This is a genomic window from Sporosarcina jiandibaonis (genome assembly GCF_013184495.1).
GTDB lineage: Bacteria > Bacillota > Bacilli > Bacillales_A > Planococcaceae > Sporosarcina > Sporosarcina jiandibaonis.
This window is the reverse complement of the sequence record NZ_JAAOIY010000001.1, coordinates 288,356-749,728: the sequence shown is the minus strand read 5'-3', so window position 1 is coordinate 749,728 and position 461,373 is coordinate 288,356. Positions and strand designations below refer to the sequence as shown.

The following is a 461,373-nucleotide window of genomic DNA, read 5'->3' as shown; positions in this document are numbered from 1 at the left end:
TTAGCGACCACGCTTGTTCTTGACACGAAGGAGCATCCGGCATCATCCGTGGAACGATGGTGTTTGGGTGCTTTTATAATTCGTTAAATACATACATGAAATAGGTGGTGTTGAAATGCTGAAAGAAGTCATTTACACCGAAGAACAACTAAACGAACGATTAGCATATTGGCAAGAGAAATTGAGGTTGCAAGACTGGATAATTGAATTAAGAATCGCTAGAAGCAGAAACATGATGCAAGATGCATCCGCAGCGGTCGATTGGACTTTAAGCAGGAAAATGGCAAGCATAAATATATTGGATCATATCGATTATCCAAATGATATCGTAGGCGTACGTGATATGGAGAATGATTTAGTGCATGAATTGCTACACCTTCACTTTGCGCCTATCAGTGACCATTACGGAAACAATAACGATATTTACAGCACGTTTGAAGAACAAGCGATTGAGAGCATAGCATACGGATTGATTGCGGCAGAACGGAAGTAAACGCGAATAAAGAAAATATATAGGCGGTGGATGTGATGTGATGTGACAAACTGGGAGGAAATACAAAGAGAATGGGAAACAACAAAAATAACGCTTGCTGCATTAGCGGAAAAACACAGTGTGCCACTCGGGACACTAAAGAGCCGTAAAAGTAGAGATACTAAAAGCGGAAATGAATGGTTAAGAGGTGCATCTAAAAAGGATGCAACCAAACAAAAGGATGCAGCTACAAAAAATGTGAAGGTTGCAACCGAAAAGAACTCAAGTGCATCGGCTCGAAAAAATAAATCATCATCTAAGGGCAAGAAAAAGAAACAGAAGAACAGGAGCGGCAACCCGAACCCGGTTCGACAGTTTACAAAACGAAACAGCGCAGCAGTCACTCATGGGCTATTTTCGAAATACCTTCCAGAAGACACGTTAGAAATCATGGAGCAAATGGAAGAACGTTCGCCCGCCGATCTAATCTACGACCAAATACAAATTCAGTATGCTGCTATCATACGAGCGCAACGAATCATGTACGTCGAAGATAGGGACGATATCACAAAGGTATTGAAGAAACAAAAGCCTGGAATGTTCGGCGATGAACGGGAATGGGAATTTCAATTCGCTTGGGATAAGCATGCAAACTTCATGAATGCGCAAAGCAGGGCGATGGGTGAATTGCGTTCACTTATTAAACATTTTTGCGAGATAAGCCACGATGACGACGAACGAAGGTTGAGACTTGAACAAATGCAACTGAACGTCGAGAAAACTCAATTAGAACTCGGCAACATGCGCGGCGATACAGAAGGCGATGCACATGAACAAGGCAGCAGTTATGAAGAAGCATTGAACGCCCAGGTCGAAGATGTATTTGCCGACGAGGTGACAGACGATGCGGAAGCGTAAAAGAAATACATCATTTAGATTTCAGCCATTTAGCAATAAACAAAAGAAATTATTGATGTGGTGGACAGACAAGAGCCCTTATAAGAATTACGATATGATAATTTGTCATGGTGCAATTCGTTCGGGTAAAACCATAGCAATGATTGATTCATTCATTACTTGGTCATTAGCGAAACATAAAGACCAGAACTTTATACTTGCCGGAAAGTCGATGGGCGCATTAAAGCGTAACGTGCTCGAGCCGATGTTTCAGATACTGACCGCCAAAGGAATCGACTACCATTATCATCGTTCCGGAGATCCGCATATCATCATTGGCACAAACACTTACTATTTGTTTGGAGCAAGCAACGAAGCAAGCCAGGACACGTTACAAGGTTTGACAGCTGCAGGCGCATATCTCGATGAGGTTGCATTATTTCCTCGTTCATTCGTTGACCAGGCAATCGGTCGTTGTTCTGCTGAAACCGGTGAGCAAAGCGCTAAAGTGTTTCTCAATTGTAACCCTAATGGTCCGTATCATTGGTTTAAAAAGGAATTCATCGACAAGGCGAAAGAAAAGAAGATACTTGTCTTGCATTTCACGCTAGATGATAACATGTCGCTATCTGAACGAGTGAAGGACCGATTCAGGCGTATGTTTTCGGGTGTATTCTTTCAGCGATACATACTCGGCTTATGGGTATTGGCAGAGGGAATTATATATGACATGTTCAACGAAGAAGCACACACGTTTAGGGAAATACCGCATCGCATTGGCCGTTACTTTATCGGCATTGACTTTGGAACCAACAACCCGACGACATTCTTGTTAATTGGTGAAGTTGGTAACGAGTACTATGTCCTGAAAGAATATTTTTATAATGGCCGTGAACAAAGCAAACAAAAAACAGTTAGTACTTATTCAAGAGATTTGAAAGAATTCATGGGCCAGACACACGCATCTATTTACGTGGATCCATCGGCAACACCTTTGATTGCGCAACTTGAAGAAGACGGAATATATCCATTGCAAGCAAACAACGACGTTCTTGATGGGATTCAAAGCGTGGCGAATTTGCTAGAAGAACAAAGATTATTCATCCATGAAGACTGTAAAGAAACAATACGCGAATTCTCATCTTATATTTGGGACAAAAAAGCCCAAGAACGCGGAGAGGATAAGCCAGTTAAAGACCATGACCACTGTTTAGATGCGTTGCGGTATGCGATTCATAGTGGCGTTGGTGGAGAATTGCCGTTCACGAACCAAAGACCAATCGGATGGTAGAAGGAGGAATGTAATAAAAATGACAATCATATACGAAAAACAAAAGTTCCCACCTGCTCCATTCGATGCGGAACATGAATACATGCAATACTTCCGACATTTATATGACGGGGATCATCAAGATATATTTTCGCGTTCAGGGCAGATGACGACGCAGGGCAATAATAACGAATATAAACGCAAGTTACACAGAACAAACGCGAACTATCGGATATCCAGACGGCTATCTAAATTGGCGACACAAGATCCAGTAAATCATTATGTCATCGTGAATTTGTCTGCTGCTATTGCAGAATTGCCAGCGGATTTAATCAATCGGTCGCTCGGTAGTATTTCCGCCGATGATGAAACCGATACGGCATACCTTGAATTTATCATGTTGGTGGCGAGGGTATCGAATACAAAGAGTGCGTTATGGTCGGCAATCACTCAACACCAAGTCGATGGTGGCGTAGCTTACCGAGTGCGCAGGAACGAATCTAAAGGTGTTTGGTTCGAATGGTTGCTTGCTGACTTATACTTTCCGCATGACGATGGTATGGGCGCTGATGTGACGTGGATTGAAACAAGAGACGAGGATAAGGAGTACTTACGAGTCGAGCGACAGCGCTTGGAGGATGGCAAATTAACAATCGAGAACCAAGTCTATATCATGAACAACGATGCTGTCGACAAGCGAATGGATCTAGTTGAATATAATTCGCTTTACAACGAAGAAATCATTGAATTTGATGAACTGGAAAACGTCAATGAACTCATGTGCGGCTATGTCCCCAACGATGAAACGCTTATCGTGCCGCGTGGACGTTCTTCACTGCGCAACGTGGACATGATTCAAGAAGAAATCAACTGGACCATCACACGCGATTCAGTAGTGTTTGAACAGCATGGTAAACCAAAGCTTGCAATCCCGCGTGCGCTTTATGATTCAGTTGCAACTAAAAACAATAATGATTATGGCAGTCGATTTGTACGCAATGCCGATCTTGAAGTTGTTAGCTATGACGAGAAGAACGGCGCGGTCCCGATGTACATTACTTGGGATGCACAGACTGCCCAATCATTTGAGCATGTCACCAGGCTGATTGATTACATGATGGCGATTAGTAAGACGGCATCAACGGCGGTCGGTCTTGGTGGTTCAAGTGGTGGACTATCCGCGAAAGCTATCCTTTATGAGTGGATTCAGTCGGTTATTAAGGCCGAAGCGATTCGAGAGAAGTTCGATCATGCGATAAAAGGCGCTATCAGAAAATGTACCATTTTGGAAAATCATGCAAGTGGGACAGATTTCGACGTAAAAGACCCTATCGTCGAATGGACGGGGATGTTGCCGAAAGCTGATGCAGAAACAGACGAAGAAGAATCCAAGAAATATACTGACGGTGTGCAGTCGCTTGAAGTTACGGTTCGCAATCTACATCCGGATTGGTCGGAGGATGCGATACAAGAAGAAGTTGAGAAGATACTTGAAGGAAAAGCGCTAGACTCCTTCAATCCAGCGTACGTGCAACCACCAAGAACGACCATCGGCGGTGAATAAGAGTGGATAAAGATGTTGAAGCGTTTATCAAGCTATTCGCAGATTCTAGTCAGTCAATCCTGGAGTTGATACGGGCCAACGATAATATTTCGACGCGAAGGCAGCAACAAATGTTGGCAAGCGTCGCCGCAATCATCGCGACTGTTCAAACTGATAGCGCGAAGAAGTTGTTGCAAATCATCGAAGGTTCATACAAGAAGGGTTCGGATGTTGCTGCCAATGAAATGCGAGTGAAAGGCAAGAAAGGTGTAAACGCTACGTTCAAATCACGTATTCATAAAGAAGCGGTTCAGAACATCGTTGATGAAGCGTTTTACTCCATCCTTGAAGCGACGGATCATATGTCAAACGACGTTAAGAAACGAATAGAAGGAATCGTTAAACAAGCAAATACAGGCTCGTTAGTTGAAGGGCTCACACGCAAAGAAGCAACGAAACGAGCGATTGCAGAAGCGACTGAACGTGGCATTACGGGAATTATCACTAAGAACGGCGCAAACGTGCCTGTTGAAGCGTATATGTCCGGTTCAATTCATTATCACCAAAGGAAGGCGCATGTTGATGGTGCGATTAATCGCGCAATCGATAACGGACAAGATTTAGTTTACGTCAACAGCGTGGGTATTACCTGTTCTTATTGTGCGCAGTATCAAGGCAGGGTATACAGCATAAGCGGCAAGGATAAGCGGTTCCCTGTACTGGATCAACGCCCACCGTATCACAGTCATTGCGTTCATAACGCTTATCCTTGGAATATCGACTACCAAGACGAAGCGGACGTGGCATTGATGCTCACGGAATCAAATCGACCATTCACAGACAATCGAACTGAAGCAAATATTCGAAAGTACAACGAAATGCAGCGGAAGAAATCCAAACAGAACGAAACTCGAAAGCAGTGGATCCGTTACAAATCACGTGTGCCAGATGCACCTGACTTAAAGACATTCGCAAGTCACAAAGCGCGGAATACTAGTTTGTATAAAGATTTGCAGAATGATTACCGAAAAGTCGGGGCTAAGATTAAGGAAGGTGAATGACGATGAGTGACCTTACATGCAATAACGAACGGTGCAATAAGAAGTTCAACATCAAACTACGTAAAAAGAAACACGGTGTAAGCGTCATCGAACACTTTTTCTTTTGTCCTCATTGTAAAACGCGTTACAGTTCGCACGTTACGGATCAAGAGATTCGTAAAAGGCAACGCGACATGCGAAAGTATCGTGAGGAATTAAATCAAGTTGCCAAAGATTGGACAGCTGGAAAATGTTTCGGTGAAGTATACGACGAAAAGATTACATTCATCGGACAAAAAGAACGAGAACTTAAAGCGCTTGTTGATAATTTGAAGGCGAAGATAGCATCCAAATGAGGGTGCTTTTTTATATGCCTTGAAAGGGGTGAACCTACTTTGTCGGAGTATGTATTAAAAACATGCGGCGATTTGCCGGGGAAGGTTCGGTGATCCAATATCTCGGTTGGCGTGTCCGTAATCACGCTATAAAAACTAAAGGAGACGATTTGAATGGCGAACGAAAAAGAGTTGCGCGAATCGAATGGCTTAGAGGCTTGTAGTGAGGTTGATTTGAATAACGCCTTACACGTGATGGCTGAAGTGGGTGCTAATTATAACCTTTACGATACAAAAAACGACGATACTCCAATTTGTAATAACAAGGGTTACGAGGAAGTGGCTGATGGAATATTCCGAAAGAAAGACACTCCAATAGGGGATTTAAAAGTGCGTCTAACCGCTGACCTTTCCGAATACATCACAGGGCTCAAAGCGGTGCAACGCGAAGCTAAGAAAGCGACACAAGCTCTGAGGGAATTAGAAGCAACGAGGAATAGAGACACTTACGTATTACATGAAGAATTATTGAAGCGTGAAGGTGTTCATGGCATCGAGGTCGCACCACATGAAAAAGTTGAAATAAGAATAGGTGAAGGTGCATGCAGAACCTATTCATTAACAGGACCAATAAGAATCATCGTAAACAAAGATTAACAACCATCGCCCGAAACATGCTCATGGCGTAAAAAGGCAGCAAGGAATCTATAGCCCAAACTGGTTGGCTTAAAACAGGAGGAACTTATGAAAATATTAATACAGATATACTCAATCATCACGTCATTATTCACGTCGAATAAGAAACGCCATGCATTGGTGGAAAAACCGAAATTACCATTACGGTTGGACATTCAGTTCTTTTCGGACCCACCTGCTGACCCGCCCGCTGATCCACCTGCGCCAGAGGATAAACCTTTCGCAGTATTCAAAGACAAGGATGCACTCAACAGCCGTCTTGATCGTGCAAAAGCCGAGGGACAAAAGGCGCTTGCTGCACAACTAGGTTATGAATCTGTCGAAGCGATGCAAGCTGCATTGAAACCGGAGGACAAACCGAAGCCGGAAGATAAGTCGGGCGATCCTGTTGACGTTGACAAGCTGATTGAAAGCAAACTGAAAGAAGAACGTGAACGCACATTTAAGCGCGTTCTAAACTCCGAGGTAAAAGTAGTCGCGAATGAACTCGGGTTCGTGGACCATGCAGATGCACTTGCTCTTGCGGATTTGACTGATGTTAAAGAAAACGAGAAGGGTGACTTGGAAGGTGTGAAAGAAGCGCTTGAAGCATTAGCAAAAGCGAAACCGCACCTTGTCAAGCAAGCAAGCGGAACTAACTTCGGTTCCAACATCAATCATAAGCCGAAAGAGAATAAGGAGCACCTGGACAACATTGCAAAACTAGCACAAAACCGCGGAAACCATGTAATTGAAAATGATCCGTGGAAACGATAAAAGGAGGAATTGGAAACTATGAATCTACAACCAAAACAAAGATTTGTTGTCGAAGGCGATTACGAAATTCTTGCATCATATTCCGCAATTCGTGAAGTGGTAAACGGCATCACGATTGATTCAGAAAAAGTTGCAACAGTGGACGGTGCGAAAGTAATTCTTAAAGGAATGCCGATGGCGAAGCTTGCAAATGGCAAATATGTGCCGTACAACGCGGGTGGCTCGGATGGTAGCGAAAACCCGACAGTCATTCTGAAACGTACGGTGGATGTTTCAGATGGCGACCATACAGTTGGCGGCTACGAAATGGCGAAGGTCATTACAGAACGCATTCCGGTGACAGTAGACGCAACACTCATTGGCAAAATGCCGTTCATCCAATTTGGATAATAAAAAGAAACTAGGGGGTTATCAAACTATGGAACTTAACAAACCGAAAATGGTAAACAAATCGCAGTGGTTGAAATTAGACATTCAACACTTTGCGAATGGCATTGAAAGATTGAACCTTGAAACAGCGCTAACAGATAGAGAGGTTATCGTATACGCGGATAATCTTGCAAAACCGCAAAACTATTTGGCCGAACTGTTTTTCCCGCCGCGTGAAACAGGCGAATTGACGATTGATGTTGTTCGAGAAGGATCACGCCTTCCGGTAATGGCGCAAATCGGAGAACTTGGAACACAAACCGAATACGGAAGCCGTGAAGGAATGACAGGCCAACAAATTTCTATTCCGAAGATCCAACGTGGTCGCGGAATGGATGAAAAGTTGGTTCGTCTGCTTTTGCAATCCGGATTACGCCAAAATGAATTCGCAGAAGTTCGCAGAACGCAATTAGATGATGTTAGTTATGCAGTTGACGCGATCCGCGCACGTAAAGAATGGATTGCAATGCAAGCAATTTCAACAGGCCGGGTTGCATATGCGGAAGCAGGTTCCCCGCCGATTTCGGTTGATTTCGGTTATACCGACGAACAAAAGCCGGTATTGACGGGGACGGATGTTTGGGCGGATGTTGTAAATTCAAGGCCGCTTGACGATATTCAAAGATGGATCCAGGAACGCGGCGACAAAGGCATTACGCTTGGCCGTGCAATGGCATCGCAACGAATCATTTCTTTACTGATGCAAAATAGAAGTGTACGTCTTGCATATCATGGGGATCCGTCGGGAAGCGCAAATCCGCCGCAATTGAACCGGACGCAACTCGACGCATTGTTTGAAGCGCAAGGATTCCCGCGCATCGTTGCGTATGATGTCCAGGCACGCGTTGAAAACAAAGAGCTAGTGAACAACCGCGCGTCGTTCTCAACAGTCCGTATGATGCCGCAAGATCGCTTCGTATTACTTCCGGATGGACCGCTAGGCGAATATCTATGGGCGCAAACGACGGAAGAAATGGTCTCCAGTATTGAAACGGCAACAAAAGCAGAAAATGGAATTTATGTTTTCCGTAAATGGGACGAGCATCCGATTCGTCTGGAAACAATCGGCGCGAATCTTGCATTCCCGGCATTTGGTTACAACGATTCAGTCGTATCTGCAACGGTCCTATAATTACAGACGGTCTATATGGCCGTCTATTTTTTTAATCAGAAAGGAAGATGCAAAATGGAAGTAAAAGCGAAAGCAAACATTAAATATAACGGTAAATGGCATAAGACGGGCGATGACTTTATAGTCAATCGCGAGGTAGGCGACGGTCTTATTGAACGCGGTTTAGCGGTTGAAACAGAGAAGTCGAAACAGGAAACTAAAGAAGCGAAAGCGGCTAAAGAAAAAGCCGAAGCGGAAAAGGCGGCAGAAGCAGAAAAGCAAGCGGCCGAAAAAGCGAAAGCTGATGCAGCTGCAAAGAAAAAAGCCGAAGAAGAAGCAGCCAAAAAAGGAAAGTAGGTGTTGAGTTATGCCTACAGTTGAAGAAGTGAGTGTCTGGATCGCGCTGAACGTCCTTGATTCGCAAGCGTGGGACGATGCAACTAAGAAGGATTTGGCGGTCGTACAGGCATCAAGAAACCTTTCAAGATGGTATCCAGAAATCGAACTAACTACCGATGTTGTGAGTTTCCAAGCTATTTGGGAGTTGCAGGGGTTGGATCCTGCGCTTAAATATCAAAAGCAAGGCGTTAAAGCGGTAACTGATAGTGGAGAACGTATTGACTATGTACATCGAGACAAGGTAGCACCAGACGTTCGGGATCTGCTCGGTCCTCCTTTCGATGAATTGGAAGAAGCGGAAGATGATGAATATGTGCCACAGTTCGGCGGTCGGTTAATATGAGTTTATTTGGTTATCCTGCTGCCATCTTGCACAGAAAGGCAATCGTTGATGATTGGGGGCGTTCCGCAGGATTCGATGAAGTCCCGTTGAGCGCAAAAGTCGTCGAGGAACAAAAGTTAATCAAAAGCTCGAAGGTTGAAAATGTTCAAGGGGAGATGGTTCATTCCTCCATCGAAGTTCACCTAGAAGGTCCCCATTTAGTCACGATGCTTGATGAATTTGTTTACGTCACCAATCTTGCACAAGTGATTAAATTTCGTCCGGTGCATTTTGAAGTGAAAAAGCACATCGGAACCGATGACGTGAAAAAGGTGATTGTCTATGGCTGATGAATTTTCATTTGAATTAATCGGCATTGAAGAAATGAAAGCAGAACTAACAGCTATCGAAAGACGATTCTACCAGAACTTAGATCGTGTTCTGAACGATTTGGCAGACAAAGTGATACTTGATGCACGCAGACTTGCCGGGCTAGATTCGGGCGACTTAGAAGCGGCACTAGATAAAGACACCGTTAAAACGGATTTAAAGAACATGTACATTGACTTTGGTGTAATGGCAAGCCCAGAGGTTGCGCCGTATGCATGGGCGCAACACGAAGGATTCCGCAGGACCAAAAAAGGAAAGGTTGTTCACTTTTCACCGGGTCCGAAAACAATTAGTAAAGGTCCTTACAAGGGCTTTATGCCAGGTAAGAAGTTCTTGCAAAATGCAATTACAATTAACGAGGATTTGGTGTTAACGAAATTGGCCGAAGCGTTACACTTCGAAGGCGGTGCGTTGCTATGACGAGTGATGAATTTGTCGAGCATTTAACATTGTTAGGATTCAACGTCTATCCAGACCCAAATCATATGCCGGAAGTGCCTGAATCAATGCTGCCTGCATTGTTTGTATTTGGCTCGGGTGGGTTCGGCAGTGATCCAGATATTCCAATTCGGTATCCATCTTATCAAATCGTGGTCAAAGGCAAGAACTACAAGACGGACTATACGCAAATGTCTAAGACTGAAGCTATCGCTAAAAACTTGATAAAAGCGTTGGACCAAAAAACAGACTACCAAATTGGCGGGAGTACCATTTATTACAGTCGTTCGCAAACGTCAGACCCGATACCCATTGGGCTAGATGAGCAAGACCGACCGATTTATTCAACAAATTTCAATTTCAAAATACAAGAAGCAGTGAAGGGAGTTTATTGATTATGGCAGAACCAAAGTTTCTTGATGTTCCAATCGGACCCGCAATCGTTGAGTACGGTGAGGGGGACGATATGACAGTTTACGATATTACAAAAGGTGGAATCGTTTTTCGTACATCGACAACAAAGCACGATGTGACTGTTGACCAATATGGCGACACGATTGTTAAATCTATTCTAAAGGGGCGCACATGCGAAGTAATTGTGCCATTTGCTCTTTACGACTTGCCAAAACTAGCGGTTGGCATCCCGAACAGTGAATTGTTCGCCGATAACACGGATCCCAAAAATCCGAAGTATCGCTTGAATGTTTACTCGCAAGCAGGGTTTGACTTAACAAAGAATGCGAAGAAACTTGTCATCAAACCAACCGACCCATCAGCTACGCCAAATGATTGGATTACAGTTCCAATCGCGGCATCATTGACAGACCCGGAATACACATATAACTCGGACAACGAGCGTATTGCAAATATGACATTCGCGGGTTATCCGGACTTAAGTCAAAAAGGGTTGTCTTATTTCATGGGTGACGAAACAGTAACAACAAATGCATAAAAGAAGAGCCTATAACTAGGCTCTTTTTATTTTGTCCAGAAAGTAGGGATTGATACATGATGAATCGCATACGTGCATGGTTTATCGCCAAAGAGTTAGGAACTAACCCGAAGAAATCGAAACTATTTAAACGACCGCTAAGAGACGGAGAGGTGTTACTTGGCGACAAGAAAGTCGAAGTTAAAAAACTAACGCCAGCACTTTGGAAAAAGGTGTTTGGGGCGGTTGATTTATTGCCGGGTGTCGCGTTGCAAGTGTTTAGCGCACCAAAAGATGATATGGGCGCTTATTTATTACAAGCGTTTGATGTTGTCCAAGAAGAACTCATTGAAATTATCTCATTGGTAAGTGACGTTGACGCAGATTATTTGCATAACAACGCAGGACTCGACGAACTGATTGAATACGTGTATTTGACGATTAGAAAGAATCGATTAGATCAGACAGCAAAAAACCTGAAAGGCCTTCTCAAACAGCCGGAGAGAACGCAGGAGACGGAACAGGAGTAAACGAGAAGGCCGCAACGATAGCGACAGAAGATTTCCTTCGTGATGCGAGTTTCGTGTTAGAAGTTAGTCAAGTCGCACTTGAAAATGATTTTTATATGGTAGATATACCGTTTTTGATAGAGAAGAAGATAAGTATGGTGCAATCGGAGCGGTTTTTGAGGTTGCAGACATTAATCGCGGCGAATAATCGCACGATGGAAGATAAAGATTACAAAGTGTTTTCAAATAATTTACTGCCGCAAGAAATGAAAGAAAAGGTCGAAAAAGAAATGAATACCTTTAATCGCGAAAAGTTTGAAATGCTGCGAAACATGCAAGGGTAGGTGATGGAATATTGTCGAAAAGTATTGGTGAATTAAAAGGTCGAATATCGATGGAAGCAGCAAGTTTTAAAGATAAAATGAATGAAGCGCGCGGTGAATTGGACAAGACGGCGATATCCAGTAAAAACCTAAAGCGTGATTTCGATGCAATTCAGAAAGGCGCGGGGATTGTTGGTGCTGCAGCCGTCGCAGTGATAGGTAGCAGTGTAAAAGTGGCGGCAGACTTTCAACAGTCCATGGCACGCGTAAGAGCCATATCCGGAGCGACTGAAGAAGAGTTTGGACGATTGGAAGCGGCGGCGCGTAAAGCAGGAGCAGAAACAATATTTGGTGCAACTGACGGAGCGGATGCTCTTTCGTATTTAGCAATGGCGGGCTTTAGCGTAAACGAACAAATATCTGCTTTGCCAGCCGTTCTTGATGCAGCCATTGCGGGAAATGTCGATTTAGCGGCATCTGCTGATATGGTTTCTAATATCATGACCGGGTTTGGATTTACCGCGGAAGATACAGGGCATGCGGTAGACGTGCTTGTATCTGCAATGACTAGTGCGAATACAGACATGCCGATGTTAGCGGAGGGGATGAAGTACGTTGCTCCGGTTGCTAAATCTCTTGGATGGACGTTTGAAGATACCACAACAGCATTGAGTAAATTATCTGATGCAGGGATACAGGGCGGTCAATCCGGTACCGTTTTGCGTGCATCATTACTATCACTTGCAAATCCTGTTGGAGCTACGGCAAAGGTTATGAAAACGTTGGGGATCGAAGCTATAGGTGCAGATGGAAAAATGAAACCGTTACCCGATTTAATGGGACACATTGCGGAGAAGATGGAAGGCATGACCGATGCACAAAAAACCCAGACAGCATCGCAATTAGTTGGGACTCAAGCGGCATCTGGATTCTTGGCGATTCTTGACGTAGGAGAAGATGAATTAAGGGACTACTCAAAGGCTTTAGAGAATTCAGCAGGGAAAGCGAAGGAAATGGCAGCCATTCAAAGTGATACACTTGTTGGATCTTTTGAAGAATTCAAGTCAGCGATGGAAGAAGTGGGAATCTCGATAGGGAACGAATTCCTTCCATTATTTCGTGATATCGTGGATGCGGGCACGGGAATTATAGAAAAGTTTGGAGAAATTGACAGTAAATCAATTGCGACAATTGCTACATTTGTAGCGGTTGCGTCCGGTGTTGCCATTTTAATCACGACAATCGGAAAACTAGCGTTAGCATTAACCGCTTTTGCATTAACGCCTGTCGGCGCGGCAATCATCGGTTTATCATTACTAGGCGGTTTAATCGCTGTAGCGGCAATGAATACTGTCGATTTCGAGGAAGTGAACCTTGATTTAGCAGAATCCATGATTGAAACGCACGACAGTTTGCAAACTAGCATAGATCAGTTTGAAGAATTAAAGAATAAGAGTCAATTAAGCACAGAAGAATTCGGAAGATTGCTAGATATTCAAGACGAGTTGCGCACGGCGGTTGACGACAGCAAGATTGAAAAGTTGACAGCGGAACAAGAAGCTTTACGCGAAAAATCGGGATTGAGCAATAAAGAATTAGAGACAATGGTCGGTTTGAACAACGACTTGATTGAAGCTGTTCCGGAATCGACAGAACTCATCACGGAACAAGGTAATCGTGTTATCGGGACTACTGATGCATTGCATGAATACAACGCAGAACTTGCAGAATCAACTGGCTGAAAAAATGAAGAAGGGCGAAGTCACGGTCTCGGATATTAATAAGAACAAAGGTAAGTTCGACCAAACCTACATGACAGATGAATTTCTTCAGCAGATGGCAGGTAATACCCCTATTAACGCTGTTCCTGCCGATAACAGTTTAACTACAAAAAAATACGCTGACAAGTCAGTTACTTTGGATAAACTCTCTTTCACAAAAAAAAGCAAAAACCTCTTTAATGGTTATATAAATGGAATGGTTGTAGTCGAGACGTCATTAGATTTAAATACAATGTATACACGGAGTTCGTATAGTATATATGACGGTCGAACAGCAGTAATTCCCATTAAACCAAATACAAATTACACTTTTAAAATCCATGAGACAGATGTAATTAAATCTAACATATTGAGAGTTGGATTTTCGCGAACCTACCCTACTTTTGAGAGTGATCCTGGAGCTGGAAGCCGTAACTATATTGCGGGAGCAATCAATAATACGGGAGGGACAATAAAAGAACAGACTATAAAATCTAAAGAAGATAGTAATTATTTAATTATTTATGTTTCGAACGATGGACAAGAGCCGTTAATGCAGGTTGAAGAAGGAACGACCGTATCTAAGCTATATGAAGCACACTCTTTGATTCCGGCAGAAATGGTAGGAGAAAGGGTTTATCCAAAGGATTACTTTAAATATGACGTCCGTACTAAGTTGGGTAATGCGGCTTTCCTGACAAGCATGAATGGTACTATTGATTACGACTTAAACGGTAAACGGATATTCTTTCCTGCTGGTAGTGCCATATTCAGTGGCCGTAAGTGGATTAGGATTACTAGTACATCAAGCGGTGGAATTTATTATAATTTTCCTGTCACGGTTGGGAGCGCTCCTGTTTATATGTTCGCAAATATAGACAGCGACAACGATGCTTTGGACTTTCGTTTTGTTGTTTATACCAACCTTACAGCAGGTGTTCCGGAAAATTATGTGTTAGTTGCAGTTTTATCGCAAAGTAATGTTTATGCGAATGGTCAGTACACAGTTAATGGGAGAGCGCCACTTCCAGGCAAATCTATCACGGAAAATATGCTTGATGATGCATTACGAGGTAAATTAGGTGGTGCGAGTGGTTCAACTAATAAGTATTTATATTACGATGAATTAAGAGGTAAATACCAAACAGCTCCATATGTAGAAAACAATACAGTTGATGTTAGAGATTTTACAGTTGAATCTTTTTATCAACTTTACGATGATTTGATGGCCGCTAACCCTGAATATATTAGCAAGAAAATCATCGGCTATTCTGGTACCGCAGAGAGAACAGATGATACAAGTTTGCCAATCTATGAATACAGTTTTTCTCCAAGAAGAGCAGACATAGATATTGATGACCCGGCGCCTATAATGCTTGTGCAAAGCGCAATACATGGTAATGAACGCATAGGAGCATATGCGACATACCTGTTTTTTAAAGATATTTGCGAGAATCACATAACGAATGAGCAACTGGAATTTCTACGGTACAACATTGATTTTAAGGTATTACCAATAGCTGGCCCATATTCTTTTGAACACAACCAAAGAAAAACGGCAGCAGGTGTAGACCCAAATAGAAATTTTGATACCGACTGGTTTTTTGTGGAGGATGATGGGAATCCAACAGGTCTATTCGCCGGTGATGCTCCTATGACGGAGGTTGAGACGAGATATATCGACCAATGGCTTGCAAGCTACAAAGGGAAAGCGTTCGCGCTTATTGATATGCACAATGTGAGTGGCTCTAAGGTTATTTCACAAGGACAAGTTTCAATGTGTTGGCTAATCAGCGGAGATGAACAAGTTAAGAAAATGGCCAGAAATGTTATGACTGCAAATTCTCGTAAATGGTACAAAGAGGTTTCTGGTTTAGAAGTTCTGCCTTCCGATACACTTTTCGGATATGTCAATTCCGCGCCAGCGGGGACTACAAGAAATCAAGCGTTTAAAAAATATGGTATCAAATCAATCACAGTGGATCCATGCTGGACTTGGTATCATGTGTTGGATGTGAATGGAAACCGAGTGAAACCAACTGCCAAAAAGGACGATAACGAAGCTTTGCTAGTGAGTATGGATAGCTTTGGCGGGATAGCTTATGGAATGATTAAACATTTTGCTGAGTAACATCGGTTAAAATTATAAAGAGGTGAAAAAACGTTGAAAGTTAATGAAAGTAACTTTAAAGACCACCAGCAAATCATAAAAGAGTATCAAAAAATAATTGAGTTCGTGGAAATCGGTAAGGATGTTAACGGTAACTCAATCCGTGGTTCAAATTTTTAATTCGCCTTTGGAACATAAAGCGTCGTAACGAAAATTAAATATTTGACAAGGAACGTCCACATGGGCGTTCTTTTTATATCCACAGAAAGGAGGATACCATGCAACCTATAGCTATGGTCACAGATTTAACGGGAAAATCAGAACCTCTATACGAGTCTAAAGGTTTTAAACTGATTGAGGAAGTGAATGGCGAATACTCGCTATCCTTCCTCATTTTAAATTCAGAAAAAAATAAGTATGCATTCCCGTTAGTTAAAGAAGAAAGTGTCATTGAATATAAAGGGATTGAATACAGAATTAAAAGTTTTAATGAACGCAACATTGGTGATCGTTCCGCTAAAGCAGTAGTAGCGCATCATAAGATGTTCGATTTGATTGATTACTATGTTTATGGAGCCATTTCCGGAACGAAAACTTTATTCCAAACGCTAACTTTTATTTTTTCGGGAACGCCATATACATTCGATATTGCGGACACTTTTGCAAGTGTGAAATATGAAAACTTTGGTGATGATAACGTATTGTCGCTACTTCAAGAGGTTCTTGTTAAACACAAAGCAGAAATTGAAATCAACGGAACGCACTTCCGCTTTAAAAAGAAAATCAGCAATAAAACGGATATACAATTTCGATACAAGCACAACGTAATAGCCATAAACAAAAACATTAATTCCAAAAATGTTTCCACATATGTAAAGGGTTACGGAAAACTTAAAGCAGAGAAAGATGTACTAAGCGGGGTTAAAATTCCATACTCAAGCCGTAGCGGCACTTGGTATACTGAACCTGGCCTTAATCAGTTAGCGACAAATACAGTTGGCGCTAACTTTAAATTTACCTTTACCGGTACTGGATTCAACTTTGATACGATACTCACTTTCCTTGGTGGTAAATGGGAGTTTACAATTGACGGAAATAAAAGCGTTAAGATTACCACATATAAAGATGTTGTTTCAGAACATAAGACAATTGAAGTTATTCGTGGATTAGAACATAAATCTCATACAGTTGTGGCAACGTTTAAAGGTAAAGATAGTAAGAATCCATATACCAAATTGAAGTCAGACCCGTTACCGATCGGCTATTTAAAAAGTGGCAACATTATTTCTCTTTACCGTGAATTAGTGGGCGATGAACAGTATATGGCCGTAGCGGAATATACAAGTCCAAACGCTAGTAAATTCCCATCAGATTCGCCAGACGGATTGAGACACGCACCGCCTATATATGATGAAGAATTTACATCAGTGACGGCATTAAGGGATATGTTGAAATCGAGCCTACAAGACGAACCGGAAGTGTCAATCACCATAGATTTTGCTGAACTTCGTAATGCCGGCTATCCTTATCAGCATCCGATTAAAGGGGACGAAGTTTTTTTAATATATGAGCCTATGGATATTGATATTGTCACGCGGATCATGCGGATTGAAACGGAAGAAGATTTTAAAGGCGATACGGTTAAATGTGCAGTTACACTTGCGAACGTCGGGAAAAGCTTTGCTAAAGTTATGGGTAGTTTTGCAAATACGGCAAAACGATTGAGCCGCATTTTAACAGATGACGATAAAATCAAGCATGACTTTTTAGGAGAAGCGGTTAAACGAGCAACCGCCGCACTTCAAAGTGCGCAAACTGAATTGGAATTTGAAAACGGAATCATCGCGAGAGATAAAACGAACCCAAACAATTTGGTGTTATTTAACTCAGCTGGTTTAGGTATATCAACTAATGGAGGACAAACTTTTGATACCGCAATGACTGCAGACGGTATAGTGGCAGATGCAATAACCACAGGGACGTTAAGGGCGATCATTATCGAGGGTGTGGAAATATACGGGAGTGAAATCTATGGTAGTAGATTTATTTCGGAAGATGCTCCTGGAATATATACTAAAATAGAAAACTCGGCAATCGAATCACGCGGAGTGTACACTCGGTTGTGGCGAGGACAATCAGAAGTAAACACTGTACGTATAAAAGTCGAACATGGACAGATCAGGGCGCGGAATGACGATAAAAATTGGTCGTTATATTTTAACGATTTCGGGATTTCCACATATAGCGATGGTGACGGAGAGACTCTAGCATCTGGTATCATCGAGTTTCACAGTAAAGAATATTCGCCAAGCGGAGCATCTACGGGGCTCACTCTCTTTTCATTGGCGGGTAGGATTGCATTAGAAACTGCTGAAGCGAGAATATATCTGAATACAGGTGGACCAAGCGTTTATGTGGGTGACATGAACGATAACACTTTTCCGATTGTGGCATCAGCATTTAACCAATCCAGTTTAAGTAGTCAAAAAAGAGACATAAAGGATTTAGATGATAATGCCTTGGATGTTATTATGGACTTAAAAATAAAAGAATATAAACGGTTAACGAATGGAAAAGCTACAATATATGACCGTTGGCAAGCAGGTTTAATTTTAGAAGAAGCGCCATTACAACTAATTGACGGAATTGGTATAGATTTATATACATTTCAATCCTATACAGTTCAAGCCTTTCAAGACTTCGTCATAGAGGTTAGGGATAGGCTAGATTTATTGGAGGGGTCTTGATGGAAAAAGAATATACGGAATTGGAAAAGGTGTTTAAATTAACAATAGAAAGGCAAGGTAAGAGAATTTCTGATTTAATCACAAATTTGGACTTAGCACATTCGCAGATTGAGGTTATGAAGGCTGAACAGTCGAAAGTGGTAGAAGGTAAAGAGAGCGCCGAATAATGAAGGACTCCCTTCTCTTTTTGTCGAATGGTGATGAGAGGGAGGGGATAAACGTGAGTGGGATAATAAAAAAGACTTTTTTTGTTAAAATTAGTGATGAAGAAAGTATACCTTATATAAAGTCAGCAATTAATTCAGCTAAGGTAGACTTTAGAAAAGTTAAAGGAAATAGTTTTGATTTACTTTTAGAATATAGTAAGGAGAATGAGCAAGAAGTAAATACTGAATTACAAGTATTAAAGAGTCATAAAATAGTTGATGTACTATTTGAAAACTGAAATCAATAATTGCGAAGAACGTCCACATCGGGCGTTCTTTTTGTTTACAAAAAAATAAATGACCTGGGGGGTCGAGGATGCAGAATGGAGACGTGAATGAAATGTCAATGTGGCAAAACCATGAGCAACGAATAACAACAATAGAAGTCAACATGGCAAACCTAAAAGGCGAATTCTTAGAGGTCAAAGAGATGATCGGTTCCGGGAACAAAAAGGCAGAAGAAAAGCTTGATGCAATCGACAAAACCTTAATGAATGAATTCTTTGCAAAGAAGCGAGTGACGCATGAAACGAAATCGAAGATCTACCTTAAAGTTGCCGGTGGTTTATTAGGTGGAGGCGGTTTGATTTATGCAGCTTACGACATTATTGTCAATAAAATTATTTTAGGAGGATAAGAAAATGAATGAAATATTAATATCAGCAACAGCAATTGCAATCGTTGTGACAGGATTGGTACAAGTTTTTAAACAGGCAACAAACATTAACAAACGATACTTGCCTTTAATGGCGATTATCATTGGTATTTTAGTGGGTGCTGCAGCTTATTTCTTGGATGCAGAATTAGGATTAAGAATGTGGGCGGGAGGAATTGCCGGGCTAATGTCCGTCGGCCTATTCGAAACGGGTAAAAATATAAAAGAGGAGGTTAATAGTAATGGCTAAAATTGCCATTGATGCAGGTCACGCCTTAACTACCGCAGGAAAACAAACGCCAGATGGTGAAAAAGAATGGTCGTTTAATAATAAAGTAGCGATTGCCGCTATCAATAAATTAAACACTTACGAGAATGTCCAGATCTTGCGCCTTGACGATCCGACAGGTAGGTTAGACATTCCGCTAGTAACTCGCACCAATAAAGCTAACGCATGGGGCGCAGACGTGCTTGTCTCCATCCACCATAACGCTCACCTAGGCGTATGGGGCAGTCACGGAGGAGTTGAAACTTATACTCAACCCGGTTCAAGTAAAGCATCAAAAGATATAGCAGCTTTTGTTCATCCCCGAATTGTGCAAGCGATGGGGCTACGCAATCGTGGACTTAAAACATCGAACCTTCATATGACGCGGGAAGCAAAGATGCCCGCAATCCTGACTGAGGGTGGTTTCATGGATAGCCTAACAGACATTCTAGTGATGAGAAATGATACAAAGCTTAAAGAACAAGGCGAAGCGATTGCCGAAGGTTTAGCAGTTTATTTCAAGTTAAAACCAAAAACATCAAAAGTAGAGCAGGTGAGCAATCCAGTGGGGGTAGTTGTTTATAGATATGGCGATGTTGGTCCTGGTGTCGGTAAGTTACAAGCGGATCTAAACAAAACGGGTGCTCAATTAGTTGTAGATAATTCATTTGGCCCCGCGGTTCGTGCTGCAGTCGGGGTATTCCAAGCGAAATACGGCTTGACGGTAGACCGCATAGCAGGTCCGTTAACGCTCGCCAAACTCGCAGAGGTAACTAAACCTAAACCGATTCCTAAACCCGCTCCAAAGCCTAAACCTGCGCCCACTCCTGCGCCCACTCCTAAACCTAAGTCAGCGGCACAAACGAAAGGCGATATTTACCGCGTTATCGTTGACGGCAAGCAAAAAGGGGCGTTTGGGGAGCCTAGTAACGTCGCTAATGCAGTTAGGCAAGGTGTGGAGCAAAAGGCAAAGGAAATTAAAATACAAAAAGTGTAGTGTGATTTATTCGCAAAGCTTATTTTTAGTGTGTTATAGTTAAGTTACAACAAATAAACGAAGAATTTAGTTGTGTTCCTAATCCAAACACTATTGTAAAAAAAGGCGACTACTCTTAATTGAGCGGTCGCCTTTTTTTGTTAATTTTCAATATAACTCACAACTTTCTCCGGTGTTTCAAAGTATTCAACGGCCAAGCACCAAATTGCGCATTTTGCCACGTGATACTCGCTTTGTGATGGTTTATCTATTTCGAATTGATAAACACCTCTATCTTCGTCATCAAATTTCATAGAGTCATCCAGTTTCATTTGGGCGATTTAAACCTTTTTCGCGTTCGGTTAAAATCATGTTACTGCCTCCTTTCCGTGTTCATGGGCAGCGTAAATGATACCCATAATATTGCTGATAGAACTTTTCTCGGATCCAGACAACCACTGAACCGTACTCAATTCTTTCTTTGTCATTTCGCGACCAATACTAACTTGAATGCCTTCTACAAGAGGTCTGTATTGATTCACCTGCCACTCTTCCATTACTACACCTTCTGGATCGTAATTACTGATCAAGTCTAATTCAATCCACTCGCTACGCCCACGTTTATTTATACCTTTATACTTTAAGTTCATCGTGATTCCTCCTTTTTATTATCGTTTTTTTCAATGAATTCCTTCAAAGATTTTTCTACAACTTCTCTTTTTTGTATTCCAAGTTCAATTGCTGTAATTCCGACCTGTTTCCACAACTCTTTATCTAAATCCATATTGACTCTTTGCTTGCTCATTCATCATCACTCCTTATTTCTTGTTTCTAATATACCATAGATAGCATAGAAGTATGCAGATAATCAGAAAATAGTTACAATTGATTCAAAAGGACTATATTAGAACAAAACAAAAAGCGACCACTCAATGAGTAATCGCCTTTTTAATCCTGTCAGCTGCATTATGTAATTGTTCTGCGGCTTTATTTTCTTCGTGTTCATCGGCATAATTCGAAATCCATCTAGTAATTAATTCATCACACTTAACTTCGTTATCTATTGCGGCTTTTAGGAAACGCGCTTTCAACTTTTTTGGTACCCACACCCTAATTTGTTCGATTTTAATTCCCCCTTTATTAAAAATATTGTACCATAATAGTAAGAAAAGAAAGTATGGTGATCAATATGATTCCACAAGATGCATTAAAACATTTCGAAAATGCTATTTATTTACCGATGCTGATTAAGATACTTGAAAAAGATTTATTCGCTATAGAAGAAACTCAACTCAAATTTACACGGCCGTACGCAAAGATGATTGACCAGGCAATTAATAATGCGAAATCCGAACTGAAGAAAACAAACATTTATTTAATGCGGAATAACATGAAATTAATAAAGTATAGCAGTGATAAAGATTTCACTGAATTTATATTTTCAGGAATCAGATTCGAGGAACGTAAGAGGTTTTCGAGTGGAGAGCTACGGGACCGTACTGAAGAAATAATGAGTGAGCATCTTGCTAAATTTGAAATATAAAAAAGGCGACCACTCAAATGAGCAATCGCCTTGGTTTCACTCTATCCCCATAGCTTTTCGCGCATCCATCCGCGCTTCTTGAAAGTCGTTTTTTAATTCGTCCTTCGGTGTTGCATTGTTCTTGTTATAAGAATTGAAACTCAAATCCATAAGCAATAGTTTCGTGTATAAATCTTCTTCGATGAGATACAGGTTTTCGTTTTCTTGAAACAAATCCCAAGCGTACCTAAAGTTTTCACTGACTTTCGTCTCTTCGTCTTCTGTCAATTCGCGTTCGTCAAGGTATGCAGCTGTGATTGTATAGTAGATTGATGTGAATTTATCGTAAAGTTCAGGATCAGCACCAATTGGATTGTGAGATTCTTCAACTCCATCAACCGCAGTAACCACTTTCTCTCGTTTATTGGTTAATAACAATAAGGAAGTTAATACAAGTATGACAATGATTAATACAATGACTAGTTTATTGTTTTTTATCAATGACATTTGATTCGCCCACTTTCAAGTTTTCTTCTGTTACGTTTTCTATTTGTTGAGGTTTCGTGCGGCTGGTAATTCTACTACTAACTTCGCCTGGTAACTTCGTAATGAATCGAGCATACCCATCTTTTGTCTTGATGTAGTTCAAGCTATGGTAGCGTTTCATATCTTTTAAATCTTCGGCGGTAAATGGATATAGTTCATCTTTTAGTTCGTCAAAGTTTTTCTTGTCGGACCCGGCGATAAGCATGTAAGACGTATTCGCGCTGCGTAATTCTTCGCGTAAATACTTGAGTTGATTAATATAGTGACAACTGACGATAGGTTTCATGCCAAACTTTGCTAGTTGGGATAGCTTTGATTTCAAGAACTGTTCAGTGTGTTCGACTTGGTAGATTTCGTCGATAACCACGTTTACTTTCTTCAAGTCTTTCTCTTCGTATAGATCAGCGCGAACTTGCAAACCTAGCCATATTTTAGACATCCAATAGGTTGTAAAAATATCCTTTTCGGCGTCCGTCGTAAACATTGCCTGGGGCATTTCAATCACGATTAGTTGGTTTTTCTGCATTTCGTCTACTAGATTTATATTGTTTTTTGTACCTTTTTTAAGCATCAACTCAACGTACGTATTTCTTTTAAGTGCATTTAGTCGGTCAATGATTCCTGCTTGCACTTTAGTTCCCGTGACTTTTCCGGCTTTATCCTTATCATCAATTTCTTTTATGCTGTCGATGTAGTCACGTAAGTTATCAAGTTGATTTTTAGGTACTTTATTTATGAAATTATGCCTTGTTTCATGATTAAGCAGGACACCAAACACGTCTTTCATGCTGCCACCGCTGATGTAAACGACCAAGCAAGCCGATTCTAGGTATCTTTCCATCTTCGGAGTCAACTTGCTGCTGTCGCCAGACCCAACGTTGATAGAATCGATTAACATGAGCGTGTTGGTCGTTTGCCGTTTAGCGTTATCGTACTGTTTAAATGCATTACTACTATATCCAACTTCATTATATCCTATGCCTTGTAAATTTTCGAAATCGTCACATCGGATGCGCAACACTTGATCGTCCGGGAAACATTCAGCTACGGATTTGCTTAACTCGCAATTTTTGATAAAGTCGAAGATGACAACACATTCTCCATTATCGATTGCATCGATGCTAAGGTGTGAAATTAGGTTACTTTTGCCCGCCCTTGATGGTCCAATGAGCAGCAACATTAATTTTTTAAACTGTTCGTCATCGCTTAGATAAGCTCTTTGAGATTGACCGCGATAGGTAACGTCACCAATGCACATCACGCCTTTTTGCAATTCCTTGGGAATTTGTATTTCCTGCGTTTCAACTCTGTCCATGAATGGATATCTTTCGAGCAATTCACGCCCGGCGATGGATATAAAGCTTTGTACTTCTTGATCGCCTACACGATTCGTTTCAGCGCCATTTATTCGGGTTGCCGTGTAATTCACAGTACCTTTGCTGTATCGTTTTTTAATTAGTCGGTTATCGCCAGTCAACACATCAAAGCTTTGTGCTATTGAACTGGCATGGTTTCGTGCTTTCACTGCATCCGGACTTTCGCTGAAGATTAAAATCTGCGTATCGAGCACATGGCCGCGTATTTTCTTTTCGGTGCTTTCGCTAATTTGTTTGCCACCATTTAGCTTTTCGATAATCGTATCCAATACATTTTCTTCGTTTTTCTTTTCATTCTTTCCGGCAAGTGCTTCCGTTATGTCGTTAAATATCGAATCAACTAAAGATATGCCCATCTTGATTAAATAAAGCAATCCGAATTTATTCCGCTCCGTTGGCATCCCGTTTTTAACCTTGTCAATCGTCGCCTTGTACGAATGCGCAAAGCTACCTTGGGCCACCGGGATAAAGTTATACAGGATTCCGGCCCGATCTTGTTCCTCCATTAAGTCAATTACGTTCAAAGATGCATTAAGGAGTGAATTGTCGCTCCGATTTGTTCGTAAACTCAATGCATCTTCTTTTTCATAGACCATTTGATATTTAAAAGCGTTTTCGCTGAATGTCGGTATTTCGACAACCTCCTCCATTGTGATTCCATTCCAAACACTGCCCAGGCGCTCTTTAATTACATCCAAAAATGAGTAGGGGACAATGAAGTAAAACTCCACCTTTTCTTTCTCCATATAAACGTAATATGATATTTTTCCTTGGAGCGTATAACTAAATCTGGTGCCGATCACGTACTCTTTCCTAAACAGCCGAATTGCTTTCATCTCCTCCCATTTCAAACAGTTCCACAAACCGCGATACAACGTGGCAATGGTACGGGCGATTAAGTGCGTGTCAGTGTTGCGTATGGAATTGTTCGGTTTTAGTCGAAGGTAAACGTATTCGGGCTTTATCACGGTAATTCGAGCGGCGCGTTTTGCCATGATTGCACACCACCTAATAACATTTTTATTAAGATATTCGACATTTGTAATAGCCAAAAATATTGAGACGCTTTTTTCATTTCAGCGACAACGCGAACTAATATGAGTATCCCGCCACCGATCAAAGCAAATGAATATGTTAAATCGAGCACAACCTCAGCCAGTGCTTTTAAAAATGCGACAATTGCATCGGCCATTTGTTGTTGCAGCTCCTCCATTTTGTTCTCGAATGCGAGTTCAACTTTTCCGGTAATGTCGTACCAGGGCAAATCCGCTGGATTGATGTTTCCGCTCAATTCATCAAGTAGCGGTTTATATTCCTTCGGGTCGATAGCCACCCCATTTTCCCAAACTTCAAAATGCAAGTGGGGACCAGTTGAATTACCAGTGTTCCCGGATTCTCCAATCAAAGTTCCTTGTTGTAAATATTGCTCTTCTTTGACCGTAACCTTGCTCATGTGTCCGTAGATATATGAGCGACCATCACCGTCAACGATTCGAACACCTTTTCCAATCGATCCGCTACCGTCATAGATCTCTATAACCACACCGTTGGTGATACTTCGCAACTTAGTCCCAACATCCATCGCTAAATCGATTCCTGTATGCTGACCTTCGCGCACTGGCTCCATCGCTCCAAATTCGCTAGTAATTCGATAGACTTTGTTGTCTACTAATCTATAAATCGTCATGACGGCATCCCCGAAAATATGCTTTCAACCTTTCCAAGCGCCCAAGGCAATCCCATTAATGCGGCAAAGCATATTAGGTATTGGAGAAATGATTTTTTGGCGCCTTCAAAGTCATCTTTCAGGGCTTTGTGAACAACATCCCATCCACCTTTCCCGACGAGGATCCATTTCGCAATTCCGATAAATTCTCCGTAATATAACTTTCTTGCTTCTTCGTCGATGACTGTGTCAGCAAAAGCAACTCCATCAAGTCCAAATGTAAACAACGCGGCAGCTAAACCAATCTTTAATGTTGGTTCCAGATAACTTTTCTTTATAGTTGAATCAGGTAAAGGAATCGGCTTATTTATCGGGTTATTCGCGTAAATTTTCGTCACATACATACTTTCCACTCCTTTTTATGCACATATTCCAATGTCCCCGCATAAGTTGAGGAAGAGACACTCAACTCCTTAGCCCATCTTGCGCCCATCGACCGGGTGCTTTTTTTATGCACATTTTTCCTCCTTAAATACCCTTAATTGTTGAATTTATGACGTTTCGTTTTTTGATTTACTATCTTTGCTGTATCGTATGTCAGTACAACGTAATACGTTCGCAGGACAAAAAAATACGCCCATAACAGGCGCACTAACCTTTCTTATTAAATTCTTCTAGCTCTTCTTCGGTAAAGTGTTCAGATGCCAATTTACGGATTGCTTTCGTGATTATGTCCGTGCGATTTAAGTTCAAGTTATAGTTAATCGATAAGCGTTTAACTAGTTTATCTATCAATAGATCGTCTTCATAAGACAGTCGAAAACTTTTAATTTTTTTAGTCATAACCATCCCACCTTAATCTTTTATATGACGCGTTAATTAATATTGTTCGTCGTCCAATAGGCGTTATCCTCTATTTGTAACAAAAAGTCATACGATGTAATATGCTGTATTACGATACTGGATGGGATATGTATGACGAGGTAATACAAAAAAGGAACAAAATCCAATCTGGTATTACAACAGTACTACGAAGGGGGAAAACGCTTGCTGATTCTTGGGATTGATGCTGGCAACCACATGGCTAAAACTGCGGGACCTTATGGAATAGACTCATACCGCACCGCAATTTGCGATTGGTTCAAGCAGGACTTTGTAGAAAAGTTTGGCGACGATGACATGGAGTTCGAAATTGATGGGCGTAAAGGTTATGCCGGATCCATTGCAGAGCATGAGGATGTTTTTGGTGGTGGCGGAATGTATGGCGACACTAAAGCGCATGAAGATACAAAGATTCGCGTATTGCTTGCGCTCTATCGTTATATTAATAAGTATTGTCCTGGCATCGACACCGTTAAAATTGTAACGGGCCAACCGATAACATCGCACAATCAAACGGAAAAGCAAAAGTTAATTGACATGCTTCAGCGCGGTCATGAATTTACTGTAAACAATAGACGGCAATACGTATATATAGAAGATGTTAGAGTTGTAGCAGAAGGAGCCGGCGCATTTTGGAGCAATCCACAAACAGGGAAAGTTCGGATAATTGACATTGGCAGCGGCACTGTCAATGTTGCTACAGTATTCAATAAAAAGATTATTAATAATAGTAGCGAAACACTAAATTTCGGAATGGAGACGGTCAACAGGGGATTAGATTCGATTGCCCGCGGGATCATACAAGAGACCACAAGATTAAGATGGGAACGTACTGATACTGTTTATGTTTGCGGCGGTGTTGCTAATGACATACTACCTTATATTAAACTACAATATTCGCAAGCTGAATCGATTCAACCATTATTAAAAAGGCATAACAGTGTTGAAATGACAAGTACCTTATTTGCAAATGCGGTCGGTTTTTATGAAATTGGAAGGTTGACGTACCGATGAGTAAAGATCGTAATATCGGCCAAGTTAGTTTCAGTAAAAAAAATAAATTTGAAGCTATGTTATGGGAGCACGCAAAAAAAGATGAACATGGGGATTTCAGTAATTACGTCAAAAGACTCATTCATGGTGACATGGAATCAAAAATAATTCCCGTGACGGTCACGTCGGATATTGTGATTAAAAAAGAGAGTGATGACGATGCAGATGCAGCCAGTGGTTTTTTCTAATAAAAAAGAAGGCGAGCAAATCTGTCCGCGGCAGAACAGATTTACCACACCTGAAATAAAATGATTGTGATGTTTTACTAAATATCACACAAATATCACATTTAATACAAAAAGTATCGGAACAAGAAGAAAGTACATCCATTAACCGAGGTATTATTATGCCGATTTATATCACATTTGAACATTGCCGAAACTTAGCGAAAACCGTAGGGCAAATTGGCACCATTATGGACAATGTCGTCTTTTTACGGCTTGAGAAAAGCGTACAAGAAAAATGGGGAATTAATCAGTGAGAAATACTTTTCATATCAAAGGGAGAGAATCAAATGAAACGCAAAAAACTCTTATTAGTACTTATTTCATTAATTTCACTTAGTATAATAACAGCCTGTGGACAGGGAGAAAAAGGCGCGAAAGAGAGCAAAGAAGTGAACATCGGCTATTTTCCAAACTTAACGCATATCGCCACCATCGTAGCTTTGGAAAATGAGTATTTCGCCGAAGCGTTCGGAGAGGATATTAAGATTAATACGAAAACAGTTAGCAACGGCGGCTTATTTATGGAAGCTATGGCGACGAAGTCAATCGACGTTGGAACAGTTGGACCGGGTCCGCTGCTAAATATTTATGTGAAAGATCCCAGGTACCATATTATATCGGGGGCAGTAAACGGAGGCGCTGTGCTCGTTGCAAGTGAACATAGCCATATAAAGAATTTAGCCGATTTGGATGGAAAGAAAGTGGCGATACCCGTAATCGGAAGCACGCAAGATGTGATGTTGCGTAAAGCGCTAAATGACGTTGGTTTAAAACCAACATCAAATGGAGGAACGGTTGAACTATTTGCTGCTGCACCAGCTGATACAGCAACGCTTTTCATTCAAAAATCAGTTGATGCCGCAGCAACACAAGAACCATGGGGCTATATTTTGGAAACACAAGCGAAAGGTGAGTTACTACTAGACTGGGAAACTTTTGCTTGGGGGAAAGAATCAACGAATACGGTTGTTGCAGCAAGTAAAAATTTTTTAGAAAATGAAACGTTTATGAAAGCATATTTGACAGCTCATATAAAAGCGGTTAAATTCATCGAACAAAATCCTGAAGAAAGCCAAGAACTTGTCATTAAACATATTCAAGATTTAACAGGAAAAGAAATCGATAAAGAGGAATTAAAAGCGGCATTTAGCCGATTAGAAGTAACAACAGCCGTGAACGAACAAGTCATACAAGAAATGGCGGATATTAGCAAAGAAACAGAATATGTCACGAGTAATGACATTGAAGGAATGATCCAACTAGAACAATTACATTCGCTTGAGAAAGAGTAAATGTATTTACGATTATTTAGGGTATCTGTTGCATAGTATCCTCAAGACATTAGAGCAAACCCATTGGCGGTTTGCTCTATTTTGGTTTGAACGTAAATGTGCAAAAACTAATACGATTGTAGTACAGGCTCGATTTTTATAAAAAAAAGTAAAAATATAAGCAGGACTCTTGAAAGTCAAAGAAGGTCAGTGTATAATAAATACATAGTCAAAGATAGTCAAAGTCAGATGCGGTAGATATACAAAATTACTAAGGAGGAAACATATATGAAATGTCAACTTTGTGGTCAAAATGGTGCAACGATGAATCTGAGACTTCGGATGAATCAGCAAAATATGCAAATGAACATGTGTCATACATGTTTCGGGCAAATACAAGGACAATTGAATGCCGGCAAGATGCCGTTCGGTCGCGAAGGAAATCAGTTCTTCCAAGCAAACGGCGGAGGACAGGCACGAACACAAACACATCAAACTGAGGCAAACCAAGGTAATGGTTTGTTAGATCAATTAGGTAAAAACATTTCAAACGACGCGAGAGAAGGGCTAATTGATCCGGTTATCGGACGCGATCAAGAAGTGAAGCGCGTTATTGAAACTTTAAATAGAAGAAATAAAAACAATCCTGTTTTAATCGGAGAACCTGGTGTCGGTAAAACAGCAATTGCCGAAGGGCTTGCAGTGAAAATTCATGAAGGCGATGTACCAGTAAAGCTGCTAAATAAAGAAGTATACTTGTTAGATGTTGCTTCACTTATTAGCAATACAGGTATTCGCGGCCAGTTTGAAGAAAGAATGAAAGAATTAATCGAAGAACTTCAAACACGGACAGATGTCATCCTATTCATCGATGAAATTCACTTGCTTGTCGGTGCGGGACAAACTGAAGGATCGCAAATGGATGCAGGTAATATTTTGAAACCGGCATTAGCACGGGGTGGCTTGCAGCTCATCGGAGCGACGACATTGAAAGAATATCGTCAAATCGAAAAAGATGCAGCACTTGAACGTCGATTCCAACCAATTATCGTCAATGAACCTTCTGCGGAAGATACGATTAAAATCTTGAACGGGATCAAAGATCGTTACGAAGACTTCCATGAAGTGCGTTATTCAGATGAAGCGGTACGAGCTTTTGTTACCTTATCCGAGCGCTATATTCAAGACCGATTTTTACCGGACAAAGCGATTGATTTGATGGATGAGGTAGGGGCACGTTTAAATCTTGAACATGTTGCAGCTGATTCTGATTCAATCGAAACACGTTTAAACGAAGTGATTCAAGAAAAAGAAGAAGCGGCAGACGTTGAAGATTATGAAAAAGCGGCAAACCTGCGCCATGAAGAGATTAAATTAAAAAAACAATTGGAAGAAGCAAAACAAAATGGGGAAGCTGGCAATGTAGAAGTTTCTGTTGCGGATATTGAATTGATTGTTGAAGAAAAAACAGGTATTCCTGTGACAAAACTACAAGCGGCGGAACAAGAAAAAATGCAAAGCCTCGCGGATAACCTTAGAAATCAAGTCATTGGTCAAGAAGAAGCGGTCGATAAAATCGCTAAGGCGATTCGTCGTAGCCGTGCTGGGCTTAAATCCAAGACTCGTCCAATCGGATCTTTCTTATTTGTTGGTCCTACTGGAGTTGGTAAGACTGAAATTACAAAAGTCTTGGCTGAAGAGCTATTCGGTTCACGCGACACGTTAATTCGTCTCGATATGAGTGAATATATGGAGAAACATGCGGTGTCTAAAATTATCGGTTCACCTCCAGGATATGTAGGTCATGAAGAAGCCGGTCAATTGACAGAACAAGTTCGCCGCAAACCGTATTCAATTTTACTTCTGGATGAAATTGAAAAAGCGCATCCGGATGTTCAAAATATGTTCCTGCAAATAATGGAAGATGGCCGTTTAACAGATTCACATGGTCGCACGGTCAGCTTTAAAGATACGGTCATCATCATGACAAGTAACGCCGGAACAGGCGAAAGAAAAGTAAGCGTCGGATTCAATCAAACAGAACATGAATCGGTTACTACGCTCGAAACATTAGGCAATTATTTCAAACCTGAGTTTCTCAACCGTTTCGATGCGATCGTATCGTTCAATGAATTGTCAGAAGAAAACTTACTAGAAATCGTCGACTTGATGCTTGTAGATTTACAAGAAACAATCGAAGAAAATGAAATCGAGATTACAATATCGGAAGAAGCAAAACAAGCATTGGTGAAACTAGGTTATGACAAGCGCTTCGGAGCTCGGCCACTACGTCGAGTAATCCAAGATAAAATCGAAGATCCATTAACAGATCTGATTTTAGAAGAAGAAAACATTGAAAGAGTACATGTCGATGTCAATGAAGAAGAGATAGTTGTTACAAAAGTATAATGAAACACAAAAAACCACTGAAAAGTAAAGTTTTCAGTGGTTTTTTCAATGCGTTTTTTTAATAGTGGCAACTGCACGATCGCTTGCATAGTTCAAATGGGAAACCTGGACAGTAACAATAATGTTGTCGATTGATTTCTGTAAAAATGGTTTGATTTTTCCTGTATAGTCCTCCAAAGACTTGCATTCATAGCTTCTAGGAAGGAGAGCTACATACTTGCAAACAGTTTTTCCCGGTGCATCATCTTCTGAAGGTATTTCTCTTATAACTTCAAGTGCAATCGTTCTTCTTTTATATTTCTTACTATTAAACTTTTTATTGGTCGATAAAAACGTAACAACACCGCTTGCATAAATCATTTATTTCACCCTATATTTTTACTTGGTAAGTACCATGTTAATTATGGATTCTACATGTTTCTATTACTTCTATCTTAACATGAATAGCGTATTAATATATACCACCCTGTTAACACCTTGTTCTAAGAGTAAGTTATATAAACGCGAAAAACACCCCGACTTTGTTATAGGTGGGGTGTTTCTTAGGAACTGTTTTCATTCCTGAACGTCATTTTTACGATTTAGATCTTCAATAATTTCAACTTGAGGGTTATTGTCGGTATCGTTTAAATTATTTCCATTACTGTTATTATTGGTTCCGTTATCGTTAATATTGCTATTGTTACCACCATTATTCCATTGATCTGCATTTTCGTGTACATCTTGCATTGGCGTTTCGTTGTTATTCGGAACGTCGCCATTATTATTACACCCAACAAGCAAAATACCGGACAAACCAATTAACGGCAGAGCTTTTCTCCACATGATAAAATTCCTCCTTTCCACAAACCTTGTACATCACGATTTCAGACGATGCTGTAGGTTGTTCAGAAACGAGGAAAATATTCATGGAATTTTATTGCGTGTTGTCGGCATCCTATTTTTCGCCCGAACACAAATCGGATTACCTTTTACCCAAGGCAATCCGATTTTATTTTGAACATTTTTTTAACCTTCCTCTTCCACAATAACCGCGCGTCCTTTAAGTTTTAATAACAATGGAATCAAGAGCCATGCTGCAGCTGCAATAATAAAGGCAAGTGAGAGCGGCTTTGTGAAAAAGATTCCGAAATCGCCGTTTGATATCGTTAATGCCCTGCGCATATTGTTTTCTATCATCGGCCCTAAAACAAGTGCCAATACTAATGGGGCGACCGGATAATCATTTTTCGATAATAGGTAGCCGACGACACCGCATCCAAGGAGCAAATATAAATCGAATGTCGTATATTGCACAGCGTATACTCCGAAAAAGGAGATAGCAACTATAATCGGCAATAAGTATTTCTTAGGCGTTTGAATAACTTTCGCGAACACCCTTACGAGTGGCATGTTCAAGACTAAAAGCATCAAGTTTCCGATAAACATACTTGCGATGAGTCCCCAAGCAACTTCGGGATGTTCGTCGAAAAGCAGGGGACCGGGCTGAATATTGTACATGATAAGCGCGCCCATCAAAATGGCAGTTGTACCGGATCCAGGGATTCCTAACGTAAGTAAAGGAATCATTGCGCCGCCTGATGCCGCGTTGTTGGCAGATTCGGGACCAGCTACTCCGGCGATATTTCCTTTTCCGAAGCTTTCAGGGTTTTTGCTGAATTTCTTCTCTGTCATGTAGGAGAAGAAAGAAGCAAGCGTTGCGCCGGCACCCGGAAGCACTCCGATGAAAAATCCGAGCAGGGAACCGCGTACAATCGGCACCGTGCTATCTTTCATATCTTGCTTCGTCGGAAGAATGCGATTGATTTTTGCGACCGCGCCGTCTTCACCATCGCGTTCCAAAACCGTTTTGAAAACTTCGCCGAGCGCAAACAATCCGACTGCAATTGTTAAAAACTCCAAACCGGAAAATAGAATCGGCTGATTGTATGTAAAGCGCGCTATTCCAGAAACGGCATCTATGCCGATTGTTCCGAGTATAAGTCCGAAAACTGTCATCATTAACGCTTTTGTCATCGACTTTCCAGCAAGTCCGCTTACTGCAGCCAATCCTAATAGCATCAAGGAAAAATATTCGGCCGGACCAAATTTGATGGCGACATTGGATAGCGGTTCTGCAAGTAGGACAAGACCGATTAGTGAAATGATTCCGGCGCAAAATGATCCTATTGCAGCAATCGCCAAGGCGGCTCCTGCGCGTCCTTGTCTTGCCATTTGATAACCGTCAAGCGTCGTGACAACCGAAGATGATTCACCCGGTGTATTTAACAAAATTGACGTCGTCGAACCGCCGTACATCGCACCGTAATAAACTCCGGCGAGTAGAATAATCGAACTGGCTGCTGCCGCACTCGTAGGCATTCCTGAAGTGATCGTTGCGGTAACTGGAATGAGAAGGGCGACCCCGCTCATCGGACCGATACCCGGCAAAACACCTACAGCTGTTCCAATCACGACACCAACTAACGCAAATAATAGATTTTGCCATTGAAAAGCGATGGAGAATCCATCAGCTAAAAATTGTAATGTGCTCATAGCGTAACTCCTTTCGCCTTAAAGTCCAGGGAATCCGGGCAATGAGCCGCCGAGAAATTCCGCAAAGAAATAATAGACACCAAATGAAAAAACTGCTGCGATAATTACAGAAGGCAGCAATCGGCCACGTTCCATCGTTTGAAATGCAATCAGTAAGAAAATGAATGTCGATATGATGTAGCCAATCTTCTCGAGAAAAAATGCATATAAAATAGCACTGACGAGGATAATGATGAATTTTTTATACTGAAGCTTCTCCGCAGATGCAGTTTCAGATTTATATCTAAACGTTTCGTAAAGCAATCGCAAGCTTAAGAGAAGCAAAATAACGCCCAGCCACATCGGGAAAATTTTCGGACCTACCGACGATCCGTACGCGCTATCCGGAATTCTTTGACTTTCAATGACAACTAAAAGACCGATCAGTAAAAAGGCGATGCTGGCATATCGATCGAACGTTTTACTCATAGTCTTTACACCTCCCTAAAAGAAAAGGCGGCCGCTAAAGCCGCCTGTACTACTGTTTATTTTTCCATGCCAAGTGCGGTTAACAATTCAACGATCACTTTGTCTTGGTCTTCCAAATAGGAAGTGAAATCTTTGGAATTGCGGTATTCGCTTTCCCAACCGTTTTTCTCCAATTCCGCTTTCCATTCATCTGTTTTGGTCATCTCTTCAAGTTTCTCGCTCCAATAATCAAAAGCAGCATCGGACATTTCTTTTGGACCGAACAAGCCGCGCCAAATCGTGAACTCCGCATCAATTCCTTCTTCTTGGAATATAGGAACTTCCGATAAATCACCGCCAAGACGTTCTGATGAACTGACTGCAAGTACTCGAACATCGCCAGATTTCACGTACTGGCCGATAGCAGATGCATCTGTTGCGATAACATCTGCATTTCCTCCGAGAAGGGCCGCAACAGCTTCTCCTCCGCCGTCATATGAAACATATTTTACGGTTTTCGGGTCAAGCCCGTATTTGAAAGCAGGGAGGACGCCGACCAGATGATCCATCGATCCTGGGGCAGAACCGCCCGCTAGCGTTACTGATTTCGCATCATTTTTGATTGCTTCCAGAACATCTTTCAACGTTTTGAATTCTGAATCCGCTTTCACGACAATCGCGCCATAATCACGCGTCAACTGTGCTAAAGGCGTAGTATCTTTGTAGCCGTAAGGACTGTTTCCTTCCGCCTTATTATTGTTAATAAGGATTGGCGGTGATTTAACAAGAAGGACGTAATCATTTTTTACTTCTTTCGTTGCATATTCCGCCATATAAACCGCGCCGCCACCGCCAGGTTTATTCTCGACAGTAATTGACTTGTCGATCAATTTCGTGTCGTTCATTGTTTTGGCAATCGCGCGTGCTGTTAAATCCCATCCGCCGCCAGCTCCTGAAGGCGCAATGATTGTCATGTTATTCTTCGGGTAGTCCGATGAAGCGCTTTCACCTTCCTCTGAACATGCCGAAAGACTAAGTGCTAGCACACTTGCTAAAGCTACTGTCGTAAGTTTCTTCCACATCTTTTACAAATCCCCCTTATAATAAAAAAATTGATGACAGCGTTTTTAACGCCTGTCATCAATCTATCAGAAGATTAACAGAATTCAAAGTTTGCGATGATAAGTTCAATAAAGAAATTAAACGTCATATTGTTCATATTGTTCACTGCTTCTTGATTAAATATCTTCTCTCGGGGCGTCCGACGGATCCGTAGAGAAGTTCTGTAAATGCACGTTTTTCGGAAACTAGATATTCGAGGTAACGCCGAGCGGTTGAGCGGCTTACGCCTATTTCCAGTCCCAGCGCTTCTGCTGTAATTCCACCTTCAATATCTTTAATATGATTGATTACCTTCTCTTTGGTAATCGGATCGATTCCTTTTGGCGAACTATCTTTTGGTTTCGATGTTTCTGAACTGGTTTGATTCCACAGAAGTTTGATTGAATCCTCTTGCATCACGCCTTCACCTAGAAGCGTTTCCCGTTTGTCTTTGTAGGAGAGTAAGCTATCCTTAAATCGATCAAACGTGAGCGGTTTTAAAATATAATCGACCACACCGCGGCGGAATGCTTGTTTTACAATGTCAATCTCCGCAGCGGCTGTGATGAAAATAATATCTGTCTCCGGGCTGTTGTCGTGGATGAACGTCATCAATTCCGTGCCGAGCACATCGGGGAGGTAGACGTCCAATAAGACGAGATCCGGCATCAAGGCCGACACCCAATCTTTTGCTTCCTCGCCTGTATGGGCGGATCCGATAACTGTGAATCCGTCAATTTTCTCGATGAAACGCCGGTGGATATCAGCAATCCTTTTATCGTCTTCAATAATTAGAATTTCAATTGGATTAATCACTCATAAAACCTCCTTTTGGAATGGAAATGATGAACAATGCGCCGCCTAAATCACCTTTTTCTAATGTGATCGATCCGCCGAGATTTTTCACGCTCTCCGCTACTTTCATCAGGCCGTATCCTCGGTTTTCATGGCTTTTAGTCGAAACTTTTTCTTCGAATAGGACGTCTTCAACTTCAGGAGCTAATCCATGTCCGGAATCTTCTATCTCAATTAATATTTCTTCACCATTATCCAAAATGAAAATACGAATCATGCGCTTTTCTTCGGGAAGCAGCTCGACAGCTTCTAAAGCGTTTGTGACTAGATTTCCGATGATTGAGACAAAGTGGTTTTTATCTAAATGCTTTGGGATCTTTTCCAAAGAACTATCCTCATCGAGCAGGAATCGGACTTTCAATTCTTTTGCGCGGTTGAAGAACCCGATAACAATTCCGCCGAGAAAAGGGTCTTGGAGCCGCTTTGTCACGAATTGGATAAGCGACTGATGCTCCTCCGTTTCCACATGGATCAAGCTCAGTGCCTCGTCCAATGAATTCAGTTGGATAAGACCGGAAATTGTATATAAAAAATTATTGTATTCGTGTGTTTGTGCTCGAAGCGCCTCCGTATATCTTTTCACTTGTGATAATTCCATCGCGAGGCGATCAATGTCCGATTGCAACCGGAAAGTTGAAACTGCCCCGACGATTTGCTCCCCGACGTTAATCGGAATACGATTGACAATCACTTTTTTACCGCGAATCTCCATCGGCCAATCGAGATGACGTTCTCCGCCTTCCAATACTTTTGGAAGCAGGGTGTTTGGGAGAACTTCCTGAATATGTTTCCCTATTAATCCGGTATGGTTGGGAAGGGAAAGGGTGTCATAAGCGGCGGCATTTATCGTCGTAATTTTACCCTTAGCGTCTACCATAATAATTCCTTCACGAACGGACTCAATCAGTGCGTTTCGTTCGGTGAATAAATTTCCGATTTCCGCAGGCTCAAGATTAAATAATTCTTTTTTTATATTGTGAGCTAATAAATTTGAGCCGATTACTCCGATGGCGATTGCTATAAGCACAATGACAGCAATATTATCGACATATTGAAAAAACATCGTGGAAATGTCTTCTTTTAAATAACCCACCGAAACGACTCCGATAATCGTTCCGTCTTCGTTCATTACCGGAGTTTTTCCGCGCAAAGCAGCCCCGAGTGTTCCCGTTGCTTCGGAAATATACGATTCACCCAAAACAAGTGCGCGTTCATTGTCATCCCCAACCATCTTTTGGCCAATTCGTTCAAGAACGGGGTGGGCATACCGAATACCTTCGCTGTCGCCAATGACGACATATTCAGCCCCGGTTTTTAGGCGTATCGCTTCTGCGATAGGCTGCAAAGCTTCCGATGGATTAGGTTGTTCAAACCCTGCACGGACATCCGGGCGATCAGCCGTCATTTTCGCGATACTTAATGCGCGGTCTCCAATCTGCTGTTCAATGCCATTTGACATCGTAAAATAAAAGGAAACCCCGATAATAATTGCGACTATGGAAACGAATAGGGCGCCATATAAGAAAATGCGAGACTTTAGGGATTTAGGTTTCATTCTGCTCAACTCACTATCAATAGGTATTAATTACAAAATAAATACGCTTTCTTACATAATACACTATTGTTAATTGAGGGAATGGTTAGATTCATATTAAAACAAAAAAAGAGTCAATTTCATGTTTTTTCGGCATGAACTCTCTAAAAAAACTACCATCTATTTCTATTGAAGAAAGTTTGTAAGTTCATATAATGATATAGCAAACGGGCATGCCTTCCTTGTTGAGTATTTGAATTTATTTTTGGTCGTAGCTGATTGAGAAATTCTTGATCGCATTCACATGGATGTCCGCCACGCCGGTAACAATCATCATGTGCTTTACAAGCTGCGTCTACATCATTAATTGGTGCACCTGGCCCGTTACAACCTGGCCCGCACCAGTTATAGCCCGGAAAAACACAAAAACGAAATCTATTGTTTCTTCTCTGTGACATTATAAAACCTCCATTTTCTTTAGAGTATTCAAATGAGATATAAAACGTATAAGCTGAAACCTATGTATTTGACAGGAAATTTGTGGTGCTACGGAGAGAAGATTGAATTTTAGGGGGGAGTTAGGAAGGTGGTTAGCTTTTTAAAAACAAAATGTGCGATGTGTAAACGTAAAACGAAAGATTTTCAAAGATATCGGATGCCGGCCGGGAAAAATGTGAAATTTTGTTGAGCCTGTTCCGAATACACCGAACTAAAGTAATTAAAGGGAAAATATGATAAGATTATTTGGCGGACAAATTAAATCGAAAATATCGACAAAAGGAGGTTTTCTTAGTGAACATTAATTACAACTTGACGGAAGAAGATTATATGCATTTCAGTTTATATCACGCTAAAAATTCGCCGGCCACCCGTAAATCACTTAGAACGCAATTATTGATATTTCCTTTCTTTTTCCTAATTGCGGCCTTTTTGTATACTTGGATAGCCGATCAAAATATACTGTGGCCGTTGGTCTGTTTTTCGGTTTTTAGTATTCTTTGGCTTGTTTTATACCCGAAATATTTTTATAGCTTTGTTAAACGCTATTCAAAAAAGATGCTTGATGAAGCAGGGGATGTTGGTTTATTAGGGGATCATCAAATGAATTTCTCTGAAAAAGGAATTGTGGACTCCACTTCTAGTGGTAAAACCTATATGGAGTGGTCGACCATTAAAAACCTCGAAGAAAACGAAAATTACTTTTATGTCTATAGTAGTCCGACAACAGCTTATATTCTTCCGAAAAGGGCAGTAACCAGTGTTGAAAAAACCAGAGATTATATACAATCGAGGATACATATGTGAATTTCTTTTATACGAAAAAACTAACTTCTCCTATTAACTAGGATAGTTAGTTTTTTGATGACTTACTTTTCAAAGATCTGGTGAATCACATCATTAGCTTTGCTGTTGTTCAGGTTTTTGTATATGCAACTTGCTGGTTTTTCTCGTAATGTTTCGGCAAACGTATTGGCCAAGTCTGTTTCACCGGATATATGGATTTCGCGCCAGCCGCGTTCTTTTTTTAGCTTTTCAACAACTTTTTCCATACCTTTATAGAATCCTTTTATTTGAGTTCTCGGTCGAGCTTCCAATGCGGGTCCAGCGGTGGTTTTCTTTCCATTTCCCCGATCGTGATTAGTAGATTCTGTTTTCCGAATTTTCCAGGTCTCCACGCCCGAGTCAAATTCATACACAAGTTCATCTTTCACTGCACCCATGGCGGTATCTAAAATGCGTACTTCCCCGTAGCTTGGTAAGATAACCCCCGACTCGGGATATGCTTTGTACATGTACTCCATCTCTTCAGTCATGGGATGGTTCTCCCAGTGGAAACTGGTCTTTACCGGGACTTGCACATAGTGGACCGACCATAATGCAGGCTCTATCGCTGCAAAAATCACAACACTTTTGCTTAAGTTATTCTTTTTACCTTCCACTTCTTCCGTAACTTTCTTCTTGAGTTCATTAAATGCTTTCAGTTCTTTTTCGTCTTCGGAAGCGGTTATATACTCGCCAATTCGTTTTAGTCCAGTCTTCAAATGAATTCTCCACCCGCCGTTTAATTGCTGCGGATCACCTGGATAAGTATTTAAATACACACTCAATACACAGCGGTCGTCCTCACAGTGAAATTCTTTCAAGGCTTCAAGCTCTTTACTTAATGACATTTTTTAGTTACCCCTCCTTAAGTTAAGATACGCTTTTAGTCTGCCCATTTTAGGAAAACAATTTTAAAACTGCGATTTTCCGAAACGGAAAATCGCATCAACTTGTAAAAAATAGAAATCAGATTAACTTTGTGGGTTTTGATTTTGTGCTTTTTTTTCATTTTTCACAGCATTATCTGCCTTTTTAAATTCTCTTTGGTACGTTACTTCTTGTGTGGAACTTAATCCATTATTTTTTTCCGTCATTCTTTCATGCGGCGCTTTTTTCTCGCTCTTCAATTAACTCACCTCTAAATTAGCTTTTCCATATCCGATGATTTTACTCATCCATTTCATTTGTAATGGTATGATGAAGTAAGAAAAGGATTCGAAAATATTTTTTGAAAAGGGGATTATTTAATGAGTTCATGTAATTTGGATCATGATTTGGAGGATGTAACAAAAAAGTTATCCGAACAAAAACCATATCTTCCGGAGGATTTATTCGTTGGGAGTAATCAGTTGTTAGAGAAAAGACCCGATCAGAATACACTCAATGAGTTATTTCATTTACTGAAAAAGTATGATTTAGCTTCAGAGGAAGAACGAGCGGAAAGAAATACGGGTATAAGAAAATTAACAAGTAAGTAATAGTAAAAGCATAAATCAAACTATATAAAAGCGGCTTCTCTTACAACTGGTTTCGTAAGAGAAGCCACTTTTTTTATGCCATGACGGTAGACAAAATTTGTATGAATTATATCTAGAGGCGAAGCCATATTAACTAGGAACGAAAACCGAAAAGAGGAGAGTGTACATTGGGAAATGAATTTAAAGGCGCTAGTAAAAATTCCGCTTCTTTGCCGCAAACGCCAAAAAACCAGAAGATTAAGCCCAGTAAAATGAAAGAAGAAATTTCAATGGAACTTGCCGAACTCGGGAACTTGAATCCCAAGCAAGAACCAATGACACCAAATCAACGACAAAAAAGAGAGTCAGAAAAAACGTATAAGTAACTGATGCTTTTTCTGTGAATGAATTGCCGAGGAAAGCTGATAAACTTTCCTACGGCGTTTTTATATTCATTTAGAAGGTTGGAAAAGAATGGGTCAATAGACTAGTTATTTTCGCACTATAGAACGAATGTTCGATTTGTGGTAGAATGTTTTTAAAGCAACTGTATTAGCAGAGTGGCGGTTGGTCACTTCCTTCCTATGGAGGTGATACCGATGTCAATTTATGAAACGATGAATTTACTTTTTAATCTTGCATCCATATTTATAGCTTTTTTTGCAGTAGTAATTACATTGGTGATTTTCTTTGCAAAAAGAAATGACCGTCCCCCCCGGTAAGGTGTGACGGTCATTTTATGACTACAACCGGACCAACCGCTTTTCTTGCGGTATCACAGTTGCTAGCCGAGTGTTGCATGCACTCGGTCTCTTAAGACTATGCAATTCTCCTTTAATTATACCCAGTGATTTTTAAATAATCAAATAACCCTACAACTGAAATTCCTCCCTCATTGCTATCTTGACTCAATTTTATGTTTTGTAATTGATTTAAAATTCTACTGTCATTGCTCATTTCAAGTGGTTATAATTAAAAAAAGTGGATTTTTTTGGTGTGAGAAGAGGAGAGTAAATCATGATAGATATTCTTGTAGAACGAATTTTATTATTTCTGCCCGATGTGAATGTAAATCAATTAAAAATTGAGCAAATGGAAACCGATGAAAATAGTTTTGAAGTTAGCGATAGACTAAAAGGAACTACATTTTTATATATCGTCATTAATGAAGACAACAACTTAGAATCTTTTTCGGTCGATACAGATTATTTTAATCAAGTGAATATCGTAGAAAAAGAGAATGTTATAGAACTCTCTCGTAACATCGTCAATGAATTTATTATAGATGACTGTGACTTGCTGCATTTATCCGCAGCAATAGATTTTGAAGGGTATTGGTTGATTGATTTTATTCGAAAAGATTCGTTTATGGGGTTAGAGTTACCGAATTCAGGTGTATCGATTCAAGTCGATAAAAATGGACTGGTTTCTGGAGCAACTTTTATTAATGAATCCTTTGAAATTGAGGAACCTGTCATGACAATAACAACTGAAGATGCGAAACAGCGTTATCTGGACGAACTCATCATAGCCCCGATGATTTGCCGTTTTGACACTGATTTTATTGGTGGGGATGACGAGTACCATTTGGTTTACGCTGTAGAGGATTTTGTCATGGATATTGGTACTAACGGCAAAGTTCATACGATTGAAATGTTCGATGTGCAAAAGGCGGAGTATATAGAGCTATCGTTGGTTGAAAAATCTCTTGATAAAGATTGTATAACTGCATGCAACCAAGTAATCCTATTTTTACAGAGTCAATACGAAAACACTTTAAATAATTTCCGTTTACTAAAAGAGGACTATCAAGACTTAGAGGATGAAAATCCTCCTTTTCGATTTACGTTTCAACGATTTGAGCGCGGTATTCGGGTGGGGAATGCTACCATCAGAATAGAAGTGGATCCACAAACACTTATAATTACCGATGTTAATACAGATTCCGAAGTATTAGTGGACCTATCTCAAATTACGAACCAATGTACAATTCCACTTGAGGAGGCTATCGAGATTTATGGTAACGCACTAGAAATGGAACTATGCTGGTCAAAAGAGGTTGAGGAAGATCAAGTACTTTATAAGTTGAACTATTTATCTTCATTCCCGGAAACGGTTGGACATATGCGGGCAATCGATGCGACAACTGGAAAACCATGGATTATCGATACATCATATATGGAAGAGTTTTGATTTTTTATATTTGCAATTTTGTTATTGATTAACATTACCTATCAAGGGTTAACTGAAGTTGAGTTATTCTCTAATTTAACAATATTGATGGCGGGATTGGTCGTTGTTTTTGGCACGAATTTATATTGAATAGGATGGATAGGTCTAGAAAAAAACGATGATTTGATTGGGGGAGCAATTGATGGATATTCGTTCTATACCTTTTTTGAAAAATAATTCATCATTTGAATTTATAGATGAAGGTTTTTCGGTTGATGAGAAATGGTGTGTGGATCAAACATATTTAGTGCGAATTTCCCCGAATGGTAATCGAGAGCGTTTAGACTTGCAGGCAAATTTAATAAACGCTGCCAATGAAAATGATTTACATATTCCTCTTGTGCATGAAGTAGGGATTCATAATGATAAACCCTATATGATTTTGGATTACATTCAGGGTGAAAATGGGCGAGTGATTCTGCCGAAACTAAGTAAGGAAGTTCAGTACCGAATTGGTCAACAAGTTGGACAAACGCTTTACAAGATGCATCAGATTCCAGCTCCGGTGAGTTATTCATCTTGGGACCATCGATGGATTTCTAAAGTTGAAAGATTGTTGCCGCGGTTTGAAGACATTGCTACCGGAAATAGACAGTATCAAATGGTCGCTCGTTTTGTTATGAATCATCTGCATTTAATAGAGGGGCGTCCAAATTGTGTTCAGCATTATGATTTTCATCCGGGGAATATATTGATTCATGAAGAACAATTTACCGGTTTGATTGATATGCAAAAAATAACATACGCGGACCCTATTAATGAGTTTTATAAAATGGAGTACTTTAATGTGCCAATTAGCAGATCGTATTCGTGTGGTGTATTGGACGGATATCATGAGAACAATGGCATTCCAGATTCTTTTTGGGAATTGCATAGATTATATGCGGCGATTCATATCATGTCTGCAGAGGTCTGGGCAAATGAAATCGCATTGGATCAGCAAGAAAGGTTCAAAATTTATACGGATTTTACCATAAATCAATTTGATGATTTTAACCTCCTCATTCCGAAGTGGTATATGAAAGAAGATTGAAGTTCAAATCCATGCGCCCGAAACCGAGCACGGGCGCAAGAAGCAATTTACGTCATTCAACCGCATTATAATACTCATCAATCGGCACAAACAATCCAACTTTGCCATGTGCTTCATCTTTTATGGTGGCAAATACCACACCAATTACTTCACCGCTCCGATTTATTACAGGGCTGCCACTATTACCACGATAAACAGGCGCTTCCATCATAACGACGGGGACGTCCCAATCGGTTAATTCGGTGTAATCAATAATTGTTCCTTCATTTGCAATTCCTTTAAAGCTTAGCGGATTTCCAATGAAATAGATTGGTTCGTGATCAGTGAATGTTGTTTGATCGGCGAGGTCTAAAAACGGCAAGTTTTCAGCATCGATATCTAATACAGCAAGGTCGACTACCGGGTATGTATTCACGACGTTGGCTGTAAAGCGACCTTCATCCGGAAACATAACGGTTATCGCGGTATTTCCTTCGATGACGTGATGATTTGTCAGTATCGTTCCATCGCTGGAGATACTGAAACCAGTACCTTTACCATCCTCTGTGACAACCACAACAACGGCTTCTTTATAGGTAGCAATATCTTCTTGTTGCGATAACTTCATCGATGTTCTTAAAAAGTCGATTGCTGGAATCGAATAGATTTCAAATACGATTGAAAATGTACTTATAAGCATCGTGATCGACATTAGCCAAAAGATCCACTTCGGAAAGGAATGCCTTGGTTTGGAATTTGTTTTTTCTAGAGAAGCTTTGTAAAGTGCCTCTCGCTGTGCTTCTAACACGAGTTCCTGTAATTCCTCGTCGCTTATTTCTCCATCAACCTCTTGATTACTTACATCGTCAATTTGACCTTCGACCACCTTTTCCTGCTGATTATTCTCTGAATCCATGCGCTCGCCCCCATTTGAAAGCACTCTAGACTTTATTCAATTATACACAAACAATAAAGACAAGGTATTTTTCGTCGTTCAAAAAACCCGGTCTCGCTATTAAAGCGGAACCGGGTTTTACAATTATTTATTTCGCAGCGAGTACATCTGCAAATGCCTTTACATAAGGAGGTAAATCTGGTGGACGCTGACTGGATACAATATGACCGTCTACAACAACTGCTTCATCAGACCAGTTTCCTCCAGCGTTCATCATATCGTGTTTAATTCCAGGCGTGCTTGTTACATTTACACCTTTCAAAATGTCAGCTGAGATGAGTACCCATCCGGCATGACAAATTTGACCGATTGGTTTTTTAGCTTCATCCATAACGCGAATGAAGTCTAGAACTTCTTCATATCTTCTTAATTTATCTGGCGCCCATCCGCCAGGCACAAGAATTGCATCATAATCTTCTGCGCGAATATCGGAAAACTTATAATCGGAAACTGCCGGAACGCCATATTTTCCAATATACGTTTTGTCTTTTTCTTGTCCAACCAAGTGAACAACCGCACCTTCTTCGCGGAGACGATAAATCGGATACCAAAGTTCTAAATCTTCAAACTCGTCATCAACAAGGGCGATGACTTTTTTATCTTTTAGCCTCATTCATATCCCTCCTTTACGAGTAACCTACAGTTTACCAGTAATCTTGGGTTAGTTGAAATGGAAGGCCTTGTAATTAGATTCCGAACATCGTTAACATAATCCATGCTGACGCGTAAAACACCATAAATTGCACGCCTGCGCCGATGCCTAAAATTCGATTTAACAAGCCTCCAACCGCGGCTACGGTAAATGTTAATACAATCCCGACGACTTGTCCTTCGTGGAAAGCCAAGAGACAGGCTAACCCGATGAACATCGCGACAATTGCTTCCTGACTAATAAATTTCATAACCAAGACCGAAGCTTTTCGTGCATAGTTCATTGTAAACGGGTAGGCAATTAATGCAGCCACGATAAGACCGATTGCGCCGTACAGGAAAAACTCCCAAGAGGTTAAATAAGTATGCAAGTTGTTGACCGGGTCTATCGTAAATACGGGCGGCGCATTAAATAACGGGGAAGCCGGGCCCAATGCAACGGGACTTAACGGAATTCCGAAAGCGATTAATGGAATGATTGTTTCCGCAATATATGTAGATTCCGTAACACCATTCATAACAGCTAAGCTAGTCGTTGATTTTTTATATGCACCTTTTGTTCGAGAACCGACAATTTCGCCCATAAGGGAAGTCATTCCAACAGGACTAAAAACAAACGTCAATGATGAAATGAATGTAGTGATCGCTGTGAAAAGTTTTTGTTCTCCTGATAATATCTTCAATGGATTCGGGAAAAAACCTTTCCACATATTTGTTTCCGGGGCCAATTGATACTTTTTTGGTTCATTTTTTTCGATTGCTCGTCTTGCGCTAGATGAAGTGGCGATTAGTATATCGGAAAACATGGGGCCGATCGCAATTCCTAAGAAGAAACTGATTGCCAAATGCTTGTCTAATATGCTGAAGCTAATCATGTCTAAGCTTTTAATGAAAAATGCAAAAGGAATGATCATTAATACGCTTACCCATCTACCTTGAGAAAAGAAAGCGATTAACACGGCAGCGATTGTAAAGATGATTCCAGCAGATGATTTAAAGAAATCAGCAAACTGTCCTAGAAATTGCCCTAATAATACAGCTGTTGGCAGTGCGATAAAAGCACCTATAATCCCGCCGGAGAGCATTTTTCTTAATGCAATATGAGGCATGCCCATTCTTCTTAAAGTGTTTGCATGGTCAATTAACGGAACTGCCGTAGTGTCACCGGGAATCCCCATTAACGCAGTAGGAACAGCGTGGGTTAAGTGTTTCGCTAATACTGCAGCCATGAAAAACGAGAAAATTGCTGCTGGCGGAGCACCTAATAAGACGACTAATAAAGTCAATGGAACCATTACCGCTGTTTCATCCGTTCCGGAAATCAATCCGATCAATGAAAAAACAATTGCGCCTATAAAGGCGAATAATATGGCGGTCATAAGCAAACTCATTTTTTATCTTCACCGCCTAGTGCTTCGAAGTGCTTTAACACACCGAGGTCTTTTAATTCTTTTTTTACAATCGGATCATTTTCGATCAATTTCAATTCTTCACGGGGATCCAATTGTAAATCCTCAAAAACATCCCTCATGCTTTCATTTGAAGTTTCTTCTTCTAGCAGTATGCGTTTAGGCTTGAAGATTATTGAACATAACGCTAGAGCTAATACTGTGCCTGCAATTCCAAGAAGCAAGGAATAAGAAGCAACCATATTTTCACTGGCAATTGCCGGAAAAATACGAAGACCGATATTATAACCACCTAAACTGATGGTGACACTTAAAATAATCGCAAGTAACAATTGGTTAGGGACGATGGTGTCGCCTAATATCTCCAGAAACTTTCTCTGTCCTTTATTTGTTGAATCATTGGCATCTTGTTGCTGACGGGACATTCACTTCACCTCTCTAAGTTGTATACCAAAGCCTGTTATAAGCAAAGCCAATTATACTATTTTCTATCTGCATGTGAAAGGCATTCAGCTTTTGTTTCCATCAATCATATACTTTTTTTAGTTGCAATGCGAACGTACATTCCGTATAATGAAGAAAAGGAGGGAACACCCGTGCGTGTGAAGCTGATTAATTCGATGAAGTATGGTGAGTCACTGGACATGATTTATATTGCAAATAACGGTGCGATTAGTAAGCGAAGGGTTAATGTTATCCAAATCGAAGAGGGAACCTTTCGAGCCTACTGCTATTTGCGAAAATCAACCAGAACTTTTAAAGTCGATAATGTGCTTGCGCTAGTTCCTGTGATCCAAACTGAAAGCATGGTGATTTAATGTACAAAAATATTCGTGACCGCGGAACGAAGAAATGGACAGCCATGATGTTGCCCGAACATGTAGAAGCGTTAAGGGAGTGGATGGCCGAAGATGACTATGACGAGAAGCCGGAATTTGATGATTGGGAGCTGCTCTTAATACAAGAAGAAATTGAACGCAGCCTCCAAAGTGGTAGTCCGGTAAACATACAAACCTGGAAGGACGGAAAGGTCATCACTTTTGAAGGGGTTATTAGTGAAATCGATTTTCGCTTAAGACAACTTTTGCTTGAAACATCATTTGAAACAACACGGATTTCGGTATCGGATGTGATCAGGGTTCAAGTTTTGGATTGAGTTTTTAAGTGGGATATAGAAAAAAGCATCGTGTCAAACGATGCTTTTTGTATTTATAAAATTAAAGGATTTAAATAAGTGTTCATTAACATGCTGCCTAAATTATAATTCGTTCTGGGTGCGTATATAAGTTGAAATAGCCGTCTCTGATAAATCCTACCGTTGTGATACCTAAATCCTCGGCGAGTTGTAATGCGAGTTCAGTAGGGGCCGATTTCGAAAGCACCACTTCGCATCCGATCTTAGCGACTTTCAATAGGATTTCAGAAGAAATTCGGCCGCTAAACACAATCACTTTATCGCCAACGGGAATGTTGTTTTTCAAACAATGCCCATAAATTTTATCCAACGCGTTATGGCGCCCGATATCCATTCTTGCTAAGACAATGCCATTTCGATCACATAATGCAGCATTATGGACACCGCCCGTATGTTGAAAAGTTTTTGCGGAATTCTCCATTTGCGCCATTAATGAAAAGCATTCATTGGCTGTCAAAGTGACGCGAGTCTCGGTCATTTTTTTGGCCGTGAGTGCATCATTTGCGAAAACAAATCCTTGCCGGCTCATTCCGCAACATGAGGTGATATAGCGTTTGCTTTGTAATTTCTCATAAAAAGGATAGAGTTTGTCTGTTTTTATGTGAACATATCCCAGCTCTTCTTGCACCCATATCTCTTTAATTTCATCATATTTACCGATTACTCTTTCGGAAGCCAAGAAGCCGATAACCATGTCTTCGATATATTCGGGTGTGCAAACGATCGTCATAAATTCTTTCTCGTTAATTTTTATCGTAACGGGGTGCTCTATAGCGACATTGTCTTCTTTTTGTTGGAACATTCCTTGTGAAAAGCGCAAAATATTTCGTTTTTGAATTTTTTTCACTGACATCCCCCTCATCGGTTTCAGGCACCTATCTATTTATCTATAATACTAGAATACATTGTTTATTCTAAAAGTATCAACTACAATTATAGTAAAGCTGATTCTTTGTATAAAGGGAGGCGCATTCATTGTCTATTAATATCGATGGGGAGAATTTTAACTTTCAAGATGGAATGACAATACTTCAAGTGATTAATGCATTTAAAATTGAACACCCGCAAATTTGTTATTTGCCGGAAGTAGATCCGATTGAAACTTGCGACACATGTATTGTCGAGGTAGATGGTAGTCTACTGCGCGCTTGTTCAACTAAAGCCGTTTCGGGAATGAACATCTCACTTTCTTCCCCAGGGGCGAAAGAAGCGCAAACAGAAGCGATGGATCGGATTCTCGAAAATCATTTACTCTATTGTACTGTATGCGACAACAATAATGGCAACTGCAAAATACACAACACGGTGGACTTGATGAAAATCGAACATCAAAAATATCCTTATGAACCAAAGTGCACAGAGGACAGTGTCGATTTTACACATCCATTTTATCGCTATGATCCGAATCAGTGCATTGCTTGCGGCCAATGTGTGGAAGCTTGCCAAAACTTGCAAGTGAACGAAACATTAACGATGGATTGGGAGAGGGATCGCCCGATTGTTTTATGGGATAACGGGGCGAAAATCAATGATTCGTCCTGTGTCGGTTGCGGCCATTGCGTTACGGTCTGTCCTTGTAACGCATTAATGGAGAAGTCGATGCTCGGTGAAGCTGGATTTATGACTGGGATGAAAGAAGAAATTATGTCGCCGTTAATTGACTTAGTGAAAGATGTTGAGCCCGGTTATAGCGGGATTATGGCGGTTTCTGAAGCAGAAGCGGCAATGCGTGAAACAAGAACTAAAAAGACGAAAACGGTTTGCACATTTTGCGGGGTCGGTTGTACGTTTGAAGTATGGACGAAAGACCGCAAGATTTTAAAAATCCAGCCCGTTTCAGATGCGCCAGTAAATGCGATTTCCACTTGCGTGAAGGGGAAGTTCGGATGGGATTTCGTTAATAGCGAGGAACGGTTGACAACCCCGTTGATTCGACAAGGCGACTCTTTTGTTGAAGCGACATGGGAAGAAGCGCTGGACCTGGTTGCTTTAAGGCTTGGCGAAATTAAAAAAGAGAATGGCAAAGATGGGGTCGGCATCATCTCATCTTCGAAGATTACGAATGAGGAAAATTATGTTGTTCAAAAACTTGCACGCCAAGTATTCGAAACGAATAATGTTGATAATTGTTCGCGCTACTGCCAATCTCCTGCGACAGATGGGCTATTCCGTACAGTAGGAATGGGAGGAGATGCTGGAACGATTAAAGATATTTCGAAAGCGGGTCTCGTCATTATTATCGGCGCCAACCCGGCAGAAGGTCATCCCGTTTTAGCTACACGAGTGAAACGCGCGAATAAATTACATGGCCAGAAATTGATTGTCGCGGATTTACGGAAACATGAAATGGCCGAGCGTTCGAATATTTTTATAAGCCCGAAACAAGGGACTGACCAAGTGTGGCTTATGGCAGTTACCAAATACTTGATTGACCAAGGATGGCATGACGAAAAGTTTATAAGTGAAAATGTTCATTCATTTGATGAGTTTAAAGCCGTACTGGAGAAGTACACACTTGATTACGCTGAAAAAATTACCGGCGTGTCGAAAACCCAGCTTATCAAGACGGCCCAAATGATTCATCAAGCGGATGGCACGTGCATTTTATGGGGAATGGGCGTGACGCAAAATACGGGCGGTTCGGATACATCCGCGGCGATTTCGAACTTGCTTCTCGCTACTGGGAATTATCGTCGTCCGGGTGCTGGGGCCTATCCGCTTCGCGGGCATAATAATGTGCAAGGCGCCTGTGATATGGGCTCTCTTCCGGGATGGCTGCCAGGTTATCAGCATGTGACGGATGAAAAAGCTCGTCGGAAGTTCGAGAAAGCATATGGCGTCAAAATAGATAATAAACCGGGACTCGATAATATTCAAATGCTTCAAGCGGTAGAGAACGATACCATGAAAGCGATGTATATTGTCGGGGAAGATATGGCGCTTGTCGATTCGAATGCGAATTATGTCCATGATATGCTATCGAAATTGGAGTTTCTCGTTGTTCAAGATATTTTCTTTTCAAGAACAGCGCAATATGCAGATGTGATATTGCCGGCGGTTCCATCGCTTGAAAAGGACGGAACATTTACGAATACGGAAAGACGTGTGCAACGATTATATAAAGCGCTTCCTGAATTGGGGCAGGGAAGAGCGGACTGGTGGATTGTCCAAGAAATTGCCAATCGACTCGGTGCGGATTGGAACTACAGTCACCCAAGTGAAATATTTGCGGAAATGGCAAGCTTATCGCCGCTCTTTAGCCAAGCGGATTATAGCGTGATGGAAGGCTGGAATAGTTTTTTATGGGGAAGTTTAGATGGTTCAAGTACTCCGCTACTCTATATAGACGGGTTTAATTTCCCAGATAAAAAAGCGCGCTTTGCATTATCGGATTGGGTGGCACCGGTCGAGTTTCCTATAGAATATGACCTCCATATTAATAACGGTCGTCTGCTTGAACATTTCCATGAAGGGAATCTAACGAATAAATCAGACGGAATCCAATCGAAGGTGCCGGAGATTTTCGTGGAAGTTTCACCGAAACTGGCAAAAGAGCGCGGAGTACAAAGTGGATCCATTGTTCGCTTAGTTTCGCCGTACGGCGCACTCCGACTACCTGCGCTTGTAACAGATCGAGTTAAAGAAAACGAACTTTTTTTACCGATGAATTCAGTGGAAAAAGAGTCGGCCATTAACTTCTTGACCGGGCCAGCAGTTGACGAACGTACAAATACACCTGCATTTAAACAGACGATGGTACGGATGGAAGTCATTCAACTAGACGGGGAATCTCCATTGCCAAAATCAAACCATCGAAATAAAAAACGAAATCCTAAGCCGGGGATTGAAGTCGAGAGAAAATGGGCGAAACCTGGATATATCCACTTAACGACAAATAATGAGGGGTGATGTTCTATGGCAGCACCGATTACTTCTATTAAGCTGAAAGAATTAACAGCGGAAGAGATTCAAAGCGAGAAACTATTAGAACTGCAATTATTGCTCACCAAACAAGAACAAGCAATTAATAAAATTCTTGAAATAACTGGCGGGTTGGATGACGCCGGCGTGCTCGATGCGGTGAAAGCAATGGTTAAAGCAAAAGACGAAATCGCTGAAATTGCTGTTGGTCAAGTATCCCGCGAACCTATTGCAAATTTGATCAACCATGTAATAAATGCATCTGGTATGTTGACAGCCATAAGTCCAGATGTAACCGAAAAACTAGCTGCAAGTGTAAAAAACGGCCTAAATGAAGCGGAATTATATGATGGAAACAACGAAACAATTGGTATATTTGATTTGATAAAGTCATTAAAAGATCCTGACGTCAACCGCGCTGTTAAATTCGGATTGCATTTCTTGAAAGGGATGGGAAAAGGATTGGATGGGGAACAATAGTACATGAAACTCCTTGATTCCTTTTCTCTAACTCCCGGATGTGGGATAATATATGAAGAATGAAAGGTTGGTTAGAAATAGAATGACATTTAAAGATTACCGATTAAGCACTGAAATTATTCGAGCGTTGGATAAACTTGGGTTTACAAAACCTACAGAAGTACAAGAAAAAGTAGTGCCTGCCGCGCTTGAAAGAAGAGATTTAGTCGTTAAATCACAGACGGGAAGCGGAAAGACAGCAGCATTTGGAATTCCTATTTGTGAAATGGTCGAATGGGAAGAAAACAAACCGCAAGCCTTAATTTTGACGCCCACGCGTGAACTTGCAGATCAAGTAAAGAATGACATTACGAATATTGGTCGTTTCAAACGGGTTCGTGCAGCCGCGGTTTACGGAAAACATCCATTTAATTATCAAAAAGAAGAGCTCAGACAAAAATGCCATGTTGTAGTCGGAACGCCCGGTCGTGTTTTTGACCATATAGAGAAAGGGACGCTTGTGCTCGATCAAGTAAAATGTTTAGTTCTCGATGAAGCCGACGAAATGTTGAATATGGGCTTTATCGATCAAGTCGAATCAATTATTAACAGAGTGCCAAAAAACAGAATGACGATGTTTTTTTCCGCGACACTTCCGGAAAATGTTGAAAAACTAAGCCAAAACTATTTAAAAAATCCAAAACATATCGAAATAATGTCGACAGTCACATTGACCGATAATATCGATCACTCCCTATTTATTGTTGAAGAACAGAAAAAGTTTGATCTATTGCGTGATGTAACAATCGTTGAGAATCCGGATAGCTGTATATTATTTTGCAGAACGAAGGACCGGGTCGATGAACTGACGACGCAACTCGAAAAACTGCATTACACATGCGATAAACTTCACGGTGGCATGATGCAAGAGGACCGGTTTGCAGTCATGGATGAATTTAAGCGAGGAGAATTTCGCTATTTAGTTGCGACCGACGTGGCGGCCCGAGGAATTGATATCGATAGCATTACGCATGTCATTAACTATGATCTTCCCCTTGAAAATGAAAGTTACGTGCACAGAGTGGGCAGAACCGGACGTGCCGGAAAAAAAGGGAAGGCGATTACGTTCGCTACGCCTAACGAGGATAAGTTCCTTGCTGAAATCGAGGACTATATCGGATTCGAAATTCCTAGAAGAAAAGCACCGTCGCGGCAATACGTTAATGAAGCGATGCATGCATTCACCAAAAAACTGGAAAGCCTGCCCGATATAAAAAGAGATAAAAGCGAGTTAGTGAACCAAGATATTATGAAGTTGTATTTCAACGGCGGAAAGAAGAAAAAGCTACGTGCTTTCGACTTTGTAGGTACAATTACAAGTATTCCAGGCATTTCCGCTGAAGACATCGGCATCATTAAAATCCAAGACACTGTGACCTATATTGATATTTTAAACGGTAAAGGGAAATTAGTTTTGGGTGAGATGAAAACCAAAACGGTTAAAGGGAAAAAATTAAAAGTTCATAAAGCGAAGAAATAGGTTAATGTCAGACCTCTAAATAATGGAGTGTCTGACATTTTTTGCTTTTTTATAGAAATCACACATCAGGTTTAAGGTGGAAAGTAGAGAAGCTTTTTTTAGAACCGAAATTATTTCGTGCCATTGTCAGTTTAAAGTTTTTTCAATTAAGACAGCAATACTTTCTTTTGTTAATTGTTGATGATATGAGTGCAGTTGTTGTTCTAACTTCATTTTCTGTTCCTCGCATTGTAATATAGTTACTATTTTCTCCTCAAATTGAGGGGATTTCTGCCAATCATCCAAGTGATAGACAAGCCCCCAGTTTTTCAAATTCTGTAAATTTACTTCCTCCTGTCCGGGTAACTCATGATAAATAAAGATTGGAATTTTTTTGTATAAACATTCGCTTACCGTCACTCCTCCAGGCTTCGTAATAATCGCGTCAACCTTATCGTATAACGCATTCATATCTTTTTTTGATGATATATATGGAACCGCATGAATGAATGGAAAATCCATTTGGTTAATCCAGTTATATAACTTATCATTCTTTCCGCAAAGCACAATATAATTTATTTTCCCCGAAGGTTGGAGTGTTTTAATAAAGTTTTTCATTAGACCAGTACCAAGATTTCCGCCTGATAGCAATACCGAATATAGACCTTCTGACTTTTTGACTTTGACAGACTCCTTGAATTGCTCATGGATTGGAATTCCGGTTACAAGAACATGGTCAGGTTTGACTCCGCGTCCAATCAAATTTATTTTGATTTCTTTATTTGGAACGAAATGATAATCGATAAAATCTATTCCCCATATTTCATTAATGAAATAATCAGTATAGACATTAATGACTGGGATCGATATTTTTCCTTGCTTTTTTAAATGATTCAATAAATATGAAGGTAATGCATGCGTGCAAATGATAAGTTGGGGATTCTTTTCTTTAATTAGCTTTTCCATCCAATATAGAAATAGCCATTCGTATAAATAAAACCGTTTTTTTTCATTTTTAAATTTTATTGCAGATTGTTTGTATAGTCGGCTATATAAGCTTGGAAAAAGTTCAATCCATTTTATGTAGATGCTGGAAGTTAAAGTCTCGATATTCCCGTAGCTATAGGATAGAATATCAATTTTCTCACACTCGAATCCGTCACTCATTTCATCAAGAGAATCCATTATTGCATTTGCAACTTGGTGATGTCCAGATGATATTTGCAAAAATGGCATAAATAATATTCGTTTCATCATGCATCCACCTGTCTTTTTTGGCATAGCATGTCCTTCGATTATTATTCCATTCATTAATAAACGTATTAATAATTTTGAGGGGAATGGTTAATCTAAAAGAGATATGACTTCAAAATTATGCGGACAAGGAGAAATGTTGAGTATGAAATATCGTCTAATCCAAGTTTGGGCCATTTTTGACACGGTTTACTTTTTCTGTACTCGATTACAGTGTTTGGAACAGATTTATGGGGATACTAATGTTTTTCGTGTTCGTTTAACACGATACAAAGGTCGTCAAGTTGTACTTTCAGACGGCACATTAATAAAGAAAAATGACCTTCTAATTAAGATTCATCTGCACAATGTCCGTATACTGCAGGAAATGCAACGAATTGATGATAATATTAAAAAGACATTATTCCTTTATAAAAAAGTGCAAGAATCTTTACCTGGACTAGCTTTTTTTCTACTTCATCATAAAAATAATGATCAAATAAAAGGGCTCATTGGTATTACAATGATCGATAAAGGGTATAAACGTTTAGGGTTTGAATCGTTTTCATTTTCCAGTCGTTCGTATACATGGTTTAAACAGATTTCTCTTTACCCGATCCACATACTTTCAATTTCTACCCCCTCTTCCAAGAGGAAAAAGGTGCGTACTCCTCAATATTTATTTATGTCAAAGGACTCCTTATGTGAAAAATATGGTGCATTTGAAAAGGATATAGCGTAAAGCTCTCCTTGAAATTCTTAAGAATAACGAACTGGTAGAATACCCATAAATTACAGCTTAAAATATCCCCTCTTCTGTACTATTATAGTATAAGGAGGGGATTTACATGTTTCTGTTATTTACAATTTTCATTGTAACTATCCTGTCCATTGTATTTTATAAAGGTTATCAAAATACCAAGCAGGTTTTAGTTAACAATGTGTTTATTAATAATTCAAATGCGAATACACAGGTAGATGAGGAACCGTTTCGTGTATTACACATTTCCGATATGCATCTTGAAAATATATCTGTTTCACCTTCACATCTTTATTCTATTCTAAAGAATCAACACATTGATTTAATCGCTTTAACAGGTGATTTTTTAGACCGTAAACGTAGTATTCCTAAACTGTTACCTTATCTAAAAGTGTTAAATAAATTAAATCCAAAACACGGAACTTATGCAGTGTTTGGAAACCATGACTATGTTTTACAACATCCGGAATTCACTAAACTAAAGCAGCTTTTAGAGGATAATGGCTGTAAAACGATGATCAATGAAAATGATGTTCTTTCGATTAATGGAGAACGAGTAAACATTATTGGAATTGATGATTTTAGTACGAATCGAAGTAATATCGATAAGTCTTTTGAAGGAATTAAGAATGGTTATAATTTGGTGCTCACCCATGATCCGAACATCGTGCTTAATATGGAAAATGTTTCATATGATTATTTACTTTCAGGCCATTTTCACGGTGGACAAATTCATTGGCCGAAACCATATCATCTTGTGAAAATGGGTAAATTGGTACGCTTAAATATGATAAAAGGATTGCATAAACACAAGGGAAAACCATTTTATATTAGTGAAGGGCTAGGACAGACGGGTGTTAATATCCGTTTTGGTAGTCGACCAGAAATTACGCTGCATCATTTGACATTAACATCTGCTTTATAAAAACAAGGTGAGTGAAAGTATTAATATACTTTTACTCATCTTTTTTTGTTAGTTTTGACAGATAAAATTCTAATACCCGTAACTTCACCCTTTGGTTGCTAATATTTTTTAGTATGGTTAAAATGATGAAACTAAATTGAGATTTAAACGTAAAATAGTAAATAATGCTTGCAGTGAAGAATATGTGAAGTATTTAGATGGCGAATCTATTATTTGTTATACTAATTGATGCCGACTTCCAATTAACAAATCTTGTTGCAATTGGCGTCACTAATTATAAAAATGCAATTCAATTTTATCAAACCGTTTTTGGAACGAAGTTTGATAAAATTTTGAGAACGAAGTATAGCTATCGTAATTTAATCCTATAAAAAGAAAAGGGGTAATTATATGAGTTTAAGACCGTGTCCGTCATGCGAAAACAACGTGTCTACACAAGCCGAATTTTGTCCGAAATGCGGCCATCCGTTTGGGAGTAATAAAGAAAAAAATAATGGAATTACATTCTGGGGTATTGTAGGGGCTGTTGTCGTAGCCATCCTCATTATTTCGGTTTTTTAAGGAAGTTTAATGAAATTCACAACGAGCAGCCTTTTTCGACTAAGTATATGGAGTGGATTTGGAGTATCTTTATTGTATCTCTTAAATAAATTTTTCATGCGCGATTTACTTAATTGGTCATTTGGTAATAACTACTTAAATGATGTACTTGCTGGAATACTTATCGTCGGGATTGTTAATGCACTTTCGATTATTGGAAATCAAAGCAGGTTATTGCTAATTAGATTACCGCGAATCCTCTTTTTCCTCTTTTTTTGCGGCATGTTTTGGGAGTATATTACTCCACTATATATTTTTTATAGCATCTCGGATCCTTACGACGTCGCGGCGTATATGTTTGGCGGGTTTTGTTATTGGATTTTGATTTGCATAACCTCAACAAATAAACCAAGTGGTTGCATTAAACACTAATTTCTTGTTATTCCAAAGAGACTAGTGTTTTTTTGTTTACCACTAACTGTTGACTTAATCCCTAGTTATCATATAGGATTAATAATGAATGTATTCTTATCAAGAGCGGTGGAGGGATTGGCCCTATGAAACCCGGCAACCGTTTGCAGATTGCAATCAGGTGCTAAACCCAACGGAATGTAATGTACCGGAAGATGAGATGAAGGTTGGATAACTTCTTCTTATCGAAGAGGTTTTTTATTATTCCAAAAGGAGCTGGATGACAGATGAAGTTTGGATTTTGGTTACCTATTTTTGGAGGATGGTTACGGAATGTGGAGAAAGAACAAATGCCTCCAACATTCGAATATGCGAAAAAAGTAATAAAAGCAGGTGAAAGACTAGGCTTTGATGCTACTTTAATAGCTGAGTTATATTTAAATGATATTAAAGGTCCAGAAAGTGATAGTTTAGAAGCTTGGTCGACAGCTGCTGCGCTTGCGGCTGTGACTGATAAAATTGAAATTATGGCTGCTGTGAGGCCGGCGTTTCATAATCCTGCGGTGACAGCGAAAATGGCGGCAAACATCGATCATATAAGCAATGGTCGTTTTACGTTAAATGTCGTTTCGGCTTGGTGGGAAGAAGAAGCAAAACAATATGGCGGGAATTTTACTGAGCATGACGAACGTTATGAACGAACTGCGGAATTCTTACATGTCATGAAAGGTCTTTGGACTGAAGAAGTCTTTAGTTATGAAGGAAAGTATTACACCATAGAAAATGCACGCATGCATCCTAAACCTGTTCAACGTCCCAACCCAGTTTTGTATGCGGGGGGCGAAAGTAAACGGGGAAAGGAGACGATTGTTGAGTCGTGCGATGCCTATGTTATGCACGGCGGGACAGTTGAAGAAGTGCAAACAAAAATTGATGATATGAAAAAGTTGCGATTGGATACCGGGAAAGAACCGTTCCGTTCGTTCGGGTTGGCCGCTTATGTTGTATGCCGTGATACGGAAGAGGAAGTTCAAGAGGAACTCGCCAGAATTACCACTATCAGAGAATCCAGTGGCTATGCAGGTTATAAAGATTTCACGGGGAACTCCGAACTCGAGCAGCAGGTAAAGTTGTACGACTACTCCGTTTCCAATCGGGGGTTAAGGCCCAACTTAATCGGAACGCCTGAACAAATTGCAGAACGAATTATAGAATTTGAACAAGTTGGCGTGGATTTATTATTATTGCAGTTTTCTCCTCAACTTGAAGAGATGGAACGTTTTTCGAGAGAGGTTATGCCTTTGGTAGAAAGAAAACGGCAATTGATCACACAATAAAAGGAGGTACTTTCAATGAGTAAAATATATATCATTCACGAAAACAGTGAATGGACAACGCATTTAACGAAACGACTTGAGGAACTTGAAGTCCCTTATGAAGAATGGCATCTTGATCAGGGCATTGTCAATTTAACGGAGGAACCTCGTGAAGGGATTTTTTACAACCGGATGAGCGCATCTTCCCACACTCGCGGGCATCGATTTGCGCCGGAACTTGCTTCTGCAACCTTGGCTTGGTTAGAACATCATAACCGAGTAGTCTTTAATGGCAGTAACGCTTTGCGGCTTGAGTTGAGCAAAGTACTTCAATACACAGCGCTAAACGCAGCTGGGATTCAGACACCAAAAACGATTGCGGCAGTTGGTAAGAAAAATATTTTCAAAGCTGCTGAGGAACTTGGAGAAGGGTCCTTTATTACAAAGCATAACCGCGCAGGTAAGGGGTTAGGCGTTCGATTATTTCATTCTTTAGAAGCATTGACTGAGTACGTCGAAGGTCAAACCTTTGAAGACCCTGTTGATGGCATTACATTGATCCAGCAATACATACAAGCGCCAAAGCCATTTATTACTCGGTGCGAATTTATCGATGGAAAATTCTTGTATGCGGTAAAAGTCGATACCTCCGAAGGATTTGAACTTTGTCCTGCGGATGCCTGTCAAATCGATGACCTCTTTTGCCCAACTGGGGAATCAAACCAGGCAGAAGTGCAGCCAAAATTTGAAATCATTGAAGGTTTTAACGACCCGATCATTAAAAAGTATGAGCAATTTCTAAAAGAGAACAATATTAAAGTCGCGGGCATCGAATTTATTCGTAATGATAAAGGGGAAATATTCACTTATGATGTGAATACGAATACAAATTATAACGCCGATGCAGAAATAGTTGCAGGGAAATTTGGAATGCTTGAGTTGGCGAAAGTGTTTAAAAAGGCATTAAATAATTAGAAGAGGGAAAACCCTAGAAACTGAAATTTTCAGCTTCTAGGGTTTTATCATTTACTGGGGGGCGATTCGTTCCTCGCTCATCATTTCAGAAACTGTGCCAAGAACATAACCTTTTTCTTTAATATCCCGAATCATACTATCCAAGCCTTCTGCCGTGGGTCTAGTCGGATGCATTAAAATCATCGTCCCGTTTTCAACCTGGGAAGTGACGCGCTTCACCATTTCTGATGTTGAAGGATTTCTCCAATCAACCGTGTCAGCCGTCCACAGAATGGTTAGCATATCGAGTTTGCGCGCTACTGTAATTGTTTCTTGTTTGAAACTGCCGCTGGGCGGGGCGAACCATTTCGGTTTAATCCCGAGCGTTTCTTTAATTACGTCATTGGTCTTTGATAACTCAATCTCCGTTTCTTTTGGAGATTTATGTTTAAGGTCAGGATGGCTGTATGCGTGGTTTCCGATTTCGTGATTTTCATTAAAGATTTTCTTTGCCAAGTCAGGGTTCTTTTTTACCCAGCTGCCGTCAAAAAAGAATGTTGCTTTTACTTTATGCTCATCCAATGTTTTTAATATTTGTGGAATGAATTCGTTCCCCCAAGCAACGTTGATAAGTAATGTCACCATAGGCTTTTCCGGATTGCCTCTATAGATTGGAGATGGAGGCAAGTCTGTTAAATGAACTTTCGGTGGAACTTCATTATAAACAAGTTTTTCGGCATCAAACTCGTTGTTTGTCCACATTGCGAGATAGCTTTCTTCCACATCAATCGTTAGTCCATTATAACCGGGAATTGCTTTCCAAATCCGATCAAGTCTCGCGTCGATGGGTTCAGTATTATTCTTATTGGCATAGGTTCGAATTTCATCGAGCAAATTTGGACTTTCGTTATGTGTCGTAACCATAGTCGGTCGTTGTAGTTCATTCACAGGGGCCGGTTTCGTAATAAATTCAAGAGAAAGTACAACAAAACCAATATATAATACGGAAAGTAGGATTGTTTTTTTCATAATATCCTCCGGTTGTTATTTCCGTATTTATTCCCCAAATTATATATTCAATACGCTTTATTGGTTAAGTAATAATTGCCAATGAAATCCAGAAAAAATGGAGGAAAAGTACAACGGTATAAAGGGTGACTGCAGAGCTAAGTAATACCTTTAGATACTTTTTTGGTTTTATTTTGGATAATAATGATAGGAGAAATAATGGGAGACTAATTTTCAGGGCGTAAAATCCAAACACACTTGTATCGTAGATGTTCTTCATAATCGGATTGGCTTCTGTAATATAATTTTGTCGTATGCCGATATCAGTGAACAATGAATCTAAAAAAGCTAATAGTATAAGCGATAGAACAATGTGATTAATGTCTATTTTAGAGTAGATATTCATCGCGATCCTCCTTTCTCGAAACTATTTACTTCGTTCCATTAAACTGTGCAAATAAATCATTGTTTATGCTTAGCATATTCATCTGGGACAAGTAAAAGAATTGACAGGTTTTCGAACTTTCTATGTAAAACGGCAGTAATCGAGCAATTGTGATAAACTTTCTTAATAGGGTCAGAGAAAGAGGAGTGAAATTATTTATGAATAAAAAGCGTAATTATAGACCGTTAATTATTACTCTTTCAATCATATTAATAGGAGCTATTGGTGTTTTATCGGGAATGCCGGGGGCTGAGGATTTTAATGCGTTTGATGTTACAATTCTACCGCTGATGAATGCAATATTTAATACCTTTACATTCTTATTTTTAGTTTGTGCACTGATTGCGATATTAAAGAAAAATGTAACTGTACACCGTCGATTTATCTACGCGGCTTTTATTACAACGTTTCTTTTCTTAATTTCTTATGTTATGTTCCATTACTTATCGCCATCAACACCTTTTGGCGGTGAAGGATTTATCGCAGGATTTTATTACTTCATATTAATTACGCATATTATCCTTGCAGCTGCAATTGTTCCACTTGCATTAACGAGTGTGGCTCGTGCATGGAATATGGAAAACGAACGTCACCGGAAAATCGCGCGTTGGACAATGCCGATTTGGCTGTATGTTAGCCTTACGGGCGTGCTCGTTTACATTTTGATTTCTCCTTATTATTAATAAGTATAAAAAAAATCATGGCAGGACGTCATTGTCCGCCATGATTTTTTTATGGATTGATGAAGCATAAAATTTATTTATCGTTACGTAGTGGGGAATGTAATTCTTTCAACGACTAATTAAGGATTTGTTGACCATAAACCAGCAGATTTAATGAAAACACGCGGATGCAGTTTTAACTGTGCGACCATCAATTCTGCAAGATCCTCCGGCTGCATGACGTTTTCTGGATTACCGTCTGTAAGATTTTCAGAAAATGCTAAATCAGTGGCAACCGTACTTGGTGTCAGTGCAGTAACGCGAATATTATACTTTCTAACTTCTTGCATAAGGGATTCCGAAAGTCCTAGTAGACCAAATTTTGATGCACTGTATGCGCTCGTAACTGCGCCGCCTCTTTCTCCAGCAGTCGATGAAATATTAATAATATCGCCTGAACTTTGTTCAATCATGTCCGGAAGCACAGCTCTTGTTACATAATAGGTGCCCATCAAGTTTACATCAATCATATTTTTGAAGTCCTCGGGGGATTGTTCAAGAAATTTAGCGAACTTTCCAATTCCCGCATTATTAATCAAAATATCAATCGATCCAAGTTCAGATTTTATGTGATCAACCGCAGCGATGACAGACTCGTTATCCGAAACGTCAGCCGTAGCCATTGTCACTTCGATATCGTATTCTTCGAGTTCTTTAACGACCTTCTCCAAGTTTGCGGAGGTTCTGCCAACGAGTCCTAGGTTGATGCCTTCTTTAGCAAACGCAATTGCTGTTGCTCGTCCGATTCCTCTTCCGGCTCCAGTAATTAAAGCTGTTTTACCTTTTAAGTTTTGCATGCTATTCTCTCCTTCTTTGTAAATGATTTATCATAATTAGTATAGCAAACCTAGTTTGCCTAACCTAAGTAATCGAACTGTAGTGCCTAGTTTATTGAAATCGTTTATACTAGGTTAGTAATAATTTTACTAAGTAAGGAGAAAAAGCATGACAGGAAAAACACACATCATTGGCGGAATTGCAGCAAGTCTTGCTTATGCGCAATTTACAAATCACGATCCGCTCATTATGCTAGGGGCGGGGATTATGGGCGCGCTACTTCCGGATATTTGCCACGGAGGAAGTAAAATCGGAAGAAAGTTATCGATTGTATCGAAAATCATCAACACTCTATTTGGTCACCGTACATTTACGCATAGTTTATTATTTCTAGTAATTATCGCGTGGTTATTAAGCTCATTTATTCCAAGCGATGCAGTAAAAGCAGGAGTTCTGGCAGGCATGGTGAGCCACTATGTATTGGATATGGCTACGAAAAAAGGGATTAAATTATTTTTCCCGTTAAGCATGACCGTTCGTTTTCCATTGACAACAAAAACCGGAAGCAAAATTGAAGGTCTTGTGTTCAGTATCTTATCGCTCCTTTCATTTTATTACGGGTATCAAGCTTTTAATTTTTACTTATAACGTTCCAAAAATGATTCGCTGCGTGTTTAACGCATGCGGATCTTTTTATTTGTTTCAGAATGAAGGTTTTTCCGATGCATACATTGAACCTAACAGTATATTGGAAACTAAAAATAAGGGGTGAAGAAGAGATGGAATATAAAGCGGAACAAGTCGAAGACATTAATTCGATAGATATATCGCAATTAGTAAAGGAAAGCGAAGCCGAGGGGTATCGTTTTTTGACTCGCTTGGTCAATGATTATAAAGATGGTAGTAATACGTTTAATAAACCGGGAGAAGCTTTGTTTTTTATTCAGAATGAGTTAGGAGAGGTTGTTGCGATAGGCGGGGTGAATCAATCGCCATTTTCTGATGATAAAGACGTTGCTCGATTGCAAAGGTTTTATGTAGCTGCTGATGCAAGGCGTCAAGGAGTAGGCTCTATACTATTAGAAGAAATCGTCCGTCATTCACGGGATACGTTCCGTAAAATGACGGTCCGAACTGAATCTTCAAAAGCAGATGCTTTTTACCGAGCAAATGGTTTTGAATTGGATGATTCTGCATCAGAGACGACACATGTGATTTCGCTATGAAAGACATCGGGGCGTTTGAAAGGAACAACTGTGAGAACGCCCCAAATTGAAATAATTGCTCATACTTCGATAAGGAAAGGAATGGCGAAGATGGTGATTCGAAAAGCTGAATTAAAGGATATAGCGGGGATCGCGAAAGTCCATGTAGATAGTTGGCGGACAACGTATAAGGGGATTGTGCCTGACACATTTTTAAATAGCCTTTCCTATGAGAGCCGTGAGCAGATTTGGAAGCGCGGAATTGAAGAAAATCATATTTACATTGCGGAAGATGAGAACGGCCAAATTGTTGGGTTTGCAACAGGCGGAAAAGAGCGAACAGGAAAATATGAAGCATATAAAGGTGAGTTATATGCCATTTATTTATTTGAAGAGCAGCAAGGAAATGGGCTTGGGAAAAAGCTTATTAAGTCTGTCGTGGACGATTTACTAGACAAGAAATTGAACTCAATGCTCATTTGGGCATTAGAAGAAAATCCTGCCTGCGGTTTTTATGAAAAACTTGGAGGAAAGAAAGTTGATACGGCAGAAATCGAGATTGATGGTCAGAAATTGGGTGAAATAGCATTCGGTTGGAATGATTTATCTGGGATATTCGTGAAGGATGGGCTAAATGAAAAGAATAGTTAAGAGCTTCTTTTTATCTATCGTTCTACTTTTAATACTCGTTGTAGGTGGCTCCTGGATTTATCATTCAATCTCAATGAAAAAAGAAATAGCTTCTACTCCACCTCTGGGTAAGATGGTGGATGTTAATAGTCACGTGATGCATGTTTATTCAGAAGGTGACGGTGAACAGACAATCGTTTTCATGGCGGGTTCTGGAACGAGTGCGCCTGTCCTCGATTTCAAGCCTCTTTGGTCAGCATTATCTTCAGAGTATACGATTGCTGTCGTGGAAAAAGCCGGATATGGTTGGAGTGAAATTGCTAATGTATCAAGAGAGATTGATGTCATTCTCGAGGAAAGTCGAAGCGCACTCCGGCTTGCAGATGTGCAGCCTCCTTATGTATTGGCGGCACATTCAATGTCCGCGCTGGAAGCGATTCGATGGGCACAAAAGTATCCCGATGAAGTAGCGGCAATAATAGGACTAGATCCGGCGGTGCCGGAAGTCTACGACGTTCTACCGATTCCTTCATCACTCTCGATGACAGCAGCCGCTAGCTTCGCACGGACTGGAATGATTCGATTGGTACCGCCGATTGTTAATAGTTCCGCTGCGATTCAATCTGGTCATTTATCGGAAGAGGATATGGCCACGTATCGATCAATACTCTATAGAAGAACACTTACTTCGAACATGATTGAAGAAGCGAATCAAGTTCAATCGAACGCAGATAAAATAAAGGGATTGGGTATTCCGGTTGAAGTCCCGATGTATTTTTTCATTTCTAACGGAAACGAAATGGGAATTTCGAATTGGCGAGAAATACTATCAGACTACGTCGGTCAGCTTGAACATGGTCAACATTTGTTATTGGATGTCGGGCATTATGTCCATGCGTGGGAACCAGAGTTGATAGGCAGGGAAATTGATGCCTTTATCAAGCGGTGAAAATTATTAGAAATAAAATTTATTGTATCGATACTTCTATAATTAAGGAGTTATTCATGAATCTCAAAAAAGAAAAAGATATCGTTGAAATCATTCAACAGGACAAATGGATGATGGAACTATTAAAAGCTGTCGGGTCGCTTAATTTGCCAGATTGGTGGATTTGTGCCGGATTTGTTCGTGCAAAAATTTGGGATGTATTGCATGGTTTTGACGAAAGAACGCCTACTCCCGATATTGATGTGATCTATTACGATTTAATAAATGTTGAAGAGAAAACAGAAAAGAAATATGAGGAAATGCTTAAGGAGTTACTTCCAACGATTCCATGGTCAGTTAAAAACCAAGCCAGGATGCATGTTGCGAATAATATCCCACCTTACAGTTCTGCTGTTGATGCAATTTCGAAGTTTCCCGAGACAGCAACGGCTTTAGGCGTGAGGGTAGATGATGAAAATAACGTACAATTAACAGCACCCCATGGGATTGAGGACTTGGTAAATATGAAGGTAAAACCAACTCCCTATTTTGGCGAATCAAAAGACAGGATGCTGATTTATGATAAAAGGATTAAGGGAAAGAACTGGCCATCTATTTGGGACAAGATTGAAGTGTTAGTGGATGAAAAGGAGAGTGTTGATAATGAATCAGGCAGCACAAATCTATTGGGATGAGTTTTGGAAGGATGAAGAGAAACCTGAGAATGTCAGCGCATGGATGTTTGGTGTATCACCAGATGAACTTGCACAACTTGTTATAGATGGAAAGAAAACTGCAACCTGTTCAGGACATGTATTTTATGAATTAGACAATGAGCCGTTGCCCAAAGTTGGAGAATACAGCATTATTTTAAATAGTAAGGAACAGCCGGTCGCGATGATCAAAATTGTTGAAGTTTCAATTGTACCGATGAATGAAGTGACTGAAGAATTCGCGGTTGCTGAGGGGGAAGGTCCGTATGAATATTGGAAATCAGCTCATGAGGAATTCTTCACAAGTGAATTACAAACAGTTGGACTAGAATTTAGTGAGGACATGCTTCTCGTTTGCGAAAGATTTACGTTAATCGATGTAAAGAGGTCGTGATGAATTGAAAGTTATTATTAATGTGGATTATAGGGTTGCATAGAATGTCGTTAACAACTAGATTAGAAAATTACATAGAAGGTATCCTCTTCGAACTCCAAAGGGAAGATCAAGATGAGATGTTAATTCAAATCGGTAACTCGGATAGCTATCTTAGAGATGAATTGATTTATCAAAGTTTCGGAAGGTTGATTTTTTCCCATCAATTAGATGCAATTGAGCTTAATAAATTCTAGAAAATTGGATGTACCTTCGTTAGTGGTAGCATACTTGATTGTGATGAGGCGATTTCAACCTAATTAAATGGCTGATAGTAAGAATTAATATGCAGTCGCTTTTATTGTTACAATGATTCATAAAAATGGTATTATAAAATACTATTATTATTTTAAGAAATGGGTTTTGATATTGATGAGTAAGTTTTTTGATTCGGTCCAACGCTTTTTTGAAGTGGATTTTTCAGGTGTGAAATCATATTTTATTTCGCTATCATTAACGATTGTTATTACATATCTACTAATCGTGGCTTTTAGGAAGATTCTGCGGCAAATATTCAAACGTACAACTCTCTTGGAGGAGAAGAAGAAAGAGACGATTGAAAGTGTCGTGAAAAATACGTCAACGTACATATTCGCCATCATTATCCTAATCGCGGCGATTAAGCCGTTTGTTGGCGGACTAAAGGAAGTCGTGTTGGCCGGAGGAATCATCGCGGCCGTTATCGGGTTTGGTGCGCAAAAATTGATTAATGATTTAATTAGCGGGATTTTCATTATTTTTGAAGGAACCATTAAACGCGGGGATTTTATTCATGTTAACGGAGAACCAGAAGGCGGGACAGTTGAAGAATTAGGGTTCAGGATTGTGAAAATACGTTTAATTAACGGAAAACTATTGACGATTTCCAATGGTGAAATTTTAAAAATGGTTAATGGTTCTGTTGAAAAAAGACGTATTTTTGAAAGTATTATTGTATCTTTCAATCAAAATCCTAGTGTCGTCAAAGCGTTATTGCAAGAAGTGTGCGATGAACTTAATGAGAAACAGACAGACAAATTGAAAGTGGATAAACTAACTGGTGAATTTGTAGAAATGTATAAAGTGTATGGGTTGCATTCCATAGATACAAGTCCTTTCGGGTACAAGTTTTCCATCGTGGCCACTGTTAATGATATTGATTATTTAGCAGCCTCTTTGGAAGCGAAAGAAATCTTAGCACAAAAACTTTACGATAATAAAATAAAAATGGCAGAGCAATTAATTAATAAGGGGTATTAATATCTTTTCCAAGCAGTCAGCATACTATTTATTGAGCACAATGATTCTCGGGAAAGGCGGGAACAAAATGTATTACCCATATGCTGGGCAAATGCCATGTCATCAAAAGCGAGTCATGACTGTTACTGGAATCGGAAGCTTATCAATTGCGCCGGATACTGTCCAAATTCAATTGGAAGTAAGAACGGAAAATATACAATTGAGTCAGGCACAACAGGAAAATGCTGATTTGATGGATCAAGTTATTGAGTCGCTTCTGGAATTGGGGATTCCAAGAGAAAATATACAAACTGTTTTTTATAATATAACCCCGCAATATGATTATGTTGAAGGTCGTCAAGTTTTTAGAGGGTACGAAGTAATAAATTCCATCAATGTAAAAATAAAAAATATTGAACAAGCGGGAACTATTATTGATACAGCTGTTCGAAATGGCGTTAATCAGGTCTCGAATATTAGATTTACAGTTGAAAACGAACAAATTCCTTACCAGGAAGCTTTAAGCCTAGCATTGAAAAATGCATTAGCAAAAGCGCAAACAATCGCAAATACAATTCAGCTAAAGCTCGATCCCCATCCGATTAAAATTGTAGAGAAGTTGAAAGAAGAACCCATTCTGTATCGAAGCTTTGCAGCGGCTGAAATTAGTGCAACCACGCCAATTGAACCGGGGCAGATAAATATCAAAGCTACAGTTGAGGTGCAATTTCAATATTGACATTTAAACGCCATTTCAGTTAGAAGTGGCGTTATTTTTCCACCTCAAATTGACGGAACCTTCACTGTTGGCGTAATATTAAATCATAGACTTTTAGTTTAATCAATTAATGAATGAATGGCCAATCATTTTTATGATCGTACTCTTTTGAGGAGGGGTTTTAATGGGGAAATATCGGTTTGAAACAGATGAGCACATTATGTTTCGGGATTCGCTTCGAAAATTTCTAGAGAAAGAGGCGCATCCGTTCTATGACAATTGGGAGAAAGAACGAATGATTCCAATCTCATTTTGGAAAAAGCTTGGGGAGATGGGATTCCTCTGTCCGCAAGTAGATGAGGAATACGGGGGGCTTGGTGTTGATTTTAGTTTTGGAGTTATTATTAATGAAGAGCTGGAACGTGTTGGAACGAGTTTAGTCGGTGTCGGCTTGCATAATGATATCGTTGTGCCTTATATAGAATCGTTTGGATCAGACGAACAGAAGAAACGTTGGTTACCAGGATGTATTACGGCTGAGGTTATTACCGGGATTGCAATGACAGAACCGGGTACAGGTTCTGATTTAGCGAACGTTCAAACGACGGCAATCCGAGATGGGGATCATTATGTTGTAAATGGTCAAAAGACCTTTATTACGAATGGCATTAACGGCAATCTTTTTCTCGTCGTCGTAAAAACGGATCCAAAAGCTGAGCCGAAACATCGTGGAATTAGCTTGCTTGTTGTGGAGGACGGGACACCTGGATTCACAAAAGGTCGTAAACTAGATAAGGTCGGACTTCATGCACAAGATACAGCTGAACTTTTCTTTGAGGATGCCCGAGTCCCTGCAGCTAATCTGCTTGGTGAAGAGGGGAAAGGATTTTTCTACCTGATGGAAAAACTTCAGCAAGAACGACTTGTTGTCGCGATTGGCGCCCAAATTGCATCAGAAGAGATGCTGGAAATGACGATTGATTATGTTAAGTCTCGTAAAGCATTTGGCAATCCGGTATCTTCATTTCAAAATACGCAATTTAAAATTGCTGAAATGGCGACAAAGGTAGAGCTAGGAAAATCGTTTCTTGAGTCATTAATTGAAGATCATATTGCTGGAATAGATGTTGTCACCAAAGTTTCGATGGCTAAATATTGGCTCACCGAAACTGCACGAGATATTTCAGTAGAATGTATGCAATTGTATGGTGGATATGGCTATATGGAAGAGTATAAGATTGCTAGACGTTACAGAGATATCCCGGTGGCTTCGATTTATGCCGGCACGAATGAAATAATGAAAGTCATAATCGCAAAAAACTTGGGATTGTAATTGGTAAAAGGAGAGAGTTATTGTGGGGGAATCAATAATGACAAGTATCTATATGATTCGACATGCTGAATCGCCTTTCATTTTTGGTGAGGAAAGAACTCGAAAACTATCAAAAGATGGGGAAATTGAGGCTGGAAAAGTAGCTAAAATTATGCTTAGTGAAAAAATCGATGCAATTGTTTCGAGCCCCTTTGCGAGATCGATACAAACAATCGAGGAAATTGCAACGACACAGAACTTAGAAATCAAGTTGTATGAGGAATTAAGGGAAAGGATGATAAAAGGCAATTATAGCTTGCCATGGGAAGAAGTTGAACCAGCGATTAAAAGATCTTTTGAGGATAAGGATTATTGTTTATCCGGCGGGGAAACCACTAGACAAGCGCAGGAGCGTGCCGTTCCCATCATTAAACAGTTACTAAAAGAATATGAAGGAAAAAGTATTGTTCTAGGTACACACGGAAATATAATGACGATAATAATGAATTATTTTGATGGGAAATACGGATATGATTTTTGGGCAAGTACGTCAAAACCTGATATCTATAAGTTGGTATTTAGTGATGGTAAATTAATAGAAGTAAAGAGAATTTGGGAGAATGAAGATGCCGCGTAAAAAACATGCATTGGTCATTGGCGGGACGGGTATGCTCGCAAATGTTTGCGTAGCCCTTGCGCAAAAAGGTTATATTGTATCAATCATAGGACGTACTAGATTGAAGTTTCAACGAATAATTTCGGACAGCCCCGTAGATTCTATTTTCCCGATAATCGTCGATTATAATTCTAGCGAACTGATTGATGAAGTGGAGAATGTAATCGAAGAAAAGGGTGCATTTGATCTTATTGTAAGTTGGACGCCGAATTACAATTCACTTGAGCGGATTTGCGAAATGAATCGTGGGATTGATAATTTTCGTTTATTCCACGTGAAGGGAAGCCGCCGCTATTTTAGAGATGAGACAATCCAAATTCCAGACAATTGTAATTATCGCGAAGTATTTTTAGGTTTTATTATGGAAAATGAGCATTCAAGATGGCTCACGCACGGGGAAATTTCAGATGGCGTAATTAACCAAATTGAAACTGATCAACCTACGGGGATTATTGGACAAATCAAGACGTACGAATTAAGACCAGAATCATGATTTATTGAAACTATTTCGTCAATTCATCGTATAGTATGTATTATCAATATTGACGAGGAGGATTTCAAAATGAATGAACTAAGTAACCGTGAACAATCTCTGGAAGAAGAAATAGTCGCTTTGAAAACTCGCATGGATCAGATGGAAAAAGAGATGCAGGAATTGGAATTCCTAACACCGAGACCGATAATTTCTTCTGCGCAATTTGGACAGATCGGGACATTCATATTAGGCGCAATTGTTTTAATCGGGATTTTTTGGCTGTGAAAAATAATTGGATGAGAAAATGTGGGAGGGGAGAAGGTAACTATCTTTCCTCCTTTTTGGTATGCTAGACTCTAAACCTAGAAATAGTTTTATGTGAAGGAGTCATTTATCAATGAAGTTAGTATCATGGAATGTTAATGGATTAAGAGCGTGTGTACGTAAAGGGTTTTTGGAGTACTTTGAAAAAGTAGATGCTGATATCTTTTCCGTCCAAGAGATAAAATTGCAAGAAGGGCAAATTGATTTGCAGTTGGACGGCTATTATCAATATTGGAATTACGCAGTAAAAAAAGGATATTCCGGTACGGCGGTTTTTACGAAAGTCGAACCGCTTTCCGTGAGATATGGGATAGGCGATTTAGATGATGAAGAGGAAGGCCGTATTTTAACCTTGGAGTTTTCGGATTTTTACTTAGTGAATGTTTATTCCCCAAATGCTCAACGTAGTTTAGCACGATTGCCATTTCGACTGGAATGGGAAGATAAGGTACGTGAGTATTTGACGATGTTAGACAAAGATAAACCGGTCATTTTTTGCGGAGATCTAAACGTCGCACATGAAGAAATTGATATTCGCAACGTGAAATCGAATATCGGTAATTCAGGATTTACCGTTGAAGAACGCGGAAAGATGACGCAATTATTGGCTGAAGGATTCACTGATACATACCGATATTTTTATCCGGCACGAGAAGGCGCGTATACTTGGTGGTCTTATATGAGCAAGGTAAGAGAACGTAATATTGGTTGGCGGATTGATTATTTTATTACTTCAAATCGTTTGCAGCCTTTATTAAAAAGTGCTGCGATTCACGCAGAGGTTCTCGGTAGCGATCATTGTCCGATTTTATTGGAAGTGGATTTATAATTTGAATTTGAAAGGGGATATCTAAGGTGATTGCGGATATTAAGAAAACTGATGATGGTTATTTAGTAAAATGGGAACGAAATTTGAATCATTCAGTGGACGCTGTTTGGGCAATGCTCACGGATAATAATAAGCTGGAAAAGTGGTTTGAGGAACTCCGTGCCGGGGATCTTCGTCAAGGCGGATTTATGAAGTTTTATGTTCCGGATGTTATGGATGAGAAACTGGAAATCATGGAGTATGAACCAAACTCTGTGTTGGAGTTTGATTGGTTCGGAGATGTTATCCGCTTTGAACTTCATCCTGAAAACGAGGGTTCCGTATTAATTTTAATTGAAAAAGTGAAGACGATAACCGAGCAAACTAAAAAAGATCTTGCGGGATGGCATGTCTGTTTAGACGTAATCATCGCTTTGCTGGACGGGGAGCCAATCCAACGAGATGACGAATGGAAATATTGGTTTGAACAATACACTGAAAAACTTGAAGTATTTGAGTGAAAAAAGAGGAGAGCATCACCCTTGTGAGGTGACGTCTCTATACATAGTATCTTAAGCGACTAATACAGAAGAGTGTCTAAACCTTGATGTTAAGGGTTACGGCGCTCTTTTTTCATTGATACAGTCGACCGTCCTGGTAGGGGGAAAGATCATCAAGTGGAATGCCACGTGGATAAGAGGGGATAAATAGAAGGTTCTAGGGAAGATTATGGTGTGAATAAATTTAAGGGAGGATAATAAAATGAAAACGACAAAAGTAACTAGTCTTTTAGAATTGTTGAAAGCCATTTCGGAAAACGTACCGCAAGTTCTGGAGATTGAAACATCCATTCTTTCCCCTCATTCCATTACTTTGCCTGAAGGCTACAATTTAACAGGAAAAAGCTATGAGTCATGTATGGTGAGCTTTAACAATAGTGATGGTTTTGGTGTGACTCGCGACAATACCATATCCAACCTAACAGTTATGACAAAACAAACGAACCGTGCAATATATACGGTGTGCGGCATTCCGAATATGGGGAATATTGTCCTTGAAGATTTGTCTATTACAGGTCAGGTTTCGATTATCTCTAGGCAAGGGACAGACAAGATCAACCTCATTACAAATAATATACACATTACTTCTTGCGATTCTAGGCATTACAGCGAGCAGCCGCAAAAGTATGGCGTGAATGTCTACCAAGGGGCGCTGACTGTGTATAATTTTAACTCTGACGAAAGCAGTAGAATTGATTGCAAATTAACAAATATCAGCATTGGCTTTAGAAATGCTCCTGTTATTGGCTCAGGAATTTTTGTTTGTGGTTATGGCGATGAAGGTGGCAAAGTTAATATGGAAACGCTAACTACAGGTGCTGTATATTCACATGGTATGTTGCCTTATGGAACTGCCGATATCATTACCGCTGCTGTTTTCATTGTTTATGGTGTTGAGGCAAAAACAGTTGAACACCATGGTGAGCTTATGACTTACGGTGTTAACGATATGGTTCTGGATACATGGGGCAAAATCGAAAAATGGGTTAGCAATTATCCAATCGTCTCTTATGGTCCAAGCGGTATAGGATTTGTTAACTTTGGCACAGTAAAAGACTTCATGTCACAAGATATTACTACATATGGGTTAGGTGCTAGGGGTTTTAACCAATATGACGGTACGGTTGAAAATATTAAATTTAAATCCATTACAACCCATGGTGATGGCTCAATAGGCATACAAGTCAGCAAACCAATCGGAAATATGACTGTAGAAGAAAATGTAACAACATATGGCTCTGTAGGTAATTCTCTAGTTAAGGGGGTATTAACGGAGCTTGCGGCAAATGCAATAAGTATTAAAACAGGTGGGAAAGTTGAAAGTTTGACTATTCATGGTGATATTGTTACTTACGGTGACAATGTTACGAATTATGCATTGGAAGGCGGCGAAGTTGCGAAGTTTAACATTGACGGCGAAATGAAAGTAAACGGGGAAAATTCACAAAGTACAAACCACGACTAATGGAGGTATGAGCTTTGTAAAGAACTGTTGACGGTGTTATTAAAAGCCGAGAAGTAAAGTGAAAACTGCCACCCTTTCAAGGGGATGTTCTCTTTTTAGTTTTGTATAACTAATCCCCTCAACGGTTAGATTAATTATGCAGTAAGGTTGAGAAAGGAAGATGGCTTTGATGAAGAAACATACTGTCCTATTTATTGTATTACTTTGTTCATTATTGATAGTGGGTGCTTGTAATAATCGAAATATAGTTACGAATACAGAGGATGAGGGAGATAAGAAATCTTTAGGGAGTAAGTACGGATTTACATTTTTAGATTTAAGTGCCGATACGAATGAAATGAAAGAAGCTCTTAAGGTTACTTATGATGAGAAAAAAGATAAGACTGAAGCAATGTATGAAAATAAAATAGATGATTTTTATTTGCACGGCAATGCCGCAATGGAGAAACTCGATGAAATATTTGAGGAGCTTGCACTTGATCCTGAAATGGATGATGAAGATATGATAAAGAAAGCGTCAGAGGCTTTTGAAATTAATGATTATAAAAGTTTGAAATTAGATGTTAAATTTAAAGGGTTCGACACTAAAAAGTTGAGGATGACAAAGTAGAAAATAGTAAAAGGGCTCTCCCCCTGTGGCTAGCCCTCTTGTAAGATTCTTATTCAGCTGTCACTTTTAATATTGCGATGGCTCCCTTATCTGCGTGTTTGAATTGGTGAGTTAAGATTGGATAATTTCCTTCTTCAGTCACAACGAATTCTACTACAGCGCCTCCGCTAGCTGGCAACATGATTGTCTGCATACCTTTTAAGACATTGGCCGGATTGCCGTCTACATAGACATCTTCCATAATTGATCCAACAACGTGGAATGAGCTAACTTCATTTGGACCCATATTATTGATGTACAATCGAATTCTTTCTCCAACTTTCGCTTCTAATGGCTCGTCTTTCAGGCTGAATGTATCGCCGTTTGTGTTTCGGTCACCTTCTTTTAAAGCTTTTGTTGATAAAACAACATGTTCTGGTTCTGCATTAAGAAAAGCATCATGGTCATTATACTTGTACCATTCATTTTGAATCATTACGAATTCACGATCAACTAGGTTGTCTGTTGGATAACCATCTGTTGGTTTTACAATAATGACGCCGTGCATGCCGTTTGCGATATGTGAAAGGATTGGGTCTGTTCCACAGTGATACATGAATACGCCTGGAAAGTTCGCTGGGTACGTAAATGTTCCATCTTCATTGGGCATAATATCTGCAAAGTTTTTAGATGGTGCTGTATGAACTGCGTGCAAATCGATACTATGCGGAATGGCCGGGTCAATATTTATTAGTTTGAAATTAATTGTATCTCCTTGGTTCACAACAACTAATGGACCGGGCGCTTCGCCGTTAAACGTCCAAGCTTTGTACATCTTTCCTTTTGCAATTTCAATATCCGTAATCTGTGCTGTCATTTCGACATTCACTTCATGTTCGCCAACACGCTCAACTTTCAATGGAACAGGTTCTTGATTTAAATCTTTGTGCGGCCCAAATACTTCAACGACTTCTTCAGCTTTTGATGTTGCAGCTACACTTGAATTTTCATTACTAGTATCGACTGAAGCATCTCCGCAACCTGCCAACAACACCGCGACTACGATTCCCGACAACCCAACTGCTAATACCTTTCTCATTTTTCTTGCCTCCTTTTTATTTTAGGACTCTTTTACTATCTTCAGTATAGGTATAAAATACACGACACCTTGTGATATAAATCACAAAGTGTGCCGATGTCACAGAGTATTCACAATGAAGGCATTTCCCCGATGTTTTTAATAAAAACAAAATAATTGTAACGGAACATTGTAAATTTACTGAAGTTTGTTACTATGTAATTAGACAGAGAGAAAAGGACTAAAAAAGAAGGGGAGTGAGTTTGAAGTGAAAATCCGAGGTCTAAATACCTAGATTTAACAATGTTGTAATTGTAATGGTTAATTCGATGCTGTAAATACGAAAGGGTGATGAGCTAATATGCAAAAAGTAATTAAACAGTCACGCGCTCTACTTTTAATACTAGCCTTTCTACTCGCTTTTGCCCCAATGTCTGCACTTGCAGGATCGGGCAAAAAGAAAACTGTTAATTATATTTCTTTAGGGGATTCACTTGCAGCAGGCATGCTTTATGATGGATCGGATAGTCCAGGATTTGCTGGCGATATAAAAAATGATTTAAAATCTAACGGCTACAAAGTAAACTTACGAAATTACGGAGTACCTGGATATAATTCACAACAAGTATTAGCGGGATTATCCGATATCAAAAAATTGCCAGATGCAGACATTATTACGATTAGTGCTGGTGCGAATGATGTATTGTCAGGGTTGGACGTTGCAAACTTGGATTTATTGATTCCTGGTAAGGTTGATGAATTGATAAAATTTGCAAACGATACTGAAGGCGCAGCGAACCTTGCAACAGAATCCGCTAAAGTTGCAATTGATGGAGCAGTAGAACCGGTAAACACGATTAAGGATGCAGTCTTGGAAGGAAAAGATGTGGTTGATGTTGTAAAGAATGCTGTTGAACAGTATATGGAAATTCTACCGTCAGAGGTACAAGAAGTTCTTGCTGCCATTTATGGAGAAATTGAAATATCGGAAGATAGAATATTAGAAGCAAGCGATGAATTAATTAATGCGAAAGCAATAATTTTCACCAATCCAGTCGAAGCTGCAACTTCATTAGAAACATCGACAAATAAACTAGTTACAGCAGAGGGAAAATTAGATTCTCTAGAAACGAATGCAGGAATATTAGAAGTGTTTATTGAGGAATCCCCTTATCCTATATTTGAGGACATAAAAGACGCTGTGCTAAATGTTAAAGAAAAAGCAAATCAGGCTGCTTCAGATGCAACCAATGCTAAGAATGCGGTTAGGAACGCAAAAGGAGCAGTAAACTTAGCAATTGATGCCCAAATCGCCGCGCAAATTGCTGTTGGAAAAGCAGAGACTGCGAAGACCAAAGCTGCGGATCTAACCAAGGCGGTAGCAGAAATGCCGATGAAAATTGGGGAAATTGGAACAAACATTGCGCAAATCATTGGAGAAATTAAAGCGGTCAATCCTAATACTGAGATATACGTAATGGGTTATTACAACGCCATGCCTTATTTGTCTCAAGAAGTACAACAGGGACTGACATTAGGTCTTCTTGACAAATTAAATAATGCGCTAAAATTGTATGCTGAAGGTTCCGGAGCAACTTTTATACCCACTTTTCATTTGTTTGAAGGACAATACGAGACGTATCTTCCGAATCCGAAAAATATTCACCCTAGTGAGGCAGGTTACAGAGCTCTTGCTTCTGGATTTATGGGAGAAATAAGTCAAACATTCCCTAAAGTAGAGTCAGAAGAACCAGGTGAAGTGAAAATTGATCTAAACGAAAAAGTTAGCGTGGGTGCAGGCGATTCAATTCTCATAAATGATACTGATGTAAGATTGTTATTACCAACCGATCTTCCAGAAGGAACAACCCTAACAGTCACTCCAACAAGTGATGATACACTAGCTAAAGCAAAAGGACTGAAAGATGTAGGAGATGTATTGAACTTTACATTTGAGTTCCCGGAGGGTTCTGAAAAGTATGATGGTAAGTTCACGCTTGTAATGGGATACGATGCAGACGAATCATTTGATGTAGACATCTATAATTTTGCCGAGGAGAAAGATGCATGGGTGGCTAAAGTAGGGAAAGTTAATAAAGAATCGAAAGAAATCAGCTTGGAGGTATCCCACTTCTCCAACTACGGCGTTTTCGCCAAAATAGATGTTGAAAAAGAGAATCCACCTGCCACTGAGAAACCGGATGACGATGATAAAACCCCGCCAGTAGTTAAAGAACAAAATAAAGCCCCTGGTAAAGGGAATAAAACTACCGAGAAGCCGAAACCAAAATCATCTACCGACGGTAAAAAATTGCCGAAAACCGCTACGAATAATTTTAGTTTGTTGTTAATTGGAACAATACTTTTAGTAACCGGAATAACTACTTTAGCAATAAGACCGAAAAAAGTTTTGTCTTAACTTGAATATCAGATAGAATTAGCATTAAGCTGCCATATTCCAAAGTCAATTGGAGTGAGGTAGCTTTTTTGAATAACAAAAAGGATTGATTTTCCATGAAATATGAAGTTGATTTATATAAACCGGTTAAAGATTATTTTACCGTAGAAGGATATGACGTTTATGGAGAGGTTAACGATTGTGATGTAGTAGCGGTTAAAGAAGAGGAACTCATCATTGTCGAATTAAAACTAAGATTAAATTTGGATCTAATTATGCAAGCGACAAAGAGGCAGCGTTTGTCCGACCGGGTATATGTCGCCATACCCAAGCCTAAATTAAGTTTTCGATCCCAAAAGTGGCGCGATATTTGTTATTTGATGAGAAGGTTAGAAGTTGGTTTAATCATTGTTTCACTAAATAAAGAGGAAGAACAAATCAAGGTCATCCATCATCCAATGCCATTTGATCGAAAGAAAAGCATGCAACTTAGCAAAAAGCGAAGAAATCGTTTATTGACAGAAATTGAAGGAAGGACTGGAGATTTTAATATAGGCGGCAGTAATAAGTTGAAAATCATGACTTCATATAAAGAAAACTGTATTCATATCGCTTGTTGTTTGTTACATCACGGTCCGTTATCTGCAAAATTATTGCGTGAAATAGGAACCGGAGAAAAAACCTATCAAATTCTCCATAGAAATTATGGTGGTTGGTTCGAAAAAATCGAAAGAGGAATTTATGCAATAAGCGAAACTGGAATTACTGAGGTGAAAGAGTACCCGGAACTCGTTGAATACTATAGCAAACTAACCCGATACGAACGGTAATCGCCGCGTCGTATCGGTTTTTTATTCCGAAAAATTGTCTAAACGACCAAAGCGGCGGTCGAAACGACTAAACTAACTCCCGAAACGACTAAAGCAAACACATAAACGACTAAACCACCCCCCCAAACGACTAAACTACCTCTACAATCGACCAAAGCGCAACGCCACCATTCCTTTACATCCTCCAACAAGGAAAAATCGATATATTATCTGAATTAACTTGCAATTGATATTACTGCATTATATACTAACGTTATAAAAGTGTTATATGAGGTAGTGCAGATGCATACGATAATCGAAGGGAGGAATCGGGTTTGGAGAGTATTCAAAGCACTTCTGAAGCTGAACGTTTGGCGCGTTTTATGGAGCGTATTGAAGCGGATGAGAAAATAGAAGCGGATGATTGGATGCCAGATGAGTACAGATTGACATTAATCAAATTGATTTCCATGCACGGGATGAGTGAAATCATGGGTGCGCTACCGGAAAAGGAATGGGTACCCAAGGCACCGTCACTTAATCGGAAATTAGGGATTATGGCAAAAGTGCAAGATGAAATGGGTCACGGTCAATTGCTTCTCCGAGTTACTGAAGATCTTCTTGCTCCATATGGTAAAAATCGCGGAGATTTGATGCAAGATTTGTTTAACGGCGATTTGAAGTTTCATAACGTCTTTCATATGGAAACGAAAACATGGGCGGATGCAGGAATTATTGGTTGGCTCGTTGACGGAGCGGCGATTATTACGCAAACGGATATGTTGAGAGCTTCTTACGGACCGTATGCAAGAGCTTTAAAGCGGATTTGTGCTGAGGAGGTATTTCATGCGCAACATGGGGAATCTATAATTCTCGCATTAGTAGAAGGAACGGCCGAGCAAAAAGAAATGCTCCAAGAAGCACTAAATCGATGGTGGGAAGCATTATTAATGTTTTTTGGACCTGCGAGTAAAGAAACGACAGGGTCTTCAAAACAAGATTTAACGATTAAATATAAAATACGCACCAAGACAAATGAAGAGTTCAGACAACTATTTTTCGATAAATACATCCCGCGAATTTTATCTCTCGGATTGACGATTCCAGATCCAACGCTTCACTTTGATGAAAAAGCTAATTTATGGACCTATCAACAACCTGACTGGAGCAAGTTTTTGAAAATTATTCGAAATAACGGACCCAGATCACAAGCCAGGCTCAATCTACGTCGCACTTCATATGAAAATAATGCATGGGTGCGCGATGCACTTCGAGCTACGGTCAGTTAACGAAAGGAGACAATCATAAATGGCTGAAGAGCAATCATTTTATCAAGAGTATGAAATCTTTAGCAAACGGACACATAGTTCGCCGTTCCAATACCAGTTTAGTTTACTCGCGCCTAATGAAGATATGGCACTTGTTTTAGCACAAGAGAATTTTATGCGACGCGAAGCAGTTGTTGATATTTGGATTGTAAACCGAAAACACATCAGGAAAATGAATGCCGAAGAAAAATTATCGCTCAGCCGTTTGGATAACAAAGATTATCGCATGACAAAAGGCTATGGTTATTTGAGAAAAAAATGGCGTAAGTATGAACAGGAAATATTAGATGAAAAAGAAATACTGTCATGGGGAGGGAAAAGGAAATGAGCAACCCTGAAAACGTCATGAGTGCGGACTATAAAGAAGCATTGACGAGTCTTTTATTTCAGCTCGCGGATGACGATTTGATGTACGCTTTCCGAGGGTCAGAATGGCTTGGTCTCGCTCCTCATATCGAAGAAGATGTCGCTTCCTCCTCAATTAGTCAAGACAGTATGGGGCATGCAGCCATGTATTATCAACTGCTTGAAGAGCTGGGCGCTGGAAATGCCGATGATTTAGCACATTCACGCCCGTCCAGTGAAAGAAGAAACAGTATTTTAACCGAGCGCGTGAATGGTGAAGGCGTTTATATGGAAACGCCTTTGTATGACTGGGCTTATGCTGTGGTAAGAAGTTATTTTTACACGCAAGCGAAAAAAGTGAAAGTTGAATCGCTTTGTAAAAGTTCATATACACCACTTGCAGAAGTAGCAATTAAAGTGAAAATGGAACTTTATTATCATCGACTTCACTGGGAAACGTGGTTTAAACAACTTATGGGTTCGACAGATGTAGCAAGAAAGAAAATGACTGACGCTATGACTCTAGTTATGACTGATTTTGGCGATATGTTTTCATTCGGCACCAAGAAACAGCTTATTGAAAGTAATCGTTTAATAGAACCTGAAGAGGTTTTACTGCAAAACTGGAAAATGAGTCTTGAACCTGTTTTCACTGGACTTCAAATGACTGTACCAGCGGTTCCGGTACCAAAGAAAAACGGTCGAAACGGTGAGCACACGAAAGATTTGGATCAAGCCCTTCGAACGCTTTCTGAAGTATATATGGTTGACCCTATAGCGGTTTGGTGAGCGGTATATGAAATGAGGCGGTTTTAATGGAAACTTCGATTAATATTTCAACCGAACGAGTCTTTGAAGTGCTCAAGCAAGTAAAAGACCCAGAAATCGATTCGGTCAGTATCGTCGACCTTGGAATGGTAGATGAAGTTTCGACGGATGGAAATAACGTGAAAGTCGTTTTACTTCCGACATTTTTAGGTTGTCCTGCGCTTGAAATTATTAAAAGGAATACGTTGAATGCGGTAAAAGAGTTATCAAAAGTGGGGGAAGTCGAAGTTGAATTTGTTTTTCATCCACCATGGACATCAGATCGGATTACGGAAAAAGGGCATGCCGATTTACGGGAGTTTGGAATTTCTCCACCCCCAAGGCATTTTGAAGAAGACGGATCGTGGCATGTCGATTGTGCCTATTGCGGTTCGACTTATGTGACGATGGAAAATATTTTTGGGCCTACAGCATGCAGAAGCATTCTTTATTGCAAGAGTTGTAAAAATGTTTTTGAGGCAATGAAACCAGTGTCTACAATAATGTGAGGAGAGATGAAATGGCTAAATTGATCGCATTGTATAAACACCCTGAAAACAAAGAAGCATTTGATGAGCATTATTTTAATGTGCACGGTCCGCTTACTGAAAAAATTCCTGGTCTTCGGGAAATGAAAGTGACAAAAATGACAGGTTCTCCAATGGGTGGAGAGGGAAAATACTACTTGATGTGCGAAATGTTTTATGACGATATGGATGCACTCCAAACGGGCTTACGTTCTCCGGAAGGAAGAGCATCAGGCAAAGACTTAATGGGATTTGCGGGTGATCTTGTCACGCTCATGATAGGTGAAGATGTTAAATGAGCGGTTTAGAGTACATTGAATCGTCTGTAGTTGATAATTTGGCAGTAATCGAACTTAATCGCCCGCGCCAATTAAATTCATTGAACCGAAAAATGGTCAGTGAAATCGTCGAGGCTATGGAAGAATATGACCGCGATAATCATGTACGCGTTATTGTATTGACTGGCAAAGGGCGTGCTTTTTCAGCTGGAGCCGATATCGATGAGATGACTAATGACAACCCCATTAGTTTGGAACTCCTTAATCAATTTGCAGATTGGGACCGATTGGCATTAATTAAGAAACCGATTATCGGCGCAGTGAATGGATTTGTTTTTGGCGGAGGTTTCGAGCTTGCGCTATGTTGCGATTTATTGATCACGGCTGGCGGAACAGAGTTTGCATTTCCGGAAGTCGGGCTTGGGGTGATGCCTGGTGCGGGAGGGACTCAAAGACTGACTAAACTAGTTGGCCGAACGAAGGCTTTGGAGTGGTTGTGGACTGGCGAGCGGATTTCCGCTGAAATGGCTCTGGCACATGGAATTATTAACAAAATCGTCGTGCCCGAATTATTAATGGAGGAAACAATGAAGTTCGCGGCGAAACTTGCAAAACAACCCCCGCTCTCCCTGAGGCTTATTAAAGACTCCGTGAATAAGGCAGTGGACTATCCGTTATATGAAGGCATGCAATATGAACGGAAAAATTTCTATTTGTTGTTCGGTTCCGAAGATCAAAAAGAGGGCATGAATGCGTTTATTGAAAAAAGGAAACCGGATTATCATGGGAAATAAGGAGGCTCTGCTACAAATGTTTGAGACAATTCGTTATAACGTAATTGATGGAGTCGCTTGGGTTTATTTAAATCGACCAGATAAGCTGAATGCATTCACCCGGCAAATGAATCGAGAAATAAAAGATGCAGTTAAAAGAGCTTCTTTTGATGATGAAGTTCGCTGCATTGTTATTACTGGAGAAGGACGTGCATTTTGTTCTGGTCAAGATTTATCGGAAGTCGACGAAAATATGGACCACGGGCAAGTTCTTAGAGAGTATTACGGGCCGATGATTAAACAAATTCGTAACTGCGAAAAGCCAATTATTGCTGCTGTCAACGGAGTGGCTGCCGGCGCCGGATTTAGTTTAGCGCTTGCTTGCGATTTTCGTTTAGTTTTTGAAAAAGCTAGTTTTATTAATGCGTTCATACATGTGGGGCTCATTCCAGATTCGGGTAATCTTTATTTCTTATCACAGTTGGTGGGCCTGGCAAAAGCTGCTGAACTGGCCATCCTAGGTGAAAAAATCCTGGCTGATGATGCAGTAGCAATGGGTTTAGCGACTCGAAAAATACCAATGGATACATGGAATGAGGACGTGGCTGAATTTGCGGCACGCCTTGCCGCTATGCCCACAAAAGCAATCGGGATTATAAAACGTTCTTTAAAGGCCACGTCATCACTGTCGTTTGACGATTATTTAGAGCAAGAAGCACAAGGGCAACGGCTCGCTGGCCTGACAAATGACCACCGAGAAGGTGTTGCCGCATTTATGGAAAAAAGAAAGCCTGTGTATTCAGGACAATAGGAGGTACTCTAAATGACAAAAACTCAAGAACAAACAATTGAACGTGAGCCGATGAATCGTGATTTTTATAAACTCTTTATTAACGGCGAACAAGTCGAGAGCGATAATGGTGAACGAACCAAAATCTATAATCCCGCGACGGGTAAAGTGATTGCAGAAGTGGCAAAAGCTTCGAAAAAAGATGCAGAAAAAGCAATTCAAGCCGCAAGAAACGCATTTGATCATGGGAAGTGGAAACTCACCCCTCCTGGTCGACGTGCACGCGTATTAAATAAAATCGCGGAAATTATGGGAAGCCGCTTTAAAGAACTTGTCGAACTTGAAATATTAAATACAGGTAAGTCGCTTGCAGCAGCGAAAGGTCAGATTGCACAGGCAATTGAGGACTTCGAATTTTATGCCGGCGCTATTGTCGGGCACGGGGGAACAGTCAATAATGTACCTGGCCAATTCCATAATTACACGGAAAAAGAACCGGTTGGCGTATGCGCGCAAATTATCCCATGGAATTATCCTCTAATGATGGCGGCTTGGAAAATTGCGCCGGCGATTGCAGCGGGTTGTTCAGTCGTGCTGAAGCCGGCATCGCTAACGCCGTTGACTGCGATTGTTCTAGGCGAAATTTGTCATGAAGCGGGTGTCCCGGAAGGTGTCGTTAACGTAATTCCCGGCTCTGGTTCTGAAATCGGCAATTATTTGGTAGAACACGAGCTTGTGAACAAAGTTGCTTTCACGGGTTCAACGCCAATCGGAAAAGATATTATGGGGAAAGCTTCCGCAACATTAAAACGTGTCACTCTTGAGCTTGGGGGGAAATCTCCGAATCTAGTGTTTGAAGATGCTGACATCGATGCAGCTGTTGACGGCTCCCTTTACGGCATCTATAACAATACGGGTCAATCTTGCGATGCTCGTTCCCGATTATATATTCATGAAGATGTTTATGATGAGTTTATCGAAAAGTTTATTGCCAAAACAGAAAAGATTCAAATTGGCGATCCGTTTGATAAAGGAACACATATGGGGGCAATCATCGATCAAACGCAGTTGGATACGATAAAAGGTTATGTTCAATTCGCAATCGATGAAGGTGCAGAAATTCTGACGGGCGGGAAAGTATTGAAACCTGAAGGCTTTGAAGACGGTTTTTGGTATGCGCCGACAGTAATCGGTAACGTCACACAAGAGATGAAGGTTGTTCAAGAAGAAATTTTCGGACCAGTAGTTGTCGTTTCCAAATTCAAAAATGAAAAAGAAGCGATCGCACTAGCCAATGACTCTGAATACGGTCTTGCTTCCTCGATTTGGTCAACGAATGGTGCGCGTGCGACACGAGTAGCCAATCAAATCCAAGCGGGAATCGTCATGATTAACTGTCCATTTTCCGCATTCCCAGGCACGCCATTCGGTGGCTACAAACAATCTGGATTCGGTCGGGAGCTTTCAAAAGAAACGCTAGACCTTTATTCTGAAACGAAGAGTATTATGTCTTATTTCGGAAGTAGACCGATAAATCCATTCGGAATTTAATAGGTTAAATCCTACGGGGATTTATCTTGTTAAATTCTGCATGAATTTAACTTGTTAAATCCTACGGGAAACTAATTTATTAAATCCTGCGGGGATTTAATTTCTTGAATCGCGGACAGGGAACTTCTATTTTTCCTGTCCGAATTCTTTCAAACTATAAGGAGGATGCTTCATGATCAACCACATTGTTGTTGTCGGTTCCGGTGTGATGGGAAAAGGTATTGCCTATGTCGGTGCACTTGCTGGGTACTCTATGACTATGGTGGATATCAATGAAGTTGCACTGAAAAACGCGAAACAGGATATTGCCATGATGTTAGATAAAGGCATATCGTATGGGAAGATAACGCCCGAAGCTGCCGAAAATGCTCAACAAAACATGCATTATGAACATGATTTGGCAAAAGCAGCAGGTTCGGCGGAACTTATTATCGAAGCTGTTCCCGAGAATGCAAAGATAAAAAAACAAGTGTTTGAAATGATTGAAAAACATGCACCAGGACATTGTTATTTCGCAACAAATACATCGACAATGAGCCCGACTGAAATCGCTTCTTTTGCTAACCGGCCAGAAAAGACAATCGCGATGCACTTTTTCAATCCTGTACATAAAATGCCATTAGTCGAGATTGTTCGAGGATTGGAAACGAGCGAAAACACTGTACAAATGATTAAAGAAGTTGCGGAGAAAATGGGGAAAGAAACGGTTGTCATCAAAGAGTTTCCAGGTTTTATCACAAGTCGAATTAGTGCCCTTGTTGGCAATGAAGCATTTTACATGCTGCAAGAAGGCCTCGGTACTCCTGAAGAAATTGACAAAGCCATTAAATTGGGACTGAATTATCCGATGGGACCGTTTGAACTTGCAGATTTAGTCGGACTGGATACTCGATTGAATAACTTGAACTATTTACATGAGAAACTCGGTGAGAAGTATCGGCCAGCGCCTCTTTTGGAGCAATATGTTCATGCAGGACGAATGGGAAGAAAAAGCGGAAAAGGCGTCTATGATTACACATAAATTAATGAAAAATCACCGTAGACTGCTATACTTACGTTGAATGGAAACTAGAAAGAGTGAACTAACTTGACGAATACACGATCGATGATTTTTACGATTTACGGGGATTATATCCGGCATTATGGAAATAAGATTTGGATTGGCAGCTTAATACGTCTGCTTAAGGAATTTGGTCATAATGAACAATCCGTACGCGTAGCTGTTTCAAGAATAATGAAGCAAGGTTGGCTTCAATCCGAGAAAATAGGAAATAAAAGCTATTATTATTTGACGCAGCGCGGCGAAGCCAGGATTGAAGAAGCAGCCATTCGAATTTTCGAATTAACCCCCAAAAAATGGGATGGAAAATGGCGCATGCTCATGTACACGATTCCTGAAGAAAAAAGATGGATTCGCGATGAACTTAGAAAAGAACTGATCTGGAGCGGTTTTGGAAGTATCGCGAACGGGTGCTGGGTTTCACCGAATAACCTTGAGAAGGAAGTACATTTGCTCATTGAAAACTATGATATTAAAGCTTATGTAGATTTTTTCGTAGCGGAATACCAAGGACCTGAAGATAACCGAACCCTCGTTGAAAAAGGTTGGCCACTTCAGGAAATCGCAGAAAAGCACCAACAATTCATTTCAACGTATAGCGAAAAGTTTAAAGAGCATCAAGCACTAATGGATAGAAATTTAATGACGGACGCCCAGTGCTTTGTTGAACGGACGAAGCTTGTACATGAATACCGTAAATTTCTCTTTTTCGATCCTGGCCTTCCAAAAGAACTTTTACCGGAAGTATGGAGCGGCAATGATGCCGCGCGATTATTTGAAAAATATTATAAATTGCTCGCACAACCTGCAAGCCGTTTTTTTGAAAAAGTTTTTCGAGAAGATAATGATATTCGGGAAAAAGATGAATTATATGACGTGGACGATCATCCGCTAATTATTGATTAATAATGAGATTAACTGGGCAATTATATCCCAGTTTTTTTATACAATAATTTAATAACTTTCATTTCCAAAAACACGGAGTTTTCTAATTATTCATTGACTAACATATTACAAATTGGTAAGATTACGTTATATTATTGTTATACGATGGTAAGAGATTTGTAGATTTCAAATGATACATGAAGGAGGATTAGAATCATATATTTTAGATAGGCGTCAAGTTACTCATCAAAATCATCTGCGCAAGGGGTGAATGGATGAAACCCGGTATGGAAGTAGGCATGGAAGAGACGTTGAAAATTATCGTAACAAAAGATATGTTTGCTGCTTTTGAAGGTGAAGTCATACACCCTGTTTATTCGACTGTTGCGATGACGTACCATATGGAATGGGTTTCTCGGAAAATTATTCTCCCTTATTTAGAAAGTCATGAAGAAGGGATGGGAGCGTCAGTGGAGGTGAAACATATTTCGCCTTCCCTATACGGCTCGGAGGTGACTTTGACAGCAACTATTACAGAGTTGCATGACAATATGGTCCTGACAGAAATAGACGCTCATAGCAATTTGGGGTTAATCGGGAAGGGAAAAGTAAAACAAGTTATCTTACCTAAAGAAACTATTAGCAACATGCTTAAAGCTGTGTCACCTTAAGAAAAAAATTTGTTAAGGAGATGCAAATTTCGAGGGGGCTTGTTAAATGAAGTTTGCAGAAGAAACATCTACGGTAAATAAGCTTAATTTATTTGATCGAATGGCTGAACATGAACAGGTATTATTCTGCAATGATCCGTCTACAGGTTTGCGGGCGATTATTGCCATCCATAATACCACACTGGGACCGGCCTTGGGGGGCTGTCGAATGCAGCCGTATGAAAGTGTTGACGAGGCTTTAGAAGATGCATTGCGGTTGTCAAAAGGCATGAGTTATAAATGTGCGGCAGCGGATGTGGATTTCGGCGGGGGGAAAGCGGTCATTATCGGGAATCCCAAAACTGATAAAAGTCCTGAACTATTCCGCGCATTTGGTCAATTCGTCGATTCACTTGGTGGCAGATTTTACACCGGCACCGATATGGGGACGACGATGGATGATTTCATACATGCATTGAAAGAGACAAATTGCATTGTTGGCGTACCGGAGGCCTATGGAGGCGGTGGCGACTCCTCAATCCCGACGGCAGAAGGAGTTTTATATGGCATAAAAGCTACGAATAAAGTGCTGTTTGGAAAAGATGATCTCGGCGGGGTATCGTACGCCGTACAAGGTTTGGGGAAAGTAGGGTTCAAAGTTGCAAAAGCACTGCTTGAAGCCGGGGCTAATCTATATGTAACGGATATTAACGAAGAAAGTATACGGGCAATTGAAAAACTTGAAAGTTCTACACCCGGCACTGTGAAAATTGTCGCGAGTGAAGATATTTACTCGCAAGAAGCGGATGTTTTTGTCCCTTGCGCATTTGGCGGAGTCATTAATGACAATACGATCAATCAATTCAAAGTAAAAGCAATCGCAGGGTCTGCAAATAACCAGCTTCTGCATGAAAGTCATGGAAAGAAACTTCAGGAAAAGGGCATTTTATATGCTCCGGATTATATTATTAATTCCGGTGGATTAATCCAAGTGGCCGATGAACTATACGGTGTAAATCATGAGCGGGTGCTGGCGAAAACAAAGCATATCTATGATGCGATTCTAGAAGTATACAAACTGGCTGAAGCTGATGGAGTATGCACAATGGAATCAGCGAATAGAATGTGTGAGAAGCGGATGGCATCCAGAAGTAAACGTAACGGTTTTTACACGCCTACAGTGAAACCCAAATGGGCAATCCGCAAATGATTGTGTTAGGAGGGATTTAGCATGGAACAAGATTATCCAATAAAAAGAATAATCGATAATGAAGGTTTTTTACTCGATTCATCTTATGAGAGTCAGATAAGCGAAAAACTGGCAAAGGAATTCTATTATCATATGGTTCGAGTACGGACATTTGATAGAAAAGCAATTAATTTACAGCGTCAAGGCCGCCTTGGAACTTATGCGCCGTTCGAGGGACAAGAAGCTTCACAGGTTGGAAGCGCTTTAGCACTCGAATCCGCTGATTGGATATTTCCGACTTACCGGGATCATGGAGCGACATTAACATTCGGTGCGGATATGGTTAGAACTTATTTATATTGGAATGGACGGGTTGAAGGGTGTGTGCCACCGGAAGGCAAAAATATTTTTCCGCCGGCGGTACCGATTGCAACTCAGATTCCGCATGCAGTTGGCGCGGCTTGGGCAGAAAAAATGAAAGGCACAACCAATAGCGCAATAACCTATTTCGGAGATGGTGCAACTTCGGAAGGAGACTTCCATGAAGGATTGAATTTTGCCAGCGTATTTAAAGTCCCCGTAGTCTTTTTTAATCAAAATAACGGTTATGCAATTTCGGTACCGCTTGATCGGCAGATGAATTCTGCAACAATTGCGCAAAAGTCTATTGCATATGGAATTCCCGGAGTTCGTATTGACGGCAATGATTGTTTTGCTGTTTATTTTGAAACGAAAAAAGCTTTTGAACATGCAAGAAGCGGCAAAGGTCCTACTTTGATCGAGGCAGTTACTTGGCGGACAGGAGCACATACGACGGCCGATGACCCGACGAAATATCGTTCTGATGATGAGGGAAAGGATTTTGTGGACCCGATTGATCGTCTGGAAATGTTCATGAAAAATTATGGCTACTGGGACGATGAATGGGCTTCGGGTATTAGAGAAAAAACAGATCTTGAAATTGAAGCAGCGGTGGAAGCGATGGAAAGCTTCCCGGCCGCAGAAGTGCGAGATCTTTTTAACAATGTTTTTGAGAACATGCCGACTCAACTCATTGAACAAAAAGACATATATCTAGCACATTTGAGGAGGGTGTAAAAATGGCGATGGAACTTAAAGAATCATCACATTCGAAACAAACGACTGAGCTAATGACAATGGTTCAAGCTATCAATAACGGTTTGAGAACGATGCTTGAAGAAGATGAACGCATCATCCTATTGGGGGAAGATATCGGTAAAAACGGCGGGGTTTTCCGCGCAACTGAGGGGCTTTATGATGTGTTCGGGGACAATCGTGTAATCGATACGCCTCTTTCTGAAGCCGGCATTATTGGCACGTCTATCGGACTTTCCGTAAATGGATTTAGACCTGTTGCTGAAATACAATTTCTTGGCTTTATATATCCTGCATATGAGCAAATCATGACCCACGTTTCTCGGATAAGAATGCGAACGATGGGTCATTTTACTGTGCCGATGGTCATTCGTGCGCCATACGGGGCCGGAATTCGAGCACCGGATATCCATTCAGATAGTACGGAAGCGCTTTTCACGCATATGCCGGGTTTAAAAGTCGTTTGTCCATCAGGGCCTTATGACGCGAAAGGATTATTGATAGCCGCAATGGAAGATCCCGACCCTGTACTCGTTTTGGAAAATATGAGAAGTTACCGAGCGCAACGAGAAGAAGTTCCAGTTGGTAAATATGCTGTCGAAATCGGTAAAGGAAAACTAGTGAGGGAAGGCACTGATATAACAATTATTGCTTGGGGAGCAATGATTGCTATAGCCGAAAAAGCAGCCGATCACATGGAGAAAAAAGGGGTCCTTTGTGAAGTTATTGACCTTCGAACGCTTTATCCGATAGACCGCGAAATTATTGCCGAGTCCGTGCAAAAAACTACGAGGGCAGTTATTGTACATGAAGCCCATTCGACAGGGGGTCTTGGAAACGATATTGTATCTATCATTAATGATACATCTTTCCTATATTTGCGGGCACCCATTGAACGAGTGACGGGTTTCGATGTTCCCGTACCTCTATTTGCATTAGAAGATCATTATACGCCTACAGTTGCAAGAGTAATTGAAGGGATTGAAAGAGTACTGGATTTTTAAGGAGGGGATGATGTGGTAGAAGTGAAATTGCATGATATCGGTGAAGGCATGACTGAAGGAGAGATTGTAAATTATCTCGTGAAAGTCGGGGATCGGGTCAGTACCGATCAACCGCTAGTCGAAGTGTTGACGGACAAAATGACCGCTGAACTTCCTTCACCTTGCGCGGGCACAGTACGAAAAATCATTGTAGAACCCGGTGAAACTGTTCAAGTAGGCACAAGTCTGATCTATATAGAATCAGATGGGGATCATGAACTTGTTAGTGAAACAAAAACTTTGAATAACTCAGTTGCAGCAACAATTGATCAAGGAATCGAAGGCATCGAACGAATCGCCAACCCTTTTAAAAGAGTTCTCGCAGCGCCTTACACACGCAAATTAGCGCGAGATAACAATATCGATATTGCGGAAGTTCCCGCAACTGATCTTTCTGGCAGAGTTACAGAGGAAGATGTACTTCGATTTATTAAAAAGAATCGGGAAGTCAACGATATAGATGAACAACGAGTACAAATTAAGGAAGAAACTCCAGATGAGATTCCGTTTAGAGGAATCCGCAAAGAAATCGCTAAAAAGATGATGAAATCGCTTTTTACCATTCCACATGTAACCCATTTCGATGAAGCAAACATGACGAATTTATTTGAAATGCGTGAGGATATGAAGAAAGCAGGAGATGCAATTTCGGTCCCCGCTTTTTTTATTAAAGCACTGACGATTTCATTGAAAGAATTTCCAATATTTAATGCTGAACTCGATGAAGAAAATAATCGGATAGTGCTAAAGAAAAACTATCACATCGGATTTGCAACAGAAACAAAAAATGGACTTCTAGTTCCTGTTATTCACGATGCTGATAAAAAATCTATTAAAGAAATTCATCATGAATTAATCGAGTTATCCGAAAAGGCTGTCACGGGAAAGCTATCTCTTGCCGAAATGCAAAATAGTACGTTTTCCATGAGCAATGTTGGCCCGCTTGGAAGTACTGGAGCCACACCAATCATAAACTACCCCGAAACCGCATTAATCTCGTTTCATAAAACGAAAAAACGACCAATCGTAAATGATCAGGATGAAATCGTTATCGGACATATCATGACGCTTTCCATGTCCTTTGACCATCGTGTCGCAGATGGTTCGACGGCTGTTTCTTTTACAAACCGTTTTATAAATCTAATTGAACATCCATATCAACTACTTTTGGAGATGATTTAAATGGTTGTCGGCGAAATCAGTCAAGAGCGAGATCTTGTTATTATTGGAGGGGGTCCCGGTGGTTATTCTGCTGCAATTCGGGCAGCGCAACTCGGACTGTCAGCAACTTTGATTGAACAATCGCAATTAGGCGGCGTTTGTTTGAATGAAGGCTGCATTCCTTCAAAAGTTTTTACGCACGCTGCAGGTAAACTAGCGGAAAAACCGCATTTACAGGATTTAGGGATTTCCGGAATCGACATGGAATTTAATATTAACCAACTTCTCGCTTATAAAACAAAAATAATTAAAAGGCTAAGGACTGGCATTGAAAAATTATGCAAAGAAAATAAAATAGAATTGATCTATGGAAAAGCGACATTTTTAGATGAAAATCGTATTGGTGTCGAAAATGGTCATCAGTTCGATATATTCACTTGTAAAAATACAATTATTGCAACAGGCAGTTCGCCGGTTATGCCATTGGAAGTGACGATCCGCTCTACTAGAATTTTACTTGCTCATGAAATTTTCAATCTTCCAGAAATCCCCGACGATCTACTCGTCATGGGAAATGATTATATCGCTCTGGAAGTCGCTTCATGTTTTGCAGCATTAGGATCCCATGTAACAATTTTCATCGAGAATCAGAGTGGGTTGCCATTTGATGAATCTATAAATAAAGAATTACTTCGGTTATTCAAGAAAAGAAAAGTCAGCTTGATTAATAAAGTCAAGTTGTTGTCAACTGCTGAAACGGAAGATGGAATAACGCTTACAGTTCAATCAGATAAAAATAGGGAAGAGACTTTCGCCGGTTCATATCTGTACGTTTCTGGCGAGAGAATGCCGAATATTGAAACTACAGGCATTGCACGTTTTGGCATACATCAGAATGATCAAGGATTCATTAAAGTCGATGAGAATATGGAATCATCAATCAAATCCATTTACGCAATCGGAGATGTAACGGAAGGCCCCAGACTTGCTGCGAAAGCGATTAAGCAAGGGAAAGCGGCAGTCGAAGTTATTTCAGGGGGAAAGCCAGAAGTCGATCTTACTTTTTTACCCACAATTGTTCACACGCTTCCGCCAATTGCATCGGTAGGCATAACAGAGCAAGATGTAAAAGAACATGGTATAGATGCACGTATATGCGAGTTCCCCATGCGAAGCAATGGATATGCGGCTATAACTGCTAATTCGGAGGGCTTTATAAAAGTTATCTCGGATACGAATACAAGTATTGTTCTTGGGATTCATATGATCGGGGAAGGGGCTGTCGAACTGTCGAGTTCTTTTGTGCAATTACTGGAAATGGCTGCAAAAGAAGAAGATATGAAATTTCCTTCTTATGCACACCCAAGCTACGGGGAAGGTTTATTTGAAGCGGTCGAGGGTTTGGTTGGACAGGCGATTCATATGGCTCCAATTGACTGATATAGCAAATGAAATATGTATCTATACGAAAAATTTCAATAAAATCATTAATGTAAGCGCTTAAACCCTTTGAAGATTCAAAATGTTGTTGACTATCTACTATATCCGGTGGTAGCATTAAGAAAATTTAATAACTTGGAATCAAGTAAATACAAAATATAAACAGACAATAATAAGGGGGAAAAGTAATGAAGAATAATTGGAAAAAATTAATGATTGCGCTTTTCAGTGTTGTGCTTGTACTATCAGCATGTGGGCAAGGTGAAAAAACGGGGGAAGGTGAGAATGCAGGGTCAGACTCAAAAAAATATAAAGTAGGCGTGACCCAAATTGTAGAGCATCCATCGTTAAATGCAGCTTTTGATGGCTTTAAAAAAGCCTTAGAAGATGCGGGACTTGATGTAGAATATGATGAGCAGAACGCACAAAATGACATGGGTAATAATACAACAATCGCTACCAATCTTGTGAATTCTGATGTGGATTTAATCTTCGCGAACTCAACGCCTAGTGCACAAGCAGTAGCGGGCGCGACTAAGGACATTCCAATTGTATTTACATCCGTTACGGATGCAGTAAGTGCTGAATTAATTGAATCTATGGAAAGTCCGGGCGGCAATGTCACAGGCACGATTGATTTGCATCCTGATGCAATTCCAAATACGATGAAATTTTTAAAAGATGAATTAGGTGCGAAAAATATCGGAATGGTGTTTAATGCTGGAGAACAAAACTCGAGAGCCCAAGTGGAATCTGTTAAAGAAATTCTGGAAGAAATGGATATGAAAGTTGTTGAAGCATCTGTATCAACTTCAGCTGAAGTAAAACAAGCTACAGAATCGTTAGTAGGTCAAGTAGATGCATTTTATATTATTACAGATAACACTGTCGTATCTGCACTTGAATCAGTGATTTCAGTTGCCGAAGATAATGAAATTCCAATGATGGTTGCTGAATTTGATTCTGTTAAGCGCGGGGGATTAGGGGCATATGGATTTGAATACTACGATATCGGTTACGAAGCTGGTGAAATGGCTGTTAAGATTTTAAAGGATGAAACTAAACCAGCAGATATACCAGCACAATACCCGCAGAATTTAAAGTTTGTTGTGAATAAAGATGCTGCAGACAAAATGGGTGTGACAATTAAAGATGAATGGAAAGCGGAATTTACTGAATAAACAGGAGATGGTTCTATATGTTTGCTGCACTATTTGGCTCTGTTGAGCAAGGAATCATCTATGCAATTATGGCACTCGGGGTGTATTTGTCATTCCGAGTGTTGGATTTTCCAGATCTAACGGTTGATGGAAGTTTTGTAACAGGAGCTGCGGTGGCTGCTACGATGATTATCTTCGGATATGATCCAATGCTGGCTACTGCGGTAGCTTTACTAATTGGATTTCTTGCGGGATGTATCACTGGCCTCTTGCATACAAAAGGAAAAATTAACCCGCTTCTTTCTGGAATATTAATGATGATCGCTTTATATTCGATAAATTTAAGAATAATGGGTACGACCTCTACCAGTTCTGTTAGCCGTTCAAATATCCCATTGTTAAATGAAGCAACATTGTTTAGTAAATTTCATGAATTTTGGAGTACGCTCGGTATTGATAATAGCATCAATAGTTTTTTCAAAATGCTTGGCGTTCAATATTTACCGGGGACATGGGGAACATTGTTCCTTATGCTCATTATTACTGTCGTTATAAAATTCATCGTTGATTGGTTCTTGCAAACAGAAGTTGGACTTGCAATAAGGGCAACTGGGGATAATAAAAGAATGATTAGAAGTCTGTCCGCTAATACAGATACACTTGTTATTATAGGTCTTGGTGTTTCCAATGCGCTTGTTGCTTTCTCAGGAGCATTAATTGCCCAATATGGAAAGTTTGCCGACGCTGCAATGGGTATTGGAATGATTATAGCCGGATTAGCCTCGGTCATAATTGGTGAGGCAATCTTTGGAACGAAAACGATTATGCGAACAACATTAGCAATCATTATAGGTGCAGTTATTTACAGACTTGTGCTGGCACTTGCGTTTCGAATTAAATTCTTCGATCCGGGAGATTTAAAAGTGATTACCGCGGTTATCGTAATCGGCGCACTAGTTATTCCGCAGTTTATTGAAAAAAGGCGAGAAAAAACTAGGAAGGCGAAACGTCATCATGATCGAGTAGCCGAATTAGCGTTGACAAAGGAGGGAACTGCCATTGCTGAAACTCCAACAAATCAATAAAATTTTTAATGAAGCTACTTTGGATGAAAAAGTTGCTTTGGATGAAATTAATCTTGAGTTGAAATCAGGAGATTTCGTAACTGTGATTGGTAGTAACGGTGCTGGTAAATCGACTATGCTAAATATGATTTCCGGAGCGCTTTCTCCCGATTTCGGCGAGATTATTATTGAGGATACAAATGTAACAAAGTTACCAGAATATAAAAGGTCTCAGATGATCGGAAGAGTATTCCAAGATCCGATGGCCGGTACCGCGCCTTTAATGACTATTGAAGAAAATCTAGCAATGGCTTATTCTAGGGACAAAAAACGTGGATTTAAAAGAGGTGTGGATAAGAAGCGCAGGGAACTGTTTAAAGAAGCACTCGAAACACTGCATTTGAATCTTGAAAATCGCCTTAACGCGAAAGTCGGAACACTATCCGGCGGTGAACGACAAGCCCTTTCGCTTTTAATGGCTACATTTACGCAACCTGCTATTTTACTTCTTGATGAGCATACGGCGGCATTAGATCCATCGCGTGCGGAGTTGATCACTAATATAACAAAGCAACTTGTTGAAAAAGATCGGTTAACTACGTTGATGGTAACACATAATATGCAGCAGGCTCTCGACTTGGGGAATAGACTTATTATGATGGACAAAGGTCAGATCATTTTGGAAGTGGAAGCCGAAGAGAAGAAGGAATTGACAATCGAAAAATTAATGGACGAATTCCAGCGTATTCGCGGGGAGAAATTAACAAGCGATAAAGCGTTATTAAGCATATAATATATATGGTAGTCCTAAGAAAACATCGCGATAGACCGCAATTGGGAAAAGCATCGAAGCGAAGAGTATTCGCATCGATGCTTTCCTTTTATTTTGGGAGAATCTAATACATTTCTTCGGGTTAAAAAACCTATTTCAAAAAATTCAATACTACTTTTCGCTTTGTTTGAAAACGCTTACGAAAATTGTTGAAATGGTATTGACTTTACTGCTTTCTAAGTTTATTATTCATATAACGACTATTAAGCGACATTTGATAATTGTCTGAAAGATTTTGAGCTGGGGGGATTATAATGGAACAAAACCAAAACCAGAAGAAACAGTTAAGTTTTTGGAGGGCACTACTTCCTTTAGTAGTTATGATTATTGTCATGATTTTCACAGTTGTAAAATTGGAGCAAGGGCCCCATATTCCGTTGATTGTAGGAACGACAACCGCAGCTTTAGTTGCTTGGAGGGCAGGGTACTCTTGGAAACAGATCGAGGAAATGATGTATAAAGGAATTCGTCTGGCACTTCCTGCAGTCGTGATTATCATATTGGTCGGACTAACGATTGGTTCTTGGATGGGTGGCGGAATCGTAGCGACAATGATTTATTACGGTTTGCAAATTATTACGCCTTCATGGTTTCTCGTTGCAATATGTCTTATATGTTCAATCGTTTCGTTAGCGATCGGTAGTTCTTGGTCTACGATGGGGACGATTGGTGTAGCTGGAATGGGAATTGGGTTGAGCATGGGTATTCCCGCGGGAATGATTGCGGGTGCAATTATCTCAGGCGCCTATTTCGGGGATAAAATGTCACCATTATCTGATACGACAAACTTGGCAGCCGGGCTGACAGGTACAGATTTGTTTGACCATATTAAACATATGTTATACACGACAGTTCCTGGACTAGCGATTGCACTCGCTGTATATGCTTTTTTAGGTAATCGGTTTGCAACTAATCACATTGAAGCTGTTGAAATTATTCAGACTGCTAAAGTATTGCAAGAAAGTTTTCTTATTACGCCATGGTTATTGCTAGTTCCATTAGCGGTCATCGTATTAGTCGCAACGAAAGTACCGGCAATCCCTGCACTTATTATCGGGATTTTACTCGGATTCCTTGCACAAATCGGTGTTCAGGGAGGTTCGATAGTTGGTGCTATTGAAGCTTTGCAAAGCGGATTTACGATTGCGACGGGTAATGAAATGGTTGATGCCCTTTTTAACGGCGGTGGATTGGATTCAATGATGTATACCGTTTCCATGACAATCGTCGCGATGACTTTTGGGGGGATATTGGAGTTCTCTGGAATGCTAAAAGTATTAATGACTCAGCTGCTAAAAGTAGTTAAATCATCGGCTTCATTAATCATATCAACAATAGGTGCCTGTTTTTTAACAAATGCTTCATGCTCGGAGCAGTACATATCAATTGTCGTGCCTTCACGGATGTTCAGTAAAGCCTATAAGGAAAAAGGACTGCATTCGAAAAATCTATCTCGAGCGCTTGAAGATGGCGGAACACTCACTTCGGTATTCATCCCTTGGAATACATGTGGGGTGTTTATCTTTGGGACGTTAGGAGTTAGTGTTGTTCAATACGGTCCGTATGCAATATTGAATTTACTCATTCCATTCATCTCAATTCTCTACGCGATTACAGGATTCACTATTGTTAAGTTAACCGAGCAGGAAAAGAACGAGCTCGAACTAGAGGAAGAAACAGAAGAACAAGAAAAAGTAAGTTTAGGGATGAATTAAGAGGGACGAAACAAATTGTTTTCAAACTAAAGGAAAGGCCACATAATGTGTTCTTTCCTTTTTTATTAATAAGTAGGAAAATTAAACTCATAGAGGGCACGCGGTCGACCTTGTTTATAAGTCATTTCCTCTCCAACGATTTTCACATAGTTAAATTGTGTAAGCTTTTGAAGTATTCGTTCCGCGGTTCTGCGCGTGACATTAAAATTAAGTGCCAGATCATTAGCCGTAAATTGTTTTGATTGACGAGTTTGATTAAAAACGAGCAATTTTGAAATGTTAGCAGGACTTAGTTTTGTTCTTTTGGCCATTTCGACTAAAGCAGGCTCGGATATTTTCATTTCGATTATTGTATTTGATTGGGGGAAAGGACCATGTAAACTTTTGTCTAAATCTAAAATGTAAAATGAATGAACATTTTTGTTGTCAACGAGATCCAATGCAAAATGGGCGTTTTCTGTTGCATCAACAATTGTTTCACCGCAACCAAACGACATTTTCCCTATGTTTTCCAGTTTTTGAAACAACGTAAGAAATTCATTGTTTTTTAATGAGGATTCAATATTCCCCATCGTAGTAAACAAAGTATATTCTCCATCGAGCTGACTCCAATATGCCTGCAGAATAGACGTCATTTTTTCAACGATTGGTTCCAGATCAGCCATATTGTTTGTTCTTTTAATAAGTCCCACTGCAATTTGGGATGATATACTTTTTTGCAAAATAGCTTCCTGTTTAACGAGTTCAATACTTCGTAATATCGAAGTTTCCGGGTCAATCATTTTAAAAGAAGGAATATTTTGTTGTTGAAGCTCCTCGTAAACAGCATGCACACTAGTAATTGCTATATCTGTTTTCTGAAGTAATTGCAACGGCTGTTTCATCTTGCTTTAAGTATAGTGATGGAATAGGGATATCTAGTAGCACTTCCTTTGAATAAAAGAATGGAAGTGAACCAGAAAATAGGATTGCGTCACATGGCTTTAATGTCCGAATCAAATTAGGAGCTTCTTGTGGTTCATTGTACTGATAAGAAGTAAGTTCGATATCTTTTCGATTGATGACGAGTTGTTCTGTGCGGCGACAAAAATCGGCAGATCCTAAGATAGCAATTTTAACTTTCAAAATGCTTCACCCCCCTCTGAATAGCGACTATTTAACGACAATGATACAATGAATTATAGAAATTGCCAATAGAAAGGATTAGGAAAAATGAAGATATCTCAAATTGAAATTTATGCAATCCATCTACCTCTTTATGAACCATTTGTCATTAGTTATGCTACATACGATTATATGCCGTCAATTATTGTTAAATTAACGACAGATTCTGGTCTTGTAGGTTACGGTGAAGGTGTTGCAGATGAACATGTAACAGGAGAAAGTTGGGAAAGTACATTTGCAATCTTAAAAAATACAATTGCCCCAAAACTTCTCGGTGAAAATCCGAAAAATATAGAACGGATCCACGAATTGATGGATTCAGTGATTTACGGAGTGCCTACTGCAAAAGCTGCAATCGATATTGCTTGTTATGACGTAGTAGGGAAAGCGCTAGGTGTTCCGGTTTATGATTTAATTGGTGGCAGATTCCATAAAGAATTTCCGCTCACGCATGTACTAAGCATTAATTCTCCAGAGAAAATGGCTGATGAAGCAGAAGAACGAGTAGCTGCCGGATATCGTTCCATGAAAATGAAAGTCGGGACGAATGTTGCTGATGATGTACTGCGCATCATTGCCGTGCGAGATCGAGTTGGTGAGGACATCGCGATTCGTGTAGATGTGAATCAAGGATGGAAAAACAGCGCAAACACACTTCAAGGCCTACGAAAACTAGAGTCCGGTGGGTTAGACTGGTTAGAGCAACCGGTTTTAGCCGATGATATCGATGGAATGGTAGAAGTGAAAGCTAAATCCTCTACTCCGATGATGATTGATGAAGGACTGCGCGGAGTCAAAGAAATGAGAGAAATTATTGCAAAGCGGGCTGCCGATAAAGTCAATATAAAACTTATGAAATGTGGAGGGATTTACCCCGCTACAAAGCTTGCCCATATGGCGGAGATGGCTGGAATCGAATGCCAAATCGGGTCGATGGTCGAATCATCAATCGGTTCAGCAGCTGGGTTTCATGTAGCCTTTTCCAAAAAGGTCTTCACAAGTGTGGAATTAACAGGTCCATTGAAATTTAGTAAAGATGTCGGAAACTTACGCTACGACGTGCCATTTATTCGGTTAAATGAAAAGCCGGGATTAGGAATCGATGTTGATGAACAAATATTGCAAGAACTAACAATGTACTCGGAGAAGGTATCAAATGATTAAACAACTTTTATTGAAAAACGGAAAACAAATTGAAGTTAGGCGTTTAACTGCAAAAAATCTGAACGAAATTCTCTTATTGCAACGTAAAGTTATAAGCGCATTGACAACCGCTTCTTTTTTGCAGCCATTGTCAGAAGAAGAGTTTTCAACTATTTTAAACGGCAAAGGACTAATGATTGGCGCTTATTTTAACGATAAGCTAATTGCGTTTAGGGCCATGTTAGAGCCTGAATTAAATGACGAACATTTAGGGAAAGACGCCGGGTTGCCTGAAAGTGCATGGCCGCAAGTATTGTACTCGGAAATAACAAATGTCGATCCAGAGTTCCGCGGAAATAATTTACAAGTGTTGCTTGGAGAAATTATTTTGGGAGAAGTAGATAAGACGCGATTTCGCTACATTTGCACAACTGTCGCCCCGTTTAATATCGCGAGTTTGAAAGATAAATTCGCACATGGATTACAAATCGTTTCGCTTAAAAAGAAATATGGAAACATGCTTAGGTATATTTTAATGAAGGATTTATCGCTAGTTTCAACGGAGCTGAATACTTTAGAAAGTCAGTATATACTAATGGCAGATACAGATAAACAGCAACAATTACTTGAAAACGGATGGATTGGAACCGATATAGAAAAAAGGAACGAAGGTTGGTTTGTTAGATATGATAAGACAGAAAACTGAATAATGTAAAGTAGTAATGACATCTTGCCTACATTCAATAGGCAAGATGTTTTTTTGATATACAAAACTAGTAAAAAGATCTCAGATGCAATTACTCTATTGTATAGGTCGGCCTATTCATATATAATAAACCATACTAACCTGACTTTTCAGATGATTAGGCATGCTCTGGGTAGTGGGAAAAGTAAACAATGGGGGGAATGGCATTGAAGAAAATTACACGCTTCTTTTCTGTAGCACTTTTATTCGCATGTGTCAGCATTATTTTGGTCGGGTGTGGAACGGCTGGTAATTCAAATTCAAGTTCGAATTCAAATTCAAATACGAATTCAAGTGCAGGAGAGGGCGGTAAGAAAAAACTGATTGTCGCAACAGATGCAACGTATGCACCGATGGAGTACATGGACAGCAAGGGTAATATCGTAGGTATTGATATTGACATTGTGAATGCAATTGCCGAGGCGGCAGGTATAGAAGTTGAATATAAAAACTATGGTTGGGAACCGTTATTTCCGGCAGTGAAAAGTGGAGAAGTTGATTTTGCGGTTTCTTCGATTACGATTACTAAAGAACGACAAAAAGAATTCGATTTTACAGATCCATATTTTGTGGCAAATCAATTGATACTTGTTCCAGAAGACTCAGATGTGACGAAATTTGAGGACTTGAAAGATAAAAGAGTATCTGCTCAGATTAATACGACAGGGCATATTGTGGTAGGGGAACTACTAGGGAAAACAAACAAAAACATTGTCGCGACAGAAACGATGCCGTTTGCGATTACAGAAATGCTCAACGGGAATGCCGATGCTTCTGTTGGTGATAACGCAGTTATTATTGATTATCAGAAAAACAATCCAAATGTAAAAGTTAAAACGGTAGAAGATCCAACTTTTGAAAAGGAATATTACGGATTAATGGTCAAAAAAGGAAACCAAGAAATAATTGATATTTTAAATGAAGGCATTAAGAAAATTAAAGAAAATGGAAAGTTGAAAGAAATCACCGGTTTTGATGTGGAATGATTTTTGAACAGTAATCTGGAAACTGGAGGTGATTTCAATCGATTTCCTTGATATAAGACTTGATGTAATCTGGAGCTACCGGGAATTATTTGTTCGCGGGATCGGCGTCACCCTGGCGCTCACATTGATTGGTTATATAGGAGGATTCCTAATAGGACTACTCGTAGCATTAGCGAAAATATCCAAAAAGAAGTGGATCCGGATTCCTGCCAAATATTACGTCGATTTTTTTCGTGGCACGCCATTACTCGTTCAAATATTAATCATTCATGTTGCAGTAATCCCAACTATATTTGGACATTCTCTAGGTCCTTTCGTTTCGGGGATTGTTGCACTCATACTAAATAGTGCGGCATATAATGCTGAAATTATCCGTGCGGGGATTCAGTCGATTGAAAAGGGGCAAATGGAAGCGGCGAGATCTCTCGGAATGCCTAGTGGTGTAGCAATGAGGACAATAATTTTACCGCAAGCATTTCGCAGGATGGTTCCGCCTCTAGGGAATGAATTAATTGCATTGCTTAAAGATTCTTCCCTGGTAATGGTTATTGCAGTGAATGATTTGTTGTATGCCGGTAAAGTTGTTGCCGGGGCTAGTTTTCGAACCTGGGAGCCATATTTAACAATTGCTTTTTTGTATTTAATCCTTACATTTATTTTTTCTAAAATAATTACGTATGTAGAAAAACGATTTAGTAATAGTTATGTGCCGTCAAGTAGAAGAAGAATTTTTTCATTTGGCCGAAGTAAGGGGGTCGATAGTGAATGATTAAAATTCAAGGTTTATATAAATCATTTGGAGATTTGGAAGTACTAAAAGGAATCGACAATGAAATTAAGCAAAAAGAAATTGTTTGTGTTATTGGTCCAAGTGGTTCCGGAAAGAGTACATTTTTACGGTGTATAAATTTATTGGAAGAAGTAACTGCTGGTGAAATCTTTATAGATGGCATCAAAGTCAATGATGAGAAAACAGATATTAATGATATTCGAACAGAAGTTGGAATGGTATTCCAGCAGTTCAATCTTTTTCCGCATATGAGGGTATTGGAAAACATTACGCTAGCTCCGAAAAAAATCAGGAAAATGAATCCAAAAGATGCGGATGAGTTGGCGCGTCAGTTGCTTGAAAAAGTTGGGTTAAGCGATAAAGCCAAAGCATATCCGGAACAATTGTCTGGCGGCCAGCAGCAACGGGTGGCCATCGCTAGAGCATTGGCGATGAAACCGAAGATTATGCTATTCGATGAACCAACCTCCGCACTCGATCCGGAAATGGTGAAGGAAGTATTGGATGTAATGAAACAACTAGCTCTTGAAGGAATGACAATGGTCGTCGTAACCCATGAAATGGGCTTCGCAAGAGAGATGGGGGATCGTGTTTTATTTTTAGACCAAGGGCTTCTTGTCGAGGAAGGTAAACCAGATCAACTATTTAATCATCCTAAACATGAACGAACGAAAGCATTTTTGAGTAAAGTGTTATAAAAATTAATGACCATCCTTTCCGGAGTGCTTATTGCTCTGGGGTAGGATGGTGTTTATTTGAGTAGTCAGACTTTAGTCTGAAGAGAATTCATCCGCTGGACTGTTCTATTATTCTTAATTTCAAACTAAGCTGAATATGGACAGAAAATTTCGGAATTTAAAGACAGGGGTGTCTAAGATGGTGCGTTTTACAAAGTGGGCATTGAAGAACAGAGCAGCGGTTATTTTGTTGATTGTTTTGACGTTGGGGTTTGGAACACTTAGTTATTTTACACTGCCTAAGGAATTATTACCAGCGGCGGATAATCCGATGGTCACAGTGATTGTCATGGGACAGGGAGCGGATGCCAAAACAGTCGAGGAGCAGGTAACAAAACCGATCGAAAAAGCAATTGGGACCGTGAAAGGGAAGAAGCATGTCTTTTCTACTTCTGCTGATGGGTATACATCAGTAGATATATCGCTCGATTCATCTGTAGATATGGATGAAGCAAAAGTTCAGGTACAAGAGGCTCTGAATGGATTGCAGCTACCAGAAGGGTATTCAGCGCCAATTGTATCGCAATTGAACATTGACATGATTCCATTATGGCAAATTGGGATTTCATTTCCGAATGGAATTGCGCGCGAAGATATGGAAAAGGTTGAGAATGAGATTGTGCCTACTTTTCAAGGAATAAATGGTGTAGCAAATGTTGTAGTCTATGGAAATCAACAAACCCAAGTCACAATAACACCTGATACTGAAAAAATGGCGACTTATCAAATTCCAATTCAAAGTTTAATGGGAATATTACAAGGGAAAAACCTAGCAGTGGCAGTAGGGGAAGAAACGATTGATGATAAGAAGACCAATATTAAAGTGATTGGCCAAATTAAAGGTGTAAAAGAGCTTGAAGAATTGCAAATTGCACCGAATATCCAGTTAAAAGACATTGCGACAGTTGCTACTACTGATTCCAACTCAACATTTTTAACGCGTGTAAATGGAGAGGAAGCAGTTGCTTTACTACTTTATAAAGACTCCAATGCGAACGCAGTTGCGATCGGTAAAAAAGTGAATGAGTCGATTTCGCAAGTAAATGAAAAGTTCACTTCTACTATTAAAGCTTCGATGCTCATGTCATTCTCTGATTTTATTGTCCAGTCTGTTGATAGTATGATGGGCGCTGTACTCATGGGGGCATTATTTGCAACAATTATTATATTTCTATTTTTACGTCATTTACGAATGACATTCATCACGGTTGTGAGTATTCCACTATCTTTAGGGTTAACATTGTTTTTACTATCGCAATCAGGGGTAACGCTAAACCTGTTGACGATTGGGGCAGTTGCCGTAGCGGTAGGACGATTGGTTGATGATAGTATTGTCGTTATTGAAAATGTTTTCAGGAAAGCACAAAATGGTGATTTTTCGAAAGATGTAATTGTAAATGCCACAAAGGAAGTCGCTGCTGCAATTACTTCCTCAACATTAACAACTGTTGCTGTCTTTTTACCAATGGGTCTAGTAAAGTCGATGCAAGACTTGTTATTACCGTTTGCATTAACGATTACGTATGCATTGTTGTCGTCACTTCTTGTAGCATTAACTGTTGTCCCGCTTATGAGTACGAGATTACTCAAAAAAGGGAAATTACCAGTCTATAAAAAACCACAATTGTATCTTCGTATATTATCGTGGTGTTTACGACATAAATGGGTCCCGCTTATCTTGTCATTTATCATTTTTGTCGGTTCAATTGGGATGTATGCAATTATGCCAAAAGGGGCAGAAGATGCCGCGGACAATGACGTAAGCATCATGCTAGAATATCCGGATGAAATACCATTTACTAAAGTACAAGATGAGGTATTAGAATTTGAAAAGTACCTAAATGAGCAATCAGTGGTAGAAGAAGTAATTCTTTTTCTAGGATCGAATCCAGAAGATGCACAGTTTAGCACTGTAAATTCACAAAATACAGGACAATTTCATCTCGTGATGAAAAAGGGTGCGGATACAGAAAAGTTCATTGAACAAATTAACAGAGAAACTAAGGAATATAGCGATGCTGAATTCGATGTTCAGGTTCTAGCTTCTTTAATTAGTTTCAATGATTCAACAATTACGTTAGATGTTGTTGGGGAAGATGCTAGCAAACTCGTTCAATCTTCGGATGAAATCATGGAAGTTGTAAAGGGTATTAAAGGTGTTGAAAAAGTATCAAGTAACCAAAATGAATTAAAGTCCGTCTACGAAATTGTCGTGAATCAAGAGAAGGCAAATGCAGAAGAAATTGCAAGGCAAGTTCAATTCTTATTAAACCCATTTCCAATTGGTTCAATAAATTTGGATGACAAAGATACTGTCGTTGTGCTAGATAGTTCAGCATCACCAACAACTGAGGCGGATTTAAAAAAGCTGACTGTTACAGTCAATGGTGAAACAGTGCTACTTTCGTCAATCGCAAAGCTAGAAAAACTAACGAAACCTACAAGTGTTTTACGAAAAGATGGAAATGAATATGTGCGGATTAGCGTGGAAGTGGATCCCGGTAATATATCGGGAATTGCCAATGAGATTACAGAGAAGACGACCAATCTTACATTGCCGAGTGATGTTAGTTTGGAAACTGGCGGGGCTGCTAGTGCCCAAGAAGAGCAATTTCTGGAGTTATTTCAGCTAATGGCAGTTTCGATTGGTCTTGTTTACTTGATTATGGTGTTAACATTTAAAACGTTGCGTGCACCACTAGTCATTCTATTCACTCTACCACTTGCGATGATTGGGGCAGTGCTTGGTTTGCTAATTTCACGAACACCGATTGATATAGGTGCCATGCTCGGTGCATTAATGTTAATCGGAATTGTTGTAACAAACGCAATTGTGCTTTTAGATCGAGTTAGACAAAACGAAGAGAAAATGCCGATTCGTGAAGCGTTGCTTGAAGCTGGTGCAACTAGATTCCGTCCAATACTAATGACTGCACTTGCTACAATTTTCGCGATGGTTCCATTATTATTCGGAAAAGAAGAGCTGGGAAGCATCCTTGTTTCTAAAGGTTTAGCAGTTGTGGTTATTGGGGGATTGGCGGTTGCAACGTTGCTTACCTTAGTTGTTATTCCTGTTGTATATGAATTATTTCACTTTCGAAAAGCGAAGCAACAACGATTAGAGAAGAATATGTAGTATAGTCATATCAAAAGATATGTGAGAAAGAGGAGAGATTTTCATGGAATTAGGATTATCGGGAAAAGTCGCAATCATCACCGGTTCGAGTAAAGGAATTGGGCTTGAAACAGCATTGCATTTAGTGAGAGAGGGCGCGAGTGTTACAATTTGCGCACGAAATATTGAAAATTTAAAGATGTCGGCAAAACATATAGAAGACGAAACGGGCGTGGAAGTTCATTATATTGAAACAGATGTAACGAAGGAAAAGGATTGCAAAAGGCTTGTAACGTCTACGGTAGAAAAATATGGCCGATTGGATATCGTCGTTAATAATGCGGGCACGTCAGCAGCAAATCCATTTGAAGAAGTAGGTACTGATTTATGGCAGGAAGATTTGGATTTAAAACTATTCGGTGCTATTCATTGTTCCCGCTATGCGATTCCTTACATGCGTGATGCAGGGGGAGGGGCTATTGTGAACGTGACGGCACAGGCAGCCAAAACACCGCCAGCTTCTTCTTTGCCGACGACAGTAAGCCGAGCTGCGGGTATGGCGCTTACAAAGGCGATGAGCAAGGACTTAGGTAAAGACAATATTCGAGTGAACACGGTTTGCATTGGTTTAATTCGCAGTGATCAAATCGAAAAAAACTGGAAACGGAATTCGCCTGAATTTACATGGGAACAATATTCAAAGGAAGCGGGTAGTAATATTCCTCTCGGTCGTATCGGGAATACCGCAGAAGCGGCACAAGTTATCACATTCCTTGTTTCAGATGCGGCGTCTTATGTAACGGGAACTGCTGTGAATATCGATGGAGGTCTGGCCGGGGCATTGTAATAAAGAATATGAAAAAGCTTATAGGCGTAAAGCGCTTATATGCTTTTTTTCTTTTCATGCAAATAAAAGAAGGGAATTACTTCATCATTGGAGAATAGTCGTAGCCATGTGCTCAAATTGACTATTGAGGTGAGGTAAAATGTTTCCGGTGTTAGAAACAGAAAGACTAGTATTAAGGGAAATTATTAACGAAGATGCCAATGCGATTTTTTATAATTTTACCAACGATGATGTCATACAGTATTATGGGACAGAAAAATTTAATGGAATTGAAGAGGCAAAAAAAATCATCGAGATATTTGCAATCAATTATGTTGAGAAACGAGGTATTCGATGGGGCATTCAAAGAAAAGATGATCAAAAAATTATAGGGACAATCGGTTTTCATGCCTGGTTTCAAAAACATAAACGTGCTGAAATCGGCTATGAAATACACCCAGATTATTGGAGAAAAGGATACACCCACGAAGCGTTACTCGAAATTATTTCATATGGATTCGAAGAAATGGAATTAACCCGAATAGGCGCAGTCGTATTTACTGAAAACGAGGCATCCAATAAGCTATTAACAAAAATAGGTTTCCAAAATGAAGGATTATTAAAGAATTATATGTATCAAAACGGTAAACCGCATGATACGTATATTTATTCTTTCCTGAGAAGGTAAAATGACTAAAGGCGGGATGGTTGATGTGAGCGTATTGAAGCGAGTTGATTTAGAAGCAAAGGGGCATAGTGTACTAGACTTGGATGCGAGTGAACTTGCGCGGATGATTGCCGATAAAAAAATTACCTCTCGTGAAGCTACGGAGACATTTATAAATCATATTCAAAAAGTAAATCCCTCTCTGAATTTTTTAGTAGAAGATAGATTTTCAACTGCATTGAAAGAAGCGGACGAAGCTGATCAGCGAATACGTGAAAATAAGACATGCGGAAAACTTTTTGGAGTGCCGATTAGTATGAAAGAATCCTTTCACGTCGATGGGATGAAGACGACTGGCGGTTTATTACACAGAAGAAATGCTATCCAAACTTCAGATGCCGAGTTGGTCAAGAAATTAAAAGGCGAAGGCGCAATCATTTTAGGGAAAACAAATACGCCCGAACTTTGTTTCTGCCAAGAAACAGATAATAAATTATATGGCCGTACGAATAATGCTCGAGATATGTCGAGGACAGCTGGTGGATCTAGTGGCGGAGAGGCAGTCATGATGTCAGTGGGCGGGGCTGCGGCTGGCATAGGGTCGGATATTGGCGGTTCAATCCGCTTTCCAAGTCATTTTAATGGCGTCATAGGATTTAAATCGGGCAATAGCCAAGTTTCATCTATTGGAAGTTATCCCCCGGAAAGCCATTCGCTTCAAAGTAGAATGCTAGGAATTGGACCGATTACGAAATCAGTGAGGGATGTAGAGTTACTCTATAATATCATTGCCAAAACAGAAGCAGCAGTTCAAGATATTAAAGAGTTCAAAATTAGTGTTCTATCCAAATCGGGCTATCCGATATCTACCGCTACTGCAAATTTGATGGATTTGGTATATAGTCGTTTAAAAGATGAGTTTAATGCAGAAAGAACAATTCCGCCTTTTTTCAAGGAATCTTCCCGCATATGGCAAGAAATCATGTCTATCGATGGTGCTGCGGGACCCGGAAAGGAAGCATTTGGCGACGAACCAGTAAGTCCGATTCGCGCTTATCTGAGTGAATTAGTCAATGGGAAAGCAAAAGTTCATCGATACATGTCGTGGGCGCTCATCGGGGCTTCTTTATTTAAACCGTCAGAAAAACGTGTTAAAGAAATCGAAGAGTTTGTTGCCCAGGGCGATGAAATCTTAGATGATTACTTGCATGGACGAATACTCATTTTCCCCGTTTACCATACCGCTGCTCCTTTTCACGGCGTTGTTTATAAGGAAATTTTTTCGATACGAAAAACATATGAAAAGTATATGCCTCATGTCGCGTACGCGAATGTATGGGGTCTTCCTTCGTTAACGATTCCAATCGGGGTTGATGAAGCAGGTATGCCGATTGCAGTACAGTTGATTAGTAAAAATGGAAATGAAGATGCGCTTTTTAAACTTGGGGAATTGATAGAACAGGAATATAAAAGTTATCACCGAGTTATTTTTATGTAATACGAGGGGGCCGGGCCGGTGTATGGTCCCCAATTTTTTATAAGAAACGGGTGATTGCGATAAGTTTCGTCATGAAAGTAACATTAACAATTTCTATTCTGGTAATTTTCATAGTTGTTTTTTTGTGGATTCTTACAGGAGCATGGATGGCAGATGGATTGAAACCGAAAGCTAGTGGATCAAATGAATATGCAATCATTTTAGGTGCAAAAGTGAATGGTGAAATTCCTTCGCTTTCATTGCAATATCGATTAGATGCTGCATTGGATTATGCACAACAACACCCTCATGTATACTTGATATTATCTGGTGGACAAGGAGCAGGCGAACATATTAGCGAAGCGGAGGCCATGACACGTTTCTTAGTTGAAAACGACATAACGGAAGAACGTTTATTATTTGAAGACATGTCAACTTCTACTTATGAAAACTTACTTTATTCTATTGAAAAGATTCCTGATTATATAGAAGAAATAACAATTATTACTAGCGATTATCACCTAGCGAGAGCAAAGCGTATTGCTCGCAGTCTTGGTTTTCAAGCTGATGTCGTTGCAGCTGAAACGCCGAAAGTGGTGGAACTAAAATTGAAAACACGTGAACGGTTGGCATTAATTAAAAATGTGATTGTTGGAAATTAAGCAATCGCTAACTGGAGGAGAATTAATTTATGAAACAGTGGTCGAGAGAGATAGAGATAAATGCACCAATCGAAGATGTTTGGATGCTGTTCAATGGATCGTTAGAAGAGTTGCAAAAAATCATGCCGCAAGTCGTTGAGAATACACCGATAAAAGAAACGGAAGAAAAGGTTGGCAGTATCTATTTGCAGAAATATAAAGAAGGAAAACGAGTAATGGAGTACGAAGTAGAAACAATGGAATATAAGAACGCTTCAAATGAAAAAATGCTGAAAGCCGGCTTCACACTTTCAAATATGTTTGAAATTACAGCAAAATACGAACTCCTTAAACGAGAGGACAATAAAACTTTTTTTAAATACACAACGACAAATCGACCTTTAAAATGGTTCATTAAACCGTTTTTATTGTTCGCAAACGATAAAGTCGTCGTCCAATTTGTTCAACGCGTGAAAGATGTGGCAGAAAAAGGATAGTAGAAATAGCAATCTACCTGTAGGTGGTCGATTCACTGAAGGAATCTGACCACCTGATTAAAGCAGTTTTAAAAATAGATTCAATTCATCTGTCTGCCATGTACTCGTACAGTTTCTCAGGATAATCGGTGAAAATAGCGTCCACTCCAATTTCTTTTAAAGCGCTTAAATACTTAAAAGTATTAATAGTAAAGACTCGAACAATTATACCTTCGCTGTATACTTCTCGCATTGACGGCCTCAAAGCTGCTCGGGCTTTAATGTGTAATGCATCGGTAGGAATTGCTCTAACATAATCTAGTGGATTATTTAATGGTTTCATAAATAAAGCAGCCGTCTCAATATGTGGGGCAAGTTCTTTTACCGTCCGAATTGCATCGAGGTTGAAAGATGAAATGACGACACGATTATCTAAATTTAAGTTTCCAATTAGGTCCAAAACCTTCTCGGTCATACCTGGATAATTGATAACATCCGATTTCAGTTCAATATTCAAATGATGTGTTGTTTCCAAATAGATTTCTAAAACCTCGTATAAAGTGGGAATTACTTCACCTTTAAATTTAAATGAAAACCATGAGCCGAAATCATAGTTTCTTAATTCTGCAAGAGTCATGTCTTGGACAAACCCCTTGCCATTTGAAGTCCTGTCAATTTTTTCGTCGTGTATGACAACCAATTCACCATCCTTTGTCATATGTACGTCTAATTCTATACCATGTATAGGAAGTTTCGCAGCATCCAGAAATGCAGCAAGCGTATTTTCCGGATGTGTCCCTGAAGATCCGCGGTGGGCGTAAATTTTCATTTATTAAACTCCTTTTTACAGATGTCTTTTGTTTACTCTATCATAGTTTATTTCAGAATAAATGAATGATGCAAGAAATGTAGATATAAAAAAGACATTAGAAAAAGCAGCACCCTCTCGATGCTGCCAGATAAAAAGCACATTATTGCATTTGACTTAAACGACTTTCAACAGCTTCGACAGCGTCGTTGATCGACATTCCTGTCATAGCAACTACAGGGAATGTAAATTCGTCATTATGTCCTTCGTTAATCGCTCTTACGACCCCGAGATCATAGCCTGTGACATTTTCATCTGTGTTGAACATTGTCACTTCATGACCTTTCTCCTCCAAGGCTGTTTTCATGTCATCAAATGGTTCTTCTACCGCAATTTTAGCCATTTAAAATTTCCTCCATTCCAAATGAAATCTATCCTATACCTTCTCCCAAATAATCATCGTATAACCATGGATATTAATTCCTAAAAAGATAATGAGCCTAAAAGGTTAAAAATTACATGGATATATATGGTATACTTCATATTGCAATATAATTCCATCAAATTTGATTACTTTAGGGGATAATTGCAAAATCATCATAGGAGGAACAAAAAATGTCGGATAGTAAAGTGGTTTTTATTACAGGAGCTGCAAGCGGGATAGGTTATGAAATCGGCACCGCTTTTGCAAAAGAAGGCGCAAAGGTTGTTTTTACAGATGTCAATGAGGAAAAGGTAAAAGAAGTGACAGAAACACTAAAAGAAATTGGGATTGATTGTTACGGCATTAAGTGCGATGTCACGAAGGAAGATGAAATCAAACAGGCGATCGAGACGACTGTTGAAAAGTACGGGAGACTAGATGTGCTTATCAACAATGCAGGTCTTCAGCATATTGACACGGTTGAAGATTTCCCGGTAGAAAAGTTTGAGCTGATGACGAAAATCATGCTAGTAGCGCCGTTCATTGCAACAAAATATGCATTCCCGATTATGAAGAAGCAGAAGTTCGGTCGTATTCTCAATATGGCATCGATAAATGGCGTAATTGGCTTTGCGGGGAAATCAGCGTATAACAGTGCAAAACACGGGGTGATCGGCTTGACTAAAGTTACCGCACTGGAAGGTGCAGAACATGGCATTACTGTAAACGCAATTTGCCCTGGCTACGTGGATACGCCACTTGTGCGTAATCAGATGGAAGACCTTGCGAAAAATCGTAATGTAACGCTTGAGAAGGTATTGGATGAGGTTCTTTATCCACTCGTGCCCCAAAAGCGTTTATTGGAAGTTTCCGAGATTTCAGATCTAGCACTCTTCCTATCTAGCGAAAAAGCAAAAGGAATGACGGGACAAGCGGTTGTCCTTGACGGCGGGTATACAGCACAATAAAAATAAATCTGTTTCAACTGTTGAATTCTATTTAAGATACATAATTTTTGGGGGTATTATTCATGTTGGGTATTTTTCTTGGTCTAGTAGTCCTCATGGTGCTGGCTTATATCGGCTGGTCCATTATTTGGGTTGCTCCGATTGCCGCAGGTGTAGTTGCGCTCACAGGTGGTTTGGATTTATTAGATGCTTACAAAGATACGTATATGGGCGGTTTTGTTGGTTTTGCAAAAGACTGGTTCCCAGTCTTTCTGTTAGGAGCAATTTTCGGGAAGCTAATGGAAGATTCAGGTATGGCAAGATCTGTCGCGGTTGCTCTTACAAAGCTGATTGGCACAAAACGAGCTATTCTTGGTGTCGTTGTTTCATCAGCAGTGCTTACATACGGCGGTGTTAGCTTGTTCGTTGTTGTGTTCGCGGTTTATCCGCTAGCTTTGTCTTTGTTCCGTGAAGCGAATATTAACCGAAAACTTATTCCAGGTACGGTTGCGCTTGGTGCCTTCACGTTTACAATGACAGCGCTTCCAGGGACGCCGCAGATTCAAAACCTCATACCGATGAAATATTTCGAGACAGATGCGATGGCAGCTCCGATTTTGGGAATTACAGCAGCCTTAGTTATGGGAGTAGGCGGGTATTTTTATCTTAGGTGGCGTGAAAAGCAATTGGCAACCGCAGGAGAAGTATATACGGAGCCTGAAGATACAAAAATTATGGATACAAGCGGCTCTACGCCACTATTCATATTGTCTATATTGCCACTATTGACAGTACTTATTACTTTAAATCTTTTCAAATGGGACATCGTAACAGCTTTAATTGCAGGAATTTTACTCATTATGTTATTAAACATTACAAAGTTTAAGGGATTTGTCAAAGCGATCAACGGCGGGGCGATTGGTTCGGTGACCGCTATTGTCAATACGAGTGCAGCTGTTGGTTTTGGAACCGTAGTTAAAATTGTTCCTGGTTTTGAAAAATTAACAGAATTGCTAATGGGCATTAAAGGAAACCCTCTAATATCTGAAGCTGTTGCCGTTAACGTGCTTGCGGGTGCGACTGGTTCAGCCTCGGGAGGCATGGGAATAGCTCTTGAAGCACTTGGTTCAAAATATTACGAGATTGCTATAGATACGGGCATGAATCCTGAAGCGTTTCACCGGGTGGCTTCACTTGCGTCGGGTGGTTTAGATACGTTACCCCATAACGGGGCGGTCCTTACACTTCTGACGATTACCGGCATGAGCCATAGAGAAAGTTATAAAGACATTTTCGTTGTCGCAGTTGTCATTCCAATCATTGCGGTAGCTGTCACGATTTTGATGGCAGCAATCGGCATTAACTAATTGAACATCAAAAACGTGAAAGTTAAATCTTTCACGTTTTTTCATGTTAAAGATGAGATTTTAAGACATATATTGTAAAGTGGAAATATAAAATCTACTCTAGAAAAGGTGTACATATGAATGACTTTATAATAATCGGTGCAGGTATATTGGGAGCGTCAACGGCTTATCATTTGGCCAAAGCTGGAGCCAATGTAACGGTAATTGACCGGGGGGACCCCGGACAGGCGACAGACGCAGCAGCAGGGATTATTTGTCCATGGTTATCCCAACGGCGCAATAAGGCGTGGTATGCACTTGCGAAAGGCGGAGCCGCGTATTTTGATACGCTTATTCCACAACTTGAAAAAGATGGTGAAACTGAAACAGGTTACCGCAAAGTCGGGGCGGTTAGTTTACATACCGATTCAGAAAAGCTGAATAAAATGGAAGAACGTGTAATAGATAGGCGGAAAGACGCTAAAGAAATCGGGGATGTCCGAAAACTAATGCCTGAAGAAACGCATGCATTATTTCCTCCGTTGTCAAATGAATTCAGAGCGGTTCAAATTAGCGGAGCGGCAAGGGTAAATGGACGCGAATTAGTTAACGCGCTGTTAAATGCAGCGAAAAAACATGGTGCTATTGTTTTAAGAGGTTCGGCAGCTCTAACACATTCAAATAAAGAGATTACCGGCGTAAGCGTTGGCAATAAAAAATATAGCGCAGACAAAGTAATTGTCGCAGCCGGTGCTTGGGCAGGCGAGTTATTATCGCCGCTCGGGATAAAACTTCAAGTGAAAGGCCAAAAAGCCCAAATTGTCCATCTTCGACTTGAGGATAAAAACACAGAAAACTGGCCTGTAGTCATGCCGCCTACCAATCAATATATACTTGCATTTGGTAATGGGCGAATCATAATTGGAGCGACTCATGAGGATGATATGGAATACAATCAGAAAGTAACAGCTGGCGGCTTGCACGAAATTTTTGATAAAGCATTAACGATAGCTCCTGGTTTAGCAGAAGGTGAATTTTTAGAGGCCCGTGTCGGCTTCAGACCATTCACGCCGAACTTTTTGCCTATCATCGGGGAAGTACCCGGCGTAGAGGGGCTGGTTCTTGCAAATGGACTTGGTGCATCAGGGTTGACGATTGGACCTTATTTGGGTTATCAACTTTCAAAGCTCGCGCTTGGTGAAACACTTGATATCGACGTAGAGTTATATGATGTTTCCACGGCTATCACATCCGACTAAGTGCCAATAGATTATAATTTCGAAATCTCGACATCAGGATGTCTCGCTAAATCAATAATATATGTTAAAATAAAAAGTATAGATAACAGTCAGAATCTAGGAGGTGTTTCTATTGGAAAAGCTCGAAAACATTATTAGAAATGTAAAGCTATTTAAAGATTTAACAGATGAGGAAATTAAACCTTTTCTCGAGGTTATGACGAAAAGAACATTTTTAGATAAAAACATTATTTTTTTACATGAAACGCCAATTACGCATGTTTATATTGTTGCTTCAGGTAAAGTGAAAGTATTTAGAAACGATCTGTCGGGAAAAGAGCAAATCATTTGCGTGAAACAGCAAGGTGACATGTTCCCGAACGTCGGTTTTTTCCGAAAGGAAAACTATCCGGCTAATGCGCAAGCGATTGAGGATACTTCACTTTTTTTAATCTCGCTTAAAGATTTTGAAAATGTTTTAATCGCAAATCCCCAACTTTCAATAAAGTTATTCCGAATTTTAGGCGATTTAATTGTTGATTCGCAACAGCGATTAGAAGAGATGGCTTTACGAAGCACGAAGGAAAGAATTCTTCTTCTATTAATTCGCCTTGGTGAAACCCATAAAGGCAATGAGAAGAATGGTTGGATTAAAATAAATACTAAATTCACGAATTCGGATCTTGCAAATATGATCGGAACGACGAGGGAATCTGTAAACCGCATGATTTCACAACTACGAAAAGAAGAAAAAGTGAAATTGGTTGATGGTCATTTTTACATTTACCCTGATAAATTAAAAGAAGAAATATATTGAATCAGAAAAATGCTGTTCGAATGAGAATTCTCATTCGAACAGCATTTTTTATTTTTCAAGGTTTGATTTGTTCATCAATTCGTCACTATTAAAAAGTCTGTCTATCAATACGAAAATAGTTGTTTAGAAAGTCCAAAAACATTGTCATGGCAAACTTTCGGGTCGAGTCATGATACATCGTTATAAACACTTTACAAACTACTTCTTGTAAGTGTGATTAATATCACATCGTTGAGAATGATTATCAATTATGCTGAAAACAAGAAGAATATAGGAGGTGCTTTCGGATGGTAACCGAAAAATCTAATGTCAAGAAAGAGGTAGAACAAGACGAGAAATACTCACTTAAAGGAACAATGTTTTCAGTGGGGGTCGTAGCCGCAGTCATTATCGCCACGTATTTAGTACTATTCGTTTTATACATGATTAGAGTATAAGGAGGAAAAACCATGAAAATGCATCGTTACGAAGAAATTTGGCTGGCATTAAGTTTCGGAATCTTAGTCATATTTATGTTAGTCGTCGGTTATCAAACATTTGCAATGGGGATGGGTCCCCCAAGTCATAAGGAAACAATTGATCCGCAAAAAGTAGATGAAACAGCACCATTCGATAATCCCGGCGTTTTCCAAACGGGGGACAATGAATACGAAGTCGTCATGACCTTGCAAACTTTCGGGTTCACACCAAGCAATATTGAGATACCTGTCGGGGCGAAGGTGACATTTACCATGACTTCAAAAGACGTAGTCCATGGATTTCAGGTTGCTGGCACGAACTTAAATGCCATGGTCATGCCTGGTCATATTCAAAAGATCACACAAACATTTAAAGAATCTGGCGAATATTTAATTCTGTGTAATGAATACTGCGGAATCGGTCACCAAATGATGAGTACGACAATTTCTGTTAAATAAAAGGAGGGATGTAAAGTGGAAACAGTCATTAACAAACCAAATTTAAAAAAGACAACTAAAAAGAAAACAATGAAAGAAAAAGCGCATCAAATTTTAGGAGTAGTTCCAGAGGATGCAAAACTATCGAAATCTTATATGGCCGTTGCGTTTATAGCATTACTAATAGGCGGATTTTTAGGGTTATTTCAAGGGTTGGAACGTGCAGGGTTGTTACAATTACCATCCTGGTTCACGTATTATCAAGTATTAACGGCACACGGCATATTATTAGTACTAGTATTAACAGCATTCTTTACGATAGGTTATTTTTATGCGGGCCTTTCCCATACTCTTGGCGGATTATTACCGCAAGTTAGAAAGATGGGCTGGATCGGTTTTTGGATGAAAATGGTTGGCTTTGTCGTCGCGGTAATTCCGGTATTAATGAACGAAGCAACAGTCTTGTACACGTTTTATCCGCCAATGGCAGCATCGCCGTTCTTTTGCATCGGATTGGCTTTAATCGTATTGGGCGTATGGGTGTGCGCGTTTGGAGCATTTATCAACATTGCCAAATGGCGTAAAAGTAATCCAGGAAAGCATATCCCGATTTTCGCTTTCTTTGCGACAGGCGTATTTGTTCTATTATTCTTTGGGAGTATCGGTGTCACGGTAGAAGTTGTTACTTTAATCTTCTGGTCGGCAGGTTTGCTCGAAACCATAAACGTTATGGTCAGTCGTACGTTATTTTGGTCTTTCGGGCATACACTCGTGAATATTTGGTACTTGACTGCAGTGTCTGCATGGTATGTAATTGTTCCGAAAATTATCGGCGGACGACGATTTAGTGATACATTAACGCGCATTGTCGTCGTATTGCTTGTCATCACAAACATTCCAGGCGGGTTTCACCATCAAATTGTCGATCCGGGAATGACACAAGCTCTCAAATTCTTGCACGTGTTTATGAGTCTATCGATTGCGTTTCCTTCATTAATGACAGCATTTGCTATGTTCTACGTATTTGAACGTACAGGACGTGCAAAAGGCGGGAAAGGTTTGCTCGGTTGGTTTAAAAAATTACCTTGGGGAGATGTCCGGTTCCTAGCGCCATTCATTGCGATGGCTGCCTTCATACCGGCCGGAGCGGGTGGTATTGCTCAGACAACAAACCAATTAAACCAAGTCGTTCATAATACAATGTGGGTTGTAGGTCATTTCCATTTAACAGTTGGTACTTCCGTTATCCTGACGTTCTTCGGAATCACCTATTGGTTAATCCCATTCCTATCTAAACGGGTGCTGACTCCCGCGATGAATAAAGTAGGGGTTATTCAAACAATAATTTGGACAGTCGGAATGCTCTTTATGTCCGGTGCCATGCATTATGTAGGTTTACTTGGTTCGCCTCGTAGAACTTCATACACAACCTACGGGGACCATGTAGTCGCACTTGGATGGGATCCGTATATGTTCTTGTTAGCAATCGGCGGAACTCTACTGATCGTCGGTGTACTTATTCAAGTGTACGCTGTGTTTCATATGATGTTCTTTGCGCCAAAAGGGGAAACAGAATTCCCGATTGCAGAACCAGAGGAAGAAGAAGAAAAAACACCAATGTGGACAGATCGTTGGGGATTATGGATTGTCCTTATGTTGCTCGTCGTTTCAATGGGCTACGTCATACCCCTAGTAGATTTAATCGTAAATGCACCGCCGGGATCGCCGCCATTTAGAACCTGGTAATGGGCTATCAGAAAAGAGAGATAGTCAAGGGGCTATCTCTCTTGCTGTTAGATAACTAAACTGTATGGGAAGTGGTGCAGATGAGAAAACATCGGAATTCAATAGGGATTGTTGTCGTGCTCGTATTCGGTTTCGCGCTGTTCTTTTTTGGGACCGATGGATTTACCGCTTATACCGCTGAAACTGCCAGAGTGAACCAATTAAAGGAAGATAAACCTAAATTTCCAATCGTGACGCTGGAAGATAGCAATCATCTTATTTATCCATTTTCCGAATTTCAAGACAAATATGTGTTGGTAACATTTATCTATACATCTTGTACAACAGTTTGCATTGAATTGGAAATGAATATGTCAGAGGTTTATGACCGGATTCCAGAGGAATTGCTTGGTGAAGAAATCGTGTTTTTAAGCATTAGTTTTGACCCGACCGTGGATGATCCAGATAGATTGGATATGTACAAAAACTATTTTGAAAGCGATGGGGAAACGTGGAGAATGGCCAGAATTGAAGACCAAGCGGAATTGGACTTTTTGTTAGATGAGTTCGGTGTTATCGTTATTCCTGATGAATATGGGAATTATGCGCATAATTCGGCATTTTATTTGGTTGATAAAGAAGGCAGTTTGATTGATGTCATGGATTATAAAGATATCGAAGGTTCTGCAACGAAAATTATTGATATTCTTAATGATGAAGTGGGGGCATAGAAAATGAAACAAGCTAAATATGGTTTGCTTTTATTTATATTCCTAGCCATCCGGGCCTGTCGCCAATCTATTGGAATCCATATGCATATGCAAATGCCCTTGCTAATAATCGCAGGATTTTAAATGGCAAAGTTCTTTCTGCTTCGTTTCCCGAATTTTTTCGAAACATGGAATCAAAACGGAATACCAGGGATTCTTCTATTTTTAGTTATACTGGTGTACTGGATGATTCCAAGAACAATGGATGAGGCCTTAACACTTACTAGCGTTGAAGTTTTTAAATTCATCAGTTTGCCATTCTTAGCAGGAGTGCCATTACGAGATAGTTGGAGAAAACTTAGCACCTTTAAAAGAAATATTCTTATAATCGTAATTACGATTATGTCTTTTGGATTGGGACTGCTCTACGTAAAATCGCCTGTGCAACTATGCAACAACTATTTATTAATCGAGCAAATCACGCTCGGTTGGGGATTCTTGACAATGGCCATTTGCTTAGTTATATATTTGCTATACATCTCGTTCACTGATCAATCTGCTTATGAATGAAATTTTCGACCTTTATTAAAGTTCTTTCCATCTTTGCACTCTATTCCCGTAGGAGTCGCCGCCCTGCAATCTAATCAACTAATTTCATTTTACAATGAGTGTTTTCAAAGTGATAATTATAAAAAAGTACGAGAAATGAATATCTTCTCGTACTTTTCCGTGTTTTCAATTTACTTATTACAGTTGTTATTTAATATTTTCTAGCAAAGTCTCTTTCATGCTCTCATAAGCACCGCTCCAAAGCTGTTTGTCTTCTTTGAATGCTTTAGCTGTGATTCCAATCATTTCTTTAAATTTCTCATCATATTCAGGAGCGTCTTTTGCTGGTAATTTATCTCTGTATTGGTCAACAAATTGCTTCGTTCTTTCGGCGATCGGACCCCATTTAGCAACTTGATTTCCATCATTATCGATGAAAATGAAAATCGGGATGGTTCGCGATTTGCCGTTTGTTAAATATTGATCCATCAGTTCTAAGTTTTCATCACGTGGAAGAATTCGAACTGGAGTATTTGTTTTTTCCGCCAGGCGAAGTAAGACAGGAATGTTTAACATGCAATGACCGCACCAAGGTTCAGCTAATACAATAACACGCAGCTCTTTTTCTTTGATCAATTGAAGAAAGCTTTCATCCTCTGGAACTGAATAGTTTGCATAAATATGGGAAAAACCCGCCTTATGTTTTTCCAAAGATTTAATATACTCATCCGGTGTAATTCCCCGTTCAAACCACTGATTTAACTCCATTTTTTATCGTCCCCTTCAATATGCTATATGTTAAATTGTACCGAGAGAACAAGTATTGGTAAACCATAATGCTTAGTAATTGTATTTAAATAAGGAATATTTGAAATATGCTTTTCCTTTTCAGCTGATGAGGGTATAATATGATATTAATACGCCTATGCGGGTGAGTCATATTCATTTGAAAAATATAGAGCTGAAGGGGATAATTCACCATGACAGTACAAATGATTGAAGTTAAATTATGTGAAACAAAAAAGAAGAAACCTGAATCGAGTCAATTGGGATTCGGAAGAGTATTTACTGATCATATGTTTGTTGCTGATTATACCGAAGGACAGGGTTGGAGCGATCATCGCATCGTTCCTTACGAGCCAATAACATTGGATCCTGCAGCGATTGTTTTTCATTATGGGCAAACGGTATTCGAGGGGTTAAAAGCATATTTATCGAAAGATGGATCCGTGAGATTGTTCCGTCCAGAACAAAATATGCGGAGAATGAATCAGTCTAGTGCACGTCTATGTATGCCGCAAATCGATGAAGATTTAGCTATCGAAGCATTGAAAGAACTACTAATTATCGATAAAGAATGGATTCCGACTGCGGAAGGTACATCTCTTTATATACGGCCTTTTATGATCGCAACAGAATCACATTTAGGCGTTTCACCATCTAAAAAGTATTCGTTCATGATTATTTTATCCCCTGTAGGATCTTATTATAAAGAAGGTATCCATCCGGTTAAAATACTTGTCGAAAATGAATATGTTCGTGCAGTAGCAGGCGGAACGGGAACGGCGAAAACAGCAGGAAACTATGCTTCAGGCCTTAGAGCACAAGAAGTTGCCGGTCAAAAAGGCTATGCGCAAGTTCTATGGTTGGACGGTGTCGAAAAAAAGTATATCGAAGAAGTCGGGAGCATGAATGTTTTCTTTAAAATAAATGGGGAAGTAATCACCCCGATGCTAAATGGAAGTATATTAGAAGGAATCACTAGGAAGTCAATTATTCAATTATTGAATCACTGGGATATTCCAGTCACTGAACGTAAAATCTCGATGGATGAAATTCGCGAAGCTACTGAAAATGGAACTTTGGAGGAAGCTTTCGGAACAGGGACTGCAGCGGTCATATCTCCAATCGGCGAATTCAATTGGCAGGACAATAAATACGTTGTAAACAACGGTGTAACCGGACAATTATCAAAAAGATTATATGAAAACTTAACGGGTATTCAAACCGGTGCGATTGAAGATCCGTTTAACTGGATTGTAGAAGTGGATTAATGACTCTCTCAAAAATTCAATCATTAAATCAAAAAGGATAGCCTCAATCAAGGCTATTCTTTTCCTTATGACACCTAAAATTCCCTTCTAGAGCTACTTTATTTCAAAAAGCTGCAGAATCATTTACAGTTATGGTAAGAACTTATGAAGGGGAGAGAGTGACAATCGAAACAATACAGCAACTCCGATTAGCGCGAATGCATACAATTGGACGATTAAAAAGAGTTGAAGAATCCAAGTGGGAAGTTCAACCAAAGGGCTTTAATAATAATATTTTATGGCATGCGGGTCATATTTTTGTTACTGTAGAGCAGTTTGTTCATCAATGTGTAAAATCGTATGAACCTGTAGAGCCAGATTGGATTCCATTATTTATCGATGGAACGAGCCCCGATGAATGGGAAGGAAGCGTCCCTACAGGTGAAGAGATATTAACAGCGTTAAGAGTTCAATTGGAAAGAGTCATCCCGTTTGTCGAAAACAGACTCGCTGAAAAAGCGGTTGAGCCGTTAATAATAGGCGATAATATAATGACAATCGATAGCATTGAAGGATACATTCAATTTTTGAGTTGGCATGAAGGAACTCATTCAGGAGCTATTAATGCCATGAATCTTTTTGAGTAGGGAGGAAAAGAATATGGAGAAATTACAGTCGATGGAGCAATTTGAGCTGCTTAAAAACGATGAAAGAACAATTTTTATGTTTACTGCTGGATGGTGTCCAGATTGCAGAGTGATTGAGCCGTTTTTACCGATTCTTGAGGTGGATTATCCTGAGTTTACGTTCATCTCAGTCGATCGCGATGAGTTTATCGACTTATGTGTCGAACTTGATATTTTCGGAATCCCCAGTTTTCTTGCTTTTAGTGAAGGAAAAGAATTGGGCCGTTTCGTTAGTAAAAATCGCAAGACACAAGAAGAAATTGAAGAATTTCTTAACAGTCTTTCGAATTAAATAGTTAGGGAAGAAATCAGAATTACCTTTAACAATATTGTCGGGGTATTTCTGATTTTTTTCGGAATAAAACCATTATACATAGGAATGATTTCAACAATATCCATCAGCATCGTCAGCCTAACGTTATTCTCTTTATTCGGTCACTTAATAACAATTTAGCATAAAAGTCTTCGTCTTGAACAACCTATTCAGGACGGAGGTGACTATATTTGAACACAAATCAAAACGATAACAAAGAAAAAACGAGGAACGAAAAAGATCGGGAAGAATACGGATATGGCTACGATCGCAGTGTTGATGATTTGAATGTTATCGGACAAAACAAAGCAGCTAAAAAAAATAATAATAATTTACACAAAAAATAATTAGATATACGAGACGCTGTTCTTTTTTGAGCAGCTTTTTTGAAATGAATACATAAATTTCATTTATATGGCTATCCTATCCTTATAATAAATTAGGGAGGAAAACTCATGAAAAAAGTTTCACTATTTTTAACGGCAATGCTCCTATCTTTATCTTTAATGGGATGTAACTTCAATCAAGATAGAAACAATGGTGCTGACAATGCTAATACGAACGTTGACCAAGGAACAAATGATAATGCGAACAATAACAATAACAATAATAATGGTGACACAAATTTAGAAGTTTCCCAAGATGCAGCTGATCGTATAATGGAAATGAACGGAGTAGAGAACGCAACCGTCATCGTCACCGATCAAAATGCCTATGCCGCTGTAGTATTAAACGGGGATAACACAGTCAGTGACACGGATAATAACGGGACCGCCGATAATAATGCCGACACAGATACAAACACGGATACTGGAACAAATAACGACGCAGATACCAACAATAACGCCAACAATAACCATAACAGTCCAGACCAAGTTCTATCTCCTGACTTGGAGAACAAAATTGCTCAACAAGTTAGGGAAGTACATGACAACATCCAAAATGTATATGTCTCATTAAATCCTGACTTCGTAGATAGAATGAATGAGTATGTAGAACAGATCAATCAAGGAGACCCCGTAGAAGGTTTTTTTGAAGAATTTACAGAAGCAATGCGAAGAGTGTTCCCGGATGCACGTTAAAACAATGAAAAAACAGGACTTAATGGTCCTGTTTTTATTTTGGCGTCAAATGCGATGCTCGTTATATTCATGCCGTTTAATTAAGGTTTTCAGTCTTTCGAGTTGGTCAGTTGAACAACCTTTTTCATATGCAATAATTGAATCAAGCAATTGCTTCGTTGTCCGTGCTCCAACTAATGCGGAGGCGACTGTTTTGTCTTGAAGTGCAAAGGCAATTGAAGCTGCGTGTAAATCGTCTACTTCATCGTTCAAATAATTTACGGCGCTTTGCAGTTCTGAGGCGTTATAAAGAGCGAAACCGTCCGATGCATTTGCTCTTCCCTGACCTTCCAATGTCAAATAACCTTTTGCTACAGTTCCTCTTGTAATAATCGAAGCATCTAAACCGCTTATTAACGGAAACCATTCTTCTGGTCTTCGATCGAGTAAACTATATTGCATCATAACCGAAATAGCAGTACTTTTTTCCAGAAAGCGTTTAATGACGCTCGGTCGTATCGATGAAATTCCATACTGGCGAATTAACCCTTCTTTTTTTAGGCTTTCAAAAGCATCGATGGTTTCGTCAATATTGTCTTCAATCGTTCCGCCATGAAGCTGGTACAAATCAATGTAATCCGTTCCGAGTCTACGTAGACTATGCTTCACTTCCTCCATGATGTGGTTTTTCGTAGGATTCCATGTCCATCCCTCGCCATCGGGATTTAATTTGTTGCCAACTTTCGTAGCAAGAATTACATTTTCACGCCGTTCTTTCAGTGCTTTTCCGACAAGCTTTTCGTTTTTGCCGCCATCATAAATATTGGCGGTATCGAAAAAATTAATACCAGCATGAATTGCAGCATCTACAATGTTTTTTGCTTCCGTTTCATTATCTGGCAATGACATTGTTCCTAACGACAGCTCAGATACGAATAATCCGCTTTTTCCTAACTCTCTCTTTTTCATGGAAACACCACCTTATTAATAATCATGGTACAATGACCTCGACATAATTTCCATATGGAAGGGTTGGTATAGTGGATAAATTTGAAGAGAAAACACTGTCGAGTAAGACAATTTATGATGGTAAAATAATTTCACTCAGGCTTGAAGAGGTTGAACTGCCAGATGGTAATCGGGCGCAACGTGAACTGATTGAACATCCCGGTGCTGTTGCTTTAATACCGATAACAAATGAAGGGAAACTTATTTTAGTTAAGCAATATCGAAAGAGTCTTAATCGAACATTGATCGAAATTCCGGCGGGGCGTATTGAAATTGGAGAAGACCCAAAAGTTACAGCAATTCGAGAGCTAGAAGAAGAAACTGGATATGGCGCTCATCAAGTGGCATATATTCAATCCTTTGCAACTTCACCGGGTTTCGCCAACGAAATAATTCATCTTTACTTGGCAGAAAATTTATACAAGATTGCCAATCCTGCCGAAGGCGACGAAGATGAATTTATTGAACTACTTGAGGTAACAGTAAATGAAGCGGAGCAATTGGTTGCTTCAGGAGAAATTTATGATGCCAAGACAGCTTTTGCTGTAATTTATGCAAAACATCAATTGAAAAAGTGAACTATTTTCTCATGGACGAGCATACGCTATATTAAATAAGCGGAGGTGCAGTCAATGATCCGTTCACTCTCATTTACTTATCTTTTCGTCATTCTTGCTGTTGGATACCTCGGTGGTGCGCTATTATTCCGAGAGATGCCTTTAGCATCTGTAGAAAAATTGCTCGTATTATTTGATGGCAGGGTTGTTGAAGATCACGGAGCGAATTTTATCAGACCGATGTTAATGAATGCTACTTTTTTTCTCGTCGCTTTTGCTTTTTCTTTAGTTAAGAAATTACGTTTTCTCGTTACTTTTATTGGTGCATTAAAATGTGTGTTATTTGGTCTGTCGACGGGTTTCTTACTTTCCACGGGGATGAAGATGTTATCGTACACAGTTTGGTGGTTTCCATTCCAACTCGCCATTTGTTTTTTACTGCTTCTATTTTGCGCAATTTTAAAACCGCCCTTTTTCATTCGGACTGTCGGGCAGAGAAGTCGCAATGATAAAGCCTTATTATTTTTACTGGGCTTGGTAATTCTCATTACCGCAATTGAATATTCGATTTTTTACTATATTCTCAAATAAGTCATTCCGTAGATTCTCCTTTCCTTTCTGTTGTCTTCTATAAACCTCTTTTGATATAATGAAGACAGTTTGAGGGGGGCGTCCTATGGAGAGCCGAATTGATCGGATAAAAAAACAATTACATGGCGCCAGTTATAAGTTGACGCCACAGCGTGAAGCTACAGTCGTGGTCCTCCTTGAGCATGAGGCGGATCATTTAAGTGCAGAAGATGTTTTTTTGCTCGTGAAAAAAAAGTCTCCTGAAATCGGACTTGCAACTGTGTATAGAACACTTGAATTGCTAACAGATTTAAAGATTGTTGATAAAATCAACTTTGGAGACGGTGTTTCGCGCTATGATTTGAGGCAAGAGGGTGCGACTCATTTTCATCATCATCTGATTTGCATAGATTGCGGTACAGTTGACGAGATTAAAGAAGACCTTCTTGGAGAAGTAGAAAAAATTGTTGAAAGCCGCTGGGAATTTTCAATAAAAGATCACTGGTTAACTTTTCACGGAATTTGTAAACGGTGTAAAGAAAGAGCAACTGAAAAATGATTTTAATATGAGGGCAGCCTTATGCTGCCCTCTTTGTCGTTATGGTAAAGGGGGATTCAAATGGAAAGTACACAATTTGCCCTTGAAGATTATTTGCATTTTTTAAAAATTGAACGTCAATTAGCTGCAAACACGATTTCATCCTATCGCAGGGATTTGATGGACTACATCGATTTCATTGATAAATCGAAAATAGGGTCTATTGATGCAGTTACTAGACAAAATATCATCGGCTACTTGCAAATGATGAAAGATGAAGGAAAGTCTGCAAGAACAGTTTCAAGACATATTTCTTCTATCCGTTCTTTCCATCAGTTTTTGTTGCGGGAAAAAGTTGCAACAAACGATCCAACGGTACACATAGAGCTGCCGAAAATCGAACAAAAATTACCTCGGGTTTTATCGTTAGAAGAGGTTGGGCGGTTAATCGATGCACCCGACCAATCGAAGCCCCAAGGCATACGAGACACCGCGCTACTTGAAATGTTATACGGAACTGGAATGCGGGTTAGTGAACTTATTAATCTCGATCTCGACAATATTCATTTAACGATGGGATTTGTCCGTGTTTTTGGGAAGGGTGGAAAAGAAAGAATTATTCCATTAGGAAATAAAGCCATTCAATCTTGCACAAGCTATATTAATGAGGCACGACCAAGATTTATTGAAAAGCTAAGCAGTCCGCAGGAGGCATTGTTTGTCAATATGCGCGGTGGAAGATTAACAAGACAAGGATGTTGGAAGTTATTAAAGGCTCATGCGTTAAGCGTCAACATTCAAAAGAAAATGACCCCCCATATTTTAAGGCATTCATTTGCTACCCATTTAATTGAAAATGGTGCTGATTTACGAGCTGTTCAAGAAATGCTTGGGCATGCTGATATTTCAACAACACAAATATACACGCATGTTAGTCGAACACGATTGAAAGAAGTTTATGTGAAATTTCATCCGCGTGCATGAAAAAACAGGAGGAATATACTGAATGAAGAAAGAAGAATTTAAACGAATCCATGTGGTTGTACTCGACTCTGTCGGAATTGGAGAAGCGCCGGACGCTAACTTATTTGGAGATGTAGGGTCAGACACACTTGGTCATATAGCAGAAGCGATGAATGGGTTACATATGCCGAATATGGCTAAGCTAGGACTGTCAAATATCCGGCAGATTGAAGGAGTGCCAGTAGCGAAAGAACCATTGGCGATGTATGGGAAAATGCAGGAAGCATCTGTTGGAAAAGATACTATGACAGGTCATTGGGAGATAATGGGGCTGAACATCAATAAACCGTTTAAAGTGTATCCCAATGGATTTCCATCGGAACTTATTGCTGAACTTGAAAAACGAGTGGGTCGAAAAGTAATTGGCAATAAGCCTGCAAGCGGTACGGGAATAATTGATGAACTTGGCAAGGAACATATGGAAACGGGCGCGATAATCGTTTATACTTCTGCGGATCCCGTTCTTCAAATTGCCGCACATGAGGATATTATTCCGATTGAGGAGCAATATAGAATTTGTGAAATTGCACGCGAACTTACACTATCGCCTGAATATTTAGTCGGTCGCGTAATTGCACGCCCGTTTATCGGAGAACCGGGCAATTTCACTCGGACGACGAACAGACATGATTATGCATTAAAGCCTTTTAATCGTACGGTGATGAATGAACTTCAAGATGCGAATTACGATGTGATTGCGATAGGCAAGATATCAGATATATTTAATGGTGAAGGAATTACGGACTCTGTGAGAACAATCAGTAATATGGACGGTGTTGATAAGCTGCTAGAAGTAATGGAAAGAGATTTTCATGGCATCAGCTTTACAAATCTGGTTGATTTCGATGCGTTATTTGGCCATCGACGTGATCCAATCGGATATGGAAACGCACTTCAAGAGTTTGACGCGAGGTTAGTGGAAATGATGAATTTACTTCGGAAAGATGACTTATTGATCATCACGGCAGATCATGGCAATGATCCCGTTTTCGAAGGCACTGACCACACTCGAGAATACGTTCCATTGCTAGTTTATTCACCCTCATTTAAAAGAGGCGGCTCAATGCCAATCAGAGAAACGTTCTCGGATATAGGCGCAACAATAGCAGATAACTTTAACGTGAAGTTGCCAGAATTCGGACAAAGTTTTCTATCATTACTTGAGGAGAAGGTGGATTAACGATGAGAATGGTTGATCTTATTAAGAAAAAACGAAATGGCGGTTCTTTATCAAAAGAAGAGATTATTTATTTTATTAACGGTTACACAACTGACGCAATTCCCGATTATCAAGCCAGCGCATTGTTGATGGCAATTTATTTTAAAGGTATGACTGCTGAAGAACGAGCCGATTTAACCATGGCCATGGTAGAATCAGGTACTCAAATCGATTTATCATCAATTAACGGCGTAAAAGTCGATAAACATTCAACGGGCGGGGTTGGAGATACGACGTCTCTGATTCTTGTCCCGCTTGTGGCCGCCTGCGGCGTTCCAGTGGCGAAAATGAGTGGCAGGGGACTTGGACATACTGGTGGCACCTTGGACAAGCTAGAATCGATTGAAGGCTTTCATATTGAGTTGTCCAGTGATGAGTTTGTCAAACAAGTAAATGATTTGAAATTGGCGATAATGGGTCAAAGTAAAAACTTGACGCCTGCAGACCAGAAAATATACTCATTAAGAGATGTAACGGCAACTGTAGATAGTATTCCGCTTATCGCAAGCTCAATTATGAGTAAAAAAATTGCAGCTGGAGCCGATGCAATTGTTCTTGATGTGAAAACAGGCTCGGGTGCATTCATGAAGTCGAAAGAAGATGCATTGGCGCTAGCTAAATCAATGGTGGAGATTGGAAATCACCTAGGGCGAAATACGATGGCAATTATATCGGATATGAGCCAGCCACTTGGAAATGCTATTGGGAATTCTCTTGAAGTCATTGAAGCGATCGATACGCTAAGAGGTAATGGGCCAAAGGACTTAACAGAGCTTTGTCTTGTTCTCGGAAGCCAGATGCTTGTCGTGGGCGAGAAAGCAAATACGTTGAAAGAAGGCCGTGAAATGCTGGAGCAGGTGATAAAGGACGGCACGGCACTTGAGTTGTTTGGAACGCTTATTGAAGCACAAGGTGGAAATCGTGCAATAATTCATGACACTACGCTTCTTCCGACAGCGAAGTATAAAATAGAAGTTCAAGCTGAAAAGTCAGGTTACATTACTTCCATGGGAGCAAATGATATCGGCGTCGCGGCGATGTTGTTAGGTGCTGGACGTGCTGATAAAGATGATGAAATTGATTTGTCAGTCGGTATAATATTGAAGAAGAAAATAGGCGATTCTGTTCAAAAAGGCGATGTACTCGCCGTCATTCATTCGAATACCGAAGAGGTTCAACAATCAATGACACTACTTCAAAATCATATAATAATTGGCGATGAGGCGGTCCTTCCGCCGAAACTTATTGGCGAAGTCATTCATGGCTGATTGATAAAGTGAAAAGCTATCTTATTTAACTGAGTTTATCGGTTAAAAGGATAGCTTTTTTTTATTCTATGTGTAAATCAATTCGAAGCGGTCAATACTTATACGGAAAGCGGATATATGTCGAAATGTAAGAAGTTTTACCGGTTATTGACTAGTTTTGCTGTGTTAAAGGATTCCCCTTCAGTGATGTAGAAAGAAGCGCATGAAGGAGGGATTTTCTATGGCGAAAATTGAAATTATTGATAACGGGATTTTAATAGCAACACTGAGAGGTGAACTAGACAATCATAAGGCAAATCAAATCCGTTCGGACATTTCAGCAGCAATCTTTACGGGACAAGTACGTGCAGTTATTTGGGATTTGGAAGGGCTAGGATTTATGGATAGCGCAGGGATTGGACTTGTTCTTGGGAGAATGCGTGATTTATCACCCAGTGGCGGGGAGACTCTCATTCTAAATCCATCTGCAACTATGAAAAAAATCTTTGGCTTTTCAGGACTTGGTGAAAATATTAGATATTGTACGATCGAAGAAGCGATCGGGGAGATTGGAGGGGTTGTACATGAACAATGAGATGACTTTATCTTTTGTTGCAATCGAAGAGAATGAGGCACTAGCGAGAATGGCGATGACATGCTTTATTACCCCGTTAGATCCGACAATTGAAGAAATTTCAGAATTCAAAACGATTGTTTCGGAAGCGGTAACTAATGCAATACTTCACGGATACGAAAATGACGGGAAAAGTCTAGTGAAAATCCACGCAAAAATTGATGACCATACAGTATCGATGACTGTGAGTGATGAAGGGGCCGGAATTGATGATTTAGCCCGCGCAATGGAACCGATGTACACAAGTAAACCGCATATGGAACGTTCTGGAATGGGTTTTACAATTATGGAAAGTTTTTCGGATAGCTTGTCCGTCGAATCGGTAATTGGCTCAGGTACAGTAGTCAAATTCGAGAAAAAGTTTTCTCCGATTACGGAAACGAGCAGAATGAGGTGACGTATGGACGCATCCGTTGAGAACAAGCATGCTTTATTGTCCCAGGAGAAGATGAGAGAACTAATAAAAGTTTCGCAGGAAGGCGATAAAGAGGCCAGGAAATTGATGGTTGAAGGAAATACGCGTCTCGTTTGGTCTATTGTTCAACGTTTTGGTTCCCGGGGCGCAGATCCGGAAGACCTGTTTCAAATCGGCTGCATCGGCCTGATGAAGTCAATTGATAAATTCGATCTTTCCTATGAAGTGAAGTTTTCCACTTATGCAGTTCCGATGATTGTCGGGGAGATTCAACGTTTTTTACGAGATGACGGCATGGTGAAAGTAAGTCGTTCAATTCGTGAACTCAGCTTCAAGATTCGTCATGCAACAGACGATTATGTGAAAAAAAGTGGAAGATATCCGACATTAGCGGAGATAGCTGAGATATTGGAAGTTAAATTAGACGATGTCATACTTGCTTCTGATGCTCTCAGGGACCCCGCATCTCTCCATGAACAATTATATGAAAATGAAGGCGACAGTTTAACGTTAATGGACCAACTTAGAGATGACCGTTCAGAAAGAGTATTTGATCACATCCCTTTGCGCGATGTCATTTCAAAATTAAATAAAAGAGACCAAACGATTATCTACATGCGATATTACTTGGACTGCACACAAAGTGATATTGCCGAACGAATAGGTATATCGCAAGTTCAAGTGTCAAGACTAGAAAAGAAAATATTAGCCCAATTAAAGTCATGGATGGGGGCTAATTTAGAAGAAAGTACGGTAAAAAAGTGAGGACGGATTAATGTAATGGAAAAACTCTTCAAATCGATGAAAGAGGGAGAAGAATGGTTTTATCAATGTTTCGGCAAGGATGAAACATTTGATGCAATGGCCCGTTCGATTCATCTTTGGGAAATGCCCGCATTACTTCTGTATATTAACGGGCTCGTTGATGGTGATAGCTTATTGATGCTGTTAACAGAAATGCAAGGTAAAGACGGATGGGACGAGGAAATTGGAGATGACGGCGAACGTTTTTTAACGTTTTTTCCGTACCATTCCGTCGCAGAGGTAAAAGATAAAGATGAATTGCTAACGTCTATCTTGAGCGGACAAGCTGCATTCATTACACCAAGCGGCTATGCGTTCGTAATCGACGTTAGGTCTTACCCTGGCAGGCAGCCTGAGGAGCCGGATACTGAAAAAGTAATTCGAGGTGCTAGGGATGGTTTTACAGAAAATATCATTCTAAATACTGCGCTTGTTCGTAGAAGGCTTCGCACCGAGGATTTGCGTTTCGAAATGCATCAGACCACCATTAATGGAAAAACCGACGTCGCGATAGCGTTTATTCAAGGTGCGGCAAGTGAAAAGCATCTTGCTTATATACGAGAGCGACTCGATAAAATAGTTCATGATGGTCTTACGATGACCGACAAATCACTTGAAGAGTTTCTGTTCAAACAGAGGTTTCATCCGATGCCGTTTGTTCGTTTTACTGAACGACCTGATATATGTGCAGCACATTTATTGGAAGGGCATATTGCCATCATGGTCGATATGTCGCCATCGGTTATACTCGTTCCGGTTTCGTTGTTCCATCATCTTCAGCATGCAGAAGAATATAGGCAAGCTCCGTTGATTGGTACTTTTGTGCGACTGACACGTTTTGTGGGCGCTGGTTTGAGCCTTGTACTATTGCCATTTTGGTATTTGCTTGCGACAAAACAGCATTATCTTCCAGATTTTTTAAGCTATATCGGCCCGAATGATATTGGAGAAATACCCCTTATCATACAGCTATTATTCGCGGATATTGGAATTGAAGTACTACGTATGGCAGCCATTCATACGCCGACGCCGATGTCTACTGCTATGGGTTTAGTTGCAGCAATTGTCATCGGCCAAGTTGCAATCGATGTTGGGCTATTTACGCCAGAAGTCGTTCTTTACGTAGCCGTTAGTGCTATTTTCACTTTTGCAATTCCATCGTATGAATTGAGCATCACAACGAAAGTTTTCAGGATATGCATACTTTTGGCGACAGCAATTTTAGGAGCGCCCGGATTTTTTATATCTATCGCTGTATTGTTTTATTATTTATGTTCACTTAGACCAATGGGCGTTCCGTATTTATGGCCGGCAGTTCCATTCTTCCCGACTGCGATGATGCGAGTCCTTATCAGGTTTCCAATGACTGCCGATGTCCCGCGTCCCTATATTACGGATGCTCCGAATAGGGATCGTACAAAATAGAACTTTGCAACTCCTCCACTGTCTATGATAAAATTTAAGATAGTAAAATTTAGAAGGAGGAAAGCCTTATGCATCTATATGGAACTCAATCAATAAATGACCGCGGTCATTTAGCGATTGGGGGAATCGATACAGTCGATCTTGCCAACACGTACGGTACGCCATTAATCGTTTATGATATACATTTGTTTCGGGAACGGGCTAGGGCCTTCAAAAAAACATTTCAAGCTGCGGGGATAAATGCGCAAGTTGCTTATGCAAGTAAGGCATTTTCATCAATCGCTATATATGAAGTTGCAAAACAAGAAGGCCTGTCACTCGATGTCGTTTCAGGTGGAGAGTTATACACTGCTGTTCAAGCGGATTTTCCAAGAGAAAAAATTCACTTTCATGGGAATAATAAAAGTTATAGCGAGATTGAATTTGCCTTCGATGAAAAAATTGGTTGTATCGTCGTTGACAACTTTTTGGAAATATCAATTGTCAAAGAAATCGCTGAATCGAGAAACCAAGAAATGGATGTCCTTATTCGTGTAACGCCTGGCATTGAGGCGCATACGCATGATTATATTACGACGGGGCAAGAAGATTCGAAGTTTGGTTTTGATCTGAAGAATGGACAAGCCGATGAAGCATTTCGTCAATTGTACAATCATCCATTTATTACTGTTCTTGGAATGCATTGCCATATCGGTTCACAGATTTTTGAAACGGACGCTTTCCGTGTTGCTGCAGAAACATTAATTGAAAAAATGATTTCTTGGCGCGATAATGAGAACTTTATTTGTCGTGTATTAAATTTGGGCGGCGGCTTCGGGATACGCTACACGGAAATAGACAATCCTTTAAGCCCCTCCGAATATGTCGAAGAAATGGCAAATGTAGTATTATCGATGACGCGTACATTCAATTATCCAATTCCTGAAATATGGATTGAGCCGGGTAGATCACTTGTTGGCGATGCTGGAACGACTTTATATACGGTTGGAAGTACAAAAGATATTCCAGAAGTCCGCAAATATGTTGCAGTTGACGGCGGGATGTCAGATAATATAAGACCTGCTTTATATGGGGCGAAATATACGGCTGTGTCCGCAAACCGAATGACTGAACCACATTCCGAAAAAGTGACAATTGCGGGGAAATGTTGTGAATCTGGCGATAAATTAATTGAAGAAGCCACCATTGCGCCGGCAATTGAAGGAGATATTATTGCAACTTTTTGTACGGGGGCGTACAGTTACTCCATGTCGAGCAATTATAATCGATTGCCGAGACCAGCGATTGTTTTTGTTGAAAATGGAGAAGAGCAACTAGTTGTAAGACGAGAAACTTATGAGGATATTGTAAGACTCGATCTGCCCTTGCAAAAAGTAAAGCGAGGAGGAAAAGTATGAGAAGAAGAAATTTGCTTCTTTTCATAGGAATCCTTGTCGCAGCTGTTATTTGGGGAGCTGTATACTGGTTTTTTGTAGTACCCGTCATTGATCCTCAATAACAAATAATCATCAAAAAAGCCCTGTCGTAATTGATGGTGTCTTTTTTTGGAAGAGAAGGGATTCACATTGATGCTTATACGTTATAAAAAAACCTATGAAAAAATCGCGATGGGCTTACTTTCATATATGCCCGGTGAACATAGTGTGAAAGCTTTGCAAGATACAATCCAAAAATACGAAAATGAAGATGATTGGCAGTTGTATCTTTGGAAAAAAGAAGAAGACCTCATAGGTCTTCTTGGAATTGAAATTGGCGATGAAACTTTTACATTACATCATCTTTCTGTAAACCCTTCTTTTAGAGGCGAGGGAATTGGTAAAGCGATTGTTGATAAAATACAAGAGCAATTTCCTGATAAGGAGTGTTTAAGTACAGATCAGACGGAAGACTTTTTAAAAAGATGTATTTCAAAAGAAGGAGGAGCTGACTAAAGTCCGCCCTTCTTTTTTTTTCTCATGTCTGGTTTTTAGAGCGAATTGGGTTCACTCACTCTTTGGTGGCCAAGGTGCTGCCAGAGCGGGATTGCACTTAATCCCGCCTCTTTTCGCAAAGTGCCTTGTGCTTGTCGGGTCCCACAGGGAAGGATGTAATTGACTCCTTCTGCAGGTAATGATCGAATTACATCCTCCCTTGGCGCTTACGCTTTTCCCGCTCTCTAAGAATATCCGAACGATCCCTGAGCATATGTTTATGGATGACTTCATCGCTTCCGTATGGGAGCAAATCCATTGATGGTTTGATTTCTTTGATTAGAGAATGGAGCTTTGGAGATGTTATTTCAATTGCAAATGTTGAAAACGGCCGTTCGTTGTCAATTTGATGAGATGCGAGCTTACTGTTTTTTACTAGATTTTCAATGTTAATTCCCTCGGAAAAGCTTGGATGCTCTTTGCTAACCTTTTCAAGTCTGCTAATTGCTTTCTTTAATGAGCGTCCGGCACCGATTGTATTTCCTCGACGCCAGTGATACATGGCAGTTGATAGTAAAATATAACCGACGAGCGGATGTTGTTTAGTTCTATCGGTAAATTCTTTCCAATACTCTTCAAGTACTTCATGACATTCAAAAAAGTCTTGATTCTCATTGAAATAAACAATAAAATTTACAAACAATGGGTTGTATAATGGTTTCAATTATTTCATTCCTTTTTTATATTATTAAGTTGATTGGCAGGTGGAGCGGTTTGGGCTATAAAGTGCGACTAGATGTTTTTGAAGGGCCCTTAGATTTATTATTACATTTAATAAATCGTTTAGAAATTGATATCTATGATATCCCCATGTCTGAGTTGACTGATCAGTACATGGAACATATCCAGGCTATGCGCGTTCTCAGGCTCGATGAACTAAGTGAATATCTAGTGTTAGCTGCGACGCTTATTGAAATTAAAAGCAAAATGCTACTCCCGATCCATGAAGGAGAGGAGTTTGGAGACGACACGGATTTCGATATGGAAGAAGATCCGCGTGATGAACTCGTTGCGCGTTTAATCGAATATCGAAAATATAAGGAAGCTGCTACTAATTTAAAAGAAGCAGCTAATAATCGATTAGATTTTTTCACGAAATCGCCAGGCGATGTTGCGCAGTTTGGTGAAATCGTTACTGTTGGATGTGAAGAAAATTTAAATGTCTTTGATTTGATCGGAGCTTTTCAGAAAATGATTGATCGAAATCGATTAAGAGCTCCACTCTCTGCTAGTATAACCAAAACAGAGCTGTCTGTCGGTGAAAAGATGGATGAAATAATGGGACGGCTGGTCGTGAATGGCGGTAGGTGTAATTTTTATATGCTTTTTGAAGATGGAGATACAGGTGAACTTGTCGTAACCTTTATGTCATTACTCGAATTGATGTTAAGAGGTGACGTCAATGTCGAGCAAAGTAATAACTTTGCAAATATAATTGTATCGTACGTGAAAGATGGTGAAGACTCCCATGGATGAAGGGAAAAAATTACAAGGGATGATTGAAAGTTTTTTATTTATAGCTGGTGATGAAGGGTTAACGATGAAGCAACTAATAACCGTTACTGAACATAGTGAATCGGCTGTAAGAGAAGCGCTTGCTAGTTTGCTAGAAAATTATGATGGACAAGACGAAAGAGGCATTACGTTAAAGCAATTCGGCGGTTCATATAGGCTTGTAACGAAGGCTGAATTTGCCGGAGATATTAAAAGATTACTAGAAAATCCATCCCCTCAGTCAATCACTAAGGCTTCTCTTGAAGTGTTGGCGATTATTGCCTATAAACAACCCGTGACACGTATTGAAATCGATGATCTTCGTGGTGTTAAATCGGAAGGTCCGATACATACACTAATATCAAGGGGGTTGATAATGGAAATGGGCCGCTCAGAAGGGACCGGGCGGGCGATTTTATATGGAACGACAAAATTATTTCTAGATCGGTTTGGATTGGAATCGATAGAAGGGTTGCCACCTCTAACAGTGGAAGAGGACGAAAATGACGGAAATACCGATTTATTCATGACACAATTTCAAGAAGCATTCGGGGTTGAAAATGATGGAGGAGGAAACACTACTTGAAACGTGCAATTGCGATGATTTTATTTGCAACAATCGTTTTATTTACAGGCGGAAAAGAAGCCAGTGCGCGTGATGCTTGGGTTGTGATTGATGCTGATACGGGGAGATTGCTCTCGGGTTCGAATGAACATGTTCGGATGCCAATCGCCAGTTTAACAAAAATATGGACAGCATTCACGGTGTTAGAAAGTGGTGCGCCACTTGGAATCACTACGATTTCACCGGAAGCTGCATCCGCCGAAGGATCGTCCCTCTATTTAAAGCAAGGAGTGAGCGCTGACGTTGAAGGGCTGTTATACGGTCTAATGCTTCGGTCAGGGAATGACGCGGCTTATGCGCTCGCTGAACATGCGGGAGGCTCACTTCAAGGGTTTGTCGACCTAATGAATGACAACGCACTTTTATATGGGCTGAATGATACCGTCTTTACAAATCCATCAGGTCTTCACAATGACCTGCACTTATCAACTGCATATGACACGGCTTTAATGATGTACCATGCAATGAAAAATGAGGCCTTCAGAAAAATCGCTTCAACTCATACCTATAATTATCAACTAAATAATGAAAGTTACAGTTGGCAAAATAAACATCGATTGGTGCTTTCAAATGAGACAGCAATTGCTGGTAAAACGGGTTTTACAAAAACGGCGGGTCGTACACTCGTCACGTACTTTGAAAAAGATGGGAAAAAGATTATTGTTGTGACCTTAAATGACGGTAATGATTGGAATACGCATCGACAATTATCTGAAGAAGTTTTTTCAAAATATGAGTTGGTAACGGTCGCAAAAAAAGGGAGATATGCAATTCTTCCAGGGATGGAAGGAGAACTTAATAAACCAATAAAATTGTTATTGAAAAAAGGTGAAAAAACTAGTGTTTCACATATACTTCGCATTCCTCGCGGGGAACACAAGACTTGTATTGGGCGATGGACGGTCTATTTCGATAATGACCCATTGCTCACTAAGGAAATACTGCTTACCAGATAGAAGATGAAAAAGTTATTTCAGTTGAATAATTACGTCGGAAATATGGCGACAGTAGGGAAGACTGACTTATTAATAGGACAGTCTTCTTTTAATTTGGTGTAAAGTATGACATAATTTTTCTCAGTACGTAGGACGGAGTGAACAATATGGAAAGATTGCAAAAAGTGATGGCCCAAGCAGGGATTGCTTCTAGAAGAAAATCAGAAGAACTAATAGTTAGCGGTAAAGTAAAGGTGAATGGTGTAGTTGTTACTGAACTAGGAACACGTGTCTCATCAACCGATCAAGTCGAGGTAGAAGGGATTCCAATCGTCAAAGAAGATAATGTTTATTATCTACTATATAAACCAAGAGGTGTCATCTCAACAGCAAATGATGAGAAAGGCAGAAAAACCGTGGTCGATTTTTTCCCGCATATTGAAGAAAGAATATACCCAGTAGGGCGACTCGATTATGATACTTCGGGTGTTATCATCTTAACGAACGATGGCGATTTTTCATATCTAATGACACATCCGAAATTTGAGATTAAGAAAAAGTATATTGCGAAAGTAAAAGGAATACCTTCAAGGGAAAATTTGCGAAAGCTTGAACGCGGGATAGAACTTGAAGATGGAATGACGGCTCCGGCAACTGTGAAGATGCAATCAATGGATAAGAAAACGCAAACTGCCATTGTTGAAATAACAATCCATGAAGGCAGGAACAGGCAAGTGCGTCGCATGTTCGATGCAATCGGTTGCCCTGTCGATAGTTTGAAACGCGAAGAATTCGCAATTTTATCGACACGGGGATTAAATGCAGGAGAAGCCAGGGAATTAACGGTGCATGAAGTAAAACAATTACGCGTACTTGCCGAAACAGGAAAAATCGGATAAGTGCAGGTAATCTGTTCACAGTTAATTCATTAATAGCAAATGAATGCAGATAATCGTTTGTTATAATGTAATAAGATTATTTGAGTTTGGGGGTTAGAAAATGTCCAAAAATAAACGACTAGCTGCGAATCGGAAAAAGCGGCTTATAATTCGGACAATTGTTCTTTTAGTCCTAGCTGTCGCAATCATATTCGCAATTGTAACACGTGATAAAGTGAAAGTATTAGCTGTTGGCGATAAAGCTCCTGATTTTGAGCTTGTCGATCTGGAAGGGAATAAACATCGACTATCTGATTATAAAGGTGAGGGAGTTTTCCTCAACTTTTGGGGTTCTTGGTGCGGACCGTGCAAAACAGAGATGCCTTATATGGAAAATCAATATAAAGAGTTTGAAGGAAAAGGTGTCCACATATTGGCAATCAATATAAAAGACACCCGATTGAAGGCCGAGACGTTTAGAGACCAATTTGGATTGACGTTTCCAATTGCCAGAGATCCAGACGAGAGTGTTCGACGCGCATACAACGTTATGCCGCTCCCTACTACAATCCTAATCAATGAAGATGGAATTATTCAAGATATAATAACGAGGGGAATGTCGGAAGATGAGATCCGCTCATTAATGGAAAGCATTCAACCCGAATAAGGAGTCTATAATATGAGCAAAATCAAATGCCAGTGCGGTCATGAAAATCCATTTGGCACGGTGCTTTGTGAGCGATGTGGAAGACCGCAAACTGAAGATGCTATAAATAGTAAAACTGTAGACATGCGTTATGAAGGTTCTGCGCGAAGATCCCAGACGTATAAGAGAACAATTATCGATAAAATATGGAACTTTTTTTCGAGCGTTAAAATTGGAATTAGTATAATTGTCGCTGTTCTTGCAACTTCAGCGATAGGTACGATATTTCCGCAAAAATTGTACGTTCCTGTCTCAGATGCTGAGTTAGGAGAATATTATGAGCGATTATATGGCATTTTTGGCGTCATATATTACAAGCTCGGTTTTCATGATATGTATAATAGCTGGTGGTTTATCACGCTAATAGGAATGCTTGGAACTTCTATTATCATTGCTAGTGTTGATAGAGTTATTCCTCTTTATAAATCGCTGAAAATGCAGCGGACGAAACGCCATCCGTCCTTTATGAAACGTCAACGAATCTATGGCAGCGGACAAGTCAATGACGCCGATGATTCTATTAACAAAGCTGCAATAAAATTAAAGGAACTGCGTTATAATGTTAAAATAGAAGACGGGGCAATATTGGCTGAAAAAAATCGTTTTTCAAGATGGGGCCCTTATGTTAATCATACTGGACTAATTATTTTCCTGAGCGCAATTTTACTTCGCGGAATTCCTGGTTTTTATGTCGATGAAACATTGTGGATTCGGGAAGGCGAAATGTTGGAAATACCCGGTGCGCCTGGATATTATATTGAAAATAATGGTTTTACAATAGAAAACTATTCAATAGAAGAAGACGATGAAGTGTTCAGCACGGCACTTGAACGAGTGGGCATGATTCCGAAAAACTATCAGACAGACGTCTCATTATACAAAAATGCTGATGATGCACTTCCGGGTCAAACTGAGAATATTGAATTGGTTAAAGATGAATCAATTATCGTTAACCATCCTTTAACGTTTGATGGGTATAGTGTTTTTCAGATGGATTTCCGTCTTGACGAATTAAAATCGATGACATTTCAATTGACTGAAAAAGCAACTGAAGAATCGCTCGGTGAATTTACGATTGATCTAATAAATCCCGATGATAAATACGAACTGGGTAATGGCGCTATTGTAGAGGTGAAAGAATATTATCCGGATTACGATGGTATCAAGGACGGAGAACCTTATTCTAAATCGCCAATTCCAAATAACCCTGCTTTTATATTCAAGATGATAACACCGGAAAAACCAGAAGGAGAAATGAGTTTTGTTGCAATTCGACAAACACTAGAAACTGAAGAAAATGATTACAAAGCGAATTTTCTGAGTGCTGAAACACGTGATATATCTGGTTTGACGATTCGTAAAGATCGAACACTGTACTTGTTATTGTTTGGTGGAATTGTTTTCATGATTGGTGTTTCGCAAGGCTCTTACTGGAATCATAGACGGATTTGGATTCAAAAAGGCGAAGAAAATGAAATACTTCTTGCCAGTCATACCAATAAGAACTGGTTCGCATTAAGAAAAGAAATTGAGCAAGTACGAGAATACGCAGACTTGCCGCAATATGAGGACCGTGAAGATACAGAGTCCGAATTGGACGACGAGGAAGGGGACTTTAAATAATGGATTTTGCATCACTGAGCTCAAACTTACTTCTAGTCTCATTTATCGCCTATTTAGTTGCTACACTTTTCTTCGGAGGGGCAGTAAAGGGCGCAAAAACAGAAAAAGCATATCAAAATAGTAAATGGGGAACTATCGGAATCACCATTACTATCATTGGATTTCTTACACATTTAGGGTATTTCATAACGCGATGGATTGCTTCCGGGCATGCACCGGTGAGTAATATGTTTGAATTTGTAACTGCTTTTGGAATGATGATCGTAGGGGCTTTCATTTTGCTGTTTTATATGTACAGAACGCCGTCTCTCGGTTTGTTTGCATTGCCGATTGCAGTTGTTATTATCGGCTACGCGAGTATGTTCCCTACAGAAATCACACCGCTTATCCCAGCTCTGAAAAGCTATTGGTTAACAGTTCATGTTATTACAGTGGTAATTGGAGAAGCAATTTTAGCCATTAGCGCAGTCGCGGGACTTGTATTGCTGTTGAAAGTAACCGATTTAACAAAGAAATCTAAACAACGTTTTTGGTTGGAATCCGTAATATTCACTATAGTCTTGGTGGTCGGATTCATTCTTTCATCTTCCATGTTTTCAATTATGGGAAATGAGGCTGAATTTACATACATCGACAAAAACGGGGACCCAGCTAAAATTGAATATATTTATCCACCGATATTCGGTATGAATGAATACGAAGCACTCACGCCCGATGCAATGACGCCGCTATTTGAAATGCCTGCAATCGTCAACGCGAAAACATTAACTACTTTTGTTTGGTCGGTAGCCACAGGAATAGTTCTTTATCTGTTGATACGGCTCATTATCCGTCGTCCGATTGCGACGTTATTCCAGCCGTTCGCCAAAAAAGCGAATACCCGCTTAATGGATGAAATCGGCTATCGCTCAGTGCTAATCGGTTTTCCTGTATTCACGCTAGGAGCTTTGGTGTTTGCAATGATTTGGGCACATGAGGCGTGGTCAAGATTCTGGGGATGGGATCCAAAGGAAGTTTGGGCTCTCATTACTTGGCTATTTTATGCAGCATTCCTGCATTTGCGCCTATCGCGTGGATGGGAAGGCGAAAAATCAGCTTGGCTTGCAGTAATCGGATTTATCATCATTATGTTTAACTTAATTGCTGTAAACTTAATCCTTGCAGGATTGCATTCCTACGCATAATTATATAGAGACTGCATGGTTTACTGAATGTCCATGCAGTCTTTTTATTGTTTTAAAAATTTAAAAGATATATATTGATAATGGATAATAAATTTTATACGCCTAGCGGCATTTGTAAAATGCCTAGTCGCACTTATAAAACGATAATTGAATAGTTTATTGGGAGGAGTAAATGTAAATGGAAGAAAAGGTTTCAATATTAGTGGTAGACGATGAGGATCGGATCCGTCGTCTTTTGAATATGTATTTAACTCGAGAGGGATATACTGTCGATGAAGCCGTCGATGGAGCTGAAGCTCTGTTAAAAGCTAAAGAAAACACTTATGCGTGTATTTTATTGGATCACATGATGCCAGAAAAAGATGGACTTGAAGTATTGAAAGAGCTGCGAGAACAAAAAGATATGACGCCGATTATGATGCTGACTGCGAAGGGTGAAGAATCGGATCGTGTTACTGGCTTTGAAACAGGCGCAGATGATTATATTGTTAAACCTTTCAGTCCGCGGGAAGTGATACTGCGCGTAAAAGCAATATTAAGAAGATCAACTACGATTCAAGGTGCATCAGCAACAACATCGAAAGACCTTGTCGTTTTTCCGCAACTGACAATTGACCATGACGCGCATCGAGTCACTGCCGAAGGTCAAGAAGTGAATTTAACACCAAAAGAGTATGAGCTATTATACTTTTTAGCCAAATCACCAGATAAAGTTTTCGATAGAGAACAACTTTTAAAAGAGGTTTGGCATTACGAGTTCTTTGGCGATCTGCGGACTGTTGACACTCATGTAAAAAGACTCCGTGAAAAACTTAGTCGCGTCTCCGAAAGTGCAGCAAAAATGATTGTAACTGTATGGGGTGTCGGCTATAAATTTGAGGCGATCGAATGAATCGAATATGGAATTCAATAGTCGGGAAGCTATGGGCAACCATACTGCTTCTCGTTACTTTTATTTTGTTTATCGTAACTGCTTTACTTTTAGAGTTTTTAGGGAATTTTCATAAGGAGCAAGCAGAAGATTCACTTGTTAGAGAAGCTACGATGATTGAAAAAATTGTATTAGAGCACGATGATCGCCCATTGATGCCATTACTTATTCAAGATATTTTAGATGTAGAAACAAATGCAATTATAACGGATAAAAGCGGAACAATTATACATTCCTTTCATAATGGATTAAACAAGGAGAGAATCGAAAACAAGGTTCTCTCCAATTCTGCGTTGGCTACTGAATCTCAATCAAAAAAACAAGTATTGAAAGAAATGATGATGCCTTCACTAAAAGAAGAAGGGGTCATCGAACAATATATTTTGCTAGAAACCCCATATACGACAGAATCAGGCGTTCGCGGAACGATTTTTATTTATCAAAGTCTTGATGCAATTAAAGCAACAATGAAGAGAACAACAAATATTGTTTTTCTATCAGCTTTCATTGCTTTTATTTTAACGACTATTTTCGCATTTTTTTTATCGACCAAAATCACCTCTCCGCTGCGAAAAATGCGACAAGCAGCATTGGAATTATCAAAGGGGAATTTTGATACACGTCTGCCATCTCTTCAAAGTGATGAAATCGGACAACTAGCAACTGCGTTCAATCAAATGGGTCGACAACTAAAATATCATGTGGAATTAATTAGTCAGGAAAAAGAACAATTATCAAGTATTTTAACGTCCATGGCTGATGCCGTCATTACATTTAATCGCGATGGTACGATTCTATTAAGCAATCCCCAAGCAGAAAAGCTATTGCAAAAATGGTTTTTCGCAAACGATGCTAAAAGCGAATCTGTGCCTCCGGAACTATTGCATATGCTCGACCACTCAATTACATTTTCAGAAGAGGTAGAGGATGAGTTAGAACTCAATAATCAATTTTATATGATTTCCATCAGTCCTTTGTATAGCGGAGATGACATTCGTGGTGCGGTTGCGGTTCTTCGCGATATGACTGCGCAACACCAGTTAGATAAGCTGCGTTCGGATTTCATAGCAAACGTGTCACATGAACTTCGAACCCCGATTTCCATGTTGCAGGGGTATAGTGAAGCCATATTGGACGGAGTAACGAGAAATGACGAAGAAAGGGATGAAATGATTCAAATAATCCACGAAGAATCCCTTCGAATGGGCCGACTTGTTACGGATTTACTTGATTTAGCAAGAATGGAGTCGGGGCATATGACTTTATATAAATATGATGTTTCCGTTATTCCATTTATTACTCGTATTGCGAATAAGTTTACACAAGTCGCAAGAGAGTCGAATGTAGATTTACTACTCGACTTTTCTGAAGAAGAAATTTGGGCTGAGTTAGATGCAGATCGGATTGAACAAGTGGTAACAAATCTTATTGATAATGCAATTCGACACACCCCAGATAAAGGAAGTGTCACAGTGCGCGTCGAAGAGTATGGGGGCATGTGCAAAATTACTGTTTCTGATACTGGAGATGGGATATCAGAAGAAGACTTACCTTTCATATTTGAACGTTTCTATAAAGTCGATAAAGCAAGAACTCGTGGAAAAGGCGGCACGGGGCTTGGCTTGGCGATTGCAAAAAACATAATCGATTCACATGGCGGGGTGATTACAGCCTCTAGGGGAGTGGAGAAAGGAACCGTAATGACAGTTACGCTGCCTTTGAAGTAAGTGTAACTTTTTGTAAAGTTAGACGACTAATAGAATGAACGGGGGGATTTCATGGACGACTCCGTTTTTAACCGATTATATGATCAGTACCATAACGATGTTTTTCGGTTTCTCATTTATTTAATAAGAGACCGCGACCAGGCCGAAGATTTAATGCATGAGGTCTATGTTAGAGTTCTGAGAGCGTATTCCGGTTTCCAGGGGAAAAGTTCCGAAAAGACATGGCTTTTTTCAATTGCCAAAAACGTTGCGATTGACCATTACAGAAAAAATTCAGTGCGCAGAAAACATTCGCTTGATAAATTCGATTGGGAGAAAAGTGAATTGGTTTCACCAGAAATACTTCCCGATAGTCTAGTTGTCTTAAACGAAGAAATGAAAGAACTTTTGGCTGTCCTTGATACATGTACGGGAGACCAAAAGATGGTCATTCATATGAGGTTCATACACGATCTTTCTATTTCAGAAACAGCAGAAATCCTTGGCTGGAGTGAAGGTAAAGTTAAAACCACGCAACATAGAGCGGTCAACGCTTTACGTAAAAAATTAAGTAGGTGATAACAAGTGACGAATAAGTGGGACGATGAGAAAATACAAAAACTTCTTCAGGGTCTGCCGAATCTCCATGATACTCGTTCCAAAGAAGATGTATTGTCGCGCATTAAACAAGATAATCGAATGCAGAATTTGACTAAGCAAAAACCGGTTCGGAAAACCAAAAGAAACTATATACCAGCATTTGTAGCCGTAGCAGTACTTCTGGTTTTGACATTATTGATTCCATCTATGCTAAAGAACAATAGTTCAAATGATGAGGCGAGTATGATGGTCATGGACAAAGGGAACAATGAAGACATGAATGTTTTCAGCAGTGATGATGCATTTGAAAATGAATCCGAAGAAATGGCTGTAGATGAAATGGATCAGGCGAATGAATTAAATAATGGGATTGATGAAGAAAATACTCCATCTCATTTCGCTGTATATCCCGATGATACAGCGGGATATACAGTGTTTCATTTAGGTCTTGCTAGTGAAGCGGCGTCTAGCATCCCTGTAACATTCCTAATTCCGAACAGCCAGATTAAAGAAGATTTCGGTGATGTAGAACCGAATAGTTTGGATTTGTACATGAAATATGCTGGAAAAATCGATGAAGAAGCTCTAGGATTTTATGATTATCATCCTTATAAAGGTACATTTTCAGTTGATGGGGATGTACTCGTTCAAACATTACCTGCCGGACATGGGTATGACATTGCTTCTGGCACAATCGAGACACATCGAGGCACGCTGCAAGATACATTTTACGGTTTCAAGGAAGTCAGATTTGAAAATGAAGATGGAACTCCTGTTGAATTTGATCAAGTCGGAGAACCGAGTAAACCGATGAAGTTGAATAGCGGTGTAAATCGTTATAATTATTACTTGTTCAAACAATCTGATGGTCAAGAGTTTTTATCGTCGAATTTCTCTAATAGCTATGAAAATCTAGAAACTGCTCTTCAAGAGATGAAAGTTAAACCGAATGATATTTATTTTCCAGTCATTCCAGCAAACCTGAAATTTGAAGTAGTAGAAAAAAATGAACTTACTATCGTAAAGTTTGAGAAACCATTAGACCTCTTATCGATGTCGGCAAAAGAAGCCAATCAGTTAATCGAAGGCATATTGCTAACTGGAGCAAGCTTTGATCAACAAATACAATTTGAAAATATCTTACAGACTGAATGGAATGGATTTAACCTAAGTGAACCGTTACCAATCCCGATCGGGCCAAATGAAATGCCATTTCTAGTAAAGTAAGAAACAAGCGACCCGTAAACAATTGAGTTTACAAGTCGCTTTTTTTTATGTATGATAATGATGTAACAATAAAATATTGATTCATCTTCGGGGCAGGGTGTAATTCCCGACCGGCGGTAATGGAATTCATAGAGTTCCGAGCCCGCGAGCTTACAAGCTGATTCTGGTGCGATTCCAGAGCCGACAGTATAGTCTGGATGGGAGAAGGTGAAGGTACGGTCGTCTTTTTTGTGAATATACAAAAGAGGTGCCTATTTAATGATGGGGAAAACTATTTTGCCTATCAGTATCTTAAATGTGCCTAATGCAACTCCCTAGAGCTTATTTGCTTTAGGGAGTTTTTCATTAAAAAATGGCGGACCGTCCTTTCCTCTTTTGAAGAGAATCGAACAAGGAGAGAGGAAACAAATGAATAGCAATAAGTTACGAAGAATGGTTATAATCGCAATGCTTGGAAGCATCGCGACAGTATTGATGCAATTCAACTTTCCATTGCCGGCACTACCGTCTTTTTTAAAGGTCGATTTTGGCGAAATCCCTGCTGTTCTTGCAGTCATGACATTAGGTCCGGTTGCTGGAATTACCGTGGAACTTATAAAGAATCTTTTACATTGGTTCTTGAGCGGAAGCCCTACTGGGGTCCCGGTTGGTGAAATTGCGAACTTTACAACTGGTGTATTATTCATCTTGCCGATTTACTATATTTTTAATAAGTTCCGCACAGCAAAAGGTTTAGTAGCCGGGCTAATTGCTGGAACAGTTTCAATGGCTGTCGGGATGACACTGTTGAATTACGCTGTATTCCTGCCGATGTACACTTACTTTTTAAATATGCCGCCTGTTACGGGGGATGCGTTGCATGTGATGCTATTTTACGGAATACTGCCGTTTAACTTGATAAAAGGCGCGATTTTAATGGCGCTTACGATTCTATTATTTGCAAGGATGAAAACGTGGATTGAAAAACAACGTACTAAGTTGATGCCAGAATGATCATATATATATATAAGAAGTGCTAAAGCTAGATGTATCTAGCCTTAGCACTTCTTTTTAATCTTCATATTTTAATGCGTCCCCATCAAAGGGAGCATCTGCCACTTTAATTGAATCAGTCGGACATCCTTCAAAACCGTCTTCCATATCTTCCAGCAGTTCTTCTGGAACTTCAACGGTTCCCGTGTTATCATCGAGGATAACAAATGCGATTCCGTCATCGTCATAGTCGTATATATCGGGTGCTGCTGCCCCACAAGCCCCGCATGCGATGCATGTGTCTTGATCGACGATTGTATATTTAGGCATGGTTTCTCTCCTCTTTTCTCCGTTCAAACAAATTAAGTACAGTCTCTATTCTAATGATAATGACAGTTTTTTTCAACATAATACTATTATTTGGAGGGAGGAAATTTTATTTTGGATCTCTCATTTTTGCTGTTAACTATAATTAGCCGCCTTGATGGAGAACGATCGATTTATGCTAGTTATCATCTTTTACGTGGAAAGCGATCTGGCCAAACTTTACAAGATGTTGAGTATTATAGTTTGAAAGGTTTTTTTTGCATATTGCCGAGATTAAAGATTGATGTATTTGATGGGGCTATAAATCATTTGAAAAAAGCCGGGTATATTTCGATTGATGAGGATTCTGTCGTTTACATTACAAAGAAAGGGAAAGAAGTTCTCCATACTTTGCCATTATATCGATTTAATGGATGGGATTATCGAGGAAGAGAACATGTTTTTTTCTCTAGGCTTTCATTAATCGTTCAAACTGCGTCTTATTTCAGGGCTGATCAAAAATCCTTTATGCCTATGCAAAATGATTACGATATTCAATTATTCGTAAAAGAGTTCCTGCTTAAACAAAGAATTCTTGATGAGGAATTTTCCAATCAATTATTTCAAGAACTCCGCAATTCAATAGAACAAAGCGGCATGAATGGTTGTCAAAAAACTATTTTTGTTCATCGTTTAGGCGGTTATAAGCATGCTGGATGGACATGGAAGCAGTTATCGGATGAAATGGGTATAAAACCATTTACGCTTTCTTTGTATTATATTGAGAGTTTACATATGTTGCTGCAAACGATTAGTCAATCTTCAAAGTATCCGCTTTTGACGGAGATAATAAAGAATATTCAAGTGTCGACATACCTGACTGAGTCTACTATTAAAACTAAAGAACTATTTAACCAAGGAATGTCGATGCAAAAGATTTCACAATTACGTCATTTGAAGATGAGTACAATTGAAGATCATTTTGTTGAAATTTCGATTAATGATCAATCATTTCCAATAGAAGAATTCGTTTCTGCAACTGAGATTGCTGCTGTAGTAGCTAAATCATCGGAATTAGGCACTAAAAGATTGCGGTTATTAAAGGAAGAATTCCCGTCACTTACTTACTTTCAATTAAGGCTTATATTAGGAACAGGGTCGAGAGGAGGAGCTAAGTGGATATCAAATCAATCTTGTTGAAAAAATTCGGTTTCGAACATTTCAGAGTTGGACAAGAAGAAGTTATTCGCAATGTCATTTCAAATCGAGACACGATTGCTATTTTGCCTACGGGAAGTGGAAAATCTTTATGTTATCAACTTCCAGCCTATATAAAAAATGGTGCGGTTTTAATAATTTCTCCATTGGTCGCTTTGATGGAAGATCAAGTAGCGATTATGAAAAAAAACGGTGAAAAACGGGTTGTGGCCATAAATTCCTTTCTGGCATATAAAGATCGTCAACGAATTATGAACCGATTAGACTTATATAAATTTATATTCATTTCGCCAGAAATGTTAATGCAAAATAATGTTGCAGAGCAAATCAAGAAACTGAAAATTGCTTTTATCGTAGTTGATGAAGCACATTGTATTTCGCAATGGGGATTTGATTTTAGGCCGGACTATTTGCGAATCGGCGAGTTCCTTAAACAATTGGAAAGACCGAATATATTGGCTTTAACTGCGACGGCTGATAACCAGGTGTTAGGAGATATCATTAACTATTTGCGCCTAGAAACTCCGGCTGTTCATAAACATTCATTGGATCGAAAGAACATATCCTATTCGATGAAGCAAATGAACTCAGAACATGAAAAAACAGCTTGGATACTTGAACGAACTAAAAAGACGGCAGGTCCCGGGATTATTTATGTCGCTTCAAGAAAACGCGCAGATGAGCTAGCTATTTATTTAAAAGAACATGGCATATCAATTGCTTCGTATCATGCAGGAATGGAACAAGAAGATCGTGCATTTATTCAAGAACAGTTTATCACGGGTGAAATTAATTGGATCTGCGCAACGACAGCGTTTGGAATGGGCATACATAAAAATGATATTCGACAAGTTATCCATGAAAATATGTCTTCAACAATTGCTGGCTATATGCAAGAAGTTGGCCGTGCGGGCCGCGATGGTGATTTATCTGCTGCGACTTTGCTATTTACGGAAGAAGATATCGGAAAGACACGGTTTATCGTACAAAATGATCTGCCGACAGAGACTGAAGTTCGACATTACTTCAATCTTATAAAAGAAGGTTCCTCGAAAAATGAAGCGACCCAATTATCAGGAATCAGCGAAACCGGAACACGGATAATCGACTATTATCTCGAGAGGATGCCGATGGAGAGCGCCTTACTAAAAATAAAGGAACAAAAAACAGAGAAGGAAAAACAATTGCAGAATATGTTGCATATCATTAATGGTGAAAATTGTATTCGAAAATCACTTTTAAAATTTTATGGTGAAACATTAGTCGCGGCTCCGGCGTCTTGTTGTTCAGTATGCGGCTTAGGCGAAGAGGACTGGCTATTTGAGATGAAGCGAGGAAATTCGACAAGGCAAATAGTCGATTGGGCAGATAGATTAGCTAGACTTCTGCAAAGTTAAATATCATTCGTTTACTTTTGACGAAAATTTCGCCATAATATAAAGAGAGTTTGATTGTGATAGGAGAATTATAAAAATGAAAAAAGATGACTATAGATCGGAATTCGAAGAGCATAGGCAAAAAATTAAACTAGATGAAGAACCAACTGTTATTAAATCTCGCGCCGAATTATATAAGAAGAAACGTAATAGCAACAAGAAACCAAAGCATATGATGATTAATGTTATTTTCGGAATGTTTATCATTATTATCGTATTTGTCGTTATTAATTGGTATATAGATACGGATAAAACCACAACCGCTGCTCAAGATTCTCGGGTTAAGTATGAGACGAGAACGAATAAGACAAATGAAATAAAGCCAGAAGATAATAATATTGTAAACGATGAAAAAGATGATGAGAAAATAACCGAGGCACCACCAAAAGAAGAACCTAAAAAGACGGAAAGAAATAGGCAAGAAGATAGTTCTTCCAAGTCTGTCGATAAATCAAATAATGCAGAAAAAAACGAAGAAAAAGCGGAAGCAAAAGATAACATACAAGAAGAGAAAAAAACAGTTGCAAAAGTAGAAGAAAAAGCAGAAGAAAAACCCGTAGAAAAACCAGCGATGAAAACACATACGGTTATGGCGGGTGAAACGATCTACAGCATTTCAGTCGTCCACTATCAATCCGGTAATGGTGTAGAAAAGATTAAGCAGGCAAACGGACTGACATCCAATGAAATTTATGTCGGCCAAGTGCTTACGATTCCATAACTCATGCAAATCTTATCAATGTTTAGATTAAAGAAGCAAAGGCAAAGAGTACTCACTTTGTCTTTTTTTATCTGAATTAAATGGAAAGGCGGCGGGTTATTACGTATAAAATAGTGCTGAAAACATTAATGATTTTAATTCCTTCGATGCTATTGCGTATGCTGACAAATGCATTTAGAAGGAATGTAGTTCACCATTTAGTAACGATCAAAACCCCAAATAATAAGAAAACGAAACTTAAGGTGTTTTTCATTTCAGACATTCATCGAAGAAAAATAAACCGTAAATTAATCGGAAAAATTGACCGGGATATTGACCTCATTATTATTGGCGGAGATTTGGCAGAAAAAGGGGTGCCGTTGTCACGTATTGCTTCAAACATTCGAAGTCTTTCAAAGCTAGGACAGGTATACTATGTATGGGGAAATAACGATCGTGAAGCCGGGGAACAAGAAATACGTAATATTATGAGAAGGTATCGCGTAATCATGTTAGAAAATAACAACATTCCTATACCCGGCCATGAATCTTGGGGGATTTGCGGAACGGACGATCCAACGAGCGAAAATGTCGACATTGAAAAAACCTTGAGAAATATTAATGACTATGAACATATACTACTAATATGTCATCAGCCAAGAGTATTACGGGAAATTGAAAATAGAATACCTTCAAACATTGCAACCGTCATGCTGGCGGGCCATACGCACGGCGGACAAATTAGAATTGGCAAGTATGGATTGTTGGAAAAAGGAAGTTTTCAAACAAATTCCAAGCGAACTAAACTAGTTAGTAATGGCTATGGTACGACTACAGTGCCAATGCGGCTCGGAGCGCCATCTGAATGTCATGTACTAACAATAATCTATTAGGAAAAAAGTTTAAGCGTTGGTAAAATAAAGGAATTTGCCGATGCGGATTTGATAGGAGCGGTAAAATGCAACACGAAGATGTGATTGTTATTGGCGGGGGGCCTTGCGGGTTATCCGCCGCAATTGAATTGCAGGAAAGAGGATTAAAAGTCCTAGTTATAGAAAAAGGTAATATCGTTAATTCGATTTATAATTATCCGACACACCAGACATTTTTTAGTTCAAGTATTAAATTATCGATTGGCGATATTCCATTTATAACAGCGAAAGACAAGCCGAAGAGAAATGATGCGCTCGTTTACTACCGCGAAGTCGTAAAGATGAAAAACATCAAAGTTAATAGTTTCGAACTAGTGAAACAAGTCAAGAAAACATCGGGCGGCTTTCATATAGAAACTGATAAGCGAAAATACCTAGCGAAAAACGTCGTAGTCGCGACAGGTTATTATGACAATCCGAACATGATGGGCGTCGAAGGTGAAAACCTGCCGAATGTTTTCCACTATTTTAAAGAAGGACATCCTTATTTTCAGAGAAACGTTGTAGTTATTGGCGGAAAAAACTCTGCAGTAGATGCAGCGCTTGAGTTGGAACGAGCAGGTGCAAATGTGACAGTCGTTTATCGCGGATCTGATTATTCGCCTAGCGTTAAGCCATGGATTTTACCTGGATTCGAGAGTTTGGTGAAATCCGGGGAGATAAAGATGCACTTCGAGTCAAAAGTAGTGAATATTACCGAGACATCCGTCACGATCGAACATAAAGATAAAACGACTCAAATTCAAAATGATTATGTTTTTGCGATGACTGGTTATCATCCGAATCATGAATTCTTAACGGACATGGGCATTCAAATCGACAGAGAAAGCGGTTGTCCACTATATAATGAAGAAACAATGGAATCGAATATAAAAGGATTGTATATTGCAGGCGTTATAGCGGCAGGTAATAACGCAAATGAAATCTTTATAGAAAATGGCAGGTTTCACGGCGTTCAAATCGCTAATGCTATTAAAAAAGCTACATAAAACGACGTTACAATAAGTGGGAAGGGGTGCCGTTCATGTTTATATTGTTTACCGTGGCAATTGCGCCTGGATTGGCACTATTTAGCTATTTTTATTTGCGAAAAGAAATTGCGAAAGAACCTTCCCGTACATTATTGCAAACATTTTTATACGGTGCTATTATGACATTCCCTATTTTATTCGCACAGCATGTATTTGAAGAAGAACAAATTTTTTCAAATGAATTTGTGAGTAATGTTCTTTTTTCGAGTGGGATAGAAGAGTTTTTTAAGTGGCTCATATTATTTCTCACGATTTACCATCATGTGGAATTTGAAGATGCGTACGATGGGATATTATACGGAGCAAGTATTTCTCTGGGTTTTGCAACAGTTGAAAATATACTCTACTTATTAACATACGGAACTGATATTGCATTTTTAAGAGCATTATTACCAGTTTCAAGCCATGCATTGTTCGGTGTCGTTCTTGGTTATTATTTAGGAAGGGCAAAATTCGCCGATGAAGCGAAAAAGAAAAGTATTTTATTTGTCGCTTTCTTAGCCCCTTTCTTTCTTCATTTCGTTTATAATAGTATTTTTCTAATTCAGGAAATGTTTTTATATTTAATTATTCCATTTATGTTATTTTTATGGTGGTTTGGTTTGACAAGAGTGAAATATGCACACACCTTTGCAATGCAACAATTCAAACGAAAAGCAGAAATGAAATAAAAAGATACAGACAAAAGATCCGGCGTTGCCGGATCTTTTTTTATTTTAATAAAATCATGAAAATTGGACATGCTTATTAAAAAGGAGGAATGGATATGAAAAAGATAATCAGTCATACCCTGATCGCCATGCTTCTCCTCGGTTGTGCTTATGTAATGTCCCCGCTTCCAACAGGGGCTTTTAGTTCTCAACAGATACAACGAGGCGCATTTGGCGATGATGTTATCGAGCTCCAGGCAAGACTCCAATACATTGGCTTCTATAATGGGACAATTGATGGACAGTTTGGCTACGGAACATATTGGGCTTTACGAAATTTTCAAGAGAAATATGGTCTTCCGGTAGACGGGATAGCAGGTAACACAACGAAAAAGAAACTTGTAGATGTCTCGGATTACAATGAGCAATTTGTAAAAAATAATATAAACAAAGGAAATAAATTTACCCATTACGGCGGCACCCCTCTTGAAAATCAAGTATCAAAGGGAACCGGTAAGAAAAAAGAAGTTCAATTACCCGCGAAATATTCAGATCAGGACCTGAAATTGATGGCTAATGCCGTCTATGGTGAAGCGAGAGGGGAACCGTATGAAGGACAGGTTGCGGTTGCCGCAGTCATCTTGAATCGAGTTGAGCACCCAGACTTTCCTGACACGGTTGGCGGAGTGATTTTTCAGCCTGGCGCATTTACTGCCGTAGATGATGGTCAAATCTGGTTAACACCAAATGAAAGAGCAAAAGAAGCAGTTCTCGATGCGTTAAACGGCTGGGACCCTTCTGAAAATGCAATTTATTATTTCAATCCGATAACAGCTACAAGCAAGTGGATTTGGTCACGTCCGCAAATTAAAAAAATTGGTTTACACGTTTTTTGTATTTGATCATTTACTTAATGAAAGGAGGATTAAAAGGTTGCCGGAGTCATAAATATGAATTCCGGCCCCGCTTTTATGAAAAAAATAATATTCGTACTGGTTTACTCGATTGCGGCTCTTTCGATTTTTACTTATGGAAAAACAACTGAAAATAAGCAGTTAAGTTATTTACTAAGTGGTCAATATACGGACAAGATGACAGAGGCGACAAAAAAGCTGGAGGAGCTCGATACCGCAGTAAAAAAGACTTTGCTTTTTAAAGAAGAAGAAGGTTCTGCTAGAGCGCGTGAAGATATTTGGCGCTTGTCGTCTGAAATTAAAAATTCAGTCGGTTCTTTACCTCTCGATCGCGGTTTTTCCAACTCATGGATGAACTATCTAGGAAGGTTAGGTAATTTTGCAAAAGAATCCGAGCGAACTGGTAATACTGAAGAGTATCATAAAATAATGACAGAAGCATCTAAAAACTTGCGAAATATGGCTGATGAGTGGGAAGTTGCGACATCAGGATTGATTGACGGTAGTATGACCATTAAAGGATGGAAAAATCAGTTAGAATCGGTTGATTCTGCTCATGACTGGGCAGGAATGACAGAAACAGTGAAAAAAAATACGGAAAGCGATTTTCCGTTGACTGCAAGTGAAGCAGATTCCCAGAAGAAGAAGGATTTAGAAAAATTAACGGATAAAAACATTTCTAGCGATGAAGCAATTGAACGCTTTAAAATATTATTTCCCGAAGTTTCCACCGGTTCAATTGTAGTAGAAACAAGTAAGCCGGGCTCTCCGTATCCCTTTTACCATATCCGTTTCGCAAAAGATCAGTCGATTGGATATATAGATATAACAGAAAAAGGCGGGCATGTGCTTTCATTCTTGGCAGAAAGACCATTCACCGAATCTAGTCTCGATTTCTCTGTTATACAAAAAAGGGCAGAAGATTTCTTATCCAATTCAGGATTTGGAGATACAGTATATGAGGAAGCCAGAGAGAATAATACAGCTTGGCATTTCGTGTATGTACGCGTCGAACCGGAGTATAATGCGAAAGTTTTTTCTGACGTTATCCATTTGAAAATTGCAAAAGATACCGGTAATATTCTTGGTATGAATGCCATGGAATACATTCAAAAAGAAGAAACAAAAAAACAACCAATTAAAAGGATAAATTGGAAAGAGTTTTTCCACTCGAATGTGGAAGTCATAAATGAGGAGCTTGCATACGTTGAAAATGATCGTCTTGAACAAAGACTATCGCATTATTTAACAGTAAAGATGGAAAACGAAGGAATAACTGAAACATATAAAGTTGTTGTTGATACAGAAACTGGTGAAATTATTGAAACCGAAAAACAACAGTAAGTAGTATTGTTTTCAAGAATAATAAGTCTATAAACGGGAGAAAAGTCATCTTGATAGAGACTTTTCTCTTTTATTTATGATACAATATTGTCGGATTGACCTAAGGAGGTAATTAGATGGCCGGAATACAGATTGCAATTGATGGACCTGCCGCGGCTGGTAAAAGTACAATTGCAAAAATTGTAGCTGAAAAGTTAGGCTATACATATATAGATACAGGCGCAATGTACCGAGCTCTTACGCATAAAGCTCTCGGACAGGGCATACATATTAATGACGGAAAAAAACTTGAGGAACTACTACGAGAAACAACTATCGAACTTATTCCAGGAGATGAAGGCCAGACTGTATTGTTAGATGGCGCAGACGTTTCCGAAGAAATTAGAACATTAGAAGTGACAAATTCTGTTTCCGCAGTGGCTGCACATAGCGGCGTACGTAAATTGATGGTTGAGAAACAACGGATCTTAGGTAGCAAGTCTGGTGTAGTGATGGACGGTCGTGATATAGGGACCGACGTATTACCGGATGCTGAGTTGAAAATCTTTATGACAGCCTCAGTGGAAGAACGCGCCGAGCGCCGTCATACAGAAAATAGTAAACGCGGGATCGAATCATCATTAGAACAGCTAAAAATGGAAATTAGCGAACGTGACCGTTTAGATACTGAGCGTGTGACGTCTCCACTTAGACAAGCTGAAAATGCGATTTTAATTGACACAACCTCGATGTCGATTGTTGAAGTAGCTGAAATGATTAGTCAACTTGCAAAAGAGAGGTTGAACAATTCATGAATTTATATCCTTTGGGCAAAGCCCTAGTAAGTTCAGTTCTTTACCCTTTATATCGAGTAAAAGTAATTGGCAAAGAAAACTTCCCCGAAAAAGGCGGCGTTTTACTTTGTACTAACCATATTGATAACTTAGATCCGCCTGTCGTTGGCATGACATGTCCACGTCCTGTTCACTTTATGGCTAAACAGGAACTTTTCGATGCTCCGATCTTGAAAAGCGTTCTCCCGAGAGTTAACGCATTTCCGGTTAAGCGCGGGATGAGCGACAGACAGGCTCTTCGAAATGCTCTATCGATTTTAAAGTCGGGCAATGTCGTGGGGCTATTTCCAGAAGGTACAAGAAGTAGAGATGGAAAACTTCAAAAGGGACTTGCTGGTGCCGGTTTCTTCGCCTTAAAAGGAGAAGCTTATGTGGTACCTTGCGCGATCATCGGTCCATATAAACCATTCAAAAGACTAAAAGTTGTTTACGGTAAACCGATAGACATGACGGAATACCGAGCTGCCCGAACATCGGCAGAAGATGTGACTGCGGTTATTATGGATGAAATTGGCAAGTTGATAGAAGCGAATAAATGAAAGTGACAAGTGCAATTTTTTGTTTTTATGTACAAGTTCGCATATTATAGAAATAAGAGTTTTTATAGAGGAGGACTACATATGTCTGAAGAAATGAATTTGGAAACTCAAAAAGAATATAACGAAGGCGATCGTGTTACGGGAACAATTACCAAAATCGAGGAAAAGTCTGTAACGGTAGAAATTGCGGGAGCGCCATTCGACGGTGTTATCCCTATCAGTGAAATTTCAAGTCTTCATATTGAAAAGGCCTCAGATGTTGTATCAGTAGGCGATGAACTTGAATTGATGATCATGAAAGTTGAAGAAGGCAATTATGTACTGTCGAAAAGGAAAGTTGATGCGGCAGATGCTTGGGATTCCCTCGAAGAAAAGTACAACAACAAAGAAACCATTGAAACTGAAGTGAAAGATGTGGTGAAGGGCGGGCTCGTCGTAGACCTGGGCGTGCGCGGTTTCATCCCTGCTTCACTGGTAGAAGACTATTTCGTTGAATCCTTCGAAGAGTATAAAGGCCGTCAGATGAAGTTTAAGATTGTCGAGATGGATAAAGAAAAAAATCGTTTGATTCTATCTCACCGAGCGGTTATCCAAGAAGAAAAAGCAGCCAAGAAAGGCGAAGTGCTCGATAGCCTTGAAGAAGGTCAAGTACTGGACGGAGTCGTTCAGCGCATAGCGTCATTTGGAGCCTTTGTAGACTTAGGCGGCGTTGATGGGCTTGTTCACATTTCACAACTATCTCATGAACACGTCGAAAAAGTTTCCGATGTTTTAAAAGAAGGCGAAACGGTAAAGGTGAAAGTTTTATCAATAGATCGTGACTCCGAGCGTATTTCTTTATCGATTAAGGAAACGTTGCCGGGACCTTGGGAAGGAATCGAGGAAAAAGCTCCAAAAGGTTCAGTACTTGAAGGTACTGTCAAACGCCTGGTATCTTATGGTGCCTTTGTAGAGTTGTTTCCAGGGGTTGAGGGTCTTGTCCATATTTCACGCATTTCGCATGACCATATCGGAACGCCTGATGAAGTATTAAAAGAAGGTCAGAAAATTGAAGTGAAAGTGCTTGATGTGAATCCTAATGAAGAACGTCTATCACTCAGCATAAAAGATTTGATTGAAAAAGAAGATTTTACTTCATATGGCGATTATGAAATGAGCGAAGAATCACAAGGATTCTCCATTAGTGACGTAATTGGCGACCAACTGAAGAAATTCTCAGAATAACTCATCAAGGATTGTTTGGAAATTCGCTAAAGATTTTCGAACACCTTTTGTACGGGTGGTGATGCTCTTACGGGCATCATCATCTTTTTTTGTGTATAATATGCAGAAGATAATCTGGAAGGATGTTTTATGATTATGACGAAACCAACCGTAGCAATCGTCGGTAGACCTAACGTTGGAAAATCGACAATTTTTAATCGTATTGTCGGTGAACGTATATCAATCGTCGAAGATATTGCTGGTGTAACACGTGACCGTATTTATAGTTCGGCTGATTGGTTGTCCCATGAATTTCACCTAATTGACACAGGGGGAATCCAAATTGGCGATGAGCCATTTCTCGAACAAATCAGGCTGCAAGCAGAAATTGCGATTGAAGAAGCCGATGTCATTATTTTTCTGACAAACGGACGAGAAGGGGTAACCGACGCGGACGAGCATGTTGCCAAAATACTATATAAAACTAAAAAGCCAATTGTTTTGGCGGTGAATAAAATTGATAATCCTGAAATGCGCGAAATGATTTATGATTTCTATTCATTAGGATTTGGTGATCCATATCCGATTTCGGGTTCGCACGGATTGGGACTCGGGGATTTACTGGATCAGGTAGCAGCGAATTTTCCGGATGATGATCAAGAAGAAATTGAAGAGGATGTTATTCGATTTTCATTGATCGGAAGGCCGAACGTCGGAAAATCATCATTAGTGAATACGCTACTTGGCGAAGAAAGGGTTATCGTCAGCGATGTAGCGGGAACGACTAGAGATGCGATTGATACACCTTATGTATACGAGGGCCAGAAGTATAAAATAATTGACACGGCGGGTATGCGGAAAAAAGGAAAAGTATATGAAACAACGGAGAAATACAGTGCTCTGCGCGCGTTAAAGGCGATTGACCGGTCCGATGTAGTCTTAATCGTTTTAAACGGGGAAGAGGGTATACGAGAGCAGGACAAGCGTATTGCGGGCTATGCTGAAGAAGCAGGTAAAGGCGTAATGTTTGTTGTAAACAAATGGGATGCAGTTAAAAAAGACGATAAAACAATGAACAAATTTACTGATGAAATACGAGATAATTTCATGTTCCTTGATTATGCGCCGATCGCATTTGTTTCGGCGAAGACGAAACAACGTGTCATGTCATTATTCGACAGTATTCGATTAATAAGTGAAAATCATGCACAACGCATACAGTCAAGCGTTTTAAATGAAGTAATTGAAGATGCGATCGCACGAAATCCGGCTCCTACAGATAAAGGGAAACGACTTCGTATATATTACGTCACACAAGTTGCTGTTAAGCCGCCGACATTTGTGGTATTTGTTAATAATCCTGAATTGATGCATTTTTCTTATGAACGATTCTTGCAGAATCGCCTTCGTGAATCGTTCGGTTTTGAAGGTACGCCAATTCGGTTAATTACTCGTGCGAGAACATAATATTCGATTAAACAAAAAAGGATTGATTTTATGAGAAAAGTATCTGTTATCGGTGCAGGAAGCTGGGGGACAGCAATTGCGTTTGTCTTAGCGGAAAACGGTCATGACTGCTTGTTATGGGCAAGACGGGAAGAGCAATCGACTGAAATAAACGATAAAAATCATAACAGTGCCTATTTGCCGAAAGTCACACTACCGAAAAGTTTGCACGCGACGTCAAATCTCGAAGAAGCGGTAGCACATGGAGAGATACTAATTGTTGCTGTGCCAACAAACGCAATCAGACCTGTTTGCGCCGAGATAAATTCGATCATCACTGAACCTAAATTATTTGTGCACGTTTCAAAAGGGATTGAACCGCATTCTTTGAAGCGAATTTCAGAACTTATCGGTGAAGAAGTTGCTGTTGAAAACCGAAAAGGGATTGTCGTCCTTTCTGGACCAAGTCATGCTGAAGAGGTTGTGCATCGCCATCCGACAACTGTTACAGCCGCATCTACGGACATAAACGCAGCCGAAGAAATTCAAGACATTTTCATGAACGCTTATTTCCGTGTTTATACGAATGATGATATTGTCGGCGTTGAACTCGGTGCGGCGCTTAAAAACGTTATCGCGTTAGCCGCGGGAATTACTGATGGTCTTGGTTATGGAGATAATGCCAAGGCTGCGCTTATTACCCGCGGACTCGCAGAAATATCGAGACTTGGCGTAAAGATGGGTGCGCATCCTCTGACGTTCTCTGGCTTGACCGGTTTAGGCGATTTGATCGTCACGTGTACGAGCGTCCATTCCCGAAATTGGAAAGCAGGCAATATGCTTGGCCAGGGAAAGAAGCTTGAAGATGTTATTTCGGGCATGGGAATGATTATTGAAGGCGTTAGAACGACAAAGGCGGCACATCAGCTCGCTTCGAAGTACGACGTGTCTATGCCGCTTACAGAGGCTTTGTACTCGGTGCTATTCGAGGATGTGCCTCCTAAAGAAGCGGTAGATCAATTAATGAATCGGATGAAAAAACAGGAAGTCGAAGATCTTTTCGGCCAACGTTAAAAAACATCAATCAGCAGAGGGCTAAAACCTCTGTTGATTAAACGCGAATACGCGGAGGCGCGATTGATAAATTTTGTGAGAGGTGGATTTTCTATGTCCGCATTGGATAAAATGTGGCTATCTTTTTATGCCATGGGTTTTATGGCCATATCTATGGGTCTCATTTATACTAGTAGATACAAATTAAAGAATCGAATTATTAAATTTGTTTTTGCATTGACTGCATATACCCTTCTGATTATTTCTTTTATAGCAATGATTTATCTTGTCTTTAATGGCCCTACAGGAGGAGCATAATGAAATTATTACATCGAAAACGGACCATTGTACTACTTTTATCTTTGGTGCTTTTATTAACGGGATGCATGTACCCGAAAGATGAGGGCGAAAGTGGAAATATACCGTATTCCGAGCACGTAGAAAGTGTTCAAAAAGCGGTTGATGCTTACCGAGATAGCCAGGGCGGCATGTTGCCTATTAAAACAACAGAATTAGATACGGATATCTACATAAAATATCCTATTGAATTTTCAAAACTCGTACCGGCCTATACCGAGAAAATACCTTCTTCCGCTTATGAAAAGGGAGGAATTTTCCAATACGTGCTTATGGATGTAGAGGAAAATCCGACTGTAAAACTCGTAGATCTTCGTGTGGCAGAGAGAATTAGAGAATTGAATTTACGGAAGAATATCAACAATGGTTATATACCGCACAAAGCTGAAGCAATCGGAAATAATATATATGAAATCGATTATGAAGCCATGGGTTTTGAAAATCAGATTACGGTCAAGAGCCCTTATTCGGATAATTTTCTTCCGTTAGTTGCAGGTGGAGACGGTAATTTTTACGTAGACTATTCCATCGATCTTCAAAGAATACTCAATGAAAAACAAGTGGATGTTAAGCCTGGCGATGATATTCGGAAATTGTTAGAAGATATATCACCAGTTTTACCAGCATATTCTCTTCCGTATACAGTGAATGAAAATAACGAACCAGTCATTATGGATTGGTAATGAACAAAAGCGGAAGGCTGGCGCCTGGAGCTAGATGTGAAAACTCTATGTTAGAAGATATCCACAGTCAATAAATTTATAATTTCTTAAGCAAATATAAAACGTTTCGTGCTATCGGCATGAAACGTTTTTCTAATACATAAACTAATATGCGCAGAAAAGGAGGACGATGGATGAAAGAAAGTTTATATGAAAATTTGGCTAGACGAACTGATGGTGATATTTACATCGGTGTCGTCGGTCCTGTTCGTGTAGGGAAGTCAACGTTCGTTAAAAGAGTCATGGAAGAGGTAGTAATTCCTAATATGACTGATCAGGCGGACAAAATACGAGCACAAGACGAACTTCCGCAAAGCTCGCCAGGACCAGTTATAATGACAGCAGAACCGAAATTTGTACCAGCTCAAGGAACTTCGGTCTCTGTAGGCGATGGGGAACTGCAATTTCATATTCGACTCGCGGATTGTGTTGGCTACGTCATTGACGGTGTAAAAGGCTATGAAGACGAGGATGGACCCAAATATGTTCATACGCCGTGGCATAACGAACCAGTGCCGTTTGAAGAAGCTGCCCGGATTGGAACGGATAAGGTGATCAGGGACCATTCGACAATAGGAATTCTCGTCACGACAGACGGAACAGTTAATAATATTCCCCGAGCCGCTGCGGAAGTAGCTGAAGTGGAAATTGTCGGCAAGTTAAGAGATATTGGCAAGCCGTTTGTCATTGTATTGAACTCCAAAATGCCGGCACACGAAAAAACTATCGCGCTAAGACAAGAACTAACTGAAAGATATGGCGTGCCGGTCATTGCAATTAGTGCAGATCAATTAAACGCAAGCGAAATTCAGTTGATCTTAAAAGAGGCGTTATACGAGTTTCCGATCTCGGAAATCGAGTTGCAAAAACCAGATTGGATGGACGTTCTTGGTAATGAACACCCGCTGAACGCATCGATTGATAAAGTGATAAGCGAAGGCTTTCTTGAGGCTTCAAAGATACGAAAAGTGCAGGAACTAGCTGCAAAGTTAATAGATGAACAATATGTCAAGAATGCCGAAGTTGTTGAAGTCGATGCCGGACACGGAAAAGCGGCAATTAAAATTGAAATGGATGAAAAGGCGTTTCGGGAAATCTGCGAGGATTTTATGGGTCAAGAAATCGGGACGAAAAAAGAGTGGTTGCTTTTCATTCGCGATGCGTCAAAAGCGAAGAAATCATATAATATGTATGCAGAAGCAATTGAAACCGCTAAAAGAGATGGGTACGGAGTCGCATTGCCTGTCATTGAAGATTTTAATCCCTCGCCTCCAGAACTCATTAAACAAAATGATTTCTTCGGCGTGCGGATGAAAGCAAAAGCACCTTCAATTCATATGATTCGAGTGGATATGGAAGCCGAGTTTTCTCCGTTGATCGGATCTGAATTCCATAGTCACCACCTGCTCAAAGATTTAAAAGATGCCTACTTGCACGACCGTGAAGCGCTTTGGGAAACACAACTTTTTGGCACGCCTCTTCATGAAGTTATGAAAGAGAGCATTCGTTTTAAAACAGCAACTGTTCCTGCAAATGCCAGAAAACGGCTTCGAGAAACGATTGAACAAATGGTGAATAACGGTGAAAAAGGAATGATTACCTTTATTGTATAGCATATTGGTAATTGCATGTTCGGCCGAGAAAGACTCGTAAAATACGGGTCTTTTTCTTCATTTTACGAAAAAAGTGCATTATATTGGGAAAACCGTGTAGATATTGTTGCATGGCGCTTTTTCTTATGATACTCTTTCTACAGTATTGTAATCGACATCTCTTTGAGAGGAGGTGAATAGTGTGAACAAATCTGAATTAATTAACTCTGTAGCTGAGTCTGCGGGACTTTCGAAAAAGGATGCAACAAAAGCTGTTGAGGCTGTTTTCGAAACAATCCAAACTACTCTAAGTGAAGGTGACCGTGTCCAAGTAATCGGTTTCGGTACATTCGAAGTTCGTGAGCGTGCTGCTCGTAAAGGACGTAACCCTCAAACAGGGAAAGAAATCGATATTGCTGCAAGTAAAGTTCCTGCTTTCAAAGCGGGTAAGGCGCTTAAAGACGCAGTTAAATAATCGCTATTCTTACATAGGAGTCTACTCGTTGAATCTGTTCGTTGGATTCGCGGGTAGGCTTCTTTCTTTTTAGATTTTTCTTGATTATTAGAATGAGTCCCTGAACTGTACGGAAATGAACGAATGTGCTACTATTTTTGAGTAAATGTCTTTAATTTGATTTAGGGGGATTTGTAAGATGCATGAGGTTGATTTAAATAAAATAGAACGAGCGGTTTCAATGATACTTGAAGCGGTTGGAGAAGATCCGGAACGCGAGGGGCTTCTCGATACACCCCAGAGAGTAGCTAGAATGTACGCTGAAATGTTCGAAGGGTTGCATAAAGATCCAAGAGAGTACTTTAATACTGTTTTTAATGAAAATCACGATGAAGTCGTATTAGTGAAAGATATAGGTTTCCATTCTATGTGCGAACATCATCTAGTGCCTTTTTATGGCCATGCTCATATTGCATATATTCCAAGGAAAGGTGTCGTCGCGGGCTTGAGCAAATTGGCGAGAGCCGTCGAAACAACTGCAAGAAGACCGCAGCTTCAAGAACGCATAACCTCGACGATTGCTGAGACATTGGTGGAAATGTTGGACCCTGTTGGAGTTTTTGTCGTTATCGAAGCCGAACATATGTGCATGACGATGCGGGGAATTCGTAAACCGGGTGCGAAGACTTTGACCACAGTTGCTCGTGGCATTTATGAAGATGATGCTGTTAAACGATCAGAAATATTATCACTCATCAAAATGTCCTAACCCTTTTGCCCGCATGTCGTTATCTGTGATATGATTAGAGAAATGAATAAAGGGAAGAGGTGCGAAAATGACACAATCCGACTACATCGTAATAAAAGCTAAAGAAGACGGGGTAAATGTCATTGGTTTGACTCGCGGTGACGATACAAAGTTTCACCATACAGAAAAACTAGATCGTGGCGAAGTGATGGTTGCTCAATTTACAGAACACACATCAGCTATGAAAATACGCGGCGATGCGGATATTCACACTGCGAATGGTGTCGTGTCGAGTGAAGGGAAAAAGTAACTTAGAAGCAGAGAGAATGTAATGCTTTTCCCCTGGACATCTTTGAATGGAGATTGACGATGGAGAGAGAAAACATTAACTGTTATATTGATAATTATATAGGTGAATTAAGACATGCTGTTCGCCAACCTATCTTGGAAAGAGATGTTGGCGATGTAAACGTTGATAAAGCGAAAGTTTTTTTCCTGTTGCTTCCGCTATTGAACGGCGAGAGATGGACGGATTCTACCCATGCAGCTTCCATCGCTGTTGGCGCAGTACATATTGCATTCGATGCCCACGATACAATTCACCATCAAGATGCTACATCGACTCTACAACAGCTTACAGTTCTTTCTGGAGACTACTTTAGCGGGGTTCACTATAAAATTCTTGCTGCATTGCCAGACATTTATTTTGTAAGGACCTTATCAACAACAATCGGCCAGATTAATGAGTTGAAAACAAACTTTTATAAGAATTCACCTCGTGATGTACAAGAACTACTTGAAACGGTTGAAAGTATTGAAGCGAATTGTATTTCAGATTTTTTATATACCTACGGTTTTTCTGAATATGTTCCACTCGCATCTACAGCTCTGTCAATGATTGCTTTTGATTCGGCAATGGACCAAGCAGCAAAGCGAAAGCTGCCCGACATCTTGGATTGGACTCTGCATCAACATGATATTGAACGGGTGCAGTCGAGTCTGAAACGTAAATTGGAAAAAATGATTGCTGAAGCGGATTTTATAACGCCTTTATTGCAAGAAGAAATTCGTGGTATGACTACACCGCTTCTCGGGAAAATGATCTGAAGGAATGAGGGATGATTCTTGGTTTTATCGAAAGAAGAAAAAGTCCACGATGTCTTTGAAAAAATATCAGCTGATTATGATAAAATGAATTCCGTAATCAGTTTCAATCAACATAAAAAGTGGCGTGACGATATTATGCGCCGGATGGCAGTACGCGATGGGGCATCCGCGTTAGATGTTTGCTGCGGGACAGCAGACTGGACGATTGCCCTGGCGAAAGCAGTAGGCACATCAGGTGAAGTAACAGGTCTGGACTTCAGTGAGAGCATGCTTGAAGCGGGAAAAGAGAAAGTGAAACCGCATCCGAACATTTCTCTTGTTCATGGGAATGCAATGGAATTACCATTTCCGGACGAGACGTTCGACTATGTAACAATAGGATTCGGGTTGCGAAATGTTCCAGATTACGAAAAAGTATTAAGCGAAATGAAGCGTGTTTTGAAACCAGGCGGAATGATTGCTTGTTTAGATACATCCCAACCTGAACTCCTTGGCTATAAGCAATTGTTTCGTTTCTATTTTAAATTTATTATGCCGGTTTTCGGCAAATTGCTCGCGAAAAGTTACCGTGAGTATTCATGGTTGCAAGAATCAGCGGAAGAGTTCCCGGGCATGAAAAAGTTGGCCCAATTATTCTCTGATGTAGGTTTTAAAAATGTTTCATTTAAATCATATAGTGGTGGCGCAGCGGCAGGCCATATTGGATTTAAATAATAAATACCGCAGGGGAAGGTAGTCGTTTTGGAGAAATTACAAGTATTATCACTTTATGCTGATTTTCGAAAAGATCTCAATTACATAGAAAAACAACTTGAGCAATCAGTTCAGTCAGCATCCCCAATTATTCGGCAAGCATCGCTGCACCTGCTCCGGGCAGGTGGAAAACGGATTCGACCAATTTTCGTGATATTAGCTGCTGAATTTGGAAGATATTCGTTGGAAGACGTATCCAAAGTTGCCGTTTCGCTCGAGCTTATCCATATGGCGTCACTTGTTCATGATGACGTTATCGATGACTCTGACATGCGGCGCGGACTGAAAACAGTGAAAGCGAAATGGGATAATCGAATTGCGATGTATACGGGTGATTATATTTTTTCACGGGCATTGCTTTCAATTGGTGAAATTGAAATTCCGGCTGCTCATCAATTGCTTGCGAAAACAATGCTCGAAATTTGTCATGGCGAAATCATTCAAATTGACCAACAACGTGAAATCAACCAAACTTTTCGCGATTATTTACGCCGTATCAAGCGAAAAACGGCGCTCCTCCTTTCTTCAAGCTGTGAACTAGGCGCGCTCGTTTCAGGCGCAGATGCTGAAGTGGTCAGAAAACTTAGCCGCTTCGGTTATTATGCTGGAATGTCTTTTCAAATCATCGATGATATTCTCGACATCACATCTACAGATCAAGAGCTCGGTAAACCGGCAGGAAGCGATTTGTTAAACGGACATATCACACTGCCGATATTATACATAAAAGATGACCCTATTTTCACACCATATTTGGTGCGTGCATTTGAAGGTACGTTAACAGAACTTGAACGTGAAGAAATGCTAACTTTCATACGCCATTCGGATGCCATACAAAAAGCGACAGTAGTCAGCGATTTGTATCTGCAAAAAGCGCTAGATGAAATTAGTAGCTTGCCGAATATGCCAGCAAAGAAAGCTTTGGAACGGATTGCAGAGTTTATCGGACAACGAAATTACTGACAACTTAATAGTTGAAAGGTAATGAAGCTGGTGGTACGATTTATAGGGGGAAATCCCCTATACATAATTGAAGGAGTGTGCGGAATGGAAAGAACATTTTTAATGGTTAAACCCGATGGAGTTCAACGAAATTTAATTGGTGAAATTGTTAGTCGTTTTGAGAATAAAGGGTTCCAATTAGTTGGGGCAAAACTTATGCAAGTTACTGAAGAACTTGCTGAGCAACACTATGGTGAACATAAAGAACGTCCGTTTTTTGGCGAACTTGTAGAATTCATCACATCGGGTCCGGTTTTTGCAATGGTTTGGGAAGGTGAAAACGTTATCTCTACTGCACGACTGCTTGTAGGTGCAACAAACCCGACTGAATCTGCTCCTGGGACAATTCGCGGTGATTTCGCTGTAACCGTTGGCAAAAACATTATTCACGGTTCTGATTCATCTGATTCTGCCGTTCGCGAAATTGGGCTTTTCTTCAAAGAAGAGGAATTAGTTTCCTACGATAAGGTTATGAACAATTGGATTAACTAATTTTTTAAAAAGCAGCCTAGCGGTTTTCGCACGGCTGTTTTTGTATACATAAAAGTAAAGATGCAAGACTATCCGATTTATTATTTCGGATAGTTTTGATTATTTTAGATGTAACGGAATCAATAATAAGGTCAAAAACATGTTTGTTGAAATTTATCTATAGTCTAAAGTCTAACAATTTGGTATAGTGCTATAAAACATACATAGGGGGAGACGGAATTGAGGTTTTTTACAGCAGGCGAATCGCATGGGCCGCAACTGACGGCAATTATTGAAGGGCTTCCGGCCCAAATGGAATTGACGACTGAAATGATTAATGGTGAATTAGCAAGGCGCCAAGGTGGTCATGGTCGCGGAAGACGTATGCAAATAGAAACGGATGAAGTCGTGATTTCCTCTGGTGTTCGTCATGGGAAGACGCTTGGCTCCCCGGTAACATTAACGGTCATAAATGACGATTGGAAACATTGGACAAAAATCATGGGAGTGGAGCCATTAGAAGAAGGAATGGATCCAGCTGATGTGAAACGACAAATTACGCGTCCTAGACCAGGACATGCCGACCTTGTTGGCGGGATGAAATACGGTCACCGCGACTTGCGAAACGTCTTAGAACGCTCCTCCGCACGCGAAACAACTATGCGAGTTGCAGTAGGGGCAGTCGCAAAGAAATTTCTTGAGGAAATCGGGATTAAAACCGTTGCGCATGTTCATGAAATTGGGGGCGTGAAAATTGACCCTGCATCTTATGAAAATCTATCGATGGAAGAATTAAGAGAAGTAATTGAACAAGATCCAGTGTATTGCGCAGATCCGAAAGCCTCGACAAAGATGGTTCAAGCAATCGATGATGCAAAAGGCCGGGGCGACACAATAGGCGGTGTCGTTGAAGTGATAATAGAAGGCTGTCCTCCTGGAATTGGAAGCTATGTGCAATTTGACCGCAAGTTAGACGGAAAACTTGCCGGGGCAATGATGAGCATTAATGCATTTAAAGGTGTCGAAGTTGGTCTAGGATTTGAAATGGCTCGAAAACCCGGCAGTGAGGTCCATGATGAAATTGCATGGGATGAAGAGCGTGGATACTACCGAAAATCGAATAGGCTCGGCGGGCTCGAGGGAGGTATGTCAACAGGGATGCCGATTATTATTAGGGGCGTCATGAAACCGATACCGACATTGTATAAGCCACTCGAGAGTGTCGACATTGACACGAAAGAACCTTTTGTCGCAACTATTGAGCGTTCAGACCCTTGTGCGGTTCCAGCAGCATCAGTAGTAGCTGAACATGTTATTGCTACAGAACTAGCCAAGGCCATTATGGAAGAGTTTCGTTCGGATACGATAGATGGTATTAAAAAAGAAATTGAAGAGCACAGACGATACGTGAAGGAGTTTTGAGTATGGGCAAACTATCGGTAAACATTGCAGATTCCTCATACGACGTTCATATAGGTGCAGATTCGTACGGACTCTTCACAACGGATTATACTGAGTTATTAGAGAGTGTGGATAAAATAGCAATTATTGCGGACGAGCATGTTGCTTCACTTCATTTACATGTACTTCAAGATTCACTAGAAACGATTAGTTGTGAGATTCTCGTGAAAACAGTTCCCGCGGGCGAAAGCTGTAAAACAACGGATGTTTATACGGATTGCTTATCTTTTTTATTGGAAAATGGATTTACCCGAAATTCTCTGTTAATTGCTTTTGGCGGCGGTGCGTGCGGTGATCTTACTGGGTTTGTAGCCGCTACGTTTATGAGAGGTATTCGATATATCCATTGTCCAACATCCATTTTGGCCCATGATAGTGCAGTTGGCGGGAAAACAGCGATTAATATGCCTGAAGGAAAAAATATGGTTGGATCATTTCATCAACCATCCGGCGTATTGTTTAATGAGAATCTATTTATAACACTTCCGCCAAGGGAAATTAGATCTGGAATGGCAGAACTCTTAAAGCATGCATTTATTTCGGACATAGCTTGGACAAAAGAATTATTGTCAAATCCCTCCTTTACGAATCCTTCATTGGAATGGCTCGCTCCCGAACTCCTTCGTGGAATTCATGTCAAAGCCAAAATCGTTGAGGCGGATGAATATGAAAAGTCCGTCCGAAAGTTTCTCAATTTTGGACATACTTTCGGACATGCTGTGGAAGCGGTTTGCGGATTCGGAGGGTTAAGTCACGGCGAATGTGTCATGATCGGGATGGCTTACGGTTTACTGTTAAGTGAAACGAATGGAGAATTGAATGAAAGTTTAACGAATGAATTTATACAGTTCGCCTCATCAAACGGTTATACGTTTACTCCAATTCACGAGCATTCATTTGAGACGTTTTATTCCTACATGACTTTAGATAAAAAAGCTTCTTTCGGCAAATTAAACTTTGTTTTACTTAAAGAAGTTGGAATTCCTTTCGTGAAAGAAATTCCAAAAAAACAATTGGAAAAAGCTTTTGAACAATTACAGAGTAGAACGGAGGGAATGGTATGACGGTTAGAGGAATTCGCGGTGCAACGACTGTTGTTCAAGATGACGGAGACGCTGTTCTAGTTGCAACCGAAGCGTTAGTTAGAGAAATGGCCAAAGAAAACCAGATAGCTCCAGAAGACATTATTTCTGTCTTAATATCCACAACTACAGATATAAAATCGGCATTTCCTGCAAAAGCAGTCAGGAGTATAGAAGGCTGGACGTATGTGCCAGTCATGTGCACGCATGAAATGGATGTTCCTGGTTCAATGCCATTATGCATACGTATCCTCATGCATGTAAATTCTTCAATCGTTCAAAAAGAAGTTCAACATATTTATCAAAATGAAGCAACGAAGCTACGTCCAGATTTACTAAAATAGACTAATAGGACTTTACCGGAGGGATAAACATGCAGTGGAGAAAAGCATTAAAAGATATGAAACCTTATACACCAGGTAAATCAATTGAAGATGTAAAGAAAATGTACGGTCTAACGGATGTTGTGAAATTAGCATCGAATGAAAATCCATATGGCACAGTACCGGCCGTTCAGGATTATTTTGAAAACATGTCTATTAATTTTGAAGTTTATCCGGATGGATATGCTGGAATTTTACGCACTAAAATGGCTGAAAAACTTGGTGTAGCAGAAAACCGTCTTATCTTCGGAAGTGGTTCAGATGAACTTATCGTTATTATTGCGAGGGCGCTATTGGGACCGGGAACCAATACCATTACAGCAACGCCAACATTTCCGCAATACGCTCACCATGCTGAAATCGAAGGGGCTGAAGTAAAGGAAATTCCCCTAGTCAATGGTCATCATGATTTAAATGGATTTTACCAAGCAATCGATGCCGACACATCCGTCATTTGGTTGTGCAGTCCAAATAATCCGACAGGAACTCTGATTAATCAGGAAGATTTGATTGGTTTTCTAGAAAAAGTTCCGGAAAATATTTTAGTTGTCATCGATGAAGCGTATTTTGAATACATCGTCGATCCTAACTATGTGAATACTGTAGACTTGATCGATCAATTTCAAAATGTAATTGTGTTGAGAACTTTTTCTAAAGCATATGGCCTTGCCGCTTTTAGAGTTGGATACGGTATTGGTCATCCGACAATTATAACAAATTTAGATATCGTTCGCAGTCCATTTAATATTACATCGACTAGTTTGCAACTTGCAGAAATAGCATTAGAAGACGATTCTTTTATTACGATGTGCAGAAAGTTAAATCGTGAACAGATGGAACGATTCAAAGAGTTTGCAGAAGTGAACAATCTTCATATATTTGATTCGGAAGCAAACTTTTTACTCATCGAGGTTCCGATGAGTGCAACTGACGCTACTGAAAAACTCCTGGGGCAAGGTTTTATCGTAAGAAGCGGGGATGCGCTTGGCGTGCCAGGTTATATTCGAGTGACAATTGGAACAGAATCTCAAAATGATGGATTTTTAGAAGCATTTTCAGCATTAATCGAAGGTGCGGGGCTAGAGAAATGAAGGTGAATGTCTCCATAATTGGACTCGGTTTAATTGGCGGTTCACTTGGACTTGCCCTTAAAAGAAACCGAGATATTCATATAACAGGTTTTGATAATTCTTATAGTACGATGCAAGAGGCTTATCGCCGTGGAATTATTGATACAATTTCAGTTTCTATTGATAGCGTGAGTAAAGATGCCGATTTTATTATTTTTGCAACGCCTGTGAATACAACGGTTCGATTATTAAAAGATGTTCCAAATTGGAAATTGAAAAAAGACGTTATCATAACGGATACTGGAAGTACAAAAGTTCCAATCATGAAAGCCGCTGAACCGTTGCTAGAACATGGAATCACATTTATCGGGGGACACCCGATGGCGGGTTCTCATAAAAGCGGTGTTTCGGCGGCTCGTGAACATCTTTTTGAAAACGCCTATTACGTATTAACGCCGACTGACGAAGTTGAAACGAAAAAGGTAAAACGGCTTCGTGAATTATTAAGCCCCACTAAAGGGAAAGTATCAATCCTGGAGGCGGGTGAACATGACCGCATGACAGCGATTGTGAGCCATTTTCCGCATCTTGTAGCATCTTCCTTGGTGGGGAGATTATGCGCTCAACAAAAAGAGCATCCATTCGTTCGTGAGTTAGCTGCAGGCGGATTTAGGGACATTACTCGTATCGCTTCTGCTGATCCAATCATGTGGCGCGACATTACGACTCAAAATCGAGATGAATTATTAAACCAACTTGACGGTTGGATGTTTGAAATGTCAAATGTCCGCGACATGCTCCTTCAGAATGATTCGGAAAAGATCCAATCATATTTTGATGAAGCTAAAAAATTTCGCGATGATTTACCGATCACCACACAAGGCGCACTTTACATGACGTACGATTTACATATTGATATACCGGACCATCCAGGCGTAATTTCAGAAATCACAAAAATTCTCGCAGATGAACGTATTAGTTTAACAAATATACGGATTGTCGAGACAAGGTCAGATGTTTTTGGAATTTTAGTGATTAGCTTTCAAACTGCAAAAGACCGTTTGAAGGCTCAAGTTGCACTTACAGAAAAAACTGTTTATAGTTCACACATTGTTTAACTGGAGGGATCTATGATGGGGAACTTGAAAACGATTCATTATAATAAATCTATAGTATCAGGTAAGCTTGAGGTACCGGGCGATAAATCTATTTCGCATCGAGCGATTATGCTGGGTTCGATTGCGGAAGGAAAAACGAAGATTTCTGGATTCCTGGATGGTGAAGATTGTTTGCGCACGATCGACATCTTTAAACTACTAGGCGTTTCAATTGAAAGAGTAGGTACAGATGTTTCAATTGAAAGCCCCGGAATTAATAATTGGAAAACGCCGACAGAAGAGTTATACGCAGGTAATTCAGGTACAACAGCTCGTTTGATGCTCGGCATTCTCGCAGGTGCCAAAGTTTCTTCAGCTGTTTTAACAGGTGATGAATCATTGTCTGCTAGACCTATGGATCGTGTGACAAAACCATTGCGGGCAATGGGGGCATCTATTTCTAGTGAAAACGATAAAGATTTGCTGCCATTAAAAATTGAAGCAGGATCTATGACAGCTATCGATTACACAAATCCAGTTGCAAGTGCTCAAGTTAAGTCTGCAATTCTATTTGCAGGTTTACATGCGGAAGGAACGACGATTGTCCGTGAGAATACGGTATCTCGCGACCATACAGAACAAATGCTGTCCCATTTCGGAGCTAAGGTTCATTCAAGTAATGGGGAAATAAGCATCACTGGTGGAAATTCCCTCACTGGAAAAGATGTACATGTTCCGGGAGATATATCGTCTGCTGCATTTTTCATGGTTGCTGCTGCGTTGGTTGAAGGCAGTTCGATAACATTTACAAATCTTGGACTTAATCCTACGCGTTCTGGTATTCTCGATGTCTTGCAGAACATGGGTGTAGACGTGAATGTGATGAATGAGTCTGACGTTAATGGCGAGCGTTCCGGAACCGTAACAATTGCATATAATAAACTAATCCCTACAGAAATAAGCGGAGCGCTAATTCCGCGTCTAATTGATGAACTGCCAATAATCGCCTTACTTGCTACGCAAGCAGCGGGCACTACGATTATTAAAGATGCTTCGGAACTTCGCGTGAAAGAAACCGATCGAATTGCTGCAGTAACAAATGAGTTATCAAAGCTTGGCGCGAATATAGAAGCAACGGTTGATGGTATGATTATTCACGGACCAACTGCACTAAGAGGAGGCACCATGGATTCATACGGCGACCACCGATTAGGAATGATGGCTGCAATAGCCTCGCTAATAACTACAGAACCGATTACCATTAAAGATTCTGCGTGTATTGATATTTCATACCCAACATTCTTTGAGGACTTGGAAGAGATAACCCGAGTTTTTTGAATGCACGCACTATGCGTTCAAAAAACACGTGTATCCTCCAAACTACACATTGGATCAGTCTTTGAAGGCCATACGTAAAAATTGCTTCCTGCACGCAAGACTGCGAATTGAATGTATACATTGTGAAAGAACAGGTGAAAATATGGAACAGTTACAAAAAATTGAACGATTCATCCAAGAAGGTGATGTCGAAGCGCTTGATACCTTTATAGATAAATTAGCAAAATCTACAGACCTTGATATGCTTTATGAGGCTGCCGCCCTTTTTGCATCTTATGGTTTTTTAGGTGAAGCTGATTATCTATACGAGACATTGCTTAATCATTTACCCGATGAGGCACAATTGAAAATTGATCGCGCAAATATCTTAATTGAACTCGATAAAGAAGATGAAGCATTATTGCTACTCTCGGAAATAAAACCTCAGGATGAAGAATACGTTCAGGCTCTTTTGGCACTTGCCGATTATTACCAGATGACAGGGCTGGCAGAAACCGCGCTTAGCAAGGTTAAAGAAGCCTATACACTTCTTCCGAATGAGCCAATCATTCGTTTTGCCTATGCAGAACTATTATTAGACTCAGGCAAATTTAGCGAAGCCGCCCGCTTCTATTCCGAGTTGAAAGAAGAGGTAGAAAAAATCGGTGATGTCAGCATCTCTTCCCGATTGGCAGAAACCTATAGTGCTGGCGCCGCATATGAACAATCAATTCCATATTATGAAGAGCTGTTGGAAGAGAAAAGGCTACCAGATACGCTTTTTGGCGCTGCCTTTGCATACTACCAACTCGGGGAAGCTACTAAAGCAGTCCCGTTACTGAATGAACTGATTGATATCGATCCGGATTATTATTCGGCTTATATGCTAGCAGGCAAGGCGATGCAACTAGCCGGCAATGAAGAAAAAGCTTATAAAATGTTCCAAAAAGGTATTAATAGGGATGAATTTGATAAAGAACTTCAGCTTTCTGCGGGAAAGTGCGCATTAAAATTAGGAAGGCCGGATGAGGCTGAACAACATTTGAAAGATGCGCTTGCACTTGATCCTGAATATGTTGAGGCATTAATCACTTTGGCATCACTCTATAATGAAAACGAGCGAGATGAAGATTTAATCGAATTGCTTGCATTTGCCAGAGAAGAAAATATAGATATACCGTTATTAAATGCATTTTTAGCATATGCTTATGAGAGAACGGATCAATTTAAAAAGGCATACGATTCATTTGTCAAGGCATATAGTGAGATGAAGGACGATTACGAATTTCTTTCAAAATACGCAAGTTTTCTTATTGAAGAAGGAAAACGCGGTAAAGCAGTAGAAGTAGTAGAGCAGCTGGTAACTCTATTTCCAGACGATCAAAATTGGAGAGCATTTCTCGAAGCGCAAACTGACGAGGAGGTGTGATATGACGGCCATGGTTCCTGTCGCTACGAAAAAGGAGTTTGTCCGGTGGTTTTTAAAGCGGTACAAATTAAAGCGTCGTGAATGTGTATGGATTTTGAATTATCTTCTAAGTCATGAGCAAATTCTACAAAACGTTCACTTTACAGATGAAGCTCATTATTGCCCGCGTGCTATGATTATTTCGACAACGAAATCAGAAAGTATTCCATTCAGATTTTATAAAGGTAATTTAATGACAGCCGATGCTGAAAAATCATTTCATGATTTACGACTTCATGAGGATGAAAAGATGTATATTCAGTTAAACTTCCCTAATAATCACTCATGTCCGCACTACGCAAGTGTTCGGGAAGAAAATCCTTTTCTTCCATCGTATTTGCAAGTGAGTGAAGTAGATCGGAAAACTGCTGAACGGCTAGTTGAGGAAAGTATCGCTGCAATGACTAAGGAAACATTGATGAAAGGTATAAATGAGGCGCTTGATACAAACGATAAAGAGCGTTTTCTCGCCCTTTCAACTTTATTAAATGAATCAAAAGTGAAGGGGAATTTGTGACTCCATCGATTTTGATGGAGTCATTTTTCACTTTGTCAGGGGGATATAATAATGAATTGGAATCCAAACGATATGGATACTTACATTCAGCAAAAAGAATATATTGATACACTTCTCGTTCCGCTTCTAAAACTCGAAACGAATCCAGAAAACATGAAGAGCAGTTCGTCTTCAACCGAATTTCTTATGTATCTTTCTACTTTTATAGAAAACCAATTTAAAGGTCGGATCATGTTACTTCCGCCGTTTTCTCATACACAATCAATGGATTTGGAGATTTTAACTGAAACTTTACAAAAGGATATTAGTCTACTGAGTTTTAAACATGTATTTTATTTAACGACTGATTCGAATTGGACATCAAGTAAACTGGAGAATGTGATTTGGTTACCTTCTATTCCATTGGAGAGTATGGACAAACAGTTACGGCAAAAAATAATCGAAGATCAACTTAGACAAGTCCTGCCACTTTTGACAAAAAAATGGACTGAATGAAGTTGGGATTTCGATTCCAGTTCATTTCTAATTCGCGAATTTACATAATTCTTTGTTGATATGGGATAAAATTCGTAATTTGTTCACAAATTTCGTTTTACTATGTCATGTTAGATTGAATTTCCTGGATGATTAAGATATCATAGAAGTGTCCTAGTATTACATTTAGCAAAAGTTTGTCCGTTGGACTGACCTTTAAGTTAGAGGAGGGAAATGATGAGTAAGAATCGAGTGTCAAGACGCCAATTCCTTAGTTATTCGCTTATGGGGGTCGGTGGTTTCATGATTTCCGGAACATTAATGCCGATGCTTCGTTTCGCAGTCGATCCAGTATTGCAAAAATCCGGCATAGGAGATTTCACACCAACACCGCAAAAAGTGGACGAGCTTACAGATACGCCTGTGCGTGTCGATTACACGATTAAAGATCGTAAAGATGCTTGGTATGAATCGGATGTATCATATACAGCATGGGTTTATAAAGATGGTGATGCAATCATCGCGCTTTCTCCTGTTTGTAAGCATCTTGGTTGTACTGTTAACTGGGGATCTGAAGGCCATCCAAATGAATTCTTTTGTCCGTGCCACGCAGGCCGGTACACGAAAAATGGTGCCAACGTTAAAGGAACTCCGCCTATCGGGCCACTAGACGAATATGAAGTTATGGTGAAAGATGGTTTACTCTATCTTGGAGGAACGAAACCGAACACATTAGTTTAAAATTGTTAGGGGGTACGACCGAAGTGCTAAACAAAATTTATGATTGGGTTGATGAACGGTTAGATATCACACCAATTTGGCGCGATATCGCGGACCACGAAGTACCTGAGCACGTAAACCCTGCACATCATTTTTCTGCATTCATTTATTGTTTTGGAGGATTGACATTTTTTATTACTGTCATTCAAATTTTGTCGGGAATGTTCCTGACAATGTATTATACTCCCGATATTGAAAATGCATGGAAATCCGTTTACTACCTTCAAAACGAAGTAGCATTCGGTGAAATTGTGCGCGGGATGCATCACTGGGGAGCTTCACTTGTCATTGTCATGATGTTCCTACATACGCTGCGTGTATTCTTTACAGGTTCGTACAAGAAACCTCGTGAACTGAATTGGATCGTAGGTGTCTTAATATTTGTTACGATGCTTGGACTCGGTTTCACAGGGTACTTATTGCCATGGGATATGAAAGCATTGTTCGCTACGAAAGTAGGAATCGAAATTGCGGGATCCGTCCCATTCATTGGGGAACAAATTAAGATTCTTCTTGCAGGAGATTCTGAAATTCTCGGTGCACAGACATTAACGCGCTTTTTCGCAATCCATGTATTCTTCCTGCCAGCCGCTTTGCTTGGGTTGCTTGCGGCACACTTTGTATTTATAAGAAGACAAGGTATTTCAGGACCGCTATAATTTTGAAGAAGTATACATATAGCGTGTAACGATTTAAAAAAGGAGGGGACATATATGCAACGCGGAAAAGGGATGAAATTCGTTGGGGATTCTCGCATTAAGGCTAGTCACAAAATGCCGAACGTCCCAAAAGATTACTCAGAACATCCAGGGAAAACAGAAGCTTTTTGGCCGAACTTCTTATTGAAAGAATGGTTGATCGGTGCGGTTTTCTTAATCGGATATTTAGTATTGACACTTGCAAATCCAGCTCCGCTTGAGCGTCAAGCGGATCCGACAGATACAATGTATATTCCGGTTCCGGACTGGTACTTTTTATCAATGTACCAACTATTGAAATATGAATTTGCATCAGGACCATGGAACATCGTAGGTGCGATTATTATGCCTGGATTAGCTATTGGTGCACTTATGTTAGTTCCTTTCATGGACACTACAAAAGAGCGTCGTCCATTTAAGCGTCCGCTTCCAACAGCATTCATGCTTCTTTCAGTTGCTGCTCTTATCTATTTGACTTGGGAATCTGTCGCTAACCACGACTGGGAACTAGCTGAAAGACAGGGTGCAATTGTTGAAGAAATAGAGTTCGATATGGAATCAGAAGGTTATCATATTTATGCGGAATCATCATGTATCGGTTGCCACGGAGATTCATTCGAAGGTGGAATGGGTGTGACCCTTGTTGATACTGGCTTAACTGCAGAAGAAATTGCAGATATAGCAGTAAACGGTACTGAAAACGGAAAAATGGCTCCTGGCTATTGGTCCGGTACAGATGAAGAATTAAAAATCTTATCAGAATTTATTTCAGAATTAAAAAGTGATTAATAAAAAAAGAGTCAGGTAACTGACTCTTTTTTTGTACTCAAAGTTAAATATTTGGAGAGATGTGTATATGATGACTTTGTTATCAAGAATTTGGCTCGTACTATCGCATAAATCCTTTCTCTGGTTGTTACTTTTTGTGAATTTGACGGGCACAGTTTACGGGTATGATTGGTATAAGTGGCAATTGGTAATTACCGAACCGAAATACTGGATTTTTGTTCCTGACAGTCCGACTGCCAGCTTGTTTTTCACGCTAGCGATTATTGGTTGGTTGATTAATCGAAACTTTAAATTAATTGAAGCTTTAGCTCTCATCACGCTTGTCAAATATGGCCTTTGGGCAGTCGTCATGAATTTGTTGACCCTTATTGAAACGGGGTCCATTGGTTGGGTTGGTTGGATGCTAATCACTTCTCATTTTGCGATGGCAGTCCAAGCGATCTTATATATTCCGTTTTATAAATTCAGGTTTGGTCATATTGCGCTCGCCGCGATTTGGACATTGCATAATGATGTCATCGATTATGTTTTCGGCCAAATGCCGATTTACAGTAATTTAGAACAGTACAGCAATCAAATCGGTTATTTTACATTCTGGCTTTCAATTGCTTGTATCGCTATCGCTTATTTCGTATGGCATAAACGAGTTCGAACGACCATATCGTCATAGCAAATAGTTGCGATGTGTTCTATTGCGATATAAAATAAGGATAGAGATAAAAGAGGAGGAAATGCAGAAATGGGTTCTTATCTAATTTACTTGGCGATAATTATCATATTGCCGTTGTACGCACAATTCAAAGTAAAAAGCACGTACAATAAATATTCGAAAATTCGTTCGACATCTGGCATGACCGGCGCACAAGCTGCTCGGTTAATATTAGATCAAAACGGATTGCAAAATGTAAAAGTCGTTGAGTCAAAAGGATTTTTGAGTGATCATTATAATCCAGTCACTAAAGTCGTCGCCCTTTCTACTCATAACTACCACGAGGCTTCAGTAGCGGGCACGGCGGTTGCAGCACATGAAGTTGGTCATGCGATTCAAGACAAAGAAGCATATTCCTTTTTGCGTCTACGCCACCGTTTAGTTCCGGTAGCCAGCCTTACATCGAATGCTTCATGGGTTTTCATCATGATTGGTCTTATTTTTTCAAGTATGAACTCTTTACTTGGAATCGGGATTGCACTTCTTGCAGTAGGCGTTGTTTTTCAAATCGTTACATTGCCCGTAGAATTCAATGCTTCTAGTCGAGCGATGAATCAAATCGTCACGCTTGGTATCATTCGAAACGAAGAAGAGGCGCACGCGAAAAAAGTGCTAAGTGCAGCGGCAATGACATATGTCGCGGCAGCAGCAGTTGCAGTACTTGAGTTAGTACGTCTTCTCTTGATTTTCACAAGCCGAGACTAATCGCACGAAAAAAGGTCTGTCCCAATTGAAACGGGATAGACCTTTTTTGTAGACGAAAGATTATGGATTAATCGGTCTTTTTTGCTCATCGAGTGTAAATCCTTCACCTAACACTTCATGAACATCTATTAGTGATACAAATGCGTATTCATCAATAGATGCTATGATGTTTTTCAACCGAACAATTTCGTTTTTGCCAACAACGCAATAGAGCACTTGTCGATCAGATTTAGTGAAATGTCCATAGCCTGATAACACTGTCACGCCACGGTCCATTTGAGCGGTGATTTTAGTTGCAATTTCATTGTGATAACCTGAAATGATTAAAGCGCCTCTTGCGGCATAGGCGCCTTCTTGGACAAAATCAATGACACGCGCGCCAACAAAGACTGCAACAAGCGTGTACATCATTGAACGCGAGTTAAGATAGACAAGCCAAGAAAGTAAAATAACGAAAGCATCGAAGAGGAACATAGTTTTTCCCATGCCCCATCCAAGGTATTTATGCCCTAAACGTGCGATAATATCAACACCGCCGGTTGTTCCACCGTATCTGAAAATTATTCCAAGGCCAACGCCAATAAAAAGCCCGGCAAATAATGCAACAAGAACCATATCATCGTGCATGTGAAAATCAATTTGGTAAATCATAAATACTTTTATGAATATCGAGACAGCAACAGTACCAATGACGGTATAGATAAAAACAAGTCTTCCCAATAACTTCCAGCCGATGATGAACATGGGGATATTTAATAGTAAGTTCATTAGCGCTGGATCCCAATTGAATGCAAATAGAAGGATTAGGGTGATACCAGTAAATCCGCCTTCTGCTAATTCATTTTGAATATTAAAGTGAACGAGGCCAAAACTAAAAATTGCTGCGCCTATTAGAATGAATATAATATTTTTAATCTTAACTCCGTTAAACATATAAATGCCGCCTTTCGAATCAATTACGCCACGATATGATTGCCTTCATTGTAATTGCACTGGAGCAATATTCCTATTATCATCTATATTTATATCTTTGACAACCAGGAAGGAAATTAATACGATAGGAGAGAGTTAACGAATGACACAAAAGACGTTACCGGAACTGCAAGAAGAAATTGATACATACATAAACGGTTTTGAAGAAGGCTATTTTCCACCCATGGAACTCTTGGCTCGACTCACGGAAGAGTTAGGAGAACTATCAAGGGAAGTGCAACATGTATATGGCATGAAAAAGAAAAAGTCCGGGGAAGCAGTCCGCTCTTTAGAAGAAGAAACAGGGGATTTGTTTTTTGTTTTAGTCTGTTTTGCGAATTCGCAAGGAATCAGTTTAGAAAAAGCACTTACTTCTGTAATAGAAAAATTTAAAGTTCGTGATGCAAATCGTTGGACTAAAAAGGAGGAGCAATAAAAAATGACGATTCGAATCGCGATTGCTGGAGCACGGGGTAGAATGGGAACTGCGGCGGTAAAAGCATTAATGAATGTTGAAGATATGGAAGTCGTTGCTGCATTAGATTATAAAGGTGAAGGACTTTTTTTACATGGGGAAAGTTTAACGGATGATACAAGCGGAATTCCCGTTTATACATCCTTTGACCGTTTAGCAAAAGAAACCGAACCCGAAATCCTATTGGAATTAACAACACCTGATACGGTGTACGAAAATATGCATAAAGCTATTACATATGGAATTAGACCTGTTGTCGGAACATCAGGTTTATCACTAGAACAAATTGAAGAAATAACAACATTTGCAAATGAGAATAAAGTCGGCGGAATCATTGCACCTAACTTTTCAATAGGAGCAGTATTAATGATGAAATTTTCCGCAATGGCATCCCGGTATCTCGGCGACATTGAAATCATTGAATCGCATCACGATCAAAAAATAGACGCGCCATCAGGAACGGCAACTAAAACAGCGGAAATGATCAAGGAATATAGACAATCACATGTGCAAGGTCATCCTGAGGAAAAGGAACATCTGCCTGGTGCACGCGGTGCATCTATCGACGGTATCAGATTGCATAGTGTTCGGCTTCCTGGTTTACTTGCCCATCAAGAAGTATTGCTAGGCAGTACAGGCGAACTTCTAACAATCCGGCATGATTCATTTGACCGAAGTTGTTTTATGCCCGGTATCATAATGGCGATACGCAATGTTCTAGATAGAAAAGATCTTGTTTATGGACTTGAACACATTATCGAATAGGAAGTTTCCTGAAAGGGTGGTTGACATGAAGAAATTAAAAGTTGGCGTCATTTGCTACCCTTCTATAGGCGGGTCAGGTGTCGTTGCAACAGAACTTGGAATTATGATGGCAAATAAAGGTCATGAGATGCATTTTATCACCTCCAGTATGCCGTTTCGATTTCTTGATGCACATCCAAATATGCATTTTCACGAAGTCACAATAGAAGGGTATGCAGTTTTCAAATATCCACCCTATGATATAGCGCTTGCTAATCGCATCGCCCAAGTAATCGAATCAGAAGGTTTGGACTTGCTTCATGTCCATTATGCAATGCCGCACGCGGTGTCGGCCGCTCTCGGAAAAGATATGGCTGGTTCAGACATTGGCGTTATTACAACGCTACACGGTACGGATGTCACGATTCTAGGCTACGATCCTGCCCTCCGAAATACTGTTCGATATGGTATTAATAAGTCGACAATCGTAACGGCCGTTTCTGAATCCCTAAAACAGGATACAATTGATCTTATCGATCCGAATAAAGAAATTCGTGTAATTTACAATTTTATCGACGAAGAAACTTATGTGCCGAAAATAGTCGAGACGTTGAAGTCAGAACTGGGGATTAGTGAGGATGAAAAGGTGATTATTCATATTTCAAATTTTCGCGACGTGAAAAACATCCCCGATATTGTAAAAAGTTTTCATGAAATCGCCAAAACGATACATGCAAAATTACTACTCGTCGGAGAAGGACCCGAAAAAGAAAATGTCATAAAACTTGTCAATGAATTAAATCTTCAAAACAAAGTTATTTTCACGGGTAAACGAAATGATATGTCAGAACTGCTTGCGATTAGCGATGTTATGTTCCATTTATCTACTAAAGAAGCATTCGGGCTTGTCCTACTTGAAGCGCTTGCTTGCGGTGTACCATCAGTTGCCACAAATGTTGGAGGGATACCGGAAGTGATTGAAGACGGGGTTAACGGCTTTATTGTTCCTTTCGGGAATATCGATGCAGCTGTTGAAAAAGGCTTGTTGCTTCTCGAAGATGAAGAACTCTACGCGAAATTTAAGCATAATGGTTTTATAACAGTAAAAGAAAAATTTCATTCAGCGAAAATTGTCGATCAATATGAAGAACTTTATTATGAAGTGGCGGTAAAGTGATGACGACCAATACCTTTGATAGTAAAGCGAGTTATGAAGTCATTCGTCGACTCGAAGAAGCGGGGCATGAAGCGGTTTTTGTTGGAGGCGCGGTTCGTGATCATCTCCTAAGGAAAACTGCGAAGGATATAGACATCGCGACTTCCGCGGAACCCGATGAAGTGAAAGCGATATTCGACAATACGATTGACGTTGGAATTGCTCATGGCACGGTGCTTATCATCATTGAGAATGAGGCAATCGAGGTCACTACCTATAGAACAGAAGGTACGTATACGGATCATCGTCGACCAGACAACGTCCATTTCGTTAAAACATTGCGCGATGATTTACTTCGCAGAGACTTTACCATTAACGCGCTTGCAATGACAAAGAACGGAAAAATCATTGACTTATTTAATGGTGAAACTGATTTGAAGGAACGATTGATTCGCGCTGTCGGGAATCCCACTGAGCGTTTCCATGAAGATGCTCTACGGATGCTACGGGCAGTCAGGTTCTCGTCTGTACTCGACTTTGATATTGAGGCGGGAACATTACTTGCTATCCATCAGAACGCACATCAAATCAAACATGTTTCAATCGAACGAATAAAAATTGAACTAGACAAACTTTTTACGGGTGTTAATCCGATGAAAGCAATGAATACTTTATTTTCTTCCCGGTTAGGTAAGGAGCTTTCTCTTTATACGGATAAAGTGAAAGAATTAAAACGTGCGCTGCCATTTGTTATTGCAACTGAAGGCTGGGCTTTCTTTGTGACGATTGCCGAGATTAACCCATCCAAATTAGCTAATCATTTTAAATTATCGAATGAAGAGAAAAACTTCATAACAGCAGTGCATAAATTGTATACAAAACGATTAGAAAGCGACTATACAATTGAAGATTATTATTCATATGATTTACAAGTGTTGAAATGTGCAGAGAAATTTTTTCATGCCGTAAATGTTGATGCTGGGACACTTACCGATTTGGAAATAGAGGAAAGAAAGAAAGCTTTGCCAATCCAAACTAAACAAGATCTTGAAGTTAGCGGCAAGGACTTAATGGAGTGGACGGACCTACCCGGTGGACCATGGACAGGCGAATGGATCAAAAAAATAGAACAGGCCGTTTTACATGGACAATGTAAAAACACACTGACTGATATAAAGGACTGGTTTATGAATGACTTCAAATGCGAAAAATGAATTTTTGAAAAGACTTTTTGAAGCGAACGGTCAACCTGTATCTGGACAAGAAATTGCGGATGAGTTCGGGCTGTCCAGAACTGCAATATGGAAATACGTCAAAGATCTTGAGAGCGATGGTTATGAGATCGGAACGGTTCGAAAAAAAGGTTATTATTTAATCGCAGTTCCGGACCGGGTGAATGAAGCGAACGTGAAAAAATATTTGAAAAGCACTACTCTTGGTCAGCGTATTGTCTATAAAGAAACATGTCTCTCAACCCAACTCATAGCGCATGAGGAAGCTCAAAACGGGGCACCGAACGGAACAGTTGTAATCTCCGAAGAACAGACATCCGGAAAAGGAAGAATGTCGAGACCTTGGGATTCAGCGGATGGCAAAGGGATTTGGATGAGCGTGATTACTCGCCCAGCTCTGACTCCGCAACAAGCGCCGCAAATGACGTTAGTGGCGGCGGTTGCAGTAACCCGTGCGATTGAGGAAGTTGCAGGTGCCCAGCCTTCTATTAAATGGCCGAATGATATTTTAATCGATGGCAAAAAAGTGACTGGAATTTTAACGGAATTACAAGCAGACCCTGACCGGGTAAAAGCAATCATTTTAGGAATTGGAATCAACGTAAACCAAACTGAAGAGGATTTCCCGGATGACTTAAAGTCAATCGCAACCTCTTTGAAGATGGTTAGCGGAAAAACAAATAATCGTGCCAAACTCATAGCGAAGACGCTTGATCTCCTAGAACAATACACTAATTTATATGTAACACATGGATTTAGTCCGATTAAGTTGCTATGGGAAGGGTATTCAAATACTGCCGGAAAGCGAATTCGCGCAGTGATGTTCAATGAAACGATTGAAGGCGTTGCAATGGGGATCACGGAAGACGGCATGTTAAATTTGAAGTTAGATGATGGTTCCATTCGCGGTATTTTCTCAGCTGATATTCATTTTCAATAATATGTGTACATAACTACTTCTATTTGGTATAGTAGTTTCGATGGGCGGTATCATTTTTGAACTGCACCTTGCAATTTAGTAAGCTATGAAAACTTTATGTGGATTTAAAAATGTTCTGCCTTGATCTTTATAGAAGACAGGGACGGAGGAAACCATCTACTGATGATTACACAACCCTTCTGTCCATTTTCGGGCATTAGGGTTTTTATTTTTGGTTTTCTTCCAAGAGAGGAGAAAAGAAAATGAAAACGACAGCAGACTTTATTAAAATGAAAAAGAAGAACGAGAAAATTGCGATGCTTACTGCATACGATTATCCATCCGGTAAATTAGCAGAAGAGGCCGGGGTAGATATCATTTTGGTGGGCGATTCGCTTGGAATGGTCGTTCTTGGTTATGATTCAACAGTTTCGGTAACAGTAGATGACATGATTCATCATGGAAAAGCAACGAGGCGCGGTGCTACTGATACATTCATCGCAGTTGATATGCCGTTTGGATCGTATCAAGGTTCGTATGACAGAACGCTGCAAGAAGCAGTGCGAATTTTTCAAGAAACTGGCGCTAATGCCCTTAAGCTCGAGGGTGCAGGAGATGTCATTAATGTCATCAATCTTCTTACGAATACCGGCATACCAGTCGTTGCGCATTTGGGGTTACTTCCTCAACATGCTGGGGTTGTTGGCGGTTACAGAGTGCAAGCAAAAACCGCGGAAGCGGCTGAACAGTTAATCAGGGACGCACAAGCTTGTGAAGAAGCCGGCGCTTTTATGCTCGTGCTTGAATGTATTCCTTATCAACTAGCTCAAAAAGTATCGGCCGCTATATCAATTCCTGTAATTGGAATCGGAGCAGGCGCAGAGACAGACGGTCAAGTACTTGTTTTCCATGATACAGTTCAATACGGCAGTCATCATATTCCTAAATTCGTTGAAAAGTTTGCAGATTCCGGCACTGTCATCAGAGATGGGCTAAAAGATTATGTTGATGCTGTTAAAGATAGGTCTTTCCCGGCAGATCATCATCGTTTTACGATGAAAGAAGAGGAATTAAGCACTTTATACGGGAGTAATAAAGGTGAGTAAACGATGAAAACAATACGACTAATTAATGAATTACAAGAATTACTCGATAGAAGTAAAAGAGATAACCAAACAGTAGGTTTTGTTCCGACAATGGGATTTCTTCACGAAGGACATCTCAGTCTTGTAGAACATGCTAGAAAAGAAAATGACATTGTCGTCATGAGTATATTTGTCAATCCAGCCCAATTCGGACCCGGAGAGGATTTTGAAGCGTATCCACGGGATGAACAGCATGATGCAAAACTTGCATCCGAGGCGGGGGTCGATATCTTATTTATCCCGGACCCTGATGAAATGTATCCGCAGGACGGCGGGATACAAATATTACCCGGCCCGCAGGCTTCGTCACTTTGCGGGGCAACGCGTCCGGGTCATTTCGACGGGGTTTTAAAAGTAGTATTGAAGTTATTCAATATTGTTGACCCGGACCATTCCTATTTTGGCATGAAAGACGCGCAGCAACTTGCGATTATTGAAACATTTGTGCGCGATTTCAACTTGCGGACGAAGATTGTGCGAGTGCCCACGATTCGGGAGGAAGATGGACTTGCAAAAAGCTCGCGCAACGTGAATTTATCGATAGAAGAACGTTTAGTTGCACCTGCCATTCAAAAGGCTTTAAAAATTGGAGAAGAATTATTTCATCAAGGTCTTCAGGTAGAAGAAATAGTTGAAGAAGTAGCGAATCAGATTACGAGCAATAGTCCAGGCCGAATTGATTATGTGTCATTATTGGCTTATCCTTCACTTTTGCCTTACACGACTGATGCCAGAGAAGCGATTATTGCCTGTGCCGTGAAATTCGAAAAAACAAGGTTAATAGATAATATTATTATGTCAACAAAGGGATGAAAAATATGTTTCGAATGATGATGAATAGTAAATTGCATAGAGCGACTGTCACGGAAGCGAACCTTGACTATGTCGGCAGCATTACAATTGATAGTGATCTACTCGATGCGGCAGGGATGTTGCCAAATGAAAAAGTGCATGTTGTTAACAACAACAACGGGGCGCGCTTTGAAACATATATTATCGCAGGCGAACCGGGAAGTGGCGTAATTTGTGTAAATGGAGCCGCAGCACGACTCGTTCAAAAAGGCGATATAGTCATTATCTTGTCATATGCATACGTGTCGAATGAAGAAGCAAAAGAACATAAACCGACGGTTTTGCTGATGGATAAGGACAATAAAATTGAAGAAGTAATAAAAGAAGCACCGGGCATGACTGTTTAAAAATAAAACTCACAAGGAAAATCAATTCTTTGTGAGTTTTTATTTTCAAAGAAGTTTGGTCTTGTGATCGCTGTTATTATGCACAATATGGTATAATCTCAAGTAGTATTGATTAACAGGAAGTTGATGATTTTATGATAACAAAAACGTTTGCAGTTGTTGATTTGGAAACAACCGGCCACTCTTCGGCCAAAGGGGATCGAATCATTCAAATTGCGATTGTATTTATTAGAAACGGGGAAATTGCCGAAAAGTTTGTTCGGTTCGTCAATCCCGGTCAAAAAATCCCGCCGTTTATTCGACAGCTTACGAATATTACAGATGAAGAAGTGGAAAATGCACCATATTTCGAAGAAATTGCTGAAGAAGTTCGTAATCTTCTTGATGAGACTATTTTTGTTGCGCATAATACTGATTTCGATTTATCATTTTTGCAAAATGAATTTAAACGTTGTGGAGTAGAAGAATGGTCTGGAAGAAAAATCGATACCGTCGAATTATCCAAAATCATTTTCCCCTCATCCGCTAGCTACAGGTTGCAGGATATTGCGGAAGAACTTGATATTTCCTTACCCGCTGCACACCGGGCCGATGATGATGCTGAAGCAACAAGTGAACTTTTACTCGCTTGTCAAAGAAAACTTCAAACTTTGCCTTCTGCAACAATTGAATTATTGCATAAGAAATCATTTCGTCTAAAAACGGATTTAGCGGCACTTTTTTACGATGCGTTAAAAGAAGCTAGGAAGAAAAGTCTTCCATCTGAGTTTTCAACGTTTCGTGGTATTCCTTATCGAAATATCGATGATATAAACAAAGTTGAAATTAGTCACTTTGACTATCCGTTTGATGATAATAAGAAAGTAGAATTCCTGAAAGCGACCTTTCCGAAATTTGAACGAAGAGAATCTCAACTCCGGTTTATGGATACAGTGTGGACAGCATTAAGCGAGAAATCTGAAATAGCTACAGAAGTGCCAACTGGTATAGGAAAATCCATCGCCTATCTAGTGCCCGCCGCCATTCAATCAATGGAAACGGGAAAGCCTGTAGTAATAAGTACATATACGAATTACTTGGCCGATAAAATTGTTAACGAAGAAATGAAAAAACTGGATATTATATTTGGCGCAAATCTTAAGGCGACAGTATTAAAGGGAAGAGAACAGTATATTTCATTAGGTAAATTCGAAGAACTCCTAACAATTTCAGAGCAATCTTACGATGAAACATTTACGATTATGCAGATTCTTGTATGGCTAACCGAAACAAAGACAGGCGACTTGGAGGATCTGAATGTTTCTGGCGGCGGTCAATTGTTTGTCGATCGTATTCGAAAACGCTCCGAGCGAATGGCTCCTGATGAATATCAAGCTGATTTCCATCGAAGGCTCGTCTCGGAATGTTCAAGTTCGAACTTCATAATTACAAATCATTCGATGTTGCTTGCTGATAGTAATCGTTCCAACCGCATTTTCAATTCGCTAAGTGGACTAATCGTAGACGAAGTACATCAGATGGGCCAAATAGCGATTCGTCATAACGAAATTGTTTTTTCCTATACGAACTGGAAATATATAATGGGCCAAGTTGGTTCAGAAGCTGAGGGCCAGTTATTACACGGGATATTTTCACTCATTGATCGATTTGGACTAGCGAGTAGGCATGTAAAGGAAGGATTATTAGATTCGTTTGCACGATTTGCAGAAGCGTTTGATGAGGCGACGGCCATACTTTCGAATTATGAACCGAATGCGATCAAAAAACAGCAAGGCAATCGAAAAGTTTACCCGCTTGACGGCATGAAAAATATGAAACGATACTTTAGCAGAGTGACCCTAGCGATATCAGATTACATTGATCAGGCGGAGGCATTTATTGCTCGTTTAGCTAATTGTAAAAATAATATGTCCCGCAGTGAACTGGCATACTTATCTGAATGGACCTATTGGATTAGAGAGATTAAAATTAAAGCCGGTGATTGGGTTGATATATTTTTTGAAGAAGATTACGACAACTTTACGGTTTGGTTGGAAAAGGACGTCCGCAGCATTCCGGGAAGTTTACTCATTGTGAAAAGTCCTTTGGAAAGCGCGGTTCCTGTACGCAAACTAATTAAACGGCTAAAAGAAGATGAAACGGGAATCATCTGGACATCCGGGACGATGTCAATTCCAAATTATGATCGCTATATTCCAGAAAAACTCGGGATAAACGATGAGGTTCCTTTAATAAATTTCGAAGCCCCATCTGATTTTTATGGTGGCGCAGAAGTTTTTATCGTAGAAGACATGCCTGAGATTCAACGGGTATCGCAGACGGATTACATCGAAGCCGTAACGGATGCTGTGATTCGTACAGTCATGGCTACTGGTGGCAGGCTGTTCGTTCTCTTTACATCGCAGGATATGTTAAGAAAAACATATGACTTAATAACTGAGAGCGAACAATTGGAGGAATATGCATTATTTGCCCAAGGAATTACACCGGGAAGTCGCATGAAACTATTGAAATCATTCAATCAATATCAACGTTCTGTGTTATTTGGAACGAGTAGCTTTTGGGAAGGGGTCGATGTTCCCGGTGATGCACTTTCAGCAGTTATCGTTGTTCGACTTCCGTTCACATCACCAGAGGACCCGGTATTTAAAGCTAGAGCTGCAATCTTATCAGGGCAAGGCTTAAACCCGTTTGTCAATTATGCACTACCTGAAGCTGTAATGAGATTGCGTCAAGGTTTTGGAAGACTCATCCGGTCATCTTCAGATAAAGGTTTCTTCATTATTTTAGACAGGCGCATTGATACAAAATCTTATGGAAAACAATTTTTAGCGTCGCTTCCAGAGGTGCCAGTAAAAAAAGTGCCGCTTCAAGTAATGGTTAACGAACTCGAAAATTGCTATAATAGACTTGTATGAAAAAATTCGTTTCTACGATTTACAGGACGTGAAAGAATATGCTTAATTGGATTAAATTTATAACCGTCTTTCTCATCGCATTGGCAACAATAATTGTCATAACAGTATTTTATAATGCGAACAAGCCATTGGCAGTATCAACAGAAGCTGCGGCAAAAGCAGCTCTTGAATCGGGGCAGTTAGTATCCGTCAATTCAGTCCAACCTTACAATGGCGCCCAAGCTTTCATGGTCGTTTTCGGGATCGATGAAAATGGAGAAGAAATTGCCGTTTTTGTTGATGATTATGCGGAAGATGGTTTTAAGAGCCTGAAAGTCGAAGATGGAATTACCGCAAAGGAAGCGATACAGACTGTTCGAGAGGAACTGACCATTGCTAAGGTTCTCCATGTTTCACTTGGAATCGAAGAAGAGGAGCCTGTTTGGGAAGTTGCGTTTACCGGAGAAAATGGAAAGTTGAATTATGTTTATGTATTTTTTGAAAGTGGGCAGTGGTGGAAAAGAATTTTAAACTTATAAGGGAGAGATATTGTTGACTAAAAGATTAGCTTCCAGAGTAAATACACTTACACCATCGACAACGCTGGCGATTACCGCAAAAGCGAAGCAGATGAAAGATTCGGGCATCGATATAATTGGCCTTGGAGCGGGAGAACCCGACTTCAATACGCCTGATAACATATTAGAAGCGGCCATAAAGTCCATGAAAGAAGGGAAAACAAAATATACGCCTTCTGGCGGATTGGTCGAACTGAAAGATGCAGTCATCAATAAATTGAAAAAAGATCAACAACTGACCTATACGCGAAAAGAAATAATGATTGGCATCGGTGCAAAACATGTCCTTTATACATTATTTCAGGTAATTCTAGATACGGATGATGAAGTAATTATCCCGACACCATACTGGGTAAGTTATCCTGAACAGGTAAAGCTTGCGGGCGGTGTGCCAGTACATATTGAAGCAGATTCGGCTGCCCGATTTAAAGTAACTGCAGAACAAATTAAAAATGCGATTACTGATAAGACGAAAGCAATCATCATTAATTCACCAGGCAACCCGACTGGCATGATTTATTCGGAAGATGAATTACGTGAAATTGCGGCAGTTTGTAAAGAAAAGGATATCTGGATTGTTTCGGATGAAATATATGAGAAGCTTGTTTATGGCAATGAAAAACATATTTCAGTCGCTCAAATATCTGATGATGCAAAAAAACGTACATTAGTCATCAATGGTGTTTCTAAATCGCATTCAATGACAGGCTGGAGAATTGGCTATGTCGCGGGGGATGAAGATGTAGTAACGGCTATGACAAACTTGGCGAGCCATTCAACGTCCAACCCGACAACAACTTCTCAATATGCAGCAATCGAGGCTTACAATGGTCCGCAGGAAACTGTAGAAGTTATGCGTGAAGCGTTCGAATCACGCTTGAACAAAGTGTATCCCCAGTTAGCTGCAATCCCGGGCTTTGATGTTATAAAACCGGACGGTGCATTCTATTTGCTTCCAGAAGTAACAGAAGCGCTCGAGAAAACAGGTTTTGAAAATGTAGACGACTTTGCGAAAGCGTTATTGACTGAAGCAAATGTAGCCATTATTCCTGGATCAGGATTCGGTTCACCCAATACAATCCGCTTATCGTACGCGACTTCAATTGAGTTAATTGAAGAAGCAATCCGTCGAATTGATAAGTTTGTACGGGAGAATTGGAGAGAGTAAAAATACAGAAATGACTATTTTTGGAGGTTCTTATGAAAACGATTATGATTCATGAAATGCCAGACCACGTCGGAGAAACTGTGCGAATTGGTGCTTGGCTTGCAAATAAAAGATCTAGCGGTAAAATCGCATTTTTACAATTACGTGACGGATCGGGTTTTGTACAAGGAGTCGTCGCTAAGGAAGCTGTAGGCGAAGACATCTTTGCAAATGCTAGAGGCATATCTCAAGAAAGTTCACTATATGTCATAGGCGAAGTTGTTGAGGATGAACGTTCTTCATTTGGATTTGAACTTCAAGTTAGTGATGTAAAAGTTATTAGCGCGGCGGTAGATTATCCGATAACACCAAAAAACCATGGTACAGAATTCTTGATGGATAACCGTCATTTATGGATTCGTTCTAGAAAACAACACGCTATTTTAAAAATACGTGATGAAATTATTCGCGCAACCTATGAATTTTTCCATATGAATGGTTTTGTGAAAGTTGATCCTCCGATTTTGACAGGATCATCACCTGAAGGCACTTCTGAACTTTTCGAAACGAAGTATTTCGATGAAAATGCTTACCTTTCACAATCAGGACAATTATACATGGAAGCAGCGGCTATGGCACTTGGAAAAGTGTTTTCGTTCGGGCCGACATTCCGCGCAGAAAAATCAAGCACGCGCCGTCACTTGATAGAGTTTTGGATGATTGAACCGGAAATGGCTTTCGTTGAACATGAAGAGAGCTTAGAAGTTCAAGAACAATATGTGACGCATATTGTGCAATCCGTTCTTCAAAATTGCGCATTAGAATTAGAACGACTTGATCGCGATATTTCTAAATTAGAAAAGATACAAGCGCCATTCCCGCGTATTTCGTATGATGATGCGATCACTTTCCTACACGAAAATGGATTTGACGATATTGAATGGGGAGACGATTTCGGAGCGCCTCACGAAACCGCAATTGCAGAAAGTTATGATATGCCAGTATTCATCACTCACTATCCAATTGGCATTAAACCATTTTACATGCAACCGCATCCTGAACGTGATGACGTAGTTTTATGTGCTGACATGATTGCGCCTGAAGGGTACGGAGAAATCATCGGCGGTTCTGAACGAATTTACGATTACGAATTAATGAAACAACGAATAAAAGAACATAATCTAGATGAGGATGCTTACAAATGGTATCTTGAATTGAGCAAATATGGTGCAGTGCCGCATTCCGGTTTTGGTCTTGGCTTAGAACGAACAGTAGCCTGGATTTCAGGGACAAGCCATGTTCGAGAAACGGCTGCATTTCCACGCCTGCTAAACAGATTATATCCATAATACTTATTATGAATTTACATTTTGAAGTTTCGTTTTATATAGAAAGGAGTCTGGATGACAATGCAAGATGATCGACTCCAAATTTGGATTGAGCAGGGAAATGTAACCATTTCCCAGCTTTTTTTTCACAATTATAAACGTCTTGGCATAAAAGATTTAGATGCGATGCTAATCATGCATATGACTGCATACAACGCGGCTGGCAATTTATTTCCTACCCCGACTGACTTTGCAGAACGCATGCATTTATCTGAAAATGAAGTTTCTACCATTTTACAAAGACTGATGCAACATGGTCTACTTCAAATTATCCAAAGTGAAGACGAAAAAGGAGTCTTATACGAGTCATTCTCTTTAAATCCACTATGGAAACGCCTCACAGATGAAATAGTCCTTGATGCAAAAGAACAGGTCGAAGAAATAGAGAAAAACGAAGAAGGCGAAATCTATTCATTATTCGAACAGGAATTCGGTCGATTTCTATCTCCAATGGAATCTGAATCCATCGGAATGTGGTTAGATGATGATGGTCATTCAGTTGAAATCATCAGAGCGGCTTTAAAAGAAGCGGTTCTTGCTGAAAAATTAAGTCTTCGATATATCGATCGAATTCTATTTGAATGGAAAAAGAAAAATATCAAAACCTTATCAGATGTTGAAAAGCAAACGAAGAAATTTAGAACAGTTGGCATGCGTCCAACACAAACAGATAAAACGGTCAAAGTAAAACGAGTTCCATTTTATAATTGGCTCGAAGAACGGGATTAGGGGGATACAATGCTTACCAAAAAACAATGGGAATTTTGCTTGGAAAAATTCGCAGAAATGTTTCCGGATGCACATTGTGAATTAGTGCATGAAAACCCATTTGAATTAACGATAGCAACACTTCTTTCAGCACAATGCACGGATGTGCTTGTCAATCGTGTAACTGCTGAGCTTTTCAAAAAATATAAAACCCCAGAAGATTATCTTGCCGTTGAAATTGAAGAGTTGCAGGATGATATTAGATCGATTGGCTTATTTCGTAATAAATCAAAAAGTATTCAAGCGCTAAGCCAAATTCTGATTGATAAATATAACGGGGAAGTACCGGCAAATCGAGACGAACTAATGACCTTGCCGGGCGTTGGAAGAAAAACAGCAAATGTGGTCGTTTCGAATGCATTTGGAATCCCGGCGCTTGCAGTTGATACGCATGTTGAACGGGTAGCCAAAAGACTTGGCATGAACAGGTGGAGAGATTCTCCACTAGCTGTTGAAGAAAAAATAATGCGTTGGACTCCGTTAGATAATTGGACGAATACACATCACCAAATTATTTTCTTCGGACGCTACCATTGTAAAGCTAGGAATCCGGAATGCGAGGTTTGTCCGCTACTGTCCATCTGCAGGGAAGGCAAGAAGCGGATGAAGGCGAGGGGGATATAATTGAACCGTTTTTCCAAAGAACTTCTTGCCCCTCATTTTGAAAAATGGGATCTTGTGAAAGAGGAAATTGAAAAACTATATAATATAGAAGATAAAGAAGCCATCACGTATATGGAAATTGCGATTCGCAATTATACTCAGCTTCTAGAATATGGCGGAAGCGAGTTAAATCAACGAACTGGAAAGATGGTTGCTCGTCTTCTTCCGTTAAACGGGGATGAGCGACTCCAATTTGTGAAAGATAAAATTGCTAGTCACTACGCTTATGTTCAACTTGATGCACTCTATACAGAGGCAAAAAAGAAAGCGGCACGACTCTCCGTCATGCAAAAATAAAAGCTGAAGTTCAACGCAGGTACTGCGCATGAACTTCAGCTTTTTAGTTATTGATTTCCATTATTGCCTTTGTTGTCGTTGTTACCGTTATTTCCATTATTTCCAGTGCTGCCCGAACCTGGTTCTTCTCCTTCAGTATTGCCGCCTTCACCTTCACCTTCACCAGTTCCGCCTTCGCCTTCATCGTCGCCTTGACCTTCACCGTCTCCAGGGTTGGCTGGCTCTTCAGGCTCTTCGGGTTCTTTTTGCGGTTCTTCTGGTTGCTCCGGTTCTTCCGGCTCTACAGGTACTTCCGGTTCTTCAATCTCAGGTTCTTCTTTCTCGTCAACACGAATTGAAATTGATGCGGGACCGCTCTTTAGCTCTCCGAGTAACGCAATCACTTCAAATGTGTATGTTTTACCGCCTTCAATACCAGTAAAGGTAACCTTATTGTCTGAAGTTCTTGTCATCTCTTGTTTCTCGCCGCCGTCCATACTTGCATATACGACGAATTCTACATTGCCTTTAAGCATTTTGGATTTAGGGGCTTTGTGATTCCATTTCAATGTGATGGACTTAGACTTTTCATCGTAATCAGCTTTGAGTTTCGTTGGTGCATCAAGTTTGATTTCTTCCGCGATTTCTTTTGGCACTGTTCCTTTAACGAACAGCTCTGTACGTCTCATACTTGAAGGCGTTGAGGAACTTGCTCTAATTAATGGATTTGATTTATAAACAATATCAACCTCTTCAACTGAGGAAGGTTTTTGGAATCGTGCTGTTTCTTTACCTGCAGAAATAGTTGTCATGACCGACTTAAAAAGGTCTTGAGGAACGTAACGTTCACCGTCCATATATTCCATTGGTGTCCGGTCTTTGTAACCGCTCCATGCAGCAATAGTATAGTTAGTAGAGTAGCCAGCAAACCAAGAATCGACTGCATTGTTTGTTGTACCTGTTTTTCCAGCAATATCGAGTCCAGGTACACTTGCACGAGCGCCTGTTGCTCCAATACCAGATTTCAAAACGTCTCGCAGCATATCTGTAACCATATATGCAGTTGAATCTTTCATGACGACTTCTGAATTAGGCGATAACTGTTTTTCCGTTTTCCCGTCACGGAAAACAATTTTCTTTACTGCATGTGGTTTCGTATAAACGCCTCCATTACCAAATGCAGCATATGCACCTGCAAGTTGAGCCGTAGAAAATTCTTCAGATGTACCACCAAGTGCATTGGATTGGTTTTCACCTTTTAGCGCAATACCTAGCTTTGCAGCGAAATCGTTCGCTCTTCCATGACCTACTTCATCATAAGTTGAAACAGCGGGTATATTCCGTGATTTATAGAGCGCTTCTCGAGCTGTCATCGCCCCTAAAAACTTCAGATCTACATTTCGAATCGGGTTTCCATTATTATAATTTTTTTCCGCGTCAATAACTGTATTGCCAGTTGACCAATTTAAATATTCGATAGCTGGACCATATGCTAATACTGGTTTAATAGTTGAACCGAGTTGGCGTTTTTCTTGCGTAGCAAAGCTCCAGTTGGCTAATTTGTAGTTACGGCTGCCAACTGCAACAATTTCACCTGTTTTAGTATCAAGGACTGTTAAACCTGCTTCTACTTTTTCATTCGCATAATAAGTAGAAGTTAGCGCGTCTTCTACTGAGCGTTGTGCTACCGGATCTAGTGTAGTATGAATTTTCAACCCTTCACTAAGATCGACTCCCGCATCCTCAAGTTCATTCAAAACAAGATCAATAAACGCTGGATATTTGGTGCCGCTGCTCGCTACTTTATTTCCTTCCTGCCGTAAAGTAGACGCTACATCAATTGTTCTTGCTTCTTCCATCTGCTCTTTTGTTATTTTCCCATGTTGATACATTAACCCTAGTACGATGTTTCGTCGTTTCTCCGCACGTTCGGGATTTATGAAAGGATTATATCCATTTGGACTCTGTGGGAGCCCTGCTAACATGGCAACTTCGTGTAATTCAAGATCTGCAAGTTTTTTTCCATAAAAGTGTTCTGCAGCTGTTCCGAATCCGTAGGTCGATCCAGACATTAATATTTTATTGAAATACATTTCGAAAATTTCTTCTTTATCGTATTCTCGTTCAAGTTGAAAAGCCAACCATGCTTCTTGCGATTTACGTTTCAATGTTTTATCCGCAGACAAAAATGAGTTTTTAATCACTTGTTGTGTCAGCGTACTCGCACCTTGAGAACCGAAACCACTTTTGAAGTTTGCTAGCACTGCACCGCCAAGTCTTTTAAAATCCATCCCGTGGTGGGAGTAGAACCTTACGTCTTCTGTTGCTAAGATTGCATCTTCCATTAATTTTGGAATTTCATCGTAGTTGACGTATTCTCTTTTTTCCGAACCAGTCGTGTGGAAAACTTCACCGTGACGATCCAAAAACTCCGAAGAAACTGGATCTCTCAATAACTCTTCATCGAGTTTAGGAGATGAACTTGCGTAAAATAGAAATAAACCGGTTCCGCCAATTAATATCGCAAATCCTAGAATAACTAATGATAGAAAGACCTTTTTAATAATACCTTTTGTATTCTTCGGTTTCTTATTGCGAGAGTTTTCTAGAGCTTTTCGACGCTCTACTCTAGAGTTTATATTATCGCTCATAAATTTTTCCTACCTTTCAATATTGCCTTCATAGTTTACTATATCCGAAATCGCTTTTAAGTAATCGATATTGGGCATAAATCCGAGCTCTATTTCGATCGATTCGTTTTCGAATTCAGCTAAAGAGATTGATTTTCGACCGCCAGCTTTCATTCTCTCCCATTTTTTCTCCATTACATCGTATGGAACGATAAAATATCGATTCAATGTAGAGAATTTAACAATGACAAACGCAATCCCTTTTTGCATAGTAACATTTTTCATATGAATAATTTGGTGTTCATGAATATTCTGCAGTGGAAATGACGTTTTGCTCCTTGTTTCTTTCGCTTCGAAATCGATATAATGACCATTCCAAACACCGTTATAATCAGTTGTAGAAGGGGTTCGAAAATAGGCTTCCGTAATTACGGCAGCGCTTCGAGAAGGGTAATTAACATTTACCACCTGAATCGGGACCGGTTTTTGATGGACGACAGCAATGTTATGAGTCAAATAATATTCGTTGGACTCATTCAAATCCTCTTCTAGCGTTTTCCCGCGATTACTATAGGAATGATTACTAAATTTCTGAGGACTAGTGGTTCTAACGGGCACATATTTTTTACCGTTCGGATACCGAATTGTCAATTGTACCACCTCGCATTCATTCATCATACCATAAGCATTGGACGGACTAGCAAGCAGAAAGTTTCCATTTCATGCGGAATACTTTTTATTCCATGGAATATGTGTTCGCTAGATATTGGTTAAGCGATTGTTAATCTGGTAAAATAGAAGAAAGAATCCGAGAGGCTGATAAAAAATGAATTTAGAAGAAAAATGTAAAATACTCCTTTCTGTCTGCCAAGAATGTCTCGTACGCCATACAGAGATGAGACGACTAGACAGGGAACCTGACTTTTTTAAAGAAGTAAAACCATATGCAGATAAATACCATTCAATGTTAGATGAATGGGCAGAAGAATCTTACGCTTGGATAAAAATTGCGAAACCGAAGTACGTACACCCATCTCAGATTGAAACATTAACGGATGGGATGAAACAATTTATCGTTCAGTCATTCTATAAGAAGACTGGCTTGAAAAGATTTGTGCTTTCTATCCGTTCAGCAGAATATACGTTAAAAACATTTTTAGATGCGATCGAAGAGGAGAAGGAGAGAGAGTTGAAATGACTCAAAATACAACAATTAGTTCGGTTTTGACTAAACTGCGATCGACCCCCTCGTTCTCAGACAATATTATTCATTATAGAAAAATAGAAGGCAAGTCGGCGACCTACGCGGATTTTCCATCAGTACTTCATCCCTCAATTATCAAGGCTCTAAAGACTAAAGGGATTGAACAGCTATACAGTCATCAGAGAGAAGCATTCGATTCAGCATATAATGGCGAGTCAATAACTGCTGTTACACCAACTGCTTCAGGAAAATCTCTCTGTTATCATTTGCCGGTGCTTCAAAGCATTTTAGAAGATGAATCATCGAGAGCAATCTATTTATTCCCGACGAAGGCATTAGCACAAGATCAATTGAGCGATCTTCACGGTTTGATTGAAGCGAGCGAAGAAACAATTCTTAGTTATACGTATGATGGCGATACGGCCCCCGGACTCCGGACAAAAGTTCGAAAGTCGGGTCATATCGTTTTAACGAATCCGGACATGTTACATTCCGGAATTTTACCCCATCATACAAAATGGGTGTCCCTATTCGAAAACTTGAAATATATTATTATCGATGAATTGCACACATACAAAGGCGTATTTGGAAGCCATGTAGCACATGTCTTACGCCGATTAAAACGAATTTGCAATTACTACGGAAGTGATCCGGTATTCATCTGCACTTCTGCGACGATTGCCAATCCTGGAGACCTTGCAGAATCGCTTACAAATACAGATATGCGCTTAATAGAAAACAACGGTGCGCCCTCAGGAAAAAAGCATTTCATTTTTTATAATCCGCCAGTCGTCCACCCGACATTCGGCATACGCCGCAGTGCGTTATTAGAAGTACGGGATATCGCATCATTATTATACCGCGAAGGCATGCAAACGATAATCTTTGCTAAAAGCCGGGTGCGTGTCGAGATGCTGGTGAAATATATGCAAGAATTAACGAAAAAGAAACTATTCGACAACTCTGTCATGGGTTACCGGGGCGGCTATTTGCCTTCAGAACGCAGAAAAATCGAGAAAGGTCTTCGCGATGGTTCGATAAAAACCGTAGTCAGTACGAATGCACTTGAACTAGGAATCGATATTGGCCAACTGCAAGCATGCATCATGACTGGGTATCCAGGAAATATCGCAAGCGCTTTTCAGCAAGCCGGAAGAGCGGGAAGACGACAAGAAGACGCATTAATAATTTATGTCGCGCAATCTGTCGCGCTTGATCAATATATTATTGAAAACCCTGATTATCTCCTTGGCCAATCACCTGAAGAAGGAAGAATTCATCCCGACAATATGTTTATTTTAATGGATCACTTAAAATGCGCTTCATTTGAATTGCCATTTTCCTTAACAGAAACCTATGGAGAGTTCGAAGTGCAACAACTTCTTGAATTTCTTGAAGCTGAAGGTGTTCTTATTAAAACTACGGATCGATGGCATTGGATGACGGACCGTTTTCCGGCAAGTGATGTCAGTCTACGTTCTGCTGCTCAAGAAAATGTCGTCATTATTGATAAAACAATTCCCAAAGGAACGATAGTCATCGGAGAGATGGACACATTTAGCGCGATGACATTGCTCCATGAAGAAGCTATTTATATCCATCAAGGAACTCAGTACCAAGTAGAGAAGCTTGATTGGGAAGAGAAGAAAGCTTACGTGACTGAAGTCGATGTAGATTATTTTACGGATGCGAATTTAGCAGTGGAGTTAAAAGTTATGAACGAGGATGAAACAAGTACGGCGAAAAATGGCATTTGTTCGTATGGAGACATTGCAGTGCTCGCTATCCCTACTATATTTAAAAAGATTCGTTTTGGTACACATGATAATATCGGTTCGGGACCGATTTCATTACCAGCGACTGAGCTTCATACATCGTCGACTTGGTATTCATTTGATGTGCCTAGTGGATGGTCTGAATCGGAATTGACGGATGCGATGACGGGGGCAGCGTATGCAATTCAGTCATTCATTCCATTGTTTGTCAGATGCGATCGAACTGATATCCATGTTGTGCCTCAAGTGAAAGCAGTCCACACCGATAAACCGACATTCTTTATTTACGATAGTTATCCGGGCGGCATAGGTTTAAGCGAGAAGATTTATACGCGTTGGGATTCCTTGTTTCAACAGGCCAAAGATCATGTTGCATCTTGTAGCTGTAAAGGCGGCTGTCCAATTTGTATTGGCGCGCAAGAAGCCGGCACTGGAATGAAAAAGGACGTTGAATCTCTTCTTAACGCCCTGGTAAGGGGAGAAAGAAGTGTCATATGAGAAAAAGTTAATGGAAATGAAGAAACTAGTAAAGAAAACTACAAAAGAAACACAAACACCAGAAAAGAAAAAAGTCTTGCCTCCATCTCCATTCTACGAGGATAAGTGGTTGGCAGCAGGGTTGACCAAAGAAGAAAATAGTCATGGAATTGTTTATAAACGCACGATTAGTTTTGACAGCACATACAAGCATGGAAATATTTATTTGTCTGATTTAAATAATGCATTAAAAAAATGGGGAAATCTTGATGAAACTCATCCGTTAGCGCCCGATTTGGAAAAGCGATTAGTTTTTTTCGACACTGAAACAACAGGCTTGAAAGGTACAGGGACTCTTATATTCCTTCTTGGTTTTATTGAACAAACTAAATGCTCGTTTAAACTTACGCAATATTTACTACCTGGACCCGACCATGAGCGTGCGTTCTTATATGCATCTGGATTATGGGAGCATAATCTAAATCTAGTGACGTATAATGGTAAAAGTTTCGACCTTCCGCAAGTCGAAACGCGATGGACAATGAATCGAAACTCATTGCCGCCACTCGCGTCTCATGCACATATAGATTTGTTGCATGGCTCGAGGCGGATTTGGAAAGAAGAGGTTGATTCATTTAGTTTAGTCAATATCGAAGAAAAGAAAATCGGGTTTTTTCGAGAAGACGATATTCCGGGTCATTTAGCTCCCATCATTTATCAAGACGCTGTAAAAAGTGGTCGCATCGATCCATTGATGAAAGTGCTCAAGCACAATGAGTGGGATATTCTTTCACTTGTCGCACTTTATATTGAGTCAACGGACTTGCTATTTGAAACGTCTACTCGCGGAACTGCAGTTTCACAAACCAATATCGGAAAATGGTTTGCAGATTTGAAGTTATATGATCGTAGTAGCCGAGTTCTAGAATCAGTCATTTTGGAATATGGTCTGGAACACCCAGTAACGCATTTTCACTTTGGCTTTATCATGAAGAGAAGACTTGCCGTAGAAGAAGCGATTTCATCCTTTACTATTGCCGCAGATCGATTAGTTGGTCGCCAGAGAATAATTGCATTAGAGGAATTGGCCAAATTGTATGAGCATAAAGTAAAAGAGTTAGAAAAGGCACTACAGTATACAAGGAGGGCGCAACATCTGCTTACAGTAGACCCCGAATTGACTGACCGATTTCGTTTGCGACAACAGGAAATGTTTCAAAAGAGGGAAATAAGAATAGTGAGAAAACTATTTCCCGGGGAAGCGCAATAAACGACAAGGACCGAGTTTTATAGTGTTTTAAACAGACAAATTCGGACAAGATATGGTATAATATCGCATAAGAAAGATAGATGGAAGGACGAGTTTCATGGAAACTAAATTAGATGCGAAAATAATTCTCGAAAAAGAATTTAAAACGGCTATGCGTGGATATAATCAAGAAGAAGTTGATTTATTTTTAGATGATGTCATTCAAGACTACCAATTGTTAAAAAAGAGGATTACGGAATTAGAAAGTGAAAACAATAGGATCAAAGATGAACTTGCAGCGGCGGAAAAACGACCTTCTGCTAGCAATCCTGGTGCAATGAACTTTGATTTGCTCAAACGAATCTCCAATCTTGAAAGACATGTATTCGGAAGCAAGTTGCATGATCAAGAATAACTGGATCGCTTATTGAAATTTAACCTGAATTATAGTATACTAATTATACCATAGCGTGTATTCAGGTAATCGCTGCAAAGCTAGACTTTGTAGAGGAAAGTCCATGCTCACACGGTTCTGAGATGACCGTAGTGTTTGTGCTCGGTGAATTAATAAGCCGGGGCTTCGCGCTTAGCGCGTTGACGGCGGGAATAAGTCCTACGTTTACTTTATGTGAATATGGATGAGGTTCCCTGAACAGTGCCACAGAAACGTAGTCGGTCCGGAAACGGATCGAATGGAACGCGGTAAACCCCACAAGTGAGAAACCCAAACTATGGTAGGGGCACTCTTCTGAAGGAACTGAACAGAAGAAGAGACAAGTATTCATACTTGTAGATAGATGATTACCACCCAGCGTACGAGGCGCAAGCCGTTTGAGTACTAGGGAACAAAACATGGCTTATCGAATTACCTATGGTTTTAAATCAAAGACGACAGCTCTCCGACATAAAGGAGAGTTTTTCTTTTTGATATAAACAATAAATTTGACATACATATTTTAAATGCCATGATTGCTAATACGACATTTTTGTAATGAATCTATTTTGGGTATACTTGAAGTGCGTAACGTATAATCTTTTGCTTATAAGCGTAAGAATTTTATAGGCAACTATCGGTTTAAATTTAAAAAAATGAATTTAGCTAGGTTTTAATTGAAAGAAACGGGAGTTGAAGAAAATGAATGAATATAAATTAGTTGCCACCTCCGCAATGGGGCTAGAATCACTCGTAGCAGATGAAGTTAAAGCATTGGGATATGAAACGAGAACAGAAAATGGAAAGGTTTTCTTCTCAGGTGATGCGACTGCAATCGCCAGAGCAAACATGTGGTTGCGTGTTGCCGATAGAGTTCGAATTATCGCGGGAGAGTTTCATGCGAAAACATTCGATGAATTATTTGAACGTACAAAGGCGATTCCTTGGGAGATGTACCTGCCAGTCGACGCAGCATTTCCAGTTGCGGGAAAGTCGGTAAAATCAACGCTATTCAGCGTTCCGGACTGCCAAGCCATCGTTAAGAAGGCGATTGTTGAACGGTTGAATTCGGCTTATAAACGAAGCGGTTTTTTACCTGAATCAGGACCATTATTCAAATTGGAAGTGTCTATTTTAAAAGATAAGGTTACACTTACGATCGATTCGAGCGGTACCGGTCTTCATCGACGTGGTTATCGGGTTGGCCAAGGCGATGCGCCTATTAAAGAAACGCTTGCAGCAGCACTAGTGAAATTGACCCGTTGGAGTCCAGACCGTCCTTTTATAGATCCGCTATGTGGTTCGGGAACAATTCCTATTGAAGCTGCAATGATCGGGCAAAATATCGCTCCGGGTACTAATCGTGAGTTCTTAAGCGAACAATGGCCTTGGATTGAAGATGCTGTGTGGAATCGTGTTCGTGAAGAAGCGGAAGATTTAGCGAAATATGATCAACAACTGGCGATTTCAGGATCTGACAGTGACTCGCGAATGATTCGAATCTCAGAAGAAAACGCGGCTGAAGCCGGCTTTGTTGATTTGATTAATTGGGAAGTTAAAGATTTGCGAGATATAGAGATTCAAGGATTAAATGGGGTAATGGTGGGAAATCCGCCTTACGGTGAACGAATCGGCGAACTTGAGGAAGCCGAAGAACTAACAAGGGTTCTCGGCGATGTGATGAAAAATCATCCTTCTTGGTCGGTCTATATGATTTCCCCATTGGAAAACTTTGAATCTTTGTATGGTAGAAAAGCAACAAGAAAACGTAAGCTCTTTAATGGTTTTATCCGTACAGATTATTATCAGTATTGGGGTAAGCGTCAATAATTATTTCTTGTAGAAGAGGTGAAATCCTCTTCTTTTTGCACCGCTATTGGAAGGAGTTCGCTGCATGAAGAGAAGAATGCCATTTCCTTTATCGAAAGAAAAGTCATTTTATGATTCACTCAATGACTGGATAGGGGATACGTTATACGATGAGTTAACAGAAAAAGGATTTGAATGTCGGGACGAACAAATTTATATGGCATTTCAAATTGAAAAAGCGTTAAAAGAAAAGAAAGTTCTTTTTGCCGAGGCAGGCGTTGGTACTGGCAAAACAATTGCTTACTTGCTTCCAGCGATTGCATATGCGCGATATACAGGGAAGCCAGCGCTTATATCATGTGCTGACGAGACGCTTATTGAACAGCTAGTAAAGGAAGACGGCGATATTCGAAAAATTAGCGACGCGCTAAACCTTGATATTGATGTTCGTCTTGCAAAAGCCCGCAATCAATACTTATGTCTTAAACGATTAGATGAAGCGTCTAACCGATTGGACGAAGAATATATCGAAGATATTGAAGTTAGCCTTCCAGACTTTGTTTACGGCTCGGGATCATTGCAATCAATCATTCCTTACGGAGAACGTTCGGATTATCCAGAGCTAAGCGATGAAGAATGGAATACGGTTAACTTTCATCCGATACAACAATGTTTAGCTTGCGATTTACGAAATCGATGCGGGCAAACAATACATCGCAATCATTACCGCGAGGCTGTAGAAATTATCATCTGCTCCCATGATTTTTACATGGAACATATTTGGACGAAGGATTCTCGTGAAAGGCAAGGCCAATTGCCATTATTGCCAGACGTGTCAATGGTGGTGTTTGATGAAGGCCATTTGCTTGAGTACTCTGCACAAAGAGCGCTTACGTACGAGGTACAAAATAGCACCTTGCTGAATCTCTTGGAAAGAATCATGGTAAATGATATAAGAGAACCTACTTTGCAGTTAATGGAACACTTAATCGACACGCATGCCGAATTTTTCGACTTGCTTGGCACGCATGCCGAACAATCGGAAAATGAACGAAAAGCGATTGATAAAGTTAATGATATTATTGAAACAGGAAAAAAAGCTGTCGAGTTATCGACATCTCTTCTCGAAGAATTTGTTTTCGAAGGTGAACTTTATATAATTCCAGAGTATGAATTGAAAATGGTCGAGGAATATCTTGATCAATACATCTTCTCGATGACTTTATTCATCACGGAAAATGATGCTGTTGATTGGATAGAAGAGCCAGAAGGCGAGTTGACGCTGGTCGTAATGCCGCGACTGGTTACTGATATTCTACGCGAAAAGTTATTTTCATCGCGTATTCCAATCGTTTTTTCATCAGCGACACTTTCTGTGCAAGAAGACTTTTCATATTTGGCAGATGGTCTTGGGATACAAGAATTTCTGTCATTTTCCGTTGATTCGCCATTTGATTATGATGAAGTAATGGAAGTCCACGCATATGATGTTGCTATGAATGATAAAGCGAATAAGGTCATGGAGCTTATGGAGACCGGTCAGCAAACACTTATACTGTTTAAGTCAGAATTTGCGATGAAGCAGTTTAAGGAACAAATTCCGGTTAGCAGTCAATCGCAAATGGCATTTGAAGGTGAACGGGAATTGTCGTCAATCATTAAAGAGTTCCAGCATAAAGAAATTCAAGTTTTATGTTCCTATAAATTATGGGAAGGCTTGGATATTCCAAATGACGCGTTGACGCAAGTAATTATTCACGATTTGCCATTCCCTCCGGCAGATCCTTTGTTTGAAGCAAGGCGGCAACATGCAAATGATCCGTTCCGTGAAGTCGATCTTCCATTTATGCTATTAAGACTTCGTCAAGGTGCGGGGAGATTAATTCGAACATCTGCAGATTCTGGAACGATACATTTATTATTAGATCCTACTGAACAACAAGTTAAAAATGAAATTGAAGGATTATTTCCTGTCGAGGTTGTTTTTAATTAATAATAGCGAGTACTTTAACCAGATTTTTTGTTAAAGTACTCGTTTTTTTATATGGTCCGTTGATTTCATTGGAAGCAGAGCGTTATTTAACGCGATCTTATATGCTGGGTTCATTTTTGCGTAGTGAGAAGGTCCCGACTTGCAATCAAAATTTTTTAAGTGCAACCAAAATACTTTGAAGTGCAAGCAAAGTCCCTCAAGTGCAAGTAAAACCTACAATGAGTGCAAGCAAATTAGAAACATCAACGCTGAAAGCGAGTTATTTCAAAATAAATCGATTATTTCGCCATAATTATGCTACTATAAAGTAGAACTTTATCGTCGTAAGGGGGAAATAGGTTGACTACTGAAGAAAGATTTTTGGCTTTGCTTAAAAAGATGAGTGCTTATTCCGAGGCTATTTCTATAATGTATTGGGATATGCGAACTGGGGCGCCGAAAAAGGGAATTGAATCAAGATCGGAAGCGGTGGGGACTTTATCAGCTGAAGTGTTTAATATGAGCGTTTCTGAGGAAATGGCAAATTTATTAAAAGAGCTTGAAGCGAAAAAAGAGTCACTTGATCCTATTATGTTGAAGACCTTTGAAGAAGTGAAGAAAGAATATGAGTTAAGCAAAAAAATTCCCTCGGAAGAATACCGTGAATTTGTTGTACTCTCTTCACAGTCTGAATCGGTCTGGGAAGAAGCGAAAGAAAAAGCGGATTTTGAAATGTTTCAACCATATCTAGAAAAAATCGTCGCAACGACGAAACGCTTTATTGGTTATTGGGGTGAAAAGGACGGAAACCCGTACAATACACTACTCGATCAATATGAGCCGGGACTCACCACTGAAGTAATTGATGAGGTATTTGATGAATTGAAAAAAACGATTGTCCCTCTCGTGAAGAAGATTTCAGAATCAGACAATCATCCTGATACGTCATTTTTGTTTCACCATTTTCCAAAAGATAAACAAGTGAATTTTAGTCATGAAGTATTGAAACAACTTGGCTATGACTTTGATGCTGGACGGCTTGATGAAACAGTACATCCATTTGCCATGGGGATTACGATTGGCGATGTGCGGATTACGACCAAGTATGATGAAAATGATTTCAGGTCTGCCATCTTTGGAACGATCCATGAATGTGGTCATGCACTTTATGAACAGAACATTGATAAGAAGTTAGAAGGGCTTCCAGTTGCAGAAGGGACATCAATGGGGATCCATGAGTCGCAATCGTTGTTTTATGAGCAATTTATCGGCCATCATGAAAACTTTTGGAAATACAATTTCGATTTACTGAAAGCTCACTCACCAAAGCAATTTAAAGGCGTTGAGTTAGAGAGTTTCATACGTGCGATTAATGCTTCTAAACCTTCGTTAATCCGCATTGAAGCCGATGAACTAACGTATCCGCTCCATATTATGATTCGGTATGAAATTGAAAAAGAATTGTTCAATGGTGATTTGGAAGTTAAAGATTTGCCGAAAGTTTGGAATGAAAAATACAAAGAATATTTAGGCGTGACTCCCGAAAATGATGGGGAAGGCGTTCTGCAGGATGTTCACTGGTCGGGTGGATCATTTGGTTACTTCCCATCGTACGCATTGGGTTCTATGTATGCAGCGCAATTAAAAGTCGCGATGTTAAAAGACATTCCCAATTTTGATGAATTGCTTTTAACGGGAGAGTTTTCACCAATTCTGGAGTGGTTGACTGAAAATGTCCATAAGCATGGTAAAATGAAAAAACCGCTTGAAATAATCAAAGATACGACAGGCGAAGGTTTAATCGCAAAATACTTAGCAGAGTATTTATCTGAGAAATACAGTAAACTCTATAATCTATAAGAAAATTGTTCCTTGACCATCTATTTGGTAAAGGAACATTTTTTTGTCGAAAGAAGTGGTACAATGTAAATAGAAATTGATGAAGGGATCGAAAGTTAATGCCGAAATTTCAACATGAACTTACTGAGTTAATTACGACAGCTGCAACATACGGTGAGTTATTTAAACAGAATGAAGACAGTGAACGATACGATAAAATAAAACTCTTTGGTAAAAAGTTAGCAAGAGAAGAATACATGATCGGATTTGCCGGCCATTTTTCAGCTGGAAAATCATCGATGATTAATGCGTTGACTGGCGTTGATTTATTACCTTCTAGTCCGATTCCGACAAGTGCAAACATCGTGAAAGTGAAAAAGTCGGATACGGATTATGCAATCATTCATCTAATGGATGGCAAAGCACTTAAATATGAAGGCCATGATTTCCCGAATGCCGTGAAAACATACAGTAAAGACGGTTCCGCTGTTTCGTTAGTTGAAATCGGCCATAAAGATTCCGCTTTGCCAGAGGGCATCACGATCATGGACACGCCAGGTGTAGATTCGACGGATGATGCTCATCGCCAGTCAACAGAATCCGCACTCCATTTGGCGGACCTTGTTTTTTATACGATGGATTATAATCACGTTCAATCAGAATTGAACTTTAGTTTCACGAAGGAATTAATGCGTCATAATCCGAATGTATATTTAATTATCAATCAAATTGATAAACATCGGGAGAGTGAATTGTCATTTGAGGAGTTCCGGTATTCAGTTGAAAAATCATTTGAATTATGGGGAGTTAAGCCTAAAGGTGTTTTCTATACAAGCTTAAAAGTAGAGGATCACCCGCATAATGATTTTCCCGAAGTGAAAGAAATAATTACAGGATCGATGAGTAATTGGGAAGATTTTTTTATCGAGAATGCTAATAATACGATTCTCCAACTCCAAGAAGAACATAAACGCTTCTTGAGAGAGAAAATTGCCGAAGAAAAAGAATTGCATTCTTCACTGGTTTTGGAAAGTGAGTGGATAAAATATGAATCCATCCAAGACGAATTGAATAAAACGAGAAAAGCGCTTACCCTGCAAACGGAAGACGCATTTTTAGATTCCTTTGATAAGGGATTATCCGCATTAATTGAAAATGCGGCAGTCACTCCGTACGAAACTAGAGAGTTGTTAAAAAGTTATTTGGAATCGATTTCTCCAACTTTCAAAGTCGGTTTTCTATTTGGTGGAAAGAAGACGGCTGAAGAACGAAATAGACGAAAAGATGCTTTTGAAGAAAATATTGGCAAGCTTATTCACACGCAAATTGAAGTCCATGTAAAAACTTTTATGAAAAAGCTATTAAGCGACTCGCATTTATTAAGTGATGACCGTTCACTTGCAGTCGATTCGTTAAACCTTGTCATTCCTTTTGAAGAAGTGACAAAGCATTTCAATGCTTCGGAGATTATGACGGGCGAGACGGTTATTAACAATGCAAATCAAATGAAAACAAATATTATTATGGCATACAGACGTTTGACCGAGGACTGGAAATTAGAGGTTTCAAAAATTATTCGTACTTCTGGAAATGAAAAAAGCGACCTCTTTCACAAAGAAATTAATTCATTGGAGGAAAAGCTCCAAGTAATCGGGCGTGTTGATCAGTTGAAACATCTTTTAGAATTGATTGAAGAAAAAGTTGAAAGCCCATCTCCGATGTTAATAGAAAAACGGGACATGCTTATAAAAACTTGGCATACAGATGATGTTCTCGATATCACGGAGTTTGCCCGGGATGAAACGGCGGAACTATTATCCCTTCAATCATTTTTCATTGAACCGGAAAATGAAATTGAAATTGACCAAGTTCAGTCTTCTGCAAGTGAAGAAGTGAGCAGCAACGCGCTACATGTTGCACAGGTTGTGGAAAATGTACCAGGATTTATCGACATGGCTCAGTATTTACGCAAAAAAGCAAAACGCTTGGACGAACAAGAATTTACAGTCGCTCTATTTGGAGCATTCAGTGCTGGTAAGTCATCTTTTTCCAATGCGTTAATCGGCGAGAATATTCTTCCAGTTTCTCCGAATCCAACAACTGCGACGATTAATCGAATTTGTCCCATTGGTCCGGGTAAAGAAGATGGAACTGCTGACGTCATCCTGAAAACGATGGATCGAATGACAGAGGATGTTCTACGCTCATTCGAAGCGCTTGGAATTCATGTTGGAAATTTGGAGGATGCTTTTGCCAATGCAGATGAGGCTCTGAATACAAAATTGACAGATGAGAAACTTCATATTCACAAGGCTTTTATTGATGCATTCAGACAAGGCTATCCGATATATAGAGACGTATTAGGTACAGTGTTAAAAGTGCAACGAGATGAATTCGTCAAATTTGTCGCTGAAGAAAATCGAAGCTGCTTCGTGGAATCCATTGATTTTTATTATGATTGCGAATTAACCCGCAAAGGAATTACTCTCGTTGATACACCGGGCGCTGATTCGATAAATGCTCGTCATACGGATGTTGCATTCGATTATATTCGTAACGCAGATGCAATTCTATTTGTTACGTATTACAACCATGCGTTTGCAAGAGCGGACCGAGAATTTCTGATTCAATTGGGCCGTGTGAAAGATGCATTCGAATTAGATAAGATGTTTTTCATTGTAAACGCAATTGACCTGGCATCAAATGATGAAGAAGCGGCGTTAGTGCAATCATTTGTCGGGAATGAACTGCAAAAATTCGGAATTCGAAATCCCCGTGTGCATGGTATATCTAGTTTAGAAGCGCTTCAAGCGAAAAACGAAAATCAAAGCAATGAAATGATGGATATATTCGAAAGCGACTTTCATCATTTCTTGGAATATGACTTAAGAGGACTAGCTGTACAATCACTAGAAGAGGAAACAATGAAAACGACAAAACGGTTAGCGTCCCTCATTTCACGTACCGAAAAAAACATGAAAAGAAAATCGGAGCGGCTAACTGAATTAGCTGACTTAGAAGAAATAATTCAAAAGAAATATACGAGCAGTTTTATTGAAGTATTTCAAACAAGTACAAAGAACGAATTAAATGAACTTGTTTATTATATTTTACAGCGTGTCTTCTTGCGATTCAGTGATTTCTTCAGGGAAGCTTATAATCCATCTGTTTTTGCGGCTAAATCTTCTAGCGAAGCATTGAAAATCGCGCTTGATGAAACAGTTCACATGATCGGATTTGACCTCACTCAGGAATTGAAAGTAACAAATTTACGAATCGTCAACTTTTTAACCAAGCAATTAATGAGTCGACAACGAACAGAAGTTCAATCGCTCAAAGAAATCGATGATGTATTCGAACCGACCTTATTTGAACCAAAAGAAGCTGACATATTGTCTTTTGATTTTCCATTTCCAGATTCCGCGGTGTATGGCAGTGTCAATCGACTGTTTCGAAATGAAAAATCATTTTTCGAACGAGGCGATCGAGATAAACTGAAGCTCCGTCTCGAGGAACTTTTGAGGAAAGATACAGAACTATATCTTGATAGAGAAAAGAAACGACTTGAGGTTCAGGTTGATCGATTAATTGTAGAAGAAGCAGAGGCACTTAGAGTCCATTTATTCAAAGAGTGCATGACGCAAATTGAATCGGAACGAACGCTTCTGACGGAAACTGAAAAAATCGATGAGTGGCGGAACTTATACAATTCATTACAAAAGGAGTTGGTGTAGTTGAGCAACGTTTTTGTTTCGATTAAAGATATTGATACGAGTGAAGTTAAATGGATCGACGCTCGTTTTTCATTAGCTGATTCAGAAGAAGGCAAGCGATTATACAAGGAAAGTCATGTTAGCGGTGCAGTGCATTGGGATTTAAATGATGACTTGTCCGATTTAACTAAAAGAGATGGAAGGCAACCCATGCCGAGTAAGGATTCTTTAGTTGAACTATATAGGAGAAGCGGACTGAAAATAGATGATACGATTCTTGTTTACGATGACGGAGGAAGTCCATTTGCAACCCGTGCATGGTGGTTCCTTCAATATGCCGGCTTTCTGAATGCTTTTATCGTAGTAGAAGGTTTCGATGCAATTAAAGAGTCAGGTGTTCCTGTTGATAAAGAAATTACACAGCCAATGAAGTCGTCTGTAAACCCTGATTGGAATGATTCGATTTATGCATCACGGGAGTTTGTGGAGAAAACTGTAGCGGGTGAAACGGAGAATCTATTAGTCGATGCACGTGCTGCAAATCGTTATCGCGGAGATGTTGAACCGTTGGACAGAGTCGCGGGTCACATACCCGGGGCATTAAATTTTGATTGGGAGCAATTAAAAAATGACGGGAAATTTCAATTTGACGACAGGGTAAAAGAAATGTTGTCAGAACTGGCGGATTCCGATCAAAGAGTAACGGTGTATTGCGGAAGCGGTGTTACAGCTTCTCCGCTCTATGCAATGCTTTCGCATTATGGATATGAAAATATCCGTCTTTATGTGGGAAGTTACAGTGATTGGGTGTCCAGAGAAGACGCGCAAATTGAAAAAGGTTAAAGTGGTGAAATAGATGAGGTATGTATTACTTGGCGATATTCATTCATCAAAAGAAGATTTAGAAAAAGTGCTCGATCATATAGAAGCGGTTGCGCCAGAAGCAACAGTGGTAGGTACTGGGGATCTTTATGAATGCATCATTAGCAAAAAAGATATTACTGATTTCAAATTTAAAAATCTAGAGCAGGTTATGCTCAACCCGCAAGGATTTACGGAACTCTTGAACTTTCCATCGGTTAGGGGGAATCAAGAAGAACGAATTATTTATATTACTGAAACAAGCGAAGCCTTACGTGAATCATTAAATTCCATGCCAGATGTTATTGAACTGGAGAAAGGTCGAGTTATTCATGGACATCAATGGAAATGGGGCGGCAATCCGTGGTCGCTTTTAGAGACCGATGTCGACAGCCCCCTTGTTTTTTATGGCCATAGTCATAATTCGATGCTATCCATTGACGGGGTTAATAAAAAAATACATTTTGGAATCCCTTATAATCTGACCGGTGAAAATGTACTGGTTAATGTAGGTTCGGTCGTTGATAATCGTGAATGGGTTATCTATGATAGTGACGAAAATACAGTCGCATTTATGAAAGCATAAATAAAAGACTGAATGGATAGAGATGCCATTCAGTCTATTTATGTATTCCTTCACGCGCAAGTGCATCTGCTGTTTTGTTTTCTGCACTTGGAATCCATTTGATAAAGAAAAAATCAAATGATTTTGCTACTTCCAAGATTTCAGATAAAATTAGCTTATGTCCTTCATTTTTAACAAATTCTCTTTCGACTGCAGTTACGACTGCCTGCGAATCCGAACGTACGGAAACAATGCCTTTTGTTAATTTCGCGACTTCCTTAACACCGCGGAGCAGGGCTAGGAATTCAGCTGTATGATTATTGGTAGGTTCGATACTCTCGGAAATTTTAATAAGATGTCCTTCACCTTTGATAAAAACGCCAATACCGCTTTTACCAGGATTGCCGGCACTAGCGCCGTCTGTGTATAATTCGATCAATCTTACCACCTCGAAATTTTGTTTATATTTCAGTGTATTGCGTACCCTAATTATCGAAGATGCTTGCATCTAATTATCATCGACATTAGAATGAACTTAAATGGAGGACCGCAATGGATAAAACAATCATTATGTTAGAGATCGATACGGTTATTGATAAATATTGCAGTGGTTGTTTCCTGAAAAGCCAGCTTGCAAAAGACAAAGGTAAAACTGCAGCGCATCGATTTTGTATAAATGGATGTACAGTAGGAGACCAACTTAAATTTTTGGGCAGTCAATTGAATAAGATTTCAAAATAATATCCCGCAAGCAATTTACATGCTAGCGGGATTTGTAGTTGAAAGTTAGTCATTTCTTAGTTTGGAGACATTGGCCGCCTGAGGTCCGCGGTTCCCGTCAGTGATTTCAAAAGATACTATTTCTCCTTCATCAAGCGTTTTAAACCCGTCACCGACAATTCCAGTAAAGTGAACAAACACATCTTCTCCGTCTTCCGCTTCAATGAAACCATATCCTTTTTCATTGCTGAACCATTTCACTTTTCCTTGGTACATATACGCCCCTCCTCAGTCCTTCAATGTCCTTCCATTATGCAACATGGATGATTTTACTATACATGAATCGACATAGTACGTCAATGATGTGCCCAAATTTTCTGAAATGTGAATTGCAGTTTTTTAAAAAATGAAGAAGGTGAATCGAATGGAACAACTATTTCAAAAATGCAGGAAAACAGCTGAAGAAATCTATCGGAATTTTGATGCGAGCCATGACTTGGATCATATCGATCGGGTCATGAAAAATGCGATGGAAATTGCAGCGACAGAACCATCGGCAAATGAATCTATCATTAAATTAGGTGTCCTACTTCATGATATTGAAGATGCGAAATATAAGTTGGAAGATACGATATCCGTGAAAGAAATCCTTGAATTGCACGGAGCCGATGAAAAATTGATTGATGAAGTAGTCGCTTGTATTGACAGCGTATCATTTAGCGGCGGAAATGAAAAACCTTTTACGTCAATTGAAGGAGCGATTATTCGTGATGCAGATCGGCTAGATGCAATAGGCGCTATCGGAATAGCAAGGGCTTTCACTTTTGGGGGAGCGAGAGGAAGAAAATTATATGATGCAAATGAAGAAGCGCGCAAGAAAATGTCTGAAGAAGAATATCGTAAAGAGGAGACCGCTACGGTAACCCATTTTCATGAAAAGTTATTATTATTAAAGGATTTAATGGTGACGACTGAAGGAAAACGATTAGCTAAAGAACGTCATCAATTTATGGTGGAGTTTTTGAAACAACTTAATAGGGAAATAGGAAGTTAGAAAGAACCTATTTAAAATTGCCAATGAATAAAATTAAAGCATCAATCTACAAACAACCTTAAATTAAAGTTCAAATTAGCACTGCTTTTTTCATTATTTTATCGAAGTATTCCAAAAGTGAAAGGAAGCTAATTAATAATGTGGTATAATTATAAAAAATGCAGGTTTATAATTCGGATAGGTAAAAAAAGTACTTTTTTCGTATAAAGAACCAGGAGAGTGAAAAAATGATAGCTAAATTTAAAGCATTACCTGAAAAGTTGTCATTTGCTATAGGCTTTACTTTAATATTAGCAATCGGATTACTATTATTTTTTTATTCACTTTTGTTCCCTATTGGTATTTGGACTGTGATGATTATTGAGGGCATTGTTTTTGGTATTGCAACATTATTTATCTTGAGTGCGGCTGACAAAAGAAATTCACGCCTTGGCAAGAAAAATTGACCCCTTGAATTAGCGTGTAATTCGTGTAGTCAACTTGGTTGTTAAAGTAATCGTGAATTGTATGTAAATGTTGAAGCAGAGGCATTTTAGACCGCTAATTCATACGTGGATTAGCGGTCTATTTCGTGCTTTATTTTGTGTTTTTGACACTTAACTCAACGGGTAAAACATCTCTTGTATCAACCTTTTTAAGCTCAGCTAGAAAAGTCATGGCTCTTTCTAATGGAACATTTTCGGTGAAAAACCATTTATCATAATCCATTTCACCGCCGGCTTTAGTTGAATGTAAAAATAAACTTGTTCCGGACAACAACATGTTTAAATCAGCGGGTGAGTAACAGCGTAAAGATTGTGTAACTTTGTTAGAGTCATTTGACCACCAAGTATCAAGCATCCGGCAACCTTCTGCATCAAAACTATATCGTCTATAGCTATTTTCGCCAATCTTCATTTCCTGACCAGAAACTTTTGCCCAATACCACGGGGTATAGATATCGATCAAAGCAACGCCGGAAGGTAAGAGCCAAGTGTCTATTCGCTGCAATAAGAGTTTTTGGTCGTCATCTGAACCGATGCCAAAGCCGTCCCAGTAGCAAACAACATCAAAGTCACTTGGTAAATTAACCTCATAAAAATCGCCTTGGATGATATTCATCTTTTCTTCGACATCATGCAGCGACGCTAATTTATGAATCTTTTCAACGGCTGAAGGAACAAGTTCAATGACAGTCACCTCGTGGCCTCGCTTCGCCGCCAAGACCGCCGCCTAATTCTAGGATTTTTAATCGTCCATTTACATGCGAAGATGCTTCAACTTTATCAACAAGTTCTTCATCGAATTTCGTGATCGTATCTGCCATGCCTTCGGAGATTCGATATTGTTCCTTATAAAAATCTTGTACCCATTCCATTTCCAACACTCCTTATTTTATGTTCTAAGAAAGTGCTGTACGATCAAAACATCAATAAGCCCATGTTAATCCTCCTAATTTGTAAGCGATGATTTTAGTAGGCGTTTTTCTCGTTCCTCGTAAAATGATCCTAAAAATGCTTGTTCATACGCGTAACCAGCATGCAGTAATGTTCTCTCATTAAATGAGGAACTCGCTAGTTGCAGTCCGACTGGCAGACCGTTTTGTGCAATCCCGCACGGAAGTGAAAGGGCGGGTTGGCCTGTAAAATTGAAAACAGCTGGCAGGCGGATCATCGAATTAAACGTGCTATCCATCACGCCGTTTATTTCAAATTTTGTTTCTCCTATTTTCTTCGTAGTATCGGGCATTGTCGGAGTCGCCAATATATCTACGGTAGTGAATAATTCTTCAAAATCCATAAATACTTCATTTTTCCTTTTTAAAGCCTTAATATAATCCAATGCTAATATAGAATGGCTGAATTCAAGTGAAGCTTTAACGTCACGACCGTATAAATCAATTGATTCAGCTAAAAACTTCTCATGCACAAAGCCGGCTTCTGCTATACCGATGCTGAGTGAATAGGCTAAATCGGCTTGCGAGAAAGGAATCTCAACTTCAATTAATATTGCGCCCAGTTTTTCAAGGTTTGCCAGCGCTTCCGCATATAATTCGGCAGTATTGTTTTCTATCAAATCATTGAAGTAGTTTTTCGGCACGCCGATTCGAAGACCGCGAATGTCTTCTGATAGGGAACTTGAATAATCTTCACCTGTCATCGCATCCATCATGATACCTAAATCGCCCATATTTTTTGTCAGCGGTCCAATATGATCAAGAGACCAAGAAATATTTCTGACATTTGTATCGATGATTAAACCATGAGTAGGTTTTAGCCCTACGATACCAGTAGACGCGGCCGGAATACGAATTGAACCCGCTGTGTCTGTTCCGATTGAAGCAGCGCATAATGAAGCTGCGACAGCAGTTCCCGAACCGCCACTAGAACCGCCAGGCGTATACGCTGTATTCCATGGATTTTTCACAGGATTATAAAAAGGATTATCCGATGTGATTCCAAAAGCGTACTCATGCATATTCACTTTACCTAGATTGACAGCTCCCGCGCGTTGGAGTTTCGAGACAATCCCTGCATCAACATCAGGTATGAAATTTTCCTCGATCTTTGAGCCGCTCGTTGTTCGAATCCCTTTTGTATACAGATTATCTTTATAAGAAATTGGAACTCCTTCAAGCACTCCGGTCTGCTCGCCCGCTAGGTATTTTTGTTCTACGATGGCTGCTTGCTTTAATGCGATTTCCCCAGTAACGGTAATAAAAGCATTTAATTCATTAAATTCTTCAATTCGGTTCAAATAATCACGGGTGATTTCAACAGGAGAAAAATCTTTATTATTAAATCCATCCTTCATTTCTTTAATCGTCAAGTTTCTCAATTCCATTTAATTCCTCCATGCGATATATTCATATTGCTACAGATTAGCGTAGCATATTTATATTGTTCTAACAATTCAAGTTGAATATCATTGCACCAAATCGTGAAACTCTTAGTTATAATAGTAGTATGTAACTGCAGGAGGTAAAAAATGATGACATTAACAATTGAAACAGATCGACTACTATTGAGGCCTTTCCGAAATAGCGATTATGAACAATGGTCTATCGGGTTTGATAATAGACTGCCCTCGACTTATAAATATGATGATGGTTATGAAGATTCATCACCCTATACGAAAAAGTGGTTTATTGATTGGATTAAAGGTTTTCGGGAGACTGCTGAAAAAGATGATGTGTATATATTAGGGATTTTTAGAAAAGAAGATGGGGCGAATATAGGCAATATAGAAGTAATAAAAATTCTAAGGCAGGATTATGACTGGGCTATGATGGGGTACTCCATTCACAATCAATTTTTCCGGCAAGGTTACGGTAAAGAAAGCGTTCAAGCAGCAACGGAGCTTTTCTTTTCCGAATTAAATTTTCATCGCATTGAACTGCAGATTAATGTCGATAATGAGCCGTCCCGGAAACTCGCCGAAAGTGCTGGCTTTCAATTTGAATGCGTAAGGAAAGACTTCTTTTATGAAGGCGGGAAGTGGATCGATCAACTCATTTACTATAAAAATCGCAATAACAGTTGGTAGAAAAAAGGGGAAGCGTTTCATATGAAGTGTCCGACTTGTGTTGATGTGGAGTTGCAGGAAATAAAAAAAGAGTCTGTATTCATTGATGTTTGTCCAACTTGCAAGGGCATATGGCTCGACCGAGGAGAGCTCGAAATGATTGTGCGGGAACTGAAGTAAGAACGTACTAATACAACTAAAAGTACAACGATGCTTGATGTACTTAGTGATATAATCGTATTTTGGTAGGGGATATTTAGCGGATATCCGTCACTCGACGAGAATATCCGCTTTTCTTAACGCATCTTCAGCGTTTTCAATTTCTTGTTCACTTTTCGCAACAATCGTATGAAGGTGTATGCCTTCAGTTAATTCTAATAATAAAGCTGCATTTGTTTGCTTAATATTTTCGATGAAATTCTGCACTTCGCTCCGATTTGAAACCATTACTGACGCAGTTAAATCTCCATAAATCGGATGTTCAACTTTTACGTCCTTCACAATAATTCCATGATCGACCAAAATATTTAATTCTTCTTCTGTTTGTTCCGACGTATGGTTGCAGACGATCACTTTTTCAATCTTATTTTGTTCAACCAGCGGATGCATATAGACATACCCGCGATTAGTCGCGATAATCGGTTCGCCTTTTGCTTTTAACAAAGTAATGTCTCCAGAAATAACTTGCCGGCTAACATTTGTAATTTCGCCAAGCTCTCTGCCAGGTATAGGGTTACTTGCATCCTTTAATAATTTCAAGAGTAAATTACGGCGATCACTACCCAAAATCTTTTTATTCGAAGTCATATAAACCTCTCCAAAATCATTATATTCTTACGATCCCATCAATTTAAGTTTAAGATAAATATATTATGTAAACATGCTTCATTTTACTTTTTTCTCTTAAACTCTTTAAGGCGATCATAGATTGCTGCTAATTTTACTTCTTCACCTGCGAGCACGGGTTTATAAAACTCCGTGCCTTCGACTTTGTCCGGTAAATATTGTTGATTTACCCAGCCGCCAAAGGAACCAATAGGGGAATCATGCGGATATTTGTAGCCGACATGCCCGAGTTCAGCAGCACCCGCATAATGCGTATCGCGTAAATGTAATGGAATGTCTCCTGTATTTCCAGTGTTTATCGCATTCACAGCCGCATCAAATGCTTTATAGGCTGAATTTGATTTGGAGGCTAGGCACATTTCAACGACTGCATTTGCTAGTGGAATCCGGGCTTCTGGCATCCCGAGTCGAACCGCGGCATCAGTTGCAGCAAGAACATGAGGTCCGACTTCCGGGGAAGCTAATCCAACATCTTCATATGCCATAACAAGAAGCCGTCTAGAAACAGCAATAATATCTCCAGTTTCCAATAAATGTGCCAAATAATACATTGCGGCATTTACGTCGCTGCCGCGAACCGATTTTTGCAAAGCAGATAATAAATTGTAAAAATGCGAACCTTTATTATCGCCAAACAATCCGATTCTGCCTAAAAGATTTTCTATCAACCAGTCTTCAACGATTGCTTCCCCGTCGACTTCATCACTTGCAATCACTGCGGATTCGAGAACATTTAGTGCTTTTCGAGCGTCCCCGTTAACACCCTCCGCTATCATTTGAAGTTGTTCACCAGTGATTTTGATTTTCTTTTTACCGAGTCCTCGGTCTTCGTCTTCTAACGCCCGTCGGAGAACACCTATTAAATCTTCGGGTCTTAATCGAGTAAGTTGCCGGATTTCCCCGCAACGCGAACGTATCGCGGGGTTCACATCATGGAAAGGATTTTCAGTCGTTGCGCCGATCAAAACAATGGAGCCGCTTTCTACATGCGGAAGCAACGTATCTTGTTGCAACTTATTGAATCTATGAATTTCATCTAAAAATAGTAGAACTTTTCCTGTCATGCGCGCCTCAGCAACAACATTTTCAACATCTTTTTTCCCTGATACTGTCGCATTCAACGCGATAAAGGGTAGGTTGCTTGTACCTGCAATTGCATGGGCAAGCGATGTTTTTCCTATTCCAGGCTCACCGTATAATAACATTGAAGGGACATGCCCTTTCTTTATCAGCTGATAAAGAGCGGTTTGTTTCCCGATAATTTCTTCTTGACCGGCGATTTCATCAATCGTCTGCGGTCTCATTCGATATGCTAATGGTTCGTTATGCAATAGTCTCACTCCTCGTACAACCGTTCTTCTATTATACACATCAATCATGTTGAAATCATTTTACGGAAGCGTTGGAGCAGTTATGTTATAATATTTTGAAGCAACACGCAAAGGACGGGGTTATTAGATGAAAATTTCGACAAGAGGACGATACGGGTTAACAGTCGTAGTTGTACTCGGATCTAAATACGGAGATGGTCCAATTCCACTTCGTCAAATCGCTGAGGAACAATCATTATCGGAAGCCTATTTGGAACAATTAATACCGCAATTGCGCAATAATGGAATTGTGAAAAGTGTGCGTGGTGCATACGGCGGATACATGTTGGCAAAACCTCCTTCTGAAATTACATCCGGGGATGTCATTCGTGTATTAGAAGGGCCTATCCAACCGATTGAAGGACTTGGCGATACGGATATTCCTCAACATGAATTATGGAAACGAATTGCTGATGCGGTTCGAGATGTTTTAGATACAACAACAATCGCAGATCTCATCAAATCTAAAGATGAATCGACAAGCGATAGTTATATGTTTTACATTTAAAGGAGTTTTTCAATGATGACTATATATCTTGATCATGCGGCGACAACGCCGGTTCATCCGTCTGTCACTACAAAATATGCCGAATTATTAGGCTCATTATTTGGAAATCCTTCGAGCATTCATAGTTACGGCCGGGAAGCGCGTAAATGGTTGGACGATGCTAGAAAAACAATGGCCCAGTCAATCAATGCTAAACCATCTGAAATCATTTTCACTTCAGGTGGTACAGAGGCTGATAATATCGCTATTTTCGGAACAGTAAATGCGATGAAAAACAAAGGGAACCATATTATCACAACGAATATTGAACATCACGCCGTATTAAATACTTGCAAACAACTTGAATTAGCCGGGTATGAGGTTACATTTTTAGAAGTCGATATAAATGGACGAATTGATGTTGAACAAGTTAGAAACGCACTCACTGAAGAAACGATTTTGGTGACAATCATGTTGGGAAATAACGAAGTCGGAACATTGCAGCCCATTCGCGAAATTGGTGAACTTCTAAAAGAACACCAAGCCATTTTTCATACGGATGCTGTACAAGCCTACGGAATCATGCCTATTGACGTGGAAGAACTTCAGGTTGACTTACTGTCTGTTTCATCCCATAAGTTAAATGGTCCAAAAGGGGTCGGATTCCTTTATGAACGGACCGGGATGACTACGAAACCGCATTTGTATGGTGGAGAGCAAGAACGAAAACGACGCGCGGGCACTGAAAATGTCCCGGCGATTGTCGCCTTTTCGGATGCTGTGAAAATTGCTCATGAGTCAATTGAAGTAAACACGAAGAAATATCATGAATTCGAGAAAATAATAACGACAACACTTCAAGCGCAAGACATAACCTTTTCTGTTAATGCTATAGAAACAGAAAGATTACCACATATCGTAAACATCAGTTTCCCTGGGACTGATATTGAATCGCTCCTTGTTAATCTAGATATGGCGGGAGTTTGCGTTTCAAGCGGTTCAGCTTGCACAGCTGGCTCGCTTGACCCATCACACGTCTTAACGGCGATGTACGGGGAAGGTGCGCCTGAGCTTCGAAATTCTGTAAGGTTTAGTTTTGGACTCGGACTGGATGATGAACATATAAAGACAGCTGCTTTGAAAACAGCTGATATCGTTAAAAGATTAGTAAAATGAAAATTAAAGGATTGATTGGAAAATGAATACAAAAAAAACTCCATCCGAAACACGAGTCGTCGTTGGCATGTCAGGCGGCGTCGATTCTTCGGTGGCTGCATTGCTATTGAAGGAGCAAGGTTATGACGTCATTGGCATCTTTATGAAAAACTGGGATGATACAGACGAATTCGGCGTATGCACAGCTACTGAAGATTATGAGGATGTTATTAGTGTTTGTAATGATATAGGCATCCCTTATTACGCGGTAAATTTTGAAAAGCAGTATTGGGATAAGGTATTTACGTATTTCTTAGAGGAATATAAAGCAGGTCGAACGCCAAACCCGGATGTCATGTGCAATAAAGAAATCAAGTTCAAAGCATTTCTAGAACATGCAATGAGTCTTGGCGCGGATTATTTAGCAACCGGACATTATGCCCGGGTTGCCCAAGTTGAGGGCGGCGTATCCATGCTGCGCGGGAAAGACGACAATAAAGATCAGTCGTACTTTTTAAATCAGTTAACGCAAGAAATGCTGCAAAAAGTAATGTTTCCAATCGGACATCTTGAAAAAGAAGATGTTCGTAAGAAAGCGCTAGAAGCAGGATTATCAACTGCAAAGAAAAAAGATTCGACCGGGATTTGTTTTATTGGCGAACGTAACTTCAAAGATTTCCTCGGAGAATATTTACCTGCTCAACCTGGTCTCATGAAAACGATGGACGGGGAAACGATGGGAAATCATGATGGACTGATGTATTACACAATTGGGCAACGCCATGGTTTAGGCATTGGCGGTGCGGGAGATCCGTGGTTCGTCATCGGAAAAGACTTGAAAGAAAATGTGTTATTAGTTGGACAAGGCTTCCATCACGATGCACTATATTCTGATAGTCTCACTGCAATCGATGTTAGTTTTTCAACTGCGCGTGAAATGCCGAAAACATTTAGCTGTACGGCTAAATTCCGTTATCGTCAACCTGATACGAATGTTACCGTTGAATTATTGGATGACAACAAGGCAATTGTGAAATTCGAACAACCCGTGCGCGCGATTACGCCTGGACAAGCGGTTGTTTTTTATGACGGCGAAGAGTGTCTTGGCGGCGGAACAATCGATACAGTGATTAAAAACGGCATTGAGCTTGATTATGTTGGGTAAGGTGGAATCGACGATGAATTACAATGAAACAGGAATTGCTGCACTCCAGGAAGGCAAGTATGAAAAAGCAGTGGAGTCATTTGTAAAAGCTATAGAAGAAGAACCGAAAAACGCTGTCGGTTATATTAATATGGGGAATGTATTCGCGTCACTAGGTGACCCGGAAAAGGCGGAACCCTTCTTTCAACAAGCGATCACGCTAGATGAAAATGCTGGAACTGCCTATTATGGGCTTGCAAATCTTTATTTTAATAATGAAAGATACGAAGAATCATCCAAATTGTATGAGAAGGCCATACAAAAGGGCGTTAATGAAGCAGACGCGTATTTTATGCTTGGAAAAAGCTTAGAACGCTCGAATCAATCTAAACTTGCGTTGCCTTATTTGCAACGGGCAACTGAATTAGCCCCAAATGACCTAGAAGCCAGACTGTCTTACGGAATACTTCTTGCTAATATGGAGTTATTCACGCAAGCCGCCAAGGAGTTTAACTTTGTCATTGAACGTGATGAAGAGAATGCGGATGCTCACTACAATTTAGGTTTTTTATATGCGGTGTCGACCGATCGAAAAAACGATGCATTACATCATCTTAAACAAGCGTTTACGATTAACCCTGAATATGAACAAGCACGTTATATTTACGATATGATTCAACTTGACGAACGTTAAGGAGGCGAGGTAGCGATGGAAGGATTAACCGAAGAACTTTTTATACTCGGGAGACCGCTTGTAACGATATTCCACAATCCAGACAATCTATTTACAATTGCAAAACTGAAAATCAGCAAAACAAATTGTGATTATGAAGAAAAGGAAATTATCGTTAAAGGGAACTTTCCACAGCTTTCCGCCGATGACGACTATAAATTCACAGGCAGACTTGTTAATCACCCAACCTACGGCGCCCAGTTCGATGTGCATACTTTTGCCAAAGAAATGCCGGGAACGGAAACAGGGTTAATTCATTATTTATCAGGCGATTTATTTCCAGGCATAGGAATGAAGACTGCAGAATCGATTGTGGATGCTCTTGGAAAAGATGCGATTAAAAAGATATTGGATGATTCATCGGTTCTTGATACGATTCCGAGGCTTTCTGATGAGCGAAAAGAAACGTTAATCTCCGTACTCGAACAAAATATGGGGCTTGAACGCACGATTATCCAGTTGAATGAGTGGGGATTCGGCCCGAAAATCGCGATGCGTATTTATCAAACATACCGGGAAGATGCGATAGAGCTGCTCAGGGAAAATCCATATCGTTTAACAGAGGAAATCGAAGGTGTCGGCTTTCAACGAGCAGATGAACTAGGTCGGAATTTGGGCATCACCGGTGATCACACATCAAGAATTAAAGCAGCGATTTTACATTCGATGAACGAAGCTATTCAATCAGAAGGACATGTTTATATAGAAGGGAAAATTCTACTGCCCGGGGTCAAACATTTGCTTGAAACGAGCCAACCAATCGAAATCCCATTCAGCAGCATTTCACAATCAATTATCGAGTTAATAGAAGAAGGCAAGTTAATAGCTGAAAATCAAAGATTATATATTCCCTCGCTTTATTACTCGGAAATTGGATTTGCTTCGAAAATTCGTTTGCTGCTGGAGAATGAATTGGAAAACCAATTTCCCGTATCTGAAATCCGAAGCGCAATTGGTGATGTAGAAGAGCGACTGGATGTGAATTATGCCGAAACGCAAGTCTCCGCAATCGAGACAGCACTGCATTCCCCAACGATGATTTTAACTGGAGGGCCCGGGACTGGTAAAACAACGGTGATTCGAGGTTTTGTCGAGGTATATGCAGAACTTCACGGTTTGTCCCTTGATCCGAAAGAATATGCCAAGAAAAAAGAACCATTCCCCATAATTTTAGCGGCACCTACGGGGAGAGCTGCTAAAAGGATGTCTGAATCGACTGGGCTTCCCGCAATGACGATTCATCGACTCTTGGGGTTCACAGGTCAAGAAAAAGAAGAAGAAACGGAACGTGAAATTGAAGGCAATCTTGTTATTATTGATGAAATGTCAATGGTTGATACATGGCTAGCTCATCAGTTGATGAAAGCACTGCCCAATGACGTTCAAGTGTTATTTGTCGGGGACCAAGATCAGTTGCCTTCGGTAGGACCTGGGCAAGTATTAAAAGATATGCTCGACTCAGGTGAAATCCCCGTAATTGAACTAACAGAAATTTACCGGCAAACTGCCGGTTCCACGATAATTGAAATGGCTCATATGATAAAGCGTTCAGAGTGGAATGATGACATAATCGGTAAAACTTCTGACCGCTCTTTTATTAAAGCCGGCGGGAACCGAATTCTCGAGGCAGTTGAAAAAATCGTGAAAAACGCGATTTCAAAGGGTCATGAAATTAAAGATATCCAAATCCTTGCGCCCATGTATAGAGGACCTGCAGGAATCGATGGCATTAATAAAATGATTCAGCAAATGGTCAATCCTCCGGGTCCTGAACGCAAAGAAGTGACGTTTGGCGATGTGGTTTACCGAATAGGCGATAAAGTTCTCCAACTCGTCAACCAACCGGAAAGCAATGTTTTTAATGGCGATATGGGCGAGGTCATTGCAATTATAAAAGCCAATGAAACCATCGATAAAAAAGAATTACTCGTTGTCTCGTACGATGGCATTGAAGTCACCTATGAGCGGAGCGATTTAAATCAAATCACGTTATCGTATTGCTGCTCAATCCATAAATCGCAAGGAAGCGAGTTTCCGATAGTTATCATGCCTGTCGTAAGAAGCCACCGCAAAATGTTGAAACGAAATCTTCTTTATACCGGGATTACTCGAGCGCAAAAGTTTCTAATATTATGCGGGGAACCTGAAGAGTTTAAAGCGGGAATTGCGCGGACAGATGAATTATCGAGGCAAACCACATTGAAAGAACGTTTAAGCGGAGAAGCAGAATCACAGGAAGAAACCGTAACAGCAGCCCCGACAAGTTCTGAAAATAAACATGAGCCAAGTCAATCACCCGTTGAAAATATAGAAGATAGTGTTGAAAACAAAAAAGTGCTCAATTATAAATTAACGATGAATACATTTCTTACAATCGACCCTATGATCGGGATGAAAGGAATTACTCCATATAATTTGGAGGGTGTTGATTGACACGGAACTCGAAGTTTTCTATACTAAAATCATTATAGTGAATACGATGACGGAGAAAGTATGCATGTTCGCTTGACCAGAAAGGAGCCCCTTGGCTGAAAGGGTTCCCGAGTCGACTTGTTGAAAGCTACTCCTGAGTGCAGCTTATCCCTGCCGTCAGCCGCGTTAAGGCAACCAGAGATACCGAGTACATAATCGTATACGGTAATTAGGGTGGTACCGCGAGACTAAGATCTTCGTCCCTTGTTTAGGGGCGGAGTTTTTTTGTGTCTTGAAAAAAATAAGGAGGATTTATATGAGAAAATTAACTTCATCAGAAATTCGAAGTATGTTTTTAGAGTTCTTTAAGGAAAAAGGCCATAGCGTTGAACCATCAGCACCGCTAGTTCCTATCGATGACGCATCCCTTTTATGGATAAACAGTGGCGTTGCGACATTGAAAAAATATTTCGATGGTCGCGTCATTCCAGAAAACCCGAGAATCGTTAATGCTCAAAAATCAATTCGTACAAATGATATTGAGAATGTGGGAATCACAGCGCGCCATCACACGTTTTTTGAAATGCTAGGAAATTTCTCGATAGGTGATTATTTCAAGGAAGAAGCAATTATTTTAGCATGGGAATTTTTAACCGATAAAAAATGGATTGGTTTTGATCCAGAGCTTTTATCCATAACAGTTCATCCAGAAGATGAAGAAGCCTTTAACATTTGGAAAGATAAAATCGGAATTCCAGAGGAACGTATTATTCGTCTAGAAGGAAACTTCTGGGATATTGGTGAAGGACCAAGCGGACCAAACTCGGAAATTTTCTATGACCGCGGTGCAAGTTACGGAGATGATTTCTCGGATCCAGAACTATATCCGGGCGGGGAAAATGAGCGCTATCTAGAAATTTGGAATCTCGTCTTTTCGGAGTTTAATCATAATCCGGATGACACGTACACACCACTGCCAAATAAAAATATTGATACGGGATTAGGTCTTGAAAGAATGGCTTCTATTATTCAAGGCGTGCCGACAAATTACGATACGGATTTGTTTATGCCAATCATAAAAGCAGTCGAAGAAGTTTCGGGAGAAAAATATGGAATTGATGCAGAGAAAGATGTGGCATTCAAAGTAATCGCAGATCATATTCGAACTGTGTCGTTTTCTATAGGCGACGGAGCCTTGCCTTCAAATGAGGGACGCGGCTATGTATTAAGAAGACTATTGCGCAGAGCTATTCGCTTCGCCATGAAGCTCGGTATTGATGCACCGTTCATGTATAATCTAGTTCCGGTAACGGGAGACATCATGAAGGATTACTACCCTGAAGTGAACGAAAAGAAAGAATTTATTATGAAAGTGATTAAAAATGAAGAAGTGCGTTTTCATGAAACTTTGTCAGATGGAATGGCGATTCTTTCAACTGTACTTGAAAAAGCAAAGTCCTCTAAAACGTTTATAGTCAGCGGTAAAGATGCATTTCAATTGTACGATACTTACGGATTCCCGATTGAATTAACAGAAGAATTCGCAGAAGAAGCAGGTGTTAGGGTAGACCGAAAAGGCTTTGCTGATGAAATGCAAAACCAACGCGATCGTGCGCGAGCTGCTAGGCAAGAAACAGATTCTATGCATGTACAATCTGAAGTTCTTGGCAAAATAAACGTTCCGAGCGAGTTTATCGGGTATAATACATTAATTGCCGAAGCCGAGGTCACAGCGCTTCTGCAAAGTGGAAATCATGCGGACCACGTTGCAGAGGGTGACGAGGTTCAGTTCATATTAGATCAAACTCCGTTTTATGCTGAGAGCGGAGGGCAAGTTGCAGATAAAGGAACAATTTCGAATGAGTCCTTCATCGCTGATGTAACCGATGTGCATAAAGCGCCGAATGGACAAAACCTCCATACAGCAATTATTCGTTCAGGCGAATTATCAATTGGAGCAAACATTGTGGCTAAGGTTGACATGGACGCTAGGAAGTCGATTGTTAAAAACCATACGGCCACGCATCTCTTGCACAAAGCATTAAAAGAAGTTCTTGGTGAACATGTGGCACAAGCCGGTTCTTATGTCGGTCCGGATCGATTGAGATTTGATTTTTCTCATTTTGGTCAAGTAACAAAAGAGGAACTTGAAGAAATAGAACGAATTGTTAACGACAAGGTTTGGGAAGATCTCCCTGTAGACATTGAACAAAAGCCGATTGACGAAGCAAAAAAACAAGGAGCAATGGCCTTGTTTGGAGAAAAGTATGGTCAAATTGTTCGGGTCGTTTCAATTGATGATTATTCACTTGAACTCTGCGGGGGCTGTCATGTCGATACAACGGGATCTATCGGTTTGTTCAAACTAGTATCAGAAAGCGGGATAGGAGCTGGAACGCGTCGAATTGAAGCTTTAACAGGACCTAAAGCATATCAAGCATTTAAAGAAGAGGAAGCAGTCCTAGAACACGCGGCAGAACTAGTAAAGGCGAATCCAAAAGATCTTGTTAAAAAGATCGAATCTTTACTTGGAGAATTAAAAGGACTACAAGCGGAAAATGAATCATTGTCATCAAAGCTCGCGAATAGTCAACTTTCCGATGTATTTGAAACTGCTGAGCAAATCGGCGACGTCACAGTTGTTGCATCTCGTGTTGAAGTGAAGGATAATAACGCATTAAGACAAATGATGGATGAAATGAAACAAAAAATTTCAAAAGGCGTCATTGTTTTAGGAACTGCAGTCAATGGAAAGGTCATGCTTGTTGCTGGAGTTACCAACGATTTAAAAGGAAGTTATCATGCTGGCAAACTTGTTAATCATGTAGCGATGCAATGCGATGGCAAGGGCGGAGGCAGACCGGATTTGGCGATGGCAGGAGCAAAAGACGATTCAAAACTTGATGAGGCTTTAAAATCGGTGTATGATTATGTGAAATCCGTTTAGTTTGTGCCACAAATTGGGTATAATGGAACTCTGTATGATTCTGTGTTAATTAGGCAAATTTGAAAGTGGGGTGTCAGTTATGAATTCATACGATAAAACGATGAAATTTAACTTTCCTGAAGAATCAATGGAAGAAGAAGTAACACAAGTGATGCTTCATGTACACAAAGCGCTTGATGAAAAAGGTTACAACCCGATTAACCAAATAGTAGGCTATCTTCTTTCGGGTGATCCAGCTTATATTCCAAGGCATGAAGATGCAAGAAATATGATTCGAAAACTTGAGCGGGATGAAATTATCGAGGAACTTGTGAAGTTTTATATCCGTGAAAATGGGGGTAACCTCGAGTGAGAATAATGGGTTTGGATGTAGGAACCAAAACAGTTGGCATCGCTATTAGTGATGCACTGGGATGGACCGCCCAAGGAATTGAAACCATCCAAATTGACGAGAATGCAGGTCATTTCGGCATTAAGCGAATTCGCAAGCTTGTTGACGAATATGAAGTAAGTAGTTTCGTAGTTGGTTTTCCGAAAAACATGAACAATACTATCGGTCCAAGAGGCGAGGCGTCTGAAAGATATGCCCAGCTCCTAGAAAAAACATTTGGTTTACCTGTTACGCTTTGGGATGAACGGCTTACGACCATGGCGGCCGAACGCATGCTAATAGAAGCCGATGTCAGCCGGAAAAAAAGGAAATCCGTTATAGACAAAACGGCTGCCATAATGATATTACAGGGTTACTTAGATTTAAATAATAATAAATGAGGTGATTAGAATGGAACACGGACAAGACACAATGACGATTGTTGACGAAAACGGCGAAGAGCACGTTTGTGAAGTTATCCTGACATTTGAATCAAAGGATTATGGTAAATCTTACGTGCTTTACCACATTCTTGGAGATGATGATCAAGACGATTCAGAAGAAATTGAAATCCATGCATCTTCCTTTACTCCAACAGAAGACGGCAAGGAAGATGGAGAATTACTCCCTATTGAAGACGACGCTGAATGGGAAATGATCGAAGAGACACTGAATACATTTTTAGACGAAGAAGAGGAAGACGAGTAAGTATAATACTCAGGCAACGAGCGGGACGGTGAAAAACCGTTCCGTATTTTTAAGTTTTATATGCATTTGAACGAAAGAGGTGGAAACCGCGTGGATAAAGATTCGAAGATGCAGTTAATGTTCGAACGAATGCGTGAAAAAAAGAAAGAAGTTAAAGTGGTAAGAAGAATTGTTCTTGCAATCGTTTTACTTATACTTATTATTGGATTTTTCGTAGGAAAGTCAGTTTATCAATATGTGATGAGCGGATTGCAACCACTCGATCCAGAATCTGAGGAGATAATAAATGTTGAAATTCCGATTGGATCCGGGCTTAATTCAATTGCGGGCATACTTGAAAGTAAAGGAATTATAAAAGACGCTAGATTATTTAAGTATTATGCTAAATTCAATAATGAATCACAGTTTCAAGCTGGTACATATGACTTGACAAAAGCAATGACGCTTGATGAATTAATTCAAAGTTTGAAAACAGGGAAAGTATATCGTGAACCTGTCTTTACTATGACAGTGCCAGAAGGATTAACCCTTAAAGAAATCGGTATTATTATCGAAAAAAGAACAGGTATACCCGCTAAAGAGTTTTATTCATATATTAATGATGAAAATACACTTGATAAGTTTATAGCAAAGTATCCGGGCGTTGTAACAGAGGAAATTAAAAATGAGAAAATAAAATTCCCGTTAGAAGGGTACTTGTTTCCAGCAACCTATCCATTTTATGAGGAAAAACCGGATATCGAAACTGTTGTAGAGGAAATGATTCAAGCTACGGTATCGAATGTATCTCCTTATCTTAATTACTTAGAAGAAAAAGAAAAAACAGTTCATTGGTTATTAACATTTGCATCGCTTCTTGAAAAAGAGGCGACTCAAAAGTCAGACCGCGCAACGATTGCAAGTGTGTTTTATAATCGCATGCAGCCTAAAAACCCTAACCAAGAAGTGATGCCGCTTCAAACGGATCCAACTGTCGCCTATGCGCATGGTCAACATTTAAGCGTTACTTCTTATGCTGATCTTGAAATTGATGATCCATATAATACTTATAAATATAGAGGTTTACCGCCAGGCCCGATATCAAATGCAGGGATGTCTTCAATAGATGCAGTCATCGACCCTGAAAATACCGATTATTTATATTTCCTAGCAGATAAAACCGGGGAAAATCATTTTGCGAAAAGTTATGAGGAGCACTTGGCAAATCGTGCGAAATATATAGATTAAATTTAGCTTTTTACGTGGAAAGGAATACCGAACAGGAGTTGAACGACTATCATTACGTACGATTCTTATATTGCCGGTCTTCTCAAAGGGAAAGATTCCTTGAAGGATTCTTTTATTATTGAAATGGAAGAGTACGCCGAGAAACACCATGTACCGATTATGGATAGCGGTGCAATCGAAACTTTATTAGGGTTATTATCAATACAAAAACCGGATCGGATTCTGGAAATCGGCAGTGCAATTGGGTATTCAGCAATTAGGATGGCCCTAACATTACCCGATACTTTCATAACGACGATTGAACGAGACCAAGATCGTTATTCAAAAGCTGTTGATTATATTAAATCGGCTGGCTTAACCGATCGAATTCAAATTATTGAAGCCGATGCATTGCTACTGGAAAATGAAATAATTGCAGATGAACCCTATAATGCCCTTTTTATCGATGCTGCAAAAGGTCAATACAAACGTTTTTTTGAAAAATATACTCCTTTCGTTTCTCCTGGAGGAGTTATTTATTGCGATAACATGTTCTTGCATGGTATGGTTTTGCGGGAAGATAAAGAACTACCCAGACGTAAACGCACAATGGTTCGTAATTTGAAGAGTTTTACGCGTTGGGTATTGAGTCATCCCGATTATAATACATCGCTACTGCCGCTAGGCGATGGGATACTAATTGCGATTAAAAAATAGTGGTAGTTTAAACAAATTATGAAGATATTTGCCGATAAAGGGGTAAGGAATACATGAAGAACACTAAACCACTTGTTATCGGAATCGCTGGTGGTTCTGGTTCAGGTAAGACGAGCGTTACAAATTCAATTTATAATGTGTTTAAGGATCATTCAGTCGTTGTAATCGGCCAAGATTATTACTATAAAGATCAATCACACTTAGATTTTGAAGAAAGACTTCAAACGAATTATGATCATCCATTGGCTTTCGATACCGATTTACTGATCACGCATTTAAAAATGCTGCTAAACCGCCAAACCATAGAAAAGCCAATTTATGATTACACAATCCATACGAGATCTGATGAGACGGTGATGATTGAGCCAATGGATGTTATCATTGTCGAAGGCATATTAGTATTGGAAGACGTTGAACTTAGAAACTTGATGGATATTAAGTTATATGTTGACACGGATGCAGACCTGCGCATTATTAGACGTATCACGCGCGACATTAACGAAAGAGGCAGATCGATCGATTCAGTCGTCGACCAGTATCTATCGGTTGTTCGTCCAATGCACAACCAATTCATAGAACCGACAAAGAAATACGCAGATATAATCGTGCCAGAAGGCGGGCACAATAAAGTTGCAATTGACTTAATGGTTACAAAAATAAAAACAATTCTTGAAAATGGAACGAATCTATATTATGATAATGACAGAAAATCATAGAGATTAACCACTATGTCGCATACTCAAAAATAAAGCGGCATAGTATTTTTATGAATAGTATTATGAGGAGTGATGGGAATGATTACGGAAAAAAAGTTTCCGATGACTGCCGCTGGTAAACTTAAATTGGAAGAAGAGCTCGAATATTTAAAAATGGTGAAGCGAAAAGAAGTCGTAGAACGCATTAAAGTCGCCCGAGATTTTGGCGATTTGTCAGAAAACTCGGAGTACGATTCAGCAAAAGAAGATCAGTCATTTGTTGAAGGAAGAATCTCTACGCTAGAAAAAATGATCCGCAATGCAGTTATCATTAAAGAGTCAGAATTTAATACGGATGAAGTTCAATTAGGGAATACTGTTACCTTTAAAGAACTTCCTGATGGAGACGAAGAGACATACACGATTGTCGGTTCGGCCGAAGCAAATCCGATTGAAGGTCTAATTTCAAATGATTCACCGATTGCCAAAGGTTTACTTGGCCGATCAAAAGGCGATGTAGTTAGTATCAATACGCCTGGAGGAGAAATGTCGGTTACGATTCTTGAAATAAAATAATCGTCCGATGACCGCCTTCTCATGAGGGCGGTTTTTTCCTAAATGAAACTTAGCTACCTCGATGCTCGTCTAATACAGAGTATAAACAGAAAAATATAAAACGGGAGATGAAAAGTTATGAATAAACCCGATAATAATTACTCTAGACTAAACCGTAAAAGAGGGCGCAATCAATCAGATAAAATTTTAAATATATTAATTGCTATTGTTGTTCTCGCAATTATCATTACGGCGTCAATCATATTTTTGGGTGGAGACAATAAGAATAAAGCAGATGTGAAATCACCTGACACAACTGAAGAAAATAGCAATGAAGATTTAACTAGTGAAGGAGCCGACGAAACGGATAACAAAGATTCAGGGGCTGAAGATGAAAATCAGTCTGAAGAGAATAATGAGGAATCCGATACAGCAGAAGAAGCCGATGAGACGGGCGGATCTGACGAAGTGGAGGACCCGGGTGTTGTTAAATATGAATCATCAGACGAATCATTCGTAGATGAAACAATCGTCAATACTGGATGGGAGCCAATCGGGACAACGCAAACCGGTGAACATGTATCGCTATATGACGGGAAATCCGCGGATTGGCATGAAAAAATCTCTGCAATTTCATATGCAACAAATTTACCTGAAGATGCATTAATTATTTGGAGAATCAAGAACGGCGGCAGTCCCCAAAAGTCGATCGGGATTGTTTCGACCAAAGATAAAGCTGAAAAATATAGAGTGTATTTAGAATGGGTGGACGAAAAAGGTTGGAAACCAGTCAAAATGGACGTGCTCAATACGCTTGACTTTGATTATTGATTCATTACTATTCGTAACGTCGGAGGTTTTTTGATGAAGATTGCAGTTATTGGCGCAATGGAAGAGGAAGTTGAATTATTAAGAAATGCTATAAAATCACCGCAAATAACAGTCATTGCAAATATAGAATACATTGAAGGTTCAATTGAGCATCATGAGATTGTTTTAGTGAAAAGTGGAATCGGGAAAGTTAATGCTGCAATGGCTACAACAATTCTTTTAGAAAAGTTTCGACCAGATGTTGTGTTAAATACCGGATCGGCGGGCGGTTTCGGAGAATCGCTTGAAGTAGGAACCGTTGTTATATCAAGTGAAGTCAGACATCATGATGTAGATTTGACCGCATTCGGGTATGAGTATGGGCAGTTGCCACAACTGCCGGCAGCTTACCTTGGAGATGAAAAACTTGTAAATCTTGCCGTAGCGGCAGTAGAAGAAATCGGCGAACATGCACATTCGATTGGTCTTATTGCATCCAGCGATACATTCATGAGTGATCAGAGCCATGTTGATAAGGTTAAAAGTATTTTTCCAAAGATAATCGCCGCAGAGATGGAAGCGGCAGCGGTAGCTCAAGTATGTCATCAGTTCGAGACTCCGTTCGTTGTCATCCGTGCTCTCTCAGATATAGCGGGTAAAGAAGCGACAATGAGCTTTGAAGAATTTCTGCCTATTGCAGCGCTCCACTCAACACAAGTAATTTTACGCGTAATCTCGAAACTTTAAGCACTTCATGGTAATATATAGGTAGTGAATGGAATTCAATTTTATTTAGTGGTTTTAGGAGGGATCTCGGTATGTTTTTTCTAATGGCTGGAGTTTTCATGGTAGCAGTAATCGTATCTATTGTTATTTTACGTGAAATCGGAACTGAGTAACTCAGTAGAAAGAGGCGTTTCCGTTTAGGATAATACTCCCAAACGGAAACGCCTTTTTATTTACTCATTGTATTCGTGTTTGAAAAGTTGATATAATTTTACGATTGCGCGTTTTTCAATTCTTGAAACATAGCTTCTTGAAATATCGAGCTGCTCGGCAATCGCTTTTTGAGTCATAGGTTTGTCATCCAAGAGACCGTATCGACGTTGAATTATTTCTAATTCCCTGCCGTCAAGTTTGCCGAGATGTTTATAAAGCCTTTCTTTTCGTTCATTCTGTTCAACAGTATCAATAGGAGATTCATCGTCGGTTTGCAGCAAATCTGCAATTTGTAATGATTGACCGTCATTGTCTCCACCAATCGGTTCATAAAGCGAAACATCTTTTTGAACTTTCTTTTGGGTGCGAAGATACATTAAAATTTCGTTTTCAATACAACGTGCCGCATATGTCGCCAATTTTGTTTTCCGGTCTGGCGTAAATGTATTTACTGCTTTCATTAGGCCAATTGTTCCAATTGAAATATAATCATCAAGCAGTTCATGTTTAGGATGAAACTTTTTTACGATATGCGCCACTAAACGCATATTCCGTTCAATAAGCTCATCCCTTGCGTCAAAGTCTCCTTCCGCAAGCCTCGCGAGACATGCGGCTTCCTCATCTTTAGATAGGGGGCGTTTAAACGCTTGCCCTCGGATATAGCCGAGCACTGCAGGTATCTCAAGCCACAGCTGAACAATCGACATTACAAACCCGCTCATCGGGCCACCTCCTGTGTCGTTGTATGACAGCATATGCGGTCGGGTAATGACTAATGATTGATTTTTTAGTCGGACAGGCGCTACAGTATGTCCTTTTTTACAAACCAGAAAAATTCATTATCATACTTGTTATGTTATAATATTTTTTAGAATCTAGATTTGAATCGGAGTGAATATGTTGTATAAACGCTTTTTACCAGATGAATACGTGAAAGATGTATTCCATATAAAGCCTGAAAAATTGGTTGAAAAGGGCATTAAAGGAATTATTACAGATTTAGATAACACACTTGTAGAATGGGATCGTCCTGAAGCTACACCGGAAATAATCGAGTGGTTTAAGGGGATGCGTGATGCAGGTATACAAGTTACGATAGTTTCAAACAATAACGAGAGCCGAGTTAAAATTTTTTCGGATCCACTAGGTATACCCTTTGTTTGTGACGCGCGAAAGCCGCTTCTAAAATCATTCGTGAAAGCACGTAAACTCATGGGGATTGAAAAAGAAGAAACCGTTGTCATTGGAGATCAGCTTTTGACTGACATTCTCGGAGGAAATCGCAAGGGACTTCATACGATACTAGTTGTTCCTGTTGCGAATTCGGATGCTTTTTTCACGAAGTTCAACCGCATGATTGAAAGAAGAATTATGGCTGGCCTTAAGCGACGCGGTCTTATTACTTGGGAGGAATAACTGTGGACGATATTAAATGTATAGGTTGCGGCATTACAATTCAAACTGAAAATGCTGAAAAAGAAGGTTATGCGCCTGCGAGTTCATTATCAAATGAAGAATTGGTTTGCAGACGCTGTTTCCGTTTGAGGAATTATAATGAGCTTCAGCCCGTTTCATTAACTGGCGATGATTTTTTAAACATCTTAAATGGCATCGGTAAGAAAGATGGCATAGTCGTCAAAATTGTTGATATATTTGACTTTAACGGCAGTTGGATTTCAGGACTCCATCGTTTTGTCGGTAATAAAGATATTTTATTAATCGGCAATAAAGTGGATTTATTGCCAAAGTCGATTAACCCGAATCGAGTGATCAATTGGATGAAGGCGGAGGCGGTCAAACTCGGTTTGAAACCAGTGGACGTTTTGCTCGTTTCAGCTTATAAAGGCCACGGAATGGAAGAAGCACTAGCTGCAATCGATTCTATCCGTCGCGGGAAAGATGTATATGTGGTCGGATGTACAAATACTGGGAAATCGACTTTTATTAATCGAATCATAAAAGGTGAAACAGGTATCGGCGATGTTATTACGACGTCGCATTTTCCTGGAACGACACTCGACCTAGTAGAAATTCCGTTTGAAGATGGAAAAGCAATTTATGACACGCCTGGCGTGATTAATGATCATCAAATCGCTCATTATCTAGATGAAAAAGATTTGAAAACAATTACGCCTAAGAAAGAACTTAAACCTAAAGTATTTCAATTAAATCCCGAGCAGACACTATATCTGGGCGGGTTAGCTCGTTTTGATTTTATTTCAGGGGAACGCTCTTCATTCATGGTTTATGTTTCGAATGATATTGAAATCCACCGAACGAAATTATCGAATGCAGACGCATTGTATGAAAAACATGTAGGTGCAATGCTAGCACCGCCATCGGAAAAGTCGCTTGAAAATTTTCCATCATTTGTTCGACATGAATTTTCCATCAAAAATCCAAAAACGGATATTGTGATATCGGGTCTCGGCTGGATCACTCTTCAACGACCTAGCGTAATTGCTGTTCACGTTCCAAGAGGTGTAGATGTAGTCCTCCGACCATCATTAATTTAAGGAGGCTAATCATGAAAAAGTGGTACGCGGTAATTGGCGATCCAATCAGTCAATCAATGTCGCCGAAGATGCATGATGAATGGATTGAAAATAACAGTTTGCATGCGACCTATATTCCAGTCCATGTTAAAGAAGAAAACTTGGCAGATGCAGTTGCAAGTTTGAAAAATTTAGGTTGTAGCGGGTGGAATGTGACAGTACCGCATAAAACTGCGATCATCCAGTATTTAGATGAAATCGATCCATTTGCGAAACAAATGAATGCCGTGAATACGGTAGAAGTTCTTCCGAATGGTTCACTGCACGGCTCGAACACGGATGGTCAAGGCTTTGTCCGTTCGCTTGAAGAGTTATACGGCGCCCGGTGCAAGGGGGGCGAGGTGTTAGTAATCGGAGCAGGAGGCGCAGCAAGGGGAATTAGTTACGCTCTTCATGAGGCGGGTTACGGTCCAATCACCCTAACCAATCGCACATTGGAAAAAGCTCAACAATTATGCACTGAAATACCGAATGCTAAAGCGGTTGCAATCGCAGAAGCCGAAAATTTATTGTCCGCGTATAATTTGATTATCCAGACGACTTCAGTCGGTATGAATTTTGCGCGAAAAGGGATGCCATTAAATCCTGAAAAGATTGCAAAAGGAACTGTCGTGGCTGATATAATTTATAATCCGCTGAAAACAGAGTTTCTTTCAGAAGCTGAAAAAAGAGGGGCGTTATTACTGAACGGCACAGGAATGTTTGTTCACCAAGGCGCACTCGCATTTGAAAAATGGACGGGTATTCGTCCAAACACAGAAGAAATGACACGGAAAATTACAGAAACACTTGGAGGTACTTATGTTAACAGGTAAACAGAAACGGTTTTTACGGAGCAAGGCAAATAACTTGCAACCACTTTTCCAAATCGGGAAAAACGGTTTAACGCAATCCGTTATCGAACAGATAGAAGAAGCTTTGGAAGCGAAAGAATTAATTAAAGTTAATATCTTGCAAAATTGTGGGGAAGATAAAAATGAAATTGCACAAAAACTTTCAGAACAAGAAGGAATGAATGTTGTTCAAGTGATTGGCAATATTATCGTTTTATATAAAGAATCGATTGAGAAAAAAAGAATCGAACTTCCGTAAGGGGGATTCTACTTGAAGCGAATAGGGATATTAGGAGGCACTTTTAATCCTCCGCATATCGGCCATCTCATTATTGCAAATGAAATTAAATATGCGCTCAACTTAGATGAAGTGCGTTTAATCCCTACAGCCACACCACCGCATAAGCTGGCTGACAATAATGTTACAGCCCAACAACGTCTGCGAATGGTAGAGCTTGCCCTAGAGGGTTCTGAAGGGCTAACCGTTTCCTCATTTGAAGTTGATAAGGGCGGAGTATCTTATTCATACGATACAATTACATCACTAAAAGAAATCGAGCCGGAAGCTGAATTTTATTTCATCATCGGCGCTGATATGGTTGACTTGCTTCCAACCTGGCATAAAATAGATGAACTTGTTCGAATTGTCACCTTTATTGGTGTTAATAGACCAGGTTCACTTGGTGAAACACCATATCCAGTGAGATTCATTTCCATTCCTGAAATTGACTTATCATCAACGGTGCTTCGGGCAAGATTAGCAGAAGGTGGAACGATAAAGTTTCTTACTCCTCCGGCAGTGGAATCTTATATTCGGCAGGAGGGATTGTATGGATCTAGCGCATATGAAAAGTGAGCTTTCAAAGCGGTTGTCAACCGGACGGTATAACCATGTTTTACGAGTCACTGAAACGGCAATGCGCCTAGCTACACTACATGATGTTTCTGTAAAAAAGGCAGAACAAGCGGCATTATTCCACGATATAGCAAAATGCATGGATCCAACGTCACTTCGAATATTGATGATTGAAAATAAAGTGGATGAACGATTGTTTTTATTTCATCACGAATTATGGCATGCCTCGGTAGGTGCTTTAATAGCTGAAAGCGAATTTAATGTTAAAGATACAGAAATATTAAATGCTATCAAATACCATACAACTGGCAGGGCAGGGATGTCCAAATTAGAAAAAATAATTTACGTTGCAGATATGACAGAACCGGAGCGGAATTTTCCGGGTGTCGAGGAGTTGCGGGAATTAGCAATAGATAATCTTGAAGTGGCTATGGAAGCTTGCATACGCCATTCAGTGCAATTCCTTGTCAAAAAAGGTGTCCCGGTATTCCCAGACTCCATTGACTGTTATAATGAACACGTTATGAAGAGAGGAATCGTGAACTAATGACTAATACATTATTAACAACAGCATATAAGGCTGCAGAAGATAAAAAAGCATTGGATATCGTCGTGTTAAATATGGAAGGTGTATCAGTAATGGCAGACCAATTTATAATCTGCCATGCGAATTCTGAAAGACAAGTCCAAGCAATCGCAAGAGAAGTAATAGACCAAGCGACAAAAGCAGGTTTTCCAATTAGGCGTATGGAAGGTTTTGAAACTGGAAGATGGGTATTAGCCGATCTAGGCGATATAGTAGTCCATGTCTTCCACAAAGATGAACGCGACCATTACAACCTTGAAAAACTTTGGGGAGATGCTCCGAAGATTGATATGGCTAATGCTCTATGAAACGTTCTTACGCGGAGTTTGCCTCCGTTTATGATGAACTGATGTCCGAGATCCCATACGATACATACGTGGAATTAATCAATCTTGCCGGTGATGGGATAGCTGGCAAGAAAATTTTAGATGTCGGATGTGGAACAGGGTTATTGTCAGTTAAATTAGCAAAATTGGATGGCCTTGTGACTGGTGTGGATCTTTCGCCCGATATGCTAAGCATAGCAAGAGATAGAGCAAGGTCCCTGAATTTGCCGGTGACATTTGTGGAGCAGCCTATGCAACAACTTAACGGTTTTTCGAATTTCGACATGGCGGTTATTGCAATCGATTCATTAAATTATGTAATTGAAGAAGAAGCGGTACTTCAAACATTTCGAAACATTTATAATTCGTTGAAGGTTGGAGGCGTTTTATTGTTCGATGTCCATTCGACATATAAAATGGACGTAATTTTTATGGAAAGTCCCTTCATCTTTGATAATAAGCGTATCTCATATATTTGGACGACGGAAGCGGGAGACGAACCTCATTCTGTTTATTCGGAGTTAGCATTTTTCAACCAAATGGAAAATGATTTGTATAAACGATTTGATGAAGTTCATTATCAACGAACTTTTTCTGTACTGGACTATGTCGCTATGTTGACTGAAGTTGGTTTTTCAATTGAACGAATTTTTTCGGATTGGCAAGACTTGCCCCCGAACTTTGATAGTGAGAGAATTTTCTTTCAAGTTTGCAAATAACTCTTTTAAAATTATGGATTTTCATATATAGTAGAATGGACTCCATATGGATACCTTGCTAGAAAGGGTGAAAGTGCTGTTTCTATCATTTGTATCCGATAATTGGCGCAAGTTTCTATTCCCTATGGCAGCAATCGCTGTGATCGTCGCTTTTTTGCTCATCCCCCATGGGCAAGCAGACAAAGGACAACTTGTCTTAAGCGAACAAAATCCTTTAAATGAAGTAAATAATGCAGATATTGAAGACAGTAAAGAAGAAAAGGAAGCGGAATTATTGCCCGCTGTTATCATGATTGATGTAAAAGGTGCAGTTCGACATCCCGGCGTCTATACAATGGAAGCGGGGAGCCGTGTTATTGATGCAATCAATGCAGCAGGCGGTTATTTACCTGACGCTGATTCGCGTTTATTAAACCATGCTATGAAACTGACAGATGAACTACTTATTTATATACCTCTTGTAGGTGAAGAACTTTTAGAAAGTGAAATCAGTTTAATTTCGCAGCAAAATCCGCAAAATAATGACGGTTTGGTTAACATTAATACAGCAGATGAAAGTTTACTGATGACGATAAATGGAATCGGTCCAGCAAAAGCCTCAGCAATTATTAATCATCGAGATGAGCATGGACCATTCAGTTCACCGGAATCGATTATGGATGTTTCGGGAATCGGGAAAAAGACATTCGAAAAACTTGAACATCAAATAAAAGTCGACTAAAGATTAGAAGTTTACTACTACTATTTTCGGAGGCATTCATATGGAGCGAATTACATGGGATCAGTTTTTTATGGCTCAGTGTCATTTTTTAGCATTAAGAAGTACTTGTACTAGACTTGCAGTTGGCGCAATCATTGTCAGAGACAATCGAATTATTGCCGGGGGCTATAATGGCTCCATTTCAGGGGGCGACCATTGCATTGATCACGGATGCTATGTCGTCGAGAATCATTGTATTCGAACCATTCATGCAGAAATGAATGCTCTCTTGCAATGTTCAAAGTATGGCATTCCAGCCGCTGACTCAACTTTGTATGTTACTCATTTCCCCTGTTTGCAATGCTCAAAAGCCATTATTCAGGCTGGTGTGAAAAGCGTGTATTATGCAGCGGATTATCGGAATCATGAGTATGCCATTAAGTTGTTTGAGCAATCCGGCGTTACGGTTCAACATATTCCTTTTGATGAAACGAAAATTGATTTCTCCGGCGATGCGAAGTTAAATTTAATTAACGATATGCTAAAATCACTACATGAACTGGGAGCAGATGAAAAAGACTTGATGCCCTTACTGAAAAGGGTGGATGAACTATTCGGGACTTAATAAATCGAATAAGTTTTATTTATATTGCCATACCGGTTGCCGTATCCGCATTTGCGGCATACGGATCGGTATATCTGTTGTTTGTTAATATTGTTTTACTCCCTATCTTTTTTCGCAGAAAAGAAGATTTCCTCACACCTATCCTCGCAGTTATAGCTGCTTTTTTCTCTTATTTGTATTTTTCAGCTACACTCCCAGAAATGATTAACAGCGGAATCGAAACAGAAACCTTAACATGGTCCGACACCGCAAAAATTGATGGCGGTTCTATAAAAGGTCTTGCTAAAACAATTAATGGAAAATCGGTTTATGCCATTTATCGATTTGAGTCTGAAGACGAAAAAAATAAATTCAAACAACTCAATTTACCATCCGTACGCTTTACGCTGACAGGCGAATATCTAACACCCGATATTCCTTCACATGAATATTCCTTCAGCATGGATAAATATTTGGAAATGTATGGTGCATCCGGAATATTTGAATCGGAAGCCATTTTACAAATTGAAGTTAAGAACACACTCTATTCTCGTCTGGCTGCATATAGACGAACAGTTAAGCGGCATATTCAAAATGAATTTCCAGAATCACTAATTACCGAAGCAGAAGCCCTGTTGATCGGCGATCGAACCGGGATGACTGATGACGAGGGCAGGGTCTTGCGCAGGCTTGGCATTACACATTTGTTTGCAATTTCTGGCCTTCATGTAGGACTATTAACCTTCATGTTGCGAGAACTTCTACTTCGCCTAAATTTACGGAGAGAAACCTTGAATCTGTTACTCATTTTCCTTTTACCGATTTATGCAATACTGGCGGGGGGAGCCCCTTCTGTATGGCGTGCGGTATCTGTGACAGTTTTTGTCTTATTAACAACTTTTGGCCGCGTGAAAATCAGATTGGATAATGCAATCGCGTTAAGTGCAATTATGTTCATTTGGCATGAGCCTTTCGTTCTTTTTCAACCTGGTTTCCAATTATCTTATTTAGCAGCATTATCATTGGTTTTATCTTCAAAAATATTATCTAAAACAAATTCCGTTATCAAGGTTTCATTTATAGTCACTTTAATTAGCCAATTATCCCTCTATCCGATCTTGTTGTTACATTTTCATGAACTCTCCTTGTCATCATTTATCGTGAATCTGTTTTATGTTCCGATTTATTCAGTTATTATTTTACCAATGAATATAATATTGCTTATTATGACAGTCATTTTCCCTGCATTTGCGCATAGCTTGTTTACTCTTTATGAACCATTCAGAGAGTATATTCTCATATGCACAAGTTGGATTTCTTCAATTCCGTATCAGCTATGGACACCGGGGAAGCCGGGAGCTGTCGAAGGTGTTTTTGCTGTCATTGGCGTTTTAATATTTTTTCTACGGTATGAAGAAGGAAAAAACTTATTGCGTTCATTGGCATATGTCCTAGTCCCCGCACTATTAATCCATTTCCTGCCTTATTTAGATAGCTCTTTGCGCGTCACCTACCTGGATGTAGGTCAAGGAGACAGCATAGTAATTGAATTGCCTCACAGGCGCGCTGTTTATGTAATCGATACGGGAGGATCAGTAACATTTGGAAATGATAATTGGAAAATGCCCGGCAAACAGTTTGAAGTAGGACGCCAAATTGTGGTTCCTTATTTGAGGGGGCGCGGAATTTCTAAAATTGATAAACTAATCATTTCACATGCCGATTCGGATCATATGGAAGGAGCGGACGAAGTGCTGGAAGAAATTCGAGTCGGTGAAATTCATATATCTCCTGGCAGTCGAATGGAACTTGAGATGGAAGATCTTAATCATATAGCCGAAATCAAAAATATTCCTTTCATTGAAGTGGAAGAGGGTGTTTTCTGGGGGGATAATCACATATTTTTTGAATATGTCAACCCGCCAAAAGGCGATTATGCCGGAAATAATAGTTCTCTCGTTTTATTAATGAGAACTGCAAGTCTGTCATTTTTATTCACCGGTGATATAGAAGCTGAATCGGAAGAAAAAATTTTAAGAAGAAATAAGACGAATGATTTTGGGAAGATGATAGTAAAAGTCGGGCACCATGGGAGTAAAACGTCGAGTTCTGATCAGTTTATCGACTTTCTCCGACCTGAATTAGCAATCATCTCAGCCGGCTGTAAAAATATGTATGGGCATCCTCATCCCGTGGTACTCGATATATTTTCAAAATACAATACCCCGGTACTGGAAACCTCTAAAAATGGTTCAATTATTATTATAGTGAGAGACGGTCAATATTCAGTTACATCATCTTCAAAATAAAAAACGGACGAGCAATTCCGTAAAGGAAAGCATGTCCGTTTTTCGCTTGAAAATATTAACTTGCTATAAAGTCAATAACTGTAGCAATAACAAAAATAGCAGAGAAGGCTACAAATGCTACGACAAAGCCGACGGCCGAATCAACGAAATCATTTCGTTTTGACTGTACATCATGTTCAAACTCATTCATTGCTACACCTCCCATATATCATTTATAGTATAATTGATTCCGGGGGAAAAATCTATGTTTATCATCTTTTATCCAACAATCCTTGAGAAATGACACAATTTGTTCAAACAGATACTTTTATTAATGTATACTTAATAATACATAGTTACTAGAGGTGAAGAAATGGCGAATGCAACTTGGAAAAATATTGCTTCGGGAAAAATCGATCCCGTTTATTTACTAATGGGCATAGAACAACATATTTTTGATTCGACAATTGAGCGGTTAATTAAGGCTATACCAGATATTGATGAAAATTCGGTCATTCGTTTCGATCTCGAAGAAACAGAAGTAGAGACAGTAATCGAGGAAGCCGATACATTGCCATTTTTGCAAGATCATAAATTGATTATTGCTAGCAATGCATCATTTTTAAGCGGACAAGATAGAAAGAGAAATACGGTTGAGCATAACATTGAATTACTGGAAAATTGGCTTGATAATCCTTCTCCGACTGCAACTGTTGTTTTTATAGCTCCTTTTGAAAATTTAGATGGACGAAAGAGAATAACGAAGAAAATGAGGAAAACTGCGACAGTAATTGAGGCCAATCGACTGCAAGGAAGAGACTTATTAACCTGGATTCAACACCAAGCCAAGGTGAATGGCGTTCACATTACTGCTGAAACTGCCCAAGGCCTCGTTAATATGTCGGGGGATAGTCTTTTGGCTTTATCAGCCGAGATTAACAAGATGGCAACCTACTTAGGCGGGACAGGCGAAATAACGGATAACCTAATTGAATTGCTCGTCCCTAGAACTCCAGAAATGGATGTTTTTAGATTAACAGATTCATATGTATCAGGAAATATCGGTAAAACTATTTCGATTTACCATGATTTACTTCGAAATGGTGAAGAACCTATTATGTTAACCTCATTAATTGCTGGGCATATTCGGTTGATGATACATGTTCAATCATTGCGCAAAAAAGGATATCAGCAACAACAAATTGCTAAAACCCTGCAAGTTCATCCCTATCGGGTAAAACTAATGCTGGAAAATCGAAATATCCCGAATGAGAATCGGTTGTTAACCATTATTAAAGAGCTTGCTGCTATTGATTATAAGTTGAAGTCGACAAGCGGGAAACGCGAACGTGTATTGGAATTGTTTTTAATGGATCCATTGCGTGCATGAAATAAGAAAAGACCGTCCTTATCGAAGGACGGTCTTTCTATTGCATGTGATTATAGTGCTGCTTTCTTTGTTAGACGCGCTTTTTGGCGTGAAGCATTATTTTTATGGATTAGGCCTTTACGTGCAGCAGTGTCCATTAGTTTAATTGCATGTCGTACAACTTCAGTCGTGTTTTCTTCTTTGTTTTCAATAGCTTGTTCAGCTTTACGAATAGCAGAACGCATTGTTGCTTTAGCATGTGAATTACGTTCGTTTTTACTTGCGTTTTGTTTTACGCTTTTAATCGCTGATTTAATATTTGGCAAATCATTCACCTCCAATTTCAGGTAGGGCAAAAGCATTCATTCATAAGATCGAATCCTCTTCCATAACATCAGTAATTTTAACAAATTAAGAGTAAAATTGCAATAAAAAAATCTTGAGAAATGGCATCATAAGTTTTGTTTAGTTGTTTTGGCTATTAAAAACAATTAATGAACGGCTTGAATAATTTAACAAAAAGAATATTTGCGGCACACTTCGTACAAACTACAGACGAGGTGATTTAATGAGTAATCTTGATTACTATCGAACGGACCTTCTTGTTGAAAATGAAGAAATGGTTCGGCATCAAACGGAATCAGAAGAGAATCGACTTAAAGAAGCGAACGGGATTGATTTTAATGAAACGCGACAAGGAAGAATCATTGTAACAGAAGTTAAAGTTGATGAAGTCGGTGAAGAACGAATTGGAAAGAAAAAAGGCACATACGTGACTTTGACAGTTCCGACACTGACTATTCAAGACGCGGAAGAGATAAATACTTTATCGAATGTATTAATTGAAAAATTGGACGATATTCTAAAACATGAACCTTCTATCGTAAAAGGAAAGATTTTATTTATCGGATTAGGAAATCGGGATGTAACGCCTGATGCGGTCGGCCCTATATTGATTGACAAATTACAAGAAATTGTCCCTGATTACTATTCAGAGGATGGAAGTGAAATTTATGTTTATGCACCGGGCGTTACTGTTCAAACGGGTTTAGAAACAGCCGATTTTGTAAAGGCAATCGTGGCAGAGATCAAACCGAGTTTGTTGATCGTCATTGATGCCCTTGCGGCTCGTGATTCATCGCGACTTTGCAGAACGATTCAATTGACGGATACAGGTATTCACCCAGGGTCGGGTGTTGGAAATAGCCGCAAGGAACTTTCTAAGGAAACGCTTGGATTGCCCGTTATCGCAATAGGTATCCCGACTGTTGTCGATGGGCCTGTGCTTGTAGCAGATGCCATTGACCGTATGTTTGGTTATATAGCATCCAAAATCGAAGAAGAGAATAGCCCTTCGTCTAGATTGTCTGTCACTCCATGGTTGCATTCCGCCAATAAAGAAGCAGATCGTTCAACATTGCGACCGATTTTTGGCGAGTGGTCAGAATGGTCCCATGAAGATCGTGTAAAATTGTTTGAAGAAGTTTTAACGACACAAGAGTTAAGAACATTTATATCGCCAAAAGAAATTGACTCTTGGGTAACGTTATACGCAGACGCTCTATCGAGTTCCTTATCTGGATGGGTTGAACGCATTAAAAAATAGGCATTGATTCGTTTTCCAAAGCATATAGTTGGAGAACGGAGGGATGCAATTTGAAAAAAACACTAAAGATTTGGAGCTCTCTAATTCTATTTTTATTCTTATTCCCGGTATTTATACAGTTCCTTCCTGACAGCGAATCGGCAAATACGCCTAAGCTTATAAACGAGCCTGTTATCGTTTATGCATCCAATGTTTTTGAAGGGAAAAAACAAGAGGCTGAAACCGTGGAAAAGAAGGCACTCCTTTACTTTACGCATAATCACGAAGCGTACAAACCAGTGACTAAAGAGAAGAATGGAAAAATTTCAGTATCACATCAGTCGGAAAATATCGCTAAGTTCGGAGAAAAGTTAAAAACCCAGCTTGCATTTAATGAAATTCAAACAGATATTTTGCCTATTGATAATATGGCTGAACTAAATAGGCGTGGCATGACTTTTAATCAAGCATACAAATCAATCCGTCCATACGTGGAGGAAAAAATTAAAGAGGTCGACTATGATCTAATTATTGATATGCACAGAGATTCGGTTGGGGCGGATAAAACGACTGCGGTTTATCAAGGTGAAAAGTATGCGAAAGTTGCATTCGTAGTCGGGATGGAGCATCCGAATCATAAACATAATCGTGCATTAACTCAACAAATAAAAGATGAAATGGAAAAGCTAGTTCCCGGAATTACAAGAAGTATAATCCCGAAAGGCGGGGCGGGCGTTGACGGGAAATATAATCAAGATCTTCACCCGTCAATTGTTCTGATTGAATTAGGTGGAATAGGAAATAGTGAAGCGGAGTTGAATCGTACAGTTTCTGTTATTGCCTCAGCAATAGCAACGATATTGTCAAACGACAATAGTTCAGATTGAAGAATAGATTACTAGATAATGTTACGCCGATTAGACCAGTTGTATTTTTGACCGCATGAGATGCGTTCAAAACGACTACAGAGTCTGGTTGGCGTTTTTCTTGTTTTCCTGAATGAAATTATTAGAGTTAAACTCTGCCTAGGGTTAATACTTCATATCTTAAATTATTTAATAAAAAGAAAGAGGACTTTATTCCAATTTAGAAGATGGAGGCGGAAGACTCAGTGTATACGGACTATAGAAATGATTCTAAATTTCGCTTGCTAACATATATCAAATGATATATGATTGCTCCTAAGAAACTTTTCCAATTAAACTCTTCACTTAGCCGGTTGCGTGTAAACGCTTTCATAATATTATTTGATTCTGCGAATCAGAGCTTTCGGATTCTTTGGTGTTAGGCTTATTTAATATTGAAGTTTCTTCATTTATGAAAGCATTTAAAAGTGCTTACCTAATTTGTAAATCTGCCCACTCGGCAGCCAATGAAATACCCAGATATAAAAATAATAGTACTACAAAAGGAGTTTATTTCATGAAATCAATTAATCCAATGCAAGTAATTGATAAAAGCCGTGTTCATTCTTTCCACTTACTGTTAGCACTGATGCTTTTTCTCATTATTTTATTTGATGGATACGATATGGTGATTTACGGTGCTGTCGTCCCATCATTAATTGACGCATGGGGGATTTCTGACGTGACAGCCGGGGCAATTGGAAGTTATACCGTAGCTGGTACGGCCGTCGGTGCTGCTACACTTGGTATGGCTGCGGATAAATTTGGTAGGAAGAGATTGATCATTTTTAGTACGATATTGTTCAGTCTATTTACGTTCCTTGCTGGTTTTACAACTGGACCTACAATGTTTATTATTTTTCGTTTAATAGCTGGACTTGGTATGGGTGGAATCATGCCAAATATTATAGCGATGATGACAGAATTTTCGCCGAAGCGAATTCGTACGGGAATGGTTTCTTTAGTGTTTGCTGGTTATTCGGTTGGAGCGATAGTCGCCGCTTTAGTGAGTCGTGCAATTTTACCGGTAGGAGGATGGGAGCCTGTTTTTTGGCTCGGTGGGCTCCCAATGTTGCTACTTCCGTTTGTTATGAAATACTTACCGGAATCGACTAGTTTTTTATTATCAAAAGGAAAAGTCGAGGAAGCAAAAGTAATTTTAATGAAAATTGATCCTTCAATTCCGGTTGATGTAGTTCTAGAGCTACCAACAGCGCCAAAAGCGGGTTCACCTATAGGTAAATTATTTAAAGATAAAAGAGCATTTAGTACGCTTATGTTTTGGTTTGCTTGTTTTTTTGCTATGATTCTCATATTTTCAATGAATACATGGTTACCAACACTACTAATGCAGGCTGGCTTTGATCTGAGTTCAAGCTTGATTTTCGTAGTAGTTCTACAAGTTGGGGCATTGATTGGCACGATTGTATTTGGGAATCTCGTTGATAAGATGGGCTTTAAAAAAGTGCTTGTACCGCTTTTCTTTGCGGGGGCTATTGGATTAGGATTGATAGGTTTTACGAAAAATACAATCATTATGTATCTATTAATTGCGATTATTGGCGCAGCTTCCTTAGGAGTACAAAATATAATGAGTGCATCTATTTCACAATATTATCCTTCCGAAATACGTTCTACCGCAATTGGCAGTACGATGGCATTTGGTCGGATCGGCGGAATCATTGCCCCAGTATTCATCGGTATTTTACTAACGATGAACTTACAACCGCAGTTTAACTTTGGCGCGATTGCAATCGCGGCTCTTCTCGGTGGAATTGCTTTGTTGTTAGTCCAGGAAAAACATGCTATATATGGTTTAGATCTAAATAGGAAAAACCAGGTTAGTGACGAAACAGCCTCTAGTTCAGTGTCGGAAGTGCAAGATTCCGTCGAAATGGAAGAGATTCCAACAACAGAGACTATGCGATAAACCTGAATGATTGATAAGTGTTAAAACAAGAATCCGTCAATGATGACTTATTATATGGGGTATATCAAGTTATTGTAGACTTGTGCAATATTGTTTGTAATGGGTACTTATGATAGAAGTGGTATAATAATCTCTTTCATCCACTTCTCGATAAAGATCAAAAGAATGAGTTAGAACTGTTTAGAAAGATAGAAAAGAGAATGGTTGGCAACTCCAGGCTGTGCAAGCGCTAACTGAATTTGAAGGATTGAGAGTAGGGGGAGTAATCAGCTAGAGTATTGTAACCATATATTGTGTCTTGAGTAAAGAGGTTGTGTACTAAAATACAGTTTGAGTATGGGACAAGCGACTTATGATATTTAGATTACAAACCGATATTCTAAAACAAATGAGATGCAGTCCCTCTTGTCCGTATGATTCACTCTGTTGAATCTAAAAATAGTGCAATTTTGGAGGAGTGAAAAGTATAGTGCTTGATGAAAATGATTATAATGCCAAATTACATTAAATTGGAAGTTCCGATTAAGGGCACGGTTTTCGATACGTTGTGAAATTATAGAGGGGCACTCGAAAGTTTAAGTGAAGCTGTTAACGAAAAACCACATAATCCACCGTCAATTTTATATATTAAACAACAAATACATTTAAATGGTGTAACAATACCGATGCCAGAATAATGAGCTTGAAATTAGTGCAGCACTTTGAATAGTCATCAGAAAGCGGCGACATGCATAAGGAAGGGGAAGCATTGGATGTTGCAGGATATACAGTTATTAACGGTGTTAGCGTACCACACTCCCTAGCAAGTTGATCTATAATAATTCTTTGCACCGGTATTATAAGAACCATCTACTGTCGTTTATTTAAATTTTTAGTTTTTGCAATGATTCAATCATAGATAATTACTACTTAAAATTGAGTCGGACGAAAAATATTAATAAAAAGTAACTCCAACAACTCCAGCAATAATAATAACAAATGCAGGATGGATTTTAAACTTTATTAATGCGAGAAGCGATAGGGCGAAAATGCTTAATAAACTAAATGTGTGAAGAGACATCGTTCCAATTAATTCATTGGAAACGGCGAATTTAATCGCGGCATAAAGAATCAACCCGACAATAATTGGACGTAAGCCATAAAAAGCAGATTGTACAGTTCGATGTTTATTAGCTTTCATAAAGTACGTGGAAATAATTAAAATGATAATCAATGAAGGCAATATCATTCCAAGTGCAGATACAACTGCACCAGCAAATCCCGCTGTTTGGTACCCGACAAAAATAGCACTATTCGTAGCAATTGGTCCAGGAGACATACCGGCAATTGCAATAATATCAGTGAATTCTTGTATCGTCATCCATCCATGCGAAGTTACTTCCATTTCAATTACAGGAATCATAGCATAACCTCCGCCAAAGGAGATTAAACCGATGGTAAAGAAAGTTTTAAACAATTCAAGTAGGATCATGTGGTTCGTTCACCAGCCTTTCCTATAGAAAAAGTAAAGGGGTTTTTAATCACCCAAATCTATTCTATGTCCTAGTTTCTCTTTTATTTTTACAAGAAATATCCCGATAACGGCACCGCTCAAAATAATAATCCCGGGATGAATTGGGAAGAGCAGTAAGACCGCAACAGTTATACACCCTGTGATTAAAGTTGATTTATCGGTAATCGCCATTTGCCCAATTTTGTAACCAGCAAAAGTAATTAAAGCGACAATCGCGGGCCTAATTCCTTCAAAAGCGGCTTCCATTTTTGGATTATTGTTAAAATAAAGATAGGAAATGCTTAATCCAATAATGATAAAAAATGTTGGGATGAGTACACCAGCCATGGCAACAATTGCACCGAGTGGGCCTGCAATTCGGTACCCAATAAACGTAGCGGAGTTAATTGCGATTGCACCTGGGACGGATTCGGCAACAGCAAAGACATCTGTTACATCTTCGGGCTTGATCCATTTCTTTTTCGTCACCACTTCTCTTTCTATAAGAGGAATCATTGCATACCCTCCGCCAAAGGTTACAGGTCCAATTTTAAAAAATGTCACGAAGATCTCCCATAATAACTTCCAATTAGTTTTCATTTATTCACCTCCTTTTGTCACCAATCATTATTAAATTCATTGTAGCATACTTATTACCGTTTCGGTTTAAAGTGGAAAATAAAATGCTCGTTAATGCGTCGGCAATTAACGAGCAATATTTTATGTTTTATTCTAGGTAGGAACTTAATAACATGCCACCAGCGCCAATTGCGGTCGCATTTTCGCCAAGATTTCCTCGGCTAAAGTTAATGTCATGATCTGGATAAATAACTTTACTTCGCTTAAAGGCCGTTTCGGTCACAACATCGTAATATAAATCCATATCTGTATACGTTGGCCCGCTTAAAATGATCAAGTCGGGATGAAGCACATTAATTACATTAGAAAGCCCTATTCCAGTGTAATAGCCCGCTTCTTTTATTACTTCACAACATAATGAATCATTTTCATTTACTGCCTGACAAATATCTTCAAATTGAATCTCCTCAAAATCGACGAATCTATCTGCAAGTATCGAGTTTTTTCCTTGCTTTAAACTATTGATCACATCATTTTTAATCGCACTAATCGAAGAATATGCTTGAACACACCCGTATCCTCCGCAAATACATTTACGTCCATGAATATCGACAATCATGTGCCCTTGACCATACATCCCTAATTTATCGGACCCATGCACTAACCGACCATCCATAATTATTCCCGTCCGGCTCCCGACTCCTTTAATTACGTAAACAATATTACGATGCGTTTTAATAAACTCATTTTGATATTCAGCAAGTAAAGCAGTATTCACACCGTAATCGATCAACACTTTCATCTCTAACCGTTCACTTAACATGTCATTAATCGGGACATTCACCCATCCAGGTGAAGGGAAATGAACTGGATTTAGAATGATTCCTTTCTCGCGATCTAAAGGTCCAATCGCCCCTATTCCAATCCCTAATATATCCTTTGTTTGAAGTTGGTGATTAGTTAACATTTCATTAACTTCATCTACGATAAAATCGATTATAACGTCCGGAGTACTTGTTTGATTCATTTTCAATCGCGCCTCGGCTTTTACTTTCAAATTGAGATCCATTAATAATATTTTCGTATACCTGCGAGAAATGTCAATCCCGATCAGGTGGTATATATCTGACTTAATCTCGTATAGATACGGTTTTCGTCCGCCACTGGACTCGCCAAAACCACTTTCAATAATTAACGCATGATTGATTAATTCGTCGATAAGCCTTGAACAAGTCGTTTGGGTTAATCCAGTTTCTGCAATTAAATCACTTTTTGAAATTGGCCCACGCTCGTTTATTAATCCGTATAGTAGCTTTAAACTTTTTTCTTTTTGTGACAAAGCTTGATTAAATTGTTTTATCATTTTATTCTCCGTCCTTACAATTTACTGTTTTCCATTATACAACTTAAATCCGTATTGGTCATATAATCATCCGGTTAATTTAAAAAGTTACGAAAGAAACAAAAAACATACTGAAAAACTCATAATAAAATAGTGAAAAAGAAAATAATTATTGATTCATGATTGTAAATGAAAAAGTTGAAAAAACCATTTTCTATAATGGGTAAAAGGGTTATGATTCAAACCGGATTAAGAAGGTAGAAAGTAAAAATAAAAAGTAACAATGCCGGGAACAGGTAATCCTAGGTCTGAAAAGAACGATTTGGTCCCTCACAATTATTACCAGTTGGAAACCAGCACATACTTATTGCTTGCGGGAAAGGAAGGACAGCTCAGTTAATGAACGACTCGTTTTTCATACTTTATTCCAAAGTGAGATAAACTGAATGGAAATAGGACCGTATTGTAAGAAAAAATGATATTTTCAAAAGATTAATAAAAACTATTGACTGAAATGGATGAAAGAGTTATGATTCAGATTAGTCAGTGAGTATTTGAGTCTTGCTTAAAAAATCTTTTAAAATTTAATGAAATGTGAGGGGGAATAAAACGGATAACTTAAAAGTCAGAATTCCCAGGTACAGGTAGCTCGGGATTGGACTTGGAACAATGTGGTCCAACCCGACTATTGACAGTCGGAGAGAAACACATACTTATTGATTGTAAAGAAGTACAACCACCCAGTTAATGAAAGCAAATATTTCACCAGAAAGTATAAAATGCTTGTTTATGACTCATTTACGTTCAGATTATACTTTTAAAGAGGATTGTAAACGCTTTCAAATCTTTGTGAAATAAAGCCTGGAAATCCTCCGAGCTTTGTAAATCATGTTAGTTTGCATTAACTTGCTGAATATATTGATTCGGAAAATATCTAGCTTTAATTTTTCGATAGATAACAACAGAAGATAAAGGGAGGTTTTCAATTGAGTAAAGGATTATATTCTGAGAGAATTCCAATGCGTTGGGTTATTGTAGTATTATTATTTTTTATGTACATAATCAATTATTCAGACAAAGCAATTTTAGGATACGCAGCACTTCCAATAATTGAAGATTTAGGTCTTAGTTTTGTGGAGTTCGGAATGGTTGGAAGCAGTTTTTATTGGCTATTCTCCATTGCTGGAATTATCGGTGCCATGTTGTCAGATAAAATAGGAACAAAGAGAATGTTAACGATTATGGCAATTGCTTGGACGATTTCTCAATTTGGGGCATTTGTTATTTATAGTTTGCCATTGCTGGTATTTTCTCGAGTTTTTCTAGGTGCTTTTGAAGGTCCCTTTTTAGCTGTAGCAGTTAGCCATATAAGTAAATGGTTTCCACCTGAAAAACGGGCATTCGCTACATCACTCGTCACGAGTGGGAGTATGGGCGCTAAAATGATGGCCCCGCTTCTAATTTTTCTTATTCACAGTTACAGTTGGCGTATAGGTTTTGGGTTCTTAGGAATGCTTAGTCTTGTCTGGGTTATTTTATGGATAATCATCGGTCGGGAAAAGCCTAAACAACCAGTAGAGGATGTATCACAAGTGAAATTGCCCAAACTTACATGGGCGGAATTTTCTAAGTTATTGTTTTCCGTCAACTTCACCCTAACTACTTTAGTATTCTTTTCTGCTTTTTGGGTTCTGTCATGGGTGTTTGTTTGGATGCCAACGTATTTGACTGAAATTGTTCAAGTATCACCAATGCAAATGGGCTATATTGTCGGAGGAATAGGTATCTTTACTTCACTCGGTTCGATTGGTGTTGCGATGTTGTCAGACCGTGTGCTGAAGAAAACCAAAAGCCATCGGAAGTCTCGTGTAGTTGTAGTAGGTATTTGCTTGATTTTGGGATCGATTGCCTTTTTCTCAACGACGATCATAACATCAACGATAGGGGCAGTGATTGTTTTAGGGTTAGGATTAATGCTCGTTAATACAATATTTTCCATTGCACCACAAATTGCCAATCAATTGCTTCCAGAGCGTAAAGGTTTAGCGTCAGGGATGCTAATAGGATTAGCAAACTTGGCTGGAATTATCGGTCCTCTTGCGACAGGTAAGGTTGTTCAATTGGCAGGAGATAACGTAGAGCTTGGTTTTAACTATTCGGTTGTGTTAGCCGCTTCACTCGTATTAATTTTTAGTGTGATTTTCTTAATCTTTACGAATCCAGATAAGAAAACAGGGAAAAAAGAAAAATCAATTACTACGACAGCTTCAACGGCTCCAATAGCGTAAGGTTGTGTATTTAGCAAGAACAATGTAATTAATTAAACTTGATGTGAATATTTAGGGGGAAGTAAAAATGGATAAATTACAAGTAACGATGCTCGGAACAGGGAGTCCACGACCAGATTTAGAAAGATCAGGACCCGCGCAAGTGTTGACAGCTGGAGATCAGCATATCCTAATTGATTGCGGGGAAGGAACGACAACGCAATTGTTGAAGGCGGGTATTCCGCCAGAAAAGATAAATTATTTATTCATGACTCATTTGCATTCAGATCACATCTTTGGCTACGGACAATTTTTATTAGGCGGATGGGGTCTTGGTCGCAGGGAGTTAACGGTTGTTGGTCCCAAAGGAATGAGGCAATTTCACGACACAATTATAAACTTATTTGAAGATGATATAGCTTACCGAACTTCACTAGGGCGCCCGGGAAACGGCGTATTAGATGTCAATATTATCGAAATCGATGGACCGGGCGAAATCGACTGCGGACTTCAGATGAAAATAATGGCTGCTAAAATGGTTCATAACGTATTAACATATGGCTATCGGTTTGAAATTGGAGAAGAAATAATTGTGATTTCAGGAGATACCGCACCAACAGAAGCGATTGTAGAACTTTCAAAAGACGCCGATCTTCTCGTTATCGATGCGTGCCTTGCGCCAACAGCCGTCTATCATAATACGACGAATCCAGAGCTGCAAAAAATATGGGAAAACTTGCAGAAGGAACATTGTTCACCTGAACAGGCCGCTGAAATTGCCCGTGAAGCTGGTGTGAAAAAGCTTGTTCTTACACACTTTTTACCAGATATTAATAAAGAAAAAACAAAAAAACAGGCGGCTGATCTCTTTGACGGAGAAGTCATTGTTGGAGAGGATTTACAAGTCATCCCGGTAACAATTAAAAACAATATTTTATTGTAGAAGAAAGCGGTCAGGAACGTTACTAGAGTTGACATTTGTTTTAAAGGCACTTATCGCATCTGGAAAATTAACACTTTGACAAAAGGCCGCATTACTTTCAGGGTCTGGGTAGAAAAAGATGAGCGCGGTGTTAATAACCGCTGTGCTCATCTTTTTGTTTGAAAATTATATTCAAACCTGCTGGATTTGAAACCGCTTTCCAAGTTTGCACGATTAAGAGTATCAGAAAAAATCAGATAAATCCTTGTAATCATATATTAAATGATATATGATTGTGTTGTGAGTTAGGAAATAGATTTAAAGAATGCAGTTCGGGAATAGGACAAGGGAGCTTCAGATGCTCGGGCTATAATCCTTGTTGCAATTCCTTTTTATTGCATATCTATTCTGTTGCAGGACTAAAAAATACACGATATTGGAGGAGTGAAATGTATGAGTATAGCAAAAATTAAAATGCTTGGTGTGCATGAATTAGTTGAAGTGGCTGTGAATCCAGAAACAAACACGCTCGCATTAGATGGAAATGATTATCATGCAAATGATATTAAATTGGATATCCCTGTTACGGGTACGATTTTCGGTACATTGTTAAATTATAAGGGTGCACTCGAAAGTTTGGGTGAGGCCGTCAATGAAAAGCCGCATAATGCACCACCAATTGCGCCTATTCTTTATATTAAACCAGCAAATACATTTAATAGTTATGGTGGGGCAATACCAATGCCAGAAGAAATTTCAGAGCTTGAAGTTGGCGCAGCACTTGGAATTGTCATCGGCAAGCGAGCAACATGTGTAAGTGAAGAAGAAGCATTGGACTATGTTGCAGGATATACAGTTGTTAACGATGTAAGCGTACCGCATGAAAGCGTTTACCGTCCGGCTGTTCAACATAAATCACGTGATGGTTTTTGTCCAGTAGGTCCGTGGATTGTAGACCGTGAGGCAGTAGCGAATCCAGACAATTTGGCTGTACGTGTATTCATTAACGATGAGCTGCGCCAGGAAAACAATACAGAGAATCTAATTCGTCCGGTTGCAAAGCTACTCGCAGATGTTACGGATTATATGACATTAAGCGCAGGCGACGTACTGTTAATAGGTGTTCCAGAAAATGCACCGGTAGTGAAAGTTGGTGACAATATCCGAGTTGAAATAGAAAACGTAGGTAGCTTGGAAAATAAAGTTGTCCTTGAAAAGAAACTCTTACAGGAGGCTATAAAATGAAAAAAGCACGTGTCGCATATGGCGGATCCATTCATGAAGCTACTGAATGGGAGGGAAATCTTAAATTAGATGACGGGCGCATCGTTAAAGAGGACGAGGTGACTTGGCTTACACCAGTGGAACCACGTACAGTGTTTGCTTTAGGACTTAACTACGCGGATCACGCAGCAGAATTAGCCTTTGCGCCTCCAACAGAACCACTTGTATTTTTGAAAGGTCCAAACACTTTCATTGGACATAATGCAGAAACCCGTCGTCCAGGTGACGTGACGTATATGCATTATGAGTGTGAATTAGCAGTCATTATCGGTAAAACAGCACGAAACGTTAAAAAAGAAGATGCTTTAGATTATGTAAAAGGCTATAGTACTGCAAATGATTATGCGATTAGAGACTACTTGGAAAACTATTACCGTCCAAACTTACGTGTGAAAAACCGCGATACGTGTACGGTAATGGGACCATGGTTTGTCGATGCAAAATATATCGAAGATCCAATGAATTTAAAATTGACTACGCATGTAAATGGTAAATTAGTGCAAGAAGGAACAACTGCGGATATGATTTTCGGTGTTGGCGAACTTATAGAATATCTAAGTAGCTTTATGACACTAAGTGAAAATGACATCATTCTTACAGGTACTCCTAAAGGATCTGTCGATACAGCTGTTGGTGACGTTGTCGTTACCGAAGTTGAAGGGGTCGGTCGTTTAGTAAACACGATTATCGGTGACGAAGTATTTTCAAATCGATAAGGGGGAAGATTCATTTGCCACATTTTATTGTTGAGTACACAGATAATATTAAAGAAGAGGCGAATCTAGCAAGTCTATTCGAAAAAATCCACCATGTTCTGATTAAACGTGGCGAGATTTTCCCAATTGGCGGTATTCGTTCAAGAGCAATTGAACTAAGTGATTACCGAGTGGCTGATGGCGTTGAAGATGATGCTTTTGTTCACGCAGTATTTAAAATTGGTGCCGGGCGTCCTGAAGAAATAAAAAAAGAAGCTTGTGATGCACTATTTGAAGTCATTAAAGAGCATTTCTCAACATTAATGGATGAACGCTATTTAGCATTATCAATGGAACTTGTCGAGTTCAGTGAAACGCTTAATTACAGGCAAAACAACATTCATGAAAGATTTAAAAAGTAAGTATTGTCTTTGTTAACATAAAAATGAATTGTGAAAATACTGCTTGAAATCATATATGATTTGGTATATGATTATATCTGTAAGGTTCAGAGGATTACTAATCTTTTAATAGAAGAAGAATTTCTAAATCATTCATGCTAATGAATGAAAACGTTATCATCAATTTTTGTAAAAACAAGGAGGAGAAGTAAATGAGTGCACGTACAGGACAACAATATATTGATGGATTGAAAGAACGGAAAACAGAAGTTTGGATTCACGGTGAGAAAGTAGAAGATGTTACAACACACCCAGCATTTAAAAATGTTGTTGAAAGTGTAGCTGGTCTTTATGATTTGCAACACGAAAAGGCTGATAAAATGCTTTATACATCACCCACATCAGGAAAAAAAGTAGGACTTTCATTTATCGCTCCTAAAACAAAAGAAGATTTATTCAGAAGACGTGAAATGCATTCTGAGTGGGCTAGTTTTTCAGGCGGGATGATGGGACGTTCACCAGACTACTTGAATACAAGTGTCATGGCTTTCGGAACGGCGAGTCAATTCTTTGCACAAGCCGGTGGCGGTAGTGATCAGTTCGCGAAAAACGCTGTAGATTATTATGAATATGCACGCGAAAACGACCTTAGCTTAACGCATACATTAATTCATCCTCAAGTGAATCGTTCGAAGCTCACACAATCAGAGCAGGACGATCCGTTCCTATCAGCACGTATTACTAAGAAAACATCCGACGGGATTATCGTAAATGGTTGTCGTTTACTTGCAACTTTAGGCGGGATTACGGACGAACTTGTTGTTTTCCCTTCTACTGTAAACAGAACACCAGGAAATACAGATGATCCTTATGCGTTCGCTTTTGCAATTCCAAATAATACACCTGGTTTGAAATTTTTATCACGTGAATCATTTGATTATGGCAAAAGTAAATGGGACCACCCGCTAGGTGCACGTTTTGATGAAGGAGACGCAATTATTTCGTTTGAAGATGTATTTGTTCCATGGGAAAGAGTATTTGTATGCGAAAGCACAGATATTTGTAACCGTACATATAACGAAACAAACGCGGTTGTCCACATGACGCATCAAGTTGTATCCAAACATATTGTGAAAACTGAATTTGTTCTCGGCGTGGTTTTAAGTATGATGGAATCAATAGGGATTGATAAATTCATGCACGTTAAAGAAAAAGCTAGTGAAATTATGATTATTCTTGAAGTAATGAAATCCCACATGTTCAGAGCAGAGCATAACGCAGCAATTGACCAATATGGCAATATGACTCCTGATTTCGAACCATTAAACGCAGCACGTAACTGGTTCCCTAAAATGTATCAGCGTATGGTTGAAATCATTAAAATTTTAGGTGCATCAGGCTTGATGGCACTGCCAACTGAAGCTGACTTTAGCCACGACGAAATCGGACCGCTTATTCACCGTTATACACAAGGTGCAAATATTAACGGAGAAGAAAAAGTACAGTTATTCCGTCTTGCTTGGGATATTTCAATTAGTGCATTTGGTAACCGTCAATCTCTTTATGAGTATTATTTCTTCGGAGACCCAGTAAGAATGTCAAATATGTATTACGATAACTTTAATAAACAGCCGTACAAAGATAAAGTGCAAGAATTCTTAAATAGAGCAGCAAAACCTACAATCCAAGTATGATAACTTGCTAGAAAGGAGCATAATAAATGACGAAAATAGAACATGAAATCGATGATAGATTGTTCCGTAATGCGATGGGCAGTTTCGCAACTGGTGTAACTGTTATTACAACAGAAGTCGAAAATGGGATCCATGGAATGACAGCGAATGCGTTTATGTCAATTTCTCTAAACCCGAAACTTATAGCAATTAGTGTTGATGAAAAAGCAAAAATGCTTGACCATATTAAAAAGGCGGGTAAGTTTGCAGTTAATATTTTATCGAAGGATCAAAAAGAAGTATCAATGCAATTTGCGGGTCAAAATAAGGAAGATGTTGATGTTTCATTTGTGACCTATAAAGGATTGCCAACCGTAGAAAATTCTTTAGCTGTTGTTACATGTGAAGTACAAAGTGGAATTGTAGCAGGCGACCATACGATTTTCATAGGTCAGGTTACAGGCGTTAAGCTTGAATCACACGATCCATTGCTATTTAGTAAGGGACAGTACAGAGAACTTCAAGGACTTCAGGAACTTCAAGAACTACAGTAGTAAGACTTCACGAAAAAAAATAAAGGTTGTGAATGCATATGCCTGCAATAGCATTAGAAAAAAAACATCTTCTCTATATTAACGGCGAATGGATAGAACCAGTTTCACAACAATTTTACGATGTGATTAACCCAGCAACTGGTGAAGCGATTAGCAAAGGTTCTTATGGAGATGACCGTGATACAGAAAAAGCGATTGATGCTGCATATAAAGCATTTAAACCATGGTCAAAAACGCCCGCTGTTGAACGGAGCAAGTACCTTGTCCGTCTGTATGAGCTTTTATTGGAAAACGAAGAGGAATTTGCACACACAATCTCCAAGGAAATGGGAAAACCTCTGCGTGAAGCGCGTACAGAAGTGAAAAGTGCCGCTGATTATATTCTATGGAATGCCGAGGAAGCCAAAAGATCATATGGAGACGTTATTCCGTCTCCAATGGCATCAAAAAGATTACAAACAATTAAACAACCTGTTGGACCTGTTGCTGCCATAACGCCTTGGAACTTTCCGCTTTCGATGGTAACAAGAAAAATATCTCCAGCATTAGCGGCAGGCTGTACGGTTGTATTTAAACCGGATAGTCAAACGCCTGGTTGCGCTACGTTGTTTTTCAAACTAGCAGAGCAAGCTAATTTGCCAAAAGGCGTGTTAAATTTAGTGACTGGTAATTCTTCGAAAATTGGAGATCAGCTACTAGAAGACCCCCGCATCCGCAAACTTACTTTTACCGGATCTACTGAGGTTGGAAAGTTGCTTATGCAAAAGGCAGCTAACCAAGTGAAAAGTGTATCCATGGAACTTGGCGGTCACGCACCATTTATTGTCTTTGAGGATGCTAACCTAGAAAGAGCTGTTGAAGGCGTAGTAGCAAGTAAGTTTCGAAATAGCGGACAAACTTGTATTTGCACAAATCGAATCTATGTTCAAGAATCGATTAAAGATAAATTTCTAGTGTTGCTGAAAGAAAAAGTTGAGCAACTTGTGATTGGTAATGGCTTGCATGAATCAGTTGATTTTGGACCGCTCGCGAATGCTGGCGGCTTGACAAAAGTAAAAGACCAAGTAAAAGATGCTTTAGATAAAGGAGCTACCCTTATTACAGGCGGAAAAGAATGTACGATTAGCGGCTATGAAAATGGGCTCTTCTATGCACCTACGGTAATCGCTGATGTAGACGAAACAATGATTGTTGCTTATGAAGAGACATTTGGACCGTTAGCACCTGTATTTACATTTAAAACAGAAGAAGAGGTCATCGAACGCGCGAATGATTCTGTATATGGTTTAGCTTCTTATTTCTTCACAAATGATTTAAGCCGTTCAATTCGAGTTGCCGAAGCTCTCCAATACGGAATGGTCGGTGTGAATGATGCACTGATCACATCTGTACAAGGACCATTCGGCGGGGTTAAAGAGAGCGGAATAGGTCGTGAAGGCGGACCAGATAGCCTAAATGAGTTTTTGGAAACAAAATTTATTTCGACAGGAATCTAAAACGAATATTAACTAAATAGAAGGAGAAGATTATTTTGGCATACACAGAAGCTAGAGAGAAATTAAGAGGTTCAATTTGTCCAGTTATTACACCTTTTACCGAAGATGGTGCGATTGATGAAAAAACGTTTAAAGAATTAGTTAACTGGCAAATTGAAAGTGGAAGCCATGGAATTTCTGTAACAGGTACAAGCGGAGAACCAAGTTCAATGACAATTGCAGAAAGAAAAAGGGTTATGGAACTTGCAAAAGAAACAATTGATGGGCGTGTTATCTTCACACCTGGTACAGGCTCCACGAACCATGACGAAACAATGGAACTTACAAAGTACGCGGAAGAGCTTGGTGCAGACGCAGCAATGGTTATCGTGCCTTACTACAACCGTCCAAACCAAGAAGCACTTTATCAGCACTTTAAAACAGTAGCAGACTCAGTTGAAATTCCAATTATCATTTACAACATCCCAGGTCGTTCTGCTGTAAATATGGAAGTAAGCACAATGAAACGTCTCGTACAAGATTGCCCGAATATTATTGGTGCAAAAGAATCAAACAAAGACTTTGAGCACGTAAACCGTGTACTTCTTGAGTGTGGAAGAGACTTCCTATTATTCTCAGGAATCGAACTACTTTGCTACCCAATGCTTGCAATTGGCGGAGCTGGATTCATCAGTGCGACAGCAAACGTTGAACCAGTTAAAGTAGCAGCACTTTACAATGCTTGGGCGGCAGGAGATGTTGCAAAAGCACAAGATCTTCACTTTGAATTAATGCCATTAAACGATGTACTGTTTAAGGATACAAACCCAACAGTTGCTAAAGCAGCACTCGGCATGATGGGTAAAATTACTCCAAAGTTACGTATGCCTTTAGGATTGCCATCTGAAGAATTGCAAGAAGAAGTTCGTCAAGTATTGATAGAAAATGGTAACCTACCTCAAGAAGCATTGGCAAAATAATTGCATAATTATGGACTTAAAAGACATACGTTGTCTTTTAAGTCCAATCAAAATAAATGAGAATTAGGTGATAGATATGACGTCAGTTCATGAAAGAACCTCTTTAAAACACGAAACTCAAAAAGATATCTCTTTATATATAAATGGTGAATTTGTTGCAAGTGAAAGCGGGGCAACAATTAAAAACATTAACCCATTCACAAACGAGCAAATTAACGAAGCAGCGGAAGGCCGTGCGGAAGATATTGATAAAGCAGTAGCAGCTGCAAGAGAAGCTTTTGATAACGGACCATGGCGTACGATGAAGCTAAAAGAAAGAATGGCATACATTTATCGAATTGCTGACCTTATCGATGACGAAGTAGAAAATATTGCTTATCTAGAATCACTTGATACGGGATTACCAATTAGCCAAACAAGAAATATGGTAAGTCGTGCATCAGAAAACTTTAGATTTTATGCACGTATGGTAGAGAGCCGTCTTGTTGGCGATGCGTACCAAGTAGATGATGAGTTTATTAACTATACAATTAACGCACCGGTAGGCGTTGCTGGACTAATTACACCGTGGAACGCTCCATTCATGTTAGAAACATGGAAAGTTGCGCCTGCACTTGCAACTGGAAACACGGTAGTCTTAAAGCCGGCGGAACTATCTCCACTATCCGCGAACCTTTTAGCTGAAGTCATTCATAAAGCTGATCTACCGAAAGGTGTTTTCAATGTAGTTCACGGATACGGTGAAACAGCGGGAGATAGACTAGTTAAACACCCTGATGTTCAACTGATTTCATTTACAGGTGAAACAACGACAGGTTCTACAATTATTAAAAATAGTGCTGATACACTGAAAAGCTGCTCGATGGAACTTGGCGGTAAATCACCAATTATCGTATTTGAAGACGCTGATTTCGATCGCGCATTAGACGCTTGTATATGGGGAATCTTTTCATTCAATGGAGAAAGATGTACAGCAAACTCCCGACTATTCATCCACGAAAACATCAAAGAAGAGTTTGTTGAAGAATTGAAAAAGCGTGTTGCCAATATTAAACTTGGAAACCCGTTAGATCCAGAGACAGAAGTAGGACCACTAATTGATAAAGGTCATTACAGTAAAGTAAAGGGTTACTTGGACATCGCAAAAGAAGAAGGCGCAGAAGTTATTACTGGAGATATTCCAGCTGAAATTGCAGCGGGTAACTTTGTTGCACCGACACTCATCCTGAATGCTGAAAATAGCATGCGCGTTGCACAAGAAGAAATCTTTGGACCAGTTATGGCAGTGATGACGTTTAAAGATGAAGAAGAAGTAATTAAGATGGCAAATGACATTGATTACGGACTTGCTGGTTATGTTTGGACAAATGATATTAAACGTGGCCACCGCGTAGCGCACCAAATTGAAGCGGGAATGCTATGGGTAAATGCTCAAAACGTTCGTGACCTTAGAACGCCATTCGGAGGATCTAAATCTTCAGGAATCGGCCGTGAAGGCGGACATTACGGCTTCGACTTTTACACAGAGCAAAAAATTGTGCATGTATCGATTACTGACCACCGTATTCAGCAGTTTGGTAAATAATTATAGAAAGTTTGGTGAAATAAATGGACTTTTCAATTACACGTATTGCAAGAACAGTGTTGCACGTAACGGATTTAGATGTATCACGTAAGTATTATGTAGATGGTTTAGGACTTATCGAAACTGAAAGTGATGAAAACCACATTTACCTAAGAGGTTTAGAAGAGCACTCTCACCATAGCTTAGTGCTGAAAAAAGGCGATAAGCCTGTTGTAGAGGCGCTTGGCTATAAAGTAGACAAAGAAGAAGACTTAGAGAAACTTGAAGAACTATTCAAATCAGAAGGTCTAAAAACGAAATGGATTCCAAAAGGTGAACAACATGCAATGGGCAGAGCGCTTCGCGTGACTGATATTCATGGAATTCCACTCGAGTTCTTTGCTGAAATGGATACAGTAGAGCGTATGCTGCAGCGTTATGATCTTTACCGCGGAGCAAAAATTCAGCGAATTGACCATGTAAACTGTGCTGTACCAGATGTTCAAAAAGCGTATGACTTCTATGTGAATAAATTAGGATTCCGTTGCTCAGAATATACGGATACTAGCGATGGAGACCTATGGGCAGCATGGCTTTACCGTAAGCCAACCGTTCATGACCAAGCATTCATGAGTGGTCCTGGACCAAGACTTCATCACTTTGCATTCTCACTTACTGACCGTCTAAGCCTTCTTGACTGCTGTGATGTGTTAGCGAGCATGGGGTATGCGGATTCAATTGAACGCGGACCTGGTCGACATGGGCTATCAAACGCATTCTTCCTATATTTGAGAGATCCAGATGGTCACCGTATCGAGCTTTACACAGGCGACTATTTAACAATCGATTCTGATATGAAACCAAAACGTTGGGATCTAGATGATCCACTTCGCCAAACATTCTGGGGACACGAAGCACCAGATCGTTGGTTTAATGAAGCAAGTACGTTTATTGATATTGAAACAGGCAAGGAAATTGAGTATGTAGAACCAAAGTTGACGCAAAGAAAACCAGTCATCGCGAACTGAATCGTACCTTAGGATAAAGAAGTAGGTACTCACACATTGGAGTGCCTACTTCTATTTAGACTATAAAATCTATTAGGGCCAATACTGTTTATTAAATGGCTGTTCTGAATAAAATCTTCTTATTACGGGAAGTACATTTTTTCCTTTCCATGTGTTGGAAAAAGTTAGTGACTATTTTTACTTTGTGTTGATTACCATCTTAATAGTTTCTCATAGGCCCATTATAGCTTGCGAAATAGGAATGAAAACTTTTAAAGAAAAGAGAGGTACTTCCAATGAGGATTTTTCGAAACAATCAACTGAAACTAGAACAGTCAGTTGTTACGATTGGGGCTTTTGATGGAATTCACCGTGGACATCAAGCATTAATAAAAAAAGCAAAATTACAAGCGGATTTCTATGGGGTTCCTCTTGTCGTATATACATTTGATCCACCACCAAAAGTATATTTTCAAAATCAATCCATCTTGACTTCATTAACTGAAAAGAAATGCTTTCTCGATGCATTGGGGGTTTCTTATACTGTTTTTGCAACATTTGATGAGGAATATGCATCTAGGGGCGTACAAGATTTCATTGATGAACTTAGTGATGTGAATCCAAAGGAGTTGTGGGTTGGGCCTGAGTTCCATTTTGGAAAGGGAAAAAGCGGTACGATAGAAGACTTGAAGAAGGCATTCAATGCTTATCAGCACCCAATTGTTACTTGTCCGAATGGAGAAGTTATTTCCTCAACACGGATTCGTCAACTTTTTCAACATAAGGAAATGGAAAAGGCCTACTATTTGTTAGGAAGAAATCAATTAACCCTAAACAATATATATTAGTTACTCAATAATTTAAGCATACAAAAGAATAAACTCGCGAAATTCCCAGAATGAAATCAGTAAACCGGATTATTCATGAAGAAGAAATCTGATAGATCTTTCAAAATATTGATAGCAAAACTGAATATCTACATGAGTTGAAGAAAAAAATAGTCCTCTTTCAAAGTGTTTTACGTTTAATCGGAAATCAGGACTATTATTCCTCTTTAAACCTGAAAAAGACCCGCGTATCTTGCGGATCTAATACAAACATTTTTGTCTATTCTTAACCTTTTTAGAATTAGCTGCCCGTAGTGTTTGTTTATTGGTTTAGTGACATATGAGATTATCAGGTTCGTGAAAAAAATTTCTGGTTTCAGATATTTATTTTTTTAATGAAGGTTTATATACATCTAATTAGTTGGTATCACTGTGTTGTGAGCAGGTTGGAGATAGGTGCGTGAATAATACGGGTGTTTGATTAATCATCACGCACATTACATTGTGAGGCGAAGCAGTTAGCTAATCTTGCAATTAACTCCGCTCTCTAAATGCTTCCAGTGTGTTTAGTTTGTGCTCACGCGCATATTGTTCAATGCTTGAACCGTCAGCATGTTCTTTAAAAAGTTTAATAATGATGGCATGTTCTTCAATTGATTGAGGAGTTCGATTTGGGAAGAAAGTAAAACCCGTCCGCCTGACAACATCTAATCGATCCCATACATCTTTTATATTTCTAATTAATAATTTGTTAGGACAAAAAGAATAAATAAAGAAATGAAATTCTCTGTTTAACTCTCCTAGTGCATCCAACTCATAATTATTTAGCATTACATTCATTTCATTATTAATGCTCTCTAATTTCTCAATTCCTTCCTTCGTAATTTTTGCAGCACTTAATGATGTTGCGTAACCTTCTAATAAAGCCAATACTTGGAGATTTTCCGCGTAAAGTTCATTATTAATACCTCGAACAATAGCACCGATATTGGGTTTGAATTCGATGAGTTCATCAGCCTCTAATTGGTGAATTGCCTCACGAACGGGAATATGACTCGAGCCAACCTCCTTTGCAATTTGATCGATAATAATCCTTTGGCCAGGGACATAAGATCCATCTAATATTCTTGAGCGGATGACCTTATATGCAAACTGTCTTTTATTTAACTTTTGAGTTGTTTTCATATTATTATCATATATCATTTCATATATGATTGCAACCATTATTACTCGGACTGTGATTAACAATAAAAAGCTAATTGTCTGCTGTGGCCTCAGCATTTTCCGTGCAATGAAGGACGTGTTTGTCGATGTTTTTGTTGCGTTTGAATTTACATAACTTCCAAGACTTTTTTCTTTCCGATAGTACAAAGTATTTTCGATGGTTTAGTTTAAAATCAATTGCAACGGCTAAATAAAAAGTCGGTCATCGTGAAACCATGTAATATTAAAGTCGACGAAAACAAGAAACACACGGAAGTAATTCACGATGAATCATACTAATTCATTCTATCACGGGAAAGCGAACATTTAAATATTAATCGGAAACAGAAAGAGGAGAAATGTCGGCTGATTTTAATACAAATATATAACATAGTGGACGGTAATCTGATATAATCCTAATAGCAGAAATAGGAGTGAACTTTATGAATTTAGAGCAAAAACTAGCGCGTCAAAAAAACATAAGAAACTTTTCAATCATTGCCCATATTGACCATGGGAAATCAACGCTAGCGGATCGAATACTAGAACAAACACACACATTGACCTCGAGAGAGATGAAAACACAAACATTAGATTCGATGGATCTAGAACGAGAACGCGGCATTACCATTAAATTGAATGCAGTGCAGTTGACCTATAAGGCTAAAGACGGCGAAGATTACACTTTTCATCTAATTGACACGCCGGGGCACGTCGACTTTACATACGAGGTATCCAGAAGTTTGGCGGCATGTGAAGGAGCAATTTTAGTTGTGGATGCTGCTCAGGGAATTGAAGCACAAACATTAGCTAACGTTTATCTAGCATTAGATAACGATCTTGAAATACTACCTGTCATTAACAAAATTGACTTGCCTGCAGCCGATCCGGAACGCGTTAAACAAGAAGTAGAAGACGTTATCGGACTTGACGCCTCAGAAGCAGTGTTAGCCTCGGCTAAGTCCGGGATTGGTATTGAAGATATATTGGAACAAATTGTAGAAAAAGTTCCAGCGCCGATAGGAAATCCTGATGCGCCATTAAAAGCGCTGATTTTCGACTCGCATTATGATCAGTATAGGGGCGTCATAGCGTATATTCGGATTATTGACGGTTCGGTCAAGCCGGGAGAAACGATTCGAATGATGGCGACTGGCAAGGAATTCGAAGTTCTAGAAACCGGAGTGTTCACGCCGCATGAGACTGCGGTGAAAGAATTAAATGTAGGAGATGTAGGGTTCCTATCCGCATCCATTAAAAATGTCGGCGATACTCAAGTAGGGGATACAATCACAAAAGTTGAAAATCCTGCTACGGAAGCATTGCCAGGTTATAGAAGAATGAATCCAATGGTGTTTTGCGGACTATATCCGATTGATACATCAAAATATAATGATTTACGCGAAGCACTCGAAAAACTTGAACTGAATGACTCCGCTCTTGAATATGAACCAGAAACATCGCAAGCTCTTGGGTTCGGTTATCGATGCGGCTTCTTAGGTCTTCTCCATATGGAGATTATCCAAGAGCGTATTGAACGGGAATTCAAAATCGATTTAATAACAACTGCACCAAGCGTAATCTATAATGTCGTTAAAACTGATGGAACGAACTTAAAAGTAGACAACCCATCAATGATGCCTTCAGCTCAAAAGATCGATTACGTTGAAGAACCGTACGTTAAAGCTTCAATAATGGTTCCTGATGATTATGTTGGTTCGGTCATGGAACTTTGCCAACGCAAAAGAGGGAACTTTATTACAATGGATTATTTAGCATCATCCCGGGTAAATATAATATATGAGCTGCCACTCGCAGAAATTGTTTTCGATTTCTTCGACCAATTAAAATCCAATACAAGAGGGTATGCCTCATTGGATTATGAAATGATCGGTTATAAACAATCGAAGCTTGCGAAAATGGATATATTATTGAACGGTGAACAAGTTGATGCACTTAGCTTTATCGTTCATAACGATTTTTCATACGAGCGCGGAAAAGCAATTGTCGAGAAACTTCGCGAACTTATTCCAAGGCAGCAATTTGAAGTGCCTGTGCAGGCGGCTATTGGCCAGAAGATTATCGCGCGTTCAACTATAAAGTCAATCGGGAAAAACGTTCTAGCCAAATGTTACGGTGGAGATATCTCGCGAAAGCGGAAACTTCTTGAAAAACAAAAAGAAGGTAAAAAACGCATGAAACAAGTAGGATCGGTTGAAGTACCTCAAGAAGCGTTCATGGCGGTACTTAGAATGGATGAGGATTAAATTCATTCCATGTGTTGAGAAGTAAAAAGGAGGCGTTGCTGCCTCCTTTTTTCCGTTAAGGAAAGGAAGAAGGGTTTGAAATGAAAGGAATCTATATTCACATCCCATTTTGTCATCAAATATGCCATTACTGTGATTTTAATAAAGTGTTTTTCAAAAACCAACCAGTTGAAGAATATATTGAATCGATTGGCAAGGAATTTGCCATAATGAAAAGGGAAGGTTTTTTATTTACTAACGTTGAAACTGTATTTCTTGGAGGAGGGACACCAACTTCATTATCCGAGAAACAGCTGGATCGATTACTTGCGATCATTAATGAGCATGTTGAGGTTTCTTCACTGAAAGAATTTTCGACGGAAGCAAATCCCGACGAGCTTACTTTTGACAAACTCCAGGTTTTAAGAAATGGGGGAGTCAATCGTTTGAGTATAGGTGTTCAGTCATTTGATGAAGATTTATTAAAATCGATTGGAAGAACACATAGTCCGTACGACGCTGTCCGTGTCATCGAAGAGGCTCGCAAGGCTGATTTCACAAATATTAGTATTGATTTAATCTATGGTTTACCGAACCAAACTCGAGCCCAATGGGAAGATACATTGGAAAAGGCTACAAACTTGGAGCTTCCGCATTATTCGGGTTACTCGTTAATAGTTGAACCGAAAACCGTATTTTATAACTTGATGAACAAAGGCAAGCTCCCATTGCCGGGTGAAGATTTGGAAGCAGAAATGTTTGGCATATTGATCGAACATATGGAAAATAAAAGCCGCATGCAATATGAAATCAGCAATTTTGCAATTCCGGGATATGAATCGGTACATAATCTTTTGTATTGGGAAAATGAAACTTATTCTGGGATTGGCGCAGGTGCGCATGGGTACGTTTCGGGTAATCGGTACTCCAATATTGGTCCGATTAAGCGCTACATGGAGCAAGTGGATAAAGGCATTCGCCCGATTCAACATACCCATATTGTTACACCAGTAGAAGCTATGGAAGAAGAAATGTTCTTGGGTTTAAGGAAAACAGATGGTGTTTCCACTACATTATTTCATGAAAAGTTTGGGCGAACTTTAATCAGTGTATACGGCGATATAATCCGATCTCTGATAGATAAAGGTTTAATCGAAAAAAATGGCGAAATGATCCGACTGACTCGAAGAGGAGTTTTTAGGGGTAACGAAGTATTTCAACAATTTTTAACGTAAGTCCGAGTCAAATCGTTGACAGCTACCATCCCATTTGATAAATTATGATTAGTATTAGCACTCGGTCTTAAAGAGTGCTAACAGGAGTGATGATCATGTTGACAAACAGACAGTTACTCATTTTACGACTGACGGTCGACGATTTCATTAAATCCGCACAACCCGTCGGATCCCGACAACTTTCAAAGAAGCCTGAAGCACCTTTCAGTTCGGCTACAATTCGCAATGATATGGCCGATCTCGAAGAAATGGGTTATCTTGAAAAAACGCATACATCTTCAGGCCGAGTTCCATCTGAGAAAGGATATCGATTTTATGTCGATCATCTTTTAAAAGAGGAAAAATTGAACCCTGAAGATAGCGATCAACTTCGTTCTATTTTTCAAGAGAAAATAATGGAAACAGAAGAATTGATAAGAAAATCGGCAACGATACTATCCGATTTAACGAACTACACATCGATACTACTTGGTCCGGATTCGTCCATGCATGTCGTAAAACGATTTTCGATTGTTCCGCTTGACAAAGATACTGCAGTCGCTATTATAGTGACTGACAATGGTCATGTTGAAAATCGTTTATTTCATGTACCAAAAGGGTATACGGCTTCTGATATTGAAAAAATGGTCAATATATTAAATGAGCGTTTAATAGGGACCCCGCTTGTTGATCTTCAAAGAACACTCGTTCAGGAAACGAAAATGATTCTTGAACGCCATATCGATAAAGCGGGAGAACTATACGCTTCGTTTCAAGAAGCAATTGCAATTGCACCTGAAGAACGTTTGTATTTCGGTGGAAAAATGAATATGTTGACACAGCCTGAATTCAATGATGTCCATAAAATGAAAATGTTTTTGGATCTGATTGAAAAGGGAGCACCTGCAACGACATTTTTTAATGACGTTCGAACAGGGATTGCCGTCAGAATCGGTTCAGAGAACAACCATGATGCGATGGAGGATTTCAGTGTGATTACGGCAACATATTCGGCGGGAGAAATCATGAAAGGATCGATCGCGATCGTTGGTCCGACTCGTATGGATTATGGACGAGTGATTACACTGCTTGATCTGCTGAGTAGTGATTTATCGCGGGAATTAGCGAGATTAACAATCGGCGGTGGAACAGCAGAGCAAGGAGGGAAAAGCAACAATGAAAAATAATGAAGAAGAATTTGACGATGTTCTCGTTACAGAACAAGACGAAAACAATAAAGAAGCAATTGATGAGAATGAAAATGATGTTGAAGTTGTAAATGAAAATGAAGAGGTTGAAATACTGGAAGTTGAACCAGATGAAATTGAACAATTAAAAGAGCAAATCGAAGAGGAAAAAAACAAATATCTTCGATTGCTTGCTGATTATGACAACTACAAACGAAGAGCAACTCTAGATAAAGAAGCGCTTCGAAAATATCAATCACAAAATGTTTTAACCAATTTGATACCCGTCCTTGACAATTTCTCGCGTGCAATCGCTGTAGAAGCAAAATCGGACGAAGCACGTTCGATGATGGAAGGGATGGATATGATTTATCGGTCACTCGTCGACGCTTTAAAATCAGAAGGGTTAGTCGAAATCGCAGCACTAGATAAGGAATTCGATCCGAACTATCATCAAGCGATTATGACGGGTAATGATGAAGACAAACCGTCGGGCATCGTTCTTGAAGAACTGCAAAAAGGCTATATACTAAAAGATCGAGTGCTTAGACCGTCAATGGTTAAAGTTAATGAATAACCAACTATAAATAATGTGATTTTTTTAGGAGGAAATTGATGATGAGTAAAATTATCGGTATTGACTTAGGAACAACAAACTCAGTAGTTGCAGTATATGAAGGCGGAGAACCAAAAGTAATTCCAAATCCTGAAGGTAACCGCACGACTCCTTCAGTTGTTTCATTTAAAAATGGTGAAAGACAAGTTGGAGAGGTTGCAAAACGTCAGGCAATCACAAATCCTAACACAATTATGTCTGTGAAACGTCATATGGGATCAGATTACAAAGTTAAAGTTGAAGATACTGAATATACGCCACAAGAAGTTTCTGCTATGATTCTTCAATACATGAAAGGATACGCAGAAGAATATCTCGGAGAGAAAGTTACAAAAGCTGTTATTACAGTTCCAGCTTACTTTAGCGACGCACAACGACAAGCTACACAAGATGCAGGTAAAATCGCAGGGCTAGAAGTCGAACGTATCATTAACGAGCCGACTGCAGCAGCACTTGCTTATGGACTAGATAAAACTGAGGAAGATCAAACAATTCTTGTTTATGACCTGGGCGGCGGAACATTTGATGTTTCCATTCTTGAACTTGGAGACGGTGTATTCCAAGTATTGTCAACAGCGGGAGATAACAAACTTGGCGGAGACGATTTCGACGATGTAATCATTGATTACCTTGTTCAGGAATTCCGTAAAGAAAATGGAATTGATCTATCCCAAGATAAAATGGCGATGCAACGTTTGAAAGACGGCGCTGAAAAAGCGAAGAAAGATCTTTCAGGTGTAACATCTGCTCAGATTTCATTGCCATTTATAACAGCTGGAGAAGCGGGTCCATTACACTTAGAAGTTACGCTATCACGTGCGAAATTTGACGAGTTAACAAGTCATCTAGTAGAGCGTTCAATGGTTCCAACACGTCAAGCAATGAAAGACGCAGGTCTCTCTGCATCTGAAATCGACCGTGTAATTCTTGTAGGTGGATCAACTCGTATTCCAGCTGTACAAGAAGCGATTCAAAAAGAAACAGGGAAAGAAGCATATAGAGGGGTTAATCCGGATGAAGTTGTCGCAATGGGTGCTGCAGTTCAAGGTTCAATCCTAAGCGGTGACGTAACTGATGTTGTTCTACTAGACGTAACGCCACTTTCACTTGGTATTGAAACAATGGGCAACGTGTTCACGAAGCTGATTGAGCGCAACACGACGATTCCGACAAGTAAATCTGAAGTATTCTCGACTGCAGCAGATAACCAACCAGCTGTTGATATTCATGTACTGCAAGGTGAGCGCGCAATGGCTGCTGACAACAAAACGCTTGGTCGTTTCCAATTAACGGACATTCCACCAGCACCGCGCGGTGTTCCACAAATCGAAGTAACATTCGATATCGATAAAAACGGTATCGTTAACGTTAAAGCGAAAGATCTTGGAACACAAAAAGAACAAAACATTACAATTCAAGCAAGCTCATCACTTTCAGATGAAGATATTGAGCGCATGATCAAAGAAGCTGAAGAAAATGCGGAAGCGGATAAAAAGCGTAAAGAAGAAGCGGACTTGAGAAACGAAGCGGATCAGCTGATTTTCCAAGCTGAAAAAACTGTGAAAGATCTTGGAGACAAAGTTTCTGAAGAAGAAGCTAAGGAAATCGAAGATGCTTCAGCAGAGTTGAAATCAGCATTGGAAGCAAATAACTTTGAAGAAGTAAGTACTAAGAAAACAGCACTCGAAGAAATCGTTCAAAAACTAACAATGAAATTATATGAACAAGCAGCTGCGGAAGCGGAAGCGGCTCAGGGCGCTGAAGGTGCCGGCGAAGCTGGAGACGATATCGTTGATGCAGATTTCGAAGAAGTAGAAGATGAGAAAAAATAATTAATAATTAGTTGACGGAAAAGTCAAAGTCCGATATTCCGGCTTTGACTTTTTCAATTTTTGTCTGTTATTATTTAAAAATTTCGTGTCTACGAGAGACCTACGTACAAATTCAAAGCATGTTACAATAAAACATAGCAATAGGTAAATGTTTTTGGGAGAGTGAAATGATGAGTAAGAGAGATTATTATGAAGTGCTCGGTGTGTCGAAATCAGCGTCAAAAGATGAAATCAGACGAGCGTATAGAAGATTATCAAAAAAGTATCACCCAGATCTTAATAAAGCAGCGGATGCGGAAGAAAAGTTCAAAGAAGCAACAGAAGCATATGAAGTCTTAAGTGACGATACGAAAAAAGCGAATTATGATCAATTTGGCCATGCAGGTCCGAATCAAGGATTCGGTGGAGGCGGATTTGGCGGAGACGGTTTCGGGTTCGAAGATATATTCAGCTCGTTTTTCGGAGGCAACACGCGCCGACGCGATCCAAATGCACCGCGAAAAGGTAACGACTTGCAATACACGATGACCATTGATTTTATGGATGCTGTATTCGGTAAAGAAACTGAAATTGAAATACCTAAAGAAGAAACATGCGGAACTTGTAAGGGATCAGGGGCCAAAAAAGGGACTTCTGCAAAAACCTGTGCGCATTGTAGTGGAACTGGTGAAATTAGCATAACCCAAGATACGCCACTTGGTAGAATGGTAAATCGTCGAACTTGTCATCACTGTGAAGGAACAGGGAAAATCATCCCGGAAAAATGTTCAACATGTCGCGGTTCGGGCACAGTGAAGAAAATGAAAAAGATAAAAGTATCGATCCCTGAAGGTGTCGATGATGGTCAACAATTGCGAGTTTCAGGACAAGGCGAACCGGGTCATAACGGCGGGCCCACTGGTGATTTATACATTGTTTTCCGCGTGACGCCGCATGAGAGATTTATTCGTGAAGAAGATGATATATATTTAGAATTGGCACTATCTTATCCACAAGCCGCACTCGGTGATGAAATTAAAGTGCCGACAGTACAAGGCGATGTTAACCTGAAAATTCCTGCTGGAACGCAAACTGGGACTAGATTCAGACTAAGAGGCAAAGGCGTTAAAAATGTTCATGGCCGTGGCATTGGTGATCAACATGTCGTCGTAAAAGTTATTACACCTAAAAAAATGACTGAAAAGCAAAAAGAGTTAATGCGTGAATTCGCTGCAATTAGCGGTGATAGTCCAGAAGAATATTCTAGTTCACTCTTCGATAAAATCAAACGTACAATTAAAGGTGAATAAAGGAGAGGAAACAATTTGAAATGGTCAGAAATAGCGGTTCATACAACGCATGAAGCAACAGAATCTGTAGCAAATATTCTACATGAGGCAGGAGCAAGCGGAGTAATCATCGAGGATTCAGAAGAACCGGATCGAATTCGGGAAGATCAATTTGGTGAAATCTATGAACTTGATAAGAATGATTACCCTTCAGAAGGTGTCATTGTAAAAGCGTATTTGCCTGTTAATAGCTTTTTAATTGAAACGATGAGTGAAATCGAACAATCTATTGCTGAACTTCCAGGTTTCGGGCTTGATGTTGGCCGAAATGAAATCAAAACATCTGTTGTTGACGATGAAGACTGGGCAACAGCTTGGAAAAAATATTATCATCCTGTGAAAATTTCTGGCCGTTTTACAATTGTTCCAACATGGGAAGAATATGAACCAGTAGCTTCGGACGAATTAATCATCGAACTTGATCCGGGTATGGCTTTTGGAACGGGAACACACCCGACGACCGTTTTGTGTATACAAGCATTAGAAAAATATATTGAACAAGATGACATCGTAATTGATGTGGGAACCGGTTCGGGCGTGCTATCAATTGCCTCAGCGATGCTTGGAGCAAAAAAAGTCGAAGCGCTCGATTTGGATCATATCGCGGTTAAGGCTGCAAAAGAAAATGTCGAGCTGAACAAAGTTGATGACGTAGTCGAGGTAACACATGGTAACCTTTTGGAAACAATCGACATTAAACCGGATCTAATTGTTGCAAATATTTTAGCGGATGTCATTATGTCTTTTTCAGCAGATGCAGCCTCAATATTGCCAGATGATGGTTTATTTATTGTTTCTGGAATTATTGGAGAAAAACGAGACGAAGTAAAAAATGATTTGACAAATAAAGGTTTCGAAATTATTGAATCAGTCTTCATGGAAGACTGGGTCGCACTTATTGCCAAGAAAAAGGGTGCGTGATAAATTTGCAACGCTACTTTCTTGATAAACCATTTGATGAAAACGGAAAAGCGGAGATATTTGGTGAAGATCGTAAGCATATTGTTCTTGTCATGCGTATGGGCATTCAGGATAAAATTATCGCGGTATCGGATGGGGAAGCCTACCCCGCTGTAATTACACAAATAGATCCAGATCGTGTTGTTATTCAAATGAACGGATCAGAGCTTTCAAAAAATGAGATGCCAGTAATGGTTACGATTGCATGTGGGTTAGCAAAAGGCGATAAACATGATTTAATCGTTCAAAAAGGAACAGAGTTAGGTTTATTTGCTATGATTCCTTTTAAAGCAGAGCGATCTATAGTAAAATGGGATGATAAAAAAGGCGGCAAGAAAATTGAACGGCTGCAAAAAATCGCGAAGCAAGCAGCAGAACAATGTCATCGAACAATCATTCCTAAAATTGGAAATCCCGAGACGCTGCGACAAGTCATCGCAAGATCAAGTGATTACGATGTCTTATTATTCGCGGATGAAGAGGATGCAAGAAGTGCAGAACCACATAGAATCCGCGACCGAGTTAAAAGCATGCATAAGAAACAAAAGGTACTTGTAGTTTTCGGACCAGAAGGTGGTATATCTCGAAATGAAGCGACGGAATTACAATCTGCGGGTTTTCTTCCAGTTGCACTCGGGCCCCGAATTTTACGTACTGAAACAGCCCCATTGTATTTTTTATCGGCTATTTCTTATGAATTTGAATGAAAGAGGTGAGCTACCTTGTCAACAGTAGCATTTCATACCTTAGGTTGTAAGGTAAACCATTATGAAACAGAAGCAATCTGGCAACTTTTTAAAGATGCAGGCTACGATCGTGAGGATTTCAATAAAAACTCCGACGTTTATGTGATTAACACATGTACAGTTACGAACACAGGCGATAAAAAAAGCAGACAAGTAATTAGAAGGGCAATACGAAATAATCCCGATGCGGTTATTTGTGTGACGGGATGTTATGCGCAAACATCGCCGGCAGAAATAATGGCGATTCCTGGCGTTGATATTGTCGTGGGAACGCAAGATCGCTCTAAATTATTAGGTCTCATTGCTGAATATCGGGCAGAACGTCAACCGATAAATGCTGTTCGCAATATTATGAAAAACCGTATTTATGAAGAACTAGATGTCCCGGCCTTTACAGACCGCACACGTGCATCTCTGAAAATCCAAGAAGGTTGCAATAACTTCTGCACGTTTTGCATTATTCCATGGGCACGCGGTTTAATGAGATCTCGAAATCCGCAAGAAGTAATTCGTCAAGCGCAGCAATTGGTCGATGCCGGCTATCTTGAAATCGTTTTGACTGGAATCCACACCGGCGGATACGGTGAAGACTTGAAAGACTATAATTTAGCTGCATTATTGCGAGACCTTGAATCGCAAGTAAAAGGATTGAAACGTCTACGTATCAGCTCCATCGAAGCGAGTCAATTGACCGATGAAGTTATCGAAGTCTTAAATAATTCGTCAATCATCGTTCGTCACCTACATATTCCGATACAATCGGGTTCCAACACTGTTTTAAAGCGGATGCGTAGAAAGTACACGATGGAATTTTTTGCTGAACGTCTTGATCGACTTCGCGAAGCATTACCGCATCTTGCAATTACTTCGGATGTTATCGTTGGATTTCCTGGTGAAACAGAAGAAGAATTTATGGAAACGTATAACTTTATTCGAGACCAACAATTTTCTGAACTTCATGTCTTTCCATATTCAATGCGAACAGGCACACCTGCAGCGCGCATGACTGATCAAATTGACGAAGATGTTAAAAATGAACGTGTTCACCGTTTAATCGAATTGAATGACCAACTTGCAAAGCAATACGCATCATCTTTTGAAGGTGAAGTAGTAGAAGTTATTCCGGAAGAAAAATATAAATTAAATCCCGATAGCGGCCTGTATGAAGGCTATTCGGATAATTATTTAAAAGTTGCATTTCCGGCAGATGAATCAATGATTGGCAAGATTGTTCGTGTAAAACTTACTAAAGCTGGTTACCCTTATAATGAGGGGCAGTACGTTCGAATTATGGAAGAACAAGAAGCAATTGTTTAATCAGGCTAGATTGCTGTACTCAACTTCTGGAGAGTACAGCTTTTTACTTGTAAATGCACAGCCTAATTATAGGAGGAAATCATATGAATAAAGATTATGCCAAATTTATCGATCACACTTTACTTAAAGCAGATGCAAAAAAGGATGAGATATTGGAACTTTGCGAGGAAGCTAAAATGTATTCATTTGCTTCAGTTTGTATCAATCCGACCTGGGTTAAAACAGCTGCTGCCGCACTTGAAGGATCATCAGTTAAAGTATGTACGGTCATCGGTTTCCCGCTAGGTGCTTCTACATCAGAAGTAAAAGCGTTTGAAACGAAAAGTGCGATCGAAAACGGTGCGACAGAAATTGATATGGTTATTAATATCGGCGCATTACGTGACGGCGATGATGAAACAGTTAAGCAAGATATTGCATCTGTCGTTGAAGCTGCAAAAGGAAAAGCGCTTGTAAAAGTAATCATTGAGACAGCTTTATTAACGGATAATGAAAAACGTACAGCATGCGAACTTGCTGTCGTAGCGGGCGCTGATTTTGTGAAAACTTCAACTGGTTTTTCTACAGGCGGAGCAACTGAGGAAGATGTAAAATTAATGCGCGCGGTAGTAGGACCTGTTACAGGCGTTAAAGCTTCAGGTGGTGTTCGTAGTTTCGAAGATATGCAAACCATGATTAATGCGGGCGCAACTAGAATAGGTGCTAGCTCTGGTGTTCAAATTATGAGAGGGTTAAAATCAGAAACAGATTATTGACTCTCGGCGAAGAATATTTAAAGATGTTGAAATTCGGACACAATCATCAAAGAATTGTTTTGTGATTGTTTTAAAGATTAATATTGACCACTCTAAAATAATAAGGTATAATATCTAGGTACATGGCACTTGGCCGTGTTATCCAAGTGTGTTCGGAGGGAGGGACAAGAGATATGTCAAAAACTGTCGTTCGTAAAAACGAATCGCTTGAAGACGCTCTTAGACGTTTCAAACGTGACGTTTCCAAGAGTGGAAAAATACGTGAAGTAAGAAAACGCGAGTATTATGAAAAGCCAAGCGTGAGACGCAAATTAAAGTCTGAGGCTGCAAGAAAGCGTCGCTAATATTTGTGTATGTCTCTACTATTAAGTTTTTAATTTGATCTTGAGATTAGAATGCTAAACCGGAAAATCCACTAAGGGTTTTCCGGTTATTTGTCTAGGCATATTTCTTATATCATTATTTTTAACGAAAAGTGAAACTTTTGGCCTTTTCATCCGTATTAAAGCTATAATTAATTATAAGAATAGAGGGGAGGTATACAATGAGTAGATTAATTAGAAGATTGCTCCTCTTCATGATTTTTGCCACGGCTATAACGCTACCATTCATGGAGTCAAATGCCAATGCTGCAAAAGTATATAAAGTTCCAGTTGAAAAAACAGTAGAAAATGGTTTGCATGCTTTTTTACAAAGATCATTTTCTGAAGCTGAAGCAGATAATGCACAAGCAATTATTCTCGAAATTCATACTAATGGCGGTTTTGTCGATGCTGCAGGTGATATTGCAAAACTCATCGACTCAACAGATATTGAAATAATTGCATATATCAATGACAAAGCATTGTCTGCCGGCGCATTCTTGGCTCTGCATGCAGATAAGATCTATATGGCGCCACGAGCACGTATCGGAGCTGCAGCAGTCATCGATTCTGCAGGGAATGCGGCGGAAGATAAAGCCCAAAGCGCTTGGCATGCAGCTATGAAAAATGCTGCTGAATCCTCAGGTCGTGATCCTTCATATGCGTTGGCGATGGTAGATGATTCATATGATCTGCCTAAATATCGCGCCGGTGTCGGTAAATTATTAACACTTACTGCAGATGAGGCGAAAGAAGTAAAGTATAGTGAAGGAACAGTATCTTCATTTAATCAGTTATTGAAAGAAATCGGTTATGAAAATGCAGAAGTAATTACAACAAAAGAAACGATATCGGAAAGTATTGCAAGATTCATTACTCATCCTGTTGTCATCCCGATACTGCTTTCATTGGCGGGGCTTGGTCTGGTGGTAGAACTGTATTCACCAGGATTTGGCGTCCCGGGAACGATGGGAATTGTTTCTTTATTACTCTTTTTCTATGGTCATCTTGTGGCAGGGTTTGCGGGTTATGAGTCGATTATTTTATTGGTGGTAGGAATCGGACTCATTGTCGCAGAATTTTTTATAGCCGGTGGAATTGCGGGTATTCTAGGTGCAACGGCAATTATCGGCAGTATTATATTAGCAGGTGGCAATCCAATGGATATGGCTATTTACGTATTAATTGCGCTTGTCGTTGCTACAATAGGGACGGTGATTATTATCAAATTTTTCGGGAAGAAATTGCACCTGCTTAATAAAGTAGTCCTTATGGATGCAACCGATACTGAAAGCGGTTATGTTTCAAATGTCAATCGAACTGAATTAGTTGGCCGTGTTGCAAAGACATCGACACCGTTAAGGCCAGCGGGAACGATTGAGCTGGATGGTGAAAGAATTGATGTCGTTTCTAATGGAAGTTACATTGATAGAGGAAAAAGTGTTATTATAGTAAAGGTTGAGGGTTCTCGTGTAGTTGTTCGGGAATCAGAAGAGAAAGGGGAAGTTAAATAATGGATTTAGCTATTAATGCAGGGACAGTTGGAATAATCGCTATCGTATTTGTTGCAATCATAATCTTAGCGATATTTTTCACACTAGTTCCAGTAACACTTTGGATTTCGGCAATGGCTGCTGGTGTCCGAGTTAGTATTTTCACACTCATAGGAATGCGTCTTCGTCGGGTTATTCCGAATCGTATCGTTATCCCATTGATTAAAGCACATAAGGCAGGACTTGACGTTGGCATTAGTCAACTTGAAAGTCACTACCTTGCCGGAGGAAACGTTGACCGTGTTGTGAACGCTCTTATTGCGGCACACCGTGCTAACATCGAGCTGCCTTTTGAACGTGCGGCTGCTATTGACTTAGCGGGACGTGATGTTCTAGATGCGGTTCAAATGTCTGTTAACCCAAAAGTTATTGAAACACCATTTATCGCAGGGGTTGCGATTAACGGAATCGAAGTGAAAGCGAAAGCACGTATTACAGTGCGAGCAAATATCGACCGCCTAGTCGGTGGTGCTGGTGAAGATACAGTAATTGCACGTGTTGGTGAAGGAATCATTTCTACAATCGGTGCTGCCCAAACTCATGCAGAAGTTCTTGAGCACCCTGATTTGATCTCGCAAACTGTTCTATCCAAAGGTCTTGATTCGGGAACTGCATTCGAAATTCTTTCAATAGATATCGCAGACGTTGATGTCGGAGAGAACATTGGAGCTAACCTTCAAACTGAACAAGCTGAAGCAGATAAGAAAATTGCTCAAGCTAAAGCTGAAGAACGCCGTGCAATGGCTGTTGCAAGCGAACAAGAGATGAAGGCCAGAGTCGAGGAAATGCGTGCTAAAGTTGTTAGTGCAGAAGCTGAAGTTCCAATGGCGATGGCAGATGCGCTTCGCTCAGGAAATATTGGCGTAATGGACTATATGAATTACAAAAATGTCCAATCAGACACAAGCATGCGCGATTCAATTAGTAAATATGGTACTGAAAATAAAGATAACGAAAATCAATAACACACTTGCAAGTGAATAAGTAGTAAGTTAATTCCCGGAAAGGGGATGTTATAATGGAAAGCATTATTCCATTTATTATCATGTTAGTCCTCGGGGCGATTATGAGCGGAAAACGGAATGCTAAATCGACCGGGGAAAATGAAGCAAAACCTTTCACTGCCGGGCAAAAACAACCGGGCAGTCCTGTGAGGAAGTTTAAAGAAGTATCAGCCGAGATGTATAAAGAGATACAACGAGAGTTTCAACAGGAAACTGAAAGGCAACCCGAAAGGCAAACACGAACTCCAGAGCGAACTCGAGTAACGCCACTTGATGTCAAACCCAAAGCGGTTGCAGAGAAACCTATAAGAGAACCTCGTGAGGTTTTCACTCAAAGAAAGTCTAGGCTATCTCATTCAGAAATCAAGGATGAAATCGCGAAAAAAGATATAAGACTAGAGTCTTTATTGCCGAAAAGCAATGATGATTTAATAAAAGGCGTCATTTTCTCAGAAATTTTTGGTGCGCCAAAATCTAAACGCTAATCATTGATCCCCTGTACATTTCATAAGATATGTACAGGGGGTTTATTATTTGAAAAAATTATTTAATACAGGCTCTTTAATTACGATTAATGAATTTTCTTCAATTCAAATCAACGGCCCTTGTGCGCTTGTAACACTTGGACCTGATTTTGCGAAAGTAAAAAGCGGAGATTACATTATTGAGGCAGCCGGAGACGAATTAGTAATTGATTTATTATCGGAGGAAGTTGCACTACTCTCATTCGATTCGATTCACTCAATCACAATCACTAAATTGGATAGTGAGGAAAATCGTTATGATCTCTAAGCGATATACGATACGTATTTCTAAAAACAAAAACTTGACGGCTTTTCTTACAAAACTTAAATCATTAGGGACCACGATAACTCTACTTACAATAACGGATAACGTGGTTGATTTTCGAACCGATCGTAAAGGTGTACGAAATGTCCGGAAGTATCGAAGGCGATATGGATTGAAAGTGAAAATCACAACGACGGACCGGGACGCCGGCTTAGCCGCGCTTTTTAATTCATTTCGCTTTTTAATTGCACTCATTATCCCATTAACCCTTTCGTTTTTTCTTTGGTCCGTAAGTGTAGAGTCTGACGTGCCAGAAGTAGCGGAAAGAATTGAGGGGAAATTGAACGATGCATCAATTACCCGTTTTCGTCCGCTTTATCTCATTCCGAATGAAGATGAAATCCGCCGGAACTTAATGCAGGATGACCCTTCATTGTCTTGGGTAAGATTTAAGCGAGAAGGCGCGTCTCTAACTGTTATTCCTATGCTTTCACCAGCATCAGATATCGATACCGGAGGAGACGGGCCACCTGCTGACCTTGTAGCCCGAACAGGGGGAATGATTACGCGTTTTGCATTATCGCGCGGGGAACGTAAGGGACATACTTATATGACGGTTAAAAAAGGGGATATATTGGCAACGGGTACCCTTGAACAAGGAGATAAAAAAGTTGTAGTCGGAGCTGAAGGCGCAGTATATGCCGATTTTTGGGTTGAGTATAAATTCAGTTTACCTAAAAGAGTTCAATACATGGTGCAGGGCGAGGAAGAAGTTGAATTCATATTTCAGAATCCATTAAAAAGTAAAAAACTGGCTGAAAGTTGGAAGTTGTTCACTACGAAAAGAACGATAAACGAAATTAGCACAGAGTTTGAATTGGTTGAAGGAATGGAAACGACTATCATTTTGGAACTGATTAAAAATCAATTATTAGCTGAATATGGACATGAAGCAATGATAAAAGATAATAAAGTTTTGCACGTCTCATTCGATAATGATAAAGTTAATGGGACTATACTGTTTCTTATAAATGATAATATCGCTATGAAAAGACCGATAGCCAAGGAGACTGAAGCAAATGAATGAACGATTAATCCAACTCCATGTTGAGGACCCCAATGAAGCAGTCATGCTTCTCGGGAATTCTGATCAAAACATGAAATTGATAGAAGAGGAACTTGGTCTTTCGATAATGACGAGAGGCGATTCGATTACATTAAACGGAGATGCCGAAAATCGGGAAATGGGGCGTCTCCTGATTGAACAGCTAATCAAAGTGATTCGAAAAGGAGTCAATATAAACCAACGTGACGTCGCAACCGCAATTGAAATGGTGAAGGGCGGCACAATTGAATACTTTTCAGAACTTTATGATGAAGAAATTTCGCGTGATGTAAATGGAAAAGCAATTCGCGCTAAGACAATCGGGCAACGTGAATACATTCAAGCCATTCGTACAAGCGATTTAGTCTTTTGCATCGGCCCAGCCGGAACAGGGAAAACTTTTCTTGCAGTCGTATTGGCTGTCCATGCGATGAAATCGGGTTCTGCAAAACGCATTATTCTTACACGACCCGCTGTTGAAGCAGGGGAGAGTCTCGGGTTCCTGCCAGGGGACTTAAAAGAAAAAGTGGATCCATACTTAAGACCTCTTTACGATGCTTTACATGCGGTCCTGGGCGCAGAGCATACGGAACGTCTCATGGAAAGAGGCGTGATTGAGATAGCCCCTCTCGCTTATATGAGAGGCCGAACATTGGATGATGCATTTGTTATTTTAGATGAAGCACAAAACACGACAAAAGCGCAAATGAAAATGTTTCTTACCCGCTTAGGTTTCGGCTCAAAAATGATTATAACAGGAGACAAAACACAAATTGATTTACCGCGCGGCATGGATTCGGGTTTAATAGCAGCGGAAACAATTTTGAGAAATGTCTCTGATATTCGTTTTCAATATTTGGAGCAAGGTGATGTTGTGCGTCACCCGCTTGTCGCTAAAATAATTGAAGCATATGAACAGGAACAACCATCATAATTGCCAGTATTTTTAACTTCTAATGCCATATGAAAAAAGGTGCTGAAGTGCTATAGGCGAATTCGGGGGATGAGATGATGCAGCCGATAAGAAGCTTTATTAACTCCTTAAAATTTAATTACTTTTCATTGTTTTTAATTGGTCTATTTTCACTCGCCCTCTTTTTTATGATGTATGGAAATGTACAAAAAGAGACTTATGAGTTAAAACAATTTCAAATTGCAACTGAAGCGATACGGTCTATTAAAACCGTAGAAGATACAGCTAAAACAGAACTAGAAAAAGAACGTGCAGCAAATGAAGTGATACCTGTCTATCAATTTAACGAAGATGTCGCAAAAAATCGACAGGCAATTGCCGCATCTGTTTTTAATTTTTTTATCGATGTTAAAAAAAATATTGAGGCTGATGTGATCGAGCCTCAAACACCATTGGTTATTCAGAAAAGTTCGGTTGAGGAAATTCGAGAGAAACTCTCTTCCCTTGAAGAAGAAGAACCAGAATTGCAATTGGATGATGAGTCGATCAGGAGTCTTTTGAACCAAGAGGTAGTTGTACTTGAAAATGTGAGAGATTTCGTCATCGATTCAATCGGTAATGAATTAATGAACAAAATACGAGCAGACGACTTGTCTATGAAAAAATATGATATCGAAAATAAAATTCGGCTTGCGAATATCATACCAATGAACATCAAGCAACCCGTTATTACTATTGCACGATCTTTAATTGTTGAAACAGAAATAATTAATGAAAAGTTGACGAATGATAGAATCGAAGAAGCGAAGGCCGCGGTTGAACCAATCAGAATATTGCAAGGACAAGTTATTGTCCGTGAAGGCCAAGTGATTGATAATGAAATCTATCGTCAATTGGAAATTGCAGGGCTATTAACAAATCAGTCACCCGTTAAACCGATGGCGGGCATAGTTTTATTCATCATTTTCATAAGCGCTGTTATTTTTATGCATTTTAGCACTTGGAAAGAAAACGCGATCACGAAAAGGAGATCCCTTATTATTGTTCTTGTTGTTTTTTTTCTGCAAGTTGTCATTATGAAACTAATCTCTCTAATCGAGCCTGAATTTGATTTATTAATCGCATTTTTGTTTCCTACCGCACTATCAACCATGTTAATTAAGTTGCTGACGAACGAACGTCTAGCTCTAATGATGACAATCGTGAACGCGGCAACCGCGGGAATCATACTGCAAGACGGGTATGCTGCCATTATTCAAATGGAAGTCGCATTATACATATTATTTGGCGGGCTCACTAGTCTATATTTACTTGGTGAGGTTAGTCGCAGGTCGACAATATTGGGTGCAAGTTTAGGAGTAGCTGCTTCTAATATTCTGTTTCTAGCTTTTTATTTACTCATGACCCAAAGTTCTTATAACTTAACAGAGTTGGCCTTTTACGCGGTCGCTGCAATTACGTCTGGCGTATTATCAGGCGCATTAACAATCGGCTTATTGCCATTTTTCGAAACTGGATTCGGCATATTATCGGATATTCGCTTAATTGAACTTTCAAACCCAAATCATCCATTACTAAAACGAGTCCTTACACAAACACCGGGTACCTATCATCATAGTGTAATGGTTGCTAACTTAGCAGATGCTGCTTGCGAATCAATTGGTGCTAATGGTCTTCTAGCACGCGTAGGCTGTTATTATCACGATATCGGTAAAACGGTTAGACCGGGTTACTTTATTGAAAATCAACATTCCGAAAAAAATCCGCATGATTTGTTGCCTCCCGAGAAAAGTCGAGAGATTATTATTGCGCATGCTGAAGACGGGGCAAATCTATTAGAAAAGTATAAAATGCCACCTGAAATTGTTGCGATTGCAAAACAACATCACGGAACAAGTTTGTTGAAGTATTTTGTATTTAAAGCTCGTGAATTAGGCGATGATGTAAATGAAGAAGAATACCGATACCCGGGACCCAAACCGCAAACGAAAGAAATTGCTATTATTTCAATCGCTGACAGTGTCGAAGCTGCAGTCAGGTCAATGAAAGAGCCTACTTCCGAGAAAATCGCTTCCCTTGTTCGCTCAATCGTGTCTGATAAATTAAATGATGGACAATTTGATGAATGTGATTTATCTATGAAAGAACTCAAATTGATTGAACGTGCGATTTGTGAAACATTAAATGGTATTTTTCACAATCGAATCGAATACCCGGAGTAAATATGAGGGGAGGAACTGAAAATGCTTGAAATTTATATGATTGATGAAACCGATTCAATCAAACCAGAGATACAACAATTAGTAACAAGTATTCTGAGACACGCAGCCAAAGAGGAAGGCATTTCAGAAAAAGCTGAAGTTTCAGTCACATTCATGTCTGATGAAGAAATAAAAAAAGTGAATGCTGAATACCGCGATATTGATCAACCGACCGACGTCATTTCATTTGCATTAGAGGAAATGTCCGAAGGCGAAGTGGCAATTATTGGCCAAACAGGAATCCCTGTTGCGCTTGGCGATATCATTATTTCAGTCGACACAGCTAAGCGTCAAGCAGAAGAGTATGGGCATGATCTTAACCGCGAGATTGGATTTTTAGCACTTCATGGTTTTTTACACTTGCTCGGTTACGATCATTTAACTAAAGAAGACGAAGTCAAGATGTTCGGTAGGCAAAAGGAAATTCTTCATTCTTACGGTTTGGAGAGATAGTCATATGCAGAAATTTATCAAGTCCTTTGGTTATGCATTTGAAGGGATTCTTCATGCGGTAAAGACGGAGCGTAATTTTAAATTCCACGTTGCTGCTGCCGTAATCGTAATTTCATCAGGGTTATTAACGGGCCTCGCTTATACTGAATGGTATGTGATTCTTGTATTGATTGGCGGTGTACTAGCACTAGAATTGCTGAACTCTGCTATTGAACGAGTAGTAAACTTAGTAACAATGGAGCGTTTGCTTCTCGCTAAACAAGCGAAAGACCTTGCAGCTGGAGCAGTTTTAATTTTTGCGATTTGTAGCGCTGTTATTGGTTTACTTATTTTTATTCCAAAATGGATATCTTAAATGAAGGGGTGATTTTATGAATCAAGAAAAACTTATTATCGAATCAAAAACGGCACGGGAAAAGGCTTATGTTCCTTATTCAAAATTCCCGGTCGGAGCGGCATTACTCGGTGAAAATGGGGTTGTCTATCATGGTTGCAACATTGAAAACTCTGCCTTTAGCATGACGAATTGTGCAGAGCGCACAGCTTTTTTTAAAGCTATTTCTGAAGGAGTGCATTCATTTAAAGCACTTGCCGTTATTGGCGATACGGATGGGCCAATATCGCCTTGTGGTGCATGCAGACAAGTCATCGCCGAATTTTGCGATGCGGGGATGCCGGTTTATTTAACAAATTTAAAAGGCGATGTGATGGAAACGACTGTGGCTGGATTGCTTCCGGGCGCATTCTCAAAGGAGGACCTTGCATATGCAAGAAAGCAACAATAACAAATTCAAATCTGGATTTATCGCGATTGTCGGTAGACCGAACGTCGGAAAATCGACATTCCTAAATCACGTAGTGGGGCAAAAAATTGCAATTATGAGCGATAAGCCTCAAACTACTCGAAACAAAGTTCAGGGAGTCGTCACAACAGACGATTCTCAACTAATTTACATCGATACACCGGGGATACATAAACCAAAACATAAACTGGGCGATTTCATGTTGAAAGTAGCTCGCAATACATTAAGAGAAGTTGACATCATTATGTTCATGGTGAATGCAGAAGAAAAAATCGGCCCGGGTGATCGATTCATTATTGAAATGCTTCAAAATACAGAAACACCTGTATTTCTAATTATTAATAAGATCGACTTAGTTCATCCAGACAGCTTGTTGGAGACTATTGTTTCGTATAAATCAGAGTATGATTTTGCTGAAATCGTTCCAATTTCCGCTTTAAACGGCAATAATACGGAGCGTTTACTGGAAACGTTAAAAAAGTATTTGCCCGAAGGTCCGAAGTATTATCCTGAAGATCAAGTAACCGATCACCCTGAACGATTTATTATTTCTGAATTCATCCGTGAAAAAGCTCTTCAACTTACTAGAGAAGAGATTCCGCATTCAATTGCTGTAGTCATTGAAAAAATCGAACGTGAAAAAGATCGTGACATGATTAATATTATGGCAACAATAATCGTAGAACGTGATTCGCAAAAGGGAATCGTGATTGGAAAAAGAGGCGCGCTTCTCAAAGAAATCGGAACGAAAGCAAGGCATGATATTGAAATGTTGTTGGGCTCAAAAGTTTTTCTTGAACTATGGGTAAAAGTGCAAAAAGATTGGCGTAACAGACCAGGTCGTTTGAAGGAGTTCGGTTTCGACAACGATGAATACTAAGAATTACTATTAAGGGGTGGGTCGCTTGCTGAATAAATGGGAAGGCATCGTACTTCGATCAATCCCTTACGGCGAGTCAAACAAGATCGTCACTTTGTTTTCAAAGGAAGCTGGCAAAGTGACGGCAATGGCCCGCGGTGCAAAAAAACCTAGAAGTAAACTCGCAGCTGTTACTCAACCGTTCACTCACGGGACTTATTTAATTCGAAAAGGCAGGGGTATGGGAACGCTTTCTCAGGGTGAACAGATTGAATCGATGCGGCATATCCTTGAAGATCTCGAAGTGACCGCGTATGCGAGCTACGTCGTCGAAATAGTCGATAAGATGACCGATGAGAATGAACGTGTCCTGGGTGTCTACGAATTGTTGTATGAAGCGTTGCATGCGATGAATGAAGGGTTTGATCCAGAAGCGATATCTTTGTTTGTAGAATGGAAAATGTTGCCTGTAGGCGGCATTCACCCTGTGCTCCACGAATGTGTTAATTGCCGGGCAACTGAAGGTGAATTCGGCTTTTCCTTTAAAGAGATCGGTTTTCTTTGTCACCGTTGTTTTAATATGGACCCGTATTTAATCCGGATTACGCCGAACCAGTTAAAACTGATTCGGACATTTTATACGGTCCCGATCAACCGTGTGGGAAATTTAACGTTAAAAAAAGAAACGAAAAAGTTTATGAAAAAAATTATTCAAACAATCTATGACGAGCAACTTGGAATTTGGTTCAAAACTAGATCGTTCATCGACCAACTTGAATCCACTCCCGAATTATTGCCGAAAAAAGAACCCCGTGAAGGAAGTTGAATTACTTCTATCACGGGGTTTTCTGTTTTTTAATTAAAACTCTAAATGTTTTGCAATATAATCCTTTACCTCGTCAATCGGCATCCGGATTTGTTCCATTGAATCGCGATGTCTCACTGTAACTTGCTGATCTTCTTCTGAATCGAAATCATACGTAATGCAAAACGGCGTACCGATTTCATCTTGTCTGCGATATCTTCTGCCGATCGATTGCGACTCATCATATTGTACGACGAAATGTTTACGCAGGTCTGCATAAACTTTCTCCGCACTTTCAGATAGTTTTTTAGATAAAGGCAGAACACATGCTTTGACAGGCGCGATTGCCGGGTGGAATTGAAGAACCGTACGCTTGTCATCGCCATCTAATTCTTCCTCTTTATAAGCGTCAGTAAGGTAAGCTAACGTTACCCGGTCGGCGCCTAGTGACGGCTCGATGCAGTAAGGTACAAATTTTTCATTCGTAATCGGATCTTGGTAATGAAAATCTTCTCCTGAAAATTCCATATGACGCTTCAAGTCAAAGTCTGTACGGTTAGCAATGCCCCATAGTTCGCCCCAGCCGAATGGGAATTTATATTCAATATCGACAGTGCCTTTTGAATAATGGGATAGCTCATCTTCAGTATGTTCACGTAAACGGATATTGGATTCAGTCATGCCTAAGCTTAATAACCAGTTCTTCGAGAAATCGCGCCAGTATTCGTACCATTCGTTATCCTCGCCTGGTTTACAGAAGAATTCCAATTCCATTTGTTCGAACTCGCGTGTACGGAATGTGAAGTTTCCTGGAGTAATCTCATTACGGAAACTCTTACCGATTTGCGCGATTCCGAAAGGCATTCTTTTTCTCATTGAACGCTGAACGTTTTTAAAGTTCACGAAAATTCCTTGCGCTGTTTCTGGACGCAAATAAATCTGATTTGCCGAAGAATCCGTGACGCCCTGCGATGTTTTGAACATTAAGTTGAACTGACGAATTTCCGTGTAATCCATTGCGCCGCAAGAAGGGCATACAACATCGTGTTCAACAATTAATTCGTTCATTTTTTCAAATGATAAACCGTCAACAACGATTTCCATTCCTTTTGCATCTAGTGCATCTTCGATTAGTTTATCTACTCGGTGGCGAGTTTTGCATTTTTTACAGTCAATCATCGGGTCATTGAAATTGCCTGTGTGGCCGGATGCCTCCCATACTTTCGGGTTCATCAGTATAGCTGCGTCAAGACCGACGTTATGAGGAGATTCTTGGACAAACTTCTGCCACCATGCTCTTTTAATATTATTTTTCAGTTCAATTCCGAGAGGACCATAATCCCAGGTATTTGCTAATCCTCCATAAATCTCGGATCCAGGAAAAATGAATCCTCTTGTTTTTGCCAAATTTACTATTTTCTCCATTGTGGTAACATTCCTTTCAAAATAAAATAAGCACTCGTCTCCGGACATAAAGTCCGGGGACGAGTGCATAATGACCCGCGGTTCCACCCCGTTTGGTTGATAAATCCATCAACCCGCTTGGAAAAATTCATAGCTCAAGGTTGCCTTTTCATGTCTGTGTCGACTTTCACTATCCCGACTCGCTTTGTTTTAGACATTACTTTAATACCTCTCAACGCTTATTTAGTTCACCAATTAGTGTAGCATGATTCCAATTTCTTCGCAATAGTTGGCGTCTTCGTATATAATAAGCGAGTAGATTATTGTTATTACATACCCGTAAGGCGGTGACTTATGGAACTTAATAAGCGTCAGACCGATATACTTGAAATTGTTAAAGAAAATGGTCCTATAACCGGTGAGCAAATAGCGGTGCGATTAAATCTAGTGAGAGCAACAATACGTCCCGATCTTGCAATCCTGACGATGGCTGGTTATTTAGAAGCAAGACCGAGGGTAGGGTATTTTTTCTCCGGAAAGAAACCAGTTAAATCCCTTACTGACAGTATTAACGCCATGAAAGTTGGAGATTTTCAATCGATTCCGGCTGTTGTCACTGAGGAATTATCCGTGTATGACGCAATTTGCCAAATGTTTCTTGAAGACGTCGGCACATTGTTTGTCGTAGACAGATCTTCCTTTCTTACCGGCATCTTATCGAGAAAAGATTTACTCAGATCATGCCTTGGAAACAATGAAATCGATAAAGTGCCGGTTCATATAATTATGACCAGAATGCCTAACATCACTTATTGCAAAAAGTCCGATACACTACTTAAGGCGGCCGGGAAAATGATAGATAAACAGATAGATTCACTCCCTGTTATAGTAGATAAAGGTACGGGACTAGAAGTTGTCGGCCGAATTACAAAAACAAACATTACCGCAGCGTTCCTATCGCTTGCGGACGACCATGAATTATGAGGGTGATTGTATGAAGAATCTTACTATGTTTATCGTCTCCGACTCCGTTGGAGAAACAGCTGAACTTGTTGCGAAAGCTGCAGCAAGCCAGTTTGGAAGAGGACTTGATTCAGTTTCTTTAAAACGGTTTTCGCATATAGAAAATGAAACACAGTTAGAGGAGATTGCATTTTTAGCTAGTGAACAAAATGCGGTTGTTGTTTATACGCTAGTTAAAAGTTGCATGCGAAAAAGAATAAAGGCTGAATGTCAAAAAAAAGACATAAAGTGTATTGATTTACTTGGCCCTGTCGTTGATCAGCTCAGCCGTCAGCTTGATGAGAAACCAAGGGAAGAACCAGGATTAGTAAGAAAACTAGATGATGATTACTTTAAAAAAATCGAGGCGATTGAGTTTGCCGTTAAATACGATGATGGTCGAGACCCGCGGGGTATATTGAAGGCCGATATTGTATTAATCGGCGTTTCAAGAACTTCAAAAACACCATTATCGCAATATCTGGCCCATCAACGGTATCGAGTGGCTAATGTGCCACTCGTTCCCGAAGTTGATCCACCTGAGGAATTATTCATGATTGATCCCAAAAAATGTTTTGCACTAATTATTTCACCAGAAAAGTTAAATACGATTAGAAAAGAACGACTTATCGCACTGGGCTTACGTGACGATGCTAATTATGCACGACTCGAAAGAATCGAGGCGGAAATCGAGCATTTCAAGGAAATAACGGATAAGATAGGATGTACTGTCGTTGACGTAACGAGTAAAGCTGTTGAAGAAACTGCAAATGTTATTATTGGTGAACTAACTAATCGAATTAAATAATAAAGAAGAACCTTCCATTATGGATAGGTTCTTCTTTTAGGGACAATATTCATCCATAGTAGATTAATGAAAATTCATACGTAATAGTGTAGAATAATAGTTTCGGAGTATTATTAAGAAATATGTCGAATAAAGAAGGATATTCAAAGAATTTCTCGAAATATAGTATACAGAGTAGAAGATGGTGATATCATGACAAGAATATCTGAGGAGATAATTGAAGCAGTTCGTACCCAGACCGATATAGTGGATCTAATTGGAGAGCATGTACAACTGACGAAAAGAGGTAAAAATTGGTTCGGGCTTTGTCCTTTTCATGGGGAAAACACACCTTCATTTTCAGTTTCTGAAGACAAGCAACTTTTTCATTGTTTTGGATGCGGGGCAAGCGGCAATGCAATCACATTTGTTATGGATATCGAAAATCGACAATTCACGGACGCAGTTATTAAACTCGCAGAACGTACGGGAATTGAAATCGACCCAGCAATAACTCATGCTTCCAATGAATCCAAACGGCCTGATGAGTTTAAACATATGGTTGAAGCACATTCCCTAGCTTCGAATTTTTACAGTCATTTACTCTTAAATACAGTAGAAGGGGAAAAGGCATTAGAATATCTTCAAAATAGAGGGTTTACGAGGGCGGATATCGAAAAATATGGAATCGGATGGTCCCTTGATGAATTTGATGCACTATCGACATTACTCCATCGTAAAGGTTTCAATATGATGGAAATGGAAAAAGCAGGCCTTTGCATAATGAAGGACGATGGTACTGGTTTCTTTGATAGGTTCCGCGGACGTATTATGTTTCCACTTCATGACGATAATGGTAATGTGATTGCATTCTCAGGTCGTACGTTAGTGGAAGGAAAGGAAGTAGCAAAATACCTGAATAGCCCAGAAACACCCATTTTCGAAAAAAACAAAATGTTATACAATTTGCACAATGCACGTCTTAATGTGCGGAAAACGGGTAAAGTAATACTGTTTGAAGGTTTTATGGATACGATTTCGGCTGATCGCGTGGATATAAAAAATAGTGTGGCTCTTATGGGAACGGCTTTATCAGATGCGCACCTAATTAAAATGAAGCGAGTTGCAAAAGAGGTAATCATATGCTGCGACGGAGATGATGCTGGATGGGAAGCTGCTAAAAGATTTTCCGGTATGATCTCGCGAAATGGATTTGATGTGCAAATTGCATTATTACCTACAGATATGGATCCCGATGATTATATTATGGAATATGGCGGACAGGCCTTTCGCGATCAAATTATTGGAAATCCGCATTCATATATGTCATTCATCATGGCATATGCTAAACGTTCTAAAAACTTCTCTTATGAAAATGACGTTCTGCAATTTATACATGAGGTGCTTGAAGAATTGGCAAAACGCGCATCTCCAGTAGAGAGGGATTTGTACATTCGACAACTTTCAACTGAAACAAATATTTCAGTTGAAGCGATAACGCAACAATTCATGAAGATGGCAGGTAATCGGGCAAGGCAGGCGAAAGCAGAACCTGCAGATTTCGCAAGCGGCGGGAATATACCTGAAAGAACTGCGCCAAAACGAACCCAAACAGGGACCGAGCGAGCGGAGCGATTATTATTATATCATTTATTAAATGACGGATCCCTATTTGACCGCTTTCAAAAAGAGAGAAGAGATGTTTTTATTGGCGAAGATTATTCAGCAATATTCGTTCGTCTTGCCGGATTTTACGAAAAACATGGAATGCCTGATTTTCATAGGTTTGCGGAATCGCTAGAAGACCGCAGCTTGAGGAAAATTGTCCTTGAAGCTGCGATGATTGACCGTGATCCTGAGCATACTGAACAAGAAATCGAAGATTGCATTAAACATTTGGAGAAATATCGAATAGGGTTAACAATTCAAAAAAAAATACATGAATCTAAAGAAGCTGAAAAGAAAAACGATCATACCCGGGCGCTGGAGCTGGCCAGGGATATTATACAGCTCCGGAAATCATTATCGGCTAAATAGCCATATCCGGTGTTAGGAGGAGGAACGGGTAAGATGACTAAAAAAGAATTATCTGCAGGAATGAAAGAAGAACTTACAATTAAAGAAGTTAAGGCGCAATTATTAGAAGCGGGAAAGAAAACAGGTGAACTGACACTTGATGAAGTGACGGAAAAACTCTCTCAATATGAGATTGAACCAGATCAATTTGAGGAATTCCTTGATTTGCTGGAAGCGCAAGGCGTTGAAATGGATCGAAAGTCGGAAGATGAAGAGGAAGAGGCTGATAAGGCGACGCCTAAAGAGGAAGTCGATGATTCCAAGCTCGATTTAAACGACCTCAGCGTACCGCCTGGCGTGAAAATTAACGACCCGGTCCGAATGTATTTAAAAGAAATCGGTCGAGTTGAATTACTTACTGGAGATGAAGAAGTCGCGCTTGCAAAACGCATAATCGAGGGTGACGAATCTGCAAGTAAAGAACTTGCCGAGGCGAACTTGCGACTAGTTGTAAGTATTGCAAAACGTTACGTCGGACGTGGAATGTTATTCCTCGACCTTATCCAAGAAGGAAATATGGGTCTGATTAAAGCCGTAGAAAAATTTGATCATACTAAAGGCTTTAAATTCAGTACGTACGCGACATGGTGGATTCGTCAAGCGATCACGCGTGCAATTGCTGACCAAGCCCGAACAATCCGTATTCCGGTTCATATGGTTGAGACAATCAACAAATTAATTCGGGTTCAAAGACAATTGTTGCAAGACTTAGGCCGTGAACCTTCACCAGAAGAAATTGGAGAAGAGATGGAGCTAACTGCGGATAGAGTACGTGAAATTTTAAAGATATCTCAAGAACCTGTATCGCTTGAGACGCCGATTGGTGAAGAAGATGATTCCCATTTAGGCGATTTCATCGAAGATTCCGAAGCTCAATCACCTTCAGACCATGCAGCATATGAATTATTAAAAGAGCAATTAGAAGATGTCCTTGATACATTAACCGATAGAGAAGAAAATGTACTTCGTTTACGTTTCGGTCTAGATGACGGCAGAACTAGAACGCTTGAAGAAGTCGGTCGAGTATTCGGCGTGACCCGTGAGCGTATTCGTCAAATTGAAGCGAAAGCACTTCGCAAGTTAAGACATCCTTCTAGAAGCAAACGTCTAAAGGATTTCCTTGAATAATATTAAAAAGCATCGGTTGATATCTGCCGATGCTTTTTAATTTGGGAAATACCGTGAATAAGTTGAGAATCTATCTGCCTATTCGGTATAATCATAGTTGTAAGCGTTTACGAAAAGGGGATGGATATCTTGAACTTTGATTTGACGGAAGAACAACAAATGATTAAAAAGATGATTCGGGCATTCGCGGTTGAAGAAGTGGCACCTGGGGCAATCGATCGCGACCGAACAAAAGACTTTCCTGTTGAGGTGTTCGAAAAACTTTCGGAAATGGGCTTAATGGGGTTGCCCTTTTCAGAAAAATACGGTGGTGGAGGGGCAGATACAACAAGTTTTGCGATTGTGACGGAAGAACTGAGTCGTGCATGCGCATCGACTGGCATCACTTATTCCGCACATATTTCACTTGGTGGGGCTCCGATTCATCTATTTGGCACAGAGGAACAAAAGGAAAAGTATTTAACGCCTATCTGTACAGGAGAATCCTTTGGTGCATTTGGTTTAACTGAATCAAATGCTGGTTCGGATGCGGGGGGGACGCAGACGACTGCTGTTGAAGATGGTGATGACTATATCATAAACGGTTCAAAAGTTTTTATTACCAACGCAAGCTACGCAAAAAACCTTGCGATTACTGCTATAACTGGCATGAAAAATGGAGAAAAAGAAATTAGTGCAATCATAGTTCCGACCGATGCAGAAGGATTTACAGTAATCGACAATTATGAAAAAATGGGGCTTAATGCTTCAAATACAACTGAACTAATCTTAGATAATGTTCGCGTGCCGAAAGAAAACCTCTTAGGAGTTCGCGGCAACGGCTTTAAACAGTTCCTGGTCACACTTGACGGGGGGCGTATCGGAATAGGGGCAATGGCTGTCGGGATAGCTCAGGCAGCTTATGACCGGGCGCTACAATATTCCAAAGAGAGAAAACAGTTCGGAAAAACATTATCTCAATTTCAAATTACACAGTTCAAACTAGCTGATATGGCGTTGAAGATCGAGCTGGCTCGAAATATGGTATATAAAGCAGCTTGGTTAAAAGATCAAGGTCGTCCATTTTCTAAAGAAGCAGCGATGTGTAAACTGTATGCATCTGAAATTGCGATGGAAAATGCTTCCGAGGCTATACAAATACACGGCGGGTATGGCTATATGAAGGAATATGAAGTGGAAAGGTATATGCGCGACGCTAAGCTCCTCGAAATAGGGGAAGGCACCTCTGAAGTACAGCGTATGGTTATTGCAAGGCATATTGGTTGCGAATAATAAACTTTTTGTCGAATTTGTCACAAAGAAAGAGTGAAATATGGTAAATTACTTTCAGTTTTCCAAGTGATACAGTACAATATTAGTTGTGTATTGTTATTATCACAGAATTGTTTTTGAAGAAGGAGGGTAATTCAATGAAAAATCCTATTGTTCCTTTTCTCCTGATTTTCTCACTTGGAATTGGTCTTATTTTCTTTATGTCTCTTTATGGAATTGAGCAAAAAGAAGAAATCGCTAAAGAAGCTGAAGGAGATACTACTACTGAAGAAGCAGACGTGGCGAGCTTTGATCCAGACGTCGCTATCGGTCAATGTGTTAGCTGTCATGGTGGGGATTTAACAGGTGGAATGGGCGGAGCGGCTCCTGGTCTAGTTGGAACTGATTTATCTAAAGAAGAGCTCGTAGATATCATCCAAAATGGTATTCCTGGTACTGCAATGCCGGGGAATCTAGTGCCAGAAGAACACCTCGATGAAATGGCAGATTATATTTTATCACTTAAATAATTCATGAAATTGAAAGAGCCATCTGTCTGCAGAAACTTTTCTGTCAGCAGAAGGCTTTTTCTCTTTAGAGAACTCAAGGAAGGAGCTGATATTGTTGATTAAATTATCGGAAAGACTGTTAGCTGTTGCTTCTCATATAAGAAAAGGAGCAGTTGTTGCTGATATTGGTAGCGACCATGCATATTTGCCAACCTATTTAATACAAAAAGGTATCATACAAAAAGCTGTCGCGGGAGAAGTTGTAATCGGTCCGTATGAAACAGCAAAGAAATCTGTATACCGACACGGGGTAAGTGACAGAATAACAGTCAGGCTAGCAGATGGTCTTTTTGCAATCGAAGACCATGATGGAATTGATACAGTAACAATCGCAGGAATGGGCGGATCTTTAATCGCGAAAATTTTGGAACAGGGGAAAGATCGACTTCAACATGTAAATCGACTTATTGTTCAACCGAATCTTCATGCAAAAGCGATTCGGGAATGGGCAGTTGCAAATGGCTGGAAATTAGTGGATGAACAAATACTTAAAGAGGATGGAAAAATCTATGAGGTTCTAGTACTTGAGAAAGGGTTGGTTTTCTACGATGACCTTGAACTATTAGTAGGTCCATTTCTTCTTGCTGAAATGAACAACATTTTCATAGAAAAGTGGGAAGCCGAAATCAGTCAATGGATTCAAGTGTTAAGGTCGCTAGAAAATGCGGTTGAAACCCCAGAGTTAATTAAGAAAAAAGAACAGTTGTCTCACAAGATAACAACTCTTGGAAAGGTGTTGGAAAAATGAAGACAGTGAATGGTCGTGAAGTCATCGAGCTATTTGAAGAGTGGTCTCCGAAACGCTATGCGTTAGAGGGCGATCCGGTTGGTTTACATATCGGGCAATTGAACCGAACGGTAGAAAAAGTGCTTGTGACACTAGACGTCAATGAAGCAGTGATTGATGAAGCGATTGAAGTTGGAGCAAATCTTATTATTGCGCATCACCCGCCGATATTTCGACCTCTAAAAAATATTGCAACAGATACGCCACAAGGAAAAGTCATTGAAAAGTGTATTAAAAATGATATTTCAGTTTATTCTGCTCATACAAATCTAGATGTTGCACCGGGCGGAGTCAATGATTTACTTGCGGCGCGATTAGGCTTGAAAGAAACGAAGGTCATGTCGCCAACGTATTCTGAAGCTTTATATAAATTTGTAGTGTTCAGTCCGGCCAGTCATGCTGAAGAAATACGAAAGGCAATGGCAATAAGCGGGGCAGGTGCGCTTGGTGAATATGAAGGATGCAGTTTTACCACGAGCGGAACAGGACGATTTACGCCGGTAGGCGATGCAAATCCCTATTTCGGAGAAGTTGGATTAGAAGAAGAGGTGGACGAAGTAAAAATCGAAGCAATTGTACCAGAGAAATTGCGCGATAAGGTGCTTCGCTCAATGCTTGAAGCCCATCCTTATGAAGAGCCCGCTTATGATATTTTCCAGCTAGATCAACAAACGAATAATCTGGGACTTGGTCGGGTTGGAGAATTGAATGAACAAGTCAGGCTGGGACAATTTGTTGACCGTGTAAAACAGGCTTTCAATGTCCCTGTAGTCCGTTTTGTTGGAAATCCTTCTAAAGTCATCAAAAAGGTAGCCGTATTGGGCGGAGATGGCAATAAGTATATACACGATGCAAAAAGAAGCGGGGCAGATGTTTTTGTAACCGGGGATCTTTATTATCATGTCGCTCATGACGCGGAAGCGATAGGTCTATCCGTTATTGACCCAGGACATAATATTGAAAAAGTGATGATCAAGGGCGTTGTAGAGCATATGACAGAAGCATGTTTGGAAAAGAATTTCGAGGTTACATTCATCGAATCGGAAGTCAAGACAGAACCTTTTCAATTTCGATAAATAAAAACCGGTCCTTTACTAGAAAGCGACCGGTTTACTATTAAACATATGGTTCGATACGTTCGACTGGTTTCGGGTTTTTGATTCTTGGCAGAATTTTTTCTAACAAGAATTTCTTTTCCGGATGATGAGTCGTTGAATCTTCTGGGTCAAATTTCTCGAGAAACGCGATGACCTCGCGAACGACAATCGTTGGAGTAGAGGCACCGGCTGTTACCGCAACAGTGTTAATGCCTTTTAACCAATTAACATCAATTTCGGAGACATCAGATACTCTATAAGAAGGCGTATTGGCAATTTCGACGGACACTTGCGTCAGTCGGTTCGAGTTATTGCTCATCGGGTCGCCAACTACGATAAGCAAATCAGCTTCTCCGGCCTGTTCCGCAACAGCTTCTTGCCTTACTTGCGTAGCAAGACAAATTTCTTGTACTGCTTCTATATGCGGGTATTTAACTTTCAAGGCCTCCATAAGATGAGCTACATCCCATTGGCTCATTGTCGTTTGATTTGTTACAAGCAGTTTTTCATTGTGGATGTCAAGTTTATCAACATCTTCAAGTGTTTCAATTAGGTGAACTTGTTTTGGCGCTACACCCATTGCTCCTTCAGGTTCTGGATGATGGCGTTTTCCGATGTATACGATGTCGAATCCTTCTGCTGCCTTTTCTTCGATTAAATCATGTGTCACTGTAACATCTGGACAGGTAGCATCTATGGATACAAGCCCTTTTTTTCTAGCAAGCTCTCGTACAGCAGGAGAAACACCATGAGCAGTGAAAATAACCGTGCCTTTATCTGCTTTTTCTAGAATTTCCAATCGATCTTTTCCGTCTAACGTGATAATGCCATCTTGTTCAAACGCTTCTGTTACGTGTTTATTGTGTACAATCATGCCCAAAATATAAATGGGTCTTGGTAACGTTTTGTCGAGTGCCGCATTTCTTGCGATGATCATTGCATCGACAACCCCGTAGCAATAGCCTCTAGGGGTAATCTTCAACACTTTCATCCAATTCACTCCTCTAATAGGATTCTATAATCTATTATAACGGAGTCAAGTCGCTTGTTCAAAGTTTATCGGTCTGGTTGAAAGATTCTGGGTACAGAAGGTCTCGGTCCAGCTGGTGGCGGTGTAAAAGATTCTGCGGTTCTCGGCGCTGCTCTAGAAGCGCTTCTAGCTGCACCGCCAGCAGCCGCAGTTCCTGAACCTTCTCCGGCAGACGGAATTGATTGAAAACCTTTATATAATTTCCACATTGCCGGTAGATTGCGCATCATTGGTGCAAACTGCTGAACGACAGGCGCATACTGTTGTGCAGTGTTTATTAATCGATTGGCTGTTTCCATATAACCGTCTATTTTTGAAGGTCCTTGCCCGGATGGAAACCCTTGGGGACCTTGTCTAGGATCAATGAACGGATTGTTCCGCCTTCCGAACTGACTTGGCTGTCCCGGGGGCTGTGCAGGCCCTGGAAATGGACGCATGCCGAACCCCGGCTGTCTTTGGGGTGGCGGTTGGTTTCGAGAAAATGGATAAAAAGATTCGTATCTCAATTTTGAACTCCTTTCCTTTAATCAAAATAAACTTTCATATTGTATCGTATGCGAAAAGGACATACGACGGCACGGAATCATGGTACAATGTAGATATGTTAGGAGGCAGATTTATTTCATGTCAAAATTCACAGATTATCAATTTCAGCCGTTTCTTCGAGAAGCGATTCAAGGACTCGGCTTTGAAAGTCCGACACCAATACAGAAGGAAATAATACCCTTAATCCTTCGCGGTACTTCTGCAATTGGTCAGGCACACACAGGTACGGGGAAATCCCACAGTTTCCTTATTCCGATTGTTGAAAGAACCGATAGTTCTACAGATAATGTACAAGCAGTCATTGTAGCGCCGACTCGGGAGTTAGCTACTCAATTATTTGATGAACTTTCAAAATTAACTAAGGAAACTGACATTCGATCATCGCTTCTAATTGGCGGAACCGATAAAGAGAGATCAGCTAGCCGATTGAAATCTAATCCGCATATAGTTGTCGGGACTCCCGGAAGAATTCAATATATGGTCGAAAGCGGTGCGTTGTTAATCCATACAGCTAAGATTCTCGTTATTGACGAAGCTGATTTAGCTTTTGATATGGGTTTTATTGAAGATATTGATAAGTTCGCTTCAAAGATGCCTGCAGATTTAGAAATGTATGTATTTTCTGCGACAATTCCAGAAAACTTAAAACCATTTTTAAATAAGTACATGGAATCGCCTGCGCATGTGAAGATCGGAAAACGTAAATCTTTTACAGAAGGCATGCGTTATTCACTTGTTCCAGTTCGCGGAATGCAACGAGAGAAGAAATTGCTTCAAGTTGTTGAAGGAATCACGCCGTATTTGGCAATCATCTTTACGAATACAAGAAGAAATGCTGATGCATTAGCAGACTTCATGGCGGAATCCGGAATTAAAGTCGGGAAAATTCATGGTGACCTATCCCCGCGCGAACGGACACGCATGATGAAGAGAATACGCGACTTGGAGTTCGAGTACATTGTCGCGACGGATCTTGCAGCTCGCGGTATAGATATTCCGGGTGTTAGCCACGTTATCAACTATGAATTACCAGATGAATTAGAGTTTTTCATTCATCGTGTTGGACGCACTGCACGTGCAGGTCTTGAAGGAACAGCAATAACCTTATATGATCCATCCGAAGAGGATAAGATAATCCGTATCGAAGCAATGGGGATTCCATTTGTTCACGAAGAAGTGAAAAATGGGGAATGGGTTGAAGTTAAAGAAAGACACGCAAGAAAGAGAAGAACGAAGCAATTAGACGATATTGATCGGAAAGCCATTGCCTTTGTTCGCAAGCCTAAAAAAGTCAAACCAGGCTATAAGAAAAAAATGGCCAAACAAATAGAAGATATAAAGAAACGTGAAAGGAGAATTAAGCGTAAAAAATGACAGATGTGAAACCTTTATTACTAGGCTCTCACGTTTCAATGAGCGGGAAGAAGATGTTGCTAGGTTCAAGTGAGGATGCACTTAATTATGGTGCAACAACATTCATGATTTACACGGGTGCGCCGCAAAACACGCGCAGAAAGCCAATCGAAGAGTTAAATATCGAGGAAGGCTTGAAACATATGAAGGCTAATGGCATTTCAGACATTGTTGTTCATGCTCCGTACATTATTAATATTGCGAACACTACAAAACCGGCTACCTTTCAATTAGGCGTTGATTTTTTACAGAAAGAAATTGAACGAACTGCTGCACTTGGAGTGAATCAAATTGTTCTTCACCCGGGTGCCCATGTCGGCGCAGGCGTCGAAGCCGGAACTGCAAAAATAATTGAAGGTTTAAATGAAGTGCTATCGCAGGATTACCCAGTTCGTATCGCCCTTGAAACAATGGCGGGTAAAGGAACGGAAATTGGCCGTAATTTTGATGAAATAGCTAGAATAATTGACGGCGTGACACATAATGAGCGCTTGTCTGTATGCTTCGATACTTGCCATGTTCACGACTCCGGTTATGATGTGGTGAACGATTTCGAAGGCGTAATCGATGAATTCGATAAAATAATCGGCAAAGATCGAATTTCTGTTATTCACGTGAACGATAGCAAAAATGAACGAGGTGCAATGAAAGACCGACATGAGAACTTAGGATTTGGCCATATTGGATTCGATGCATTAAACTTCATTGTTCACCATCCAGAATTCGAAAGCATTCCTAAAATCTTGGAAACACCTTTTGTTGGATCTGATCCAAAGAAAAAGTTTGCTCCTTATAAATTTGAAATTGAAATGCTTAAGTCGAAAATGTTCCAACCGGATAAAATCGAACTTCTAAAAGTATAAAAGATAACCCGTCAACAGTTTGATAGTTGTTGACGGGCTTTCTATTGCTTAATTATAGTTCTATAAAATTATTGTCTCGCGTCGAAATACATTTGCAGTAATTGTTCTGCTTTACGGTCTCCAATTGCAATTCGGACTTTCTTAATAAACACCTCAGGTATTCCAGTAAAAATCCAATGAAATGAAACCTCGTCTAATAAGGGGCGTAGCGCTCTTATTTCTGAAGTTGTTAAATTAACCCCATAAGAGCTTGCAAAGACTTTTACGTCAGAATCACTACTCATTTTCAACTCATTTAATAATTGAACAAAGTCCATTTACTTAATCCTTCTTTCTTTAAAGGTTGTATCCCGAGCTACCCTGTATTATAATTATGAATCGTAATCATTCCTATTAGGAAGAAAGGAACTACTCTATGAAAAATACACTCATTGATTTGGACGATGTTTATTTCAGTTATGAGCAAACAGCTGTCCTTGAAAATATAGACTTAACCGTAAAAGAAGGGGAGTTCTGGGCGCTTATCGGGCCGAATGGGTCGGGAAAATCAACACTTATCAATATTATTCTCGGTCTTTTGAAACCGGATAGCGGTTCAGTATTGTTGTTCGGACAAGATGCAGATCACTTTCAACATAGGGAGCTAATCGGCTACGTATCTCAAAAATCAAATTCTTTTAACTCTGGGTTCCCTGCAACAGTTTTAGAAGTTGTGCGAAGCGGCCTTACTAGAAAAACAGGATTATTTAAAAGTTTTTCTAAAAAAGATGATAAAAAAGCAATTCATGCACTTAAGGTAGTTGGTATGGAAGACTATGCAAAACAAAATATTGGAGAGCTATCAGGCGGTCAACAACAGCGTGTTTTTATAGCGCGAGCCCTAGTAGGAGATCCAAAGCTTTTGGTGATGGATGAACCAACTGTCGGCATTGATCAACAAAACGTGAAATCGTTCTATTCTATGCTAAATAAATTGAATCGTGAACATCGCATAGCTATATTGCTAGTCACTCATGAAATAGACCTAGTAACGGATTTAGCTACACATGTCGCATGTTTAAATCGTTCTATTCATTTCCATGGCATGCAAGCGGACTTTAAGAAAATGGAAGATGAAGATATTTCAAAATGGTATGGTCATCCAGTTAGACGTGTCCATCAGCACATAGAGGAGACGCAATCATGATTAATGCATTACTTACTTATGAATTTTTACAAAATGCTTTTTTATCGGGAATCATTATTGGCGTTATCGCGCCACTGCTAGGATTATTTATCGTTGTTCGACGCCTCGCATTAATTGCTGACGCTTTAAGCCATGTTGCACTTGCAGGTATTGCGGGGAGCCTATTCCTAAGCCAGCAATTTCTATTTTTCTCAGCACTTAATCCAGTTTATCTTGGAATTGGTTCTGCGGTTGGCGGTTCTCTCTTAATTGAGAAATTAAGAGGCATGTACAAGCATTACGAAGAGTTGGCAATCCCAGTTATTTTATCGGCTGGAATCGGATTAGGGGCAATATTTATTTCTTTGTCTAAAGGTTTTGGCTCTGATTTGATCGGCTATTTATTCGGCTCAGTTTCGGCAGTCAGCCGACAGGATTTAATCATAGTTATTATAATTGCGGTTATCGTTATCGCATACGTTCGATTTTTATATAAAGAACTATTTGTGCTTTCATTTGACTCGGAATACTCGAAAGTGTCGGGGATTAATGCTCGTTTTATTCAAATGTTTTTTATGATAATTACAGCGCTCGTAATTGGAGCTTCGATGCGAATCGTTGGTATATTGCTTGTATCATCTCTGATGACGGTGCCAGTTGCAGCGGCCATGCAAATCGCTAAAAGTTTTAAAGGAGCTATAATTTATTCCATCATTTTCGGTGAGATTGCAGTGATTATAGGTCTTTTTTCCGCATTTCATTTGGACATCGCGCCTGGTGGAACGATTGTTGTCACATCTATTCTATTGTTGTTAATAGTCCTAGCTTGGAAAAAAATACGTGGTGATAGAAAAACCGTTAAGGTAGGGGGTAGCTTGTATGACGATTGAGGAAGCATGGCGTATTCTTAGCGAGAATCAGTTGAAGCGCACGAAAAATCGTGAAGTATTACTTGATTTGTTTTTGGAAAATGACCGCTATTTAACGGCTGGGATGATAAAAGACTTTATGGAAAATGAAAATCCAGGCATAAGTTTTGATACAATTTATCGCAACTTATCCACATTTACTGAATTGGGTATTTTAGAGGAAACTGAACTGTCCGGGGAAAGGCATTTTCGAATGCATTGTGATGCAGGCGTCCATCATCATCACTTTATTTGTACAACATGCGGTAAAACACAAAACATTCCAGATTGCCCGATGGATCTAATATCGATAAACTTGCCGAACCATGAGATTGAAGGGCATAAGTTTGAAATATACGGAAAATGCCCGTTATGTGCCGCATAAGGAAACGGTGTGCAACTCAATATTTTGAGTCGCACACCGTTTATTTTGTAACTGCTGTTTCTATTGGGAATAATCGTTGGATCCATTTATTTGCTTCTTGCCAATCATAAACGCGAATTACGCTTTTTGGAGTTGGTTTTCTATTATAAGGTGTATCGAATAGTAGAACTGGAATATCGAGTTCTTCGCTAATATCAACAGCATTATCATGCTTGTCCTCAAAAAAAGCATGAACATTATGCTTTTTTGCTGCCTCAATTTTATAATGACTTCCAATTAATTCGATATGATCGTATGGAATTTTTTCTCGTTTGAACCAATCAAACGTTGTGTTCAGAACGTTTTCACCACGTGCCGAAATATAGAACAATTCGTATTGCGGTAACCAACTTTCCAAAATTTCTTTTGCGTATTCCTGAGGCGGAGAAGTATCGTAAATTAATGCTTCGGCTGTTTTATACCATTCATAAAATTGCTTTGGATCTACAGAAAAGGCTTTTGTTAAATCATATTCTTTAATATCATCGAGAACGAGATCAATATTATATTGTTTATTGATATGCGGTAAAAGGGCAGTCGGGCAAGTTACAGTTCCATCGATGTCGATTCCGAAACGATAATTTCTCATTTTGCTCCTTCAGCTTCCAGTAATGCTTCTTCTTGACGTTTCTTTTCGAAGTATTCTTCTGCAAGTTTGTCGATTTCCATTTTTAATTCTTCGACCATTGTTTCTTCAGGAACTTTGCGAACTGTTTTTCCTTTCATGAATAAAAGACCCTCTCCACGTGCTCCCGCTATTCCGATATCAGCCTCTCTAGCTTCCCCTGGACCGTTTACTGCGCATCCAAGAACCGCTACTTTAAGTGGTGCTTTTATATTGGAAATATATTCTTCGACTTCGTTAGCGATTGAGATTAGGTCGATTTCAATTCGCCCGCATGTAGGACAAGAGATAAGTGTCGCTGCATCGGATGAGAGACCGAAAACCTTTAATAATTCGCGTCCGACTTTAACTTCTTCTACTGGATCCGCGCTAAGCGATACGCGAAGGGTATTTCCAATTCCAGCCGAAAGGAGTGTTCCAAGGCCTGCAGAGCTTTTTACGGTTCCGGCAAATTGAGTTCCAGATTCTGTAATCCCCAGGTGAAGCGGGTAATCGAATGCGGCAGCGGCTTTCATATAAGCTTCGACGGCAAGGTTCACATCAGATGCTTTGAGTGAAACAATAATATCGTGAAAATCGAGATCTTCTAATATTTTAATATGATGAAGAGCGCTTTCTACCATTCCATCCGCAGTCGGATAGCCGTATTTTTCAAGGATTTTCCTTTCTAATGATCCGGCATTTACTCCGATTCGAATAGGGATGCCTTTCGCTTTAGCCGCATTGACTACGGCTTCTACTTTAGCTTGTCTACCGATATTGCCCGGATTAATTCGGATTTTATCCGCGCCTTGTTCAATGGCGATTAAAGCTAGTTTATAATCAAAATGGATATCAACAACAAGCGGCACGTTAATACGTTTTTTGATTGCGCCAATGGAAAGGGCAGCGCGCTCATCTGGGCACGCAACTCTGATAATTTGCACGCCTGCTTCTTCAAGACGTAAAATTTCTTCAACAGTAGCATCTACATCGTGGGTTTTTGTTGTTGTCATACTTTGTATGAAAAGTTCATCACTTCCGCCAATCGTTAAATTACCGACTCGCACTGGACGTGTTTTGGATCGGTGAATAATTTTACTCATTATTGTTTCCACTCCTTAATTAGTTACAGCCAGTCTCTATTTTATATTTTATCAATCTATGTGAAGAAAAGGCAAGAGAATGCCCTATATTGCTCATTCTACGCAATTACTTGCTTGGACGCTAGATATAGGAAGTTTTATTTTTTCCCCGCTAACGATTTCCTGTTTTTGTAAATGCGGATTTAATGCATAAAATTTAGTCAATCTATCTAGAAGGGTTATTTCTGGATCAGGGTAAAGTGCAAACAGAGATTGGATCGTATCGTTATCAATTGACGTGACAGTAATTGAAAAAGTTTCCTCTTCGCACGTTTTTGCTTCTTCGACATACGGTTTGCTAGGAATTGTTCCTTCAACAAGGTCAACGCGAATAAAGTGGATAAGAGTGAAAATTATAGTTGCGATTAGTAGTATTCTCATTAAAATTCCCCCTTTCGCCACTGTATGCAGGAAAGGAGGAATTATTCCTCGGTTTTTATTATTGTTGTTTAGGGTAATACTTAATAGCAGCTAAAATATAAATCAAATGAACGATTGAGGATATTAAAAAACCATTAGCTGCAATGCCAGGGAAAAAATCAAATCCGATAGTCAATAGCATTGGCACAGTCATGGCAATTGCGGAAGTTCGCCATATTTGAAGATAATTACTGCGCTTCCTTCTAAGATTTAGAAACAGAGAACCTATGTAAGCAAAAATGGTGATTCTGACAAAAACGTAAAATGTGCTAATGACCAGTTGCAAAAGTAGCGCCATAGGATAAATTAGCCAACCGATTTTTTTGCCATGCTCTATTAAATCGGGGTTTTGTTCTAGTAATAATTCATCATTCAAGTAAAAACGGCCGAATGAAATAGTTGTGAATAAAAAAATGAACATGAATACGTACTTAAAAACTTTACCGATCGGAAGAAGTCTAAATGCGGCTAGTTTCTTCGGCTCGTGAATACTTGCTATGAATAGTTGATGAAATCTCATGATTAAGCCTCCTTATTATATTGTATTCTATCATTATTCATTAATAAATGAATAATTTAAAATGAACAGCATGTAATTTTGACAGATTCATGACTTTTTCGAGTTCAATTGTTAAGCCAATGTAAATTTTCCTGTTTTCTATTTACATTATAGGACCTCGCAAAGCATAATAGGGTGATATGTTTATATTGAATGATTGGAGATGACTATTTAATGGAATTGAACTGGCAAGAGATGATATTCCAGTTTCTCGGCGGGCTTGGAATCTTCTTATTTGCTATAAAGTATATGGGGGATGGCCTTCAGAAAGCCGCTGGTAACAGGCTTCGTGATATTTTAGATCGATTTACGACGAATCCGTTTATGGGCGTCCTAGTTGGAATCATTGTTACTGTTTTAATACAATCTAGTTCTGGAACAACTGTAATTACAGTAGGACTTGTTAGTGCCGGTTTCATGACATTGCGACAGGCAATCGGCGTTATTATGGGCGCGAATATCGGGACAACCATAACAGCGTTCATAATTGGATTGGATGTAGGCGCGTATGCTCTTCCAATTATGGCTGTTGGAGCATTCCTAATATTTTTCATCAAGAAAAACCAAATAAAAAATATGGGGGAAGTCATTTTTGGCTTTGGAGGACTTTTTCTGGGACTCGAATTAATGAGCGGCGGAATGAAGCCCCTTCGGGAACTTCAATCATTTACTGATTTAACGCTTTCGATGAGTGATCAACCAATACTCGGCGTAGTTGTGGGAACAATCTTCACTTTAATCGTACAAAGCTCAAGTGCCACTGTCGGAATTTTGCAGGGGTTATACGCTGAAAATCTAGTCGATTTAAAAGCTGCGCTACCTATCCTATTCGGAGATAATATAGGAACAACGATTACGGCCGTGCTAGCTTCGATTGGTGCATCAGTAGCTGCAAGAAGAGCTGCAGCGACACACGTTCTTTTTAATGTGATCGGTTCTGTTATATTTATTATATTACTTGTCCCTTTTACTGCATATGTAGAGTGGATATCATCAATTTTAGCACTTGAGAGTAAAATGCAAATTGCATTTGCGCACGGTACCTTTAACGTAGCGAATACAATTATTCAATTTCCGCTTATCGGTGCGTGGGCATGGTTAGTGACAAAACTAATTCCAGGTGAAGATGTAACGATCGAGTATCGACCAAAGCATTTAGATTATCACTTCATCCAACAATCACCATCTGTTGCGATTGGACAAGCCAAAGAAGAAGTAATTCGCATGGGCGATTTCAGTGTTCAAGGATTATCAGTCACGTATGATTATTTGAAAACTGGCGAAAAGAAATACGCTGAAACGGGTTACCAGATTGAAGATGCCATTAATAACCTTGACCGCGAAATCACAAACTATTTAATTCAGATTTCTTCGGTTAATATATCTCCCGATGAATCAGCTCATCACGTTACATTAATGGAAACGGTGAGAGATATCGAACGCATAGGAGATCATTTTGAAAATATTATTGAATTGATTGATTATCGCGATGTGAACCGGGTGACCTTGTCAGAAGACGCAATGAACGATTTATCTGAGATGTTTAGCTTAACAATCGAAACTGTTCAAAACGCTGTTCAATCACTTAATTTGAATGATTTGGATTTAGCAAGAACAGTAACTCAGAAAGAAGATTTAATTGATAAGATGGAGCGTAAATTCAGAAAGAATCATATCTTGCGCTTAAACGAGAGAAGTTGCTCTGCGCAAGCTGGTATGGTGTTCGTAGATATCGTTTCGAATCTTGAGCGTATTGGCGACCATGCAGTGAATATTGCTGAAGCGATACTCGGAAAACGCGGATAATACAGTAATTGAAAAGGAAGATTTGTCATGGAGATAATTGGCTGGATTATAGCGATTATATTTTTCATCGTAGCTTTTCTTGGGCTTGTTTATCCAATTATCCCTTCGGCATTGTTTATTCTTGGAGGATTTCTTCTCTATGGATTGATTGTTTCATTCGACGGGATGAACTGGCTGTTTTGGGTAATTCAAATTCTTTTCATCATTCTTTTGTTTGGCGCCGATACGTTATCCAATCTTGTCGGCGTGAAAAAATTCGGAGGATCTAAAGCAGGGATGTGGGGAAGTACAATCGGACTTCTTGTTGGTCCATTTGTTATTCCAGTGGCAGGGATATTGCTCGGTCCATTTTTAGGAGCGATTATTTCGGAATTGGTTATTTCCAAAACGGGTTTTAAACAAGCTGTAAAAACAGGTTTCGGTTCTCTAATCGGTTTTTTAACTTCTGTAATCACAAAAGGATTTTTAATGTTTATCATGATTGTAATATTTATCTTCTTTGTCAGATAGTTCCCGGTTAGGAACGAATTAGCAAATAGTCCATTTTATTTGAACGTTAATCTCATATTTGCTATTGTTAAATATGTAGCAATCATACGAAATTATCTGAGGAGGAATGGAAAAAATGGCTTTTAAACTACCAGAACTACCTTATGCATACGATGCACTAGAACCACATATTGACAAAGAGACGATGAATATTCATCACACGAAACATCACAATACGTATGTTACAAATTTAAACAATGCACTAGAAGGCAATGAAGAATTACTAAACAAATCAATCGAGGACCTCATCGCGGATTTGGATGCAGTTCCTGAAGACAAACGTACAGCTGTGCGTAATAATGGCGGTGGACACGCAAACCACTCATTATTCTGGGAACTACTATCTCCAAATGGCGGCGGCGAACCAACAGGTGAACTAAAGTCAGCAATCGATGCTAAATTCGGCAGCTTTGATGCGTTTAAAGAACAATTTGCGAACGCAGGTGCTACTCGCTTCGGTTCAGGATGGGCTTGGCTTGTATTGGCTGACGGCGAACTTGAAATCATGTCTACCGCAAACCAAGATTCACCAATCATGGAAGGTAAAACACCACTCCTAGGACTTGATGTTTGGGAGCATGCATACTACCTAAACTACCAAAACCGTCGTCCAGACTACATTTCTGCTTTTTGGAATGTTGTTAATTGGGACGAAGTTGCAAAACGTTACGGTAAGTAAGAATAATCTTTTATAAATAAGGAACAAAGCACCTACCTTGTTCGTCAAGGTAGGTGCTTTTTCTTTCTAAAATGTTATAATTCAATAGTAAAGATGGAAGGAGGAATTATTTTGACAAAGAAGATTAGAAGAGCTGAAAGGCCCAAGGTTAGACAACGAAAAAATATCGCTTTTCGAATGAACCTTCTATTCCTTTCCATATTTATTCTCTTTTCAATTCTTATTCTTCGACTCGGTTACTTACAAATCGTAAAAAGTGAAGAGTATGTGATGGCATTGGAAAGGAAGGAAGAAGTTTCTGTAAATACGAGTGTACCCCGTGGCAGAATCTTTGATCGGGATGGTCGCATACTTGTTGACAATGAACCGAAGAACGCAATTACTTATACGAAAACTTCTTCGACAACTACACAAGAAATGCTGGATATCGCGGAAAAATTGGCATTATTAATCGAACAAGATACGAATCGGACTACCATTGGAGATAAACGGGACTTTTGGATTTTAAATAATAAAGAAGAAGCTGCAAAAAAAGTCACAGAAAAAGAGATTGCTAAACTTGAAGGTGATGCATCTGAAATTCAAAGAGAAATCAACCGATTAACGCGTGAGCGCGTGACAGATGAAGAACTCAACTCATTTAGCAAACACGAACTTGAGGTTTTAGCGATTTATCGCGAGATGATGTCAGGATATGCTTTTTCACCCCAAATCATTAAAAGCGGGGATGTCACGGAAGAGGAGTTTGCAGCTGTATCCGAGCGGCTCGGTGAGCTTCCGGGTGTAAATACAACTACTGATTGGGAAAGGGTTAGAAAGTCTTATAATACTATTTTAGGGACGACGACTACACCCGACCAAGGAATTCCAAGTGAACAACTCGAGTATTATTTGACGCGCGGCTATTCAAGAAATGATCGAGTTGGAAAAAGCTTTATCGAACAATATTATGAAGAACTTCTACAAGGACAAAAAACAGTCGTGAAGAATGTTAAAGATCGTACGGGAAAAGTCATAGAAACAAAGACAGTCCAAGAAGGAATACCCGGTAAAGATTTGATATTAACGATTGATAGTGAATTGAATTCGGCGTTGGAAGACATTGTTTCAGAAAAGTTATTGGAATTGAAAAATGGTCCGAACTCGCAAGCATTAAATGAAGCTTATCTAGTGATGATGAACCCGAAAACCGGAGAAATATTATCGCTTGTTGGGAAGCGTGTCGCCAGAAACAAAGATACTGGAAAGTATGAAATTCGGGACTACTCTTTCGGCACATTTTCCGGAGCTTATATGGCAGGATCAACTGTTAAAATGGCAACACTTTTAACTGGTTATCAAGAAGGCGGAGCCAGGATCGGGGAAACGAAAATTGATGAAGGGATAAAAATTGCAAATGACAATATGAAGAGTTCAGTTTTTAACCGTTCTTACAATCGAATTCCGATGAATGATATTGAAGCGATCGGTAGATCTTCCAACGTCTATATGTGGAAAACCGCTATTGGAATTGGGAATGGTACATATCAAAGGGGAAAATCATTATCACTTAAAAGTACAACATTCGATATCATGAAAAATTCATTTGAATCATTTGGTTTAGGGAGTCTCACCGGTGTTGATCTTCCGGGCGAGGTAAGTGGGTATTCATCCAGAGCAGATCTAAGTGATATATTAGACTATTCAATCGGTCAGTTTGCTACGTATACGCCGCTCCAATTAGCGCAATACGTTTCGACGATTGCAAATGATGGTTATCGTGTTGCCCCTAAAATATTAAAAGAAGTTCGTGAACCTTCTCCTGACGGTGAAATCTTCGGGCGGGTTGCAGAAGAAACACCCGTCAAAGTATTGAATCGTATTAAAAATACAGATGAAGAGATTGACAGAATCAAAAAAGGCATGTACTACACGTATTATGGTCCAAGAGGAACAGCAAGAACACTTTTCAAAGATGCAGATTTTAAAGCTGCAGGAAAGACTGGAACAGCGCAATCGAGTGCTAGTGTACCAAATCCCAATGACCCTACGAAGTATATATTTTATCCAAATACAATTAACTTATCGCATGTTGGATATGCACCATTCGATGATCCGGAAATTGCTTATGCAGTATTGATTCCAAACGTATCAACAAACCCGGGTAAATATACACAGGCTCAAAATGATATTGTCGAGGCTGCTGTCATGAAATATTTCGAGTTGAAAGAAAAGAAAGAGAAAGACGCAGAGTTTGATGATGTTTTTAAAATAAAGAAACCCTTTAATAAAGATGATATATTAGGAGAAGACGATGAAAAAACAGATGAATAACTAATGTTTTTTCAACTGAACGCATATTCTACTGGACATCTAGGCGGTTCGTGTTATAATTAAAAAGTCGTATAAATCATGCTCATATTTAATTTTATAGTCTGATGAGTGGGAGGGACAAATATGCGCGTAAACATTACACTTGCTTGCACTGAATGCGGTGAGCGCAATTATATTTCAAAGAAAAATAGACGTAACAATCCGGAACGTCTCGAAATGAAAAAATACTGCTCACGTGAAAGAAAACAAACTTTGCACCGTGAAACGAAATAATCGCTCAGGCCAAAACCGTCATTGGTTTTGGTTTTTTCATTTGAAATGGGGGGTATCATTATGAAAAAGAGTATTTTTCGAAACGATATGATAAAACAATTAAAATCAATGGATTTGCAAGAATATAAACAACTGTCTTTAGCTATAAAAGATAACCTTTTTACTTCACCTGAATTTCTTAACGCTTCTATTATCGGGATAACTATCTCTAGATTTCCCGAAGTAGATACCAAACCGATTATCGAGGCAGCTTGGGAACTCGACAAACAAATTGCAGTACCGAAATGCGAGAAGCAAACAAGGGATATGGATTTCAGATTGATTAACACATATGATAACTTGGAAATGGTTTATATGGATTTACAAGAACCGATTATTACAGAAACAAAATCCATTAAAATGAATGACATTGATTTGCAGATTGTGCCTGGAGTTGTCTATAATAATTATGGATTTCGAATCGGCTTTGGCGGAGGCTATTATGATCGATATCTGTTAGACTTTAAAGGTGATGCGATTTCGCTTGCTTTTGAAATACAAACGGATCATGTGATTCCCTTCGAAAGCCATGACATCCCTGTGCAAAAAATCATCACTGAAAACGGCATAATTGTTTGCGGGAAAGGTGAGAGTAGCCGATGAAAAATCTTCTCAGTATAATTCATTTACTGAAGAGGTTTGGTATTTATGTATACACTGGAAATCGAAAAGATGATATCGATTTAATGATGTCGGAAATCAAGGATCTTTATGACAGTGGTTTGCTTCAACAAGATCAATACTTAAAAGCTGTATTAGTATTAAGGTCTGAGTTTCAGAGTGAGGAGTAAAGCCTCATTCACTTAGCCTTTAGTCCTCTTATTGTTTATACACGAAACTTTTAACCCTTCCGTACGTCTATTATGTAGTACACTCACAAAACATTTGAATCTAAACATATTCTTAGAGTATTACTAGTTGAAAGGAAGTTACAGGAATGAAAAAAATTAATTTTAATTGGCCCAAACATTCCGTACTCATAATTGCTATAGTCGCGACATGGATTACCACATATATTGGCTATAAAACAAGCTTTAATATGAAAATTGATAATATGATGCAGGAAATCATCCTATTGATGAATCCGCTGAGCTTTTTATTATTTATTTATGGAATCGCGCTTTTCATTAAGAGTACGAAACGGAGAAATATATATATACTCTCAATTAGTTTGTTTACATCGATTGTGATGTTTTCAAATGCCGTCTTCTATAGATTTTTCAATGACTTTATAACTTTGCCGCTACTGTTTCAAACGAGTAATTTTAATGATCTTTCATCATCGATTACGACTAATATGAATGTAACCGATATCTTCTTCTTCGCGGATACTCTCGTGGTCTTCTTGGCGATTCGTTTGCTTCCGAAAGCTGGAGAAACAACAGTTCTAAACGGCAAAGTCGGCCGGAAGTTATATTTTATAATGGCTGCGACAGTCATGATGTTAAACTTAGGTCTCGCAGAAACGCAACGGCCGCAGCTATTAACACGGACGTTTGATCGGGAGCTCCTCGTTAAAAACATCGGGACTTACAATTACCATATTTACGACGTTTTTATTCAATCTAAATCTCATGCCCAAAGAGCATTAGCCGATGGCAGTGAATTAGTTGAAGTTGAGAACTACAGCAACGCGAATTATGCAGCACCTGACCCGGAAATGTTCGGAGTTGCCAAGGGCAGGAATATCATTGCGGTCTCATTAGAGTCCCTGCAATCATTTGTCATAAATGAAGAAATGGATGGTCATGTAATCACGCCATTTTTAAACGAGCTGACAAAAGATCCTGATACATTTTATTTTTCCGAGTTTTACCATCAGACAGGTTTAGGGAAAACTTCCGATTCAGAGTTTTTACTTGAGAATTCTCTCTATCCACGAAATGGAAGTGCGGTGTTTTTCACGCATAGTGGAAATACGTATAATTCTCTATCTAATCGACTTGGAGAGAATGGCTATTTCACAAACGTGATGCATGCAAATAATTCGAGTTTTTGGAACCGAGATATTATGTATAACGCACTTGATATCCAAAAGTTTTACGATGTTAATAGTTACACGATTAATGAAGGGGATGCTGTCAACTGGGGTATGAAGGATATTCCTTTTGTTGAACAGTCAGTCGATTTAATGGCTGAAATGCCGCAACCTTTTTATTCACGTCTGATTACGTTAACAAACCACTATCCATTTGTTTTAGATGAAGAGGATATGCTGATTCCGCAATACGATTCGAACTCGCGTACATTAAATAATTATTTTCAATCTGTACGTTATATGGATGAAGCAATAAAAATCCTTTTTGAGGACCTGAAAGAAAAAGGGTTATATGATAATTCAATTATCGTAATGTATGGTGATCATTACGGAATTTCTGAAAACCATAATAAAGCAATGGGTATGTATTTAGACAAAGAAATCACACCTTTTGATAATGCCAAGTTGCAGAAAGTACCGCTTTTCATTCATATTCCAGGCTATGAAAAAGGCGAAGTTATTGATGAAGTTTCCGGTCAATTGGATTTACGACCTACATTGCTTCATTTAATGGGAATTGATACTAAAGGCGATATGCAATTGGGTGCCGATATATTTTCGCCGGATCATGAACAGTTTGTCGTATTTAGAGATGGACGATTTATCACGGATAAATATGTGTATACTCATGAAGTCTGTTACGACACAATGACGGGCGAAGCGGTGGATGGCCTTGCATGCGAACCTTATATAGAACGCGCAACAACCGAATTAGATTACTCCGACATGATTATTAATGGAGATTTACTCAGATTTAAAGAAGAAAAAATTGAGTATATGAAACCCAACGAAATAAAAATAAAGTAACAAACACTTAATCTGCACGGTAACCTCCGTGCAGAATTTTTTTATAAGAAAGGAGGGGGATCGTTGAAGAGAATTGCAATAGTCATCGGAATGGCCATGCTATTACTAGTTAGTTGCGAAAAAACGAGCTTTAATATAAATGATATAGAATACCCGCATAAAGAAGCAGATGCAAAATCAAATGTTTTTGAAACTTTGGAATTAGATTCAGCTAAATTCCATTTTGTAGTCGGTTGGTTAAATGACGTTGAAATTGTTTTTGTTGAAAAAGAAGATAGCGACTATCATTTAAAATCATTTAACGTTAAAACAGGGGAAATTGATTTATTATTCAAAGATTCGATGATAATCGTAGATGCGCTTATACATCCCAATAAAGACATGATTTTAATACACGCATCAAATGATTCAACTTCAGCGAACCTGAAAATGATTTCTCTGGAAGGTGAAGTGTTAGATGAGATTTCAATTTCTTCCTCTGAACTAGCGATAGAATGGAATGACATAGATCCAAACTTAATTTTATTGACTGCATTTTATCAAGATTGGACGTATGATGTATTTTTATATAATGGAAATGAAAAAGAAATTAACTCGATATCTCTCGAAGATCCATTTCCAAAATGGCTTGGTTCGCAAATAGTTACAGTACATATCCCGGAGCACCCATTAGATGGCGGCTCGCTCCATCTTTATGATTGGGTTTCAAAAACAATTGAACCTTTGCCGCATGATGACATAGTACATTTCGAAACTAGTGGAAAATCATTGTTAATCGTAAAAATTGTGAACGGAGAAGCTGAATATCAAATTATTAATCAAGCTGGCACTAACTTAAACTCATGGACACTCCCAGCGGTAAGTAATTATTCTGAATGGATTATTCCGGACATATCATGGATTGGCGATGAATCGATTATTACATTGGCGGCAAGCGGCGGCGGGGAACTTGATAATTTGAGTGAACCTTTTATGCTCGTAAAGTTGGAGAAGGGTGAACAAGTTGTTATTAATAAAAATAGCAATTTAACGGCTTTGAAATGTTCTCCGGATGGAGAGAAGTGTTTGACGGGTAATTCGAGTGAAAAACTAATTGATATTCGGGAAAAAGAAGAATTCACTTGGTTGTTGTTGAATCAAAATTAACTTTTATGAAAATGAAAAAAGCATCCAATTCGTAAAAACGAAATTGGATGCTTTATTTTTTACAGTGCAGGTGGGTACCCTTGTGTAACGATTGTAGCAATTGTAAAACCGCCGAAAACTACAAATGCTCCGAAGTTGAACAGAACACTTAGAACGTTTCTTTCTTTGATTGCTTGAACTGTTCCAATCGCTGCAAAAATACCAACTAGGCCGAAAATAACCATTAATAAATTCATGTATGAAGACACTCCTTTCAACATAGAAAAAATGAATGCCGATATAGCAATACTCCTCTTCTATTGTAAGCTGAACAGCTTATTTTGTCGAGTGATATTAATGACAATTATTTGTATTCGATTTTTGATTTGCTTAGACTAGAGTATAAGGAGGAGAATTATATGTATAAAGTTACTACATATCCACTAGGTCCGATTCAAACAAATTGCTATATAATTCAAGATGAAATAAAAAATTGCTTACTAATCGATCCTGGTGAAGAAGGATTGCGTTTAGTTTCTGAAATCAAGAAAAATGAACTTAATCCATGGGCAATTATGTTAACGCATGGGCATTTTGATCATATTGGTGCAGTTGATGTTGTACGTGATGAATTTAATATACCTGTTTATATTCATGAAATTGAAAAGGACACGCTAACAAATCCTGAACAAAACGGCTCTACCCGATACCCGGGACTACCATTGGTGAAAAATAAAGAAGCAGATTTTTTGCTCACAGATGAAGGCGTCAAGGATATAGGACCCTTTACATTTGAAGTGCTTCACACGCCGGGTCACTCCCCGGGAAGCGTAACATACGTTTTCTCTGATGATCGATTTGCGATTGTCGGAGATACCTTATTCAACCAGGGAGTGGGAAGGACAGATTTACCTGGTGGAAATACTGAAATTTTGCTGTCTTCAATTCATAATAAGTTATTAACGCTCGGAGATGATTTTATTATTTATCCGGGCCATGGTTCTCCCACGACGCCAAGTCATGAAATGGAGATGAACCCCTTTTTAAATGGATTTTAACTAAAGTTACTTGAGCGAACTCAATTGAAAGCCGGGGGTACAATCTCGCGGAACAAAAAAACAGCCTTAATGGGCTGTTTTTTTGTAAAGAATTAATTAGTGTCCGCCACCTGGTACGTGTATGAACGTTGCGTAGTAACTGAAACCGACCATGAATACCATTAAATAACTGGCAAACATGTACATATACATGCGCTCTGTTAAATTTAAATACCCTAGAAGTAGGAAGAAAATGGTGCTTGCTACGAATAGAAGCGAAGCAGGGTACATATCACCAGCAAAAAACAGAACTGCGAATATGCCTGTCCACCAGCCCATTAACTTGAACATGTTATCCATGTGTGTTGTCCCTCCTTAATTACAATACAATAAGCTCCTATTTATTATAAAGGATAGCGGCTCCATATGTAAACTCAAATCAATAAAAGATTGTGACGAAGCCGTGTATTTCCTTGAAATACATCGTTTTATAATGAATAATTCAATTTTGCCCAGGAAAATCGCATGATAATTTAATTTTGGGCCCTTTTTTCCCGTCAAAATTTAAGTTTCGAGTATTGTATTCCTTTTAAAAGATTATTATGTATAATTTGAATTAGACGGTTAGCAGTCAACCGTGAAAAGTGAATTTGACAATTCAATTCATTTTAAAGAGGGGTGTTCGATGAACAAACAGGAAAATGTTGTTGAACAAAAAAGCATGCAACTTCTTGAAAATGCAATTGCGTATGAGGCAACGGACATTCATCTTGTCCCGTCAGATGAAGGGTATACTGTTTTGTTTAAAAAAGATTTAAAGTTGCACGAGAACAGTAAAATTGTACACCAATTAGCGATTAGAATGATTTCTTTTTATAAGTTTCTTTCCTCATTAGATATAACCGATAAACGAAAACCCCAAAGTGGATCCTTCCACAAACAGATACGAGAAGACAACTATTCTTTTAGAGTATCGACAATCCCAGCTATTCATTTCAAGGAAAGTGTAGTCATCCGATTACAAAAACACGATCGTATTGTTCCGATTGAACAGTTATGTATTGAACGAGAATGGTCTGAAAAATTAATCCGGGCAAGTTCAAAAGAACAAGGTCTGATTTTTTTAACGGGACCAACTGGTTCTGGGAAAACGACGACTATGTATTCATTAACATCGCACTGCGTAAATAATCTGAATCGGCATGTAATAACGTTAGAAGATCCTGTTGAAAATAACCATTCACATTTACTTCAAATCCAAGTCAATGAACAATCTGGAATGACTTATTCAACAGGTTTAAAAGCTATCCTGAGACATTCTCCCGATGTCATTATGATCGGGGAAATCAGGGATGGTGAAACGGCTAAAACTGCAGTTCAAGCAGCCTTAACTGGCCATTTGGTTTTCTCTACAGTGCACTCCAAAGATCCAGCAGGTTGTTTTTATAGAATGATGGACTTTGGCATTTCAGCAGAAGAATTGAGGCAAACGGTAATTTGCATTTCAGCACAGCGGCTGATACGACAACATAATGGCAATAGGGGAGTTGTATTTGAAATAGTTGATGGAGTCATGCTTGATGACATGACGGATTCCATCATGAAAGGAGAGCGAATAATTTTCCCGTCTGAGAAAAGAATCTCTTCAGTAGTGAAGAAATATAGTATTTCCGGGCATTTTAAATGATTGAAGATAAATATCATGTCAAAAGAAAACTTAAGCTAAAGAATCGTCCGGAGTTTTTATCGAGATTAGCCGTACTCCTAAAGGAAGGCTATACATTTTACGATAGTGTTCACCTTTTACTACCACATCATGTAGACGACTATCAGTTACTACTCACTAAAATCGAGTCCGATTTTCGTGATGGTGAATCTGTGACGCATATTTTAAGTCGATTAGAATTTTCTTCAAGCGTCTTGCTTCCGGTGATTATTGCAGAAAGAGATGGCAGACTGGCTGAAACGCTATCTAGTATGGCAGGTCGATTGGAAAAAACGGAAGAAGCTAAAAAGAAGTTGAAAGGACTTCTGGCATATCCGGCAGGGTTATTTATTTTTATTTCGTTTTTGCTGCTTGGATTTAGAAAGTTTTTTCTGCCGAATATCGAATTACTTGCATCATCAAGGTCGAATGGAGAAAGCGGCTTAGTTCAATCATTGCCTAAATTAGTCGCAAAAACTCCTGATATTATTTTGGGGGTCGGTTTCATACTAACTTGCTTGATTGTTAGTTGTATATTTTATTACAAAAAATTACCGCCTCCTAAAAAAATAAAGTACTTTATCAGTATTCCTATTATAGGAGATATTTTTACAATGTGGAAAACACGATTGTTTTCTAGCGAACTCGGAAGTTTATTATTATCCGGACTATCTATGCAGGATTCACTCGATGTTTTAATTAACCAGAATTTAGATCCTGTTCTAAGCGAGATTGCCAATGAAATCAAAAAAAGAGTTATTTACGGTGAACCATTTGATAAGGCAGTAGCCCTTACAGATGGGTTAACCAAACAATTTTCTTCGTTCGTGGAACACGGTACAAATAGCGGCCATTTACCGAAAGAATTGATTATTTATAGTGAATATCTGGAAAACAAGATTAACAAACTATTGGAAAATGGACTTGCTATTTTGCAACCGGTTCTTTTTAGTCTGATCGCGATATGCATTTTGGCTGCTTATATCGCATTATTACTACCGATGTATGGAATGATAGATAAAATTTGAGGGGGGAGTTACATTATGGTAAAGATGAATAATGAAAAAGGGTTTACATTAGTAGAAATGTTAATCGTACTTGCGATAATCTCAATTTTGATTCTCATTGCGATTCCAAACGTTACAAAACAGTCGAAGGTGATTGACGAAAAAGGGTGCGACGCCTACGTAAAAATGGTTCAAGGGCAGGTAGAAGCGTACAAATTAGAAAATAAGTCTTATCCAGCAGATTTTAATGTATTAGTTACTGGGGGGTTTCTCAATGAAGATCCGGTATGCCCGAACGGGTCAGCATTAACGCTTGCTGACGGTAAAGTTACGGAGAATATAGATTAACACTGAGGCGAGACAAGCCGGGTTCACTTTAATTGAACTCGTATTTGTTTTATCGATAGCGATCATATTAAGTGCGGCTATAATTCCAATCGGCGATAAGTGGATTCGCACTACGGCTGAAGAAGATGCATTTAAGTCGATTATTGCTACAATACAAAGTTTGCAAAGCTATTCAATGGCGAATAATGTTTACACTCGATTAAGATTTACTAAACCAGGAACTCAAACAATGTATGTCGCTGAAGCGCCAGGAAGTATAGAGTTTTCAAGAAAGCTTTTGCCAGAAGGAATGCATGTATCCAGTTTAAGTAATTTAAAGACTGTCGAATTTCATGCGAATGGAGATATTATTAATTTCGGCAGATTAACATTACTTACAAATCGAGGAAGTAGAACAATCACTTTTCAAATGCAACGAGGAAGGATGACGATCAGTGAATCAAAAAGGCTATTCTTGGCCGGAAGCAATCCTGACCCTCACAATCATAGTTATCGTATTTGGTACATTACTTCCGCTCGCGACGAAAATGATGACTACACTGCATGACAAGAAACAATCTATGTATGCTGTTGAAACACTGTATCACGGTGCGATTTTATACAAAAGCAACGGGATGAGAGAAGGGCAAAGACATATTGAAGGAAACGATTTTGCTTGGAGTTTTTATGACAATTCAATATGCGTGGTTTATCGTTTTGAAAAAGAGGTGACCGAAAAGTGTCTTCACAATTAACGGTCAGGGAAGAAAAAGGCTTTACATTCATTGAAAGCTTGTTCCAATTAATTATTTTTGTCGCATTTGCACATTTGTTTGTATTGTTCTTTTTATGGAAATCTCCAATTGAGGAGCAATATGCAAATATGTCCGATGGCGCTTGGGAATTATTTGCAGTAGACTTTCAAGCTTCTATCGTTGATGTTAAAGAATTCAATGTCCACGTTGGGGGTCACGGGATAAGTTTTGTAACAGATAGAGGTAGGATTGATATCGAACAGCGCAATGCGATGATTAGAAAGGCAATCGACGGACAGGGCCATATCCCATTTTTGACGAATGTTCAATCAGCCTATTTCATGTTAAATGGTCCGGTGGTAACTGTTACTGTGACTATGCTTGATGGGACACGGAAGGAGCGAGATTTTGCGGTTGGATTCAATTCAGAATGAGGGCGGCTCAGTACTGGTAGCTGCAATTATTCTACTATTTTTTGTTAGCCTCTTTCTTTTCTCTATAGTTTTGTGGCATGATAGTATATATAGAAGCTACGATTCACTAGAATTATATTATGAGAATGAAACAATTAAGATTTTAGACATGAGTAAATAAGAATCGATTTCATAAGAAGGGGAGTGCAAAGTGAAAAAAGTTTATTTAGTAGGCTATATGGGTTCGGGAAAAAGCGCAATCGGAAAAAGAATAAGCTTTGCAACAAAACTTCCATTTTATGATATGGATACTGAAATCGTAAAGAAAACAGGGCTTACCATTCCGGAAATATTTGAGAAACACGGAGAGGAATACTTTCGACAATTAGAAACAGAATTTCTTCTTACATTCAGGGATGAATATTGTATTATTGCTACAGGCGGAGGCGTACCTTTAAGAGAACGGAATCGTGAAATAATGAGGAAAACAGGTATTGTGTTTTTCTTGAATGCGCCTTTTCGGGATATTTGGCGTCGGATTGCGACCGACAAAAACCGTCCCATCGTCCAACGGTCAACACGTAATGAACTTGAAAATATATTTAATAAGCGTAAACCGATTTATTTGCAGTCAGCTCATTTTATCGTGGAGACTGAACGCAGATCATTACGGGATATTACTGCTTACATAGCTTTTCAAATAGGTCGTTTGAAAGGCTCTGGATGAGAAACAGGGAATCTATCAGGATTCCCTGTTTTATTTCTGGTTAATTGATTGAATAATTAACATCCGCGCCAATTCCCGAACATTGAGTGATGGGTATAATATTAAAGTTCGTGTTTTCGCCTTTTTAATATTAATGATTGCACTTACATAAATCTAATGTTAAGATATGACTTGAAAGTAAAGATTTTTTATAATAATAGAAACTTAATAATTGCGAATGATTGCATGAGGAGAGAACGCTTAAGCGTCGCCGAAGGAGCAAGTAACGATCGTTATGAATCTCTCAGGCAAAAAGACTCATGCATGACGCATCTCTGGAGAGTGTCAGCATCGACTGGCCACCAACGAGGAAAGCCGCAAGGTCAAACTTTCAGGTACACAGACAGAGGTTCCCTAAAATTAGGGGAACCTCTGTCTTTTTTTACGAAAATTAGCGGGGAGGAATGCATTATGACTACTACGTTGAAGAAAACTGTACTTTTTAATCATTACAAAGATTATGGCGGTAAAACAATTGATTTTGGTGGTTGGGATTTACCTGTACAGTTCTCTAGCATTAAAGCAGAACACGAAGCAGTTCGAACGAAAGCTGGACTATTTGATGTTTCGCATATGGGAGAAATCTTAGTAACCGGAGATGGAGCACTTTCCTATTTGCAAAAAATGATGACAAATGATGTCTCTAAACTTAAAGTTGGACAAGCTCAATATACGGCGATGTGTTACGAAGACGGCGGGACCGTTGATGACCTTCTTATCTATAAACGGGATGAAGGAAATTATTTGCTCGTAGTCAATGCTTCTAACCTTGAAAAAGATCTCGAGTGGATGAATAAGCATAAAACTTCAGATGTCGAAATTGAAGATAAATCTGATGCTTATGCGTTACTAGCTCTTCAGGGACCGCTTGCTGAAAAAACACTTCAAAAACTTACGTCTGTACCATTAAATGAAATAAGGTTTTTCCGTTTTCAAGAAAATGTGCAAATTTGCGGTCAAAACGTTCTAATTTCCAGAACAGGATACACTGGCGAAGACGGCTTTGAACTTTATGCATCTCCTGAGTCGATTGTGGTTCTCTGGGAAGCGATCTTAATGGCAGGAGAAAGCGACGGTGTCGTTCCAGCCGGACTCGGCGCCCGTGATACGCTTCGTTTCGAATCGGGTCTGCCTCTGTACGGCCAAGAGTTATCCCAAGACATATCACCACTAGAAGCTGGACTTGGTTTTGTTGTAAAGCTTAATAAAGAAGAAGACTTTATCGGCAAGCAGGCGTTAGCTGAACAAAAAGAAAATGGCATCCCTCGAAAACTTGTCGGCCTGGAAATGATTGATAAAGGGATTCCGCGTACGGGCTACAAAGTTTTCCTTAATGATGAAGAAGTTGGTGTAGTAACAACTGGTACTCAATCGCCAACATTAAATAAAAATATTGGTTTTGCACTTCTGAATACGGAGCATGCTGCAGTTGGAACTGAAGTGATTGTTCAAGTAAGAAAAAGAATGCTGAAAGCAGTAATTATCGATACACCATTTTATAAACGTTAATTATCAATTAATAGAAAAGGGGATTATGAACATGAAGCATCGCTATATGCCAATGACGACAGCTGACCGCGAAGAAATGCTTAAGGTAATCGGTGTCGATTCTGTGGATGAATTATTTGAGGCAATTCCAGAAGAAGTTCGTTTTAAAGGCGAGTACAACATAAAACAGGCAAAATCAGAGTCTTCATTAACGAAAGAACTTTCAAAACTTGCTGCTAAAAATGCAGATTCCCAGCGTTATGCATCGTTTTTAGGTGCTGGCGTTTATGATCATTATAAGCCGATTATCGTTGATCACGTTATCTCTCGTTCTGAATTTTATACGGCTTATACACCATATCAACCTGAAATCTCTCAAGGTGAACTCCAAGCAATCTTTGAATTCCAAACAATGATTTGCGAATTAACGGGGATGGAAATTGCGAACTCCTCCATGTATGACGGAGGAACTGCACTTGCAGAAGCTGGCACACTAGCAGCGGGTCACACACGCAAGAAGAAAATACTTATTTCTGAAACAGTGCACCCAGAATCACGCGACGTCGTGTTAACGTATGCCAAAGGACAATCAATTGAAGTTGTTACGGTTCCACAGAGAGATGGTGTCACCGATATTGAGCAACTTCAAGAATTGCTAGATGAAAATACTGCGGCCGTTCTCGTTCAGTACCCGAATTTCTTTGGACAAATTGAAGATATTGAAAAGATCGGAAAACTCACACATGCCGTAAAAGGTTTATTTGTTGTATCGTCAAATCCGCTTGCACTAGGCGTGTTGACGCCTCCCGGAAAATTAGGCGCGGATATCACTGTCGGCGATGCCCAGCCGTTCGGAATTCCGGAATCGTTCGGTGGTCCGCACTGCGGGTACTTTGCAGTGACTAAAAAGTTAATGCGAAAATTGCCAGGCCGTCTAGTTGGAGAGACAGTTGATGAAGACGGGAAACGCGGCTATGTGCTAACTCTTCAAGCGAGAGAACAACATATTCGGCGCGATAAAGCAACGTCTAATATTTGTTCGAACCAAGCGCTGAATGCACTAGCGGCTTCCGTTGCAATGACGGCATTAGGAAAAGTCGGAGCCCAGGAAATCGCATATCAAAATATCGTGAAAACCCGCTATGCAAAAGAAGCTTTTGAAAATGCAGGCTTTGATGTTGTCTTCAACGGCGCTCATTTTAATGAAATTGTCGTCAACGTCAAAAAATCTGTCAAAGAAGTGAATCAATACCTATTCGCAAACGACATTATCGGTGGATATGATCTTGGTTTGAAATTTGAAAACCTTGAAAATCATGCTTTAATCGCAATTACGGAACTACGTACAAAAGAAGAAATCGATGCACTCGTTCAGCATACAGCTGCTATCGTGCAGGAAACGGAGGCCCTCAATGCGTAACGAAGATCAATCATTAATTTTCGAAATAACAAAAGAAGGTCGAATTGGCTATAGCCTTCCAGAACTTGATGTACCGGAACTTGATCTTGATGAGCTACTGCCGGCCGGCTATCACCGCGAGGAAGCAGCGGAGCTTCCTGAAGTATCGGAACTCGATATTATGCGTCATTACACGGCGCTTTCAAAGCGTAATCACGGCATTGACTCCGGGTTCTATCCGCTCGGCTCATGTACGATGAAATACAATCCGAAGATAAACGAATCAGTTGCACGCTATCCTGGTTTTGCAAACATTCATCCACTGCAAGACGAATCGACTGTCCAAGGAGCAATGGAATTGATGTATGATCTTCAAGAGCATTTAGTAGAAATTACAGGAATGGATGAAATTACGCTCCAACCCGCAGCAGGCGCCCATGGGGAATGGACTGCCTTGATGATGATCCGCGCTTTCCATGAAGCAAATGGAGATTTTCACCGTACGAAAGTTATCGTACCGGACTCCGCGCACGGAACAAACCCCGCATCAGCTACAGTAGCGGGGTATGATACGATTACTGTTAAATCTGACGAAAGAGGACTTGTGGATTTAGAGGACTTGAAGCGCGTTGTCGGCGATGATACTGCTGCATTAATGCTTACAAACCCGAATACGCTAGGTCTTTTTGAAGATGATATCGTGAAAATGGCGGAGATTGTACATGGAGTCGGCGGAAAACTCTATTATGACGGCGCGAACTTAAACGCAGTTATGTCGAAAGCACGTCCTGGGGACATGGGCTTTGATGCCGTTCACTTGAATTTGCATAAAACATTTACCGGCCCTCATGGCGGCGGCGGACCGGGTTCAGGTCCAGTTGGCGTTCACAAGGATTTAATTCCTTTTCTGCCGGCACCGGTTCTAGTGAAAAAAGATGATAAATTTACATTCGATTACGATCGTCCTCAAGCAATTGGCCGAGTTAAACCCTTTTACGGAAACTTTGGCATCAACGTCCGTGCGTACACTTATATTCGCTCAATGGGACCGGATGGCTTGAAAGCTGTAACCGAAAATGCAGTCCTGAATGCGAACTATATGATGCGCAGATTAGAGCCTTATTTTGATCTTCCTTATAATCAACATTGCAAGCATGAATTTGTTTTATCAGGTCGCAGACAAAAGAAATTGGGCGTTCGAACACTTGATATCGCGAAACGACTATTGGATTTCGGTTATCATCCACCGACAATCTACTTCCCGCTTAATGTTGAAGAAGGAATGATGATTGAACCGACTGAAACTGAATCGAAAGAAACGCTGGATTCATTTATCGATGCAATGATTCAAATTGCAAAAGAAGTCGAGGATAATCCGGAAATCGTTCAAACTGCGCCTCATACGACTGTCATTAAACGTCTAGACGAAACTCGAGCAGCCCGACAGCCTGTTTTGCGTTATTCAAAAGATTAATTATACAACCATGAAAAACACAGTGCATTTACTGTGTTTTTCATTTTTTTACGTAAAATTTAATTTAACATCGCTAGAAAATTATGTTACACTTACTTTTAGTACCAGGTGCTAAAGTTAAGCGTTTATTTGACAATCAATTGGAGGATTTGGATATTATGGATGATTTACTTAAAATTAAAGGCAAAAATATTGTTGTGATGGGTGTTGCCAATCAAAGAAGTCTTGCTTGGGGTGTCGCAAAGTCACTTGCAAAAGCGGGTGCTAACTTAATTTTTACATATCGAAAAGAACGTTCGATGGACAGAATTACGAAATTGTTGAATGAAAATGAAATGGAAGCCAAACTCATCGTTCAATGTGATGTTAATGAAGATGATAGCATTAAAGAAGCATTTAAAACAATTGGCGAAAAAGTCGGTTCAATATACGGTGTTGTTCATTCACTAGCGTTTGCACATGCAGAAGATCTTCGAACTGATTTTATCAACACATCTAGAGATGGTTTTGCATTCGCTCAAGATACGAGTGCGTATTCGCTAATCGCTGTTGCTAAGGAAGCAAGTCCGTATATGACAGAAGGCGGATCAATCGTTACAATGAGTTACTTAGGCGCTGAACGTGTCCTCGAAGGGTATAACGTCATGGGGATTGCAAAGGCTTCTCTTGAAGCATCTGTTAAATATTTAGCATCTAGTTTAGGTAAAGACAATATTCGCGTTAACGCTATATCAGCGGGTGCAGTCCGCACGCTTTCTGCCAAAGGCGTTCCTTCATTTAATACAATTCTATCCAAAATTGAAGAAACTGCTCCTTTGAAAAGAAATATCACGCAAGAAGAAGTTGGAGATATGACGCTAGCTGTTCTAAGTAACCTTTCAAGCGGCGTAACCGGAGAAATCATTTATGTAGATGGCGGCTACAATATTATGGGGTAACACCGTACGAATCTAAAAAGGTTGAGCATGCAGACAGACTATCTGCGGGCTCAACCTTTTTGATTATTTACTTCTGATTTTGCCTGTCCATTGACGGAATCCGCCTTGGAGTTGATATAACTTCGTGTATCCTTTTTTCTTCAGAAGCAAAGCGGCACGCGCGCTTTTTCCTCCGTTTTGGTCATATAAATATGCCGGTAGATCCGGACGAATTTCTTTATGACGTTGTCTGAACTGAGAGTACGGAATATTTCGAGCTCCGAGGATGTGACCGGCTTCAAAATCTTTTTGCTCGCGGACGTCGATTAATTGAGCTTTCCGGTATCCTTTTATAAATTCTTCTTGTGTCAAATTTGTGACTGCTTTTCGTAGGCGCAACATCGTCACAACCATATAAATAATGATAACGACAAGGATTCCTATAACAATATAAAGTGTATCCACCACAACAACTTTCCCCTTTCTCTATTCTATTCTATTATAAGAGGAATGAGTCAATAAATCCATTGCTATGAAGGGATTTATCAACCCTTTTTTCAAAACGAAGCCTAATTAACCCCAAAATCGTTTTTTGAAACCTTCGATGAAGGCCCTTACCGATTCTATCTTCATATTGTTCCATCAAGTGGCCATGCTTTGGGTGAAACTCGTAAATTGAGCGTTCGCCATTTTTATTGCGCCCACACAGAAACGTGACTGTTGAATACATTGATTATATATGAAAAGAAAAAGGAGAGAATAAATGGACCCGCGTCTAGCAGATCTTCTTCAGAAAACAAGTTTATACGGTACTTTAGCGAAATACTATGAACATATAAATCCAAGATGGCATATGTATTTCTACGAATTACACTTTAATTATGAGAAACAACTTGTTCAACATTACTGGATGCTTCGCGAAAGAAATCCAAATATGGATAACGAATAATCTTAAGCATTTTTAATTTAGTGAGCCGCTAGGCGGCTTTTTTATTTGTTCAATATTACCATTATAATGAGTAAATCACTTAAAAGGTTGCTAGCCTGCCATTTCAAAAATAACTATTATTAGAGTATGGTGGAACTTGTTCAATAGGGATGCTAAAATGAAGTTCGGCACAAAGGAGGTAGAAGTATTGGGAAAGACAATTTGGCATTATATTAATTCTGGTAAATGCACTGCTTCTTATAATATGTCGCTCGATGAAGCACTATTGGAGTGGCATAGCAAAGGAGAAATTGGCCCTGTCTTACGTTTTTATGAATGGTCTCCGGCAACATTATCGATTGGCTATTTTCAAAGTGTTTCAAAAGAAATTGATATGGAGCAAGTTGAAAAGCTTGGGTTGGGATTTGTGAGGAGACCGACTGGGGGCAGAGGCGTACTGCATGATGATGAACTTACATACAGCGTTATTGTGACGGAAGACTATCCGAATATGCCGGAAACGGTCACAGAAGCATATCGCGTGATTTCGGGCGGGCTTTTAGAGGGATTCCGAAATCTAGGACTCGATGCATGTTTCTCAATTCCTGAAAGCAAGGAAGAGATTGACGGGCTAAAAAGACCTCGGAGTGCCGTTTGTTTCGATACGCCCAGTTGGTATGAACTCGTCGTGGAAGGCAAAAAAGTTGCCGGAAGTGCCCAAACTCGACAAAAAGGTGTTATTTTACAACATGGTGCGATTCTGTTAAGCCTTGACGCGGAAAAACTTGTATCATTGTTTACATTCAAGTCGGAAGATCAACGCGAACGTATGAAAATCGGTATCCGTGAAAAAGCGGTGGCGATCGACCAACTTGCAGGTCGAAAAGTGACTGTAGATGAAAGCATCGCTGCCTTTTCAAAAGGCTTCGAAAAAGCGCTTAATATGCGTCTAGAACCTTATGAATTATCCGAAGAACAACTTTCTTATGTAAAAGAAATCGAACGAAAAAAGTATGGGAACAACGATTGGACATTCAAGAAGTGAAACTAGAACTTTAGATACATTTTATACATTTGAAATTTTAGAAGTGCGACATGACTGCATTTATTAAAAATCTAACAAACTATTTCATTTGTAACGTCAAACCATATGTAGTACATTAATAAATAAGATAGACACAATATATTGTGTCTAGTCGAAAATTCTATAAAGGAGGATGCCTCAATGGTTATTGCTTCAAAGCATCAAGAACCAGTTCTGGATAAGGAACAATTAAACAAAGATATCGCAGAATTCCCGCAAGTGCATCCAATAACAGAAGACATGCACATCGAACACAAAGGTGTGTCGAGACTCGTAATGATTGACCGGTATTCGTTCAAGGACACTGAAAAGAAAACGTTGAAAATTGGGGATTTCGTTGTTTTAACAGTGAAGGAGGATCCGAAGTTTCCGGCACGCGGACTCGGATTCATTACCGCACTCGATGAAAAAAATGGACAAGCAGAGATTTGGATCGAACGGGATTATCGTTCGGCGATTGACGATCCTGAGGAACAAGAAATCGGAGTTATCACACGACCGATTGAAGTGATCGAAAAGCCGCTTGAAGTATTCTACGAACAAATCGCTAAGCGAAATGCGACTGGCCTTGCATCTGTGGAGACGACGGAAGAAAAGCGTCAGGAATCGTTTGAAAGCTTTTACAAACAACTTTCGACATTGAACTTCATTCCAGCGGGACGAGTCCTTTACGGAGCAGGCGCGGAAACTGATGTTACGTATTTTAATTGTTACGTCATGCCGTTTGTAGCCGATTCACGTGAAGGCATCTCAGATCACCGCAAGCAAGTAATGGAGATTATGAGCCGCGGCGGCGGTGTCGGAACGAATGGTTCGACATTACGCCCGCGCAACACGCTTGCAAGAGGCGTGAATGGTAAATCATCAGGTTCCGTCTCCTGGTTAGACGACATCGCGAAATTGACGCATCTTGTCGAACAAGGCGGGAGTCGCCGAGGCGCGCAAATGATTATGTTGGCGGATTAAAGAAGTTGAAGAACTGTTTTCTCTTTCCTTAAATATAAAAAACCCTTATAATTAATAGAACGAATGTTCTTGGAGGGGTTTTATGATTACACAAGAATATCTTTTTCAGCGGTATATAATCGATGGATTATCTGTGAATCAAATCGCACAGGAAACTCAACTAACAAGAGATCAAATTAGAGGTAGACTAAGAAGATTTGGAATTCGAAAACAACCAATTCAACTTACAAATCAACTTTACGACAATAAGGATTGGCTATATCATCAATATGTTGAACTGGAGAAAGGTTATACAGTTATCGCGAATGAATTGGGAGTAAGTTATATCACAATTTTGAGTCGCATTCTTCATTTCGGATGGCCAGTTAGAGGACATAATGATATAGATAAAGGTGCTCCTAGGAGAGGAAAGAAACATAGCGAAAATTCTTTGTTGAAAATTAGAGAAACACGTCAAAGAAAAAGAGTTATGACAAGCTGTGCCTATTGTCTTAAAGATATTGAGTTAGTGTTGTCTGCACATAAAAGATCGAAAATTAATTTTTGTAATCAAATTTGTTTTAGAAAATATCTTGTTATTAATAGAGTAACTCCTAATGACGTTACTGATTCAGCGGAATATAAAGAATGGAGATTAAAAGTATACAAACGAGACGGATATCGATGTAAAATGCCGGGCTGCTATTCACAATCTAGGGTTATTGCGGCTCATCATATTTATCCTAAAAAGAAATATCCTGAAATCCAGTTTGATACTACCAATGGAATTACCTTGTGTAAAACATGTCATGAAAAAACTTACGGGAAAGAAGAACAATTTATAACAATGCTAGTCCGCGTCGTCCAGACAATGGGCGATTAGAAAATCGGGTGAATTGCGAAGAACTCCTTAGAGACCGTTAAGCTACAACGTGACTGGAAACGGTGAGCGTGAATGCTAAAAAATTAATGGTATTGGACAATCCGCAGCCAAGCGCCGTATAGGTGAAGGTTCAACGACTAACGAAAACATTCATTATGAATGAAAGTAGAGTAGGGAAGATCTAGTACTTTCCGAAGCGCCCGGCCCCTAACAGATTATGCTGAGGGTGATGATATAGTCTACTCCGTCTGCATATAGCAGAGAAATATCCTGAAAAGGACGGTATTTAGGTGGCACCCTGACATTCTTGAATTCATCATTTCAAAAATGCAGAATCCAAGAATTCTACGTTATCTTCTAGAACATACGGAAGATGAACTGATTAAAAAATTAGCAAATGAAAAACTGAAATTCAAACCGTTAACAGCCCAGGAAGATGCGATGTATCAGAGCATCCTGAACTACCGTAATATCCCTGGATTAGGCGGCTTTAGTGAAGAAATCATGAAAGACGCTGAAACGAAATTACGCGACGGCGGAACGTATTCCGTACATAATCCAGAATTCCTCACGGGTGCAAACATCTCAGTTACGCTGACAGATGATTTCATGAAAGCTGTCGAGGAAGATGCAGATTATGACCTGAGATTCCCTGCAGTCGAGAAATACTCTCCGGAAGAAATGAAACACTATAACGAAAAGTGGCATGAAGTCGGAGATGTTCGTGAATGGGAACGACAAGGATTCGGAGTGCGAGTTTATAGAACGATTAAAGCACGCGCCCTATGGGATCTTATCAATATTTGTGCAACGTATTCGGCTGAACCAGGCATTTTCTTCATCGACAATGCCAACAGCGAAACAAATGCAAAAGCGTACGGCCAGCAAGTCGTAGCAACAAACCCATGTGGAGAACAACCTTTAGCACCTTATTCTGTGTGCAATTTAGCTGCAGTAAACCTTGCTGAAGTAGCCGATAAAGAAACGAAAACAGTTAATTATGAAAAACTGAAGGAAATCGTGCAAGTCGGCGTGCGTATGCAGGACAATGTCATCGATGCGACACCATATTTCCTCGAAGAAAACGAAAAACAAGCTCTCGGAGAGCGCCGTGTAGGACTTGGCGTCATGGGACTTGCTGACCTTCTGATTTACTGTGAGAAAGAATACGGTTCAGAAGAAGGAAATGTGCTCGTCGATAAAGTATTTGAAACGATTGCAACGACAGCATATCGCGAATCTATAGAACTTGCTAAAGAAAAGGGAAGCTTCCCGTTCCTGATCGGCAAGACAGATGAAGAAACAAAAGCGCTACGTGAAGCATTTATCAACACAGGCTTCATGAAAAAAATGCCTGAAGATATCCGTGAATCAATCCTTGAACACGGAATCAGAAACTCTCATTTATTGACTGTTGCTCCAACGGGTAAATGAATTGCCCCCGGTGCAAGTAATTGCATCGTGTAAATTAGGCTGTATGCGGGAAACTCTGAGTATCCTTTTGTACCTGTACATTGCCAAGTACGCAAAGGTAAAAATTGAAAGGTGCAGACAATCCGCAGGGAAGTCGTGGCTGACCCCTCAACGACTACACGCCTGACAACCGAGTTATTTCTTTTCATTTGGTTGATGATATAGTCTGACCCATATGGCGACATATGGAGCGGGTACTGATAATCCCGCCCTCCTAAAGGTTAGGAGAGTAACAAAAGTGAGTACTGGAACAATGGTAGGAGTTTCAACAGGATTAGAACCTTATTTCTCCTTTACGTATTACCGCAGTGGGCGCCTTGGTAAATTTATCGAAGTGAAAGCTGAAATTGTAGAGGAATATTTAACACGTAACCCTGAAGCAGATCCGAATAATTTACCTGAGTGGTTTATTTCGTCGATGAGTCTTGCGCCAGAAGCGCATGCTGATGTGCAGTGCATCATTCAACGTTGGATTGACAGCTCGATTTCCAAAACGGTGAATGCGCCGAGAGGTTACACGGTGGAACAAGTAGAAAGCGTGTACGAGCGTTTATACAAAGGCGGAGCAAAAGGCGGTACTGTTTATGTAGACGGTAGCCGTGATTCCCAAGTGTTGACGCTAAAAGCAGAAGAAAATGAAATTGATTCAGATTATGTTGAAGAAGTAATCGAGAAGCGACCAGTTATACTCGTTGACACGATTCAGGATCTTCGTTCAACGAATGTCACAATCGGCTCTGAAGTAGGAAATACTTGCCCGGTTTGTCGTCAAGGTACTGTCCAAGAAATGGGCGGTTGCAACACATGTACCAACTGTAACGCGCAGCTAAAATGCGGCTTATAATATAAAAAGAAAACAGGCATCCACTCTCAAAGCGAGAGCGGATGCCTGTTTTTCATTGTTTATTGAGCTGTAAGCGGCGAAGAAATCGTATTTGTTTTCTCTTTAGTTTTTACTTCTAATGCCGAAACACCAAATTCTTCAACTTCAAGTAATTTCTCGAATGATAAGATGGCGACCTCTACCTGGTCATCTGTAGGTTCTTTCGTTGTCAATAGTTGAAGCCATAAACCAGGATACCCCAAATACTTTAATACTGGAATGTTACGGACAGCATTCGTTAGCTGAAGAACTTCAAAAGAAACACCAAGAACAACAGGTATAAGAAGAATTCTATTGACAAGCCGCAGCCACAGAGGATCAGCAGGAACGAGGAAGTATATAAGCATTCCCACGATAACGGTAAATAGAATGAAACTACTTCCGCAGCGATAATGGAGTCTTGATTGAGCTTGAATGTTTTCTACGGTAAGCGGTAATTTACGTTCATACGCATTGATCACTTTATGCTCTGCACCGTGATATTGAAAGACTCTTCTAATGAATGGTGTCATTGAAATCAATGCTAAATACCCGAGTAAGAGTGTAAGTTTGAAAAATGTTTCAAGTAATATTTGTGCTGTCTCTCCTGGCGCAATTGAAATGAATAATACTGCCAAAAAAACAGGGACGAGTGTAAAGACAAATTTACTGAATAAAAAAGATAAAACACCAACTGCGGCGACACCGATGACCATCGTCAATTTTGATGTTTCCTGTTCATCTTGCTCTTTTTCTTCACCGGGTTCGACGTCGAAACGATCTGTAGAGAATGTCAAATGACGAGACCCAACCCCGGCTGATTCAATTAAGGCTACTATGCCTCTAAGAAATGGTATTTTTCTTAGTTTCATCGCAAGATCACTTTTTTTCTTTGGAAGATGAAAGTAATCAATCGAATTATCTTTTCTTCGAATTGCTGCGACTGTATGATCTTTCCCGCCGAACATAACGCCTTCAACGAGTGCTTGGCCCCCATATGTCTGAGGTTGTTGATCTTTCGTCATTTTTTAACCACACTTTCTTTCGAGTATATCGAATGTACCTATTATACTAAAAATTATTCATTACCTCCACATTAATGTTTAAAATTATCTGAACGACCCAACACTTTTATATACGGAGGGATTCAGATGATTAATAAAACATTTCTTTACACATCGTTATTTGCTGCATTATTTACGACGCTATCATTAAGATTCTTAGAATTGTTTTCATTCATAAATTGGTCGCCTATTGGATGGACGGAGAGATGGCCAGAAGTTGACTCTTACCATTATAGTATTAAATGGTTCCTGCTTTTTATAGGGTTGTTCATTATTTTTGCAATCCTCTATATCTTATGCTCATTTTCAAGTGCAATTCCACCCTCTTTATCGGCAATAGTTATTGGGGTGATTGGAGTAATCATTGTTGAATGGTTTATAAACGAACCGAAATCATTGCTTGATTTTTTTAATACTTTTTCTTATCCATTTGCAGCGATAATCGCGATCACATTAAGATTTATCACAGGAACAGCTACATTTATGCGAAAAGTTTGAAGAAAAGAATGAAATTAGTTACCGACGAACTCAGGGTATGATAAAATGATATAGAAAATGGAGAGGATTGGTTCGTCGGTGAAATTACTTGTATTAAATGGACCCAACTTGAATCGAATTGGAAAGAGAGAACCCGAAATTTATGGGTATGAAACGCTTGATGATGTGGAAACGAAGCTAAGAATGATTGCGAGTGAAAACAATGTAGAGCTTGATTTTTTTCAATCAAATACAGAAGGTGCGCTTATTGATCGAATCCATGAAGCTGCTGACGATAATACGGATGGGATTATTTTCAATCCAGGCGCGTTTACGCATTATAGCATTGCCATACGCGATGCGGTGGCTTCCGTGGACATTCCAGTGATTGAAGTGCATATATCCAACATACATAATCGGGAATCTTTTCGACAGACATCTGTTATCGCACCAGTATGCATGGGCCAACTAACTGGTTTCGGAACAACTGGATATACGCTTGCCCTGCAAGCCTTCCTTCTCCAAGGAAAAGGGGACTGATGACTTTGAAACTATCAAACTTGAGAGAACAGTTGAAAAAAGAAGAGATTGATGCGCTTCTCATTACTAACCCGTATAATCGTAGTTATATGACAAATTTTACAGGAACTGCCGGAGTCGCAATTGTGTCAGCGGATGATGCTGTATTTATTACAGATTTCCGATATACTGAACAAGCCGAAAAACAAATTAAAGGCTATCGAATAGTCCAGCACACCAAAACGATTATCGAAGAAGTTGGAGCGCAAGTGAGCAAAATGGACATTGGCACACTTGGATTTGAAAAAGATGATATGGCATTCGGACTTTATGAAACGTACAAAAAAGAAGTGGAAGCAGATCTAAAACCTGTTTCAGGAATCGTTGAAAAATTACGTATGGTGAAAACGCCGGATGAGCTGACTATCTTGAAAAAGGCCGCCAAAATCGCGGACGATGCATACGAACATATTATTAAGTTCATCAAACCGGGCATTTCTGAACTAGATGTATCAAATGAATTAGAATTTTTCATGAGAAAACAAGGTGCTACGTCATCTTCATTTTCTATAATCGTTGCCTCTGGTTTACGTAGTGCCCTTCCGCACGGTGTCGCGACGAGTAAAATTATTGAGTCGGGTGATTTCGTAACGCTTGATTATGGTGCGTTATACGAGGGATATATTTCTGATATAACGAGAACCTTGGCAGTTGGTGAACCAACTGATAAACTTAAAGAAATCTATGCAGTGACATTAGCGGCACAGGAGCTTGCATTAAAAGAAATTAAACCGGGTATGACAGGTATAGAAGCAGATGCGATTGCCAGAGATTACATTACATCTAAAGGATACGGTGAAGCGTTCGGTCATTCAACGGGTCACGGGATAGGGATGGAAGTGCATGAAGCTCCAGGTTTATCATTTCGCTCAGAAACTGTACTGGAGCCGAATATGGTCGTAACGGTGGAGCCGGGAATATATTTGCCTGATGTAGGTGGCGTTCGTATCGAGGATGATATCGTCATTACCGAAAATGGCAATGAACGACTAACTCACGCAACCAAAGAGTTATTGATTCTATAATTTTTATATTGGAGGAAAAACAATGATTTCAGTTAACGATTTTAAAACGGGTTCTACGATTGAAGTTGATGGGGATATTTGGAGAGTAATAGAATTCCAACACGTCAAACCTGGAAAAGGCGCAGCTTTCGTTCGTTCAAAATTACGTAATTTACGTTCTGGCAATATTAACGAAAAAACTTTCCGCGCAGGCGAGAAAGTGAAGCGTGCGCAAATCGACAACCTTCGCATGCAATATTTGTATGCAAACGGCGATGATCATGTATTTATGAACAATGAAACATACGATCAAATTGAAATACCGGCAAATCAAATCGAATACGAACTTAAATTTTTAAAAGAAAATATGGAAGTTCACGTTATTCAGTTCCATGGTGAAGTTCTCGGGGTGCAACTTCCTGTCACAGTAGAATTAGAAGTAGTCGAGACAGAGCCCGGCATAAAAGGCGATACAGCCAGCGGCGGTTCAAAACCGGCAACAGTTGAAACTGGATTAACTGTTCAAGTGCCGTTTTTCGTAAACGTAGGCGATACGCTTGTCATTAATACAGAAGAAGCGGAGTACGTCTCACGCGCATAAAATCTGAACAATCCCCCTTGCATTCGAATATGAATGCAAGGGGTTTTTTAGTTTTCAAAAATTAGTAGTCCATAACGTTTCACTCATTCATATATATTGTCGATTTTACATAGGTTGATGCATGGGGGGAGTACCGGATGGAATTGAATGACTTGCTACGAATCGCCGGTATCGGTTTGGTCATCGGAATACTGCATGTGTTTTTTGAACAAACGGGCAAAAAAGAGTTTTCTTTTTTTCTATTTTTTATCGCCTATTTGTATATCACTGCAGAACTGCTTCGATTCCTTCGAATATTTTTTATCGAAATAGCTGAGTTTTTCCAATGGCTCGCGATGGTCTAATGTTTATTTTACTACAGATAATAGTTGTCTTTTTACTTCTCCTCCTAATTGCATTTGTAGTACCAAAATTACAATCATTATTATATACATCCATTTTTTTCATCGTCCTATTTTATCTTCTAACTACTGTAATATTTCCGTTTGGGAGGACTTTCGTTCGGTTGTTCGAGTCACTCCCTAACCCTTTCGCGAAACTATTAATTGGAAGCGCAATTTTGTTTTTGCTATCCGAAATAATATCTGAGCACATTGAGGAGGCGGGTTATCGCTCACTGGCTACTTTATCTCATTTTGTTATCAAAATAACGATTCTCCTTCTTTGGGTAAATCAAACCACTAACTTAATTGAAATACTCTCATCACTTATTACTAAATGATCGGACGGGTACATTTATGATCCCCTTTATTGATGTACTACTCGGAACTGTTATAACGAGTTTTTCAATTATTATTTTAGCGTCTTTCATGGCGTTGATGATGGATTTCTTGTTTCCCTCTTTTAAAAAATGGACGAGAATGATTTTATTTTTTATTATTCTTACGGTCGCATTAAAGCCGGCTTTTGAACACTTTATCCTCATACGAGATATTGCTTATTCAGTATCCATGATGTTCATTGCGGTTTATCCGATACTTACTGCCACTATGATTGCAGCTGGAGGAGCCTTCAGCTTATTGAATTTTCAACCTGCGATGCTATTATTCGCTAATGGCGCAGTGGTATTAACCGAAAAATTATTGATTCCACTTTTGACGACAGCGCTTCTATTAGATGTAGGAACAAGACTATTACCCGATGTCCCTTTTACTAAGTTGGCTGAAATTATTCGAACCACATTAATTGGGCTTGTCTCAGCAGTCGTTGCAGCTTATTCAATTTTCATCACTGTAGGTGGAACGATGTCCTGGGCACTTTCGGGACTGGCTAGCGAACCGCTCAAGGAACTGGTACAACAAAACATTCCGTTGATAGGGTCATTCATGACAGAAAGTCTCGGGTCGATTGGTAGATATTCATCTGGCGTGAGTGTATTTGTTGGAGGGTGGCTAATTTCGAGCATTTGGACCGTCGCGCTCGTACCGTCGATGAAAACATTGCTCACAGCGCTCTTTTATAGATGGACAGCCGCTTTAATTGAACCTTTTGCGGATGAAGACATCACTGGTTTGCTTGATGACATTGGAAAAACTTTGTTTGTACTTTGCGCAATTTCATTTCTAATCGCTTTTGCTTTTATTTATACGGCGTTATTTTCTGTCATCCTTATTAAATTATTAACAACTATGAAGTGAGGTGAGAAGATGGAAGGCTTTTTGACAGGGGTTTTATCGATTACGGTTATGTCAGCATTGCTTTTATTACTCTTTCCAGGGAACAAAGAAGAAAATTTTTTGCCGATCGTCAAGCTAGCTATGGGCTTATGGATAATTCAATCAGTCTTCTCACTGTTTGGTCATAGCTTACTATGAAACTGCATAAAATGAATTATTGATGACGAAACGAACACGCCTTTACGAACGAAAATGGGGATGCTATGAAAAAAACCACAAAAAAATTCCAAACCGTTCTATTTGGGTCATTACTTGTTCTCGTTATCATTTCCATGAACTCTGGCATTTTAGGAATCGGAGGGGATAGGGGGCAGATAGAAGAAACTAGCAATGAATATGGAGACCTTGAAGAAGCTCTAATGAGTATCGAAGGAGTGGGAGAGGTCAAGTTATATCTACATTCCAACAATAACGAAGATAAGAGCCCATTGTCCGATTACTTTTCTCTTTCAACAACACGACAGGACATAAAAAACAATGCAATCGAAGGCGTCCTTGTAGTTGCAGAGGGCGCAGACGATCCAGGTATCAAAATTGAATTGAAAAGAACATTATCAACGGTCCTTCAGTTGCCAGAGCACCGAATAGTGATCATGAAAAAGAGGGGGAACTTGGATGAAAACAAATAAACGTACAGTATGGTTTTTGACATTACTAAGTCTCGTAGCGGTCATTGCAATCTATTCCATCAACAAAAATCCAATGCCATTTGATGGAATGGCAATCTTTGATAATGCGGGTGACAAAAAACCAGTAAATAAGGAAACTGGCGATGGAGATCAAGCACCCGTCTTTGCAGAAAGTTATTTGTTTGATGATATGCGGATGGAAGTGCGGAATGAACGAAGTCAAATGCATGAACAACTGACGACTAAAATCAACACTATGGAAACCCCTAGTGAAAAAAATGAAGTTTTCGATGAAATTGCCTTACTAATAAAACGCGACTCCGTAGAGGCGTTAATGGAAACGCAAATTAAAGCGCTTGGTTATAAGGATGCCTTCGTCCGAACAGAAGGAAATATGGTAAATGTCACAGTTTTATCAGAAGATGGTCAATCAGCAAAACAAGCAAACGAAATTACTTATCTTGTCATGTCTACTTGGGAAGAAGCTCGAAAGGTAAAGGTGGATTTTAAAGGCGAATCATGAAAGAAACGAAGGCCCTAATTAGGGTCTTTTCTTTGTTTTAGCATGGATTTTCATACAATTTAACGATATTTGTTTCATTATGCACCGAAAACGTCTAAAATAGAATTGAACCTAAAAATTACTATAGTCAGGAGAATAAGATCATGTTAAAAATTCAAGAAATCCGTGAAATTATTAAACTAATTGATCAGTCTTCAATTGAAAAATTTTCATATGAGGTCGAGGGGACCAAACTCGTACTAAAAAAAGGTGGTACGCAACAAGCAGTTCCAGCGGTTCAAGCAGACCCTATTACAGAGGTGCCTGTAGCTTTACCTGTAGCTGTACAAGAAGTGCCAGCAGCAACACCGCAAAAAGAAGCTCCAATAGCGAGTGCGAATGTTGAGGCGGTTCAAGACCCATCTCTACATAAAATTACATCTCCTATGGTCGGCACATTTTACTCTGCATCTTCACCAGAGGCAGAAGCATACGTTAAATCGGGCGATAAAGTATCCGAAAACACAATAGTTTGTATTGTAGAGGCAATGAAACTATTCAATGAAATTGAAGCGGAAGTTTCGGGAGAAATTGTTGAAATTCTTGCAGAGGATGGACAACTCGTTGAATATGGTCAACCCCTCTTCCTCGTAAAAACGAAATAAGGTGGAATCGGTAAATGAAGAAAGTACTAATTGCGAACCGCGGTGAAATAGCTGTTCGAATTATTCGAGCGTGTAAAGAATTAGGTATTGAAACCGTTGCAGTTTTTTCAGAAGCTGACGAAGAAGCGCTACATGTTCAATTAGCAGATGAGGCATATTGCATCGGTCCGAGATTATCAACAGATAGTTATTTAAACTTCTCAAACATAATCAGTGTTGCCAACTTAACAAATTGCGATGGCATTCATCCTGGATATGGTTTTCTAGCTGAAAATGCAAGTTTTGCTGAATTATGCGAGGCGTGCAACATTGAATTCATAGGTCCGACATCAGATGCCATTTCACGAATGGGGACGAAAGACGTTGCTCGTGAAACAATGAGACAAGCCGGCGTTCCGATTGTGCCAGGTTCAAGCGGAATTGTTGCTGATGAACACGAAGCACTTGAAATCGCTGAAGAAATCGGATTTCCGGTCATTATAAAAGCGACTGCAGGCGGCGGCGGTAAAGGCATACGTGTTGCAAAAAACAAAGAAGATCTTATAACAGGCATTAAAATCACCCAAAAAGAAGCTGCAGCTGCATTTGGTAACCCTGGCGTTTATATTGAAAAATACATTGAAGTTTTCAGACATGTTGAAGTTCAAGTGCTTGCAGATAAATACGGCAATACAATTCATTTTGGTGAACGAGATTGTTCCATACAGCGCAGGATGCAAAAATTGGTAGAGGAAGCACCGTCTCCGGCTATAACACCAGAACTTCGTGCTGAAATGGGCGGAGCAGCTGTAAAAGCGGCACAAGCCGTTAATTACCAAGGAGCAGGCACAGTTGAATTTATTTTTGATCATATTAATGAAAAGTTTTATTTTATGGAGATGAATACGCGCATCCAAGTCGAACACCCGGTAACCGAGATGGTAACGGGCATCGATTTAATTCAACAACAATTAAAAATTGCTTCCGGAGAAAAACTTGCATATAAACAAGAAGATATAAAAATTAATGGTTGGTCAATCGAATGTAGAATAAACGCAGAGAATCCATCGAAAAACTTTATGCCATCGCCTGGCGAAGTGACAATGTATATGCCTCCGGGCGGCTTTGGTGTTCGTGTCGATTCGGCAATGTACACTGGATACTCGATTCCGCCATTTTACGATTCGATGGTCGCGAAATTAATTGTTCATGCGGATACTCGAGAAGAAGCTGTGTCGAGGATGAAGCGAGCTCTTGATGAATTCATTATCGAAGGCGTTGAAACAACTATTCCCTTCCATGCAAGATTAATGGACCATGAGGTTTTTAAATCTGGAGATTTTGATACAAAGTTTCTTGAAAAATTCGATCCAATGAATGATTAAAAGGAGGCAATGGTAATATGGCTGATAAAACAGTACCTTCGTTTGTTGGTATGGCACCTTCTGGAGATGTTGAACTTGGGCGTGTCCAATTAGCCCCTGAAGTTCTTGAGGTAATCGTGGGAATTGCGACAACTGAAGTAAAAGGTGTTGCGAATACGCGAGGAAACTTTGCAACTGATGTTGCGGAACGTTTTGGGCGGGTAAGACATGGCAAAGGTGTCAAAACAAGTTGGTCTGAAGAAGGCCTTACGATTGATGTCTATTGCGTCGTTCAAAATGGATTTGCTGTCCGGGATGTTGCATTGGACATTCAAAAACAAATTCGTCATGCAATTTACCATATGACATCGCTTCAAACGAAAGAGGTAAATGTTCATATAACTGGGATTGACTACGAAAGCGACATAGAAACAGTATAATTAAAAAGCATCGTCCAAAAGGATGATGCTTTTGAACTTAATTCAATAAGTTTTAGATTGAAATGTGCTATGATATTGCCCAAGAGCAATAGTAGAGGAGATAATATTATGAAACGACGAGAGGCACGCGAAAAAGCAATTCAAACACTTTTTCAGTTAGACAATACAGAATTATCGGTAGACGAGGCCATTGTTTACATTATCGGAGAGGGAGTAGAAGTCAATTCTTTTTACGATAAACTTGTTCGTGGAACTTTAGAAAACATGACGGAAATCGATACCGTCCTCTCCGCGAATTTGGAAAATTGGTCACTGAGTCGTTTACCTAAAATTGAGCGTACTGTATTGCGGTTAGCTGTTTTCGAACTGCTTTTCGGAAAAGATGCTCCTGAAAGAGTCATTATGAATGAAGCAATCGAATTATGTAAAACATTTGGCGACGAAAAATCAGGTCGATTCGTGAACGGCGTACTATCCAAATTCGCAGAAAAAGAATGATTGGAGGATTTATAAATGAGCGGAAAAATTATCGATGGTGTAGCAATCGGAAAAGAAATCAGAGAAGAAATTAAAGCTCGTGTTATGGCTCTTAAAGAACGCGGATGCACTCCAGGCTTGGCTGTCATCCTTGTCGGGGAGAATCAAGCATCCCATACATATGTGCGAAACAAACAAAAGTCAAGTATTGAAGCGGGCATGAAATCAGAGTTGGTGAAATTACCTGAAAGCGTAACGGAAGATGAATTGCTCGGTCATATTAATAAATTGAACAATGACGATTCAATTCATGGTATTCTCGTGCAACTTCCATTACCCGATCATATCGATGAAAATCGAATCATTTTGGCCATTGATCCTAAAAAAGATGTTGACGGCTTCCATCCCGTAAATGTCGGGAAAATGATAATCGGTCAACGTTCATTTTTATCTTGTACACCATATGGCATTATTAAATTATTAGAACGGACAAGCACGCCGATTAAAGGAAAGCACGCGGTAATCGTTGGTCGCAGCAATATCGTCGGGAAACCGATGGGACAGTTGCTATTACAACGAGATGCTACGGTCACTTATTGTCATTCTCAAACAGTCGATTTGCCGTCATATACACAGCAAGCAGATATATTAATCGTTGCGATAGGAAGAACGAAGTTTATCGGCGAGGAGCACGTCAAAGATGGTGCCGTCGTAATCGATGTCGGCATGAACCGTGATGAGAACGGTAAACTTTGCGGGGACGTAGACTTTGAAGCGGTTAAAGACAGAGCTTCAGCAATCACGCCTGTGCCTGGTGGCGTGGGTCCAATGACAATTACAATGCTTTTGAAAAATACACTCCAAAGTGCTGAAGAAGCATTGACCGAAAGCAATAAATAAAAACATTAAAAACGCTGTTCTAAAAAACAGCGTTTCTACTCGTTTTGTAGCAAGGAGGTATGACGATTGACAAGAAATCCGTATTTATCTGTTCAAGCTTTAACCAAATATGTCAAAAGAAAGTTTGATGCAGATCCTCATTTACGTAATGTCTACGTAAAAGGCGAGTTATCAAATGTGACCAACCATACCAGCGGGCATATTTACTTTACATTAAAAGATGAGCATAGCCGCATACGCTCTGCAATGTTTCGTTCAAGTGCTTCAACATTGAAGTTCCGACCGGAAAACGGTATGAATGTCCTAATAACCGGAGATGTTTCTGTTTTTGAAGCGAGTGGACAATATCAGTTATACGTTCAAACGATGGAACCGGACGGCATTGGCGCCTTGTATCTGGCATTTGAACAATTAAAAGAAAGACTTGAAAAAGAAGGATTATTCAATGAAAAGTGGAAAAGTCCTTTGCCGAAGTTTCCACACAGAATCGGTGTTGTAACTGCTCAAACAGGGGCAGCTATCCAAGATATTTGTACAACGATCGGAAGACGTTATCCATTAGCAGAAACAATTCTATTTCCGGCAGTTGTACAAGGTTCCGGGGCCGCACCTTCAATTGTTAGTGCGATTGAACAAGCGAATCGACATGGCTCTATCGATGTTCTGATTGTCGGTCGAGGCGGTGGTTCTATTGAAGATTTATGGGCTTTTAATGAGGAAGAAGTTGCTCGGGCTATTTTTTCAAGTCGAATCCCAATAATTAGTGCAGTCGGACATGAAACAGATACGACAATTGCCGACTTTGTTGCAGATAGAAGGGCACCGACACCGACGGCGGCAGCAGAATTAGCAGTTCCTGCACAAGATGAATTAGTAGAAAGATTGTTAGAACGAAAACGATCTTTATACCGCTCATTATCGCAAAAAATAGCAACAGAACAAAAAAGATTAGAAAGATTGCAATCATCCTATCCGTTACAATTTCCGGAAAGATTATATCGTCCTTTTACAGAAAAACTAGTTACTGTTGAAGAAAGACTCCTGAGAAGTGGTCAAGATATTACAAACCGTGAAAAATTGGCGTTAGAACGTCTGACGAATATGCTTTCCACATACTCGCCGATGAAACAAATTATTGAAAACAAGCGTGAAGTACTGGGTTTTTCAGATCGACTGACCCGAACAATTCAGCATGATTACCGGGTGCACGCAAACCGTTTTTCAAGTACAGTCCGTATGTTGAATGCATTAAATCCGCTCACAGTCATGGAGCGGGGATACTCAATCGTTTACCAAGAAGGAACTATTATCAATAAAATAGAGTCATTACAAACAGGAATGGATATTGAACTTCAATTACAAGATGGTTCCGCGATTGCAACAATTAACTCGATAAGCCGTGAAGACAGGGAGGAAGTATAAATGGCAAAACAGCCAATCCGATTTGAAGAAGCAATGCTTGATTTGGAAGAAGTCGTAAAGAAATTAGAAACAGGGGAAGTACCGCTCGAAGATGCAATCAGTTTATATAAAAAAGGAATGGAATTATCCTCTTTTTGTCATGAAAAACTTCAAAATGCTGAAAAACAATTGATTTCAATTATTGATCAGAATGATAATAAGGTAGAATTCAATCCAGTCCAAGGAACCAATGAAGATGAAGAATAATCTTAATGAATTCATTGAAAAAAACGTTCGTGAAATTGAAAACATGTTAAGTGAACTGCTCTCGCAAAAAAACACTCCCGAAACACTTCAAGCTTCGATGATTTATTCTGTTAATGCTGGAGGGAAGAAAATTCGTCCCCTATTGGTTTTAGCAACATTGGAGGACCTCGGAGCATCATCAAAAGATGCCTTGCTAGTTGCGTGCGCTGTTGAACTCATACACACATATTCTCTAATACATGATGATTTGCCGAGCATGGATAATGATGATTTCAGACGCGGAAAATTGACTAACCATAAAGTTTACGGCGAGGCTATGGCAATACTAGCAGGAGATGCGCTACAATCATTAGCTTTTGAAATTCTTACAAATCTTAACAATACTCCACCTGAAATTGCGGTTAAACTAATCCGTCTCCTCTCCATCGCCTCCGGTGCAGAAGGCATGGTGGGCGGTCAAGTGCTCGATTTAGAAGGAGAAAAAATGGATTTGACTTTAGAGCAATTAAAGCGTATCCATTTGAACAAAACAGGAGCACTTCTGTCATTTTGTATCGAGGCGGGCGCATTGCTTGCCGGTGTTGATAATAAAAAAATGATAAATTTGAAAGAATTCGCCAAAAACATTGGTTTAACTTTTCAAATACAGGATGATATTTTAGATGTGACTTCGACAACCGAAGAACTCGGCAAAAATGTTGGCAGTGATGTATCTAGTGGAAAAGTTACTTATCCTAGTCTACTAGGACTTGAGAAAGCGAAGGAGCAACTTGATTATCATCATCAGTTAGCAAGGAATTCATTATCGTTTATAGACAATGAAGAATCTTTACTACTTCAATTTGCTGATTTTATTGTGAATCGCAAGCATTAATCGAATGAATCCCTTGTACTAGTCATTCTAGTTGATATAATGTTATCAAGTGGAAATTAGAATGTGGCAATTAAAATGTGAAGGTGTGTGATAACGATGGACCTCACTAAAATTGATAATCCGTCTTTTATTAAACAATTTGATAAACAACAATTGAATGAACTTGCTGAGGATATTCGACATTTCCTCGTTGAGAAATTATCTGTAACCGGCGGTCATATCGGACCTAATCTTGGCGTAGTTGAACTAACGCTCATGCTTCATAAAGTTTTCGATAGCCCAGGGGATAAAATCTTGTGGGATGTCGGACACCAGGCTTATGTTCACAAAATTTTAACGGGACGCGCAAGGGATTTTGATACGTTGAGGCAATTCAATGGGCTTTGCGGGTTTCCGAAAATGAATGAAAGCGAACATGATGTTTGGGAAGCGGGTCATAGTTCAACTTCATTATCAGCTGCTATGGGAATGGCTGTTGCCCGGGATATTAAGGGCGATAAAAATTATGTCATTCCTGTAATCGGCGACGGTGCCCTTACAGGCGGCATGGCACTTGAAGCACTGAATCATATCGGACATGAAAAAACAAACATCCTTGTGATCCTGAATGATAATGAAATGTCTATTGCGCCGAATGTCGGAGCGCTTCATACGATTTTAGGAAAACTGCGAACTGCTGGAAAATACAATTCAGCAAAAGATGAATTGGAATACATTTTAAAGAAGATCCCAGCCGTTGGAGGAAGAGTTGCTTCGGCCGCTGAACGTGTAAAAGATAGCTTGAAATATTTACTCGTTTCGGGAGTTTTCTTTGAAGAGCTTGGATTCACATATTTAGGACCAGTAGATGGCCATGATTTTTCGGATTTAGAAAGAAATCTCCAATATGCAAAAAAAGTGGATGGACCTGTACTGCTTCATGTAATTACCAAAAAAGGTAAAGGATATCGTCCTGCTGAAGATGACAAAATAGGTACATGGCACGGCACCGGACCTTATAAAATTGAAACTGGCGATTTTGTTAAATCGTCTTCTGTCGCACCTTCTTGGAGCGGTCTTATTGCTGATTCGATAAGTGATTTAGCACGTGTTGATAAACGAATCGTGGCGATAACGCCTGCAATGCCGGTCGGATCCAAACTAGAATCATTTGCTTCAGAATTTCCGGATCGTTTCTTTGATGTAGGAATTGCCGAACAACATGCGACAACAATGGCAGCAGGTCTTGCAACGCAAGGCATGAAACCATTCCTTGCGATTTACTCGACTTTCTTACAACGCGCTTATGATCAAATCCTTCATGATATTTCACGCCAAAATCTAAATGTTTTCATCGGCATTGACCGTGCGGGACTTGTCGGAGCCGATGGTGAAACACATCAAGGTGTCTTCGATATCGCATTTTTGAGGCATATGCCTAATTTGGTCATCATGATGCCTAAAGATGAAAATGAAGGGCAACATATGGTTAAAACAGCAATTGACTACAATGATGGTCCTATTGCTTTACGCTATCCGCGTGGAAATGGCCTAGGAGTACCTTTGGACGAAAGAACTTATTCGATACCGATTGGTTCTTGGGAAATTCTACGCGAGGGTTCAGACGCAGCCATATTAACATTTGGCACCTCAATTCCAATGGCGCTAGAGGCGGCAGAGCTACTGGAGGAAGAGGGCATTAATGTTCGTGTCGTCAATGCCCGTTTTATTAAGCCTCTTGATACAATGATGCTAGATGAAATTTTCAGTATGAAAATGCCGATTATGACTGTTGAAGAAGGCGTTCTTGCGGGTGGTTTCGGAAGTGCTGTTTTGGAATACGCTCATGACGTATCGTATTCGGAAGCCCCGATCCAACGAATGGGTATTCCTGATGAATTCATAGAACACGGAGACGTGAATGAATTGCTTGCCGAGATTGGCATGACTGCAAATCATTTAACGCAAAACGTTCTTTCTATTTTACCGAAAAAGACCGTAGAAAGAGGCGTCGTTTAATGGCTGGCGAAGAAAAAGAACGAGTAGATGTCCTTCTCGTAAAAAGAGGATTAATGGAAACAAGGGAACAAGCTAAACGTTCGATAATGGCTGGCATTGTATATTCTGCAAATACCCGAATGGAAAAGCCGGGTGAAAAAATTCTTTCCGATGCACCATTGGTTGTTAAAGGAAGTACATTAAAATATGTTAGTCGCGGCGGTTTGAAGTTGGAAAAGGCCCTTGAAGTTTTTGAAGTTGATTTAAAAGATCAAATTGTTTTGGACATCGGGGCCTCTACCGGCGGTTTCACCGATTGTGCGCTGCAAAATGGAGCGGCGCATTGTTACGCTTTAGACGTTGGATATAATCAACTCGCTTGGAAAATCAGGCAAGACCCACGCGTAACCGTGATGGAACGAATGAATTTTCGTTATGCCACAGCAGAATTATTTACTGAAGGGCAGCCGCAATTTGCAACGATTGATGTTTCATTCATCTCGTTGGCACTAATTTTGCCCACTTTAAAAAAGATTATTTCAGAAGGTGGAAATGTCATTGCCCTTGTAAAACCTCAATTTGAAGCTGGGAAAGGAAAAGTTGGGAAAAAGGGTGTCGTGAAAGAACGTTCTACTCATTTTGATGTGCTGAAAAAAGTTGCAGCAATGTCCTTGGAAGAAGGATTCACGCTTCGAGGTACATCGTTTTCCCCAGTAACGGGTGCGGAAGGAAATATTGAATTTTTATTTCATTTAACCGCAGATGCAGTGCCCGTTGAAAATTATAATGATGAAACGTTTACCGCGCTCATTGATGTCGCTTACAAAGAATTGCACTAGCGCGCATTTACTGTGCGCTTTTCAATTTCCGCTTTTTCACTTAAAGCATAGGAGGATAAAATTTTTGAATAAAGGGCATAGACATATACGGATTCGGGATATTATCTCGAACAATGAAATCGAAACTCAAGACCAGCTCGTGCAAAGCTTGAAAGATTCTGGTGTAGACGTTACGCAAGCGACTGTTTCCAGGGATATTAAAGAAATGCATCTAATCAAAGTTCCAACTAAGAATGGAAATTATAAATATAGTTTACCACCAATCCATTCATACAATACTGAAGAAAAATTGCATCGCGCGTTGACGGACGCTTTTGTTAGTATTGATGGTGCAGGTCATTTCCTAGTGCTTAAAACACTGCCAGGGAATGCCCAAGCAGTTGGTTCCCTTCTTGACCATTTGAAATGGGAGGAAATGTTGGGAACGATTTGCGGAGATGACACTTGTCTGATAATTTGCAGGGACGAAACAAAACTACCAGAAGTAAAAGAAAAATTGCTTGCGATGCTTTGAAAGTGGTGAGTTGAATTGTTAAATGAAATTTCAATAAAAAACTTCGCGATTATTGAACAACTCGATGTTCGATTTGAAAACGGACTTACTGTGTTAACTGGAGAGACCGGAGCAGGGAAATCGATCATTATCGATGCTGTTCAATTAATTGCGGGTGGCCGCGGGTCGCAACGGTTTATTCGGCACGGTTCGAACAGAGCTGAGCTTGAAGGCCATTTCAGCATCGAAGATCCTGAACATCCAGTAATTGATACATTGAAACAATTCGGCATCGAAGTTGAAGATGGCGTCATCATTTTACGACGGGATCTTAATAGCAACGGGAAAAATGTTTGCCGAATTAATGGTAACCTCGTAACAATTGCAGTATTGAGAGAGGTTGGCAATCAAATCATTGATATTCATGGTCAACATGAAAATCAAGAATTGATGCATGAACGCAGACATATTCATCTATTGGATCAGTATGCAGGAAACAAAATGGAAGCAGCGTATGCTAGTTATCTAGAATTATATAATAAATACTTGAAATTGAAGAAAAAATTAGAGGCCGCTGATGAAAATGAACAGCAAGTTGCTCAACGAATCGATCTTTATTCTTTTCAATTAAAAGAAATAAATGATGCGCAACTTGTAATCGGGGAAGAAGAAGAACTTGAAGATGAACAGCGAAAACTTCAAAACTTCAATCGTCTCTATGAGCGTCTAAATACAGCTTACGAATCAATAAGCGGCGATTCTCGCGCGCTTGATTGGGTAGGTTCCGCAATGAGCGATATGGAAGACGCCGCAGAAGTTGATCGAGATTTAGCAGCCCAATTAGAATCGATTTCTACGAGCTTCTACACATTGCAAGAAACGGCTCATGAACTTCGCAACCGAATAGATGATTTGGAATTTGACCCTGCAAGATTGGATATTGTCGAAGAAAGACTTGCTTTGCATACTGCGTTAAAACGAAAATATGGTAATACAACAGAAGATATTTTAATATACCGCGATAAAATTTCTGATGAACTTGAAAGTTTGATAAATCGTGATGAACGATTGCAAGTAGAACAAGAAAAGCTAAATCAAATTAAAAAAGATTTAGAAATCGAAGCGGAAGAACTTTCCATTATCCGGAGAAGTTCAGCCAAGCGCTTGGAAATTGCCATCTTGGAACAGCTTCAACAACTACATATGGAAAAAGCGTCATTCAAGGTCATGATAAACCGTAAGCCAGGGTTCGACATCACCGGTTATGACGATATTGCATTTCATATCTCTACAAACGTTGGCGAGCCATTAAAACCGCTTGTCACGGTTGCATCTGGTGGAGAATTATCAAGATTAATGCTGGCTCTGAAAACGATATTTTCGAAACATCAAGGAATTACATCAATTATTTTTGATGAGGTCGATACTGGTGTGAGCGGACGTGTGGCGCAAGCAATTGCAGAAAAAATCGCAATGGTTGCGAGCCATTCCCAAGTCCTTTGTATTTCTCATTTGCCACAAGTCGCCGCAATGGCCGATCAGCATTATCTAATTAAAAAAGAAGTCAAAAATAAAAGAACGACAACCGCTATTGAAAATGTTCATGATAAAGAACGGACCAACGAATTATCACGCATGCTTTCTGGCGCAGAAACTACGCCATTGACGCTAAAACACGCGGAAGAACTTTTGAAACTTGCTGCGGAAAGAAAGAAAAATTTCAGATGAATTAACACACGTGCATCTTAAATTATGCACGTTTTTTATTTCTTTATTTACCCTCTCATAAGATTCCTCTGAACGGACATACCAATGGTATCTATTTTCGAGGAGGTGAAATATGGGATGGAGTAAGCAGTTAAAGTTGATTGTATCGTTTTCTGTCGTCTTGCTGTTTATGCCGATCAATACGGGAACGGCATCCGGGAATAATGAATCACTTATTCCGATGGGTCATTCAATCGGCATAAAAATGGATTTGTCAGGTGTTTTCATTACGAATGACGTTTTACTTGGCAAAGACGAATGGTTGAGAGCTGGCGATCTAATTGGACAAGTTGACGATGTGAAAATTTCAAGATTAAAAATTTTGGAGCAAACATTGTCATCGATTCGGGACAAGGAAGGCGTAAAATTACTTGTCTCAAGGAACGGAGAAACATTTCAAGTCAAGTCAGATAGCGAAGCAATAAAACGGCTAATTCCATTCCTAAAGGACAGCACAGAAGGAACAGGAACCTTAACGTATGTGGACCCGAAAAAAGGAACATATGGTGCTCTTGGTCATCAAATTATCGATAGCTCATTAAAGTCACCCCCTTCATTTAAAGCGGGTTCGATTCATCTTTCTGAAATTGAGCAAATCAGAAAAAGTGTCCCAGGGAATCCGGGATATAAAATATCGACAATCATCAAAGACGAGGAAACGCTAGGAACTATAAACAAAAATGGCATTTACGGCATTTTTGGTTTATGGAACGGCACTCATGATGAAGTGTTATCCGAACCGCTTGCGATTATGCATCCCTCAGATGTTAAAGTAGGTGAAGCGGAAATATATACGACTGTAAAAGGAACAAAAGTCGAGTCCTTTTCAATTCGTATCACGAGCGTAGAAAAAGATCAATTCCATTTTGTCCTGACGGATTCAAAATTATTAGAAATAACAGGCGGGATTTTGCAAGGGATGAGCGGAAGTCCGGTAATCCAAAATGGGAAATTTGTTGGTGCGGTAACCCATATGTTCGTAGACGAACCAGAAAAAGGTGCGGCACTTTTTTTGGAGACAATGCGTAAAGGGGAACAGTAAGGGAAAAGGTCAACCTAATTCGGTTGGCCTTTTTAAAAACAAATTTTTGCGGATAATGTCGAATTTCATAGAAAACATCCGTCAGAAGATTCATCTTTATATAATTTAAAGGGGAAATGTATCTTTTGTCGAAATTCACCTACTAAGCAACATAAACTGCCTAATTTTCAAATTTAGTTAATAGAGGGGGAAATGAGTTGGATACTATAAAAGTGGCAATTGTAGACGATAACAAAGAACTTGTTAAAACAATGAAATCTTATTTTGAGAAACATCCAGAAATCGAAGTTATTTGGACAGGACATAATGGCAAAGTTTGTTTGACGATGCTTGAGGAAAAAGAACCCGATGTACTACTTCTTGACATCATTATGCCTCATTTAGATGGGATCGCAGTTCTAGAAACAATCGGTGGAAGTGCGAAATATACAGACTTGCACATTATTATGCTTACGGCATTCGGTCAAGAAGATGTAATGACGCAGGCTGCAGATCTAGGTGCATCTTATTTCATGTTAAAGCCGTTCGAGTTTGATCGACTGGCAAATCAAATCTTTCAAGTAGCGGGCAGTAAAAAGCCTTCGATTCCAATATCCCAACCAGGTGGAGGACAAGCTCCGGGAACTGTAAGTCAAAAAGTGCTAGACACGACTATTACTGGAATTATTAAAGAAATTGGCGTACCTGCACATATTAAAGGCTATGCATTTCTACGTGAAGCAATTCAAATGGTTTATTCTGACGTAGAACTTCTTGGTTCGGTCACGAAAGTTCTTTATCCCGATATTGCATCTAAATTTAATACAACACCTTCACGTGTGGAACGGGCGATTCGACATGCTATTGAAGTTGCCTGGAATCGAGGAAATTACGAAGTCATTTCGAAAATGTTCGGTTACACCGTGCATCATCTGAAAAGTAAACCGACCAATAGCGAGTTCATCGCAATGATTGCCGATAAAATTCGGCTTGAACATATGGCAAGCTGATTAAAATTCTTGTATTATTTCATATAAAAAGATGGATCATGACATTTTATTGTCGTGATCCATCTTTTTTTATAAAACGCGCCTGTACACGTCCGTTTTTTCGGTCCCGATGAAGCAGAAAACCCGCGAAAAATGCCAATCCCGCACCAAACATAATGAGACCCGTAAGAAACTGCAACCAACTTGCAGGAAAAGGGAAGAAAAGAATTCCATATAGTGAATCTCTCATAAGCTTTATTCCACCAGCAGCAAAAACTCCTGGGATTAAAAGTACGATAAAAGCAGCTAAGCGTGCCATTAAAAACATCTCCTTTGGTCACCTATAATTTTACCTTCAGAAGATATATTGTCAAGAAGAGGGCAATCATGTATGATAATATTGTAATTGCAAAAGATTGCACGCGCCAAAAAGGAGAATGAATATCCTTGCAAAACGTTCTCATTGTCGGGGCAGGAACAGGCGGCTTAATAATTCTGGACCTACTCCAAAATCTTGAATTTATGAATGTGAAAGCAATCATTGACACGGATGAAAGAGCACCAGGGATTACACGAGCAAAAGAACTTGGAATACCATACGGAAATGATTGGAAGGAACATCTTTCGCCAAATATACATATCGTTTTTGATGTATCGGGCAGCGAGACAGTTTTTGCCGAATTATTAAAAGCGAGATCCGATCATACTGTTTTAATTCCCGGTTCGGTAGCAAACCTTCTTGTTCGCCTTCTTGAAGAGAATGATACATATACCAGGCGGATTCGTGCTGAAGTTCATAAACAACGCATGGTTTTTAATTCTGTTGAAGAAGGCATGATCGGCATTAATAAGCACGGGAAGGTAGACTTTTTTAATCATAGCGCCGCTCGCATGATAGGTACGGCAATTGAAGACGCAATCGGCAAAACGATCACTGAAGTCATACCGACATCAAGGTTGACCCATGTCTTAGATTCTGGCAGGGCAGAGTTAAACAAAGAATTAGTACTGCCTAATGGTCTTAAAATAGTCACATCGAGATACCCGCTACATGACCATAAAGGAAAATTAGTAGGAGCATTTGCGGTATTCAAAGATATGACTGAAGTCTTGACGCTTGCAGAAGAGATTACAGATTTGAAAAAAATCCAGACGATGCTAGAGGCAATTATTCATTCAAGTGATGATGCAATTTCTGTCGTAGACGAAAATGGAAATGGAATACTAGTTAATCCTGCATACACGCGTATAACAGGACTGACAGCGGACGAAGTAATAGGGAAACCAGCCGCAGTTGATATAATCGAAGGCGAAAGTATCCATATGAAAGTTTTGAAAACTAGGCAGCCTGTTCGAGGTGTTAATATGCGTGTTGGCGAAAATAACACTGAAGTAATCGTCAACGTTGCGCCGATAATTGTCGATAGGCAAATACGCGGTAGCGTCGGGGTGATTCATGACATTACCGAAATGAGAAATCTGATGAATGAGCTAGACCGAGCACGAACGATTATTCGTAAACTGGAATCGACTTATACATTTGATGATGTATATGGAAAATCAGCGGATATTGAAATTGCGATTGAACAAGCTAAGCTTGCCGCCCGAAATAGCCTGCCTGTCTTGCTACGAGGCGAACCGGGAAGCGGAAAAGAACTTTTCGCGCATGCAATTCATAGTGCAAGTGAACAAAAGTATAGCAAGTTTGTTCGGGTGAATTGTGCAAATCATCCTTTTGATTTGGAAGCTGAATTATTCGGTAAACATGATGAATCCCAAACAAATGATTTTAATGATAGTTTGTTTATCCAATCAAAAAACGGCACACTTTATTTAGATGAAATTTCGGATATGCCGTTAGACGTACAAAAAAAGCTGCTGATTTATTTGCGAGAAGGGATTATTTATCCGGGCGGCAGAGAAGACCCAATGCATTTACCTGTTCGCATCATTGCAGCATCATCTAAAAGTCTAGAAAAAGCAAAGTATAATGGTACATTTTTAGAAGACTTGTATTATCTATTGAACAGGATTTCAATACAGATACCTTCGCTTCGGACACGAAAAGAAGATATTCCTGTCATTGTCGAGAATCTGCTTATTAAGTTAAATCAAGAATTCGGCATGAATGTAAAAGGAATAACGAAAGAGGCACAAGACTTTTTAAAGCGCTTCGATTGGCCAGGAAATGTTCGAGAATTGGAAAATGTGTTAAGCCGGGCAATGATTTATACCAATCAAGGAAAGAAGATATTAGAACTTGAGGATGTCACGAAATCCCTTTTTTCCGAAAATCATGCTGAAGAAGATACTGTTCTTCCGGATAAAAGCACGTTAGCTTCAATCATGGATGATTACGAAAAAACCATTCTTGAAACTGCACTTCGTGAAAATGATGGCAATAAATCGATTACTGCTAACAGATTAGGAATTTCTCTCAGGTCACTTTATTATAAGTTAGAAAAATTTAACCTCGTGTAATTAGGAGGAATTGCAAATGACAACACTTGCATCAATTGTCGAAAAAGCAGCTATGCAAGATGATCCTATTGTAGCGGTCGCTTCCGCAGCTGATATGGAAGTGCTTACAGCAGTCTATGAAGCAGTAAATAATGAAATAGCGTCATTTATATTATTTGACGATCAAGAAAAAGTTCATCATTTACTTTCTCGAAACTTTCGTGAGTTACTCTCCAATGAAAAAATCCAGATTCATCATACGAAAAATCTGAAAGAATCAGCGGTTGAAGCTGTAAAGGCAGTTTCGAGTGGGCAAGCGCATATTTTGATGAAAGGAAATATCCCGACGTCAGTGCTTTTGAAAGAAGTTTTAAATAGCGATTATGGGCTTAGGACAGGAAAGATTCTTTCCCATGTTGCAGCGTTTGAGGTGCCAAACTATGATAGACTTTTGTTTGTTACAGATGCAGCCATGAATATAGCGCCTGATCTTGAGGCGAAAGCGCAAATCATTCGGAATGCAGTAGAAACTGCTCATTCGTGCGGTTTAAGTGAACCGAACGTTGCACCTCTTGCTGCCGTTGAAACGATTAATCCTGCCATGACCCCGACAATCGATGCTGCTTCTTTAGTTGTTATGAGTCAACGCGGTCAGATTGATGGTTGTGTAATAGAAGGTCCGTTGGCACTTGATAATGCAATTTCAATAGAGGCCGCCAGACAAAAAGGAATAACTGGCCCAGCAGCCGGGAAAGCGGATATCTTAGTCGTTCCGAATATCGAAGCAGGTAACATTTTATATAAATCACTTATTTACTTTGCGCAGGCAAAAGTTGGAGCAGTCATACAAGGAGCCAGCGCGCCGATCGTATTAACTTCGAGGGCAGATAGTGCAGAAAGCAAACTTTATTCGCTTGCACTTGCAATCCTTTCTACATCAAGAAAATGAACGCGTACTTAACTAAGGAGGAATTAATAATGGAAATTTTCAAGTATATGGAAAATGAAGATTTTGAGCAAGTTGTCTTTTGTCAGGATAAAACATCAGGTTTAAAAGCAATTATCGCAATTCACGACACAACACTTGGCCCAGCTCTTGGTGGTACACGTATGTGGACGTATGCAAGTGAAAGCGAAGCAATTGAAGATGCGCTTCGATTAGCACGGGGAATGACTTATAAAAATGCAGCAGCGGGATTAAATCTTGGCGGTGGAAAAACGGTTATTATCGGCAATCCAAGAACAGATAAAAATGATGAAATGTTCCGTGCATTCGGCCGTTACATAGAAGGCTTAAACGGTCGTTATATTACTGCGGAGGATGTTGGAACGACTGAAGATGACATGGATCTCATTCACCTAGAAACGGATTATGTAACCGGAACTTCATCAGGAGGATCATCTGGTAATCCTTCACCAGTTACTGCATACGGCATTTATGTGGGCATGAAAGCAGCAACAAAAGAAGCTTTTGGCACGGATTCACTCGAAGGCAAAACAATTGCTGTACAAGGCGTCGGCAACGTTGCTTACACACTGTGTGAACATTTGCACGCGGAAGGCGCAAAACTAATCGTCACAGATATTAATAAAGAAGCCGTTCAACGCGCTGTTGATGCGTTCGGCGCGACAGCAGTCGACATTGATGAGATCTATTCACAAGATGCGGATATTTTCGCACCATGCGCGCTCGGAGCAGTTATTAATGATGAAACAATTCCGCAATTCAAGTGCAAAGTAATTGCCGGTTCTGCAAACAACCAATTAAAAGAAAATCGCCACGGCGACCAGATTCATGAAATGGGTATTGTTTATGCACCCGATTACGTTATAAACTCAGGCGGAGTCATCAATGTAGCTGATGAATTATCTGGCTATAATCGTGAACGCGCATTAAAGCGAGTAGAGGGAATTTACGATATAATCGGAGAGATTTTCAACATTTCTAAACGTGATAATATCCCGACATACGTTGCTGCTGACCGCTTGGCGGAAGAACGAATTGCACGTGTTGCAAAATCACGCAGTCAATTTTTACAAAATGAAAAAAGTGTTTTAACAGGGCGATAATAAAGGATTAATGTGGAAGGAGAAATTAATGTGCAAGCAACAGAATACAGAGTTTTAGTGATTAACCCAGGATCTACTTCTACAAAAATCGGGGTTTACATCGATGATAAATTACTCATGGAAAGCACCATCCGACATTCGGTAGAAGAGGTTGCACAATATCCTTCCATAATTGATCAATATAGTTTCCGAAAAGATGCCATTTTGAAAGCATTGGAATCGGAGGGCATCAGCATTTCAAAACTGAACGCTGTCTGTGGACGCGGCGGTTTATTGCGACCGATAGAAGGCGGAACGTATGAAGTTAACGATGTCATGCTGGATGATTTAAGAAAAGGATATTCGGGTCAACATGCATCCAACCTTGGCGGGATTTTGGCCAATGAAATTGCGAAAGGTCTTAATATACCAGCTTTCATCGTCGATCCAGTTGTCGTCGACGAACTAGAACCAGTCGCTCGAATATCCGGTTTTTCTTTAATTAATCGTAAATCGATTTTTCATGCATTAAATCAAAAAGCAGTTGCTAGAAGATATGCAGACCAAGTAAATAAGAAGTATGAGGAACTTCGCCTCATCGTGACGCATATGGGCGGCGGGATTACAGTAGGCGCCCATGCTGAAGGCAGAGTGATCGATGTTAATAACGGATTGCATGGAGATGGTCCATTCAGTCCGGAAAGAGCAGGAACTGTGCCCACGGGCGATCTCGTCGATTTATGTTTCTCAGGCAATTACTTCCGGAGCGAGGTAATGAAATCACTCGTCGGCGAAGGCGGCTTGGTCGGTTATCTTGGAACGAATGATGCTGTTCTTGTTGAAAAAAGAATTGCTGCTGGCGATGAAAAGGCAAAACTGATTTACGATGCAATGGCTTATCAAATTGCAAAAGAAATCGGCAGTGCAGCTGCAGTATTGGAAGGCCGAATCGATGCAATTATATTGACCGGCGGACTTGCTTATGGAAAAGAGTTTATTGAGTCAATTTCATCTAAGGTTGACTGGATTTCTGATGTTGTCGTATATCCAGGCGAAGATGAATTACAAGCACTTGCTGAAGGCGCAATTCGAGTGCTATCAGGCGAGGAAAAAGCAAAAAACTATCCATCTCAACGGGTAGTTTCAGGGAGGTAACTGATTTGGGACGAGAATATGATGTAGTCATATTAGGCGGTGGAACGGGTGGTTATGTAGCTGCCATACGAGCCGCGCAACTGGGACTGAAAACGGCACTTGTAGAAAAAGATATGCTGGGCGGAACATGCTTGCATAAAGGATGCATTCCGAGTAAAGCCTTATTAAAAAGTGCTGAAGTCTATGACTTGGCGAAAAATCAGGCCGCACAATTCGGGGTAGATGCAAATGATGTATCACTCGATTTTAGCCGTGTGCAAGAACGTAAAAATGGTATTGTGAAACAACTGCACCAAGGTGTTACCGGGCTAATGAAAAAAGGGAAAATCGATGTTTTTGAAGGATTAGGCAGAATGCTCGGACCGTCTATATTCTCTCCTATGCCAGGAACAATATCAGTTGAAATGAAAAACGGCGAAGAAAATGAAATGCTCATTCTTAAACATTTGATCATCGCAACAGGCTCAAGACCAAAGTCATTACCGGGATTAGAAATCGATGAAATCGATGTCTTATCTTCTGATGGAGCACTGTCATTGGAAACGCTTCCAAAATCAATCGTTATCGTCGGAGGCGGAGTAATTGGAATTGAGTGGGCGTCTATGTTGCATGATTTTGGTGTTGAAGTAACTGTACTTGAATATGCGGATCGGATCATTCCGACTGAAGATGAAGATATTTCTAAAGAAATGAAAAAGATTCTATCGAAAAAAGGAATCACTATCGTAACGAGTGCGAAGGTATTGCCGGAGACGCTTGTAAAAGAGACTGGTTCAGTTACAATCTCCGCAGAAATTTCAGGAGAGACGAAAGAATATACCGCTGAAAAAATGCTTGTGTCGGTTGGACGCCAAGCAAATGTTGAAGGTATAGGGATTGAAAATACTGAAATTGATGTGGTTAACGGTTTTATACAAACAAGACCGACGTTTCAAACGAAAGAACATCATATTTATGCAATTGGCGATGTTATTGGCGGTCTTCAACTTGCCCATGTAGCTTCTCATGAAGGAATTGCTGCAGTTGAACATATCGCGGGTTTAAAAAATGATCCAATAGAATATAAAAAGATTTCGCGTTGTATTTACTCAAGCCCGGAAGTATCAAGTGTCGGAATTACTGAGCAACAAGCAAAAGATCAAGGCTATGTCGTTAAAGTAGGAAAGTTTCCATTTATGGCAATCGGAAAATCGCTCGTTAACGGAAATTCTGATGGATTCGTCAAAATTATCGCTGACAAGGAAACGGACGATATTCTTGGCGTCCATATGATTGGCTCCCATGTCACTGAACTTATATCGGAAGCAGGTTTAGCAATGGTTCTTGATGCAACGCCGTGGGAAGTAGCAAGTACGATTCATCCACATCCATCTCTTTCGGAAGTAATGGGCGAAGTGGCATTGGCCGTGGATGGAAAAGCGATACACATGTAAAAGGGGGATTTATAAAAATGGCAAAAAATCGTCATGAAGAACTCGGTTTAACCGATCAAGACGTCTTAAACATTTTTGAAACGATGGTTCGCGCGCGCCGAGTCGATGAGCGGATGTGGTTATTAAATCGCGCGGGGAAAATACCTTTCGTCATTTCATGTCAAGGTCAAGAAGCAGCCCAAGCCGGTGCAGCATTTGCACTAGACAAAGATAAGGATTGGATCGCACCTTATTATCGTGATATGGCAGTCGTTTTACATTTTGGAATGACAACAAAAGAGCTCATGCTTTCCGCATTCGCAAAAGCCGAAGATCCGAATTCAGGCGGTCGTCAAATGCCGGGGCACTTCGGGCAAAGAAAAAACCGGATACTGACAGGTTCGTCTCCAGTAACAACACAGTTACCGCATGCAGTCGGTGTTGCACTAGCCGCGAAAATGAAGAAGGAAGACTTTATCACATTTGTAACATTAGGAGAAGGTTCTTCCAACCAAGGCGATTTCCATGAAGGAATGAACTTTGCGGGTGTTCATAAATTACCGACTGTTATTATGGTTGAAAACAATAAATATGCGATTTCCGTTCCGATCGAAAAACAAATTGCGGCTGAAAACGTATCAGACCGGGCAATCGGATATGGCATGCCAGGTTTCACGGTGGATGGAACGGATCCACTTGAAGTCTATCGTGTAGTTAAAGAAGCTGCGGACCGTGCGCGCCGAGGAGAAGGGCCGAGTCTCGTTGAAACGGTTTGTTACAGACTAACTTCCCACTCATCCGATGATGACCACCGTCAATATCGTTCTGCTGAAGAGCTTGAGATTGAGAAATCGAAAGATCCAAATATTACGTTTGCGGCTTATTTGAAAGAAGTAGGCGTTTTAACAGATGAAATAGAAAAAGAAATGGAAGAGCGTATTATGAAAGAAGTTAACGAAGCGACTGATTATGCAGAGAATGCTCCTTATGCAGATCCTGAAACAGCGCTCCTTCATGTGTATGCTGAAGATGGGGGGAACGAATAATGACGGTAATGTCTTTTATTGATGCAATTACCCTTGCGATGAAAGAAGAAATGGAACGAGATGATCGCGTTTTCGTTGTTGGTGAAGACGTTGGTGTAAAAGGCGGCGTATTTAAAGCTACGCAAGGCTTATACGAACAATTTGGCGAAGCGCGTGTTATCGATGCGCCTTTAGCGGAGTCTGCCATTGCAGGTGTCGGCATCGGAGCTGCTATGTACGGTTTGCGTCCTATTGCGGAAATGCAATTTGCCGATTTTATCATGCCGGCCGTTAACCAAATTGTTTCTGAAGCTGCAAAAATTCGTTACCGTTCTAATAACGATTGGTCTTGCCCGATTGTTATTCGAGCACCATTTGGCGGAGGTGTCCACGGGGCGCTTTATCACTCGCAATCCGTTGAAGCGATGTTCGCAAGCACACCGGGTTTGAAAATCGTTATTCCATCTACGCCTTATGATGCGAAAGGCCTCTTAAAAGCAGCGATTCGTGATGAAGATCCTGTCTTGTTTTTCGAACATAAGCGTGCTTACCGTTTAATTAAGGGTCAAGTTCCGGATGATGATTATGTACTCCCAATCGGAAAAGCGGATGTGAAACGTGAAGGCGATGATATCACGATTATCACATACGGTCTTTGTGTGCACTTTGCGCTACAAGCTGCTGAACGTCTTGCCGAAGATGGTATTTCATCCCATATTCTAGATTTACGGACTGTCTACCCACTTGATAAAGAAGCGATTATTGAAGCCGCTTCGAAAACTGGAAAAGTACTTCTCGTAACTGAAGACAATATGGAAGGTAGCATTATGGGAGAAGTCGCTGCAATTATTTCCGAAAACTGTCTATTTGACCTGGATGCTCCTATAAAACGTATTGCGGGTCCAGACGTTCCGGCGATGCCATACGCACCGACAATGGAACGATTCTTTATGATGAACCCTGATAAAGTCGAAAAAGCAGCACGTGATCTTGCTGAGTTTTAAAAGAGATGGAGGTAAATTGATTGGCTATTGAAAATATTTTAATGCCGCAACTTGGTGAAAGCGTAACAGAAGGCACCATTGAAAAATGGCTTGTAAAACCCGGCGACACAGTCAATAAATACGATCCGCTCGCTGAAGTGAATACGGACAAAGTGAATGCTGAAATTCCCTCTTCATTCAGTGGAACGATTAAAGAGTTAGTTGCACAAGAAGGAGAAACACTAGATGTCGGTTCGATTGTTTGTGTGATTGAAACTGAAGAAGCCAGCAGTGACGCATCTGAACCGCAAATAGCTGCGTCACCCGCAAAACCAGAACCAGCAAATGAAATGCCGGCAGAAGGTTCGCTTCAACCAACTTCGCCTATTAAGCAAGATAAAGGCGAAAGTGGAAGATACTCGCCAGCGGTTCTCCGCCTATCACAAGAAAATAATATCGACTTATCTCTTGTTGAAGGATCAGGACGCGGTGGAAGGATAACACGTAAGGATTTGTTAGCGATAATCGAAAGCGGGGAAATGCCAAAAGCTGCTCCAGTTCAAGAGGAAGCTACATCAAAACAAACGCCAACGCCAACACCAACAAAATCCGAACCTGTGCAACAGCCGAAAACTGAAGTGCCGGTCATGGCAGGCGATATTGAAATTCCTGTCACTGGAGTACGTCGGGCCATTGCGAATAATATGTTGCGCTCGAAGCATGAAGCGCCGCATGCCTGGATGACTGTTGAAGTCGACGTAACGAATTTAGTTGCTTACCGCGATTCATTGAAAGATGAATTCAAACAGAAGGAAGGATTCAACTTAACGTACTTTGCATTTTTTGTTAAAGCAGTCTCACAAGCATTGAAAGAATTCCCGATGATGAATTCCATGTGGGCCGGCGACAAAATCATTCAGAAAAAAGATATTAATATTTCAATCGCTGTGGCAACTGAAGATTCCTTGTTTGTTCCGGTGATCAATCATGCAGATGAAAAAACGATAAAAGGAATCGGTCGTGATATACAAGAGTTGGCTACAAAAGTTCGTACAGGAAAATTGAAATCATCTGAAATGCAAGGCGGAACTTTCACGGTGAATAACACCGGTTCATTTGGTTCCGTTCAATCTATGGGAATTATCAATTATCCGCAAGCGGCAATCCTTCAAGTCGAGTCGATTGTCAAGCGTCCAGTTATCATGAACGGCGGTATGATTGCCGCACGCGATATGGTTAACTTGTGCTTGTCTCTTGATCACCGAGTGCTTGACGGACTTGTCTGCGGACGTTTCCTAGCACGCGTAAAAGAAATTCTTGAAAATGTTTCGGCAGAAAATACATCAATTTATTAATAAATTTTACCGCCTGGAACCTGAATTATGGTTCCGGGCTTTTTCAACTTACAAATTCCGGGACGCTCATGTAAAATAGAGGTAAGTATAGTAGATTGGGAGGGAATGGGAAAAGTGACCATACATAAGATGAGGACGACAAATTTTGAAGACAGAAATTATTTGGAATGGAAAGAAGTCGCTGTTAAATCATTAAGGGGAAAACCTTTTGAAGAACTGATTACGAAAACACCAGAAGGAATCGATTTACAGCCGTTATATGTTGAGGAACAATTAGATAATACGAACACAATTGATACGATTAGACAGGCAAAAAAGCAACCCGGTTGGATTGTTGCACAGCAGCAATATGCTGCTGATGGGCAATCTTTTGTTGCGGAGCTTATGAGTTCAATTGAACGCGGGAATGAAGCAATTGTTTATGACGGGACAAACCAACTTGAATGGGACGAAAAATCCCTAGAAAGTTTGGCAGAACTTGTAGTTTCATACCCAATATTCATAATAAATACAAATGAAAACGATCAACTACTTAATATATTTGATAACGTAGCTCAGGAAGACCGTAGCAAGGTGCGGGGAGCGATTTCGATTACTGGTTGGTGTTTACCTGATGGTTACACAAACGTTCGTACAATTTCTGCAGATGTACGCAGTGCTCATTTAAAAGGCGCGGACGCTGTCACAGAGTTGGCACTTGCAATTGCTGAAGGGGCGGAAATAGCGACTACCTATAAAACGTTTGGTGAATTTAGCGATCAATTTTTCGTCCGTTTCGCGATTGACACTCATTTTTTTATGGAAATTGCCAAAATTCGCGCTTTTCGCATTCTATGGAATGCACTAGGAAAATCATTTGGCGAGATAAAAGTTGCACATATTCCTATTTTGACAGAAACATCGCTTAGAACCTATTCGAAATTAGATCCGTACGTCAATTTATTGCGCGCGGGAAATGAAGCGTTTTCAGCAGTTCTAGGCGGTGCCGATGTGATTACTGTTCATCCTCACGATGTGTTGACAGGCACGACTCCGGCGTCAATTCGCTACGCACGAAATGTTCAACTCGTTATTAAAAATGAAACACTTGTAGATAAAGTGCTAGATCCATCTGGCGGTTCTTATTTTATCGATACTTTGACGAATGAACTTGTAGAAAAAGCTTGGGACTTATTTGTTGAAATCGACGCTGCCGGCGGTTATGAAACTTATGTCAAAAGCGGAAAACTTGAACAACGTTTGAAAGTAAATAGGTTAGCAAGTTCTGAAAAAGTTGCCAAAGGTACGAAGTCATTAATCGGCACAAATATTTATGCGGATTTATCAGCGATTGAATTGAAAGTTGACGATGGAGTCGAAGTAGAAGGTCGTCTAGCAGAACCTTTTGAAGATATAAGAGCTCATTTTCAAGAACAACAACCGAAAACAGTGTTAGTAACATTTGGAGAATTAAAAGACGTTAAGCCGCGGGCCGATTTTGTAAGCGGATTTTTAGCTACAGGAGGCATTCATTCAGAATGGAGTCCACTATTCAATAATGCGCAAGAAGCAAATGAGTGGCTCGCGATTGAAAAACCGGATTATGCAGTTGTCTGTGCAAACTCGAATGTAACTGAAGAAATCGTAACTGATTTACTTGAGGGACTCCCTAATGGAATTTTAATTGATGCGGCTGGAAAGTACGAAACTGATGTAAGTGAGAAATGGCTTGCAAATGGCCTTAATGGTTTCATGTTCAGCGGGCAGGACAGAATTAAGAAACTGACAGATATTAAAAATAGTTGGAAAGGAGACGCGAAAAATGAAAAAGCCTGATTTTAGACAAGTAAATCCATTGCTTGATGCCGAATCATTAACCGAAGCATCTCCTTTAGCAGGCAACCCATTTCGTACGAATGAAGGAATCGACATTAAAGCAGTTTATTCAAAAGAAGATGTTGAAAGCGTTTCCCATTTGAATGATTACCCCGGGATCGCACCGAACACGCGCGGTCCGTATCCGACTATGTATGTATCGAGACCTTGGACAGTTCGTCAATATGCGGGCTTTTCAACGGCTGAAGAAAGTAACGCATTTTATAGACGGAACCTCGCGATGGGACAAAAAGGGTTATCGGTCGCGTTCGACTTAGCTACGCACCGAGGTTATGATTCTGATCATCCACGCGTAATGGGTGATGTTGGTAAAGCTGGAGTTGCGATCGATTCGGTTGAAGATATGAAAATATTATTCGACGGAATCCCTCTTGATGAAATGTCCGTTTCGATGACAATGAACGGCGCTGTGTTGCCTGTCATGGCGTTTTATATCGTCGCAGCGGAAGAACAAGGCGTCACGCCCGAAAAATTAGCAGGAACTATTCAAAATGATATTTTAAAAGAATATATGGTACGAAACACATATATTTTCCCGCCGGAAATGTCGATGAAAATTATTGCCGATATTTTTGAATTCACATCCGGGAAAATGCCTAAATTCAACTCGATTTCAATTTCGGGCTATCATATGCAAGAAGCGGGTGCCACTGCGGATATCGAATTGGCGTATACGCTAGCTGACGGACTTGAATATGTTCGTACAGGATTACATGCCGGCATCGATATCGATTCATTTGCACCAAGATTATCATTTTTCTGGGCAATCGGTAAAAACTACTTTATGGAAATCGCAAAAATGCGAGCTGCTCGGAAAATGTGGGCGCAGATGATTCAATCATTTGAACCGGAAAATCCTAAATCACTGGCACTGCGCACACATTCACAAACGTCCGGTTGGAGCTTGACCGAACAAGATCCGTTTAACAATGTCACGCGAACGCTTATCGAAGCAAATGCCGCAGCGATGGGACATACTCAGTCCCTCCATACAAATGCATTGGATGAAGCAATCGCGCTTCCTACTGACTTTTCAGCGCGGATCGCTCGAAATACTCAATTGTTTTTACAAGAAGAAACGCTGATGACAAAAATTGCGGATCCATGGGGCGGATCGTATTATGTTGAAAAACTGACAGACGAACTGATGGAGAAGGCTTGGGAATTAATAGAAGAAATCGAAGAGCTTGGCGGAATGGCGAAAGCGATTGAAACGGGTCTTCCAAAAATGAAAATCGAAGAAGCCGCTGCTAAACGTCAAGCGCAAATTGATTCTAAAGCAGAGTCGATCATCGGCGTCAATAAATACCAACTTGACGTTGAGGAACCGATTGATATTTTAGATATCGATAATACTGTCGTTAGACAAAAACAAATTGACCGAATCAATCAAACGAAAGCTACACGCGACTTAGCTGAAGTTAAACGTAGCCTTGAAGCGTTGACGGAAACTGCTCGAACGGGTAAAGGAAATCTTCTTGCAAAAGCCGTCGATGCGGCTCGTGCGCGCGCAACGATAGGTGAAATTTCAGATGCGATCGAGTCGGTATCTGGAAGACATAAGGCGGTGATTCGTTCTGTGAGCGGAGTATACAGTTCAAACTTTTCGAACCAAGATGAGATTGATGAAGTGAAACAGATGGCTGAAGATTTCTTGGAAAACGAAGGACGGAGACCAAGAATTTTAATCGGTAAAATGGGGCAGGACGGCCACGACCGCGGGGCTAAAGTGATTGCTTCTTCTTTCGCGGACTTGGGTTTTGACGTCGATATCGGACCGCTATTTCAAACACCAGAAGAAACAGCACTGCAAGCAGCTGAAAACGATGTGCATGTCATCGGAGTTAGTTCGCTTGCGGCCGGTCATAAAACGCTTGTTCCGGAATTGAGAAATGAGCTTGTGAAAATAGGACGCGAAGATATATTGATCGTTGTCGGAGGTGTGATTCCAGCACAAGACTATGAATTTCTTCGTGCAAACGGCGCTTCTGCCATATTCGGTCCCGGAACTGTCATACCAGTCGCGGCACAAAAAGTAATCGAAGAGATTTACCGCAGGCTTGGGTACGAGGAAGTGTCGGATTAATGAATCGTAAAGATCATATTCGTGACGATAGCGCCATGAACGTCATGGACGGCATTAATTCTACACATGATGGGATGACAGCTTTACCTCGGAAACGTTTTGTCAAAAAGGAACGGGATATTCCAATTTCGGATTTGACTACTAATATTACGAACGGCTCGCGTCTCGATCTAGCAAAAGGGATTACGCTTATAGAAAGCATTTCAGAGTCCGATAAAAAGGCGGGGCAAGAACTTCTTCTCAGTTTACTTCCGAAAACGGGAAATAGTATTCGTATTGGGATCACGGGAGTGCCCGGTGCTGGAAAAAGCACTTTTATCGAAAGCTTCGGGCTTATGCTGGCACAAGCTGGCCATAAAGTGGCAGTGCTTGCAATCGACCCGAGTTCTTCGCTTACGGGGGGCAGTATTTTGGGGGATAAAACACGGATGGAAGAATTGGCGAAACACCCTAACGCTTTCATCCGGCCTTCGCCAACAGCAGGCACGTTAGGCGGTGTTCATAAAAAAACGCGTGAAACGATGCTTTTATGCGAAGCGGCCGGATACGATATTATTTTAATCGAAACAGTCGGTGTCGGACAAAGTGAAACCGTCGTTCGCGGGATGGTGGATTTCTTCATGCTGCTTGTTTTGACAGGTGCGGGTGATGAGTTGCAAGGGATGAAAAAAGGCATAATGGAGCTTGCGGATATGATTGTCGTTCATAAAGCGGACGGCGATAATTTGAAACTAGCTAAAAAAACTGTCCGAGAATACAAACAATTACTTCATTTTTTACAACCCGCTTCTCCTGGATGGACATCCGCGGCACTACCAGTATCTTCGCTTGCTAAAACAGGGTTAGATGATGTTTGGGGAACAATAGGTAAATTTAAGAAGAAGATGGAAGAAGCTAATTACTGGGCAGTGCGTAGAAATGAACAAACGAAAGACTGGTTCAGAGCCATGATTGAAAATCGTATAATCGAATCTTTTTTCTCAGAACCGGGTCGTAAAGAAAAAATGTCATCATTGGAGCAAGAATTGATCAAAGGAAATATTACGTTAACGAACGCTGTTGAGCAGTTGTTTGTAAAATAGAAAAAACAATGATTATTTACAGTTTTATAGTTGCAAGTCCTTTGCATGTCAATAATGCTCCTGTTATGATTACAATGAAGAAAGAAAGGAGTTAGATAGTAATGACTATGGATTTTAATCTCTTAATGAATGAAACAGTAACTCGAGCACGCTCCGAAATGGATGCAATCGGATATGAACAATTGACAACACCTGAACAAGTGGAGGATGCAGTTAAACGTCCGGGCACGACACTTGTCATGATAAACTCGGTTTGCGGCTGTGCTGGTGGAATTGCACGTCCTGCAGCACAACATGCGGTCCACTATGATAAGCGCCCAGATCATCTAGTAACTGTTTTTGCTGGACAAGATAAAGAAGCTACAGCACAGGCACGCATGCATTTTGGCGAGGATCACTTGCCATCATCCCCGTCATTCGCATTATTAAAAGACGGAAAATTAGTGGCCGAAATTGGCCGGTACGAAATCGAAGGGCATGACCCGATGTCAGTCGTTGCAAACTTGCAAAGCCATTTTGAAGAGCATTGCGAAGAAGTATAATTAGAAATTAAAAAAACTGTCCAGACACATTCCATGTGTGTCCGAACAGTTTTTTTGTGTACATTTATCTCTGGATAGCAGGTACCCCTATCAAGGGGAGTTACATCATGCTAAAACCCATTCCAAGTCCAGAAAGTAACATGGCAGCGATCATAATATAAAGAATCCATTTGCGAACGTTTTTATTGGCCATTTTTCTAATCTCCTTAAAATAATACTTACTCCAATTTTAACAGAAATTGCAGAATTCACAACAGGTAGCAGATTCTTCTTGAAAAATGTTACAATAGAAGGAAGGGAGGGGTTTTGGTGAAAAACGTTGACCATATCGGAATTGCTGTAAAGAATATCGATGATTCACTTGATTACTACATACATACGCTCGGCCTTAAATTGCTAGCAATCGAAGAAGTGGAAAGTCAAAAAGTACGCGTGGCATTCATTGATGCCGGAAACATTAAACTGGAATTACTTGAACCTATGGATGAAGGCGGCGCGGTCGCAAAGTTTATTGAAAAAAGAGGCGAAGGCATTCACCATATCGCATTCGGGGTTACGGACATCCGGTCAAGAATGGGTGAACTTGAAGAAAAAGGGGTCCAATTATTATCAGCTGAACCAAAACCAGGTGCCGGTGGTGCCGAAGTTGCATTTTTGCATCCGAAATCTTCTTTCGGCGTCTTATATGAACTGTGTGAAAAAAGGGATAAAGGGGAATAATTGAATGGACATATACGATAAAATCAATGAACTTTATGATAAGCGAAGAGCAATTGAACTAGGCGGCGGCGATGAACGAATCGAGAAGCAACATGAAAAAGGGAAACTGACTGCACGAGAACGGATCGATCTTCTGCTAGATAAAGATACATTTGTCGAATTAAACCCGTTCGTCACGCATCGGACAAGAGATTTCGGCATGGACATGCAAGTAGGACCAGGGGACGGCGTCGTTACTGGATACGGTAAGATTGATGGCAGACCCATCTATTTGTTCTCCCAAGATTTCACTGTTTTTGGCGGAGCACTCGGGGAAATGCATGCCATGAAAATTGCAAATGTCATGGATCTAGCTGCTAAAAATGGTGCGCCATTTATCGGTTTAAATGATTCGGGCGGCGCTAGAATTCAAGAAGGCGTTGTTTCTTTAGACGGTTATGGGGAAATCTTTTATCGAAACGCAATTTATTCCGGAGTTATTCCGCAAATTTCGGTAATTTTAGGGCCATGTGCAGGTGGCGCTGTTTATTCGCCAGCAATTACAGATTTTGTGTTTATGACCGACAAAACAAGCCAAATGTTTATCACTGGACCGAAAGTGATCGAAACGGTAACTGGTGAAAAAATTTCTTCGGAAGCGCTCGGCGGATCTAAAGTACATAACTCAATTAGCGGGAATGCGCATTTCCGCGGAAAAGATGAAAAGACTGTTTTGGAAAGTGTTCGTCAACTATTGTCTTATTTGCCTCAAAATAACGAAGAAAAACCGCCTATCGCAGATTATGCTGACAGCGATGATTATCGTCCTGATCTTGCAGATATCGTTCCATATGAAGGCATACGTCCTTACGATATTCGACGCGTGATTGAACAAGTCGTCGATACAGATTCATTTATGGAAGTTCAACCTGAATTCGCTCGTAATATTGTCGTCGGACTCTCCCGCATTAAAGGGGAAACGGTCGGTTTAGTTTGCAATCAGCCGCGCGTCATGGCTGGCGGTCTGGATATCGATTCTTCTGATAAGGCGGCCCGTTTTATTCGTTTTTGTGATGCCTTTAACATTCCGATTATAACATTTGAAGATGTTAGCGGATTTTTCCCGGGAGTAAAACAAGAGCACGGGGGCATTATTCGACACGGAGCAAAAATCTTGTATGCGTATTCAGAAGCCACTGTTCCAAAAATGACTGTTATTTTACGAAAAGCTTTCGGCGGGGCGTATGTTGCACTTAATTCGAAATCAATCGGTGCAGACGTTGTCTATGCATGGCCGAATGCAGAAATAGCAGTTATGGGACCTGAAGGCGCGGCAAACATTATATTCTCACGCGATATCGCTAACTCGGATAACCCAGATAAAACACGTGCAGAGAAAATTGAAGAATATCGTGAGAAATTTGCCAATCCATATGTCGCAGCTTCTCATGGAATGGTTGATGACGTTATCGATCCAAGAGAAACGCGCATTAAGCTAATTCAAGCATTGGATATGATGCGGAATAAAAAAGAAACAAGACCTAAAAAGAAACATGGAAATATACCGCTTTAAGGAGAGGGAATTTATTGAATAAAGAAAGACTATTAGAAGAATTTTTCGAGCTCGTGCAAATCGATTCAGAAACAAAAGATGAAAGAGCAATTGCAGATGTATTAAAAGTGAAAATGGAAGAACTCGGGTTTACAGTCATTGAAGACGATTCCGCACAAAGAAGCGGGCACGGTGCGGGAAATCTAATCGCTTCTATTAAAGGAAACGTGGCTGACGCGGATTCCATTTACTTCACATGTCATATGGATACCGTTGTTCCAGGTCTTGGAATAAAACCAGAACTGCGCGAAGACGGCTATGTCTATTCCGATGGCACGACAATTCTCGGCGCGGACGATAAAGCAGGCATCGCGGCATTATTTGAAATGATGCGCACGGTTAAAGAAAATTATATCTCTCACGGGGATATTCAATTTATCATTACCGCGGGTGAAGAAAGCGGACTTGCAGGTGCGAAAGAAATGGACGCTTCACTAATCACATCAAAATACGGTTATGCGGTAGACAGCGACGGCAAAGTAGGCGGCATCGTTACATCTGCTCCGTATCAAGCTAAATTATGGACGACGATTAACGGTAAAACTGCGCATGCAGGCGTTGCCCCTGAAAAAGGTGTATCTGCGATCAATATTGCAGCAAAGTCAATTTCTGCAATGACGCTTGGCCGTATTGATGCTGAAACGACAGCAAATATAGGAAGTTTCCACGGTGGACGCGCGACAAATATCGTATGCGATGAAGTTACTATCGTAGCGGAAGCTCGTTCGATTAATCCAGAAAAACTAAAAAAACAAACGGATCATATGGTTTCAACATTTGAACAAGTAGCTGAACAAATGGGCGGTCAAGCTCAAACTGAAGTTCAAGAAATGTATCCAGGATTCAGCTTCGAAGAAAGTGCCGAAGTCGTTCAAACAGCCGTTCAAGCAATTAACAATATAGGTAGAACTCCAGAATTGTTAACAAGCGGCGGAGGTAGTGACGGTAACGTCTTTAACGGCGCAGGTATCCCGACTGTCACATTATCTGTTGGGTATGAAGAGATTCACACGACAAATGAACGGATGCCAGTAGAAGAATTGAATAAGCTGACCGAATTACTAATAGAAATCGTTAAGGTCACAGCATCAAAATAATCTAGTAAATACCAATAGATGGGGGGAAGTCATGTGGCGACTGTCGGTGAAACACGGGCACGGGTCATCCTGCATCTTGATATGAATAGTTTCTTCGCATCAGTTGAACAAGCGCATGACCCCTCTCTAAAAGGGATTCCTATGGCGGTTGCGGGAAATCCGAAACAACGCCGCGGGATTCTTGTTACTTGTTCGTATGAAGCGAGAGCGCTCGGCATCTATACGACGATGACGGTCGGGGAAGCAAGGCGACTTTGCCCCGACTTGGTTATCGTTCCGCCTGATTTCGAAAAGTATAGAATCGCATCTAGAGCCGTGTTCGATCTGTTGCGAACGTATACGGATCTAGTTGAACCGGTTTCAATTGATGAAGCATATATCGATATTACTGACATCGGCGGGCTAACCGATGCTATTTCTATTACGGAAGAGATTCAACGACGAATCTTGCAAGAACTTGATTTGCCCTGTTCAATCGGTATTGCCCCGAATAAGTTTCTGGCAAAAACGGCCTCTGATATGAAAAAGCCCATGGGCATCACGATTTTACGAAAACGTGAAATCGAAACAATCCTTTGGCCGTTACCTGTCATTGAGATGCATGGCATTGGAAAAAGTACCGAAAAGAAAATGAATGAACTCGGAATCCATACTATCGGAGATTTGGCAACGGCCGATGAAAAGATGGTTAGATTATCTCTTGGGAAAAATGGAGAACGATTAAGGAAACGAGCAAACGGCATTGATTACCGACCTGTAGATCCGGAAGCGGCAGAAGAACGAAAAAGTGTAGGAAGTTCTACAACATTACCGATTGATGAAACTGCACTGAGCGAATGCTTGAAAACATTCAAATGGTTGGCCAATAAAGTCGCACTCCGATTGGACCGCGAACAACTTGCGGGTACTGTAATCATGATTCAAATCCGCACTGCCGATTGGAAAAACCAGACGAGAAGCAGAACGATGCTCAATCCATTGTATAAAGAAGAAGAAATTTATAATGAAGCCATCGAATTATTCAAATTGTATTGGGACGGTGAACCGATCCGGCTTTTAGGAATTACGGTATCAAACGTTATCCCGATGAATGAAATATACGAGCAATTATCGATTTATAATTTTGAAAAACATGCGGAGGCGGAAAAAATTGATAGCCTCGTGAAAACAATAGAACAAAAATTTGGAACGGGTTCCATTAAAAGAGGGCATACCTAACATTACGTAGAAAGGCGGGCGAATTACTTTGGAATTGCAGTTTTTAGGTACGGGCGCAGGGATGCCGTCAAAAATGCGTAATACGTCTTCCGTAGTTCTAAATCTTTCTGCAGAAGGAGAAGGATTATGGCTGTTTGACTGCGGAGAAGCGACACAACATCAAATCTTACATACTTCATTGAAACCGAGTAAAATATCTAGGGTTTTTATTACCCACTTACACGGTGATCATATTTTAGGCTTACCGGGACTATTGAGTTCTAGGTCATTTCTTGGCGGTGAAGATGCCCTTCATATTTATGGACCAGTCGGACTAGAAGAATGGCTGACAACAACCTTTCAACTTACTCAAACTCATTTAACTTATCAACTTGTCTTTCATGAAGTTACCGACGGGATTGTTTTTGAAAATGAACATTTTCTTGTCACAGCTAAATCATTGCGCCATGTCATCCCGTGCTTCGGTTATCGAATTGAACAAAAACCGCTTCAAGGGAAATTGCTTATCGATGAAGCTATAAAAAAAGGCGTTCCTAAAGGACCTTTGTTGAAACAATTAAAAGATGGAGAAGACGTCGAATTGCCGGATGGCCGACTCGTCTTAAGCAAAGATGTCACGGGCGAGCCACAAGAAGGATTTACCGTTACGATTCTTGGCGACACGCGTTATTGCGATGAAGCAATTGAGTTGGCGCATAAAGCGGATATTTTAGTTCATGAAGCAACTTTCGATTTAGATACGGGCGAGCTTGCAAAAGACTATGGTCATTCAACAATAGGAGATGCGGCCACCACCGCGGAAAAAGCTGAAGCAAAAACACTTATCGCCAACCATATTAGTGCTAGATTTATGCCGAAAGATATTCCGGAATTGTTGAAGCAAGGGAAAGCCATTTTTCCAGAACTTTATATTGCCGAAGACTTTGCGAGGTTTGAATGGAAAAACCACACAGTAATTCAGTTAGATAGTAAATAAGTAAACCCACGAAAAATTTGTCTTTTCGTGGGTTTACCTTTATCGTGGGCTGTCTAAAGTTAAAATATCCAGCCGCGTTCGTATTGTTTTGGCACTTCAATTTTAACATTGAGTTCATTCGCTGCCGTATATGCCCAATAAGGATCACGTAATAATTCACGGGCCAGTAAAATCATATCGGCTCGGTTGTTTTTCAAGATTTCTTCTGCCTGGATACCAGTAGTGATTAGACCGACAGCCCCAGTTGCAATGTCTGCGCCTTCTTTGATTGTTTCTGAAAACTTCACTTGATAACCCGGATAAGCATCGATTCTTGCGGGAACCACTGCACCGGAACTCACATCAATTAAATCAACACCTTGCGCATTCATCCACTTTGCCATTTCAATATAAGCTTCCGGTGTCATGCCGCCTTGGGTGTAATCATGTGCGGAAATCCGGACGAATAAAGGTCCCTCCCAAACTGAACGCACTTCATCGATGATTTCACGTAAAATGCGGTATCGATTTTCATTCGACCCACCATATTCATCTGTCCGTTTATTCGATAAAGGAGATAAAAACTCATTGATCAGATAACCATGTGCCCCGTGCAGTTCAATGACATCGAATCCAGCTTTCTTCGCCCGGATCGCTCCGTCTTTAAATGCTTGAATCGTTTCCAGGATATCGTCTGTCGTCATTTCTACAGGTGTTTTATAGGAATCGTTGAATGCAATTGGGGACGGTGCAAATATATTACCTTCAACAGTTGCTTTCCGACCGGCATGGGCAAGTTGAATACCTGTTTTTGAGCCGTGTTGTTTCATAAGTCGAACTGTTTCCGCTAGGCCTTCGATATGATCATCACTCCAAATGCCAAGATCTTGCGCGGATATGCGTCCTTCTGGTTGAACAGCCGTCGCTTCCACAATAATAAGCCCGACTTGCCCGACAGCGCGCGTTGCATAATGAGTCTTATGCCAGTCTTCAATCATGCCGTCGTCATGATGACTCGAATACATGCACATCGGGGACATCACAATACGGTTTTTAAATTCGACATCGCGTATTGTGAAGGGTTCAAATAACTTAGCCAAATATATAACCTCCCAAATTAATTCTTCTATTAGTATAGCAAAAAGGTAATGTTCGAGGCTGTATAGGTGCTTAGCTAAATGCATCAGTTTTGACGAAAGTAAGCAACTTTCTCATTAAAAATACAGTTTTAAGTATTAATTTTGTGCACCCAGTTCACGCGACCGTGCCGTTGCTTTTTCAATACACTCCGAAATCGTTTCTTTAAATAAACGATTTTCCAATGCCTGTAGCCCGGCTGCAGTCGTGCCGCCTGGACTCGTCACGTTTTCCCGGAGTTCAGCTGGTTCCGTTCCAGTTTCTTTCATCATTGCGGCGGCACCTTCGAGCGTTTGAATGATGAGCGAACGTGCCACATCTTTTGTCAGACCTTTACTTAACGCAGCTTCTTCAAGCGCCTCCGCCAAGAAATAGACATAGGCCGGGCCACTTCCGGAAAGGGCCGTTACCGCATGTAAATCATCTTCTTCCACTTCTTTCACTAATCCAATCGATTCCAATAAACCTAGAAGCTGTTTTCTCATATTTTCATCCACAGCTGCGTTCATTGCTATACCGGTTGCTGATTTTCCAATCGTTGCCGATGTGTTCGGCATCGATCTCGCAATGGGCCTATTTCCGAGACCGTTTTCAATCGTGTTAATGGAAACCCCGGCGATTACAGATAAAACAGCGGCATTTTTATTTATTAAAGGATAGATGTCCGCCATTGCTTGCTGAATATCTTTCGGCTTCGTCGCAAGTACTACAAGATCCGCGTTTTCGAATGCTTTTTTCTCCCGACAAACAATCGACACGCCATATTTCTTTTGCAAAGAATTCAATCTATCATCATCAGATTTATTCATTACAAACACATCTTGAGGTTGGACTGCGCCTTGCTCTATAATCCCGCCGATAATTGCTTCCGCCATCGAACCTGCACCTACAAATATAATCTTTTCCAAAAAAATCGCCTCTTTCATTTCAATAAAATCAATAAAGCCAATAAAAAAATGCGTTCTCATCCTACTGAAAGGACGAAAACGCATGTTTCCGCGGTACCACCTAGATTTGCCGAATTTACGGCACTACTTGTTTCCATCTTAACGCGTTGGAGACGGTCGTGTTTCCACAACAGCTCGGAAGGAGGTTCGAGATGGGAGAGGGATATGCGGCTTTCAGCCGATGGCCACATTTTTCTTGTCTCCATCACCATAACTACTCGTCTTCGTCAAAGCTTGCATGTTCTGAATTAGTCTGATTATTGCATGCCATTCAAGGAATGTCAACTCCAAAAAAAATATTAATTCAACTTAAAGAAAGGATGACCTCACCTTCCAAAAGATGTACAATGAACTGAATACCTATTCATTACATGAAGGAGATTTTTCATATGATACATAAAATTAGTATCCCCACACCATTTGCTGTTGGGGATGTAAACGCGTTTCTCGTGAAAGGGGATGCGTTATCACTCATTGACGCGGGACCAAAAACACCGGAAGCATATGAAGCGCTCAAGCATGGATTGAAAGAGGCAGGTTATGCATTCTCTGATATTGAGCAGGTTTTCTTAACTCACCATCACCCTGATCATGCGGGATGGATTGATGCATTTGATAACGCAACAGTGCTCGGGCATCCATACAATAATTTATGGTTAAAGCGAGATGAAGCTTTTTTTAATTATCACGATAAGTTTTACCTTGATTGCCTTATCGAAGAAGGTGTACCCGATGAATATTTAGGTTGGGTGAAAAAGATGAAAAGATCTGTTGCCCTCATGGGAGACAGGCCGTTAGATAAAATACTGACAGAAGGAGATGCGCTACCGGGACATCCTGGTTGGACAGCTCTTGAAACATTGGGACATGCGCAAAGTCATCATGTATTTTGGAATGAAAACACGCGCCAGGTGATTGGCGGCGACCTTGTACTTCCGGAAGTTGTATCAAATCCACTTATTGAACCGCCGTTAGATCCAAAAGATAAGCGCCCGCGTTCATTGCTTCAGTACAATGAATCCTTAAAAAGAATTCTGACGCTTCCCGTTGAAGTGATTTACCCGGGCCATGGGGACGAAGTCAGAAATGCGCATTCGCTAATTAAAGCAAGACTTGAAAAACAACGGGAACGTGCCATGAAAGTCCTTGCCATGATGGATAATGGACGTACGATTTTCGAATTAAATAAAGTGCTATTCCCGACTGTATACGAAAAAGAACTCGGGCTCACATTATCTGTAACAATCGGACATGCTGACTACCTTGTCGACAAGGAACTTGTCCGCGAAACTCGAGATGAAAGTGGTATTTTGTATTATGAAAAAGCGTAAATCTTTCCTAATCACAGGCGCAACAAGCGGAGTGGGGCATGCACTGACCAAACGATTGGTGAAAGAAGGGCATGAAGTCTGGGCAACAGGAAGAGCCACGGATATTTTATGGACATTGCAAAATGAAGGTGCACATACGATACCGGCCGATTTATCTGAAAAAGAAGGCCTTGATTTTGTCATGAAGAAAATTGGCTCGCCAGACGTTGTTATTTTCTCCGCAGGAGTCGGTACGTTCCAATACGCGCATGAACTTTCCGACGAAACAACACGTAAAACAATGGATATCAACGTCGTGGCACCAATCGAACTGACAAAACGCCTACTGCCGGACATGATGGCACGTAAAAGCGGCCATTTGATTTATCTTGGTTCGCAAGCGGGAAAAGTCGCGACTCCGAAAGCCTCTGTCTACGCAGCGTCAAAACATGCACTATTAGGGTATGCAAATGCACTGCGTATGGAAGTTGCACCATTTGGCATTCACGTTACTACAATTAACCCAGGTCCAATCGATACGCCATTCCTAGATCTCGCCGATGAGACTGGAAATTACCGTAAATCGTTAAGTAAACATTTACTGACCGTAGGAACAGTAGTCGATTCAGTGATGCAATCGATTGAAAAACCTGTAAGAGAAGTGAATCAGCCTTGGTATATGGGGATTACAAGTAAACTTCACGCGCTTGCACCAACGCTTGTCGAGCGATTAGGGCGCAACTTTTTTATGAAAAAATAAAACCAGCCGATTAATCATCGGAGAAGAATTGAACTGCATTCTTCCTCACGGCTGGTTTCATTATTATTTAGGCTTTCATTTCAGGAAACGTTATGGCCAACTTTTGGTTTATATTTATCACTTCAATGAGTTCATGATCAAAGAGATAGGGCGTATCATTTTTATCTTGGGGTGTTATTTCTTCGTATATATTTTTTACGGATAATACAGGAAATGTAACGGGCATAAATCGACCTTGGTTACGAATCGTCATATTGCCCATCAAAAATAGCTCTTTGCTAGAAGCAGCAAAGCTTAGATGCCCGACTTCTTTGTTTAAGCTTCCAGAAACGATTTTTACGTCCTGCAGTAATGAAATAATGCAGATAATAAAATCATTGATGATGTCTAATGGTAACTTTTCGAAGCCAAGTATTTGAAATAAAGCATTGAAACCGTTTCTGATTTCTTTAAATGAGAAGATATTCTCGATTTTTCTACGGTTCTTTTCTTTTCCTAGATTATTAATGATTTCTTTACATTCATCCAGGTATTCCTTTGCGTAACCTGTACTTTTCTCTCTATGTGCAATGAAATCTGCAAGTTCTTTAATTACTTTAATATCGCTCGTATCTTCTTTAATAACCATTAAAAAACTATACACATCTTTTTCATCAAAACTTCTTTCGGAAAACTTTTTGTAGTAGTAATCAATTAATTGTTTTTCTTTTCTATCCATCGAATTCTCTCCTAATCTTGCATGAAAAATAGTTATGCTTCCTCTCAACTATATCATTTTCTACTATAAAGACCTGTACAAACGTATTTTACCGAATAGGGCGCTAACCATTCTTTGAAATAAGAAAATGGTCAAGAGGGCGACCTCCAGACCATTTCTCCTTGCCTAATCATTGACCACCAAAGGAAATAACAATAATAGCAATAATCATAATAGCGACTAACGAGACAATCGTTACTTTCAGAGCACTTATTGGAGCGTTTCCACTGACTTTTCCGGTCTGCCCGTTCACTAAGAATCGGTAAACCTTATTATTGAAATGAAACGATGAAATCCAGATGGGCAATAAAATATGCTTATACGTAATGTTATCGTAATTGGTAGAGACGCTTACAACTTGCACAACGTCTCCATGAACTTGTCGTTCGATTCCATTTGTAATCCGCCTGTCAATAATCGCTTTGGCACCATTCCAACCTTCTTTCAACGGAATTGAATATCTTTCCGCCAAGAATCCGGATAGAAACTGAGATTTATAGTCAACCAGGGCGTTCAATTGAAAAGGTTCGATTTTATGAATAAGATCGCTGGCAACATTCCGCGAGGCTTTTACTAGTACATCATCAAAAAACTCATTGTACCGGCCGTGCTCTGTCCTCCATCTAATTTTCCGCACTTGTTCAGTTACTTGCCTAGTTTTCCCGTCTTCAACGACTGTCCTAGTGACCATGACATAATAATAGGTACCGATCCGAACGACAAAGTTTGAACGCGTTTTCGAGTCGAATGTCCAATAGGGAAGATAGGCCCCGGTAATTTTACTTAATTGATAAGACTTTTTCAGTGAAGAAGGAGCGAAATAACGCTTATTGATCCAACCTTTGAATTTCTCGATCGCTTCCTCTTGCGGCACTTGAAAGGGAAGGACTAACGCGGGTTTAATCCCCGCATGATTTTCACTTGTAGATATGTGAGACGAGCCGCAAAATGTGCAAAAATCAGCTACTTTGTCTTTATCTAATACCGTTTCCGCACCGCAGTTCTCACATTTAAAAACGCGTTTTTCATCATCCCAACTATGGTCATCTTTTTCTAGCGCTTGTAAAAAGCTATGTTCAATTGCATTTTCTTGTGTTTTTTCAATTTCTTTTTCATTTCCGCAAAAAGGGCATTTAAGAGCTCCGCTAGAAGGGTCAAAAACTGTATTCCCGCCACAAGAAGAGCATTGATTTACTTCTGTTTGTTCAATCTTTACTGATTCTGGCTGTTCGTTGTTTTCCAAGCTTGTCACGAGCTCACCTCTTCTTCACTGTTATAGCGTTTCTCCGCATTCCCCGCAAAACTTCGAATTCGGATTATTTTCTTTCCCGCATTTTTCGCAAGTTTTTTTGGAAAGTTGGTTTGCTCCGCATTCTCCGCAGAACTTTGCATCTTCATTTATTTCCGTTTTACAATTCACGCATGGAACCTTTTTCTTTTGCACTGCTTTACCGCATTCCCCGCAGAATTTAGCGTTTTTATTGACTAGCGCATCACAATGCGGACAATTTATTTTCTCGGACCCCGGAGTTGATGATTGCGCTGCATTTTGTTGTTGATTGCCTGAAAATGCATTTGCCATGACGCCGCCAAGTGCAGCACCTGCTCCGAGTCCGGCACCTGCTCCTGCCAGTCCGCCGCCTTCATTTTTCGCAGCGTCCCGAAGTGCTTCAGCCGCTTGGTATTGCTGATATTGTCCAAGGTTCCCGAGAACGCCCATGGACGTTCGTTTGTCCATTGCTTCTTCGACTTCTTTTGGCAATGACAAGTTTTCGATGTACAGGGAAGTGATTTCAAATCCAAACGCGCTGAAGCGCTCTTGCATTTTTTCTTTACCTTGTGTACTTAACTCGTCATAGAACATGGCCAAATCTAGAGCGGCGATTTTTGATTCTGCAAATAGATCCGTCAGACCGGAGATGATCATCTTTTTTAACTGATTTTCAATGCTGCTCGTATCATATGAAGCATTCGTTCCGAATAATTCTTTCAAAAAGACAGTCGGTTCTGAAACGCGATAAGAATAGATGCCATATCCTCGTAAACGAATCATCCCGAATTCGGGATCTCTCATCATAATCGGATTCGACGTACCCCATTTTTGATTAACGAATTGTTTCGTATTTACAAAGTATACCTCTGCTTTAAACGGAGAGTTAAAACCGGTTTTCCACGACTTCAACTTCGTTAAAATCGGCATGTTTTGCGTCCATAATTGATGCCTGCCTGGACCAAACACATCGGCAATTTCACCTTCATTTACAAAGATTGCCACTTGCGATTCCCTGACAGTTAATTCCGCACCCATTTTAATTTCATTATTTTGAACCGGAAATCTGTAAACCATTGTATTTGTATTACTGTCTGTCCATTCGATAACTTCTATAAATTGACTTTTAAAGAATCCGAAAAGTCCCATATTCTTCGCCCTCCTAGTAGTTTCCATTCATAAATAAGCTAATGTCATTATATCATAATACGTTCAAATCTATTTTTGGTTTCATTTTTAGGAGGTTGTAACTATTTCTGAAATTTACCGTCTACTTCATTAATGAGACGAGGAGGGAAATCCATGAAGAAAAAAGTTTTGCGGCCGTGGTTAATAGCCAGTGTTTTTATCTTTATGACAGCTTGTAGCTCTAATGATTCAATGAAAGAAGATAAGGGGGAATCGGCAGGGAAATATGAATCATCCACTGAATCATCTCTTTCAAATGATATGGCTGTCGACCAGGATAGTTCAGAGGCAGAGCGCGACGAGTCCGCTGCAGATGCTGAAACAGAAAGCGAAACAGACGATGGAAAAGTAGTTAGCGAAACTTCAACGAATCGGATGATTATTCACCAAGCACAACTGCAACTGAATGTAAAAGACTTTGATAAAGCCGAGCAAAATATAGAGAAAAAAGTAAATGAATACGGCGGATACATCGTGGAGTCTAACATATACCGGGATGACGATGAATCGGTTAGCGGAAACATCACAGTTCGAATTCCAGAAAAACATTTCCAAAAGTTTTTGACAGCTACTGAAGGAGAAGCGGCTGAAATTCTAGGACGCACGGTAACCGGTCAAGATGTGACAGAAGAATACGTTGATTTGAAATCAAGAGTTAAATCAAAACGTGCCGTTGAGGCGAGATTGCTTGATTTTATGGGCGATGCGGAAAAGACGGCGGATTTATTGAAAATATCATCTGATCTAGCCATCATCCAAGAAGAGATTGAAGTAATTGTCGGGAAAATGAATTATTTAGAAAACCAAACATCTTATTCGACAGTTGAAATTTCGATGTTTGAAAATCGCGTTATTGTACCTGGCCTAGATAATAAAGACTTGGATACTTGGGATAAAACGAAAAAACAACTTGCGACGAGCACGAACTTTTTACTTGCAGCTGCTTCAGGTTTAATCGTTTTCATCATTGGAAATTTGCCGATTTTCATTCTTTTACTTTTGATTGGTTTGGGCGTTTATTTAGCCTTTATTCGAAAACGAGTCAAGTAAATTTGAAATTCCGCTATTTTATCGGACATTCGTGAATAGAATGGTAAGGTCTAACGATAAGTCTAATAAAGGGGAAAACAAAATGAGTTTGAACCAAATCATGCGCATCGCGGTTATCCTTATTGGAATTATTATCGTGATTAAATTCTTGCTGTTCTTATTCGGAGGATCCAAAGATGAGCTAAGCAAATCTATTGCCGCTGATCATATTGTAAATGTGGATGTGTCCACGGACATAGGCGACATTCAAATCGCACCGCATGATGGGCATGACATACGAGTGCAACTAGAAGGAAAAACGACGAAGAAACCGTCGAAAAAGTTCAAGCTGACTTTAAAAGAAAAAAACGGCGAAGTAATCATAAAAGCGAAAACAAAATCCAGATTTCTCTCCTTCCGAAAATTATCTGATGGTTATACCATTTTGGTAGAGTTGCCGACTAAACAATATGATCGGCTTCTTGTACACGCCGATGTTGCGAACATTTATGTCGATTCAATCTATGCCAATGAATCGCAAACAACTACAAACGTCGGGAATATCAACTTAATCGGAATAGGCGGCGTGATCAATGCCCAGTCGGAGGTCGGGGACATTACGATTAGTTTGCAAAGCATCGCGAATAACATTCAAGCGAAAACGGAAGTCGGGAATATTGCCGTGAAAACGAAAGAAGCGCCGCTTGCTCTCCAAACGGACATAAACAACAGTGTCGGGAATAAAACGATCAACCTACCGAACGAAGCGGGCGGTTCTATTGGAATCGGGGGGCCTAACGTCAAGTTGACGGTAGCTGTCGGGAATGTTTCTTTGTCACTTAGCGATTAATGAAAAAAGCCGACGCAAATGACGGCTTTTTTTCTATTTCCTTGCTTCACTGTTAAAACTTCTCATTGATTAACGATGTAAAAGTGGGCTATACTTAACTGTAGAACACGTGTTCCGCGGAGGTGTTAATTATGTATGAGGATTTGCCAGATCGAAAAATCATTTGCCTTGACATGCGAAGTTTTTACGCGAGTTGTGCCGCGGCGATAGAAGGACTCGATGTCATGGAGACGCCAATCGCGATTGTCGGAAATAAGGACCGAAAAGGCGGAGTTGTCCTTGCTGCTTCGCCGCCATTAAAAGAAAAATACGGGATAAAAACTGGCAATCGATTGTTTGAAATACCGGATGATCCATCAATTCATCTTATCGAACCGAAGATGGGTTTTTTTCTCGATGTATCGATGGAAATTACCCGATTGCTGAACCGGTACGTCCCAAAAGAGGCGATTCACACATATAGCGTCGACGAAAGTTTTATTGACTTAAGTGGAACAGAACGTTTATGGGGACCTTCGGAAAAAATTGTCCGCCGCATACGTGAAGATCTTATGAGTCAATTTGATCTGCGGTCTGCAATTGGTATAGGTCCAAACATCCTACTTTCCAAACTCGCACTCGATCTTGAAGCGAAAAAAACGGGGATTGCGGAATGGACGTATGATGATGTACCTGAAAAATTATGGCCCGTCGCTCCGCTAAGTCGAATGTGGGGGATTGGCAGCCGCCTAGAAAAAACACTCAATGGCATGGGACTTTTTTCCGTTGGCGATCTAGCACATGCACCCCTTGAAAAACTCGAAAAGAAATTCGGCGTAATGGGCAATCAGCTGTATTACCACGCACACGGCATCGACTTATCCGACATGGGCGCACCGCTTGTCGAAGGGCAAATAAGCTACGGAAAAGGGCAAGTGCTATTCCGCGACTATATCGAACGAGAAGATATTCTTACGGTCATCCTGGAAATGTGTGAAGATATCGGGATGCGAGCAAGGGAAGCGAAGCGGGCGGGCCGTACTGTCCATTTGTCTGCCACCTATTCAAAGCATGCATTCGGCGGCGGGTTTAATCGATCACGTTCGATGGCTGAAGCGACGAATGACACGATGAAAATTTATCGACTTTGTACGGCGCTCTTAGATGAATTCCATGATGGACGTCCAATACGTCGTCTATCCATTAGCCTGACAAACTTGGAAGAAGAGCATTCTATGCAACTGAGTTTATTCGATGAACAGAAGTGGCGCAATCGTAAGCTTGGGGAGACAATCGATTCACTTAGAAATAAATACGGTTCGAATGCCGTACTCCGTGCGGTTTCCTACACGAAAGCGGGAACGGCCGTAGAACGAGCAAAACTTATCGGTGGACATTTTAAGTAAGAGAATTTAGAAAGTAGATTATTTTCATAACCCGAAGAGAACGTATGTGTGTTATGATGAAAGAGGAATAAAATAGTGTGTGTTCATAGGCGGTTGGCGCATCTGAAATCCCTGATTAGCAGTCTTGCATTTACCTGCAGGAAAAGGGAGAGGAGGTGTTGCTAATGACGACATTTGAAGCATTGAGCATATCAATTGGATTTTCAACTCTGATTGTAACGGTCATTGCGTTGTCATATACTTTTTCAAGAAAAAAGTAAACCGCCTCTGAGCCTCCAAGCGAGAGTGCGGTTTACTGCCTCGTGCTGATCGCCTTTGAAGCGATACTATTTTATTACCAGGCCGTTTGATGGTGGTACATCAAGCGGTCCTTTTTAATGTATGTTAATTCAATTATATTATACGTGTTAGTCACCTGTATTGCAATTACTAGACGTGTAGTATATTTGAATTAATCTATATGAGCAACTCAAATAAGGTACTGTCTTTGTTAACTTCTTTATAAGCAAAACCGCATTGGTTCATTCGCTCGATAAGCCCTTCATAATCCTCGCTGTTTTTCAATTCAATGCCGACGAGTCCCGGACCGCTTTCTTTGTTGTTTTTCTTCGTGTATTCAAATGTCGTAATATCGTCATCCGGTCCAAGTACTTCATCCAAGAATTGACGAAGTGCTCCGGCTCTTTGCGGAAAATTAACGATGAAATAATAGAGAAGTCCTTCATAAATCAAAGATTTTTCTTTAATTTCTTGCATTCTGCCGATATCATTATTCCCGCCGCTAATGACACACACGATCGATTTCCCTTTAATCTCTTCTTTGTAAAAATCCAGTGCTGCAATCGGCAAAGCTCCAGCCGGTTCAGCAATAATCGCATGCAAGTTGTACAATTCCAAAATGGTTGAACAAACTTTACCTTCTGGAACAGGTATGATGTCCGTCACATATTTATTACAAATTTCATAAGTGTGTTGGCCTACGCATTGCACGGCGGCTCCGTCAACAAATTTATTGATTGTCTCCAATGTTGTCGCTCCTTTATTGTCAAATGCCGCTTGCATGCTCGCCGCACCCGCCGGCTCTACGCCAATCATGCGTGTACTGGGCGAAACATTTTTTATATACGTGCTCAGCCCGGATAGGAGGCCACCGCCACCGATGCTGGAAAAGACATAATCGATTGGTTCTTCGATGTCATTCATGATTTCGACAGCGACAGTCCCTTGACCCGCGATAATATCAAGGTCATCAAATGGGTGGATGAAAATCCTATCATTGTCAGTGGCGTATTTCGTTGCATGGGCGGAAGAGTCGTCAAAAGTATCGCCTGTCAAAATAATTTCTACATGATCTCGGCCGAACATTTTCACTTGGTTTACTTTTTGTTTTGGCGTTGTTTGCGGCATGAAAATTTTGCCGTCGATTCCTAAATGGGCACATGCATAGGCGACGCCTTGGGCATGGTTGCCTGCACTCGCGCAAACGATTCCTTTTTCACGTGCCATTTTTGCGACTTTCATGATTTTATAATAAGCGCCGCGTAATTTGAATGAACGAACATATTGCAAATCTTCTCTTTTTATATATACTTGGCAACCATATTTTTCAGATAACTGTTCATTTTTTTGTAGAGGTGTGTGCGTAACCACATCTTTTAATTGCTGATACGCTTTTAAAATATCTTCCACATGCAATTTTTTTGCTTCTTTTTGTTTTACTGTCATTTGTATTCCCTCCGCTATCGATTAAAGATTTCTCAATCATATCATGAAACTTCATTGTATGTGTAAATATTCACAAATATTAATTCGTTTAATTTAAATAAAAGAGTAAATCTATTTACGAAACTAGAAACGATTCTTAAAAAAAGTATTTCAGAATCCGGATAATTTATAACTCGGACCTTTTCTATTGTTCGCAATTTTGCTAAACTAGTAAAAGGTTCGATTTTAATGAGAAGCAGGGGGAGTCATGTGAAGGTTTTATTACAACTGAGTTGGTTTTTCAAACAACGAAAAAAGCAATATGCTTTGGGGATTGCGGCACTTGTTCTTGTTTCCATTTTGCAATTGTTGCCGCCAAAAATCATCGGGATTATCGTCGATGACATCACGCTAGGCCGTTTGACAGCGCCTGGTCTAACCAAATGGCTCATTATCTTGGGGATTGCAGGGATTCTTATGTATTTCGCGCGTTTTTATTGGCGTGTCATGATTTTCGGATCAGCCGTCCTTTTATCACGAACGATGCGTGAAAAGTTATTCAATCACTTTACTAGAATGTCTCCTTCTTTCTATCAAAAAAGGCGTGTCGGTGATTTAATGGCTCATGCGACAAATGACATTAATGCACTGCAACAAACCGCCGGGATGGGTATTCTAACGCTAGTCGATTCCATCTCGACGGGCGGGTTTGTTATTTTAACGATGGCCATCACGATCAACTGGAAATTGACGTTAATCGCGCTTATTCCACTGCCATTCATGATTTTCTTGACAAGTTATTACGGAAGATTGCTTCGTAAACGATTCCGTTTTGCCCAAGAAGCATTTTCCAATTTGAATGACAAAACACAGGAAAGCATAACGGGCATCAAAGTAATTAAAACATTCGGTCAACAAAAAGAGGATATTGAGGATTTCACTAATCTATCAACCGATGTAGTCGGTAAAAATATGCGTGTTGCTAGAATAGATGCGTTATTCGATCCGACGATTACTGGAATATTTGCGGTATCTTATATTTTATCATTTTACTTCGGAACGAAATATATCATCGCCGAGGATATGTCCATCGGTGACATGGTCGCTTTTAGTACTTACCTTGGACTGCTCGTCTGGCCGATGCTCGCATTTGGATTTCTATTCAATATCGTTGAGCGCGGGAATGCTTCTTATAGTCGGATTACAGAGTTATTATCCATCGCGCCGGAAATTACCGATTTACCAGGAGCGATTGATAAAAGACCAGAAGGCGATTTGCATTTCGATATTGAAGAATTTAAATTTCCAAGTGACGAAGCGCTCGCGCTGCACAATGTCCATTTCTCATTGAAACAAGGTGAAACAATGGGAATTGTGGGAAGAACCGGATCCGGTAAAACGGCTATTCTTAAGTTGCTTCTACGGGAATTTGAAGGTTATAAAGGGAGCATCGTTTATGGAGGGAATCCAATCAATCAGTACAAGCAGCAGCGTTTACGTGAATCTATCGGATATGTTCCGCAAGATCACTTCTTATTTTCAACGACCATTGCCGAGAATATCGCATTCACAAATCCGAAAATCGCAAAAGAGAAGATTTATGAAGCCTCTCGTTTGGCACAAATCCATGATGATATCCTCGGGTTTTCGGAAGGATATGAAACGATTGTCGGAGAAAGAGGCGTGTCCTTGTCAGGCGGTCAACAGCAACGGGTATCTATTGCTCGTGCATTAATCATGGAACCGGAGTTGCTCATTTTGGATGATTCATTATCCGCGGTGGATGCGAAAACGGAAGAAGCGATATTAGAAGCCTTAAAACAATACCGTACGGGTGAAACGACAATCATTACATCACACCGCTTAAGCGCTATTCAACATGCGCATAAAATTATCGTCATGCATGAAGGAACGATTGCCGAAGCGGGTACGCATGAAGAATTATTGGCGATGGACGGAAAATACAAAGAAATGTACGAGCTACAGCAACTAGAGGTTATGGTCGAACAGGGGGGCGAAGTATAATGTCCGTAGAAAAACAACCTAAGCTAACGGGAAAGGATCAATGGCAGGTTCTAAAAAGGCTGCTAAGTTACACCGCCCCGCATAAAGCAAGTATTACAATCGCGCTTGTCTTACTAATTATGACAATCACGGGTGGTATCGTCGGTCCGTTAATCATTCAACGGTTCATTGATAACTATTTGACGCCATTGAATTTCCCAGAGCGTGAAGTGACGGCAATCGTATTACTTTATATTGGCATTCAATTGTTTATGGTCGTCGTATCTTATTTCCAATTGATGCGTTTTCAAGACATCGCACTGAAAATCATTCAACAAATGCGAATCGATGTTTTTTCGAAAGTACATGGACTCGGGATGCGCTATTTTGATAAAACACCCGCGGGAAGCATTGTTTCTCGAGTGACAAATGATACAGAGTCGATCAAAGATATGTTCGTAAGTGTCATAGTTACATTTTTACAAGCAGTATTTATGTTGATCGGGGTTTATATCGCGCTCTTTTCGCTTGACGTGAAATTAGCCCTCATATCGTTGCTATTATTGCCATTATTTTTAGCGATTGTCGTCATTTATCGACGCTACAGTACAGACTTTTATCAAGATCTTCGTGAGCGATTAAGTCAACTTAACGCTAAAATCGCGGAATCCTTGTCGGGTATGGGAATGATTCAAGCATTCAGGCAAGAACAACGCCTTGAAGCAGAATTCGATGAAATTAACGAGAAACATTTTAGGGCGGGCATGCGGAATATTAAATTCGATGGAATTTTACTCAGTCCGGCTATCGACTTGTTGTATACCGGAGCTATTATATTCGTTCTCGGATACTTCGGGTTCATTTCACTTGATAGTCCGGTTGAGGTAGGTATTTTATATGCGTTCACGACATTAATCGGTCGTTTATTCCAACCGGTTCAGCAAGTGATGCAACGACTTTCGATTTTTCAACAGGCAATTGTTTCTGCTTCCCGTGTTTTTAAGTTAATGGATGATAATGATATGGAGCCTGAGCAGCAAATTGTGAAAAATGCTGAAATCGGGGATGGTAAAATCGAATTCCGCAATGTTTCATTTTCGTATGATGGAAAAGCGGATGTCTTAAAAAACATTTCCTTTACAGCGAATGCGGGTGAAACGGTTGCGCTCGTCGGGCATACGGGTAGCGGGAAAAGTTCCATCATCAATTTATTAATGCGCTTTTATGAATATGAGCGCGGAGATATTTTCATCGATGGTGTTTCATTGAAAGAGTATCCACAAGAAGAATTGCGTCAGAAAACCGGACTTGTCCTACAAGATCCTTTTATGTTCTATGGAGATATCGAAAGCAATATTCGTTTGCACAATAAAGAGATGACGCCTGAAGAAGTGAGAGGCGCGGCGGAATTCGTTCGAGCAAATGATTTCATCGAAAAGCTGCCTGGAAAGTTCTCGCACAGAGTGACAGAACGGGGTTCAACATTCTCAAGCGGGCAACGTCAACTCGTTGCTTTTGCACGTACGATTGCTACGAATCCTAAAATTCTTGTTCTTGATGAGGCAACTGCAAACATTGATACGGAAACTGAAGTTGCGATTCAAGCGAGTCTTGAGAAGATGAGAAAGGGCAGAACGACAATTGCAATAGCGCATAGATTGAGTACGATTCAAGATGCGGAACTTATTCTTGTGCTGCATAAAGGTGAAATTGTTGAGAGAGGAACACATCAAGAACTGCTCTCGCAAAAAGGGCTATATCACATGATGTATGAATTACAAAATAGTACAATTGAAGATGTTATTTAAGATTAATCGACTTACAGGAATCTATCAAGACTCCTGTAAGTCGTTTTTTTATCAATAAGTCACAAAGCTTTCACAGTCAATATTAGCGTAATTCTTCTCCATTTTTGTTACGATTGATATAGAAAAAATAAGGAGGAAAATTAATGGGGACTGATTTAAATATATTTTTCGCCTTTGGAGCTGGGTTTCTAAGCTTCGTATCACCATGTACCTTACCTTTATATCCCGCATTTCTTTCATATATCACAGGAATGTCGCTCGATGACTTACAATCGGACTCTAAACGGATGAATAAAACAGGGATGCTTCATACACTATTCTTTCTAATAGGATTCTCGCTCATCTTTGTCGCATTGGGATTCGGATCATCTTATTTAGGTGTGTTTTTCAAGCAAAATATGGAACTCTTAAGACAAGTCGGCGCCATATTCATTGTTTTATTCGGACTAGTAATTACGGGCATATTTACACCAACGTTTTTAATGAAAGAACGAAAGCTTCAATTTAAAAATAGACCCGCAGGTTATTTGGGAACGATGTTAATTGGTTTAGGTTTTTCAGCAGGATGGACGCCGTGCATGGGACCGATCATTGGTGCAATCATAGCACTTGCTAGCACAAATCCAGGTTCAAGCATGATTTATATGATGGCCTATGTCCTTGGATTCGCAATTCCATTTTTTGTTCTTTCATTCTTTGTCACGAAAATTGGAGCGATTCGAAAATATAGCGGTCCGATTATGAAGGCCGGCGGATATGTAATGATTGCTGTAGGAGTTTTATTGTTTTTCGACGGCATGACATACATCATTACATTACTTCAACCGATTTTCGGAGATTTCACGGGATTTTGATTTGACTATTGGAGGTGAGAAAAGTGGAACGGATAGAATCATATGAAGAGTGGATTGAAGTCGCACGAAAACTAGATTCTATACTTCTTTTCGTGAAAACAGATAATTGTTCTGTCTGCGACGGATTGCTACCGCAAGTTGCAGCACTTCAATCGGATTATTCGGTTCCGTTTTACCTTGTAAACGTAGCGGACACGCCTGAGATAGCAGGACAACTATCCTTATTTACTGCACCAGTTGTATTGTTGTATAGAGAAGGAAAAGAATATGCTCGATTTGCCCGTTTTGTTCAAATGAATGAGTTGAAAAAACGTTTAGTCGAGCTGGAGGAATGGGGGAGACAAGTTGATTGAAACCATTTTCACCAAGGTTCCTCCAGTTTATTTAATTATAGGATCAACTGTATTGGCACTTTTTATGGGGACTATGGCAGCCATTGTTCGTTCAAAGGCAGCAAAACGCCCCGTATCTGTCAAGACAATTATTTTGCCGCCGATATTTATGTCATCAGGCGCGCTAATGTTTATCTTTGAAGAATTTCGAGTTGCGCCGCTTCAAATTGTGGAAGCGATCGGCGTGGGGATGTTATTTTCGATTATTTTAATCCGAACGACAAATTTTGAAGTTCGTGATAAAGAAATTTTCATTAAAAGATCTAAAGCCTTTGTCTTCATACTATTTGGCCTTTTAATCATTCGACTTATCGGGAAGTTATTATTAAGCAATACGATAGATATCGGAGAACTCGGAGGCATGTTCTGGATACTCGCCTTCGGGATGATCGTCCCGTGGCGAGTCGCAATGCTTGTTAAATATAAGAAACTTAAAAACACGAAAGGTGTCGGCATTTAATCATGCAGACACCTTTTTTCAACTAGTAGATTTACTTTTATCTTTTTGGAATAAATGTTCATATGGGGTTACATCGAAATTTATGTCAGCAAGTTTCTTGCGCAAGAACTTATAGTCACGCGGGGGCGTAGCTATAATATACCCTCGGATGATAAGATCCATATCTATTTTTTCCGCTTTTTCTTTAAGCGCTATTTCACCTATCTTGGCTCCGATTTTTTGCTTGGCAACGGGACGGAATAATTCGGGAACCGGTTTTGTCAGTTCTTCAAGCATTTCCTTCGCTTCATCACTCCAAAGGTGAATCGATTTATCCACATAATACTCTTCCCAGTCCAAATCAGATTTCCCATCCGCTTTCGGGAATACCTTCAAGAATTTACGGAACATAAAAAAGCCGCCTATTGCAAATAGACCAACCAGTACAACCACCCAAAATAAGATGAACCACAGAAACCAACCTTCTAGCATTGCTTTCACCTCTTCCATACTAGTTTACATTATAAGAGAAATTATGAAAAAAAACACGGACAACGTATCCCTTTCCATTTTTCGCGCCTATATAGGTGCTGAAAGGGGGTGAGGAATATGGCGACAATCGAATTCAAGCATGCCATCGGACGTGTTTTCTTCGACGGCGGCTTGACGGATGACGGAAAACTCATCCGGAAATCGAAAACGTATAGCAACATTGCTGAAGGTGTCGATGCGAATAGTTTGTATAACGGGCTTGAAGAACTGGCCAACTTATCATCATTGCCGTTTATCGGTGCGGAAAAAGTTGAAACATCAGCGGTTAACAACTAATTAAAAAAGGAGGAGAGAGGAAATGGCAAAAACATTACAGCTGAATTTCGCTACGGCGAGCGGTAAGAAGATGATGTTGACTGTCGATGAGCCACGCGAGAATCTTACCTCAGTGGAAGTCGAATCTGCGATGCAGGGTGTAATTAATGCAGGCGTGTTCGGGGTTGATGATTCGTTGATTGATTCAGCAATTAGCGCACGAATTGTTGAGCGTACAGTTACAGAATTAATAGAAGGATAAAAACAAAGCCGACCTCTTACGCGGGGTCGGCCATTAGAATTTATTTGCAGAATGGAGGTAAGTGGGATGGATCAATGGATTAGTCTCGTTCAAGAAATCGGCTTTCCGATAATTGTGTCCTTTTATCTATTGCACCGAATTGAAACGAAACTTGTTGCGATCCATGATGCACTCGTCACGGAGATTAAGAAGTAAACTTCACAGAATCGTCAGTGTTTCGCCATACTACAGGCAGCCCTTCGCTTGTTCAGGAAGGGCTTTTACGTTATGATTAATGCATTATTTAATAGTGAGGGAGAAACGAATGCATAAATTTTTCAGAACATCTTTTATCGCACTTATAGTACTCATATTGGGTGCTTGTTCCGGGAGTGAGTTTAAACCGGATTATAAACTCAAAATCGAACCGTTCACTTTTACAAATCAGCATAATGAAGAAGTATCGCTTGATGATTTGAAAGGTGAAGTATGGTTAGCACAATTTGTGTTTTCCAATTGTACGTCTGTTTGCGGACCGATGATGGTCAATATGGCAGAGTTGCAAGATGAACTTATTAAAGAAAAAGTTGAAGACTATAAAATTGTTTCTTTCACAGTTGATCCCGCTGTTGATACACCCGAAGTGTTGCAAGGATATTTAGATCTTTTTGCTCCGTCGGACGAGTCTAAATGGGAAATGTTGACAGGCTATAAGCAAGATGAAATTGCTGAAATAGCTAAGAAATCATTTGCGACAATCGTTGCTGACGATCCAAATTCAGACCAAGTAACTCACGGCGTAAACTTTGCACTTGTAAACCAAGACGGTTTGGTGGTTAAATTATATAACGGAAATGACGACGTCCCTTTTGATGACATTGTTAAAGATATGAAGGCCCTTATTAAACAGGGCGCGTAATAGAGGAGATTCAGGATAATGAAGCACAAAAAAAGTGGTATGTCTCTCAAGACGAAAGCATTGCTCATTGTCCTTTTCATACCTGTAGCAGTTACGGTATTTACATTAACGGCAATTATTTGGGCAAGTATTAACAATACAGATCTACTTAAAAAATCTGCTGCGTTATTCGACAATCAAAATGAAATTCCGGTAGAATATATACCCGTCTATATGGAGGCTGCTGATGCTTACGGCATTCCTTGGACTTTATTAGCAGCGCATCATCGGATTGAAACAAGATTTTCTACGATGGATCCGCTTCTATCACCGGTTGGCGCAGAAGGGCATATGCAGTTCATGCCTTGCACTTTTGTTGGGTGGACTTACCCGGGTTGTACAGGATTAGGCAAAGGCGATATCCCTGAGAGCGATAAAACCAACCCGGAAGTTATAGATAAATACGGCGGATACGGTGTTGATGCGAATGGGGATGGAATTGCTGATCCATATGATATCGAAGATGCAATGTTTAGCGCAGCCAAATACCTTGCAAATAGCGGCGCTGCAAAAGGCGAGTATGAAAAAGCGATTTTTAATTATAATCGCAGTGAAAAATACGTAGAAGACGTTCTTTGGTTCTTCACTAAATTTGAAGAATCGCGAAAGGAAATAGAAGCTTCACATGAAAAAAGATGAACCGCCTAAATGAGCGGTTCATCTTTTTTTATTATTTTCGCATTGCTTTTAATATAAAGCTTACGATAAACACCAGAATCAGTGCTCCGATTAAAGCTGGAAATACGTAAAAGTCCGAAACCTTCCAACCCCATTGGCCTAACAGTTTACCGCCTATCCAAGCGCCGATTATCCCGGCAATAATATTACCAATTATGCCGCCCGGTATATCTTTTCCTAAAATTGCTCCAGCTAACCAACCAATTATACCACCGATGATTAGAAACCAAATAAAACTCATCTTGGTACTCATCTCCTTTTGAATAAGTTTATTAATATAACTGTAGTTGGTATAACCTTTATGAATGAATTTAAACATACATGGCGAAATAATTATCGAATTATTGTAGCGCCTAATGTGTTTTCAAAATGACGAAGCGCCCATTCATGTCCCGCAGGATCGAAGCTTGCAACTCCTTTTTCATGTATCACAATCTCAAAACCTCGATTGTATGCATCGACTGAGGTATGTAGTATACATATATCGGTACAAACGCCAACAAGATGGAGTTCAGTAATGCCGCGAGACCTTAAGAGTAATTCCAAGTCAGTACCTGCAAATGCGCTGAATCTCGTTTTATCCATCCAATGAATTTCGTCTTTACGTTCATCATAGAGCTGTTGTAAGGTTCCGTACAAATGACGGCCTTCAGTTCCGCGAATATTATGCGGAGGAAATTGCTTTGTTTCCGGGTGATAAGGATCATCGATATCATGTACATCCACTGGCATTACGACGAAATGCTTTTCATCTAAAAACTTTTTAGTAAGTGCAGTAATGTACTCCTCAAGTTCGACCCCCGGCTCACCGCAAGAAAGTGCGCCGTCCAGTGCTACAAAATCTACCGTATAGTCAATAACGAGTAAAGCTTTTTTCATTAAACCCAACTCCTTACTAGTGATAATTTAATGATGCCACATTAATAAGAATCTGTCATCAGTACTTTTATTTGATGTAAAATAGGGTATACAAAACTAGTTTGGTAAATGCAGCGAATACAAATAAATAGGGGAGAACGATAACTCAGCTGTTAATAGCTTATGCAACAAGGTCATCACATTTACTTATGATAAACTATAAACTTATTGTATTTTACTTATGTATGAATCTATTATATGATTAGGTAGAGAAAAGACGCGCTAAAATCGCCTTTTCATGTAGATACAAGGAGGAAACAAAATGGCTAAAAGCAACTTACACAACAGCCGTACTTCATTTGAGTTAGATGGCAAAACGTATAATTATTACCGTCTAAAAGCAATTGAAGAAGCCGGCGTTGCGAACATTTCCAAACTACCTTATTCAATTAAAGTATTGCTTGAATCAGTATTGAGACAACATGATGGGTATGTCATTAAAGACGAACACGTAGCAAACCTTGCAAAATGGGGGAATGAAGCGGATCCTAACGGCGAGGTGCCATTCAAGCCATCACGTGTTATTCTTCAAGACTTCACAGGAGTACCGGTTGTCGTTGACCTAGCATCACTTCGTGCAGCTATGGCTGAAATGGGTGGAGATCCAGATAAGATCAACCCAGAAATTCCGGTTGACCTTGTTATTGACCACTCTGTACAAGTAGATAGCTACGGAAACCAAGCTGCACTTCAATTAAACATGGATCTTGAATTTAAACGTAACGCCGAACGTTACCAGTTCTTGAGTTGGGCACAAAAAGCTTATGACAATTACCGCGCAGTTCCACCTGCAACAGGAATCGTTCACCAAGTTAACCTAGAGTATTTGGCAAACGTAGTTCATGCAGTTGAAAACGAAGACGGTACATTCGAAGCGTATCCAGATACACTCGTTGGTACTGACTCGCATACGACGATGATTAACGGTATGGGTATTCTTGGATGGGGCGTTGGTGGTATCGAAGCTGAGGCAGGAATGCTTGGCCAACCGTCATACTTCCCGCTACCTGAAGTTGTAGGCGTTAAGCTTGTTGGAGATCTACCAAACGGAACAACTGCAACAGACCTTGCACTAAAAGTAACACAAACATTACGTGCACACGGCGTTGTAGGTAAATTTGTCGAGTTCTTCGGACCAGGTGTTGCAGTGCTTCCACTTGCAGACCGTGCAACAATCGCTAACATGGCGCCTGAATACGGAGCTACTTGCGGTTTCTTCCCAGTTGACGAAGAAACACTCGACTACATGCGCCTGACAGGTCGCGAAGAAGAGCAAGTTCAAGTTGTAAAACAATATTTGATCGAAAACGATATGTTCTTTACAGTTGATAATGAAGAGCCAGTTTATACAGAAGTTGTTGAAATTGACCTTTCTGTGATTGAACCGAACCTTGCTGGACCGAAACGTCCTCAAGACTTGATTCCACTATCAGACATGCAACGCGAGTTCAACGATGCAGTTGTTGCTCCAGAAGGAAACCAAGGTTTTGGATTATCTCCGAAAAAACTTTCTGAAAAGGCAACAATTGAATTCGAAGACGGACGTTCTGTCGAGATTAAAACAGGTGACCTTGCAATTGCTGCAATCACATCATGTACAAATACATCTAACCCATACGTTATGTTAGGTGCTGGACTTGTTGCGAAAAAAGCAGTTGAAAGAGGACTTACACCGCCAGCTTACGTGAAAACATCACTTGCTCCAGGTTCTAAAGTGGTTACAGGATATTTGCAAGATTCAGGGCTTCTTACTTATTTGGAGCAAATCGGATTCAACCTTGTTGGATACGGATGTACGACATGTATCGGAAACTCAGGACCATTACTTCCTGAAATCGAGAAAGTCATTATTGACAATGACATGCTCGTTTCATCAGTTCTTTCCGGTAACCGTAACTTTGAAGGACGTATTCACCCGCTTGTGAAAGCGAACTACTTGGCTTCACCGCCACTCGTTGTTGCTTATGCACTTGCTGGAACAGTTGATATCGATCTTCAAAACGATCCAATCGGTCAAGATAAAGACGGATTCGATGTCTTCTTTAAAGACATTTGGCCGACGACTGAAGAAGTTGCAGAAGCTGTGAAATCAACAGTTACTCCTGAACTCTTCCGTAAAGAGTATGCACGCGTATTCACGGAAAACGAAGCATGGAACGCGATTGAAACAACAGATGATTCATTATACGATTTCGATGAAAATTCAACATATATTCAAAACCCGCCGTTCTTCGAAGGTCTTGCAAAAGAACCTGAAGATATTAAAGAACTATCAGGACTTCGCGTCATCGGTAAATTCGGCGACTCAATCACAACGGACCATATTTCACCTGCAGGCGCGATCGGAAAAGATACGCCAGCTGGTAAATACTTGACTGAACGCGGCGTAAATCCACGCTACTTCAACTCATACGGTTCACGTCGTGGTAACCACGAAGTTATGATGCGCGGTACGTTCGCAAATATCCGTATTCGTAACCAGATTGCGAAAGGAACAGAAGGCGGCTACACAACTTACTGGCCAACAAAAGAAATCATGCCGATTTATGATGCTGCGATGAAGTATCAAGAAGATGGCACGGGCCTTGCTATCATTACGGGCCAGGACTACGGAATGGGCTCTTCACGTGACTGGGCTGCGAAAGGTACATCACTTCTCGGCATTAAAACAGTTATCGCTGAAAGCTACGAGCGTATTCACCGTTCAAACCTTGTCATGATGGGTGTTCTTCCGCTTCAATTCATGAAAGGCGAAAGTGCTGAAACACTTGGCCTGACAGGTGAAGAAGAAATTAGCGTAAACATCGCAGAAGGCGTAAAACCACGCGACATTCTTAAAGTAACTGCAACAGCGAAAGACGGTTCAGTGAAAGAATTCGACGCTCTTGCACGTTTCGACTCCGATGTTGAAGTAGATTACTACCGTCACGGCGGAATCCTTCAAATGGTTCTTCGTGATAAAATGAAAAATAACTAATTTACCAAAAGGTGCTCATTAAATTGAGCACCTTTTTTATTTTGAATAAAAACATCGGACTGTGAAAATTTCGAATAGTGTATTTTTATTATGCGATAAATGTTACGATATATGTATATTTAATTTTCTCACGATTAGTAAAGGGGGAATAGACTTATGTTTTATTACTTGAAAACAACGCTCAGAGAAAGATGGCCGTTATTTATAATAGTTATGATTATTTTAAGTGCGATTGGTCTTGGCTATATGGGTACCTTATCCGTTTCAGAACGAATGGTGATAGAAGCAAAAGATGATTTGAATAAAAATTGGCGCTATCAATATGACATTCTTGTCCTACCTGAATTGCCTGATGAAGCGAAAGGACTTGAAGACGGGTGGGTAGCACCACAGGCAAGTCTAGCTAGTTATGGGGGCATTTCACTCGATGATTTGGAAGAAATACGTAAGATTCCAGGTGTTCAAGTCGCTGCACCTCTATCACATTTAGGATATGTTGAAGGAAATTCTATAACTGCCACACTTCAGGACGATAAGGAAGGCAATTACTCATATATTGAACGACTAACAACAAGTTTTGATGGTCTCTCGGAAATTATAATTTATGATACTAAATCAATTAATGAATATAGTGCAAATTACGGAACTGGGCCACTCGATTGGAATCCCACTGACTATAGTCCATTATCTAATAAACTTTCGGAAGAACGAGACGGATGGAAATCATTCATGCCTGCCTTTGAGTCTCTACGTTATCCAAATTATCTCATGCTCGTTGCAATCGATCCCGAGGCAGAAAACCAACTTTTCACCTTCAATGAAAGTCTTGTCATTGGTAACACATTGCAAGAAGCGACTATTGAGGATCTGGATGGTATTCCGCTACTTCCGATTATTGTCTTGGCAAATAATCAAACACAACTGAATGAAACATTGAAGATTTCTCGAATTCATGTACCGGATAACGTAGAGGAGACAGACTTTAAAGACGGGGCAACTGATTACTTACTTAATCTACCGAGAACCTTACTCGTTGAATTATCTTTAAACACTTTTTCAGAGGAGTGGAAATACAAAAATGTGAACTTTGAATTTCGCGAAGGTGAAGAATTTTCCGTGAGTGAATATGCCGCATCAGGTTCAACACAAAGTTCAATGTATCGGTATACTCCAATCCAATTCGAATCGATGAGAATGACGGATTCTGGAATTCCACTGATGAAAGCTAAAAAGGTGGAAAATACAAATCCCTATGATGATCGGACAATAAACTTATATCGTGATGAACCGGGAGATTATGAGACATACAACTATGGTCTAAACATTATTGATTATTACGATGCAACAAAAGTTGTCCCGAAATTTAAGGGATCTTGGAAAGATGGAGAACCAGCGGATATTTATACACCCCATCACAGTACGATTATCGAGGACGGGGCTGGGAATAAAATAGAACCGACACCGCTTTTTCCACTCCCTTATAAAGATACGTATTACACCGGTTCTCCAGATGCAATAACGACACTTGAAGCGGCAGCGAAATTTTACAAACCTGATAAGAGGCTATCATCGATTCGAGTTGTTGTAGAAGGCGTGGATGAACGATCAGACACAAGCCAACGTAAAGTTGAAGAAGTCGCAAAGCAAATTATAGATAAAACAGGACTTCACGTTGAAATTATGCTTGGATCATCTGCAACGAAAGTTCATGTTGACCTCGATACGGACCGAGAAGGTGTCGCCGGTATGGTCGAAGAAGGCTGGCAAAAAGCAGGAGTAAGCTGGTCTATCCAAGAGCAAATTGAGAAATCCAACATCGTTCTCTTCATCTATTTACTGTTAGTAAGTTTCGTATTTTGCTATACGGTGATTACACATAGTTTGCTTCGTCGTTCTACAGAGTTTGCGATGTTAAGGGCAATTGGGTGGTCTCGGATAAAAATTGTCGGGTCGCTTATTGTTGAAATCGTTGCCTTAAGCTTGTTGGCGTTAATTCCAATTGTTATTGTCAATGCAAAAATCGATGTATTGGCTTGGTATCAAATAGTGTTTGTGTTTCTCATCATTCTACCAGTTATCGGAATTGGCTATTTCACGGGAAGTCGTAAAGCACTCAAACTATCACCACGTGCTGGGCTCGAAGGGGAAGGAACACAGTGGAAATTCATGCGGTTCTTTTCCATTAAAGGATTATTCACATACGTTACGCATCAACTCATACGCCGTCCATTACGTTTTGGTTTATTATCGATTGTGTTAGCACTAACGTCCTTTATGGTTATTCTGTTTATCGCCACACAGAAAAGCTTATCCGATTTTCTATTACTCAGCTTTTTAGGTGAAACGATAGACCTTAATTTAAAAGGGTTCCAAACTGTATTTTTGGTTGCAGGAATCATTTTGACAGTCTCAATTGTGTTCCTTTTACTCTATTTGAACATAACGGAACGACGTGGTGAGTTCTTTATCTTGCGTTCGATCGGTTGGTCCCTGCAGCGAATCCAACTTTATATGGGCATTGAAGTTCTATTAGTCGCGGTTGTGGGATCGATTATTGGGGGAATTGCAGCATATGCATTATTAACATACTTCTCAGCGATTTGGTTACCTATTTGGTTGTTGATTACAATCGTTATTACGCCGCCTATTCTGATGCTTCTTTTTTCAATGGCGACTGTCCAGTCCATGAGAATGAAAGGAATTGTAAACAATCATTATTCTGCTTAATTCAAGAAATCAAAAGGGGGAAATAATATCATGATTAAACTTGTATCCGTAAAAAAGAGTTATAAAACAGGGGCAGAGCACACAGAAGTATTGAAAGATGTTTCGATTGATATAGATAAAGGAAAATATGTGTCAATCACTGGACCTTCTGGTTCGGGTAAATCAACGCTTCTTCACTTAATCGGGGGATTGGAGCCCATTGATGAAGGAGAGGTATGGGTCGATGGGCAACCTGTCCATAAAATGAAAGATAATGCGTTAGCAAAACTTCGGCTTGAAAAAATCGGATATGTTTTCCAACAGTTTCAGTTGCTGTCGACCGCTACTGCGCTTGAAAATGTGATGATGCCCCTTCTAACGATGTTTTCATCCGCGCAAATTAAAAAAGACGCAGAGGAAGCATTAACGCGCGTCGGGCTTGCCCACCGGCTTAATCATTTACCTTCAAGGCTCTCAGGCGGGGAACAACAACGTGTTGCAATTGCACGTGCGCTTGTCACAAAGCCTGAAATCATTTTAGCAGACGAACCAACAGGAAACTTGGACTCCGAAACAGGCATGACGATCATAGACTTGATAGAAAAAGTTCATGAAGAAGATGGTGTTACTGTCGTTCTCATCACACATGATCCGGATCTTGCGAAACGAGCAGAGGAAACGATTCATGTCCTTGACGGAAAAGTCGAGCAAACATTGCAAAAGGCAGCAACGGTTTAATGCGCTGGAAATGGTTGCTGTTGGTCGCGGGATTATTACTTATCGTTAACGCCTGCAATCCGAAGCCCGAAGAAGATGTGGTTGTGGAAGTCGAGGAGGAATTTATCGAAATTAAAAACCCTGGTAAAATGTTTGAAGGGGAAAATAGTTTTACCGATTCGCCAATACTTGAAGCGGTAGACAAAATCATGAAATACTATGATGCCCCGTTAACTGATGATGATTTTAAAAAAGTCCGTAAAACAAAAATGTACGGCAAGGAATCGGTCTTAGATGTCCTAAATCTCGTTCAGAATAAAGGGGTTCCCATTCTACCTTTATATACAGATTATAACGTTATAGAAGAAGCTGTGCTAAAAGGGAAGCCTGTTTATGCTGAATTTGCGCTAATTAGTAATAATACGTGGAAAGTCATCTTTTATGGGTATTCCGACGAGCAATTCGCTTACATGGATTTTGAAACAGGCGAAAAGAAATCAGTTGACCGAACAAGACTGGCCACTGTAGACAAATTTACGGCACTCATTCCGTATAAGGGAGAACAGTTCGCGACCTCAGACCTTGGACAATCTGCATATTACTTAGAAATCGTTGCAAGTGATGCTTATTATGAAGATGATGGGGATCAAATTTTGAACGCGTTAACTGCAATAGAGAACGAAAACTTAACAGAAGAGATTTATTTCTATAATTATTTGTTCATGTATTACCACACCTTTTATGATTTCCAACCTGAAATCGTTGAACCGATTCTAGAAAAGGAACTTGCATCAATGAAAAACCCGGCAAATATGGAAATTTCAATTGCATTAGCCAATTATAATGAAGACGAAGATAAACTGAAATCAGAATTAGCCAATCTACAATTATTACCTTCACATCGGACGGAAACGCTTGAGCTTATCGTTGAAAAGGGAACTGAATTCGGTTATACGGACCTTGTCGCTAAAGCGGAAGAAATGTTGGATAGTAGAACGAAATAAAAGCTGTTCCTGCCTTCGGACAGCTTTTTTTTCATTGCTTTTGTATAATAGACATAGAGGTGAGTGCTTTGTTTATTAGCGAAAAGGAAATTGAAATCAGATACGCGGAGACAGACCAGATGGGTGTTGTCTATCATGCGAATTATTTAGTGTGGATGGAAATTGGGCGAACGAAGATTATCGAGGATTTGGGTTTTACATATGCCGGGCTTGAAGAAGATGGTTATATATCACCTGTCATCGATTTATCCATTCAATATAAAGCGTCAATGAAATATGGCCAAAAAGCAATTGTACGAACGTGGATTGAGTCGCATGGTAGATTGCGGACAATTTACGGGTATGAAATCTTCCATGAAGACGGCACAATTGCGGCTACAGCTACATCGGAACACGTCCTAGTGAAAAAAGAATCATTCCGACCGGTATCCCTTGCAAAGGTAGCCCCAGATTGGGACTCGAAATATAAAGAAATCAGTCGGAATAAAGATTAATGGCTTTTGGAATTAAGAGAGATGAACTGATTGCCTGGAAAAAGGCGGTTCGTAACGGAGAAATTGCTTTTCTAACCCATTATTGGATCGATGAACGATTTCCAGGTTGTAAAACTGTGACAAAAGCTGGGTGCTCCGACATTGAAAAACTGAGCCAATGGGGAAAGCGTTACGGACTGAAGCGCGAGTGGATTGATATGCGTGATGACTATCCGCATTTTGATTTATTTGGCGAGCATGAGAGAAAAATTTTAGTAAAAGAAGGATTATCCGCTCAATTAAAGAGGTTTGGCCTTTTATAAATTAGGAAAACAAAAAATCGTGCAGGCTATCGCCGTCACGATTTTTTGTATGAATAAACGAGTTCGTTTACTTTTGAATCTAAATCGACATGTAAGTCGTGTTCCAAGAAATACCACTTGTCCCGGTATTCAATATAGTAGCGGATACCATCAATTTCTTTTTCAACTGCAACTTCATCAGGATTTTCTTTTGTAACCCCTAATGAAAAACCCTCGTGTAGCGGGCTGGCACCACCATATCTTGCAAAAAAGCGAATTGAATCACCAGGGACTGCTTCCATTTCTTCTTTGAACCAGTTGACAGCTTCATTAGATACAACTATCTTCAAATCAGGCACCTACTTTCGAGTAACTATTTCCATTGTATTATATCCACTTCACTTTTGGCTCGGTACCTGCTTTGATTCTAGATATATTTGCGCGATGTCGATAAAAGATAAAGATTCCAAAGAAGAAAATCAAAATCATTAAATAGAAATCACCTGTCCAGAAGTAGTAAATAATCGTATAGATTAATGCGATGACAACTACAATCATCGATGTCAACGAAACCATTTTTGTTAATTTCAATACGATAAAAAACGCTGCGAGCACGATTAAAAAGAACGGCCAGTTGTAGGCGAGTACAACACCACCTGAAGTCGCTACTGCCTTCCCGCCTTTGAAGTTAGCGAAAAGCGGATACATATGACCGATAACAGCTATGACCCCAAGCATGAGCGGGTGGACAGTTATTTCGTTAAATATTGGAAGCATGGGAAGGAGCGTTGCTACTGTACCTTTTAGGATATCTAGAATCGTAACCGCAAGACCCGCTTTTTTCCCTAGGACGCGGAATGTGTTCGTCCCACCGAGATTTCCACTTCCATGTTCACGAATGTCCATTTTGTAAAATAATTTCCCTATCCACAAAGCGGAAGGGATTGAGCCGATAATATAGGCGAATAATAAAATTAAAATAAGATCCATCGTATACCCCTCTACCATTTTGTGTCGTTTCGTATGGTCTAAGTTTACCAGAACTATTGGCATGCTACAACGGTCTAATAATCTAAGATTAAGGTAATTATTTCTTCACTTCATTGCATTTAAAACTTTTTTTCTATACAATTAATTGAGCGAGCTTCAATAAACGTTGGTTTGACAACCTTTTTAGGAAGCGATACGATTATATATATAAGAACAGTCGTTTGATGGAGGCGGGAATTTGACGAAACAACAAGATATTTACAAATATGATGATGATTCGATACATGTACTTGAAGGGTTAGACGCTGTACGGAAACGCCCCGGTATGTATATAGGTTCTACCGATACACGGGGATTGCATCACCTTGTCTACGAAATTGTAGATAACGCGGTGGACGAAGCGCTCGGCGGGTTTGGATCCGAAATCGATGTAACTATCCATAACGATGGCAGTATCAGTGTTCGTGACTACGGACGCGGAATGCCAACGGGAATACACCAAACAGGAAAACCGACAACCGAAGTAATTCTAACGATTTTACACTCGGGCGGTAAATTTGGACAAGGCGGATACAAAACGAGCGGCGGGTTGCATGGCGTAGGCGCCGCGGTTGTAAACGCTCTATCAGAATGGCTAGAAGTAACAATATTTCGTGACGGCCATAAGTTTCGGCAACGATTTGAAAATGGCGGAAAACCCGCGACTACACTAGAAAAGCTAGGAACAACGCGTGAGAGAGGCACACTCATCCATTTCAAGCCGGACCCAAGCATTTTCTCTACTTTAAAATATCATTATGAAACAATAAGTGAACGACTTCGTGAATCTGCATTTTTATTAAAAGGATTAAAAATCGAATTAAAAGATGAAAATACGGACAAGCATGAAGTATTTCATTATGAATCAGGCATAGAAGCATTCGTTGAATATTTAAATGAAGAAAAAGATGTACTTCATGAAGTAGCCTATTTAGACGGTGCTGCAGAAGGAATCGAAGTGGAGTTTGCCTTCCAATTTAGCGATGGGTATTCTGAAACAATATTATCTTTCGTTAATAATGTGCGAACTAAAGACGGCGGCACGCATGAAACAGGTGCCAGAACCGCATTGACGCGAGTTTTTAATGATTATGCAAGACGGACAGGATTATTAAAAGAGAAGGATAAAAACTTGGAAGGTGCAGATGTTCGAGAAGGGATTTCTGCAATTATCTCGGTTCGAATTCCTGAGGAAATTCTTCAATTTGAAGGACAAACAAAAGGGAAGCTTGGGACGAGCGAAGCAAGATCGGTAACTGAATCGGTCATAGCACAAAAACTTCTTTATTTCTTAGAGGAAAATGCCGATTTAAGTGCTACGCTTATTAGAAAAGCAATTCGTTCCCAACAAGCCCGCGAGGCTGCAAGAAAAGCACGTGAAGATGCACGTTCAGGTAAAAAGCGAAAAAGATCCGACACGCTGCTTTCCGGTAAATTAACCCCGGCACAGTCTAGAAATGCTGCTAGAAATGAATTGTATCTTGTCGAAGGTGATTCTGCGGGCGGATCCGCAAAACAAGGGCGGGACCGTGTATTCCAAGCGATTTTACCACTTAGAGGTAAAGTAATTAATACCGAAAAAGCAAAACTAGAAGACATCATGAAAAATGAAGAAATCAACATGATCATTCATGCCATTGGCGGCGGGGTAGGCGCTGACTTCCAAATCGAAGATGCCGCTTACGACAAAATCGTCATTATGACGGATGCAGATACTGACGGAGCTCATATTCAAGTTCTGCTTCTCACGTTTTTCTATCGCTACATGAAACCGCTTATTGAAGCAGGAAAAGTATTTATCGCCCTTCCACCTTTATTCAAGGTATATAAAGGTGTCGGTAAAAACGAAAAAGTAGAATATGCTTGGACTGAATCAGATCTCGAAGAGGCAATTGAGAAGATAGGCAAGAATTATTTATTACAACGCTATAAGGGACTCGGGGAAATGAACGCAGACCAATTATGGGAAACAACTATGAATCCTGAAACTCGAACACTTATTCGTGTCACGATTGAAGATGGCGCCAAAGTTGAACGTAGGATTACGACACTAATGGGCGATAAAGTTGAGCCTAGACGACTTTGGATTGAAGAAAATGTCGACTTCGGTCAACTTGAAGAACATAATATTTTAGACAATGAATTTATTCATGTTGAGGAGGACTATGAATGACAAATGTAGAACGATTTCAAGACCTTCCGCTTGAAGAAGTTGTTGGTGATCGGTTCGGTAGATATAGTAAGTACATCATTCAAGACCGGGCGCTTCCAGATGCACGGGACGGTTTGAAACCTGTTCAGCGCCGGATTTTATATGCAATGTTTCATGAAGGGAACACGCATGAAAAGGCTTTTCGAAAAGCCGCAAAAACTGTAGGTAATGTAATCGGAAATTACCATCCTCATGGCGATTCATCTGTCTATGAAGCGATGGTCCGAATGAGTCAAGACTGGAAACTGCGCCATATGATGATTGAAATGCACGGCAACAACGGTTCAATCGACGGAGACTCTGCAGCAGCGATGCGTTACACAGAAGCACGTCTATCGGGAATTGCCGGTGAAATGCTGCGCGATATCGGTAAGAATACGGTAGATTTCATCCCGAACTTTGACGATACTGAACCGGAACCAACAGTCCTTCCGGCACGATTTCCGAATCTATTAGTAAATGGATCCACGGGTATTTCGGCTGGATATGCGACAGACATTCCACCGCATGCGCTTCATGAAGTGCTAGATGCGGTTCTTTTACGACTAGAAAATCCAGAAGTAACCGTAGAGGAATTAATGACTGTCATTAAAGGACCGGATTTCCCGACAGGCGGAATCATTCAAGGAACGGACGGCATTAAAACTGCCTATAAAACCGGAAAAGGCCGCTTTATTATCCGTGCCAAAACTTCAATTGAACAATTAAGAGGCGGAAAATCGCAAATCGTTGTCACGGAGATCCCATACGATGTCAATAAAGCAAATATGGTAAAACGTATGGATGAACTTCGAATCGATCGTAAACTCGATGGTATTGCAGATGTACGTGATGAATCGGATCGTACTGGTCTGCGCATCGTAATCGAATTGAAAAAAGATACAGACAGTAATGGTATTTTACAATACCTGTTGAAAAACACCGATTTGCAAGTTACGTATAACTTTAACATGATTGCAATATCTGGCCGCAGACCGACATTAATGTCTCTTCCAATGCTTCTAGATGCTTATATCGACCATCAGAAAGAAGTCGTCACACGTAGGTCGCAGTACGATATCCAAAAAGCAAAAGACCGGCTCCATATTGTTGAAGGGCTTATGAAAGCTTTATCAGTACTTGATGAAGTCATTAAGACAATCCGTGGCTCTAAAGATAAACGCGATGCTAAAAATAATATAATTTCTAAGTTCGATTTCTCTGAAGTACAAGCTGAGGCGATTGTTTCGTTACAACTTTACAGATTAACGAACACAGATATCACTGAGCTGCAAAGAGAAGATGAAGAACTTCGAACTTTAATCGCCAAATTAGACGCAATCTTAAAGAGCGATAAAAAGCTTTCCAATGTAATTAAAAAGGAACTTACAGCAATTCGAAAACAATTTGCTGAGCCAAGAAGATCCGACATTGAAGAAAAAATAGAGGAAATCAAAGTCGATATCGATATTCTGATCCCTAGTGAAGAAGTATACGTTTCGGTAACGAAGGATGGCTATATCAAGCGGACAAGCATTCGTTCATATAGCGCTTCGAACGGAACCGGACACGATATGAAGGAATCAGATTATATGTTATTCGAGTCTCCAATGAATACACAGCATCATTTGTTGCTATTTACATCATTCGGAAACTACCTATATCAACCGGTGCATGAACTTCCTGATATTAGATGGCGAGATTTAGGGCAACATATTTCAAGCATCATTCCACTCGAGCAAAATGAAACGATCATCGCGGCGATTGGGTTGGAGAATTTCGAGGAAGATGCAAACATTATTACAGTATCTAAAAATGGAATGATAAAACAATCAAGCGTCGCTAGCTTTGAAGTGAGACGTTATAATCGAACATTCAGAGCGATGGGAATACGGAAAGGTGACGAAATGGTCGATGCTCAACTTATAAAAGGTGATGAAGATGTCATTTTATTCACCAAACAAGCTTTTGCACTTCGTTTCCCGCTCGCTGAATTATCCGTTACTGGTGTCAGAACTGCTGGCGTCAGAGGAATAAACTTAAGAGACGATGATCAACTTGTTTCATTAGTTGTTGTTGGCGAGGAAAACGCTTCAATTGTTCTTGCAACTCAACGCGGTGCTGCAAAAAGGATGAATTTAAGGGAGTTCGAAACTGCAAAAAGAGCTCAACGCGGAGTGGTAGTATTGAGAGTATTACAATCGAATCCTCATGAAGTCATAGGCGCCGAGATGGCTACCAACGATGAAATTATTGTATTAGCAACTGAGAAAGATCATAAAATACCAATTCTAGCAGGATCGTTAAGACTAGTGGATCGTTATTCAAATGGAAGTTTCATTGCAGATGAGAAAAAAGATGGTCGGGTCACACATATTTATAAAAATCCCAAAGCTGAATTAGAATAAGATTTATAGTCACGGGACCCAAAATTCCCGTGACTATTTATTTTTTCTGTCGTATAATAATTCGAAAGACGAAATATAATGTTGAACGATGATAAAGAGAACGGGGACTGGGGTATGTGGAGAAATCGAAATGTCTGGATTATATTAACTGGGGAAATGATTGCTGGTTTAGGGTTATGGACTGGAATTATTGGGAATCTAGAGTTTATGCAAGAAAAAGTTCCATCTGATTTTGTGAAAGCATTAATCATGTCTGTCGGCCTTTTAGCTGGCCTAGTCGCGGGGCCGCTTGCCGGGAAAGTAATTGATCAATCCAAGAAAAAAACAGTACTGCTTATTTCTGGCCTTGGCCGAATGCTAAGTGTAATTTTCATGCTTGTCGCTATCGGTACTGGATCGATTTGGTGGATGGTTGCATTCATGATCAGTATCCAACTATCCGCTACATTTTATTTTCCGGCGTTACAAGCGACAATTCCGCTCGTTGTAAAAGATGAAAATTTATTATCAATGAACGGATTGCATATGAATGTCGCAACCATCTCACGGATTATCGGCACTGCACTTGCGGGAATAATGCTTGTTTATTGGTCGCTCATTTCATTGTACTGGATTTCAATGATCGCTTACGGCGCACTTCTATTATTCACGATGCTGCTGCGTATCGACGAGGAAAAGGGAAGGGAAGCGAAAGTGAAAACTGCGAGGAATTCAGGCGGATTCATGGAGGTTTTTCCCGTTTTAAAAGCCTATCCAGCAGTGGGCATGACTTTAATAATGACGCTAATTCCATTACTATTCATCGGATCTTTCAATCTGCTCGTCATAAATATTAGTGAGATTCAAGATTCGGTATCTATTAAGGGGCTAGTTTACACAGTTGAAGGAATTGCGTTTATGGCCGGGGCTTTAGTGGTTAAATATATTTCAAAAAAATGGCGAACGACAATCATTTTGTTTTTCTTTGCAACAATGGTCGCCGTTGCAGAATTTATGCTCTTCTTTGTAGAAAGTACATTTATTACGCTAGCAGCATTCGCAGTATTAGGTTTTGCTTTAGGGTGTTTTTTTCCGACAGCAATGGTTATTTTCCAAAGACAAATGCCGAAAGAGTATCATGGACGATTTTTCTCGTTTCGGAATATGTTAGAACGCGTCATGTTCCAGGTAGTATTGTTAACAGCGGGCGCATTTCTCGATATTATCGGACTGCAATTGATGGTCGTCGTATTCGGAGTGATCAGCTTAAGTTTAACAGCATTATTTTTTGTTCAAATGAAAAGAAGAAATATCGTGTTGGAAGAACCAGAACCAACTGCTGCAGAAAGTATTTAACTTTTTGTGGCAGTTTTTTGAATAAAAACAAACGTTTCATCGGCGTTTAAATTTTAAAAACGGAGGATAGAATAATGTTAATTCGAAATGCAATTGAAACTGATTTGGTTGATATAACTAATCTTATGGCTGAATTAGGTTATGAAACAAATATAAGTGAGATGAAGAATAGATTATCAAAGTTAACTAATAATCCCGATTATCATACAATTGTTACGGAATTAGATAATGAAGTTGTAGGCATGTTGGGTTTACACATAGGTCTTGCATATGAATTTAGTGGTTGTTATGGAAGAATTGTATGTCTAGTAGTAAATAAACAATACAGAAAGAATGGTATTGGTAAAAAACTAATTGACAGAGCAAAAGAAATCATTAGTGAGCGGAATGGAAATACACTAGTTTTAAACAGTGGAAATCGAAAAAATCGAGAAGATGCTCACAAGTTTTATTTAGACAATGGATTTTCGGCTAAAAGTACAGGATTTGTAATGAAATTCAGTTGATTTAGCAAATAGCTATAAAATTGCTAATCAAACTAAAAACAAGCGATTTACCGTTTTTATCTCACTATCATGAGTATACTTGTAAATGAAACGCAACTACCAATAATTTATATTATGTAAACCTAAAAAGAGAAATTGAAAAGGGACTCTTAAATACTCAGCCCTTCTAATCGTTACAATTTATTTCCAGGAATTCAATAAACTGTGCGTTATCCTCTATCACGTAATTAACGCATCACTTTTTTCTTGGCAAACAACTTAACTTCCGCTAATCATTTTCATCATACGTTGAATACGATCCTTAGGTCTTTCATATTCTTATTTCAAAAACTTTTCATTCTACGTTCAAGTAAATAATTAATATGAGTGTTCTTATCGGCTGCAATTACTCTTAAAAAATCTAATAGTGATTTACTGATATTTGTTCTAAATGACTTGGTGGAATAATTTTCCGTCTCTTGTACATTTCAATTTTCCCTATATTGATATTTAATCCCCTTATATTCACTATGCAAACGAATGTTTCCGTTCGCAAGAAACATAAAAATAAAAAGAACCCAAAAAGAATGCTATAATAGCTTCTCTTTGGGTTCCTCGATAAACTTACAATCTAATCTCTTGGCACAAACGTTTTACAATCCGTTTCTTCACTGCTTTTTGCTTGTTTTCCCTTTTGGCTGACAACATAAATAGATTTTGCACTACATTTGTTACCGTTACTCCAATATTTACAGTTATTCACTTCACATAAAATTTCTTGTGCCATTGCGCTCCACCTCCTTGCAGTTATAATGAGCCAGGAGGTGCGGATCAATACATACTATCTAAAACCCAATTAATAATAAATAATCATCATTTATTTCTTCTTTTTTGACGGAAAAATGGTAAACGACCAGGAATATATGAAATCAATGATAAAAACTAAAGCCCATATCATTCCAATTGAATATGCCACTTCATTCGCATATGGCGATTGTTCAGCTGTTCCTGCTTCAACCCATGACATGTCTGTTAAGAAATGTAACATCTCATCGAAACTTCCTGTTCCGTAAAACCATAAAATTGATTGTCCGACCAAAAATACAAACAAGTGAATCGGCGACGTTAAACGATATTTTTTCGCCGTTTTAATACGGCGTAGTCTTTCTCTGTTAACAATTCAATATGCCGCCACTTCCCTACAACTTTACGTATCCATCGATCTAATTTCAAGAAATCAAAAATCCCGAACGTACATGCATAAATTACAAAAATGATGATGATAATTTGGAATGTAGAAATCTTTTTTGTTTCTTGATAAATCAGTATGCCCAGCGACGCTTCGATAAGCAGCAACACAAGAAACGCAATAATCGCTAATGAACTCAACTTCTGTTTATTTAAGAGATAACGTAAAATTCCAAAGAGAAGAAGTGAAATTACCGACAAAATTTCAATCGTTATAAAAATTTCCCATTGATATTGCACTATAAATTGCAATTCGCCTTTCACCTCCCGGATAAACGATAACTTTCAGATGTAAAAAAGTCATTGCATATTTTTAATTAGATCAGAATCCAGATAACAGAAATGAAACCATTCGTGTTTTATAAACGTATAATTGTTAGATAATACGATTGGAGGTATTCTTATGTTTATTGAGCCTGATCCTATTGGAAATGCGATGTTTACAATAGTTCCAATTTTTATTATAGGCATTTTTATTTTTATAATCTTTAGAGGAATCAGCGAATGGAGTTCAAATAATAACTCTCCAAAACTGACTGTTCCTGCTAAAGTCGTCACGAAAAGAACAAGCACTTCCGGAGGCACTCATCACTCGACTGATCATACGCATTCAATAGCGACAACGTCTTATTATGTAACATTTCAATTTGAAAGTGGTGATCGGACAGAGTTTTCTCTTAGCGGTTCACAATTTGGAATGTTGGCGGAAGCAGATCTTGGAATGCTCACTTTCCAAGGCACTCGCTATCTTGGGTTTAAGCGTGATAGTGACTAATTTTGATTTGATGCCTAATATGGTATTCTTCACTAGAATAATAATAAGCTTAAGTGAACAAACTGTCGTCGAGTTTGACTATCTAATCGAACTTCTGTTATATTCGATTAGATAGTCGAACTTTTTATTCGATATAGGATATTATTTATTGGAAATCAGTTGAAAGGGGTGCGCTATGTCTAATCCAGTTTCTGTCTTCATTATGGATGTAAGTAATTCTTCGGTGGAAGACATTGGTGGTGAATTAAGTAAATATCTTCATCAGTTAGAAGAAAGGATATCTATCTGGACGAAGGATATCGCAACGACTAAGGTAATTCATCGTTCTGGTGATGAGGTTGTAGTCGTTAGTAGTGGCTATGCAACAGCTTATACACTTGCCTTTTATATTAGTCGAATATGGAAATATAAAAATCATCAACCCTATTTTGGTCTTTCGTTTGGCGACATTGAGGAAGATCTTAACAGTCTTTATATAGAAACATGGATCCATCCTTTGATGAAGCAAGCAAGATATTCCAACGATGTTTTAAAACAACAAGGACAAAATCGATCTCAATTCAACTTCGTTTTAGATGATTTTTCAAGCCGAAAATCACTCGAAAGTTACCACTTATATAGGCGTCAATTTGAAACTTTACTAAATGCCATTCTAAGATTGCAACAAAATCAAATAAACGAACAAACAGAAATTCAGTCACTTGTTTGTTCTTTGTTTCTAATACTTAACCAACAAAATAAAGTGAGCCATTATCTTGGTAGGTCGGCATCCACTGTTTCAAGCCATATTAAAAAAGGAAAATGTGATAATATTATTAGTGCTTTTACTGATATTGTTAGCGTATTGAATTCCCTGCACTCCTATAGTGAGATCGATTCGAGATCTGCCCAGCAAGTGATGAATGAGCAATTACAAACTAACATCAAACAGATTGTGAGCAATAATCTTCATGATTATTTTCCATGCAAATAGAAAAGGAGGTAGAAATGATGATTGTATTATTGCTGCTTCTTGCCCATTTAATCGCTGACTTTTGGCTACAAACAGACTTAATGGTGAAAAATAAGATGAAACAATTGAAGAAGCATATGTTCCATCACCTATGCACAACGGGACTAGCATTGATAATCATTTGGGCGTATCATTTTCACTTTGCTAACATCATCGGCTATCTCCTATTCCCCATAGCTTTTATTGTCTTGACACATCTCATTATTGATGTGCTGAAGATAAAGCTGCTCGATACGATAAAAACAACAAACACTGATAGTTTGAAAAAACTCGGTTTCTTCTTGTTAGATCAGCTCCTGCATGCGGCAATGCTACTCGTCGCCTGTATCATGTTCTTTGATGTGAAGGCTACCACAATGCTGACTTGGTTGCTAGAGAATGATGGGACAAACAGTTTGGGCTTAGTCAATATGCTTCTATTTATCATCATCATTTTCATTTTAGCTACAAGCGTGAGTGGACATATTATCAAATTATTAATGGGCTCATTGCCATCTGAACTTGCAAATTTCGAAGGGGAATTTACTTTTAGTAATAAACTGATAGAGGTAAGCGATAGGAACAAACCTAAAATAGATAGTAATTTCAATGAGGAGTATCACTACTTTATCTATTCTAAGCCGCTCCATTCTCGGGGAAAGCTGATTGGCTATGTAGAGAGATTACTAGTTATTTCATTAACAGTTGTTGGTGCGTATCCGTCTATCGCTTTTATTATAGCGGCTAAATCGATTGCGCGATTCAAACAATTGGATGACCGAAATTGGGCAGAATATTTCTTGTTGGGTACATTATCCTCCATATTTCTAGGATTAATGCTTGGTTTTTTAGTAAAAGAAATTGTGATGTAAAGGCGAAACAATCCACCAAGGAAGAATGAAGTTCAATTCTTCTCCAAGGAAGAATGCAGTTAATTCTTCCCCGAGGAAGAATGCAGTTAATTCTTCCCCTGAGTAGCAAAACTCAGGGGGATTGTTTTGTTGGCGCAGCCATTTTAAAATGATTTCTCTCTACAATTTTTACAAACTTTAACTGTCCCGGCATTTTCCGTTCTAAAATCATACAATAATTTTATTCTTTTGCGCAAACAGATCGGACACTCGCCTCTACCCTTTGATGGCAGCTTTTTTAATGCTTTTCCTCTGTTACTTTTCCCCATATCGATCCCCCTTGAAAACAATCACCGTTCTTTTTAGTAAATGATGGACATAGGAAAAGATTGACGCAAATTAGAAATTTATTTCTCGTATTCAAATAAGTCATTGTAGTTGCCAAATATGTTCTGAAAAACTCTTCATAGCTAGAAGATGACTAAACAACATCCGATTCCCTTCCAAAATCACCTTCCATATTAAAACCAATATAAACTGCGAATACTACCAATAGAGCACTGATCGGCAGTACAAGTAATGTTCTAAATAAAACATCGGCAGCCACCTCAACCCCATAATAGACAAAAGCCCAATGCACAGTCGTAAAAAGTACTGCAAATAATAATCCAGCCGTAATAATAAAAATCAAGCGATTTTTAGAAGTTATATTCAGTTTTACCACACTTCCGAGTACAAACGGTACCGCACAAAGTAAAGATAAATAAGCATAATTTAAGTCTAACAGTCCCCCGTTCAAATAATAATCTCCTACTAGCATCCGATTAATGATCGCCGTCCCATAAACCAATAAAAATGCGCCAATCAAACTACCAAACACCAAGGATAGTTTTGAGTTTATCAATATGAACATCCCTTCCTAATCTTAGTTAATTAGTTTATGCCTGTCCCGCGAATCATTATGACTAGTCCGATTGTATTTATTAAAATAAAAAAATCCTGAAAGGTAGCTTAAACTAGCTGTTTCAAGACTTTTATCCCTTAATCCCATGAATGGCTGGTGCTCGTTTCATGTTTTTTATTAAATAAAAATGCAATTCCAGACAAAGCAATCATCAGCCCGATAGAGGCCAATCCCATAGTCATGCCTTCTATAGTTAAATGACCGGTAACACTTGCGATTGCGATTCCAAATCCTATACCAGCTACTATCGCTGCCAGAATGATTCGTAACATTTTCTCCATTCCCCTCAAGGATAATATACGGGATAAATGACCCTATTCGCATACTATTCTTGATTGAAATAAATTGTTACCCTTAGAAATAACAAACAAAAAAAGTAGCACAAACTAAGTTTTTAGTCTGCACTACTCACTTCATCTTGATTCGACTCTTAAACGATCCGTTCCTTTTAGTTCTTTAAGTGAAACCGCTCCGATACCGAACATCGCCATGCGAAGTTCTAATTCTCTCGTTTCCATGACTTCCATGACATCTTCAAATGATTGTGTGGCTTCTTTCAAAATCGACCGCCCGACACCGACTAGATCGCTGCCTAATGCAATGGCCTTCGCTGCATCTACGCCAGTTTTCACGCCGCCGCTTGCAATAATGGTTTGGTCTTCTATATGATGCCTTACTGAGGTAATGCAATCCACGGTCGGTATTCCCCATTCGCTGAAAGCATCTGCCGCTTTTCGTTTCACTGGAATCGTAGAGCGGAATTTCTCAACTTGACTCCAGGAAGTACCGCCTGCGCCTGCTACATCAATAAAGGAAATACCGACATCGCATAACTTTTTAGCTGTAGCGCCGTCGATACCCCAACCGACTTCTTTCACGCCGACGGGAACGCCGACTTCAGAACAAACTTGTTCGATTTTCAATAATAGATTTTTGAAATTTGTATTTCCTTCAGGTTGAATGACTTCTTGAATGCTATTTAAGTGCAGAACAAGTGCATCTGACTCTGTGATTTCTATAATCCGCCTGCATTCATCTGTTCCGAAACCATAATTAAACTGTACTGCGCCCAGATTTGCGATGATCGGGATACTAGGTGCATATTTCCTTACTTGGAAAGATGATCTGAACTTTTCGCTTTCAATTAATGCACGTGTAGATCCTAATGCCAATGCCCAACCTCTTTCTTCGGCGGCTTCGGCCAAGTTTCGATTAATCTTTTCCGCAAATTCAGCGCCGCCAGTCATCGAGCTGATTAGAAATGGCGTTTTGCACTCAAAATCTAAAAAATTTGCATGAATCGATATTTCCTCAAAGTCTATCTCGGGTAAGGCATTATGTAGAAAACTGACACGTTCAAATCCGGTTGATATTGAATGCCCCGTCACTTTTTCTTCTAATGCAATTTGGATATGTTCTGATTTCCTTTTATCAATAGGTCCAGTCATTTAATCGTGCCCCCTAATTCTTTATACAGACAGCGAATCATAATGCACCGTATTTAGACACATGCAGTCGTAAAGGTAATATGTCTTCTGAATTCCATTCATTATACAAATGCTCTGCATCCCTCTTGTCCTGAACAAAAGCGATTCCACAGTCTCCGCCACCTGCGCCTGATGTTTTACCGCTCCCATACTTATCGGCTATTCGAATTAACGATTTAAGTTTGGGTGTTTCTATATTGACCTCTGCAGAATCGCTTAATAGTTTAATCGCATCCCGATTTTGTCTCAGACTTGAAATCGCTGAATTGACATCATTTTTCTCGAAACTCTCGATTAGGTTACTTACTGCTTTTGCACTTTGCTCAATAAAGTTTACATATTCTGTCGGTCGACCATTGCGTAAATTATTGATTTTAGTAACCATTGGAGCTGTAGCAGCGATATTTCCTGTCCATCCGACGCAGAGAATAAGATCTTTTGGCGGGTTTATGTTTTCAATTAACAGACTTGGCCAATGCTTCTCGACGATTTCACTTATTGGCGTTTTGTTTCGTAGTTCGTCCAAAAGCCATGCGGATGTAAAAGCTGCATATTGAATCCATCCACCGTATGTAGAAGCCGCAATATCCGCACAAGAACCATTTCCTTGAGTTTTGAAATGTGCGATGGCAGAAAGTTTATAGATTAATTCAGCTGTCGGTTGTAATTCGTAAAATTTAAACATAGATGTAATGGTAGTAACAACCACTGCCGCACTCGAGCCTAAACCATACTTTTTTCCTGATGAATCGTCCAGTTCGCTAGTAATCAATAAGGAAAATGGACGTGGACGAATCGAATTTTCTTCTATAAAAGAATTGAACGTACTTATTGCATTACGAATAAACGTCAACTTCGAATCTGAACTGTTGAAATTCACTTCCACTCCATTGCAGTCCCATGTAACATTGTTTAACCCCAATTGCGGTAGTGAAAGAAGATTTCGATCGTTTTCTTTTATTTCTGCATTCATATATCGATTGACAGCAACGACGATTGCTAACCGGTCAGGTTCTAGCACAGAATACTCCCCGGCAATCATCAGTTTTCCTGGCACTTTGATATGATGTGTGGTGTTTCGCATGACTAACAACACGTCTTTCTTTTTGTATGAGGCAAGTAGGAAATTCCCGGACCCGGATGGCAAGTATACACATCTTGTACAGGAGTTAAGGCCATTAACGCTCCTCGAACGTATTCTTCGTCCTTAGGCTGACAAAGAACTTTAACATTCGGACCCGCATCGATTGTGAAGTATGCACGAAAACCCGACTCCCTCAATTCTTGGACCTTTTCCATGACATCGAAAGTAGCGCTTTGCCAATACATGAATGGCGGATTTGCCCCTAATGTCGTGGCGTGCATTTTCATTGCATTTCTTTCGAGGACCTCCCCAAGCATTTCAAAGTTTCGCTCGTTGATGGCTTGTTTTGCAACTTCCAAATCTTCATCTACCGTTTCTAACCAACCTTGATAAAATGGAGATGTTTCAACAGATCTTCTCATGCCTTCGCGACTCAAGATTTTTTTCTCTTTCGGTTCTAAAAGCACGGATAAAATGGTTAAATCCCATTCTTTTTCATGCAGAACTTGCTCTGCATAAGAATCTGTACCGTCAAGCAATTCTCCTTTTTGCCATTCTACATAGCCGCCGTATATTGAACGACAGGCAGAGCCCGAACCACGCCGCGCAATTGTGGATAGAGTTTGTTCATCGATATCCATGCCTATCGCTTTCGTCGCCGCCGCGGCCAACGCTGCAAAACCGGAAGCTGAAGAAGCGAAACCAGCCGCAGTAGGCACTTTGTTTAAAGAATCTACTACCGCAAACATTTTCACGCCCGATAATTTTCGTATAAGGTCTAATAATTCACTAATTTTTTTAGTTTCATCATCAGTTGCCAATGTTTCATTTAAGTAAAACTTATCCGCTGTTAAACATTCACAAAACTGAACAGAAGTTATTGTATAAAACTGATCCAACGTAATGGAGAGGCTGTTGTTCATCGGTAAAAACAATTCTTCATCACGTTTTCCCCAATATTTAATTAAAGCAATATTCGTATGAGCTTTAGCTGTTGCTTCCAAATTTACAACCCTTTCATAAATACATTCATTTAACTATCAATTTTTTTCGACTTTGAAACTCCAGGTTTGAAATGCCCCCGCTGCAAGTAATGCCTCTTCGAGTTCTTTTGCATGTCGGTGATTTTTTGCAAGTGCCAGAATGCAACCGCCTCGCCCGCCGCCTGTCAACTTAGCGCCAAGCGCGCCTTTTTTCTTTGCGGCTGAGACCAATAGATCGATACCAGCATCGCTCACGCCCAATAGAGTTAGCTCGCGTTGCGCAACGTCAAGAGTTTCCCCTAACTTACCAATCTCGCCGCTAATCAGTGCGCTTTTAGCTTTAAATGCATGATCTTCAAGTGAATTCAGGGATTGCTCGGTTTTGACGACATCGAAATTATACTTTTCCTTAATGCTCTCGACAGCCCCGCGAGTATTGCCGATTCGGCCCGTATCCGCGACAACTAGATAAAATGGACTGCCTATTTCTAAAGATGTTATTGGATTTCCCCGTTCAAACCAAATTGGATGGTCATTTGAAGACGCGGCCGCATCTATCCCGCTAGGATTACCATGCGCGTACTTTTCAGAAATATGGACAAGTTCCTTAAGTTTCTCGTCTTTCAGCTCTTGCTTAAAGTAATTAAACAAGCCCCTCACGATAGCAATCGCAATCGCAGCACTTGAACCTAAACCGCGCCCTATAGGTATTGTTGATTCTAAACAAACTCTGAGTCCTTCAGGTTTTTGCATTAAGTATTTTAAGGTTTCATTTATACAGACTGCAATACCTTCCATACTTCCAGGTATTTCTTGATAAGGCCCGCTATAATATGGTGATTCAAATAAAATCGTTTTATAATTGTTGATTTCTTCGATTGTAGCTCGTGCTTCAATCGTTGGAAACGGGAGTGCGATCGCTGGCATGCCGTAGACAACCGCATGCTCGCCTATCAATATTAATTTACTATGTGCAGTGCCTACTGCAGTTTTACGAGGTATGGCAACCATACAGTAACCTCACTTTCTAAATTAGCTAAATTCGCATCGCACCCGTATGAAAAATACGTCACCTTTGATTTTACCATTATTAATGGATACTTCCAATCATCCTTCTTCGCATAATCATAACCTCTTCCAGCTTCTATACATAGGATAGGGTATCCGATAATTGGAAAGGAGGAGTTTTTTGCACTACGTCTATTATTCAACCTTGACCTCACCTCCACAACCGCAAGCTGCTGTGGATCCAAGTCCATTTCCGCCTGTTGATCCTAAGCTTCTAAATATTTCGGCGAATAAGTTTCAAGATCTTATGAGGCAAGCAAATAAACTAGTAGAAAAAATTAGTACTTCTAAAGAGTTTGCTTACGAACTAATGAATGAAGCCCAGTTGTCAAATGCCGCGAAAGTAGAGGAATTAATAAAATCAACTGGAATCACGATGAAAGTTGAAATTTCATTTACCCCAACCGGAATTCAAATTAAATTAGATAATGCTGAAATTCAAGGAAGATGTTGTCAGTTGGTTATGTTACTCCATTGGTGAGTAAATGCTTGTAAATCCCTAAGTAAATGACTTTTAAGAGGTGAAGTAAATGCAGATTCATGTTGTGAAAAAGGGAGAATCATTATGGGATCTCTCCCGCCGATTCGGCATTCCGATTGACCAGATTATTAACGTAAATCAATTGGAAACACCTGAGAAAATTGTTGTAGGTCAAGCATTAATCATCCCTACATCAACACCAGTAACAGCTAAACCAGTTATTGATGTGAATGCTTACACGATTAATACAGGAGAAACAGGTGCCGAAGAAATTCACAGTGCAGGTGAAGATTTAACCTATTGGATGCCATTCGCCTATCGGATGACAGCTACCGGCGGCCTAGAAGCCCTCGATGATGCCGCTATGATTCAAGCAGCTTTAGCGGAGCGAGTCGTCCCCGTATTATGCATTACCAATTTTAGCGCAACGGAAGCTGGTTCAACATTAGCGCATACCATTCTATCAAATAATGACATTCAAGAACGTTTATTAACAAATATAATATCGTTAATGAAAGAAAAAGGGTATCGGGGTATAAACATTGATTTTGAAAACGTATTACCCGCAGATCGTGTGCTTTACAATCAATTTTTACAACGTTCTGTTGACCGATTGCATCCTGAAGGCTTTTTTGTTTCGACTGCCCTTGCGCCGAAAGTTAGTGGTGAACAAAAAGGGTTATTGTATGAAGCGCATGATTATGAAGCGCATGGAAGAATCGTTGATTTTGTTGTGTTAATGACTTATGAGTGGGGCTATCGGCTTGGACCGCCCCAAGCCATCTCGCCTCTCAACCAAATAAAACGTGTACTTGATTATGCAGTTACTGTAATTCCCAGGGACAAGATTTTTTTCGGATTTCAAATCTATGCTCGTGACTGGGTGCTTCCGCATGTACCCGGGTCAGAGGCTGAGACATTTAGTCAACAGGAAGCCGTTCGACGTGCCGTACAACATAATGTGGCCATTCAATATGACGAAACAGCCCAGTCCCCTTTCTTTCGTTACGCAGATGATCAAGGTCAAACGCATGAAGTATGGTTTGAAGACGCCAGAAGCGCACAGGCAAAATTTAATACGGTGAAAAATTATAATTTGCGCGGAATCAGCTACTGGGTGCTTGGCTATCCGTACCCGCAAAATTGGGTGTTACTTGAAGACAATTTTACAATACGTAAAAGAATGTAGATTCAATAGTTAGAAACAAGTAAACCGCCCTTAGCTATCTAAGCCCAAGGACGGTTTGTTTTTGATTTGCATTCGAGCTCCATATAACACATACAACAAGTCACTTTGTTATGGTTATTCTTCCGTTATCGGATCTTAATTTTATTAAATGTTCACCTTTCCCAAACACTGTATGCTCATTCTTTTCTCCGAAAATATCGATTTTCCCATTATCTGTTTTCACATCAATTATTCCATTGGTCGGCTCATTTTCGGTCATAATTTCAATACGTCCATTTGCTGTTGCTAAATCTATTGGACGATCCAAATCATTTGTTGCAAGCATAATACGGCCGTTGTCTGTCTTTCCAATAATTTCGCCATCAACTTGTTCTAACATGATCTTACCGTTATTTGATTGAATATTGGTAGAAACCGCATCGACATTTTTCAATTCGATACTTCCATTGTCAGTTTCAAAGGATATATCTTTAACTTCCAAGTTTTCTGCTTTGATCTTTCCGTTATTACTTTTGATTTTAATCAATTCATATTGTTTTTCGGGAACTTTTACTAGTAACTCCATTTTGGAAAATGATAAATCAAAACGCAAGAAATTCCATCTTTTCTCCTTGAACTCTACGGTGAGCGTTTTATTACTAACTACTGCATTGAAATCAAACTTTGCATTTTTTCTCTTCTTTCCAACATATTCAACGGTAGTAATCGAACTATCGGTCGGAATAATTTCTACCGCCGCATTGTCGGAAAGGACATCTATCGTTGTGAAATATTCGTCCTCCATCACGACCTTGTTCGAGTCATCAACAAATTTATTCCAAGCTTGAAATAGCAAACTACCACCTAACACAACGACAACAATAATCAGCAATACAATAAGCAATCCCCTATTTTGTTTCATTTTCTAACCTCCATATAATAATTTCCTCTAAACCCATTATATTGGGTGGCAAAAGCAATTTGAATGGACTTGGGGGGTGGTTTCATCTCAGCCGTTGGTCGTAGATTTCCGTTTTCTGAAAGCCAGCCATAATAAGACGAAAATAATAAGTGCGACTGCTTCAAGTGATAAAATATACCAAGGATAGGGACCTAATAAATCTAGCAGACTCTCATTTGCCGGTTTCATCCGTAAAAACATATAATTTGCATCAAAAAGCTGATTCACAAAAAAAATGAATGGCAGCAATACGTTTAAAACAATCATCGTATTCATAATTCCTCTAAATGTTGGTCTGTACCCTATAATCCAAGTAAAATAAAGCGCTGTAATGATAATTCCGATATGCGTATAGAAAAAATGGAAGTATCTAAAGTGCGGAAAACCCGCATCGAGAACAGGTGTTCCAATCGCCTGCATTGCTCCTCCGATGCCAGCAAAGAAGACGAACAGATATAAGCGCCTATCCCTTGTCCATAGCAGTAAAATCGCAACAAGTAAACTTATGCTGCATAATTCAAGCGGCAACGAACTCGATAAATTCCATCGTCCTGTAGTAACCATCCAAATGTGATAAAAGATTTCCATAATCAATAAAGATCCCGCAAAAAGTCGTTCAAATAATCGAAGATGCACCTGCCGAAGCGACAATTTCTTTTTCAACAGAAATAATAAATAAACACATAAGCATAATAAGACTACCGCTATTACATGTTCAGTGGAAAACATTATGAATGAAGGCTCAATTCCGTTTGCCATACTACCATCCCATTTCAATTAGACTATTAAGATTATTATAGCAGTACATAGTAGATGATTATGTCCCAATCAATAATACTTGCATTATACAAACAATTAGCGCGAATTAAAGTTGCAGTATGCAACTATTTGCGCAACGTCTTTTCTCTTCATGTTATTTTTCTATACTTTTTAGTTTTTCACTAAGCAGGTGCATAGACCTCATGACAGTCTCTCTCTCAAAGTCGTTCATAGATGATAGTGACGCTTCCATTGTTGCACCGATATGATTATTAATTTCTCCAACTAAGTTTTGCCCTGTTTCAGTTAGTGTTAATAATAAAATTCTTCGATCTTTACTATATGGTATTCGTTTGATTAACTTAATCTTTTCCAAAGTCCCGATTTGCCTAGAGAATGTTGTTATATCCATTCCAAGGGCGTTAGCAACTGTTTGCATCGACGGATTATCATGCAATGAGATTTCATGCAGAATTGAACTTTGAACGACAGTAACGCCCTCACAACTAGTTTTATGAATCTTATTCAGGTTTTTCGCAAGTGAATGAAATGTTGAAATGTTTCTTTCCATTTTAAAATCCCCCTTTTTAAAATGTAATGTTATGAAAAAACGCGCTCATAGTAACGAAGCGCGTTTTGTTCAATCTGGTATATCATATTGGTATTTCTCTTCAGAAATATGCTTATTATATCGGACCTTGAATAATTTAAATAAATGAGTGATCAATACTTTCAGCAAGGCGTAACCCGGTATACCAAGAATAACACCTGCCACTCCGAATAGTGAACCGGCAGTTAGTAAAACAAATATGATTGTAATCGGATGGATGCTAAGCGATTTCCCCATAATTTGAGGAGAAATAAACTTCCCATCTATCAATTGCACAATTGTCCAGACAACTGCGAGTTTGATCAACATAAATGGCGATGTTACAATTGCAATGATTACAGCCGGCGTTATGGCAATCAAAGGACCTAAATACGGAACTACACTTGTAAACATGGCTATTACGCCAAGAAGCACTGCATACTCCATGCCTATTATCTTAAATCCAATCGACACCATTATCCCGATACAGATCGCAACAAGAATTTGCCCCTGAATATAAGAACTAATTTGATGGTCGGCATCTTTGACAATAACTTCTGCATCATCCCGCATACTTGGCGGCAACATTTTGATAAAGACTTTCGGCAGTTTCTCCCCATCTTTCAATAAATAAAAAAGAATGAAAGGGACCGTGACGATCGCTAATACGAAACCCGTAAGCGCACTAACAAATGACGTTAAACCGACAGCGATTCCGCCCACCGTGTCAGTTAAAAACTTGCCGACATTGTCCGGTGCAGATTCTACTAGTGCAAGCGCGTTAATATCAAGCTTTTCATAATACGAAGAAAAAATAGATGTTCTTAAAAATGTATCAATATCCAATGCTAATTTTTTAAAATACGTCGGGAATTCATCCACTAAATTATTAATTTGTAATTTTAAAAATGGCAAAACCAGAAAAACCAGCAAGGTAATGAGACCGCTCGCGCCTAGAAAGATAATAAGGATTCCCCAAGGGCGAGGAATACGTACTCTTTCTAATAAACGCAGGATCGGCCTCAGTAAATAATAACCGATGGATGCTAAGATAATCGGCAAAACAACTGTTGAACTAAATACCTTTATCGGATAAAAAATAAACGAAACCTCTTTGAATACCACTATGATTAATCCGATGAGTAAAATTGAAACCAATACAAATAATGTACTTTTTCCACCGAGAAAACGAATGACATTCACTTTTTCATTTTCTGCATCCGTTTTCTCATGAGTTTGTTTTGATAGTGGCTCCTGCTTCAAATTCATCCCCTCATTCCGAATCAATCAATTTAATCAAGCTTCATATTCAAAAATCTTGAAATCTCTTCTTTATTTTTTTCAAGATCTAATTCAATAACCGAACCAGCATGGCTATAGGAATTAAACCAATAAGACCCTTCAATCGGAACTGTCATTGTTTCGATATCAGCACCGCCCTTTAGCGCAAAAGAAAGTGCACGCGTGATTTCATCTTTAGTAGTTAAATCTGTATGAATATAACCAGATAATGCTCCGATTGTTTTCGGAACGTTCATAATCACACTTGGCGTGAAGGCTTCATTTTTCACCGCGGATAATACTTCCTGTTGTCTCGCGACTCGTCCAAAGTCGCCTTCCGAATCAGCACGGAATCGTGCATAGCCTAGTAATTCTTTTCCGTTTAATTGCTTTTTCCCCTTTTTCAATGTCACGCCAATTTCTTTTGACATCTCTTTTTTTACATCGATTTCAACACCATTAGGAAATGCAATATCAACAATTGATTCAAAACTATCAAAGTCTATGATCGCGTAATGATGAATAGGGATTCCGAACATTCCCGTAATCGTATCCTTTGTTAGTTGAACCCCGTCTAAATAATACGCGGTATTTAACTTGTAAGATTGATAACCAGGAATCTCCGCATAGATATCTCTCATTAAAGAAATAATGCGCATAGTGCCTTCACTCTTATTCCATGATAACACCATCATTGTATCCGATCTTGATTTCCCGCTACCGTCATCATCAATACCTAAGAGTAAATAGTTTTCGGTTGATGAATAATTAGGATGGATGCTATCGCCTTTAAAAGGACCCGGATCAATAGAATTTCCTTTTGATAATGATTTACCCGAGTTATATTGGAAAATCGAATAAACTCCAATGAGTATGAAAAGTAAAGTTAAAATTGTAAAAATCACTCTACCGATACGAAGTTTTCTTTTTCTTGTTCTTCTCGAGATGATAATTTCATCATGATCTTCCACTAAAATTCCTCCAAAAATCGTTCTTTATAAAAGGACGAATAATAACTTCTATGGTTGCATTAATCATAACACGATACACCTATTTCGCTCTCATTTTTTGCACTGAGAAGTAATGTTGCCGGAAGGAGTATTATTTACTTATCATGGCATTCCCCCATCTCCTTACGAATCAATAAACATATACTACAAATAGATTTATCTAGAAAGGCGGTGTTATTTATGGGGTATGAACATGGCAAAGGTTATGGTTCCTCTTTTGCTTTACTTGTCGTACTTTTCATCCTGTTGATTATCATTGGTGCAAGCTTCATTTATTAACCGGTTGAAAAATAAAAACGAATTCGCTCAGAGGCACCTCCCGTAGATTGGAGCGCTTAATACGCGCTCTTTTATTATTCCTTTGCTATACTAATTTCATATAAAAACTAGAGGTGTTGATGTCAATGTCGAATAATAAGTTAGAGAAAGCAGCATTTGCAGGAGGTTGTTTTTGGTGCATGGTCAAGCCGTTTAAAGAATGGAACGGCATACACGATGTAGTCTCCGGATATATGGGTGGACATGTCGAGAATCCTACATATGAAGACGTGAAAAAAGGCGATTCCGGCCATTTGGAAGTCGTCGAAATTACATATGACCCCGAGGTATTCCCATACGATAAATTACTAGAAGTTTTCTGGCAACAAATCGATCCAACCGATGCGTATGGACAATTCCATGACCGCGGACATTCCTACTCAACCGCTATTTTTCATTATACGGACGAGCAACGTCAAATTGCCGAACAATCAAAGTCTGAACTAGATGCTAGCGGAATGTTCGAAAAACCGATCGTCACTCCTATTCGGCCTGCCGAAACATTTTACCGTGCAGAAGAATATCACCAAGATTACCACGAAAAAGAAAAAGAACATTATAAAGAGGACCGAGCGCGTTCCGGACGCGATGAATTTATAAAGAAACACTGGTCCGAATAAAGTAATGAATAAGGCAATAGGGCATAATTTCGAGGCTCTTTTCGAAACTTATGCCTTCGAATTTCGATGGTTTTATCGAAACTTATGCCTTGTAATTTCGAGGCTCTTTTCGAAATAACGCCTTCGTTTTCTTATATATTCTTCTTATTCGATTTCTTTCTTATCTCCAATCATAATGGTTAAGCCGAACATAACGAGATACATCGTCGTGATAATGATAAAAGTATACGTATGATTACTCGTCCAATCGAAGACAAACGCGATGAGCAGTGGTAAAAGGCCACCCATTATAAAGCCGCCCGTTTGCATCATGGCTGTCCATGAATTAGTTTCATCAGCTGTATCCGTCTCGTCTAACGGCAACAACAACGCAACGGGAAATAGACCTCCAAGTGGAATCCCCATAATGACTGCCCCCGCCCACATTAACGGATGAAAACCTGTCCAAAATAAACATGATGCTAATAAGCCAGAAATCAACATAACATTAATCCAAAGCTTCCGAGCCGGGAATTTCTCCATCATAAGCGGAAGCAATATATTTAAAAATATTTGAATGGTAGTCATGACACTTAGTAAAGTCCCTGCTTGCAGCAACGTCATGCCTGCAGATAACGCAATAGGAGCGAGCCATGTAATAATCGAAAAAAACAGAGCCGATTGCAATCCGAAAAACAATAGGAACAACCAGGCTTTACCCGTTTTCCAAGGTGATCGCCCTTTTTCTTTCAATTTCACGACGACGGAATCCTTTTGTTGTACTTCTATATCTTCTTTCATCATAAAAAACCACGAGATTATTCCAATAAAGGCTAATATCGCCCAAATACTTAGTGCGAAGAGATATGAATTCGTCGTTTCATAAAATAATCCGGTCAGTCCTGCGCTTGCAGCTGCGCCGACCCCCATTCCGAAAGAATAGACGCCAATGACGGAAGCGGCACGGTCAGGGAAATATTGTTTGATCATCGCAGAAAGAAGAGGACCTATGACTGCGATAGAAATCCCGATGACAAATGCTGTACTGATTAGAATCGGAAATCCAGAAAAAACGCCTCTTAGAGCAGTCATGCCCCCTATAAGAATCAGCATTACATACATAATACGCTTTATACCGAATTTACGATTTAATAGTGGTGCAAGTGACGCAAAGATTCCCATACAGACAACAGGAACTGCCGTCAGCAATGTAACTTGGACATTTGATAATGATAAATGTTCTCGTATTGTTTCAAGCATCGGTCCGATTGAAGTGATTGCAGGACGAAGGTTGATCGATATTGCAAATATTGTAAAAAGAATTAGGACCCCGCGATGTTTCTTTAATTGATTAGACAAAAGACATTATCCTTTCTGAACAGATATAATATTGGAAATGACTGTATTAGTTATTCCATTCCCCAACCATTTCGTGTTATACTAATAGCATTGAGATTTTTAGGAGGATACTTATGATAGCAGTAAATAATGTGAGTCTTCAATTCGGAGATCGCAAACTCTTTGAAGACGTAAATATACAGTTTAACCCTGGTCATTGCTACGGACTAATTGGTGCGAATGGTGCAGGGAAATCGACATTCATCAAAATTTTGTCAGGTGAACTTGAACCGCAATCAGGTAATGTCATTATGAATCCCAACGAACGCCTTGCAATACTGAAACAAAACCATTTCGAATACGAAGAAAACGAAGTGCTCGAAACAGTCATTATGGGACATAAACACCTCTATGACATTATGAACGAAAAGAACGCGATTTACATGAAAGAAGACTTTTCAGATGAAGACGGAATGCGTGCCGCTGAACTCGAAGGTGAATTTGCTGATTTAAACGGTTGGGAGGCTGAATCGGAAGCAGCAATCCTCTTGCAAGGTCTAGGCATCGGAGAAGAAATGCATCATTTGAAAATGGCTGAGCTAAAGGGCGCCGATAAAGTAAAAGTTCTTCTTGCCCAAGCTTTATTTGGCAAACCAGACGTTTTACTTCTTGATGAGCCTACGAACCATCTAGATATTCAAGCAATTCATTGGTTAGAAGAGTTCTTGATCAATTTTGATAACACAGTCATCGTCGTTTCCCATGACCGACATTTCCTGAATAACGTTTGCACGCAAATTGCTGACTTGGATTTTGGCAAAATACAAATTTATCCTGGTAACTATGAATTTTGGTACGAATCAAGCCAACTTGCATTGAAAATGGCTCAAGACCAAAATAAGAAAAAAGAAGAGAAAATTAAAGAACTCGAAGCCTTCATTAGACGATTTAGCGCAAATGCTTCTAAATCACGTCAAGCAACATCCCGTAAGAAAACACTTGATAAAATTGAACTGGATGATATCCGTCCATCATCAAGGCGTTACCCTTACGTTAATTTCCAAATTGGACGTGAAATTGGTAACGATGTCCTCACGGTTAAAGATGTATCGAAAACTGTTGACGGGAATAAATTGATTGACAATGTGTCATTCACTATAGGAAGAGAAGATAAAGTGATTCTTCTTGGTAACCCGCTTGCGAAATCAGCTCTTTTGGATATATTGGCAGAAGAAACAGAGCCGGACACTGGATCTATTAAATGGGGTGTCACGACAACGCGTGCTTACTTCCCTATCGATAACAATAAATACTTCCAGGGCTCAGAAAATTCTTTAGTTGAGTGGTTACGCCAATACTCTCCGGAAGATCAAACAGAAACATTTTTACGCGGTTTCCTTGGCCGCATGCTCTTCTCGGGCGAAGAAGTTAACAAAAAACCATCAGTTCTTTCCGGTGGAGAAAAAGTTCGCTGCATGTTATCAAAAATGATGCTTACAAGTGCGAACGTACTTCTTCTCGATGAACCGACAAACCATCTAGATTTAGAGTCAATTCAAGCATTGAATGATGGTTTAATCGCATTTAAAGGTTCAATGGTCTTTACATCACATGACCATCAGTTCATTCAAACAATTGCAAACCGAATCATTGAAATTAATGACGATGGAACAATTACTGATAAGCTAATGACTTACAACGAGTACTTGGAATGGCAAAACAATAAATAATTTTTAAAAAATCGTCCTTTTATGCCAAAAGGACGATTTTATTTTGATTTAAAGTGAATCATCGGAGGTATACTACCTAAAAAGGAGTGATCTTAATGAAGAAAATCAGACTATTGTTCATGCTCTTTTGTTCACTGCTCTTAATTATTGGTTGTACTAAAAATAATAGCGCTATTAATCCTCCAGTCGAAAATAATACCGATCAAGGTCCCGATGAAGAAGAAAAAGCTGAGGATAAAACTACTGATAAAGAAAAAGCTGATGCAGAGACCTCGATGATAAACTTTTTTTTGCCCGACGGTTCGAGCGCACACTACGAAGGTGATGGCAATGAATTTGCGGAACTCAGTATTGAAGTTGCTCATATTGACAATAAATACGTTGTGATTGATGAAAATAACGGCGGTGCGTTAATACGAAAAATATATCAGGTCGGAAATGACAAGATTGAAACGCTTTTCGAAGATGCCATCGATATGGATGAACCGATACCAACAAAAGAAGAAATTAATAAATTAGGCGGAACAGAAATATATTTGCAAAAACCTTTCGAGGTAGGCGCTAAATTTGATCAATGGACAATTGTAGAAACTGACGCAACAATCGAAACGCCCTTTCAAAAATTCGATCATGTCCTCGTTATTGAAATGAAAGAAAACGATTTTGTAAACAGAAAATACTTCGCAGAAAACTACGGAGAAATCAAAAGAGAATCAGTCATGATGACTGAAGATGAAGATGATTTCGCAGTGACGTCGACTTTAGAATCAGTAAATAAATAAAAAAGAGCCAGTATATTTTTTTCGTTACTTTACAGTTATAAAACACGTTAATGAAAAAGAGGCATCCTCGCACGGGAGGACGCCTCTTCTAATACTCAGATTAGACTAATTTTACAACGTTAGCAGCTTGTGGGCCGCGGTCACCTTCAACAACTTCAAATTCAACTTGTTGACCTTCGTCAAGTGATTTGAACCCTTCTCCTTCGATTGCTGAGAAGTGCACAAATACGTCGTCTTCGTTTTCAACTTCGATGAAGCCGAAACCTTTCTCTGCGTTAAACCATTTTACTGTACCTTGTTTCATACTAATACCCTCCAAATAATAAATACTTATAATATGGAACTTTTCTAAATAAGAAAAATTCACATATTACAAAAAGTACCGTAAACGCCGATCACTTTTTGTAATATGTGAATACGTTAGTCGGGTGTTCCCTGCTTTAATTGTTGTATCTATTATAACATTGTTCAAAAATATGTCAATTAGAAAAAACAAATTATTCTAATTACATTTTTTTATCTACTATAAGGTTTCCCCTTAAATAATAAAATAATTCCATGATAAATTTGTAAATCATCACTGCATGCTTCACAATTTAGTTTTTCGCTCTCTGACCAAAAAGCAAAAAAACAATTCTTTTTCATCGTTTCATTTTTATATTTTACACGAAGCTCAGACAGTCTTTCTTCTAAGAATTTAATAGCATTACTTTCATCAATAAATGTTTGCCGCGATAGTACCTCTTCTTCCCAACCTTCGAACATCCACCACGGTTCAAAATCAGCTTTCATATAGATCACTTCATACATACTCTGTTCCCTCCACTTTTTGGAGATAATAATCTCATTCAAGAACGTCTATAATTTTAGCAAATAGAGTTTCAATGTCCATTTTATTGCTTAGAAAAAATCAAAAGGAATGTGACCTAAACAAATATAAGGTATAATCAAGAATGAGGTTGAAACTTTATCTGTTTTAATTCGTATAAAAAGTATATGAGTAAAGGGGGCCTGAACGTGAGAGAAATAAAAAACTTCTTCATACGACATACTATTTCAACACCAATAAGCTTTGGTACTTGGTTATATTTAATACTCGGTACCAGTTTAAATATCTTTGCAGCTACAGGCCTAGGAATTGCACTTTATCTGGGTAGTACATTTGCAATAAAACAAATACAAATAACATCTACAATTAAAAGGGTTGGATTGAATCGCTCAGAATTCGCTTATATTAACGGACAAATGAATGATGCAAAACAAAAATTAAAACGGTTGAACAGCTATTATGGTAAAGTCAGGTCTGTACAAGCATTTAAACAACTTCATGAAATAAATACGATTTCTAGAAGGATACTAAGCATTGTTCGGACAAATCCCGATAAATTTTATCATGCTGAAAACTTTTTTTATGCGCACCTAGATTCAGCGGTTGAATTAACGTCAAAATATTCAATCCTTGTTAATCAACCCTTAAAAGACAAAGAACTTCAATTAGCACTTCAAAACACGAGAAATACACTAGCTGATGTTAATGAACAACTTGAGCAGGATTTACGTAATCTGCTCGCATCAGATATGGAAAGACTTCAAATGGAACTCGACTTTGTCGATGTGACGATGAATAAGAAAAAACAGCTTTTAGAAATGAAAGGAGACGACAACACAAATGACAGAAAATAATAGCATGACGAATGATATCAAAACAATGGATGACTTACTCGATAATCCATTCGATATGAATGAACCATTGCTTCCTAAAGAAATGCAAACAGAAAATCAACAGGTCGGAACGGCTGTAAAATTATTGGATCGTTTGACACCATCAGAGCGTGAAAAGGCGGTTCAATTAGCTGAACAGATTCCCGTTGGAAATTACGAAGCAATTATCACTTACGGCGCAAATGCACAAAGTGAACTTTCCCGCTTCTCTCATCAGATGCTGGATCATGTTCAGAGCCAGGATATTGGACCTGTTGGCGATGTGTTAAAAGAGTTGATGGATAGGCTCGGGGAAATAGACCCTGATGACTTAAGCGAAAAGAAAAAATCACCGATCAGTAGATTATTCGGAAGGGTCTCCAAGTCGATTCAAGAAATGATGACTAAATATCAAAAGTTAAGTACGCAAATTGATCGGATTGGCGTTCAACTCGAACATTCCAAGCGCGGTTTAATGGAAGATGTAAAAATGCTTGATAATTTGTATGAACAAAATAAAACATATTTTCAGGCGTTAAATGTATATATTGCCGCAGCAGAAATAAAACGTGATGAATTAGCGAATGAAATCATTCCGAAAATGCGCCGTGAAGCTGAACTGTCAAATGATCAAATGGCGTTTCAAGAGGTAAATGATATGGTGCAATTCTTGGATAGACTTGAAAAACGCTTATATGATTTACAATTATCCCGACAAATCACAATTCAAAGCGCCCCGCAAATTCGCATGATTCAACAGACAAATCAAACACTAGCGGAAAAGATTCAATCATCTATCATGACGTCTATTCCACTATGGAAAAATCAAATTGCGATTGCTTTAACGTTGAATCGTCAAAGAAAAGCCGTCGAATCGCAAAAATTAGTAACGAAAACGACAAATGATTTATTACTTAAAAACTCGGAAATGCTAAAGCTGAATTCAATTGAAACCGCAAAAGAAAATGAACGCGGCATAATTGAAATCGATACATTAAAGAAAACCCAAGAAAATTTAATTCAAACGATTGAAGAAACATTAATCATCCAAGCCGACGGCCGCGCAAAACGAAAAGCAGCAGAAATTGAAATTGGCCGCATGGAAGAGGAATTGAAACAGCGACTCATTGCTGTTCATGAAAAAACAGAAAACCGCTCTCAGTGAGAGTGGTCTTCTGTTTTTTGTTTTACGTATTCCGGATTACAATTGTAAAAAGCTTTCTTAATATGCGCAGTGTTTGATCCGTAAAATCTTCAACATTGCTTGATGATGCCGTCTTATTGCCGAAAATCATGGAAAATAACTCTTTTTGATCCTCTAATGGTTCTTCAGAAGATAAGAACAAATGAATAATAGAAATCCCTCTTTTTTCGGCTTCCATTACAGCTTCTGCAGTATCAAGAATACCGTTTCTATCGTACCCATAGGCGGATGGTTCACCATCAGAAAAAACTAATAAAAACTTATGCTTCTCCTGTCTTGCCGATAATCTTTCTGTCATCCATCTTATCGCAAAACCATCGCGATTATCTTCGTTTGTTTCGAAAGATAAGATAGACATTCCGTTATCCCGATTCCGATCCATAAATGTATGCATTAGTCCAAATACATTCGGTTGGATTTCGGCAGATGCCTTTTCGGCTTCCTCATAATACAATGATATTTCATGAATCACTTTTAACTCATTTAACACATCGTGGAATAATAAGACCGCTTGCTTGGTTTCATCAAGTTTGTCGATCATCGACGCAGAACCATCGACAAGCAACCCGAAGACAGCATCTAGGTTAACGGACGGAGCATTTTTCCGATAAAACGGTTTTGGACGTTCATCTATTACAAGCGTTGTTAGCTTTGAGGATAATCTTCCCTTCATCAACCGTTCTCGTTTTGAGTCTTCTTTTAAATCGATTCTCTTTTTCATTTCTTCGATAAAAGCTCGGACAAATGGTCTTTGCAGTTCACGCCATACCATTAGTTTTTTGCGATTTTCTTGCTCATTAACGATTTCGACTCGCTGTTCTTCATAAACAACATTTATATGCTCTTTTCCAAACATCTTCCCTGCTTTTCTTTTTGATTCACGAACTTCGATTTCGTCACTCTCTTCCCCATCGGATTGGTTACTGACATCGCCTTCAGATTGTCCAAAACCTATTTCGTCAACCTGGGCATCCTCGTTGCCCGGCGTTTCACCGCTCCCGTCTGACTTCCCGGAACGACCATGCTCTAGCTCGTATTCTAGATGCACGCCTGCCTCACGCTCATTTTCTTCATGCCAAGATCTAAATACTTCTTCAATGGTCTCCTTCCTGCCTTCTTCACCTTCATCAGTCTTGCCTAAACCTTTATGATAATGAAATGCGGGCAGTTGTTCACTTATCGAATCTCCAATAGAATAATATTGATGGAAAAGATCTTGATGTAATGATTGCTCTACAATACTTGTAATTCTTTCGACAATAAACACATTGTCTTTTGTATTTCTTGCATCATAAGCTTTTTCAAGTATCGATTTGATTAAATCGATGGGAATAGGTCCCCAGTCAACTGCAGAGCCTGCAAACATCCCTTCATGCAGCAAGATAAATAATTCGTTTAATAATGCATCTGCTAACATGCCCTTTTGCATATTAGGATGTACGCTATTTTTATGAAAAGAAACGTAAGCGCTGCGTCTTGTATTGAATGCTATAGCCGTTCCCGGTCGCTCTTGAATTACTTTGTCCATTAGTCGAAATTCCTCTAGTAAAAGCAGAAGTTCCTTCGAAAAATTTTGGAAGGGATATAATTCATTTTTTTGAGTGAATTCGCTCCAAGTTTGGACGTTAAAATGCTTCCAAAAACCTGCAGTTAATAAGTAAACATCAGATAATCTCCCTAAATGCATAACATCTTCAGGTCTATGACGCCAGAAAACACTCATCGAAACAATGCTTTCTTTCGGACGAAATTCTAGGAGTTTTCGTTCCGTTAATTCAAGGTACTGTGCATCGGCAAGTGCCCGACCTAATCTTTCATAAAGTATAAGGGTTTGTGTATCGACTGTTTCGTCATTAAATTGAATAAATCGATTCATTTTCACCATTTGTATCGCCTCATTATACCCAAGTATCTACAAGTTCCATGACTAATTTTCGCTCAACTTGATCATCAAGTTTCTCTGCTATTGCATAACGAACAGCACGTTTAACCGGAATATGTTCTGACAGACCAATCGCATCCAACAGACTTCGAATTGATGCGGCTTCATCAGATAATAATCCACTCATGACTTGTTTCCTTAAATCATTTCCAATGTTTAATATCGTTTCAACTAGTCTTTCGGATGCATTAGGGTATTCAGCTTTAACTAAATTCCTTAAAGCTTCTCCCGACAAATATGGAATGCTAAATGAAACAAATCGATTTTTCAAAGCTTCATTCATGGGGGATGTTCCAACGTAGCCTTCATTTATAGCAGAAACAATCGTAAAATCCTCATGTGCGTAGATGACTTCTCCAGTAAAAGGGTTTGTCAGCATACGTCGATGGTCTAACACACTATGTAAAATAGGCAATGTCTCGGGTCTGGCCATATTAATTTCATCAATATATAAAATATGTCCTTTTTTCATTGCCTGTACAACCGGACCTTCTACGAAGTCGATAATTGTTTGGCCGTCTTTTTGAATAATCGTTTTGAAGCCAAGAAGCGATTCGGAATCTAAGTCTACAGAACAGTTGATACTGTGCATGGGCTGACCAAAATAATTTGATATTGATTGAGCTAATCTAGTTTTTCCGGCGCCTGATGGCCCTTTAAGCAATACTGGTTTTTTTAAGATTACACTGACAAGGATGTCTTCCCATAAGTGATTATCAGGTGAAATATACCCACCTTCTTGTATTAACAATTTTGCTTCTGATGAATAATTATTTTGTAAACGTTGTGTTCTTTCATTTTCAACAAGTTGATTCATTTGATTAACCTCCTATAAAAAAACCGATTCACCAATAGGGGAATCGGAAAATACTTATCATTCAAAATAAGTCTTGTAATAGCCCCCAACTTTCCCTGTATTATCCACTACGAAAATGAATTCTTCTGTTTCATTTTTCACTTCATACTCTTTACCAGGAGTTAGGACATTATTCACTACATATTTTTCTGCATCGGCATGCTTGCATACGACAGTGCGCATTGCGGGTGCTGTTTTCCAATTTGTAAAATTCATATTACACACATCCTTTTCGCTAAACAAATGGATAATGAAAAACCGACCCGCCTTAATAGGCAGGCCGATTTGATTATTAAGAACCTAGCAGTAAATCTTCCGGATTTTCAATAAGCTCTTTAACCATTTTCAAAAATCCAACAGAATCTTTACCATCAATAACGCGGTGATCATAAGAAAGTGCTACGTACATCATTGGACGAATCTCGATATTATCCCCGACAGCTATAGGGCGTCTAACGATTGAGTGCATACCTAGTATACCCACTTGAGTACCATTTAAAATCGGTGTTGACATTAATGAACCGAATACGCCACCGTTTGTAATTGTAAACGATCCGCCGGTCATATCAGCAATTGTAAGTTTATTATCACGTGCTTTTAATGCAAGTTCACGGATTGATCCTTCGATTTCAGCAAAGTTTTTACGATCTGCATCAACTACGTTTGGCACAACGAGTCCACCTTCAGTGGAAACAGCAATACCGATATCATAGAAGTTTTTCAGAAGAATCTCGTCACCGTCAATTTCCGAGTTGACGTAAGGATATTTTTTAAGTGCCGCTACTACCGCTTTTGTGAAGAATGACATGAAACCAAGACGCTGATCGTATTGATCAAAAAACTCATCTTTTTTACGTGAACGGAGTTCCATCACTTTAGTCATATCAATTTCGTTAAAAGTAGTAAGCATGGCAGTTGATTGTCTAACTTCTAAAAGTCGTTTTGCAATCGTTTGACGACGACGAGTCATTTTTTCACGTGTAATCCGTCCATCGTCTGCCGCTTCTGCTTTTGCAACAGGTGCAGCAGCTGGTTGTGTTTTAGGCGTTGCTAAATGGGCTTCAACGTCTTGAACTTTAATGCGTCCCATCGGATCTACAGGATTAATTGCAGCTAGGTCAATTCCCTTTTCTCTTGCTAGTTTACGTGCTGCTGGGCTTGCAAGAGTACGGTCTTCTACACCGGATGTTTCTTCTGCAGAAGGTGCGTCGCCTACTTTCTCTGCTGGTGTTGGTGCTGCTTCTGTCTTAGGAGCCGCTGCTTTAGGAGCTCCCGACCCTTCCCCGACAATTGCAATCACTTGACCCACTTCAACCGTATCACCTTCGGCTGCAAGATGCTCTTGGACTACTCCTGCTTCTTCCGATATGATTTCAACGTTTACTTTATCAGTTTCTAATTCTACGATAAATTCACCACGTTCTACATTTTCGCCAGGTTGTTTAATCCATCGTGATATCGTTCCCTCTGTAATCGATTCTGCAAGTTCTGGTACAATAATTTCTGCCACTTTAATTTTCCTCCTTAAGTCATTCCGCTTTAAGCTTTTAAAGCTTCTGCAATAATACGTTTTTGTTCAATTGAATGGGACGCTCCGTCACCTTCAGATGGACTGGAACGGTGAATTCGACCAACATATGAAACTTTCTTATTGCCTGCGATTTCTTGAATATATGGATATGCAAAGGACCATGACCCCATATTTTTCGGCTCTTCTTGAACCCAGACAAGTTCTTTTACTTTTGGATAACGAGCAACGATTTCACTAATTTTTTCTGACGGGAATGGATATAATTGTTCCACACGAACAATGTGCAAGTGATCGAAACCTTCACCGTCTTTTACTTGTTCAGCCAAATCAATGGCCATTTTACCGCTAGCGAACAAAATTCGTTCTACTTTTGTTTTCTTCGTCCCTGTTCCTGGTTGTTCAAGGACAGTTTGGAAACTTCCTTCAGTTAAATCGTTTACATCAGCCCCGACTAATGGATGGCGAAGCAAAGATTTTGGCGAAACTATTACAAGCGGGCGCATAGATGGTTCTCCAAGCATTTTCGCTTGTCTGCGTAAAATATGGAAGTAGTTAGCGGAACTTGAAAGGTTAGCAACCGTCCAGTTATTTTCAGCAGATAATTGTAAAAACCTTTCTAATCTAGCACTTGTATGTTCAGGTCCTTGGCCTTCATGAGCATGTGGCAGCAATAAGACCAGACCGGATTTTTGACCCCACTTCGATCGACTAGCTGAAACGAATTGGTCGAACATGACTTGTGCCATATTTGCAAAGTCGCCATATTGCGCTTCCCAAATTGCAAGAGCCTTCTGGTTTTCCAAGTTGTAACCGAATTCATATCCAACAATTGCAGCTTCTGTAAGCGGACTATTATTAACAGTAAATGATGCATTAGAACCCGAGATATGATGTAAAGGAACTAATTCTTCTCCGGTCTTTTCATCGTGTAACACCAAGTGGCGTTGAGCAAATGTACCACGTTGAACATCTTGCCCTGAAAGCCTGATCGGGTTGCCATCTTGTAAAATGGAACCAAATGCAAGCGTTTCAGCATGTGCCCAATCAATTTTGTTTTTCCCGTTGAATGGTTCCTCGCGTCTTTTTAAAATGCGAACGAGTCTATTAAAGACCTCGAAGTCTTTCGGAAATGCCAATAGTTCTTCATTTAACTTTCGAAGTCTGCCTTCTTCGACGCCAGTTTCTAAGTCTCTAGGATACCCGGCAAGCACTTCCTCTGGAATTTCAAGCGGTCCTTGTTTTTTATCTTGCGTATCAGGGTGTTCCCTAACGACATCATGCGCTTTCTGCATAATTTTAAAAACATCAGCATCTAGTTTATCTACTTCTTCTTTCGTAACGATATTTTCAGAAACGAGAGAAGAACCATATATTTCACGAACTGTCGGATGTTTATGAACAGAATGATACATAACAGGATTTGTCACAAGCGGTTCATCCATCTCATTATGTCCATAGCGACGGTATCCAAGTAAATCGATTACAATATCCTTTCGGAACTTTCGTCTATATTCAAATGCAAACGACGCAACTGCAATTACTGATTCAGGACAATCCGCATTTACATGAATAACAGGAACTTCAAATCCTTTAGCAGGATCAGATGAATAGTGTGTGGATCTCGAATCATAATGTTCAGTCGTGAAGCCGATCATATTATTTGCAATAACATGTACAGATCCACCTGTTTGGAATCCACGTACACGGCTATAGTTGAATGTTTCTGGAACTACTCCTTGACCTGGGAATGCCGCATCACCGTGCACTAGTACTGCATAGGCAGAATCGGTATCTTGTTCCGGCAAACCGACATTATTCTGTTGTTCTTGAGCAGCTCTCGTCTGTCCAGTAACAACGGAATTAACTACTTCTAGGTGAGATGGGTTATAGGCCAAAAAGCGTTTCATGCCGGATTTTCCGGTATACGTTGCACCTAAGTGATAGACAACATCACCGAACCATCCGCGTGAAGTTTCCAGAGTGCCGTCTTTAGGAATAAACGGTTCATCTGAAACACCCGCAAATAATGCAAAGAACATTTCATATGGATTATTCAATATATGCGTCAAAACATTTAACCGGCCGCGGTGTGCCATGCCGATAAGCATTTTATCAGTTTTGGCTTCCTCAGAGCGGCGAACAAGTTCATCAAAAAGAACGACAAGCGTATCTAGTCCCTCGATTGAAAAGCGTTTCGCACCGACAAATGTACGGTGAATATACTTTTCGAAACCTTCGATTTTAGTAAGTCTCTCTAGCAAATCTTTTTTCTCATCTTTTGATAGATTTGCAGTTACGTTACCGCTTTCAATATTTGATTGTATCCATTCGCGTTCTTGTTCATCGATTACATGGTCAAATTCAAAAGCGATTTTTCCAGTGTATAAAGATTTTAAATAGTTAATTGCATCCAGTCCATTTTCAACAGTGCTTGGAACATTCTTTAATAATAGGGATGCAGGCATTTCTTCTAAATCGCTTTCAGTTAAATTATAGTATGAAAGCTCAATACGAGTTGAATCAGTTGGACGATCGTTTAGCGGATAAATATCGGCTGCAAGATGTCCGTATGTACGGATTGCGTCCTGCAATTTGAATGCTGCAATCACTTTACCAATATTGGTTGCTGGTACAGCATCTGTTACTGTAGCAAGTTCCCCATCATTTTGACCTGGCGCACCGAAACGACTAAACATTTCTGCAAGTTCGGGTTCGACCAATTCGGGGGACGATTTGAACAAATCATACATTTCCATTACATACCCAAGGTTGGGTCCCGTAAAAGCATCATAAGGGGATCGATGGGCATCTGAATTTTTCGACATGAACAATGACCTCCACATTTGCCTATGGCATATTGTGTTTTTTTAATATTTTTTTATCCTTGTTAATTTTACCATGCAAAGACTAGAACTTAAAGGGTTTAGCACGAACTAATAGACTTTTCTTTCATAAAATTGATTTTTTGGTAGTTATGCGAGCTGAAAAATATTTTCATAACAATAAATCGCGGTTTCTATTTATTTCTTTGCTCCATTATTAGAACAACCATTTCCTCAGGAGTTTTTGGCATTTCAGTTTTCAACATATTGCCGATTAAATAATCTTTGTCTTTTTTAAAATCAAACAGTTCTTCTGAGAATGGACGAATCGAAATGTCTTCTTCCATTAATACCCGCGCAGTTCCAATCGATTTGAAAAATGCGGCATTCAAAAGTTGATCTCCTCTGCTTTGAGCAGCTGAAAGCGGAATTAATAGCATCGGTATTCGAAGTGCAAGCAACTCGAATATTGCGTTGGATCCTGCCCGCGATACAGCATAATCAGACGCTGCCAATAAATGCGGCAAACTATCGGTCACATATTCAAATTGTTTATAACCCTGAACTTTTTCCAAGGATTTATCCAAATTTCCTTTACCGCATAGATGAATAACATCAAAAAAAGTTGTAATCTTATTTAAATCTTTTCGAATTGCTTCGTTTACTATCGCCGAGCCTTGACTGCCGCCCATTACGATGATTACAGGTTTTATCCCGTTAAATCCCGAGATTTTCAGACCTTCCTCTTTTGCGCCTTGAAATAGTTCCGGTCGTATGATTGCACCAGTACAGGTCGCCTTTCCTCCCGGAACATATTCCAAAGTTTTTTCAAATACCGTAAAAATATGATTTGAGAATGGCAGCGACATTTTATTGGCAAGTCCCGGAGTGACGTCAGATTCATGTATAACGACAGGAACTTTAGCCACTCTGGCCGCTAAAACGACTGGTACAGAAACAAATCCGCCTTTCGAAAAAATGAGTTCAGGTTTCAGCCTGCGAATAATCGATAGCGCTTGAAAGAATCCTGTTCCTACCCGGAAAGGATCCGTGAAGTTTTTCATTGAAAAATAACGTCTTAATTTTCCGCTTTGAATTGCATGATACGTAACGTCGGGCTGATTGTCTCCGATGAGTTCTTTTTCAATTCCGTCATGAGAACCGATGTAATGGATTTCGTATCCGCGCTCATGAAATACGGGAATCAGTGCTTCATTCACTGAAACATGCCCGGCAGTGCCGCCGCCCGTTAGTAAAATAATCGGCCGTTTCATATGGCCATCACCTCTTCTATCATAAATATGTATTTCTATTTGTTTGAACATCTGAAACAACTCTTATTATAGCAAAGATTTCATGGTACACTACTATCTATCGTCAAGTAAAGGATGGATTTTTATGGACAATGCTTTAACTTTAACAAATAAGCCATGGAATATGGCGAAAATTATTATGCCGATTCTGATTACGCAGGTTGCCATGTATATGATTACGTTCTTCGATATACTTATGACTGGACGATACGATACATACCATCTAGCCGGCGTAACAATTGGTTCTTCGTTCTGGGTTCCGGTTTATACCGGACTAGCTGGAATATTGATGGCGCTAACGCCGATTATTGCTCAGCTTGTAGGAGCCCGTAAAAAAGAGGACGTGCGACCAACTGTACAACAAGGACTATACGTGTCGATAGCGCTTTCTGCAATTGTTTTTTTAGTTATACTATTCGGAGTTGCGCCGATTCTGCAAGCAATGCCGCTTGACGAACAAGTACGCATCGTTGCGTCGAACTATTTGAAAGGAATGAGTTTTGGACTACTTCCTTTATTCGCTTATACAGTCATGCGTTCTTTCTTTGATGCATTAGGGGCAACTCGTGTGTCCATGTCGGTTATTCTGTTATCCGCACCGATTAATGTTTTATTAAACTATCTACTGATTTATGGACATTGGGGATTTCCGGAACTCGGCGGTGCTGGAGCCGGTTATGCTTCTGCCATTACATATTGGATAGTGTTCTTCATTGCGTGCGCCATTGCTTGGGGATGGGGACCGTTCGTCGACTATAAGCTATTTATTAATTGGGGGAAAATCTCTTTTGCAAAGTGGAAGGAAATTCTATTCATCGGCGTGCCAATCGGTATTTCGATTTTTGTTGAAGTTAGTATTTTCTCTGCAGTTACATTGTTAATGGCGAATTACTCTACTGCAGTCATTTCAGCACACCAGATTGCGCTGAATTTCACTTCGCTTTTGTATATGATTCCGCTGAGCATTTCAATGGGAGCGACTATTTTAGTCGGGCAAGAAGTTGGCGCGGGACGATTGCGAGATGCAAAACAATATAGTTATCTAAGTGTCGGAATAGCTATTTTATTTAGTTTTATATCGATAACTATTTTACTATTGTTCAGAGAGCAGATAGCTTCAATTTATACAAACGATATAAATATTGTGAAATTATCGGTTCATTTCTTTATCTACGCTGCCATTTTCCAATTATCCGACGCGATTCAAGCACCAGTTCAAGGAGCGCTCAGAGGTTACAAAGACGTGAACGTGACGTTCATTATGGCAATCATTTCATACTGGGTCATTGGTTTGCCAGTCGGTTATGTGATGGCTACTTATACTGAGTTAGGGCCATATGGTTATTGGATTGGTCTCATTGCAGGCTTGACTGTCGGCGCAGTAACACTCGCAATTCGATTGCGTTCTATTCAAAACAAGAAATTTTCTTGAGTATGAAAATCCCGCCTGCTTTACTGGTGCGGGATTTTTTAATTAATTAATTCAAATATTTGTAGGATCGCCCGCAGGAAAGACTTTCGTATTTTATCCCCGATATAAGGACATACTTCTAGGAAGTAATAATATCTTCCGGAGGTTTTCGTCATGTCCATCTTCGAAAAGAATCAAAAAGCAAACGAAGAAAAACCAACTCAATCAAATCAGCAACAAGAACCAGAATCTTTATCAGACGATATCTTATTAAATATTAGTAAATTGAAAACAGTTTTTTCTTTTCCTGCGAATAACGCTTTAAAAATCCGAAATTTATATCTTCCTTTATATGAAAAAAATGTGACCGTGCTCTTTATCGAAGGAACCGTTGATGGCCATCTCATCGACACGACCATCATAGAACCGTTACAGAAAAAACCTAATAGCCCATTGCCTAAAATTGATTTTATATCGATGCTAATTACAACAGTGCTTGTAACTTCGACCACCAAAATAATCACAACTTTAGATGATGCGACAATGGACTTGTTAAATGGCAATACAATCATTCTAGTTGGCGAAGAACCTTGCGCAATTTCTGTTGAAACAGCTAAATTTGAAAACCGTTCCGTTTCAGAACCGACGACGGAAACAACGATTATTGGACCGAAAGCTGCATTCAATGAATCAGCGGCAGTGAATCGTTCCCTGCTACGCAAACAACTCAGAAATCCTGATTTCATATGTGAGACAGTAAAGATTGGTAAACAATCATCACAGCAAGTTTCTGTTATGTATTTAAAAAACATTGCAGATGAGGCTATTGTAAATAATGTTAAAAAAAGATTGAAGGATATTGAAACTGATACAGTTTTAACCCTTTCTCAAGTCGACCAGTATATAGAGGAAAGATCGTATTCACTCTTCCCTACAACATTAATGACTGAAAGACCCGACCGGGCGGCATCATTTGTATTGGAAGGCCATGTCATCTTAATAATGGAAAATTCCCCGACTGCGCTCGTTGCGCCAACGACATTTTGGTCTTTTATCCAAACCGTCGAAGATCAATATTTGCGCATGCCGCATGGTAATTTCATACGCATCATCCGCCTAGTTGCACTAATGATTGCGTTATTGATGCCAGCACTCTATATTGCAGTGACAACTTTTCATTCAGGGATGATTCCAACGGATCTATTGCTCTCTATTGCGGCGACAAGGGAAAGAATCCCATTTCCTGTTTTTATAGAAATTTTGATCATGGAAGTCTCATTTGAAATTTTGCGAGAAGCCGGCGTCCGCGTCCCGAATACGCTTGGACCAACCATCGGCATCGTCGGAGCACTCATACTTGGACAGGCCGCTGTCGAAGCGAATCTCGTCAGTCCTATTCTAGTCGTTATTGTGTCAATTACAGGACTTGCTTCCTTCACAGTTCCAGATGTGAGCTTCAATATTACGGTTAGAATACTTCGCTTTGTTTTTTTGTTTGTGGCATATTTATTTGGTTTTTTTGGAATGGCGATTGTTGCCGCCTTCTTGATGGCATATCTCGTCTCGATGAAATCCTTCGGTGTTCCCTTTTTCGCACCACTCTCGCCTCATTTACCATCGTCTAAAGACTTAATGACAAGGCCGCCTATTAAGAAACAGTGGCTACGCCCATTATCGATGTCGCCTAATCAAAAAGTTAGATCCTCTAAGCCGAAGGGGATGCAAAACGATGATTAAAATTATAGATGATAAATTAGGGACTAGGGAATTTACTTCCGTCGTTTTAATAGCAATCGGCATGAAGGTCACAGATTCGACGCCGAGCCTGCTTTATGAAAAAGGTGCTAATGCAGCCTGGATAATCCCTTTCTTTTACTTAATTACAATAGGTATTCCGTTTCTAGTTTTATTATCGTTGTTGAAAAAACATGAGAAAGGGCTAGTTGACCTCTTATTTCATTTGACAGGGAAAGTGGGCGGAACTCTAATTTGTTTCATTCTATCTCTGTTGATATTCTTTTCTGCAACAACTAGCAGCAGAAGTTATATAGCGATTGCCAACACGCTTTTTTATCCCAAGACGCCGGTCATCATTCTAACTTTCGCATTGCTAATCACGAGTTTCTTGGTTGCGAAAAGAGGTTTGACAGCAATTGGCAGCGTGTCCTGGTTCATCATTCCGACACTTGAATTCCTATTGCTCATTTTACTCGTTTCCGTTTGGAAAGATGCCCATTTGTTAAGTATATTCCCGATTGCTGGCCCAGGTTTAAGCACATTGATAAAAGAAAGCTTGAATCACAGTTCTATAATTGGAGAAATCATTATACTCGCAGCTTTCTTTCCATTTGTTCGATCTTATAAAAACTATCAAGTAGCTTCCCTTCTCGGGTTAGGCATTACGTTATTTAAGATGTCATTGTTTCTAGCAATTTATGTTATGGTGTTCGATTATCCTTCTACGGTAAACATGGCGTATCCTCATCAAGAACTGACAAGAATTGCCGAATTTGGAGCCGGATTCACGCACGTAGAAGGCGGTTTTTTTATCTTTTGGATTATCGCTTCGATTTTTCGATTAGCAATTTACTTATATTTGACGGCATTTTTATTAGGTGGCGCATTGCGCATGGACAAATTTGAAAAATTACTTTTGCCTTTAGTTGGATTAGTCGCGTTAAGTGGCTTGCTTCCGGAAAACGAATTTATAATGGGCTCATATCGCGATCTATTGAACAAAATCGGTTCATGGACATTCATTTCCCTCCCATTTTTACTATGGTTTTTAAGTAAATTGAAAGGAGGAAAGAAAAACAATGAAACGGATAAGTCTGCTTGTTAGTCTAATTCCTTTACTTCTCCTTTCAAGTTGCGGAGATAAACTTGAGTTGGAACAACATGCCTATGCGGTTGTCATAGGGCTTGATACAAATGATGAAGATGATAATTTAATTGACGTGACCTTTCAAATTGCCAACCCGCAAGTCGGCTCTACTGACACAGGGGCAGCGGCAAATGAACCGCCTAGTGATATTGTGACCTTTACGACACCTGATCTACTATCTGCAAAAGAGTTGGCGAATAGCGTTATCACAAGAAAAATAAGCTTCGACCATTTAAATACAATTATCGTTGGAGAAAAATTAGCGAAAACACCATTATTTCATCATATTATTGCTTCCGCTATGATCGATCCTGAAATAAGGCTTGAAAACACGCTTCTCGTTTCAAAAGAGAAAGCGAGTGATTTTATCGATGCGAATATTCCCAAACTTGAAACGCGTCCCCATAAATATTATTTTTATATGCGACAAAGATGGAGAGACACTGGATTTGTCCCTCTATCTGATTTAAACAGATATTTCCAACGATTGTCCGGTGATCTCTATTTAGCCATCTACGCAACTACCGAAAAGAATGAAGAAGTAAGGAAAAATGAAGATCATTATGTTGCGGGACAAATTCCTCAAAAGTCGGGAGATCCCGTACAAATGATGGGTTCCGCAGTGTTCAAAAATGGCAAGATGATTGGTATATTAACTGGCGAAGAAACGAGAATGTCACTTTTACTCAGACAAAAGCCGCTCTCCCATTATGCCATCCAATCATTTACCGACCCTATCAACAATGATTATCGAATTTCAACACAAATTATGATGAATGGAAAGACAAGAGTAAAAATCGATGCGAGTTCAGATATACCTGACATCAAAGTAACTGTTCCTATAAAAGTCCAAGTTTTTTCGAATCCAAGTTTAACAAATTACACGACAAACCTAAAACATCAAGAGACGTTAAAACAATCGATAAAAAATGAATTGGAACAAATCGCAAAAGACCTTATCCAAAAAACACAGGAAGAATTTAAAGCTGAACCATTTTTATGGTATTTGGAAGCACGGCGGCAATTTTGGACGAATCATGAATATGAAAAATACAACTGGAGCGAGAAGTATTCAAACGCAAATGTAGACGTGAAATTTGATGTGAAAATCGAAAGTTTTGGAGCACAAATGAAACCGGAAGTCATCCGAGATACAGGAAAGGACTAATTTGCTTGAAGCTTATTCTAATCGGAATTACTTTGTACTTAATGTACACCACATTTCAGCTTGCACATTCGACTTGGAATGAAAAGCAAAAGTTTGCGGGGGCTTTTATTGCTTTTATGGCCATGTGTTTTCCCGTTTTACTTGTCATATTGTTAAGGACATAACTCCTTAATAGTTAGGCATGGCGTTATTCCATGCTCGCGAATATCAAATCGGAGACTTCGTTATAAAAAAAATACGAAGTAATAATATTATTATTCAGGCCTCAAATTATCTAAATGTATACTAAAAAGCGATTCTCTTGAGCTGATTAAAATGCTCAGAGAATCGCTTTTTCTGTAATATTTTATTTAGTAATAAATTGTTGTGTCCAGTAGTTGCCGTTTGAATCATATCCGATTCCGATATGAGTAAAGCCAGGGTTTAAAATGTTTTCTCTATGTCCTGGAGAATCCATCCAAGCTTTTACAACTTCTTCAGGAGAACGTTGACCTTGGGCGATATTTTCTCCTGCCGCGCTATATGAAACGCCGAATTGTTTCATTTGATCAAACGGGCTGCCATATGTAGGGCTCGTATGTGAGAAGTACCCTTTAGATGACATATCTTTTGATTTTGCACGAGCTGAATCCATTAATTTGCTATCTGAAAGTAAAGGTTTAAGACCCGCTTTTTGTCTTTCAGCATTTGTTAAATCAATTACTTGTTTTTCAATTGCTGAAACTGAAGCGTTTGGTGCAGCCTCAACTGGTTGAGCTGGTTTTTCTGCTGTTGGTGCTGGTGCAGTTGGTGCAGGTGCTGGCTTAGCCTCTGGTGCTGGTTTAGCTACTGGTGCTGGCTTAGCTTTTGGAGCTGGCTTAGCTTCTGGAGCTGGTTTAGCTTCTGGAGCTGGCTTAGCTTTTGGAGCTGGTTTAGCTTTTGGAGCTGGTTTAGCTTCTGGTGCTGGTTTAGCTTCTGGAGCTGGCTTGGCTTCTGGAGCTGGCTTAGCCTCTGGTGCTGGTTTAGCATTAGCAGCTTTTGCTACCTCCAAATATTTTGCGAAACTTTTCATCAATTCGTCATGGAGAGCTTGGTAATCATTCTTTTCCAGTTTCATATTGCTGAAATCGAACGTATTACCCTCCCAATCAACACAATTAACATACTGTACTTTTTGCACCTGTATATTATTATTTGAATATGAAGCTTCTACACTATTGTTGTTCGGCAGTAAGAGTGCCGAACCGAGTAAGATGACCGCTATCGATTTTTTCATCTCTTAACTCCTCCCTTCGCAATCTATCATAACGTCTATGAGATTGAGAATTTCGGAATTTACTACCAGTAAAGCCAGACAAAGTATAAATACGCTCGCTATGGGAAAGTTTTTAGCCGCAATTGGATACTTATGGAGAACTATGTTTTTATTACTACTATTTTCGGGTTGACTACCTCAGTATTTCGCTGAATTATTATAGTCTATCTCAGCAATTCCTTCACCAATTATTACTAGTCTAGGCTCCATTTTCACATATTCTGGCATCCAATTCACCATTCCATATGCATATTGAAACAAATAAGGGTTTTTCGTGCCTGCTACAGGGACAAACCCTTTCATGCGATACACTGTATCCGGTAAAGATTTCACCCAGTTTTCAAACTCATCCATTTTCACACTTTCCGAAAATGTAATCAGTTTTGAGGAGAGTGGAAGTCCGGCGCCGGAAATTACAGCTTCTGAAGTTCTGTTTTTCTTTGATTTTAGAACATTTTCTATATAAGAAAAGCTAAGTTTTGCATTCACTGTTTGAATTAACGGAGCGGAACTATTAAAGTTAGACAATTCCATTGTGACAGTTGCAAGTTCATCAGCAGATAATAAGTCTATTTTATTCGCCAACAGCAAATGTGCGTGTTTTATTTGTTCCATATATAAGGCACGCACTCTTGGGGATAATGTGTCTCGATTGATCCAGAGTTTACTATCGACGACGGTTACGATTCCTTTAACTTGTAACCGATCTGCAAATAACGGGGAATAAACCGCATCAAGAGCTTCTACAGGATGTGCAGCACCCGTTGTTTCAATAAGAATGACATCGATATGGTCATTTTCTTCTAATAAGCCTTGTAACTGCGCCTCTGTCTTCTCAGCGCCTGAACAGCATATACAACCATCTAGCAATTCTTTTAACGGAACTTCGCCTTCAATAGAGTTCGAATCTACTTTTAAATTTCCAAATTCATTCATGAAAACTGCAGGAGTTTTCCCCGCCGCTTTCAATTCTTGAATGACATTAAGTAATAGAGAGGTCTTTCCACTCCCAAGAAACCCGCTAAATAAATAAACATCAATCATATCTTTCACCTCTGTTTTTTAATTACGAAAGCGTCCATCCCTTTTTAGGACGGACGCTTTTTTCTTCGTCTGCACTCGACGATAACCGTTATTTGGCTAGTTTCTCCATTAATAATTCTTTAGCTTTCAATAATTGCGGGTCATCTTCTTCGATTTTAGTGCGTAGCTTGTCCATGAGACCATAAGTCGTATCGCCGACAAGAATCCCTGAAGGATCGATCTCGAGATCTTTTTGCAATTCGATTACGGCTTCTTCGGTCGCTTTATCGAATAACCCGTCTACTTCCCCAGGATTATAACCTACCGCCTTTAGCATTTCTTCGGCTGTTTTAACTGATGATGAAAGTAGTCCTTCTTTCATTTCTTCACCCGGATTTAAATACGGCAACAAAGCATATGAAGGATAAGGAACTTCATAGTCTGGTTTTATGCCTTTTTCATGAATCCAATTGCCATCAGGCGTGAGCCAT

The 461,373-nt window shown here is 39.8% G+C and carries 492 protein-coding genes, 1 other RNA gene, 3 pseudogenes and 3 riboswitches (1 of these 499 running past the window's edge); of the genes and pseudogenes, 391 read left to right on the top strand and 105 right to left on the bottom strand.

Annotated features, from left to right (window positions below):
- Positions 1-115: 115 nt before the first annotated feature.
- The 26 genes from G8782_RS03865 (at position 116) to G8782_RS03740 (ending at position 20,604) form a co-directional block, all read left to right on the top strand.
- On the top strand, positions 116-493 hold the full coding sequence (locus tag G8782_RS03865; RefSeq protein ID WP_172369577.1) for a hypothetical protein: 378 nt from the start codon (positions 116-118) through the stop codon (positions 491-493).
- Between the two features lie 42 nt (positions 494-535).
- A complete protein-coding gene (terS, locus tag G8782_RS03860) occupies positions 536-1,390 on the top strand; it encodes a phage terminase small subunit (protein ID WP_172369576.1) in 855 nt (284 codons plus the stop codon).
- Positions 1,377-2,660, top strand: coding sequence for a PBSX family phage terminase large subunit (locus G8782_RS03855; RefSeq protein ID WP_172369575.1), 1,284 nt, complete (start codon positions 1,377-1,379; stop codon positions 2,658-2,660). The genes terS and G8782_RS03855 overlap by 14 nt, the downstream gene beginning before the upstream one ends.
- 19 nt (positions 2,661-2,679) lie before the next feature.
- A complete protein-coding gene (locus G8782_RS03850; protein ID WP_172369574.1) occupies positions 2,680-4,203 on the top strand; it encodes a phage portal protein in 1,524 nt (507 codons plus the stop codon).
- Positions 4,204-4,205: 2 nt separating this feature from the next.
- Positions 4,206-5,243 (top strand): phage minor capsid protein, encoded by a 1,038-nt coding sequence (locus tag G8782_RS03845; RefSeq protein ID WP_172369573.1) that lies wholly within the window; start codon positions 4,206-4,208, stop codon positions 5,241-5,243.
- Between the two features lie 2 nt (positions 5,244-5,245).
- Positions 5,246-5,578, top strand: a complete 333-nt coding sequence (locus tag G8782_RS03840; protein ID WP_172369572.1) for a hypothetical protein — start codon at positions 5,246-5,248, stop codon at positions 5,576-5,578.
- Positions 5,579-5,731: 153 nt separating this feature from the next.
- The gene (locus G8782_RS03835; protein WP_172369571.1) at positions 5,732-6,214 is read left to right on the top strand and encodes a BC1881 family protein; all 483 of its coding nucleotides are present in this window, start codon (positions 5,732-5,734) and stop codon (positions 6,212-6,214) included.
- 87 nt (positions 6,215-6,301) lie between these two features.
- Positions 6,302-7,009, top strand: coding sequence for a scaffolding protein (locus tag G8782_RS03830; RefSeq protein ID WP_172369570.1), 708 nt, complete (start codon positions 6,302-6,304; stop codon positions 7,007-7,009).
- 18 nt (positions 7,010-7,027) lie between these two features.
- Positions 7,028-7,399: a head decoration protein gene (locus tag G8782_RS03825; RefSeq protein WP_172369569.1), complete on the top strand. Its 372-nt coding sequence runs from the start codon at positions 7,028-7,030 to the stop codon at positions 7,397-7,399.
- Positions 7,400-7,427: 28 nt separating this feature from the next.
- Complete coding sequence (locus G8782_RS03820) at positions 7,428-8,570, top strand: major capsid protein (protein WP_246231538.1); 1,143 nt, start codon at positions 7,428-7,430, stop codon at positions 8,568-8,570.
- A gap of 54 nt (positions 8,571-8,624) precedes the next feature.
- Positions 8,625-8,906 carry a DUF7210 family protein gene (locus G8782_RS18390; RefSeq protein WP_216667754.1) on the top strand — a complete coding sequence of 94 codons (282 nt, stop codon included), beginning with the start codon at positions 8,625-8,627 and terminating at the stop codon, positions 8,904-8,906.
- Between the two features lie 10 nt (positions 8,907-8,916).
- Positions 8,917-9,291 carry a hypothetical protein gene (locus G8782_RS03810; RefSeq protein ID WP_172369568.1) on the top strand — a complete coding sequence of 125 codons (375 nt, stop codon included), beginning with the start codon at positions 8,917-8,919 and terminating at the stop codon, positions 9,289-9,291.
- On the top strand, positions 9,288-9,620 hold the full coding sequence (locus G8782_RS03805; protein ID WP_172369567.1) for a hypothetical protein: 333 nt from the start codon (positions 9,288-9,290) through the stop codon (positions 9,618-9,620). Before G8782_RS03810 ends, G8782_RS03805 begins: the two co-directional genes overlap by 4 nt.
- Positions 9,613-10,080, top strand: a complete 468-nt coding sequence (locus G8782_RS03800; protein ID WP_172369566.1) for a hypothetical protein — start codon at positions 9,613-9,615, stop codon at positions 10,078-10,080. The genes G8782_RS03805 and G8782_RS03800 overlap by 8 nt, the downstream gene beginning before the upstream one ends.
- Positions 10,077-10,493: a minor capsid protein gene (locus G8782_RS03795; RefSeq protein ID WP_172369565.1), complete on the top strand. Its 417-nt coding sequence runs from the start codon at positions 10,077-10,079 to the stop codon at positions 10,491-10,493. The genes G8782_RS03800 and G8782_RS03795 overlap by 4 nt, the downstream gene beginning before the upstream one ends.
- Positions 10,494-10,495: 2 nt before the next feature.
- Positions 10,496-11,050: a hypothetical protein gene (locus tag G8782_RS03790; RefSeq protein ID WP_172369564.1), complete on the top strand. Its 555-nt coding sequence runs from the start codon at positions 10,496-10,498 to the stop codon at positions 11,048-11,050.
- 59 nt (positions 11,051-11,109) lie between these two features.
- Positions 11,110-11,559 carry a hypothetical protein gene (locus tag G8782_RS03785; protein ID WP_216667753.1) on the top strand — a complete coding sequence of 150 codons (450 nt, stop codon included), beginning with the start codon at positions 11,110-11,112 and terminating at the stop codon, positions 11,557-11,559.
- A gap of 53 nt (positions 11,560-11,612) precedes the next feature.
- On the top strand, positions 11,613-11,882 hold the full coding sequence (locus G8782_RS03780) for a hypothetical protein (RefSeq protein WP_172369563.1): 270 nt from the start codon (positions 11,613-11,615) through the stop codon (positions 11,880-11,882).
- Between the two features lie 11 nt (positions 11,883-11,893).
- Positions 11,894-13,603, top strand: a complete 1,710-nt coding sequence (locus G8782_RS03775; protein ID WP_172369562.1) for a phage tail tape measure protein — start codon at positions 11,894-11,896, stop codon at positions 13,601-13,603.
- Positions 13,566-15,752, top strand: coding sequence for a M14 family metallopeptidase (locus G8782_RS03770; protein ID WP_172369561.1), 2,187 nt, complete (start codon positions 13,566-13,568; stop codon positions 15,750-15,752). The genes G8782_RS03775 and G8782_RS03770 overlap by 38 nt, the downstream gene beginning before the upstream one ends.
- Before the next feature lie 257 nt (positions 15,753-16,009).
- A complete protein-coding gene (locus tag G8782_RS03765; RefSeq protein WP_172369560.1) occupies positions 16,010-18,478 on the top strand; it encodes a phage tail spike protein in 2,469 nt (822 codons plus the stop codon).
- Positions 18,478-18,645 carry a hypothetical protein gene (locus G8782_RS03760; RefSeq protein WP_172369559.1) on the top strand — a complete coding sequence of 56 codons (168 nt, stop codon included), beginning with the start codon at positions 18,478-18,480 and terminating at the stop codon, positions 18,643-18,645. Before G8782_RS03765 ends, G8782_RS03760 begins: the two co-directional genes overlap by 1 nt.
- 53 nt (positions 18,646-18,698) lie before the next feature.
- Positions 18,699-18,923: a hypothetical protein gene (locus G8782_RS03755; protein ID WP_172369558.1), complete on the top strand. Its 225-nt coding sequence runs from the start codon at positions 18,699-18,701 to the stop codon at positions 18,921-18,923.
- A 77-nt stretch (positions 18,924-19,000) separates the two neighbouring features.
- Positions 19,001-19,321, top strand: a complete 321-nt coding sequence (locus tag G8782_RS03750; RefSeq protein ID WP_172369557.1) for a hypothetical protein — start codon at positions 19,001-19,003, stop codon at positions 19,319-19,321.
- Positions 19,322-19,325: 4 nt separating this feature from the next.
- Positions 19,326-19,589: a holin gene (locus G8782_RS03745; protein ID WP_172369556.1), complete on the top strand. Its 264-nt coding sequence runs from the start codon at positions 19,326-19,328 to the stop codon at positions 19,587-19,589.
- Entirely contained in the window at positions 19,582-20,604 is a 1,023-nt protein-coding gene (locus G8782_RS03740) for an N-acetylmuramoyl-L-alanine amidase (RefSeq protein ID WP_172369555.1), read from the top strand. The genes G8782_RS03745 and G8782_RS03740 overlap by 8 nt, the downstream gene beginning before the upstream one ends.
- 140 nt (positions 20,605-20,744) lie before the next feature.
- Here G8782_RS03740 and G8782_RS03735 read toward each other — a convergent pair whose 3' ends face one another.
- From G8782_RS03735 to G8782_RS03720, 4 genes are all read right to left on the bottom strand, one after another.
- Complete coding sequence (locus G8782_RS03735; protein ID WP_172369554.1) at positions 20,745-20,897, bottom strand: hypothetical protein; 153 nt, start codon at positions 20,895-20,897, stop codon at positions 20,745-20,747.
- A gap of 54 nt (positions 20,898-20,951) precedes the next feature.
- Positions 20,952-21,233 (bottom strand): hypothetical protein, encoded by a 282-nt coding sequence (locus G8782_RS03730; RefSeq protein WP_172369553.1) that lies wholly within the window; start codon positions 21,231-21,233, stop codon positions 20,952-20,954.
- Positions 21,230-21,388, bottom strand: a complete 159-nt coding sequence (locus G8782_RS03725; RefSeq protein WP_172369552.1) for a hypothetical protein — start codon at positions 21,386-21,388, stop codon at positions 21,230-21,232. The genes G8782_RS03730 and G8782_RS03725 overlap by 4 nt, the downstream gene beginning before the upstream one ends.
- 124 nt (positions 21,389-21,512) lie before the next feature.
- The gene (locus G8782_RS03720) at positions 21,513-21,692 is read right to left on the bottom strand and encodes a hypothetical protein (RefSeq protein WP_172369551.1); all 180 of its coding nucleotides are present in this window, start codon (positions 21,690-21,692) and stop codon (positions 21,513-21,515) included.
- A gap of 80 nt (positions 21,693-21,772) precedes the next feature.
- Here G8782_RS03720 and G8782_RS03715 point away from each other — a divergent pair, with 80 nt between their 5' ends.
- The gene (locus G8782_RS03715) at positions 21,773-22,126 is read left to right on the top strand and encodes a YhjD family protein (RefSeq protein WP_172369550.1); all 354 of its coding nucleotides are present in this window, start codon (positions 21,773-21,775) and stop codon (positions 22,124-22,126) included.
- Between the two features lie 36 nt (positions 22,127-22,162).
- Here the strand turns inward: G8782_RS03715 and G8782_RS03710 are convergent, their stop codons facing one another.
- The 5 genes from G8782_RS03710 to G8782_RS03690 form a co-directional block, all read right to left on the bottom strand.
- Positions 22,163-22,612: a hypothetical protein gene (locus G8782_RS03710; RefSeq protein WP_172369549.1), complete on the bottom strand. Its 450-nt coding sequence runs from the start codon at positions 22,610-22,612 to the stop codon at positions 22,163-22,165.
- Positions 22,590-25,022, bottom strand: a complete 2,433-nt coding sequence (locus G8782_RS18385) for a type IV secretory system conjugative DNA transfer family protein (protein ID WP_216667752.1) — start codon at positions 25,020-25,022, stop codon at positions 22,590-22,592. Before G8782_RS18385 ends, G8782_RS03710 begins: the two co-directional genes overlap by 23 nt.
- Positions 24,992-25,714 carry a M23 family metallopeptidase gene (locus tag G8782_RS03700; RefSeq protein WP_172369548.1) on the bottom strand — a complete coding sequence of 241 codons (723 nt, stop codon included), beginning with the start codon at positions 25,712-25,714 and terminating at the stop codon, positions 24,992-24,994. The genes G8782_RS18385 and G8782_RS03700 overlap by 31 nt, the downstream gene beginning before the upstream one ends.
- Entirely contained in the window at positions 25,711-26,097 is a 387-nt protein-coding gene (locus tag G8782_RS03695) for a hypothetical protein (protein WP_172369547.1), read from the bottom strand. Before G8782_RS03695 ends, G8782_RS03700 begins: the two co-directional genes overlap by 4 nt.
- Before the next feature lie 247 nt (positions 26,098-26,344).
- The gene (locus G8782_RS03690; RefSeq protein ID WP_172369546.1) at positions 26,345-26,536 is read right to left on the bottom strand and encodes a hypothetical protein; all 192 of its coding nucleotides are present in this window, start codon (positions 26,534-26,536) and stop codon (positions 26,345-26,347) included.
- A gap of 204 nt (positions 26,537-26,740) precedes the next feature.
- On the opposite strand from G8782_RS03690, the gene G8782_RS03685 reads away from it, so the two are divergent.
- The 5 genes from G8782_RS03685 to G8782_RS03670 all read left to right on the top strand — a co-directional run bounded on the left by G8782_RS03685 (position 26,741) and on the right by G8782_RS03670 (position 31,535).
- Positions 26,741-27,589: a ParM/StbA family protein gene (locus G8782_RS03685; RefSeq protein WP_246231537.1), complete on the top strand. Its 849-nt coding sequence runs from the start codon at positions 26,741-26,743 to the stop codon at positions 27,587-27,589.
- Positions 27,586-27,816: a hypothetical protein gene (locus G8782_RS03680; RefSeq protein ID WP_172369545.1), complete on the top strand. Its 231-nt coding sequence runs from the start codon at positions 27,586-27,588 to the stop codon at positions 27,814-27,816. The genes G8782_RS03685 and G8782_RS03680 overlap by 4 nt, the downstream gene beginning before the upstream one ends.
- A gap of 158 nt (positions 27,817-27,974) precedes the next feature.
- On the top strand, positions 27,975-28,109 hold the full coding sequence (locus G8782_RS18585) for a hypothetical protein (protein WP_281357884.1): 135 nt from the start codon (positions 27,975-27,977) through the stop codon (positions 28,107-28,109).
- A gap of 33 nt (positions 28,110-28,142) precedes the next feature.
- The gene (locus G8782_RS03675) at positions 28,143-29,147 is read left to right on the top strand and encodes an ABC transporter substrate-binding protein (RefSeq protein WP_172369544.1); all 1,005 of its coding nucleotides are present in this window, start codon (positions 28,143-28,145) and stop codon (positions 29,145-29,147) included.
- Positions 29,148-29,414: 267 nt separating this feature from the next.
- Positions 29,415-31,535 carry an ATP-dependent Clp protease ATP-binding subunit gene (locus G8782_RS03670; RefSeq protein ID WP_172369543.1) on the top strand — a complete coding sequence of 707 codons (2,121 nt, stop codon included), beginning with the start codon at positions 29,415-29,417 and terminating at the stop codon, positions 31,533-31,535.
- 45 nt (positions 31,536-31,580) lie between these two features.
- Here the strand turns inward: G8782_RS03670 and G8782_RS03665 are convergent, their stop codons facing one another.
- From G8782_RS03665 to G8782_RS18450, 8 genes are all read right to left on the bottom strand, one after another.
- Complete coding sequence (locus G8782_RS03665) at positions 31,581-31,895, bottom strand: hypothetical protein (protein ID WP_172369542.1); 315 nt, start codon at positions 31,893-31,895, stop codon at positions 31,581-31,583.
- Positions 31,896-32,090: 195 nt separating this feature from the next.
- The gene (locus tag G8782_RS03660) at positions 32,091-32,360 is read right to left on the bottom strand and encodes a hypothetical protein (RefSeq protein ID WP_172369541.1); all 270 of its coding nucleotides are present in this window, start codon (positions 32,358-32,360) and stop codon (positions 32,091-32,093) included.
- A gap of 183 nt (positions 32,361-32,543) precedes the next feature.
- Positions 32,544-34,070 carry a tripartite tricarboxylate transporter permease gene (locus G8782_RS03655; RefSeq protein WP_172369540.1) on the bottom strand — a complete coding sequence of 509 codons (1,527 nt, stop codon included), beginning with the start codon at positions 34,068-34,070 and terminating at the stop codon, positions 32,544-32,546.
- 18 nt (positions 34,071-34,088) lie between these two features.
- On the bottom strand, positions 34,089-34,538 hold the full coding sequence (locus tag G8782_RS03650) for a tripartite tricarboxylate transporter TctB family protein (protein ID WP_172369539.1): 450 nt from the start codon (positions 34,536-34,538) through the stop codon (positions 34,089-34,091).
- Between the two features lie 56 nt (positions 34,539-34,594).
- On the bottom strand, positions 34,595-35,599 hold the full coding sequence (locus tag G8782_RS03645; protein WP_172369538.1) for a Bug family tripartite tricarboxylate transporter substrate binding protein: 1,005 nt from the start codon (positions 35,597-35,599) through the stop codon (positions 34,595-34,597).
- Positions 35,600-35,741: 142 nt separating this feature from the next.
- Positions 35,742-36,434 (bottom strand): response regulator, encoded by a 693-nt coding sequence (locus G8782_RS03640; protein ID WP_172369537.1) that lies wholly within the window; start codon positions 36,432-36,434, stop codon positions 35,742-35,744.
- On the bottom strand, positions 36,427-38,028 hold the full coding sequence (locus tag G8782_RS03635) for an ATP-binding protein (RefSeq protein ID WP_172369536.1): 1,602 nt from the start codon (positions 38,026-38,028) through the stop codon (positions 36,427-36,429). Before G8782_RS03635 ends, G8782_RS03640 begins: the two co-directional genes overlap by 8 nt.
- A gap of 152 nt (positions 38,029-38,180) precedes the next feature.
- Positions 38,181-38,465 carry a phospholipase gene (locus G8782_RS18450; protein WP_246231536.1) on the bottom strand — a complete coding sequence of 95 codons (285 nt, stop codon included), beginning with the start codon at positions 38,463-38,465 and terminating at the stop codon, positions 38,181-38,183.
- Between the two features lie 334 nt (positions 38,466-38,799).
- On the opposite strand from G8782_RS18450, the gene G8782_RS18660 reads away from it, so the two are divergent.
- A complete protein-coding gene (locus tag G8782_RS18660; RefSeq protein ID WP_172369535.1) occupies positions 38,800-39,312 on the top strand; it encodes a YcxB family protein in 513 nt (170 codons plus the stop codon).
- A gap of 62 nt (positions 39,313-39,374) precedes the next feature.
- Here G8782_RS18660 and G8782_RS03625 read toward each other — a convergent pair whose 3' ends face one another.
- Positions 39,375-40,178, bottom strand: coding sequence for a VLRF1 family aeRF1-type release factor (locus G8782_RS03625; RefSeq protein ID WP_172369534.1), 804 nt, complete (start codon positions 40,176-40,178; stop codon positions 39,375-39,377).
- A 123-nt stretch (positions 40,179-40,301) separates the two neighbouring features.
- Entirely contained in the window at positions 40,302-40,457 is a 156-nt protein-coding gene (locus G8782_RS03620) for a YfhE family protein (protein WP_425505468.1), read from the bottom strand.
- A 120-nt stretch (positions 40,458-40,577) separates the two neighbouring features.
- Here G8782_RS03620 and G8782_RS03615 point away from each other — a divergent pair, with 120 nt between their 5' ends.
- The 5 genes from G8782_RS03615 to G8782_RS03600 all read left to right on the top strand — a co-directional run bounded on the left by G8782_RS03615 (position 40,578) and on the right by G8782_RS03600 (position 44,052).
- Positions 40,578-40,808: a group-specific protein gene (locus tag G8782_RS03615; protein WP_172369533.1), complete on the top strand. Its 231-nt coding sequence runs from the start codon at positions 40,578-40,580 to the stop codon at positions 40,806-40,808.
- Between the two features lie 167 nt (positions 40,809-40,975).
- Complete coding sequence (locus tag G8782_RS03610; RefSeq protein ID WP_172369532.1) at positions 40,976-41,173, top strand: hypothetical protein; 198 nt, start codon at positions 40,976-40,978, stop codon at positions 41,171-41,173.
- A gap of 213 nt (positions 41,174-41,386) precedes the next feature.
- The gene (locus tag G8782_RS18580; protein ID WP_281357882.1) at positions 41,387-41,509 is read left to right on the top strand and encodes a hypothetical protein; all 123 of its coding nucleotides are present in this window, start codon (positions 41,387-41,389) and stop codon (positions 41,507-41,509) included.
- A 295-nt stretch (positions 41,510-41,804) separates the two neighbouring features.
- Positions 41,805-42,980, top strand: a complete 1,176-nt coding sequence (locus tag G8782_RS03605) for a hypothetical protein (protein WP_172369531.1) — start codon at positions 41,805-41,807, stop codon at positions 42,978-42,980.
- 181 nt (positions 42,981-43,161) lie between these two features.
- Complete coding sequence (locus tag G8782_RS03600; protein WP_172369530.1) at positions 43,162-44,052, top strand: aminoglycoside phosphotransferase family protein; 891 nt, start codon at positions 43,162-43,164, stop codon at positions 44,050-44,052.
- A gap of 52 nt (positions 44,053-44,104) precedes the next feature.
- On the opposite strand, the gene G8782_RS03595 is transcribed toward G8782_RS03600, so the two are convergent.
- The 4 genes from G8782_RS03595 to G8782_RS03580 all read right to left on the bottom strand — a co-directional run bounded on the left by G8782_RS03595 (position 44,105) and on the right by G8782_RS03580 (position 47,471).
- A complete protein-coding gene (locus G8782_RS03595) occupies positions 44,105-44,947 on the bottom strand; it encodes a S1C family serine protease (protein ID WP_172369529.1) in 843 nt (280 codons plus the stop codon).
- 127 nt (positions 44,948-45,074) lie between these two features.
- Entirely contained in the window at positions 45,075-45,599 is a 525-nt protein-coding gene (locus G8782_RS03590; protein ID WP_172369528.1) for a type 1 glutamine amidotransferase domain-containing protein, read from the bottom strand.
- Positions 45,600-45,672: 73 nt separating this feature from the next.
- Complete coding sequence (locus tag G8782_RS03585; protein WP_172369527.1) at positions 45,673-47,028, bottom strand: tripartite tricarboxylate transporter permease; 1,356 nt, start codon at positions 47,026-47,028, stop codon at positions 45,673-45,675.
- Positions 47,025-47,471, bottom strand: coding sequence for a hypothetical protein (locus G8782_RS03580; RefSeq protein WP_172369526.1), 447 nt, complete (start codon positions 47,469-47,471; stop codon positions 47,025-47,027). Before G8782_RS03580 ends, G8782_RS03585 begins: the two co-directional genes overlap by 4 nt.
- A 171-nt stretch (positions 47,472-47,642) precedes the next feature.
- Here G8782_RS03580 and G8782_RS03575 point away from each other — a divergent pair, with 171 nt between their 5' ends.
- Both G8782_RS03575 and G8782_RS03570 read left to right on the top strand, forming a co-directional pair.
- On the top strand, positions 47,643-47,864 hold the full coding sequence (locus tag G8782_RS03575) for a transcriptional regulator (RefSeq protein ID WP_172369525.1): 222 nt from the start codon (positions 47,643-47,645) through the stop codon (positions 47,862-47,864).
- The gene (locus G8782_RS03570; protein WP_172369524.1) at positions 47,864-48,202 is read left to right on the top strand and encodes a YolD-like family protein; all 339 of its coding nucleotides are present in this window, start codon (positions 47,864-47,866) and stop codon (positions 48,200-48,202) included. The genes G8782_RS03575 and G8782_RS03570 overlap by 1 nt, the downstream gene beginning before the upstream one ends.
- A 97-nt stretch (positions 48,203-48,299) precedes the next feature.
- Here G8782_RS03570 and fdhD read toward each other — a convergent pair whose 3' ends face one another.
- Positions 48,300-49,088, bottom strand: a complete 789-nt coding sequence (gene fdhD / locus G8782_RS03565; protein ID WP_172369523.1) for a formate dehydrogenase accessory sulfurtransferase FdhD — start codon at positions 49,086-49,088, stop codon at positions 48,300-48,302.
- Between the two features lie 128 nt (positions 49,089-49,216).
- Between fdhD and fdhF the strand changes: the two genes are divergently transcribed.
- The 3 genes from fdhF to G8782_RS03550 are packed head-to-tail and all read left to right on the top strand — an operon-like array spanning position 49,217 to position 54,161.
- Positions 49,217-52,150 (top strand): formate dehydrogenase subunit alpha, encoded by a 2,934-nt coding sequence (fdhF, locus tag G8782_RS03560; protein ID WP_172369522.1) that lies wholly within the window; start codon positions 49,217-49,219, stop codon positions 52,148-52,150.
- A gap of 6 nt (positions 52,151-52,156) precedes the next feature.
- Positions 52,157-52,642: a helical membrane plugin domain-containing protein gene (locus tag G8782_RS03555; protein ID WP_172369521.1), complete on the top strand. Its 486-nt coding sequence runs from the start codon at positions 52,157-52,159 to the stop codon at positions 52,640-52,642.
- 52 nt (positions 52,643-52,694) lie between these two features.
- Complete coding sequence (locus G8782_RS03550; RefSeq protein ID WP_172369520.1) at positions 52,695-54,161, top strand: DEAD/DEAH box helicase; 1,467 nt, start codon at positions 52,695-52,697, stop codon at positions 54,159-54,161.
- A gap of 126 nt (positions 54,162-54,287) precedes the next feature.
- Here G8782_RS03550 and G8782_RS03545 read toward each other — a convergent pair whose 3' ends face one another.
- Complete coding sequence (locus G8782_RS03545) at positions 54,288-55,421, bottom strand: MGDG synthase family glycosyltransferase (RefSeq protein WP_172369519.1); 1,134 nt, start codon at positions 55,419-55,421, stop codon at positions 54,288-54,290.
- A 118-nt stretch (positions 55,422-55,539) separates the two neighbouring features.
- Between G8782_RS03545 and G8782_RS03540 the strand changes: the two genes are divergently transcribed.
- The 7 genes from G8782_RS03540 (at position 55,540) to G8782_RS03510 (ending at position 60,300) form a co-directional block, all read left to right on the top strand.
- Complete coding sequence (locus tag G8782_RS03540) at positions 55,540-56,115, top strand: YkoP family protein (RefSeq protein WP_172369518.1); 576 nt, start codon at positions 55,540-55,542, stop codon at positions 56,113-56,115.
- 106 nt (positions 56,116-56,221) lie between these two features.
- A complete protein-coding gene (locus tag G8782_RS03535) occupies positions 56,222-57,058 on the top strand; it encodes a metallophosphoesterase (RefSeq protein WP_172369517.1) in 837 nt (278 codons plus the stop codon).
- A 197-nt stretch (positions 57,059-57,255) separates the two neighbouring features.
- Entirely contained in the window at positions 57,256-57,429 is a 174-nt protein-coding gene (locus G8782_RS03530) for a hypothetical protein (RefSeq protein WP_172369516.1), read from the top strand.
- A 19-nt stretch (positions 57,430-57,448) separates the two neighbouring features.
- Positions 57,449-57,619: a zinc ribbon domain-containing protein gene (locus tag G8782_RS03525; protein ID WP_172369515.1), complete on the top strand. Its 171-nt coding sequence runs from the start codon at positions 57,449-57,451 to the stop codon at positions 57,617-57,619.
- Between the two features lie 72 nt (positions 57,620-57,691).
- On the top strand, positions 57,692-58,030 hold the full coding sequence (locus G8782_RS03520; protein ID WP_172369514.1) for a hypothetical protein: 339 nt from the start codon (positions 57,692-57,694) through the stop codon (positions 58,028-58,030).
- Positions 58,031-58,123: 93 nt separating this feature from the next.
- Positions 58,124-58,231, top strand: a riboswitch (SAM riboswitch).
- A 65-nt stretch (positions 58,232-58,296) separates the two neighbouring features.
- Positions 58,297-59,346: an LLM class flavin-dependent oxidoreductase gene (locus tag G8782_RS03515; protein WP_172369513.1), complete on the top strand. Its 1,050-nt coding sequence runs from the start codon at positions 58,297-58,299 to the stop codon at positions 59,344-59,346.
- Positions 59,347-59,361: 15 nt separating this feature from the next.
- Positions 59,362-60,300, top strand: a complete 939-nt coding sequence (locus tag G8782_RS03510) for an ATP-grasp domain-containing protein (RefSeq protein ID WP_172369512.1) — start codon at positions 59,362-59,364, stop codon at positions 60,298-60,300.
- A 51-nt stretch (positions 60,301-60,351) separates the two neighbouring features.
- Here G8782_RS03510 and G8782_RS03505 read toward each other — a convergent pair whose 3' ends face one another.
- Complete coding sequence (locus G8782_RS03505; RefSeq protein ID WP_425505477.1) at positions 60,352-61,311, bottom strand: polysaccharide deacetylase family protein; 960 nt, start codon at positions 61,309-61,311, stop codon at positions 60,352-60,354.
- Between the two features lie 61 nt (positions 61,312-61,372).
- A complete protein-coding gene (locus G8782_RS03500; RefSeq protein WP_172369510.1) occupies positions 61,373-61,693 on the bottom strand; it encodes a DUF5658 family protein in 321 nt (106 codons plus the stop codon).
- A 197-nt stretch (positions 61,694-61,890) separates the two neighbouring features.
- On the opposite strand from G8782_RS03500, the gene G8782_RS03495 reads away from it, so the two are divergent.
- Positions 61,891-62,415: a DUF420 domain-containing protein gene (locus G8782_RS03495; protein WP_172369509.1), complete on the top strand. Its 525-nt coding sequence runs from the start codon at positions 61,891-61,893 to the stop codon at positions 62,413-62,415.
- A gap of 119 nt (positions 62,416-62,534) precedes the next feature.
- On the opposite strand, the gene G8782_RS03490 is transcribed toward G8782_RS03495, so the two are convergent.
- Positions 62,535-63,251 carry a 3-ketoacyl-ACP reductase gene (locus G8782_RS03490; RefSeq protein ID WP_172369508.1) on the bottom strand — a complete coding sequence of 239 codons (717 nt, stop codon included), beginning with the start codon at positions 63,249-63,251 and terminating at the stop codon, positions 62,535-62,537.
- Between the two features lie 148 nt (positions 63,252-63,399).
- Between G8782_RS03490 and G8782_RS03485 the strand changes: the two genes are divergently transcribed.
- The 16 genes from G8782_RS03485 to G8782_RS03410 all read left to right on the top strand — a co-directional run bounded on the left by G8782_RS03485 (position 63,400) and on the right by G8782_RS03410 (position 75,306).
- Positions 63,400-63,879, top strand: coding sequence for a metal-dependent hydrolase (locus tag G8782_RS03485; RefSeq protein ID WP_172369507.1), 480 nt, complete (start codon positions 63,400-63,402; stop codon positions 63,877-63,879).
- 74 nt (positions 63,880-63,953) lie between these two features.
- Positions 63,954-64,457, top strand: coding sequence for a GNAT family N-acetyltransferase (locus G8782_RS03480; protein WP_246231535.1), 504 nt, complete (start codon positions 63,954-63,956; stop codon positions 64,455-64,457).
- 30 nt (positions 64,458-64,487) lie between these two features.
- A complete protein-coding gene (locus G8782_RS03475; protein ID WP_343034933.1) occupies positions 64,488-65,087 on the top strand; it encodes a GNAT family N-acetyltransferase in 600 nt (199 codons plus the stop codon).
- Positions 65,071-66,015: an alpha/beta hydrolase gene (locus tag G8782_RS03470; RefSeq protein ID WP_172369506.1), complete on the top strand. Its 945-nt coding sequence runs from the start codon at positions 65,071-65,073 to the stop codon at positions 66,013-66,015. The genes G8782_RS03475 and G8782_RS03470 overlap by 17 nt, the downstream gene beginning before the upstream one ends.
- Positions 66,016-66,071: 56 nt before the next feature.
- Positions 66,072-66,689: a nucleotidyltransferase family protein gene (locus tag G8782_RS03465; RefSeq protein WP_172369505.1), complete on the top strand. Its 618-nt coding sequence runs from the start codon at positions 66,072-66,074 to the stop codon at positions 66,687-66,689.
- A complete protein-coding gene (locus tag G8782_RS03460) occupies positions 66,658-67,101 on the top strand; it encodes an ASCH domain-containing protein (protein ID WP_172369504.1) in 444 nt (147 codons plus the stop codon). Before G8782_RS03465 ends, G8782_RS03460 begins: the two co-directional genes overlap by 32 nt.
- Before the next feature lie 411 nt (positions 67,102-67,512).
- Positions 67,513-68,379, top strand: a complete 867-nt coding sequence (locus G8782_RS03455) for a mechanosensitive ion channel family protein (RefSeq protein ID WP_172369503.1) — start codon at positions 67,513-67,515, stop codon at positions 68,377-68,379.
- 67 nt (positions 68,380-68,446) lie between these two features.
- A complete protein-coding gene (locus G8782_RS03450) occupies positions 68,447-69,097 on the top strand; it encodes an SIMPL domain-containing protein (RefSeq protein WP_172369502.1) in 651 nt (216 codons plus the stop codon).
- 163 nt (positions 69,098-69,260) lie between these two features.
- A complete protein-coding gene (locus tag G8782_RS03445; RefSeq protein WP_172369501.1) occupies positions 69,261-70,409 on the top strand; it encodes an acyl-CoA dehydrogenase family protein in 1,149 nt (382 codons plus the stop codon).
- 37 nt (positions 70,410-70,446) lie between these two features.
- Positions 70,447-71,025, top strand: a complete 579-nt coding sequence (locus G8782_RS03440) for a histidine phosphatase family protein (RefSeq protein WP_246231534.1) — start codon at positions 70,447-70,449, stop codon at positions 71,023-71,025.
- A complete protein-coding gene (locus G8782_RS03435; protein ID WP_172369500.1) occupies positions 71,015-71,557 on the top strand; it encodes a Rossmann-fold NAD(P)-binding domain-containing protein in 543 nt (180 codons plus the stop codon). Before G8782_RS03440 ends, G8782_RS03435 begins: the two co-directional genes overlap by 11 nt.
- Positions 71,558-71,626: 69 nt before the next feature.
- The gene (locus tag G8782_RS03430; RefSeq protein ID WP_172369499.1) at positions 71,627-71,824 is read left to right on the top strand and encodes a hypothetical protein; all 198 of its coding nucleotides are present in this window, start codon (positions 71,627-71,629) and stop codon (positions 71,822-71,824) included.
- A 112-nt stretch (positions 71,825-71,936) separates the two neighbouring features.
- Positions 71,937-72,692 (top strand): exodeoxyribonuclease III, encoded by a 756-nt coding sequence (locus G8782_RS03425; protein ID WP_172369498.1) that lies wholly within the window; start codon positions 71,937-71,939, stop codon positions 72,690-72,692.
- A 26-nt stretch (positions 72,693-72,718) separates the two neighbouring features.
- Positions 72,719-73,192 carry an SRPBCC domain-containing protein gene (locus G8782_RS03420; protein ID WP_172369497.1) on the top strand — a complete coding sequence of 158 codons (474 nt, stop codon included), beginning with the start codon at positions 72,719-72,721 and terminating at the stop codon, positions 73,190-73,192.
- A gap of 241 nt (positions 73,193-73,433) precedes the next feature.
- Positions 73,434-74,696, top strand: a complete 1,263-nt coding sequence (locus G8782_RS03415) for a hypothetical protein (protein ID WP_172369496.1) — start codon at positions 73,434-73,436, stop codon at positions 74,694-74,696.
- Between the two features lie 169 nt (positions 74,697-74,865).
- Complete coding sequence (locus G8782_RS03410; protein ID WP_172369495.1) at positions 74,866-75,306, top strand: YusW family protein; 441 nt, start codon at positions 74,866-74,868, stop codon at positions 75,304-75,306.
- Between the two features lie 49 nt (positions 75,307-75,355).
- Here the strand turns inward: G8782_RS03410 and G8782_RS03405 are convergent, their stop codons facing one another.
- Positions 75,356-76,384, bottom strand: coding sequence for a multicopper oxidase domain-containing protein (locus tag G8782_RS03405; RefSeq protein ID WP_172369494.1), 1,029 nt, complete (start codon positions 76,382-76,384; stop codon positions 75,356-75,358).
- A gap of 340 nt (positions 76,385-76,724) precedes the next feature.
- On the opposite strand from G8782_RS03405, the gene G8782_RS03400 reads away from it, so the two are divergent.
- The 22 genes from G8782_RS03400 (at position 76,725) to nhaC (ending at position 99,284) form a co-directional block, all read left to right on the top strand.
- Positions 76,725-78,782, top strand: a complete 2,058-nt coding sequence (locus tag G8782_RS03400) for an SGNH/GDSL hydrolase family protein (RefSeq protein WP_172369493.1) — start codon at positions 76,725-76,727, stop codon at positions 78,780-78,782.
- Positions 78,783-78,877: 95 nt separating this feature from the next.
- A complete protein-coding gene (locus G8782_RS03395) occupies positions 78,878-79,591 on the top strand; it encodes a DUF2161 domain-containing phosphodiesterase (RefSeq protein ID WP_172369492.1) in 714 nt (237 codons plus the stop codon).
- A 362-nt stretch (positions 79,592-79,953) separates the two neighbouring features.
- Positions 79,954-80,859 (top strand): 1,2-phenylacetyl-CoA epoxidase subunit PaaA, encoded by a 906-nt coding sequence (gene paaA, locus G8782_RS03390; RefSeq protein ID WP_246231576.1) that lies wholly within the window; start codon positions 79,954-79,956, stop codon positions 80,857-80,859.
- A gap of 19 nt (positions 80,860-80,878) precedes the next feature.
- Complete coding sequence (gene paaB, locus G8782_RS03385; protein WP_172369490.1) at positions 80,879-81,226, top strand: 1,2-phenylacetyl-CoA epoxidase subunit PaaB; 348 nt, start codon at positions 80,879-80,881, stop codon at positions 81,224-81,226.
- A complete protein-coding gene (gene paaC, locus G8782_RS03380; protein WP_172369489.1) occupies positions 81,223-82,032 on the top strand; it encodes a 1,2-phenylacetyl-CoA epoxidase subunit PaaC in 810 nt (269 codons plus the stop codon). The genes paaB and paaC overlap by 4 nt, the downstream gene beginning before the upstream one ends.
- A 26-nt stretch (positions 82,033-82,058) precedes the next feature.
- Positions 82,059-82,559, top strand: a complete 501-nt coding sequence (gene paaD / locus G8782_RS03375; RefSeq protein WP_172369488.1) for a 1,2-phenylacetyl-CoA epoxidase subunit PaaD — start codon at positions 82,059-82,061, stop codon at positions 82,557-82,559.
- 11 nt (positions 82,560-82,570) lie between these two features.
- Positions 82,571-82,876: an EthD family reductase gene (locus tag G8782_RS03370; protein ID WP_172369487.1), complete on the top strand. Its 306-nt coding sequence runs from the start codon at positions 82,571-82,573 to the stop codon at positions 82,874-82,876.
- Positions 82,873-83,649 carry an enoyl-CoA hydratase/isomerase family protein gene (locus G8782_RS03365; protein ID WP_172369486.1) on the top strand — a complete coding sequence of 259 codons (777 nt, stop codon included), beginning with the start codon at positions 82,873-82,875 and terminating at the stop codon, positions 83,647-83,649. The genes G8782_RS03370 and G8782_RS03365 overlap by 4 nt, the downstream gene beginning before the upstream one ends.
- Positions 83,650-83,665: 16 nt before the next feature.
- A complete protein-coding gene (locus G8782_RS03360; RefSeq protein WP_172369485.1) occupies positions 83,666-84,439 on the top strand; it encodes an enoyl-CoA hydratase-related protein in 774 nt (257 codons plus the stop codon).
- 12 nt (positions 84,440-84,451) lie between these two features.
- Positions 84,452-85,969: an aldehyde dehydrogenase family protein gene (locus G8782_RS03355; RefSeq protein ID WP_172369484.1), complete on the top strand. Its 1,518-nt coding sequence runs from the start codon at positions 84,452-84,454 to the stop codon at positions 85,967-85,969.
- A 172-nt stretch (positions 85,970-86,141) separates the two neighbouring features.
- Positions 86,142-86,990 carry a 3-hydroxyacyl-CoA dehydrogenase gene (locus G8782_RS03350; protein WP_172369483.1) on the top strand — a complete coding sequence of 283 codons (849 nt, stop codon included), beginning with the start codon at positions 86,142-86,144 and terminating at the stop codon, positions 86,988-86,990.
- A gap of 84 nt (positions 86,991-87,074) precedes the next feature.
- Positions 87,075-87,935 carry a phenylacetic acid degradation operon negative regulatory protein PaaX gene (gene paaX, locus G8782_RS03345; RefSeq protein WP_172370196.1) on the top strand — a complete coding sequence of 287 codons (861 nt, stop codon included), beginning with the start codon at positions 87,075-87,077 and terminating at the stop codon, positions 87,933-87,935.
- Positions 87,936-88,189: 254 nt separating this feature from the next.
- Positions 88,190-88,585 carry a thioesterase family protein gene (locus tag G8782_RS03340; RefSeq protein WP_172369482.1) on the top strand — a complete coding sequence of 132 codons (396 nt, stop codon included), beginning with the start codon at positions 88,190-88,192 and terminating at the stop codon, positions 88,583-88,585.
- Between the two features lie 46 nt (positions 88,586-88,631).
- Complete coding sequence (locus G8782_RS03335) at positions 88,632-89,774, top strand: amino acid dehydrogenase (RefSeq protein WP_172369481.1); 1,143 nt, start codon at positions 88,632-88,634, stop codon at positions 89,772-89,774.
- 21 nt (positions 89,775-89,795) lie between these two features.
- A complete protein-coding gene (gene pdhA / locus G8782_RS03330; protein ID WP_172369480.1) occupies positions 89,796-90,851 on the top strand; it encodes a pyruvate dehydrogenase (acetyl-transferring) E1 component subunit alpha in 1,056 nt (351 codons plus the stop codon).
- A 2-nt stretch (positions 90,852-90,853) separates the two neighbouring features.
- Positions 90,854-91,873, top strand: a complete 1,020-nt coding sequence (locus G8782_RS03325) for an alpha-ketoacid dehydrogenase subunit beta (protein WP_246231533.1) — start codon at positions 90,854-90,856, stop codon at positions 91,871-91,873.
- A 12-nt stretch (positions 91,874-91,885) separates the two neighbouring features.
- On the top strand, positions 91,886-93,094 hold the full coding sequence (locus G8782_RS03320) for a 2-oxo acid dehydrogenase subunit E2 (protein ID WP_172369479.1): 1,209 nt from the start codon (positions 91,886-91,888) through the stop codon (positions 93,092-93,094).
- The gene (gene lpdA, locus G8782_RS03315) at positions 93,095-94,513 is read left to right on the top strand and encodes a dihydrolipoyl dehydrogenase (protein WP_172369478.1); all 1,419 of its coding nucleotides are present in this window, start codon (positions 93,095-93,097) and stop codon (positions 94,511-94,513) included.
- 188 nt (positions 94,514-94,701) lie between these two features.
- Positions 94,702-95,694 (top strand): ABC transporter substrate-binding protein, encoded by a 993-nt coding sequence (locus G8782_RS03310; protein WP_172369477.1) that lies wholly within the window; start codon positions 94,702-94,704, stop codon positions 95,692-95,694.
- A gap of 17 nt (positions 95,695-95,711) precedes the next feature.
- Positions 95,712-96,758 carry an ABC transporter permease gene (locus G8782_RS03305; protein ID WP_172369476.1) on the top strand — a complete coding sequence of 349 codons (1,047 nt, stop codon included), beginning with the start codon at positions 95,712-95,714 and terminating at the stop codon, positions 96,756-96,758.
- Positions 96,733-97,530, top strand: coding sequence for an ABC transporter ATP-binding protein (locus G8782_RS03300; RefSeq protein ID WP_172369475.1), 798 nt, complete (start codon positions 96,733-96,735; stop codon positions 97,528-97,530). Before G8782_RS03305 ends, G8782_RS03300 begins: the two co-directional genes overlap by 26 nt.
- A 293-nt stretch (positions 97,531-97,823) precedes the next feature.
- Positions 97,824-99,284, top strand: a complete 1,461-nt coding sequence (gene nhaC / locus G8782_RS03295) for a Na+/H+ antiporter NhaC (protein WP_172369474.1) — start codon at positions 97,824-97,826, stop codon at positions 99,282-99,284.
- 65 nt (positions 99,285-99,349) lie between these two features.
- Here the strand turns inward: nhaC and G8782_RS03290 are convergent, their stop codons facing one another.
- A complete protein-coding gene (locus G8782_RS03290) occupies positions 99,350-100,156 on the bottom strand; it encodes a hypothetical protein (RefSeq protein ID WP_172369473.1) in 807 nt (268 codons plus the stop codon).
- Positions 100,119-100,409: a hypothetical protein gene (locus tag G8782_RS03285; RefSeq protein WP_172369472.1), complete on the bottom strand. Its 291-nt coding sequence runs from the start codon at positions 100,407-100,409 to the stop codon at positions 100,119-100,121. The genes G8782_RS03290 and G8782_RS03285 overlap by 38 nt, the downstream gene beginning before the upstream one ends.
- Before the next feature lie 87 nt (positions 100,410-100,496).
- On the opposite strand from G8782_RS03285, the gene G8782_RS03280 reads away from it, so the two are divergent.
- The 11 genes from G8782_RS03280 to G8782_RS03230 all read left to right on the top strand — a co-directional run bounded on the left by G8782_RS03280 (position 100,497) and on the right by G8782_RS03230 (position 112,072).
- Positions 100,497-101,612: a mandelate racemase/muconate lactonizing enzyme family protein gene (locus G8782_RS03280; protein ID WP_172369471.1), complete on the top strand. Its 1,116-nt coding sequence runs from the start codon at positions 100,497-100,499 to the stop codon at positions 101,610-101,612.
- Positions 101,605-102,297 (top strand): GNAT family N-acetyltransferase, encoded by a 693-nt coding sequence (locus G8782_RS03275; RefSeq protein WP_172369470.1) that lies wholly within the window; start codon positions 101,605-101,607, stop codon positions 102,295-102,297. The genes G8782_RS03280 and G8782_RS03275 overlap by 8 nt, the downstream gene beginning before the upstream one ends.
- A 206-nt stretch (positions 102,298-102,503) precedes the next feature.
- Positions 102,504-103,322: a basic amino acid ABC transporter substrate-binding protein gene (locus tag G8782_RS03270; protein ID WP_246231532.1), complete on the top strand. Its 819-nt coding sequence runs from the start codon at positions 102,504-102,506 to the stop codon at positions 103,320-103,322.
- Between the two features lie 37 nt (positions 103,323-103,359).
- Positions 103,360-104,091 carry an ABC transporter permease subunit gene (locus G8782_RS03265; protein WP_172370194.1) on the top strand — a complete coding sequence of 244 codons (732 nt, stop codon included), beginning with the start codon at positions 103,360-103,362 and terminating at the stop codon, positions 104,089-104,091.
- Positions 104,088-104,810: an amino acid ABC transporter ATP-binding protein gene (locus tag G8782_RS03260; RefSeq protein ID WP_172369468.1), complete on the top strand. Its 723-nt coding sequence runs from the start codon at positions 104,088-104,090 to the stop codon at positions 104,808-104,810. Before G8782_RS03265 ends, G8782_RS03260 begins: the two co-directional genes overlap by 4 nt.
- Positions 104,811-104,988: 178 nt before the next feature.
- Positions 104,989-107,985 carry an efflux RND transporter permease subunit gene (locus tag G8782_RS03255; protein WP_172369467.1) on the top strand — a complete coding sequence of 999 codons (2,997 nt, stop codon included), beginning with the start codon at positions 104,989-104,991 and terminating at the stop codon, positions 107,983-107,985.
- Positions 107,986-108,028: 43 nt separating this feature from the next.
- Positions 108,029-108,811 carry an SDR family NAD(P)-dependent oxidoreductase gene (locus G8782_RS03250; protein ID WP_172369466.1) on the top strand — a complete coding sequence of 261 codons (783 nt, stop codon included), beginning with the start codon at positions 108,029-108,031 and terminating at the stop codon, positions 108,809-108,811.
- Between the two features lie 139 nt (positions 108,812-108,950).
- Entirely contained in the window at positions 108,951-109,478 is a 528-nt protein-coding gene (locus G8782_RS03245) for a GNAT family N-acetyltransferase (RefSeq protein WP_172369465.1), read from the top strand.
- A gap of 1 nt (position 109,479) precedes the next feature.
- Positions 109,480-110,955: an amidase gene (locus tag G8782_RS03240; RefSeq protein ID WP_246231531.1), complete on the top strand. Its 1,476-nt coding sequence runs from the start codon at positions 109,480-109,482 to the stop codon at positions 110,953-110,955.
- Between the two features lie 158 nt (positions 110,956-111,113).
- Positions 111,114-111,596 carry a YdcF family protein gene (locus tag G8782_RS03235; protein WP_246231530.1) on the top strand — a complete coding sequence of 161 codons (483 nt, stop codon included), beginning with the start codon at positions 111,114-111,116 and terminating at the stop codon, positions 111,594-111,596.
- Between the two features lie 29 nt (positions 111,597-111,625).
- The gene (locus tag G8782_RS03230; protein ID WP_172369463.1) at positions 111,626-112,072 is read left to right on the top strand and encodes an SRPBCC family protein; all 447 of its coding nucleotides are present in this window, start codon (positions 111,626-111,628) and stop codon (positions 112,070-112,072) included.
- Between the two features lie 85 nt (positions 112,073-112,157).
- Here the strand turns inward: G8782_RS03230 and G8782_RS03225 are convergent, their stop codons facing one another.
- Positions 112,158-112,880, bottom strand: coding sequence for a glycerophosphodiester phosphodiesterase (locus G8782_RS03225; protein WP_172369462.1), 723 nt, complete (start codon positions 112,878-112,880; stop codon positions 112,158-112,160).
- A gap of 142 nt (positions 112,881-113,022) precedes the next feature.
- Positions 113,023-113,262, bottom strand: a complete 240-nt coding sequence (locus G8782_RS03220; protein ID WP_172369461.1) for a YkuS family protein — start codon at positions 113,260-113,262, stop codon at positions 113,023-113,025.
- A gap of 212 nt (positions 113,263-113,474) precedes the next feature.
- Between G8782_RS03220 and G8782_RS03215 the strand changes: the two genes are divergently transcribed.
- The 9 genes from G8782_RS03215 to G8782_RS03175 all read left to right on the top strand — a co-directional run bounded on the left by G8782_RS03215 (position 113,475) and on the right by G8782_RS03175 (position 121,532).
- A complete protein-coding gene (locus tag G8782_RS03215; protein WP_172369460.1) occupies positions 113,475-114,251 on the top strand; it encodes a 3-hydroxybutyrate dehydrogenase in 777 nt (258 codons plus the stop codon).
- A gap of 62 nt (positions 114,252-114,313) precedes the next feature.
- Positions 114,314-115,597, top strand: coding sequence for a GntP family permease (locus tag G8782_RS03210; RefSeq protein ID WP_172369459.1), 1,284 nt, complete (start codon positions 114,314-114,316; stop codon positions 115,595-115,597).
- A gap of 116 nt (positions 115,598-115,713) precedes the next feature.
- The gene (locus G8782_RS03205) at positions 115,714-116,835 is read left to right on the top strand and encodes an NAD(P)/FAD-dependent oxidoreductase (protein WP_172369458.1); all 1,122 of its coding nucleotides are present in this window, start codon (positions 115,714-115,716) and stop codon (positions 116,833-116,835) included.
- Between the two features lie 112 nt (positions 116,836-116,947).
- A complete protein-coding gene (locus tag G8782_RS03200) occupies positions 116,948-117,631 on the top strand; it encodes a Crp/Fnr family transcriptional regulator (RefSeq protein ID WP_172369457.1) in 684 nt (227 codons plus the stop codon).
- A gap of 287 nt (positions 117,632-117,918) precedes the next feature.
- On the top strand, positions 117,919-118,068 hold the full coding sequence (locus tag G8782_RS03195; protein ID WP_172369456.1) for a cytochrome c oxidase subunit 2A: 150 nt from the start codon (positions 117,919-117,921) through the stop codon (positions 118,066-118,068).
- Between the two features lie 12 nt (positions 118,069-118,080).
- Positions 118,081-118,548: a cytochrome c oxidase subunit II gene (locus G8782_RS03190; protein ID WP_172369455.1), complete on the top strand. Its 468-nt coding sequence runs from the start codon at positions 118,081-118,083 to the stop codon at positions 118,546-118,548.
- Positions 118,549-118,617: 69 nt separating this feature from the next.
- The gene (locus G8782_RS03185; protein ID WP_172370192.1) at positions 118,618-120,273 is read left to right on the top strand and encodes a cbb3-type cytochrome c oxidase subunit I; all 1,656 of its coding nucleotides are present in this window, start codon (positions 118,618-118,620) and stop codon (positions 120,271-120,273) included.
- A gap of 80 nt (positions 120,274-120,353) precedes the next feature.
- Entirely contained in the window at positions 120,354-120,983 is a 630-nt protein-coding gene (locus tag G8782_RS03180) for an SCO family protein (RefSeq protein ID WP_172369454.1), read from the top strand.
- A gap of 123 nt (positions 120,984-121,106) precedes the next feature.
- Positions 121,107-121,532: a hypothetical protein gene (locus tag G8782_RS03175; RefSeq protein WP_343034932.1), complete on the top strand. Its 426-nt coding sequence runs from the start codon at positions 121,107-121,109 to the stop codon at positions 121,530-121,532.
- Between the two features lie 186 nt (positions 121,533-121,718).
- Here G8782_RS03175 and G8782_RS03170 read toward each other — a convergent pair whose 3' ends face one another.
- On the bottom strand, positions 121,719-122,279 hold the full coding sequence (locus G8782_RS03170) for a thioredoxin family protein (protein WP_172369453.1): 561 nt from the start codon (positions 122,277-122,279) through the stop codon (positions 121,719-121,721).
- Positions 122,280-122,491: 212 nt separating this feature from the next.
- Here G8782_RS03170 and G8782_RS03165 point away from each other — a divergent pair, with 212 nt between their 5' ends.
- From G8782_RS03165 to G8782_RS03145, 5 genes are all read left to right on the top strand, one after another.
- Complete coding sequence (locus tag G8782_RS03165; protein ID WP_172369452.1) at positions 122,492-123,565, top strand: branched-chain amino acid aminotransferase; 1,074 nt, start codon at positions 122,492-122,494, stop codon at positions 123,563-123,565.
- A gap of 158 nt (positions 123,566-123,723) precedes the next feature.
- Complete coding sequence (locus G8782_RS03160) at positions 123,724-124,191, top strand: DinB family protein (protein WP_172369451.1); 468 nt, start codon at positions 123,724-123,726, stop codon at positions 124,189-124,191.
- Between the two features lie 13 nt (positions 124,192-124,204).
- Positions 124,205-124,522: a thioredoxin family protein gene (locus G8782_RS03155; RefSeq protein WP_172369450.1), complete on the top strand. Its 318-nt coding sequence runs from the start codon at positions 124,205-124,207 to the stop codon at positions 124,520-124,522.
- A 212-nt stretch (positions 124,523-124,734) separates the two neighbouring features.
- Entirely contained in the window at positions 124,735-124,890 is a 156-nt protein-coding gene (locus G8782_RS03150; RefSeq protein WP_172369449.1) for a hypothetical protein, read from the top strand.
- 108 nt (positions 124,891-124,998) lie between these two features.
- Positions 124,999-125,625 (top strand): YhcN/YlaJ family sporulation lipoprotein, encoded by a 627-nt coding sequence (locus G8782_RS03145; protein WP_172369448.1) that lies wholly within the window; start codon positions 124,999-125,001, stop codon positions 125,623-125,625.
- A 45-nt stretch (positions 125,626-125,670) separates the two neighbouring features.
- Here the strand turns inward: G8782_RS03145 and G8782_RS03140 are convergent, their stop codons facing one another.
- Entirely contained in the window at positions 125,671-126,573 is a 903-nt protein-coding gene (locus G8782_RS03140) for an aldo/keto reductase (RefSeq protein WP_172369447.1), read from the bottom strand.
- A 71-nt stretch (positions 126,574-126,644) separates the two neighbouring features.
- Between G8782_RS03140 and G8782_RS03135 the strand changes: the two genes are divergently transcribed.
- From G8782_RS03135 to G8782_RS03080, 12 genes are all read left to right on the top strand, one after another.
- Entirely contained in the window at positions 126,645-127,190 is a 546-nt protein-coding gene (locus G8782_RS03135; RefSeq protein WP_172369446.1) for an NUDIX domain-containing protein, read from the top strand.
- A gap of 54 nt (positions 127,191-127,244) precedes the next feature.
- Positions 127,245-127,760 carry a hypothetical protein gene (locus tag G8782_RS03130; RefSeq protein ID WP_172369445.1) on the top strand — a complete coding sequence of 172 codons (516 nt, stop codon included), beginning with the start codon at positions 127,245-127,247 and terminating at the stop codon, positions 127,758-127,760.
- Between the two features lie 85 nt (positions 127,761-127,845).
- A complete protein-coding gene (fur, locus tag G8782_RS03125) occupies positions 127,846-128,298 on the top strand; it encodes a ferric iron uptake transcriptional regulator (RefSeq protein ID WP_172369444.1) in 453 nt (150 codons plus the stop codon).
- 60 nt (positions 128,299-128,358) lie between these two features.
- Positions 128,359-129,261, top strand: a complete 903-nt coding sequence (xerD, locus tag G8782_RS03120) for a site-specific tyrosine recombinase XerD (RefSeq protein ID WP_172369443.1) — start codon at positions 128,359-128,361, stop codon at positions 129,259-129,261.
- 22 nt (positions 129,262-129,283) lie between these two features.
- Positions 129,284-130,480 (top strand): phosphopentomutase, encoded by a 1,197-nt coding sequence (gene deoB, locus G8782_RS03115; RefSeq protein WP_172369442.1) that lies wholly within the window; start codon positions 129,284-129,286, stop codon positions 130,478-130,480.
- Between the two features lie 2 nt (positions 130,481-130,482).
- On the top strand, positions 130,483-131,787 hold the full coding sequence (locus tag G8782_RS03110; protein ID WP_172369441.1) for a pyrimidine-nucleoside phosphorylase: 1,305 nt from the start codon (positions 130,483-130,485) through the stop codon (positions 131,785-131,787).
- Positions 131,788-132,007: 220 nt separating this feature from the next.
- Complete coding sequence (locus tag G8782_RS03105) at positions 132,008-132,361, top strand: STAS domain-containing protein (protein ID WP_246231529.1); 354 nt, start codon at positions 132,008-132,010, stop codon at positions 132,359-132,361.
- Positions 132,351-132,797 carry an anti-sigma F factor gene (gene spoIIAB, locus G8782_RS03100; protein ID WP_172369439.1) on the top strand — a complete coding sequence of 149 codons (447 nt, stop codon included), beginning with the start codon at positions 132,351-132,353 and terminating at the stop codon, positions 132,795-132,797. Before G8782_RS03105 ends, spoIIAB begins: the two co-directional genes overlap by 11 nt.
- Positions 132,798-132,800: 3 nt before the next feature.
- A complete protein-coding gene (locus tag G8782_RS03095; protein ID WP_172369438.1) occupies positions 132,801-133,580 on the top strand; it encodes a SigF/SigG family RNA polymerase sporulation sigma factor in 780 nt (259 codons plus the stop codon).
- Positions 133,581-133,595: 15 nt separating this feature from the next.
- Positions 133,596-135,044, top strand: coding sequence for a spore germination protein (locus tag G8782_RS03090; protein ID WP_172369437.1), 1,449 nt, complete (start codon positions 133,596-133,598; stop codon positions 135,042-135,044).
- A gap of 68 nt (positions 135,045-135,112) precedes the next feature.
- Positions 135,113-136,441 carry a diaminopimelate decarboxylase gene (gene lysA, locus G8782_RS03085; RefSeq protein ID WP_172369436.1) on the top strand — a complete coding sequence of 443 codons (1,329 nt, stop codon included), beginning with the start codon at positions 135,113-135,115 and terminating at the stop codon, positions 136,439-136,441.
- Between the two features lie 171 nt (positions 136,442-136,612).
- The gene (locus G8782_RS03080; RefSeq protein WP_172370191.1) at positions 136,613-136,975 is read left to right on the top strand and encodes a GNAT family N-acetyltransferase; all 363 of its coding nucleotides are present in this window, start codon (positions 136,613-136,615) and stop codon (positions 136,973-136,975) included.
- Positions 136,976-137,162: 187 nt separating this feature from the next.
- Here G8782_RS03080 and G8782_RS03075 read toward each other — a convergent pair whose 3' ends face one another.
- Positions 137,163-137,678, bottom strand: coding sequence for a DUF309 domain-containing protein (locus G8782_RS03075; RefSeq protein ID WP_172369435.1), 516 nt, complete (start codon positions 137,676-137,678; stop codon positions 137,163-137,165).
- 50 nt (positions 137,679-137,728) lie between these two features.
- On the opposite strand from G8782_RS03075, the gene G8782_RS03070 reads away from it, so the two are divergent.
- The 12 genes from G8782_RS03070 (at position 137,729) to G8782_RS03015 (ending at position 149,916) form a co-directional block, all read left to right on the top strand.
- On the top strand, positions 137,729-138,490 hold the full coding sequence (locus G8782_RS03070) for a segregation/condensation protein A (RefSeq protein ID WP_246231528.1): 762 nt from the start codon (positions 137,729-137,731) through the stop codon (positions 138,488-138,490).
- The gene (scpB, locus tag G8782_RS03065) at positions 138,483-139,094 is read left to right on the top strand and encodes an SMC-Scp complex subunit ScpB (protein WP_246231527.1); all 612 of its coding nucleotides are present in this window, start codon (positions 138,483-138,485) and stop codon (positions 139,092-139,094) included. Before G8782_RS03070 ends, scpB begins: the two co-directional genes overlap by 8 nt.
- The gene (locus tag G8782_RS03060) at positions 139,091-140,089 is read left to right on the top strand and encodes a D-alanyl-D-alanine carboxypeptidase family protein (protein ID WP_172369432.1); all 999 of its coding nucleotides are present in this window, start codon (positions 139,091-139,093) and stop codon (positions 140,087-140,089) included. Before scpB ends, G8782_RS03060 begins: the two co-directional genes overlap by 4 nt.
- Before the next feature lie 146 nt (positions 140,090-140,235).
- Positions 140,236-140,967: a pseudouridine synthase gene (locus G8782_RS03055; protein WP_172369431.1), complete on the top strand. Its 732-nt coding sequence runs from the start codon at positions 140,236-140,238 to the stop codon at positions 140,965-140,967.
- Positions 140,968-141,067: 100 nt separating this feature from the next.
- Complete coding sequence (resA, locus tag G8782_RS03050) at positions 141,068-141,613, top strand: thiol-disulfide oxidoreductase ResA (RefSeq protein WP_172369430.1); 546 nt, start codon at positions 141,068-141,070, stop codon at positions 141,611-141,613.
- A gap of 12 nt (positions 141,614-141,625) precedes the next feature.
- Positions 141,626-143,275, top strand: a complete 1,650-nt coding sequence (resB, locus tag G8782_RS03045; protein ID WP_172369429.1) for a cytochrome c biogenesis protein ResB — start codon at positions 141,626-141,628, stop codon at positions 143,273-143,275.
- The gene (ccsB, locus tag G8782_RS03040; protein ID WP_172369428.1) at positions 143,275-144,459 is read left to right on the top strand and encodes a c-type cytochrome biogenesis protein CcsB; all 1,185 of its coding nucleotides are present in this window, start codon (positions 143,275-143,277) and stop codon (positions 144,457-144,459) included. The genes resB and ccsB overlap by 1 nt, the downstream gene beginning before the upstream one ends.
- Positions 144,460-144,637: 178 nt before the next feature.
- A complete protein-coding gene (locus G8782_RS03035) occupies positions 144,638-145,351 on the top strand; it encodes a response regulator transcription factor (protein WP_172369427.1) in 714 nt (237 codons plus the stop codon).
- Positions 145,348-147,117 (top strand): ATP-binding protein, encoded by a 1,770-nt coding sequence (locus tag G8782_RS03030; protein ID WP_172369426.1) that lies wholly within the window; start codon positions 145,348-145,350, stop codon positions 147,115-147,117. Before G8782_RS03035 ends, G8782_RS03030 begins: the two co-directional genes overlap by 4 nt.
- A gap of 51 nt (positions 147,118-147,168) precedes the next feature.
- Positions 147,169-147,675 (top strand): RNA polymerase sigma factor SigX, encoded by a 507-nt coding sequence (locus G8782_RS03025; RefSeq protein WP_172369425.1) that lies wholly within the window; start codon positions 147,169-147,171, stop codon positions 147,673-147,675.
- A gap of 6 nt (positions 147,676-147,681) precedes the next feature.
- Entirely contained in the window at positions 147,682-148,923 is a 1,242-nt protein-coding gene (locus G8782_RS03020; protein ID WP_172369424.1) for a hypothetical protein, read from the top strand.
- Between the two features lie 79 nt (positions 148,924-149,002).
- Positions 149,003-149,136: riboswitch (FMN riboswitch) on the top strand.
- A 195-nt stretch (positions 149,137-149,331) separates the two neighbouring features.
- Positions 149,332-149,916, top strand: a complete 585-nt coding sequence (locus G8782_RS03015) for an ECF transporter S component (RefSeq protein ID WP_172369423.1) — start codon at positions 149,332-149,334, stop codon at positions 149,914-149,916.
- A gap of 57 nt (positions 149,917-149,973) precedes the next feature.
- Here the strand turns inward: G8782_RS03015 and G8782_RS03010 are convergent, their stop codons facing one another.
- Positions 149,974-150,225: a 4Fe-4S domain-containing protein gene (locus G8782_RS03010; protein ID WP_172369422.1), complete on the bottom strand. Its 252-nt coding sequence runs from the start codon at positions 150,223-150,225 to the stop codon at positions 149,974-149,976.
- 111 nt (positions 150,226-150,336) lie between these two features.
- Between G8782_RS03010 and G8782_RS03005 the strand changes: the two genes are divergently transcribed.
- From G8782_RS03005 to G8782_RS02825, 37 genes are all read left to right on the top strand, one after another.
- Positions 150,337-151,401, top strand: a complete 1,065-nt coding sequence (locus G8782_RS03005; protein ID WP_172369421.1) for a YpbB family protein — start codon at positions 150,337-150,339, stop codon at positions 151,399-151,401.
- Positions 151,377-152,816 carry a RecQ family ATP-dependent DNA helicase gene (locus tag G8782_RS03000; RefSeq protein WP_172369420.1) on the top strand — a complete coding sequence of 480 codons (1,440 nt, stop codon included), beginning with the start codon at positions 151,377-151,379 and terminating at the stop codon, positions 152,814-152,816. The genes G8782_RS03005 and G8782_RS03000 overlap by 25 nt, the downstream gene beginning before the upstream one ends.
- A gap of 76 nt (positions 152,817-152,892) precedes the next feature.
- Entirely contained in the window at positions 152,893-153,576 is a 684-nt protein-coding gene (locus G8782_RS02995; protein ID WP_172369419.1) for a LysM peptidoglycan-binding domain-containing protein, read from the top strand.
- Between the two features lie 113 nt (positions 153,577-153,689).
- Positions 153,690-154,448 (top strand): metallophosphoesterase family protein, encoded by a 759-nt coding sequence (locus G8782_RS02990; protein ID WP_172369418.1) that lies wholly within the window; start codon positions 153,690-153,692, stop codon positions 154,446-154,448.
- A 32-nt stretch (positions 154,449-154,480) separates the two neighbouring features.
- Entirely contained in the window at positions 154,481-155,476 is a 996-nt protein-coding gene (locus tag G8782_RS02985) for a YpdA family putative bacillithiol disulfide reductase (protein ID WP_343034998.1), read from the top strand.
- Between the two features lie 35 nt (positions 155,477-155,511).
- Positions 155,512-156,189 carry a glutamic-type intramembrane protease PrsW gene (gene prsW, locus G8782_RS02980; protein WP_172369416.1) on the top strand — a complete coding sequence of 226 codons (678 nt, stop codon included), beginning with the start codon at positions 155,512-155,514 and terminating at the stop codon, positions 156,187-156,189.
- A gap of 95 nt (positions 156,190-156,284) precedes the next feature.
- Complete coding sequence (gene sleB, locus G8782_RS02975) at positions 156,285-157,070, top strand: spore cortex-lytic enzyme (RefSeq protein WP_172369415.1); 786 nt, start codon at positions 156,285-156,287, stop codon at positions 157,068-157,070.
- Positions 157,071-157,118: 48 nt separating this feature from the next.
- Positions 157,119-158,426 carry a PepSY1/2 domain-containing protein gene (locus tag G8782_RS02970; RefSeq protein WP_172369414.1) on the top strand — a complete coding sequence of 436 codons (1,308 nt, stop codon included), beginning with the start codon at positions 157,119-157,121 and terminating at the stop codon, positions 158,424-158,426.
- Between the two features lie 116 nt (positions 158,427-158,542).
- Positions 158,543-159,220, top strand: coding sequence for a (d)CMP kinase (gene cmk / locus G8782_RS02965; protein WP_172369413.1), 678 nt, complete (start codon positions 158,543-158,545; stop codon positions 159,218-159,220).
- Entirely contained in the window at positions 159,217-159,798 is a 582-nt protein-coding gene (locus tag G8782_RS02960; RefSeq protein ID WP_172369412.1) for a lysophospholipid acyltransferase family protein, read from the top strand. Before cmk ends, G8782_RS02960 begins: the two co-directional genes overlap by 4 nt.
- An 81-nt stretch (positions 159,799-159,879) precedes the next feature.
- Positions 159,880-161,022, top strand: coding sequence for a 30S ribosomal protein S1 (rpsA, locus tag G8782_RS02955; protein ID WP_172369411.1), 1,143 nt, complete (start codon positions 159,880-159,882; stop codon positions 161,020-161,022).
- Between the two features lie 135 nt (positions 161,023-161,157).
- On the top strand, positions 161,158-162,468 hold the full coding sequence (gene der, locus G8782_RS02950) for a ribosome biogenesis GTPase Der (protein WP_172370190.1): 1,311 nt from the start codon (positions 161,158-161,160) through the stop codon (positions 162,466-162,468).
- A gap of 30 nt (positions 162,469-162,498) precedes the next feature.
- On the top strand, positions 162,499-163,521 hold the full coding sequence (locus G8782_RS02945; RefSeq protein WP_172369410.1) for an NAD(P)H-dependent glycerol-3-phosphate dehydrogenase: 1,023 nt from the start codon (positions 162,499-162,501) through the stop codon (positions 163,519-163,521).
- 93 nt (positions 163,522-163,614) lie between these two features.
- Entirely contained in the window at positions 163,615-163,818 is a 204-nt protein-coding gene (locus G8782_RS02940) for a DUF2768 domain-containing protein (protein WP_172369409.1), read from the top strand.
- On the top strand, positions 163,818-164,540 hold the full coding sequence (locus G8782_RS02935) for a hypothetical protein (RefSeq protein WP_172369408.1): 723 nt from the start codon (positions 163,818-163,820) through the stop codon (positions 164,538-164,540). Before G8782_RS02940 ends, G8782_RS02935 begins: the two co-directional genes overlap by 1 nt.
- Before the next feature lie 173 nt (positions 164,541-164,713).
- Positions 164,714-166,192 (top strand): stage IV sporulation protein A, encoded by a 1,479-nt coding sequence (spoIVA, locus tag G8782_RS02930; RefSeq protein ID WP_172369407.1) that lies wholly within the window; start codon positions 164,714-164,716, stop codon positions 166,190-166,192.
- Positions 166,193-166,373: 181 nt separating this feature from the next.
- Complete coding sequence (locus G8782_RS02925) at positions 166,374-166,646, top strand: HU family DNA-binding protein (RefSeq protein ID WP_172369406.1); 273 nt, start codon at positions 166,374-166,376, stop codon at positions 166,644-166,646.
- A gap of 178 nt (positions 166,647-166,824) precedes the next feature.
- Complete coding sequence (gene folE / locus G8782_RS02920; protein WP_172369405.1) at positions 166,825-167,394, top strand: GTP cyclohydrolase I FolE; 570 nt, start codon at positions 166,825-166,827, stop codon at positions 167,392-167,394.
- A gap of 67 nt (positions 167,395-167,461) precedes the next feature.
- Positions 167,462-167,683, top strand: a complete 222-nt coding sequence (gene mtrB / locus G8782_RS02915; protein WP_172369404.1) for a trp RNA-binding attenuation protein MtrB — start codon at positions 167,462-167,464, stop codon at positions 167,681-167,683.
- A gap of 59 nt (positions 167,684-167,742) precedes the next feature.
- Complete coding sequence (locus G8782_RS02910; RefSeq protein WP_172369403.1) at positions 167,743-168,480, top strand: heptaprenyl diphosphate synthase component 1; 738 nt, start codon at positions 167,743-167,745, stop codon at positions 168,478-168,480.
- An 18-nt stretch (positions 168,481-168,498) separates the two neighbouring features.
- On the top strand, positions 168,499-169,194 hold the full coding sequence (locus G8782_RS02905; RefSeq protein WP_172369402.1) for a demethylmenaquinone methyltransferase: 696 nt from the start codon (positions 168,499-168,501) through the stop codon (positions 169,192-169,194).
- A gap of 27 nt (positions 169,195-169,221) precedes the next feature.
- Positions 169,222-170,196, top strand: a complete 975-nt coding sequence (locus tag G8782_RS02900) for a polyprenyl synthetase family protein (protein ID WP_172369401.1) — start codon at positions 169,222-169,224, stop codon at positions 170,194-170,196.
- 84 nt (positions 170,197-170,280) lie between these two features.
- Positions 170,281-170,727: a nucleoside-diphosphate kinase gene (gene ndk / locus G8782_RS02895; RefSeq protein ID WP_172369400.1), complete on the top strand. Its 447-nt coding sequence runs from the start codon at positions 170,281-170,283 to the stop codon at positions 170,725-170,727.
- 219 nt (positions 170,728-170,946) lie between these two features.
- Entirely contained in the window at positions 170,947-172,128 is a 1,182-nt protein-coding gene (aroC, locus tag G8782_RS02890) for a chorismate synthase (RefSeq protein ID WP_172369399.1), read from the top strand.
- Between the two features lie 2 nt (positions 172,129-172,130).
- A complete protein-coding gene (aroB, locus tag G8782_RS02885; protein ID WP_172369398.1) occupies positions 172,131-173,231 on the top strand; it encodes a 3-dehydroquinate synthase in 1,101 nt (366 codons plus the stop codon).
- Positions 173,228-173,593: a chorismate mutase gene (aroH, locus tag G8782_RS02880; RefSeq protein ID WP_172369397.1), complete on the top strand. Its 366-nt coding sequence runs from the start codon at positions 173,228-173,230 to the stop codon at positions 173,591-173,593. The genes aroB and aroH overlap by 4 nt, the downstream gene beginning before the upstream one ends.
- 29 nt (positions 173,594-173,622) lie before the next feature.
- Positions 173,623-174,723, top strand: a complete 1,101-nt coding sequence (gene hisC, locus G8782_RS02875) for a histidinol-phosphate transaminase (RefSeq protein ID WP_172369396.1) — start codon at positions 173,623-173,625, stop codon at positions 174,721-174,723.
- Positions 174,720-175,820 (top strand): prephenate dehydrogenase, encoded by a 1,101-nt coding sequence (locus tag G8782_RS02870; RefSeq protein ID WP_172369395.1) that lies wholly within the window; start codon positions 174,720-174,722, stop codon positions 175,818-175,820. Before hisC ends, G8782_RS02870 begins: the two co-directional genes overlap by 4 nt.
- 15 nt (positions 175,821-175,835) lie before the next feature.
- Positions 175,836-177,137, top strand: coding sequence for a 3-phosphoshikimate 1-carboxyvinyltransferase (gene aroA, locus G8782_RS02865; protein WP_425505467.1), 1,302 nt, complete (start codon positions 175,836-175,838; stop codon positions 177,135-177,137).
- Positions 177,138-177,279: 142 nt separating this feature from the next.
- The gene (locus G8782_RS02860; RefSeq protein ID WP_172369393.1) at positions 177,280-178,545 is read left to right on the top strand and encodes a tetratricopeptide repeat protein; all 1,266 of its coding nucleotides are present in this window, start codon (positions 177,280-177,282) and stop codon (positions 178,543-178,545) included.
- Position 178,546: 1 nt separating this feature from the next.
- Positions 178,547-179,101, top strand: a complete 555-nt coding sequence (locus G8782_RS02855) for a ReoY family proteolytic degradation factor (protein ID WP_172369392.1) — start codon at positions 178,547-178,549, stop codon at positions 179,099-179,101.
- A gap of 51 nt (positions 179,102-179,152) precedes the next feature.
- A complete protein-coding gene (locus G8782_RS02850) occupies positions 179,153-179,596 on the top strand; it encodes a DUF2487 family protein (RefSeq protein ID WP_172369391.1) in 444 nt (147 codons plus the stop codon).
- A gap of 216 nt (positions 179,597-179,812) precedes the next feature.
- Positions 179,813-180,316: a QcrA and Rieske domain-containing protein gene (locus G8782_RS02845; protein WP_172369390.1), complete on the top strand. Its 504-nt coding sequence runs from the start codon at positions 179,813-179,815 to the stop codon at positions 180,314-180,316.
- 23 nt (positions 180,317-180,339) lie between these two features.
- Positions 180,340-181,014 carry a menaquinol-cytochrome c reductase cytochrome b subunit gene (gene qcrB / locus G8782_RS02840; protein ID WP_172369389.1) on the top strand — a complete coding sequence of 225 codons (675 nt, stop codon included), beginning with the start codon at positions 180,340-180,342 and terminating at the stop codon, positions 181,012-181,014.
- Between the two features lie 54 nt (positions 181,015-181,068).
- Positions 181,069-181,842, top strand: a complete 774-nt coding sequence (locus tag G8782_RS02835) for a menaquinol-cytochrome c reductase cytochrome b/c subunit (protein WP_172369388.1) — start codon at positions 181,069-181,071, stop codon at positions 181,840-181,842.
- 67 nt (positions 181,843-181,909) lie between these two features.
- On the top strand, positions 181,910-182,512 hold the full coding sequence (gene lhaT, locus G8782_RS02830) for a lipoprotein heptaprenylglyceryl N-acetyltransferase LhaT (RefSeq protein WP_172369387.1): 603 nt from the start codon (positions 181,910-181,912) through the stop codon (positions 182,510-182,512).
- A 69-nt stretch (positions 182,513-182,581) separates the two neighbouring features.
- A complete protein-coding gene (locus G8782_RS02825) occupies positions 182,582-183,256 on the top strand; it encodes a zinc metallopeptidase (RefSeq protein WP_172369386.1) in 675 nt (224 codons plus the stop codon).
- 60 nt (positions 183,257-183,316) lie between these two features.
- On the opposite strand, the gene G8782_RS02820 is transcribed toward G8782_RS02825, so the two are convergent.
- Positions 183,317-184,189 carry a YitT family protein gene (locus G8782_RS02820; RefSeq protein WP_172369385.1) on the bottom strand — a complete coding sequence of 291 codons (873 nt, stop codon included), beginning with the start codon at positions 184,187-184,189 and terminating at the stop codon, positions 183,317-183,319.
- Between the two features lie 142 nt (positions 184,190-184,331).
- Between G8782_RS02820 and G8782_RS02815 the strand changes: the two genes are divergently transcribed.
- From G8782_RS02815 to G8782_RS02745, 15 genes are all read left to right on the top strand, one after another.
- Complete coding sequence (locus G8782_RS02815; protein ID WP_172369384.1) at positions 184,332-184,664, top strand: nucleotide pyrophosphohydrolase; 333 nt, start codon at positions 184,332-184,334, stop codon at positions 184,662-184,664.
- 3 nt (positions 184,665-184,667) lie between these two features.
- Positions 184,668-185,468, top strand: a complete 801-nt coding sequence (gene dapB / locus G8782_RS02810; protein WP_172369383.1) for a 4-hydroxy-tetrahydrodipicolinate reductase — start codon at positions 184,668-184,670, stop codon at positions 185,466-185,468.
- 25 nt (positions 185,469-185,493) lie between these two features.
- A complete protein-coding gene (bshA, locus tag G8782_RS02805; protein WP_172369382.1) occupies positions 185,494-186,624 on the top strand; it encodes an N-acetyl-alpha-D-glucosaminyl L-malate synthase BshA in 1,131 nt (376 codons plus the stop codon).
- A complete protein-coding gene (locus tag G8782_RS02800) occupies positions 186,624-187,817 on the top strand; it encodes a CCA tRNA nucleotidyltransferase (protein ID WP_172369381.1) in 1,194 nt (397 codons plus the stop codon). The genes bshA and G8782_RS02800 overlap by 1 nt, the downstream gene beginning before the upstream one ends.
- Complete coding sequence (locus G8782_RS02795) at positions 187,795-188,775, top strand: biotin--[acetyl-CoA-carboxylase] ligase (RefSeq protein WP_172369380.1); 981 nt, start codon at positions 187,795-187,797, stop codon at positions 188,773-188,775. The genes G8782_RS02800 and G8782_RS02795 overlap by 23 nt, the downstream gene beginning before the upstream one ends.
- A gap of 242 nt (positions 188,776-189,017) precedes the next feature.
- Positions 189,018-189,860, top strand: a complete 843-nt coding sequence (gene panB, locus G8782_RS02790) for a 3-methyl-2-oxobutanoate hydroxymethyltransferase (protein ID WP_172369379.1) — start codon at positions 189,018-189,020, stop codon at positions 189,858-189,860.
- A gap of 3 nt (positions 189,861-189,863) precedes the next feature.
- On the top strand, positions 189,864-190,712 hold the full coding sequence (panC, locus tag G8782_RS02785; protein WP_172369378.1) for a pantoate--beta-alanine ligase: 849 nt from the start codon (positions 189,864-189,866) through the stop codon (positions 190,710-190,712).
- Between the two features lie 5 nt (positions 190,713-190,717).
- Entirely contained in the window at positions 190,718-191,098 is a 381-nt protein-coding gene (gene panD, locus G8782_RS02780) for an aspartate 1-decarboxylase (RefSeq protein ID WP_172369377.1), read from the top strand.
- Between the two features lie 134 nt (positions 191,099-191,232).
- Positions 191,233-194,016, top strand: coding sequence for an ATP-dependent DNA helicase DinG (gene dinG, locus G8782_RS02775; protein ID WP_172369376.1), 2,784 nt, complete (start codon positions 191,233-191,235; stop codon positions 194,014-194,016).
- A 38-nt stretch (positions 194,017-194,054) separates the two neighbouring features.
- The gene (locus G8782_RS02770; protein ID WP_172369375.1) at positions 194,055-194,534 is read left to right on the top strand and encodes a cell wall elongation regulator TseB-like domain-containing protein; all 480 of its coding nucleotides are present in this window, start codon (positions 194,055-194,057) and stop codon (positions 194,532-194,534) included.
- Positions 194,535-194,547: 13 nt separating this feature from the next.
- Positions 194,548-195,741, top strand: coding sequence for a pyridoxal phosphate-dependent aminotransferase (locus tag G8782_RS02765; RefSeq protein WP_246231526.1), 1,194 nt, complete (start codon positions 194,548-194,550; stop codon positions 195,739-195,741).
- 32 nt (positions 195,742-195,773) lie between these two features.
- A complete protein-coding gene (gene asnS, locus G8782_RS02760) occupies positions 195,774-197,069 on the top strand; it encodes an asparagine--tRNA ligase (protein ID WP_172369374.1) in 1,296 nt (431 codons plus the stop codon).
- A gap of 54 nt (positions 197,070-197,123) precedes the next feature.
- Positions 197,124-197,837 (top strand): DnaD domain-containing protein, encoded by a 714-nt coding sequence (locus tag G8782_RS02755; RefSeq protein WP_172369373.1) that lies wholly within the window; start codon positions 197,124-197,126, stop codon positions 197,835-197,837.
- Between the two features lie 9 nt (positions 197,838-197,846).
- Positions 197,847-198,500, top strand: coding sequence for an endonuclease III (gene nth, locus G8782_RS02750; RefSeq protein ID WP_172369372.1), 654 nt, complete (start codon positions 197,847-197,849; stop codon positions 198,498-198,500).
- The gene (locus G8782_RS02745) at positions 198,501-198,836 is read left to right on the top strand and encodes a YpoC family protein (protein WP_172369371.1); all 336 of its coding nucleotides are present in this window, start codon (positions 198,501-198,503) and stop codon (positions 198,834-198,836) included. It abuts the gene before it with no gap.
- Positions 198,837-198,883: 47 nt separating this feature from the next.
- Here the strand turns inward: G8782_RS02745 and G8782_RS02740 are convergent, their stop codons facing one another.
- Entirely contained in the window at positions 198,884-201,466 is a 2,583-nt protein-coding gene (locus G8782_RS02740; RefSeq protein ID WP_172369370.1) for a PBP1A family penicillin-binding protein, read from the bottom strand.
- A 9-nt stretch (positions 201,467-201,475) separates the two neighbouring features.
- Complete coding sequence (gene recU, locus G8782_RS02735) at positions 201,476-202,096, bottom strand: Holliday junction resolvase RecU (RefSeq protein WP_172369369.1); 621 nt, start codon at positions 202,094-202,096, stop codon at positions 201,476-201,478.
- Between the two features lie 175 nt (positions 202,097-202,271).
- Between recU and G8782_RS02730 the strand changes: the two genes are divergently transcribed.
- The 11 genes from G8782_RS02730 to G8782_RS02680 all read left to right on the top strand — a co-directional run bounded on the left by G8782_RS02730 (position 202,272) and on the right by G8782_RS02680 (position 217,363).
- Positions 202,272-202,643: a YppE family protein gene (locus G8782_RS02730; RefSeq protein ID WP_172369368.1), complete on the top strand. Its 372-nt coding sequence runs from the start codon at positions 202,272-202,274 to the stop codon at positions 202,641-202,643.
- Entirely contained in the window at positions 202,640-204,922 is a 2,283-nt protein-coding gene (locus G8782_RS02725) for a DEAD/DEAH box helicase (RefSeq protein WP_172369367.1), read from the top strand. Before G8782_RS02730 ends, G8782_RS02725 begins: the two co-directional genes overlap by 4 nt.
- Positions 204,912-206,171 carry a ribonuclease H-like domain-containing protein gene (locus G8782_RS02720; protein ID WP_172369366.1) on the top strand — a complete coding sequence of 420 codons (1,260 nt, stop codon included), beginning with the start codon at positions 204,912-204,914 and terminating at the stop codon, positions 206,169-206,171. Before G8782_RS02725 ends, G8782_RS02720 begins: the two co-directional genes overlap by 11 nt.
- A gap of 97 nt (positions 206,172-206,268) precedes the next feature.
- Entirely contained in the window at positions 206,269-206,565 is a 297-nt protein-coding gene (gene gpsB / locus G8782_RS02715; protein ID WP_172369365.1) for a cell division regulator GpsB, read from the top strand.
- Between the two features lie 57 nt (positions 206,566-206,622).
- Positions 206,623-207,015, top strand: an RNA gene (gene rnpB / locus G8782_RS02710) — RNase P RNA component class B.
- Between the two features lie 270 nt (positions 207,016-207,285).
- Positions 207,286-208,413: a THUMP domain-containing class I SAM-dependent RNA methyltransferase gene (locus G8782_RS02705; RefSeq protein WP_172369364.1), complete on the top strand. Its 1,128-nt coding sequence runs from the start codon at positions 207,286-207,288 to the stop codon at positions 208,411-208,413.
- A gap of 64 nt (positions 208,414-208,477) precedes the next feature.
- Positions 208,478-210,385, top strand: a complete 1,908-nt coding sequence (locus G8782_RS02700; protein WP_172369363.1) for an ATP-dependent DNA helicase — start codon at positions 208,478-208,480, stop codon at positions 210,383-210,385.
- A 339-nt stretch (positions 210,386-210,724) separates the two neighbouring features.
- Entirely contained in the window at positions 210,725-212,224 is a 1,500-nt protein-coding gene (locus tag G8782_RS02695; RefSeq protein ID WP_281357879.1) for a carboxypeptidase M32, read from the top strand.
- A gap of 98 nt (positions 212,225-212,322) precedes the next feature.
- Entirely contained in the window at positions 212,323-215,937 is a 3,615-nt protein-coding gene (locus tag G8782_RS02690; protein ID WP_172369362.1) for a dynamin family protein, read from the top strand.
- A complete protein-coding gene (locus G8782_RS02685) occupies positions 215,938-216,759 on the top strand; it encodes a sulfurtransferase (protein ID WP_172369361.1) in 822 nt (273 codons plus the stop codon).
- A gap of 13 nt (positions 216,760-216,772) precedes the next feature.
- Positions 216,773-217,363 carry a metallophosphoesterase family protein gene (locus G8782_RS02680; protein WP_172369360.1) on the top strand — a complete coding sequence of 197 codons (591 nt, stop codon included), beginning with the start codon at positions 216,773-216,775 and terminating at the stop codon, positions 217,361-217,363.
- Between the two features lie 34 nt (positions 217,364-217,397).
- On the opposite strand, the gene G8782_RS02675 is transcribed toward G8782_RS02680, so the two are convergent.
- Positions 217,398-217,781 (bottom strand): reverse transcriptase-like protein, encoded by a 384-nt coding sequence (locus G8782_RS02675; protein WP_172369359.1) that lies wholly within the window; start codon positions 217,779-217,781, stop codon positions 217,398-217,400.
- Positions 217,782-217,894: 113 nt separating this feature from the next.
- Here G8782_RS02675 and G8782_RS02670 point away from each other — a divergent pair, with 113 nt between their 5' ends.
- Positions 217,895-218,083, top strand: coding sequence for a zinc-finger domain-containing protein (locus G8782_RS02670; RefSeq protein ID WP_172369358.1), 189 nt, complete (start codon positions 217,895-217,897; stop codon positions 218,081-218,083).
- Between the two features lie 45 nt (positions 218,084-218,128).
- On the opposite strand, the gene G8782_RS02665 is transcribed toward G8782_RS02670, so the two are convergent.
- Positions 218,129-218,338: a cold-shock protein gene (locus tag G8782_RS02665; RefSeq protein WP_172369357.1), complete on the bottom strand. Its 210-nt coding sequence runs from the start codon at positions 218,336-218,338 to the stop codon at positions 218,129-218,131.
- Positions 218,339-218,486: 148 nt separating this feature from the next.
- On the opposite strand from G8782_RS02665, the gene G8782_RS02660 reads away from it, so the two are divergent.
- Both G8782_RS02660 and G8782_RS02655 read left to right on the top strand, forming a co-directional pair.
- Positions 218,487-219,116, top strand: a complete 630-nt coding sequence (locus G8782_RS02660) for an HD domain-containing protein (protein WP_172369356.1) — start codon at positions 218,487-218,489, stop codon at positions 219,114-219,116.
- Between the two features lie 227 nt (positions 219,117-219,343).
- Entirely contained in the window at positions 219,344-219,562 is a 219-nt protein-coding gene (locus G8782_RS02655) for a hypothetical protein (RefSeq protein ID WP_172369355.1), read from the top strand.
- Between the two features lie 130 nt (positions 219,563-219,692).
- On the opposite strand, the gene G8782_RS02650 is transcribed toward G8782_RS02655, so the two are convergent.
- From G8782_RS02650 to G8782_RS02640, 3 genes are all read right to left on the bottom strand, one after another.
- Positions 219,693-220,295, bottom strand: coding sequence for a class I SAM-dependent methyltransferase (locus tag G8782_RS02650; protein ID WP_172369354.1), 603 nt, complete (start codon positions 220,293-220,295; stop codon positions 219,693-219,695).
- Positions 220,282-220,473, bottom strand: a complete 192-nt coding sequence (locus G8782_RS02645; protein WP_172369353.1) for a hypothetical protein — start codon at positions 220,471-220,473, stop codon at positions 220,282-220,284. The genes G8782_RS02650 and G8782_RS02645 overlap by 14 nt, the downstream gene beginning before the upstream one ends.
- A gap of 74 nt (positions 220,474-220,547) precedes the next feature.
- Positions 220,548-221,939 carry an amidase gene (locus G8782_RS02640; RefSeq protein ID WP_172369352.1) on the bottom strand — a complete coding sequence of 464 codons (1,392 nt, stop codon included), beginning with the start codon at positions 221,937-221,939 and terminating at the stop codon, positions 220,548-220,550.
- A gap of 144 nt (positions 221,940-222,083) precedes the next feature.
- Between G8782_RS02640 and G8782_RS02635 the strand changes: the two genes are divergently transcribed.
- Positions 222,084-222,641, top strand: coding sequence for a GNAT family N-acetyltransferase (locus G8782_RS02635; protein WP_172369351.1), 558 nt, complete (start codon positions 222,084-222,086; stop codon positions 222,639-222,641).
- 21 nt (positions 222,642-222,662) lie between these two features.
- Positions 222,663-222,800 (top strand): TFIIB-type zinc ribbon-containing protein, encoded by a 138-nt coding sequence (locus G8782_RS02630; protein ID WP_172369350.1) that lies wholly within the window; start codon positions 222,663-222,665, stop codon positions 222,798-222,800.
- Between the two features lie 90 nt (positions 222,801-222,890).
- Here G8782_RS02630 and G8782_RS02625 read toward each other — a convergent pair whose 3' ends face one another.
- Positions 222,891-223,427: a transcription repressor NadR gene (locus G8782_RS02625; RefSeq protein ID WP_172369349.1), complete on the bottom strand. Its 537-nt coding sequence runs from the start codon at positions 223,425-223,427 to the stop codon at positions 222,891-222,893.
- Between the two features lie 83 nt (positions 223,428-223,510).
- Positions 223,511-224,797, bottom strand: coding sequence for a replication-associated recombination protein A (locus tag G8782_RS02620; protein WP_172369348.1), 1,287 nt, complete (start codon positions 224,795-224,797; stop codon positions 223,511-223,513).
- Between the two features lie 127 nt (positions 224,798-224,924).
- On the opposite strand from G8782_RS02620, the gene cymR reads away from it, so the two are divergent.
- From cymR to mtnN, 15 genes are all read left to right on the top strand, one after another.
- Positions 224,925-225,344, top strand: coding sequence for a cysteine metabolism transcriptional regulator CymR (gene cymR / locus G8782_RS02615; RefSeq protein WP_172369347.1), 420 nt, complete (start codon positions 224,925-224,927; stop codon positions 225,342-225,344).
- Between the two features lie 12 nt (positions 225,345-225,356).
- The gene (locus G8782_RS02610; RefSeq protein ID WP_172369346.1) at positions 225,357-226,499 is read left to right on the top strand and encodes a cysteine desulfurase family protein; all 1,143 of its coding nucleotides are present in this window, start codon (positions 225,357-225,359) and stop codon (positions 226,497-226,499) included.
- A gap of 22 nt (positions 226,500-226,521) precedes the next feature.
- Positions 226,522-227,643, top strand: coding sequence for a tRNA 2-thiouridine(34) synthase MnmA (gene mnmA / locus G8782_RS02605; RefSeq protein ID WP_172369345.1), 1,122 nt, complete (start codon positions 226,522-226,524; stop codon positions 227,641-227,643).
- A gap of 13 nt (positions 227,644-227,656) precedes the next feature.
- Complete coding sequence (locus tag G8782_RS02600) at positions 227,657-228,316, top strand: tetratricopeptide repeat protein (RefSeq protein WP_172369344.1); 660 nt, start codon at positions 227,657-227,659, stop codon at positions 228,314-228,316.
- A gap of 15 nt (positions 228,317-228,331) precedes the next feature.
- Entirely contained in the window at positions 228,332-230,788 is a 2,457-nt protein-coding gene (gene recD2, locus G8782_RS02595; RefSeq protein WP_172369343.1) for an SF1B family DNA helicase RecD2, read from the top strand.
- Between the two features lie 295 nt (positions 230,789-231,083).
- On the top strand, positions 231,084-233,714 hold the full coding sequence (gene alaS / locus G8782_RS02590; protein WP_172369342.1) for an alanine--tRNA ligase: 2,631 nt from the start codon (positions 231,084-231,086) through the stop codon (positions 233,712-233,714).
- A 79-nt stretch (positions 233,715-233,793) separates the two neighbouring features.
- Positions 233,794-234,066: an IreB family regulatory phosphoprotein gene (locus G8782_RS02585; protein WP_172369341.1), complete on the top strand. Its 273-nt coding sequence runs from the start codon at positions 233,794-233,796 to the stop codon at positions 234,064-234,066.
- Positions 234,063-234,485: a Holliday junction resolvase RuvX gene (gene ruvX / locus G8782_RS02580; protein ID WP_172369340.1), complete on the top strand. Its 423-nt coding sequence runs from the start codon at positions 234,063-234,065 to the stop codon at positions 234,483-234,485. Before G8782_RS02585 ends, ruvX begins: the two co-directional genes overlap by 4 nt.
- 10 nt (positions 234,486-234,495) lie before the next feature.
- Positions 234,496-234,792 (top strand): DUF1292 domain-containing protein, encoded by a 297-nt coding sequence (locus tag G8782_RS02575; RefSeq protein ID WP_172369339.1) that lies wholly within the window; start codon positions 234,496-234,498, stop codon positions 234,790-234,792.
- Between the two features lie 90 nt (positions 234,793-234,882).
- Positions 234,883-236,019 (top strand): endolytic transglycosylase MltG, encoded by a 1,137-nt coding sequence (gene mltG / locus G8782_RS02570; RefSeq protein WP_172369338.1) that lies wholly within the window; start codon positions 234,883-234,885, stop codon positions 236,017-236,019.
- 99 nt (positions 236,020-236,118) lie between these two features.
- Complete coding sequence (locus tag G8782_RS02565) at positions 236,119-236,715, top strand: O-methyltransferase (RefSeq protein WP_246231525.1); 597 nt, start codon at positions 236,119-236,121, stop codon at positions 236,713-236,715.
- A gap of 53 nt (positions 236,716-236,768) precedes the next feature.
- Entirely contained in the window at positions 236,769-237,431 is a 663-nt protein-coding gene (gene udk, locus G8782_RS02560; RefSeq protein ID WP_172369337.1) for a uridine kinase, read from the top strand.
- A 78-nt stretch (positions 237,432-237,509) separates the two neighbouring features.
- On the top strand, positions 237,510-237,986 hold the full coding sequence (greA, locus tag G8782_RS02555) for a transcription elongation factor GreA (RefSeq protein ID WP_172369336.1): 477 nt from the start codon (positions 237,510-237,512) through the stop codon (positions 237,984-237,986).
- Between the two features lie 117 nt (positions 237,987-238,103).
- Positions 238,104-238,796: a YrrS family protein gene (locus tag G8782_RS02550; RefSeq protein WP_172369335.1), complete on the top strand. Its 693-nt coding sequence runs from the start codon at positions 238,104-238,106 to the stop codon at positions 238,794-238,796.
- A gap of 33 nt (positions 238,797-238,829) precedes the next feature.
- A complete protein-coding gene (gene mtnN / locus G8782_RS02545; RefSeq protein ID WP_172369334.1) occupies positions 238,830-239,522 on the top strand; it encodes a 5'-methylthioadenosine/S-adenosylhomocysteine nucleosidase in 693 nt (230 codons plus the stop codon).
- A gap of 212 nt (positions 239,523-239,734) precedes the next feature.
- Here the strand turns inward: mtnN and sigK are convergent, their stop codons facing one another.
- Entirely contained in the window at positions 239,735-240,436 is a 702-nt protein-coding gene (sigK, locus tag G8782_RS02540) for an RNA polymerase sporulation sigma factor SigK (RefSeq protein ID WP_172369333.1), read from the bottom strand.
- 175 nt (positions 240,437-240,611) lie between these two features.
- Between sigK and G8782_RS02535 the strand changes: the two genes are divergently transcribed.
- From G8782_RS02535 to G8782_RS02485, 11 genes are all read left to right on the top strand, one after another.
- Entirely contained in the window at positions 240,612-241,130 is a 519-nt protein-coding gene (locus G8782_RS02535) for a YqeG family HAD IIIA-type phosphatase (protein WP_172369332.1), read from the top strand.
- A gap of 2 nt (positions 241,131-241,132) precedes the next feature.
- Positions 241,133-242,230, top strand: a complete 1,098-nt coding sequence (yqeH, locus tag G8782_RS02530; protein WP_172369331.1) for a ribosome biogenesis GTPase YqeH — start codon at positions 241,133-241,135, stop codon at positions 242,228-242,230.
- A gap of 11 nt (positions 242,231-242,241) precedes the next feature.
- Entirely contained in the window at positions 242,242-243,084 is an 843-nt protein-coding gene (aroE, locus tag G8782_RS02525; RefSeq protein WP_172369330.1) for a shikimate dehydrogenase, read from the top strand.
- On the top strand, positions 243,071-243,361 hold the full coding sequence (gene yhbY / locus G8782_RS02520; protein WP_172369329.1) for a ribosome assembly RNA-binding protein YhbY: 291 nt from the start codon (positions 243,071-243,073) through the stop codon (positions 243,359-243,361). The genes aroE and yhbY overlap by 14 nt, the downstream gene beginning before the upstream one ends.
- Positions 243,362-243,373: 12 nt before the next feature.
- Positions 243,374-243,958 carry a nicotinate-nucleotide adenylyltransferase gene (locus G8782_RS02515; protein WP_172369328.1) on the top strand — a complete coding sequence of 195 codons (585 nt, stop codon included), beginning with the start codon at positions 243,374-243,376 and terminating at the stop codon, positions 243,956-243,958.
- Positions 243,933-244,505, top strand: coding sequence for a bis(5'-nucleosyl)-tetraphosphatase (symmetrical) YqeK (yqeK, locus tag G8782_RS02510; protein ID WP_172369327.1), 573 nt, complete (start codon positions 243,933-243,935; stop codon positions 244,503-244,505). Before G8782_RS02515 ends, yqeK begins: the two co-directional genes overlap by 26 nt.
- Entirely contained in the window at positions 244,505-244,852 is a 348-nt protein-coding gene (rsfS, locus tag G8782_RS02505) for a ribosome silencing factor (RefSeq protein ID WP_172369326.1), read from the top strand. The genes yqeK and rsfS overlap by 1 nt, the downstream gene beginning before the upstream one ends.
- Positions 244,849-245,589, top strand: a complete 741-nt coding sequence (locus tag G8782_RS02500; RefSeq protein WP_172369325.1) for a class I SAM-dependent methyltransferase — start codon at positions 244,849-244,851, stop codon at positions 245,587-245,589. Before rsfS ends, G8782_RS02500 begins: the two co-directional genes overlap by 4 nt.
- 46 nt (positions 245,590-245,635) lie before the next feature.
- Positions 245,636-246,310 carry a helix-hairpin-helix domain-containing protein gene (locus tag G8782_RS02495; RefSeq protein WP_172369324.1) on the top strand — a complete coding sequence of 225 codons (675 nt, stop codon included), beginning with the start codon at positions 245,636-245,638 and terminating at the stop codon, positions 246,308-246,310.
- Between the two features lie 40 nt (positions 246,311-246,350).
- Positions 246,351-246,914, top strand: coding sequence for a ComE operon protein 2 (locus G8782_RS02490; RefSeq protein WP_172369323.1), 564 nt, complete (start codon positions 246,351-246,353; stop codon positions 246,912-246,914).
- Positions 246,915-246,991: 77 nt separating this feature from the next.
- The gene (locus tag G8782_RS02485; RefSeq protein WP_172369322.1) at positions 246,992-249,202 is read left to right on the top strand and encodes a DNA internalization-related competence protein ComEC/Rec2; all 2,211 of its coding nucleotides are present in this window, start codon (positions 246,992-246,994) and stop codon (positions 249,200-249,202) included.
- A gap of 55 nt (positions 249,203-249,257) precedes the next feature.
- Here G8782_RS02485 and G8782_RS02480 read toward each other — a convergent pair whose 3' ends face one another.
- A complete protein-coding gene (locus G8782_RS02480; RefSeq protein WP_172369321.1) occupies positions 249,258-249,392 on the bottom strand; it encodes a YqzM family protein in 135 nt (44 codons plus the stop codon).
- 162 nt (positions 249,393-249,554) lie between these two features.
- On the opposite strand from G8782_RS02480, the gene holA reads away from it, so the two are divergent.
- A complete protein-coding gene (holA, locus tag G8782_RS02475) occupies positions 249,555-250,571 on the top strand; it encodes a DNA polymerase III subunit delta (RefSeq protein WP_172369320.1) in 1,017 nt (338 codons plus the stop codon).
- 50 nt (positions 250,572-250,621) lie between these two features.
- Here holA and rpsT read toward each other — a convergent pair whose 3' ends face one another.
- Positions 250,622-250,876 carry a 30S ribosomal protein S20 gene (rpsT, locus tag G8782_RS02470; protein ID WP_172369319.1) on the bottom strand — a complete coding sequence of 85 codons (255 nt, stop codon included), beginning with the start codon at positions 250,874-250,876 and terminating at the stop codon, positions 250,622-250,624.
- Between the two features lie 242 nt (positions 250,877-251,118).
- On the opposite strand from rpsT, the gene gpr reads away from it, so the two are divergent.
- The 3 genes from gpr (at position 251,119) to G8782_RS02455 (ending at position 254,970) form a co-directional block, all read left to right on the top strand.
- Positions 251,119-252,156: a GPR endopeptidase gene (gene gpr / locus G8782_RS02465; protein ID WP_172369318.1), complete on the top strand. Its 1,038-nt coding sequence runs from the start codon at positions 251,119-251,121 to the stop codon at positions 252,154-252,156.
- 50 nt (positions 252,157-252,206) lie between these two features.
- Positions 252,207-253,022, top strand: a complete 816-nt coding sequence (gene spoIIP, locus G8782_RS02460; protein WP_172369317.1) for a stage II sporulation protein P — start codon at positions 252,207-252,209, stop codon at positions 253,020-253,022.
- 535 nt (positions 253,023-253,557) lie between these two features.
- The gene (locus G8782_RS02455) at positions 253,558-254,970 is read left to right on the top strand and encodes an MFS transporter (RefSeq protein ID WP_172369316.1); all 1,413 of its coding nucleotides are present in this window, start codon (positions 253,558-253,560) and stop codon (positions 254,968-254,970) included.
- Positions 254,971-255,904: 934 nt separating this feature from the next.
- On the opposite strand, the gene G8782_RS02450 is transcribed toward G8782_RS02455, so the two are convergent.
- The 3 genes from G8782_RS02450 to G8782_RS02440 all read right to left on the bottom strand — a co-directional run bounded on the left by G8782_RS02450 (position 255,905) and on the right by G8782_RS02440 (position 258,404).
- Complete coding sequence (locus G8782_RS02450) at positions 255,905-256,441, bottom strand: chromate transporter (protein ID WP_172369315.1); 537 nt, start codon at positions 256,439-256,441, stop codon at positions 255,905-255,907.
- Between the two features lie 45 nt (positions 256,442-256,486).
- Complete coding sequence (locus tag G8782_RS02445; protein WP_172369314.1) at positions 256,487-257,062, bottom strand: chromate transporter; 576 nt, start codon at positions 257,060-257,062, stop codon at positions 256,487-256,489.
- 127 nt (positions 257,063-257,189) lie between these two features.
- Positions 257,190-258,404, bottom strand: a complete 1,215-nt coding sequence (locus G8782_RS02440) for an ROK family protein (RefSeq protein WP_172369313.1) — start codon at positions 258,402-258,404, stop codon at positions 257,190-257,192.
- Between the two features lie 965 nt (positions 258,405-259,369).
- Here G8782_RS02440 and G8782_RS02435 point away from each other — a divergent pair.
- From G8782_RS02435 to G8782_RS02380, 12 genes are all read left to right on the top strand, one after another.
- A complete protein-coding gene (locus G8782_RS02435; protein ID WP_172369312.1) occupies positions 259,370-260,671 on the top strand; it encodes an MFS transporter in 1,302 nt (433 codons plus the stop codon).
- Positions 260,672-260,738: 67 nt separating this feature from the next.
- Positions 260,739-261,593 (top strand): MBL fold metallo-hydrolase, encoded by an 855-nt coding sequence (locus G8782_RS02430; RefSeq protein ID WP_172369311.1) that lies wholly within the window; start codon positions 260,739-260,741, stop codon positions 261,591-261,593.
- Positions 261,594-262,025: 432 nt separating this feature from the next.
- Positions 262,026-262,817 carry a fumarylacetoacetate hydrolase family protein gene (locus G8782_RS02425; RefSeq protein ID WP_172369310.1) on the top strand — a complete coding sequence of 264 codons (792 nt, stop codon included), beginning with the start codon at positions 262,026-262,028 and terminating at the stop codon, positions 262,815-262,817.
- A complete protein-coding gene (locus G8782_RS02420) occupies positions 262,814-263,572 on the top strand; it encodes a fumarylacetoacetate hydrolase family protein (RefSeq protein ID WP_172369309.1) in 759 nt (252 codons plus the stop codon). The genes G8782_RS02425 and G8782_RS02420 overlap by 4 nt, the downstream gene beginning before the upstream one ends.
- A 14-nt stretch (positions 263,573-263,586) precedes the next feature.
- Positions 263,587-263,973, top strand: a complete 387-nt coding sequence (locus G8782_RS02415; protein ID WP_172369308.1) for a 5-carboxymethyl-2-hydroxymuconate Delta-isomerase — start codon at positions 263,587-263,589, stop codon at positions 263,971-263,973.
- A 191-nt stretch (positions 263,974-264,164) separates the two neighbouring features.
- The gene (gene hpaB / locus G8782_RS02410) at positions 264,165-265,646 is read left to right on the top strand and encodes a 4-hydroxyphenylacetate 3-monooxygenase, oxygenase component (protein WP_172369307.1); all 1,482 of its coding nucleotides are present in this window, start codon (positions 264,165-264,167) and stop codon (positions 265,644-265,646) included.
- A 26-nt stretch (positions 265,647-265,672) separates the two neighbouring features.
- Entirely contained in the window at positions 265,673-266,179 is a 507-nt protein-coding gene (locus G8782_RS02405) for a flavin reductase family protein (protein ID WP_216667747.1), read from the top strand.
- A 38-nt stretch (positions 266,180-266,217) separates the two neighbouring features.
- Positions 266,218-267,675, top strand: coding sequence for an NAD-dependent succinate-semialdehyde dehydrogenase (locus tag G8782_RS02400; protein ID WP_246231524.1), 1,458 nt, complete (start codon positions 266,218-266,220; stop codon positions 267,673-267,675).
- Positions 267,676-267,710: 35 nt separating this feature from the next.
- A complete protein-coding gene (hpaI, locus tag G8782_RS02395) occupies positions 267,711-268,634 on the top strand; it encodes a 2,4-dihydroxyhept-2-ene-1,7-dioic acid aldolase (protein ID WP_172369305.1) in 924 nt (307 codons plus the stop codon).
- Positions 268,635-268,710: 76 nt separating this feature from the next.
- Positions 268,711-270,219, top strand: coding sequence for a 5-carboxymethyl-2-hydroxymuconate semialdehyde dehydrogenase (gene hpaE / locus G8782_RS02390; protein ID WP_172369304.1), 1,509 nt, complete (start codon positions 268,711-268,713; stop codon positions 270,217-270,219).
- 23 nt (positions 270,220-270,242) lie between these two features.
- Positions 270,243-271,226: a 3,4-dihydroxyphenylacetate 2,3-dioxygenase gene (gene hpaD / locus G8782_RS02385; RefSeq protein ID WP_172369303.1), complete on the top strand. Its 984-nt coding sequence runs from the start codon at positions 270,243-270,245 to the stop codon at positions 271,224-271,226.
- Between the two features lie 275 nt (positions 271,227-271,501).
- Positions 271,502-272,053 (top strand): FAD synthetase family protein, encoded by a 552-nt coding sequence (locus G8782_RS02380; RefSeq protein ID WP_172369302.1) that lies wholly within the window; start codon positions 271,502-271,504, stop codon positions 272,051-272,053.
- A 513-nt stretch (positions 272,054-272,566) separates the two neighbouring features.
- Here the strand turns inward: G8782_RS02380 and G8782_RS02375 are convergent.
- Positions 272,567-273,256: a GntR family transcriptional regulator gene (locus G8782_RS02375; protein ID WP_425505466.1), complete on the bottom strand. Its 690-nt coding sequence runs from the start codon at positions 273,254-273,256 to the stop codon at positions 272,567-272,569.
- A 422-nt stretch (positions 273,257-273,678) separates the two neighbouring features.
- Between G8782_RS02375 and lepA the strand changes: the two genes are divergently transcribed.
- The 23 genes from lepA (at position 273,679) to recO (ending at position 296,364) form a co-directional block, all read left to right on the top strand.
- Positions 273,679-275,502 carry a translation elongation factor 4 gene (gene lepA / locus G8782_RS02370; protein ID WP_172369301.1) on the top strand — a complete coding sequence of 608 codons (1,824 nt, stop codon included), beginning with the start codon at positions 273,679-273,681 and terminating at the stop codon, positions 275,500-275,502.
- Between the two features lie 80 nt (positions 275,503-275,582).
- A complete protein-coding gene (gene hemW, locus G8782_RS02365) occupies positions 275,583-276,716 on the top strand; it encodes a radical SAM family heme chaperone HemW (protein WP_172369300.1) in 1,134 nt (377 codons plus the stop codon).
- Positions 276,717-276,811: 95 nt separating this feature from the next.
- Positions 276,812-277,882, top strand: coding sequence for a heat-inducible transcriptional repressor HrcA (gene hrcA, locus G8782_RS02360; protein WP_172369299.1), 1,071 nt, complete (start codon positions 276,812-276,814; stop codon positions 277,880-277,882).
- Positions 277,872-278,459 (top strand): nucleotide exchange factor GrpE, encoded by a 588-nt coding sequence (grpE, locus tag G8782_RS02355; RefSeq protein WP_172369298.1) that lies wholly within the window; start codon positions 277,872-277,874, stop codon positions 278,457-278,459. Before hrcA ends, grpE begins: the two co-directional genes overlap by 11 nt.
- A 41-nt stretch (positions 278,460-278,500) precedes the next feature.
- Positions 278,501-280,330, top strand: coding sequence for a molecular chaperone DnaK (gene dnaK / locus G8782_RS02350; RefSeq protein WP_172369297.1), 1,830 nt, complete (start codon positions 278,501-278,503; stop codon positions 280,328-280,330).
- 170 nt (positions 280,331-280,500) lie between these two features.
- A complete protein-coding gene (dnaJ, locus tag G8782_RS02345) occupies positions 280,501-281,619 on the top strand; it encodes a molecular chaperone DnaJ (RefSeq protein ID WP_172369296.1) in 1,119 nt (372 codons plus the stop codon).
- A gap of 15 nt (positions 281,620-281,634) precedes the next feature.
- Complete coding sequence (gene prmA, locus G8782_RS02340; protein ID WP_172369295.1) at positions 281,635-282,579, top strand: 50S ribosomal protein L11 methyltransferase; 945 nt, start codon at positions 281,635-281,637, stop codon at positions 282,577-282,579.
- Positions 282,580-282,584: 5 nt separating this feature from the next.
- A complete protein-coding gene (locus G8782_RS02335) occupies positions 282,585-283,325 on the top strand; it encodes a 16S rRNA (uracil(1498)-N(3))-methyltransferase (protein WP_172369294.1) in 741 nt (246 codons plus the stop codon).
- 15 nt (positions 283,326-283,340) lie between these two features.
- Entirely contained in the window at positions 283,341-284,681 is a 1,341-nt protein-coding gene (gene mtaB, locus G8782_RS02330) for a tRNA (N(6)-L-threonylcarbamoyladenosine(37)-C(2))-methylthiotransferase MtaB (protein WP_172369293.1), read from the top strand.
- A gap of 83 nt (positions 284,682-284,764) precedes the next feature.
- Positions 284,765-285,436, top strand: a complete 672-nt coding sequence (gene deoC / locus G8782_RS02325; RefSeq protein WP_172369292.1) for a deoxyribose-phosphate aldolase — start codon at positions 284,765-284,767, stop codon at positions 285,434-285,436.
- Between the two features lie 173 nt (positions 285,437-285,609).
- The gene (gene rpsU / locus G8782_RS02320) at positions 285,610-285,780 is read left to right on the top strand and encodes a 30S ribosomal protein S21 (RefSeq protein ID WP_075528040.1); all 171 of its coding nucleotides are present in this window, start codon (positions 285,610-285,612) and stop codon (positions 285,778-285,780) included.
- A gap of 200 nt (positions 285,781-285,980) precedes the next feature.
- Positions 285,981-287,312 carry an NfeD family protein gene (locus tag G8782_RS02315; RefSeq protein ID WP_172369291.1) on the top strand — a complete coding sequence of 444 codons (1,332 nt, stop codon included), beginning with the start codon at positions 285,981-285,983 and terminating at the stop codon, positions 287,310-287,312.
- On the top strand, positions 287,312-288,316 hold the full coding sequence (gene floA / locus G8782_RS02310) for a flotillin-like protein FloA (protein ID WP_216667746.1): 1,005 nt from the start codon (positions 287,312-287,314) through the stop codon (positions 288,314-288,316). Before G8782_RS02315 ends, floA begins: the two co-directional genes overlap by 1 nt.
- A 53-nt stretch (positions 288,317-288,369) precedes the next feature.
- Positions 288,370-288,840: a hypothetical protein gene (locus G8782_RS02305; protein WP_172369290.1), complete on the top strand. Its 471-nt coding sequence runs from the start codon at positions 288,370-288,372 to the stop codon at positions 288,838-288,840.
- Positions 288,841-288,889: 49 nt separating this feature from the next.
- A complete protein-coding gene (locus G8782_RS02300; protein ID WP_172369289.1) occupies positions 288,890-289,147 on the top strand; it encodes a hypothetical protein in 258 nt (85 codons plus the stop codon).
- The gene (locus tag G8782_RS02295; protein WP_172369288.1) at positions 289,137-290,231 is read left to right on the top strand and encodes a sporulation protein YqfD; all 1,095 of its coding nucleotides are present in this window, start codon (positions 289,137-289,139) and stop codon (positions 290,229-290,231) included. Before G8782_RS02300 ends, G8782_RS02295 begins: the two co-directional genes overlap by 11 nt.
- The gene (locus G8782_RS02290; protein ID WP_172369287.1) at positions 290,224-291,183 is read left to right on the top strand and encodes a PhoH family protein; all 960 of its coding nucleotides are present in this window, start codon (positions 290,224-290,226) and stop codon (positions 291,181-291,183) included. Before G8782_RS02295 ends, G8782_RS02290 begins: the two co-directional genes overlap by 8 nt.
- A gap of 74 nt (positions 291,184-291,257) precedes the next feature.
- Positions 291,258-293,384 carry an HD family phosphohydrolase gene (locus G8782_RS02285; RefSeq protein ID WP_172369286.1) on the top strand — a complete coding sequence of 709 codons (2,127 nt, stop codon included), beginning with the start codon at positions 291,258-291,260 and terminating at the stop codon, positions 293,382-293,384.
- 21 nt (positions 293,385-293,405) lie between these two features.
- Positions 293,406-293,876, top strand: coding sequence for an rRNA maturation RNase YbeY (gene ybeY, locus G8782_RS02280; RefSeq protein WP_172369285.1), 471 nt, complete (start codon positions 293,406-293,408; stop codon positions 293,874-293,876).
- Between the two features lie 4 nt (positions 293,877-293,880).
- Positions 293,881-294,231, top strand: coding sequence for a diacylglycerol kinase family protein (locus tag G8782_RS02275; RefSeq protein ID WP_172369284.1), 351 nt, complete (start codon positions 293,881-293,883; stop codon positions 294,229-294,231).
- A 16-nt stretch (positions 294,232-294,247) separates the two neighbouring features.
- Positions 294,248-294,661, top strand: a complete 414-nt coding sequence (locus tag G8782_RS02270) for a cytidine deaminase (protein ID WP_172369283.1) — start codon at positions 294,248-294,250, stop codon at positions 294,659-294,661.
- Positions 294,642-295,559, top strand: a complete 918-nt coding sequence (era, locus tag G8782_RS02265) for a GTPase Era (RefSeq protein WP_172369282.1) — start codon at positions 294,642-294,644, stop codon at positions 295,557-295,559. Before G8782_RS02270 ends, era begins: the two co-directional genes overlap by 20 nt.
- Positions 295,560-295,584: 25 nt before the next feature.
- The gene (gene recO / locus G8782_RS02260) at positions 295,585-296,364 is read left to right on the top strand and encodes a DNA repair protein RecO (protein WP_172369281.1); all 780 of its coding nucleotides are present in this window, start codon (positions 295,585-295,587) and stop codon (positions 296,362-296,364) included.
- 33 nt (positions 296,365-296,397) lie between these two features.
- Here recO and G8782_RS02255 read toward each other — a convergent pair whose 3' ends face one another.
- Complete coding sequence (locus tag G8782_RS02255; protein WP_281357875.1) at positions 296,398-297,768, bottom strand: glycine--tRNA ligase; 1,371 nt, start codon at positions 297,766-297,768, stop codon at positions 296,398-296,400.
- A 333-nt stretch (positions 297,769-298,101) separates the two neighbouring features.
- Between G8782_RS02255 and ccpN the strand changes: the two genes are divergently transcribed.
- The 8 genes from ccpN (at position 298,102) to G8782_RS02215 (ending at position 306,423) form a co-directional block, all read left to right on the top strand.
- Positions 298,102-298,731, top strand: a complete 630-nt coding sequence (gene ccpN, locus G8782_RS02250; protein WP_172369280.1) for a transcriptional regulator CcpN — start codon at positions 298,102-298,104, stop codon at positions 298,729-298,731.
- A 10-nt stretch (positions 298,732-298,741) separates the two neighbouring features.
- Entirely contained in the window at positions 298,742-299,557 is an 816-nt protein-coding gene (locus tag G8782_RS02245; protein WP_172369279.1) for a pyruvate, water dikinase regulatory protein, read from the top strand.
- A 192-nt stretch (positions 299,558-299,749) separates the two neighbouring features.
- A complete protein-coding gene (gene dnaG / locus G8782_RS02240; RefSeq protein ID WP_172369278.1) occupies positions 299,750-301,573 on the top strand; it encodes a DNA primase in 1,824 nt (607 codons plus the stop codon).
- Between the two features lie 33 nt (positions 301,574-301,606).
- Positions 301,607-302,740: an RNA polymerase sigma factor RpoD gene (gene rpoD, locus G8782_RS02235; protein ID WP_172369277.1), complete on the top strand. Its 1,134-nt coding sequence runs from the start codon at positions 301,607-301,609 to the stop codon at positions 302,738-302,740.
- A 129-nt stretch (positions 302,741-302,869) separates the two neighbouring features.
- Positions 302,870-304,012: an acyl-CoA dehydrogenase family protein gene (locus G8782_RS02230; protein WP_172369276.1), complete on the top strand. Its 1,143-nt coding sequence runs from the start codon at positions 302,870-302,872 to the stop codon at positions 304,010-304,012.
- Between the two features lie 137 nt (positions 304,013-304,149).
- Positions 304,150-304,521: a c-type cytochrome gene (locus tag G8782_RS02225; RefSeq protein ID WP_172369275.1), complete on the top strand. Its 372-nt coding sequence runs from the start codon at positions 304,150-304,152 to the stop codon at positions 304,519-304,521.
- A gap of 94 nt (positions 304,522-304,615) precedes the next feature.
- The gene (locus tag G8782_RS02220) at positions 304,616-305,308 is read left to right on the top strand and encodes a tRNA (adenine(22)-N(1))-methyltransferase (protein ID WP_246231522.1); all 693 of its coding nucleotides are present in this window, start codon (positions 304,616-304,618) and stop codon (positions 305,306-305,308) included.
- Positions 305,305-306,423, top strand: a complete 1,119-nt coding sequence (locus G8782_RS02215) for a Nif3-like dinuclear metal center hexameric protein (RefSeq protein WP_172369274.1) — start codon at positions 305,305-305,307, stop codon at positions 306,421-306,423. The genes G8782_RS02220 and G8782_RS02215 overlap by 4 nt, the downstream gene beginning before the upstream one ends.
- Before the next feature lie 40 nt (positions 306,424-306,463).
- On the opposite strand, the gene G8782_RS02210 is transcribed toward G8782_RS02215, so the two are convergent.
- Positions 306,464-307,435: a 4-hydroxy-3-methylbut-2-enyl diphosphate reductase gene (locus tag G8782_RS02210; RefSeq protein ID WP_172369273.1), complete on the bottom strand. Its 972-nt coding sequence runs from the start codon at positions 307,433-307,435 to the stop codon at positions 306,464-306,466.
- 65 nt (positions 307,436-307,500) lie between these two features.
- Positions 307,501-307,980 carry a VrrA/YqfQ family protein gene (gene vrrA, locus G8782_RS02205; protein ID WP_172369272.1) on the bottom strand — a complete coding sequence of 160 codons (480 nt, stop codon included), beginning with the start codon at positions 307,978-307,980 and terminating at the stop codon, positions 307,501-307,503.
- 118 nt (positions 307,981-308,098) lie between these two features.
- On the opposite strand from vrrA, the gene G8782_RS02200 reads away from it, so the two are divergent.
- Entirely contained in the window at positions 308,099-309,394 is a 1,296-nt protein-coding gene (locus G8782_RS02200; RefSeq protein WP_172369271.1) for a DEAD/DEAH box helicase, read from the top strand.
- Entirely contained in the window at positions 309,391-310,296 is a 906-nt protein-coding gene (locus G8782_RS02195; protein ID WP_172369270.1) for a deoxyribonuclease IV, read from the top strand. Before G8782_RS02200 ends, G8782_RS02195 begins: the two co-directional genes overlap by 4 nt.
- 68 nt (positions 310,297-310,364) lie before the next feature.
- Here the strand turns inward: G8782_RS02195 and G8782_RS02190 are convergent, their stop codons facing one another.
- Positions 310,365-310,613 (bottom strand): hypothetical protein, encoded by a 249-nt coding sequence (locus G8782_RS02190; protein ID WP_216667745.1) that lies wholly within the window; start codon positions 310,611-310,613, stop codon positions 310,365-310,367.
- Between the two features lie 98 nt (positions 310,614-310,711).
- Here G8782_RS02190 and G8782_RS02185 point away from each other — a divergent pair, with 98 nt between their 5' ends.
- Genes G8782_RS02185 through G8782_RS02175 form a run of 3 tightly spaced genes read left to right on the top strand, consistent with a single transcriptional unit; the run spans position 310,712 to position 312,754 of the window.
- Positions 310,712-311,482 (top strand): metal ABC transporter ATP-binding protein, encoded by a 771-nt coding sequence (locus tag G8782_RS02185; RefSeq protein ID WP_172369269.1) that lies wholly within the window; start codon positions 310,712-310,714, stop codon positions 311,480-311,482.
- Positions 311,479-312,351: a metal ABC transporter permease gene (locus G8782_RS02180; protein WP_172369268.1), complete on the top strand. Its 873-nt coding sequence runs from the start codon at positions 311,479-311,481 to the stop codon at positions 312,349-312,351. Before G8782_RS02185 ends, G8782_RS02180 begins: the two co-directional genes overlap by 4 nt.
- Complete coding sequence (locus G8782_RS02175; protein WP_172369267.1) at positions 312,341-312,754, top strand: Fur family transcriptional regulator; 414 nt, start codon at positions 312,341-312,343, stop codon at positions 312,752-312,754. Before G8782_RS02180 ends, G8782_RS02175 begins: the two co-directional genes overlap by 11 nt.
- A gap of 40 nt (positions 312,755-312,794) precedes the next feature.
- On the opposite strand, the gene G8782_RS02170 is transcribed toward G8782_RS02175, so the two are convergent.
- From G8782_RS02170 to G8782_RS02155, 4 genes are all read right to left on the bottom strand, one after another.
- Complete coding sequence (locus G8782_RS02170) at positions 312,795-313,382, bottom strand: hypothetical protein (RefSeq protein WP_172369266.1); 588 nt, start codon at positions 313,380-313,382, stop codon at positions 312,795-312,797.
- Positions 313,379-314,503, bottom strand: a complete 1,125-nt coding sequence (ispG, locus tag G8782_RS02165) for a flavodoxin-dependent (E)-4-hydroxy-3-methylbut-2-enyl-diphosphate synthase (protein ID WP_216667744.1) — start codon at positions 314,501-314,503, stop codon at positions 313,379-313,381. The genes G8782_RS02170 and ispG overlap by 4 nt, the downstream gene beginning before the upstream one ends.
- A 93-nt stretch (positions 314,504-314,596) precedes the next feature.
- Positions 314,597-314,923 (bottom strand): hypothetical protein, encoded by a 327-nt coding sequence (locus tag G8782_RS02160; RefSeq protein ID WP_172369265.1) that lies wholly within the window; start codon positions 314,921-314,923, stop codon positions 314,597-314,599.
- A 58-nt stretch (positions 314,924-314,981) separates the two neighbouring features.
- Positions 314,982-315,482, bottom strand: coding sequence for a DUF1189 family protein (locus tag G8782_RS02155; protein WP_172369264.1), 501 nt, complete (start codon positions 315,480-315,482; stop codon positions 314,982-314,984).
- Between the two features lie 213 nt (positions 315,483-315,695).
- Here G8782_RS02155 and G8782_RS02150 point away from each other — a divergent pair, with 213 nt between their 5' ends.
- The 9 genes from G8782_RS02150 (at position 315,696) to G8782_RS02110 (ending at position 325,171) form a co-directional block, all read left to right on the top strand.
- Positions 315,696-317,327: a Na/Pi cotransporter family protein gene (locus G8782_RS02150; protein WP_172369263.1), complete on the top strand. Its 1,632-nt coding sequence runs from the start codon at positions 315,696-315,698 to the stop codon at positions 317,325-317,327.
- Between the two features lie 27 nt (positions 317,328-317,354).
- Positions 317,355-317,837 (top strand): DUF456 domain-containing protein, encoded by a 483-nt coding sequence (locus G8782_RS02145; protein WP_172369262.1) that lies wholly within the window; start codon positions 317,355-317,357, stop codon positions 317,835-317,837.
- A 115-nt stretch (positions 317,838-317,952) separates the two neighbouring features.
- The gene (gene sodA, locus G8782_RS02140; RefSeq protein WP_172369261.1) at positions 317,953-318,555 is read left to right on the top strand and encodes a superoxide dismutase SodA; all 603 of its coding nucleotides are present in this window, start codon (positions 317,953-317,955) and stop codon (positions 318,553-318,555) included.
- Between the two features lie 177 nt (positions 318,556-318,732).
- A complete protein-coding gene (locus G8782_RS02135) occupies positions 318,733-320,868 on the top strand; it encodes a peptidoglycan D,D-transpeptidase FtsI family protein (protein ID WP_425505476.1) in 2,136 nt (711 codons plus the stop codon).
- A 123-nt stretch (positions 320,869-320,991) separates the two neighbouring features.
- On the top strand, positions 320,992-321,141 hold the full coding sequence (gene rpmG / locus G8782_RS02130; protein WP_075528000.1) for a 50S ribosomal protein L33: 150 nt from the start codon (positions 320,992-320,994) through the stop codon (positions 321,139-321,141).
- Between the two features lie 60 nt (positions 321,142-321,201).
- On the top strand, positions 321,202-321,783 hold the full coding sequence (locus G8782_RS02125) for a 5-formyltetrahydrofolate cyclo-ligase (RefSeq protein WP_172369259.1): 582 nt from the start codon (positions 321,202-321,204) through the stop codon (positions 321,781-321,783).
- Positions 321,780-321,971 carry a YqgQ family protein gene (locus G8782_RS02120; protein WP_172369258.1) on the top strand — a complete coding sequence of 64 codons (192 nt, stop codon included), beginning with the start codon at positions 321,780-321,782 and terminating at the stop codon, positions 321,969-321,971. The genes G8782_RS02125 and G8782_RS02120 overlap by 4 nt, the downstream gene beginning before the upstream one ends.
- A gap of 146 nt (positions 321,972-322,117) precedes the next feature.
- Positions 322,118-324,025, top strand: coding sequence for an LTA synthase family protein (locus tag G8782_RS02115; protein ID WP_172369257.1), 1,908 nt, complete (start codon positions 322,118-322,120; stop codon positions 324,023-324,025).
- 63 nt (positions 324,026-324,088) lie between these two features.
- Positions 324,089-325,171, top strand: a complete 1,083-nt coding sequence (locus tag G8782_RS02110; protein WP_172369256.1) for a YqgU-like beta propeller domain-containing protein — start codon at positions 324,089-324,091, stop codon at positions 325,169-325,171.
- A 59-nt stretch (positions 325,172-325,230) separates the two neighbouring features.
- On the opposite strand, the gene G8782_RS02105 is transcribed toward G8782_RS02110, so the two are convergent.
- Entirely contained in the window at positions 325,231-325,407 is a 177-nt protein-coding gene (locus tag G8782_RS02105; RefSeq protein ID WP_172369255.1) for a DUF2759 domain-containing protein, read from the bottom strand.
- 162 nt (positions 325,408-325,569) lie between these two features.
- Between G8782_RS02105 and G8782_RS02100 the strand changes: the two genes are divergently transcribed.
- Positions 325,570-326,208 (top strand): MBL fold metallo-hydrolase, encoded by a 639-nt coding sequence (locus G8782_RS02100; protein ID WP_172369254.1) that lies wholly within the window; start codon positions 325,570-325,572, stop codon positions 326,206-326,208.
- 96 nt (positions 326,209-326,304) lie between these two features.
- Here G8782_RS02100 and G8782_RS02095 read toward each other — a convergent pair whose 3' ends face one another.
- Entirely contained in the window at positions 326,305-326,547 is a 243-nt protein-coding gene (locus G8782_RS02095) for a DUF2626 family protein (protein ID WP_172369253.1), read from the bottom strand.
- Between the two features lie 325 nt (positions 326,548-326,872).
- Here G8782_RS02095 and comGA point away from each other — a divergent pair, with 325 nt between their 5' ends.
- The 11 genes from comGA to fabI all read left to right on the top strand — a co-directional run bounded on the left by comGA (position 326,873) and on the right by fabI (position 336,459).
- Positions 326,873-327,874, top strand: a complete 1,002-nt coding sequence (comGA, locus tag G8782_RS02090; RefSeq protein WP_172369252.1) for a competence type IV pilus ATPase ComGA — start codon at positions 326,873-326,875, stop codon at positions 327,872-327,874.
- Positions 327,871-328,920, top strand: a complete 1,050-nt coding sequence (comGB, locus tag G8782_RS02085) for a competence type IV pilus assembly protein ComGB (RefSeq protein ID WP_172369251.1) — start codon at positions 327,871-327,873, stop codon at positions 328,918-328,920. Before comGA ends, comGB begins: the two co-directional genes overlap by 4 nt.
- A 24-nt stretch (positions 328,921-328,944) precedes the next feature.
- The gene (gene comGC / locus G8782_RS02080; protein ID WP_425505475.1) at positions 328,945-329,247 is read left to right on the top strand and encodes a competence type IV pilus major pilin ComGC; all 303 of its coding nucleotides are present in this window, start codon (positions 328,945-328,947) and stop codon (positions 329,245-329,247) included.
- Complete coding sequence (locus tag G8782_RS18750; RefSeq protein ID WP_172370180.1) at positions 329,243-329,794, top strand: prepilin-type N-terminal cleavage/methylation domain-containing protein; 552 nt, start codon at positions 329,243-329,245, stop codon at positions 329,792-329,794. The genes comGC and G8782_RS18750 overlap by 5 nt, the downstream gene beginning before the upstream one ends.
- Positions 329,682-329,981 carry a hypothetical protein gene (locus tag G8782_RS02070; protein ID WP_172369249.1) on the top strand — a complete coding sequence of 100 codons (300 nt, stop codon included), beginning with the start codon at positions 329,682-329,684 and terminating at the stop codon, positions 329,979-329,981. Before G8782_RS18750 ends, G8782_RS02070 begins: the two co-directional genes overlap by 113 nt.
- The gene (gene comGF, locus G8782_RS02065) at positions 329,966-330,415 is read left to right on the top strand and encodes a competence type IV pilus minor pilin ComGF (protein WP_172369248.1); all 450 of its coding nucleotides are present in this window, start codon (positions 329,966-329,968) and stop codon (positions 330,413-330,415) included. Before G8782_RS02070 ends, comGF begins: the two co-directional genes overlap by 16 nt.
- A 190-nt stretch (positions 330,416-330,605) precedes the next feature.
- Complete coding sequence (locus G8782_RS02060) at positions 330,606-331,121, top strand: shikimate kinase (protein ID WP_172369247.1); 516 nt, start codon at positions 330,606-330,608, stop codon at positions 331,119-331,121.
- A gap of 217 nt (positions 331,122-331,338) precedes the next feature.
- Positions 331,339-331,430: riboswitch (glycine riboswitch) on the top strand.
- Between the two features lie 141 nt (positions 331,431-331,571).
- Positions 331,572-332,669 carry a glycine cleavage system aminomethyltransferase GcvT gene (gene gcvT, locus G8782_RS02055; RefSeq protein ID WP_172369246.1) on the top strand — a complete coding sequence of 366 codons (1,098 nt, stop codon included), beginning with the start codon at positions 331,572-331,574 and terminating at the stop codon, positions 332,667-332,669.
- 31 nt (positions 332,670-332,700) lie between these two features.
- Positions 332,701-334,068 (top strand): aminomethyl-transferring glycine dehydrogenase subunit GcvPA, encoded by a 1,368-nt coding sequence (gene gcvPA, locus G8782_RS02050; protein ID WP_172369245.1) that lies wholly within the window; start codon positions 332,701-332,703, stop codon positions 334,066-334,068.
- Entirely contained in the window at positions 334,061-335,521 is a 1,461-nt protein-coding gene (gene gcvPB, locus G8782_RS02045) for an aminomethyl-transferring glycine dehydrogenase subunit GcvPB (protein ID WP_172369244.1), read from the top strand. Before gcvPA ends, gcvPB begins: the two co-directional genes overlap by 8 nt.
- Before the next feature lie 158 nt (positions 335,522-335,679).
- Positions 335,680-336,459, top strand: a complete 780-nt coding sequence (gene fabI, locus G8782_RS02040) for an enoyl-ACP reductase FabI (RefSeq protein WP_172369243.1) — start codon at positions 335,680-335,682, stop codon at positions 336,457-336,459.
- Positions 336,460-336,522: 63 nt separating this feature from the next.
- Here the strand turns inward: fabI and G8782_RS02035 are convergent, their stop codons facing one another.
- Positions 336,523-336,852, bottom strand: a complete 330-nt coding sequence (locus G8782_RS02035) for a rhodanese-like domain-containing protein (RefSeq protein ID WP_172370179.1) — start codon at positions 336,850-336,852, stop codon at positions 336,523-336,525.
- A gap of 349 nt (positions 336,853-337,201) precedes the next feature.
- Between G8782_RS02035 and G8782_RS02030 the strand changes: the two genes are divergently transcribed.
- The 6 genes and pseudogenes from G8782_RS02030 to G8782_RS02005 form a co-directional block, all read left to right on the top strand.
- Positions 337,202-337,387 (top strand): hypothetical protein, encoded by a 186-nt coding sequence (locus G8782_RS02030; protein WP_172369242.1) that lies wholly within the window; start codon positions 337,202-337,204, stop codon positions 337,385-337,387.
- Positions 337,388-337,631: 244 nt separating this feature from the next.
- Positions 337,632-338,411 carry a lipoate--protein ligase family protein gene (locus tag G8782_RS02025; protein ID WP_425505474.1) on the top strand — a complete coding sequence of 260 codons (780 nt, stop codon included), beginning with the start codon at positions 337,632-337,634 and terminating at the stop codon, positions 338,409-338,411.
- A gap of 180 nt (positions 338,412-338,591) precedes the next feature.
- Positions 338,592-339,413 (top strand): annotated as a pseudogene (locus G8782_RS02020) (ribonucleotide reductase N-terminal alpha domain-containing protein); the annotation flags it as partial.
- A gap of 85 nt (positions 339,414-339,498) precedes the next feature.
- The gene (locus tag G8782_RS02015; protein WP_172369239.1) at positions 339,499-340,278 is read left to right on the top strand and encodes an HNH endonuclease; all 780 of its coding nucleotides are present in this window, start codon (positions 339,499-339,501) and stop codon (positions 340,276-340,278) included.
- A 291-nt stretch (positions 340,279-340,569) separates the two neighbouring features.
- Positions 340,570-341,712: pseudogene (locus G8782_RS02010) on the top strand (vitamin B12-dependent ribonucleotide reductase); the annotation flags it as partial.
- A gap of 280 nt (positions 341,713-341,992) precedes the next feature.
- A pseudogene (locus G8782_RS02005) lies at positions 341,993-342,595 on the top strand (vitamin B12-dependent ribonucleotide reductase); the annotation flags it as partial.
- A 59-nt stretch (positions 342,596-342,654) separates the two neighbouring features.
- Here the strand turns inward: G8782_RS02005 and G8782_RS02000 are convergent.
- Positions 342,655-343,638, bottom strand: coding sequence for a DUF1385 domain-containing protein (locus tag G8782_RS02000; RefSeq protein WP_172369238.1), 984 nt, complete (start codon positions 343,636-343,638; stop codon positions 342,655-342,657).
- 126 nt (positions 343,639-343,764) lie between these two features.
- Here G8782_RS02000 and G8782_RS01995 point away from each other — a divergent pair, with 126 nt between their 5' ends.
- The 22 genes from G8782_RS01995 (at position 343,765) to spo0A (ending at position 362,619) form a co-directional block, all read left to right on the top strand.
- A complete protein-coding gene (locus G8782_RS01995) occupies positions 343,765-344,175 on the top strand; it encodes a hypothetical protein (protein WP_172369237.1) in 411 nt (136 codons plus the stop codon).
- A 78-nt stretch (positions 344,176-344,253) separates the two neighbouring features.
- Entirely contained in the window at positions 344,254-344,694 is a 441-nt protein-coding gene (gene aroQ, locus G8782_RS01990; RefSeq protein ID WP_172369236.1) for a type II 3-dehydroquinate dehydratase, read from the top strand.
- Positions 344,694-345,758: a M24 family metallopeptidase gene (locus tag G8782_RS01985; protein WP_172369235.1), complete on the top strand. Its 1,065-nt coding sequence runs from the start codon at positions 344,694-344,696 to the stop codon at positions 345,756-345,758. Before aroQ ends, G8782_RS01985 begins: the two co-directional genes overlap by 1 nt.
- 22 nt (positions 345,759-345,780) lie before the next feature.
- Positions 345,781-346,338 carry an elongation factor P gene (gene efp, locus G8782_RS01980; RefSeq protein ID WP_172369234.1) on the top strand — a complete coding sequence of 186 codons (558 nt, stop codon included), beginning with the start codon at positions 345,781-345,783 and terminating at the stop codon, positions 346,336-346,338.
- A 137-nt stretch (positions 346,339-346,475) separates the two neighbouring features.
- Positions 346,476-346,682 carry a SpoIIIAC/SpoIIIAD family protein gene (locus G8782_RS01975; protein ID WP_172369233.1) on the top strand — a complete coding sequence of 69 codons (207 nt, stop codon included), beginning with the start codon at positions 346,476-346,478 and terminating at the stop codon, positions 346,680-346,682.
- Between the two features lie 393 nt (positions 346,683-347,075).
- Positions 347,076-347,975 carry a stage III sporulation protein AE gene (locus G8782_RS01970; protein WP_172369232.1) on the top strand — a complete coding sequence of 300 codons (900 nt, stop codon included), beginning with the start codon at positions 347,076-347,078 and terminating at the stop codon, positions 347,973-347,975.
- A 242-nt stretch (positions 347,976-348,217) separates the two neighbouring features.
- Positions 348,218-348,643 (top strand): hypothetical protein, encoded by a 426-nt coding sequence (locus G8782_RS01965; protein WP_172369231.1) that lies wholly within the window; start codon positions 348,218-348,220, stop codon positions 348,641-348,643.
- Complete coding sequence (locus G8782_RS01960) at positions 348,630-349,166, top strand: SpoIIIAH-like family protein (RefSeq protein ID WP_172369230.1); 537 nt, start codon at positions 348,630-348,632, stop codon at positions 349,164-349,166. Before G8782_RS01965 ends, G8782_RS01960 begins: the two co-directional genes overlap by 14 nt.
- A 143-nt stretch (positions 349,167-349,309) precedes the next feature.
- Entirely contained in the window at positions 349,310-349,810 is a 501-nt protein-coding gene (gene accB, locus G8782_RS01955) for an acetyl-CoA carboxylase biotin carboxyl carrier protein (RefSeq protein ID WP_172369229.1), read from the top strand.
- A gap of 14 nt (positions 349,811-349,824) precedes the next feature.
- Complete coding sequence (gene accC / locus G8782_RS01950; RefSeq protein ID WP_172369228.1) at positions 349,825-351,174, top strand: acetyl-CoA carboxylase biotin carboxylase subunit; 1,350 nt, start codon at positions 349,825-349,827, stop codon at positions 351,172-351,174.
- Between the two features lie 17 nt (positions 351,175-351,191).
- Positions 351,192-351,593 (top strand): Asp23/Gls24 family envelope stress response protein, encoded by a 402-nt coding sequence (locus G8782_RS01945; protein ID WP_172369227.1) that lies wholly within the window; start codon positions 351,192-351,194, stop codon positions 351,591-351,593.
- Positions 351,594-351,701: 108 nt separating this feature from the next.
- Positions 351,702-352,091: a transcription antitermination factor NusB gene (gene nusB / locus G8782_RS01940; RefSeq protein ID WP_172369226.1), complete on the top strand. Its 390-nt coding sequence runs from the start codon at positions 351,702-351,704 to the stop codon at positions 352,089-352,091.
- A 15-nt stretch (positions 352,092-352,106) separates the two neighbouring features.
- Positions 352,107-352,970, top strand: coding sequence for a bifunctional methylenetetrahydrofolate dehydrogenase/methenyltetrahydrofolate cyclohydrolase FolD (gene folD, locus G8782_RS01935; RefSeq protein WP_172369225.1), 864 nt, complete (start codon positions 352,107-352,109; stop codon positions 352,968-352,970).
- A gap of 66 nt (positions 352,971-353,036) precedes the next feature.
- The gene (gene xseA / locus G8782_RS01930; protein WP_172369224.1) at positions 353,037-354,392 is read left to right on the top strand and encodes an exodeoxyribonuclease VII large subunit; all 1,356 of its coding nucleotides are present in this window, start codon (positions 353,037-353,039) and stop codon (positions 354,390-354,392) included.
- The gene (locus G8782_RS01925) at positions 354,393-354,638 is read left to right on the top strand and encodes an exodeoxyribonuclease VII small subunit (protein WP_172369223.1); all 246 of its coding nucleotides are present in this window, start codon (positions 354,393-354,395) and stop codon (positions 354,636-354,638) included. It abuts the gene before it with no gap.
- Positions 354,628-355,512 (top strand): polyprenyl synthetase family protein, encoded by an 885-nt coding sequence (locus tag G8782_RS01920; RefSeq protein ID WP_172369222.1) that lies wholly within the window; start codon positions 354,628-354,630, stop codon positions 355,510-355,512. Before G8782_RS01925 ends, G8782_RS01920 begins: the two co-directional genes overlap by 11 nt.
- 96 nt (positions 355,513-355,608) lie before the next feature.
- Positions 355,609-357,510, top strand: coding sequence for a 1-deoxy-D-xylulose-5-phosphate synthase (dxs, locus tag G8782_RS01915; protein WP_172369221.1), 1,902 nt, complete (start codon positions 355,609-355,611; stop codon positions 357,508-357,510).
- Positions 357,510-358,328, top strand: coding sequence for a TlyA family RNA methyltransferase (locus tag G8782_RS01910; protein WP_172369220.1), 819 nt, complete (start codon positions 357,510-357,512; stop codon positions 358,326-358,328). The genes dxs and G8782_RS01910 overlap by 1 nt, the downstream gene beginning before the upstream one ends.
- 64 nt (positions 358,329-358,392) lie before the next feature.
- Positions 358,393-358,842: a transcriptional regulator AhrC/ArgR gene (ahrC, locus tag G8782_RS01905; RefSeq protein WP_172369219.1), complete on the top strand. Its 450-nt coding sequence runs from the start codon at positions 358,393-358,395 to the stop codon at positions 358,840-358,842.
- A 15-nt stretch (positions 358,843-358,857) separates the two neighbouring features.
- Positions 358,858-360,549 carry a DNA repair protein RecN gene (gene recN, locus G8782_RS01900; protein WP_172369218.1) on the top strand — a complete coding sequence of 564 codons (1,692 nt, stop codon included), beginning with the start codon at positions 358,858-358,860 and terminating at the stop codon, positions 360,547-360,549.
- Between the two features lie 112 nt (positions 360,550-360,661).
- Positions 360,662-361,630: a SpoIVB peptidase S55 domain-containing protein gene (locus tag G8782_RS01895; protein WP_172369217.1), complete on the top strand. Its 969-nt coding sequence runs from the start codon at positions 360,662-360,664 to the stop codon at positions 361,628-361,630.
- Positions 361,631-361,827: 197 nt separating this feature from the next.
- A complete protein-coding gene (spo0A, locus tag G8782_RS01890) occupies positions 361,828-362,619 on the top strand; it encodes a sporulation transcription factor Spo0A (protein ID WP_172369216.1) in 792 nt (263 codons plus the stop codon).
- A 46-nt stretch (positions 362,620-362,665) separates the two neighbouring features.
- Here the strand turns inward: spo0A and G8782_RS01885 are convergent, their stop codons facing one another.
- The gene (locus G8782_RS01885; protein ID WP_172369215.1) at positions 362,666-362,917 is read right to left on the bottom strand and encodes a DUF2627 domain-containing protein; all 252 of its coding nucleotides are present in this window, start codon (positions 362,915-362,917) and stop codon (positions 362,666-362,668) included.
- A 128-nt stretch (positions 362,918-363,045) separates the two neighbouring features.
- On the opposite strand from G8782_RS01885, the gene G8782_RS01880 reads away from it, so the two are divergent.
- The 12 genes from G8782_RS01880 to G8782_RS01825 all read left to right on the top strand — a co-directional run bounded on the left by G8782_RS01880 (position 363,046) and on the right by G8782_RS01825 (position 378,622).
- Entirely contained in the window at positions 363,046-365,079 is a 2,034-nt protein-coding gene (locus tag G8782_RS01880; protein WP_172369214.1) for a sigma 54-interacting transcriptional regulator, read from the top strand.
- A gap of 16 nt (positions 365,080-365,095) precedes the next feature.
- A complete protein-coding gene (yqiS, locus tag G8782_RS01875) occupies positions 365,096-366,007 on the top strand; it encodes a phosphate butyryltransferase (protein WP_172369213.1) in 912 nt (303 codons plus the stop codon).
- A gap of 29 nt (positions 366,008-366,036) precedes the next feature.
- Positions 366,037-367,128 (top strand): branched-chain amino acid dehydrogenase, encoded by a 1,092-nt coding sequence (gene bcd / locus G8782_RS01870; RefSeq protein ID WP_172369212.1) that lies wholly within the window; start codon positions 366,037-366,039, stop codon positions 367,126-367,128.
- Positions 367,129-367,158: 30 nt separating this feature from the next.
- A complete protein-coding gene (gene buk, locus G8782_RS01865; RefSeq protein WP_172369211.1) occupies positions 367,159-368,262 on the top strand; it encodes a butyrate kinase in 1,104 nt (367 codons plus the stop codon).
- Positions 368,263-368,267: 5 nt separating this feature from the next.
- The gene (gene lpdA / locus G8782_RS01860) at positions 368,268-369,695 is read left to right on the top strand and encodes a dihydrolipoyl dehydrogenase (protein ID WP_172369210.1); all 1,428 of its coding nucleotides are present in this window, start codon (positions 368,268-368,270) and stop codon (positions 369,693-369,695) included.
- A 17-nt stretch (positions 369,696-369,712) separates the two neighbouring features.
- Positions 369,713-370,720 (top strand): thiamine pyrophosphate-dependent dehydrogenase E1 component subunit alpha, encoded by a 1,008-nt coding sequence (locus tag G8782_RS01855; RefSeq protein ID WP_172369209.1) that lies wholly within the window; start codon positions 369,713-369,715, stop codon positions 370,718-370,720.
- The gene (locus G8782_RS01850) at positions 370,720-371,703 is read left to right on the top strand and encodes an alpha-ketoacid dehydrogenase subunit beta (protein WP_172369208.1); all 984 of its coding nucleotides are present in this window, start codon (positions 370,720-370,722) and stop codon (positions 371,701-371,703) included. The genes G8782_RS01855 and G8782_RS01850 overlap by 1 nt, the downstream gene beginning before the upstream one ends.
- A gap of 20 nt (positions 371,704-371,723) precedes the next feature.
- Positions 371,724-373,037 (top strand): dihydrolipoamide acetyltransferase family protein, encoded by a 1,314-nt coding sequence (locus tag G8782_RS01845; protein WP_172369207.1) that lies wholly within the window; start codon positions 371,724-371,726, stop codon positions 373,035-373,037.
- 114 nt (positions 373,038-373,151) lie between these two features.
- A complete protein-coding gene (locus tag G8782_RS01840) occupies positions 373,152-374,852 on the top strand; it encodes a methylmalonyl-CoA mutase family protein (protein WP_172369206.1) in 1,701 nt (566 codons plus the stop codon).
- Positions 374,839-376,998: a methylmalonyl-CoA mutase gene (scpA, locus tag G8782_RS01835; protein WP_172369205.1), complete on the top strand. Its 2,160-nt coding sequence runs from the start codon at positions 374,839-374,841 to the stop codon at positions 376,996-376,998. The genes G8782_RS01840 and scpA overlap by 14 nt, the downstream gene beginning before the upstream one ends.
- Positions 376,998-378,080, top strand: coding sequence for a methylmalonyl Co-A mutase-associated GTPase MeaB (gene meaB, locus G8782_RS01830; RefSeq protein ID WP_172369204.1), 1,083 nt, complete (start codon positions 376,998-377,000; stop codon positions 378,078-378,080). The genes scpA and meaB overlap by 1 nt, the downstream gene beginning before the upstream one ends.
- A gap of 101 nt (positions 378,081-378,181) precedes the next feature.
- The gene (locus G8782_RS01825) at positions 378,182-378,622 is read left to right on the top strand and encodes a BrxA/BrxB family bacilliredoxin (protein WP_172369203.1); all 441 of its coding nucleotides are present in this window, start codon (positions 378,182-378,184) and stop codon (positions 378,620-378,622) included.
- Between the two features lie 100 nt (positions 378,623-378,722).
- On the opposite strand, the gene prli42 is transcribed toward G8782_RS01825, so the two are convergent.
- Complete coding sequence (gene prli42, locus G8782_RS01820) at positions 378,723-378,815, bottom strand: stressosome-associated protein Prli42 (protein ID WP_172369202.1); 93 nt, start codon at positions 378,813-378,815, stop codon at positions 378,723-378,725.
- A gap of 116 nt (positions 378,816-378,931) precedes the next feature.
- Here prli42 and mce point away from each other — a divergent pair, with 116 nt between their 5' ends.
- The 5 genes from mce to rnz are packed head-to-tail and all read left to right on the top strand — an operon-like array spanning position 378,932 to position 384,224.
- Complete coding sequence (mce, locus tag G8782_RS01815; RefSeq protein ID WP_172369201.1) at positions 378,932-379,342, top strand: methylmalonyl-CoA epimerase; 411 nt, start codon at positions 378,932-378,934, stop codon at positions 379,340-379,342.
- A gap of 4 nt (positions 379,343-379,346) precedes the next feature.
- Positions 379,347-380,894, top strand: a complete 1,548-nt coding sequence (locus G8782_RS01810; protein ID WP_172369200.1) for an acyl-CoA carboxylase subunit beta — start codon at positions 379,347-379,349, stop codon at positions 380,892-380,894.
- Between the two features lie 14 nt (positions 380,895-380,908).
- On the top strand, positions 380,909-382,030 hold the full coding sequence (locus tag G8782_RS01805; RefSeq protein ID WP_172369199.1) for a M20/M25/M40 family metallo-hydrolase: 1,122 nt from the start codon (positions 380,909-380,911) through the stop codon (positions 382,028-382,030).
- An 18-nt stretch (positions 382,031-382,048) separates the two neighbouring features.
- Positions 382,049-383,248, top strand: a complete 1,200-nt coding sequence (locus tag G8782_RS01800) for a DNA polymerase IV (RefSeq protein ID WP_172369198.1) — start codon at positions 382,049-382,051, stop codon at positions 383,246-383,248.
- A gap of 28 nt (positions 383,249-383,276) precedes the next feature.
- Positions 383,277-384,224 (top strand): ribonuclease Z, encoded by a 948-nt coding sequence (gene rnz, locus G8782_RS01795; protein ID WP_172369197.1) that lies wholly within the window; start codon positions 383,277-383,279, stop codon positions 384,222-384,224.
- A gap of 59 nt (positions 384,225-384,283) precedes the next feature.
- Here the strand turns inward: rnz and namA are convergent, their stop codons facing one another.
- Positions 384,284-385,303: an NADPH dehydrogenase NamA gene (namA, locus tag G8782_RS01790; RefSeq protein WP_246231520.1), complete on the bottom strand. Its 1,020-nt coding sequence runs from the start codon at positions 385,301-385,303 to the stop codon at positions 384,284-384,286.
- Positions 385,304-385,438: 135 nt separating this feature from the next.
- Positions 385,439-386,248 (bottom strand): pyrroline-5-carboxylate reductase, encoded by an 810-nt coding sequence (gene proC / locus G8782_RS01785; RefSeq protein WP_172369195.1) that lies wholly within the window; start codon positions 386,246-386,248, stop codon positions 385,439-385,441.
- Positions 386,249-386,676: 428 nt separating this feature from the next.
- On the opposite strand from proC, the gene G8782_RS01780 reads away from it, so the two are divergent.
- A complete protein-coding gene (locus tag G8782_RS01780; RefSeq protein ID WP_172369194.1) occupies positions 386,677-387,618 on the top strand; it encodes an MBL fold metallo-hydrolase in 942 nt (313 codons plus the stop codon).
- The gene (locus tag G8782_RS01775; RefSeq protein WP_172369193.1) at positions 387,605-388,357 is read left to right on the top strand and encodes an SDR family NAD(P)-dependent oxidoreductase; all 753 of its coding nucleotides are present in this window, start codon (positions 387,605-387,607) and stop codon (positions 388,355-388,357) included. The genes G8782_RS01780 and G8782_RS01775 overlap by 14 nt, the downstream gene beginning before the upstream one ends.
- Before the next feature lie 67 nt (positions 388,358-388,424).
- Here G8782_RS01775 and G8782_RS01770 read toward each other — a convergent pair whose 3' ends face one another.
- The 3 genes from G8782_RS01770 to G8782_RS01760 form a co-directional block, all read right to left on the bottom strand.
- A complete protein-coding gene (locus G8782_RS01770) occupies positions 388,425-389,075 on the bottom strand; it encodes a hypothetical protein (RefSeq protein WP_172369192.1) in 651 nt (216 codons plus the stop codon).
- Positions 389,076-389,244: 169 nt separating this feature from the next.
- Complete coding sequence (locus tag G8782_RS01765) at positions 389,245-390,366, bottom strand: hypothetical protein (RefSeq protein WP_172369191.1); 1,122 nt, start codon at positions 390,364-390,366, stop codon at positions 389,245-389,247.
- 21 nt (positions 390,367-390,387) lie between these two features.
- Positions 390,388-391,533: an SPFH domain-containing protein gene (locus tag G8782_RS01760; RefSeq protein ID WP_172369190.1), complete on the bottom strand. Its 1,146-nt coding sequence runs from the start codon at positions 391,531-391,533 to the stop codon at positions 390,388-390,390.
- 153 nt (positions 391,534-391,686) lie between these two features.
- Between G8782_RS01760 and G8782_RS01755 the strand changes: the two genes are divergently transcribed.
- From G8782_RS01755 to G8782_RS18440, 4 genes are all read left to right on the top strand, one after another.
- A complete protein-coding gene (locus tag G8782_RS01755; protein ID WP_172369189.1) occupies positions 391,687-392,622 on the top strand; it encodes a DUF4349 domain-containing protein in 936 nt (311 codons plus the stop codon).
- Positions 392,623-392,704: 82 nt separating this feature from the next.
- Positions 392,705-393,451, top strand: coding sequence for a DUF4097 family beta strand repeat-containing protein (locus G8782_RS01750; RefSeq protein WP_172369188.1), 747 nt, complete (start codon positions 392,705-392,707; stop codon positions 393,449-393,451).
- A gap of 131 nt (positions 393,452-393,582) precedes the next feature.
- Positions 393,583-394,836 (top strand): Y-family DNA polymerase, encoded by a 1,254-nt coding sequence (locus G8782_RS01745; RefSeq protein WP_172369187.1) that lies wholly within the window; start codon positions 393,583-393,585, stop codon positions 394,834-394,836.
- 164 nt (positions 394,837-395,000) lie between these two features.
- Complete coding sequence (locus G8782_RS18440; protein WP_246231519.1) at positions 395,001-395,096, top strand: putative holin-like toxin; 96 nt, start codon at positions 395,001-395,003, stop codon at positions 395,094-395,096.
- Positions 395,097-395,292: 196 nt separating this feature from the next.
- On the opposite strand, the gene ilvA is transcribed toward G8782_RS18440, so the two are convergent.
- On the bottom strand, positions 395,293-396,561 hold the full coding sequence (ilvA, locus tag G8782_RS01740; protein WP_172369186.1) for a threonine ammonia-lyase IlvA: 1,269 nt from the start codon (positions 396,559-396,561) through the stop codon (positions 395,293-395,295).
- A 249-nt stretch (positions 396,562-396,810) separates the two neighbouring features.
- Here ilvA and G8782_RS01735 point away from each other — a divergent pair, with 249 nt between their 5' ends.
- The 5 genes from G8782_RS01735 to G8782_RS01715 all read left to right on the top strand — a co-directional run bounded on the left by G8782_RS01735 (position 396,811) and on the right by G8782_RS01715 (position 402,058).
- Positions 396,811-398,565 (top strand): ABC transporter transmembrane domain-containing protein, encoded by a 1,755-nt coding sequence (locus G8782_RS01735; RefSeq protein ID WP_172369185.1) that lies wholly within the window; start codon positions 396,811-396,813, stop codon positions 398,563-398,565.
- Positions 398,565-400,352 carry an ABC transporter ATP-binding protein gene (locus G8782_RS01730; RefSeq protein ID WP_172369184.1) on the top strand — a complete coding sequence of 596 codons (1,788 nt, stop codon included), beginning with the start codon at positions 398,565-398,567 and terminating at the stop codon, positions 400,350-400,352. The genes G8782_RS01735 and G8782_RS01730 overlap by 1 nt, the downstream gene beginning before the upstream one ends.
- Positions 400,353-400,495: 143 nt before the next feature.
- A complete protein-coding gene (locus G8782_RS01725; RefSeq protein ID WP_172369183.1) occupies positions 400,496-401,206 on the top strand; it encodes a cytochrome c biogenesis CcdA family protein in 711 nt (236 codons plus the stop codon).
- A gap of 23 nt (positions 401,207-401,229) precedes the next feature.
- Positions 401,230-401,559, top strand: coding sequence for a thioredoxin domain-containing protein (locus tag G8782_RS01720; protein WP_172369182.1), 330 nt, complete (start codon positions 401,230-401,232; stop codon positions 401,557-401,559).
- A 4-nt stretch (positions 401,560-401,563) separates the two neighbouring features.
- Positions 401,564-402,058: a CcdC protein domain-containing protein gene (locus tag G8782_RS01715; protein ID WP_172370178.1), complete on the top strand. Its 495-nt coding sequence runs from the start codon at positions 401,564-401,566 to the stop codon at positions 402,056-402,058.
- An 18-nt stretch (positions 402,059-402,076) separates the two neighbouring features.
- Here the strand turns inward: G8782_RS01715 and G8782_RS01710 are convergent, their stop codons facing one another.
- Positions 402,077-402,529 carry a DUF2621 family protein gene (locus tag G8782_RS01710; RefSeq protein ID WP_172369181.1) on the bottom strand — a complete coding sequence of 151 codons (453 nt, stop codon included), beginning with the start codon at positions 402,527-402,529 and terminating at the stop codon, positions 402,077-402,079.
- A gap of 117 nt (positions 402,530-402,646) precedes the next feature.
- Here G8782_RS01710 and G8782_RS01705 point away from each other — a divergent pair, with 117 nt between their 5' ends.
- From G8782_RS01705 to G8782_RS01685, 5 genes are all read left to right on the top strand, one after another.
- Positions 402,647-402,865 (top strand): DUF1659 domain-containing protein, encoded by a 219-nt coding sequence (locus tag G8782_RS01705; protein ID WP_172369180.1) that lies wholly within the window; start codon positions 402,647-402,649, stop codon positions 402,863-402,865.
- A 22-nt stretch (positions 402,866-402,887) separates the two neighbouring features.
- The gene (locus G8782_RS01700) at positions 402,888-403,106 is read left to right on the top strand and encodes a DUF2922 domain-containing protein (protein ID WP_172369179.1); all 219 of its coding nucleotides are present in this window, start codon (positions 402,888-402,890) and stop codon (positions 403,104-403,106) included.
- 66 nt (positions 403,107-403,172) lie between these two features.
- Positions 403,173-403,301: a YvrJ family protein gene (locus tag G8782_RS01695; protein ID WP_172369178.1), complete on the top strand. Its 129-nt coding sequence runs from the start codon at positions 403,173-403,175 to the stop codon at positions 403,299-403,301.
- 109 nt (positions 403,302-403,410) lie between these two features.
- Complete coding sequence (locus G8782_RS01690) at positions 403,411-404,004, top strand: SCO family protein (RefSeq protein ID WP_172369177.1); 594 nt, start codon at positions 403,411-403,413, stop codon at positions 404,002-404,004.
- A gap of 18 nt (positions 404,005-404,022) precedes the next feature.
- Positions 404,023-404,682: a lytic transglycosylase domain-containing protein gene (locus G8782_RS01685; RefSeq protein WP_172369176.1), complete on the top strand. Its 660-nt coding sequence runs from the start codon at positions 404,023-404,025 to the stop codon at positions 404,680-404,682.
- Between the two features lie 31 nt (positions 404,683-404,713).
- On the opposite strand, the gene G8782_RS01680 is transcribed toward G8782_RS01685, so the two are convergent.
- Positions 404,714-404,962 (bottom strand): GlsB/YeaQ/YmgE family stress response membrane protein, encoded by a 249-nt coding sequence (locus G8782_RS01680; RefSeq protein ID WP_172369175.1) that lies wholly within the window; start codon positions 404,960-404,962, stop codon positions 404,714-404,716.
- A 92-nt stretch (positions 404,963-405,054) separates the two neighbouring features.
- Complete coding sequence (locus G8782_RS01675) at positions 405,055-405,600, bottom strand: cysteine hydrolase family protein (protein ID WP_172369174.1); 546 nt, start codon at positions 405,598-405,600, stop codon at positions 405,055-405,057.
- A 301-nt stretch (positions 405,601-405,901) separates the two neighbouring features.
- Here G8782_RS01675 and acnA point away from each other — a divergent pair, with 301 nt between their 5' ends.
- The 6 genes from acnA to G8782_RS01645 all read left to right on the top strand — a co-directional run bounded on the left by acnA (position 405,902) and on the right by G8782_RS01645 (position 413,839).
- The gene (gene acnA, locus G8782_RS01670; protein WP_172369173.1) at positions 405,902-408,616 is read left to right on the top strand and encodes an aconitate hydratase AcnA; all 2,715 of its coding nucleotides are present in this window, start codon (positions 405,902-405,904) and stop codon (positions 408,614-408,616) included.
- A 156-nt stretch (positions 408,617-408,772) separates the two neighbouring features.
- Positions 408,773-411,343: an ABC transporter permease gene (locus G8782_RS01665; RefSeq protein ID WP_172369172.1), complete on the top strand. Its 2,571-nt coding sequence runs from the start codon at positions 408,773-408,775 to the stop codon at positions 411,341-411,343.
- A gap of 30 nt (positions 411,344-411,373) precedes the next feature.
- Entirely contained in the window at positions 411,374-412,060 is a 687-nt protein-coding gene (locus G8782_RS01660; RefSeq protein ID WP_172369171.1) for an ABC transporter ATP-binding protein, read from the top strand.
- Positions 412,060-413,043, top strand: coding sequence for a hypothetical protein (locus G8782_RS01655; protein WP_172369170.1), 984 nt, complete (start codon positions 412,060-412,062; stop codon positions 413,041-413,043). The genes G8782_RS01660 and G8782_RS01655 overlap by 1 nt, the downstream gene beginning before the upstream one ends.
- A 68-nt stretch (positions 413,044-413,111) precedes the next feature.
- On the top strand, positions 413,112-413,537 hold the full coding sequence (locus tag G8782_RS01650) for an acyl-CoA thioesterase (RefSeq protein ID WP_172369169.1): 426 nt from the start codon (positions 413,112-413,114) through the stop codon (positions 413,535-413,537).
- Complete coding sequence (locus tag G8782_RS01645; protein WP_172369168.1) at positions 413,537-413,839, top strand: hypothetical protein; 303 nt, start codon at positions 413,537-413,539, stop codon at positions 413,837-413,839. Before G8782_RS01650 ends, G8782_RS01645 begins: the two co-directional genes overlap by 1 nt.
- 35 nt (positions 413,840-413,874) lie before the next feature.
- Here G8782_RS01645 and G8782_RS01640 read toward each other — a convergent pair whose 3' ends face one another.
- Positions 413,875-414,168, bottom strand: coding sequence for a HesB/YadR/YfhF family protein (locus G8782_RS01640; protein WP_172369167.1), 294 nt, complete (start codon positions 414,166-414,168; stop codon positions 413,875-413,877).
- 37 nt (positions 414,169-414,205) lie between these two features.
- The gene (gene plsY / locus G8782_RS01635) at positions 414,206-414,808 is read right to left on the bottom strand and encodes a glycerol-3-phosphate 1-O-acyltransferase PlsY (RefSeq protein WP_172369166.1); all 603 of its coding nucleotides are present in this window, start codon (positions 414,806-414,808) and stop codon (positions 414,206-414,208) included.
- Positions 414,809-415,046: 238 nt separating this feature from the next.
- Here plsY and parE point away from each other — a divergent pair, with 238 nt between their 5' ends.
- The 4 genes from parE (at position 415,047) to G8782_RS01615 (ending at position 421,287) form a co-directional block, all read left to right on the top strand.
- Positions 415,047-417,020 carry a DNA topoisomerase IV subunit B gene (gene parE, locus G8782_RS01630; RefSeq protein ID WP_172369165.1) on the top strand — a complete coding sequence of 658 codons (1,974 nt, stop codon included), beginning with the start codon at positions 415,047-415,049 and terminating at the stop codon, positions 417,018-417,020.
- Complete coding sequence (parC, locus tag G8782_RS01625; RefSeq protein WP_172369164.1) at positions 417,017-419,446, top strand: DNA topoisomerase IV subunit A; 2,430 nt, start codon at positions 417,017-417,019, stop codon at positions 419,444-419,446. The genes parE and parC overlap by 4 nt, the downstream gene beginning before the upstream one ends.
- 114 nt (positions 419,447-419,560) lie before the next feature.
- Positions 419,561-420,781 carry an MFS transporter gene (locus G8782_RS01620; protein ID WP_172369163.1) on the top strand — a complete coding sequence of 407 codons (1,221 nt, stop codon included), beginning with the start codon at positions 419,561-419,563 and terminating at the stop codon, positions 420,779-420,781.
- 74 nt (positions 420,782-420,855) lie between these two features.
- Positions 420,856-421,287 (top strand): GNAT family N-acetyltransferase, encoded by a 432-nt coding sequence (locus tag G8782_RS01615; protein ID WP_172369162.1) that lies wholly within the window; start codon positions 420,856-420,858, stop codon positions 421,285-421,287.
- 610 nt (positions 421,288-421,897) lie between these two features.
- On the opposite strand, the gene G8782_RS01610 is transcribed toward G8782_RS01615, so the two are convergent.
- The 3 genes from G8782_RS01610 to G8782_RS18650 form a co-directional block, all read right to left on the bottom strand.
- Positions 421,898-422,053 carry a DUF1540 domain-containing protein gene (locus tag G8782_RS01610; protein ID WP_172369161.1) on the bottom strand — a complete coding sequence of 52 codons (156 nt, stop codon included), beginning with the start codon at positions 422,051-422,053 and terminating at the stop codon, positions 421,898-421,900.
- A gap of 90 nt (positions 422,054-422,143) precedes the next feature.
- Positions 422,144-422,314, bottom strand: a complete 171-nt coding sequence (locus G8782_RS18655) for a hypothetical protein (protein WP_343034914.1) — start codon at positions 422,312-422,314, stop codon at positions 422,144-422,146.
- Between the two features lie 77 nt (positions 422,315-422,391).
- A complete protein-coding gene (locus G8782_RS18650; protein WP_343034913.1) occupies positions 422,392-422,766 on the bottom strand; it encodes a hypothetical protein in 375 nt (124 codons plus the stop codon).
- A gap of 151 nt (positions 422,767-422,917) precedes the next feature.
- Between G8782_RS18650 and G8782_RS01600 the strand changes: the two genes are divergently transcribed.
- The 3 genes from G8782_RS01600 (at position 422,918) to G8782_RS01590 (ending at position 425,152) form a co-directional block, all read left to right on the top strand.
- Positions 422,918-423,289, top strand: a complete 372-nt coding sequence (locus tag G8782_RS01600; protein WP_172369160.1) for a DUF2500 domain-containing protein — start codon at positions 422,918-422,920, stop codon at positions 423,287-423,289.
- 175 nt (positions 423,290-423,464) lie between these two features.
- Entirely contained in the window at positions 423,465-424,262 is a 798-nt protein-coding gene (locus G8782_RS01595; RefSeq protein WP_172369159.1) for a hypothetical protein, read from the top strand.
- 17 nt (positions 424,263-424,279) lie between these two features.
- Positions 424,280-425,152, top strand: a complete 873-nt coding sequence (locus tag G8782_RS01590) for a DUF3307 domain-containing protein (RefSeq protein ID WP_172369158.1) — start codon at positions 424,280-424,282, stop codon at positions 425,150-425,152.
- 460 nt (positions 425,153-425,612) lie between these two features.
- Here G8782_RS01590 and G8782_RS01585 read toward each other — a convergent pair whose 3' ends face one another.
- The 6 genes from G8782_RS01585 to mvk all read right to left on the bottom strand — a co-directional run bounded on the left by G8782_RS01585 (position 425,613) and on the right by mvk (position 430,660).
- Positions 425,613-426,035 carry a hypothetical protein gene (locus G8782_RS01585; RefSeq protein ID WP_172369157.1) on the bottom strand — a complete coding sequence of 141 codons (423 nt, stop codon included), beginning with the start codon at positions 426,033-426,035 and terminating at the stop codon, positions 425,613-425,615.
- A gap of 137 nt (positions 426,036-426,172) precedes the next feature.
- Complete coding sequence (locus tag G8782_RS01580; RefSeq protein WP_172369156.1) at positions 426,173-426,367, bottom strand: hypothetical protein; 195 nt, start codon at positions 426,365-426,367, stop codon at positions 426,173-426,175.
- Positions 426,368-426,508: 141 nt separating this feature from the next.
- Positions 426,509-427,543, bottom strand: a complete 1,035-nt coding sequence (fni, locus tag G8782_RS01575; protein ID WP_172369155.1) for a type 2 isopentenyl-diphosphate Delta-isomerase — start codon at positions 427,541-427,543, stop codon at positions 426,509-426,511.
- A gap of 37 nt (positions 427,544-427,580) precedes the next feature.
- Positions 427,581-428,666 carry a phosphomevalonate kinase gene (locus G8782_RS01570; RefSeq protein ID WP_172369154.1) on the bottom strand — a complete coding sequence of 362 codons (1,086 nt, stop codon included), beginning with the start codon at positions 428,664-428,666 and terminating at the stop codon, positions 427,581-427,583.
- A gap of 2 nt (positions 428,667-428,668) precedes the next feature.
- Positions 428,669-429,670: a diphosphomevalonate decarboxylase gene (gene mvaD, locus G8782_RS01565; protein ID WP_172369153.1), complete on the bottom strand. Its 1,002-nt coding sequence runs from the start codon at positions 429,668-429,670 to the stop codon at positions 428,669-428,671.
- Positions 429,671-429,706: 36 nt separating this feature from the next.
- Positions 429,707-430,660, bottom strand: coding sequence for a mevalonate kinase (mvk, locus tag G8782_RS01560; RefSeq protein WP_172369152.1), 954 nt, complete (start codon positions 430,658-430,660; stop codon positions 429,707-429,709).
- 178 nt (positions 430,661-430,838) lie between these two features.
- Here mvk and G8782_RS01555 point away from each other — a divergent pair, with 178 nt between their 5' ends.
- Positions 430,839-431,198 carry a YuzC family spore coat inner layer protein gene (locus tag G8782_RS01555; protein ID WP_172369151.1) on the top strand — a complete coding sequence of 120 codons (360 nt, stop codon included), beginning with the start codon at positions 430,839-430,841 and terminating at the stop codon, positions 431,196-431,198.
- Between the two features lie 49 nt (positions 431,199-431,247).
- Positions 431,248-432,387, top strand: coding sequence for a glycoside hydrolase family 18 protein (locus G8782_RS01550; protein WP_172369150.1), 1,140 nt, complete (start codon positions 431,248-431,250; stop codon positions 432,385-432,387).
- A gap of 100 nt (positions 432,388-432,487) precedes the next feature.
- On the opposite strand, the gene G8782_RS01545 is transcribed toward G8782_RS01550, so the two are convergent.
- The 5 genes from G8782_RS01545 to G8782_RS01525 form a co-directional block, all read right to left on the bottom strand.
- Positions 432,488-433,288: a DUF4097 family beta strand repeat-containing protein gene (locus G8782_RS01545; RefSeq protein WP_172369149.1), complete on the bottom strand. Its 801-nt coding sequence runs from the start codon at positions 433,286-433,288 to the stop codon at positions 432,488-432,490.
- 87 nt (positions 433,289-433,375) lie between these two features.
- Positions 433,376-434,086 (bottom strand): YwaF family protein, encoded by a 711-nt coding sequence (locus tag G8782_RS01540; protein ID WP_172369148.1) that lies wholly within the window; start codon positions 434,084-434,086, stop codon positions 433,376-433,378.
- A gap of 154 nt (positions 434,087-434,240) precedes the next feature.
- On the bottom strand, positions 434,241-434,657 hold the full coding sequence (locus tag G8782_RS01535) for a MarR family winged helix-turn-helix transcriptional regulator (RefSeq protein ID WP_172369147.1): 417 nt from the start codon (positions 434,655-434,657) through the stop codon (positions 434,241-434,243).
- Positions 434,658-434,726: 69 nt separating this feature from the next.
- Positions 434,727-435,878 carry an AI-2E family transporter gene (locus G8782_RS01530; RefSeq protein WP_343034996.1) on the bottom strand — a complete coding sequence of 384 codons (1,152 nt, stop codon included), beginning with the start codon at positions 435,876-435,878 and terminating at the stop codon, positions 434,727-434,729.
- Positions 435,879-435,967: 89 nt separating this feature from the next.
- Positions 435,968-436,927 carry an LCP family glycopolymer transferase gene (locus tag G8782_RS01525; protein ID WP_172369145.1) on the bottom strand — a complete coding sequence of 320 codons (960 nt, stop codon included), beginning with the start codon at positions 436,925-436,927 and terminating at the stop codon, positions 435,968-435,970.
- Between the two features lie 219 nt (positions 436,928-437,146).
- Between G8782_RS01525 and G8782_RS01520 the strand changes: the two genes are divergently transcribed.
- The gene (locus G8782_RS01520; RefSeq protein WP_172369144.1) at positions 437,147-437,245 is read left to right on the top strand and encodes a YjcZ family sporulation protein; all 99 of its coding nucleotides are present in this window, start codon (positions 437,147-437,149) and stop codon (positions 437,243-437,245) included.
- A 125-nt stretch (positions 437,246-437,370) separates the two neighbouring features.
- On the top strand, positions 437,371-437,904 hold the full coding sequence (gene msrA / locus G8782_RS01515; RefSeq protein WP_172369143.1) for a peptide-methionine (S)-S-oxide reductase MsrA: 534 nt from the start codon (positions 437,371-437,373) through the stop codon (positions 437,902-437,904).
- A 144-nt stretch (positions 437,905-438,048) separates the two neighbouring features.
- Here the strand turns inward: msrA and G8782_RS01510 are convergent, their stop codons facing one another.
- Complete coding sequence (locus G8782_RS01510; protein WP_246231517.1) at positions 438,049-439,242, bottom strand: MFS transporter; 1,194 nt, start codon at positions 439,240-439,242, stop codon at positions 438,049-438,051.
- A 113-nt stretch (positions 439,243-439,355) separates the two neighbouring features.
- On the opposite strand from G8782_RS01510, the gene G8782_RS01505 reads away from it, so the two are divergent.
- Positions 439,356-440,951, top strand: coding sequence for an ABC-F family ATP-binding cassette domain-containing protein (locus G8782_RS01505; protein WP_172369142.1), 1,596 nt, complete (start codon positions 439,356-439,358; stop codon positions 440,949-440,951).
- Positions 440,952-441,046: 95 nt separating this feature from the next.
- Positions 441,047-441,733, top strand: a complete 687-nt coding sequence (locus G8782_RS01500) for a hypothetical protein (RefSeq protein ID WP_172369141.1) — start codon at positions 441,047-441,049, stop codon at positions 441,731-441,733.
- Between the two features lie 100 nt (positions 441,734-441,833).
- Here G8782_RS01500 and G8782_RS01495 read toward each other — a convergent pair whose 3' ends face one another.
- Together G8782_RS01495 and G8782_RS01490 are read right to left on the bottom strand one after the other, a co-directional pair.
- Positions 441,834-442,037: a cold-shock protein gene (locus G8782_RS01495; RefSeq protein WP_075527843.1), complete on the bottom strand. Its 204-nt coding sequence runs from the start codon at positions 442,035-442,037 to the stop codon at positions 441,834-441,836.
- Positions 442,038-442,249: 212 nt separating this feature from the next.
- Complete coding sequence (locus tag G8782_RS01490; RefSeq protein ID WP_172369140.1) at positions 442,250-442,543, bottom strand: DUF1033 family protein; 294 nt, start codon at positions 442,541-442,543, stop codon at positions 442,250-442,252.
- 207 nt (positions 442,544-442,750) lie between these two features.
- On the opposite strand from G8782_RS01490, the gene G8782_RS01485 reads away from it, so the two are divergent.
- Both G8782_RS01485 and G8782_RS01480 read left to right on the top strand, forming a co-directional pair.
- A complete protein-coding gene (locus G8782_RS01485) occupies positions 442,751-443,416 on the top strand; it encodes a 5-bromo-4-chloroindolyl phosphate hydrolysis family protein (protein ID WP_172369139.1) in 666 nt (221 codons plus the stop codon).
- Entirely contained in the window at positions 443,403-444,599 is a 1,197-nt protein-coding gene (locus tag G8782_RS01480; RefSeq protein ID WP_172369138.1) for a toxic anion resistance protein, read from the top strand. The genes G8782_RS01485 and G8782_RS01480 overlap by 14 nt, the downstream gene beginning before the upstream one ends.
- Before the next feature lie 22 nt (positions 444,600-444,621).
- Here G8782_RS01480 and G8782_RS01475 read toward each other — a convergent pair whose 3' ends face one another.
- From G8782_RS01475 to G8782_RS01450, 6 genes are all read right to left on the bottom strand, one after another.
- Positions 444,622-446,523, bottom strand: a complete 1,902-nt coding sequence (locus G8782_RS01475) for a hypothetical protein (RefSeq protein WP_172369137.1) — start codon at positions 446,521-446,523, stop codon at positions 444,622-444,624.
- A gap of 13 nt (positions 446,524-446,536) precedes the next feature.
- Complete coding sequence (locus tag G8782_RS01470) at positions 446,537-447,397, bottom strand: AAA family ATPase (RefSeq protein WP_172369136.1); 861 nt, start codon at positions 447,395-447,397, stop codon at positions 446,537-446,539.
- A gap of 57 nt (positions 447,398-447,454) precedes the next feature.
- Positions 447,455-447,652, bottom strand: coding sequence for a DUF6501 family protein (locus G8782_RS01465; protein ID WP_172369135.1), 198 nt, complete (start codon positions 447,650-447,652; stop codon positions 447,455-447,457).
- A 76-nt stretch (positions 447,653-447,728) separates the two neighbouring features.
- Positions 447,729-448,946, bottom strand: coding sequence for a 2-oxoglutarate dehydrogenase complex dihydrolipoyllysine-residue succinyltransferase (gene odhB / locus G8782_RS01460; RefSeq protein ID WP_172369134.1), 1,218 nt, complete (start codon positions 448,944-448,946; stop codon positions 447,729-447,731).
- A 29-nt stretch (positions 448,947-448,975) separates the two neighbouring features.
- Entirely contained in the window at positions 448,976-451,792 is a 2,817-nt protein-coding gene (locus G8782_RS01455) for a 2-oxoglutarate dehydrogenase E1 component (protein WP_172369133.1), read from the bottom strand.
- A gap of 191 nt (positions 451,793-451,983) precedes the next feature.
- The gene (locus tag G8782_RS01450) at positions 451,984-453,063 is read right to left on the bottom strand and encodes an undecaprenyldiphospho-muramoylpentapeptide beta-N-acetylglucosaminyltransferase (protein WP_172370176.1); all 1,080 of its coding nucleotides are present in this window, start codon (positions 453,061-453,063) and stop codon (positions 451,984-451,986) included.
- 124 nt (positions 453,064-453,187) lie between these two features.
- On the opposite strand from G8782_RS01450, the gene G8782_RS01445 reads away from it, so the two are divergent.
- The 4 genes from G8782_RS01445 to G8782_RS01430 all read left to right on the top strand — a co-directional run bounded on the left by G8782_RS01445 (position 453,188) and on the right by G8782_RS01430 (position 458,565).
- The gene (locus tag G8782_RS01445; RefSeq protein ID WP_172369132.1) at positions 453,188-454,534 is read left to right on the top strand and encodes an MATE family efflux transporter; all 1,347 of its coding nucleotides are present in this window, start codon (positions 453,188-453,190) and stop codon (positions 454,532-454,534) included.
- 153 nt (positions 454,535-454,687) lie between these two features.
- Complete coding sequence (locus G8782_RS01440) at positions 454,688-456,250, top strand: spore germination protein (RefSeq protein WP_172369131.1); 1,563 nt, start codon at positions 454,688-454,690, stop codon at positions 456,248-456,250.
- On the top strand, positions 456,243-457,355 hold the full coding sequence (locus tag G8782_RS01435; protein WP_172369130.1) for a GerAB/ArcD/ProY family transporter: 1,113 nt from the start codon (positions 456,243-456,245) through the stop codon (positions 457,353-457,355). The genes G8782_RS01440 and G8782_RS01435 overlap by 8 nt, the downstream gene beginning before the upstream one ends.
- A complete protein-coding gene (locus tag G8782_RS01430; RefSeq protein ID WP_172369129.1) occupies positions 457,330-458,565 on the top strand; it encodes a Ger(x)C family spore germination protein in 1,236 nt (411 codons plus the stop codon). Before G8782_RS01435 ends, G8782_RS01430 begins: the two co-directional genes overlap by 26 nt.
- A 346-nt stretch (positions 458,566-458,911) precedes the next feature.
- Here G8782_RS01430 and G8782_RS18645 read toward each other — a convergent pair whose 3' ends face one another.
- The 3 genes from G8782_RS18645 to G8782_RS01415 all read right to left on the bottom strand — a co-directional run.
- On the bottom strand, positions 458,912-459,820 hold the full coding sequence (locus tag G8782_RS18645) for a CAP domain-containing protein (RefSeq protein WP_343034912.1): 909 nt from the start codon (positions 459,818-459,820) through the stop codon (positions 458,912-458,914).
- 177 nt (positions 459,821-459,997) lie between these two features.
- The gene (locus G8782_RS01420; protein ID WP_172369128.1) at positions 459,998-460,903 is read right to left on the bottom strand and encodes a CobW family GTP-binding protein; all 906 of its coding nucleotides are present in this window, start codon (positions 460,901-460,903) and stop codon (positions 459,998-460,000) included.
- 88 nt (positions 460,904-460,991) lie between these two features.
- Positions 460,992-461,373: the end of a lmo1851 family serine protease gene (locus G8782_RS01415; protein ID WP_172369127.1), read on the bottom strand. 1,142 nt of this gene lie beyond the right edge of the window; 382 of the gene's 1,524 nt are visible here — the last part of the coding sequence; the start codon falls outside the window, past its right edge — the gene reads right to left on this strand; it ends in the stop codon at positions 460,992-460,994.

Excerpts from the sequence above, each read along its gene's own strand:
- G8782_RS03180 (WP_172369454.1), top strand. The coding sequence starts at position 120,354 with ATGAGAAAACATCGGAATTCAATAGGGATTGTTGTCGTGCTCGTATTC.
- comGB (WP_172369251.1), top strand. The coding sequence starts at position 327,871 with ATGATTGAAGATAAATATCATGTCAAAAGAAAACTTAAGCTAAAGAAT.
- scpA (WP_172369205.1), top strand. The coding sequence starts at position 374,839 with ATGAAAAAGCCTGATTTTAGACAAGTAAATCCATTGCTTGATGCCGAA.
- G8782_RS03500 (WP_172369510.1), bottom strand. The coding sequence starts at position 61,693 with ATGAATATCTACTCTAAAATAGACATTAATCACATTGTTCTATCGCTT.
- G8782_RS02480 (WP_172369321.1), bottom strand. The coding sequence starts at position 249,392 with ATGAATGAGTTTGAACATGATGTACAGTCAAAACGAAATGATTTCGTT.
- G8782_RS02290 (WP_172369287.1), top strand. The coding sequence starts at position 290,224 with ATGAATGAACGATTAATCCAACTCCATGTTGAGGACCCCAATGAAGCA.
- paaA (WP_246231576.1), top strand. The coding sequence starts at position 79,954 with ATGGAGCGTATTGAAGCGGATGAGAAAATAGAAGCGGATGATTGGATG.
- G8782_RS03210 (WP_172369459.1), top strand. The coding sequence starts at position 114,314 with ATGTTGGGTATTTTTCTTGGTCTAGTAGTCCTCATGGTGCTGGCTTAT.
- G8782_RS01970 (WP_172369232.1), top strand. The coding sequence starts at position 347,076 with ATGATCCCCTTTATTGATGTACTACTCGGAACTGTTATAACGAGTTTT.
- G8782_RS02425 (WP_172369310.1), top strand. The coding sequence starts at position 262,026 with ATGAGTATAGCAAAAATTAAAATGCTTGGTGTGCATGAATTAGTTGAA.
- G8782_RS01655 (WP_172369170.1), top strand. The coding sequence starts at position 412,060 with ATGCGCTGGAAATGGTTGCTGTTGGTCGCGGGATTATTACTTATCGTT.
- G8782_RS03185 (WP_172370192.1), top strand. The coding sequence starts at position 118,618 with ATGAAAGAAAAAGCGCATCAAATTTTAGGAGTAGTTCCAGAGGATGCA.
- lpdA (WP_172369478.1), top strand. The coding sequence starts at position 93,095 with ATGGTTGTCGGCGAAATCAGTCAAGAGCGAGATCTTGTTATTATTGGA.
- G8782_RS02380 (WP_172369302.1), top strand. The coding sequence starts at position 271,502 with ATGAGGATTTTTCGAAACAATCAACTGAAACTAGAACAGTCAGTTGTT.
- G8782_RS02405 (WP_216667747.1), top strand. The coding sequence starts at position 265,673 with ATGACGAAAATAGAACATGAAATCGATGATAGATTGTTCCGTAATGCG.
- G8782_RS03255 (WP_172369467.1), top strand. The coding sequence starts at position 104,989 with ATGGTGCGTTTTACAAAGTGGGCATTGAAGAACAGAGCAGCGGTTATT.
- accC (WP_172369228.1), top strand. The coding sequence starts at position 349,825 with ATGAAGAAAGTACTAATTGCGAACCGCGGTGAAATAGCTGTTCGAATT.
- G8782_RS01550 (WP_172369150.1), top strand. The coding sequence starts at position 431,248 with ATGCAGATTCATGTTGTGAAAAAGGGAGAATCATTATGGGATCTCTCC.
- G8782_RS03715 (WP_172369550.1), top strand. The coding sequence starts at position 21,773 with ATGATTCCACAAGATGCATTAAAACATTTCGAAAATGCTATTTATTTA.
- accB (WP_172369229.1), top strand. The coding sequence starts at position 349,310 with ATGTTAAAAATTCAAGAAATCCGTGAAATTATTAAACTAATTGATCAG.
- G8782_RS02500 (WP_172369325.1), top strand. The coding sequence starts at position 244,849 with ATGAAACGTTCTTACGCGGAGTTTGCCTCCGTTTATGATGAACTGATG.
- G8782_RS03400 (WP_172369493.1), top strand. The coding sequence starts at position 76,725 with ATGCAAAAAGTAATTAAACAGTCACGCGCTCTACTTTTAATACTAGCC.
- G8782_RS01925 (WP_172369223.1), top strand. The coding sequence starts at position 354,393 with ATGGCAAAACAGCCAATCCGATTTGAAGAAGCAATGCTTGATTTGGAA.
- G8782_RS01615 (WP_172369162.1), top strand. The coding sequence starts at position 420,856 with ATGTTAATTCGAAATGCAATTGAAACTGATTTGGTTGATATAACTAAT.
- G8782_RS03325 (WP_246231533.1), top strand. The coding sequence starts at position 90,854 with ATGGCGATGGAACTTAAAGAATCATCACATTCGAAACAAACGACTGAG.
- G8782_RS02610 (WP_172369346.1), top strand. The coding sequence starts at position 225,357 with ATGATGACTATATATCTTGATCATGCGGCGACAACGCCGGTTCATCCG.
- G8782_RS02490 (WP_172369323.1), top strand. The coding sequence starts at position 246,351 with ATGGAGCGAATTACATGGGATCAGTTTTTTATGGCTCAGTGTCATTTT.
- G8782_RS02270 (WP_172369283.1), top strand. The coding sequence starts at position 294,248 with ATGAATCAAGAAAAACTTATTATCGAATCAAAAACGGCACGGGAAAAG.
- G8782_RS01725 (WP_172369183.1), top strand. The coding sequence starts at position 400,496 with ATGGGGACTGATTTAAATATATTTTTCGCCTTTGGAGCTGGGTTTCTA.
- G8782_RS03650 (WP_172369539.1), bottom strand. The coding sequence starts at position 34,538 with ATGAGTAAAACGTTCGATCGATATGCCAGCATCGCCTTTTTACTGATC.
- G8782_RS03245 (WP_172369465.1), top strand. The coding sequence starts at position 108,951 with ATGTTTCCGGTGTTAGAAACAGAAAGACTAGTATTAAGGGAAATTATT.
- G8782_RS03535 (WP_172369517.1), top strand. The coding sequence starts at position 56,222 with ATGTTTCTGTTATTTACAATTTTCATTGTAACTATCCTGTCCATTGTA.
- G8782_RS01445 (WP_172369132.1), top strand. The coding sequence starts at position 453,188 with ATGGACAATGCTTTAACTTTAACAAATAAGCCATGGAATATGGCGAAA.
- G8782_RS03460 (WP_172369504.1), top strand. The coding sequence starts at position 66,658 with ATGAATCAGGCAGCACAAATCTATTGGGATGAGTTTTGGAAGGATGAA.
- G8782_RS02690 (WP_172369362.1), top strand. The coding sequence starts at position 212,323 with ATGCCGAAATTTCAACATGAACTTACTGAGTTAATTACGACAGCTGCA.
- G8782_RS03240 (WP_246231531.1), top strand. The coding sequence starts at position 109,480 with ATGACTAAAGGCGGGATGGTTGATGTGAGCGTATTGAAGCGAGTTGAT.
- hpaB (WP_172369307.1), top strand. The coding sequence starts at position 264,165 with ATGAGTGCACGTACAGGACAACAATATATTGATGGATTGAAAGAACGG.
- G8782_RS02935 (WP_172369408.1), top strand. The coding sequence starts at position 163,818 with ATGAAATTATTACATCGAAAACGGACCATTGTACTACTTTTATCTTTG.
- G8782_RS03795 (WP_172369565.1), top strand. The coding sequence starts at position 10,077 with ATGACGAGTGATGAATTTGTCGAGCATTTAACATTGTTAGGATTCAAC.
- plsY (WP_172369166.1), bottom strand. The coding sequence starts at position 414,808 with ATGGATCTTATTTTAATTTTATTATTCGCCTATATTATCGGCTCAATC.
- G8782_RS01440 (WP_172369131.1), top strand. The coding sequence starts at position 454,688 with ATGTCCATCTTCGAAAAGAATCAAAAAGCAAACGAAGAAAAACCAACT.
- G8782_RS18645 (WP_343034912.1), bottom strand. The coding sequence starts at position 459,820 with ATGAAAAAATCGATAGCGGTCATCTTACTCGGTTCGGCACTCTTACTG.
- msrA (WP_172369143.1), top strand. The coding sequence starts at position 437,371 with ATGTCGAATAATAAGTTAGAGAAAGCAGCATTTGCAGGAGGTTGTTTT.
- G8782_RS01770 (WP_172369192.1), bottom strand. The coding sequence starts at position 389,075 with ATGGATAGAAAAGAAAAACAATTAATTGATTACTACTACAAAAAGTTT.
- G8782_RS03015 (WP_172369423.1), top strand. The coding sequence starts at position 149,332 with ATGAATAGCAATAAGTTACGAAGAATGGTTATAATCGCAATGCTTGGA.
- nusB (WP_172369226.1), top strand. The coding sequence starts at position 351,702 with ATGAAACGACGAGAGGCACGCGAAAAAGCAATTCAAACACTTTTTCAG.
- G8782_RS02225 (WP_172369275.1), top strand. The coding sequence starts at position 304,150 with ATGAAAAATCCTATTGTTCCTTTTCTCCTGATTTTCTCACTTGGAATT.
- aroE (WP_172369330.1), top strand. The coding sequence starts at position 242,242 with ATGAAAAAGTGGTACGCGGTAATTGGCGATCCAATCAGTCAATCAATG.
- G8782_RS03035 (WP_172369427.1), top strand. The coding sequence starts at position 144,638 with ATGGAAGAAAAGGTTTCAATATTAGTGGTAGACGATGAGGATCGGATC.
- G8782_RS01545 (WP_172369149.1), bottom strand. The coding sequence starts at position 433,288 with ATGAAACAAAATAGGGGATTGCTTATTGTATTGCTGATTATTGTTGTC.
- G8782_RS18440 (WP_246231519.1), top strand. The coding sequence starts at position 395,001 with ATGACGACATTTGAAGCATTGAGCATATCAATTGGATTTTCAACTCTG.
- G8782_RS02245 (WP_172369279.1), top strand. The coding sequence starts at position 298,742 with ATGAAGAATCTTACTATGTTTATCGTCTCCGACTCCGTTGGAGAAACA.
- G8782_RS03465 (WP_172369505.1), top strand. The coding sequence starts at position 66,072 with ATGAATCTCAAAAAAGAAAAAGATATCGTTGAAATCATTCAACAGGAC.
- G8782_RS03090 (WP_172369437.1), top strand. The coding sequence starts at position 133,596 with ATGGAAAAACTCTTCAAATCGATGAAAGAGGGAGAAGAATGGTTTTAT.
- G8782_RS01600 (WP_172369160.1), top strand. The coding sequence starts at position 422,918 with ATGTTTATTGAGCCTGATCCTATTGGAAATGCGATGTTTACAATAGTT.
- G8782_RS02725 (WP_172369367.1), top strand. The coding sequence starts at position 202,640 with ATGACTCAAAATACAACAATTAGTTCGGTTTTGACTAAACTGCGATCG.
- scpB (WP_246231527.1), top strand. The coding sequence starts at position 138,483 with ATGGATGAAGGGAAAAAATTACAAGGGATGATTGAAAGTTTTTTATTT.
- folE (WP_172369405.1), top strand. The coding sequence starts at position 166,825 with ATGCATGAGGTTGATTTAAATAAAATAGAACGAGCGGTTTCAATGATA.
- G8782_RS03305 (WP_172369476.1), top strand. The coding sequence starts at position 95,712 with ATGTTTGCTGCACTATTTGGCTCTGTTGAGCAAGGAATCATCTATGCA.
- G8782_RS03365 (WP_172369486.1), top strand. The coding sequence starts at position 82,873 with ATGAGCGGTTTAGAGTACATTGAATCGTCTGTAGTTGATAATTTGGCA.
- G8782_RS03360 (WP_172369485.1), top strand. The coding sequence starts at position 83,666 with ATGTTTGAGACAATTCGTTATAACGTAATTGATGGAGTCGCTTGGGTT.
- G8782_RS03470 (WP_172369506.1), top strand. The coding sequence starts at position 65,071 with ATGAAAAGAATAGTTAAGAGCTTCTTTTTATCTATCGTTCTACTTTTA.
- G8782_RS02755 (WP_172369373.1), top strand. The coding sequence starts at position 197,124 with ATGACAATGCAAGATGATCGACTCCAAATTTGGATTGAGCAGGGAAAT.
- nth (WP_172369372.1), top strand. The coding sequence starts at position 197,847 with ATGCTTACCAAAAAACAATGGGAATTTTGCTTGGAAAAATTCGCAGAA.
- yqeK (WP_172369327.1), top strand. The coding sequence starts at position 243,933 with ATGGATCTAGCGCATATGAAAAGTGAGCTTTCAAAGCGGTTGTCAACC.
- G8782_RS03445 (WP_172369501.1), top strand. The coding sequence starts at position 69,261 with ATGGGGAAATATCGGTTTGAAACAGATGAGCACATTATGTTTCGGGAT.
- G8782_RS01610 (WP_172369161.1), bottom strand. The coding sequence starts at position 422,053 with ATGGCACAAGAAATTTTATGTGAAGTGAATAACTGTAAATATTGGAGT.
- G8782_RS03605 (WP_172369531.1), top strand. The coding sequence starts at position 41,805 with ATGATAGATATTCTTGTAGAACGAATTTTATTATTTCTGCCCGATGTG.
- G8782_RS03645 (WP_172369538.1), bottom strand. The coding sequence starts at position 35,599 with ATGTGGAAGAAACTTACGACAGTAGCTTTAGCAAGTGTGCTAGCACTT.
- folD (WP_172369225.1), top strand. The coding sequence starts at position 352,107 with ATGAGCGGAAAAATTATCGATGGTGTAGCAATCGGAAAAGAAATCAGA.
- G8782_RS03250 (WP_172369466.1), top strand. The coding sequence starts at position 108,029 with ATGGAATTAGGATTATCGGGAAAAGTCGCAATCATCACCGGTTCGAGT.
- fur (WP_172369444.1), top strand. The coding sequence starts at position 127,846 with ATGGAGAGCCGAATTGATCGGATAAAAAAACAATTACATGGCGCCAGT.
- G8782_RS03785 (WP_216667753.1), top strand. The coding sequence starts at position 11,110 with ATGAATCGCATACGTGCATGGTTTATCGCCAAAGAGTTAGGAACTAAC.
- G8782_RS02375 (WP_425505466.1), bottom strand. The coding sequence starts at position 273,256 with ATGGTTGCAATCATATATGAAATGATATATGATAATAATATGAAAACA.
- G8782_RS02550 (WP_172369335.1), top strand. The coding sequence starts at position 238,104 with ATGAATAAACCCGATAATAATTACTCTAGACTAAACCGTAAAAGAGGG.
- G8782_RS01520 (WP_172369144.1), top strand. The coding sequence starts at position 437,147 with ATGGGGTATGAACATGGCAAAGGTTATGGTTCCTCTTTTGCTTTACTT.
- dxs (WP_172369221.1), top strand. The coding sequence starts at position 355,609 with ATGGACCTCACTAAAATTGATAATCCGTCTTTTATTAAACAATTTGAT.
- G8782_RS02960 (WP_172369412.1), top strand. The coding sequence starts at position 159,217 with ATGAATTTATATCCTTTGGGCAAAGCCCTAGTAAGTTCAGTTCTTTAC.
- G8782_RS02135 (WP_425505476.1), top strand. The coding sequence starts at position 318,733 with ATGAACCTTCTATTCCTTTCCATATTTATTCTCTTTTCAATTCTTATT.
- paaD (WP_172369488.1), top strand. The coding sequence starts at position 82,059 with ATGGAAACTTCGATTAATATTTCAACCGAACGAGTCTTTGAAGTGCTC.
- G8782_RS03170 (WP_172369453.1), bottom strand. The coding sequence starts at position 122,279 with ATGGAGTTAAATCAGTGGTTTGAACGGGGAATTACACCGGATGAGTAT.
- hpaE (WP_172369304.1), top strand. The coding sequence starts at position 268,711 with ATGACGTCAGTTCATGAAAGAACCTCTTTAAAACACGAAACTCAAAAA.
- G8782_RS03485 (WP_172369507.1), top strand. The coding sequence starts at position 63,400 with ATGACAGGAAAAACACACATCATTGGCGGAATTGCAGCAAGTCTTGCT.
- resA (WP_172369430.1), top strand. The coding sequence starts at position 141,068 with ATGTCCAAAAATAAACGACTAGCTGCGAATCGGAAAAAGCGGCTTATA.
- bcd (WP_172369212.1), top strand. The coding sequence starts at position 366,037 with ATGGAAATTTTCAAGTATATGGAAAATGAAGATTTTGAGCAAGTTGTC.
- G8782_RS03055 (WP_172369431.1), top strand. The coding sequence starts at position 140,236 with ATGGAAAGATTGCAAAAAGTGATGGCCCAAGCAGGGATTGCTTCTAGA.
- G8782_RS02640 (WP_172369352.1), bottom strand. The coding sequence starts at position 221,939 with ATGGAATTGAGAAACTTGACGATTAAAGAAATGAAGGATGGATTTAAT.
- G8782_RS02705 (WP_172369364.1), top strand. The coding sequence starts at position 207,286 with ATGAATGAATATAAATTAGTTGCCACCTCCGCAATGGGGCTAGAATCA.
- G8782_RS03805 (WP_172369567.1), top strand. The coding sequence starts at position 9,288 with ATGAGTTTATTTGGTTATCCTGCTGCCATCTTGCACAGAAAGGCAATC.
- G8782_RS02870 (WP_172369395.1), top strand. The coding sequence starts at position 174,720 with ATGAAGGTGAATGTCTCCATAATTGGACTCGGTTTAATTGGCGGTTCA.
- G8782_RS02910 (WP_172369403.1), top strand. The coding sequence starts at position 167,743 with ATGGAGAGAGAAAACATTAACTGTTATATTGATAATTATATAGGTGAA.
- G8782_RS03440 (WP_246231534.1), top strand. The coding sequence starts at position 70,447 with ATGACAAGTATCTATATGATTCGACATGCTGAATCGCCTTTCATTTTT.
- G8782_RS03810 (WP_172369568.1), top strand. The coding sequence starts at position 8,917 with ATGCCTACAGTTGAAGAAGTGAGTGTCTGGATCGCGCTGAACGTCCTT.
- G8782_RS01750 (WP_172369188.1), top strand. The coding sequence starts at position 392,705 with ATGAGTTTGAACCAAATCATGCGCATCGCGGTTATCCTTATTGGAATT.
- G8782_RS02835 (WP_172369388.1), top strand. The coding sequence starts at position 181,069 with ATGCAACGCGGAAAAGGGATGAAATTCGTTGGGGATTCTCGCATTAAG.
- G8782_RS01540 (WP_172369148.1), bottom strand. The coding sequence starts at position 434,086 with ATGGCAAACGGAATTGAGCCTTCATTCATAATGTTTTCCACTGAACAT.
- G8782_RS02850 (WP_172369391.1), top strand. The coding sequence starts at position 179,153 with ATGAATTGGAATCCAAACGATATGGATACTTACATTCAGCAAAAAGAA.
- G8782_RS02295 (WP_172369288.1), top strand. The coding sequence starts at position 289,137 with ATGATCTCTAAGCGATATACGATACGTATTTCTAAAAACAAAAACTTG.
- gcvT (WP_172369246.1), top strand. The coding sequence starts at position 331,572 with ATGACTACTACGTTGAAGAAAACTGTACTTTTTAATCATTACAAAGAT.
- gcvPA (WP_172369245.1), top strand. The coding sequence starts at position 332,701 with ATGAAGCATCGCTATATGCCAATGACGACAGCTGACCGCGAAGAAATG.
- G8782_RS02645 (WP_172369353.1), bottom strand. The coding sequence starts at position 220,473 with ATGGAATGGGTACAAGATTTTTATAAGGAACAATATCGAATCTCCGAA.
- cymR (WP_172369347.1), top strand. The coding sequence starts at position 224,925 with ATGAAAATTTCGACAAGAGGACGATACGGGTTAACAGTCGTAGTTGTA.
- G8782_RS02670 (WP_172369358.1), top strand. The coding sequence starts at position 217,895 with ATGGATAAAACAATCATTATGTTAGAGATCGATACGGTTATTGATAAA.
- G8782_RS01645 (WP_172369168.1), top strand. The coding sequence starts at position 413,537 with ATGGCTTTTGGAATTAAGAGAGATGAACTGATTGCCTGGAAAAAGGCG.
- G8782_RS02315 (WP_172369291.1), top strand. The coding sequence starts at position 285,981 with ATGAGTAGATTAATTAGAAGATTGCTCCTCTTCATGATTTTTGCCACG.
- G8782_RS18450 (WP_246231536.1), bottom strand. The coding sequence starts at position 38,465 with ATGTCACAGAGAAGAAACAATAGATTTCGTTTTTGTGTTTTTCCGGGC.
- hrcA (WP_172369299.1), top strand. The coding sequence starts at position 276,812 with ATGTTGACAAACAGACAGTTACTCATTTTACGACTGACGGTCGACGAT.
- G8782_RS01470 (WP_172369136.1), bottom strand. The coding sequence starts at position 447,397 with ATGAATCAACTTGTTGAAAATGAAAGAACACAACGTTTACAAAATAAT.
- aroB (WP_172369398.1), top strand. The coding sequence starts at position 172,131 with ATGGGCAAACTATCGGTAAACATTGCAGATTCCTCATACGACGTTCAT.
- G8782_RS02420 (WP_172369309.1), top strand. The coding sequence starts at position 262,814 with ATGAAAAAAGCACGTGTCGCATATGGCGGATCCATTCATGAAGCTACT.
- G8782_RS03130 (WP_172369445.1), top strand. The coding sequence starts at position 127,245 with ATGATCCGTTCACTCTCATTTACTTATCTTTTCGTCATTCTTGCTGTT.
- G8782_RS03655 (WP_172369540.1), bottom strand. The coding sequence starts at position 34,070 with ATGAGCACATTACAATTTTTAGCTGATGGATTCTCCATCGCTTTTCAA.
- G8782_RS01685 (WP_172369176.1), top strand. The coding sequence starts at position 404,023 with ATGAAGCACAAAAAAAGTGGTATGTCTCTCAAGACGAAAGCATTGCTC.
- G8782_RS03835 (WP_172369571.1), top strand. The coding sequence starts at position 5,732 with ATGGCGAACGAAAAAGAGTTGCGCGAATCGAATGGCTTAGAGGCTTGT.
- greA (WP_172369336.1), top strand. The coding sequence starts at position 237,510 with ATGATTACGGAAAAAAAGTTTCCGATGACTGCCGCTGGTAAACTTAAA.
- mnmA (WP_172369345.1), top strand. The coding sequence starts at position 226,522 with ATGAATACAAAAAAAACTCCATCCGAAACACGAGTCGTCGTTGGCATG.
- G8782_RS02795 (WP_172369380.1), top strand. The coding sequence starts at position 187,795 with ATGACTTCAAATGCGAAAAATGAATTTTTGAAAAGACTTTTTGAAGCG.
- G8782_RS01435 (WP_172369130.1), top strand. The coding sequence starts at position 456,243 with ATGATTAAAATTATAGATGATAAATTAGGGACTAGGGAATTTACTTCC.
- G8782_RS03585 (WP_172369527.1), bottom strand. The coding sequence starts at position 47,028 with ATGAGTTTGCTTATGACCGCCATATTATTCGCCTTTATAGGCGCAATT.
- G8782_RS02025 (WP_425505474.1), top strand. The coding sequence starts at position 337,632 with ATGTCGCTCGATGAAGCACTATTGGAGTGGCATAGCAAAGGAGAAATT.
- ilvA (WP_172369186.1), bottom strand. The coding sequence starts at position 396,561 with ATGACAGTAAAACAAAAAGAAGCAAAAAAATTGCATGTGGAAGATATT.
- G8782_RS02455 (WP_172369316.1), top strand. The coding sequence starts at position 253,558 with ATGAAATCAATTAATCCAATGCAAGTAATTGATAAAAGCCGTGTTCAT.
- G8782_RS01480 (WP_172369138.1), top strand. The coding sequence starts at position 443,403 with ATGACAGAAAATAATAGCATGACGAATGATATCAAAACAATGGATGAC.
- G8782_RS03790 (WP_172369564.1), top strand. The coding sequence starts at position 10,496 with ATGGCAGAACCAAAGTTTCTTGATGTTCCAATCGGACCCGCAATCGTT.
- panD (WP_172369377.1), top strand. The coding sequence starts at position 190,718 with ATGTTTCGAATGATGATGAATAGTAAATTGCATAGAGCGACTGTCACG.
- G8782_RS02445 (WP_172369314.1), bottom strand. The coding sequence starts at position 257,062 with ATGAAAACTAATTGGAAGTTATTATGGGAGATCTTCGTGACATTTTTT.
- G8782_RS02400 (WP_246231524.1), top strand. The coding sequence starts at position 266,218 with ATGCCTGCAATAGCATTAGAAAAAAAACATCTTCTCTATATTAACGGC.
- G8782_RS03665 (WP_172369542.1), bottom strand. The coding sequence starts at position 31,895 with ATGATTTATGCAAGCGGTGTTGTTACGTTTTTATCGACCAATAAAAAG.
- lepA (WP_172369301.1), top strand. The coding sequence starts at position 273,679 with ATGAATTTAGAGCAAAAACTAGCGCGTCAAAAAAACATAAGAAACTTT.
- G8782_RS01620 (WP_172369163.1), top strand. The coding sequence starts at position 419,561 with ATGTGGAGAAATCGAAATGTCTGGATTATATTAACTGGGGAAATGATT.
- G8782_RS01855 (WP_172369209.1), top strand. The coding sequence starts at position 369,713 with ATGGCAAAAAATCGTCATGAAGAACTCGGTTTAACCGATCAAGACGTC.
- G8782_RS03450 (WP_172369502.1), top strand. The coding sequence starts at position 68,447 with ATGTATTACCCATATGCTGGGCAAATGCCATGTCATCAAAAGCGAGTC.
- era (WP_172369282.1), top strand. The coding sequence starts at position 294,642 with ATGCAAGAAAGCAACAATAACAAATTCAAATCTGGATTTATCGCGATT.
- G8782_RS02665 (WP_172369357.1), bottom strand. The coding sequence starts at position 218,338 with ATGTACCAAGGAAAAGTGAAATGGTTCAGCAATGAAAAAGGATATGGT.
- G8782_RS02190 (WP_216667745.1), bottom strand. The coding sequence starts at position 310,613 with ATGGACTTTGTTCAATTATTAAATGAGTTGAAAATGAGTAGTGATTCT.
- G8782_RS03215 (WP_172369460.1), top strand. The coding sequence starts at position 113,475 with ATGTCGGATAGTAAAGTGGTTTTTATTACAGGAGCTGCAAGCGGGATA.
- G8782_RS01580 (WP_172369156.1), bottom strand. The coding sequence starts at position 426,367 with ATGTTACGAATCATTCTGGCAGCGATAGTAGCTGGTATAGGATTTGGA.
- G8782_RS02210 (WP_172369273.1), bottom strand. The coding sequence starts at position 307,435 with ATGAAAGTGTTGAAGATTACCCCTAGAGGCTATTGCTACGGGGTTGTC.
- hemW (WP_172369300.1), top strand. The coding sequence starts at position 275,583 with ATGAAAGGAATCTATATTCACATCCCATTTTGTCATCAAATATGCCAT.
- G8782_RS03220 (WP_172369461.1), bottom strand. The coding sequence starts at position 113,262 with ATGGCTAAAATTGCGGTAGAAGAACCATTTGATGACATGAAAACAGCC.
- G8782_RS02120 (WP_172369258.1), top strand. The coding sequence starts at position 321,780 with ATGAAAAATCTTCTCAGTATAATTCATTTACTGAAGAGGTTTGGTATT.
- G8782_RS03515 (WP_172369513.1), top strand. The coding sequence starts at position 58,297 with ATGAAGTTTGGATTTTGGTTACCTATTTTTGGAGGATGGTTACGGAAT.
- G8782_RS03800 (WP_172369566.1), top strand. The coding sequence starts at position 9,613 with ATGGCTGATGAATTTTCATTTGAATTAATCGGCATTGAAGAAATGAAA.
- dnaJ (WP_172369296.1), top strand. The coding sequence starts at position 280,501 with ATGAGTAAGAGAGATTATTATGAAGTGCTCGGTGTGTCGAAATCAGCG.
- G8782_RS01965 (WP_172369231.1), top strand. The coding sequence starts at position 348,218 with ATGAAAAAAACCACAAAAAAATTCCAAACCGTTCTATTTGGGTCATTA.
- G8782_RS03455 (WP_172369503.1), top strand. The coding sequence starts at position 67,513 with ATGAGTAAGTTTTTTGATTCGGTCCAACGCTTTTTTGAAGTGGATTTT.
- rpsU (WP_075528040.1), top strand. The coding sequence starts at position 285,610 with ATGTCAAAAACTGTCGTTCGTAAAAACGAATCGCTTGAAGACGCTCTT.
- G8782_RS02175 (WP_172369267.1), top strand. The coding sequence starts at position 312,341 with ATGACGATTGAGGAAGCATGGCGTATTCTTAGCGAGAATCAGTTGAAG.
- lhaT (WP_172369387.1), top strand. The coding sequence starts at position 181,910 with ATGATGACTTTGTTATCAAGAATTTGGCTCGTACTATCGCATAAATCC.
- G8782_RS02115 (WP_172369257.1), top strand. The coding sequence starts at position 322,118 with ATGAAAAAAATTAATTTTAATTGGCCCAAACATTCCGTACTCATAATT.
- G8782_RS03370 (WP_172369487.1), top strand. The coding sequence starts at position 82,571 with ATGGCTAAATTGATCGCATTGTATAAACACCCTGAAAACAAAGAAGCA.
- G8782_RS03750 (WP_172369557.1), top strand. The coding sequence starts at position 19,001 with ATGCAGAATGGAGACGTGAATGAAATGTCAATGTGGCAAAACCATGAG.
- G8782_RS03430 (WP_172369499.1), top strand. The coding sequence starts at position 71,627 with ATGAATGAACTAAGTAACCGTGAACAATCTCTGGAAGAAGAAATAGTC.
- G8782_RS01430 (WP_172369129.1), top strand. The coding sequence starts at position 457,330 with ATGAAACGGATAAGTCTGCTTGTTAGTCTAATTCCTTTACTTCTCCTT.
- pdhA (WP_172369480.1), top strand. The coding sequence starts at position 89,796 with ATGGAACAAGATTATCCAATAAAAAGAATAATCGATAATGAAGGTTTT.
- G8782_RS01885 (WP_172369215.1), bottom strand. The coding sequence starts at position 362,917 with ATGGCACGCTTAGCTGCTTTTATCGTACTTTTAATCCCAGGAGTTTTT.
- hpaD (WP_172369303.1), top strand. The coding sequence starts at position 270,243 with ATGGACTTTTCAATTACACGTATTGCAAGAACAGTGTTGCACGTAACG.
- G8782_RS03840 (WP_172369572.1), top strand. The coding sequence starts at position 5,246 with ATGAGTGACCTTACATGCAATAACGAACGGTGCAATAAGAAGTTCAAC.
- G8782_RS03140 (WP_172369447.1), bottom strand. The coding sequence starts at position 126,573 with ATGAAAAAGAGAGAGTTAGGAAAAAGCGGATTATTCGTATCTGAGCTG.
- G8782_RS01960 (WP_172369230.1), top strand. The coding sequence starts at position 348,630 with ATGAAAACAAATAAACGTACAGTATGGTTTTTGACATTACTAAGTCTC.
- G8782_RS03600 (WP_172369530.1), top strand. The coding sequence starts at position 43,162 with ATGGATATTCGTTCTATACCTTTTTTGAAAAATAATTCATCATTTGAA.
- G8782_RS03670 (WP_172369543.1), top strand. The coding sequence starts at position 29,415 with ATGAAATGTCAACTTTGTGGTCAAAATGGTGCAACGATGAATCTGAGA.
- G8782_RS01660 (WP_172369171.1), top strand. The coding sequence starts at position 411,374 with ATGATTAAACTTGTATCCGTAAAAAAGAGTTATAAAACAGGGGCAGAG.
- G8782_RS01675 (WP_172369174.1), bottom strand. The coding sequence starts at position 405,600 with ATGAAAAAAGCTTTACTCGTTATTGACTATACGGTAGATTTTGTAGCA.
- G8782_RS03205 (WP_172369458.1), top strand. The coding sequence starts at position 115,714 with ATGAATGACTTTATAATAATCGGTGCAGGTATATTGGGAGCGTCAACG.
- G8782_RS02740 (WP_172369370.1), bottom strand. The coding sequence starts at position 201,466 with ATGAGCGATAATATAAACTCTAGAGTAGAGCGTCGAAAAGCTCTAGAA.
- G8782_RS02100 (WP_172369254.1), top strand. The coding sequence starts at position 325,570 with ATGTATAAAGTTACTACATATCCACTAGGTCCGATTCAAACAAATTGC.
- G8782_RS01800 (WP_172369198.1), top strand. The coding sequence starts at position 382,049 with ATGGGGGGAAGTCATGTGGCGACTGTCGGTGAAACACGGGCACGGGTC.
- gpsB (WP_172369365.1), top strand. The coding sequence starts at position 206,269 with ATGGAAACTAAATTAGATGCGAAAATAATTCTCGAAAAAGAATTTAAA.
- G8782_RS03680 (WP_172369545.1), top strand. The coding sequence starts at position 27,586 with ATGAGTAAAGATCGTAATATCGGCCAAGTTAGTTTCAGTAAAAAAAAT.
- holA (WP_172369320.1), top strand. The coding sequence starts at position 249,555 with ATGGCGAATGCAACTTGGAAAAATATTGCTTCGGGAAAAATCGATCCC.
- G8782_RS03730 (WP_172369553.1), bottom strand. The coding sequence starts at position 21,233 with ATGAACTTAAAGTATAAAGGTATAAATAAACGTGGGCGTAGCGAGTGG.
- recD2 (WP_172369343.1), top strand. The coding sequence starts at position 228,332 with ATGGAAGGATTAACCGAAGAACTTTTTATACTCGGGAGACCGCTTGTA.
- G8782_RS03190 (WP_172369455.1), top strand. The coding sequence starts at position 118,081 with ATGAAAATGCATCGTTACGAAGAAATTTGGCTGGCATTAAGTTTCGGA.
- G8782_RS02495 (WP_172369324.1), top strand. The coding sequence starts at position 245,636 with ATGGATACCTTGCTAGAAAGGGTGAAAGTGCTGTTTCTATCATTTGTA.
- G8782_RS03710 (WP_172369549.1), bottom strand. The coding sequence starts at position 22,612 with ATGTCATTGATAAAAAACAATAAACTAGTCATTGTATTAATCATTGTC.
- G8782_RS03555 (WP_172369521.1), top strand. The coding sequence starts at position 52,157 with ATGGCAGCACCGATTACTTCTATTAAGCTGAAAGAATTAACAGCGGAA.
- G8782_RS01920 (WP_172369222.1), top strand. The coding sequence starts at position 354,628 with ATGAAGAATAATCTTAATGAATTCATTGAAAAAAACGTTCGTGAAATT.
- G8782_RS02700 (WP_172369363.1), top strand. The coding sequence starts at position 208,478 with ATGAAGAGAAGAATGCCATTTCCTTTATCGAAAGAAAAGTCATTTTAT.
- G8782_RS02450 (WP_172369315.1), bottom strand. The coding sequence starts at position 256,441 with ATGATCCTACTTGAATTGTTTAAAACTTTCTTTACCATCGGTTTAATC.
- rpoD (WP_172369277.1), top strand. The coding sequence starts at position 301,607 with ATGACTAAAAAAGAATTATCTGCAGGAATGAAAGAAGAACTTACAATT.
- G8782_RS02815 (WP_172369384.1), top strand. The coding sequence starts at position 184,332 with ATGACACAAAAGACGTTACCGGAACTGCAAGAAGAAATTGATACATAC.
- G8782_RS18655 (WP_343034914.1), bottom strand. The coding sequence starts at position 422,314 with ATGTTACATTTCTTAACAGACATGTCATGGGTTGAAGCAGGAACAGCT.
- G8782_RS03820 (WP_246231538.1), top strand. The coding sequence starts at position 7,428 with ATGGAACTTAACAAACCGAAAATGGTAAACAAATCGCAGTGGTTGAAA.
- G8782_RS02030 (WP_172369242.1), top strand. The coding sequence starts at position 337,202 with ATGGACCCGCGTCTAGCAGATCTTCTTCAGAAAACAAGTTTATACGGT.
- gcvPB (WP_172369244.1), top strand. The coding sequence starts at position 334,061 with ATGCGTAACGAAGATCAATCATTAATTTTCGAAATAACAAAAGAAGGT.
- G8782_RS01700 (WP_172369179.1), top strand. The coding sequence starts at position 402,888 with ATGGCAAAAACATTACAGCTGAATTTCGCTACGGCGAGCGGTAAGAAG.
- xerD (WP_172369443.1), top strand. The coding sequence starts at position 128,359 with ATGGAAAGTACACAATTTGCCCTTGAAGATTATTTGCATTTTTTAAAA.
- G8782_RS02630 (WP_172369350.1), top strand. The coding sequence starts at position 222,663 with ATGAAGTGTCCGACTTGTGTTGATGTGGAGTTGCAGGAAATAAAAAAA.
- G8782_RS03770 (WP_172369561.1), top strand. The coding sequence starts at position 13,566 with ATGAATACAACGCAGAACTTGCAGAATCAACTGGCTGAAAAAATGAAG.
- G8782_RS18390 (WP_216667754.1), top strand. The coding sequence starts at position 8,625 with ATGGAAGTAAAAGCGAAAGCAAACATTAAATATAACGGTAAATGGCAT.
- G8782_RS01490 (WP_172369140.1), bottom strand. The coding sequence starts at position 442,543 with ATGTATGAAGTGATCTATATGAAAGCTGATTTTGAACCGTGGTGGATG.
- grpE (WP_172369298.1), top strand. The coding sequence starts at position 277,872 with ATGAAAAATAATGAAGAAGAATTTGACGATGTTCTCGTTACAGAACAA.
- G8782_RS02660 (WP_172369356.1), top strand. The coding sequence starts at position 218,487 with ATGGAACAACTATTTCAAAAATGCAGGAAAACAGCTGAAGAAATCTAT.
- G8782_RS01710 (WP_172369181.1), bottom strand. The coding sequence starts at position 402,529 with ATGCTAGAAGGTTGGTTTCTGTGGTTCATCTTATTTTGGGTGGTTGTA.
- G8782_RS03510 (WP_172369512.1), top strand. The coding sequence starts at position 59,362 with ATGAGTAAAATATATATCATTCACGAAAACAGTGAATGGACAACGCAT.
- spoIIAB (WP_172369439.1), top strand. The coding sequence starts at position 132,351 with ATGAACAATGAGATGACTTTATCTTTTGTTGCAATCGAAGAGAATGAG.
- lysA (WP_172369436.1), top strand. The coding sequence starts at position 135,113 with ATGCATCTATATGGAACTCAATCAATAAATGACCGCGGTCATTTAGCG.
- G8782_RS03855 (WP_172369575.1), top strand. The coding sequence starts at position 1,377 with ATGCGGAAGCGTAAAAGAAATACATCATTTAGATTTCAGCCATTTAGC.
- ybeY (WP_172369285.1), top strand. The coding sequence starts at position 293,406 with ATGCTTGAAATTTATATGATTGATGAAACCGATTCAATCAAACCAGAG.
- G8782_RS03865 (WP_172369577.1), top strand. The coding sequence starts at position 116 with ATGCTGAAAGAAGTCATTTACACCGAAGAACAACTAAACGAACGATTA.
- G8782_RS03760 (WP_172369559.1), top strand. The coding sequence starts at position 18,478 with ATGGAAAAAGAATATACGGAATTGGAAAAGGTGTTTAAATTAACAATA.
- G8782_RS01535 (WP_172369147.1), bottom strand. The coding sequence starts at position 434,657 with ATGGAAAGAAACATTTCAACATTTCATTCACTTGCGAAAAACCTGAAT.
- aroA (WP_425505467.1), top strand. The coding sequence starts at position 175,836 with ATGGGGAACTTGAAAACGATTCATTATAATAAATCTATAGTATCAGGT.
- G8782_RS02000 (WP_172369238.1), bottom strand. The coding sequence starts at position 343,638 with ATGACGAAAGATCAACAACCTCAGACATATGGGGGCCAAGCACTCGTT.
- spoIVA (WP_172369407.1), top strand. The coding sequence starts at position 164,714 with ATGAAAGAAAGTTTATATGAAAATTTGGCTAGACGAACTGATGGTGAT.
- G8782_RS02155 (WP_172369264.1), bottom strand. The coding sequence starts at position 315,482 with ATGAGATTTCATCAACTATTCATAGCAAGTATTCACGAGCCGAAGAAA.
- deoC (WP_172369292.1), top strand. The coding sequence starts at position 284,765 with ATGAATAAAGATTATGCCAAATTTATCGATCACACTTTACTTAAAGCA.
- G8782_RS02600 (WP_172369344.1), top strand. The coding sequence starts at position 227,657 with ATGAATTACAATGAAACAGGAATTGCTGCACTCCAGGAAGGCAAGTAT.
- G8782_RS03435 (WP_172369500.1), top strand. The coding sequence starts at position 71,015 with ATGCCGCGTAAAAAACATGCATTGGTCATTGGCGGGACGGGTATGCTC.
- ccpN (WP_172369280.1), top strand. The coding sequence starts at position 298,102 with ATGGAACTTAATAAGCGTCAGACCGATATACTTGAAATTGTTAAAGAA.
- G8782_RS03480 (WP_246231535.1), top strand. The coding sequence starts at position 63,954 with ATGCATACATTGAACCTAACAGTATATTGGAAACTAAAAATAAGGGGT.
- G8782_RS01500 (WP_172369141.1), top strand. The coding sequence starts at position 441,047 with ATGAAGAAAATCAGACTATTGTTCATGCTCTTTTGTTCACTGCTCTTA.
- G8782_RS03105 (WP_246231529.1), top strand. The coding sequence starts at position 132,008 with ATGGCGAAAATTGAAATTATTGATAACGGGATTTTAATAGCAACACTG.
- G8782_RS02105 (WP_172369255.1), bottom strand. The coding sequence starts at position 325,407 with ATGAATTTATTAATGGTTATTTTCGGCCTAGTTGGTATTTTTGCAGCG.
- resB (WP_172369429.1), top strand. The coding sequence starts at position 141,626 with ATGAGCAAAATCAAATGCCAGTGCGGTCATGAAAATCCATTTGGCACG.
- G8782_RS03675 (WP_172369544.1), top strand. The coding sequence starts at position 28,143 with ATGAAACGCAAAAAACTCTTATTAGTACTTATTTCATTAATTTCACTT.
- G8782_RS03740 (WP_172369555.1), top strand. The coding sequence starts at position 19,582 with ATGGCTAAAATTGCCATTGATGCAGGTCACGCCTTAACTACCGCAGGA.
- aroH (WP_172369397.1), top strand. The coding sequence starts at position 173,228 with ATGACGGTTAGAGGAATTCGCGGTGCAACGACTGTTGTTCAAGATGAC.
- G8782_RS02160 (WP_172369265.1), bottom strand. The coding sequence starts at position 314,923 with ATGAGAATACTACTAATCGCAACTATAATTTTCACTCTTATCCACTTT.
- G8782_RS03155 (WP_172369450.1), top strand. The coding sequence starts at position 124,205 with ATGGAGAAATTACAGTCGATGGAGCAATTTGAGCTGCTTAAAAACGAT.
- G8782_RS01945 (WP_172369227.1), top strand. The coding sequence starts at position 351,192 with ATGGCTGATAAAACAGTACCTTCGTTTGTTGGTATGGCACCTTCTGGA.
- G8782_RS03355 (WP_172369484.1), top strand. The coding sequence starts at position 84,452 with ATGACAAAAACTCAAGAACAAACAATTGAACGTGAGCCGATGAATCGT.
- G8782_RS03635 (WP_172369536.1), bottom strand. The coding sequence starts at position 38,028 with ATGAAACCTAAATCCCTAAAGTCTCGCATTTTCTTATATGGCGCCCTA.
- G8782_RS03580 (WP_172369526.1), bottom strand. The coding sequence starts at position 47,471 with ATGTCCCGTCAGCAACAAGATGCCAATGATTCAACAAATAAAGGACAG.
- G8782_RS03280 (WP_172369471.1), top strand. The coding sequence starts at position 100,497 with ATGAAGATATCTCAAATTGAAATTTATGCAATCCATCTACCTCTTTAT.
- G8782_RS01465 (WP_172369135.1), bottom strand. The coding sequence starts at position 447,652 with ATGAATTTTACAAATTGGAAAACAGCACCCGCAATGCGCACTGTCGTA.
- G8782_RS01730 (WP_172369184.1), top strand. The coding sequence starts at position 398,565 with ATGTCCGTAGAAAAACAACCTAAGCTAACGGGAAAGGATCAATGGCAG.
- gpr (WP_172369318.1), top strand. The coding sequence starts at position 251,119 with ATGAGTAATCTTGATTACTATCGAACGGACCTTCTTGTTGAAAATGAA.
- dnaK (WP_172369297.1), top strand. The coding sequence starts at position 278,501 with ATGAGTAAAATTATCGGTATTGACTTAGGAACAACAAACTCAGTAGTT.
- G8782_RS01775 (WP_172369193.1), top strand. The coding sequence starts at position 387,605 with ATGAAAAAGCGTAAATCTTTCCTAATCACAGGCGCAACAAGCGGAGTG.
- G8782_RS02180 (WP_172369268.1), top strand. The coding sequence starts at position 311,479 with ATGATTAATGCATTACTTACTTATGAATTTTTACAAAATGCTTTTTTA.
- G8782_RS02825 (WP_172369386.1), top strand. The coding sequence starts at position 182,582 with ATGGGTTCTTATCTAATTTACTTGGCGATAATTATCATATTGCCGTTG.
- G8782_RS02800 (WP_172369381.1), top strand. The coding sequence starts at position 186,624 with ATGACGACCAATACCTTTGATAGTAAAGCGAGTTATGAAGTCATTCGT.
- floA (WP_216667746.1), top strand. The coding sequence starts at position 287,312 with ATGGATTTAGCTATTAATGCAGGGACAGTTGGAATAATCGCTATCGTA.
- G8782_RS03275 (WP_172369470.1), top strand. The coding sequence starts at position 101,605 with ATGATTAAACAACTTTTATTGAAAAACGGAAAACAAATTGAAGTTAGG.
- G8782_RS03495 (WP_172369509.1), top strand. The coding sequence starts at position 61,891 with ATGAATAAAAAGCGTAATTATAGACCGTTAATTATTACTCTTTCAATC.
- G8782_RS02855 (WP_172369392.1), top strand. The coding sequence starts at position 178,547 with ATGACGGCCATGGTTCCTGTCGCTACGAAAAAGGAGTTTGTCCGGTGG.
- G8782_RS01495 (WP_075527843.1), bottom strand. The coding sequence starts at position 442,037 with ATGAAACAAGGTACAGTAAAATGGTTTAACGCAGAGAAAGGTTTCGGC.
- G8782_RS01695 (WP_172369178.1), top strand. The coding sequence starts at position 403,173 with ATGGATCAATGGATTAGTCTCGTTCAAGAAATCGGCTTTCCGATAATT.
- bshA (WP_172369382.1), top strand. The coding sequence starts at position 185,494 with ATGAAGAAATTAAAAGTTGGCGTCATTTGCTACCCTTCTATAGGCGGG.
- G8782_RS03415 (WP_172369496.1), top strand. The coding sequence starts at position 73,434 with ATGAAAACGACAAAAGTAACTAGTCTTTTAGAATTGTTGAAAGCCATT.
- G8782_RS02035 (WP_172370179.1), bottom strand. The coding sequence starts at position 336,852 with ATGGTTGTGACGATGTTGCGCCTACGAAAAGCAGTCACAAATTTGACA.
- udk (WP_172369337.1), top strand. The coding sequence starts at position 236,769 with ATGAAGAACACTAAACCACTTGTTATCGGAATCGCTGGTGGTTCTGGT.
- prsW (WP_172369416.1), top strand. The coding sequence starts at position 155,512 with ATGTTTATATTGTTTACCGTGGCAATTGCGCCTGGATTGGCACTATTT.
- G8782_RS03490 (WP_172369508.1), bottom strand. The coding sequence starts at position 63,251 with ATGCAAAACTTAAAAGGTAAAACAGCTTTAATTACTGGAGCCGGAAGA.
- G8782_RS03405 (WP_172369494.1), bottom strand. The coding sequence starts at position 76,384 with ATGAGAAAGGTATTAGCAGTTGGGTTGTCGGGAATCGTAGTCGCGGTG.
- sleB (WP_172369415.1), top strand. The coding sequence starts at position 156,285 with ATGAAAAAGATAATCAGTCATACCCTGATCGCCATGCTTCTCCTCGGT.
- G8782_RS02145 (WP_172369262.1), top strand. The coding sequence starts at position 317,355 with ATGGAGATAATTGGCTGGATTATAGCGATTATATTTTTCATCGTAGCT.
- G8782_RS02195 (WP_172369270.1), top strand. The coding sequence starts at position 309,391 with ATGACAGATGTGAAACCTTTATTACTAGGCTCTCACGTTTCAATGAGC.
- fni (WP_172369155.1), bottom strand. The coding sequence starts at position 427,543 with ATGACTGGACCTATTGATAAAAGGAAATCAGAACATATCCAAATTGCA.
- G8782_RS03850 (WP_172369574.1), top strand. The coding sequence starts at position 2,680 with ATGACAATCATATACGAAAAACAAAAGTTCCCACCTGCTCCATTCGAT.
- G8782_RS03030 (WP_172369426.1), top strand. The coding sequence starts at position 145,348 with ATGAATCGAATATGGAATTCAATAGTCGGGAAGCTATGGGCAACCATA.
- G8782_RS03695 (WP_172369547.1), bottom strand. The coding sequence starts at position 26,097 with ATGTATGTGACGAAAATTTACGCGAATAACCCGATAAATAAGCCGATT.
- acnA (WP_172369173.1), top strand. The coding sequence starts at position 405,902 with ATGGCTAAAAGCAACTTACACAACAGCCGTACTTCATTTGAGTTAGAT.
- G8782_RS02095 (WP_172369253.1), bottom strand. The coding sequence starts at position 326,547 with ATGGATAACATGTTCAAGTTAATGGGCTGGTGGACAGGCATATTCGCA.
- sodA (WP_172369261.1), top strand. The coding sequence starts at position 317,953 with ATGGCTTTTAAACTACCAGAACTACCTTATGCATACGATGCACTAGAA.
- comGA (WP_172369252.1), top strand. The coding sequence starts at position 326,873 with ATGAACAAACAGGAAAATGTTGTTGAACAAAAAAGCATGCAACTTCTT.
- G8782_RS03825 (WP_172369569.1), top strand. The coding sequence starts at position 7,028 with ATGAATCTACAACCAAAACAAAGATTTGTTGTCGAAGGCGATTACGAA.
- G8782_RS02945 (WP_172369410.1), top strand. The coding sequence starts at position 162,499 with ATGAGAAAAGTATCTGTTATCGGTGCAGGAAGCTGGGGGACAGCAATT.
- asnS (WP_172369374.1), top strand. The coding sequence starts at position 195,774 with ATGAAAACGATTATGATTCATGAAATGCCAGACCACGTCGGAGAAACT.
- yhbY (WP_172369329.1), top strand. The coding sequence starts at position 243,071 with ATGTTAACAGGTAAACAGAAACGGTTTTTACGGAGCAAGGCAAATAAC.
- G8782_RS01420 (WP_172369128.1), bottom strand. The coding sequence starts at position 460,903 with ATGATTGATGTTTATTTATTTAGCGGGTTTCTTGGGAGTGGAAAGACC.
- G8782_RS01455 (WP_172369133.1), bottom strand. The coding sequence starts at position 451,792 with ATGTCGAAAAATTCAGATGCCCATCGATCCCCTTATGATGCTTTTACG.
- G8782_RS01825 (WP_172369203.1), top strand. The coding sequence starts at position 378,182 with ATGACTATGGATTTTAATCTCTTAATGAATGAAACAGTAACTCGAGCA.
- G8782_RS01680 (WP_172369175.1), bottom strand. The coding sequence starts at position 404,962 with ATGAGTTTTATTTGGTTTCTAATCATCGGTGGTATAATTGGTTGGTTA.
- hisC (WP_172369396.1), top strand. The coding sequence starts at position 173,623 with ATGCAGTGGAGAAAAGCATTAAAAGATATGAAACCTTATACACCAGGT.
- yqiS (WP_172369213.1), top strand. The coding sequence starts at position 365,096 with ATGACAACACTTGCATCAATTGTCGAAAAAGCAGCTATGCAAGATGAT.
- G8782_RS01475 (WP_172369137.1), bottom strand. The coding sequence starts at position 446,523 with ATGGTGAAAATGAATCGATTTATTCAATTTAATGACGAAACAGTCGAT.
- paaB (WP_172369490.1), top strand. The coding sequence starts at position 80,879 with ATGGCTGAAGAGCAATCATTTTATCAAGAGTATGAAATCTTTAGCAAA.
- G8782_RS03175 (WP_343034932.1), top strand. The coding sequence starts at position 121,107 with ATGGCAAAGTTCTTTCTGCTTCGTTTCCCGAATTTTTTCGAAACATGG.
- G8782_RS01665 (WP_172369172.1), top strand. The coding sequence starts at position 408,773 with ATGTTTTATTACTTGAAAACAACGCTCAGAGAAAGATGGCCGTTATTT.
- mvk (WP_172369152.1), bottom strand. The coding sequence starts at position 430,660 with ATGGTTGCCATACCTCGTAAAACTGCAGTAGGCACTGCACATAGTAAA.
- G8782_RS02585 (WP_172369341.1), top strand. The coding sequence starts at position 233,794 with ATGAATTCATACGATAAAACGATGAAATTTAACTTTCCTGAAGAATCA.
- G8782_RS02575 (WP_172369339.1), top strand. The coding sequence starts at position 234,496 with ATGGAACACGGACAAGACACAATGACGATTGTTGACGAAAACGGCGAA.
- alaS (WP_172369342.1), top strand. The coding sequence starts at position 231,084 with ATGAGAAAATTAACTTCATCAGAAATTCGAAGTATGTTTTTAGAGTTC.
- ndk (WP_172369400.1), top strand. The coding sequence starts at position 170,281 with ATGGAAAGAACATTTTTAATGGTTAAACCCGATGGAGTTCAACGAAAT.
- fabI (WP_172369243.1), top strand. The coding sequence starts at position 335,680 with ATGGATGATTTACTTAAAATTAAAGGCAAAAATATTGTTGTGATGGGT.
- G8782_RS03080 (WP_172370191.1), top strand. The coding sequence starts at position 136,613 with ATGCTTATACGTTATAAAAAAACCTATGAAAAAATCGCGATGGGCTTA.
- G8782_RS02730 (WP_172369368.1), top strand. The coding sequence starts at position 202,272 with ATGAATTTAGAAGAAAAATGTAAAATACTCCTTTCTGTCTGCCAAGAA.
- G8782_RS03700 (WP_172369548.1), bottom strand. The coding sequence starts at position 25,714 with ATGACGATTTATAGATTAGTAGACAACAAAGTCTATCGAATTACTAGC.
- G8782_RS03615 (WP_172369533.1), top strand. The coding sequence starts at position 40,578 with ATGAGTTCATGTAATTTGGATCATGATTTGGAGGATGTAACAAAAAAG.
- G8782_RS03525 (WP_172369515.1), top strand. The coding sequence starts at position 57,449 with ATGAGTTTAAGACCGTGTCCGTCATGCGAAAACAACGTGTCTACACAA.
- G8782_RS18585 (WP_281357884.1), top strand. The coding sequence starts at position 27,975 with ATGCCGATTTATATCACATTTGAACATTGCCGAAACTTAGCGAAAACC.
- G8782_RS02970 (WP_172369414.1), top strand. The coding sequence starts at position 157,119 with ATGAATTCCGGCCCCGCTTTTATGAAAAAAATAATATTCGTACTGGTT.
- G8782_RS02995 (WP_172369419.1), top strand. The coding sequence starts at position 152,893 with ATGAAAAAAGATGACTATAGATCGGAATTCGAAGAGCATAGGCAAAAA.
- G8782_RS03545 (WP_172369519.1), bottom strand. The coding sequence starts at position 55,421 with ATGCCAAAAAAGACAGGTGGATGCATGATGAAACGAATATTATTTATG.
- G8782_RS01690 (WP_172369177.1), top strand. The coding sequence starts at position 403,411 with ATGCATAAATTTTTCAGAACATCTTTTATCGCACTTATAGTACTCATA.
- G8782_RS03225 (WP_172369462.1), bottom strand. The coding sequence starts at position 112,880 with ATGAAAATTTACGCCCACCGCGGATCTTCAGGGACACATCCGGAAAAT.
- G8782_RS02125 (WP_172369259.1), top strand. The coding sequence starts at position 321,202 with ATGAAAAAGAGTATTTTTCGAAACGATATGATAAAACAATTAAAATCA.
- G8782_RS01760 (WP_172369190.1), bottom strand. The coding sequence starts at position 391,533 with ATGGGACTTTTCGGATTCTTTAAAAGTCAATTTATAGAAGTTATCGAA.
- G8782_RS03195 (WP_172369456.1), top strand. The coding sequence starts at position 117,919 with ATGGTAACCGAAAAATCTAATGTCAAGAAAGAGGTAGAACAAGACGAG.
- G8782_RS03745 (WP_172369556.1), top strand. The coding sequence starts at position 19,326 with ATGAATGAAATATTAATATCAGCAACAGCAATTGCAATCGTTGTGACA.
- G8782_RS03025 (WP_172369425.1), top strand. The coding sequence starts at position 147,169 with ATGGACGACTCCGTTTTTAACCGATTATATGATCAGTACCATAACGAT.
- G8782_RS01810 (WP_172369200.1), top strand. The coding sequence starts at position 379,347 with ATGGACATATACGATAAAATCAATGAACTTTATGATAAGCGAAGAGCA.
- G8782_RS01780 (WP_172369194.1), top strand. The coding sequence starts at position 386,677 with ATGATACATAAAATTAGTATCCCCACACCATTTGCTGTTGGGGATGTA.
- G8782_RS02305 (WP_172369290.1), top strand. The coding sequence starts at position 288,370 with ATGGAAAGCATTATTCCATTTATTATCATGTTAGTCCTCGGGGCGATT.
- G8782_RS03530 (WP_172369516.1), top strand. The coding sequence starts at position 57,256 with ATGGCGAATCTATTATTTGTTATACTAATTGATGCCGACTTCCAATTA.
- G8782_RS18385 (WP_216667752.1), bottom strand. The coding sequence starts at position 25,022 with ATGGCAAAACGCGCCGCTCGAATTACCGTGATAAAGCCCGAATACGTT.
- G8782_RS03765 (WP_172369560.1), top strand. The coding sequence starts at position 16,010 with ATGCAACCTATAGCTATGGTCACAGATTTAACGGGAAAATCAGAACCT.
- G8782_RS03830 (WP_172369570.1), top strand. The coding sequence starts at position 6,302 with ATGAAAATATTAATACAGATATACTCAATCATCACGTCATTATTCACG.
- cmk (WP_172369413.1), top strand. The coding sequence starts at position 158,543 with ATGGCCGGAATACAGATTGCAATTGATGGACCTGCCGCGGCTGGTAAA.
- ispG (WP_216667744.1), bottom strand. The coding sequence starts at position 314,503 with ATGAGTAAAATTATTCACCGATCCAAAACACGTCCAGTGCGAGTCGGT.
- comGC (WP_425505475.1), top strand. The coding sequence starts at position 328,945 with ATGAATAATGAAAAAGGGTTTACATTAGTAGAAATGTTAATCGTACTT.
- G8782_RS01850 (WP_172369208.1), top strand. The coding sequence starts at position 370,720 with ATGACGGTAATGTCTTTTATTGATGCAATTACCCTTGCGATGAAAGAA.
- G8782_RS03335 (WP_172369481.1), top strand. The coding sequence starts at position 88,632 with ATGAAGTTTGCAGAAGAAACATCTACGGTAAATAAGCTTAATTTATTT.
- G8782_RS01595 (WP_172369159.1), top strand. The coding sequence starts at position 423,465 with ATGTCTAATCCAGTTTCTGTCTTCATTATGGATGTAAGTAATTCTTCG.
- G8782_RS03590 (WP_172369528.1), bottom strand. The coding sequence starts at position 45,599 with ATGAGGCTAAAAGATAAAAAAGTCATCGCCCTTGTTGATGACGAGTTT.
- panB (WP_172369379.1), top strand. The coding sequence starts at position 189,018 with ATGAAAACGACAGCAGACTTTATTAAAATGAAAAAGAAGAACGAGAAA.
- G8782_RS02860 (WP_172369393.1), top strand. The coding sequence starts at position 177,280 with ATGGAACAGTTACAAAAAATTGAACGATTCATCCAAGAAGGTGATGTC.
- efp (WP_172369234.1), top strand. The coding sequence starts at position 345,781 with ATGATTTCAGTTAACGATTTTAAAACGGGTTCTACGATTGAAGTTGAT.
- G8782_RS01570 (WP_172369154.1), bottom strand. The coding sequence starts at position 428,666 with ATGCGAAACACCACACATCATATCAAAGTGCCAGGAAAACTGATGATT.
- G8782_RS03260 (WP_172369468.1), top strand. The coding sequence starts at position 104,088 with ATGATTAAAATTCAAGGTTTATATAAATCATTTGGAGATTTGGAAGTA.
- G8782_RS01755 (WP_172369189.1), top strand. The coding sequence starts at position 391,687 with ATGAAGAAAAAAGTTTTGCGGCCGTGGTTAATAGCCAGTGTTTTTATC.
- G8782_RS03230 (WP_172369463.1), top strand. The coding sequence starts at position 111,626 with ATGAAACAGTGGTCGAGAGAGATAGAGATAAATGCACCAATCGAAGAT.
- G8782_RS02185 (WP_172369269.1), top strand. The coding sequence starts at position 310,712 with ATGAAAAATACACTCATTGATTTGGACGATGTTTATTTCAGTTATGAG.
- G8782_RS03145 (WP_172369448.1), top strand. The coding sequence starts at position 124,999 with ATGAAAAAAGTTTCACTATTTTTAACGGCAATGCTCCTATCTTTATCT.
- G8782_RS01910 (WP_172369220.1), top strand. The coding sequence starts at position 357,510 with ATGGCTGGCGAAGAAAAAGAACGAGTAGATGTCCTTCTCGTAAAAAGA.
- G8782_RS01975 (WP_172369233.1), top strand. The coding sequence starts at position 346,476 with ATGGAATTGAATGACTTGCTACGAATCGCCGGTATCGGTTTGGTCATC.
- dinG (WP_172369376.1), top strand. The coding sequence starts at position 191,233 with ATGATAACAAAAACGTTTGCAGTTGTTGATTTGGAAACAACCGGCCAC.
- G8782_RS03690 (WP_172369546.1), bottom strand. The coding sequence starts at position 26,536 with ATGACTAAAAAAATTAAAAGTTTTCGACTGTCTTATGAAGACGATCTA.
- G8782_RS03735 (WP_172369554.1), bottom strand. The coding sequence starts at position 20,897 with ATGAAATTTGATGACGAAGATAGAGGTGTTTATCAATTCGAAATAGAT.
- G8782_RS02655 (WP_172369355.1), top strand. The coding sequence starts at position 219,344 with ATGATAGCTAAATTTAAAGCATTACCTGAAAAGTTGTCATTTGCTATA.
- G8782_RS18580 (WP_281357882.1), top strand. The coding sequence starts at position 41,387 with ATGTCAATTTATGAAACGATGAATTTACTTTTTAATCTTGCATCCATA.
- nhaC (WP_172369474.1), top strand. The coding sequence starts at position 97,824 with ATGGAACAAAACCAAAACCAGAAGAAACAGTTAAGTTTTTGGAGGGCA.
- G8782_RS02285 (WP_172369286.1), top strand. The coding sequence starts at position 291,258 with ATGATGCAGCCGATAAGAAGCTTTATTAACTCCTTAAAATTTAATTAC.
- G8782_RS03540 (WP_172369518.1), top strand. The coding sequence starts at position 55,540 with ATGAAATATCGTCTAATCCAAGTTTGGGCCATTTTTGACACGGTTTAC.
- G8782_RS01745 (WP_172369187.1), top strand. The coding sequence starts at position 393,583 with ATGTATGAGGATTTGCCAGATCGAAAAATCATTTGCCTTGACATGCGA.
- G8782_RS02535 (WP_172369332.1), top strand. The coding sequence starts at position 240,612 with ATGTTGTATAAACGCTTTTTACCAGATGAATACGTGAAAGATGTATTC.
- G8782_RS01995 (WP_172369237.1), top strand. The coding sequence starts at position 343,765 with ATGATTAATAAAACATTTCTTTACACATCGTTATTTGCTGCATTATTT.
- G8782_RS01895 (WP_172369217.1), top strand. The coding sequence starts at position 360,662 with ATGGGATGGAGTAAGCAGTTAAAGTTGATTGTATCGTTTTCTGTCGTC.
- paaC (WP_172369489.1), top strand. The coding sequence starts at position 81,223 with ATGAGCAACCCTGAAAACGTCATGAGTGCGGACTATAAAGAAGCATTG.
- G8782_RS03395 (WP_172369492.1), top strand. The coding sequence starts at position 78,878 with ATGAAATATGAAGTTGATTTATATAAACCGGTTAAAGATTATTTTACC.
- mtnN (WP_172369334.1), top strand. The coding sequence starts at position 238,830 with ATGAAGATTGCAGTTATTGGCGCAATGGAAGAGGAAGTTGAATTATTA.
- G8782_RS01505 (WP_172369142.1), top strand. The coding sequence starts at position 439,356 with ATGATAGCAGTAAATAATGTGAGTCTTCAATTCGGAGATCGCAAACTC.
- G8782_RS02200 (WP_172369271.1), top strand. The coding sequence starts at position 308,099 with ATGTCAAAATTCACAGATTATCAATTTCAGCCGTTTCTTCGAGAAGCG.
- G8782_RS01985 (WP_172369235.1), top strand. The coding sequence starts at position 344,694 with ATGACTTTGAAACTATCAAACTTGAGAGAACAGTTGAAAAAAGAAGAG.
- G8782_RS02625 (WP_172369349.1), bottom strand. The coding sequence starts at position 223,427 with ATGACTTCGAATAAAAAGATTTTGGGTAGTGATCGCCGTAATTTACTC.
- G8782_RS02015 (WP_172369239.1), top strand. The coding sequence starts at position 339,499 with ATGATTACACAAGAATATCTTTTTCAGCGGTATATAATCGATGGATTA.
- parC (WP_172369164.1), top strand. The coding sequence starts at position 417,017 with ATGACAAATGTAGAACGATTTCAAGACCTTCCGCTTGAAGAAGTTGTT.
- der (WP_172370190.1), top strand. The coding sequence starts at position 161,158 with ATGACGAAACCAACCGTAGCAATCGTCGGTAGACCTAACGTTGGAAAA.
- G8782_RS03595 (WP_172369529.1), bottom strand. The coding sequence starts at position 44,947 with ATGGATTCAGAGAATAATCAGCAGGAAAAGGTGGTCGAAGGTCAAATT.
- G8782_RS02680 (WP_172369360.1), top strand. The coding sequence starts at position 216,773 with ATGAGGTATGTATTACTTGGCGATATTCATTCATCAAAAGAAGATTTA.
- G8782_RS03110 (WP_172369441.1), top strand. The coding sequence starts at position 130,483 with ATGAGAATGGTTGATCTTATTAAGAAAAAACGAAATGGCGGTTCTTTA.
- G8782_RS01450 (WP_172370176.1), bottom strand. The coding sequence starts at position 453,063 with ATGAAACGGCCGATTATTTTACTAACGGGCGGCGGCACTGCCGGGCAT.
- panC (WP_172369378.1), top strand. The coding sequence starts at position 189,864 with ATGAAAACAATACGACTAATTAATGAATTACAAGAATTACTCGATAGA.
- G8782_RS02940 (WP_172369409.1), top strand. The coding sequence starts at position 163,615 with ATGTCCGCATTGGATAAAATGTGGCTATCTTTTTATGCCATGGGTTTT.
- G8782_RS02275 (WP_172369284.1), top strand. The coding sequence starts at position 293,881 with ATGCAGAAATTTATCAAGTCCTTTGGTTATGCATTTGAAGGGATTCTT.
- dnaG (WP_172369278.1), top strand. The coding sequence starts at position 299,750 with ATGACAAGAATATCTGAGGAGATAATTGAAGCAGTTCGTACCCAGACC.
- G8782_RS03425 (WP_172369498.1), top strand. The coding sequence starts at position 71,937 with ATGAAGTTAGTATCATGGAATGTTAATGGATTAAGAGCGTGTGTACGT.
- mtrB (WP_172369404.1), top strand. The coding sequence starts at position 167,462 with ATGACACAATCCGACTACATCGTAATAAAAGCTAAAGAAGACGGGGTA.
- prli42 (WP_172369202.1), bottom strand. The coding sequence starts at position 378,815 with ATGGCCAATAAAAACGTTCGCAAATGGATTCTTTATATTATGATCGCT.
- G8782_RS02845 (WP_172369390.1), top strand. The coding sequence starts at position 179,813 with ATGAGTAAGAATCGAGTGTCAAGACGCCAATTCCTTAGTTATTCGCTT.
- G8782_RS03625 (WP_172369534.1), bottom strand. The coding sequence starts at position 40,178 with ATGTCATTAAGTAAAGAGCTTGAAGCCTTGAAAGAATTTCACTGTGAG.
- paaX (WP_172370196.1), top strand. The coding sequence starts at position 87,075 with ATGATTTTTACGATTTACGGGGATTATATCCGGCATTATGGAAATAAG.
- G8782_RS02770 (WP_172369375.1), top strand. The coding sequence starts at position 194,055 with ATGCTTAATTGGATTAAATTTATAACCGTCTTTCTCATCGCATTGGCA.
- dapB (WP_172369383.1), top strand. The coding sequence starts at position 184,668 with ATGACGATTCGAATCGCGATTGCTGGAGCACGGGGTAGAATGGGAACT.
- deoB (WP_172369442.1), top strand. The coding sequence starts at position 129,284 with ATGAAGAAAGAAGAATTTAAACGAATCCATGTGGTTGTACTCGACTCT.
- G8782_RS03310 (WP_172369477.1), top strand. The coding sequence starts at position 94,702 with ATGAAGAATAATTGGAAAAAATTAATGATTGCGCTTTTCAGTGTTGTG.
- G8782_RS03095 (WP_172369438.1), top strand. The coding sequence starts at position 132,801 with ATGGACGCATCCGTTGAGAACAAGCATGCTTTATTGTCCCAGGAGAAG.
- G8782_RS02255 (WP_281357875.1), bottom strand. The coding sequence starts at position 297,768 with ATGGAGAAAATAGTAAATTTGGCAAAAACAAGAGGATTCATTTTTCCT.
- sigK (WP_172369333.1), bottom strand. The coding sequence starts at position 240,436 with ATGAGCGGGTTTGTAATGTCGATTGTTCAGCTGTGGCTTGAGATACCT.
- G8782_RS02170 (WP_172369266.1), bottom strand. The coding sequence starts at position 313,382 with ATGAGAAATTATCGTTTCGGAATCGACATCGATGGAACTGTAACTTGC.
- G8782_RS03410 (WP_172369495.1), top strand. The coding sequence starts at position 74,866 with ATGAAGAAACATACTGTCCTATTTATTGTATTACTTTGTTCATTATTG.
- G8782_RS02820 (WP_172369385.1), bottom strand. The coding sequence starts at position 184,189 with ATGTTTAACGGAGTTAAGATTAAAAATATTATATTCATTCTAATAGGC.
- rsfS (WP_172369326.1), top strand. The coding sequence starts at position 244,505 with ATGACTAATACATTATTAACAACAGCATATAAGGCTGCAGAAGATAAA.
- G8782_RS03570 (WP_172369524.1), top strand. The coding sequence starts at position 47,864 with ATGTACAAAAATATTCGTGACCGCGGAACGAAGAAATGGACAGCCATG.
- G8782_RS02635 (WP_172369351.1), top strand. The coding sequence starts at position 222,084 with ATGATGACATTAACAATTGAAACAGATCGACTACTATTGAGGCCTTTC.
- G8782_RS03340 (WP_172369482.1), top strand. The coding sequence starts at position 88,190 with ATGAAACCCGGTATGGAAGTAGGCATGGAAGAGACGTTGAAAATTATC.
- G8782_RS01705 (WP_172369180.1), top strand. The coding sequence starts at position 402,647 with ATGGCGACAATCGAATTCAAGCATGCCATCGGACGTGTTTTCTTCGAC.
- G8782_RS02440 (WP_172369313.1), bottom strand. The coding sequence starts at position 258,404 with ATGATAAAACAATTTAATCAAGCTTTGTCACAAAAAGAAAAAAGTTTA.
- G8782_RS03010 (WP_172369422.1), bottom strand. The coding sequence starts at position 150,225 with ATGCCTAAATATACAATCGTCGATCAAGACACATGCATCGCATGCGGG.
- G8782_RS03660 (WP_172369541.1), bottom strand. The coding sequence starts at position 32,360 with ATGTGGAGAAAAGCTCTGCCGTTAATTGGTTTGTCCGGTATTTTGCTT.
- rpmG (WP_075528000.1), top strand. The coding sequence starts at position 320,992 with ATGCGCGTAAACATTACACTTGCTTGCACTGAATGCGGTGAGCGCAAT.
- G8782_RS03350 (WP_172369483.1), top strand. The coding sequence starts at position 86,142 with ATGATCAACCACATTGTTGTTGTCGGTTCCGGTGTGATGGGAAAAGGT.
- rpsA (WP_172369411.1), top strand. The coding sequence starts at position 159,880 with ATGTCTGAAGAAATGAATTTGGAAACTCAAAAAGAATATAACGAAGGC.
- G8782_RS02150 (WP_172369263.1), top strand. The coding sequence starts at position 315,696 with ATGGAATTGAACTGGCAAGAGATGATATTCCAGTTTCTCGGCGGGCTT.
- G8782_RS03550 (WP_172369520.1), top strand. The coding sequence starts at position 52,695 with ATGAAGAATGAAAGGTTGGTTAGAAATAGAATGACATTTAAAGATTAC.
- G8782_RS03165 (WP_172369452.1), top strand. The coding sequence starts at position 122,492 with ATGACAGTACAAATGATTGAAGTTAAATTATGTGAAACAAAAAAGAAG.
- G8782_RS02215 (WP_172369274.1), top strand. The coding sequence starts at position 305,305 with ATGAAGACAGTGAATGGTCGTGAAGTCATCGAGCTATTTGAAGAGTGG.
- ccsB (WP_172369428.1), top strand. The coding sequence starts at position 143,275 with ATGGATTTTGCATCACTGAGCTCAAACTTACTTCTAGTCTCATTTATC.
- G8782_RS03725 (WP_172369552.1), bottom strand. The coding sequence starts at position 21,388 with ATGAGCAAGCAAAGAGTCAATATGGATTTAGATAAAGAGTTGTGGAAA.
- meaB (WP_172369204.1), top strand. The coding sequence starts at position 376,998 with ATGAATCGTAAAGATCATATTCGTGACGATAGCGCCATGAACGTCATG.
- G8782_RS01590 (WP_172369158.1), top strand. The coding sequence starts at position 424,280 with ATGATTGTATTATTGCTGCTTCTTGCCCATTTAATCGCTGACTTTTGG.
- G8782_RS02430 (WP_172369311.1), top strand. The coding sequence starts at position 260,739 with ATGGATAAATTACAAGTAACGATGCTCGGAACAGGGAGTCCACGACCA.